General features: G+C 66.8%; 447 protein-coding genes, 9 tRNA genes, 3 rRNA genes, 3 pseudogenes and 1 riboswitch (2 of these 463 running past the window's edge). Of the genes and pseudogenes, 135 read left to right on the forward strand and 327 right to left on the reverse strand.

Translation table 11 applies throughout. The features are described from left to right. The 6 genes from BKA04_RS01385 to BKA04_RS01410 form a co-directional block, all read right to left on the reverse strand. Positions 1-337, reverse strand: partial view of a Mur ligase family protein gene (locus tag BKA04_RS01385; protein ID WP_408646426.1) — the 5' end (the start) only. Its footprint begins 1,199 nt before the window's first position; the window shows 337 of its 1,536 coding nt (coding positions 1-337); its start codon is at positions 335-337; the stop codon falls past the left edge of the window. Between the two features lie 13 nt (positions 338-350). Continuing rightward, complete coding sequence (locus BKA04_RS01390; protein WP_232841923.1) at positions 351-2,105, reverse strand: peptidoglycan D,D-transpeptidase FtsI family protein; 1,755 nt, start codon at positions 2,103-2,105, stop codon at positions 351-353. Positions 2,106-2,147: 42 nt separating this feature from the next. Then, positions 2,148-2,735 carry a cell division protein FtsL gene (ftsL, locus tag BKA04_RS01395; protein ID WP_104094817.1) on the reverse strand — a complete coding sequence of 196 codons (588 nt, stop codon included), beginning with the start codon at positions 2,733-2,735 and terminating at the stop codon, positions 2,148-2,150. Beyond that, complete coding sequence (rsmH, locus tag BKA04_RS01400) at positions 2,732-3,715, reverse strand: 16S rRNA (cytosine(1402)-N(4))-methyltransferase RsmH (protein ID WP_104094818.1); 984 nt, start codon at positions 3,713-3,715, stop codon at positions 2,732-2,734. Before rsmH ends, ftsL begins: the two co-directional genes overlap by 4 nt. A 104-nt stretch (positions 3,716-3,819) precedes the next feature. Continuing rightward, positions 3,820-4,251 (reverse strand): division/cell wall cluster transcriptional repressor MraZ, encoded by a 432-nt coding sequence (gene mraZ / locus BKA04_RS01405; RefSeq protein ID WP_104094819.1) that lies wholly within the window; start codon positions 4,249-4,251, stop codon positions 3,820-3,822. 242 nt (positions 4,252-4,493) lie between these two features. Then, the gene (locus tag BKA04_RS01410) at positions 4,494-4,868 is read right to left on the reverse strand and encodes a DUF3040 domain-containing protein (protein ID WP_104094820.1); all 375 of its coding nucleotides are present in this window, start codon (positions 4,866-4,868) and stop codon (positions 4,494-4,496) included. Positions 4,869-4,945: 77 nt separating this feature from the next. Here BKA04_RS01410 and BKA04_RS01415 point away from each other — a divergent pair, with 77 nt between their 5' ends. After that, positions 4,946-6,064 carry a polyprenyl synthetase family protein gene (locus BKA04_RS01415; RefSeq protein ID WP_104094821.1) on the forward strand — a complete coding sequence of 373 codons (1,119 nt, stop codon included), beginning with the start codon at positions 4,946-4,948 and terminating at the stop codon, positions 6,062-6,064. A gap of 16 nt (positions 6,065-6,080) precedes the next feature. Here BKA04_RS01415 and BKA04_RS01420 read toward each other — a convergent pair whose 3' ends face one another. Then, positions 6,081-6,440 (reverse strand): Rv2175c family DNA-binding protein, encoded by a 360-nt coding sequence (locus tag BKA04_RS01420; protein WP_174719805.1) that lies wholly within the window; start codon positions 6,438-6,440, stop codon positions 6,081-6,083. A gap of 141 nt (positions 6,441-6,581) precedes the next feature. Here BKA04_RS01420 and BKA04_RS01425 point away from each other — a divergent pair, with 141 nt between their 5' ends. Continuing rightward, positions 6,582-7,961 (forward strand): LysM peptidoglycan-binding domain-containing protein, encoded by a 1,380-nt coding sequence (locus BKA04_RS01425; RefSeq protein WP_232841924.1) that lies wholly within the window; start codon positions 6,582-6,584, stop codon positions 7,959-7,961. A 70-nt stretch (positions 7,962-8,031) separates the two neighbouring features. Further along, positions 8,032-9,978 (forward strand): Stk1 family PASTA domain-containing Ser/Thr kinase, encoded by a 1,947-nt coding sequence (gene pknB, locus BKA04_RS01430; RefSeq protein WP_232841925.1) that lies wholly within the window; start codon positions 8,032-8,034, stop codon positions 9,976-9,978. A 9-nt stretch (positions 9,979-9,987) separates the two neighbouring features. On the opposite strand, the gene BKA04_RS01435 is transcribed toward pknB, so the two are convergent. Continuing rightward, on the reverse strand, positions 9,988-11,358 hold the full coding sequence (locus tag BKA04_RS01435; RefSeq protein WP_104094822.1) for a class II 3-deoxy-7-phosphoheptulonate synthase: 1,371 nt from the start codon (positions 11,356-11,358) through the stop codon (positions 9,988-9,990). 135 nt (positions 11,359-11,493) lie between these two features. Continuing rightward, positions 11,494-12,183, reverse strand: a complete 690-nt coding sequence (locus BKA04_RS01440; RefSeq protein WP_104094823.1) for a lysophospholipid acyltransferase family protein — start codon at positions 12,181-12,183, stop codon at positions 11,494-11,496. 164 nt (positions 12,184-12,347) lie between these two features. Between BKA04_RS01440 and BKA04_RS01445 the strand changes: the two genes are divergently transcribed. Then, positions 12,348-14,159: an AMP-dependent synthetase/ligase gene (locus BKA04_RS01445; RefSeq protein ID WP_221234167.1), complete on the forward strand. Its 1,812-nt coding sequence runs from the start codon at positions 12,348-12,350 to the stop codon at positions 14,157-14,159. Positions 14,160-14,175: 16 nt separating this feature from the next. On the opposite strand, the gene def (BKA04_RS01450) is transcribed toward BKA04_RS01445, so the two are convergent. From def (BKA04_RS01450) to BKA04_RS01460, 3 genes are all read right to left on the reverse strand, one after another. Further along, the gene (def, locus tag BKA04_RS01450; RefSeq protein WP_104094825.1) at positions 14,176-14,667 is read right to left on the reverse strand and encodes a peptide deformylase; all 492 of its coding nucleotides are present in this window, start codon (positions 14,665-14,667) and stop codon (positions 14,176-14,178) included. Positions 14,668-14,688: 21 nt separating this feature from the next. Then, positions 14,689-15,978, reverse strand: a complete 1,290-nt coding sequence (locus BKA04_RS01455) for a MinD/ParA family ATP-binding protein (protein ID WP_174719806.1) — start codon at positions 15,976-15,978, stop codon at positions 14,689-14,691. 72 nt (positions 15,979-16,050) lie between these two features. After that, entirely contained in the window at positions 16,051-19,449 is a 3,399-nt protein-coding gene (locus BKA04_RS01460; RefSeq protein WP_104094827.1) for a pyruvate carboxylase, read from the reverse strand. A gap of 123 nt (positions 19,450-19,572) precedes the next feature. Between BKA04_RS01460 and BKA04_RS01465 the strand changes: the two are divergent. Next, positions 19,573-20,361, forward strand: a pseudogene (locus BKA04_RS01465) (ParA family protein); the annotation flags it as partial. A 192-nt stretch (positions 20,362-20,553) separates the two neighbouring features. On the opposite strand, the gene BKA04_RS01470 reads toward BKA04_RS01465, so the two are convergent. The 5 genes from BKA04_RS01470 to BKA04_RS01490 form a co-directional block, all read right to left on the reverse strand. After that, positions 20,554-21,105, reverse strand: coding sequence for a MerR family transcriptional regulator (locus tag BKA04_RS01470; RefSeq protein WP_104094828.1), 552 nt, complete (start codon positions 21,103-21,105; stop codon positions 20,554-20,556). Between the two features lie 162 nt (positions 21,106-21,267). Further along, on the reverse strand, positions 21,268-21,966 hold the full coding sequence (gene ftsR / locus BKA04_RS01475) for a transcriptional regulator FtsR (RefSeq protein ID WP_104094829.1): 699 nt from the start codon (positions 21,964-21,966) through the stop codon (positions 21,268-21,270). Continuing rightward, on the reverse strand, positions 21,966-22,442 hold the full coding sequence (locus BKA04_RS01480) for an FHA domain-containing protein (RefSeq protein WP_104094830.1): 477 nt from the start codon (positions 22,440-22,442) through the stop codon (positions 21,966-21,968). Before BKA04_RS01480 ends, ftsR begins: the two co-directional genes overlap by 1 nt. Before the next feature lie 41 nt (positions 22,443-22,483). After that, a complete protein-coding gene (locus BKA04_RS01485; RefSeq protein ID WP_232841926.1) occupies positions 22,484-23,071 on the reverse strand; it encodes a CDP-alcohol phosphatidyltransferase family protein in 588 nt (195 codons plus the stop codon). Positions 23,072-23,098: 27 nt separating this feature from the next. Further along, positions 23,099-24,592: a PucR family transcriptional regulator gene (locus tag BKA04_RS01490; RefSeq protein ID WP_104094831.1), complete on the reverse strand. Its 1,494-nt coding sequence runs from the start codon at positions 24,590-24,592 to the stop codon at positions 23,099-23,101. 281 nt (positions 24,593-24,873) lie between these two features. On the opposite strand from BKA04_RS01490, the gene BKA04_RS01495 reads away from it, so the two are divergent. From BKA04_RS01495 to BKA04_RS01525, 7 genes are all read left to right on the forward strand, one after another. Further along, entirely contained in the window at positions 24,874-25,545 is a 672-nt protein-coding gene (locus BKA04_RS01495) for an oxamate carbamoyltransferase subunit AllH family protein (RefSeq protein WP_167309628.1), read from the forward strand. Continuing rightward, complete coding sequence (fdrA, locus tag BKA04_RS01500; protein WP_104094833.1) at positions 25,542-27,035, forward strand: acyl-CoA synthetase FdrA; 1,494 nt, start codon at positions 25,542-25,544, stop codon at positions 27,033-27,035. Before BKA04_RS01495 ends, fdrA begins: the two co-directional genes overlap by 4 nt. Further along, positions 27,032-28,429, forward strand: a complete 1,398-nt coding sequence (locus BKA04_RS01505) for a YlbE family protein (RefSeq protein ID WP_104094834.1) — start codon at positions 27,032-27,034, stop codon at positions 28,427-28,429. Before fdrA ends, BKA04_RS01505 begins: the two co-directional genes overlap by 4 nt. Further along, a complete protein-coding gene (locus tag BKA04_RS01510; protein ID WP_104094835.1) occupies positions 28,426-29,403 on the forward strand; it encodes a carbamate kinase in 978 nt (325 codons plus the stop codon). Before BKA04_RS01505 ends, BKA04_RS01510 begins: the two co-directional genes overlap by 4 nt. A gap of 29 nt (positions 29,404-29,432) precedes the next feature. After that, positions 29,433-30,146, forward strand: a complete 714-nt coding sequence (locus BKA04_RS01515) for a cysteine hydrolase family protein (protein WP_219818117.1) — start codon at positions 29,433-29,435, stop codon at positions 30,144-30,146. Next, the gene (locus tag BKA04_RS01520; protein ID WP_104094837.1) at positions 30,143-32,074 is read left to right on the forward strand and encodes an allophanate hydrolase-related protein; all 1,932 of its coding nucleotides are present in this window, start codon (positions 30,143-30,145) and stop codon (positions 32,072-32,074) included. Before BKA04_RS01515 ends, BKA04_RS01520 begins: the two co-directional genes overlap by 4 nt. Before the next feature lie 64 nt (positions 32,075-32,138). Continuing rightward, positions 32,139-32,939, forward strand: coding sequence for a DUF1295 domain-containing protein (locus BKA04_RS01525; protein ID WP_104094838.1), 801 nt, complete (start codon positions 32,139-32,141; stop codon positions 32,937-32,939). Here BKA04_RS01525 and BKA04_RS01530 read toward each other — a convergent pair. The 11 genes from BKA04_RS01530 to msrA all read right to left on the reverse strand — a co-directional run bounded on the left by BKA04_RS01530 (position 32,936) and on the right by msrA (position 40,331). Then, positions 32,936-33,532 (reverse strand): DNA-3-methyladenine glycosylase I, encoded by a 597-nt coding sequence (locus BKA04_RS01530; RefSeq protein WP_269902552.1) that lies wholly within the window; start codon positions 33,530-33,532, stop codon positions 32,936-32,938. The two genes, BKA04_RS01525 and BKA04_RS01530, sit on opposite strands and share 4 nt — an antisense overlap. Further along, positions 33,529-34,125, reverse strand: coding sequence for a methylated-DNA--[protein]-cysteine S-methyltransferase (locus BKA04_RS01535; protein ID WP_104094839.1), 597 nt, complete (start codon positions 34,123-34,125; stop codon positions 33,529-33,531). The genes BKA04_RS01530 and BKA04_RS01535 overlap by 4 nt, the downstream gene beginning before the upstream one ends. Continuing rightward, positions 34,122-34,607, reverse strand: coding sequence for an RNA polymerase sigma factor (locus tag BKA04_RS01540; protein ID WP_104094840.1), 486 nt, complete (start codon positions 34,605-34,607; stop codon positions 34,122-34,124). The genes BKA04_RS01535 and BKA04_RS01540 overlap by 4 nt, the downstream gene beginning before the upstream one ends. Positions 34,608-34,676: 69 nt before the next feature. Continuing rightward, positions 34,677-36,131 carry a glyceraldehyde-3-phosphate dehydrogenase gene (locus tag BKA04_RS01545; RefSeq protein ID WP_104094841.1) on the reverse strand — a complete coding sequence of 485 codons (1,455 nt, stop codon included), beginning with the start codon at positions 36,129-36,131 and terminating at the stop codon, positions 34,677-34,679. 35 nt (positions 36,132-36,166) lie between these two features. Continuing rightward, positions 36,167-37,084, reverse strand: coding sequence for a J domain-containing protein (locus BKA04_RS01550; protein WP_104094842.1), 918 nt, complete (start codon positions 37,082-37,084; stop codon positions 36,167-36,169). A 100-nt stretch (positions 37,085-37,184) separates the two neighbouring features. After that, a complete protein-coding gene (locus BKA04_RS01555; protein WP_104094843.1) occupies positions 37,185-37,574 on the reverse strand; it encodes a VOC family protein in 390 nt (129 codons plus the stop codon). A gap of 15 nt (positions 37,575-37,589) precedes the next feature. Next, positions 37,590-38,141 carry a DUF1697 domain-containing protein gene (locus BKA04_RS01560; protein ID WP_104094844.1) on the reverse strand — a complete coding sequence of 184 codons (552 nt, stop codon included), beginning with the start codon at positions 38,139-38,141 and terminating at the stop codon, positions 37,590-37,592. Between the two features lie 56 nt (positions 38,142-38,197). Beyond that, entirely contained in the window at positions 38,198-38,866 is a 669-nt protein-coding gene (locus BKA04_RS01565; protein ID WP_167309629.1) for a CG0192-related protein, read from the reverse strand. 39 nt (positions 38,867-38,905) lie between these two features. Then, the gene (locus tag BKA04_RS01570) at positions 38,906-39,391 is read right to left on the reverse strand and encodes an SRPBCC family protein (RefSeq protein WP_104094845.1); all 486 of its coding nucleotides are present in this window, start codon (positions 39,389-39,391) and stop codon (positions 38,906-38,908) included. Between the two features lie 16 nt (positions 39,392-39,407). After that, on the reverse strand, positions 39,408-39,740 hold the full coding sequence (locus BKA04_RS01575; protein ID WP_104094846.1) for an ArsR/SmtB family transcription factor: 333 nt from the start codon (positions 39,738-39,740) through the stop codon (positions 39,408-39,410). A gap of 66 nt (positions 39,741-39,806) precedes the next feature. Then, a complete protein-coding gene (gene msrA, locus BKA04_RS01580; protein WP_104094847.1) occupies positions 39,807-40,331 on the reverse strand; it encodes a peptide-methionine (S)-S-oxide reductase MsrA in 525 nt (174 codons plus the stop codon). A gap of 98 nt (positions 40,332-40,429) precedes the next feature. Here msrA and BKA04_RS01585 point away from each other — a divergent pair, with 98 nt between their 5' ends. Next, positions 40,430-41,140, forward strand: coding sequence for an NADPH-dependent F420 reductase (locus BKA04_RS01585; RefSeq protein ID WP_198413281.1), 711 nt, complete (start codon positions 40,430-40,432; stop codon positions 41,138-41,140). Positions 41,141-41,319: 179 nt separating this feature from the next. On the opposite strand, the gene BKA04_RS01590 is transcribed toward BKA04_RS01585, so the two are convergent. The 3 genes from BKA04_RS01590 to BKA04_RS01600 form a co-directional block, all read right to left on the reverse strand. Beyond that, positions 41,320-42,615, reverse strand: coding sequence for an IPT/TIG domain-containing protein (locus BKA04_RS01590; protein ID WP_104094848.1), 1,296 nt, complete (start codon positions 42,613-42,615; stop codon positions 41,320-41,322). Positions 42,616-42,749: 134 nt separating this feature from the next. After that, positions 42,750-43,532: an alpha/beta fold hydrolase gene (locus BKA04_RS01595; protein ID WP_104094849.1), complete on the reverse strand. Its 783-nt coding sequence runs from the start codon at positions 43,530-43,532 to the stop codon at positions 42,750-42,752. Between the two features lie 40 nt (positions 43,533-43,572). After that, positions 43,573-43,646: transfer RNA gene (locus BKA04_RS01600), tRNA-Pro, on the reverse strand. A gap of 94 nt (positions 43,647-43,740) precedes the next feature. Between BKA04_RS01600 and BKA04_RS01605 the strand changes: the two genes are divergently transcribed. Beyond that, entirely contained in the window at positions 43,741-44,211 is a 471-nt protein-coding gene (locus BKA04_RS01605) for a hemerythrin domain-containing protein (RefSeq protein WP_167309630.1), read from the forward strand. A gap of 21 nt (positions 44,212-44,232) precedes the next feature. Here the strand turns inward: BKA04_RS01605 and der are convergent, their stop codons facing one another. The 22 genes and pseudogenes from der to BKA04_RS11900 all read right to left on the reverse strand — a co-directional run. Next, positions 44,233-45,729 (reverse strand): ribosome biogenesis GTPase Der, encoded by a 1,497-nt coding sequence (der, locus tag BKA04_RS01610; protein WP_221234176.1) that lies wholly within the window; start codon positions 45,727-45,729, stop codon positions 44,233-44,235. A 36-nt stretch (positions 45,730-45,765) separates the two neighbouring features. Next, positions 45,766-46,458, reverse strand: a complete 693-nt coding sequence (gene cmk / locus BKA04_RS01615; protein WP_411757109.1) for a (d)CMP kinase — start codon at positions 46,456-46,458, stop codon at positions 45,766-45,768. Beyond that, positions 46,449-47,540, reverse strand: coding sequence for a prephenate dehydrogenase (locus tag BKA04_RS01620; RefSeq protein ID WP_104094853.1), 1,092 nt, complete (start codon positions 47,538-47,540; stop codon positions 46,449-46,451). The genes cmk and BKA04_RS01620 overlap by 10 nt, the downstream gene beginning before the upstream one ends. Continuing rightward, complete coding sequence (locus tag BKA04_RS01625; protein WP_104094854.1) at positions 47,530-48,357, reverse strand: pseudouridine synthase; 828 nt, start codon at positions 48,355-48,357, stop codon at positions 47,530-47,532. Before BKA04_RS01625 ends, BKA04_RS01620 begins: the two co-directional genes overlap by 11 nt. Beyond that, complete coding sequence (gene scpB / locus BKA04_RS01630; RefSeq protein ID WP_104094855.1) at positions 48,344-48,904, reverse strand: SMC-Scp complex subunit ScpB; 561 nt, start codon at positions 48,902-48,904, stop codon at positions 48,344-48,346. The genes BKA04_RS01625 and scpB overlap by 14 nt, the downstream gene beginning before the upstream one ends. Before the next feature lie 2 nt (positions 48,905-48,906). Further along, positions 48,907-49,734: a segregation and condensation protein A gene (locus BKA04_RS01635; protein WP_104096564.1), complete on the reverse strand. Its 828-nt coding sequence runs from the start codon at positions 49,732-49,734 to the stop codon at positions 48,907-48,909. A 7-nt stretch (positions 49,735-49,741) separates the two neighbouring features. Continuing rightward, positions 49,742-50,632: a ParA family protein gene (locus tag BKA04_RS01640; protein WP_104094856.1), complete on the reverse strand. Its 891-nt coding sequence runs from the start codon at positions 50,630-50,632 to the stop codon at positions 49,742-49,744. 45 nt (positions 50,633-50,677) lie between these two features. Then, complete coding sequence (gene xerD, locus BKA04_RS01645) at positions 50,678-51,634, reverse strand: site-specific tyrosine recombinase XerD (protein WP_104094857.1); 957 nt, start codon at positions 51,632-51,634, stop codon at positions 50,678-50,680. Then, positions 51,621-52,211, reverse strand: a complete 591-nt coding sequence (locus tag BKA04_RS01650) for an NUDIX domain-containing protein (protein WP_233437186.1) — start codon at positions 52,209-52,211, stop codon at positions 51,621-51,623. The genes xerD and BKA04_RS01650 overlap by 14 nt, the downstream gene beginning before the upstream one ends. Beyond that, positions 52,204-53,895, reverse strand: a complete 1,692-nt coding sequence (locus BKA04_RS01655; RefSeq protein WP_104094859.1) for a CTP synthase — start codon at positions 53,893-53,895, stop codon at positions 52,204-52,206. The genes BKA04_RS01650 and BKA04_RS01655 overlap by 8 nt, the downstream gene beginning before the upstream one ends. Positions 53,896-53,962: 67 nt before the next feature. Next, positions 53,963-55,711: a DNA repair protein RecN gene (gene recN, locus BKA04_RS01660; RefSeq protein WP_221234004.1), complete on the reverse strand. Its 1,749-nt coding sequence runs from the start codon at positions 55,709-55,711 to the stop codon at positions 53,963-53,965. Then, positions 55,672-56,592 carry an NAD kinase gene (locus BKA04_RS01665; RefSeq protein WP_232841927.1) on the reverse strand — a complete coding sequence of 307 codons (921 nt, stop codon included), beginning with the start codon at positions 56,590-56,592 and terminating at the stop codon, positions 55,672-55,674. Before BKA04_RS01665 ends, recN begins: the two co-directional genes overlap by 40 nt. Before the next feature lie 65 nt (positions 56,593-56,657). Next, on the reverse strand, positions 56,658-57,455 hold the full coding sequence (locus BKA04_RS01670) for a TlyA family RNA methyltransferase (protein WP_104094861.1): 798 nt from the start codon (positions 57,453-57,455) through the stop codon (positions 56,658-56,660). Positions 57,456-57,477: 22 nt separating this feature from the next. Then, positions 57,478-57,663, reverse strand: coding sequence for a hypothetical protein (locus tag BKA04_RS01675; protein WP_104094862.1), 186 nt, complete (start codon positions 57,661-57,663; stop codon positions 57,478-57,480). Between the two features lie 22 nt (positions 57,664-57,685). Beyond that, entirely contained in the window at positions 57,686-58,888 is a 1,203-nt protein-coding gene (locus BKA04_RS12205) for an LPXTG cell wall anchor domain-containing protein (protein WP_167309632.1), read from the reverse strand. Between the two features lie 145 nt (positions 58,889-59,033). Next, complete coding sequence (locus tag BKA04_RS01685) at positions 59,034-60,041, reverse strand: HAD-IIA family hydrolase (RefSeq protein ID WP_104094864.1); 1,008 nt, start codon at positions 60,039-60,041, stop codon at positions 59,034-59,036. Beyond that, positions 60,034-61,134 carry a tetratricopeptide repeat protein gene (locus BKA04_RS11955; protein WP_232841929.1) on the reverse strand — a complete coding sequence of 367 codons (1,101 nt, stop codon included), beginning with the start codon at positions 61,132-61,134 and terminating at the stop codon, positions 60,034-60,036. The genes BKA04_RS01685 and BKA04_RS11955 overlap by 8 nt, the downstream gene beginning before the upstream one ends. Before the next feature lie 61 nt (positions 61,135-61,195). After that, positions 61,196-61,312: ribosomal RNA gene (rrf, locus tag BKA04_RS01695) — 5S ribosomal RNA — on the reverse strand. A gap of 123 nt (positions 61,313-61,435) precedes the next feature. Continuing rightward, positions 61,436-64,561 (reverse strand): 23S ribosomal RNA (locus BKA04_RS01700). 483 nt (positions 64,562-65,044) lie between these two features. Continuing rightward, positions 65,045-66,568: ribosomal RNA gene (locus BKA04_RS01705) — 16S ribosomal RNA — on the reverse strand. The 16S, 23S and 5S rRNA genes sit together here, the layout of an rRNA operon. Before the next feature lie 698 nt (positions 66,569-67,266). After that, positions 67,267-68,568: a tyrosine--tRNA ligase gene (tyrS, locus tag BKA04_RS11895; RefSeq protein ID WP_232842053.1), complete on the reverse strand. Its 1,302-nt coding sequence runs from the start codon at positions 68,566-68,568 to the stop codon at positions 67,267-67,269. Positions 68,569-68,682: 114 nt separating this feature from the next. Further along, positions 68,683-69,516, reverse strand: a pseudogene (locus BKA04_RS11900) (DUF817 domain-containing protein); the annotation flags it as partial. Positions 69,517-69,633: 117 nt separating this feature from the next. On the opposite strand from BKA04_RS11900, the gene BKA04_RS01715 reads away from it, so the two are divergent. After that, positions 69,634-70,254 carry a DNA-binding protein gene (locus BKA04_RS01715; RefSeq protein WP_104094865.1) on the forward strand — a complete coding sequence of 207 codons (621 nt, stop codon included), beginning with the start codon at positions 69,634-69,636 and terminating at the stop codon, positions 70,252-70,254. Then, complete coding sequence (locus BKA04_RS11905; RefSeq protein WP_232841930.1) at positions 70,251-70,850, forward strand: hypothetical protein; 600 nt, start codon at positions 70,251-70,253, stop codon at positions 70,848-70,850. Before BKA04_RS01715 ends, BKA04_RS11905 begins: the two co-directional genes overlap by 4 nt. Positions 70,851-71,031: 181 nt before the next feature. On the opposite strand, the gene BKA04_RS01725 is transcribed toward BKA04_RS11905, so the two are convergent. The 9 genes from BKA04_RS01725 to argC form a co-directional block, all read right to left on the reverse strand. Beyond that, positions 71,032-71,520, reverse strand: a complete 489-nt coding sequence (locus BKA04_RS01725) for a hypothetical protein (RefSeq protein ID WP_134542209.1) — start codon at positions 71,518-71,520, stop codon at positions 71,032-71,034. Positions 71,521-71,830: 310 nt separating this feature from the next. Then, the gene (locus BKA04_RS01730) at positions 71,831-72,457 is read right to left on the reverse strand and encodes a DNA-3-methyladenine glycosylase (RefSeq protein ID WP_104094866.1); all 627 of its coding nucleotides are present in this window, start codon (positions 72,455-72,457) and stop codon (positions 71,831-71,833) included. Next, positions 72,454-73,902: an argininosuccinate lyase gene (gene argH / locus BKA04_RS01735; RefSeq protein ID WP_104094867.1), complete on the reverse strand. Its 1,449-nt coding sequence runs from the start codon at positions 73,900-73,902 to the stop codon at positions 72,454-72,456. The genes BKA04_RS01730 and argH overlap by 4 nt, the downstream gene beginning before the upstream one ends. After that, positions 73,903-75,117: an argininosuccinate synthase gene (locus BKA04_RS01740; RefSeq protein ID WP_104094868.1), complete on the reverse strand. Its 1,215-nt coding sequence runs from the start codon at positions 75,115-75,117 to the stop codon at positions 73,903-73,905. 35 nt (positions 75,118-75,152) lie between these two features. Further along, the gene (gene argF / locus BKA04_RS01745; protein WP_104094869.1) at positions 75,153-76,076 is read right to left on the reverse strand and encodes an ornithine carbamoyltransferase; all 924 of its coding nucleotides are present in this window, start codon (positions 76,074-76,076) and stop codon (positions 75,153-75,155) included. After that, a complete protein-coding gene (locus BKA04_RS01750; protein ID WP_104094870.1) occupies positions 76,073-77,281 on the reverse strand; it encodes an acetylornithine transaminase in 1,209 nt (402 codons plus the stop codon). The genes argF and BKA04_RS01750 overlap by 4 nt, the downstream gene beginning before the upstream one ends. Then, positions 77,278-78,120, reverse strand: coding sequence for an acetylglutamate kinase (argB, locus tag BKA04_RS01755; RefSeq protein WP_104094871.1), 843 nt, complete (start codon positions 78,118-78,120; stop codon positions 77,278-77,280). The genes BKA04_RS01750 and argB overlap by 4 nt, the downstream gene beginning before the upstream one ends. Then, a complete protein-coding gene (argJ, locus tag BKA04_RS01760; protein ID WP_104094872.1) occupies positions 78,120-79,271 on the reverse strand; it encodes a bifunctional glutamate N-acetyltransferase/amino-acid acetyltransferase ArgJ in 1,152 nt (383 codons plus the stop codon). Before argJ ends, argB begins: the two co-directional genes overlap by 1 nt. Then, complete coding sequence (argC, locus tag BKA04_RS01765; protein ID WP_104094873.1) at positions 79,268-80,314, reverse strand: N-acetyl-gamma-glutamyl-phosphate reductase; 1,047 nt, start codon at positions 80,312-80,314, stop codon at positions 79,268-79,270. Before argC ends, argJ begins: the two co-directional genes overlap by 4 nt. 287 nt (positions 80,315-80,601) lie before the next feature. Here argC and BKA04_RS01770 point away from each other — a divergent pair, with 287 nt between their 5' ends. Continuing rightward, the gene (locus tag BKA04_RS01770; protein WP_104094874.1) at positions 80,602-81,147 is read left to right on the forward strand and encodes a DUF937 domain-containing protein; all 546 of its coding nucleotides are present in this window, start codon (positions 80,602-80,604) and stop codon (positions 81,145-81,147) included. 28 nt (positions 81,148-81,175) lie between these two features. On the opposite strand, the gene pheT is transcribed toward BKA04_RS01770, so the two are convergent. The 10 genes from pheT to infC form a co-directional block, all read right to left on the reverse strand. Beyond that, entirely contained in the window at positions 81,176-83,689 is a 2,514-nt protein-coding gene (gene pheT, locus BKA04_RS01775; RefSeq protein WP_104094875.1) for a phenylalanine--tRNA ligase subunit beta, read from the reverse strand. Next, positions 83,689-84,732, reverse strand: coding sequence for a phenylalanine--tRNA ligase subunit alpha (pheS, locus tag BKA04_RS01780; RefSeq protein WP_104096569.1), 1,044 nt, complete (start codon positions 84,730-84,732; stop codon positions 83,689-83,691). The genes pheT and pheS overlap by 1 nt, the downstream gene beginning before the upstream one ends. 11 nt (positions 84,733-84,743) lie before the next feature. Next, positions 84,744-85,664 (reverse strand): amino acid ABC transporter permease, encoded by a 921-nt coding sequence (locus BKA04_RS01785; protein WP_104094876.1) that lies wholly within the window; start codon positions 85,662-85,664, stop codon positions 84,744-84,746. After that, complete coding sequence (locus BKA04_RS01790; RefSeq protein WP_104094877.1) at positions 85,661-86,308, reverse strand: amino acid ABC transporter permease; 648 nt, start codon at positions 86,306-86,308, stop codon at positions 85,661-85,663. Before BKA04_RS01790 ends, BKA04_RS01785 begins: the two co-directional genes overlap by 4 nt. A 67-nt stretch (positions 86,309-86,375) precedes the next feature. After that, the gene (locus BKA04_RS01795; RefSeq protein ID WP_232841931.1) at positions 86,376-87,221 is read right to left on the reverse strand and encodes a glutamate ABC transporter substrate-binding protein; all 846 of its coding nucleotides are present in this window, start codon (positions 87,219-87,221) and stop codon (positions 86,376-86,378) included. 55 nt (positions 87,222-87,276) lie between these two features. Then, positions 87,277-88,032, reverse strand: a complete 756-nt coding sequence (locus BKA04_RS01800) for an amino acid ABC transporter ATP-binding protein (protein WP_104094879.1) — start codon at positions 88,030-88,032, stop codon at positions 87,277-87,279. A 109-nt stretch (positions 88,033-88,141) separates the two neighbouring features. Next, positions 88,142-88,963, reverse strand: coding sequence for a TrmH family RNA methyltransferase (locus BKA04_RS01805; RefSeq protein WP_104094880.1), 822 nt, complete (start codon positions 88,961-88,963; stop codon positions 88,142-88,144). A 9-nt stretch (positions 88,964-88,972) separates the two neighbouring features. After that, on the reverse strand, positions 88,973-89,365 hold the full coding sequence (gene rplT, locus BKA04_RS01810) for a 50S ribosomal protein L20 (RefSeq protein ID WP_104094881.1): 393 nt from the start codon (positions 89,363-89,365) through the stop codon (positions 88,973-88,975). Positions 89,366-89,392: 27 nt separating this feature from the next. Next, positions 89,393-89,587: a 50S ribosomal protein L35 gene (rpmI, locus tag BKA04_RS01815; RefSeq protein ID WP_104094882.1), complete on the reverse strand. Its 195-nt coding sequence runs from the start codon at positions 89,585-89,587 to the stop codon at positions 89,393-89,395. Next, the gene (infC, locus tag BKA04_RS01820; protein ID WP_104096570.1) at positions 89,580-90,227 is read right to left on the reverse strand and encodes a translation initiation factor IF-3; all 648 of its coding nucleotides are present in this window, start codon (positions 90,225-90,227) and stop codon (positions 89,580-89,582) included. The genes rpmI and infC overlap by 8 nt, the downstream gene beginning before the upstream one ends. A gap of 252 nt (positions 90,228-90,479) precedes the next feature. On the opposite strand from infC, the gene BKA04_RS01825 reads away from it, so the two are divergent. After that, entirely contained in the window at positions 90,480-90,818 is a 339-nt protein-coding gene (locus BKA04_RS01825; protein ID WP_104094883.1) for a DUF1844 domain-containing protein, read from the forward strand. On the opposite strand, the gene BKA04_RS01830 is transcribed toward BKA04_RS01825, so the two are convergent. Next, on the reverse strand, positions 90,815-92,410 hold the full coding sequence (locus BKA04_RS01830; protein ID WP_104094884.1) for an ABC transporter permease: 1,596 nt from the start codon (positions 92,408-92,410) through the stop codon (positions 90,815-90,817). The two genes, BKA04_RS01825 and BKA04_RS01830, sit on opposite strands and share 4 nt — an antisense overlap. Continuing rightward, positions 92,407-93,306, reverse strand: coding sequence for an ABC transporter ATP-binding protein (locus BKA04_RS01835; RefSeq protein WP_104094885.1), 900 nt, complete (start codon positions 93,304-93,306; stop codon positions 92,407-92,409). The genes BKA04_RS01830 and BKA04_RS01835 overlap by 4 nt, the downstream gene beginning before the upstream one ends. A gap of 90 nt (positions 93,307-93,396) precedes the next feature. Between BKA04_RS01835 and BKA04_RS12210 the strand changes: the two genes are divergently transcribed. Continuing rightward, positions 93,397-94,002, forward strand: coding sequence for a TetR/AcrR family transcriptional regulator (locus BKA04_RS12210; RefSeq protein ID WP_104094886.1), 606 nt, complete (start codon positions 93,397-93,399; stop codon positions 94,000-94,002). Here the strand turns inward: BKA04_RS12210 and BKA04_RS01845 are convergent. Genes BKA04_RS01845 through BKA04_RS01870 form a run of 6 tightly spaced genes read right to left on the reverse strand, consistent with a single transcriptional unit; the run spans position 93,995 to position 98,255 of the window. After that, positions 93,995-94,756: an SseB family protein gene (locus BKA04_RS01845; protein WP_104094887.1), complete on the reverse strand. Its 762-nt coding sequence runs from the start codon at positions 94,754-94,756 to the stop codon at positions 93,995-93,997. The genes BKA04_RS12210 and BKA04_RS01845 overlap by 8 nt on opposite strands. Positions 94,757-94,767: 11 nt before the next feature. After that, entirely contained in the window at positions 94,768-95,514 is a 747-nt protein-coding gene (priA, locus tag BKA04_RS01850; protein ID WP_104094888.1) for a bifunctional 1-(5-phosphoribosyl)-5-((5-phosphoribosylamino)methylideneamino)imidazole-4-carboxamide isomerase/phosphoribosylanthranilate isomerase PriA, read from the reverse strand. Between the two features lie 54 nt (positions 95,515-95,568). Further along, positions 95,569-96,210 carry an imidazole glycerol phosphate synthase subunit HisH gene (gene hisH, locus BKA04_RS01855; protein ID WP_104094889.1) on the reverse strand — a complete coding sequence of 214 codons (642 nt, stop codon included), beginning with the start codon at positions 96,208-96,210 and terminating at the stop codon, positions 95,569-95,571. A gap of 2 nt (positions 96,211-96,212) precedes the next feature. Beyond that, positions 96,213-96,818, reverse strand: coding sequence for an imidazoleglycerol-phosphate dehydratase HisB (hisB, locus tag BKA04_RS01860; RefSeq protein WP_104094890.1), 606 nt, complete (start codon positions 96,816-96,818; stop codon positions 96,213-96,215). A gap of 9 nt (positions 96,819-96,827) precedes the next feature. Next, the gene (locus BKA04_RS01865; RefSeq protein ID WP_104094891.1) at positions 96,828-97,907 is read right to left on the reverse strand and encodes a histidinol-phosphate transaminase; all 1,080 of its coding nucleotides are present in this window, start codon (positions 97,905-97,907) and stop codon (positions 96,828-96,830) included. Positions 97,908-97,922: 15 nt separating this feature from the next. After that, the gene (locus tag BKA04_RS01870; RefSeq protein WP_104094892.1) at positions 97,923-98,255 is read right to left on the reverse strand and encodes a LysM peptidoglycan-binding domain-containing protein; all 333 of its coding nucleotides are present in this window, start codon (positions 98,253-98,255) and stop codon (positions 97,923-97,925) included. Between the two features lie 299 nt (positions 98,256-98,554). On the opposite strand from BKA04_RS01870, the gene lexA reads away from it, so the two are divergent. Next, positions 98,555-99,232, forward strand: coding sequence for a transcriptional repressor LexA (lexA, locus tag BKA04_RS01875; protein ID WP_104094893.1), 678 nt, complete (start codon positions 98,555-98,557; stop codon positions 99,230-99,232). Here the strand turns inward: lexA and hflX are convergent. Next, on the reverse strand, positions 99,224-100,762 hold the full coding sequence (gene hflX, locus BKA04_RS01880; protein WP_104094894.1) for a GTPase HflX: 1,539 nt from the start codon (positions 100,760-100,762) through the stop codon (positions 99,224-99,226). The two genes, lexA and hflX, sit on opposite strands and share 9 nt — an antisense overlap. A 42-nt stretch (positions 100,763-100,804) precedes the next feature. Between hflX and BKA04_RS01885 the strand changes: the two genes are divergently transcribed. Further along, positions 100,805-101,413, forward strand: coding sequence for a class I SAM-dependent methyltransferase (locus tag BKA04_RS01885; RefSeq protein WP_104094895.1), 609 nt, complete (start codon positions 100,805-100,807; stop codon positions 101,411-101,413). On the opposite strand, the gene dapF is transcribed toward BKA04_RS01885, so the two are convergent. The 16 genes from dapF to dapB all read right to left on the reverse strand — a co-directional run bounded on the left by dapF (position 101,410) and on the right by dapB (position 116,832). Next, positions 101,410-102,285: a diaminopimelate epimerase gene (gene dapF, locus BKA04_RS01890; RefSeq protein WP_104094896.1), complete on the reverse strand. Its 876-nt coding sequence runs from the start codon at positions 102,283-102,285 to the stop codon at positions 101,410-101,412. The two genes, BKA04_RS01885 and dapF, sit on opposite strands and share 4 nt — an antisense overlap. Next, the gene (miaA, locus tag BKA04_RS01895) at positions 102,278-103,204 is read right to left on the reverse strand and encodes a tRNA (adenosine(37)-N6)-dimethylallyltransferase MiaA (protein ID WP_232841932.1); all 927 of its coding nucleotides are present in this window, start codon (positions 103,202-103,204) and stop codon (positions 102,278-102,280) included. Before miaA ends, dapF begins: the two co-directional genes overlap by 8 nt. Beyond that, the gene (gene miaB / locus BKA04_RS01900) at positions 103,201-104,688 is read right to left on the reverse strand and encodes a tRNA (N6-isopentenyl adenosine(37)-C2)-methylthiotransferase MiaB (RefSeq protein WP_104096571.1); all 1,488 of its coding nucleotides are present in this window, start codon (positions 104,686-104,688) and stop codon (positions 103,201-103,203) included. Before miaB ends, miaA begins: the two co-directional genes overlap by 4 nt. A gap of 57 nt (positions 104,689-104,745) precedes the next feature. Further along, positions 104,746-105,216, reverse strand: a complete 471-nt coding sequence (locus BKA04_RS01905) for a hypothetical protein (RefSeq protein WP_134542210.1) — start codon at positions 105,214-105,216, stop codon at positions 104,746-104,748. Positions 105,217-105,284: 68 nt separating this feature from the next. Beyond that, positions 105,285-105,881: a regulatory protein RecX gene (locus BKA04_RS01910; RefSeq protein ID WP_167309633.1), complete on the reverse strand. Its 597-nt coding sequence runs from the start codon at positions 105,879-105,881 to the stop codon at positions 105,285-105,287. A 25-nt stretch (positions 105,882-105,906) separates the two neighbouring features. Then, entirely contained in the window at positions 105,907-107,064 is a 1,158-nt protein-coding gene (recA, locus tag BKA04_RS01915; RefSeq protein ID WP_104094900.1) for a recombinase RecA, read from the reverse strand. 245 nt (positions 107,065-107,309) lie between these two features. After that, positions 107,310-107,603 (reverse strand): DUF3046 domain-containing protein, encoded by a 294-nt coding sequence (locus tag BKA04_RS01920; RefSeq protein ID WP_104094901.1) that lies wholly within the window; start codon positions 107,601-107,603, stop codon positions 107,310-107,312. Positions 107,604-107,625: 22 nt separating this feature from the next. After that, the gene (locus BKA04_RS01925; protein ID WP_104094902.1) at positions 107,626-107,934 is read right to left on the reverse strand and encodes a helix-turn-helix domain-containing protein; all 309 of its coding nucleotides are present in this window, start codon (positions 107,932-107,934) and stop codon (positions 107,626-107,628) included. A 157-nt stretch (positions 107,935-108,091) separates the two neighbouring features. After that, on the reverse strand, positions 108,092-108,595 hold the full coding sequence (locus BKA04_RS01930; RefSeq protein WP_104094903.1) for a CinA family protein: 504 nt from the start codon (positions 108,593-108,595) through the stop codon (positions 108,092-108,094). A gap of 1 nt (position 108,596) precedes the next feature. Continuing rightward, complete coding sequence (pgsA, locus tag BKA04_RS01935; protein WP_408646429.1) at positions 108,597-109,256, reverse strand: CDP-diacylglycerol--glycerol-3-phosphate 3-phosphatidyltransferase; 660 nt, start codon at positions 109,254-109,256, stop codon at positions 108,597-108,599. Between the two features lie 2 nt (positions 109,257-109,258). Beyond that, the gene (locus BKA04_RS01940; protein WP_104094905.1) at positions 109,259-112,000 is read right to left on the reverse strand and encodes an FtsK/SpoIIIE family DNA translocase; all 2,742 of its coding nucleotides are present in this window, start codon (positions 111,998-112,000) and stop codon (positions 109,259-109,261) included. A gap of 108 nt (positions 112,001-112,108) precedes the next feature. After that, complete coding sequence (locus BKA04_RS01945; protein ID WP_104094906.1) at positions 112,109-113,785, reverse strand: ribonuclease J; 1,677 nt, start codon at positions 113,783-113,785, stop codon at positions 112,109-112,111. Next, positions 113,782-114,759, reverse strand: coding sequence for a 4-hydroxy-tetrahydrodipicolinate synthase (gene dapA / locus BKA04_RS01950; RefSeq protein WP_104094907.1), 978 nt, complete (start codon positions 114,757-114,759; stop codon positions 113,782-113,784). Before dapA ends, BKA04_RS01945 begins: the two co-directional genes overlap by 4 nt. A 42-nt stretch (positions 114,760-114,801) precedes the next feature. After that, on the reverse strand, positions 114,802-115,554 hold the full coding sequence (thyX, locus tag BKA04_RS01955; RefSeq protein WP_104094908.1) for an FAD-dependent thymidylate synthase: 753 nt from the start codon (positions 115,552-115,554) through the stop codon (positions 114,802-114,804). 55 nt (positions 115,555-115,609) lie between these two features. Next, positions 115,610-116,065 (reverse strand): hypothetical protein, encoded by a 456-nt coding sequence (locus tag BKA04_RS01960; protein WP_174719808.1) that lies wholly within the window; start codon positions 116,063-116,065, stop codon positions 115,610-115,612. Continuing rightward, the gene (dapB, locus tag BKA04_RS01965) at positions 116,062-116,832 is read right to left on the reverse strand and encodes a 4-hydroxy-tetrahydrodipicolinate reductase (protein ID WP_104094909.1); all 771 of its coding nucleotides are present in this window, start codon (positions 116,830-116,832) and stop codon (positions 116,062-116,064) included. The genes BKA04_RS01960 and dapB overlap by 4 nt, the downstream gene beginning before the upstream one ends. Positions 116,833-116,871: 39 nt before the next feature. Here dapB and BKA04_RS01970 point away from each other — a divergent pair, with 39 nt between their 5' ends. Continuing rightward, positions 116,872-117,351: a GNAT family N-acetyltransferase gene (locus BKA04_RS01970; protein ID WP_104094910.1), complete on the forward strand. Its 480-nt coding sequence runs from the start codon at positions 116,872-116,874 to the stop codon at positions 117,349-117,351. A gap of 26 nt (positions 117,352-117,377) precedes the next feature. Here BKA04_RS01970 and BKA04_RS01975 read toward each other — a convergent pair whose 3' ends face one another. Beyond that, the gene (locus BKA04_RS01975) at positions 117,378-117,980 is read right to left on the reverse strand and encodes a histidine phosphatase family protein (protein WP_104094911.1); all 603 of its coding nucleotides are present in this window, start codon (positions 117,978-117,980) and stop codon (positions 117,378-117,380) included. A 42-nt stretch (positions 117,981-118,022) separates the two neighbouring features. Next, entirely contained in the window at positions 118,023-119,381 is a 1,359-nt protein-coding gene (locus tag BKA04_RS01980) for a M16 family metallopeptidase (RefSeq protein ID WP_104094912.1), read from the reverse strand. Positions 119,382-119,738: 357 nt separating this feature from the next. Here BKA04_RS01980 and BKA04_RS01985 point away from each other — a divergent pair, with 357 nt between their 5' ends. Next, the gene (locus BKA04_RS01985) at positions 119,739-120,332 is read left to right on the forward strand and encodes a TetR/AcrR family transcriptional regulator (protein WP_232841933.1); all 594 of its coding nucleotides are present in this window, start codon (positions 119,739-119,741) and stop codon (positions 120,330-120,332) included. Positions 120,333-120,366: 34 nt separating this feature from the next. Here BKA04_RS01985 and BKA04_RS01990 read toward each other — a convergent pair whose 3' ends face one another. Further along, positions 120,367-121,353, reverse strand: coding sequence for an aldo/keto reductase (locus tag BKA04_RS01990; RefSeq protein ID WP_167309634.1), 987 nt, complete (start codon positions 121,351-121,353; stop codon positions 120,367-120,369). A gap of 120 nt (positions 121,354-121,473) precedes the next feature. On the opposite strand from BKA04_RS01990, the gene BKA04_RS01995 reads away from it, so the two are divergent. Continuing rightward, entirely contained in the window at positions 121,474-122,007 is a 534-nt protein-coding gene (locus BKA04_RS01995) for a YbhB/YbcL family Raf kinase inhibitor-like protein (RefSeq protein WP_104094914.1), read from the forward strand. A 14-nt stretch (positions 122,008-122,021) separates the two neighbouring features. Here BKA04_RS01995 and BKA04_RS02000 read toward each other — a convergent pair whose 3' ends face one another. The 7 genes from BKA04_RS02000 to BKA04_RS02030 all read right to left on the reverse strand — a co-directional run bounded on the left by BKA04_RS02000 (position 122,022) and on the right by BKA04_RS02030 (position 130,245). After that, positions 122,022-123,668: a SulP family inorganic anion transporter gene (locus BKA04_RS02000; RefSeq protein WP_104094915.1), complete on the reverse strand. Its 1,647-nt coding sequence runs from the start codon at positions 123,666-123,668 to the stop codon at positions 122,022-122,024. 8 nt (positions 123,669-123,676) lie between these two features. Continuing rightward, positions 123,677-124,048, reverse strand: coding sequence for an ArsR/SmtB family transcription factor (locus BKA04_RS02005; RefSeq protein WP_104094916.1), 372 nt, complete (start codon positions 124,046-124,048; stop codon positions 123,677-123,679). Positions 124,049-124,127: 79 nt separating this feature from the next. After that, complete coding sequence (locus BKA04_RS02010; RefSeq protein ID WP_104094917.1) at positions 124,128-124,940, reverse strand: HpcH/HpaI aldolase/citrate lyase family protein; 813 nt, start codon at positions 124,938-124,940, stop codon at positions 124,128-124,130. Further along, entirely contained in the window at positions 124,937-125,449 is a 513-nt protein-coding gene (locus BKA04_RS02015) for a MaoC family dehydratase (RefSeq protein WP_104094918.1), read from the reverse strand. The genes BKA04_RS02010 and BKA04_RS02015 overlap by 4 nt, the downstream gene beginning before the upstream one ends. Positions 125,450-125,474: 25 nt before the next feature. After that, positions 125,475-126,641, reverse strand: a complete 1,167-nt coding sequence (locus BKA04_RS02020; RefSeq protein WP_104094919.1) for an acyl-CoA dehydrogenase family protein — start codon at positions 126,639-126,641, stop codon at positions 125,475-125,477. Next, on the reverse strand, positions 126,638-128,626 hold the full coding sequence (locus BKA04_RS02025) for an acetyl/propionyl/methylcrotonyl-CoA carboxylase subunit alpha (protein WP_104096574.1): 1,989 nt from the start codon (positions 128,624-128,626) through the stop codon (positions 126,638-126,640). Before BKA04_RS02025 ends, BKA04_RS02020 begins: the two co-directional genes overlap by 4 nt. 11 nt (positions 128,627-128,637) lie before the next feature. Beyond that, positions 128,638-130,245 carry a carboxyl transferase domain-containing protein gene (locus BKA04_RS02030; protein WP_104094920.1) on the reverse strand — a complete coding sequence of 536 codons (1,608 nt, stop codon included), beginning with the start codon at positions 130,243-130,245 and terminating at the stop codon, positions 128,638-128,640. Positions 130,246-130,383: 138 nt separating this feature from the next. Here BKA04_RS02030 and BKA04_RS02035 point away from each other — a divergent pair, with 138 nt between their 5' ends. The 3 genes from BKA04_RS02035 (at position 130,384) to BKA04_RS02045 (ending at position 133,046) form a co-directional block, all read left to right on the forward strand. Continuing rightward, entirely contained in the window at positions 130,384-130,953 is a 570-nt protein-coding gene (locus tag BKA04_RS02035; protein WP_104096575.1) for a TetR/AcrR family transcriptional regulator, read from the forward strand. 229 nt (positions 130,954-131,182) lie between these two features. Beyond that, a complete protein-coding gene (locus tag BKA04_RS02040) occupies positions 131,183-132,514 on the forward strand; it encodes an MFS transporter (RefSeq protein WP_232841934.1) in 1,332 nt (443 codons plus the stop codon). A gap of 10 nt (positions 132,515-132,524) precedes the next feature. Continuing rightward, positions 132,525-133,046 carry a COG4315 family predicted lipoprotein gene (locus tag BKA04_RS02045; protein ID WP_167309636.1) on the forward strand — a complete coding sequence of 174 codons (522 nt, stop codon included), beginning with the start codon at positions 132,525-132,527 and terminating at the stop codon, positions 133,044-133,046. A gap of 5 nt (positions 133,047-133,051) precedes the next feature. Here the strand turns inward: BKA04_RS02045 and BKA04_RS02050 are convergent, their stop codons facing one another. The 7 genes from BKA04_RS02050 to BKA04_RS02080 all read right to left on the reverse strand — a co-directional run bounded on the left by BKA04_RS02050 (position 133,052) and on the right by BKA04_RS02080 (position 142,395). Beyond that, positions 133,052-133,894: a serine protein kinase RIO gene (locus BKA04_RS02050; protein WP_198413282.1), complete on the reverse strand. Its 843-nt coding sequence runs from the start codon at positions 133,892-133,894 to the stop codon at positions 133,052-133,054. Positions 133,895-134,152: 258 nt separating this feature from the next. Continuing rightward, positions 134,153-135,520: a dihydrolipoamide acetyltransferase family protein gene (locus BKA04_RS02055; protein WP_104094924.1), complete on the reverse strand. Its 1,368-nt coding sequence runs from the start codon at positions 135,518-135,520 to the stop codon at positions 134,153-134,155. Beyond that, entirely contained in the window at positions 135,521-136,582 is a 1,062-nt protein-coding gene (locus tag BKA04_RS02060) for an alpha-ketoacid dehydrogenase subunit beta (protein ID WP_104094925.1), read from the reverse strand. Then, on the reverse strand, positions 136,582-137,706 hold the full coding sequence (pdhA, locus tag BKA04_RS02065) for a pyruvate dehydrogenase (acetyl-transferring) E1 component subunit alpha (protein WP_174719838.1): 1,125 nt from the start codon (positions 137,704-137,706) through the stop codon (positions 136,582-136,584). Before pdhA ends, BKA04_RS02060 begins: the two co-directional genes overlap by 1 nt. Positions 137,707-137,934: 228 nt before the next feature. Beyond that, positions 137,935-140,205, reverse strand: a complete 2,271-nt coding sequence (locus BKA04_RS02070) for a polyribonucleotide nucleotidyltransferase (RefSeq protein WP_104094927.1) — start codon at positions 140,203-140,205, stop codon at positions 137,935-137,937. A gap of 261 nt (positions 140,206-140,466) precedes the next feature. Further along, on the reverse strand, positions 140,467-141,468 hold the full coding sequence (locus BKA04_RS02075; protein WP_134542211.1) for a hypothetical protein: 1,002 nt from the start codon (positions 141,466-141,468) through the stop codon (positions 140,467-140,469). A gap of 48 nt (positions 141,469-141,516) precedes the next feature. Further along, the gene (locus BKA04_RS02080; RefSeq protein WP_104094929.1) at positions 141,517-142,395 is read right to left on the reverse strand and encodes an LLM class flavin-dependent oxidoreductase; all 879 of its coding nucleotides are present in this window, start codon (positions 142,393-142,395) and stop codon (positions 141,517-141,519) included. Between the two features lie 108 nt (positions 142,396-142,503). Here BKA04_RS02080 and BKA04_RS02085 point away from each other — a divergent pair, with 108 nt between their 5' ends. From BKA04_RS02085 to BKA04_RS02095, 3 genes are read left to right on the forward strand one after another with little or no spacing between them, the layout of a single operon-like run. After that, positions 142,504-143,742, forward strand: coding sequence for a Re/Si-specific NAD(P)(+) transhydrogenase subunit alpha (locus BKA04_RS02085; RefSeq protein ID WP_104094930.1), 1,239 nt, complete (start codon positions 142,504-142,506; stop codon positions 143,740-143,742). Continuing rightward, positions 143,742-144,071: an NAD(P) transhydrogenase subunit alpha part 2 gene (locus BKA04_RS02090; protein WP_104094931.1), complete on the forward strand. Its 330-nt coding sequence runs from the start codon at positions 143,742-143,744 to the stop codon at positions 144,069-144,071. The genes BKA04_RS02085 and BKA04_RS02090 overlap by 1 nt, the downstream gene beginning before the upstream one ends. Continuing rightward, positions 144,068-145,441, forward strand: a complete 1,374-nt coding sequence (locus BKA04_RS02095; RefSeq protein ID WP_104094932.1) for an NAD(P)(+) transhydrogenase (Re/Si-specific) subunit beta — start codon at positions 144,068-144,070, stop codon at positions 145,439-145,441. The genes BKA04_RS02090 and BKA04_RS02095 overlap by 4 nt, the downstream gene beginning before the upstream one ends. An 11-nt stretch (positions 145,442-145,452) precedes the next feature. Here BKA04_RS02095 and BKA04_RS02100 read toward each other — a convergent pair whose 3' ends face one another. From BKA04_RS02100 to BKA04_RS02110, 3 genes are read right to left on the reverse strand one after another with little or no spacing between them, the layout of a single operon-like run. Continuing rightward, positions 145,453-146,079: an FMN reductase gene (locus BKA04_RS02100; protein WP_104094933.1), complete on the reverse strand. Its 627-nt coding sequence runs from the start codon at positions 146,077-146,079 to the stop codon at positions 145,453-145,455. After that, on the reverse strand, positions 146,076-147,218 hold the full coding sequence (locus BKA04_RS02105) for an LLM class flavin-dependent oxidoreductase (protein ID WP_104096576.1): 1,143 nt from the start codon (positions 147,216-147,218) through the stop codon (positions 146,076-146,078). The genes BKA04_RS02100 and BKA04_RS02105 overlap by 4 nt, the downstream gene beginning before the upstream one ends. Before the next feature lie 57 nt (positions 147,219-147,275). After that, positions 147,276-148,412, reverse strand: coding sequence for an LLM class flavin-dependent oxidoreductase (locus BKA04_RS02110; RefSeq protein ID WP_232841935.1), 1,137 nt, complete (start codon positions 148,410-148,412; stop codon positions 147,276-147,278). Positions 148,413-148,530: 118 nt separating this feature from the next. Between BKA04_RS02110 and BKA04_RS02115 the strand changes: the two genes are divergently transcribed. Further along, a complete protein-coding gene (locus BKA04_RS02115) occupies positions 148,531-149,739 on the forward strand; it encodes an LPXTG cell wall anchor domain-containing protein (RefSeq protein WP_104094934.1) in 1,209 nt (402 codons plus the stop codon). Here BKA04_RS02115 and BKA04_RS02120 read toward each other — a convergent pair. The 8 genes from BKA04_RS02120 to BKA04_RS02155 all read right to left on the reverse strand — a co-directional run bounded on the left by BKA04_RS02120 (position 149,736) and on the right by BKA04_RS02155 (position 157,276). After that, a complete protein-coding gene (locus tag BKA04_RS02120; protein ID WP_104094935.1) occupies positions 149,736-149,954 on the reverse strand; it encodes a hypothetical protein in 219 nt (72 codons plus the stop codon). The genes BKA04_RS02115 and BKA04_RS02120 overlap by 4 nt on opposite strands. Before the next feature lie 38 nt (positions 149,955-149,992). After that, entirely contained in the window at positions 149,993-150,679 is a 687-nt protein-coding gene (locus BKA04_RS02125) for a lysoplasmalogenase (protein WP_104094936.1), read from the reverse strand. A 45-nt stretch (positions 150,680-150,724) separates the two neighbouring features. Continuing rightward, on the reverse strand, positions 150,725-150,958 hold the full coding sequence (locus BKA04_RS02130; RefSeq protein WP_104094937.1) for a DUF167 domain-containing protein: 234 nt from the start codon (positions 150,956-150,958) through the stop codon (positions 150,725-150,727). Between the two features lie 85 nt (positions 150,959-151,043). Further along, positions 151,044-151,313 (reverse strand): 30S ribosomal protein S15, encoded by a 270-nt coding sequence (gene rpsO / locus BKA04_RS02135; protein ID WP_104094938.1) that lies wholly within the window; start codon positions 151,311-151,313, stop codon positions 151,044-151,046. A gap of 136 nt (positions 151,314-151,449) precedes the next feature. Then, positions 151,450-152,106: an SLOG domain-containing protein gene (locus tag BKA04_RS12325; protein WP_408646431.1), complete on the reverse strand. Its 657-nt coding sequence runs from the start codon at positions 152,104-152,106 to the stop codon at positions 151,450-151,452. Then, positions 152,091-152,960: a toll/interleukin-1 receptor domain-containing protein gene (locus BKA04_RS02145; RefSeq protein WP_167309638.1), complete on the reverse strand. Its 870-nt coding sequence runs from the start codon at positions 152,958-152,960 to the stop codon at positions 152,091-152,093. The genes BKA04_RS12325 and BKA04_RS02145 overlap by 16 nt, the downstream gene beginning before the upstream one ends. A 350-nt stretch (positions 152,961-153,310) precedes the next feature. Next, positions 153,311-153,793 carry a TIR domain-containing protein gene (locus BKA04_RS02150; RefSeq protein ID WP_104094940.1) on the reverse strand — a complete coding sequence of 161 codons (483 nt, stop codon included), beginning with the start codon at positions 153,791-153,793 and terminating at the stop codon, positions 153,311-153,313. A 78-nt stretch (positions 153,794-153,871) separates the two neighbouring features. Then, entirely contained in the window at positions 153,872-157,276 is a 3,405-nt protein-coding gene (locus BKA04_RS02155; protein ID WP_104094941.1) for a DEAD/DEAH box helicase family protein, read from the reverse strand. Positions 157,277-157,604: 328 nt separating this feature from the next. Between BKA04_RS02155 and BKA04_RS02160 the strand changes: the two genes are divergently transcribed. Beyond that, complete coding sequence (locus tag BKA04_RS02160) at positions 157,605-158,528, forward strand: DUF4190 domain-containing protein (protein WP_134542213.1); 924 nt, start codon at positions 157,605-157,607, stop codon at positions 158,526-158,528. Positions 158,529-158,607: 79 nt separating this feature from the next. Here the strand turns inward: BKA04_RS02160 and BKA04_RS02165 are convergent, their stop codons facing one another. The 6 genes from BKA04_RS02165 to BKA04_RS02190 all read right to left on the reverse strand — a co-directional run bounded on the left by BKA04_RS02165 (position 158,608) and on the right by BKA04_RS02190 (position 164,748). Next, positions 158,608-158,916 carry a hypothetical protein gene (locus BKA04_RS02165; RefSeq protein ID WP_104094943.1) on the reverse strand — a complete coding sequence of 103 codons (309 nt, stop codon included), beginning with the start codon at positions 158,914-158,916 and terminating at the stop codon, positions 158,608-158,610. Between the two features lie 35 nt (positions 158,917-158,951). Next, positions 158,952-160,346, reverse strand: a complete 1,395-nt coding sequence (locus BKA04_RS02170) for an HNH endonuclease signature motif containing protein (protein WP_167309639.1) — start codon at positions 160,344-160,346, stop codon at positions 158,952-158,954. Between the two features lie 192 nt (positions 160,347-160,538). Further along, positions 160,539-161,345 (reverse strand): hypothetical protein, encoded by an 807-nt coding sequence (locus BKA04_RS02175; RefSeq protein ID WP_104094945.1) that lies wholly within the window; start codon positions 161,343-161,345, stop codon positions 160,539-160,541. 14 nt (positions 161,346-161,359) lie between these two features. Continuing rightward, positions 161,360-162,550 carry a restriction endonuclease subunit S gene (locus BKA04_RS02180; protein ID WP_104094946.1) on the reverse strand — a complete coding sequence of 397 codons (1,191 nt, stop codon included), beginning with the start codon at positions 162,548-162,550 and terminating at the stop codon, positions 161,360-161,362. Continuing rightward, positions 162,550-164,103 carry a type I restriction-modification system subunit M gene (locus BKA04_RS02185; protein WP_104094947.1) on the reverse strand — a complete coding sequence of 518 codons (1,554 nt, stop codon included), beginning with the start codon at positions 164,101-164,103 and terminating at the stop codon, positions 162,550-162,552. Before BKA04_RS02185 ends, BKA04_RS02180 begins: the two co-directional genes overlap by 1 nt. Positions 164,104-164,184: 81 nt before the next feature. Further along, a complete protein-coding gene (locus BKA04_RS02190; protein ID WP_104094948.1) occupies positions 164,185-164,748 on the reverse strand; it encodes a DoxX family protein in 564 nt (187 codons plus the stop codon). A gap of 130 nt (positions 164,749-164,878) precedes the next feature. Between BKA04_RS02190 and BKA04_RS02195 the strand changes: the two genes are divergently transcribed. Together BKA04_RS02195 and surE are read left to right on the forward strand one after the other, a co-directional pair. Further along, positions 164,879-165,874 carry a PfkB family carbohydrate kinase gene (locus tag BKA04_RS02195; protein WP_104094949.1) on the forward strand — a complete coding sequence of 332 codons (996 nt, stop codon included), beginning with the start codon at positions 164,879-164,881 and terminating at the stop codon, positions 165,872-165,874. Further along, entirely contained in the window at positions 165,871-166,620 is a 750-nt protein-coding gene (gene surE, locus BKA04_RS02200) for a 5'/3'-nucleotidase SurE (RefSeq protein ID WP_104094950.1), read from the forward strand. Before BKA04_RS02195 ends, surE begins: the two co-directional genes overlap by 4 nt. A 3-nt stretch (positions 166,621-166,623) precedes the next feature. Here surE and BKA04_RS02205 read toward each other — a convergent pair whose 3' ends face one another. Together BKA04_RS02205 and BKA04_RS02210 are read right to left on the reverse strand one after the other, a co-directional pair. After that, on the reverse strand, positions 166,624-167,181 hold the full coding sequence (locus BKA04_RS02205) for an MDR/zinc-dependent alcohol dehydrogenase-like family protein (protein ID WP_104094951.1): 558 nt from the start codon (positions 167,179-167,181) through the stop codon (positions 166,624-166,626). A 54-nt stretch (positions 167,182-167,235) separates the two neighbouring features. Next, positions 167,236-168,063 (reverse strand): aldo/keto reductase, encoded by an 828-nt coding sequence (locus BKA04_RS02210; RefSeq protein ID WP_104096578.1) that lies wholly within the window; start codon positions 168,061-168,063, stop codon positions 167,236-167,238. A gap of 66 nt (positions 168,064-168,129) precedes the next feature. On the opposite strand from BKA04_RS02210, the gene BKA04_RS02215 reads away from it, so the two are divergent. Further along, on the forward strand, positions 168,130-169,326 hold the full coding sequence (locus tag BKA04_RS02215) for a MarP family serine protease (RefSeq protein WP_104094952.1): 1,197 nt from the start codon (positions 168,130-168,132) through the stop codon (positions 169,324-169,326). On the opposite strand, the gene BKA04_RS02220 is transcribed toward BKA04_RS02215, so the two are convergent. The 3 genes from BKA04_RS02220 to BKA04_RS02230 form a co-directional block, all read right to left on the reverse strand. Next, positions 169,323-170,057, reverse strand: coding sequence for a dienelactone hydrolase family protein (locus BKA04_RS02220; protein ID WP_221234007.1), 735 nt, complete (start codon positions 170,055-170,057; stop codon positions 169,323-169,325). The genes BKA04_RS02215 and BKA04_RS02220 overlap by 4 nt on opposite strands. 4 nt (positions 170,058-170,061) lie before the next feature. Next, positions 170,062-171,252: an MFS transporter gene (locus BKA04_RS02225; protein ID WP_104094953.1), complete on the reverse strand. Its 1,191-nt coding sequence runs from the start codon at positions 171,250-171,252 to the stop codon at positions 170,062-170,064. Positions 171,253-171,363: 111 nt separating this feature from the next. Further along, positions 171,364-171,744, reverse strand: a complete 381-nt coding sequence (locus BKA04_RS02230) for a hypothetical protein (protein ID WP_104094954.1) — start codon at positions 171,742-171,744, stop codon at positions 171,364-171,366. Between the two features lie 87 nt (positions 171,745-171,831). Here BKA04_RS02230 and BKA04_RS02235 point away from each other — a divergent pair, with 87 nt between their 5' ends. After that, complete coding sequence (locus tag BKA04_RS02235; protein WP_232841936.1) at positions 171,832-172,419, forward strand: cation efflux transmembrane domain-containing protein; 588 nt, start codon at positions 171,832-171,834, stop codon at positions 172,417-172,419. Between the two features lie 46 nt (positions 172,420-172,465). Here the strand turns inward: BKA04_RS02235 and BKA04_RS02240 are convergent. The 3 genes from BKA04_RS02240 to BKA04_RS02250 all read right to left on the reverse strand — a co-directional run bounded on the left by BKA04_RS02240 (position 172,466) and on the right by BKA04_RS02250 (position 174,758). Further along, a tRNA-Ile gene (locus BKA04_RS02240) sits at positions 172,466-172,539 on the reverse strand. A 16-nt stretch (positions 172,540-172,555) separates the two neighbouring features. Then, positions 172,556-173,794, reverse strand: a complete 1,239-nt coding sequence (locus BKA04_RS02245) for a glycosyltransferase (RefSeq protein ID WP_221234009.1) — start codon at positions 173,792-173,794, stop codon at positions 172,556-172,558. A 40-nt stretch (positions 173,795-173,834) separates the two neighbouring features. Continuing rightward, positions 173,835-174,758, reverse strand: coding sequence for a DMT family transporter (locus tag BKA04_RS02250; RefSeq protein WP_167309640.1), 924 nt, complete (start codon positions 174,756-174,758; stop codon positions 173,835-173,837). Between the two features lie 40 nt (positions 174,759-174,798). Here BKA04_RS02250 and def (BKA04_RS02255) point away from each other — a divergent pair, with 40 nt between their 5' ends. Next, positions 174,799-175,365: a peptide deformylase gene (gene def / locus BKA04_RS02255; RefSeq protein ID WP_104094956.1), complete on the forward strand. Its 567-nt coding sequence runs from the start codon at positions 174,799-174,801 to the stop codon at positions 175,363-175,365. Positions 175,366-175,372: 7 nt separating this feature from the next. On the opposite strand, the gene BKA04_RS02260 is transcribed toward def (BKA04_RS02255), so the two are convergent. From BKA04_RS02260 to dusB, 18 genes are all read right to left on the reverse strand, one after another. Next, positions 175,373-175,684, reverse strand: a complete 312-nt coding sequence (locus BKA04_RS02260) for an AzlD domain-containing protein (protein ID WP_104094957.1) — start codon at positions 175,682-175,684, stop codon at positions 175,373-175,375. Next, entirely contained in the window at positions 175,681-176,400 is a 720-nt protein-coding gene (locus BKA04_RS02265) for an AzlC family ABC transporter permease (RefSeq protein ID WP_104094958.1), read from the reverse strand. The genes BKA04_RS02260 and BKA04_RS02265 overlap by 4 nt, the downstream gene beginning before the upstream one ends. After that, the gene (locus tag BKA04_RS02270; protein ID WP_167309641.1) at positions 176,387-177,310 is read right to left on the reverse strand and encodes a sensor histidine kinase; all 924 of its coding nucleotides are present in this window, start codon (positions 177,308-177,310) and stop codon (positions 176,387-176,389) included. Before BKA04_RS02270 ends, BKA04_RS02265 begins: the two co-directional genes overlap by 14 nt. Positions 177,311-177,429: 119 nt before the next feature. After that, complete coding sequence (locus tag BKA04_RS02275) at positions 177,430-177,753, reverse strand: SHOCT domain-containing protein (RefSeq protein WP_104094960.1); 324 nt, start codon at positions 177,751-177,753, stop codon at positions 177,430-177,432. Positions 177,754-177,908: 155 nt separating this feature from the next. Beyond that, a complete protein-coding gene (locus tag BKA04_RS02280; protein ID WP_104094961.1) occupies positions 177,909-178,577 on the reverse strand; it encodes a response regulator in 669 nt (222 codons plus the stop codon). Next, positions 178,574-179,761 (reverse strand): sensor histidine kinase, encoded by a 1,188-nt coding sequence (locus tag BKA04_RS02285; protein WP_134542214.1) that lies wholly within the window; start codon positions 179,759-179,761, stop codon positions 178,574-178,576. The genes BKA04_RS02280 and BKA04_RS02285 overlap by 4 nt, the downstream gene beginning before the upstream one ends. A gap of 98 nt (positions 179,762-179,859) precedes the next feature. Further along, positions 179,860-180,564 carry a DUF899 family protein gene (locus tag BKA04_RS02290; protein ID WP_104094963.1) on the reverse strand — a complete coding sequence of 235 codons (705 nt, stop codon included), beginning with the start codon at positions 180,562-180,564 and terminating at the stop codon, positions 179,860-179,862. 46 nt (positions 180,565-180,610) lie between these two features. Next, positions 180,611-180,683, reverse strand: a tRNA-Asn gene (locus tag BKA04_RS02295). Between the two features lie 67 nt (positions 180,684-180,750). Continuing rightward, positions 180,751-181,740 (reverse strand): lactonase family protein, encoded by a 990-nt coding sequence (locus BKA04_RS02300; protein ID WP_267898934.1) that lies wholly within the window; start codon positions 181,738-181,740, stop codon positions 180,751-180,753. Next, the gene (locus BKA04_RS02305) at positions 181,737-182,741 is read right to left on the reverse strand and encodes an NAD(P)-dependent oxidoreductase (RefSeq protein WP_104094965.1); all 1,005 of its coding nucleotides are present in this window, start codon (positions 182,739-182,741) and stop codon (positions 181,737-181,739) included. Before BKA04_RS02305 ends, BKA04_RS02300 begins: the two co-directional genes overlap by 4 nt. Further along, positions 182,738-183,541: an ATP-binding cassette domain-containing protein gene (locus BKA04_RS02310; RefSeq protein WP_167309642.1), complete on the reverse strand. Its 804-nt coding sequence runs from the start codon at positions 183,539-183,541 to the stop codon at positions 182,738-182,740. Before BKA04_RS02310 ends, BKA04_RS02305 begins: the two co-directional genes overlap by 4 nt. Before the next feature lie 14 nt (positions 183,542-183,555). Beyond that, complete coding sequence (locus BKA04_RS02315; protein WP_232841937.1) at positions 183,556-185,265, reverse strand: dipeptide ABC transporter ATP-binding protein; 1,710 nt, start codon at positions 185,263-185,265, stop codon at positions 183,556-183,558. Continuing rightward, positions 185,262-186,248, reverse strand: a complete 987-nt coding sequence (locus tag BKA04_RS02320) for an ABC transporter permease (RefSeq protein WP_104094966.1) — start codon at positions 186,246-186,248, stop codon at positions 185,262-185,264. The genes BKA04_RS02315 and BKA04_RS02320 overlap by 4 nt, the downstream gene beginning before the upstream one ends. A 1-nt stretch (position 186,249) precedes the next feature. Beyond that, positions 186,250-187,350, reverse strand: coding sequence for an ABC transporter permease (locus BKA04_RS02325; protein ID WP_408646432.1), 1,101 nt, complete (start codon positions 187,348-187,350; stop codon positions 186,250-186,252). A gap of 115 nt (positions 187,351-187,465) precedes the next feature. Beyond that, positions 187,466-189,097 (reverse strand): ABC transporter substrate-binding protein, encoded by a 1,632-nt coding sequence (locus BKA04_RS02330; protein WP_104094967.1) that lies wholly within the window; start codon positions 189,095-189,097, stop codon positions 187,466-187,468. A gap of 179 nt (positions 189,098-189,276) precedes the next feature. Continuing rightward, on the reverse strand, positions 189,277-191,178 hold the full coding sequence (gene dnaG / locus BKA04_RS02335) for a DNA primase (protein ID WP_104094968.1): 1,902 nt from the start codon (positions 191,176-191,178) through the stop codon (positions 189,277-189,279). Positions 191,179-191,187: 9 nt separating this feature from the next. After that, positions 191,188-192,480, reverse strand: coding sequence for a deoxyguanosinetriphosphate triphosphohydrolase (locus BKA04_RS02340; RefSeq protein WP_174719839.1), 1,293 nt, complete (start codon positions 192,478-192,480; stop codon positions 191,188-191,190). A gap of 1 nt (position 192,481) precedes the next feature. After that, positions 192,482-193,681, reverse strand: coding sequence for a tRNA dihydrouridine synthase DusB (dusB, locus tag BKA04_RS02345; RefSeq protein WP_104094970.1), 1,200 nt, complete (start codon positions 193,679-193,681; stop codon positions 192,482-192,484). Positions 193,682-193,713: 32 nt separating this feature from the next. Here dusB and BKA04_RS02350 point away from each other — a divergent pair, with 32 nt between their 5' ends. Next, positions 193,714-194,226, forward strand: coding sequence for an aminoacyl-tRNA deacylase (locus BKA04_RS02350; RefSeq protein ID WP_104096585.1), 513 nt, complete (start codon positions 193,714-193,716; stop codon positions 194,224-194,226). Positions 194,227-194,236: 10 nt separating this feature from the next. Here BKA04_RS02350 and BKA04_RS02355 read toward each other — a convergent pair whose 3' ends face one another. Together BKA04_RS02355 and BKA04_RS02360 are read right to left on the reverse strand one after the other, a co-directional pair. Next, positions 194,237-194,380, reverse strand: coding sequence for a hypothetical protein (locus BKA04_RS02355; RefSeq protein WP_167309643.1), 144 nt, complete (start codon positions 194,378-194,380; stop codon positions 194,237-194,239). Next, complete coding sequence (locus BKA04_RS02360; RefSeq protein WP_104094971.1) at positions 194,377-195,030, reverse strand: DsbA family oxidoreductase; 654 nt, start codon at positions 195,028-195,030, stop codon at positions 194,377-194,379. The genes BKA04_RS02355 and BKA04_RS02360 overlap by 4 nt, the downstream gene beginning before the upstream one ends. Positions 195,031-195,161: 131 nt before the next feature. Here BKA04_RS02360 and BKA04_RS02365 point away from each other — a divergent pair, with 131 nt between their 5' ends. Continuing rightward, positions 195,162-195,899 (forward strand): SDR family NAD(P)-dependent oxidoreductase, encoded by a 738-nt coding sequence (locus BKA04_RS02365; RefSeq protein ID WP_104094972.1) that lies wholly within the window; start codon positions 195,162-195,164, stop codon positions 195,897-195,899. A gap of 19 nt (positions 195,900-195,918) precedes the next feature. Here the strand turns inward: BKA04_RS02365 and BKA04_RS02370 are convergent, their stop codons facing one another. From BKA04_RS02370 to recO, 4 genes are all read right to left on the reverse strand, one after another. Then, on the reverse strand, positions 195,919-197,304 hold the full coding sequence (locus tag BKA04_RS02370; RefSeq protein ID WP_104094973.1) for a glycine--tRNA ligase: 1,386 nt from the start codon (positions 197,302-197,304) through the stop codon (positions 195,919-195,921). Positions 197,305-197,439: 135 nt separating this feature from the next. Further along, positions 197,440-198,534, reverse strand: a complete 1,095-nt coding sequence (locus BKA04_RS02375) for an aminotransferase class V-fold PLP-dependent enzyme (RefSeq protein WP_104094974.1) — start codon at positions 198,532-198,534, stop codon at positions 197,440-197,442. Between the two features lie 92 nt (positions 198,535-198,626). Beyond that, entirely contained in the window at positions 198,627-199,430 is an 804-nt protein-coding gene (locus BKA04_RS02380) for an isoprenyl transferase (RefSeq protein WP_104094975.1), read from the reverse strand. Beyond that, positions 199,427-200,155 carry a DNA repair protein RecO gene (gene recO, locus BKA04_RS02385; protein WP_104094976.1) on the reverse strand — a complete coding sequence of 243 codons (729 nt, stop codon included), beginning with the start codon at positions 200,153-200,155 and terminating at the stop codon, positions 199,427-199,429. The genes BKA04_RS02380 and recO overlap by 4 nt, the downstream gene beginning before the upstream one ends. 50 nt (positions 200,156-200,205) lie before the next feature. On the opposite strand from recO, the gene BKA04_RS02390 reads away from it, so the two are divergent. After that, on the forward strand, positions 200,206-200,865 hold the full coding sequence (locus tag BKA04_RS02390; protein ID WP_232841938.1) for a pyridoxamine 5'-phosphate oxidase family protein: 660 nt from the start codon (positions 200,206-200,208) through the stop codon (positions 200,863-200,865). On the opposite strand, the gene leuA is transcribed toward BKA04_RS02390, so the two are convergent. Further along, positions 200,862-202,622: a 2-isopropylmalate synthase gene (leuA, locus tag BKA04_RS02395; protein ID WP_104094977.1), complete on the reverse strand. Its 1,761-nt coding sequence runs from the start codon at positions 202,620-202,622 to the stop codon at positions 200,862-200,864. The genes BKA04_RS02390 and leuA overlap by 4 nt on opposite strands. Before the next feature lie 287 nt (positions 202,623-202,909). Between leuA and BKA04_RS02400 the strand changes: the two genes are divergently transcribed. Beyond that, complete coding sequence (locus BKA04_RS02400) at positions 202,910-204,442, forward strand: S1C family serine protease (RefSeq protein WP_167309644.1); 1,533 nt, start codon at positions 202,910-202,912, stop codon at positions 204,440-204,442. A 19-nt stretch (positions 204,443-204,461) separates the two neighbouring features. Here the strand turns inward: BKA04_RS02400 and BKA04_RS02405 are convergent, their stop codons facing one another. From BKA04_RS02405 to hrcA, 13 genes are all read right to left on the reverse strand, one after another. Continuing rightward, positions 204,462-207,212: a helix-turn-helix transcriptional regulator gene (locus tag BKA04_RS02405; RefSeq protein WP_104094979.1), complete on the reverse strand. Its 2,751-nt coding sequence runs from the start codon at positions 207,210-207,212 to the stop codon at positions 204,462-204,464. Between the two features lie 79 nt (positions 207,213-207,291). Then, positions 207,292-208,689 carry an ABC transporter permease gene (locus BKA04_RS02410; RefSeq protein ID WP_104094980.1) on the reverse strand — a complete coding sequence of 466 codons (1,398 nt, stop codon included), beginning with the start codon at positions 208,687-208,689 and terminating at the stop codon, positions 207,292-207,294. Then, positions 208,686-209,447: an ABC transporter ATP-binding protein gene (locus BKA04_RS02415; protein WP_104094981.1), complete on the reverse strand. Its 762-nt coding sequence runs from the start codon at positions 209,445-209,447 to the stop codon at positions 208,686-208,688. The genes BKA04_RS02410 and BKA04_RS02415 overlap by 4 nt, the downstream gene beginning before the upstream one ends. A gap of 89 nt (positions 209,448-209,536) precedes the next feature. Further along, positions 209,537-210,205, reverse strand: a complete 669-nt coding sequence (locus BKA04_RS02420) for a response regulator (protein ID WP_104094982.1) — start codon at positions 210,203-210,205, stop codon at positions 209,537-209,539. After that, complete coding sequence (locus BKA04_RS02425) at positions 210,202-211,410, reverse strand: sensor histidine kinase (protein ID WP_104094983.1); 1,209 nt, start codon at positions 211,408-211,410, stop codon at positions 210,202-210,204. Before BKA04_RS02425 ends, BKA04_RS02420 begins: the two co-directional genes overlap by 4 nt. A gap of 158 nt (positions 211,411-211,568) precedes the next feature. Then, complete coding sequence (gene era / locus BKA04_RS02430) at positions 211,569-212,462, reverse strand: GTPase Era (RefSeq protein WP_104094984.1); 894 nt, start codon at positions 212,460-212,462, stop codon at positions 211,569-211,571. Continuing rightward, positions 212,459-213,751: a hemolysin family protein gene (locus BKA04_RS02435; RefSeq protein ID WP_104094985.1), complete on the reverse strand. Its 1,293-nt coding sequence runs from the start codon at positions 213,749-213,751 to the stop codon at positions 212,459-212,461. Before BKA04_RS02435 ends, era begins: the two co-directional genes overlap by 4 nt. Continuing rightward, the gene (ybeY, locus tag BKA04_RS02440; RefSeq protein ID WP_104094986.1) at positions 213,748-214,218 is read right to left on the reverse strand and encodes an rRNA maturation RNase YbeY; all 471 of its coding nucleotides are present in this window, start codon (positions 214,216-214,218) and stop codon (positions 213,748-213,750) included. The genes BKA04_RS02435 and ybeY overlap by 4 nt, the downstream gene beginning before the upstream one ends. Beyond that, the gene (locus BKA04_RS02445) at positions 214,215-215,285 is read right to left on the reverse strand and encodes a PhoH family protein (protein WP_104094987.1); all 1,071 of its coding nucleotides are present in this window, start codon (positions 215,283-215,285) and stop codon (positions 214,215-214,217) included. Before BKA04_RS02445 ends, ybeY begins: the two co-directional genes overlap by 4 nt. Before the next feature lie 4 nt (positions 215,286-215,289). Then, the gene (locus tag BKA04_RS02450; protein WP_104096587.1) at positions 215,290-215,658 is read right to left on the reverse strand and encodes a histidine triad nucleotide-binding protein; all 369 of its coding nucleotides are present in this window, start codon (positions 215,656-215,658) and stop codon (positions 215,290-215,292) included. A gap of 51 nt (positions 215,659-215,709) precedes the next feature. After that, entirely contained in the window at positions 215,710-216,438 is a 729-nt protein-coding gene (locus BKA04_RS02455; RefSeq protein ID WP_104094988.1) for a 16S rRNA (uracil(1498)-N(3))-methyltransferase, read from the reverse strand. Positions 216,439-216,451: 13 nt separating this feature from the next. Then, positions 216,452-217,540: a molecular chaperone DnaJ gene (gene dnaJ / locus BKA04_RS02460; protein WP_104094989.1), complete on the reverse strand. Its 1,089-nt coding sequence runs from the start codon at positions 217,538-217,540 to the stop codon at positions 216,452-216,454. Between the two features lie 15 nt (positions 217,541-217,555). After that, positions 217,556-218,578: a heat-inducible transcriptional repressor HrcA gene (gene hrcA / locus BKA04_RS02465; protein ID WP_104094990.1), complete on the reverse strand. Its 1,023-nt coding sequence runs from the start codon at positions 218,576-218,578 to the stop codon at positions 217,556-217,558. Positions 218,579-218,782: 204 nt separating this feature from the next. On the opposite strand from hrcA, the gene BKA04_RS02470 reads away from it, so the two are divergent. After that, positions 218,783-219,196, forward strand: a complete 414-nt coding sequence (locus BKA04_RS02470; protein WP_104094991.1) for a DUF4870 domain-containing protein — start codon at positions 218,783-218,785, stop codon at positions 219,194-219,196. A gap of 61 nt (positions 219,197-219,257) precedes the next feature. Continuing rightward, entirely contained in the window at positions 219,258-219,632 is a 375-nt protein-coding gene (locus tag BKA04_RS02475) for a DUF4870 domain-containing protein (protein WP_104094992.1), read from the forward strand. A 3-nt stretch (positions 219,633-219,635) separates the two neighbouring features. Here BKA04_RS02475 and hemW read toward each other — a convergent pair whose 3' ends face one another. The 4 genes from hemW to lepA all read right to left on the reverse strand — a co-directional run bounded on the left by hemW (position 219,636) and on the right by lepA (position 223,989). Beyond that, on the reverse strand, positions 219,636-220,859 hold the full coding sequence (gene hemW / locus BKA04_RS02480) for a radical SAM family heme chaperone HemW (protein ID WP_104094993.1): 1,224 nt from the start codon (positions 220,857-220,859) through the stop codon (positions 219,636-219,638). 45 nt (positions 220,860-220,904) lie between these two features. Further along, positions 220,905-221,561 carry a DUF1990 family protein gene (locus BKA04_RS02485; protein ID WP_167309645.1) on the reverse strand — a complete coding sequence of 219 codons (657 nt, stop codon included), beginning with the start codon at positions 221,559-221,561 and terminating at the stop codon, positions 220,905-220,907. A 101-nt stretch (positions 221,562-221,662) separates the two neighbouring features. Then, a complete protein-coding gene (locus tag BKA04_RS02490; RefSeq protein WP_232841940.1) occupies positions 221,663-222,127 on the reverse strand; it encodes a GNAT family N-acetyltransferase in 465 nt (154 codons plus the stop codon). Continuing rightward, positions 222,124-223,989, reverse strand: a complete 1,866-nt coding sequence (lepA, locus tag BKA04_RS02495) for a translation elongation factor 4 (protein WP_104096589.1) — start codon at positions 223,987-223,989, stop codon at positions 222,124-222,126. Before lepA ends, BKA04_RS02490 begins: the two co-directional genes overlap by 4 nt. A 253-nt stretch (positions 223,990-224,242) precedes the next feature. On the opposite strand from lepA, the gene rpsT reads away from it, so the two are divergent. Continuing rightward, positions 224,243-224,503, forward strand: coding sequence for a 30S ribosomal protein S20 (rpsT, locus tag BKA04_RS02500; RefSeq protein WP_104094995.1), 261 nt, complete (start codon positions 224,243-224,245; stop codon positions 224,501-224,503). Between the two features lie 68 nt (positions 224,504-224,571). Here the strand turns inward: rpsT and holA are convergent, their stop codons facing one another. The 5 genes from holA to pabB form a co-directional block, all read right to left on the reverse strand. Further along, positions 224,572-225,579, reverse strand: a complete 1,008-nt coding sequence (gene holA / locus BKA04_RS02505; RefSeq protein WP_104094996.1) for a DNA polymerase III subunit delta — start codon at positions 225,577-225,579, stop codon at positions 224,572-224,574. A 29-nt stretch (positions 225,580-225,608) separates the two neighbouring features. Beyond that, entirely contained in the window at positions 225,609-227,936 is a 2,328-nt protein-coding gene (locus BKA04_RS02510) for a ComEC/Rec2 family competence protein (RefSeq protein ID WP_104094997.1), read from the reverse strand. Continuing rightward, positions 227,933-228,568, reverse strand: a complete 636-nt coding sequence (locus BKA04_RS02515; RefSeq protein WP_104094998.1) for a ComEA family DNA-binding protein — start codon at positions 228,566-228,568, stop codon at positions 227,933-227,935. Before BKA04_RS02515 ends, BKA04_RS02510 begins: the two co-directional genes overlap by 4 nt. A gap of 104 nt (positions 228,569-228,672) precedes the next feature. Then, positions 228,673-231,264: a leucine--tRNA ligase gene (leuS, locus tag BKA04_RS02520; RefSeq protein ID WP_104094999.1), complete on the reverse strand. Its 2,592-nt coding sequence runs from the start codon at positions 231,262-231,264 to the stop codon at positions 228,673-228,675. Positions 231,265-231,300: 36 nt separating this feature from the next. Further along, positions 231,301-232,716: an aminodeoxychorismate synthase component I gene (gene pabB, locus BKA04_RS02525; protein WP_104095000.1), complete on the reverse strand. Its 1,416-nt coding sequence runs from the start codon at positions 232,714-232,716 to the stop codon at positions 231,301-231,303. An 11-nt stretch (positions 232,717-232,727) separates the two neighbouring features. Between pabB and BKA04_RS02530 the strand changes: the two genes are divergently transcribed. After that, positions 232,728-233,555, forward strand: a complete 828-nt coding sequence (locus BKA04_RS02530) for an aminotransferase class IV (protein WP_104095001.1) — start codon at positions 232,728-232,730, stop codon at positions 233,553-233,555. Beyond that, positions 233,552-234,229 (forward strand): DedA family protein, encoded by a 678-nt coding sequence (locus BKA04_RS02535; protein WP_104095002.1) that lies wholly within the window; start codon positions 233,552-233,554, stop codon positions 234,227-234,229. The genes BKA04_RS02530 and BKA04_RS02535 overlap by 4 nt, the downstream gene beginning before the upstream one ends. A 2-nt stretch (positions 234,230-234,231) precedes the next feature. On the opposite strand, the gene BKA04_RS02540 is transcribed toward BKA04_RS02535, so the two are convergent. From BKA04_RS02540 to BKA04_RS02560, 5 genes are all read right to left on the reverse strand, one after another. Beyond that, complete coding sequence (locus BKA04_RS02540; protein ID WP_104095003.1) at positions 234,232-235,158, reverse strand: ABC transporter substrate-binding protein; 927 nt, start codon at positions 235,156-235,158, stop codon at positions 234,232-234,234. A gap of 4 nt (positions 235,159-235,162) precedes the next feature. Next, positions 235,163-235,957: an ABC transporter permease gene (locus BKA04_RS02545; RefSeq protein ID WP_232841942.1), complete on the reverse strand. Its 795-nt coding sequence runs from the start codon at positions 235,955-235,957 to the stop codon at positions 235,163-235,165. Beyond that, positions 235,900-236,442: an ABC transporter permease gene (locus BKA04_RS02550; protein ID WP_333473426.1), complete on the reverse strand. Its 543-nt coding sequence runs from the start codon at positions 236,440-236,442 to the stop codon at positions 235,900-235,902. Before BKA04_RS02550 ends, BKA04_RS02545 begins: the two co-directional genes overlap by 58 nt. A gap of 131 nt (positions 236,443-236,573) precedes the next feature. Then, a complete protein-coding gene (locus BKA04_RS02555; protein ID WP_104095005.1) occupies positions 236,574-237,479 on the reverse strand; it encodes an ABC transporter ATP-binding protein in 906 nt (301 codons plus the stop codon). A gap of 153 nt (positions 237,480-237,632) precedes the next feature. After that, positions 237,633-238,259, reverse strand: coding sequence for a TetR/AcrR family transcriptional regulator (locus BKA04_RS02560; protein WP_167309646.1), 627 nt, complete (start codon positions 238,257-238,259; stop codon positions 237,633-237,635). Between the two features lie 195 nt (positions 238,260-238,454). On the opposite strand from BKA04_RS02560, the gene BKA04_RS02565 reads away from it, so the two are divergent. Next, positions 238,455-239,501: an App1 family protein gene (locus tag BKA04_RS02565; RefSeq protein WP_104095006.1), complete on the forward strand. Its 1,047-nt coding sequence runs from the start codon at positions 238,455-238,457 to the stop codon at positions 239,499-239,501. A 78-nt stretch (positions 239,502-239,579) separates the two neighbouring features. Beyond that, a complete protein-coding gene (locus tag BKA04_RS02570) occupies positions 239,580-240,335 on the forward strand; it encodes a siderophore-interacting protein (RefSeq protein WP_104095007.1) in 756 nt (251 codons plus the stop codon). 67 nt (positions 240,336-240,402) lie between these two features. Here BKA04_RS02570 and BKA04_RS02575 read toward each other — a convergent pair whose 3' ends face one another. Further along, the gene (locus tag BKA04_RS02575; RefSeq protein ID WP_146065757.1) at positions 240,403-240,567 is read right to left on the reverse strand and encodes a DUF2207 domain-containing protein; all 165 of its coding nucleotides are present in this window, start codon (positions 240,565-240,567) and stop codon (positions 240,403-240,405) included. Positions 240,568-240,726: 159 nt separating this feature from the next. On the opposite strand from BKA04_RS02575, the gene ligD reads away from it, so the two are divergent. After that, a complete protein-coding gene (gene ligD / locus BKA04_RS02580) occupies positions 240,727-241,617 on the forward strand; it encodes a non-homologous end-joining DNA ligase (RefSeq protein WP_104095008.1) in 891 nt (296 codons plus the stop codon). Here ligD and BKA04_RS02585 read toward each other — a convergent pair. After that, positions 241,554-242,945 (reverse strand): glucose-6-phosphate dehydrogenase, encoded by a 1,392-nt coding sequence (locus BKA04_RS02585; RefSeq protein WP_104095009.1) that lies wholly within the window; start codon positions 242,943-242,945, stop codon positions 241,554-241,556. The genes ligD and BKA04_RS02585 overlap by 64 nt on opposite strands. Before the next feature lie 41 nt (positions 242,946-242,986). Between BKA04_RS02585 and BKA04_RS02590 the strand changes: the two genes are divergently transcribed. The 3 genes from BKA04_RS02590 to BKA04_RS02600 all read left to right on the forward strand — a co-directional run bounded on the left by BKA04_RS02590 (position 242,987) and on the right by BKA04_RS02600 (position 246,353). Further along, positions 242,987-244,819, forward strand: coding sequence for a glycoside hydrolase family 15 protein (locus tag BKA04_RS02590; RefSeq protein WP_104095010.1), 1,833 nt, complete (start codon positions 242,987-242,989; stop codon positions 244,817-244,819). After that, positions 244,816-245,895: a winged helix DNA-binding domain-containing protein gene (locus tag BKA04_RS02595; RefSeq protein ID WP_104095011.1), complete on the forward strand. Its 1,080-nt coding sequence runs from the start codon at positions 244,816-244,818 to the stop codon at positions 245,893-245,895. Before BKA04_RS02590 ends, BKA04_RS02595 begins: the two co-directional genes overlap by 4 nt. A gap of 143 nt (positions 245,896-246,038) precedes the next feature. Continuing rightward, a complete protein-coding gene (locus BKA04_RS02600; protein WP_167309647.1) occupies positions 246,039-246,353 on the forward strand; it encodes a hypothetical protein in 315 nt (104 codons plus the stop codon). A 13-nt stretch (positions 246,354-246,366) separates the two neighbouring features. Here the strand turns inward: BKA04_RS02600 and BKA04_RS02605 are convergent, their stop codons facing one another. After that, the gene (locus BKA04_RS02605) at positions 246,367-246,840 is read right to left on the reverse strand and encodes a hypothetical protein (protein ID WP_104095013.1); all 474 of its coding nucleotides are present in this window, start codon (positions 246,838-246,840) and stop codon (positions 246,367-246,369) included. Positions 246,841-246,881: 41 nt separating this feature from the next. Here BKA04_RS02605 and BKA04_RS02610 point away from each other — a divergent pair, with 41 nt between their 5' ends. Beyond that, positions 246,882-247,859, forward strand: coding sequence for an NAD(P)H-quinone oxidoreductase (locus BKA04_RS02610; protein WP_104095014.1), 978 nt, complete (start codon positions 246,882-246,884; stop codon positions 247,857-247,859). Between the two features lie 34 nt (positions 247,860-247,893). Next, positions 247,894-248,748, forward strand: coding sequence for a UbiA family prenyltransferase (locus tag BKA04_RS02615; RefSeq protein WP_104095015.1), 855 nt, complete (start codon positions 247,894-247,896; stop codon positions 248,746-248,748). Here the strand turns inward: BKA04_RS02615 and BKA04_RS02620 are convergent, their stop codons facing one another. From BKA04_RS02620 to BKA04_RS02630, 3 genes are all read right to left on the reverse strand, one after another. Then, positions 248,749-250,002 carry a Glu/Leu/Phe/Val family dehydrogenase gene (locus tag BKA04_RS02620; RefSeq protein ID WP_232841943.1) on the reverse strand — a complete coding sequence of 418 codons (1,254 nt, stop codon included), beginning with the start codon at positions 250,000-250,002 and terminating at the stop codon, positions 248,749-248,751. It lies immediately after the preceding gene. A gap of 70 nt (positions 250,003-250,072) precedes the next feature. Beyond that, positions 250,073-251,458, reverse strand: coding sequence for an MFS transporter (locus BKA04_RS02625; protein ID WP_104095016.1), 1,386 nt, complete (start codon positions 251,456-251,458; stop codon positions 250,073-250,075). 37 nt (positions 251,459-251,495) lie between these two features. Further along, on the reverse strand, positions 251,496-253,967 hold the full coding sequence (locus BKA04_RS02630; protein ID WP_104095017.1) for a DEAD/DEAH box helicase: 2,472 nt from the start codon (positions 253,965-253,967) through the stop codon (positions 251,496-251,498). 57 nt (positions 253,968-254,024) lie between these two features. On the opposite strand from BKA04_RS02630, the gene BKA04_RS02635 reads away from it, so the two are divergent. Further along, positions 254,025-255,599, forward strand: a complete 1,575-nt coding sequence (locus BKA04_RS02635) for a molybdopterin-dependent oxidoreductase (RefSeq protein WP_174719809.1) — start codon at positions 254,025-254,027, stop codon at positions 255,597-255,599. A 22-nt stretch (positions 255,600-255,621) separates the two neighbouring features. Here the strand turns inward: BKA04_RS02635 and BKA04_RS02640 are convergent, their stop codons facing one another. After that, complete coding sequence (locus tag BKA04_RS02640) at positions 255,622-256,557, reverse strand: nucleoside hydrolase (protein ID WP_104095019.1); 936 nt, start codon at positions 256,555-256,557, stop codon at positions 255,622-255,624. Positions 256,558-256,638: 81 nt separating this feature from the next. Between BKA04_RS02640 and BKA04_RS12215 the strand changes: the two genes are divergently transcribed. The 3 genes from BKA04_RS12215 to BKA04_RS02655 all read left to right on the forward strand — a co-directional run bounded on the left by BKA04_RS12215 (position 256,639) and on the right by BKA04_RS02655 (position 259,694). Continuing rightward, positions 256,639-257,556 carry an EamA family transporter gene (locus BKA04_RS12215; RefSeq protein WP_104095020.1) on the forward strand — a complete coding sequence of 306 codons (918 nt, stop codon included), beginning with the start codon at positions 256,639-256,641 and terminating at the stop codon, positions 257,554-257,556. Between the two features lie 37 nt (positions 257,557-257,593). Next, positions 257,594-258,070, forward strand: a complete 477-nt coding sequence (locus tag BKA04_RS02650) for an SRPBCC domain-containing protein (RefSeq protein WP_104095021.1) — start codon at positions 257,594-257,596, stop codon at positions 258,068-258,070. Between the two features lie 145 nt (positions 258,071-258,215). After that, positions 258,216-259,694, forward strand: a complete 1,479-nt coding sequence (locus tag BKA04_RS02655; protein ID WP_104096593.1) for an SDR family NAD(P)-dependent oxidoreductase — start codon at positions 258,216-258,218, stop codon at positions 259,692-259,694. Positions 259,695-259,750: 56 nt separating this feature from the next. Here BKA04_RS02655 and BKA04_RS02660 read toward each other — a convergent pair whose 3' ends face one another. The 15 genes from BKA04_RS02660 to BKA04_RS02730 form a co-directional block, all read right to left on the reverse strand. Further along, a complete protein-coding gene (locus tag BKA04_RS02660) occupies positions 259,751-260,482 on the reverse strand; it encodes a trimeric intracellular cation channel family protein (RefSeq protein WP_104095022.1) in 732 nt (243 codons plus the stop codon). Between the two features lie 7 nt (positions 260,483-260,489). Beyond that, positions 260,490-261,818, reverse strand: coding sequence for an amidohydrolase (locus BKA04_RS02665; RefSeq protein WP_198413284.1), 1,329 nt, complete (start codon positions 261,816-261,818; stop codon positions 260,490-260,492). An 83-nt stretch (positions 261,819-261,901) separates the two neighbouring features. Further along, positions 261,902-262,894, reverse strand: coding sequence for a squalene cyclase (locus BKA04_RS02670; protein ID WP_104095023.1), 993 nt, complete (start codon positions 262,892-262,894; stop codon positions 261,902-261,904). Between the two features lie 56 nt (positions 262,895-262,950). Continuing rightward, positions 262,951-263,023: transfer RNA gene (locus BKA04_RS02675), tRNA-Ala, on the reverse strand. A 65-nt stretch (positions 263,024-263,088) separates the two neighbouring features. Continuing rightward, the gene (locus tag BKA04_RS02680) at positions 263,089-263,685 is read right to left on the reverse strand and encodes a hypothetical protein (protein WP_104095024.1); all 597 of its coding nucleotides are present in this window, start codon (positions 263,683-263,685) and stop codon (positions 263,089-263,091) included. 79 nt (positions 263,686-263,764) lie between these two features. Continuing rightward, entirely contained in the window at positions 263,765-264,739 is a 975-nt protein-coding gene (locus tag BKA04_RS02685) for a hypothetical protein (protein ID WP_104095025.1), read from the reverse strand. A 1-nt stretch (position 264,740) separates the two neighbouring features. Next, a complete protein-coding gene (gene rsfS / locus BKA04_RS02690) occupies positions 264,741-265,097 on the reverse strand; it encodes a ribosome silencing factor (RefSeq protein ID WP_104095026.1) in 357 nt (118 codons plus the stop codon). A 38-nt stretch (positions 265,098-265,135) separates the two neighbouring features. Next, on the reverse strand, positions 265,136-266,311 hold the full coding sequence (locus BKA04_RS02695) for a hypothetical protein (RefSeq protein WP_183320692.1): 1,176 nt from the start codon (positions 266,309-266,311) through the stop codon (positions 265,136-265,138). A gap of 374 nt (positions 266,312-266,685) precedes the next feature. Next, positions 266,686-267,288, reverse strand: a complete 603-nt coding sequence (nadD, locus tag BKA04_RS02700; protein WP_104095028.1) for a nicotinate-nucleotide adenylyltransferase — start codon at positions 267,286-267,288, stop codon at positions 266,686-266,688. Positions 267,289-267,298: 10 nt separating this feature from the next. Next, a complete protein-coding gene (locus BKA04_RS02705; RefSeq protein WP_104096595.1) occupies positions 267,299-267,502 on the reverse strand; it encodes a hypothetical protein in 204 nt (67 codons plus the stop codon). A gap of 52 nt (positions 267,503-267,554) precedes the next feature. Further along, complete coding sequence (gene proB / locus BKA04_RS02710; protein WP_104095029.1) at positions 267,555-268,367, reverse strand: glutamate 5-kinase; 813 nt, start codon at positions 268,365-268,367, stop codon at positions 267,555-267,557. After that, positions 268,360-269,901 (reverse strand): GTPase ObgE, encoded by a 1,542-nt coding sequence (gene obgE, locus BKA04_RS02715; protein WP_104095030.1) that lies wholly within the window; start codon positions 269,899-269,901, stop codon positions 268,360-268,362. The genes proB and obgE overlap by 8 nt, the downstream gene beginning before the upstream one ends. A gap of 123 nt (positions 269,902-270,024) precedes the next feature. Beyond that, positions 270,025-270,279: a 50S ribosomal protein L27 gene (gene rpmA, locus BKA04_RS02720; protein ID WP_104095031.1), complete on the reverse strand. Its 255-nt coding sequence runs from the start codon at positions 270,277-270,279 to the stop codon at positions 270,025-270,027. Positions 270,280-270,291: 12 nt separating this feature from the next. Continuing rightward, the gene (rplU, locus tag BKA04_RS02725; RefSeq protein WP_104095032.1) at positions 270,292-270,600 is read right to left on the reverse strand and encodes a 50S ribosomal protein L21; all 309 of its coding nucleotides are present in this window, start codon (positions 270,598-270,600) and stop codon (positions 270,292-270,294) included. Between the two features lie 110 nt (positions 270,601-270,710). Further along, entirely contained in the window at positions 270,711-271,286 is a 576-nt protein-coding gene (locus BKA04_RS02730) for a hypothetical protein (RefSeq protein ID WP_134542216.1), read from the reverse strand. 18 nt (positions 271,287-271,304) lie between these two features. Here BKA04_RS02730 and BKA04_RS02735 point away from each other — a divergent pair, with 18 nt between their 5' ends. Beyond that, on the forward strand, positions 271,305-271,580 hold the full coding sequence (locus BKA04_RS02735) for a DUF4031 domain-containing protein (RefSeq protein WP_104095034.1): 276 nt from the start codon (positions 271,305-271,307) through the stop codon (positions 271,578-271,580). Here BKA04_RS02735 and BKA04_RS02740 read toward each other — a convergent pair. After that, on the reverse strand, positions 271,577-273,865 hold the full coding sequence (locus tag BKA04_RS02740) for an Rne/Rng family ribonuclease (RefSeq protein ID WP_104095035.1): 2,289 nt from the start codon (positions 273,863-273,865) through the stop codon (positions 271,577-271,579). The genes BKA04_RS02735 and BKA04_RS02740 overlap by 4 nt on opposite strands. Before the next feature lie 261 nt (positions 273,866-274,126). Between BKA04_RS02740 and BKA04_RS02745 the strand changes: the two genes are divergently transcribed. After that, complete coding sequence (locus BKA04_RS02745; protein WP_104095036.1) at positions 274,127-274,729, forward strand: vitamin K epoxide reductase family protein; 603 nt, start codon at positions 274,127-274,129, stop codon at positions 274,727-274,729. 21 nt (positions 274,730-274,750) lie between these two features. Here the strand turns inward: BKA04_RS02745 and ndk are convergent, their stop codons facing one another. The 7 genes from ndk to BKA04_RS02780 all read right to left on the reverse strand — a co-directional run bounded on the left by ndk (position 274,751) and on the right by BKA04_RS02780 (position 282,441). Continuing rightward, complete coding sequence (ndk, locus tag BKA04_RS02750; RefSeq protein ID WP_104095037.1) at positions 274,751-275,173, reverse strand: nucleoside-diphosphate kinase; 423 nt, start codon at positions 275,171-275,173, stop codon at positions 274,751-274,753. After that, entirely contained in the window at positions 275,170-275,559 is a 390-nt protein-coding gene (locus BKA04_RS02755; protein ID WP_104095038.1) for a DUF4233 domain-containing protein, read from the reverse strand. Before BKA04_RS02755 ends, ndk begins: the two co-directional genes overlap by 4 nt. Continuing rightward, positions 275,556-276,947: a bifunctional folylpolyglutamate synthase/dihydrofolate synthase gene (locus BKA04_RS02760; RefSeq protein ID WP_104095039.1), complete on the reverse strand. Its 1,392-nt coding sequence runs from the start codon at positions 276,945-276,947 to the stop codon at positions 275,556-275,558. Before BKA04_RS02760 ends, BKA04_RS02755 begins: the two co-directional genes overlap by 4 nt. Then, entirely contained in the window at positions 276,940-280,275 is a 3,336-nt protein-coding gene (gene ileS / locus BKA04_RS02765; RefSeq protein ID WP_104095040.1) for an isoleucine--tRNA ligase, read from the reverse strand. Before ileS ends, BKA04_RS02760 begins: the two co-directional genes overlap by 8 nt. 232 nt (positions 280,276-280,507) lie before the next feature. Continuing rightward, a complete protein-coding gene (locus BKA04_RS02770) occupies positions 280,508-281,509 on the reverse strand; it encodes a DUF1648 domain-containing protein (protein ID WP_104095041.1) in 1,002 nt (333 codons plus the stop codon). Then, complete coding sequence (locus BKA04_RS02775) at positions 281,506-281,859, reverse strand: GntR family transcriptional regulator (RefSeq protein WP_104095042.1); 354 nt, start codon at positions 281,857-281,859, stop codon at positions 281,506-281,508. The genes BKA04_RS02770 and BKA04_RS02775 overlap by 4 nt, the downstream gene beginning before the upstream one ends. 15 nt (positions 281,860-281,874) lie before the next feature. Further along, positions 281,875-282,441: a TetR/AcrR family transcriptional regulator gene (locus BKA04_RS02780; protein ID WP_104095043.1), complete on the reverse strand. Its 567-nt coding sequence runs from the start codon at positions 282,439-282,441 to the stop codon at positions 281,875-281,877. A gap of 79 nt (positions 282,442-282,520) precedes the next feature. Between BKA04_RS02780 and BKA04_RS02785 the strand changes: the two genes are divergently transcribed. The 5 genes from BKA04_RS02785 (at position 282,521) to BKA04_RS02805 (ending at position 287,864) form a co-directional block, all read left to right on the forward strand. Continuing rightward, positions 282,521-283,843: an MFS transporter gene (locus BKA04_RS02785; RefSeq protein WP_232841944.1), complete on the forward strand. Its 1,323-nt coding sequence runs from the start codon at positions 282,521-282,523 to the stop codon at positions 283,841-283,843. Positions 283,844-283,967: 124 nt separating this feature from the next. Then, positions 283,968-284,609 (forward strand): hypothetical protein, encoded by a 642-nt coding sequence (locus BKA04_RS02790; protein ID WP_104095045.1) that lies wholly within the window; start codon positions 283,968-283,970, stop codon positions 284,607-284,609. 29 nt (positions 284,610-284,638) lie between these two features. Then, positions 284,639-284,851, forward strand: a complete 213-nt coding sequence (locus BKA04_RS02795; protein ID WP_104095046.1) for a hypothetical protein — start codon at positions 284,639-284,641, stop codon at positions 284,849-284,851. Between the two features lie 140 nt (positions 284,852-284,991). After that, positions 284,992-287,583: a valine--tRNA ligase gene (gene valS, locus BKA04_RS02800; RefSeq protein WP_104095047.1), complete on the forward strand. Its 2,592-nt coding sequence runs from the start codon at positions 284,992-284,994 to the stop codon at positions 287,581-287,583. Further along, complete coding sequence (locus BKA04_RS02805) at positions 287,583-287,864, forward strand: hypothetical protein (RefSeq protein WP_104095048.1); 282 nt, start codon at positions 287,583-287,585, stop codon at positions 287,862-287,864. The genes valS and BKA04_RS02805 overlap by 1 nt, the downstream gene beginning before the upstream one ends. Positions 287,865-287,921: 57 nt before the next feature. Here BKA04_RS02805 and BKA04_RS02810 read toward each other — a convergent pair whose 3' ends face one another. Continuing rightward, positions 287,922-288,251: a hypothetical protein gene (locus BKA04_RS02810; RefSeq protein WP_104095049.1), complete on the reverse strand. Its 330-nt coding sequence runs from the start codon at positions 288,249-288,251 to the stop codon at positions 287,922-287,924. After that, the gene (locus BKA04_RS02815; protein WP_104095050.1) at positions 288,248-288,889 is read right to left on the reverse strand and encodes an ArsR/SmtB family transcription factor; all 642 of its coding nucleotides are present in this window, start codon (positions 288,887-288,889) and stop codon (positions 288,248-288,250) included. Before BKA04_RS02815 ends, BKA04_RS02810 begins: the two co-directional genes overlap by 4 nt. Before the next feature lie 162 nt (positions 288,890-289,051). Between BKA04_RS02815 and BKA04_RS02820 the strand changes: the two genes are divergently transcribed. Both BKA04_RS02820 and BKA04_RS02825 read left to right on the forward strand, forming a co-directional pair. After that, complete coding sequence (locus tag BKA04_RS02820; protein WP_104095051.1) at positions 289,052-289,711, forward strand: MerR family transcriptional regulator; 660 nt, start codon at positions 289,052-289,054, stop codon at positions 289,709-289,711. Further along, on the forward strand, positions 289,708-290,646 hold the full coding sequence (locus BKA04_RS02825) for an NAD-dependent epimerase/dehydratase family protein (RefSeq protein ID WP_104095052.1): 939 nt from the start codon (positions 289,708-289,710) through the stop codon (positions 290,644-290,646). Before BKA04_RS02820 ends, BKA04_RS02825 begins: the two co-directional genes overlap by 4 nt. Here the strand turns inward: BKA04_RS02825 and BKA04_RS02830 are convergent. After that, positions 290,643-291,452, reverse strand: coding sequence for a methyltransferase domain-containing protein (locus tag BKA04_RS02830; protein WP_104095053.1), 810 nt, complete (start codon positions 291,450-291,452; stop codon positions 290,643-290,645). The two genes, BKA04_RS02825 and BKA04_RS02830, sit on opposite strands and share 4 nt — an antisense overlap. 25 nt (positions 291,453-291,477) lie before the next feature. Between BKA04_RS02830 and BKA04_RS02835 the strand changes: the two genes are divergently transcribed. After that, positions 291,478-293,499, forward strand: a complete 2,022-nt coding sequence (locus tag BKA04_RS02835; protein WP_104095054.1) for a M3 family metallopeptidase — start codon at positions 291,478-291,480, stop codon at positions 293,497-293,499. 7 nt (positions 293,500-293,506) lie between these two features. Here the strand turns inward: BKA04_RS02835 and BKA04_RS02840 are convergent, their stop codons facing one another. From BKA04_RS02840 to clpX, 8 genes are all read right to left on the reverse strand, one after another. Then, positions 293,507-294,685: a benzoate/H(+) symporter BenE family transporter gene (locus tag BKA04_RS02840; protein ID WP_104095055.1), complete on the reverse strand. Its 1,179-nt coding sequence runs from the start codon at positions 294,683-294,685 to the stop codon at positions 293,507-293,509. 39 nt (positions 294,686-294,724) lie between these two features. Beyond that, positions 294,725-296,935: a glycoside hydrolase family 31 protein gene (locus tag BKA04_RS02845; RefSeq protein ID WP_104095056.1), complete on the reverse strand. Its 2,211-nt coding sequence runs from the start codon at positions 296,933-296,935 to the stop codon at positions 294,725-294,727. After that, positions 296,932-298,044, reverse strand: a complete 1,113-nt coding sequence (locus BKA04_RS02850; RefSeq protein WP_104095057.1) for a glycoside hydrolase family 15 protein — start codon at positions 298,042-298,044, stop codon at positions 296,932-296,934. The genes BKA04_RS02845 and BKA04_RS02850 overlap by 4 nt, the downstream gene beginning before the upstream one ends. 2 nt (positions 298,045-298,046) lie before the next feature. After that, positions 298,047-299,309 carry an ABC transporter substrate-binding protein gene (locus BKA04_RS02855; protein ID WP_198413285.1) on the reverse strand — a complete coding sequence of 421 codons (1,263 nt, stop codon included), beginning with the start codon at positions 299,307-299,309 and terminating at the stop codon, positions 298,047-298,049. Positions 299,310-299,340: 31 nt separating this feature from the next. After that, positions 299,341-300,168: a carbohydrate ABC transporter permease gene (locus tag BKA04_RS02860; RefSeq protein WP_104095058.1), complete on the reverse strand. Its 828-nt coding sequence runs from the start codon at positions 300,166-300,168 to the stop codon at positions 299,341-299,343. Beyond that, positions 300,158-301,042 carry a carbohydrate ABC transporter permease gene (locus BKA04_RS02865; RefSeq protein WP_104095059.1) on the reverse strand — a complete coding sequence of 295 codons (885 nt, stop codon included), beginning with the start codon at positions 301,040-301,042 and terminating at the stop codon, positions 300,158-300,160. The genes BKA04_RS02860 and BKA04_RS02865 overlap by 11 nt, the downstream gene beginning before the upstream one ends. Further along, positions 301,032-302,258: an ROK family transcriptional regulator gene (locus BKA04_RS02870; protein WP_104095060.1), complete on the reverse strand. Its 1,227-nt coding sequence runs from the start codon at positions 302,256-302,258 to the stop codon at positions 301,032-301,034. Before BKA04_RS02870 ends, BKA04_RS02865 begins: the two co-directional genes overlap by 11 nt. Positions 302,259-302,446: 188 nt before the next feature. After that, the gene (gene clpX, locus BKA04_RS02875; protein ID WP_104095061.1) at positions 302,447-303,724 is read right to left on the reverse strand and encodes an ATP-dependent Clp protease ATP-binding subunit ClpX; all 1,278 of its coding nucleotides are present in this window, start codon (positions 303,722-303,724) and stop codon (positions 302,447-302,449) included. A gap of 169 nt (positions 303,725-303,893) precedes the next feature. On the opposite strand from clpX, the gene BKA04_RS02880 reads away from it, so the two are divergent. From BKA04_RS02880 to BKA04_RS02890, 3 genes are all read left to right on the forward strand, one after another. Continuing rightward, positions 303,894-304,487, forward strand: a complete 594-nt coding sequence (locus tag BKA04_RS02880) for a hypothetical protein (RefSeq protein ID WP_134542218.1) — start codon at positions 303,894-303,896, stop codon at positions 304,485-304,487. A 74-nt stretch (positions 304,488-304,561) separates the two neighbouring features. Then, positions 304,562-305,251 carry a YcnI family copper-binding membrane protein gene (locus BKA04_RS02885; RefSeq protein WP_104095063.1) on the forward strand — a complete coding sequence of 230 codons (690 nt, stop codon included), beginning with the start codon at positions 304,562-304,564 and terminating at the stop codon, positions 305,249-305,251. After that, positions 305,248-305,859: a copper resistance CopC family protein gene (locus BKA04_RS02890; RefSeq protein ID WP_167309648.1), complete on the forward strand. Its 612-nt coding sequence runs from the start codon at positions 305,248-305,250 to the stop codon at positions 305,857-305,859. The genes BKA04_RS02885 and BKA04_RS02890 overlap by 4 nt, the downstream gene beginning before the upstream one ends. An 18-nt stretch (positions 305,860-305,877) precedes the next feature. On the opposite strand, the gene BKA04_RS02895 is transcribed toward BKA04_RS02890, so the two are convergent. The 4 genes from BKA04_RS02895 to BKA04_RS02910 form a co-directional block, all read right to left on the reverse strand. Further along, positions 305,878-306,549 carry an ATP-dependent Clp protease proteolytic subunit gene (locus BKA04_RS02895; protein ID WP_104095065.1) on the reverse strand — a complete coding sequence of 224 codons (672 nt, stop codon included), beginning with the start codon at positions 306,547-306,549 and terminating at the stop codon, positions 305,878-305,880. A gap of 11 nt (positions 306,550-306,560) precedes the next feature. Beyond that, positions 306,561-307,175 (reverse strand): ATP-dependent Clp protease proteolytic subunit, encoded by a 615-nt coding sequence (locus BKA04_RS02900; RefSeq protein WP_104095066.1) that lies wholly within the window; start codon positions 307,173-307,175, stop codon positions 306,561-306,563. Positions 307,176-307,272: 97 nt separating this feature from the next. Then, positions 307,273-308,643, reverse strand: a complete 1,371-nt coding sequence (gene tig / locus BKA04_RS02905) for a trigger factor (protein WP_104095067.1) — start codon at positions 308,641-308,643, stop codon at positions 307,273-307,275. Between the two features lie 52 nt (positions 308,644-308,695). Further along, a tRNA-Pro gene (locus tag BKA04_RS02910) sits at positions 308,696-308,769 on the reverse strand. A 161-nt stretch (positions 308,770-308,930) separates the two neighbouring features. Here BKA04_RS02910 and BKA04_RS02915 point away from each other — a divergent pair. From BKA04_RS02915 to BKA04_RS02925, 3 genes are all read left to right on the forward strand, one after another. Next, positions 308,931-309,001 (forward strand) — tRNA-Gly (locus tag BKA04_RS02915). A 78-nt stretch (positions 309,002-309,079) separates the two neighbouring features. Beyond that, the gene (locus BKA04_RS02920; RefSeq protein ID WP_104095068.1) at positions 309,080-310,126 is read left to right on the forward strand and encodes a DMT family transporter; all 1,047 of its coding nucleotides are present in this window, start codon (positions 309,080-309,082) and stop codon (positions 310,124-310,126) included. Between the two features lie 73 nt (positions 310,127-310,199). Continuing rightward, positions 310,200-310,685 carry a DUF2269 family protein gene (locus BKA04_RS02925; protein ID WP_104095069.1) on the forward strand — a complete coding sequence of 162 codons (486 nt, stop codon included), beginning with the start codon at positions 310,200-310,202 and terminating at the stop codon, positions 310,683-310,685. A 4-nt stretch (positions 310,686-310,689) separates the two neighbouring features. Here the strand turns inward: BKA04_RS02925 and BKA04_RS02930 are convergent, their stop codons facing one another. Further along, entirely contained in the window at positions 310,690-311,040 is a 351-nt protein-coding gene (locus BKA04_RS02930; RefSeq protein ID WP_104095070.1) for an ArsR/SmtB family transcription factor, read from the reverse strand. Positions 311,041-311,266: 226 nt separating this feature from the next. On the opposite strand from BKA04_RS02930, the gene BKA04_RS02935 reads away from it, so the two are divergent. The 3 genes from BKA04_RS02935 (at position 311,267) to BKA04_RS12330 (ending at position 315,822) form a co-directional block, all read left to right on the forward strand. Beyond that, on the forward strand, positions 311,267-311,671 hold the full coding sequence (locus BKA04_RS02935) for an arsenate reductase ArsC (RefSeq protein ID WP_104095071.1): 405 nt from the start codon (positions 311,267-311,269) through the stop codon (positions 311,669-311,671). Between the two features lie 72 nt (positions 311,672-311,743). Next, complete coding sequence (locus tag BKA04_RS02940) at positions 311,744-315,499, forward strand: SCO7613 C-terminal domain-containing membrane protein (RefSeq protein ID WP_104095072.1); 3,756 nt, start codon at positions 311,744-311,746, stop codon at positions 315,497-315,499. Positions 315,500-315,633: 134 nt separating this feature from the next. Next, the gene (locus tag BKA04_RS12330; RefSeq protein WP_198413286.1) at positions 315,634-315,822 is read left to right on the forward strand and encodes a DUF2510 domain-containing protein; all 189 of its coding nucleotides are present in this window, start codon (positions 315,634-315,636) and stop codon (positions 315,820-315,822) included. A 41-nt stretch (positions 315,823-315,863) separates the two neighbouring features. Here BKA04_RS12330 and BKA04_RS02950 read toward each other — a convergent pair whose 3' ends face one another. The 6 genes from BKA04_RS02950 to BKA04_RS02975 all read right to left on the reverse strand — a co-directional run bounded on the left by BKA04_RS02950 (position 315,864) and on the right by BKA04_RS02975 (position 321,526). Beyond that, the gene (locus tag BKA04_RS02950) at positions 315,864-316,511 is read right to left on the reverse strand and encodes a response regulator transcription factor (protein ID WP_104095074.1); all 648 of its coding nucleotides are present in this window, start codon (positions 316,509-316,511) and stop codon (positions 315,864-315,866) included. Positions 316,512-316,536: 25 nt separating this feature from the next. Further along, positions 316,537-317,910, reverse strand: coding sequence for a sensor histidine kinase (locus BKA04_RS02955; protein WP_232841945.1), 1,374 nt, complete (start codon positions 317,908-317,910; stop codon positions 316,537-316,539). Positions 317,911-317,984: 74 nt separating this feature from the next. After that, entirely contained in the window at positions 317,985-319,448 is a 1,464-nt protein-coding gene (locus BKA04_RS02960) for an amidohydrolase (RefSeq protein ID WP_104095076.1), read from the reverse strand. Continuing rightward, positions 319,445-320,083 carry an FMN-binding negative transcriptional regulator gene (locus BKA04_RS02965; RefSeq protein WP_104095077.1) on the reverse strand — a complete coding sequence of 213 codons (639 nt, stop codon included), beginning with the start codon at positions 320,081-320,083 and terminating at the stop codon, positions 319,445-319,447. The genes BKA04_RS02960 and BKA04_RS02965 overlap by 4 nt, the downstream gene beginning before the upstream one ends. Positions 320,084-320,124: 41 nt before the next feature. Next, positions 320,125-321,039 carry an Fpg/Nei family DNA glycosylase gene (locus BKA04_RS02970; RefSeq protein ID WP_104095078.1) on the reverse strand — a complete coding sequence of 305 codons (915 nt, stop codon included), beginning with the start codon at positions 321,037-321,039 and terminating at the stop codon, positions 320,125-320,127. A gap of 1 nt (position 321,040) precedes the next feature. Then, positions 321,041-321,526: a ribose-5-phosphate isomerase gene (locus tag BKA04_RS02975; RefSeq protein WP_104095079.1), complete on the reverse strand. Its 486-nt coding sequence runs from the start codon at positions 321,524-321,526 to the stop codon at positions 321,041-321,043. Between the two features lie 100 nt (positions 321,527-321,626). Here BKA04_RS02975 and BKA04_RS02980 point away from each other — a divergent pair, with 100 nt between their 5' ends. After that, positions 321,627-322,385 carry a hypothetical protein gene (locus BKA04_RS02980; protein ID WP_174719811.1) on the forward strand — a complete coding sequence of 253 codons (759 nt, stop codon included), beginning with the start codon at positions 321,627-321,629 and terminating at the stop codon, positions 322,383-322,385. Here BKA04_RS02980 and BKA04_RS02985 read toward each other — a convergent pair. After that, a complete protein-coding gene (locus BKA04_RS02985; protein WP_104095080.1) occupies positions 322,266-322,895 on the reverse strand; it encodes a mycothiol-dependent nitroreductase Rv2466c family protein in 630 nt (209 codons plus the stop codon). The genes BKA04_RS02980 and BKA04_RS02985 overlap by 120 nt on opposite strands. 125 nt (positions 322,896-323,020) lie before the next feature. Here BKA04_RS02985 and pepN point away from each other — a divergent pair, with 125 nt between their 5' ends. The 4 genes from pepN to BKA04_RS03005 are packed head-to-tail and all read left to right on the forward strand — an operon-like array spanning position 323,021 to position 327,996. Then, positions 323,021-325,561, forward strand: a complete 2,541-nt coding sequence (gene pepN / locus BKA04_RS02990; protein WP_104096597.1) for an aminopeptidase N — start codon at positions 323,021-323,023, stop codon at positions 325,559-325,561. A gap of 4 nt (positions 325,562-325,565) precedes the next feature. Continuing rightward, positions 325,566-326,513 carry a mechanosensitive ion channel family protein gene (locus BKA04_RS02995; protein ID WP_104095081.1) on the forward strand — a complete coding sequence of 316 codons (948 nt, stop codon included), beginning with the start codon at positions 325,566-325,568 and terminating at the stop codon, positions 326,511-326,513. Positions 326,514-326,554: 41 nt separating this feature from the next. Continuing rightward, positions 326,555-326,962, forward strand: a complete 408-nt coding sequence (locus BKA04_RS03000) for a globin (protein ID WP_269902555.1) — start codon at positions 326,555-326,557, stop codon at positions 326,960-326,962. 11 nt (positions 326,963-326,973) lie between these two features. After that, the gene (locus tag BKA04_RS03005; protein WP_104095082.1) at positions 326,974-327,996 is read left to right on the forward strand and encodes a YeiH family protein; all 1,023 of its coding nucleotides are present in this window, start codon (positions 326,974-326,976) and stop codon (positions 327,994-327,996) included. Between the two features lie 206 nt (positions 327,997-328,202). Here the strand turns inward: BKA04_RS03005 and hutI are convergent, their stop codons facing one another. From hutI to hutH, 4 genes are read right to left on the reverse strand one after another with little or no spacing between them, the layout of a single operon-like run. Next, positions 328,203-329,342, reverse strand: a complete 1,140-nt coding sequence (gene hutI / locus BKA04_RS03010) for an imidazolonepropionase (protein WP_104095083.1) — start codon at positions 329,340-329,342, stop codon at positions 328,203-328,205. Further along, the gene (locus BKA04_RS03015; protein ID WP_104095084.1) at positions 329,339-330,241 is read right to left on the reverse strand and encodes an arginase family protein; all 903 of its coding nucleotides are present in this window, start codon (positions 330,239-330,241) and stop codon (positions 329,339-329,341) included. The genes hutI and BKA04_RS03015 overlap by 4 nt, the downstream gene beginning before the upstream one ends. Beyond that, positions 330,241-331,902 carry a urocanate hydratase gene (gene hutU / locus BKA04_RS03020; protein WP_104095085.1) on the reverse strand — a complete coding sequence of 554 codons (1,662 nt, stop codon included), beginning with the start codon at positions 331,900-331,902 and terminating at the stop codon, positions 330,241-330,243. Before hutU ends, BKA04_RS03015 begins: the two co-directional genes overlap by 1 nt. After that, the gene (gene hutH, locus BKA04_RS03025) at positions 331,899-333,458 is read right to left on the reverse strand and encodes a histidine ammonia-lyase (protein ID WP_104095086.1); all 1,560 of its coding nucleotides are present in this window, start codon (positions 333,456-333,458) and stop codon (positions 331,899-331,901) included. The genes hutU and hutH overlap by 4 nt, the downstream gene beginning before the upstream one ends. Positions 333,459-333,551: 93 nt before the next feature. Between hutH and BKA04_RS03030 the strand changes: the two genes are divergently transcribed. The 3 genes from BKA04_RS03030 (at position 333,552) to BKA04_RS03040 (ending at position 336,839) form a co-directional block, all read left to right on the forward strand. After that, a complete protein-coding gene (locus tag BKA04_RS03030; protein WP_104095087.1) occupies positions 333,552-334,364 on the forward strand; it encodes an IclR family transcriptional regulator in 813 nt (270 codons plus the stop codon). Between the two features lie 123 nt (positions 334,365-334,487). Further along, the gene (locus tag BKA04_RS03035; RefSeq protein ID WP_104095088.1) at positions 334,488-336,200 is read left to right on the forward strand and encodes an FAD-binding dehydrogenase; all 1,713 of its coding nucleotides are present in this window, start codon (positions 334,488-334,490) and stop codon (positions 336,198-336,200) included. A gap of 33 nt (positions 336,201-336,233) precedes the next feature. After that, complete coding sequence (locus BKA04_RS03040) at positions 336,234-336,839, forward strand: DUF2510 domain-containing protein (RefSeq protein WP_104095089.1); 606 nt, start codon at positions 336,234-336,236, stop codon at positions 336,837-336,839. Positions 336,840-336,867: 28 nt separating this feature from the next. Here BKA04_RS03040 and BKA04_RS03045 read toward each other — a convergent pair whose 3' ends face one another. Continuing rightward, positions 336,868-337,545: a hypothetical protein gene (locus BKA04_RS03045; RefSeq protein WP_104095090.1), complete on the reverse strand. Its 678-nt coding sequence runs from the start codon at positions 337,543-337,545 to the stop codon at positions 336,868-336,870. Between the two features lie 67 nt (positions 337,546-337,612). Here BKA04_RS03045 and BKA04_RS03050 point away from each other — a divergent pair, with 67 nt between their 5' ends. Further along, positions 337,613-338,479 carry an acyl-CoA thioesterase gene (locus BKA04_RS03050; RefSeq protein ID WP_104095091.1) on the forward strand — a complete coding sequence of 289 codons (867 nt, stop codon included), beginning with the start codon at positions 337,613-337,615 and terminating at the stop codon, positions 338,477-338,479. 34 nt (positions 338,480-338,513) lie between these two features. Here the strand turns inward: BKA04_RS03050 and BKA04_RS03055 are convergent, their stop codons facing one another. Both BKA04_RS03055 and BKA04_RS03060 read right to left on the reverse strand, forming a co-directional pair. Continuing rightward, positions 338,514-339,167, reverse strand: coding sequence for an anti-sigma factor family protein (locus BKA04_RS03055; protein WP_104095092.1), 654 nt, complete (start codon positions 339,165-339,167; stop codon positions 338,514-338,516). Continuing rightward, positions 339,164-339,700 (reverse strand): sigma-70 family RNA polymerase sigma factor, encoded by a 537-nt coding sequence (locus BKA04_RS03060; RefSeq protein WP_104095093.1) that lies wholly within the window; start codon positions 339,698-339,700, stop codon positions 339,164-339,166. The genes BKA04_RS03055 and BKA04_RS03060 overlap by 4 nt, the downstream gene beginning before the upstream one ends. Before the next feature lie 128 nt (positions 339,701-339,828). On the opposite strand from BKA04_RS03060, the gene BKA04_RS03065 reads away from it, so the two are divergent. From BKA04_RS03065 to BKA04_RS03075, 3 genes are all read left to right on the forward strand, one after another. Continuing rightward, positions 339,829-340,317, forward strand: coding sequence for a QcrA and Rieske domain-containing protein (locus BKA04_RS03065; RefSeq protein ID WP_104095094.1), 489 nt, complete (start codon positions 339,829-339,831; stop codon positions 340,315-340,317). Further along, complete coding sequence (locus BKA04_RS03070) at positions 340,314-340,784, forward strand: hypothetical protein (protein ID WP_104095095.1); 471 nt, start codon at positions 340,314-340,316, stop codon at positions 340,782-340,784. Before BKA04_RS03065 ends, BKA04_RS03070 begins: the two co-directional genes overlap by 4 nt. A gap of 111 nt (positions 340,785-340,895) precedes the next feature. Further along, positions 340,896-341,447, forward strand: coding sequence for a COG4315 family predicted lipoprotein (locus tag BKA04_RS03075; protein WP_104095096.1), 552 nt, complete (start codon positions 340,896-340,898; stop codon positions 341,445-341,447). On the opposite strand, the gene BKA04_RS03080 is transcribed toward BKA04_RS03075, so the two are convergent. The 4 genes from BKA04_RS03080 to BKA04_RS03095 form a co-directional block, all read right to left on the reverse strand. Further along, on the reverse strand, positions 341,441-341,914 hold the full coding sequence (locus BKA04_RS03080) for an acyl-CoA thioesterase (protein ID WP_104095097.1): 474 nt from the start codon (positions 341,912-341,914) through the stop codon (positions 341,441-341,443). The genes BKA04_RS03075 and BKA04_RS03080 overlap by 7 nt on opposite strands. Beyond that, positions 341,914-343,596 carry an energy-dependent translational throttle protein EttA gene (gene ettA / locus BKA04_RS03085; protein ID WP_104095098.1) on the reverse strand — a complete coding sequence of 561 codons (1,683 nt, stop codon included), beginning with the start codon at positions 343,594-343,596 and terminating at the stop codon, positions 341,914-341,916. Before ettA ends, BKA04_RS03080 begins: the two co-directional genes overlap by 1 nt. A gap of 50 nt (positions 343,597-343,646) precedes the next feature. Next, positions 343,647-344,135: a DUF6993 domain-containing protein gene (locus tag BKA04_RS03090; RefSeq protein WP_104095099.1), complete on the reverse strand. Its 489-nt coding sequence runs from the start codon at positions 344,133-344,135 to the stop codon at positions 343,647-343,649. Positions 344,136-344,222: 87 nt separating this feature from the next. Next, a complete protein-coding gene (locus BKA04_RS03095) occupies positions 344,223-344,711 on the reverse strand; it encodes a single-stranded DNA-binding protein (RefSeq protein WP_104095100.1) in 489 nt (162 codons plus the stop codon). Between the two features lie 107 nt (positions 344,712-344,818). Between BKA04_RS03095 and BKA04_RS03100 the strand changes: the two genes are divergently transcribed. From BKA04_RS03100 to BKA04_RS03115, 4 genes are all read left to right on the forward strand, one after another. Next, positions 344,819-345,823, forward strand: a complete 1,005-nt coding sequence (locus BKA04_RS03100; protein WP_104095101.1) for an aldo/keto reductase — start codon at positions 344,819-344,821, stop codon at positions 345,821-345,823. Between the two features lie 3 nt (positions 345,824-345,826). Beyond that, the gene (locus tag BKA04_RS12220) at positions 345,827-346,777 is read left to right on the forward strand and encodes an EamA family transporter (RefSeq protein ID WP_104095102.1); all 951 of its coding nucleotides are present in this window, start codon (positions 345,827-345,829) and stop codon (positions 346,775-346,777) included. A gap of 92 nt (positions 346,778-346,869) precedes the next feature. Then, complete coding sequence (locus tag BKA04_RS11965) at positions 346,870-347,187, forward strand: hypothetical protein (protein ID WP_232841946.1); 318 nt, start codon at positions 346,870-346,872, stop codon at positions 347,185-347,187. Between the two features lie 81 nt (positions 347,188-347,268). Then, positions 347,269-347,901 carry a hypothetical protein gene (locus BKA04_RS03115; RefSeq protein WP_134542219.1) on the forward strand — a complete coding sequence of 211 codons (633 nt, stop codon included), beginning with the start codon at positions 347,269-347,271 and terminating at the stop codon, positions 347,899-347,901. Here the strand turns inward: BKA04_RS03115 and BKA04_RS03120 are convergent. Continuing rightward, on the reverse strand, positions 347,898-348,974 hold the full coding sequence (locus BKA04_RS03120; RefSeq protein ID WP_104095104.1) for an NAD(P)H-dependent flavin oxidoreductase: 1,077 nt from the start codon (positions 348,972-348,974) through the stop codon (positions 347,898-347,900). The two genes, BKA04_RS03115 and BKA04_RS03120, sit on opposite strands and share 4 nt — an antisense overlap. A gap of 43 nt (positions 348,975-349,017) precedes the next feature. Between BKA04_RS03120 and BKA04_RS03125 the strand changes: the two genes are divergently transcribed. From BKA04_RS03125 to BKA04_RS03135, 3 genes are all read left to right on the forward strand, one after another. After that, a tRNA-Arg gene (locus tag BKA04_RS03125) sits at positions 349,018-349,090 on the forward strand. 159 nt (positions 349,091-349,249) lie between these two features. Next, a complete protein-coding gene (locus tag BKA04_RS03130; protein ID WP_104095105.1) occupies positions 349,250-350,155 on the forward strand; it encodes a glycine-rich domain-containing protein in 906 nt (301 codons plus the stop codon). Positions 350,156-350,189: 34 nt separating this feature from the next. After that, positions 350,190-351,641, forward strand: a complete 1,452-nt coding sequence (locus BKA04_RS03135) for a class I adenylate-forming enzyme family protein (protein WP_167309649.1) — start codon at positions 350,190-350,192, stop codon at positions 351,639-351,641. Between the two features lie 19 nt (positions 351,642-351,660). On the opposite strand, the gene BKA04_RS03140 is transcribed toward BKA04_RS03135, so the two are convergent. Both BKA04_RS03140 and BKA04_RS03145 read right to left on the reverse strand, forming a co-directional pair. Next, positions 351,661-352,980: an MFS transporter gene (locus BKA04_RS03140; RefSeq protein ID WP_104095107.1), complete on the reverse strand. Its 1,320-nt coding sequence runs from the start codon at positions 352,978-352,980 to the stop codon at positions 351,661-351,663. A 3-nt stretch (positions 352,981-352,983) separates the two neighbouring features. Continuing rightward, on the reverse strand, positions 352,984-353,262 hold the full coding sequence (locus BKA04_RS03145) for an oligoribonuclease (RefSeq protein ID WP_104095108.1): 279 nt from the start codon (positions 353,260-353,262) through the stop codon (positions 352,984-352,986). 99 nt (positions 353,263-353,361) lie between these two features. Between BKA04_RS03145 and BKA04_RS03150 the strand changes: the two genes are divergently transcribed. The 7 genes from BKA04_RS03150 (at position 353,362) to BKA04_RS03180 (ending at position 356,972) form a co-directional block, all read left to right on the forward strand. Next, complete coding sequence (locus tag BKA04_RS03150) at positions 353,362-353,796, forward strand: MarR family winged helix-turn-helix transcriptional regulator (RefSeq protein WP_104095109.1); 435 nt, start codon at positions 353,362-353,364, stop codon at positions 353,794-353,796. Continuing rightward, positions 353,796-355,046 carry an MFS transporter gene (locus tag BKA04_RS03155; protein ID WP_104095110.1) on the forward strand — a complete coding sequence of 417 codons (1,251 nt, stop codon included), beginning with the start codon at positions 353,796-353,798 and terminating at the stop codon, positions 355,044-355,046. The genes BKA04_RS03150 and BKA04_RS03155 overlap by 1 nt, the downstream gene beginning before the upstream one ends. A gap of 34 nt (positions 355,047-355,080) precedes the next feature. Further along, positions 355,081-355,701, forward strand: coding sequence for an oligoribonuclease (orn, locus tag BKA04_RS03160; RefSeq protein WP_104095111.1), 621 nt, complete (start codon positions 355,081-355,083; stop codon positions 355,699-355,701). Between the two features lie 42 nt (positions 355,702-355,743). Further along, a tRNA-His gene (locus tag BKA04_RS03165) sits at positions 355,744-355,819 on the forward strand. A 58-nt stretch (positions 355,820-355,877) separates the two neighbouring features. Beyond that, positions 355,878-356,150 (forward strand): ATP-dependent Clp protease adapter ClpS, encoded by a 273-nt coding sequence (gene clpS / locus BKA04_RS03170; protein ID WP_232842055.1) that lies wholly within the window; start codon positions 355,878-355,880, stop codon positions 356,148-356,150. Beyond that, on the forward strand, positions 356,147-356,623 hold the full coding sequence (locus BKA04_RS03175) for a DUF2017 domain-containing protein (RefSeq protein WP_104095112.1): 477 nt from the start codon (positions 356,147-356,149) through the stop codon (positions 356,621-356,623). Before clpS ends, BKA04_RS03175 begins: the two co-directional genes overlap by 4 nt. After that, the gene (locus tag BKA04_RS03180; RefSeq protein WP_104095113.1) at positions 356,616-356,972 is read left to right on the forward strand and encodes a metallopeptidase family protein; all 357 of its coding nucleotides are present in this window, start codon (positions 356,616-356,618) and stop codon (positions 356,970-356,972) included. The genes BKA04_RS03175 and BKA04_RS03180 overlap by 8 nt, the downstream gene beginning before the upstream one ends. 11 nt (positions 356,973-356,983) lie before the next feature. Here the strand turns inward: BKA04_RS03180 and BKA04_RS03185 are convergent, their stop codons facing one another. The 4 genes from BKA04_RS03185 to BKA04_RS03200 are packed head-to-tail and all read right to left on the reverse strand — an operon-like array spanning position 356,984 to position 360,378. Further along, positions 356,984-357,496 (reverse strand): nucleoside/nucleotide kinase family protein, encoded by a 513-nt coding sequence (locus BKA04_RS03185; RefSeq protein WP_104095114.1) that lies wholly within the window; start codon positions 357,494-357,496, stop codon positions 356,984-356,986. Next, the gene (locus BKA04_RS03190; RefSeq protein ID WP_104096601.1) at positions 357,486-358,241 is read right to left on the reverse strand and encodes an energy-coupling factor transporter transmembrane component T family protein; all 756 of its coding nucleotides are present in this window, start codon (positions 358,239-358,241) and stop codon (positions 357,486-357,488) included. The genes BKA04_RS03185 and BKA04_RS03190 overlap by 11 nt, the downstream gene beginning before the upstream one ends. A 47-nt stretch (positions 358,242-358,288) precedes the next feature. Continuing rightward, positions 358,289-359,767: an ABC transporter ATP-binding protein gene (locus tag BKA04_RS03195; protein ID WP_104095115.1), complete on the reverse strand. Its 1,479-nt coding sequence runs from the start codon at positions 359,765-359,767 to the stop codon at positions 358,289-358,291. 2 nt (positions 359,768-359,769) lie between these two features. After that, on the reverse strand, positions 359,770-360,378 hold the full coding sequence (locus BKA04_RS03200; protein ID WP_104095116.1) for an ECF transporter S component: 609 nt from the start codon (positions 360,376-360,378) through the stop codon (positions 359,770-359,772). Positions 360,379-360,413: 35 nt separating this feature from the next. After that, positions 360,414-360,523, reverse strand: a riboswitch (TPP riboswitch). A 26-nt stretch (positions 360,524-360,549) separates the two neighbouring features. Between BKA04_RS03200 and BKA04_RS03205 the strand changes: the two genes are divergently transcribed. Then, positions 360,550-361,473, forward strand: coding sequence for an LLM class F420-dependent oxidoreductase (locus tag BKA04_RS03205; RefSeq protein WP_104095117.1), 924 nt, complete (start codon positions 360,550-360,552; stop codon positions 361,471-361,473). A gap of 280 nt (positions 361,474-361,753) precedes the next feature. Here BKA04_RS03205 and BKA04_RS03210 read toward each other — a convergent pair whose 3' ends face one another. From BKA04_RS03210 to BKA04_RS03225, 4 genes are read right to left on the reverse strand one after another with little or no spacing between them, the layout of a single operon-like run. Next, a complete protein-coding gene (locus BKA04_RS03210) occupies positions 361,754-362,206 on the reverse strand; it encodes a nitroreductase family deazaflavin-dependent oxidoreductase (protein WP_104095118.1) in 453 nt (150 codons plus the stop codon). A 47-nt stretch (positions 362,207-362,253) separates the two neighbouring features. Beyond that, on the reverse strand, positions 362,254-363,501 hold the full coding sequence (gene dinB, locus BKA04_RS03215) for a DNA polymerase IV (protein ID WP_104095119.1): 1,248 nt from the start codon (positions 363,499-363,501) through the stop codon (positions 362,254-362,256). A 32-nt stretch (positions 363,502-363,533) separates the two neighbouring features. Continuing rightward, the gene (locus BKA04_RS03220) at positions 363,534-364,355 is read right to left on the reverse strand and encodes a glycosyltransferase family 2 protein (RefSeq protein ID WP_104095120.1); all 822 of its coding nucleotides are present in this window, start codon (positions 364,353-364,355) and stop codon (positions 363,534-363,536) included. A gap of 40 nt (positions 364,356-364,395) precedes the next feature. Next, entirely contained in the window at positions 364,396-365,100 is a 705-nt protein-coding gene (locus tag BKA04_RS03225) for a M23 family metallopeptidase (protein ID WP_183320693.1), read from the reverse strand. A 302-nt stretch (positions 365,101-365,402) separates the two neighbouring features. Between BKA04_RS03225 and BKA04_RS03230 the strand changes: the two are divergent. Further along, positions 365,403-365,717, forward strand: a pseudogene (locus BKA04_RS03230) (Dps family protein); the annotation flags it as partial. A gap of 9 nt (positions 365,718-365,726) precedes the next feature. On the opposite strand, the gene BKA04_RS03235 reads toward BKA04_RS03230, so the two are convergent. From BKA04_RS03235 to BKA04_RS03245, 3 genes are all read right to left on the reverse strand, one after another. Continuing rightward, positions 365,727-366,209, reverse strand: a complete 483-nt coding sequence (locus tag BKA04_RS03235) for a GNAT family N-acetyltransferase (protein WP_104095122.1) — start codon at positions 366,207-366,209, stop codon at positions 365,727-365,729. 76 nt (positions 366,210-366,285) lie between these two features. Beyond that, positions 366,286-366,570 carry a hypothetical protein gene (locus tag BKA04_RS03240; protein WP_104095123.1) on the reverse strand — a complete coding sequence of 95 codons (285 nt, stop codon included), beginning with the start codon at positions 366,568-366,570 and terminating at the stop codon, positions 366,286-366,288. 96 nt (positions 366,571-366,666) lie between these two features. Beyond that, on the reverse strand, positions 366,667-367,038 hold the full coding sequence (locus BKA04_RS03245) for a carboxymuconolactone decarboxylase family protein (protein WP_104095124.1): 372 nt from the start codon (positions 367,036-367,038) through the stop codon (positions 366,667-366,669). A 101-nt stretch (positions 367,039-367,139) separates the two neighbouring features. Between BKA04_RS03245 and BKA04_RS03250 the strand changes: the two genes are divergently transcribed. Together BKA04_RS03250 and BKA04_RS03255 are read left to right on the forward strand one after the other, a co-directional pair. Continuing rightward, positions 367,140-367,478 carry an ArsR/SmtB family transcription factor gene (locus BKA04_RS03250; protein ID WP_104096602.1) on the forward strand — a complete coding sequence of 113 codons (339 nt, stop codon included), beginning with the start codon at positions 367,140-367,142 and terminating at the stop codon, positions 367,476-367,478. Next, positions 367,475-367,996: an SRPBCC domain-containing protein gene (locus BKA04_RS03255; RefSeq protein ID WP_104095125.1), complete on the forward strand. Its 522-nt coding sequence runs from the start codon at positions 367,475-367,477 to the stop codon at positions 367,994-367,996. Before BKA04_RS03250 ends, BKA04_RS03255 begins: the two co-directional genes overlap by 4 nt. A gap of 19 nt (positions 367,997-368,015) precedes the next feature. On the opposite strand, the gene BKA04_RS03260 is transcribed toward BKA04_RS03255, so the two are convergent. Both BKA04_RS03260 and BKA04_RS03265 read right to left on the reverse strand, forming a co-directional pair. Beyond that, on the reverse strand, positions 368,016-369,041 hold the full coding sequence (locus BKA04_RS03260) for an LLM class flavin-dependent oxidoreductase (protein ID WP_104095126.1): 1,026 nt from the start codon (positions 369,039-369,041) through the stop codon (positions 368,016-368,018). Positions 369,042-369,127: 86 nt separating this feature from the next. Further along, positions 369,128-369,304 carry a PspC domain-containing protein gene (locus BKA04_RS03265; protein ID WP_104095127.1) on the reverse strand — a complete coding sequence of 59 codons (177 nt, stop codon included), beginning with the start codon at positions 369,302-369,304 and terminating at the stop codon, positions 369,128-369,130. 92 nt (positions 369,305-369,396) lie between these two features. Between BKA04_RS03265 and BKA04_RS03270 the strand changes: the two genes are divergently transcribed. Both BKA04_RS03270 and BKA04_RS03275 read left to right on the forward strand, forming a co-directional pair. Continuing rightward, positions 369,397-369,891 (forward strand): EXPERA domain-containing protein, encoded by a 495-nt coding sequence (locus BKA04_RS03270; RefSeq protein ID WP_104095128.1) that lies wholly within the window; start codon positions 369,397-369,399, stop codon positions 369,889-369,891. A 57-nt stretch (positions 369,892-369,948) separates the two neighbouring features. After that, on the forward strand, positions 369,949-370,998 hold the full coding sequence (locus BKA04_RS03275) for a zinc-dependent alcohol dehydrogenase family protein (RefSeq protein WP_104095129.1): 1,050 nt from the start codon (positions 369,949-369,951) through the stop codon (positions 370,996-370,998). Positions 370,999-371,339: 341 nt separating this feature from the next. Here the strand turns inward: BKA04_RS03275 and BKA04_RS03280 are convergent, their stop codons facing one another. Both BKA04_RS03280 and BKA04_RS03285 read right to left on the reverse strand, forming a co-directional pair. Then, a complete protein-coding gene (locus BKA04_RS03280) occupies positions 371,340-371,813 on the reverse strand; it encodes an SRPBCC family protein (RefSeq protein WP_104095130.1) in 474 nt (157 codons plus the stop codon). After that, the gene (locus BKA04_RS03285) at positions 371,810-372,154 is read right to left on the reverse strand and encodes an ArsR/SmtB family transcription factor (protein WP_104095131.1); all 345 of its coding nucleotides are present in this window, start codon (positions 372,152-372,154) and stop codon (positions 371,810-371,812) included. The genes BKA04_RS03280 and BKA04_RS03285 overlap by 4 nt, the downstream gene beginning before the upstream one ends. Positions 372,155-372,340: 186 nt before the next feature. On the opposite strand from BKA04_RS03285, the gene BKA04_RS03290 reads away from it, so the two are divergent. Further along, positions 372,341-373,837: an MDR family MFS transporter gene (locus BKA04_RS03290; protein ID WP_104095132.1), complete on the forward strand. Its 1,497-nt coding sequence runs from the start codon at positions 372,341-372,343 to the stop codon at positions 373,835-373,837. A gap of 79 nt (positions 373,838-373,916) precedes the next feature. Continuing rightward, positions 373,917-374,339, forward strand: a complete 423-nt coding sequence (locus tag BKA04_RS03295; RefSeq protein ID WP_104095133.1) for a DUF1761 domain-containing protein — start codon at positions 373,917-373,919, stop codon at positions 374,337-374,339. Position 374,340: 1 nt separating this feature from the next. Here the strand turns inward: BKA04_RS03295 and BKA04_RS12135 are convergent, their stop codons facing one another. Both BKA04_RS12135 and BKA04_RS03300 read right to left on the reverse strand, forming a co-directional pair. Next, the gene (locus BKA04_RS12135) at positions 374,341-374,466 is read right to left on the reverse strand and encodes a hypothetical protein (protein ID WP_267898935.1); all 126 of its coding nucleotides are present in this window, start codon (positions 374,464-374,466) and stop codon (positions 374,341-374,343) included. Positions 374,467-374,494: 28 nt separating this feature from the next. Then, on the reverse strand, positions 374,495-375,247 hold the full coding sequence (locus BKA04_RS03300; protein WP_198413287.1) for an SDR family oxidoreductase: 753 nt from the start codon (positions 375,245-375,247) through the stop codon (positions 374,495-374,497). Between the two features lie 52 nt (positions 375,248-375,299). Between BKA04_RS03300 and BKA04_RS03305 the strand changes: the two genes are divergently transcribed. Then, entirely contained in the window at positions 375,300-375,578 is a 279-nt protein-coding gene (locus tag BKA04_RS03305; protein ID WP_104095135.1) for a DUF2277 domain-containing protein, read from the forward strand. On the opposite strand, the gene BKA04_RS03310 is transcribed toward BKA04_RS03305, so the two are convergent. Next, positions 375,569-375,850: a Fe-S cluster assembly protein HesB gene (locus BKA04_RS03310; protein ID WP_104095136.1), complete on the reverse strand. Its 282-nt coding sequence runs from the start codon at positions 375,848-375,850 to the stop codon at positions 375,569-375,571. The two genes, BKA04_RS03305 and BKA04_RS03310, sit on opposite strands and share 10 nt — an antisense overlap. A 138-nt stretch (positions 375,851-375,988) precedes the next feature. On the opposite strand from BKA04_RS03310, the gene BKA04_RS03315 reads away from it, so the two are divergent. Continuing rightward, the gene (locus BKA04_RS03315) at positions 375,989-377,386 is read left to right on the forward strand and encodes a pyridoxal phosphate-dependent decarboxylase family protein (protein ID WP_104095137.1); all 1,398 of its coding nucleotides are present in this window, start codon (positions 375,989-375,991) and stop codon (positions 377,384-377,386) included. On the opposite strand, the gene BKA04_RS03320 is transcribed toward BKA04_RS03315, so the two are convergent. From BKA04_RS03320 to BKA04_RS03330, 3 genes are all read right to left on the reverse strand, one after another. Continuing rightward, positions 377,387-378,487 (reverse strand): alanine racemase, encoded by a 1,101-nt coding sequence (locus tag BKA04_RS03320; protein ID WP_232841947.1) that lies wholly within the window; start codon positions 378,485-378,487, stop codon positions 377,387-377,389. It lies immediately after the preceding gene. Beyond that, positions 378,454-379,032 carry a DUF4232 domain-containing protein gene (locus BKA04_RS03325; RefSeq protein ID WP_134542221.1) on the reverse strand — a complete coding sequence of 193 codons (579 nt, stop codon included), beginning with the start codon at positions 379,030-379,032 and terminating at the stop codon, positions 378,454-378,456. Before BKA04_RS03325 ends, BKA04_RS03320 begins: the two co-directional genes overlap by 34 nt. A gap of 94 nt (positions 379,033-379,126) precedes the next feature. Beyond that, positions 379,127-379,612 carry a GNAT family N-acetyltransferase gene (locus BKA04_RS03330; RefSeq protein WP_167309651.1) on the reverse strand — a complete coding sequence of 162 codons (486 nt, stop codon included), beginning with the start codon at positions 379,610-379,612 and terminating at the stop codon, positions 379,127-379,129. Positions 379,613-379,696: 84 nt separating this feature from the next. Here BKA04_RS03330 and BKA04_RS03335 point away from each other — a divergent pair, with 84 nt between their 5' ends. The 3 genes from BKA04_RS03335 (at position 379,697) to BKA04_RS03345 (ending at position 384,049) form a co-directional block, all read left to right on the forward strand. After that, positions 379,697-380,740, forward strand: a complete 1,044-nt coding sequence (locus BKA04_RS03335) for an NYN domain-containing protein (RefSeq protein ID WP_104095140.1) — start codon at positions 379,697-379,699, stop codon at positions 380,738-380,740. Positions 380,741-380,934: 194 nt separating this feature from the next. After that, entirely contained in the window at positions 380,935-382,374 is a 1,440-nt protein-coding gene (locus tag BKA04_RS03340) for an HNH endonuclease signature motif containing protein (protein ID WP_104095141.1), read from the forward strand. Positions 382,375-382,486: 112 nt separating this feature from the next. Next, a complete protein-coding gene (locus tag BKA04_RS03345) occupies positions 382,487-384,049 on the forward strand; it encodes an MFS transporter (protein WP_104095142.1) in 1,563 nt (520 codons plus the stop codon). Positions 384,050-384,298: 249 nt separating this feature from the next. Here BKA04_RS03345 and gatB read toward each other — a convergent pair whose 3' ends face one another. The 8 genes from gatB to BKA04_RS03385 all read right to left on the reverse strand — a co-directional run bounded on the left by gatB (position 384,299) and on the right by BKA04_RS03385 (position 394,273). Continuing rightward, positions 384,299-385,819, reverse strand: a complete 1,521-nt coding sequence (gene gatB, locus BKA04_RS03350) for an Asp-tRNA(Asn)/Glu-tRNA(Gln) amidotransferase subunit GatB (RefSeq protein WP_104095143.1) — start codon at positions 385,817-385,819, stop codon at positions 384,299-384,301. Continuing rightward, on the reverse strand, positions 385,816-387,378 hold the full coding sequence (gene gatA / locus BKA04_RS03355; RefSeq protein WP_104096604.1) for an Asp-tRNA(Asn)/Glu-tRNA(Gln) amidotransferase subunit GatA: 1,563 nt from the start codon (positions 387,376-387,378) through the stop codon (positions 385,816-385,818). The genes gatB and gatA overlap by 4 nt, the downstream gene beginning before the upstream one ends. 14 nt (positions 387,379-387,392) lie before the next feature. Next, the gene (gene gatC, locus BKA04_RS03360) at positions 387,393-387,707 is read right to left on the reverse strand and encodes an Asp-tRNA(Asn)/Glu-tRNA(Gln) amidotransferase subunit GatC (protein WP_104095144.1); all 315 of its coding nucleotides are present in this window, start codon (positions 387,705-387,707) and stop codon (positions 387,393-387,395) included. 42 nt (positions 387,708-387,749) lie between these two features. Beyond that, positions 387,750-389,054, reverse strand: coding sequence for an alpha/beta hydrolase (locus BKA04_RS03365; RefSeq protein ID WP_167309652.1), 1,305 nt, complete (start codon positions 389,052-389,054; stop codon positions 387,750-387,752). Positions 389,055-389,299: 245 nt separating this feature from the next. Continuing rightward, positions 389,300-391,525, reverse strand: a complete 2,226-nt coding sequence (ligA, locus tag BKA04_RS03370) for an NAD-dependent DNA ligase LigA (protein WP_408646463.1) — start codon at positions 391,523-391,525, stop codon at positions 389,300-389,302. A gap of 270 nt (positions 391,526-391,795) precedes the next feature. Continuing rightward, the gene (locus BKA04_RS03375) at positions 391,796-392,158 is read right to left on the reverse strand and encodes a VOC family protein (protein ID WP_104096605.1); all 363 of its coding nucleotides are present in this window, start codon (positions 392,156-392,158) and stop codon (positions 391,796-391,798) included. 49 nt (positions 392,159-392,207) lie between these two features. Beyond that, a complete protein-coding gene (locus tag BKA04_RS03380; protein WP_104095147.1) occupies positions 392,208-393,878 on the reverse strand; it encodes an arginine--tRNA ligase in 1,671 nt (556 codons plus the stop codon). An 11-nt stretch (positions 393,879-393,889) separates the two neighbouring features. Continuing rightward, positions 393,890-394,273, reverse strand: coding sequence for a hypothetical protein (locus BKA04_RS03385; protein WP_134542222.1), 384 nt, complete (start codon positions 394,271-394,273; stop codon positions 393,890-393,892). Positions 394,274-394,277: 4 nt separating this feature from the next. Here BKA04_RS03385 and BKA04_RS03390 point away from each other — a divergent pair, with 4 nt between their 5' ends. Further along, the gene (locus tag BKA04_RS03390; RefSeq protein ID WP_134542223.1) at positions 394,278-394,580 is read left to right on the forward strand and encodes a hypothetical protein; all 303 of its coding nucleotides are present in this window, start codon (positions 394,278-394,280) and stop codon (positions 394,578-394,580) included. A gap of 28 nt (positions 394,581-394,608) precedes the next feature. Here the strand turns inward: BKA04_RS03390 and BKA04_RS03395 are convergent, their stop codons facing one another. Continuing rightward, positions 394,609-395,073 carry a hypothetical protein gene (locus BKA04_RS03395; RefSeq protein WP_104095149.1) on the reverse strand — a complete coding sequence of 155 codons (465 nt, stop codon included), beginning with the start codon at positions 395,071-395,073 and terminating at the stop codon, positions 394,609-394,611. Positions 395,074-395,154: 81 nt separating this feature from the next. Between BKA04_RS03395 and BKA04_RS03400 the strand changes: the two genes are divergently transcribed. Further along, positions 395,155-395,227: transfer RNA gene (locus BKA04_RS03400), tRNA-Arg, on the forward strand. 24 nt (positions 395,228-395,251) lie between these two features. Here BKA04_RS03400 and BKA04_RS03405 read toward each other — a convergent pair. Next, complete coding sequence (locus tag BKA04_RS03405) at positions 395,252-396,928, reverse strand: S53 family peptidase (RefSeq protein ID WP_134542224.1); 1,677 nt, start codon at positions 396,926-396,928, stop codon at positions 395,252-395,254. Positions 396,929-396,981: 53 nt separating this feature from the next. Then, complete coding sequence (locus tag BKA04_RS03410; RefSeq protein ID WP_104095150.1) at positions 396,982-397,752, reverse strand: DUF1353 domain-containing protein; 771 nt, start codon at positions 397,750-397,752, stop codon at positions 396,982-396,984. 93 nt (positions 397,753-397,845) lie between these two features. Between BKA04_RS03410 and BKA04_RS03415 the strand changes: the two genes are divergently transcribed. Beyond that, positions 397,846-398,979 (forward strand): glycerate kinase, encoded by a 1,134-nt coding sequence (locus BKA04_RS03415; RefSeq protein WP_104095151.1) that lies wholly within the window; start codon positions 397,846-397,848, stop codon positions 398,977-398,979. A gap of 70 nt (positions 398,980-399,049) precedes the next feature. Here BKA04_RS03415 and BKA04_RS03420 read toward each other — a convergent pair whose 3' ends face one another. After that, positions 399,050-400,492: a helix-turn-helix domain-containing protein gene (locus BKA04_RS03420; protein ID WP_408646435.1), complete on the reverse strand. Its 1,443-nt coding sequence runs from the start codon at positions 400,490-400,492 to the stop codon at positions 399,050-399,052. Between the two features lie 98 nt (positions 400,493-400,590). Here BKA04_RS03420 and BKA04_RS03425 point away from each other — a divergent pair, with 98 nt between their 5' ends. The 3 genes from BKA04_RS03425 (at position 400,591) to BKA04_RS03435 (ending at position 403,908) form a co-directional block, all read left to right on the forward strand. After that, complete coding sequence (locus BKA04_RS03425) at positions 400,591-402,450, forward strand: phosphoenolpyruvate carboxykinase (GTP) (protein ID WP_104095152.1); 1,860 nt, start codon at positions 400,591-400,593, stop codon at positions 402,448-402,450. 143 nt (positions 402,451-402,593) lie between these two features. Continuing rightward, positions 402,594-403,142 carry a SigE family RNA polymerase sigma factor gene (locus BKA04_RS03430; protein ID WP_104095153.1) on the forward strand — a complete coding sequence of 183 codons (549 nt, stop codon included), beginning with the start codon at positions 402,594-402,596 and terminating at the stop codon, positions 403,140-403,142. Next, positions 403,132-403,908 (forward strand): hypothetical protein, encoded by a 777-nt coding sequence (locus tag BKA04_RS03435; RefSeq protein ID WP_104095154.1) that lies wholly within the window; start codon positions 403,132-403,134, stop codon positions 403,906-403,908. Before BKA04_RS03430 ends, BKA04_RS03435 begins: the two co-directional genes overlap by 11 nt. A 94-nt stretch (positions 403,909-404,002) precedes the next feature. On the opposite strand, the gene BKA04_RS03440 is transcribed toward BKA04_RS03435, so the two are convergent. Beyond that, positions 404,003-404,557: a hypothetical protein gene (locus tag BKA04_RS03440; protein WP_104095155.1), complete on the reverse strand. Its 555-nt coding sequence runs from the start codon at positions 404,555-404,557 to the stop codon at positions 404,003-404,005. 159 nt (positions 404,558-404,716) lie between these two features. Here BKA04_RS03440 and BKA04_RS03445 point away from each other — a divergent pair, with 159 nt between their 5' ends. From BKA04_RS03445 to BKA04_RS03460, 4 genes are read left to right on the forward strand one after another with little or no spacing between them, the layout of a single operon-like run. Continuing rightward, on the forward strand, positions 404,717-405,460 hold the full coding sequence (locus tag BKA04_RS03445) for a PspA/IM30 family protein (RefSeq protein ID WP_104095156.1): 744 nt from the start codon (positions 404,717-404,719) through the stop codon (positions 405,458-405,460). A gap of 10 nt (positions 405,461-405,470) precedes the next feature. Then, on the forward strand, positions 405,471-406,295 hold the full coding sequence (locus BKA04_RS03450) for an arginase family protein (RefSeq protein ID WP_104095157.1): 825 nt from the start codon (positions 405,471-405,473) through the stop codon (positions 406,293-406,295). Between the two features lie 44 nt (positions 406,296-406,339). Continuing rightward, positions 406,340-407,140 (forward strand): crotonase/enoyl-CoA hydratase family protein, encoded by an 801-nt coding sequence (locus BKA04_RS03455; protein ID WP_104095158.1) that lies wholly within the window; start codon positions 406,340-406,342, stop codon positions 407,138-407,140. Positions 407,141-407,156: 16 nt separating this feature from the next. Beyond that, on the forward strand, positions 407,157-408,563 hold the full coding sequence (locus BKA04_RS03460) for a dihydrolipoyl dehydrogenase family protein (RefSeq protein WP_104095159.1): 1,407 nt from the start codon (positions 407,157-407,159) through the stop codon (positions 408,561-408,563). A gap of 9 nt (positions 408,564-408,572) precedes the next feature. Here the strand turns inward: BKA04_RS03460 and BKA04_RS03465 are convergent, their stop codons facing one another. Then, a complete protein-coding gene (locus BKA04_RS03465; RefSeq protein WP_104095160.1) occupies positions 408,573-409,799 on the reverse strand; it encodes a glycosyltransferase in 1,227 nt (408 codons plus the stop codon). A gap of 57 nt (positions 409,800-409,856) precedes the next feature. Between BKA04_RS03465 and BKA04_RS03470 the strand changes: the two genes are divergently transcribed. Beyond that, entirely contained in the window at positions 409,857-410,291 is a 435-nt protein-coding gene (locus BKA04_RS03470) for a hypothetical protein (RefSeq protein ID WP_325052439.1), read from the forward strand. Here BKA04_RS03470 and BKA04_RS03475 read toward each other — a convergent pair. Next, positions 410,276-411,697, reverse strand: a complete 1,422-nt coding sequence (locus BKA04_RS03475; RefSeq protein ID WP_104095162.1) for an amidase — start codon at positions 411,695-411,697, stop codon at positions 410,276-410,278. The two genes, BKA04_RS03470 and BKA04_RS03475, sit on opposite strands and share 16 nt — an antisense overlap. Positions 411,698-411,751: 54 nt before the next feature. On the opposite strand from BKA04_RS03475, the gene BKA04_RS03480 reads away from it, so the two are divergent. Beyond that, on the forward strand, positions 411,752-412,978 hold the full coding sequence (locus BKA04_RS03480; RefSeq protein WP_104095163.1) for an LCP family protein: 1,227 nt from the start codon (positions 411,752-411,754) through the stop codon (positions 412,976-412,978). Between the two features lie 48 nt (positions 412,979-413,026). Here the strand turns inward: BKA04_RS03480 and BKA04_RS03485 are convergent, their stop codons facing one another. From BKA04_RS03485 to BKA04_RS03515, 7 genes are all read right to left on the reverse strand, one after another. Next, positions 413,027-413,392: a hypothetical protein gene (locus BKA04_RS03485; protein ID WP_104095164.1), complete on the reverse strand. Its 366-nt coding sequence runs from the start codon at positions 413,390-413,392 to the stop codon at positions 413,027-413,029. Next, positions 413,385-415,973 carry an alpha-glucan family phosphorylase gene (gene glgP, locus BKA04_RS03490; RefSeq protein ID WP_104096608.1) on the reverse strand — a complete coding sequence of 863 codons (2,589 nt, stop codon included), beginning with the start codon at positions 415,971-415,973 and terminating at the stop codon, positions 413,385-413,387. Before glgP ends, BKA04_RS03485 begins: the two co-directional genes overlap by 8 nt. A gap of 40 nt (positions 415,974-416,013) precedes the next feature. Beyond that, positions 416,014-416,676 carry a signal peptidase I gene (locus BKA04_RS03495; protein ID WP_104095165.1) on the reverse strand — a complete coding sequence of 221 codons (663 nt, stop codon included), beginning with the start codon at positions 416,674-416,676 and terminating at the stop codon, positions 416,014-416,016. After that, complete coding sequence (locus BKA04_RS03500; protein WP_134542225.1) at positions 416,673-417,398, reverse strand: hypothetical protein; 726 nt, start codon at positions 417,396-417,398, stop codon at positions 416,673-416,675. Before BKA04_RS03500 ends, BKA04_RS03495 begins: the two co-directional genes overlap by 4 nt. Further along, complete coding sequence (locus tag BKA04_RS03505; RefSeq protein WP_104095167.1) at positions 417,398-419,110, reverse strand: RICIN domain-containing protein; 1,713 nt, start codon at positions 419,108-419,110, stop codon at positions 417,398-417,400. Before BKA04_RS03505 ends, BKA04_RS03500 begins: the two co-directional genes overlap by 1 nt. Positions 419,111-419,112: 2 nt before the next feature. Continuing rightward, the gene (locus BKA04_RS03510) at positions 419,113-419,667 is read right to left on the reverse strand and encodes a TasA family protein (RefSeq protein WP_104095168.1); all 555 of its coding nucleotides are present in this window, start codon (positions 419,665-419,667) and stop codon (positions 419,113-419,115) included. A 92-nt stretch (positions 419,668-419,759) separates the two neighbouring features. Continuing rightward, on the reverse strand, positions 419,760-420,248 hold the full coding sequence (locus BKA04_RS03515) for an alternate-type signal peptide domain-containing protein (RefSeq protein ID WP_104095169.1): 489 nt from the start codon (positions 420,246-420,248) through the stop codon (positions 419,760-419,762). Positions 420,249-420,568: 320 nt separating this feature from the next. On the opposite strand from BKA04_RS03515, the gene BKA04_RS03520 reads away from it, so the two are divergent. Both BKA04_RS03520 and glgB read left to right on the forward strand, forming a co-directional pair. Further along, positions 420,569-422,566: an alpha-1,4-glucan--maltose-1-phosphate maltosyltransferase gene (locus BKA04_RS03520; RefSeq protein ID WP_104095170.1), complete on the forward strand. Its 1,998-nt coding sequence runs from the start codon at positions 420,569-420,571 to the stop codon at positions 422,564-422,566. After that, positions 422,566-424,740 (forward strand): 1,4-alpha-glucan branching protein GlgB, encoded by a 2,175-nt coding sequence (gene glgB, locus BKA04_RS03525; RefSeq protein WP_104095171.1) that lies wholly within the window; start codon positions 422,566-422,568, stop codon positions 424,738-424,740. The genes BKA04_RS03520 and glgB overlap by 1 nt, the downstream gene beginning before the upstream one ends. Here the strand turns inward: glgB and BKA04_RS03530 are convergent. Both BKA04_RS03530 and BKA04_RS03535 read right to left on the reverse strand, forming a co-directional pair. Further along, positions 424,737-425,654, reverse strand: coding sequence for a co-chaperone YbbN (locus BKA04_RS03530; RefSeq protein ID WP_104095172.1), 918 nt, complete (start codon positions 425,652-425,654; stop codon positions 424,737-424,739). The two genes, glgB and BKA04_RS03530, sit on opposite strands and share 4 nt — an antisense overlap. Continuing rightward, positions 425,651-427,411 carry a hypothetical protein gene (locus BKA04_RS03535; protein WP_134542226.1) on the reverse strand — a complete coding sequence of 587 codons (1,761 nt, stop codon included), beginning with the start codon at positions 427,409-427,411 and terminating at the stop codon, positions 425,651-425,653. The genes BKA04_RS03530 and BKA04_RS03535 overlap by 4 nt, the downstream gene beginning before the upstream one ends. A gap of 286 nt (positions 427,412-427,697) precedes the next feature. On the opposite strand from BKA04_RS03535, the gene BKA04_RS03540 reads away from it, so the two are divergent. Both BKA04_RS03540 and BKA04_RS03545 read left to right on the forward strand, forming a co-directional pair. Next, positions 427,698-429,287, forward strand: coding sequence for a coiled-coil domain-containing protein (locus BKA04_RS03540; RefSeq protein ID WP_104095174.1), 1,590 nt, complete (start codon positions 427,698-427,700; stop codon positions 429,285-429,287). Between the two features lie 18 nt (positions 429,288-429,305). Further along, positions 429,306-430,355: an AI-2E family transporter gene (locus BKA04_RS03545; protein WP_104095175.1), complete on the forward strand. Its 1,050-nt coding sequence runs from the start codon at positions 429,306-429,308 to the stop codon at positions 430,353-430,355. 6 nt (positions 430,356-430,361) lie between these two features. On the opposite strand, the gene BKA04_RS03550 is transcribed toward BKA04_RS03545, so the two are convergent. The 10 genes from BKA04_RS03550 to rpsB form a co-directional block, all read right to left on the reverse strand. Next, positions 430,362-431,072 (reverse strand): alpha/beta hydrolase, encoded by a 711-nt coding sequence (locus BKA04_RS03550; protein WP_104095176.1) that lies wholly within the window; start codon positions 431,070-431,072, stop codon positions 430,362-430,364. A gap of 3 nt (positions 431,073-431,075) precedes the next feature. Beyond that, positions 431,076-431,375, reverse strand: a complete 300-nt coding sequence (locus BKA04_RS03555; protein WP_104095177.1) for a hypothetical protein — start codon at positions 431,373-431,375, stop codon at positions 431,076-431,078. A 19-nt stretch (positions 431,376-431,394) separates the two neighbouring features. Next, positions 431,395-431,916: an aggregation-promoting factor C-terminal-like domain-containing protein gene (locus BKA04_RS12335; RefSeq protein ID WP_408646436.1), complete on the reverse strand. Its 522-nt coding sequence runs from the start codon at positions 431,914-431,916 to the stop codon at positions 431,395-431,397. 181 nt (positions 431,917-432,097) lie between these two features. Beyond that, on the reverse strand, positions 432,098-432,649 hold the full coding sequence (locus BKA04_RS03565; protein ID WP_104095178.1) for a DivIVA domain-containing protein: 552 nt from the start codon (positions 432,647-432,649) through the stop codon (positions 432,098-432,100). Positions 432,650-432,680: 31 nt separating this feature from the next. Next, positions 432,681-433,700 carry a phosphatidate cytidylyltransferase gene (locus BKA04_RS03570; RefSeq protein ID WP_232841949.1) on the reverse strand — a complete coding sequence of 340 codons (1,020 nt, stop codon included), beginning with the start codon at positions 433,698-433,700 and terminating at the stop codon, positions 432,681-432,683. Further along, the gene (frr, locus tag BKA04_RS03575) at positions 433,701-434,255 is read right to left on the reverse strand and encodes a ribosome recycling factor (RefSeq protein WP_104095179.1); all 555 of its coding nucleotides are present in this window, start codon (positions 434,253-434,255) and stop codon (positions 433,701-433,703) included. A gap of 33 nt (positions 434,256-434,288) precedes the next feature. Next, positions 434,289-435,149: an EamA family transporter gene (locus tag BKA04_RS03580; RefSeq protein ID WP_104095180.1), complete on the reverse strand. Its 861-nt coding sequence runs from the start codon at positions 435,147-435,149 to the stop codon at positions 434,289-434,291. Positions 435,150-435,155: 6 nt separating this feature from the next. Beyond that, a complete protein-coding gene (pyrH, locus tag BKA04_RS03585) occupies positions 435,156-435,869 on the reverse strand; it encodes a UMP kinase (protein ID WP_104095181.1) in 714 nt (237 codons plus the stop codon). Positions 435,870-435,949: 80 nt separating this feature from the next. Continuing rightward, complete coding sequence (gene tsf, locus BKA04_RS03590) at positions 435,950-436,777, reverse strand: translation elongation factor Ts (RefSeq protein WP_104095182.1); 828 nt, start codon at positions 436,775-436,777, stop codon at positions 435,950-435,952. A 37-nt stretch (positions 436,778-436,814) separates the two neighbouring features. Next, the gene (gene rpsB, locus BKA04_RS03595; protein WP_104095183.1) at positions 436,815-437,933 is read right to left on the reverse strand and encodes a 30S ribosomal protein S2; all 1,119 of its coding nucleotides are present in this window, start codon (positions 437,931-437,933) and stop codon (positions 436,815-436,817) included. 308 nt (positions 437,934-438,241) lie between these two features. Here rpsB and BKA04_RS03600 point away from each other — a divergent pair, with 308 nt between their 5' ends. Continuing rightward, complete coding sequence (locus BKA04_RS03600) at positions 438,242-438,859, forward strand: M23 family metallopeptidase (RefSeq protein WP_104095184.1); 618 nt, start codon at positions 438,242-438,244, stop codon at positions 438,857-438,859. Positions 438,860-438,904: 45 nt separating this feature from the next. Here the strand turns inward: BKA04_RS03600 and BKA04_RS03605 are convergent, their stop codons facing one another. The 13 genes from BKA04_RS03605 to BKA04_RS03665 all read right to left on the reverse strand — a co-directional run bounded on the left by BKA04_RS03605 (position 438,905) and on the right by BKA04_RS03665 (position 449,579). Then, positions 438,905-439,870, reverse strand: a complete 966-nt coding sequence (locus BKA04_RS03605) for a tyrosine recombinase XerC (protein ID WP_134542227.1) — start codon at positions 439,868-439,870, stop codon at positions 438,905-438,907. Positions 439,871-439,919: 49 nt separating this feature from the next. Then, positions 439,920-440,852: a phosphodiesterase gene (locus BKA04_RS03610; RefSeq protein WP_104095185.1), complete on the reverse strand. Its 933-nt coding sequence runs from the start codon at positions 440,850-440,852 to the stop codon at positions 439,920-439,922. A gap of 9 nt (positions 440,853-440,861) precedes the next feature. After that, complete coding sequence (locus tag BKA04_RS03615; RefSeq protein WP_104095186.1) at positions 440,862-441,488, reverse strand: hypothetical protein; 627 nt, start codon at positions 441,486-441,488, stop codon at positions 440,862-440,864. Between the two features lie 174 nt (positions 441,489-441,662). Further along, positions 441,663-442,916 (reverse strand): DNA-processing protein DprA, encoded by a 1,254-nt coding sequence (gene dprA / locus BKA04_RS03620; protein WP_104095187.1) that lies wholly within the window; start codon positions 442,914-442,916, stop codon positions 441,663-441,665. Continuing rightward, on the reverse strand, positions 442,913-444,448 hold the full coding sequence (locus BKA04_RS03625; RefSeq protein WP_104095188.1) for a YifB family Mg chelatase-like AAA ATPase: 1,536 nt from the start codon (positions 444,446-444,448) through the stop codon (positions 442,913-442,915). The genes dprA and BKA04_RS03625 overlap by 4 nt, the downstream gene beginning before the upstream one ends. Then, positions 444,448-444,804 carry a YraN family protein gene (locus tag BKA04_RS03630; RefSeq protein WP_104095189.1) on the reverse strand — a complete coding sequence of 119 codons (357 nt, stop codon included), beginning with the start codon at positions 444,802-444,804 and terminating at the stop codon, positions 444,448-444,450. The genes BKA04_RS03625 and BKA04_RS03630 overlap by 1 nt, the downstream gene beginning before the upstream one ends. A gap of 107 nt (positions 444,805-444,911) precedes the next feature. Then, on the reverse strand, positions 444,912-445,265 hold the full coding sequence (locus tag BKA04_RS12225) for a cupin domain-containing protein (RefSeq protein ID WP_104095190.1): 354 nt from the start codon (positions 445,263-445,265) through the stop codon (positions 444,912-444,914). Further along, positions 445,262-446,680 (reverse strand): NAD(P)/FAD-dependent oxidoreductase, encoded by a 1,419-nt coding sequence (locus tag BKA04_RS03640; protein WP_104096611.1) that lies wholly within the window; start codon positions 446,678-446,680, stop codon positions 445,262-445,264. Before BKA04_RS03640 ends, BKA04_RS12225 begins: the two co-directional genes overlap by 4 nt. 66 nt (positions 446,681-446,746) lie before the next feature. Further along, on the reverse strand, positions 446,747-447,070 hold the full coding sequence (locus BKA04_RS03645; RefSeq protein ID WP_104095191.1) for a DUF2469 family protein: 324 nt from the start codon (positions 447,068-447,070) through the stop codon (positions 446,747-446,749). A 12-nt stretch (positions 447,071-447,082) separates the two neighbouring features. Next, positions 447,083-447,745, reverse strand: coding sequence for a ribonuclease HII (locus BKA04_RS03650; RefSeq protein ID WP_104095192.1), 663 nt, complete (start codon positions 447,743-447,745; stop codon positions 447,083-447,085). Continuing rightward, positions 447,746-448,501 (reverse strand): signal peptidase I, encoded by a 756-nt coding sequence (lepB, locus tag BKA04_RS03655; RefSeq protein ID WP_104095193.1) that lies wholly within the window; start codon positions 448,499-448,501, stop codon positions 447,746-447,748. Between the two features lie 58 nt (positions 448,502-448,559). Then, positions 448,560-448,910, reverse strand: coding sequence for a 50S ribosomal protein L19 (gene rplS, locus BKA04_RS03660; RefSeq protein WP_104095194.1), 351 nt, complete (start codon positions 448,908-448,910; stop codon positions 448,560-448,562). A 186-nt stretch (positions 448,911-449,096) separates the two neighbouring features. Then, positions 449,097-449,579 carry an MFS transporter gene (locus BKA04_RS03665; protein WP_104095195.1) on the reverse strand — a complete coding sequence of 161 codons (483 nt, stop codon included), beginning with the start codon at positions 449,577-449,579 and terminating at the stop codon, positions 449,097-449,099. Between the two features lie 39 nt (positions 449,580-449,618). On the opposite strand from BKA04_RS03665, the gene map reads away from it, so the two are divergent. Then, complete coding sequence (gene map, locus BKA04_RS03670) at positions 449,619-450,386, forward strand: type I methionyl aminopeptidase (protein WP_104095196.1); 768 nt, start codon at positions 449,619-449,621, stop codon at positions 450,384-450,386. Here map and trmD read toward each other — a convergent pair. Continuing rightward, positions 450,383-451,060, reverse strand: coding sequence for a tRNA (guanosine(37)-N1)-methyltransferase TrmD (trmD, locus tag BKA04_RS03675; RefSeq protein WP_104095197.1), 678 nt, complete (start codon positions 451,058-451,060; stop codon positions 450,383-450,385). The two genes, map and trmD, sit on opposite strands and share 4 nt — an antisense overlap. Before the next feature lie 86 nt (positions 451,061-451,146). Here trmD and BKA04_RS03680 point away from each other — a divergent pair, with 86 nt between their 5' ends. Continuing rightward, positions 451,147-451,606 carry the 5' portion of a serine hydrolase gene (locus tag BKA04_RS03680; RefSeq protein WP_167309653.1) on the forward strand. Its footprint extends 386 nt past the window's final position, so the window shows 460 of its 846 coding nt (coding positions 1-460); the start codon lies at positions 451,147-451,149; its stop codon lies beyond the right edge, outside the window.

The following is a 451,606-nucleotide window of genomic DNA, read 5'->3' on the forward strand; positions in this document are numbered from 1 at the left end:
ACGCCGAGACATCGCCGAGCGCCGCCCTGGGCGAGTCGACCACGACGATCGGCAGACCGGACGTCTCGGCCAGCGCCGCTCCGGCGCGGTCCGTCATGACGGCGACGGCGCCGCGCTCGCGCGCGTCCGCCGCGAACCCTGCGCCATGGCTGTGCTCTCCCGGCAATCCGACGAACAGGTCGCCAGGGTGCACTTCACTCGTGCGCACCGTCACGCCGCTGATCTCCACGCCATCGGTCGAGCCGATGACCTCGAGGCCGAACTCGGCCACGAGTCCGGCGAGCGACCTCGCCATGGGATGCTCGGGACGCAGGACCGGTGGGGTCCGATCAGTCACAGCGTTCTCTTTCTCACCAGGTTGTGGGATAGCCGGGGCCCGACTTCTTCGACGGCGGCACCCGATAGGTCTTGAGCACTTGCGCCATGATCTTGTGGAACGTTGGGGCGGCCGCCGCCGACGTCTTCATGATCTTCGGCTTCACATAAGTCACAATAACAACGTATTGGGGATTGTCCGCGGGGGCGATGCCCGCAACGGACACGATGTAGTCGTTGCCGTACCCGCCCGTCGGAAGGGCCACCTCGGCCGTTCCGGTCTTCGCGGCGATGCGATAGCCGGGGATGCTCAGTTCCGAGGAGAGCCAACCGCCCGTCACGACGCTCTCCAGCGCCTTGACGGTCGTGGTCGCAGCCTTCTCCGACACGACGCGCGTGCCCTGCGTCGACGGGAGGTCGACCACAGTTCCGTCGGGCTTCGTGCAGCCTTCGACGAGCGTGAGAGGAAGCCGCATCCCACCGTTCGCGATCCCCTGGAACGCGCTCAACATCTGGACGAGCGTGACGGACACTCCCTGTCCGTAGGTCGTGTCGTAGTTCTGCTGGGTGTTCCAGTGTTTGGCGAGGATGCCGTCCGCCTCCCCCTGGAAGTGGATCGGGGTCGTGTCGCCGAAGCCGTACTTCCTGAGGTAGTCGTAGCGAACGCTCCCGGGCAGGCGCGAACCGAGCATGGACATGCCGACGTTGGACGACTGCTCGAGCACACCAGTGAGGGTCCAGTGCATGGGTCCGTGGTACGTCGCGTCCCGGATCCTCGCACCGTCGGGGGTCACCCAGAACTCCGGGACAGTCACGCGCGTGGTTGGTGACGCGACCCCCTCATTGATGAGCATGGATGCCGTGACGGCCTTCATGATCGATCCCGGCTCGAAACTGTAGGCGAACGCGCGCGAGCCGAGGAACGCGGTCTTCGTCCCATTCACGTTGTTCGGGTCGACAGAGGGGTAGTCCGCGAGCGCCATGATGTGGCCGTCCTTGACGCGGACGACTCCCGCCATCGCCGACTCCGCACCGATGGAGATGGCCTGCTCCGCGATCGCTTGCTGCACATACCACTGCAGGTCGCTGTCGATCGTCAGCTGGAGCGTCCCTCCCGGCACGGCCTCCTTCGTCGTGACGGTGCTGCCGGGGATGCGCACACCATCCGCACCCCGCTCATACGTCGAGGTTCCGTCTGTGCTCGCGAGGCACGAGTTGCTCGTGGCCTCGAGGCCGTTCTGCGGGCCGTCGGTGCCGACGAACCCGACGAGGTTCCCGGCGACGGAACCCAGCGGATACGTGCGGTGCGGTCGTGGCTGCGGGTAGATCCACGGGATCTTCAGGTCGCGGATCGCGCGGAACGTGTCGGTATCGACCGCCTTCACGAGCATGGTCCAGTCGGAAGCGGGATCGGAGGTCACATCCAGCAGCAGGTCATCGGCCTTCGTGCCGGTGAGCGCGGCGATCTCGCTGACGGCGTCGAAGACCGAGATCTCCCGCGTCGAGCCATCCTTCTCAGTCCGCTTGAACGGCAAGGCGTTCCGGGGGGATGCGGTGATGTCGTAACGCGTCACGCTGTCGGCGAGCACGACACCGTTCTCGTCGACGATCTCCCCGCGCGGCGCGGAAACGGTCAGCTCGATGGCGCGCTTGTTGAGCGACTCCGCGTTGAAATCCGCAGCGCGGACCACCTGGATGTCCACGAGCCGCACGACGAAGACGGCGACCATCGCGAACGTGAGAACGACCGCGATCGCGAGTCGTCTTCTGGTGCTGCGCTGGTGGTTCACTGTCTCGGGCTCTCGACTGTCCTGTGGTCTCGTCGGCCGCCGCTACCGCGTGTTCGGCGACGGCAGTCCTGCACCGTCAGAGGCTACCGATCCGGGCGCGTCCGGTGTCCCAGGCGCGCCAGCGGCGGCATCCGTATCCACGACCGCGCTGACCGGCGTCAGTGCGACGCCGTTGAGAAGTTCATTCGGAATGAGGGGGCTGCCGTCCTTGCCGTGGCGGATGCCGCTGCTCGCCGTCGCGGCCACGGGCTTGCCGAGGACCTTTCCATCCGACAGCCGCAGGTATGCCATGCTCGAATTCGTCACCATGCCGAGCGCCTGCGCGTTGGCCGCGAGGTGCTGCGGGGACTCCAGCACGTGAAGCTGCTCCGTGAGCGACTGCTCGTCCCGAGCGAGCTCCCTCTGCTGCTGCTGAAGCGACGAGATCTGGTAGGCGCCATCGGAGACCACGATGCTCAGCAGGAGCTGCGCCACGAGGATCGCGAAGAGGCCGCCGACCGTGACGAGGGCGTAGACCGCTTTCGGCCTGGAGCGCTTCTGCTCGCGAGTCGACACGACGTCGAGTCGACGGCGGGGCCCCGCGTCCTCTCTTCGTTCCGGGCGTGCAGTGCTGGCCGCGACCGCGCTCATGCGGCCCTCCTGATGCGTTCCGCCGCACGGAGGCGCACCGGGGCGGAGCGTGGATTCGTGGAGATGTCTTCGTCGGTTGCGCGCTCTGCACCGCGCACCAGAAGCTTCAGGACGGGTCGGTGCTCGGGAAGTTCGACCGGAAGCCCGCGCGGCGCCGTCGATGTCGCACCCTCGGCGAGCGCGTGCTTCACGATCCGGTCTTCGAGGGACTGGTAGGAGAGCACGACGATGCGGCCGCCGACGGACAGCCGATCGATGGCGGAGGGGATCGCGCGTTCGAGAACGGCGAGTTCCCGGTTGACTTCGATCCGCAGCGCCTGGAAAACCCGCTTCGCCGGATGCCCCGCCCTGCGGACAGCGGCCGGCGTGGCCGAGTCGAGGAGCGCAACGAGCTGGGCGGATGTCACCAGGCGGTTCTGCTCACGGGCGGCGACGATGTGCTTCGCGTACCGGCCGGCGAGCTTCTCCTCCCCGTACTTCGTGAAGATTCGGCGGAGCTCCGACTCGCTGTATTCGGCGAGAATCTGCTCGGCGGTGACGGGCGTGCTCGCGTCCATCCGCATGTCGAGCGGTGCGTCCTTCGAGTAGGAGAATCCGCGCTCGGTCCGATCCAGCTGCAGCGACGACACCCCGAGGTCGAACAGGATCCCTGCGACGTCGCGGAGTCCGAGCCCGTCGAGGACCGTCTCGATGTCGTCGTAGACGGCATGCACGAGGTGGATGCGATCGGCGAACCGGGCGAGCCTGGCCGCTGCGATGCCGAGCGCATCCTGATCCCGATCGATGCCGACCAGCTCGAGGCCCGGAAAGCGATCGAGGACGGCCAGTGCGTGGCCCCCCATGCCGAGTGTCGCGTCGACGAGCACTGCATCCGGTCGCTCGAGGGCAGGGGCGAGCAGCTCGAGAGTGCGCTCCAACATGACGGGCACGTGGATGCTCGAAAGGTCTGGTGCATCGGGGATGTCGTTGGTGTGTTCCATGAGGATGCGACCCGGCCCCTTGGTTCCGATTCCCCTCCGCATCGGGCCTGGCACTGGGGAAGTGTGTCAGGATCGCAACTCGGCGGGGAGTCGGAAGCAAGGCGCTAGAAGAGGCCGGGGATCACCTCCTCCGTGATCTCGGAGAAGCTGTCTTCCTGTTCGGAGTAGTAGGTGTTCCATGCCTCGGTGTCCCAGATCTCGGCGTGGTTGCCTGCGCCGATGACAGTGAGTTCGCGGTCGAGTCCCGCGTATCCGCGCAGCAGTGCGGGGATCGTCACGCGGTGCTGCTTGTCCGGCACCTCGGAGTGCGCACCGGAGAGGAAGAGCCGCAGGTAGTCACGGGACTTCTTGCTCGTGACCGGGGCTTGGCGAATCCGCTCGTGCAGCTCCTCGAATTCGCGCGTGCTGTAGACGAACAGGCACCGCTCCTGGCCGCGCGTGACGACGATGCCGGCTTCGAGCTCGTCCCAGAACTTCGCGGGGAGGATGATGCGCCCCTTGTCGTCGAGCTTGGGGGCGTAGGTACCCAGAAACATCCGCGGTCCTCCCCCTCGTTCTCCGGCCCGGATTCAGGTAACCTCCACTTTACTCCACTTGCCACCACAAAACAATCAACTTTGCATCAAATTTCATTTTGGGATCGACTAATGGCCTATAGATACAGGGCGAGAGGCGGTGGAGAGTGGTGGAGGGAAATGATCCACAATCGAGCTCATCCGGGTAAAGAAAAAGGCCGGCGTTTCCGCCGACCTGCCCTGACTGGTTCCGTTTCCGGGGACTACTGCCCTCGCTCGTCCTGGCGGCGATCCCAGCGATCGTTCATCCGATCCATGAAACCGGCCTTCTGCCGCGTCGACGAACCGCTCGGTTCGGAGGTCGAGGAGGAGACGGGAGCCTTGGAGCGACGAAGCGCGAGAAGGACCCCGGCGAAGAGCACGACGAACCCGACGACCCCGATGATCGGAATCCTCGTGGCGACACCCGTGATGATGCCCGCGAATCCCACGATGCCGATGAGGATCCCGATGACGATCCAACGATAGTTCGGACGCGAATCGTGGCTGCCGACGGTCGCGACGAAGTCTGCATCGTTGTGATACAGACTGCGCTCCATCTCTTCCAGGAGTCGCTGTTCCTGCTCGGATAGCGGCATGGTCACTCCCTTCAGGCACGAGATCCACGCTGTCTTAGACAACATTGTATGCGCACCGCGCTGGCTAGGCTATAAGCGTGCCTGAGAGTACCCGGTTAGTCGACCTCGTCCAGGAGGGGATCGATGACTTCCTCGACGATCGCGACCCCGAACTCGCAGCAATCGACAGCGGACTCTCCCCCTTCATCGAATACGCGCGAGACCTCCTTCGCGGCGGCAAGCGTTTCCGTGCGCTCTTCTGTTACTGGGGCTGGCGAGCCACCGGCGCGGCGGAAGGAGCCGGCGACCTCCTGACGGGCGCCGACGACCGTTCGCTCGACACCGTCGTGAGGGCGGCGACCGCACTCGAGGTGTTCCACGCCGCCGCGCTCGTCCACGACGACATCATCGACAACTCCGACACCCGCCGTGGCGGCGACTCCGTCCACCGGAGATTCGAGACCGACCACGAGCGCAACGGATGGAGCGGGTCCTCCGAGACCTTCGGCCGATCGGCCGCCATCCTGCTCGGCGATCTCCTCCTCGCCTGGAGTTCCGACGCATTCGATGAGGCCCTCGAGTCGACGCCGTCCGCCACCGCACGGCGAGCGGCCAGACGTGAGTTCACGCGCATGCGCAGCGAGGTCATGATGGGCCAGTACCTGGATGTCCTCGACGAACAGTCCTGGCAATCTCATCCCGAGAGCGAGCAGCTCGGTCGCGCCCAGAGGGTCATCATCTACAAATCGGCGAAGTACAGCGTCGAGGCTCCACTCGTGATCGGTGCTGCGCTCGGGGGTGCGAGCGATGAGCTTCTGGCCGGCCTGAGGGCCTTCGGCCTGCCTCTCGGGATCGCCTTCCAGCTTCGCGATGACCTTCTCGGGGTGTTCGGGGATTCTTCCGTCACCGGGAAGCCCTCCGGCGACGACCTCCGCGAAGGCAAGCGGACGGTGCTCGTGGCTCTCGCGCGGGCGAGCCTTCCCGCGCACGCCGTGCGATTCGTGGATGAGATGCTCGGAGATCCTGACCTCACCGACGTCCAAGTCAGGATCCTTCAGGACACGCTGCGGGAGAGCGGCGCGGTCGACGAGGTCGAGTCGATCATCCGGAACCAGGTCGAGCGGGCTACGCGGGCTCTCCAACAGGTGTCCCTGGGCCCGAGCGTGCGCGCGGAGCTAGAGAAACTGATCGACAGCGTGATCCGCCGCACGGCTTGAGGAGTGTCGACCGGCTTCAGAAGCCGAGCGCCTGGGCGACCCGTCGAACCTCGGACTTGCGACCGTCGCGCAACGCATCGATCGGCGACACCCCGAGGCTCTCCTCGACGTTCAGCAGCCATGTCATGGACTCTTCGTCCGAGTAGCCGCTGTCGCCCAGCACGATGAGCGTGCCTTTGAGTTCGGGAAGCGGCTCACCGTCGCGAATGAACAACTCCGGCACCTGCCACACGCCGTCGACCCTCGTCGCGAGCAGCGAGCGGTCTTCGATGAGCCGACGGACCCGGCTGACACCGACCCCGAGCAGTTCGACGAGATCGGGCACGGTGAGCCAGCGGATGTCCGCACCGGGGGTTGAGGTTGACGACGAAGCCACGGTTAAAGACTGCCAGAACTGCCGGACAAGAACGTCACGACACGGTGGTTTTCCGTCGAGTTCACTCTATTCACTTTCGTCACACTGATTGACACAGATATATTTCTGTGCCACTTTGGAGGAGTCAGACTGGGGAATCACATGACTGAGTTCTTTGCGCGCACTGGCGGCGCCAACCCGCGCGGCGCCGACGCGGCGCCGAAACCGGCGAACAAGATCGCCCACGGGGCGTTCCAGACGCTGCCCATCCTTCTCGTCGGATCGATGGCCATGAGCCTCAACCTCACCGGTCCGATCGACACGTCGACCGTCAAGCGCGTCGACAAGCCTCAGGACTCGACCGCACAGCTCCGGAAGGCCGTAGCCGAGGCCATGCACGCGGCCGCCAACGAACGAGCCGCGGGTGACGCGCAAGCCGTCGGCGCGTCGGGCAATCTCGCGATCGCGGCCAGCGCGCCGGCAACCTACCGCGTCAAGGCGGGCGACACGGTCAGCGGAATCGCCACGCGCTATGGCCTCGCAACGGCCTCGGTTCTCGCCCTCAATGGACTCGGATGGAAGTCGATCATCTTCCCTGGGCAGGTCCTGAAACTCACGAATGCGAAGACCTCGACTCCGGCGCCGCCGAAGTCCGCTCCGCCCGCATCCTCAACCACCGCCCCCACGGCGACTCGGACGTACACGATCGCGCGCGGCGACACGATCAGCGGGATCGCAGCCAGGTTCGGCGTCTCGACGCAATCGATCCTCACCGCGAACAATCTCGGCTGGTCGACGATCATCTACCCTGGCCAGAAGGTCAGGATCCCGGGCAAGGCCGCCTCCGCGCCGTCGAACCCAGCACCCTCGAACCCGGCACCGACGCCTCCAGTCGTCGACATCGACCCCGTCGTCGATGTGACTCCCATCGACACCGCACCCGCACCGCAGGACATCCGCTACGTCATCAAGTCCGGAGACACCGTCACGGCAATCGCCGAGAGGTTCGGTGTGACCGTGCAGGCGATCCTGACCGCCAACGGCCTCACGATCTCGAGCATCATCTACGCAGGTCGCACGATCGTCATCCCGGGAACCGCGTCGGCTCCGGCATCCGTCGGCGGAACGACGACCGTACTGACGAGCGAGATGGCCACGAATGCGCGCACCATCATCGCGGTGGGCAAGTCGCTCGGTGTGAGCGACTACGGTCTCGTCATCGCCCTTTCCGCTGCGATGCAGGAGTCCAGCCTGCGCAACCTCGACTACGGAGACCGCGACTCGCTCGGGCTCTTCCAGCAGCGCCCGAGCACCGGATGGGGCACTCCGGCGCAGGTCACGGACACCGTGTACGCGAGCAGACTGTTCTTCGGGGGGCCGATGAACCCCAACAAGGGGAACACGCGTGGTCTCCTGGACATCTCAGGCTGGCAGTCGATGACGGTCACCCAGGCAGCCCAGGCAGTGCAGCGATCCGCGTACCCGGACGCCTACGCGAAGTGGGAGAAATCCGCTCGCGCGTGGCTTGCGCAACTCTCCTGATCGGCTGGCAAAGCCGCCGTTCTCGGTGTTTTGACGGGTTCACGATGGTTCCCATACTTAGACTTCTGCGGTGAGCTCCAACACCACCGACCCCATGGTCGGCCGTCTCATCGACGGCCGCTACCAGGTGCGCTCACGCATCGCCCGCGGCGGAATGGCGACCGTCTACCTCGCCACCGACCTCCGACTCGAACGACGGGTCGCGATCAAGGTCATGCACGGCCACCTCGCCGACGACACGCAGTACAAGGCCCGCTTCATCCAGGAGGCGCGATCGGCCGCCCGCCTCGCCCACCCCAATGTCGTGAACGTCTACGACCAGGGTCAGGATGCCGACACCGCGTACCTGGTGATGGAGTACCTGCCCGGCATCACGCTGCGCGAGCTGCTCCACGAGCATCCGGTGCTCACGACCGACCAGGCCATGGACATCATGGACGCGATCCTGTCCGGGCTCGCCGCAGCCCATCGGAACGGTATCGTCCACCGGGACCTGAAGCCGGAGAATGTGCTCCTCGCCGACGATGGCCGGATCAAGATCAGCGACTTCGGGCTGGCTCGAGCTGCCACAGCGCAGACGGCGACCGGGAATGCGCTCCTTGGAACCATCGCGTACCTGTCCCCCGAGCTCGTGACGCGAGGCGTCGCCGACGCACGCAGCGACATCTACGCGGTGGGCATCATGCTCTACGAGATGCTCGCGGGTGAGCAGCCCTATAAGGGCGAGCAGCCATTCCAGATCGCGCAGCAGCACGCGAACGACACCGTGCCGACGCCCAGCAGCAAGAACCCCAGGGTCCCTGCCGAACTTGACGAGCTCGTTCTCTGGGCGACCGCGAGGGATCCCGAGCAGCGGCCGCGCGATGCCAGGGCTATGCTCGAGCAGCTCCACGAGACGCGGCACATCCTCGAGGGCGGCCAGAAGCCGGCACCGACGCCGGCAACCATGCAGACGATGGTCATGCCGTCTGCGGCGCCGCGGGCGGCGGAGACCGAGACCCAGGTGCTCGGGACTCGCGTACGGCAGCGCACGGGCCCGATCGCATCGGACAGTGCGGCGACCCTCTCCACCCTGGCCGATCGCCGGCACTCCAGGAGCCGCTGGCTCTTCGCGCTCATCCTCATCCTCGTCGCTCTCGCCGGCGCGACGGGATGGTATTTCGGAACCGGCCCTGGCTCCAAGGTCTCGATCCCGGACGTCGCAGGGAAGGATGTCGCGGCGGCGACGGCCATTCTCCTGAAGAGCGACCTCACGGTGTCGAAGGAGACGAAGGGGGAATTCACCACGACCGTCCCCGAGGGCAAGGTCGTGGGAACCGATCCGAAGATCGGATCCAGTGTCGCTCACGGTGGCACCGTGACGATCATCGTCTCCAAGGGGCCGGAGCCGCTCGCCATGCCTCCCGTCGTCGGCGGTACGGAGGATGCGGCCCGCGCGGCGCTCGAACCCCATTTCGACCTCCAGGAGACGCAGTACCAGTTCGATTCCGGCCAGGCGGCGGGGATCGTCCTCGCGGTCTACGGTGTCGATCGCACCGGCAAGGAGCTGGACCTCTCGACTGTCACCGAGTACTGGGACGGTCAGCCCATCACCCTGACCGTGTCACTCGGTCCGATTCCCGATGTTCGGGGAATGTCGGTCGCGGAGGCCCAGAAGGCGCTGTCAGACAAGGATCTCGTGGGCTCGCGCTCGGACAAGCTCCATGACTGGAGCGATGACGTTCCCGAGGGCGACGTCATCGGGTACAAGCCGCTGCCGGAGGGGACCGTCGTGACCAAGGGCACGGAGTTGCAGCTCATCGTGTCCGACGGTGTCGAGCAGGTTCCGGTGCCAGATGTCGTCGGATTGAGCTGGTACGAGGCGAAGAAGACGCTGCTCGATGCGGGGTTCAAGCTCGACTATGACGCACGGGCGGATCTCCTGCCCTCCGCCGTGGAAGTTCGCAAGACCGACCCCCGGGCCGGCGCGACCGTCGACAAGGGATCGACCATCCACGTCGAGTTCAAAGGCTTTTGAGCGGGCTAGTCAGCGCGCCCCCAGTTCCTCCGCGACGAGGAAGGCGAGTTCGAGCGACTGCATGTGGTTGAGCCGCGGGTCGCACAGCGATTCGTAGCGCATGGCGAGAGCCGACTCGTCGATCTGCTCCGATCCGCCGAGGCATTCGGTCACGTCGTCGCCTGTCAGCTCGATGTGGATGCCTCCGGGGTGCGTGCCGACGGCGCGGTGGGCTTCGAAGAAGCCCTTCACCTCGTCCACCACATCGTCGAATCTCCGCGTCTTGTAGCCCGTGGGGGTGGTCAATCCGTTTCCGTGCATCGGGTCGCTCACCCACAGCGGTGTCGCACCGCTCGCCGAGACGGCCTCGAGCAACGGCGGCAACGTGTCCCGGATGAGGCTGGCACCCATTCGCGTGATGAATGTCAGCCGCCCGGGTTCGCGATCCGGATCCAGGCGCTCGATGAGCTCCAGAACCTGCGCGGGCGTCGCCGAGGGGCCGAGCTTCACGCCGAGGGGGTTTCGCACACGGGACAGGAAGTCGATGTGGGCGCCATCCGGTTGCCTCGTGCGCTCCCCCACCCAGACGAAGTGCGCCGACGTGTCGTAGGGCGTTCCGGTGCGCGAATCGATCCGGGTCAATGGACGCTCGTAGTCCATGAGCAGCGCTTCGTGGGAGGTGTAGAACTCGGTGCGCTTGAGCGCTTCGAAGTCCGCCCCGCACGCCATCATGAACTTGATCGCTCGATCGATTTCGCGTGCCATGTGCTCGTACCGCACGTTGGCTGGGTTTCGCGCGAAGCCCTGGTTCCAGCTGTGCACCTGGCGCAGGTCGGCGAATCCGCCCTGCGTGAAGGCGCGGATCAGATTGAGGGTGCTGGCCGCCGTATGGTAGCCGCGTACGAGCCGCGCAGGGTCTGCCGTGCGGGACTCCGGGGTGAAGTCGTAACCGTTCACGACGTCGCCGCGGTAGGCGGGAAGCGTGACGTCGCCGCGGGTTTCGGTCTCGCTCGAACGGGGCTTCGCGAACTGGCCTGCCATCCGGCCCATCTTGATGACCGGCATCGACGCGCCATAGGTGAGCACGACCGCCATCTGAAGGATGGTCTTGACCCGATCCCGAATCTGGTCCGCTGTCGCCGCCGCGAACGTCTCTGCGCAGTCTCCGCCCTGCAGGAGGAACGCCTCGCCGCGTGCGGCGCTCGCGAGCCGGGTGCGCAGGATGTCCACCTCGCCGGCGAAGACGAGGGGCGGCAGCGACGACAACTCCTGAGACGCCGCGGATACCGCCTCGCTTGAGGGCCAGGCCGGTTGCTGCGCGATCGGGAGGGAGCGCCAATAGTCGAGCCCGTCGATCACTGCCGGTTCGGCAAGGACGACTGGTTCGGACGGATCGACCACTGGATGCTCCTTGAGTGGGTCGTCGGCGCGATCGTGAACGGAACGCGCGAGGCGGAGGAAATGCTGCAGCGGTGCAGCGGCACCCGGACCTGCCGGGGTTCCCAGCCTATCGGGAGACCGAGCCCTGCGTCGGAACTACCGACTCCGACTGCCGGACTGTTCCTTCACTGTGCTCGCATAGACGTCGACGTACTCCTGGTCGCTCAGGTGACTGAGCTCGTACATGATCTCGTCGGTGATCGACCGCAGGATGAAACGGTCGCTCTCCATGCCCTCGAACCGGGAGAAGTCGAGCGGTTGACCGATGACGACTCCGATCCGTCCCACCTTCGGGAGCCGACGACCGATCGGCATGACCTTCTCGGTGTCGATCATGGCGACCGGGACCACGGGAACTCCCCCTTCGAGGACCATCCGGGCGACCCCGGTGCGACCCCGATACAGTTTCCCGTCGGGACTCCTCGTCCCTTCCGGATAGATACCGAGCACCTCACCGCGGCCGAGCACGCCAAGGCCGGTGCGCAGGCTCGCCTCCGAAGCCTTGCCGCCCGAACGGTCGATGGGAAGCATCCCCGCGGCCTTGAGGAAGTTCTTGATCGCCCAGCCCTTGATGCCCCTGGCCGTGTAGTAGTCGCTCTTGGCCAGGAACGTCACGCGACGCTCGATCACGAGCGGAAGGAACACGGAGTCGATGAAGGACAGGTGATTGCTCGCGAGGATCACGCCGCCCGTGCGCGGGATGTTCTCGGCCCCCGTCACCCACGGCCGGAAAGCGGTGCGCAGGATCGGTCCGGCGATCAGGTTCTTCATGAACCAGTAGAACATCCGAGACCTTCCGAGAGTGCGACTCCACCGCGTAACGGCAATGTCACAAGCCTACCCGCGGAACGGTTCCACCCCGAAGCGGGCCGAGCTCGCCCAGCACGACCAGATAGAGTGTATGGAATGACCTGACCGGTACCAAAGGAGTTGCCGTGGACCACTACGACATGCCCGCCATCGTTCCCGCAGACCCTGAGGCGAACGCGACCGATCTCCTGATGGAACGGGTGAAAGAGACACCCGAGCTCGCGCTCTTCTCGCTGCCGACCCACGACGGCGGCTGGACCGATGTGACCGCCTCGGAGTTCCTCCGCCAGGTTCAAGCGCTCGCGAAGGGTTTCGTCGCCGCAGGCATCCAGCCCGGCGACAAGATCGGGCTCATGTGCAAGACCCGCTACGAGTGGACGCTCATCGACTTCGGCATCTGGTTCGCGGGTGCGATCATGGTGCCCATCTACGAGACCTCCTCCCCGTCGCAGCTCCAGTGGAACCTCAATGACTCGGGCGCTGTTGCGATGATCACCGAGACGCCGGATCATTTCGCACGATTCGACGAAGCGCACCCTGACCTCCCGCTCATCACCAACGTGTGGAAGATCGACACCGGCGACCTCGACAAGCTCGCAGCATCCGGCACCGACATCCCGGACGAGGAGATCGAGCGGCGCCGGAACCTCGCAAAGGGCTCGGACCTCGCAACGCTCATCTACACGGCGGGCACGACCGGCCGGCCCAAGGGCTGCATGCTGACCCACTCCAACTTCGTCGAACTCACCCGCAACGCGAGAGGGGCGATCCCCGAGGTCGTCAACACGGAGTCCAGCACTCTGCTCTTCATCACCCTCGCCCACATCTTCGCCCGGTTCATCTCGGTGCTCGCCATCGTCGGCGGCGTCAAGGTCGGACACCAGCCGGACACCAAGCAGCTCCTCCCGGCGATGGGCTCCTTCCGGCCCACGTTCCTCCTCGCGGTACCCCGCGTGTTCGAGAAGGTCTACAACTCCTCGGAGCAGAAGGCCGAGGGCGGCGGGAAGGGCAAGATCTTCCGCAAGGCGGCAGCGGTCGCCGTCGCGCACTCGAAGGCGCTGGATGCCGGAAAGGTACCACTAGGCCTCGCGCTCCAGTTCGCCCTCTTCGACCGGCTCGTGCTCAGCAAGATCCGCGCTGCGCTCGGTGGCCGCGTGAAGTACGCCGTCTCCGGCTCTGCCCCCCTCGGACTGTTCCTCGGCCACTTCTACCGCAGCCTCGGCCTCACGATCCTCGAGGGCTACGGTCTCACCGAGACGACGGCCCCCATCTCGGTCAACGTGCCATCCAACTTCAAGATCGGCAAGGTCGGTCCCCCGCTGCCCGGATGCGCTGTGCGCCTCGGTGCGGACGGCGAGATCGAGGCGAAGGGCGTCAACATCTTCGCCGGCTACTGGAACAACGAACAGGCCACGAAGGACACCTTCGACGGCGAGTGGTTCAAGACCGGAGACATCGGCACGATCGACGACGAAGGCTACCTCGAGATCACCGGCCGGAAGAAGGAGATGATCGTCACGGCAGGCGGCAAGAACGTCGCACCCGCGATCCTGGAGGACCCCATCCGCTCGAACCCGATCATCGGGCAGGTCGTCGTCGTCGGCGACCAGCGACCCTTCATCGGGGCCCTCATCACCCTCGATGAGGAGATGCTTCCGGTCTGGCTCAACAACAACGGCGAGGACGCCACGATGTCGGTGGATGAGGCGGCGAAGAACCCGAAGGTGCTCGCCGAGATCCAGACCGCCATCGATCGCGCGAACAAGTCGGTCTCGCGTGCGGAGTCGATCCGGAAGTTCGTCATCCTCCCGCACGACCTCACGGAAGCGAGCGGACACCTCACGCCGAAGCTGAGCATCAAGCGGAACGTCATCCTCAAGGACTTCACCGACACGATCGACGGTCTGTACGAGGATGCGCCGGCGACGCAGGGGCACTCGGTCGTCGGTTAGGGCTTGCCCGGAAGGGTCAGAACCAGTCCGACTCGCGGATGAGCCGCATGGCTTCGCGTTTGCGGTCCCGGTCGAGCCCCTCGATGAAGAGCTTGCCGTCGAGATGGTCGCACTCGTGCTGCAGCGCCTGGGCGAGCAGGCCATCGCCGGACAGCTCCACCGGATCACCGGCGAGGTCGACACCGGTCACGCGCGCCCACGGATGGCGGGATCGCTGGAAATAGAAGCCGGGCACAGAAAGGCATCCCTCGTCGACGAGTTGCGGTTCACCCGTAACCTCGACGAGCACAGGGTTCAGGATGTACCCGACCTCGCCGTCGATGTTGTAGCTGAACGCCCGCTGGTTCACGCCGATCTGCGGAGCTGCCACCCCTGCACGCCCGGGAAGCCTCACCGTGTCGAGGAGATCCTCCACGAGCCCGTCGACCGACGGGTCTCCCACCTCGATGGGGTCGGAGATCGTACGGAGTACCGGGTCACCGAAGACCCGGATCTGGCGTGCCGTCATCGTGTGGAGGCTCCCGCTGTCCTACTCGTCCCGCGTCGACGGAAGCCCGTCGGCGACGAGAGCGGCGAGCTCCCGCGCACTCGCGCGGGTGAGGGGCTGGAGCCTCGAATAATCGATGACCGACCCCGCGGCCAGAAGCGGATCATACGGAATACGGATGATCTCCCGCACCCGTGAACGGAAGTGCGCCTCGATCTCGTCGATCTTCACGAGGTTGGTGCCCTGGGTCGCGGTGTTGAGCGCGACGACGGCGTTCCGCACGAGTGCGCCGTACCCGTTCGCCTCCAGCCAGGTGAGCGTCTCCGAGGCCAGCCGCGCTTCGTCGACGCTTCCTCCCGACACGATGACGACGGAGTCGGCGCGCTGCAGGGTCGCCCTCATCACAGAGTGGACGATTCCTGTTCCGCAGTCGGTGAGGACGATCGAGTAGAAGCGCGCGGCCAGGTCGGCGACGACGTTGTAGTCGTCCTCGTCGAAGGCGTCGGAGAGCAGCGGATCCGTATCCGAGGCGAGGATGTCCAGCCTGGTCTCGTCGCGCGAGACGAGGTTGGCGAAGTCGCTGAACGTCGTGATGGACGCCGCTTTGGTGACGACATCCCTCACCGTGGACCTGGTCTGCTTGCTCACCCGCTCTGCGAGCGTTCCGCGGTCAGGGTTCGCGTCGATCGCGATCACGCGGTCTTCGCGCACATCCGACATCGCCATCCCGAGGAGCGTCGTGATGGTCGTCTTGCCCACGCCGCCCTTGCGCGTGAGGACGGGCACGAAACGGGTACCGCCGTCGAGCCTCTTGCTGATGCGGGCGTCCAACTCCTTGCGCGCCTTCACCCGCTTCGAATCGCCGAGGTTGATGAGATGGAACGTGCTCGAATACACGAGTTCCTGCCACAGCCCCTCCGGGCGGGGGCGCTTGCGGCCGTGCTGCTCGAGAAGCCGGTCGGCGGTCAGCATCGCCGCCGACTCCGGAGTGGACGACACGTCACCACGCAACCGGTTCCGCCTGCTGTGCTTCTCGTCGGCCTCGCGATCCGACGGTGCAGGCTCGACGGGATCCGGCATGACGGGGATGAGATTGATGGATGTCGTCGAGATCTGGCGGCCGAGGATGGAGCCGGCTCGCAGGGTCTCGTCGTCGATCGAGACGGCTCGCTCCTCATCGGGGGTGGAGTGGATCTCCTCCGGCAGCGTCACGTCGATCGTGAGGCTCGTCGGCAGCTCGCCGGACACACGGTCGCCGGACACGAGATCACCCGTCACGTGACGGTCGGCTGGCTCAGCACCGTCCCCGGTCTTCCTGGTCTTGGTAGCCACAGCGAAAAGGCCCTTCCTGATCGGACCCCCCAGCTTACAACGGAGTGGCCGCTCGCCCGCGGTCGGGCGGCGCTATTCGACGACGAGGAGCAGGTCCCCTGCGTCGACCTGCTGCGTCTGGGGGATCGCCAGTCGTGCGACGGTTCCCGCCACCGAACAGGTGATCGCGGCCTCCATCTTCATCGCCTCGATCGACGCGACGACCTGGCCCGCCTCGACGCGGTCGCCTGACGCGACCTTCAGCGACACGACTCCGGAGAACGGTGCCGCGACCTGGCCGGGCGCAGAAGAGTTCGCCTTCTCCGCCGCCTTCGACTCGACCGTGATCGACAGGTCCCGGACGAACACCGGCCGAAGCTGGCCGTTGATGACCGTCATGACGGTGCGCATCCCCTTGTCATCCGCTTCGCCGATGGCCTCGAGGCCGACGATGAGGTTGACGCCTGTCTCGATCGACACGACGTGCTCCGTGCCTGGATGCAGGCCGTAGAGGTAATCGACGGTGTCCATCACCGAGAGGTCGCCGAAGCGGTCCCGGATGTCCTCGAACTGGCGGGTGGGCCCCGGGAAGAGGAGTCGATTGAGCGTCGCACGACGTGTGGCGGAGTCGGCGTCGAGAGATGCGCTGTCCTCCGGGGCGAGATCCTCGACCTCGATCGACACCGTCCTTCCGGCCAGCACCTTGCTCCGGAACGGCTCCGGCCATCCGCCGGGCAGGTCGCCCAGCTCACCCGCCATGAAGTTGACGACGGAGTCCGGGATGTCGTAGCGTCCCGGATTCGCCTCGAAATCCACCGGGTCGGCATCCGCTGCGGCCATCGCCAGCGCGAGGTCGCCGACGACCTTCGACGACGGCGTGACCTTCGGCGGCCGTCCGAGGATGCGGTTCGCGGCCGCGTACCAGTCCTCGATCTTCTCGAACTGCTCCGAAAGCCCCAGTGCGACGGCCTGGGTCCGGAGGTTCGAGAGCTGGCCGCCCGGGATCTCATGGTGGTACACGCGACCGGTCGGTCCGGCGAGTCCGGACTCGAACGGGCGATAGGCGTGGCGAACCGCCTCCCAATACGGCTCCAGGTCCGACACGGCCTGGAGGGAGAGCCCGGTGTCGCGCTCGGTGTTCGCGAGGGCAGCGACCAGAGCGGAGAGCGGGGGCTGGCTCGTCGTGCCGGCCATGGGGGCGCTCGCGACATCGACCGCGTCGGCACCCGCGCGGCTCGCTGCCAGCAGCGTTGCCAGTTGCCCGCCGGCGGTGTCATGCGTGTGCACATGGACCGGCAGATCGAAGCGCCCTCTCAGCGCTGCTACGAGCTTCTCGGCGGCTCCGGCCCGCAGGAGCCCGGCCATGTCCTTGATCGCGAGGATGTGGGCTCCGGTGTCGACGATCTGCTCTGCGAGCCGCAGGTAGTAGTCGAGCGTGTAGAGATTCTCGGCCGGGTCGAGAAGGTCGCCCGTGTAGCACAACGCCACCTCTGCGACCGACGTTCCCGTGGCGAGCACGGCATCGATGGCCGGCCGCATCCTGTCGACATCGTTGAGCGCATCGAATATCCGGAAGATGTCGACGCCGGTGGCCGCAGCCTCGACGACGAACGCGTCGGTCACCTTGGTCGGATACGGCGTGTATCCGACGGTATTGCGCCCTCGGAGAAGCATCTGGATCGCGATGTTCGGAAGCGACTCTCGCAATGCGGCGAGGCGCTCCCACGGGTCTTCACCGAGGAACCTGAGCGCAACGTCGTAGGTGGCGCCTCCCCACGCCTCGACCGAGAACAGCTCAGGGGTCAGCCGGGCGACGTAGGGTGCGACCGTCACGAGATCCTTCGTGCGTACCCTCGTCGCCAGCAGCGACTGGTGGGCGTCACGGAAGGTCGTGTCTGTGACGGCGAGCGATGTCCTTGCCCGGAGGTCGGCGGCGAAGCCCTGGGGGCCGAGCTCGAGCAGTCGCTCGCGCGAGCCGGCCGGGGCGGGCGCGTCGACGTCGACGACCGGCAGTTTCACGGAGGGGCTGAAGATGCCGTCGCCGCTTCCGTACGGTTGGTTCACGGTGACGTCCGCGAGCCAGTTGAGGATCTTCGTCCCCCTGTCCTTCGACGGGCGGGCGTTGACCAGCTCCGGCCGCTCGTCGATGAACGACGTGCTGATGTCGCCTGCGGCGAATGACGGGTCGTCGAGCACGGCCTGGAGGAACGGGATGTTGGTGGACACACCGCGGATCCGGAATTCTGCGAGCCCCCTCTTCGCCCTCCCGACGGCCGCGGCGAAATCGTGGCCCCTGCACGTCATCTTCACGAGCATGGAGTCGAAGTGCGGGCTGATCTGGGTCCCGGGGTCGATCGTGCCGCCGTCGAGACGGATGCCGCCACCGCCTGGCGACCGGTAGGTCGTGATCTTGCCCGTGTCCGGACGGAATCCCGCCGCCGGGTCCTCCGTCGTGATGCGGCACTGCAGTGCCGCTCCGTGCAGCGTGAGCGTCTCCTGGGCCAGACCCAGCTCCGCCAGGGTCTCCCCCGCAGCGATCCGCATCTGCGCCTGCACGAGGTCGACGTCGGTGATCTCTTCCGTCACCGTGTGCTCGACCTGGATGCGGGGGTTCATCTCGATGAAGACGTGCTGGCCGGCGCGCTCCCCCACCGTGTCGAGCAGGAACTCCACCGTTCCGGCGTTCACGTAGCCGATCGAGCGCGCGAAGGCGATCGCATCCCGGTAGAGCGCATCCCGGATCACCGGGTCGAGGTTCGGCGCCGGAGCGATCTCGATGACCTTCTGGTTGCGTCGCTGAACGCTGCAGTCGCGCTCGAACAGGTGCATCGTGTTGCCCGAGGAATCGGCGAGGATCTGCACCTCGATGTGCCGTGGGCGCAGGACGGCCTGCTCGAGGAACATCGTCGGGTCCCCGAACGCGCTGTCCGCCTCCCTCATGGCCTCCTCGAGCGCCTGGCGCAGGTCCTCCGGACGGTCCACACGGCGCATCCCTCGACCGCCGCCGCCGGCGACGGCCTTGGCGAAGAGCGGGAACCCGATACCGTCCGCGCCCGCCAGGAGGTCGTCCAGGTCCTTCGACGCCGGGGTCGATGCCAGGACGGGAACGCCGGCAGAGATGGCGTGCTCCTTCGCCGTGACCTTGTTGCCCGCCATCTCGAGCACGTGCTGGCCGGGCCCGATGAAGGTGATGCCTGCCGCCGCGGCCTGCTCGGCGAGCTCGGGGTTCTCCGACAGGAATCCGTAGCCGGGGTAGATGGCATCCGCCCCGCACTCCTTCGCGACCCGGATGATCTCCGACACATCGAGATACGCGCGAACCGGATGCCCCTCCGTACCGATCAGGTACGCCTCGTCCGCCTTGAGACGGTGCAGCGAGTTGCGGTCCTCCCACGGAAAGACGGCCACGGTCTTCGCGCCGAGTTCGAACGCGGCGCGGAACGCGCGAATGGCGATCTCACCTCGGTTGGCAACGAGAATCTTCCGGAACACGCGACTCCTCTCAGGTGACCGTCCAAGAATAATCTCAGCGCACAGCCATTCCGGCGGCCTTCTGGCAACCCAGCCAGCGAAGATTTAGGTTCTTTCAGACTAGTGAAGGTATCGTCGTTACTCGTGCATGTACTCAGCGTCAGCTCCCTCAAAGGAGGGGTCGGAAAGACCACCGTGACGCTGGGGCTGGCCTCGGCCGCTTTCGCCAGGGGGCTTCGCACGCTCGTCGTGGACCTGGACCCGCAGTCCGACGTGTCCACCGGGATGGACATCAGCGTCACCGGTCACCTGAACATCGCCGACGTGCTCGCCTCGCCGAAGGAGAAGATCGTGCGTTCGGCGATCGCCCCGAGCGGGTGGACGCGAGGGCGTCCGGGCAAGGTCGATGTCATGATCGGCAGCCCGTCGGCGATCAACTTCGACGGCCCGCATCCGAGCATCCGGGACATCTGGAAGCTCGAAGAGGCGCTCGCCCATCTCGAGGCCGACTATGACCTCGTGCTCGTCGACTCCGCGCCGTCCCTCAACGCATTGACCCGCACCGCCTGGGCCGCGAGTGACCGCGTCACGATCGTCACAGAGCCCGGACTGTTCTCCGTCGCCGCTGCGGACCGCGCGCTTCGCGCCATCGAGGAGATTCGGAGGGGCCTCTCCCCCAGGCTCCAGCCTCTCGGCATCATCGTCAATCGCGCCAAGATCCAGTCGCTGGAGCACCAGTTCCGCATCAAGGAACTTCGCGACATGTTCGGCCCGCTCGTTCTCAGCCCCCAGTTGCCCGAGCGCACATCACTCCAGCAGGCGCAGGGCGCCGCGAAGCCACTACACGTGTGGCCGGGCGAGAGCGCAGAGGAGATGGCCCACCACTTCGACCAGCTTCTCGATCGGGTCATCCGCGCCGGACGGATCCCGGTGGGAGGCGTGCCCTTCGAGCAGGGTCCGGCTGCACCCCCGACTGCGTCCGCTGCCGCGCCGCCCGCCGCGCCGCCGCCAATACCACCATCGACTTCTCCGATGCCGCCGCCGCAGCAGCAGGCTCAACCGCAGCAGCAGCCTCGGCTGACGGACGAGCGGAACCCCTTCGGGAACCTCTTCGAATAGTGCGGCTCAGGATGCCCTGGTCGCACGCCTCGCGGCGAGCTCGTCCGCCGGGTCGGCTCCCGCGACGGTGTCCAGCTCGATCAGGCTCGACTCCACTTCGCGCAGAACCTTGCCCACGGCGATCCCGAACACGCCCTGACCGCGGCTGACGAGGTCGATCACCTCATCGTTGTTGGTGCACAGGTAGACACTCGCGCCATCGCTCATGAGGGTCGTCTGCGCGAGGTCGTTGACGCCGGCCTCGCGGAGCTGGTTGACCGCGGTGCGGATCTGCTGCAGCGAGATCCCGGTGTCGAGAAGACGCTTGACGAGCTTGAGGACGAGGATGTCGCGAAACCCGTAGAGGCGCTGCGTGCCAGACCCTGCCGCACCGCGCACGGTCGGTTCGACGAGTTCGGTGCGGGCCCAGTAATCGAGCTGGCGGTAGCTGATGCCCGCGGCCCGCGCGGCGATCGCACCGCGGTATCCCGCCGAGTCGTCCAGGTCGGGAAGACCGTCGGTGAACAGCAGGCCGAGGTCGTACCGTGAGTCCTCGTTGATACTGCGTGGTTCACTCATTGGGTTGCCTTCCCTGCGCGCTGTCGACGATTCACGTCCGCAGCCTCCACGGTACCCACCGGTCCGGTCAGAGGCAATCACATCCGATCGAACGCCTTCGGCGTGTCGAGTCTCTGAACCTGAAGCCTACCGCGGATTCACGTGCGCCCCTCCGGAGCGAAACTAGTCCAATCGCGACAGTGCGGAGCGGATGAGGCTGCTGCGCACGATTTCGAGCTGGCCGGCGATATCCCGCGCAAGCTCGTTCGCCTTGGCACGGCTCGAGGCATCCTTTCGCCGCGACACCGGAATGAGCGCGCTCTCGATGAGCCCGAGCTCGCGTTCCGCGGAGGCGCGGAAACCGCGAAGGTGTCGCGGTTCGATTCCGGACCGCTGGAGCTCCACGAGTGACTTCAGCACCGCGAGGACGGGCTCGCCGTAAAGCTCGGCCGGCACGATGAGTGAGGCGGAGACGGCGTCGTTGAGCAGTTGCGGGCTGGCATTCGCTTCGCGGATCAGTTCATCCCGCTGGAATCGGCGCTCGGTGGACAGGATCGTGGGGATCGGGCCGGTTGCAGCGCCGGGCAACTCGGGTTGGCGGCCGGCATCCAACTCGTCGAGATAGCCGCGAATGACCTTGAGCGGGAGGTAGTGCTCGCGCTGCATGGTCAGGACGAAACGCAATCGGTCCAGGTCCGAGGCGGAGAACTTGCGATAGCCGGACTCTGTCCTCGCGGGGCTGATCAGTTGCCGCTCCTCAAGGAATCGGAGCTTCGACGGGGTCAGGTCCGGAAATTCGGGCCGAAACCGGGCGAGCACCTGCCCGATGCTCAACAGCCCATGCGTGCCCGGCTTCCTCGCCTGGGCGGATGACGCCGCCACTACCGACCGGTCGCCGGGGCCAGGTCCGCGCGGGAGGCGTAGAACGTGAGTCGGAACTTGCCGATCTGCACCTCGGCGGCGTCCGAGAGGATTGCGTTCTCGATCCGGACTCCGTCGAAGTAGGTTCCGTTGAGCGAACCGAGATCCTTCATCTCGAAGACGGTGCCGTGCCTCTGGAACTCGGTGTGCCGTCGCGAGACGGTGACATCGTCGAGGAAGATGTCGGCATCCGGGTGCCTGCCGGCGGTCGTGACATCCGAGTCGAGGAGGAAGCGAGCCCCGACATTGGGGCCGCGGCGCACGATGAGAAGCGCGGATGCCGAGGGAAGCGAGGCGATCGCCTCCTGCTCCTCTGCGGTGAGTTCGCCGTCGAGTGCAGCGATCTGCGATTCGAAGTCCTGACCGAAATGCGCGGTCGTATCGTCCTCGCGTCGGCCTTCGGCGGCGGGGTGACCCTCATCGTTCGGCGTGACCATCCTCAACCTCCTTAGCCCTCTACAGTATCCGATTCACGCGGTCAGGCGACCCGTGGAATTTTGACGACGCGAAGCGTTTCGATGATGTAGATGACGCCGGCCCACCAGTACAGGAAGGCCCCCCACAGAGCGAACGCCCAGCCGATCGGCGCGCTCACGAACGCGACAGCGGGGAACGCCTGCCCGATCATGAGGATGGGCAATGCGTAGAAGAGGCAGAACGTTGCGATCTTTCCGAGGTGGTGCACGGGAAGCGGACCGTAGCCGAAGTTCGCAAGCGTGATCCCCAGGACGAGGAGCAGGACATCGCGGCCGACGATGACGGTGACGAGCCACCACGGCACTATCCCGCGCACGGCGAGCCCGATGAGCGTGGCGAAGATGAAGAGTCGGTCGGCAGCAGGGTCGAGAAGCTGGCCGAGCCTCGACACCTGGTCGAGCCGCCGAGCGAGCACCCCGTCGAGGAAATCGGTGATGCTCGAAACCACGAGGACGATGAGCGCAGGGATGTCGTACCCCATGATCACGAGCACGAGGAACACCGGGACGAGCGCGAGCCGGATGAAGCTCAGGATGTTCGGGACCGTGAAGATTCTCGAGCTCACCTGGTTCGTCGAGTCAGCCGTCACAACGCCACAGTCTACCGAGCAGGACGGCTACGCAGCAGACCCTGCGACGAGCTTCCTGGCCTCTAGCGCGAAGGACAGACGAAGGCGTGCCCGCGGGTCGTGGAGGTCGGCGGTGAGGAGCTCGCCGATGCGCGACATCCGGTGCTTCATCGTGTTGTAGTGGATGAAGAGTCGACGGGATGCATCCGCCGCGTTCCCTGTACCGAGGAACATCTCCAGCGTGCTGCACAGTTCCGAACCGTTTGCGGCATCGGCGGCCAGCAGTGGGCCGAGTTCCCGCTCGACCAGTTCGGCCAGAAGGTCTCCGGGGACAGAGAGGATGACGCGCTCGAGGGCCAGGACGTCATGGCGGACCTCGACGCGTCCGGTTGCCTGGGCGATCGCGAGCGACTCGCGCGCTGCGGCGTGGGACGCCGAAAGCTCTGCCGCGGTGTGGGCGATGCTGCCGGTGGCCACGATGACCTCCATAGCCCCCTGCTTGCGCAGTGCAGCGCTCCACTGCCTCGCTGCCGGCCACGGAACGGAGTCGGCCGGCACGGAGTCTGCGGGAACGATCGCCACAACCTCCTGTCCTCGAGCCCATGCGAGAGCACCCTTGGGCAGTGCTCCGCGGGCCACTCCGGCGATGGCAGCATCCGGTATCTCACGTCCGAGCCGTGCGAGCACCACGACGTGCGGCGAGCGGAAGTCCCAGCCGAACAGCCGGGACCTCTCCCGAACGAGGGAGGGATCGACCGCCCTACCCGCCACGAGCTCCTCGAGGAAGAGTACGCGCATCTGCCGATCGAGTTCGAGGCTCGCGACCGCCTGGGCGATGTGCATGCCCGCGGCGAAGCACGCCTGCCGAACGAGCCGCCGTTGTCCGAGCGTCGGCTCATCCCTGCCGTCGACGACGACACATCCGCGTTCGAGGCCGCCGACAGTGACAGGGAACGACCAGGAGCCGGTCGACTCATCGGGCGATGCGTCACCGCCCTCTCCAAGAAGCGCACCAGCCGGGTCGAGGATGCTGACGTGCCGATCGAGCGCGCCGGCGAGTGTCCTCGCAATCTCCATGAGCCCACCACCGGCGAGGGCAACACCCGTCAGGCGTTCGCGAATCGCTTCAGCGCCCGCCGGTTCCGCACCGTACTCCGTGAGCACGACCGCGAGCACGGCACCGATCACCTCATTGAACGAGGTGTCCTCGGCCAGGAGCACGACGGGGAGCTCGAGCTCGTTCGCCGCGGCGAGTGCGTCATCGGGGAGTCTCTCGAGATAGCGGCCGGTCTTGACCGCCAGCGCGGCAAGCCCGAGCGTCGCGAGCGTTCTGACGAGCACGGCAAGCTCCTCAGGATGCTCTCGCAACGGATATGCGGTGGTGAGCAGGAGTTCGCCAGGCTTGACGAAGGATTCGATGTCTGGCACCTCCATGACGTTCACCCCCGTCACGGCGCGGTCCAGCCCGGCGGCTCCCGCGACGACGAAGTTGCCGCGCAGCGCCGGAAGTGTCAGAACCTCGCGAACCGTGATCGCGCCCATCTCGCATCCTTGTCCGAATCGGCTAATAGTTGTGGGGAGCGTCGTCCATTCCGGACCGACCTCGCCACAGGTCGTGCGCCCTACTATTCCTAAGTATGGCGATGTCAGCAAGGATTCCGTCACCCGCACGGTTGCGGGTCGATGGGACCATGCAGGCTAGCGCGCTGCTCACCCCCCATCGAGTCGTCCATGTCGGACAATCAGCGCTCGTCCTCAGCGCGCTGCATCCCGGCCAGGCTCCGTCACGACAGGTGATCGTCACACGGGAATCGGCGGGTTTGATGCCAGACGGGATTTGCCTGGATGAGCACGATTTTCCGCGAGTCCGCGACCTCGCCCTCGGCATTCTTCGCGAAGGTGTTCCGCTTGACCTGACCGGCTGGACCGAGGCGTCCGTCGTCGTGGATCGCGTCGACCTCCGACTCGATGTGGTTTCGCTGGACGCTGCAGGCTTACTCCCTCTGCAACACATGCTGGAGGACGAGGACTCCGATGAGCTATCCCCCTCCTCCTCGGCCTACCCGATTCGACGACAGGCCGCACACCTCGCAGCGGAGGCTCTCGGCCGACCGACCGCGCCCACCCTCCTGCGCTCCATCGTCGGCGCCGGTCCTGGGACGACTCCAACGGGCGACGACATGATCGTCGGTGCGCTCGCCGGACTTCGCGCTCTCGGGCTGCGGGCAGAGTGGGTGTCGATGGGGCGGCGACTTCGCCCGCTGACCTCCAGAACGACCTCAGCCTCCCGCCACTACTTGCATGCCGCAATCGAAGGCAGGTTCGGGGAACACGTCCACGACCTCGTCGCCGCGATCGCCGGCTGCGAGCCGGCAGTCTCCGTCATCGAGCGCGCGTCGACCTGGGGCGCGTCCTCCGGAATTGACCTGCTCACCGGGCTCACCGCGACCGTCGCCGCCAGCATCCAAAGCCGCCCCAACGAAAGCGCCGCATGAACCAGCCGCCCGATTCGGTACTGAACAGCCGAGTGCTGCACCACTTCTACCGCGACTCCGTCGCGCTCATGGCCATCGCCTCCGCCACCGAGAAACGCGACGGCGTCCACCGCGTGGGCGCGGTCATGGCGACACCTGCCAACCTCGGCATCCTCGCGGACTCCGACATGCTCCCAGCCAACCTCGACGCGGTGCCGGACGACCTGGTCTTCGTCGTACGCGGCGATACCGCCGACATAGCACAGGAAGCGCTGGATGCGGCCGAGGCGAGCCTGACGGCGGTCGAGAGCAGCGGGCAGACAGAGGAGCAGAAGCCCGGCACCGTGAGTGAGGGGATGGCGGCGGCGCTCACGAGTGCCCCGGATTCCCCGCCGAATCTTGCCACCATCTCGATCTCCGGCACCTACGCTCCCGTGGTCGCGGAGCAGTCGCTACGCGCGGGTCTCAATGTGTTCTGCTTCTCCGACAATGTGCCGCTCGACGACGAGGTGCGCCTGAAGAAGCTCGCCGCAGACCGCGGGCTGCTGTTCATGGGGCCAGACTGCGGCACGGCCATCCTCGACGGAGTGCCTCTTGGGTTCGCCAACGTCGTCACACGCGGAACGGTCGGCATGGTCGCCGCGTCCGGTACAGGCGCCCAAGAGGTGTCGCGTCTGCTCGATCTCGCGGGAGTGGGCGTCTCACAGCTGATCGGACTGGGTGGCCGGGATCTCTCCGCAGAGGTCGGCGGGATCATGGCCCGCTTCGCCGTGGACCGTCTTGCGGCCGACCAGGGGACCGAGGCCATCATCCTCGTCTCGAAGCCCCCTGCGGACGAGGTGGCTGATGCGCTTCTCGCCAGGCTCGCGGAGATCTCCCGCGGAGGGAAGCCCGTCGTCGCGTGCTTCCTGGGCATGGCGGACTCGGATGACCCATCGACCGGCGTCGTCATCCGCGGCACTCTCGAGGGCGGTGCGATCGCCGCGGCGCGGCTCGCGGGCCACGACCTCGACATCACCGATCTGGCGTCGATCGACCCCGTCACCGGCCGCGTCCTGGGGCTCTATACCGGTGGAACCCTCGCGTCCGAGGCGAAGATCCTCTTGAAACGCGCGCACGTCGAGTGCGAGGTCCTCGACTTGGGCGACGACCAGTACACGGCGGGCAAACCGCATCCGATGATCGATCCGGGCGCGCGTGCCGAGAGGATCGTCGCAGCAGGATCGGATGCGTCGGTGGGGATCATCCTCATGGATGTCGTGCTCGGCTACGGTGCGAACGCCGACCCCGCGAGCCCGGTCGCAGAATCCGCGCAGGAAGCCAGGAGGATCGCAGAAGCCGACGGGCGTCGCCTCGAGTTCGTCGCCTCGGTCTGCGGGACGGCCGGAGATCCGCAGGGAATCGAACGCCAGCGCAACATCCTCCGCGACGCCGGTATCATCCTCGCCGAGACCAACGCTTCAGCGGTCAGATTCGTCGCGACACAACAGGCGGGAGCTTCGGCATCATGACCATCCTCGACGGCCCCTTGCGCGTCATCAATGTCGGACTGCCTCTCCTCGTCGAGGGTGTCCCAACGGCGGATGTCGTCCAGCTCGACTGGCGCCCGCCCGCGTTCGGCGATGCTGACATCGCGCGACGCGCGCTCGCGCTCGAAAACGAGACGACGACGGAGGCGAACGAGCGTGCCATCACCGCCGTGCAGTCCGTTCGCCCGCAACTGACGCGCATCCGGCCGGCACGGGATGTCGTCCCCGGCATCGGCGAGGGGCGGATCCTGCTGCACGCCGGCCCGCCGATCGAGTGGGAGCGCATGTGCGGGCCCATGCGCGGTGCGCTCATCGGTGCGACCCTGTTCGAAGGGTGGGCTGACGACCCTGACAGGGCGGAGGCCATGCTCGATGCAGGCGAGATCTCAGTCGAACCGTGCCATCACCACCAGGCTGTCGGCCCGATGGCAGGCGTCATCGCGCCGTCGATGCCTGTGTTCGTCGCGACCGATCCGAACGATGGTCGCGTAGCATTCGCCTCACTCAATGAAGGACTGGGGAAGGTCCTCCGGTTCGGTGCATTCGACGACGAGGTCATCAACCGGCTGACCTGGATGCGGGATGTGCTCGGGCCGGTCCTCGATCGGGCCATGCAGGCCTTGGGGTCTATCGACATCACCTCCCTCATCGGACAGGCCTTGTCGATGGGCGACGAAGGGCACAACCGCAACGTCGCCGCGACATCCCTGCTCACGAGGAGGCTCGCGCCGACGATCGCCGCGCTCGAGCCGAACTCCGCAGCAGTCGAGGTTCTCGACTTCCTCGCGGGCAATGATCACTTCGCCCTCAACGTCTCGATGGCGTCCGCTAAGCTCTCGATGGATGTCGCCCTCGGTGTCGAGAACTCGACGCTCGTGACAGCGATGGCCCGCAATGGGGTCGAATTCGGACTGCGTGTCGCCGGCACCGGCGACGAGTGGTTCACGACACCCGTCGGCCCCGCGGACGGGCTCTTCTTCCCGGGCTACGGCCCGGAGGACGCGAACCCGGATCTCGGCGACTCCGCCATCACCGAGACGCTCGGCCTCGGAGGGTTCGCCATGGCCGCCTCCCCCGCCATCACACAGTTCGTCGGTGGGAATCCGGACGATGCGCTCGTCGCGACCCGCTCGATGCGGCGCATCACCATGAGGCCGCACCCGGCATTTCCGCTCCCTCCCCTGAACTTCGCGGGCACGCCATCCGGCATCGACGTCCTGAAGGTCCTCGACACGGGTGTCCTGCCGCTCATCAACACCGGCATCGCCCACAAGCAGGCGGGCGTCGGCCAGATCGGCGCCGGCATCGTGACCGCCCCGCCGGAGGTCTTCCTCAAAGCAGCGCGCTCGCTCGCCGAAAAGCGGGACATCTCATGAGTGCCCGCACAACGACATCTGGAACCGTCCTCATCGCGGTCGGTGGCAATGCGCTCGTACTCGACGGTGAGGCCGGCTCCGTGGAGCGCCAGCTCGACCGTGCAGCTGATTTCGCAGAGTCCATCGCAGAACTCGTCGAGGGCGGCTGGACGGTCGTCGTGACCCATGGCAACGGCCCGCAGGTCGGGTACATCCTCCGCCGAGGGGAGCTCGTCGCCCCGGATGCCACCATTGAGGGCCTCCCGGCGCTCCCACTCTGGCTGGCCGTCGCCGACTCCCAGGGCGGCATCGGCCACATGCTGGCCCTGGCCATCGACTCCGCAGTGCAGCGTCGTGGGCTGGAGAACAGGGCGGTTGCCGTTCTCACTCACGCCGAAGTGGACATCGACGACCCTGCTTTCAGCGCTCCGACGAAGCCGATCGGCGGCCAGTTGACCGCCGAGGTCGCCAGGAGGCGCGTCGCAGAAGAGGGCTGGATCGTGACCGAGGTGGCAGAGGACAACTACCGGAGGGTTGTTGCTAGCCCCCGTCCGCGCACGATTATCGAGTCTGAACAGATCCGCGCCCTCGTCGGAACGGACGCCATCGTCATCGCCGCGGGCGGCGGCGGCATCCCGGTCGTGAGGGAGAAGAGCGGATGGCGCGCCGTCGATGCTGTGATCGACAAGGACCGCGCATCGGCACTGCTGGCCACCGAGATCGACGTGGAGACGCTCGTCCTCGTCACGGGAGTCGACGAGGTGTACGTCGACTTCAACTCCCCCGGCCGGCGAGCATTGCGGAATGTGGGGATCGAGGAGCTTCGCTCACACCTCGCGAGCGGCCAGTTCCCCGCCGGGTCCATGGGGCCCAAGGTGCAGTCCGCGATCGATTTCGTCGAGGGTGGAGGCGGGAGGGCCGTGATCACCTCGATCGGAAAACTGTCGGGCGCCCTCGCGGGCACCGACGGGACAATCGTCACAGCCGATGGCTGAGTGTCGCTGGAACCAGTGAAGGGATGGAAGTGAAAGAGACCAAGAACGCGGAGATCCGAGTGCCGGCCGAGCCATACGAGTTCACGTTCGATCCGACCAGAGTGGCTCTCCTGTGCATCGATTTCCAGCGCGACTTCGTGGAAGCCGGAGGGTTCGGTGAGTCCCTCGGCAACGACGTGTCGACCCTCCGTGGAGCGATCGCTCCGACCCGAAAAGTGCTCGACTGCTTCCGCGAGCAGGACTGGATGGTCATCCACACGCGTGAAGGCCACCGCGAAGATCTCAGCGACCTGTTCCCGTCGAAGCGGGATCGCGGGAACCCCACCCTCCGCATCGGCGATATCGGCCCGATGGGTCGACTTCTCACGCGCGGTTCGAAAGGGCACGACATCATTCCGGAGCTGTACCCGATAGAGGGCGAAGTGGTCCTCGACAAGCCCGGAAAGGGCGCGTTCTACGGCACCGACCTGGAGACGATCTTGCGAGCAGGCGGCATCACCCACCTCATCCTCACCGGAGTCACCACGGAGGTGTGCGTCCAGTCGACAGCCCGCGAGGCGAACGACCGCGGTTTCGACTGCCTCATCCTCTCCGACTGCACCGGATCGTACTTTCCCGAGTTCTACGAGTCAGCGCTCCACATGTTCAAGGCCCAGGGCGGAATCGTCGGCTGGGTCGGTACTTCGACGGACCTCCTGACGGCCGTCGATGCAGCAATCCCCGAGATTGGAGAAAGCAAATGAGTAGTACCTCCACCCAGGCCCCCGCCTCTGCACCGACGCAGATCAAGTGGTGGGTCAAGGGCGACTGGAACGGGCTCTTCGGGCTCGGAACGAACGTCCTGCTGAATGTGATCGTGCTCTCCGGCCTCTGTCTGGCCGTCGTGCACATGCCGGATGACGTCGTGTACGGTCGGGTGCTTCCCGCACTCGGCATCGCGCTTCCCCTCGGCAACATATGGTACGCGATCCTCGCCAGGCGACTTGCCCGGCGTGAGAACCGCTCGGACGTCGCGGCGCTGCCGTACGGCCCGTCGGTCCCCCACATGTTCATCGTCGTTCTCGTGGTCATGCTCCCCGTGTACATCCAGTCGAACGACCCGATCAAGGCATGGCGGGCAGGCCTTGCCTGGGCATTCATCGTCGGATGCATCATCCTGCTCGGCGCGATCTTCGGCCCGTGGATCCGCAAGTGGACGCCGCGTGCCGCGATGCTCGGTGCACTCGCCGGTATCTCGCTGACGTTCATCTCGATGAGCCCTGCCGCCCAGATGTGGGAGGCGCCCTGGATCGCCTTCGTCACCTTCGGCTTCATCCTCGTCGGATGGCTCGCATTCAAGAGGATGCCGCTCGGCATTCCGGTCGGACTCATCGCCGTCATCGCGGGGACCGTCATCGCCTGGATCGCCGTGCTTGCGGGATGGTCGAACATCCTGAAGCCGAGCGCCGTCGCGGAGTCGATCGCCACGCTCGGGCTGCATCTTCCGTTCCCGACGGGCGATGTCATCGGAGGCCTTCAGGACATCGCGCCATTGCTCGCCACCGCCATCCCCCTCGGCATCTACAACTTCACTGAGGCGATGACGAACATCGAGTCGGCCGCAGCAGCAGGCGACCGTTACTCCGCTCGCCAGATCCTGACCGCGGACGGTCTCGGCGCCATCGTCGGTTCCTTCCTCGGCTCGCCATTCCCCCCGGCCGTCTACATCGGCCACCCAGGGTGGAAGGCGGTCGGCGGTCGTATCGGCTACTCACTCGTCACGGGAATAGTGGTCGCCGTGGTGTGCTTCAGCGGCCTTGTGGGCCTGTTCCTCGGGATCTTCCCGATGCAGGCGCTCGTGCCGATCCTGCTGTACATCGGTCTCGTGATCGGTGCACAGGCGACGAGCGTGAGCGCACTTCGCTACGCACCGGCGATCATCCTCGCGATGCTGCCGAGCCTCGCACAGTGGGCATCCGGCCTGATCGACAATTCGCTCGGAGCCGCAGGCACGAACGCGGCGAAGGTCGGTTTCGACAACCTCGCCGGGAACGGCGTCATCTACCAGGGCCTGCAGTTGTTCGGGTCAGGGGCAGTCCTCGTGGGCATCCTGCTCGGCGCGATCACGGTGTTCGTGATCGACCACAAGATGTACGCCGCGGCGATCACGTCGGGAATCTGTGCCGTGCTGTCGTTCTTCGGCCTGATCAACGCGGTCGCGGTCGGCGTCAACGCATCGCCGGGGGTCTCCCTGGGCTATGCGTTCTTGGCCATCCTGTTGCTGGGCTTCGGCTGGGCCGGCAGGAACGACAAGACGGTCACGCTGCAGGATGACCTGCTGTTCGTCAACGGAACACTCATGCGCGGCCTCGGGTTGCACTCGAACCTCGACGGCGCAGAACTTGTGAAGGAGACCAGGACAGCTCCAAAGTATCGGATGCATGACATCGGCGGAGTTCACCCGGGCATGTACGAGGTGGAATCGGACGGCGTCGCCGTCGAGGGCGAGCTCTACACCCTGCCAATCGACGTGCTCCTCCACGTCATCGAAGGAGAACCGGCTGGACTGCACCGCGGTGCGGTCGAACTGGAGGACGGGAGCGTCGTTCCCGGCATCCTCTACGACGAGGATCTCGCGAAGAAGCACCCAGAGATCAAGGACGGTAGCTGGCGGAAACACACTTCCGCCTAGACGCCGTGAGGGCGGCCCCGGGGAGTTCGGGGCCGCCCTTCCGCGCTCCGGATACGATGCTTCCATGAGCGCTTTGACTCTCGTCGTCTCGATCGGCATCGCGGTCAGCGCGTTCTGCTGGATCGCATCGCTCCTGACGAAGGACACATCGTGGGTGGACCGGATCTGGTCGATCGCCCCGGTCTGCTACGTGTGGGTGTTCGCCGCCCATGCCGGCCTCGCCGACGCACGTCTCACCGTGATGGCCGTGCTCGTCACACTCTGGGGTGCACGACTGACCTTCAACTTCGCGCGCAAAGGCGGATACTCCGGCACCGAGGACTACCGTTGGGCGGTCCTGCGCGGCCGGATGCGGCCCGCTGCGTTCCAGGCGTTCAACCTTTTCTTCATCGTGATCTTCCAGAACCTGCTGCTCGTGCTCATCACACTTCCCGCACTGACGACGCTGGAGCATCCCCGGCCGTTCGGGGTTCTGGATGCGATCGTCGCCATCCTCTTCCTCCTGTTCCTGGCCGGTGAGACGATCGCAGACCAGCAGCAGTGGAACTTCCACCGGCGCAAGGCAGAGCGCGCGGCGAAGGGCGAAGCTCCCGAAGCGCAGTTCCTGACGGGCGGACTCTTCCGCGTTTCACGGCATCCGAACTTCTTCTTCGAACAGGCCCAGTGGTGGATGATCGCGGTGTTCGGCATCCTCGCGCTCGGTGGAATCCCCTGGACGGTCATCGGCGCATTCCTGCTCTCGCTGTTGTTCATCGGATCCACCTTCTTCACGGAGTCGATCACCCGATCGAAGCATCCGGAGTACGCGGAATACCAGGCGCGAGTCTCGCCGATCATTCCGTGGTTCCCCAGGGTCAGGGCCTAAACGCGCCCCGTCCACACGCCGGAACTTCCGCGGCGGTGGCTGCCCACCGGATGCGCGTCGACCATGCCGATCGCCTCCATGAGCGCATACATCGTCGTCGGCCCCACGAACACGAATCCGCGCTTTCTGAGCGCTTTGGAGAGAGCCAGCGACTCTGCCGACTGCGTGATGACGGGCTCCCCCGGACCCGGAACCGGCGTCGCGGACGGCTGGAACGACCAGATGAAGTCGACGAGGCCGACGTCCTCCCGCAGTTGGATGGTCGCCGCCGCGTTCGCGATCGTCGCCAGGATCTTGGCCCGGTTGCGCACGATGCCGGCGTCACCGAGCAGACGCTCGACGTCCTTCTCGGTGAAGGCGGCCACGGCATCCGGTTCGAACTCGGCGAACGCGATGCGGAACGCGGGCCGCTTGCGCAGGATCGTCGACCAGGAGAGGCCCGACTGGAACGCCTCCAGACTCAGTCGCTCGAACAGTCCGCGCTCGTCGCGCACCGGCATGCCCCACTCGATGTCGTAGTACTCGCGCAACATCGGATCCGAGGACGCCCAGACCGGCCTGGCCAGACCGTCGTCGCCCACCACGATCGTCACGCCGCCGCCTCCATGGCCAGAAGCGCGCGCTTCGCATCGAGTCCGCCGAGATACCCTCCGAGCGAACCATCGGAGCGCAGAACGCGGTGACAGGGCACGATGACCGGCAACGGGTTCGTGGCACACGCCGACCCCACCGCCCGTACCGCCCTGGGGCTGCCCGCCGCACTCGCGACTTCGCTGTAGCTCTCGGTATGCCCGTAGGCGATCGAGCGCAGATGATCGAGCACCGTGAGGCGGAACCCGCCAGAGAGGCTGAAGTCGAGGGGCAGGTCGAAGCTGGTCCGACGGCCGGCGAAGTATTCGTCGAGCTCCCTCGCCGCGGCGTCCAGCCGAGCCGGGGCGAGCAGGATGCGCGGACTCAGCCGCGTCGAGAGGACATCCAGGACCGCCTCGTGGTCCTCGCCCTCGAACGCCACCCGCACGATGCCCTTCTGCGTGGCGGCGAGGAGAAGCGCGCCGACGGGCGAGTCGACGGTGCGGTAGGCGACATCCAGCAGTTCGTCACGGGTTGCTGCGGCTGCGAGGGCGGTGTGCAGTTCGTCGAGGTGGTCGGAATCGACCCGGGAGAGGTCGTCGAGGATCGTGGTCATGATGTGCTCCGTTCGTGAGTGGGCCGGTAGACCATTCGAAGTGCGGCGATTCCGTCGGAGGCGGCGCGTCGCACCGACTCCACGGAGCCTCCGATGAGTTCGGCGGTAATGGCGTGGGGCATACCGCCGAGGTAGTGGTAGGCCAAGGCGAGCCGCTGCCGGTCCGGCAGCGCCGCAACGGCCGACCACAGTTCCCGGCCGTCGTCATCCGGAATGCCGATCCTGCTCTGGGCGTCCGGCAGGTCGCCGACCGGCAAAGGGGCCCGTGACCGCCCGCGAAGGACGTCGATGGCCTTGCGATGGGCGATCGTCACGAGCCATGCCCCAACGTCCGAATCCGGTCGCAGGTCCGGGTAGGCCCGGAGCGCAGCCAGGAACGTCTCAGACCACGCATCGTCCGCATCGATCGGGCCGACCACCGCTCGGCACACGCGCAACACCCGCGCACCATGCTCTGCGACGATCGACTCGAACGGTCTCATAATCGGCTAACGGCGCCCGGGCTGGAAACGTGAGGTCGCCGCGGCACGAATGTCGCCCGGCGCATCCGATCACACCTCCGAGACGAGCGTCCGCGTCGGAAAGACCTGCGGGTGCGTGGCAGCCATGTGCTCGAGGACCCGGACGACCTGGCTGCTGTACCCGTATTCGTTGTCGTACCAGACGTAGAGCACCAGGTTCGTCCCCGAGCTGATGGTCGCGAGTCCGTCGACGATTCCCGCGCGATGGGAGCCCACGAAATCCGAGGAGACGACTTCCGGCGAGTCGATGAAATCGATCTGCTGCTGCAGCGCGGAGTCGAGCGAGAGCCCGCGAAGGTAGGAGTTGACCTCCGTGACGGGTGCCTCGCGGTCGAGGTTCAGGTTCAGGATGGCCATGGACACATTGGGCGTCGGCACGCGGATGGCGTTCCCGGTGAGCTTCCCGGCGAGCTCCGGGATGGCCTTCGCGACGGCCTGGGCGGCACCGGTCTCGGTGATGACCATGTTCATGGGGGCGGATCGGCCGCGGCGGTTCCCCTTGTGGAAATTGTCGGTAAGGTTCTGGTCGTTCGTGTACGAGTGCACGGTCTCGACGTGTCCGTGGGCTATCCCGTACTTGTCCTGGATCGCCTTGAGCACCGGAACGATGGCGTTCGTGGTGCAGGATGCGGCCGAGATGATCTCATCGGCCTGGGTGACGGTGTCGTGATTGATCCCGTGCACGATGTTCTTGACGTCGCCCTTGCCCGGGGCGGTCAGCAGGACGCGGGAGACGCCCTTGCTCTTCAGGTGCTGGCCGAGGCCGTCCCTGTCGCGCCATCGACCGGTGTTGTCCACGACGATCGCGTCGTGAATCCCGTACTTCTCGTAGTCCACGGTCGACGGGTCGTCGGAATAGATGAACTGGATGAGGGTTCCGTTGGCAAGGATCGTGTTGTTCTCGAGATCCACCGTGATGGTCCCGTCGAAGGGCCCGTGGATCGAGTCGCGGCGCAACAGGCTCGCACGCTTCATGAGGTCGTCCTCAGAGCCCTTCCGCACGACGACGGCGCGCAACCGAAGGCCCTCCCCGTTTCCCGCGTGCGCGATGAGGATGCGGGCGAGCAGGCGCCCGATCCGCCCGAACCCATAGAGCACGACATCCGTTCGCGCCCCCTGTCCGGGTTCCTGGTTCACCGCGGGGGCGAGTTCGTCCCTGAGGAATGCGTCGAGCTCGCGGTCGTCGTCCCGATACCGCACGACGAGTTTGGCGAGATCGACGGATGCCGACGAAGGCGCCAGGGCGGAGAGCGCCTCGAGCATCGGGAAGGTCTCCTCGATCGGCAGGTCCGTCTCGTTGATCTTGCGCGCGAACCGATGGGCCTTGAGGATGTCCACCGGGGACTGGTTGATGAGCCGCCGACCGTAGATCGAGGTGACGACGCCGTGTTCCCGGTAGAGCTTTCCGATGAGCGGGATCATCGCCTCAGCGAGAGCCTGCCGGGAGTTCCACCTGTCGTGTTCTGTCGTGAGGTTTTGAGTCACGACCTGATTCTATCGAGCCGTCTCGAGCGGGTCGCTCACACGAAGCGGATGCTGTGCTGCAGCCTGCTTCGAACGTCGAAGACGTCCTCGATGCTGAGCCTCTGCCCTCCCAGCCCATCGCGCAGGACCATGGGCAGGAGCGAACGCCGCACGATGGCTGCGTCGTTCTTCCTGCCGATGCGGGTGATCGGCTCGGTGATGGCGTCATCGGGCACGACGACGAGCGTCGCGGTGAGGCGAACTCTCGCGGTGCGCCCCAGCGACCGAGCCGCCCTGGCCAGCGAGCGGACCGGCTGGTCGCCGGCCGGGATCCCGTCACCGACGAGCTCGCCCCGCACGAGGCGCACGTCGCTCCCCCAGTCCGCCGAACTGACGGCGAAGAGCCCTGCGGGCCCCAGGATGACATGGTCGAGGGTGCCGCGCTGTGTCGCAACAGCGCTCCAGATCGTATAACCGATACCGAGACCGGACACGGCACGTGCGGTCGACTCCTGTGCGAGGGCATCCGCGAGAAGGCGTCGGATCTCCCTGGGCGCCGACCGGACGAGTGCTTCATCGTACGGGTCTGCCAGTTCGGCCCCACGGCCGGCCCACTCCCGCATGAGGACGAGGAATCGCTCCCGTGCGTGTCCACCAGGGTGTCCATACGACCGGGCCTTGACCGCAGACCCCGAGCCGGGCGAACGCCTGGGAACCGAGGGAGCCTCGCCACCATCGTTCGAGCGCGAGACTCCCGACGACTGGTGTCCCGAGTCCCACTTCCGGCGCGACTCCGCATCGCCGATGCGCGCCCACGCCTGCTGGACGGCATTGAAGCGGGCAGGGTCGCCCGCGGTGTCCGGATGGGTCTGCCTCAGAAGCCGTCGGTACGCGCGCCGCAAGTCCGCCTGGCTGGCCTGTGCTGCGACGCCGAGGACCTCGTACGGCGTCGGCGCGGCGGGGCTGTCTGTCATCCGGAATCGGGGTTTCTGGTGGGCGGTGCGCTCGCGCGCTTCTCCCTACGACGATAACCGAATCGGCGTCGGGTCGTCAGCGGGATGCCCGCGACGCTGCTCAGTCGGACAGCACCGAGAGCACGTTGCCCGCAGGGTCGCGAAACCAGGCGATGTCGGGGCCGTAGCCTGCGGCCCTGCCCCTGGCGATGCCCTTCTCATCCGTGTTGAAGTCGGGGTCGCGATAGATCTTGGTCGTGACCCCGGCCGCATTGAGCTCGTCGACGGCAGCGTCGATGTCGGTGACGACGAAATTGAGGATCGTGAACGTGGCCAGTTCGTGATTCTCTTTCGGGTAGACGAACACCTCGTGTCCGCCGGGAAGCGTGACCTGCAGGGCACCCATCCCTCCCTCCTTGACGTCAAGACCGAGAACGCCTCCGTAAAAGGTCTTGGCCGCGGCCAGGTCGTCGACGCTGAATCCGCTGAATGCATGGACTGTCGTGAGCACTGTCTTCTCCTTTGTTCAGACCGTCACGAGCTTCTCGACGGTACGAAGGTTGCGGGTCGTGACGTGAGGCTTGTACTTCTGTTTCGCCAGGAGACCGGCGAAGGGCGTGTCGAGCGAAGAGCCTTTGGGTACGCGCCAGTAGAGCACGCCGTCTCCCAGAAGCACCGCCTCGACGCTGGATCGCGCTTCACCGGATGCCGTGAGCAGCTCGTCGAGGACGTCCTGGCTGGAGGAGAACACCACGTAGGGGTGCTCGATGTCATCCCGTCGCGCAAACGGGTAGGCGTCGGCGATCCGTCGCACCTCTTCTCTCGTCCGCAGCACGATCCAGGCGTCGTAGCCGAATGCCCGCTCGAGGACTGCCTCGATCTGCAGTTTGAGCGCCGAGAGGTCCGCTTCGGCACCGGCGAGCTCGAAGCCGACATTGCCGCTTGCGAGAACCGTTCGAACATTGCGAAACCCGGCCTCGACGAAGGCGGCGGACAGGGCAGCACTCTTCACGGTGATCCCACCGACGTTGACGCCGCGCAGCAGTGCGATGAACCGTTCGGGAGCATCCGTGGCCATTCCGCAATCCTACGGCGGCGACCTCCGCCGGGATATGGCGGAGCCTCCCGGGAACGCTAGCGGGAGGCGACGCGCACGAGCGGCTGCGGCTCGGTGATGTCGCCCCAGGTTCCACTCAGTAACGCGTCAGCCGAGGCGGTCCCGGTCTGCGCTGCAGGGCGCTCGACCGCTGAGCCGTCGAGCACTCTCCGGATGGCGAGGACGAGCGCAGTCGTCTCGACGACCGTGACCTGCCCTTCGTTGCGCACCGAGACATCCGCCACTGCAGGAAGGGCGATGTCCGTCGGACCACTCCCAGAGCCGTGCACGATGGCCGTCGGCTCCCGTTTCACCCGTTCTCCGTCGACGTCGACGAAGAGCGCGGCCTCATGTCCGCCGGATAACGCCGCCGTCGCCGTTGTCAGGATGTACACCGGATCGGCCGCACCGTCGTAGACCCAGCGCTTCCCGAGCACAGAATGCTGCATGGTGCCGATGAGGGCGGCCTCCGCCCCGTCGAGCGGCGCACCACGATAGGTCAGCGGGATCTGCATGATCGGTCCAACACCGGCGTGAATCAGGAGTGTTTCGACGCCGACCTCGCCCTCCGGGTCGTCGAACCGGAACGCCCCGACGCTGGCCGACGCGACGCCGCGTTCCCCGGCGAACCACGGTTGCCCCGGCGCCCACGAATCGATGAGTTCGGTCTTGGATGGGGTCAGTTCGGCCCGGTGCAGTAGTGCCATGATTCGAGCCTAGCCACAGCGCGCTCCACCCGCCCGGAATCAGCCGGCCAGGATCGCATCGATCTGGCCGACGGCGAGCCGCATGCCCTCCTCCATGCCCATGGCGAGCATCTTCTCGAACTCCTCCGGGTCGGTGAACTGGCCGAGGTTCGACATCCGCGTGCGTCCGTCGACGGTCTCCAGAGTGACGGTCATCGTCGTGACCATGCTCTCGCGGAGAGGCTCCCCGCTCTCGTCGGCGAATCCGTCATCGAAGACGAGGCGGTGCGGAGAGTCGATGGCGGTGAACTCCCACCAGCCGCCTGACTTCTCCCCGTCCGGTCCGCTCATGTAGTAACGGGACTGGCCGCCCACGGTGAAATCGTGACGGGTGAACGTGGCCGGCCATCCGGGAGGGCCCCACCATCGCTCCAGCTGGCGCGGGTCCTCCCAGACCTGCCAGACGCGCTCGACGGGTGCGTCGAACTCGGCGACGAATGTCATGGTCAGGGCCTCAAGGTCCTTCTCCACGGTGATGCTGGTCATACTGACTCCTTCGTTCTCAATCCTCGGCGAGGATGCTGGCGATGCCTGCCGCGCGATGGCGCCACAGTTCCTCGAACCGGTCGAGAATCAGCTGCGCCCTGCGGAGGCCGTCCGGGTTGCCGTGCACGAGTTGCTCCCTCCCCCGCCGCGCTTTCGCGACGAGCGCGGCACGCTCGAGCACTGCGACGTGCTTCTGCACTGCGGCGAAACTCATGGCGTAGCCGCTCGCGAGAGCGGACACCGATTGCTCGCTCTGCAGTACGCGGCGCACGATGTCGCGCCGAGTCGCATCCGCCAGCGCCTGGAAGATGCGATCGATATCGGTATCGCTCACCTGTTCTACAACCATTTGGTTGTACGTTAGCTGCACAGGACCTGCCTGTCAAGCCCAGGCCGCCGATGCGCGTCAGGCGGCTCAGCTCGCTGCGGGCTGGCTTTCGCGGTGCGGAAGCTTCCAGTTCGGACGCACATAGTGGCAGGTGTATCCGGCCGGGTACTTCTGCAGGTAGTCCTGGTGCTCCTCCTCGGCCTCCCAGAACGGACCGGCCGGAGTCACCTCGGTGACGACCGTTCCCGGCCACAGCCCCGAGGCATCCACGTCGGCGATCGTCTCGAGTGCGACCCGCTTCTGCTCGTCACTCAGGTAGAAGATCGCCGAGCGATAGCTCGACCCGATGTCGTTGCCCTGGCGATCCTTCGTCGACGGGTCGTGGATCTGGAAGAAGAACTCCAGGATGTCGCGGTACGAGATGGTCGAGGGGTCGAAGACGATCTCGACCGACTCGGCATGATGGCCGTGGTTGCGGTAGGTGGCATTGGGGGTCTCACCCCCTGAATACCCGACTCGCGTGGAGATCACGCCCGGGCGCTTCCGCAGAAGCTCCTGGGCGCCCCAGAAGCATCCGCCAGCCAGAATCGCGGTTTCGGTGGTCTGCGCCATGATGTTCTCTCCTTGCGTTGATTTGACACTAGGGAGAACGCCGTGCACTGCGCAACTGTTCCCGCCACCGCACGACCAACGGCGGGGAAGGCTGCACAATGGAGGTGATGAGTCTCGAGGTCGGCAGCACCACCATCGGGATCCTGGGTGCAGGGAAGGTCGGAACCGTGCTGGCGCGGCTCGCCGTCGCCGCCGGATACCGGGTACTGATCGCCGGCTCAGGGTCACCCACGAGGATCTCCCTCATCGTGGACGTCCTGAGCCCCGGCGCCGAGGCCACCACCGCGGCCGATGCCGCGGGTCGGGCGGACATCGCGATCCTCGCACTCCCCCTCGGCAAGTACCCCACCCTTCCCGTCGGCCGGCTGCGCGGCAAGATCGTCGTCGATGCCACGAACTACTGGTGGGAAGTGGACGGCATCCGCGCAGACTTCGACGACCCGCGCACGTCGACGAGCGAGATCGTCCAGTCGTTCCTGCCGGAGTCGCGCGTCGTCAAGGCACTCAACCACATGGGCTACCACGACCTCGAGGACGAAGCGAGACCGTCCGGTGAGCCCGGCCGCAAAGCGCTGGCGATCGCCGGGGACGACCCAGGGGATGTCGCGACCGTCGCCGCCCTGGTGGACGCGCTCGGATTCGATCCGGTGGTCGCCGGACCACTCGCCGAGGGCATCCGGATGGAGCCGCACACAGAGTTGTTCGGCTCGGATGTCGACGCTGCGGAGGTTCGGGCGATGCTCGATCGCTTCCCCACGTCCGCCCGTGGCATCATCGTTGCGCGGGCACGAACTGCCGATCCCTCCTAGCGGGTCACGAGCGGCAGGAACAGATCGTCGATGATCGAGACGATGCGCTCGGCGCCATGCTGCTCGGTCCGCTCTACTATCTCGATGTGCGCGGCGTCTCGACCCCCACGGCAGGCCTCATGCTCGCTCCGCAGGAATCGGAACCCTGATCAGCAGGCAGATCGCCGGCTCGCGCCTGGTCAGCGAATGAGTGTGGCTTGCCGCTCACCCGGAGTGCGTCCGCGTCGCTTCGTCACGAACAACACGAGTCCGAAGCCGATCAGAGTCAGTGCGAGCAATCCAACGGATGCGGCGTCCGTACCCGTTTCCGCGAGTACCGGCGCATAGGTGAACGCAGCAGTAGCAGTTGCTGCGTCGCCGCCATCCGACACCACAACGTCGACGGTTCCACTCGGGCCTTCTGGCGCACGAGCAACGATGGTTGTCGAATTGAGCACCGTCACCGAGGACGCCGCAACACCACCGAAGGTGACAGTTGTGGCACCGGTGAACCCACGTCCGGTGATGGTGACTTCCGCCCCGGCCGTTCCGGATGACGGTGTTACGCCAGTGATCGCGATCGGCGACGCATAGACCGTGATGCTCTTGTTGTCCCAGTTGCCTACGTACAGATTGTCGGCAACGTCCAACGCAATCGGGAACGGGCCATTGACCTGAGTCGAGCCCCCCTGAATGTTTCGGTATGGAGCAACATCGCCGTCGGCTCCCGCGGCATAGACGTTGATCGTGCTGCTGTTGTAATTGGCGACCAGCAGGTCGCCAATCGAATCGATGGCGACATCGTACGGTAGGTCCATGTCGGTGGAAGCGCCGGAAATCGTCCGGATCGGTGCAGCATCGCCGTTCGCCGCTGGGCCATAAACCGTCACAGCGAGCGAGTTGTAGTTGACAACGTAAAGCTCGCCGTCAGAGTCGACTTCCAGGCCCCAGGGAGAGTCGAGTCCGGTTGTCGCCCCGGCGATGGTGCGGATCGGGGCGACGTCGCCGCTGGCCCCCGCCGCGAACACCTTGATGGACTTGGAATATACATCGCTGACGTAGATGTTGCCGGCAGAGTCGAGCGCGATACCGCTCACGCTGATGAGTCCGGTCGCGGCACCGGCGATCGTCCGGATCGGAGCAACGTCGCCCATTGCGGTCGCGGCGAATACGAGTACGCCACCCACATTGGTATCGGTGACATAGATGAGACCAGTGCTGTCGACTGCGATCTGTTCGAGCGCCGAGATCGTCGTCGCTGGCCCCGCGATCACCCGCATCGGGGTCGCATCACCGTCCGCGCCCGGTGCGAAAATACGGATCGATGAACGGTCGGACTCGTAGATGGTGCCGCCTGGGTCGAGCGCAAGGCCCCGGATGTCGCTAAAACCGGTGTTGCCACCCGCGATGATGCGGTCCGGTGGGGTATCGGCAGCATGAGCGGCGAGCGGAACGGAAGCAAGCGCCAGAGCAGAAGCGACGGCGATAATGCCCATTCGGGCGATCTTGGCTAGGTTGGACACGGTACTCCAGTCGCACGCTTCCACCGGGTCGAGCCGCCGAGGTGGTTCACCGCTTACGGTGACAATGATTCACAGTATAGGGTGACAGCGCCTTCCCGCGAGCACCGTCAAGCCTCGAGTTTGCGGGCAGCGACGATCCGCGCCGTCGCATCCGGATGCATCCGGTGCCCGATCGATTCGGGGACCTCACGGAACTCCGCATTCGGCATTGTCTCGGCCAGCCTGCGTGCAGCGGTTGCCAGGAACGGCATGGTCTCAGTGCCGCACAGGATGGTCACGGGCATCTCCACGTCAACCATGGCGGTGGTGGGGGTGGAGGTGCGCTGGGTCACGAGCGTGTCATAGACGGTGGACTGAGCCAGCGGCAGGAGCTGGTCGAACTCCGGCGTCGCCCTGAACTGTTCGATGAACTGCTCGGGGAGCCCGACTGCTTCACGCTGGAACGTGACAATGGCATCCGCCTGGCGCCCGTCGTCGACCAGAGCCTGTAATCGCCCGGCGAGATCCGGCACCTGGTCGGTGTCTCCGAAGCGGAACGGCGGTTCGGAAAGGAACAGGTGCGTCATCGGCACGCCTTCGCCTGCGGCGTAGAGGGCGAGCACGGCGCCGGACGAGTGCCCGATGACCGAAGCCGTCCCGCCCGCGGCGGCAATGACTGCGGCGAGATCCTCGACCTCGCGCCTCGGCTCAGCCGGTGAGGTGTCCCCGCTGTCGCCCCGCGCGCGCCGGTCGTAGGTGATCGCTCGCAGTCCCGCATTCGCGAAGGCCGTTGCTACCTCTGCGGCATCCTTCGCGGTCGACAATGCGCCGTTGACGATGACGACGACGGGCCCTTCCCCGGCGGCGTGTGTGGCAATCAGTGTTCCATCGGCCGACATCACGTGTTCCATGACGTCTACGAAACAGCCCTGCCGAACTCTTGTCAATGTGTCGGGCTGACAGGATTTGAACCTGCGACCCCGTGACCCCCAGTCACGTGCGCTACCAAGCTGCGCCACAGCCCGTGGCATTCACCTCCGACAGCCTATCGTGTCGCGACCCCGGTCACGATGCGCCCACAGGGGCATGATGGGAGGAGAAGCGAAAGCGAGGAAGACCATGCAGGCAGGATCGCTCGCCCAGGCGCTCGAACGCGAGCACCGCGAGATCGATGGCGGCATCGAGGAGTACACGAAGGCCCTTTCAGAAGGGGACGCTGACCCCGCACCCCTGGTGCGCGCCACCAACGGGCTTCGACGACATATCTACCTGGAGGAGGAGTTCCTGTTCCCGCCGCTCAAAGCCAACGGTCTCGTCATGCCGATCTTCGTCATGCTGCGCGAACACGGTGAACTCTGGGACGCGATGGATGCGCTCGGCGCGCTCCTGGCATCCGGGGCCGACGCTGCGACAGTGCAGAACGCCTGCCGTGAACTGCTCGCCCAGCTCGACAGCCACAACTCGAAGGAGGAGCCGATCATCTACCCCCAGGCGGATGCCGTGCTCGATCCCGATGCGGCGGCGCGGCTCCACGAGTTCCTCGACGAGGGACGGATGCCCGAGGGCTGGCGGTGCGAGAAGGCGGCGTGAGCAAAGGCAGCCAACCGGTGGTCAGCGCTTGCGGCGCTCTCGAACGCGCATGTTCACAATGATGGGGCTGCCCTCGAAACCATAGAGCTCACGCAGCCGCCGCGTGATGAACCGGCGGTACTGGGGGTCCAGGAATCCGGTCGTGAAGAGCACGAACGTCGGCGGCCGGCTCGACGCCTGCGTGCCGAACAGGATGCGCGGCTGCTTCCCGCCCCGCACGGGGTGAGGGTGCTCCGCCGTCAACTCGGCCAGCAGGGCGTTGAACTTGCCAGTCGGGATGCGGGTGTCCCAGGACTGGAGCGCGAGTTCGAGCGCCGGAACGAGCTTCTCGAGGTGGCGCCCCGTCTTCGCCGAGATGTTCACGCGAGGAGCCCACGCCACATGGGCCAGATCCTGCTCGATCTCGCGTTCCAGGTAGCGGCGTCGCTCGCGCTCGAGTCCATCATCGCTGTCCAGCAGGTCCCATTTGTTGAAGGCGAGGACGAGCGCCCGCCCGCTCTCCAGGACGAGCTCGATGATGCGCACGTCCTGCTCGCTGATCGGCTCCGTCACGTCGATCAGCACGACGGCGACCTCCGCCTTCTCGAGCGCGGCACTCGTGCGAAGCGAAGCGTAGAAATCCGCACCCTGCGCGAGATTCATCCTGCGTCGGATTCCGGCGGTGTCGACGAACGTCCACACCCTGCCGGCGAGTTCGATCTGCTCATCCACCGGGTCACGGGTCGTGCCGGCCAGGTCATGGACGACGACGCGCTCCTCCCCTGCCGCCCGATTCAACAGCGAAGACTTGCCCACGTTGGGTCGACCCAACAGCGCGACGCGCCTCGGGCCTCCGACCTGCTCCTTCGCCACCGCTGAGACCTCTGGCAGCACTGTCAGCACGTGGTCGAGCAGGTCCGCCACTCCCCTGCCGTGCACGGCCGACACCGGCCACGGTTGGCCGAGACCGAGGCTCCAGAGACTCGCCGCCTCCGGCTCCTGGCGGATGTCGTCGACCTTGTTGGCGACGAGGATGACCGGCTTCTTCGTCGAACGCAGCAGCTTCACGACATGCTCATCGGTCGCGGTCGGACCGACCATGGCATCCACGACGAACAGCACGGCGTCGGCCAGGTCGATCGCGATCTCCGCCTGGGCGGCGACCGCCGCGTGGATGCCCTTCGCATCCGGTTCCCACCCTCCGGTGTCGACGAGGGTGAACCGTCGTTCATTCCACTCGGCCTTGTAGTTCACTCGGTCGCGGGTGACGCCGGGGGTGTCCTGAACGACCGCCTCGCGGCGCCCGAGGATGCGGTTCACGAGCGCGGACTTGCCGACGTTGGGGCGTCCGACGATCGCGAGCACCGGGAGCGCAGGAAGGTACTGAATCGCATCCGGGTCGTCCGTGGCCGCGTCGAGGATGTCGAGGTCCTCATCGTCGAGCTCGTACTCTTCGAGACCCGCGCGGAGTGCACTCGCGCGCTGGGCCGCCGTGGCCTCGTCGATGGCCGCCAGACGGTCGGCGAGCTCCGGGTTCAGCTCGGGAAAGTCGTCGTCATCTGGCACCCGTCAATCCTACGGGAGCGCCGCCGATCCGGGATGAGCGCGGATGAGGGCGACGAGTGCCGCAACGGTCTCGTCGAAGTCGAGATCCGTCGAGTCCAGGGTCGTCACGCCTTCCGCGGCGTTCATGAAGTCGACGACCGCGAGGTCCTGGGCATCGCGAGCGCTCAACTGCTCGCCGACCGCCTCGGTGGACGAGACGTCCAGCTCCGCCGCGCGGCGCGCAGTGCGGGCGGCCGCCGACGCCGTGAGCAGCACCCGCACCGCGGCATCCGGAGCCACGATCGTGGTGATGTCGCGGCCCTCGGTGATGATGCCCGGGCGAGTGCCGTCGGCAATGCGCGAACGAAACAGGCCGGTGAGGTGCTCTCGGACGGCGGGGATGCGCGCCACCCTGCTCACGACGGCGGACACCGCCGGGTCCCGGATCTCGCGGGTGACCGGCGTGCCGCCGACTCGCACGAAGTAGTGATTCGGGTCGACGCCTATGTCGTAATCGAAGTCGGGAAGGAGCGTGAGGATGTCGGCCTCGCGATCCAGGTCGATCCCGCGGTTGAGCGCGAGCCAGGCCAGAGCGCGATATGCGGCCCCGGTGTCCTGGTAGTCGAACCCCAGTTCGCGCGCTGCGGCACGGCTCACGCTGGACTTCCCGCTGCCCGCAGGACCGTCGACGGCGACAGCGATCCGGGTACCCGTCACTTCCACGCCTCCGCAATCCTCCAGCCGCGCGATTCGAGTTCGGAGACGAGCGCAGCCTCCACCTCGGGCAGCACAGAGATCTCCGCGAGACCGACGAGCGTACCCGGCGAATGTTCGAGGCGCAGGTCCTCGAGGTTGATCCCGGCGTCGCCGATCTCGGCGAGAAGCCTCGCGAGCTCACCGGGAGTGTCGTCGACCATCACGACGAGCCGGCTGAACCGCCGATCCTGCCCGTGCTTGCCCGGAAGTCTCGCGACGCCGTCGTTACCGGCTGCGAGCATCTCGGCGATCGCGCGTCGGGCACCCTGCGCCGCCGGCTGGTCGAGGGTGGAGATGAACCGGTCGAGATCGTCACGGAACGAACGCAGGATGTCGACGACGGTGGGGCTGTTCGCCGCCAGGATCTGAATCCACAGCTGCGGGTCACTCGCCGCGATCCGCGTCGTGTCGCGCAGTCCCTGGCCGGTGAGGGACAACGCCCGTTCGCTGCCTGCGGAGAGTTGCTTCGCCAGGATCGTGGCAATCACCTGCGGCACGTGCGAGACGAGTGCGACGCTCCGGTCGTGCTCCTCGGCCGTCATCAGCACGGGGATCGCGTCGAGGTCGAGCACGAGGTCTTCGATCACGCCGACCGACCGGGTGCTCTCGCCGTTGCCGGTCGCGATCACCCATGGGCGCCCGACGAAGAGGTCCGCGCGGGCGGAAATGGCTCCACCGCGCTCACGACCGGCGAGCGGATGCGATCCCACGTAGCGGGAGATGTCCGCGTCGGCCGCGCGGAGTTCCGCAAGCGGCAGGCCCTTGACGCTCGCGACATCCGTCACGAGAGCGTCGGGGAACGACCCCAGTTCCTGGGCCACGACCGTCGCCGTCTGGTCCGGCGGGACGGCGACGACGATGAGACCTGGCGCGTCACCTGCTGCTGCGGCACGCCCCGCCCCGTAGTCGATCGCGAGCGACAGGGCTCCAGGGGATGCGTCGTGCACGATCGTGTCCACGCCCTTCGAGCGCAGCGCGAGGCCGATGCTCGCCCCCAGAAGCCCGGCGCCGACGATGCGCACCTGGCCGGAGATGCGACTATCGTTCACGATCGGTGCCCTCCCCCGTCTCAGGACCGGATGCCGCCTCACGCGAGATCGTGAGCAATTGGCCGAGTTCCACTTTAGTGAGGTCGCGCAGCTCCCCCGCGGCAAGCGTCCCCAGATGAAGCGGACCGAACTGCCGGCGCACGAGGTCGATGACCGGATGCCCGACCGCTTCGAGCATCCGCCTCACGATCCGGTTGCGCCCGGAGTGCAGGGTGATCTCGATCATCGTCTCGCGCGCGCCGGCCTTTCCGACGATGCGGGCGCGATCCGCCGCGATCGGACCGTCCTCGAGGTCGACACCCCTGGTGAGTTTCGCGACCGTCTGCGGGGTGATGTGCCCCTCGGTCTTGGCGATGTAGGTCTTCATGACCCCGAACGATGGATGCGCGAGAACGTGCGCGAGTTCGCCGTCGTTCGTGAGGATCAGCAGCCCTGACGTCTGCGCGTCGAGCCTTCCCACGTTGAACAGGCGCTCGTCGTACTGCGACACGAAGCGCGCCAGGTCGGGTCGTCCACGGTCGTCACGCAGCGAGCTCACGATCCCGACCGGTTTGTTGAGCATGAGATATCGCCGGCTCGTGTCGAGCTGGATGGCGACCCCGTCGACTGACACGAGGTCGGATTCCCGGACCCTGCGGCCCAGCTCCGTGACGACGACGCCGTTCACCTCGACCCGTCCGGCCGAGATCAGGTTCTCGGACACCCGGCGCGAGGCCACGCCCGCGGCGGCCATGAGTTTCTGCAGACGAACGCCGTCGGCAGAGTGGCCATCGGCAGAGTGCTCGTGGCCGGGCCGCTCGCGATCAGGCGACTCCATCGAAACCTTCGGCCCCGTCATCCAGCAGTGGCGAGATGTGCGGCAGGTCATCGAGTGAGTTGATGCCCAGCTGTCCCAGCAGGATGTCGGTCGTCTCGTAGTGGATGGCGCCCGTTTCACTGTCGGTATACGCCTCTGTCACGAGTCCTCGCCCGACAAGCGTTCGCACGACGGAATCCACGTTCACGGCGCGGATCGCCGCGATCTGTCCACGACTGATCGGCTGTTTGTACGCGATCACGGCGAGGGTCTCGAGCGCCGCCTGGGAGAGCCTGGTCGGGTTCTGGGTCAGTACGAAGTCTCGCACCACGTCGTCGAACTCCCCACGTACGTAGATGCGCCATCCGCCGCCCACTTCGCGCAGTTCGAATCCACGGCGCACACCGCCGTTCTCGGCCGCCCCATCGTAGTCGGCGACGAGGCGTTCGATCGACTGGCGCACAGCGGGGACGGGCGCTCCGAGCGCCGTCGCGAGCGACACGACGCTCTGCGGTTCGTCCGCGACCATGAAGATCGCCTCGAGGCGGCGCTCCAGCTCGGCCTCCATCGTCAGTTCCCCCCGTAGTCCGAGCCGAGCGAGGACAGGCTCGCATCCGACCAGTGCGCTGCCGTCCACCGGATGCTCAGCTCTCCGAGCGGTTCCACCTGGTCGAACGCGATCGCGTCGGCGCGGTACAGCTCCAGCACGGCGAGGAATCGCGCGATGACGACACCCTTGCGGTCGGCACCTGCGACGAGTTCGCGAAACGTGACGGGGCCGCCCTGGCGCAGAGCGGACACCACGATGGCCGCCTGCTCCCGGATGCTGACGAGCGGCGCATGCAGATGGTCCAGGCCGACCGTGGGCAGTTCCCGCGGTGCGAGTGCGAGCGCTGCGAGTGCGGCGAAGTCCTCCGGAGTCAGGGTCCAGACCAGTTCGGGGGCGCGTGCCCGGTACTTCTCCTCCAGCCGTACCTGCCGGGAGTGCCGAACCGCTTCCGCGTCGAATCCGCTGCTGAACCAGGCCGAGACCTCCTTGAACGCGCGGTACTGCAGCAACCGGGCGAACAACAGGTCCCTGGCTTCGAGAAGCGCGACGGACTCCGCATCCACGAGCTCGCCCTGCGGGAGGAGACTCGCGACCTTGAGGTCGAGAAGCGTCGCCGCCACGACCACGAACTCGCTCGCCTGGTCGAGTTCCTCGGGTCCATTGAGGTTGCCGAGGTAGGAGATGAACTCGTCGGTGACGGCGCTCAACGCGACCTCGGTCACGTCGAGCTCGTGCTTTCCGATGAGGCTCAGCAGCAGGTCGAACGGGCCATTGAAATTGCCCAGCGAGACGGAGAACCCTGCCCCGGTGCCGACCGCAACGGTGCCGACCGCAGCGGTGTCGGGCAGGGCAGAGCTAGGCAATGGCGCCCCGCTGGATCAGTTCGCGGGCGAGTTGACGGTAGCTCTCCGCGGCAGGGTGCTCCGGGGCGAACTCGGTGATCGGCGCGGCTGCCACGCTCGCATCCGGGAATTTCACGGTACGGGAGATCACCGTCTCGAACACCTTGTCGCCGAAGGTCTCCACCACACGTTCGAGCACTTCGCGCGAATGGAGTGTACGGGAGTCGTACATCGTCGCGAGGATGCCGTCGAGCTCGAGCGCCGGATTCAGGCGGTCGCGCACCTTGTCGATCGTCTCGACGAGCAGAGCCACGCCGCGCAGTGCGAAATACTCGCACTCGAGCGGGATGAGCACACCATGGCTCGCGGTGAGCGCATTCACGGTCAGGATGCCGAGCGACGGCTGGCAGTCGATGAGGATCACGTCGTAGTCGTTGGCAACCTTGCGCAACACGCGCGCGAGAATCTGCTCGCGGGCCACCTCGTTGACGAGATGGACCTCAGCGGCGGACAGGTCGATGTTGGCAGGGATGACATCGAGGTTCTTCGTCTGCGTGTGCTGAATGGCTTCGAGCGGATCCTTGACCGTTCCCACGAGGAGGTCGTAGATGTTGGGCACATCATGGGTGACGACGGCGAGCCCGGCGGACAGGGCGCCCTGCGGGTCGAAATCCACGCAGAGCACGCGCCGGCCGTACTCCGCCAGCGCGGCCCCCAGGTTGATCGTCGTCGTGGTCTTGCCGACTCCGCCCTTCTGGTTGCACAGGGCGATGATCCGTGCGGGACCGTGCCCCTTCAATGCTTTCGGTTTGCGAAAGACGGTGATCGGCCGGCCGGTGACGCCCAGTACCGGGGACTCCAGACCGGGGAGCTCTGCGGCGGAGGAGTCCTTCTTCTTGGTCACGCAGGAAAGTCTAACGGCCAGCCCGTGCGCGGTTCCTGAGGCGCGCTAACGGGCGCGGGGATGCGCCTGCGTGTACATGTCGCGCAGGGTGTCGGCCGTGACGAGGGTGTAGATCTGGGTCGTCGCGACGGAGGAGTGGCCGAGCAGTTCCTGGACGACCCGCACATCCGCGCCGCCCTCGAGAAGGTGCGTCGCGAACGAGTGCCGGAAGGTGTGCGGTGAGACGTCGACCCCGATCTTCGCCTGCTCTGCACGTGCCCGGATGATGAGCCAGGCGTTCTGCCGGGAGAGACGGCTGCCGCGAACCCCGAGGAAGAGCGCCGGCGTGGAAGCGCCCCGCGCCGACAGGAGCGGCCGGGACCGGACCAGATAGGCATCGAGCGCCGCCCGCGCAAAGCTGCCGAGCGGGACGAGCCGCTGCTTGCCGCCCTTGCCGAACAGGCGGACGACATCCGCTGCCCCCTCGCCCGCGGAATTGATGATGTCGTCGACGTTGAGGTCGACGGCCTCGGAGATTCTCGCCCCCGTGGCGTAGAGCAGCTCGAGAAGAGCCTTGTCGCGCAGGGACTTCTCGTCGTCGCCGTCGGTCGTCGCCAGCAGCGCGGCCATCTGGTCGATCGAGATGGCCTTCGGCAGGCGCGAGGCGAGCTTCGGTGGGCGAGCATCTGCCGCGACATCCGCGGCGACGAGGCCTTCTTCGAGGAGGAACCGGTGGAAGCCCCGCACGGAGGACAGCATCCGGGCGGTGGAGGACGTCGCCAGCGACTCCTCTCCGCGGTCTCGCAACTCGTGCACGAACGCGGTCACGTCTGCCGCGGTGATCGCGTCGGGCGATGTCACTCCTGCACCGGCGAGGTGGTCGACGTAGGCGTCCAGGTCGCGGCGATACGCCTGGATGGTGTTGTGAGAGAGCCCGCGCTCGATCGTCACGTGACGCAGATAGCGTGATTGCGCAGTGTGAAGCGGCGATCCCGGCGCGGCAGGCGCCTCAGCGGCGTGCATGAGCGTTCAGGACAGCATTGGCGAGGATGGCGTTGCGCACCCGGCCCTCGAGCACGGCGGCGAGCACGTCGTCAAAGGGTTCCCAGCGCAGCTCGAGCTCCGATTCTTCAGCATGCCGATCGAATGCGAGTGCCGCCGGGGTCAGCGACCGCGCCCGGAATACGGTGATGATCTCCGAGCTTCCGCCCGGCGAACTGAAGAACTGGCAGAGGGGCGACCAGTCCGCCGCCTCAAGATCCGCTTCCTCGGCGAGTTCACGCTGTGCCGCGGCGAGCGGCGCCTCACCCTCGACGTCCAGGAGACCGGCGGGAAGCTCCCAGTCCCGGTAACCGATCGGATGCCGGTACTGCTTGATCAGGAGGATGCGTCCCTCGCGGTCCTCGGCCAGGATCGCGACGGCTCCGGGGTGCTGCATGAACTCGCGCACGAGCTCGCCGTCGCCGAATCGGAACCGTTCGCGGACGACATCCCACACCGCCCCGTCGAACACCCGGTCGCTGCGCGTGACCTCGACCCGGAATCTCTCGTCGGAGAGAGGGTCAGAGGCCGAACTTTCTGACACTGGCCTGTCAGACACTGGCCGATTCCGGCTCCGCGACCTCGAACAGGCGGCTCGCCTTCTGCCGGTCGAGCGCGGCGCCCACGAGCCCGCGGAAGAGCGGATGCGCGCGGTTCGGGCGCGACCGGAGCTCCGGATGCGCCTGGGTCGCCACGTAGAACGGGTGCACGTCGCGGGGCAATTCGATGTACTCGACGAGGTTGCGGTCTGGCGACATGCCGGAGAAGACGAGGCCGGCATCCGAGAGCTGCTGGCGATAGGCGTTGTTGACCTCGTAACGGTGGCGGTGGCGTTCGGAGACGGACGCTTCGCCGTAGAGCTCTCGCACGATCGTCCCATCGGCGAGGTCGGCCGGGTAGAGGCCCAGCCGCATGGTGCCGCCGAGGTCGCCGTCGGCGATGATCTCCACCTGCTCCGCCATCGTCGCGATGACCGGGTAGACGGTGTCGGGGTCGAACTCCGAGGAGGATGCTCCCTCGAGGCCGACGACGTGGCGTGCGTACTCGATGACCATGCACTGCAGTCCGAGGCACAGGCCGAGCGCGGGGATGCCGTTCTCCCGCGCGAACCTCAGTGCGCCGAGCTTGCCTTCGATCCCTCTCACACCGAAGCCGCCCGGGACGCAGATGCCGTCGAGATCAGAGAGGTGCCGTGCAGCACCCTCGGGGGTCTCGCAGTCGTCAGAGGCGATCCAGCGGATGTTGACCTTGGTCTGCTGGGCGAACCCGCCTGCGCGCAGCGCCTCGGTGACCGAGAGGTACGCGTCCGGCAGGTCGATGTACTTGCCGACGAGGCCGATCGTGACCTCGAACTTCGGCTCGTGGACCGCCTGGAGCAGCTCGGCCCAGCCCGACCAGTCGACCTCGCCTGCTGCGAGTCCGAAGTGCTCGATGATGTAGGCGTCGAGTCCCTGTTCGTGCAGGGTGGCCGGGATGTCGTAGATGCTCGGGGCATCCGGGCAGTTGACGACCGCCTCCGGGTCCACGTCGCACATGAGGGCGATCTTGCGGTTCATGGACTCGGGGACGGGGCGATCGCTGCGCAGCACTATCGCATCCGGCTGGATGCCGATCGAGCGCAGGGCGGCGACGGAGTGCTGGGTGGGTTTGGTCTTCTGCTCTCCCGCGGCGTTGAGGTAGGGCACGAGCGAGACGTGCACGAAGAAGCAGTTGGCGCGGCCGATCTCGTGGCGCACCTGACGGGCCGCCTCGAGGAACGGCTGGGACTCGATATCGCCGACGGTGCCGCCGATCTCGGTGATGATGACGTCGGGGCGGGGCTCGTTGTGGGACTGCAGCCGCATCCGCCGCTTGATCTCGTCGGTGATGTGCGGGATGACCTGCACGGTGTCGCCGAGGTATTCGCCGCGACGCTCCTTGGCGATGACGTGGGAGTAGATCTGGCCGGTCGTGACGTTGGCGGCCTGACTGAGGTTGATGTCGAGGAATCGCTCGTAGTGGCCGATGTCGAGGTCGGTCTCCGCCCCGTCGTCGGTCACGAAGACCTCGCCGTGCTGGAACGGGTTCATGGTGCCCGGATCCACGTTCAGATAGGGATCGAGCTTCTGCATGACGACGCGTAAGCCGCGTGCTGTCAGCAGGTTGCCGAGGCTGGCGGCCGTGAGCCCTTTACCCAGACTCGAGACAACACCCCCGGTGACGAAAATGTGCTTTGTTGTCTCCGCAGAATGTTTGACCACCACGGGATTGCAGTCTATCAGGGCGACGGCCCGCGCCGCCGAGCGCGACAGGCCGGGATCCGAGCGGTTTTCAGCCGGCCAGCTCCTGCGCCGCCTCCAACAGCTCGCGCGCGTGCGCCAGGCCGCTCTCCGAGTCGGCGAGGCCGGACAACATGCGGGCCAGTTCCTCTGCGCGCTCGTCACCGTGCAGCTGCTGCACACTGCTCGCCGTGATCTCACCGTCTGTGCTCTTCACCACGCGCAGGTGATTCGTCGCGAAAGCGGCGACCTGCGGCAGGTGGGTCACGACGATCACCTGGGCTGACCGCGCCAGACGGGCGAGCCGCCTGCCGATCTCGATGGCCGACGCCCCGCCGACCCCGGCATCCACCTCGTCGAAGATGAAGGTCGGCACGGGGTCGCTCCCGGCGATGACGACCTCGATCGCGAGCATGACGCGCGAGAGCTCCCCACCGGATGCGCCCCGGCCGAGCGGCCGCGGCTCTGCACCCTTGTGCGGCTGAAGCAGGATCGTGACCTGATCGTGCCCGGCAAGCGAATGGTCCGGCTGCACGGCGACCTCGACGACGATCGCCGCATCCGCCATCGCCAGCGCCGAAAGCTCAGCCGTGACCTCGGACGCCAGCTTCTGCGCCGCCGCCGTCCGCAGCCCGGTGAGCCGATCGGCCAAAGCCAGGAGCGTCTCGCGGTCCCCCGCGACCTCGCCGCGCAGCCGCTCGATGCGGTCGGTATCGTTGTCGAGCTCCAAAAGTCGACTACTGCCCACATCGAGGAAGTCGATCGTCTCATCCAGGTTCGCATCGTGCTTGCGGGTGAGAGCGGTGAGGAGCGCCCGTCTCTCCTGGATCGCCTCAAGCTCGTTCGCACCGTCCGCGTCAAGCCCGCCTAGATAACTCGAAAGCTGGGCGGAGATCTCCGTCACGGCGAAAGAGGCACTCGCCAGCGCGTCCACGATGGGAACCAGCGCCGGATCATGGCCCGCCATCCGTTCCATTTGGCGGCGTGCGGTATCGAGCAGCCCGAGAACATCGCTGCTGTCCTCCGTGGACTGCGCCGACACCAACTCGTGGGCACTCGCCGCGGCCTGCCGAAGCTCCTCGAGATTCCCCAGACGCTCGGCGCGCTCCGCGAGTTCGACATCCTCGCCCCGAAGCGGGTTGACAGCCTCGATCTCGGCGATGGCGACCCTGAGGTCCTCGGCCTCCCTCGAGCGGCGATCACCCTCCGCGACGAGAACATCGAGTTCCCCCTGCCCTGCCTGCCAGCGCCGGTAGGTCTCCTGGTAGTCGTCGAGGACACCAGCCAGTTCGTCGCCGGCGAACCTGTCGAGCGCGTCGCGCTGCGCGGTCGCGGACCGAAGCCGCACCTGGTCGGCCTGGCCGTGGACGACGACGAGCTCTCGTCCCAAATCGTTCAAGACACCGACAGGAGTCGACCGCCCTCCCACAACAGCCCTGCTGCGACCCTCTGCAGACACGGAACGACTGAGAAGGAGAGAGACGACACCGTCACCGGCGGCGTCCAACTCACCGCCGGCATCCACCACTCGCGTCGCGATGGACCCACGCTCGGGGATGAGCCAATGACCGTCGACGATGGCGGCCGCGCTGCCTCGCCGCAGAACCTGGGTGTCCGCCCGCTCACCCAGCAGCAGGCCGAGGGCGGTGACGACCATCGTCTTGCCGGCACCGGTCTCGCCGGTGAGCGCCGTGAATCCGGGGCCGAGAGGAAGACGCGCCTCACCGATGACCCCGAGATCCCGGATGGAGAGCTCTTCGATCACGAAGTCCGGCCCTCTCCGTCGGCCGGGCCGCGCCATCCGGTCACCGGAAGATTGAACTTCTTCACGAGTCGGTTGGTGAACGGTTCACTGTGCAGTCGGGCGAGGCGCACCGGCGTTCCGGACCTCCGCACGATCACCCTCGCGCCTCGCGGCAGATCCCACGTGCGCCTGCCGTCGCACCACAGCACGCCGGTGCCCTGCGTGCGATCGAGGACCTCGACGGCGAAGACCGAGTCAGGTCCGACGACGAGCGGCCGCGCGAAGAGAGCGTGTGCGCTCAGGGGAACCAGGAGCATCGCGTCGAGGGCGGGCCAGACGATGGGGCCGCCAGCTGAGAACGAATATGCGGTCGACCCCGTGGGTGTCGACATCACCACCCCGTCGCAACCGAAGCTCGAGAGCGGCCTGCCGTCGACCTCGATGATGACCTCGAGCATCCGCTCGCGGCTCGCCTTCTCGACCGTCGCCTCGTTGAGCGCCCAGGTCTCGTAGACCACCTCGGTGTCGACCTTGACGCGCACCGCGAGCGTCATCCGCTCCTCGATCTCGTATTCGCGGTCGAGGGCCCTGCGCACGCTCTCGTCCAGGCTCTCCTTCTCGGCCTCGGCGAGGAATCCGACGTGCCCGAGATTGATGCCGAGAAGCGGTGCGGGCGAATCCCGGGTGATCTCGGCAGCGCGAAGAATGGTCCCGTCTCCGCCGAGAACGATCGCGAGTTCGAGTTCGTCCATCGCGACACCCTCGCCCAGGATCTCGACGGGAAGGCCCGGATCATGTGCGAGAACATCCGCCCGATCGGCTTCGGGCAGCACCGGCGTGACTCCCCCGTCGATCAGTCGTCTGCACACCTCGACGGCCGCAATGAGCGTCTCGGTGCGTCCGGTGTGCGACACGACGAGAATGTGTCGAGCTGTCACCTGAGCCTCCTTGACGCTCGATCGGGAACTGCCGGATGTCGAACTGGTCCGTTCGCCGCAGGTCCTCACGCCTTCGCCAGCGCGGAGACCTGTCCAGTCCATTCTGTCGGATTGCTGCCGCGCCCGGTGGAGAACCAGGCGAGGTATTCGTGATTTCCCGCGGATCCGGCGATCGGGGAGGAGATGAGGCCGGCCGTGCCGAGCCCGAGATCCCACGCCGCCCAGAGCACACCGGATATCGCATCCTCGCGCAGTCCTGCATCGCGCACGATTCCCTCTTTCACGCCGCCGCGCCCGACCTCGAACTGCGGCTTGATGAGCACGACGACGTCCGCATCCTTCTCCACCGACTGAACGATGGCCGGCAGCACGAGTCCGAGCGGGATGAAGGAGAGGTCGGCGACGACGAGGTCGGGAACCGGCACACCGGGGGTCGCCGAGCTGAGGGTCTCCCGCGTGAGGTAGCGCGCGTTCATCCCCTCAATGACGACAACGCGTTCGTCGGCCCGCACCGCTGCGGCGAGTTGCTCGTGGCCCACGTCGAGGGCGATGACGGAGAGCGCGCCGCGCTCGAGCAGAACCTGGGTGAATCCGCCGGTGGACGCCCCGACATCAAGAACCGTGCGGCCGGCGACGTCGACCGCAAATGCGTCCAGCGCGGCATTGAGCTTGTGGGCGGCGCGACTCACGTAGTGGTCAGTGGCAGCGACGGCGAGCTCCTGCTCGGCCCGCACTCGCAATGAAGGTTTGAGAGCCGGCCTGCCGTCGACCGTGACAAGGCCATCGCCGATCAAATGGGCGGCGTTCGTTCGGGAGCGGGCGAGACCGCGGGCTGCGAGGGCGGCATCCAGGCGCTCGGCCACGACCGGTGGGGCGGGCTCCGGATCAGTCACGCGATGCCGGGGCGTCGGCGCCCTCGAGTGCCCTGCGCAACTCGTCATAGACCAGCACGAACGCCGCGGCTCGCTCCTGAAGCGGCTGATCCTCGATCAGGCGCAGGCGGGACAGCAGCGCGTCGGTGCTGTCCGTATCGTCGACGTCTGCCGCGTCGCCGCCTGCCGCATCATTCATCCGACCAGCGTACCGCGACCGATCAGGCCAGGCGTGACCGCCTGCGACGGCTCGCGACGAACAGGATACCTCCGAGCATGAGTGCTCCAGCCCCTGCCATCCATGCGCCGGATGTCGTGGCACCGGTGGCAGCGAGTTCGGGCTTCGGTGGCGTCACGGCTGGCATGGTCAGGGTTGGCAGTCCATTCACCACTCGGAAGACATACCGACCGGGCACCGTGGAGTTCAGGTTGTGCGAGGAAAGTGCGTACGACCCGCCGTCCCTCAACTCATCCGCGGTGTGAGGGTAGGTGCCATTGCCACAGGTCGGGCCGAACAGGTCGAGGTAACTGTAGGTGTCGGCAGTGAGGTTGTAGCCGCCCATTCCGATCATGTAGTACTCCGTGAGATCGTCGCCGTCGCCATACACAGCAGCACACGCTGCCTCGGTCGGAATCGAACTCGTCGCGCTCGGCCAAGAGAGATCCATCCCGGAGTTGTGGACCTCGTCATAGTTGTACACGACGGTCACATTTCCGCCGCCGTTATCAACAAGCAGAACCTGGAAAGTATTGAATTCAGCGTCGGGATCCAAATTGATGTCGGGGTTGTGATACCAGGTCGCGACGAATGCATTCTTGCCCTCGTACGTCGTGGTACCCCAGAAGACCGAAGAGCAGTAATAGTTCGACTCGAACTCGAAAAGGTACGCGCCGTACTCACAGGTATCGGGAATGGTGTCCGCGTTCGTGTCGAGCGGTGTGTCTGCCGCGGGTGGGTACTGGTCGAGATTGAAGGGCAGGAATGCCGCGTAACTGTGCGGCTCGCTGCCATAGTTCGGGTCGAAAATCGATCCGATGAGCTCGCCGTAGAAGTCTGAACACTGGTTGAACGATCCATTAGAGGTCACATCCGTCGATGATGCCAGGCACACATCACCGTTCGAACCGACCAACACCTCGTCGTAGCTGACCCCGGCTACGGTGACAGAGAACCCGAGAGGAATCCCGGCATTCGCGGCCCCGAAATTGCCGTCGTCATCGGCTGGGACCCCCGTGCCATCCAGACCCCAATAGTCGTCGTCTTCGGTCTCGTTCGTGTAGACGTATTGCGGCGTTGTTCCACCGTCGTACATCAGCTCAGAGCCGATGGGGGTTCCATCGGGGTTGAAGATCACTGCGCCGTCACCGGGATCAACCGCATAGGCGGGAGCCGCTGAAAGGGCGAGGAGGCCAGCGGTCGCCACGACGGCGAGGAGCGGGCGGAGGGAAAGATGACGCGACAATGTGGCTCCCGAGCAAATGAGATGAAATCAGGTGAAGTGAAGAATGCTTCACACACTAGGGCATCCGGGCGCCCCGCCGATACATTTCGACATCACTCTTTGGGTTTTATTCGTAGAGGGCTGGGGCCACGTCGAGGCCGTAGATCGCGAGCCCGCTCCCCCAGATCGCGGCGGTGCCCGCGCGCAGGAGATCCACGCGGTTGTCGCCGTCCTCGACGACAGATACGACGTGCCCCGCCATGCGCACAACGGCAGAACCGACCGTCACAACGCGCGAGCCGTCGGCAGCCGTTTCGTCGCGGATATCCGGGTACGGTTCGTGCAGGCCGCGCAGGTCTTCGAGGATGTAGGTGGGCCTGGAGTACTGGTCGGCCGCGAGCACCTGCTTAGCCTTGTCGACGCCGGTGAGGACGAGCACCGAGTCGATGCCGGCGCGATTCGCGCCCAGGATGTCCGTATCGAGACGGTCCCCGATGAACAGCGGTTTCGTTCCGCCGAACCGTTGCAGGGCTTCCTCGAAGATGGCAACCTCCGGCTTTCCCGCCACGACCGGGAGCCTTCCCACCGCGAGGTGGATGGCAGACACGAGGGTGCCGTTGCCCGGTGCGGTGCCACGGGCCGTCGGGAGAGTCCAGTCGGTGTTCGTCGCGACCCAGGGGACGTCCGCGCCCTCGCCCTGGAGAGCGTAGGCGGCCTCGGCGAGCTGTGCCCATCCGATGTCCTGGGCGAAACCCTGGATGACCGCTGCAGGGCGATCCTCGGCAGAGTCGGTGACGGCGAATCCCGCGTTCGCAAGCTCGACTCGAAGCCCTTCGCCACCCACGGCCAGAACGAGCGAGCCGGCTGGAACGATCTCCGCCAGCAGTCGAACCGCAGCCTGGGGAGACGTCACGACATCGTCGGCGACAACGTGAAGGCCGAGCCCAGTGAGTTGTTCGGCGACGGATTCCGGTGTCCTGGACGCGTTGTTCGTGATGTAGCCGATCCGGCGTGAGTTCGCCGCGGAATTGATACTCTCCACCGCGTGGGGAATGGCCTGGGCGCCGCGGTAAACGACACCATCGAGGTCGGCCAGGACCAGGTCGACACCGCCGAGCGGGGTGGATTCAGTCATCCTCGCCGCTCTCCTCCGGAACCTCTTCAACGTCCTCTTCAAAGACCTCAACCTCGATTTCGTCGTCATCGTCGTCGCCCGAGGACAGCGCCGCGGTTGCGACGTCGGACCGCTCGAACCAGGCTTCCGCCTCCTCGGCGCGACCGAGGTCCTCGAGCACCGTGGCGTAGGCATCGAAGAGTGCCGGGCTCCAGGAGAAAGCGGTGTCCGGGTTCAGCTGCGGGATCTGCAGTTCGACGAGCGCAGCATCCGTCTGCCCGAGGTCGAGCCTCGCGCCGGACATCGCGATCGCCAGTTCGACCTGCACCTCGACCGGGAGACTGGCACGCGGAACCGAACGGCCGAGCGCGAGGGCCTTTGCCGGCCGGCCGAGTCCCCGCTCGCAGTCCACCATCATCGGCAACTGGTCGTCGCGTCCGGAGATCCGCCGATAGGTGCGGAGCTCGCGGAGGGCAAGGGCGAAGTCGCCGGTCGCGTACGCGGTGATCGCCAGGGTCTCGCGCACGACGGCGATCCTGCCTGCCCTTCGACCGGCGGAGACCGCGTGGGCGTGGGCGAGCTGTGGATCGTCGTCGATGAGACGGGCGGCCATGACGAGATGGCGCGCCACCTCATCGGCGTTCTCCTTGCTCAGGGTCTTCAGTTGGGCCCGCGCGACACGGTCAAGCTGGTTCGGGACGACATCGTCGGGAATCTCCGGGGCATCATGGCGTGGGCGAACGGACTTCGTACCGTAGGGGTCACGGTCCTCTGGCGTCTCACGCTCTCGCGCGGATGCGTCCCCGCGCGCCGGCTTGCCGTCGCGAGTCCACAGCCGCCGCTCGCCATCGCGCGTGCGGTCGGGTCGCTGATGTCCGCCAGGCCTCTGGCCGTCACGATTCTGAGAGCCGGGCTTCTGGCCGTCCCGATGCTGGCCACCAGGCTTCTGGCCGTCACGATTCTTCCAGGCCGGCTTGTCCCCCGCGCGCTGCGGTCGACCACCGGATGACGCGCCCGCACGATCCGGAGCACCCTTCGCCGGACGGGCGGATCCTGGTCGCTTGCCCTTCGGCGGTCCGCCGGGGCGACGCGGACGGTCTGGAGTGTCGGGCATGTGAACTCTTTCCTGTTAACGCAAAATGGCCACCCTCAGCGGGTGGCCATTTCACAAAGAAGTCCGGCGGTGTCCTACTCTCCCACAAGGTCCCCCTTGCAGTACCATCGGCGCAGAGAGTCTTAGCTTCCGGGTTCGGAATGTGACCGGGCGTTTCCCTCTCGCTATGGCCGCCGAAACACTATTGATTTATGTATCGATTGTGGCCAGAACTTTGGTTCTGGACGCAGTCCCCGACCGTAAATCGGGAACCACAAAGTGGACGCGTGCAAATACTCATTCACTCTCAAAGGAGTGGAGTGTTATCAAGTTATCGGCTTATTAGTACAGGTCAGCTGCACGAGTCTTTAGTCCTCGCTTCCACATCCTGCCTATCAACCCGGTAGTCTAGCCGGGAGCCTCTCCCCCTAAGGGATGGAAATCTCATCTTGAAGCTGGCTTCCCGCTTAGATGCTTTCAGCGGTTATCCTCTCCGAACGTAGCTAATCAGCGGTGCTCCTGGCGGAACAACTGACACACCAGAGGTTCGTCCATCCCGGTCCTCTCGTACTAGGGATAGATCTTCTCAAATTTCCTGCGCGCGCAGAGGATAGGGACCGAACTGTCTCACGACGTTCTAAACCCAGCTCGCGTACCGCTTTAATGGGCGAACAGCCCAACCCTTGGGACCTACTCCAGCCCCAGGATGCGACGAGCCGACATCGAGGTGCCAAACCATGCCGTCGATATGGACTCTTGGGCAAGATCAGCCTGTTATCCCCGAGGTACCTTTTATCCGTTGAGCGACAGCGCTTCCACAAGCCACTGCCGGATCACTAGTCCCGACTTTCGTCCCTGCTCGACTTGTCAGTCTCACAGTCAAGCTCCCTTGTGCACTTACACTCGACATCTGATTGCCAACCAGATTGAGGGAACCTTTGGGCGCCTCCGTTACTTTTTAGGAGGCAACCGCCCCAGTTAAACTACCCACCAGGCACTGTCCCTGATCCGGATTACGGATCGAAGTTAGATATCCAATATGACCAGAGTGGTATTTCAACAATGACTCCACAGACACTAGCGTGCCCGCTTCACAGTCTCCCACCTATCCTACACAAGCCACACCGAACACCAATACCAAGCTGTAGTAAAGGTCACGGGGTCTTTCCGTCCTTCTGCGCGTAACGAGCATCTTTACTCGTAGTGCAATTTCGCCGAGTTCGCGGTTGAGACAGCTGGGAAGTCGTTACGCCATTCGTGCAGGTCGGAACTTACCCGACAAGGAATTTCGCTACCTTAGGATGGTTATAGTTACCACCGCCGTTTACTGGGGCTTAAATTCTCAGCTTCGCTCCGAAGAGCTAACCGTTCCTCTTAACCTTCCAGCACCGGGCAGGCGTCAGTCCGTATACATCGTCTTGCGACTTCGCACGGACCTGTGTTTTTAGTAAACAGTCGCTTCCCACTGGTCTCTGCGGCCTTCTGGAGCTCCAGGAGTAAATCCCTTCACCCTTCAGGCCCCCCTTCTCCCGAAGTTACGGGGGCATTTTGCCGAGTTCCTTAACCACGATTCTCTCGATCTCCTTGGTATTCTCTACCTGACCACCTGAGTCGGTTTAGGGTACGGGTGACTTGAACCTCGCGTCGATGCTTTTCTCGGCAGCATAGGATCACTGAATCCGCCTTGCGGCGTCCCATCGAGTCTCAGCCTTGATGAGAGACGGATTTGCCTATCTCTCGGCCTACATTCTTAGACCGGGTCAACCATCGCCCGGCTCAGCTACCTTCCTGCGTCACACCTGTTAATACGCTAACCGCACCAGCGTAGGGTCGAGTGCTAGCCCCGGAGCTCCTCCCCGAAGGGATCGGTCACCGGTATTCGGACTCTTAGCATTACTGGATTAGTTTGGGCGGTTCTTCGTCAGTACGGGAATATCAACCCGTTGTCCATCGACTACGCCTGTCGGCCTCGCCTTAGGTCCCGACTTACCCAGGGCGGATTAGCCTGGCCCTGGAACCCTTGGTCTTTCGGAGGACGGGTTTCTCACCCGTCTTTCGCTACTCATGCCTGCATTCTCACTCGTGTGGCGTCCACGGCTGGTTTACACCGCCGCTTCACTCGCCACACGACGCTCTCCTACCACTCCGTGCGCCTGGACATCCCTCAAGGGGATGCCTGGCTATTACACGAAATCTACAACTTCGGTGGTGTGCTTGAGCCCCGTTACATTGTCGGCGCGGAATCACTTGACCAGTGAGCTATTACGCACTCTTTCAAGGGTGGCTGCTTCTAAGCCAACCTCCTGGTTGTCTCTGCAACTCCACATCCTTTTCCACTTAGCACACGCTTTGGGACCTTAGTTGGTAGTCTGGGTTGTTTCCCTCTCGACGATGAAGCTTATCCCCCACCGTCTCACTGCTGCGCTCTCACTTACCGGCATTCGGAGTTTGGCTGACGTCAGTAACCTTTTGGGGCCCATCGGCCATCCAGTAGCTCTACCTCCGGCAAGAAACACGCAACGCTGCACCTAAATGCATTTCGGAGAGAACCAGCTATCACGAAGTTTGATTGGCCTTTCACCCCTATCCACAGCTCATCCCCTCCATTTTCAACTGAAGTGGGTTCGGTCCTCCACGCGCTCTTACACGCGCTTCAACCTGGCCATGGATAGATCACTTCGCTTCGGGTCTAGGACATGCGACTGAATCGCCCTATTCAGACTCGCTTTCGCTACGGCTACCCCACTCGGGTTAACCTCGCCACATATCACTAACTCGCAGGCTCATTCTTCAAAAGGCACGCTGTCACCCCTGCTATGGAGGCTCCAACGGTTTGTATGCAAACGGTTTCAGGTACTATTTCACTCCCCTCCCGGGGTACTTTTCACCTTTCCCTCACGGTACTTGTCCGCTATCGGTCATCTGGGAGTATTTAGGCTTACCAGGTGGTCCTGGCAGATTCACACGGGATTTCTCGGGCCCCGTGCTACTTGGGATACTTCTCGAGTGATTGCTGCATTTCGACTACGGGGCTGGCACCCTCTGTGGCTGGCCTTTCAAGACCATTCGTCTATACAACTTTCTGACTCTTGCAGTACGGCAGTAACTGCTGAAAAGTCCCGCTACCCCGACCATGCAACGCCTGCCGGCTATCACACATGATCGGTTTGGCCTGTTCCGGTTTCGCTCGCCACTACTAACGGAATCGCGGTTGCTTTCTCTTCCTGTGGGTACTGAGATGTTTCACTTCCCCACGTTCCCTCTACCCGCCCTATATATTCAGGCGGGAGTCACCAGGTAACATTGCTGCCCCTGGCGGGGTTTCCCCATTCGGAGATCCTCGGATCAAAGCTCTATTATCAGCTCCCCGAGGCTTATCGCAGATTTATACGTCCTTCTTCGGCTCCAGATGCCAAGGCATCCACCGTTTGCACTTAGAAACTTGATTTCACATGAGTTTAGAATCGATCGCCGGACCACTGTGCCTAAGCAGAGCGGGCCGGAGATTGACCAATGATCTGGCCGTCGAGGCATCCGCGAACGGATGCTTGTGACGACCAAGTCTTGTTTTTCTGTGATATCGAGATCCGAAGATCTCTCTATCTAAGATGCTCGCGTCCACTGTGTAGTTCTCAAAATACGGGCGGTACCCTCTGTGCCTGACAATCGTCAGTCACAACAGGGTCCAGAGGATTCGTTTCACACCGGAAGTCCGGTGCGGCCCGGTCCCTCAGGACCCAACAGCGTGCAAAGACCAGGATTCCGGCCGGCCCCCGTTCCAGCTCCGAAGAGCGTACTGAGAGGACGGCGTTCGTCCTGGTCACAATGTCAATGTTCCACCCATGAGCTAACCGGCTGAAGACGTGTGCTTCAGATCCGGCGCCTGGACGCTCACCGGTTCGAAAACCGGATAACGCCAGATGCTCCTTAGAAAGGAGGTGATCCAGCCGCACCTTCCGGTACGGCTACCTTGTTACGACTTAGTCCTAATTACCAATCCCACCTTCGACAGCTCCCTCCTTGCGGTTGGGCCACTGGCTTCGGGTGTTACCGACTTTCATGACTTGACGGGCGGTGTGTACAAGGCCCGGGAACGTATTCACCGCAGCGTTGCTGATCTGCGATTACTAGCGACTCCGACTTCATGAGGTCGAGTTGCAGACCTCAATCCGAACTGAGACCGGCTTTTTGGGATTCGCTCCACCTTACGGTATTGCAGCCCTTTGTACCGGCCATTGTAGCATGCGTGAAGCCCAAGACATAAGGGGCATGATGATTTGACGTCATCCCCACCTTCCTCCGAGTTGACCCCGGCAGTCTCCTTTGAGTTCCCACCATGACGTGCTGGCAACAAAGAACGAGGGTTGCGCTCGTTGCGGGACTTAACCCAACATCTCACGACACGAGCTGACGACAACCATGCACCACCTGTATACCGACCTTGCGGGGCGACTGTTTCCAGCCGTTTCCGGTATATGTCAAGCCTTGGTAAGGTTCTTCGCGTTGCATCGAATTAATCCGCATGCTCCGCCGCTTGTGCGGGCCCCCGTCAATTCCTTTGAGTTTTAGCCTTGCGGCCGTACTCCCCAGGCGGGGAACTTAATGCGTTAGCTGCGACACAGAATCCGTGGAATGGACCCTACATCTAGTTCCCAACGTTTACGGCATGGACTACCAGGGTATCTAATCCTGTTCGCTCCCCATGCTTTCGCTCCTCAGCGTCAGTTACGGCCCAGAGATCTGCCTTCGCCATCGGTGTTCCTCCTGATATCTGCGCATTCCACCGCTACACCAGGAATTCCAATCTCCCCTACCGCACTCTAGTCTGCCCGTACCCACTGCAGGCCCGAGGTTGAGCCTCGGGTTTTCACAGCAGACGCGACAAACCGCCTACGAGCTCTTTACGCCCAATAATTCCGGACAACGCTTGCACCCTACGTATTACCGCGGCTGCTGGCACGTAGTTAGCCGGTGCTTTTTCTGCAGGTACCGTCACTTTCGCTTCTTCCCTACTAAAAGAGGTTTACAACCCGAAGGCCGTCGTCCCTCACGCGGCGTTGCTGCATCAGGCTTGCGCCCATTGTGCAATATTCCCTACTGCTGCCTCCCGTAGGAGTCTGGGCCGTGTCTCAGTCCCAGTGTGGCCGGTCACCCTCTCAGGCCGGCTACCCGTCGTCGGCTTGGTGAGCCTTTACCTCACCAACTACCTGATAGGCCGCGAGTCCATCCCTCACCGATAAATCTTTCCACCCCCAGGAGATGCCTCCGAGGGTCGTATCCGGTATTAGCCACCGTTTCCGGCGGTTATTCCAGAGTGAAGGGCAGGTTACTCACGTGTTACTCACCCGTTCGCCACTAATCCAGCCGGAGCAAGCTCCAGCTTTCATCGTTCGACTTGCATGTATTAAGCACGCCGCCAGCGTTCGTCCTGAGCCAGGATCAAACTCTCCGTAAATGTTTGATTGCACGAGAGGTCGCCGTGAATGAACACAGCCCCCTCGGCACATCTAGTGCAGCCGGCCGCCCAAGGGCGAACCCGCTGCAAGTTTGATACTGACAAGAACAAACATCATTGCTGACATTTGTTTGTTGTCTTAATTTTTTCCAAAGGAATCTCTTCAGCTGACCGAGGTCAGTTGACGAGGTTTTTGGCATTTGACATTGTGCACGCTGTTGAGTTCTCAAGGATCGGGCGCGCCTGAAGCGTGACCTTCCGGCCGTTTTCAGGGCAACTGCTCTAACCTACCACCACTTGACCTGCTCCGCGCGCCGTGGAACCCAAGTCGCGATGCGACTCGAGCCGTACGTAACTGGAGTGTTCCAGAGGTGGGTCTTCCATCGTAGTCCGACGCACACCCTGCAGCAAGTGCAGTGAGCCTGTCGGCGAGGAAGTCGTTCCGCTTGAGGCTCAGGAGCACTTCGGCTGCCGGAAACCTTTGGGGTGACAAGGAGAAACTCTATGCGGTCGGCGGATGCGGTGCAAGTTTGGGTGCATCCCGGGCGTGTCGAGGGCGGGGCGCTCGCGCGCCCGCACGACACGCCCGGTTCCGAGTGCCGGGACGGCACTCGGCGCTGGCGTCGCGGCGAAGGCCAGAAATGGCCTTCGCTTTGAGCTCCAGCGCGCAGGCGTGTCGAGGGCGGGGCGCCGTGTACTTACTCCACGAAGACGCCGGCGAGGGACTTCTTTCCGCGGCGCAGCACGGCCATGCCGTGGTGCAGATCTGCGGGCTCGAGCACGGCATCCGAGGACTCGACAGGCATGTTGTTGAGGTACACGCCGCCCTGGCCGATCGCGCGCCGGGACTCCCCCAGGCTCGCGGTGAGTCCGGTGTCCACCAGGAGCTGGGTGACCAGCGCATCCGGGCCGGTCGTGGTGTTCGGAAGTTCACGCAGTGCGGCCTCGAGGGTCGCCGCGTCGAGCCCCGTGAGCTCGCCCTGTCCGAACAGCGCGGCGGACGCCGCGATGGCCGCGTCGGTCGCCGCCTTCCCGTGGACGAGCGTGCTGACCTCGAGGGCCAGCCGCCTCTGGGCCTCGCGCTTGAACGGTTCTGCGGCCACGGCATCCGCGAGCTCGTCGATCTGCGCCCGGGACAGGAACGTGAACACCTTGAGCCGCTCGATCACGTCGGCATCGTCGGTGTTCAACCAGAACTGGTAGAAGGCGTAGGAGCTGCACATCGACGCATCGAGCCAGATCGCGTTGCCCTCGCTCTTGCCGAACTTCGTCCCGTCGGTGTTCGTGATGAGCGGGGTACCGATGGCGTGCACCGTTGCGCCCTCGGCCTTCCTCACGAGCTCCGTGCCGCTCGTCAGGTTGCCCCACTGGTCGCTCCCACCGGTCTGCAGCACGCAGTCGTAGCTGCGGTACAGCTCGAGGTAGTCGAGGCCCTGGAGGATCTGGTAGCTGAACTCGGCGTAGCTGATGCCCTCGCTCGAGTTCAACCGGCTGCTCACGGCATCCTTCTTAAGCATCGTGCCGACGCGGTAGTGCTTGCCGATGTCCCGCAGGAAGTCGATCGCCGACATCGGTGCCGTCCAGTCGAGATTGTTGACGAGTCGTGCGGCGTTCTCGCCCTCGAAGCTCAGGAACTTCGCGACCTGCTCCTGGAGGTAGCCGACCCACTCCGCGACGGTGTCCTTGGTGTTGAGGGTGCGCTCGGCGGTGGGCCTCGGGTCGCCGATGAGCCCCGTCGACCCCCCCACGAGACCGAGGGGCTTGTGGCCGGCGAGCTGCAGGCGGCGCATGAGCAAGAGCTGCACGAGGTTACCGAGGTGCAGGCTCGGCGCCGTGGGGTCGAATCCGCAGTAGTAGGTGATCGGGGGGCCGTCGAGGAGCTTCTCGAGCTCAACCGGATCCGTGGAGATCTGCACGAGTCCACGCCACTGCAGCTCAGCCCAGATTCCGTCGAACGAGTCGTCATTGCGTTGGGTGTTCACGGATTCGGATGCTGGCACCGGGTCAGGATACCAGTGGCCGGCCCGCCCTTCCGCGCCTCGCACCGCGCCCGGCGCTGCGGCATCCAACCCCCGCGGCGGGTACACCCACGCGACGAGCACGACGGAGATGATCATGAGCAGCAGCCACGAGCCGAGCTTCGCGATCGAGACGAGCTCCCAGCCGTCTTCCTGGTTCGGGTAGCTCCAGGCCCGCGACCAGGTGGCGATGTTCTCGGCGACCCAGATGAACAGGGCGACGAGCGTGAAGGCGACGACGAGCGGCATCCGGAGCCTGGCGCGAAAGATGCGGAAGTGCATCATGCACGGACCGAAGATGACGAGGACGCCGAGCACCAGTACCCAGCGCGCGTCCCAGATGTAGTGGTGGCTGAAGAAGTTGACGTAGATGAGCACGGCGAGGATCGCGGTGATCCACCGTCTCGGGTAGCGCTCGAAGCGCAGGTCGAAGAGGCGGTAGACGCGCACGAGATAGGAGCCGACGGAGGCGTACATGAACCCGCTGTAGAGCGGCACGTTCAGGAGGTGCAGTACGCCGTCGCCCTCATAGATCCACGACCCGACGCTCGTCTTGAAGAGTTCCATCCCGGTGCCGACGATGTGGAACAGGATGATGACCCGCAGCTCGCGCAGCGTCTCCAGGCGGAAGACGACCATGAGGGCCTGGATGGCGACGGCCGCGAGCGTGATGAAGTCGTTGCGCTCGAGGGCTGCGCCATCCGGATACCAGAGGGCTGTCGCGAAGAGCACCATGAGCATGGCTGCACCGAAGACGCAGGCCCAGCCCTGTTTGAGCGTGAAGACGGCGAGTTCGACGAGCCACCCTGTGATGCGTGATCGGCGCGGGCGACCCGTGGCCGCGTGGTCGAGGATGCGGCGGGCGCGATCCTCGATGAATCGTTCGAGCGGTGTCGCCCCGGTGTGCTCCGGGCGCTGCTCGTCGGTCACGCGCCCACCCTATTTCACTCCGCTGAACTCTTTGATCAGGCTACATTACTTGATTCTCGGTAATCATGCCTGTATGCTTGATTACTCCGGATCAAGCGGAAGTCCTTGAGGAGTGCCATGTTCGTCATCACCGCTGACCAGGTCGACAGCAGGTCGGGCTCCGACCTCGTGGTCGGCGCGCTCCGTGACCTCGCGGAGACCATCCCCGCACCGATCCTGGCGGCAGAGCGCACGGTGGGCGATGAGTTCCAGCTGCTCCTCACCGATCACGCCGAGGCTCTCGATGTCATCCTTCGGCTCACCCGCAGCGATCACTGGAGCGTGGGATGCGGTGTCGGCACCGTACACTTGCCGCTCCCGAATACCATCCGCGAGGCATCCGGGCCCGCCTTCGTCGCGGCGAGGACCGCCGTCGATCGAGCCAAGAAGCGCCCCACGCGATTCGCCCTGGACGGCGGAGCGAACGACGTGCCGACCCGCGACGCGGAGGCACTGGTGGATCTCCTCCTCATCCTGCGATCCCGGAGAAGCCCAGAGGGCTGGGAACTCGACGACCTGCTGGCGACGGGCATGAGCCAGGCCGACGCGGCATCCGCCCTGGGCATCACACCGCAGGCCGTGAGCCTGCGCGCCCGTGCGGCAGAACTGCGCGCCGACCGCTTGGCACGGAAGCCCCTGGAGAGAATTCTCCAGCGACTGGATACTCTGGAGTCCACGGCGTCGGGAGGTCACCCGTGAACATTCTTGAGATCATCCTGTGGAGCGGACTCATTCTGCTCCTGGTCGCCGCGGTGCTCCTCGCTCTCGTCGCCAGCCGCCGGCCGACGCCGTCGAAACCCGGCAATCACTGGCTCATCATCCCGGTCGTCGTACTCGTCGCCATCGCCATCGTGTTCGCGGTCGCAGGTGGGTGGGCGAGTGTTCCGAGTCTTGGGTTCCGGATCGCGGCAGTCGTGCTGCTGCTGGCGATCGGCGTGGTGGGCGGCAGCCCGCTTGTGCTCGTCGTTCTCGAGCTCGCGGGAAGCGGCGCCGTTCCGCTCGGCGACCACGGCGGCATCCTCGTGAGCGAGGCCGGCACCAGAAGCGGTGCCAGACCTCAGGATCGCGAGATCCTGCGCGGCGGGATGACGATCGGCTATCTCGAGCGACTCGCCATCATCGGTGCCGCCCTCGCCGGACAGTACGCCGCCGTCGCGATCGTCGTCGCCGTCAAGGGCCTCGGACGATTCTCCGAGCTCGAGAACGCGGCAGCCCGCGAGCGCTTCATCATCGGCACGCTTGTGAGCATCGTGTGGGCCGCCGCCTGTGTGGCGCCCGCGGTCATCGACTGGTAGCGCGCGACCAACGCCACCTCATCCGACCCGAGGTTGCCGCCCTGATTCACGTTGTGCAGGACATCCGCACCGAATGGTTGTCCCGATTCGATCGACCAGTGTCCCACCGCGGATGTCCTGCACAGTGGTTTCGCGATGACGTGCAGGTGGCCGACCCCGAAACCCTTGGAGGTTTTCTCGATCACCTTCCATCGGAATGCTGTTCGGCCAAGCTTGGGTCGGCCACAATCGCGGCTGACCTCGTCTGCGGGGTCGAAGCCATCGCTGTGGCAGCGGGGCTCAGCGCGTTTCCGCAATTGATGATCGTTCCGAACCCTGCTGAGATCACGCCAACCTCATCTGGTGGATTGGACGTGGCCTGAAATGCCTGGAATGAACAGCCCCACTGGCCCGCCACCGCTTCCCAGGGAACGGAATTCCACCAGACCACCTGGGCGGCGTAGAAAGCATTCAATGATTCGGCGGAACCATCCTTGGGAAAGTCTTGAACTGGCCCGGGGTGCTCACGGAGAAAGCTTGCCAATTCCAACTCGTACGCGTGTTGAGTTGCGGTGTCAGGGATAGGCAGAGAGTTTGCATTCGCCTGCGTCTGTGCCAACACCATTGGCGCCGCGATCAATGCTCCGAGTGCCGACACACTAAGTGCGGTTACGAGAGTTCGCTTCTTCACGAGCCCTGCCTCCAATCACTCTTACAGCTTGTCGTAACTGACTACCCCGAGGTCGCGGCGAACCCGGAATCATCTAGGCAACCGACTACTACTGGCATGCGCATGCTCGCACGGTCAGAGATAGTCGCAAAAGCGGGCATGAACACCGCCGCTGATAAGGAACGAACTCGACCATCTCCCAACCCTCTCCGTTCTTTCACGAATACTGGTGTGAAGACTCTCGGGTAGTCGATATAACGCCGTCTTCGATCAGAAGTGACATGCTGTCAAGATCTTTGGATGTTTCATTGAAGTTTCGGCGACCTCGAAGTCAATTGCCTCCGCTGCTCTCCAGCCGCCGCTTCGGGGCGTGCGCCTTGTACGGCGAGACCGTGCGGTCGCCCGGGATCCAGAAACGCCACGGGAACTCAGTGGTGCCGCCCGCGCCGGAGACACCGGTGCGCGGGCCGGTCGCGAAGTTGGCGACACCCGACCCCAGCTCGAGCCGGATACGACTGGCAGCGAGATCCGCTCCACCATCGGCGAGCGTGATGCCTGCAGCGACGGTGAGGCGGGCCGGACCGCGTGCGAGATCGAAATCCTTGCGAGACGTCACGCGCCGGGAGCGGGCCAGGTCGATCCCGTCGATGACCTCTCCTGCACGGAGGAGGAGCCCGGATGCCTGCCCGTCGGGCCCGCAGACGACGTTCGCGCAGGTGTGCATGCCATAGGTGAAGTAGGTGTAGAGGTGGCCCGGTTCGCCGAACATGACCGCGTTGCGGTTCGTCCGGCCGCGGAAGGCATGCGAGCCGGGATCCTCGGAGCCGTGATAGGCCTCGACCTCGGTGATGCGCAGGCTCACCGAGCCCTCTGGGGAGTCGACCGTGAGGATCGAGCCGAGCAGGAATGGGGCGACCTCGTAGCTCGGGGCGAGGAGGAGGGAGCGGTCCAGGGTCATGGTGTGGACAGCGCGGCGACCCGTGCCGTGAGGGCTGCGAGCTGCTCGGCCACCCGGACGGTTGCGGTCCCTCCGACGCCATTGCGGCTTGCGATCGAGCCCTCGACCGTGAGAATACTGCGCACGTCGGCGGTCAAGAGCGGCGAGACCTCTCGCAGTTGCCCGTCGCTCGCCTCATCCAGCGCGAGGCCGTTCTGCTCGCAGAACCGCACGAGCGAGCCGCTCACCTCGTGCGCCTCACGGAACGGCACACCCTGCCGCACGAGCCAGTCGGCGACATCCGTGGCCAGCGAGAAGCCCTGCGGAGCCAGCTCGGCCATCCGCTCGGTGTCGAACCGCAGGCTCGAGACCATGCCGGTGAACGCCGGCAGCAGCACCTCCAGGGTCTCGACCGAGTCGAACACCGGCTCCTTGTCCTCCTGCAGGTCGCGGTTGTAGGCGAGCGGAAGGCCCTTGAGGGTCGCGAGCAAGCCGGTCAGGTTGCCGATGAGGCGGCCCGCCTTGCCGCGGGCGAGCTCCGCGATATCCGGATTCTTCTTCTGCGGCATGATCGACGACCCCGTCGAGAATGCGTCGGCGAGCGTGACGAAACCGAACTCGCGCGTGTTCCACAGGATGATGTCCTCCGCGAAACGGGACAGGTCGATGCCCAGCTGTGCGGCCACGAACGCGAACTCGGCGACCACATCGCGCGCGGCCGTCGCATCGATCGAGTTCTCAGCCGGGCCGGCGAGGCCGAGCTCTGCGGCGACGAGCGCCGGGTCGAGCCCGAGCGAGCTTCCCGCGAGCGCCCCCGCTCCGTACGGCGAGACGGCTGCCCGCACCCGCCAGTCGCGCAGCCGCTCCAGGTCGCGCACGAGCGGCCAGGCGTGCGCGAGCAGATGGTGGGCGAGCAGGATCGGCTGCGCGTGCTGCAGATGGGTGCGGCCGGGCATCGGAGCATCCGGATGCGCCGCGGCCTGCGCTGCGATCGCGTCGACGAGGTCCACCACGAGCCGGCCGATCACGCTCGCATGGTCGAGCAGGTAGAGCCGGATGAGCGTCGCGATCTGGTCGTTGCGGCTGCGGCCGGCGCGCAGCCTGCCGCCGAGCTCCGACCCCGCGATCGCGAGCAGTTCTCGTTCGAGCGCGCCGTGGACATCCTCATCGGACTCCTGCGGAGCGACCGAGCCGTCCTGCACCCCGGCGAGGAGCGAGTCGAGGGCGGCCAGCATCTGCTCGAGCTCGCCGTCATCGAGGTATCCGGCTGCGGCGAGCGCCTTCGCGTGCGCCCGGGAACCCGCGATGTCGTACGGCGCGAGCTGCCAGTCGAAGTGGGTCGAACGGCTCAGACGGGCGAGCTCAGGCGAGGGACCGCCCGCGAAACGGGCACCCCACAGCGCCCCTGGCACGGTCGTGCCTCCCGACCGTGGCGAGCCTTCGTCCGTTCCACCCGACGTCGCCATCTACTTGCCCGCCACGTGCTTCTGCTGAGCATCCCTGCGCGCCGAGATCCGGCTCGGAAGCGACCACAGCTCGATGAAGCCCTTGGAGAGCGACTGGTCGAAGGTGTCCCCGGTGTCGTAGGTCGCCAGGTCGAAGTCGTAGAGGCTCTCCGTACTGCGCTGGCCGGTCACGACCGCGCGACCGCCCTGCAGGGTGAGCCGGATGTCGCCGCTCACGTGCCGCTGCGTGTCGTCGATGAAGACGTCGAGCGAGCGCTTGAGCGCCGAGAACCACAGGCCGTCATAGACCAGGTTCGCCCAGTCGGCCTCGACCTTGCGCTTGTAGCGGTTCAGGTCGCGCTCGAGGGTGAGGTTCTCGAGCGCCTCGTGCGCGACGATGAGCGTCGTGGCGGCCGGCGTCTCGTAGATCTCGCGGCTCTTGATGCCGACGAGGCGGTCCTCGATGATGTCGATCCGTCCGATGCCGTGCTTTCCGGCGAGGGCGTTGAGGTTCTGGACGATCTCGAGCGGCGACTGCGCCTTGCCGTCGATCGCGACGGGCACGCCCCGCTCGAACGTGATGATGATCTCATCGGCCGGCTGCACGTCCGCCGGGTTCTGCGTGTACTCGTAGAGGTCCTCGATCGGCGGGTTCCACGGGTCCTCGAGGAAGCCGGTCTCCAGAGTGCGGCCCCACACGTTCTTGTCGATCGAGTACGGGTTCTTCTTGGACTGCTCGATCGGCAGGTTGTGCTCCTGCGCGTACACGATCGCCTTGTCGCGCGTGAGGGCGAGGTCACGCACTGGGGCGATGCTCGTGAGCTCGGGCGCGAGCGCCGCGATGGCCGCCTCGAACCGCACCTGGTCGTTGCCCTTGCCCGTGCAGCCGTGGGCGACGCTGTCCGCGCCGAGCTCGTGGGCCGTGACCGCGAGGTACTTCGCGATGAGCGGACGGGAGAGCCCCGACACGAGCGGGTACTGCTTCTGGTAGCTCGCGTTGGCCTTGAGCGCAGGCATCAGGTAGTCGTTCGCGAATTCCTCCTTCGCGTCCACGACGACTGCATCGACGGCGCCACAGGCGAGGGCACGCTGGCGGATGTCCTCCATGTCCTCTCCGCCCTGGCCGACGTCGACGGCGAGGGCCACGACCTCCTTGCCGGTGGCATCCTTCAGCCAGCCGATGCCGACGGAGGTGTCGAGGCCGCCCGAATATGCGAGGACTACGCGTTCTGACATGTGGTGGATCTCCTTGTGGTTCGGTTTCAGTGTATTCAGGCGTGTTGGAGCAACCAGACGAGCAACGCCTTCTGAGCGTGCAGCCGGTTCTCTGCCTCGTCCCAGATGACGCTCTGCGGGCCGTCGAGCACCTCGGCGGTGACCTCGAAGCCTCGGTCGGCCGGGAGGCAGTGCAGGAAGAGCGCGTCGGGCTTCGCGAGCGCGAGGAGCCCGGCGTTGACCTGGTACGGGCTGAGCGCGGTGATGCGCGCCGCCTTCTGCTCCTCCCTGCCCATCGAGACCCAGGTGTCGGTGACGACGACGTCCGCGCCGGCGACCGCCTCGAGCGGGTCGGTGTAGAGGGTGATCGAGCCGCCCGTCTCCGCTGCGCGCGCGTCCGCGTCGGCGACCACGGCATCCGAGGGCGCATAGTCGGCGGGCGATGCGACGCGTACGTGCATGCCCGCGGTCGCCCCGGCGAGCAGGTAGGACTGGGCCATGTTGCTCGCTCCGTCTCCGAGGAAGGTGACCGTGAGTCCGGCGAGTGCGCCGCGATGCTCTCGGATCGTGAGCAGGTCGGCGAGCAGCTGGCAGGGGTGGAAGTCGTCGCTCAGCGCATTGATGACGGGCACGGTCGTGCCGGCGGCCATCTCCTCGAGGCCGGCTTGGCCGTACGTGCGCCACACGATCGCCGCGACCTGCCGCTCGAGGACCCGCGCGGTGTCGGCAGCGGTCTCCTTGCCGCCGAGCTGGCTGTTCGCCGTGCTGATGATGAGAGGGACCCCTCCGAGATCGGCGATGCCGACCGCGAACGAGACCCGCGTGCGTGTCGACGACTTGTCGAAGATCACCGCCACGGTCTGCGGCCCGGCGAGCGGCGTGACGGCGAACCTGTCGCGCTTGAGTTCCGTCGCGAGCGCGAGGATCTCCGACTGCTCGGACGGTGTGAGGTCGTCGTCCCTCAGAAGATGGCGGGTCATGAGACGTCCTCCAGCGATTCGATGAAGATCCGCGAGAACTCGACGAGCTCGCCGTCCCCGATGATGAGCGGTGGTGCGATCCGGATGCTGGTGGGGTTCGGTGCGTTGATGATGAGACCGCGCGCGAACGCGGCCGCCGCGAGCGCCTTGGCGATCGGTTGGGCGAGCCCGATCCCGATCAGGAGTCCGCGGCCGCGAACCTCGGCGATGAGCGGATGCCCGATTCCGGCGATGACCGACCGCAACTGCTCCCCGCGGCGGGCGGCGTTCTCGACGAGTCCGGCCGACTCGATCTCCCCGAGAACCGCGTTCCCCGCCGCCGCGGCCAGCGGGTTCCCGCCGAACGTGCTGCCGTGATGGCCGGCCTGCAGAAGTCCGGATGCCGCACCGAAGGTCACGAGCGCACCGATCGGCACACCGCCGGCGACGCCCTTTGCGAGTGCGATCGCGTCGGGAACGATCCCGAACTGCTGGAACGCGAACCAGGTCCCGGTACGCCCGATGCCCGTCTGGATCTCGTCGAGGATCAGCAGCACGCCGTGCTTCGTGGTCAGTTCGCGCGCCGCGGTCAGGTAGCCCTCCGGCAGCTCGACGACACCCGCCTCACCCTTGATCGGTTCGAGGAAGAGTGCTGCAACATCCGGGCCGATCGCGGCCTCGAGCGCCTCGATCGTCGAATCGATGTGCTCGACGCCGGGGACGAGAGGCACGAACGGCTCCTGGAGGGGCGGTTGGCCGGTGAGCGAGAGGGCGCCCATCGTGCGCCCGTGGAAGGAGTGCTGGAGGCTCAGGATGCGCGGCCGAGCGCCGTCTCGGCCGTTCCGCCTGGCGAGCTTGAACGCCGCCTCGATCGCCTCGGTGCCGGAATTGCAGAAGAAGACGCGGCCATCCTCCCCCGCTCCGGACAGACGGCGCAGCCGATCGGCGAGCTCGACCTGCTGGGGCGTCGCGAAGTAGTTCGACACGTGTGCAAGGGTCGCGATCTGGCGGCTCACGGCATCGACGAGAACCGGATGGGCGTGGCCCAGAGCGTTGACGGCGATTCCGGCCAGGAAGTCGAGGAAGCGTCTCCCATCTCCGTCCCAGACGTAGCAACCCTCTCCGCGCACGAGCAGCGCCATCGGATCGGTGACGGTACCCATCATGGTCGAGCGGTAGTGGTCGAGCCAGGGCACGGTGGATTCAGTGGTGGCGGCGTCGGTCATGAGACAACCCTTTCGGCGGGGGTGATGGTCGTACCGGACGCGCCGAACGGCTCGGCAAGGAGCACGTGCGGCACGCGGCCGTCAACGATGACCGCGCGGCCGACCCCACCCTGGACGGCGTGCAGTGCCGCCGCCACCTTCGGGATCATGCCGGACTCGAGGGTCGGCAGCAGTGTCGCGAGTTGGGCGGCATCGATCTCGCCCACGAGCGAGTCCCGATTCGGCCAGTCCCGGTAGAGGCCGGCGATGTCCGTGAGCAGGATGAGCCAGTCCGCGTCCAGCGCGACCGCGAGGCTCGCGGCCGCCGCATCCGCATTGACGTTCAGGAGCTCACTGCCCGCGCCCAGCGCGATCGCGGAGACGACCGGGATGCCGCCGGCATCCAGCACCTTGAGCACAGCGGAGGGTTCGACCGCGGTGATCTCCCCCACCTGTCCGAGGTCGACGCGCTCACCGGCGACCTCCGTGCCGGCCCGCTCCGCGGTGAACAGGGCGTGCTCGTCGCCGGCGAGCGCGGAGGCCGTCGCCCCGGCAGCACCGAGCCCGGCTGCGAGGTCCGCTCCGATGCGCACGAGGACATCACGGACGACGTGGACGGCCTCGGATGTGGTCACCCGCAGCCCGCCCCGGAACTCGCTGCGAATTCCCCGTGCGATGAGCTCGGAGGAGATCTGCGGCCCGCCGCCGTGCGTGATGACCGCGCGAATGCCGGCGCGCCCGAGCGCAACGACGTCGTCGCAGAATGCGCGCGCGAGTTCGTCGTCGATCATGGCGTTGCCGCCGAACTTGATGATCACGGTCTCACCGCGGTGACTCTCGAGCCAGGATGTCATCGTCATCAGCTCGCGTATGCACTGTTCTCGTGGACGTACGCGTGCGTGAGGTCGTTCGTGAGGATCGTCGCGGAGTGAGCTCCGACGAACAGGTCGAGTTCCACGAGAAGCGCCCTGGGGGCCAGGTCGACCCGCTCGCGAGGGGCATCCGGCCCGCCTTCATGGCAGACCCGCACCCCGTTCATGCGCACATCGACGTTGTACGGGTCGAACTCGGCGGAGGTCGTGCCGATCGCAGCGAGCACCCGGCCCCAGTTCGGATCGTTTCCGAACACGGCGGCCTTGAACAGGTTGCTGCGCGCGATCGCCCTGCCCACCTCTTCGGCGTCGCTCTCGCTCGCCGCACCGGCCACCGTGATCGTGATCTCGTGGTCTGCGCCCTCCGCGTCCGCCATGAGCTGCCGCGCGAGCTCTGCGCAGACGTCGGTGAGTGCTGCGGTGAAGGCGTCGAGATCCGGGCGAATGCCGGATGCGCCGGAGGCGAGAAGCGTCACCTGGTCGTTGGTCGACATGCAGCCGTCGGAGTCGAGTCGATCGAACGTCGTCCGAACAGCCTCGCGCAGCGCCGCGTCGAGTTGGCTGGAGTCGAGGACTGCGTCGGTCGTCAGGACGACGAGCATCGTGGCGAGCGCGGGGGCGAGCATCCCCGCCCCCTTCGCCATTCCACCGACGACCCACCCGTCGGCCGCGTGCACCCCCAGTTTGGGCACGGTGTCCGTCGTCATGATCGCGCGCGCCGCGGCCGTACCGCCGTGCGCATCCAGCGCCGCCGCCGCCTGGTCGATCCCCGCCATCATTCTGACGCGATCGAGCTGTTCGCCGATGAGGCCCGTTGAACACACGAGCACGTCCCCGGCGGAGACCCGGAGAGCGTCCGCGACGGCCTCTGCACTCGCGTGCACGGTCTGGAAGCCCTCGTGCCCCGTGAAGCAGTTCGCGCCGCCGGAGTTGAGCAGGATCGCACTCACGACCGGGTCGGCCATGACCTGCTGGGACCACAGGATGGGGTTCGCCTTCGAGCGATTGCTCGTGAACACCGCCGCAGCCGACGCCAGCGGACCGCGGTTCACGACGAGTGCGACGTCCAGGCCGCCGGAGCTCTTGAGTCCGGCCGAAACCCCGGCTGCCTCGAATCCGGCCGCGGCCGTGACACTCATGGCGCCACCCCGTTCACGGGAAGGCCAGCGGTCTCGGGAAGTCCGACGGCGAGATTCGCCGACTGGATCGCCGCCCCCGCCGTCCCTTTCACGAGGTTGTCGATGGCCGTCACGGCGACGACCCTGCCCGCCGCCTCGTCGACCGCGATTCCGATGGCGGCCAGGTTCGATCCGAGCACGTCGGCGGTCTTCGGGAAGCTGCCCTCCGGCAGAAGCCTCACGAACGTCTCGTGTCCGTAGGCGGCCTCCCAGGACTCCCGCACCTCATCGGCCCTGATGCCGGGAGCGAGCCGAGCCGTGGAGGTCGCGAGAATCCCGCGTGACATCGGAACGAGCACGGGCGTGAAGGACACGGTGACGTTGCGGGCCCCGGCGGCACCGAGGTTCTGGCGGATCTCCGGGACGTGCCGGTGCACTCCGCCGACCGCGTACGGGCCCGCCGAACCGTGGATCTCGCTGGCCAACAGTTCCGTCCTGAGCGACCTGCCCGCGCCGGAGGTGCCCACCGCGAGCACGGCGACGATGTCATCCGCCATGACGATGCGATCCCGGATGCCGGGGGCGAGCCCGAGCGTGATCGCCGTCACATTGCATCCGGGCACCGCGATGCGGCGTGCGCCGGACAGCGCAGAACGCTGCGTTCCGCCCGCCGCGAGCGGCAGCTCTGGGAGACCGTATGCCCACGGGGGATGGAACTCCCCGCCGTAGAAGGCGGCCCACTGGTCCGCATCCGTCAGTCGATGATCGGCGCCGCAATCGACGATGAGCGGGATGCCGGCCAGAGAGTCCGCGATGGCGCCGGAGCGGCCGTGCGGCAGGGCCAGGAACACGACGTCGTGGCCGGCGAGGGTTTCGGCACTCGTCGGGGCGAACTCGAGTCCGGAATACGAGTGGAGGTGCGGATGCACGGCGGTGACGGGCATCCCCGCGTTCTCGTGCGCGGTGACGGTGCGCACCTCGAACTCGGGATGGCCAGCGAGGAGCCGGAGCAGTTCTCCTCCGGCATACCCGCTGGCGCCGGCTACGGCTACGGTATGGGACATGTCTTCAACCTCTGGTGCGAACGACGGACAGGGACCGAGGCGGCGACGCGGCGAGGCAGCTGGGACGTGTCAGCGCTGCGGCGTCGCCGAAAGTCGGCGCGCGCGGCGCCCGCGGAGGCTCACCCGGCGTGCGGTACCGGGGAGTGCGTCGCGGGAAATGTCCACGCGGCAACCCTAGCGTGTCCCGCGCCTCAGGCGAAATTCCGCGTCTCCCGGTTACAGACCGTGAGTTAAGGTTGATTCAAACCAGCGCCCAGGTCGGGTGCGCCCAGAGGAAAGCAGGACCCATGTCTTCACCATTCGACGACCTTCTGGGGCAGATCCCCATCGCCGACATCGCCAAGCAGGTCGGAGTCGATCCTTCCGTGGCCGAATCCGCCATCTCGCAGATCCTGCCGTCGCTCGTCGGCGGGATGGCATCGAACGCCCAGGACAGCGATGGCGCCGAGTCCCTCACCAAGGCGCTTGCCGCCCACCAGGGCACCCTCGACAGCCGCAAGTCGGTGAAGAACATCGACACCGCTGACGGCGACAAGATCGTCAGCCACGTGTTCGGCGAGAAGAAGAACGACGTCGTCAAGGCGGTGTCCAGTTCCAACGGCGTCGGCAAGGACATCATCGAGAAGATCCTTCCGATCGTCGCACCCATCGTCCTCGCCTGGATCGCGAACCAGTTCTTCGGCGGCAACAAGAAGTCGACGACGACGAAGAGCGCCCCCTCCGGGAGCGGCGGAGGCATCGGCGACCTGCTCGGCGGGCTTCTCGGCGGCGGCTCCGGCGGCGGGGACCTGCTCGGCGGTCTCCTCGGCGGCCTCCTCGGCGGCAAGAGCTAGACAGCAGGAACCACGCGCTGACCGCGCATCACTCGCGCAGGAACGCACCCCACTTCGCGGCGGCGGAGGCGACACCGGCCAGCTTGGCCTCGGTTGCTTCCGCCGCCGTCAGCGTGCGGTCCGGCGCGCGGAATCGCAGGGCGAAGGTGAGTGACTTCATCCCGCTGTCCACACCGGGCCCTCGGTAGTCGTCCACGAGTTCTGCGTGTTCGAGCAGCGCACCGGCGCCCTCCGTCACCGCGCCGAGCACGTCCGCCGCCGGGATGGACGCGTCGACAACGAGGGAGACATCCTGCGTCGCGGCAGGCAGCGTCGCGATCGGATGCGATGAGACATCGCGCGGCGCATGTTCCATGAGACGGCTGAGGTCGATCTCCATGACGGCAGCCCGTCGAGGGAGATCCAGCTCATGCGCGAGTGCAGGTACGAGTTCGCCGGCGATACCGACCTCCTCGTCGCCGAGGTAGAGCCCGGCCGTCCGTCCGGGGTGGAGCCCATGAGAGGTTGCGGCTCGCACGTCGAGACTCGCGCCCACCGCAGTCGCGACCTGTTCCGCGGCGGTGAGCGCGTCCGCGAGCGAGGCGCCGGAGGCTGCGAGACCGGGCTGCTTGCGGATGACGTCACCGGTGAAGAGTGCTGCCACGCGAAGCGGTTGCGCAGGGATGGAGGCCTCGAGGTCCTCCAGGACCGCATCCGATGGCCGCTGCGTGCCGGACGGCAGCGCAGCGTCGCGACTGACGATCGCGGCTCCCGGCAGGTACACCACGCCCAGCTCGAAGATCGCGAGGTCGGTCAGCCCCCTGGACAGGTTGCGCTGGGCCACGGTGACGAGACCTGGCAGAAGCGAGGTGCGAAGATACGGTGCCGCCCCATCCATCGGGTTCGAGAGCTCGACGGCGGGGACCCGCTCCCCGAACAGCCCCAGCTGCTCCTCGGAGACGAACGGATACGCCATGACCTCCGTCGCCCCGGTGGAGGCGAGCATGGTGGACACCGACCGTCGCAGACTCTGCTCGCGAGTGAGGCCGCGCCCGGGAGGAGCGGTCGGAAGCACGGCCGGAATGCGGTCGTAACCCACGATACGGGCGACCTCTTCGGCGAGATCGGCCCGATCCCTCAGGTCGGGACGCCAGGTCGGCGGCTTCACGAGGTCGCCGTCCGCCGCCTCGGTGACGACGGCGCCGATCGCCGTCAGCGCGTCCACCGCCTCCTGCCGCGTGAAGTCGGCGCCGACGATGGCGTTCACATAGTCCGCGGGAAGGACGATCGGGGAACGATCCTCGACGGTCCCCACCCGACCGATCGCGGCATCCGCTGTGCCTCCCGCGAGTTCGACCAGGAGGTCGACGGCACGCGAGGCTGCTGCGACCGCCACGGCAGGGTCGACTCCGCGCTCGAAACGGCGGGATGCCTCACTCGGCAGGCGATGGCGGCGTGCGGACCGCGCAATGGTGATGGGATCGAAGTTCGCGGCCTCAATGAGCACATTCCTGGTCGACGAGGTGCTCTCGGTGCGCTCACCGCCCATGACACCGGCGAGGCCGATCGGCCCCTCCTCATCCGTGATGAGGAGATCTTCGGGGTCGAGTGCGCGCTCCTGTCCGTCGAGGGTCGTGAGCTTCTCCCCCGGAGCCGCCCTGCGCACCGTGATCGAGCCGCGAATCGTGTCGAGGTCATAGGAGTGCAGTGGCTGGCCGAGCTCCACCATGACGTAGTTGGAGATGTCGACGAGCAGCGAGATCGAGCGGATGCCGGCGAGCCCCAGGCGGGAGATCATCCAGGCCGGGGTGTGGCGGGAAGGATCGACGTCGCGGACGATGCGTGTGACGAACTGGCTGCATCCCTCGTGTCCTCGGATGGGGGCGCGGTCGTCGAGGATGACGGAGATCGCATTTGCGGTCTCGATACGCGTGTCGCCCTGCGACGCACCACTCGACCAGCGGGACGCGTCGGCCGGATCGCGGAACTCCGCACCCGTCGCATGCGAGTATTCGCGCGCGATGCCGCGGATCGAGAGTGCGTAGCCGCGATCGGGGGTGACATTGACCTCGACGGCCCAGTCGTCGAGCCCCAGGAGGGCGATCGCATCCGCTCCCACTTCGGGGTCCAGGCCCAGTTCGGCCAGTCGCAGGATGCCGTCGTGCTCGTCTCCGAGGCCGAGCTCGCGCGCGGAGGCGATCATCCCATCCGACACGTGCCCGTAGGTCTTGCGGGCGGCGATCGGGAACGGGCCGGGCAGCACAGCCCCCGGGAGGGTCACCACGACCTTGTCGCCGACGAAGAAGTTGTGGGCGCCGCAGACGATCCCCCTCGCATCGCCGGGGCAGACATCAACCTGGCACCATCGGATCGTCTTGCCGTTGCTCTGCGGCTCGTCGACGAATTCGAGCACCTCACCGACGACGATCGGACCCTCCAATCCGAACGTGTGGAGGCCCTCCTCCTCGAGGCCGACGCGCACGAGGGCGGCGTGGAGCTCGTCGGGAGTGATCGAGGCGGGGGCGTCGACGAACTCGCGAAGCCAGCTGACCGGGACCCGCATCAGACCACCATTCCGAACTGCTGGGAGAACCGGATGTCGCCCTCGACCATGTCGCGCATGTCCTTCAATTCCTCGTTGCGGAACATGAGCGTGCGCTCGATGCCCATTCCGAACGCGAACCCCTGGTATTCGTCCGGGTCGATGCCGGCCGCGCGCAGCACGTTGCGATTCACCATGCCGCATCCGCCCCACTCGATCCAGCGCGCACCGCCCTTCGCGTTCGGCTGCCACACGTCCATCTCCGCGCTCGGCTCGGTGAACGGGAAGAAGTTGGGTCGCAGGCGGATCTTCGCCTCGGCCCCGAACATGAGGCGGGCGAAGTGCTCGAGCGTTCCCCTCAGGTGCGCCATGGTGAGACCCCTGTCGATCGCGATGCCCTCGACCTGGTGGAAGACCGGCGTGTGGGTCGCGTCGAGTTCGTCCTTGCGGAAGACCTTGCCCGGCGCGATGACATAGACCGGCAGCTCGCGGGTCAGGAGGCTGCGGATCTGCACCGGCGAGGTCTGGCTGCGCAGCACGAGCTGGGAACCGATCGGCTCGACGAAGAAGGTGTCCTGCTCGCTTCGCGCCGGGTGGTCCGCATCCGTGTTCAAGGCATCGAAGTTGAACCACTCGTTCTCGAGCTCAGGACCCTCGGCGATCTCCCACCCCATACCGACGAAGATGTCGCCGATCTGCTCCATGAGAAGGTTGAGCGGATGGCGCGCACCAGGCGTCCATCGCCGCGGCACCGCGGTGACATCGACCGCCTCTGCCGCCAACTGGGCGGCTTCCTCCACCGCGAACAGTTCCTCTTCCCTGGCCTGCATCGCTGCAGATACCTGCGCCCTGGCCTGGCCGACGAGCTTTCCGGATGCCGCCTTCAGGTCGGCAGGCACGTTGCGCAGCTCGGCGTTGAGTCTCGCCAGAGGCGATCCCTCTCCGGCGTGCTGGGTTCGAACGACTTTCAGGTCACCGACGCTCGATGCTCCCGCTATCGCCGCGAGCGCAGCATCCTTCGCCTCCGCGACGCTGGCTTCGGTGATTCCCGTGGGGTCAGACACGAGACCCAAGTTTAGTGGGGAGGATCCGGTGGCTCGAACCCGCGGCCGGGCAGGGTGATCGCCCGGGTGCCGTCGATACCCGTCTGCCTCGGGGTGTTGGGCAGCGCCTTGCCGAGCCGCGGCCCGCTGCGCCTGGCCACGAAACGGGCGATCCAGGACATCGTGAGGTTGAGGGCGAGATAGATCACGAGTCCGATGACGAACAGCGTGAACATGTAGCGGCTGCCGAAGAATGTGCGGTTGAGGCTGATCGTTCGCGCCAGTTCCGGATAGCTCACGATGAAGGCGAGCGAGGTGTCCTTGAGGAGCACGACGAGCTGGGCGAGGATGATCGGCAGCATCTGCCGGAAGGCCTGGGGGAACTCGATGAGGGCCCAGGTCTTCATGGGCGTCAGGCCGACGGACAGGCCGGCCTCCCGCTGGCCGCGCGGGAGCGACTTCACTCCCGCTCGCAGCGCCTCGCCGATGATGGCGCCGTTGTAGAGGGCGAGGCCGAAAACGCCCGACCAGTACGATCCGGCCGTGAACACGAGGAACACAAAGAAGATCATGAGCAGTACCGGGATGCCGCGCACGAACTCGAGGATCACGCCGGTGATGGCGCGTACCCACGCGTACCGCGACGAGCGTCCGAACGAGAAAAGGATGCCGATGAGGATGGCGAGCGCGGCGGCTACCGCCGCCATCTGGAGCGTGGCGACCGTGCCGTTGAGGAACGACAGCCACAGGTCGGGTAGCGCCACGATGTCCCAGCGCGACGGGTCGAACATTCCCGGCTGCGCCGCACCGTTCGCATTGACCCTGGGGGCGGCGAGCGTCAGGTACATCCACACGAAGAAGGCGACGATCAGGATGATGCCGCCGATGGACGCGATGACGGACCAGCGGCGCGTCTTCGGGCCGGGGGCATCGTAGAGAACACTCAGGCTCATCTCATCACCACCACTCGCTTCTCGATGGCTCCGGCTATGAGCCCCAGCGGAATGGTGATCACGAGGTACAGCAGCGCCGCGTAGATCAGGACGAGGATGACGCTGCTCGGGTTGTCGCGCGTCGCGGCATCCGTCTGCTTGAAGAGTTCGTCGACGAAGAAGATGCCGGCCACCGAGGTGTTCTTGGTGAGAGCGATGAAGACGTTGATGAGCGGCGGCACGACCATGCGGGCGGCCTGCGGAAGAACGACGAGGGTCACGGTCTGCGTGAAGCCCATGCCGATGCTTCGAGCAGCTTCGGCCTGCCCGACCGGAACGCCGTTGAATCCCGAGCGGATGGCCTCGGCGACGAAGGGCGACGTGTACGCCGTGAGTCCGATGAGAGCGAGCGGGTAGTAGTCGAGGTCTGAGCCGAGGATCGGCAGAACCAGGGCGCAGAACATGAGCACGAGCAGAAGCGGAACGTTGCGCAGCACCTCGGTATAGACGGTGGCGAACACGCGAAGCGACGGCACGGGAGAGATCCGCATGGTCGCGATGAGGACGCCGACCACGAAGGCGCCGACTCCGGAGATGGCGAGAAGCTGGAGGGTCATCAGGAATCCGGCGAAATACGCCGGTGTGACGTCGATGATCGCGTCCACTTCACCACCTCCTCATCAGTCGAGAGGATGCCGGCCCGCACGCGGCAGGCCGGCATCCGTTCGTGAACTAGTTGCTGTAACGGTCCACTGCCGGGGGCTCTGGCGTCTTGAGAACCTTGCCGGCTGTCGACTCCCAGGCGGCCTTCCAGCTGCCGTCGGCGTACGCCTTCTCCAGCACGTCGTTGATGAAGGTGCGGAACGCATCGTCATCGTGGCCGAGGCCGATGCCGTAAGGCTCCTCGGTGAACGGGTTGCTGAGAACCTCGAACTCGCCGGCGTTCTGGTCGGCGAGGCCGGCCAGGATGACGTTATCCGTCGTCACGGCGATGACCTTGCCCTGGCGAAGCGGCTCAAGGCAGTTGGAGTAGGTGTCCGTCGTGATGAGGTTCACTCCGTACTCGGCGATGTTCTTCTCCGAGGTCGAACCGGCAACGCTGCAGACGTTCTTGCCCTTGAGGTCCTCCGGGCCCTTGATTCCCTCGGGGTTGCCCGCGAGCACCAGGATGTCCTGGCCGGCGTTGTAGTACGGCCCGGCGAAGGAGATGACTTCCTTGCGCTTGTCGTTGATCGTGTAGGTCGCCACGACGATGTCGACGGTCTTGTTCTCGATGAACGGCTCGCGGTTCTTGGAAACCGTCTCCACCCACTTGATCTTGTCGGCCGCGATGCCCAGCGACTTCGCGATGATCTTGCCGATCTCGACGTCGAATCCGACCGGGTCGCCGCTCGGGCCCTTGAGGCCGAACAGCGGCTGGTCGAACTTCGTGCCGATCGTAATGGTGCCCGCATCCGCGAGCTTGGCCATCGTTGTCCCTGCCTCGAACGTCGGGGTCTCGGCTGCCGGTGGGGTGGCTTCCCCGCCTGCACACGCGCCCAATCCGAGAATGCTCGCTACGGCGATGGCAGAAATCATAAGGCTCTTCTTGAGTCTCATCTGTCTCTCCTTGCTGTGGTTACTTACCCTCTGGTTAGTGAGTAAGGATTTTCGAGAGGAAGTCCTTCGCTCTCGGGCTCTGGGGGTCTGTGAAGAACTTCTCCGGAGTCGCTTCTTCGACGATCTCTCCGTCCGCCATGAAGAGGACGCGGTCGGCTGCCTTGCGGGCGAAGCCCATCTCGTGGGTGACGACGACCATGGTCATGCCGTCCTGCGCGAGCTGCACCATGACATCCAGAACCTCGGAGATCATCTCCGGGTCGAGAGCCGATGTGGGCTCATCGAGCAGGATGAGCTTGGGATCCATGGCGAGCACACGGGCAATGGCAACGCGCTGCTGCTGGCCGCCGGAGAGCTGCGATGGCATCTTGGATGCCTGGTTGGCGACTCCGACGCGATCCAGCAGTTCCATCGCGTGCTTGTCGGCGTCCGCCTTGGATATCTGTCGCACCTTGCGCGGGCCGAGGGTCACGTTTTCGAGGACCGTCTTGTGGGCGAACAGGTTGAACGACTGGAAGACCATCCCCACATCCGCCCGTAGTCGTGCCAGGCCTCTGCCCTCTTCCGGCAGCGGAACGCCGTCGATCGTGATGGTGCCGCTGTCGATGGTCTCCAGGCGATTGATCGCGCGGCAGAACGTGGACTTGCCGGATCCGCTGGGGCCGATGACCACGACGACCTCTCCGCGGCCGACCGTCGTCGTGATGTCCTTCAGGACGTGAAGCTCACCAAAGTGCTTGTTGACGTGATCGATGACGACAAGGGGTTCACCGCTTCGTGAGGGCTCCATCGGAACAGGTTGTCATATGCCGACACGGGCAGACAAATTCCCGCGCTGTTTCGTGACCGAGACGTGACACCATCCCGCAGAACGTGCAGACCGTGCACGAAAATCGCGTCTAATCGGCTTCGCGCTGGGCGAACGCGGACTCGTACAGGCACACGGATGCGGCCGTCGCGAGATTCATCGACTCCGCCTTGCCATACAGGGGAACGCTGACAACACGGTCGGCGTGGAGAAGCTGCTCATCCGTGAGCCCCCGAGCCTCATTTCCGAACAGCCACGCCGTCGGCCTGGCGAGGACGCCCAGGGACCTCACCGCGAGCAGGTCGTCGCCCTTGATGTCCGCCGCGAGAATCGTGAGCCCGGCGATGCGAGCGCGCTCGAGGACGGCATCGAGTTCGACGTTCACCGCGATCGGCAGATGGAAGATCGACCCGGTCGACGCACGCACCACCTTCGGGTTGTAGAGGTCGACGCTGCGGCCGCTGAGGATCACACCGTCGGCTCCGGCAGCATCCGCCGCCCGGATGATCGTGCCCGCGTTACCGGGGTCGCGAACCTCTTCGAGAATCGCGATGAGCCGCGGCGGGCGACCATCACCGCCGGGGCGAAGGATGTCCTTGACGGATGTCGGGAACTGGTGGCACACGGCGACGATTCCCTGCGGGGTCACGGTATCGGCCATGGCTTCCAGGACCTGTTCGGTCACGAACTCGACATCGACTCCCGCATCGACAGCGGTCTGCCCGATGTCGGCGTAGCGCTCGAGCGCCGTCGGTGTCGCATACAGCTCGACGACGAGCTCCGGGCGGTAGGTCAGAGCCTCGGCGACGGCCTGCGGGCCCTCCAAGAGAAAAAGCCCGGTCTGGGACCGGGCCTCTCTCTTGTGAAGCTTCGCGACGGCCCGGATCCGTGGGGAACGCGGGTTGTCGATCATGCCATAAGTCTACGCAGCAGACTTGTCCTTGGGAGCGTTGATGTCCTTCGGGAGGGCAGCCTTCGCCGTTGCGACGATCGACGCGAACGTCGCTGGCTCGTTGACCGCGAGCTCGGCGAGGATGCGACGGTCGACCTCGACGCCGGCCAGGTTCAGTCCCTGGATCAGGCGGTTGTAGGTCATGCCGTTCTCACGGGCTGCGGCGTTGATCCGCTGGATCCACAGACGGCGGAAGTCGCCCTTGCGCGCCCTGCGGTCGCGGTACGCGTAGACGAGCGAGTGGGTGACCTGCTCCTTCGCCTTGCGGTAGAGACGCGAGCGCTGCCCGCGGTATCCGGATGCGCGCTCGAGGATGACCCGACGCTTCTTGTGGGCGTTGACCGCCCGCTTTACTCTTGCCATTTCCTGTTATCCCTTACGTCTCGCGGCTCAGCGGCCGAGAAGCTTGTTGATGGCCTTGACGTCGGCCTTCGCGACCGGCTCGTCCTGGTTGAGGCGGCGCTTGCGCTGGCCCGACTTCACCTCGAGGTTGTGGCGCATTCCGGCCTGCTGCTTCATGAGCTTGCCGCTGCCGGTGATCTTGAATCGCTTCTTCGCCCCTGAGTGGGTCTTCTGCTTAGGCATCCTTTTCCTCTTCCTTGCTGTGGGTCGTGTCGCCGGGCTCCTCGGTGGCCTCGCTGCGGGAGCGGGCCGGCTTCGAAGCTGCGCGGCGGGCGTCGGCCTCGGCCTTCGCCGTCGCCTTGGTCTTGTGCGGGCCGATGACCATCACCATGTTGCGGCCGTCGATCGTCGGTGTGGACTCGACGGAGCCGAACTCTGCGACGTCCTCGGCAAACTTCTGGAGCAGTCGAACGCCCTGGTCCGGGCGGGACTGCTCACGACCACGGAACAGGATCATGGCCTTGACCTTGTCGCCGCCCTGCAGGAATCCCTCGGCGCGCTTGCGCTTGGTTTCGTAGTCGTGCTTATCGATTTTGAGACGGAACCGAACCTCCTTGAGGATCGTGTTCGCCTGGTTGCGCCTGGCCTCCTTGGCCTTCTGCGCTTCTTCGTACTTGAACTTTCCGTAGTCCATGATCTTGGCGACGGGCGGCTTCGAGTTGGGTGCAACCTCGACGAGGTCGAGGTCTGCCTCCTGGGCGAGCCGCAGCGCAACCTCGATCTTGACGACGCCGACCTGCTCACCGCTCGGACCGACGAGGCGAACCTCTGGTACGCGGATCCGGTCATTCGTACGGGGATCGCTGATTGGTAACTCCTTCAGTCTTTCGTTCTGTTGCTCGGCACGACGACGGATGCCGTCTGGCCGACGAGAGAGGAGAGTCACCTGTTGCCTGCCGCGCTCGCGCACGACAACACCAACACGGCACCCTGGACAACCTCCCGATGGTGCTGGGACGGCGGGGCGCCTACAACCCGGTAACCTTGAAGATGCGGTCGCGGGTGGGAGAATCTCCACTTTCGCACTGGGAGCCTATGCCCCAGAGCCCGCATGAGTCTAACAGAGGATTGGTGCATGAGCGAGCCGACGGTGGACGACGCAACACGGGACATCGCGGATGTGCCCGCCGTCGAACTCATCAACACAGTGGCGGTGCATCTGCTGAGCGCCGCCGCCGTCAAGTGCGGCCTCGCCGACGATCCGGAGACGCAGGTCGACCTCGATGAGGCGCGCAAACTCATCAATGCCCTGGCCGGGCTCGTCACGGCGGCAGCCCCCGAGATCGGCGACCATCACGCCAGACCACTGCGCGACGGCCTGCGTTCGGTCCAGCTCGCGTTCCGCGAGGCATCCCCGATGCCCGACGCGCCAGGTGCGGGGCCCGGCGAGAAGTACACCGGGCCGGTCAACTAGCGAGCGAGGTCGCGGCGGCGGAACCCGACGAATCCGACCAGCAGGAAGAATAGTGTCACGAGGCTGATCCAGACGAGCCCGAACCAGTCCGCGTCAGCATCCGTGACGTTCGGGACATGCCAGAACGGGCTGATCGCGAGGATCCAGTCCCACAGTTTGAAGGTGGGACCGAGCACGGTCAGGGCGAAGGATGCCAGAACCCCCAGCCAGGCTGCGAGGAGGACGTGGGGCCTCGCGCCGACGACGGCGACCGAGACGGCGACGACGGTCCACACTGCAGGAACGGTCACCACCACCTGAAGCAGCGCATCCCCGAACTCGACGCCGATGTCCGCGGTCGATGCGAGCACGGCGATGAGCGTCCCCGCGATCAGGATGCAGACTGCTGACAGCGCGAAAGCCAGAACGGCATTGCCGGCGTAGTACACCGGCCGGCGTACCCTGGTCGCCATGATCGGTTCGACCCGGTCTTCGAGTTCCTCGGTGCGCACCCGCAGCATGAGCTGGACACCGGGGATGCAGGCGATGATCCCGAGCAGGCTGAGGATGGTCACGAGGAAGGCGGAGATCAGGGCGTGGGGTGTGGTCGCGCCCGCGGCGAGGAACTGTTTGACCGCGTTGTCCGAGCCGAGGATGTCGTTGATCGAGGTCGCGAAGAATCCGAACACGACTCCGAGAGCGACGAAGGCGATCGTCCAGGTCGTGAGCGCCCCGCGGTTCAAGCGAAAGGCGAGTCGCCAGGTGGAGCGAACCCTCCCCCGCTCCGGGCCCGGGCGCGGTGCGATGGCGCCCTCCCCGAAATCGCGACGGGCCTGTAGCGCGAAGGCGACAGCGAGGACGACAACGGTGAAGGCCAGCGCATACCAGAGCGGCCACCAGTTGTTCTCCGTCGCCGGCCGCGTCTCGGTCATCCAGCCGAGCGGATTGGCCCAGATGGTCCACTCGGGTGCGCTGACCGAGTATGCGAAGCCGCGCAGGAGGAAGAGGATGCCGAGCGTGGCCGTCGCGATGGAGTTGGCGGTGCGGACATCGGAACCGATCTGTGCCGCGACGGCGGCGATGGCGGCGAACATCCACCCGGTCGCGGTGAACGTCGCACCGAGCAGCAGGGATGCCTCCCACCCGCCGCCGCACAGCGCTGTCGCCACCGCAGCGATGACGCCGAGCATGACGGAGGCGATCAGGGCAAGGCCGACGGCGGCAAGCAATCGTCCTGCACGCCCGAGCACACCAGAGGCGAGCAGTTCCGCCTGGCCGGAGTCCTCCTGCCCGCGCGTCGCGCGGGTGACGGCGAAGATGGTGCCGAGGGCTGCGAGGAATCCACCGAGTGCGAGGGTGCGCCAGGCGTTGAAGCCATCCGTCGTCGACAGGTCGAATGCCGGCCCGAAGATGAGCCCGATGGCGGGGTTCGCACCGACCGCGACCGCGAGGCCCGCGCGGTCCTGCTGGTCGGGGAAGACCCACGGGTATACCAGGACAGAGGAGGTCGTGAGGGCGGTGACGATGACGACCCAGGGGGCGAAGTTGCGCCCATCGTGCCTGACCAGGGTCCGCAGGAGCGGTGCCGTGCCGGCCAGCGCGGAGCTCTTCATGCCACGTCCGCAGAGTCGTCATAGAGGCGAAGGAACAGGCTCTCGAGCGACGGCGGCTCCACGGTCAGCGATGCGATACCGCACGGGGTCAGCACGCTCATCGCCTCCCCGATCCGGTCGGAGTCGACCGTCGCGTTCAGCCGGTTACCCTCGAGCTGCACGTCGTGGAAGCCCGAGAATGCGCCGGATTCCGGCATCCGGTCCAATACGGCGTGGATGGAGGTGCGGGTGTGGCCGCGCAGCTGAGTGAGGGTGCCGTTCTCCACGATCCGCCCGTCGCGGATGATGCTCAGCCGGTCCGCGAGCGACTCCAACTCGGCCAGGATGTGGCTGGACAGCAGCACGGATGCGCCGCGGCCCCTGGCCTCACCGATGACCGCCTGGAACACATTCTCCATGAGAGGGTCCAGGCCGCTCGTCGGTTCGTCGAGGACGAGCAGTTCGACATTCGAGGAGAGCGCCGCGACGAGTGCGACCTTCTGCCGATTGCCCTTCGAGTACTGCCTGCCGCGTTTGGTCGGATCGAGCTCGAAGCGTTCGATGAGGTCGGCACGGAGCTTCTCGTCGAGCCCTCCGCGCAGTGCTCCGAGCAGGTCGATCGCCTCGCCGCCGGTCATACCAGGCCACAGTGAGACATCGCCGGGCACATAGGCCAGTCGACGATGCAGGTCGACCATGTCGTGCCACGGGTCACCGCCCAGCACTCGCACGGTGCCGCCGTCCGCCTTCAACAGGCCGAGAAGGATCCGCACCGTCGTCGACTTGCCCGCGCCGTTGGGACCGAGGAAGCCGTGCACCTCCCCACGGGCCACCTCGAGATCGAGACCCTTCAACGCCGGGAAACGGCCATAGGACTTGGTGAGCCCCTCGACCTCGATCACCGCGGTTTCGCCCATGGGGTCTCCCCTTTCGCATCGGAACGGACACCCGTGTCAAGCAGACTCTACACCCGGGGAAATCCCCAGTCGTAGAGTAATGTTGGGCAGGTGACTCGAGCATCCGCGACCGCCAGGAGTTCGCGACCGACCGGTCGCCGCTCCGGCGACACCGGAACCCGCGACGCGATCCTCGACGCTGCGCGCGACCTGTTCGCGGAGCGCGGCTACGAGGGCGCTTCGATCCGCGCGATCGCCACGAGCGCACACGTGGATCCTGCACTCATCCGCCACTTCTTCGGCAACAAGGAAGCGCTCTTCACGAAGACGCTCGCCGACCGCACGAGCCTCCCACAGCGCCTGTTCGAATCCTTCGGCGGCGATCCGGCCGGCATCGGCGAGCGGCTCACCGACACCTACTTCCGCCTGTGGGAGGATCCGGACACCCAGCCGATCCTCTTGGCACTCGTCCGTTCCGCGGTCACGTCCTCGCTCGCCGCCGACATGCTCGTCGACGCGCTCGAGGCGCGCATCCGAAGCCAGGAGGATGTCGGACCGATCGACGAGCAACGGATGCGCAGGATCGAACTCGCCGGCGCGCACCTCCTGGGCGTTGCGGTCGCCCGATTCGTCGTCAAGTTTCCCGCGCTCACCGCTCTCGACCATGGCACGCTCGTCGCGGAGGTCTCCCCCGCCATCCAGCGGTACCTCAGCTGAGGACGACCTCCAGCGAATCGACGCGGTCGGCGATCAGCTCGCTCTGAGCCCAGCGCGTCGCGAGCCGTGCCAGAAGATCATCGAGCCGGGTCCGGTCGAGCCCGGGGATGAGCGTGAGCTCGACCACGAGCTCTGGGCCGAGCAGCCTGGCATGCGGGTCGCCGGCCGAGAGGACGAGCGCCGTGACAGCGGGCTCGTCGACGATCGTGGCCGCGAACTCCGCGGCGACCTCGGCTGAGCGGTGACTCGGGGCCCACTCCAGCTGCCTCGCGATCGCCCAGAGCGCGGGGCGCCGGATGGCGAACTCGGTCTGCGAGGTCGGGTCGAGGACGACGAGGTCCGTGCCCTCGCTCGCGGCGGCGAGCGCGACGCGCGGCCCCGTCGCCGGCACAGGCCGGGCCACCGGGTTCCACGCGTTCATGGCCGTCACAGAACTGAACACCGGAAGGACGGTGCGACCGTCCGGGCCGGAGACGGTCACGATCGAGAGCTCCTGGCTCTTGTCGATCCGCTTTCCCTCCGCGTTGACCCCGGCCTCTCCGAGCCTGGCCAGCAGCGGGATGAGCAATCGGGAATCCCGGAACGCCTCGACGACCTCACCCTCGTCGGTCTCGCCCGCGCGGAATCCGGCGATGGCCGCGATCAGGGCGGGCGGCGCGCTCCCGTCGTCGTCAGGGCTCGGATTCGGCTCGAAGTGCCTGCCTTCCCACGGCTGACCAGCAGAGTCGGTCAGCCGAGGATCGTGTTGGCTCATCGCGGCGTCAGCTAGTCGGAGGCGATGTCGAGCGCTTCGGCGAGGGTGAACGCCTTCGTGTAGAGCGCCTTGCCGACGATCGTGCCCTCGAGGCCCAGTGGCACGAGCTCGCGCAGGGCTGCAATGTCATCGAGGCTGCTGATGCCACCTGAGGCGATCACCGGCTTCTGTGTACGGTTCGCGATGTCGCGAAGCAGGTCGAGGTTCGGACCCTGGAGGGTTCCATCCCGTGTGACGTCCGTGACGACGTAGCGGGCGCATCCGGCCACTTCGAGGCGGTCGAGCACCTCGTAGAGGTCGCCGCCGTCCTTCGTCCAGCCCCGCGCGGCCAGCGTCGTTCCGCGCACGTCGAGGCCGACCGCGATCGCCTCGCCGTACTCGGCGATCACGTGCGCTGCCCACTCGGGGTTCTCCATGGCGGCCGTGCCGAGGTTGATCCGCTTGGCGCCGGAGGCGAGCGCCGCCTCGAGGCTCTCATCGTCCCGGATGCCGCCGGAGAGCTCGATGTTGACTCCGCGAGCGTGCTTGATCACGCGCTTGATGGTGCCGTGGTTGTTGCCACGTCCGAACGCCGCATCGAGATCGACGAGGTGAATCCACTCCGCGCCCTGGTCGATCCAGTCGACCGCCGCATCCACGGGGTCACCGAAGCTCTTCTCCGTGCCCGCCTCGCCACGGGTGAGCCGGACGGCTTTTCCGCCCGCGACATCCACCGCCGGGAGGAGAACCAGTCGCGGTGTCGTATTGAAGTCGCTCATCAATGCCATTTCTGCTGCGAGGCCCCGTATCTCATGCGGGGCAAGTCTCAGATACTAGTCACCTTTGAGGGTGGCCACCCAATTCGCCAGGAGCCGCAGGCCGGCCTGTCCCGACTTTTCGGGGTGGAACTGGGTCGCCGACAACGGCCCGTTCTCCACGGCGGCGAGGAACCGCCCGCCGTGCTGCGACCAGGTGAGTCGAGGCGCAGGCAACGGTCCATCCGGTGGCAGCACCCACTCGAGCGCCGCGTTGGAGTGCACGAAATAGAAGCGTTCGTCGCGAAGTCCGGAAAAGAGCACCGACCCGTCGGGCGCCTCGACAGAGTTCCAGCCGATGTGCGGCAGGATGTCCGATTCCAATTGCGAGACGACTCCGGGCCACTGGCCGAGACCCTCCGTGTCCTCCCCGCGCTCGATGCCACGTTCGAACAGGACCTGCATGCCGACGCAGATACCGAGCACGGGGCGCCCGCCGGCCAGCCTGCGGTCGATGAGTTCCGGACCGCGCACCGCCTCGAGTGCTCTCATCACAGCCGCGAAAGCCCCGACACCCGGGACGACGAGGCCATCGGCCTCGGCGACGCGTGCGGGGACGGCCGTGAGCTCGACCCTGGCGCCCACCTCCTCGAGTGCTTTCGCGGCGGAGTGGACGTTCCCGCTGCCGTAGTCGAGAACGACGACGGATGGCCCTGACACGGTTACAGGGCGCCCTTCGTCGACGGCACGCCGCGCACGAGGGCATCCGGGGCGATCGCCTGCCGCAGAGCCCTCGCGAACGCCTTGAACTCGGCCTCGGCGATGTGGTGCGGGTCGCGGCCGCCGAGCACGGTGATGTGCACCGTGAGGCCGGCATGGAAGGCGATGGCCTCGAAGACATGACGCACCATCGATCCGGTGAAGTGGCCGCCGATGAGGTGGAACTCGAAGCCGGCCGGCTCCCCGGAGTGCACGAGATACGGTCGGCCCGAGACGTCGACGACGGCCTGCACGAGGGCCTCGTCGAGCGGAACGAGCGCGTCTCCGAAGCGGGAGATCCCGACCTTGTCGCCGAGTGCAGCGGCGATCGACTTGCCGAGGACGATCGCCGTGTCCTCCACCGTGTGGTGGACGTCGATGACGGTGTCACCGGATGAGCGCACCGTGAGATCGATGAGCGAATGACGCGAGAAGGCCGTGAGCAGGTGATCGAAGAACGGAACGGTCGTGTCGATGTCGGACGTGCCCGAACCGTCGAGGTCGAGCGAGAGCTCGATGCTCGACTCACTCGTCTCCCGGCGAAGTTCGGCCGTGCGGTGCGTCGTCATGGCTCAAGCCTACCGAGGCGTGATGTCGGTGAGCGCCGCGAGGAACGCGGTGACCTCCGCCTCCGTGCCCGCTGTCACTCTCAGGTGCCCCGGGATGCCGACATCCCGCACGAGGATGCCCCGCGCCAGCAGCTCGCCGAACATCCCCGGCGGGTCGGCGACCCCCCCGAAGAGCACGAAGTTCGCATCCGAGGGAAGCACGGGATAGCCGAGTGCCGGCAATGCGGCCAGCAGGCGATCCCGCTGCGCTGCGATGTCGGCCACGGTCGCCAGCAGGATGTCCGCGTTGTCGAGCGCGGCGATCGCCGCAGCCTGTGTGAGCGATGAGAGGTGATACGGCAGTCGCACGAGTCGCAGCGCGTCGATGACCGCCGGGTCCGCGGCGAGGTACCCGAGACGCACCCCGGCGAAGGCGAAGGCCTTGCTCATCGTCCTGGATACGACGAGCCGCTCCCGTCCCGGGAGCAGTTCAAGGGCCGAGGCTGTGCCGGCCGCGGCGAATTCAGCGTAGGCCTCATCCACGACGACGATGCCGTCCGTGGCGTCGTAGACCGCGGTGATCACGTCACTCGACAACGGTGTGCCGGTCGGGTTGTTGGGTGAGCAGAGGATGACGATGCTCGGAGAGTGCTCACGCACCTGCCGCACCGCCGAATCCGGCGAAAGCCGAAACTCCTCGTCTCGGCTGCCGCCGATCCAGCCCGTGCCGGTTCCCCTCGCCAGGATCGGGTACATCGAATAGGTCGGCTGGAATCCGAGAGCGGCGCGCCCTGGCCCGCCGAACGCCTGGAACAGCTGCTGCAGGATCTCGTTCGATCCGTTCGCCGCCCACAGGTTCGTCGCCGAAAGCCCACCGCCGAGATAGTTCGCAAGGCTCTCGCGCAGCGCTGTGAACTCCCGATCCGGGTACCGGTTGAGAGTGAGGACCGCCTTCGCGAGCGAGGTCACGATGCCATGGGCGACGATCTCCGGCAGCGGGTGGGTGTTCTCGTTGACGTTGAGCGCGATCGGTACGGTCGTCTGCGGAGCGCCGTAGGGGCTGAGCCCGCGAAGATCGTCACGGAGGGGAAGGTCTGCGAGGTCTGCCACGCAGCAATGCTACGGCTACCGGGAGTATGCGGGAGGAACGGCCAACCGATCGCCGGGGTGGACGACCGAGTTCTCCAACTGGTTGAGCCTGACGATGTCGGAGATCACATCGCGCGGATCGGCGGTGGGAGCGAGCTCCTCCGCCACCTGCCACAGCGACTGGCCGGATGCGACGGTCACATAGTCGAACGTGCCGGTCGAGGGCTCGGAGGTCGCGGTCGCCATGCCGCCGTTGAGTGCCATGACAAGCGCCAGGACCGCGAGGGGCCCGGCAGCCAGCGCCGCGAACACCACTCGCCCGCGGCGGGTGATCCGCAAACGCGGCGTGCCCATCGAGATCGCTGTCATGTCGCACCTCCTGGTCTTGCACTGTCGTGGTCTTGCACTGTCGTGGTCTTCCGTATCCGGCGCTCGGCCGGGAGCGCCGGATACGAAGCTTTGTTCCGAACCTATCTTCGAATGACGCGAAAAGCAAGCACATTTTCGAAGAATCCCGACACGGATGTCGCGACACTCTCGAAGAGATGTTTGTTTTCCGTCCTCATTCCGGATACTGTTTCGATTGTCTGGAATTCAGGCAATCACGACCCACTGACATTCGTCGGCGATCAGCTTCGACGGATGTCTGACAGGCAGGTGGACAACGCATGGACGAACTCGAATCCGAGGTGGCGAAGCCGGGCACCCGACGCCGCCGCAGCCTCAGCGAGAAGCAGCGGGCGATCCTCGAGGTGATCCAGCGCTCGGTCTCGACGCGCGGCTATCCGCCGAGCATGAGGGAGATCGGCGACGCCGTGGGCCTCGCATCGCTCTCCAGTGTCACCCACCAGCTGGGCCAGCTCGAGTTGAGCGGCTACCTTCGACGCGACCCCAACCGCACGCGCGCCCTCGAGGTGCTCATCGAGGTGCCGACGGGCGACAACGGCGGTGAGACATCCATTCCGGTGGGCGACGCCGCCATGGTGCCCCTCGTCGGCAGGATCGCCGCCGGGATTCCGATCACGGCGGACCAGCAGATCGACGAGGTCTTCCCTCTCCCCCGCCAGCTCGTCGGCAAGGGTGACCTCTTCATGCTCAAGGTCGTGGGGGAATCGATGATCGACGCCGCCATCTGCGACGGAGACTGGGTCGTCGTGCGCCAGCAGCAGAACGCGGAGAACGGCGAGATCGTCGCGGCCATGCTCGAAGAGGAGGCGACGGTCAAGGTGTTCCAGCAGCGCGACGGTCACACGTGGCTCCTGCCCCGCAACACCGCCTTCGCTCCGATCGTCGGCGACCGCGCCGTCATCCTCGGCAAGGTCGTGGCGGTTCTCAGGTCAGTCTGATACCTGCGCCGCCTGGGCGCGTTCCGTCTGAAACGCGCCCAGTGGGCCTTCGTGTGCTGCGGTGACGAGCGCCACCACCCTGGTACCGGCTTCCTCGTAGGAGGTCGACAGGATCGTCCCGTGCTCGTGGAGCGACGAGATGACATCGCCGCGGTCGTACGGGACCAGAAGTTCGACCCTGATGTCCGGCCGAGGGATGGTCTGCGAGATCCGGTCGAGAAGCTCGTCGACTCCCTCTCCGGTGCGCGCAGACACGAACAGCGCATCCGGTTCGAGCCCACGCAGCGCGAGCCGTGCGTTGTCATCGATGAGGTCCGCCTTGTTGAACACCACGATCTCGGGGATGTCCCGTGCCCCCAGGTCGCCGATCACATTGCGTACGGTCGTGAGCTGGCTCACGGGATCCGGATGACTGGCGTCCACGACGTGCACGATCACATCGGAGCGTTCGACCTCCTCGAGCGTCGAACGGAAGGCCTCGACGAGCTCATGCGGCAGGTTGCGGACGAACCCCACCGTGTCGGTCAGCGTGTACTGGCGGCCGTCGGCGGTCTCCGTGCGGCGAACCGCGGTGTCGAGTGTGGCGAACAGGGCGTTCTCGACGAGCGCCCCCGCCCTCGTCACGCGATTGAGGAGCGACGACTTGCCCGCGTTCGTGTAGCCGGCGATCGCCACGGACGGCACGGCGTTCCTCGCACGATTGGCACGCTTGGACTCCCGCGCCGGCGCGAACTCCTTGATCTGCTTGCGCAACCGCGCCATCCGGGTGTGGATGCGGCGGCGATCGAGCTCGATCTTGGTCTCACCGGGTCCACGGGATCCCATACCGACGCCGGCACCGACCTGGCCACCGGCCTGCCTGCTCATCGACTCACCCCAGCCGCGGAGTCGGGGCAGCAGGTACTCGAGCTGTGCCAGCTCGACCTGCGCCTTGCCCTCGCGGCTCTTGGCGTGCTGGCTGAAGATGTCCAGGATGACGGCGGTACGGTCGATGACCTTGACCTTGACGACGTCCTCGAGCGCTCGTCGCTGACTGGGGGCGAGTTCGGTATCGGCCACCACGGTGTCCGCACCGAGCGACGCCACGATGTCCCGCAGCTCCTGCGCCTTGCCCTTTCCGAGGAAGGTGCTCGGATCGGGATGGCTCCTCCGCTGGAGCAGGCCGTCGAGAACCACGGCGCCGGCCGTCTCCGCGAGGGCCGCGAGTTCGCGAAGCGAGTTCTCGGCGTCGGTCTGCCCGCCCTGGGGGTGGATGCCGATGAGCACGACATTCTCGAGGCGCAGTTGACGGTATTCGACCTCGGTGACGTCGGTGAGTTCTGTCGACAGCCCAGCGACCCTGCGGAGCGCCTGGCGTTCGTCGCGATCCAGCTGGTCGCCGTCGATGACCCCGGACTCTGCCGCATCCTCCTGGATGGCGAGTGCGCCGGACCGGAAAAGGGCATAGCCGCCCGCCCGTGCGTCGGCCGCAGCCAACACCCGGTCTATCGGGTCCGCGTCCGGGCGGACCTCTGTTTCACGTTCAGTCATCGGGTTAACCCTAGCTCTCCGCTTTTCGGTAAGTTTCTGTGCATGGCCGACGATCACTACTTTTCGTCATCACCCGCAAGTGCCCTGCAATTCCGCCCTCTTCGTGTGAACCTGGCCGGCAACGACTACGACCTCACGACCGCGAACGGTATTTTCAGCCCGGAACGCATCGACTCCGGAACGCAGGTGCTCCTCTCGAACACCCCACCGCCTCCGCCAGGCGGCAACCTGCTCGACCTCGGTTGCGGGTGGGGTCCGATCGCACTGACGCTCGCTCTCGAGTCCCCTCGCGCCACCGTGTGGGCTGTCGACGTCAACGAAAGGGCGCTTGATCTCGTCCGACGAAATGCCCAGTCGCTCGGCCTCGACAATGTGAACGCCTGTCGGCCCGAGGATGTTCCCGACGACATCGCCTTCATGACGATCTGGTCGAATCCGCCGATCCGCGTCGGGAAGAACGAGCTGCACAAGATGCTCGAGCAGTGGGTTCCCCGGCTGGAGGCATCATCCGACGCCTGGCTCGTCGTCCAGCGGAACCTCGGCTCGGACTCACTCCACCGCTGGCTCGACAGCACGCTCTCCGGCGAGTTCTCGGTGAGTCGCGCCGCGACGAGCAAAGGGTACCGGGTGCTGCGGGTACGTCGGCGCTAGACCGTCACCATCCCGTCGAAGACGAGTTCGGCCGGCCCGGACAGCGAGACGTGTTCTCCGTCCTCTGCCGGCCACATCCGGACTCCGAGCGTTCCGCCCGGCACGTCCACCCTCCATTGGCTGGGGGCAGACTCCCCCGCCCAGTGTCGCGTCGCGAGCGCGGCAGCGACGGCTCCCGTACCGCAGGAGAGGGTTTCGCCGCTCCCGCGCTCGTGAACCCGCATCCGGATCCTCCCGACGCCATCCTGCACTAGCGGCTCCCGCGGGACGACGAACTCGACGTTGGCGCCGTTCTCCGGCTCAGGGTCGAGCACGGGGATCCAGGCGAGGTCGGCGGACTCCAGTTCCTCTTCGCTGGAGAGTGCAACGATGACGTGCGGGTTTCCGACCTCGATGCCGAGACCCGGCCGTGCGACCTTGAGGTTGCGGGCGCGAACGAGCGGCTCTGAGCCGGACAGCGACCAGCGGCCCATGTCCACCTGGTATCCGGTGGCATTGCCCTGGATATCGCGAACACCGCCGCGGGTCCCGATCGGGAGGGTGTCGCCCGGCCCGAGCTCCGCGAGACCGTTTTCGACCAGGAACTTCACGTAGACCCGGATGCCGTTCCCGCACATCTCCGAGACCGAGCCGTCGGAGTTGTGGTAGTCCATGAACCACTCGGCAGCGTCATCCTCCGCGAGCGCGGCCGCACCGTCCGGGAGACTCCGCGACCTGACCGCACGGATGACGCCGTCGGCCCCGATGCCGAAGTGCCGGTCGCAGAGCGCTCGAATCTGCTCCGGGGTGAGCGTGAGCTTCCCGTCCGGGTCCGCGTACAGGATGAAGTCGTTCCCGGTACCGTGACCCTTGGTGAAGTGAAGCTCAGCCATGCGCCAATGCTAGGGCAACAGTCGCGTCCACCCTGCGCGGGTCCTCGGCGTCGAACCAGTGCGCGTCACGATAGCGTCGGAACCAGCCGACCTGGCGGCGAGCGTAGCGGCGGGTGAGAGCGGAGGCATCCTCGATCGCCTGCACCTCGGTCACGCTCCCCCTCAGCTGGCCGATCGCCTGCGCGTAGCCGATGGCGCGGCGCGCCGTGACCCCGTGCTCGAGACCCACGTCCAGGAGCCCGCGGACCTCGTCGAGGAGCCCCGCCTGCCACATCCCCTGGACCCTCGCGTCGAGTCCGGCCACGAGCGCCGGCCTCGGTGAAGTCAACCCGATGACGAGCGCCGACTCTCGCATCCGGGACTCGTCGGGGAGTCCGGATCCGAAGGGTTCGCCCGTGAGCTCGACGACTTCGAGCGCTCGGACGATCCGTCGGGCATTGTGCGGCCCGATGGCATCCGCCGCATCGGGGTCGAGCTCTGCGAGGCGACGGTACAGGATGCCGCGGCCCCGTGTCTCGAGCTCTGCTTCGAGGCGGGCACGGATGTCGGGATCGGTCCCCGGGAAGTGGAAATCGAAGAGCACTGACGACACGTACAGGCCGGACCCGCCGACGAGGATGGGGACCGCTCCCCGTTCCCGCACCGCGGCGATGAGCCCTAGCGCGCGCTCCTGGTAGTCGGCCACGCTCGCCTCCTGGGTGACGTCGAGGACGTCGAACAGGTGGTGCGGAATCCCTCGTCGCTCCTCGACCGCGAGTTTGGCCGTTCCGATGTCCATGCCCCGATACAGCTGCATCGCATCGGCGTTGATGATCTCCGCAGGATGCCCGCGCTCGTCGAGTCGCTGGGCGACATCCAGCGACAGTGCGCTCTTGCCGGTGCCGGTCGCCCCGACGATGGCGAGGAGTGGTGCCGTCACCGTCGCAGCGTCGGAAGCCCGAGCGAGACGCGTCCGATGCCGACGCCGGCGTCCTCCGGCACGGCGCAACTTGCCGCCTGTGCCCGGTCCCATGCGTCGCCGGCGGTCGTTCTGCGGATGTCGAGGCGGGTTCCGGCCGGCGCATCCGCGATCAGGTGGAAGGGCGCCGCCTCGGAGATCGCGACGGTCACGACGTCGCCGGGGCGCGGAGTCTCGTTCCCCGCGGGGACACTGAAGTGGACGAGTCGCCCATCCCGCGCGCGGCCGGTCAGGCGGTGTGTGTCGGAGTCCTTTCGGCCTTCGCCGTTGGCGACGATGAGCTCGGCGCGGGCTCCGATGAGAGCACGGTTCTCCTCCCAGGAGATCCGGTCCTGAAGTGCCGCCAGCCGCTCGTAGCGCTCCTGGACGACGGCCTTGGGGACCTGGTCCGGCATCGTCGCGGCTGGGGTTCCCTCGCGGATCGAGTACTGGAACGTGAACGCGGACGAGAATCTGGCCAACTCGACGACGCGAAGCGTCTCTGCGAAGTCCTCTTCGGTCTCGCCGGGGAATCCGACGATGATGTCGGTCGTGATGGCGGCATCCGGGATCCTCGCCCTGACCCGATCGAGGATTCCCAGGAACTTCTCCGACCGGTAGCTGCGACGCATCGCCCGAAGGGTGCGATCGGATCCGGACTGGAGCGGCATGTGGAGCTGCGGCATGACGGATGGCGTCTCGGCCATCGCCTCGATGACATCGTCGGTGAACGCGGCGGGGTGCGGGCTCGTGAACCGGATGCGCTCGAGACCGGGGATGCCTCCCGCGGCGCGCAGGAGCTTCGCGAATGCCCCGCGGTCGCCGAATTCCACGCCGTAGGAATTGACGTTCTGTCCGAGGAGGGTGACTTCGATGGCGCCGTCGTCGACGAGTGCTTGGATCTCGGCGAGGATGTCTCCGGGCCGACGATCCTTCTCCTTGCCTCGCAGCGATGGCACGATGCAGAAGGTGCAGGTGTTGTTGCAGCCGACGGAGATCGACACCCACCCGCTGTAGGTCGACTCTCTCCGCGCGGGGAGGGTGGAAGGGAACACTTCGAGCGATTCGAGGATCTCAAGCTGGGCTTCGTCGTTGTGCCGTGCCCGCTCCAGGAGCGCGGGAAGCGACCCCATGTTGTGCGTCCCGAACACGACGTCGACCCACGGGGCCTTCTCGAGGATGATCCCCTTGTCCTTCTGGGCCAGGCATCCGCCGACCGCGATCTGCATCCCCTCGTGTTCTCGCTTCACCGAGGCGAGCATGCCGAGGGTTCCGTACAGCTTGTTGTCCGCGTTCTCCCGCACCGCACAGGTGTTGATGACGACGACGTCGGCGTCACCGTCGATCGCACGGGAGTAGCCGGCCGCTTCGAGGGATCCGCTGAGCCTCTCGGAGTCGTGGACGTTCATCTGGCAACCGAAGGTTCTCACTTCGTAGGTGCGCGGCCGGGCCGCGGTGTCGGTCATCAGGGTCATGGTGGTTCCAGCCTAAGGCTCGCGTTCCTCTCGACGTCCGCTCGACGCCTATTTCTGCGTCAGGGTCACGGTGAGTTCGAGCGCGGTGCGCGTCGTGCGCAGAACAGCATTCAGAACCGATTTCTCCGGGTCCCAGGTGGCGACGTAGTGCGCGTCACCGTTCGCCTCGTCGATGTGGACGGTGAGATACAGGATTCCGTCGGTGACCTTCCAGACGTCGTTCGGGTCGTCGTACGCGTTGTCGCCGTAACTGACCGCCACAGTCCCGCCAGCGTGCAGGGTGAGCGTCGTCAGGTCACCGCCGCTGTCCTTCCCGCTCCAGACGGTGCCATCCGGGTCGATGAGGCCACCGATGTACTTCGAGGTGTCCACGGGCGACGGCGTCGGGCTCACGCTCGTGAGCGGTGAGGATGCTGGTACCGGTTCCAGGAAGCTGCATCCGGACAGTGCAGCGACCGACAGTGCGGCGACGGTCGTTGTCGCGAGCAGCCGCGGTGTGCCGGGTCGTCGCATTCTCACGCACACGATCCTATGTGTTGTCCCGCGGTGTCCTGTCACGGGAGAGAGCGTCGCATCCGAGCGTGCCCTCAGCGAAATCGCACTCCGGACGATTGACGGGGCAGCGTCGCGTGGATGGCCATGCGGACCGTCTCCCCGGAGTATCCCTTGCGCTGAAGGTAGCCGCTGAGCCTGCGCACGGCGGTGTCGTGGTCCAGGTTCCTCAGCTGGGGAGCCCGGCGCTCGGCCAGTTGGGTCGCCCGTTCCAGCTCATCGTCGGCGCCGAGATGCTCGACGGCGGCGTCGATCACGTCCTGGTCGATCCGTCTCCGCCTCAATTCGGCGATCAGCGCTGCCCTTCCGAGGCCTTTGCGCTCGCGGTGGGTGCGGACGATCACCTCGGCGAGCGCCGCATCATCGATGAGGCCGACGCCCTCGAGCCGTTCGAGTTCCACCTCCACCGCGTTGGGTTCCAGGTCGCGTGCGAGCAGGAGCTGACGAAGCTCCCACCGTGACTGGCCGCGGCGAGTCAGGGCGCTCATGCTCACGTTCTCGGCTCGGCGGGCTGCCTTGTCGTGGGCAGTTCGGTCCGGCGCAGGCTCCGCAGGCGTGCGTTCCGGCGGCGCAGCCGGCGGGGTCACCCCCGGAAGGTAGGTGACCTTCGCCAGCGCGCCGTCGGAGCCCATGATCGACCTTCTTCGCCGCTCGGGGTCAGACGGCCTTGCGGCTGGCGAGTTTGTCCTCGATGGAATCGACCGTCCCCGCGGTGCCGGATGGTGCACCGTCCGTGCCGGCACCACCCACTGCGGCATCCTCATCCCTGGCCGCTTCGGCCGCCAGAAGCGCCGCAGCAGCATTCGCCGCCTTCGCCTCCGCGCTGATCCCGAGCTTGGTCATGATCTTGCCCTCGATCTCAGTGGCGATCGCGGGGTTGTCGATGAGGTATTTCCGGGAGTTCTCCTTGCCCTGCCCGAGCTGGTCGCCGTCGTACGTGTACCAGGCACCCGACTTCTTGACGATCTCGTGTTCGACGCCGAAGTCGATGAGGCTTCCCTCGCGTGAGATGCCGGAGCCGTACAGGATGTCGAACTCCGCCTGCTTGAACGGCGGCGCCATCTTGTTCTTGACGACCTTGACCCGCGTGCGGTTGCCCACGGCGTCCGTGCCCTCCTTGAGGGTCTCGATGCGGCGGATGTCGAGGCGCACCGACGCGTAGAACTTGAGCGCCTTGCCTCCGGCGGTGGTCTCCGGGCTGCCGAAGAACACGCCGATCTTCTCACGCAGCTGGTTGATGAAGATCATGGTCGTGTTCGTCTGGCTGAGGCCACCGGTGAGCTTGCGCAGCGCCTGCGACATGAGCCGCGCCTGGAGTCCGACGTGCGAATCGCCCATCTCCCCCTCGATCTCCGCACGGGGAACGAGCGCGGCGACGGAGTCGATGACGATGAGGTCGATCGATCCGCTTCGAACGAGCATGTCGGCGATCTCGAGCGCCTGCTCCCCCGTGTCGGGCTGGGAGACCAGGAGAGAGTCGATGTCGACGCCGAGCGCCTTCGCGTACTCCGGGTCGAGCGCGTGCTCCGCGTCGATGAAGGCGGCGATGCCCCCTCCGCGCTGCGCGTTCGCGATCGCGTGGAGGGTGAGCGTGGTCTTGCCGGAGGACTCCGGTCCATAGATCTCGACGATGCGGCCGCGTGGGAGGCCTCCGATGCCGAGCGCGACGTCCAGTGCGATGGATCCGGTGGGGATGACCGCGACCGGCGCGCGTTCGTCACTGCCGAGGCGCATGACGGAGCCCTTGCCGAACTGGCGGTCGATTTGGGCGAGTGCTGTGTCGAGTGCCTTCTCGCGATCTGCTGGTGATGCCATGGGTGGCTCCTTCTGCTCGTAACCGGTGTGCCTGTAGGCTGCCGTTCCTCCCACCGCCGATGGTGCAGGGCAAGTGGGTTCCGCGACAAGGCGTGTGGCCGCGTTCGCCAACGAATCAGACAGTACGCCCGACGGGTGACATTTCTCGGCACCGACGGACCCGCTGTTGACAACTCGTTTTCGATTGCTGCTGTGCAGGAGCCTACACAGCTACGAAGGAATGTTCGATACCAGTCGTCGGCGTGTCACGACGGCGGACGCAGACCGACACCGTGCCTCCGCGCCTCTGGCACGTCGTTCGCCCGGCACAGTGCGAGCCACACCGCGCGAGCGGGGACCCCGGCATCCAGCGCCTGGTCTGAGGTCAGATCGTCGAGCTCTCCGAGCACGAGATCCCGGGTGAGGGCATTTCCGTACGCCTCGCCGAACTCGGCGGCGACCGCTCGACGGAACTCGCTCAGCCGCACGCTGTCGCACTCACCCGCGGACGGACCCGTCGACGCGACCGTCGATGCACGGAACGCTCCGGGCCGAAGCATCCGGAGCGTTCTCGTGATGAACTCAGCGGACCACCAGGTCCGCGTCGAAGTCCGCGACGAGGTCGTCGGGGACGGTGTCGGGAATGATGTTGATGCCCTCGATGACAGCGAGACGATCGCCCACCTCGCGCATGATGACGGAGATCGGCGTGTCGAGAGCATCGGCGACGGATGCGAGGATCTCCGAACTCGCTTCCTTCTGGCCGCGCTCCACCTCGGACAGGTACCCGAGGGCTACGGACGCCTTACTGGCGACCTGGCGAAGGGTGCGACCCTTCTGCAGACGAAAGTCCCGGAGAACATCTCCGATTTCCTGACGAACTAGAACCATTGGACCCTCCTCTTCGTGCTCTTCGAACCTACCGCTTCGAGCCGCGTGCAACTGTCACGTGAACCCGTCACTTTACAACCTACTGCGATCAAACTCTAACCAGTGCTTTCTGTACGGCCATTGTGAATCACCAGTTGTAACGAGATCGATGCTGGACCTATTCCCTCTCATCGACCAGTCCCCGTTCGAGTGCCTTCGACAGCCATGCGAGCGATTGCGACACCGTCTCCGACCTGATGTCGTCGCGAGAACCATTGAGATCGAGCCGCTTCGCCCGGGTCATGTCTCCCATCGACAAGCCCAGATAGACGGTCCCCGGCGGGTCGGTGCCCTGCGCATCCGGACCGGCGACACCGGTCGTCGAGAGCCCGATGTCGGCCGGCCTGCCGGCGACCCCTAGCCGCTCGCGAACGTTCCTCGCCATCTGGATGGCGACATCCGGGTCGACGGGGCCGGTGGCGGCCAGCAGCTCGGCGTCGACACCGAGGAGCGTGTGCTTGAGTCCGGTGTTGTACGCGACCACGCCGCCGTTCACGACGAGGGATGCGCCGGCCGGCGCGATGAGTTCGGCGACGAGGAGCCCACCCGTGAGCGACTCCGCGACGGCAACGGTGAGCGCCCTGGCCGTGAGGAGGGCGATGAGCTCCCGCGCGTCGGTCATGTCACCTGGCTTCGATGTGGCCTCTGCCGTGGCGGATGGCCTTCACGAGATAGTCGGCGCCGGTGACAAGCGTGAAGGCGAGCGCGATCGCCATGAGCACGGCGTTGAACCAGTGCATCCAGTCGCCCAGCAGGAGCCACACGGGCACGAGGTAGAACGAGATCGCGATCGCCTGCACGATCGTCTTGAGCTTGCCGCCACGGGATGCCGGGATGACGCGGTCGCGCACGACCGCGAGCCGGAACACCGTGATCCCGAACTCGCGCACGAGGATCAGGATCGTGACCCACCACCACAGTTCGCCGAGGATCGAGAGCGTCACGAGGGCGCCGCCGATGAGCACTTTGTCGGCGATCGGATCCAGGATCTTGCCGAAGTCGGTGACGAGGTTCTGGCGGCGAGCAAGCAACCCGTCCACGCTGTCGGTGACGATCGCGAGAATGAACAAGGCAGCGGCGACATAGCGCAGGGCACCGAATTCGTGATTGTCGGCGAAGAGCAGCCAGATGAAGACCGGTGCGAGGAAGATGCGCACGACGGTGATGATGTTCGCCACGTTCCCGGTACTCGCCGGAGTGTCCCCGCTTCTGGCGACCCTGCCGCGCATCGGATTCGACCGACCGGAACCTTTTGGCGTTGGCGGTGTCGCGGGGAGTGCCACCGTTACTCCCTGTCGGTCAGCTTCCAGGCGTCATCTGGAGACGAGCCTTCCACTTCATCGTATCCGCTCGACACCGCCTCGACCGGATCGGCGTCATAGCGATCCTCCGATGAGCCCTCCGGTTCCGAGTCCATGCCGCGCAGCTTCGCGAGGACGCTCGGCAACTGCTCCGCGGAGACGAGGACGTCGCGCGCCTTGGAACCCTCAGAGGGGCCGACGATCTCGCGCGACTCCAGGAGGTCCATGAGCCGCCCGGCCTTCGCGAATCCGACGCGCAACTTCCGCTGCAGCATCGAGGTCGAGCCGAACTGGGTACTGACGACGAGTTCTGCTGCAGCCAGGAGCACGTCGAGGTCGTCGCCGATGTCGCCGTCGATCGCGCGGTGCTCCGTCGCCGCGGCGACATCCTTGCGGTATTCGGGGCGCGCCTGCGCTGTGACGTGCTTGACGACGGCGGCGACCTCGCTCTCGCTCACCCAGGCGCCCTGTACACGCATGGCCTTGGACGCCCCCATGGGCAGGAACAGGGCGTCGCCCTGCCCGATGAGCTTGTCCGCGCCCGGCTGGTCGAGGATGACGCGGGAGTCGGTCATGCTGCTCACGGCGAACGCCAGCCGGCTCGGCACATTGGCCTTGATAAGTCCCGTCACGACGTCGACGCTCGGGCGCTGGGTGGCGAGCACGAGGTGGATGCCGCTCGCGCGGGCGAGCTGGGTGATCCGCACGACGGAGTCCTCGACATCCCTCGGGGCCACCATCATGAGGTCGGCGAGCTCGTCGACGACCACGAGCAGGTACGGGTACGGTTTGAGTTTGCGCTCGCTCCCCGCCGGCAGCGTGATCTCCCCCGCGACGATCGCAGCGTTGAAGTCGTCGATGTGGCGGTATCCGAAGCTCGCGAGGTCGTCGTAGCGCATGTCCATCTCCTTCACGACCCAGGACAGTGCTTCCGCCGCCTTCTTCGGGTTCGTGATGATGGGTGTGATGAGGTGCGGGACGCCCGCGTAGTGAGCGAGTTCGACGCGCTTGGGGTCGATGAGGACCATGCGGACCTCTGCAGGCTTCGCGCGCATGAGAAGGCTCGTGATCATCGAGTTGATGAAGCTCGACTTCCCGGAACCAGTCGCCCCAGCCACGAGCAGATGGGGCATCTTGGCGAGGTTCGCCACCACGAAACCGCCTTCGACGTCCTTGCCGACGCCGATCGTCATCGGATGCGCGCTCGAGGTGCTCGCCTTCGACCGCAGCACGTCACCGAGCGAGACGATCTCCCGGTCGGTGTTGGGGATCTCGACGCCGATGGCGCTCTTGCCGGGGATCGGCGAGAGGATGCGCACCTCGTTGCTCGCCACGGCGTAGGAGAGGTTCTTGCTGAGCGCTGTCACCCTCTCGACCTTCACCCCGGGCCCGAGCTCGATCTCGTACCGCGTCACAGTCGGGCCGCGGCTGAACCCCGTGACGACGGCATCCACCTGGAACTGGGTGAGCACGTCCGTGATCGACCGCACGATCTCGTCGTTCGCTCCGGACCTCGTCTTCGCCGGAGTTCCGGGCTCCAGGACGCTGGATGCGGGAAGCCGGTACGGCGCTGTCGGCTGGTGCGCGGAGGTGTCGTCGAACTCCCCGGCTCTGCCCTTCTCGGATGCGGTGGAGGCGATCCCCGGCAGCATCTCGGTCGCCGAACCATCGAGCACAGACCCGTCACGGACAGCATCGTCGCGGATGCCCGTCGCGGGCACCGCATCCACTTCTCCGGTGAAGCGCTTGACGGCCTCCTCCGCCTTGAGCAGGTCTTCGATGAGGTCGATGCCGAATTCGTCCTTCGGCGTGTGGTCGATGACCTCCGTACGGGCGTTGATGAGCACGGGGCTGTCGAACGCCGGTTCATCCTCCCGCTCAGTCTTGTTGCGTCGCCACCACGGGACCTGGTCGGAGTCCCCGCCCAAGTCCAGGTCTTCGAGCGTTCCGAGCGAGATCGACTCGGTCTTCGCGGCTTTTCTGGCGGCGAGTTCCTCTGGGGCGGGAAGTTCGGCTCCGAACAGGTACGCGTAAAGTTCGCGAAAGCGGTATCCGATGCGGTTGGGCGGTGTCTTCGTGATGATGAAGAGGGACAGCAGCAGCAAGAGAACGATGAGCGGCACTGCCACCCAGACGCTCAGGTACGTCGCGAGAGGCATCCCGAGAATGAATCCGACGATGCCACCTGCTTGAGCGAATGCGCCGATCGGTTCGCCCCACGCCGGCAATCCACCGAAGATGTGGCAGAGCGCGCTGATGCTCGCCACAAGGATGCCCATCCCCACGCCGATCCGGCCGTTGTCGTGCACGGACGACGGATGCCGGAAGAACCAGACGGCGAGCACGAGGAGGATCACCGGGAGTGCAAAAGCGAGTCGCCCGAACGCTCCACCGAACGTATATGCGTCGAGGGCGATCGCGACGGGGTGATGCGGGAAGAACCATTCGACGACCGCGCCGCCGACGGCCAGCAGGAAGAAGAAGAATGGCACGCCATCGCGAAGTTCTTCCTTCGCGAGCGTTTCCTTGCCGAACAGGCGAGCGCCGCCTCCGACGACATGGGCCAACCCGAGCCAGGCCGTCGCCAGCGGATTCTGGACAGGCGTCGGCGTCGGCTTGCGCCTCGGGTTCGAGGTCCGCGCAGGGGCGGATCGCGCCCGCGTCGCCGTCGTGCGGGCGCGCGAGGTCGACCGTGCTGCAGGGGTCGACGACGTGCGCGTAGCCATGGGCCCTACGCTACTGGGGCGCTCCGTCAATGCCCGGGAGACTCCGGGGAGTGTCTCAATCCCCGCGTCAAGGTCACGCCTCGATACGGTGTCTCTCGCTGACCGAGGCTACGCCTCGATGACGACGGGAACGATCATCGGCCGACGCCGATGCTGTGTGTTGACCCAACGGCCGACCGTTCGACGGATGACCTGGCTGAACGCGTGCGTGTCGCGCGTGCCGTTCTCCGCGGCATCCGTGAGCGCCCTGACGATCTGCGGCTTGACATCGTCGAAGACGGATTCGTCCTCCGCGAACCCGCGGGACTGGATCTCCGGACCCACGATGATCCGCCCGGTCTGCGGGTCGATCGCCGCGAAGATGGAGATGAAGCCCTCTTCCGCGAGGATGCGACGGTCCTTGAGGTCGGCCTCGGTGATCTCGCCGACGGTCGAACCGTCGACGTACACGTAACCCAGATCGAGCTGCCCGGCGACCTCGACGATGCCGTCCTTGAGATCGAGGACGGTACCGTCCTCGGCGATGAACGTGTTCTCCTCAGGGACACCCGTGTCGATGGCAAGCCGCTGGTTCGCGACGAGGTGGCGGTATTCGCCGTGCACGGGAAGCACGTTCTTCGGCCGGATGATGTTGTAGCAGTACAGCAGTTCGCCCGCGCTCGCGTGGCCGGACACGTGCACTTTCGCGTTGCCCTTGTGCACGACGGTCGCACCGAGCTTCGTGAGCCCGTTGATGACTCGATAGACGGCGTTCTCGTTCCCGGGGATGAGGCTCGATGCGAGGATGACGGTGTCGCCCTTGCCGACCTCGATCTGATGTTCGAGGTTCGCCATGCGGGCCAGAACCGCCATCGGCTCCCCCTGCGACCCCGTGCTCATGTACACGACGCGGTTGTCGGGGAGTTCTGCGGCCTTCTTGGTATCGATGAGCACGCCCTCTGGCACCTTCAGATACCCCAGATCCGCCGCGATGGTCATGTTGCGCACCATCGACCTGCCCATGAAAGCGACCTTGCGTCCGTTCGCCTGTGCGGCATCCAGCACCTGCTGGACACGGTGTACGTGACTCGAGAAACTCGCCACGATGACCCTGCGCGGCGCTTTCGCGATGACGGATTCGAGTACGGGCCCGATGGCGCGCTCCGACGCGGTGAAACCGGGGACGTCCGCGTTCGTCGAATCCACGAGGAACAGGTCGACGCCGGCCTCGCCGAGTCGGGCGAACGCCCTCAGGTCGGTGATGCGGCTGTCGAGCGGCAACTGGTCCATCTTGAAGTCGCCCGTGGCGAGCACCACCCCGGCACTCGTCGTGATGGCGACGGCGAGGGCATCCGGGATCGAGTGGTTCACCGCGATGAACTCGAGATCGAACGGCCCCAGCCTCTCGTGCTGGCCCTCCCTGACCTCGAGCGTGTACGGCGTGATGCGGTGTTCCTTGAGCTTCGCCTCGATGAGTGCGAGCGTGAGCCCGGATCCCAGAAGCGGGATGTCCTGGCGCAGCCGCAGAAGATAGGGCACTGCGCCGATGTGATCCTCGTGCCCGTGGGTGAGCACGATGCCGAGGATGTCGTCCAGCCGGTCCCGTACGGGTGCGAAGTCCGGCAGGATCAGGTCGACGCCGGGCTGGTTCTCCTCGGGGAAGAGCACACCGCAGTCGACGATGAGCAACTTGCCATCGATCTCGAAGACGGTCATGTTGCGGCCGATCTCGCCGAGCCCCCCGACGGGAATGATGCGCAGGGTTCCCGGCGCGAGGGTACGCGGTTCGTGCACTGAGGAGTTCATCGCGTTGTTCCCGCCACCTTCGGTAGTGCTCCCCCAGCCGCTGCATTGCGGTCGGGTCGGAAGTTGCTGAGGTCGAGGCCGGGGATCTCGCCGATCCGAGCGAGATCGTCCTCGATCTGCGCCGCCTCGAAGTCCTCAGGGCCGACCAGAGGGAGCCGCACGCGCGGCGAACCGATCCGCCCCAGCCCGTGCAGCACGTACTTGGCTGCGACGGTGCCCGGCACGTGGGTCATGAGCGCCCTCACGAGCGGCTCGAGGAGCTTGTGGGCCGCCGTGGCCTCCGCGATCCTCCCGGCGTTGACCGCGTCGACGATCTGGCGGTACGGCCGTGTGGCCACGTTCGCCGTGACCCCGACCAGCCCGGCCGCCCCGATCGCCAGGTGCGGCAGGACGTTCGCGTCGTCACCGGAGAAGTAGTACAGGTCGGTCTCGTTGAGAACGCGGCTGACCTGGCTGAAGTCGCCCTTGGCATCCTTGATCGCGAGGATGTTCGGGTGCTTCGCCGCACGCACGATCGTCTCGTAGTTGATCGGCACGCCGGTGCGGCCGGGGATGTCGTAGAGGATCACCGGAAGGTCTGTGGCATCGGCGATGAGGCGGAAATGGGTGAGGATGCCGGACTGCGTCGGCTTGTTGTAATACGGCGTCACAATCATGACGCCGTCTGCGCCCGCCTTCTCACTCGCCTTGTACAACTGCATCGCGTGGGCGGTCTCGTTGGAGCCGCCCCCCGTGATGATCTTCGCTCGCCCGGCGGCGACCTGCTTGCCCACCTCGACGAGTCTGACCTTCTCCGGGTCGGTGAGCGTGCTCGTCTCGCCCGTCGTCCCACTCACCACGATGCCGTCGGCGCCATCGTTGATGACGTCGTCGATGTGCTTCTCGACGCCGGCCCAGTCGACCTCGCCATCGGCGGTGAACGGGGTCACCAGGGCGACGAGCACCTGGCCGAACGGATTCTCTCGAGTGGTCACGGGTTACAGGCTATCGCGGCGGGATGGCGCGCAGGTCAGGTGCTAGGGCGCGACGCGGCCATTCCCGTTGAATGCCGCATAGGTGAGCGGCATGAGCTCCGCGAAATGCTCCTCCATCTTCTCGGCGCACATCTCGATCTCCCGCTGGGGGAACGACGGGAAGTGGCTTCCATCGCGCTTGGTGCGCAGACTCAGGAAGTTCATGAGCGAACGCGCGTTCATCGTCACGTACATCGAGGAGTAGATCGTGAGCGGGAGCACGATGCGGGCGACCTCGCGCGCAACCCCGGCCTCGAGCATCCGCTGGTATGCGTCGAACGCGTGCCGGGAGACGTCGCGCGTCTGCTGTTCCACGAGCGCCGTCTGCTCCGCCGTGCCCGCATGGAACTCGTATGCGCCAGGCTTGCCGGTCTGAATGAGTTTGCGCTCCGCCGACGGCACGTAGAACACCGGGTTCAGTTCCCGGTAGCGTCCGGACTCCTCGTTGTAGGAGGCGATGCGGTGGCGCATGAACTCGCGGAACACGAAGATGGGCGCCTGCACGTAGAACGTCATCGAGTTGTGCTCGAACGGAGAACCATGCCGGTCGCGCATGAGGTAGTTGATGAGACCGCGGTTGCGCTTCTCGTCCTGCTCGGTCTGGGCGCCGTCGAGCTGGCTGGACTCGAGGGTCTGCTCACCCTGGGTCGACACGCGCGCGGCGAACAGGACATCGGAGTCGTGGGCGCTCGATCGAACGAGTTCGACTGTCACATCCGAGCGGAACTGGATGGGTTGCTGGGCATCTTCTGGCACACCTCGACGATAGCGAAGTGCGTCTGGGGCGACGCAGGGCCACGCCGCAACGCCGCTAGGGCCGACGCTCGCCCGACCCTCGTTCGAGCGCTATCGCCTGGCGGATGGCGCCCCGCGCCCTCCGCCGATCCCCGCACGCGTCGTAGGCGATGCCCAGGCGGTACCAGGACTCCCAGCGTCCCGGAGCAGCCTCTGCCTCATCCCGGTACCGCCCGAACACCGCCTCCGCCGCCGTCCGCTCGACCCGGCCACTCGGAAGGCGGGGCAGTCCGGCCAGAGGCAGCTCCCCCTCTGCTGCCAGCATCCGACCGAGTCGTTCGCTGCGGAAACCGAAGACGACCTCGACGACGAGCGCCCACGCACCCACGACCGGGAGGACGAAGAGCGCGATGCCGAGCCCCTTGGCGACCGGCTCGTCGACCAGGATGAGCCGGATGGCGAGCTGGGCGACGAGCACGAGATAGAGCGCGAGAAGCGCGGCCATGACGGCCACGAAGATTCGAGATGTCACCCTGCGGGTTCCCCCGGAGAGTCCGGCCCGCCGACGGCATCGAGCCCGAGGAGCGAGTCGAGCCCCACCGTCAGGCCCCTCGCAGCCGGAAGCGCCCTTAGGGCGAGCAGGATCCCGGATTCGTAGGCGGAGGCTGACACCGTGTCGTGCGCAATCGTCAGGCTTTCACCCACACCGCCGAAGTGCACGTCCTGGTGCGCGACGGCGCCCTGCAACCTCAGGCTGTGCACCGGGATTCCCGCGACCAGTTGTCCCCGTGCCCGCTGGTCGGTGTGCGGCGCGTCGACGAGGCCACGGTCGCGGCGAGAATCCGCCATGAGCTCTGCCGTTCGCACGGCGGTCCCGGACGGCGAGTCGAGCTTCGATCGCCCGTGCGTCTCGATGATCTCGATGGAGTCGAAGTACCGTGCCGCCACCATGGCCAGTCGCGTCGCGATGACGGAGCCGAGCGAGAAGTTCGGCACGACGATGACGCCGGTGCCCGGATGGGACTCGAGCAGGGACGCGAGGGGAGCGAGCCGGTTCGCCGACCAGCCGCTCGTGCCGACGAGGATGTTGAGGCCGTGCTCGACGGCGAAGGCGACCACCTCGGGGCTCACGGCCGGAACGGAGAAGTCGACCACGACATCCGCGCCGACCATCTCGGACAACTCACCGGAGGACCCGATCGTCGCCGCGAGTTCGAAGTCGTCGGACTGCTCGACGAGCCGACACACCAGGCTTCCCATCCGCCCCGCGGCACCCACGACAGCGACCCGTACAGTCATGTCGCCAATCTATCAACCGCTCAGACCTAGGCTTGCACCGTGACGTTTCGAGAGACGGTGCCGTCGGACCCCGTAGCCCATGGATTGCTGTCCGACTATTTCGCGAGCCGGGAGCTCGGATTCACCGGTGCGAACGGATACACGATCGTGCACCCTGGCGATGAGCAGTTCACTCCGCCGCACGGTGTCTTCCTCGTCGTCGAGTTCGACGGGGAGCCGGTCGGATGCGGCGGGATCCGTGCCATCGACGCCGGACCGGACGGCGGCGTGCGCTTCGAGGTCAAGCACTTGTGGGTGGATCCGAGGGCGCGCGGCACGGGACTGGGCGGAAGCCTTCTGGACGAGCTGGAGTCGCGGTCGATCGGTTTCGGCGCGACTGAAGCGGTGCTGGACACGAACTCGAGCCTCGAATCGGCTGCCGCCCTCTACCGCTCCCGCGGGTATGTCGCCATCGCCCCCTACAACGACAATCCGAACGCGACGAACTGGTACGGAAAGGCGCTGCACCGCCCGGACTGATCCGCAGGGGCGTCGCAGGGCCGACGTCAGTACGGCTGCTCCTCCGGCAGGCCCGTGCGCAACTCCGTCGGCAGGTGCCCGAGGTCGTTGTGGGTGACGAGCACGGGCGGCTTCGCCGTGCGCACCCGGATGATGGTGAGGCCGCAGTTCGCCTGGTTGAGTCCCATCCAGCGCCACGCCGGAGCCCCGAACACCTCACGGACGAACCAGGCGATCACGAAGTTGTGGGTGATGAGCAGCTCGTGCCGCTCTCCCCTCGCAGGAGACAACCACTCCGAGACGGCGTCCGCCATCTGGGCCTGGCCCGCCTCGACCTCCTCGGTCGTGACCGCCCCGAAGAACGAATCGAACGAATGGGGCATATCCGGCGTCGGCCCGCTCGGGAAGCAGTCCATGAGGAGTGCGCTCGGTTTCGCCTCCAGGTCCGGGATCTTCTTGGTCATGATCGTCGCGGTCTCCTGCGCTCGCTGCAACGGCGAATGCCACGCGGCGTCGAACGGCACGGATGCGAGCCTCGACGCGATCGCGCGGGCCTGCCGGTTTCCCCGGGCTGACAGGGGGCCGTCCGGCATGCCGTGCTCGGCATCCTGCTGTTCGCCGTGCCGCACGAGATACAGGAAGTGGGACATCGTTGTCCTCCCATTGCAGTGATTCAGTGTGTTGTGCCGCGTTCAGGCCGCGGTGGCCGAAGTCTCCGATGCTGCGGCGAAGACGCCATCGTCGCTCGAGCCGACGGCCGCGATGCTCAGTGGACGCGCGACGAGGTCGAGTGCGAGCTCGGCGACATCGCCGATCGTGACCCTCTCCAACCGCGCGAGCGCTTCGTCGAGGTCGACGAACTCGCCGAGAGTGATTTCGGAACGGCCGAGACGCGACATGCGCGTGTCGGAGTCTTCGAGGGCGAGCGCGGATGCCCCGCCGAGCTGGCCCTTCGCCCGCGCGAGCTCGTCAGCCGTGATCCCGTCGGAGGCGAGCCGGTGGAACTCCGCGACCATGAGCTCGGAGACGGCGCCGGCCTTGGCGGGCGAGCAGCCGGCATAGAGACCGAACAGGCCGGCATCCGAATAGCTCGGAGCGAACGAGTAGACGGAGTAGGCGAGGCCGCGCTTTTCGCGCACCTCCTGGAACAGCCTCGACGACATCCCGCCACCCAGCACGGCGTTCAGGACCCCCATGGCGTTCTTGCGATCGTCGGTCGCCGTGATGCCGGGGACACCGACAAGGATGTTCACCTGTTCGATGGGTCGCTGGATGACGGTCAGCGCACTACCGCGCTCGAGCGCGCCGCCTGCGGTGTCCCGGCGTGCCACGGGCGCGGCATGGGCCGTGGTGACCCAGCCTGCCTTCGCGAGGGCCGCCGTGACGCGAGAGACCAGTTCGTCGTGGGGAACAGCCCCCGCCGCGGTGATGACGAGGTCCTGCGGCCGATAATTCGACCGGTAATGCTCCGCGACGGCATCGCGAGAGACCTCCCGAATGGACTTGGCGCTCCCGCCGATCGGCCGGCCGAGCGGATGTTCGCCGAGCACGGCCTCGAAGAATCGCTCGTTGACGAGATCCGCGGGATCGTCATCGGCCATCGCGAGCTCTTCCAGGATCACGCCGCGCTCGGTCTCGAACTCGTCCGGATCCAGAACCGACGACGTGATCATGTCGCACAGCACATCGACGGCCATGGGCAGGTCCTTGTCGCGAATCTTCGCGTAATAGCAGGTGTATTCCTTGGCGGTCATGGCGTTGTGCTCTCCACCGACGGCGTCGAAGCTCACGGCGATGTCGAGCGCACTGCGCCGCGTCGTCCCCTTGAAGAGGAGGTGCTCGAGGAAGTGGGTGGACCCGAAGTGTCCCGGCAGCTCGTCACGGGATCCCACGGCGACCCAGAAGCCGATGGTTGCGCTCCGCGCCCCAGGCACGTGCTCCGTCAGGATCCGCACGCCGTTCGGGAGTATCGTCCGCCGCACCGCGCAGTCCCCCGTTGCGGTGAATGCGAGTTCCTGCACGTCCAGGGGTAAGCCGACTGCACCATTCATCACGAACGAGCCTAAGTCATTGTCGGCACCCTATCCGCGCCGATTCCGGTTGTCCCCGCAACTGGGGTACGAATACACCGAATGAATGTGGACAAACAGACTTGTCTGTCCCCAATTTCATGTTATGGTTGTGCTTCAAGGGATGAGGACAGAGGTTCGGCCCCCGGCCAGACTTCCTGACAACCGAGCCAACCCGAAGGCCCGGTTGTCAGGTCTCATCCCCGGCACTACTGCACGTACTGGACTTCTGCGGTGGACTCCACAGCAGAACGCAGCGCCGGATTTACCCCCCAGATCCGGCCCCGCTCCCAGACGACAGTGAGGATACCTAGCCGATCTGCCAGAGGGAGCCGTGCTGTGACGATTGTTGATCATGATCCAACGTCACAGCGCGCTCCCTGGGCGAAGCAGCGCATCCTCGACACGGCCACCGAGCTGTTCTACGAGGAGGGCATCCGCCTCGTCGGCGTCGACCGGCTCATCAGTGCGTCCCAGGTGACCAAGGCCACGTTCTACAAGCACTACCGCTCGAAGGACAACCTCGTCGTGGCCTACATCGCTGGGCGCCATGCGCACGACAAGGAATTTCTCGAAGAACTCGTCCGCAACAGCGCCGGGCCGCGCGAGGCGCTCGTCGCCATCGTCGGCATCATCGTCGCCGAGTTGCAGAGTGCAGACTTCCGCGGCTGCGCGTTCCTGAACGCCGCCGCAGAATACCCGAATGCCGACCACCCCATTCGCGAGCTCGTGCTCGAGCACCGCGACTGGTACTCGGCACTCGTCGAATCGCTACTGGCCGAACTGGGCCATCCGCTTCCCGGCGAGGGTGCCGACGACTTCGTGGTCGCACGGGATGGAGCCATGTCCGGCGGCTACGCCGGCGACCCGATCGCAGCGGCGGGGGCACTTCAGCGCGCGACCTCGAGGATCCTGGACTCGGCGCGTTCCTAGCCGGCCTCGCCTGCGCCGGCCGGCCCCGCACCGGCTACGCCGAGACGTCGTCGAGTGCTGCCACCTGCTGGCGGGTCAGGACGACATCCACCGCGGCCATGAGGTCGGCCACCTGCCCGGGATTGCTCGCACCGACGACCGGCGCCGTCACGGTGCTGCGCGACAGCAGCCAGGCCAGGGCCACGGTCGCGGGAGCGCAGTCCAGTTCTGTCGCAATGCGGTCCAGGGTCGCAAGGACCTTCTGGCCGCGACGATTCAGGTGGGTCTCGGCATCCCCCCCGAGCACGATGTTGCCCGTGGAATTGAGGTCGAGCTCGGACCTGGTGCGATAGTTGCCCGCGAGGAAGCCGCCGTCGAGCGCGAATCGCGGCATGACGCCGAGCGCCTGCTGGTCGGCCATCCCGGCGAGTGAACCCTCGAACTCGCGGCGATGCAGGAGGTTGTAGCGGCACTGGAGCGCTGTGAACGGGGTCAGGCCGAGCTGTCCGGCAATGATCCTCGCCTCCAGGATGCGATTCGCGGAATGATCGGATGCCCCGACGAACCGCACGGTTCCGCGGCGGATGTTCTCGTCGACGGCGACGAGAGTCTCCTCGAACGGCACTGACTCGTCGTCGTAGTGGAGGAAGAGCACGTCGATCCGGTCGGTGCGCAGCCGGGTCAGACTCGCTTCGATCGAGGCCGACACGGCGCTCGACGTCAGGCCCGGGTTCTGTGCGCTCTTGCCGATCTTCGTGGCCACGACGACGTCATCGCGGACGCCACGCGATCGCATCCAGTCGCCGATGATGGATTCGCTTCTGCCCGCTGCGTAGGAGTCCGCCGTGTCGATCAGATTGCCGCCGAGGTCGCGGTACGCGTCCAGGATGCCGTAGGCGGAATCCTCCGAGGCGGTCCATCCGAACGCATTCCCTCCGATGGCGATCGGAAAGACGCGAGGGCCGGACGCCCCCAGCACCCGCCGTCGCGCCAGAGTGGGGAAACGGGCATCCGCTTCGTCAATCGGCAGCACGGTGGTCACGGGGTGAGGGTATTCCACGCCGGCGCCCTTCCTCGACATCCCCCGCCGATCGTTATGAGTGTTTTACTATCGGGAGAGGCACTGCGACGGCGATGCGCGAGCGATTGAGGATGTGATCCTGTGGTCAACGACCCGAACTGGCGACTTCCGATCGTCCCCGGGTTCGATCTGTCGAGTCCGGATGTCCGACCGGGCGACTACCTCCCGATCTGGGCGAGGACCGCGTCGGCCGGAGGCGAGGACCGCTCCCCCACCCTCAGCTGGAGCGGTGCCCCGGAGGGCACGAGGAGTTTCGTCGTCACCGTCTTCGATCCTGACGCGCCGACGAGTAGCGGGTACTGGCACTGGGCGGTGCACGACATCCCTGCGAGCGTCACGGCGCTGCCTGCGGACGCCGGCAATCCGGATTCCGGGCTGCTGCCGGAGGGTGCGATCACGATCGCGAACGAGTCCCGCGCCACACGATTCGAGGGCGCGGGGCCGCCGCCGGGCGATGGCGACCACCGCTACGTGTTCACGGTGTCCGCGCTCGACGTCGAGCATCTCGAACTGCCGGACGGGTGCACGCCGGCGATGCTCGGCGTCGTCATGCGGAACTCGGTCATCGGCCGAGCCCAGTTCACCGCACTCGCCTCGACTCCTGCCGCGGGCTAGGAGCCGCCTGGCGCTCAGCGCGCCGCGAGTTCTCTCGCGTGCTCGATCGCCTCGGGGGTGTCGGCGAACACCCGCCCGGCGTCGGTGAGCCTTGGCGCGGAGGTGAGAGCCGACAGCACCTTGCGGTGGCCGGGGCGAATACCGGAGAGCAGAACGACGATCCCGCGCTTCTCGAGCCGGGCGATGGCATCGTCGAGCATGAGGGCACCGGTCGCGTCGATCGTGCTCAGCCGGCTCATCCGCAGGATGACGACAGCGACATCCGTGACCTCGGAGAGTTCGAGCAGGAACCGATGGGCCGCGCCGAAGAACAGCGCACCGTCGAGCCGGAACGCGACGATGCGGTCGTCGAGCAGGCTCTGCTCCTCGTCAGCATGGTCGGATTCGTCGAGAGGGACGCGAGAGACCTGCGCCGATCTCGCCACCGCGCGCAGCGCCACGACCCCGGCAAGGGCGAGCCCGACGATGACCGCTGTCACGAGGTCGATCGCGACCGTCACGCCGAAGGTGATGACGAGCACTATCGCATCGCCGCGGGAGGAGCGCAGGATGCTGCGGATCGCCCCGACCTGCACCATCTGCACCGTCGTGGCCAGCAGCACCCCTCCGAGAGCAGCGAGCGGGATGACTCCGACGAGCGGTGCCGCGACGAGGATGAACAGCAGGAGCACGATCGAGTGCGACAGCGAGGCGAGACGGGACCGGGCTCCGGCCCGGACGTTGACCGCAGTGCGGGCGATCGCGGCTGTCGCGGGGACGCCGCCGAAGAAGGGGACGACGAGGTTCGCAATGCCCTGTCCGAAGAGTTCGCGATCCGGGTTGTGCTTCTGCCCGACGCTCATGGCGTCGGCCACTGTCGCGCACAGCAGGCTCTCGAGCGCCGCGAGTGCGGCGACGGCGACGGCGGAGGGCACGAGGGCGGCGAGCGCGACCGGGTCGAAGAATCCGGCGGACGGAGCGGGGATGCCGCGCGGCAGCTCGCCGACGACGCCGAGCTCAGGGGCCAGGAAGTATGCGACGGCCGTGGCCAGGGCGACGGCGACGAACGACAGCGGAAACGCCGGCTTCCAGCGGGCGCCCAGCAGGATGACCGCCGCGACGCCGAGCGCGATCGCGACCGGGATCGGGTCCGGCGACTGGACGAAACGCGCGGCCGCGTCGATGGCGAGGTCGACCACGCGCTCCTGGCCGCCCGGCGCGACTCCGAGCATGTTGGGCAGCTGCTGCAGGGCGATCACGACGGCGATCCCCGCGGTGAACCCTTCGACGAGGGAGGACGGCAGGTAGCGCACATAGCGTCCGATGCCGGAGACGGAGAGCGCGACCAGGATGATGCCGGCCATGACACCCACCTGCAGCACGCCGGAGGGCCCGAACTCGTGCACGACCGGGATGAGCACGACCGTCATGGCACCCGTGGGCCCGGAGACCTGCAGGTTGCTGCCGCCGAAGATCGCGGCGAGGGCGCCGGCGATCACCGCGGTCGTGAGACCGGCCTCTGCACCGAGCCCCGATGCCACGCCGAAGGCCAGAGCGAGGGGCAGTGCGACGATCGCGACGGTGAGGCCCGCGATGAGATCGCGCCCGGGCGAGCGCGTGGCGGCGGTGAGGTCGGAGCGAACCGGCAGGAGGCTCCTCAGGAAGGTGCGTCCCGCTGACATCCGCCGCTTCACCGACGCGGGCCTGCGGCGGTCTTCGCGGTCCTCGATCCCTCCTCTTCGAGCGAGGCGAGGATGGTGCGGGAGTCTTCGAGGTTCGTCATGAGCAGCTGCTTCGCGACGGCGAGCAGCTGTGACACCCGAGGGTCACGCAGCGAGTAGAAGATCGTGTTGCCGTCGCGCCTGGTCACGACGACGTTCGCGCGCCGCAGTACGGCGAGCTGCTGGGAGAGCTGGGTGACCTCGAGGTCGAGCCGGTCGGCGAGTTCGCCGACGGAAACCTCCCCCAGGACGAGCTGCTCGAGCGCACGCACGCGCACCGGATGCGCGAGCGCCTTGAAGAGGTCGGCCTTGAGGGCCGCAACGGGGAGTTCTGTGGTCACTGCTCAACTATATTGCAGATTTGCAGAATAGCCAATCTGCTGATTCACGAACTAGTTCCCCGCCGTCGCCGTCCGGCGATCACTTCCCGGCGTCGGACCTGCGCAGGATGCCCGCAGCGTGACGCAGAACGGGTTCGTCGACCATCATCCCCTCGTAGCGGAACACCCCGTTCTCGTTCGACGCCGCCGCGATGACGCCCTGCGCCCAGGCGAACTCCTCCGCCGAAGGGCGATACGCCTCCAGGATCGCGGCGACCTGGCCGGGGTGAATGCAGGCGCTTGCGGCGAATCCGCTCGCCGCGGCATCCTGTGCTTCTGCCGCAAGCCCGTCGAGATCATCGATTGCGACGTGGACGGCGTCGATCGCGGCCTTGCGATGCGATCCGGCCGCGAGCAGCACCGAGGACCTCGCGTGCCGGGCGACATCGCGATACCGGCCGTCGCGATCGCGGCTGGAGGTGCCGCCGAGGGAGGCGACGAGATCCTCTGCGCCCCACATGAGTGCGACGACGGAGTCGTGCGCAGCGAGGGCGGGCGCCGCCAGGACCCCTTCCGCCGTCTCGCACAGCGCCACGACTCCGTACCCGTCGAGCGCTCCGATCTGGTGAGGGGACCTGGCCTTGGGCAGCATGACGGTGCGGTAGTGCGTGCGCTCCAGCACCGCCAGGTCAGCGGCGAAATCGTCGGAGTCCGCCGCGTTCACCCGCACGATCGTCGTCGCTGGGTCGAGCTGGTGGGCGACCAGCGCCTCCCGCGCGGCCGGTTTGTCGTCCGCCGCCACGGCATCCTCCAGGTCGAGGATGACCCCCGGTGATCGCGCCGCCGCCTTGTCGAACCGATCTGGTCGGTCCGCAGGGCAGAACAGCAGGGCGGACGGGAAGTCGAAACTCATTGCGCCGCTTCTTCGCACCAGACCAGCGTGTTGCGCACCGCCGTCGCGACGACGACGCCGTCCTGGTTCTTCGCCGTGTGGTGAAGGGTCACGATGCCCTGCCCGGGACGAGACTTCGACAGGCGCTTGGCGCGCACGAGAGTCTGCGAGTACAGCGTGTCCCCGTGGAATACCGGATGCGGGAACACCACCTCGTCGAAGCCGAGGTTCCCGACGATCGTGCGCTCCGTGAGTTGCGCGACTGAGCTGCCGACCATCGTCGACAGTGTCAGCATCGAATTCACCAGGCGCTGACCGAACGGCTGCGTGGCAGACCAGGCCGCGTCGAGATGGAGGGACTGCGAATTCATCGTCATGGTCGTGAACAGGATGTTGTCCGATTCTGAGATCGTGCGCCCCGGCCGGTGGAGATACAGCGCTCCGACCTCGAACTCCTCGAAGTACAGGCCGCGCTGGAGAATCTCGCGTCCCTGGCCCGCGGCCCCGGATCCCGCTGTCTGGTCTGGCATCCCTGTCCTCCCTCTCCTGCTCAGGCTAGCCGTCGAGCCCGAGCGATCGGGCGATGATCATGAGCTGGACCTCGTTCGTCCCCTCGCCGATCTCGAGGATCTTCGAGTCCCGGTACTGGCGCGCGACGAGGCTCTCGTTCATGAAGCCGTATCCGCCGAAGATCTGCGTGGCATCGCGCGCGTTCCTCATGGCCGCGTCGCTCGCGACGAGCTTCGCGATCGCCGCCTCCGTCTTGAACGACAGTCCGGCGTCGCAGCGCCGTGCCGCGTCGTACCATGCGAGCCGCGACGTGTGCACTCTCGCCTGCATCTGCGCGATCGTGAAGGCGATGAACTGGTGGCGTCCGATCGGCACACCGAACACGTTGCGGGACTTCGCGTATTTCACCGACTCCTCGACGCATCCTTCGGCGGCCCCCGTCGCGAGTGCAGCCACAGCGATGCGCCCCTCGTCGAGGGTGCGGAGGAAGTTCGCGAACCCGCGTCCGCGCTCGCCCAGCAGGTTGGCCTCCGGGACCCGCACATCCTCGAAGGTGAGCGGATGCGTGTCGGATGCCCGCCAGCCGACCTTGTCGTATGCCGGCTCGACGGTGAACCCCTGCGTGCCGTGCGGGACGATGATCGTGGAGAGCTCCTTCGTGACCGTTCCGTCTGCACGTGTGCGCTCACCGGTCACCGCAGCGACCGAGATGAAGCGGGAGATCGGGGTGCCCGAGTTCGTGATGAACTGCTTCGAGCCGTTGACCAGCCATTCTCCGTCGTCGAGGACAGCCGTCGTGCGTGTCGCGCCGGCATCCGACCCCGCCTCGGCCTCGGTGAGCCCGAACCCGGCGAGCGCGCGACCCGTGACGAGGTCCGGCAGCCAGGTGTCCTTCTGCTCCTCGGTGCCGTAACGGAAGATGGGCATGGCTCCGAGGCCGATGGCAGCCTCGAGCGTGATCGCGATCGACTGGTCGACGCGCGCGAGCGCTTCGATGGCGAGGCACAGGGAGAAGTAGTCCCCGCCCTGGCCGCCGACCTCCTCGGGGAACGGGAGGCCGAACAGGCCGAGGTCGCCCATCTGCGCGACGACGTCCATCGGCAGCTCGTGCCTGGTGTCCGCCTCATAGGACCGCGGCGCGACGACGGTGTCGGCGAAGTCCCTCACCATGGCGGAGAGGTCGTGTTCGTCTTCGGACAGTTGCGGGTTCACGGTGTTGTCTCCTGCGGTTCGATGGTGGCGAGCAGTTCGTCCAGTTTCACGAGGTCACCCGGGCGGGCGCTGAGAGAGACTCGGCCCGCAATCGATGCGACCAGTTTGTGCTCCATTTTCATGGCCTCGACCGTGACGATGGTGGCGCCGGCTTCGACCAGGTCGCCGTCGGAGACCGGCACGGCGACGACCGTGCCGGGCATGGGTGAGCGCACCTCCGGGGCTACCGGGCGGCTTCCCCGGTCGATGGCGGCGAGCGCCTCCGCGAGCTCCGCCTCCCGGTCGACGACGCGCAGCGGCCAGCTGAAGCCGTCCTGGCCGAGCCAGAGCACATCTCCGTCGCGGACGATCGCCCACCTCGTGGTCACACCGTCGACCTCGACCGCTTCTCCGACCCGACGGACCGTATGCGTTGAGTCGCCGACCGTGAACCGCTCCCCCTCGACGAGCACCTCGACGCGCTCGGTCGGGTTCGTTGCGAACACGAACCGACGCGGCGCGCGGATGCCGCCGGTGCGCCAGCCGGTGGCGGTGTGCCAGACGCCGGCCTCCACTGGGTTCGGCACGGTGAGTGCGACCGCTGCAGCACACAGCAGTGCAGCATCCGGATGCCGGAAGGCGAGGTCGGGGAGTTTCCGCTCGATGAGGGTCGTCTCGAGCCGCCCGGCCTGCACGTCGGGGTCTGCGATGAGGGCGCGGAGGTATTCGATGTTCGTGCGAACGCCCAGCACCGTCGTCTCGGACAGTGCCGTGTCGAGTCGAGACAGCGCCGCCGCGCGGTCCGTACCCCACGCGATGACCTTCGCGAGCATCGGGTCGTAGTTCGGGGACACCGTGAGACCGGTCACGAGGGAACTGTCGACCCGAACGCCGTCGCCGGAGGCTTCGTGAAGCGCCAGGATCGTGCCCGTACTGGGCAGGAACCCGCTCTCCGGATCCTCCGCATACACGCGCGCCTCGACGGCGTGGCCGCGCGGCACGATGTCGTCCTGTCCGATCGTGAGCGTGTCGCCCGCGGCGATGCGCACCTGCCAGGCGACGAGATCGACGCCGGTCACGAGTTCGGTGACCGGATGCTCGACCTGCAGCCGGGTGTTCATCTCCATGAAGAAGAACTCGTCCGGCGCATCGTCGGAGACGAGGAACTCGACCGTTCCCGCGCCGACATATCCGACACTCCGCGCGACAGTGCAGGCCGCTTCGCCGATACGCGCTCGCGTCTCCTCGCTCAGGAGCACCGACGGCGCCTCCTCGATGACCTTCTGGTGGCGGCGCTGCAGGGAGCACTCGCGTTCGACGAGGTGGATCGTGTTGCCGTGCGCGTCGGCGAGAAGCTGCACCTCGATGTGGCGTGGTGCGGTGACGAGCCGTTCGAGCAGAAGCGTGTCGTCGCCGAATGCCGCCCGGGCCACGCGACGAGCGGTCGCAAGGCCTTCCGACAGGCCGGAACGCTCGAACACGGGCTCCATCCCCTTGCCGCCGCCGCCGGCAGAGGGCTTGATCAGGATCGGGAAGCCGAGTTCGACCGCCGCCGCCTCCAGGTCGCCGTCGCTGAGCGGTGAGCCGTCGGGCCCGAGCGATGTCACACCCTGGATGACCGGCACCCCCGCCTTTGCGACGTGCTCCTTGGCGCGGATCTTGTCTCCCATGAGTCCGAGCGCCTCGACTCCCGGCCCGATGAACACGATCCCGACGTCATCGCACGCGCGCGCGAAGTCCGCGTTCTCGGAGAGGAAACCGTATCCGGGATGGATGGCCCGGGCGCCGGTCGCCCTGGCGGCCTCGATGATCGCGGGGATGCTGAGGTAGCTCTCCTGCGCGGGCGGCGGGCCGATGCGCACGGCGATGTCGGCATCCGTCACATGCTTCGCGCGTCGGTCGGCGTCGCTGTACACGGCCACCGAGCGGATGCCGAGCTCCCGAAGCGTGCGGATCACCCGGCAGGCGATCTCGCCGCGGTTCGCGACGAGCACTGTGTCGAACATGGCCACGGTCGTCACATCCGGAACAGGCCGAAGGCCGGGTCGGGAAGCGGGGTGCGCGAGGCGACCTCGAGGGCGAGACCGAGGACGGTGCGCGTATCGGCGGGGTCGATGATGCCGTCGTCCCAGAGCCTGGCAGTCGAGTAGTAGGGGCTGCCCTGTGCCTCGTACTGCTCGGCGATAGGGGCCTTGAATGCCGCCTCGTCCTCTGCGGACCAGCTCTCCCCCGCTGCATCCAGCTGGTCGCGCTTGATCGTGGCGAGCACACTCGAGGCCTGCGCTCCGCCCATGACCGAGATGCGGCTCGCCGGCCACATCCAGAGGAACCGCGGGCTGTAGGCGCGACCGCACATCGAGTAATTTCCTGCGCCGAACGAGCCGCCGATCACGAAGGTGAATTTGGGCACCCTCGTCGTGGCGACGGCGGTGACCATCTTCGCGCCGTCCTTGGCGATGCCGCCGGCCTCGGCATCCCTGCCCACCATGAATCCGGAGATGTTCTGCAGGAACACGAGCGGGATGCCGCGCTGGTCGCACAGTTCGATGAAGTGCGCGCCCTTGAGCGCGGATTCGGAGAACAGGATGCCGTTGTTGGCGACGATGCCCACCGGATGCCCGTGCACGTGCGCGAAGCCCGTCACCAGGGTCGTACCGTACTCGCGCTTGAACTCGTGGAACCGGCTGCCGTCGACGAGCCGGGCGATGACCTCGTGCACGTCGTACTGGCCCTGGACGTCGACCGGGACGGCGCCGTAGAGTTCTGCGGGGTCGGCATCCGGCTCGCTCGGCTCGATGACCTCCCAGGCACGGGGCGACGGCGCGGGCAGCGTCGCGACGATGTCGCGCACGATCTGCAGGGCGTGCTCGTCGTTCTCCGCGAGATGGTCTGTCACGCCCGAGGTACGCGAGTGCAGCTCTCCGCCGCCGAGTTCCTCGGCCGTGACGATCTCGCCGATCGCGGCCTTCACGAGCGGAGGTCCGCCGAGGAAGATCGTGCCCTGGTTGCGCACGATCACGGTCTCGTCGCTCATCGCCGGCACATACGCTCCGCCCGCGGTCGAGGAGCCGAGCACGGCGGCGATCTGCGGGATCCCCAGGCCGGACATCCGCGCCTGGTTGTAGAAGATGCGCCCGAAATGATCGCGGTCGGGGAAGACCTCGTCCTGCTTCGGCAGGAACGCGCCGCCCGAGTCGACGAGGTAGACGCACGGGAGCCGGTTCTCGAGCGCGATCTCCTGCGCGCGCAGGTGCTTCTTGACCGTCATCGGGTAGTACGTGCCGCCCTTGACGGTCGCGTCGTTCGCCACGACCATGACGGCGCGGCCGTGCACGAGGCCGATTCCGGCGACGAGACCTGCGCTCGGGCTGTCGTTGCCGTAGAGATCGTGGGCGGCGAGCGGAGCCACCTCGAGGAACGGGCTGCCGTCGTCCAGCAGGCGTTCGACGCGGTCGCGCGGCAGGAGTTTACCCCTGGCCAGGTGGCGCTGGCGGGACTTCTCAGACCCTCCGAGGGAGGCGACCCGCAGCTTCTCGTTGAGCTCGGCGACGAGGGAGCGCTGCGCGGCGTCGTTCGCCGCGAAGCCGTCACTCGCGGTGTCAAGCGCGCTGTGCAGGGTCTCCATCGACGGCTCCGGCCTCTGTCTGGCTTCTGGTACGGCGGTCGGCGGAGTGACTTGTGGTCATGCCCCGCTGCAACTAGGTTAGTGATCGCTAACCGATTTGTCTACAGGCGGGAACGGATGACGACGCAGCGAGTGTCCATGACAACCGCACGCGGCCGCGCCAAGGCGAGCCGTCGGGAGGCACTGCTCACTGCGGCCGCCCGTCTCTTCGCCGAGCGCGGGTACCCCGGGACGTCGATCGAGGAACTCGGCGCGGCCGCCGGCGTGAGCGGCCCGGCACTCTACAAGCACTTCAGCGGTAAACAGGCGATGCTCGCCGCGATCCTGCTCGAGGCGAGCGAGGGGCTCCATTCCGGCGGAAGGGACGTGCTCTCCCGGGCTACCGGCGCCGACGCTCTTCGGGCCCTCGTCGCATTCCACGTGGAATTCGCGCTCGACAATGCCGACGTCATCCGGGTGCAGGACCGCGACCTCGGCCAGCTCGCCGAAGACGACCGCCACACCGTGCGCACCCTGCAGCGGCTTTACGTCGAGGCGTGGGTCGAGGTGCTGGCAGGGTTGAATCCGGATGCCGACCGGGCCGTCCTGCGCACGCGCGCCCACGCGGTCTTCGGCCTGCTCAACTCGACACCGCACAGTGGACTCGACCTCGACCGTGCCACCCTGCGCCGCGAACTCGAGCGCATGGCGCTCGCGGCCCTCGCCTGAACTCGCCTGCTCTCTCCTGCTCTTCTCCCGTTGAGTCGGGCCGTTTTGCGGGTCTGAAGTGCGCAGCACCCTCAAAATGACCCGACTCAACGGAAGGGGGCGGAAACGGAGGGGGCGGAAACGGAGGGAGCAGATGCGGGGCAGATGCGGGGCGGATGCGGGCCGGATGCGGGCAGAAGCGATGCACCGAATGCGCGATCGTGACCGACGTGCCGGGTACCCTTGGCAGGTGTCCAACGCCACCACCACGAAGCCGCCCCGCGAACGTACCCCGCTCGGCGCGAACTTCTGGAAACTCCTGACATCATCCGGCCTGTCGAACCTCGCGGACGGTGTCTTCAAACTCGCCCTGCCGCTCGTCGCCATCCGGTATACGCAGGAGCCCGTGCTCATCGCGGGGCTGAGCCTCGTCGCCTCACTTCCCTGGCTCCTGTTCGCCCTGCAGGCCGGCGCCCTCGCCGACCGGCACGACCGGCGCAGGATCATGCTCCTCGCCAACATCGCGCGGGCGGTCCTGCTCGCAGCCGTCGCCGCATCCATCGCGCTCGGGGTCGAGTCCATCTGGGTGCTGTACGCCGTCGCGCTGTGCGTCGGGACGGCCGAGACCCTCTACGACACCTCCGCGCAGTCGATCCTGCCCCAGATCGTCGGACGCACCCAGCTCTCCCGCGCGAACGGGCGGCTCTACGCGGTGGAGATGACCGCGAACCAGTTCGTCGGCCCGCCGCTCGGCGGCTTCCTCGTCGCGACCGGCGCGCTCATCGCCTTCTCGGTACCGGCGGGACTGTGGCTCGTCGCCGTCGGGATGCTGTTCCTCGTCCGCGGGAACTTCCAGGTCGCCAGGGAGAATCCCGCCAGGATGCGCTCCGAGATCATGGAGGGCCTGCGGTTCCTCTGGCGCACACGAGTGCTGCGAACCCTCGCGTTCATGACGGGCCTGTTCAACCTCACCTCGAGCGCCGCCTTCGCGATCTTCGTGCTCTACGCGGCCGGCCCCAAATCGGCGATGGGCCTGACGGATGCGCAGGTCGGCATCCTCTTCACCACGACCGCCATCGGCAGCCTGCTCGGTTCGTTCGCTGCGGAGCACATCGAGCGCGCGATCGGGAGGGCGCTTTCGCTCAGCCTGTCGATCGTCGGCGGAGCAGTGCTCCTCATCACCCCGGCGTTCACCACGAACCCGTTCATCATCGGCGGCGCATTCTTCATCGGCGGATTCACCGTCGTCCTGTGGAACGTCGTCGCCGTGTCCCTGCGCCAGCGCATCACCCCCGACCGGCTCCTCGGCCGCGTCAACAGCGGCTACCGCCTGCTGGCGTGGGGAACCATGCCGCTCGGTGCCGCGATCGGCGGTGTGCTCGGCCAGTTCCTCGGCCTGCCGCCGGTGTTCATCATCACCGGCATCGGCACCCTCAGCCTGCTGCTCTTCATGTTCCGGCTCACGAACGCGTCGATGGATGCCGCCGAGGCCGAGGCCGCGCGCACCGCATCATCCGACAGCACGGCAACCGACAGCACGGCATCCGACAGCAGGGCATCCGGAACTGCAGAGCAGGCGTAGCGTTGACGCTGTGAGTTCCACCGCCGCAGCCCCACGCAACCGGATCATCCTTCTCGTCGTCGTCGCCGTCATCGTCGCGGTCGTCGCGATCGTGATCGGCCTCTTCGTGTCGCAATCGCGCACGCACGGCAACTACTCGGTCTCCGACGGCGCCGTGACCATCGAGTCGGCGACGATCCAGAACCTCGGTACGATCCTCGTCACCGACCAGGGCTTCGCGCTCTACACCTACCCTCCGGATGCCCAGAAGGAAGTAGCCTGCACCGACCGGTGCGCACTGAACTGGCCACCCATGTTCATCCCGGACGGTGTGAAGCTCGCGGCCGGCCCGGGCGTTGACGGATCGCAGCTCTCGACCACGACCGATCGCGACGGGAAGAAGGTCGCGACCTACGACGGATGGCCACTCTACCTGTTCACCGGGGATGTCACGGCGGGTACCGCGAACGGTCAGAACCAATACCTGGACGGCGGATACTGGTACGTCATCCGGCCCGACGGCGAAGTCGTCATGCCGAAGCCGGAGGACTGACAAGACTACGACCCACCGAACGCGTACCCGAGCAGGTCCGCGAACAATTCCTCCGCGTCGCAGGCGACACGGCGACGCGTGAACCAGTCGCAGATGTTCACGCAGTCGCGATGCAGGAGATCCAGCCCCTGCGGGTTCGCGACGACATCCACGATCTGCGGCAGATCGATCACCCGCACCCTTCCCTCGTGCACGAGGAGGTTGTACGCCGACAGGTCGCCGTGAGCGACCCCGGCGGTCGCGAAGATTCGCATGAGGTCGACGACCTGCCCGAACAGCCCGTCGAGGATGTCCCGGTCATCGCGCGTCTGCGACAGGCGCGGGGCGGCCACCGATCCCGCTCCGATGAACTCCATGAGGATCTCGGTGCCGCTCACCTGCACCGGGTACGGGACGGGTGCGCCGGCCTGCCACATCCGGCATAGTGCGTCGAACTCGGCGAGCGACCAGCGCGCTGCCGCGACTTCACGGCCGAAGGCGGACTTCTTCGCGACGGCGCGACCCTCGCGGGAATCCCTGCCGCGACGGCCCTCCGTGTAGATGCTCGAGCGATGGAAGTCGCTGTGCTCGGCCGTGCGGTAGCGCTTCGCCGCGAGCAGCACCCTCTGCGACGGTTCGCCCGGCACCGCGCGCTCGAGGAGGAACACGTCGGCCTCCTTGCCGGTCTTGAGGATGCCGAGCTCGGTGTCGAATGCGCCGGCACTCGTCACGAGCCAGTCCGGCCACGGTTTCGGACCGCGTTCGGATGGGGTGGTCGCCGGCCAGGTGGTCCAGCGCTGGTCTTCGCCCGGCTCCACCTCGGCGAAGGTGAGGGAGACGTCGAAGGGAGAGGAAAGTTGTTCGTTCACGGTGAGGCTCCAGGTCGGAGGCCACACGCGGAACTAGAGGGCTGTGGCCTCGGTGGGAAGAATGTCGGCGAGAGCGCGCACGACAACGACGTTCGTCATGACTGGCTCCTCTCTCGCGTTCTTCCGGACGATCCGGTGCGGTCGAGTGTAGCATCCGGCTTTCACTCGACTCGGGTCATTCTGCGGGTACCGAATCGGCTCGACCCGCAGAATGACCCGAGTCAAGGTGAGTTCAAGAGCCGGTCAGGGTCGTGAGGGTCAGACCATCGTCAGGAGCACAGCGGGGTTCGCGAGAATCGCACCGACGTCGGCGAGGAATCTGCTCCCCTGCTCGCCGTCGACCAGGCGGTGGTCGAACGAGACGCTCAGGGTGAGCACCTGCCGAAGTGCGATCTCGCCGCGGTACTCCCACGGCATCCGCTTGACAGCGCCGAGAGCGAGGATCATGGCCTCCCCGGTGTTCAGGATGGGGGTGCCTGCGTCGATACCGAACGAACCGATGTTCGTGATCGAGACGGTGCCGCCGGCCAGGTCCGCCGGCGACGCTGTGCCCGCCTTCGCCGTCTCCACGAGCGCGGAGAGCTCGTCGGCGAGACCGACAAGGTCGAGCGCGTCGGCATCCTTGATGTTGGGGACCATGAGCCCGCGCGGGGTCGCGGTGGCGATCCCGAGGTTGACGTAGTGGAACTGAACGATCTCCTGCGCCTGCTCATCCCAGCGGGTGTTCACCGACGGATTGCGCCCCACGGCGATGCACAGGGCCTTCGAGACGACCGTGAGCAGGTTGAGTCGCCTGCCACGGAACGCCGATGACTCTTTGAGGGTGGCGATGAGCTCCATCGTTGGCGTGACATCGATCGTGAGGAACTCGCTCGCGTGCGGCGCGGTGAACGCGCTCTGCACCATCGCGGCAGCCGTGTACTTCCGAACACCCTGGATGGGGGTGCGGGTCTCCCTCTCGCCTGTTTCTGCTCGCCTGGTACCGCTCCCAGAGGAGCCGGCTTTGCCGGCGTCACGAAGGGAGCCCCCCGACACTGCAGCTTCCACGTCCTCCCGCGTGATGAGCCCCTTGTCTCCCGTGCCGATCACCGTCGCAAGATCAATGCCGAGATCACGAGCGAGCTTGCGCACAGGCGGGGTGGAGCGGGGGGTTTCAACACGCTCGATCGGGAGCGAGGTCTGCGAAGCGGGTGGCGGAACCACCTCGACCTTCAAGTGCGGGTCTGGAGCCGGCGCCGGCGCTGGTGTCGGCGCCTTCGAGGTTCCCTTCCTGGCGCGACGAGCCGGCCGGCCATCGCCCTCGATGGGAGGGCCGTATCCGACCAGGACGGGTTCGCGCTCAGGTTTGGCGGCATCCGATGAACCCGCAGAGTCCCCCTCAGAACCTTCGAGCTCGAACGCGACGATGGGCGCGCCCACCTGCACGGTCGTACCCGCTTCGGCATAGAGCTTCGTGATGACACCGGCGAACGGCGACGGCAACTCGACGAGCGCCTTGGCCGTCTCCACTTCGGCGAGCGGCTGGTTGAGCTCCACTGTGTCGCCAACGGCAACATGCCAGCTCACGAGTTCCGACTCAGTGAGGCCCTCACCGAGATCGGGGAGCGCAAAGTCCTTCGCGGCCATCTAGCCCTCCCAGTCGCTGAGTGAATTGGGGCGGCCGAGGACACGGTCGACGGCATCCAGCAGGCGATCGAGGTCGGGAAGGAAGTGCTCCTCCAGGGCGGCAGGCGGATACGGGGTGTCGAAACCCGTGACGCGCTCCGGCGCCGCCTCGAGCCAGTTGAAGCACCGCTCCGTGATGCTCGCGGCGACCTCCGCGCCAATTCCCACCGACTGCGCTGCTTCGTGTGTGACCACGAGTCGGCCGGTCTTCCGCACCGAGGCTTCGATGGCCTCGAAATCGATCGGAGAGATGGAGCGCAGGTCGATGAGCTCGATCGACACGCCATCGTCGGCGGCGGCGCTCACGGCATCCTTCGCGGTCGCCACGAGCGGGCCGTACGCGACGAGGGTGACATCCGACCCGGTCGACACGACGCGGGCACGCCCGAGCGGGAGCACGTCGGCAGCCCCGAAGTCGACCTCGCCCTTCGACCAGTACCGGCGCTTGGGCTCGAAGAACATCACCGGGTCATCGCTCGCGATCGCCTGCTGGAGCATGCCGTAGGCGTCCTGCGGGTTCGAGCAGCTCACGACGCGAAGGCCGGCGGTGTGGGCGAAGTAGGCCTCAGGCGACTCGGAGTGGTGCTCGACGGAGCCGATGCCGCCGCCGAACGGAACGCGGATGGTGATCGGCATCCGCACGGCGCCGCGCGAGCGGTAGTGCAGCTTGGCGACCTGGGCGACGATCTGGTCGAAGCCGGGGTAGATGAATCCGTCGAACTGGATTTCGGCGACCGGACGGTAGCCGCGCATCGCGAGTCCGACGGCCATGCCGATGATGCCGGACTCCGCGAGCGGCGTATCCATCACTCGGTCGGTGCCGAACTCGGCCTGCAGCCCGTCGGTGACCCTGAACACTCCCCCGAGCTTGCCGATGTCCTCGCCGAGCAGGATGACCTTCTCATCGTCCTGCATCGCGCGCCGAAGCCCGGCGGTGATCGACTTCGCGAGCGTCAGTGTTGCGGTGCCCGTCGTGGGCGCCGGTGCTGTCGTGTCAGCCGTTGCGGCTGTTGCGGTGGCCATCACTCGCCTCCTTCGAAGTTCGCGAGGTATGCGGCGTACTGGCTGCGCTGGCGTTCGAGCACGGGGTCGATCTCGATGGTCACGTGATCGAACACGCTCATGATCGTGGGTTCCTCCATGCCGATACAGCCGGCGCGGAACTCGGCAGCGACGCTGTCGGCCTTCGCTTTGACGCGCGCCTTCAACTCGTCGGTGAGCAGGTCCTTCGACTCGAAATACTTCTCGAGACGGGAGATCGGGTCCTTCGCCTTCCACTCGGCCAATTCGTCGGCGTCGCGATAGCGCGTCGGGTCGTCGGATGTCGTGTGCGGCCCCATCCGGTAGGTGACGGCCTCGATGTAGGTGGGTCCGCCACCGTTGTGGGCTCGGTCGAGGGCGATCCGCGTCGCGGCCATGACCGCGAGCACGTCGTTCCCGTCGACGCGCATGCTCGGGATGCCGAATCCTGGGGCACGCTCGGAGATGTGCCGCGTCGCCTGAAGGCCGACCGGCTCGGAGATGGCCCAGTGGTTGTTCTGGCAGAAGAACACGACGGGAGCCTGATAGGTGGCGGCGAAGATCATCGCCTCGTTCGTGTCGCCCTGGCTCGTCGCACCGTCGCCGAAGTAAGTGATGACGGCGGAGTCCGCTCCGTCGCGCAGGATGCCGACGCCGTATCCGACGGCGTGCAGCGTCTGGGCGCCGATGATGACGGCGGGGATCGCCATCCGGAACTCGCTCGGGTCCCAGCTTCCGTGCGCGTGCCCTCGCCACACCCGCACGAGATCATCGAGGGCTACGCCGCGGCAGTATGCGACGCCGTTCTCACGGTAGCTCGGCATGATGAAGTCGTCGTCGCGGAGTGCGCGCGCAGAGCCGATCTGCGAGGCTTCCTGGCCGAGGAGCGGTGGCCAGAGGCCCAGCTCGCCCTGCCGCTGAAGAGCGGTCGCTTCGACGTCGATCCGGCGCACGACGACCATGTCCTCGTAGAGGTCGGCGAGCTGCGCATCGGAGACGTCGGCAACCCACTGGTCGATGGTCGGACTCGGGTGGCGGATGCCGTCGGCGTCGATGAGTTGGACGAAATCACGGTCGTCGAGCAGGTCGACCTCCGAGTCACTCGATTTGGACACAGTTGAACGCAACACGTCACGCCTTCCTTCGGGATCGTCGACTGGTGAGCCGTGAATCCGCTTCAGGGGATCGGCTCACCTTGTTGGCCGGCCGACCCAGGCCAGCATCGTTGTCTGGCATATAGCGAGGTTACGCAGTGGTGCTGGGAATCCACAACCCGACCTGCGGCGAGGAACAAAAAACGGGTCCGCTCCTTGTGGGGAGCGGACCCGATTCTCTTGTGCTCGTGATCGATTCGGCTACGCCTCGGAGCCGACTTCGGCGGGAGCCTCGGCGGGAGCCGCCTCAGCAGCCTCGCTGCCCTCCTCGACGGGCGAGAGGGAGAGCTTTCCGCGGTCATCGATCTTGGTGATCTCCACCTGGATCTTCTGGCCGACCGAGAGCACGTCTTCGACGTTCTCCACCCGCTTGCCACCGGCGAGCTTGCGCACCTCGGAGATGTGCAGCAGGCCGTCCTTGCCGGGGGTGAGCGAGACGAACGCACCGAACGTGGCGATCTTGACGACGGTTCCGAGGAACCGCTCGCCCACCTCCGGGTTCAGCGGGTTCGCGATCGCGTTCACCGCGGCGCGCGCAGCCTCAGCCGACGGGCCGTCGACAGCGCCGATGTAGACCGTGCCGTCGTCCTCGATCGAGATGTCGGCACCGGTGTCATCCTGGATCTGGTTGATCGTCTTGCCCTTCGGGCCGATCAGCTCGCCGATCTTGTCGAGCGGAATCTGCACCGAGATGACGCGCGGCGCGGTGGCCGCCATCTCATCCGGCGCGTCGATCGCGGCGTTCATGACGCTGAGGATGATCGTGCGAGCATCCTTCGCCTGCTTGAGCGCACCATCCAGAACCGACGACGGGATGCCGTCGAGCTTCGTGTCCAGCTGGATCGCCGTGACGAACTCGCTCGTTCCGGCGACCTTGAAGTCCATGTCGCCCAGGGCGTCCTCTGCTCCGAGGATGTCGGTGAGGGCCGCGTAACGCGTCTCACCATCGATCGTGTCGGAGACGAGGCCCATCGCGATACCCGCGACGGGCGCGCGCAGCGGCACACCGGCGTTGAGCAGCGACAGCGTCGATGCACACACCGAACCCATCGACGTCGAGCCGTTGGAGCTCAACGCCTCGGAGACCTGGCGGATCGCGTACGGGAACTCCTCACGTGGAGGAAGCACCGGCACGAGGGCGCGCTCGGCGAGGAAGCCGTGCCCGATCTCGCGACGCTTCGGGCTGCCGACCCGGCCGGTCTCACCGGTCGAGTACGGCGGGAAGTTGTAATGGTGCAGGTAGCGCTTCTTCGTCACCGGCGCGAGGGAGTCGATCTGCTGCTCCATCTTGAGCATGTTCAGTGTCGTGACACCCAGGATCTGGGTCTCGCCGCGCTGGAAGATCGCCGAACCGTGAACGCGCGGGATGACCTGCACCTCGGCGTCGAGCGGGCGGATGTCGGCAAGGCCGCGACCGTCCATGCGGATGCCCTCGGTGAGGATGCGGCCGCGCACGATCTTCTTCGTGACCGACTTGTATGCCGCACTGACCTGGCCGTTCGCCGACTCCGGCAGTTCGCCCGCGGCGACCCGACCGGCGATGGCGTCCTTGACGCGCGCCTTGAGTGCGTCATCCGCGTTCTGGCGCTCGACCTTGCCGGCGATCTGGTAGACGCCCTTGAGCTCGTCGTAGGCGAGCCCGGCGACAGCGTCGTAGGTCTCCTGGTCGTAGGCGAGGAAGACCGGGTAGTCCTCGATCTCCTTCGCGCTCTGCGCCGCGAGAGCCGACTGGGCCTTCACGAGCTGGGCGAGGAACGGCTTGGCCGCCTCGAGGCCCTGCGCGACGACAGTCTCGTCGGGCTTGGTGGCGCCCGCCTTGATGAGCTCCCACGCGTGCTCGGTGGCCTCAGCCTCGACCATCATGATCGCGACATCCTCTTTGCCGTTCTTATCGGTGACGATGCGTCCGGCGACGGTGAGGTCGAACACGGCTTCCTCGAGCTGCTCGTACTTGGGGAACGCGACCCACTGGTTTCCGATGAGAGCCATCCGGATGCCGGCGATCGGGCCGCTGAACGGCAGACCGGAGATCTGGGTGGATGCGCTGGCCGCGTTGATCGCGAGCGCGTCGTAGAACTCGCCCGGCGCGATGCTCAGCACCGTGATGACGATCTGGACCTCGTTGCGCAGTCCGTCGACGAACGACGGGCGCAACGGGCGGTCGATGAGGCGGCAGACCAGGATGGCCTCCGTCGAGGGGCGGCCCTCGCGGCGGAAGAAGCTGCCGGGGATCTTGCCTGCGGCGTAGGAACGCTCCTCGACATCCACCGTGAGCGGGAAGAAGTCGAAGTTGTCCTTCGGCTGCTTGCTCGCGCTCGTGGCGCTCAGAAGCATGGTGTCTTCGTCGAGGTATGCGGCGACGGCACCCTGTGCCTGCTGCGCGAGGCGACCGGTCTCGAAACGGACCGTGCGCTTGCCGAACTTGCCGTTATCGAGAACGGCTTCGGCGAATTTGATTTCTGGACCCTCCATGTGGGGGTTTTCTCCTTTGCTGGTGTGGCGACCCCGTGTGGGTCGGCACGCGTACATCGGAAGCAGGAGTCAAGCAGTCAGGGGCGCGCGGCGATTGCGCTCGGGCGCCGGTTCTGGCCAACAGTAGAAATACACCGTACGAGTCGGGATACCACCACCGGTGACCAGCGTCGTGCCGGCCTGCTCCGCAGCCGATCAGAAGTCTGAATCAGCCTCGAAGAGTCTACCAGCAGCGGGCTTCGCGGCCTAGCGCCGCGCCGATCATGCCCTGCGGGGTCGCAGGACGACGACCCCGGTTCCTGCCAGAAGCAGCAGGAGCGCTCCGAACGCGAGCGGAAGCGGTGAGGTTCCCGTGTTCGCGAGTGCGGGCACCTCGTCATCACCGCCGTCGTCCACCGCCGGCGCGGGAATGATCCAGAGCGAGTCCGTGAACCAGCCTTCGACCGGATCCCCTGCCTCCAGACTGTCCGCGGCGTGGGCGGGATCAGTGATCGACACGAGTCTCGCGGCGTCGTCATCCCAGACCGTGACCCACCATGTGCCTGCACTGTCGAAGTCGGCGTCGAAGGAGTTCCAGAGCCCGCTCGGGTTGATGAGGTAGGTCGCCACGCCTGTCGTGAGGTCGAGGGTGTAGACGAACCCGTTGAAGTCGATCGCGTACACGGTTCCCGTCCCGGGCTGCTCCGAGATGACGGAGAGCGCGAGTCCCGTATCGATGAACCGGCTGTCAACGACATCGGCGATGTAGGTGGCCGCACCCGTCGTCAGGTCCAGACGGTACAGCTCGGTTCCGAAAATGGTGATGTATGCGGTGCCGGCGTCGAGGATGTCGAAGGCGTTGCAGGAGGTGCTGGGTTCTGGGCCACCCTCGTCGGCGTTGTGGTCCTGGGTGATGGGGCCGATCAGCGTGTAGGCACCGGTGGTGATGTCGACGGACCAGAGCTGGCATTCCGGTCCATATCCATAGCCGATGACGTAGCTCTTCCCAGCATTTGCGTCATAAGCACCGTCGGTGATCATCTGCGGGTCATCATGAGTCGCCTGGATGACCGTCAGGGTCGACGGGCTACCGGGATGCACCTGCCAGAAAGCGCTGCTGATACCACCGCCGTTCTCAGTATCCCAGTAGCCGGCCGAGTAGAACGAGTCGCCGTCGGGTGACGTCGCGAGGGCGAGAGCGGGCATCGAGGCGCCGAGCACGAGAGCGGCGACAGCGGCAACGGTACCTATCGAGAGGATCGACTTCTTCATCGGGATCTCCATGGGAGAGGCTGACACGACAACGGGTGAGAAGGTGGTGCGGAGGCGATCCTAGTGAACCTCAGACCCCGGCAACAGTCCCCGCGCGGAAGAAACCTGTGCCCGGACGGCGGGGATCACCTCGGCAGCGAAGCGCTCCATCGTCGCGGCGTCATCGCCGGCGAGGATGAACCCGCTCGTGCCGTGGTCGACGGCGAGTTCGACGAGTCGGTCGATCGTCGCATCCGCAGCACCGATGTTGAGCCAGCGCCGGATGTCCGCAGGACGCCGCCCCGCTGACTCCGCGCCCTCGTCGATGAGTCGGTTCATCCCAGTGAGCTGGTCGACGCTTGTGAGGTAACCGAACGAGGGGATCCACCCGTCGGCCGCACGACCGACGAGGTTCAGCATCCGCGGTTTGTATGCGCCAAGGGAAATTCCGATCGGATGCGGCGATGCCGGGCCGCGCTTCGCGCCGCGCACAGAATAGAACTCTCCGTCGACGCTCGCTCCCCCAGGCTCATCCACCGCCCAGATCGCCCGAATCACTCGGATCGCCTCCTCGAGCGCGGTGACCGCCTGGCCTGGACGCAGCCGACGGCCGCCGACCGCTTCGATCGCATCCCAGAACCCGCCGGCGCCGAGCCCCAACTCGAATCGACCGTCGCTCAGCTGGTCGATCGTCACCGAGCTCCTCGCGAGCACGACCGGCTGCCGCAGTGGCAGGTTCGTCACGTTCGCGCTCAGGTGCACGCGCTCGGTCTTCGCCGCGACGAACGCGAGGAGGCTCCAGGCATCGAGCAGTGCCGGCTGGTACGGGTGGTCCTGGAACGTGACGAGGTCGAAGCCGAGCCGATCGCTCAGCTGCGCGAGCTCGACGACCCCGTGCGGATCCCGAGAAGTCGGAGTGATGAAGGTCCCGAATTTCAGCTCGTGCCCGTAGTCAGTCATCGATCTCCTTCTTCATCGGCTGCAACCGGCGGCCGATGTCGAGCATTCCCCTGCACTCGAGCGGTCCGCACACTCGCTACGCTGGAGACATCCCGAAAGGAGCCTCCAGTGCGAGTTGGTGTCACGCGAGAACAACGTGCAGGGGAACGGAGGGTCGCGGCAACACCGGAGACGGTACAACAGCTCACAGCCCTCGGACTCGACGTCGTCGTCGAGAAGGGGGCCGGCGATGAGTCCGGATACTCGGATGCCGCCTACAAGGAGGCCGGCGCGACGATCGCCGCGAAGCTCGCCCTCGGTGCACTCGACGTGCTCGTGCACGTGCGCCCGCTGAGCCCGGCCACTGCTAAGGCGCTCAAGAAGGGTGCGGTCACCATCGGCCTCGCCTCGCCCTCGACTGAGCTGCCCACTGTTGCTGCCCTTGCCGCCGGGAAGGTGACCGCGTTCGCGCTCGAACTCATCCCCCGCATCTCCCGCGCCCAGTCCATGGACGCACTCAGTTCCCAAGCGCTGGTCGCCGGATATCGCGCGGTCATCGAAGCAGTGATGCGTTATCCGCGCTTCTTCCCCCTCTACATGACCGCAGCGGGCACGATCCCCCCGGCGAAGGTGCTCGTGCTCGGGGCCGGAGTCGCCGGATTGCAGGCGATCGGGACGGCAAAGCGCCTGGGCGCGCGCGTCTCGGCCAACGACATCCGGGCCGCCTCTGCCGACGAGGTCCGCTCGATGGGAGGCACGTTCATCAACCTCGACCTCGACACGGCGGCGGAGGGCACGGGCGGTTACGCGAAGGAGCTCGCCGAGGACCGCGCGAAGCGCCAGCGCGACCTGCTCGCGCCGCACGTCGCCGCATCGGACATCCTCATCACGACGGCGGCGATCCCCGGACGGGCGGCTCCACTCCTCGTCACGACCTACATGGTCAAGGGGATGCGGGCCGGATCCGTCGTCATCGACCTCGCGGCGGAGTCCGGTGGAAACGTCGAGGGCGTGGTCGCGGGTGCAGACACACCAGTCGCCGTCGACGGAGGCACTGTCACCCTCGTCGGGCTGCAGGATGCCCCCTCGGCCATCCCCTCGGACGCCTCCCGCCTGTACGCCAAGAACGTCGCCAACCTGCTCGCGATCATGACCGCGGACGGTACCGTTTCCCCCGACTACTCCGACGAGGTCGTCGCAGGGGCGTGCCTCACGCGAGACGGCACCGTCGTGCACGAACCGACTGCGAACGCCCTCGCCCAATCGAAGCCAGCTCCCACCAAGAAACCCGCCAGCGCAGCGAAACCCGCCACCAGAAAGCCAGCTACCGGCAAGAAACCGGTCACCACCAAGAAGGGAGCCAAGTGATGGATCCCGTCACCCTTCTCACCGTTGTCGTCCTCGCCGTGTTCGTCGGCTTCGAGGTCGTCTCGAAGGTCACGAGCAAGCTCCACACCCCGCTGATGTCGGGCGCGAACGCGATCCACGGCATCATCCTCATCGGCGCCATCATCGTCGCCGGGCAGACGAGCGACCCGTGGCTGCTCACCGTCGCGATCATCGCCGTCGTGCTGGCCACGGCCAACATGGTCGGCGGCTTCGTCGTCACCGACCGGATGCTGGAGATGTTCCGAGGCAGGAAGCCGGCCAAGGCCGACACCCCCGCAGGGGCCGGCACCGGGGAGGTCGCGAAGTGAGCGTCCTCACCCCGGAGTGGACCGCGCTCCTCTATCTCGTCTCGGCCGTGTGCTTCATCCTTGCGCTCAAGGGATTGTCCTCCCCCCGCCACGCCCGCAGGGGCAACCTCATCGGCTCCGCCGGTGCGCTCCTCGCGGTCATCACGGTATTCCTCTCCGTGAAGCTCGACAACATCCCACTCATCCTCGCGGCCATCGTCGTCGGTTCCGCCATCGCGGTCCCGATCGCCCGCAAGGTGCAGATGACGCAGATGCCGCAACTCGTCGGCGGGTTCAACGGCGTCGGCGGTGGCGCTGCGGCCCTCGTGGCCGTACTCGAACTGGGACACAACGTCGACGTGTGGGTGCGCATCGCGATCGTCTTCACGATGCTCGTCGGGGCGATCTCCTTCTCCGGTTCGGCGATCACGGTCCTCAAGCTGCAGGAACTCATGACGACGCGACCGGTGCTGTTCCCGGGCTTGCGCTGGGTCATGTCGATCGCGGTCCTCGCATCCCTCGCCTCCGCTGTGCTCGTCGTCGTGACGGGGTCGTGGATCTGGGCGGTCCTGCTCCTCATCCTCGGCCTCGGGGTCGGCGTGCTGCTCGTGCTGCCGGTCGGCGGTGCGGATGTCCCGATCGTCATCTCGCTGCTCAACGCGTTCACCGGCATCGCCGTCGCCGCGAGCGGTATCGTGCTGGAGAACGTCCTGCTCCTCGTCGCGGGTACGCTCGTCGGCGCGAGTGGAACCATCCTGACCATGGCAATGGCGAAGGCCATGGGCCGCGGGGTCACCGGCATCCTGTTCGGCGCGTTCAAGGGCGGCTCGACCGCGGGGTCGACGACCGTGAGCGACCGGCCGGTGCGCTCGAGTTCGGCCGAGGATGTCGCCGTTCAGCTCGGATACGCCCAGAACGTCGTCATCGTGCCCGGGTACGGGCTCGCGGTCGCACAAGGGCAGCACACGATCGCCGAACTGGCGACGGCGCTCGAGGACCGCGGCGTGCACGTCGTGTTCGGCATCCACCCGGTTGCTGGGCGCATGCCCGGTCACATGAACGTGCTGCTGGCCGAGGCGAACGTGCCGTACGAGGCTCTCAAGGAGCTCGATGAGGTGAACCCGGAGTTCAAGTCCACGGATGTCGTGCTCGTCGTGGGCGCGAACGATGTCGTGAACCCCGCGGCGAAGTCGACACCGGGATCACCGATCTATGGGATGCCGATCCTCGAGGTCGGGGACGCGAACCAGATCGTGTTCCTCAAGCGCTCCATGCGCCCTGGGTTCGCTGGTATCGAGAACGAACTGCTCTACGACCCCAAGACCGAGCTGCTGTTCGGCGATGCGAAGGAGTCGCTGTCGCAGGTGCTCGCGGCGGTCAAGGCGCTGTAGGAGTCGGCGACTCAGTCGATCATGTAGGAGCCGGTCGGACTGAAGCCGGAGTCGAGCTCGAACGGGTCGCGTACCTGGCTCGAACGGTCGGACACCGCCACGAGGGAGGCGAACTCCGCCGCCGCCCGCTCGACCCGGCTCTGCAGTGTGGCCACCCGGTCACCGGCGTCACCCCAGTCGGCTGAGGCGGCGAACACGCCGGTCGGAACGACGACGGCGTGCAGGTAGGTGAAGAGGGGCCGCAGTGCGTAGTCGAGGACGAGCGAGTGCCGCGGAGTCCCCGCCGTCGCCCCGATGAGGACCGGTGCGCCGTTGAGTGACTGCGGGTCGAGCACATCGAAGAATGACTTGAACAGCCCGTTGTAACTCGTCGTGAAGACGGGTGTCACCGCGATGAGCCCATCGGCGGTCGCGACCGTCTCGATGGTCTCCTCGAGCTTCGGGCTCGGGAAGCCGGTGAGTAGATTGTTCGTCACGTCGACGGCCGTGTCGCGCAGCTCGATCGTGTCGACGGTGACTTCGACGCCGAGCTCGGCGAGCCTCGCGACGGTCGCCGTGGAGATGCGGTCGGCGAGCATCCGGGTCGACGATGGTTTGGCGAGCCCCGCCGACACGACCGCGATCCTGCGCTTCGTCATGATCCGACCTCCATCAGTTCCACGTCCTCCGCCGATTTCTCTGCTGCCTTCTCGACGAGCGCGGCGGCGGCAGCGGCCGCCTTCAGGTTGTCGTGCGTGGGAGCATCCGGAACCCCAGCGGGCCGGTTCTTCGCGAACTCCTTGCGGAGCACCGGGACGACCTCTCCTCCGAGCAGGTCGAGCTGCTCGAGCACGGTCTTGAGCGGCAGGCCGGCGTGGTCCATGAGCCAGAGCTGGCGCTGGTAGTCGCCCGCGTATTCCCGGAAGCCGAGCGTGCGGTCGATGACCTGCTGCGGGCTGCCCACGGTGAGCGGGGTCTGCGCCGTGAAGTCCTCGAGGCTCGGTCCATTGCCGTACACCGGAGCCTCGTTGAAGTATGGCCGGAACTCGTTCACGGCATCCTGCGAGTTCTTGCGCATGAACGCCTGCCCGCCGAGACCGACGATGGCCTGCGCTGCGGTGCCGTGCCCGTAGTGCTCGAAGCGCTGACGGTAGTAGCCGATCATCTTCGCCGTGTGCTCGGCCGGCCAGAAGATGTGGTTCGAGAAGAATCCGTCGCCGTAATATGCGGCCTGCTCGGCGATCTCGGGGCTGCGGATGCTTCCGTGCCAGACGAACGGCGGCACGCCGTCCAGCGGTCGCGGTGTGGACTGGAATCCCTGGAGCGGGGTGCGGAACTGGCCGCTCCAGTCGACGAACTCCTCCCGCCACAGCCGGCGCAGGAGCGCGTACTTCTCGAGTGCGAGCGGGATGCCCTGGCGGATGTCCTCGCCGAACCACGGGTACACGGGGCCGGTGTTGCCGCGGCCGAGAGTCAGGTCCATGCGGCCGCCGGAGAGGTGCTGCAGCATCGCGTACTCCTCGGCGATGCGCACCGGGTCATTGGTCGTGATGAGCGTCGTCGCGGTCGAGAGGATGAGCCTCTCGGTCTTCGCGGCGAGCCAGCTGTTGATCGCGACGGGGCTCGAGGGCATGAACGGGGGGTTGTGGTGCTCCCCCATCGCGAAGACGTCGAGACCGACCTCTTCCGCGTGCTGGGCGATCCTGAGCACGTCCTGCAGCCGGGAAGCGTCGGTCGGCTCCTCGCCGGTCACCGGGTTGCGGGTGATGTCCCCGACGCTGAAGATCCCGAACTGCATCGCCTTCCGTGTGTCCTGTGGCTGTGTCGTTGCCTGTGTCATCGTCATTCCCAAAGTCTATTCGTTTGCATGAACATTGGGGTCAACCGCGGAGCCCGCCACACTATTCCCGCGAATCGTCACGAGTTCAGCGGCGAGCAGTTCCAGTGTGCGGATACGACCGGGAGCCGTCCGGGGGTCATCCGGGACCGAGGAACCTGCGCCCGGCGAGATCATGACCTCGTCGACGCCGAATTGCGCCGCGAGCGCCCGGATGCGCGTCGCCGCGGGGCCGGGCGCATCGATGATCCAGCGTTCAGACATCCGGTCGATGAGGTCCTGGAGCGCAGGAGGGAGGTCCGCGGTCGCCGCAGCAGCCTCCTCCACGGTCACCTGAGGGCCGAGCGGGAGTCCGCTGCGCAACCGCGCCATCTGCTGCAACTGTGGGAGGGCGAGTGCCCTGGCCTCCTCGGCGGTGTCGGCGACGACCGCGTTGACGGTGAGGAAAGTGCGAGGCGCGGCGAGGTCTTCCGAGGGAGTGAACCCGTCCCGATACAGTGCGAGCGCCTGCGCGGTGCCTTCGCCGGAGAAGTGGTGGGCGAACACGTAGGGCAGGCCGAGGCTCGCGGCCAATCGCGCGGAGTAGTCGCTCGACCCGAGTAGCCAGATCGGGGATGCTGCGGCCGCGAGCGGTGTCGCCTTGATGGCATAGTCCCGGCCACTGTCGCCACCCCGTCCGCCTCCGAGACGCAGGGTCGCGCCATCCGGGCTCAGCAGCATCCGGATGTCCTGCACGTTTTTCGGGAACTCGTCGACGTCGCTCGTCGCCCCGCTCGACCGCAGGAGCGCCGTGATGACCGGGTCGCTTCCCGGTGCGCGGCCGATACCGAGGTCGATGCGCGCGGGGAAGGCCGCCTCGAGAACAGCGAACTGTTCGGCGATCACGAGCGGGGAGTGGTTCGGGAGCATGACACCGCCGGATCCGACCCGGATGCGGTCGGTGTTGGCAGCGATGATGCCGATGAGGACGGGTGGATTCGTGGCGGCCACCGCCGGCATGTTGTGGTGTTCCGCCACCCAGTAGCGCTCGAATCCGAGGTCATCAGCGCGTTTGGCGAGTGCGATGGATGCGGCGATCGCGTCGGACGATGACTGTTCGGTGTGGACGGGAACGAGGTCGAGAACCGAGAGTTTCAGAGGAGAACCTGCCTTCACGTGACCACACCATTCCGCGGACGTCTGCCGGACGATTATTCGACTAATCGATTGATTGCCCCGGCGACGTTCTGCCAGTACCATTCTCTCAACTCCCCTGACAAGAAGGAACCCGACCATGCGTGCCAGGCTCCCCCTCTTCTGCTCCCTCGTCGCCGTCTCCGTCATCGGAGTCGCCGCACCGGCCTCTGCTGCGGGAACGACCTACAACTGGACTGCCGGCGGTGGCGGGAATCAGGAGACGGCGACTGCCGCGAACTGGGATCTGGGTGTGCCCGGTTCCGACGAGAACCTGGTCTTCGGTGCGGGGACGCACGCCCACAACAACCTTGCGACCGACCTGCTGGTCCGTGGACTCTCGTTCACGGCATCCGGTTTCCTGCTCGACGGCAACCGCATTGCGCTCGGCACAGGCGGCGCGAGTGCGACGGTGGATGCGAGCACGAACCTTGACATGAACCTCAGCGTCGACCAGACCTGGAGCGCTGCCGCCGGTGCGACGTTCACCCACCACGGCACGATCAATGTCCTGACCGGGGTACTCACCGTTTCCGGGGCGGGGACCATCGACTTCGCGAACCGGATCGACGGCAACGGCGGAGCCGGCCAGGTCGTGAAGACCGGGACGGGGACGCTCATCCTGTCCGGCGGCGGCGGTGCGATCAACACCGCGGGTGCCGGCGACCGCGGGTTGGACGTCCAGGCGGGCGAAACTCGCGTGACCGGCATGCTCGCCGGAACGGACTTCGTGATCAACGGTGGCACGCTCACCGGCGGCAACCTCAGTGACCCCCTGCTCGGCGTCGTTCGGGCCCTCACCCTGAACACGGGCAGCATCTCCCCCGGTGTCGTGACGGGAGAGATCTCGACCATCCACACCTGGGAGCCGTTCACCGCGAACGCCGGCGGCATCCTGGCGTTCGATGTCGACGGAACGACGAGCGACCGCCTCGACGTCTACAAGGATGTGACGCTCAACGCGCCGACGCTGCACCTGAACGTGGTGACCGCACCGGTCGTCGGAACGGTGCTCACTCTGGCCGCCACTCAGATCGGGACCGTGACCGGCACGGTCACGTCGCGGACGGGTGAGGCCCTCACGAGTGGCAGCGAGTTCATCGACAGCGGACACCGTTGGCTCCTGTCCATCGGCCAGGGTTCGATGTGGGTCGAGTATCTGGGTGCCGCACCGGTCCCGCCTGGTCCGAGTCTCGCCGAGACCGGTGTGACAACGGGCTGGCTACTCCCGGTCGGCGGGGGCATCCTCGTGCTCGGGATCATCCTGCTCATCCTGTTCCGCAAACGCAGCGCGAAGTTCGAGGGTTAACGCCGCCGCTTCCGCACGACTTCGACGAGGTAGCTGCCGGCGAGGAGCACGATGCCGACGATGAGCGCAGCGCGGAACGCGAGTCGGAATATCCCGCCCTGGAGGGTGAACGCGAGAACGGCGGTCACGACGACGACGAGAAGGATCGCGAAACGGACCAGGTTGATGCGGGCGAGCGGACCGGTTCGAATGCTTCTCTTCCTGGATGCCCTCACGGCGCCGCCGTCACACTGCCGCCATCATGCGGGGCCGGTCATGCAGGCACCCGCTCGAGCGTCGGCGCGGTGCGGGCGGCGAGCATCCACGCCATCCGGATCGCCCCGTAGGCGATGAACCCCTGGGCGGCGAGATAGGTGACCATGATGATCGTGTCGATCTGCCACAGTTCGAAACCGGGCAGGAATCGGTTCAACCCGAGAAGGGTGTCGGAGACGACGAAGAGTGCGCCGCCGATCGCGATCCAGCGGTTGCAGCTGAGCCCGATCGCCCCCATGGAGCCGAGTACGAGTCCGTACACCGCGACCGGGATGAGCAGCGCGCCGAGGTGCGGGGCGAGGATCGCGACGAGGGCGACCCACCACGCGAGATAGACGAGCGCTGCCCAGCGCAGGCGACGCATCCGGAGTCTGCGGAGGAAGAGGACGATGTAGGCGACGTGGGCGAGGAGGAAGAAGCCGAGCCCGACGAGGAAGCTGAGGTCGCCGGGTGCGCCAAGGGTGACATCCCCGGCCCAGGAGAACAGGATGCCGAGCGTGCCGAGCAGGGCGAGCTCACTCCGGATGCGCGGGAGTGAGTAGAGGAACGCGGCCAGCAGGGTCGGCATGAGCAGTGGTTTCAGAAACCCCGCCAGCGGTCCGTTGTCGCCGGCCTGAGCCACCAGGTACACGATGCTCACAAGCAGGTACGGTGCGAAGACGGTCGCGACCCGGGCTTTGTTCATGACTCGACCCTATTGGTTCTCTGCGCCGTTCCCGATCGCGCGGCGCTATTCCTCGATGCGGATGCGCTTGGTGCGCGAGGTATGGCCGCGGAGGATCTCGACGCGGCTGCGGGCGACCCCGAAGTGTTTCGCGAGGAGTTCGATGACGGCGGTGTTGGCCTGGCCGTCGACGGCGCGCTGCGGGACGTACACCGTGAGCGTCTCGCCATCCGGACCCGGCGTCGTGTCGACGAGCGGCCCTTTGCGGCTGCCCGGTTTAACGCGCACGGTGACGTCCATGACCCAAGGTTAACGAAACGGGCCGTCACCCCGAAGGATGACGGCCCGTCTGCCAAGTGTCGTCTCAGGTCGCGCCTGTCGAGAACTAGCGACGCAGCCCGAGGCGCTCGATGAGCGAGCGGTACCGGTTGATGTCGATGTCCGACAGGTAGCCGAGCAGACGGCGACGCTGTCCGACGAGCAGCAGCAGGCCACGACGTGAGTGGTGGTCGTGCTTGTGCTCCTTGAGGTGCTCGGTGAGGTCCTTGATGCGTGCGGTCAGCATTGCGACCTGCACTTCGGGGCTTCCCGTGTCACCTGGGTGAGTGGCGTACTCGTCGATGATCGCTTTCTTGGCATCTGGTGCTAATGGCATAGATGGCCCCTTTCGCTCGTTGCGCGGTGCCGGTCACCTGTTGTGCCGGCTCTCTTTATCCGCGGCCGTTGGACGGCAACCTTGAGAGTTTAGCAGAGGGTCACTGTCGCTTACTTCTTAGAGTGCTGAAGGGACTTCACTCGTGCTCGAGTAGGTCCTGAACTACTCGATCTGCCAAGTACGGGTACAAATCCGATTTTTCCAAGTCGGTCGCCAAAGTCGGTCGCGATCGATGACTATATCTCGCAGCCTGTCCACCCGGTTTTGCGAACGCATATCGCTTGCAATGAGGTAGCTGGACGCCAACCATTTCCCACTCCTCATCTACGCCCTCCATACCACCGACAAAGATTGCCCCCTCTGGCTTCATCTCCTCAAGCATCTGACGACGCATGCGTCTCAGACTTTGCCGCCGATTTCGCAAGTCAGAGGTTTCGCCCGCCACGGCTTCAGTAAACCGAACGTCGCCGAGCCCACTATTGATAAGTTTTCGAGTATCAGCCGGAAGTTCCAACTCAAACACACGTGACTGATATACAACTATTCGCGGCTTCCCAGTCTCTGGGGGAGGGAACTCCGAGGCTAAGAACAAGAGCACCGGTGCAATCGTCGGATGAGCTGCAGTGACAAGCGTCCCACCAATTGCAAGTACTTCTCTTGAAGTGGACACGACCGCGTCCAAGATTTCCATGGGTTCGAAATCACCAACCCAGCGCAATGGATCCGGGATGCTCGCTGAGACGAATAATCGGATCTCGCTATGATCTGATGATGGAGTCAATAATCGCGCCATATTGAATCCAAAGAGGTTAGGGTGTTGAGTTCGAGCCTCCGACGCTGTCTAGCCCAATCGAGAATTTGCTGACGTTCTACTGTGAAGTTCTCTGTTTCGTGGACGAGATGCGAATTGGCGACTGTTCCGATCTGGGCAGCGGAGACGTCCAGTTCATAAATGTCCTGAACCGTCGGAGTTGCGGGCGTGGGGCGGAGTAGATGCAACTCACCTCTCGGCGATTTCGCAGTGAGTTGCCATTCTGGGAGCGCTTGAGTTGCATACCCTGCCGCTTTGGCACTCGCGATAGCGCTCGACACAAGTGCCTTTCGCCTACGAACCATAGCTGAGGCAAAACTTGTCTCAACTTCGACGATGATGCTTCCGACCGCAGCACGAGTGAGCCGCCTGCGGCGATGGAAGGGTTGGAAGTCGCCCGGACGCAAGCGCAATCGCGGCATCCGTTCGGTGGTTGGTAATTCGGTGACTTTTCCAGGCCAGCGGACTATTACCATGGCTATTCGGTGGGCAAATGCATACGCCACCTCTGTGCCAACCCATGAGGAGAGATGTGCCTCTGGAGTCTCTAACAACACCAATAGTGGATAATCTTCGATCGCCGAAATCACTTCGCTCTGAACATCGCGCCCGGGGCCGATGTCAAAGCGATCGAGAAAAGCCGCGAATCCAACGTGCCCGAGTTGATCGTGCAATTGCTCCGCAGCCTGGAGGCCATCTGAACGTCGATGGCTAATGAATACCTTCCGTGTTTTTTCAGCAATCCCAAGCTCAGACAGAATGACCCCGGCAGCTGCTTTGAAGCCACCTGCGGGCGAGCCCTCGACGCCGTTATACGGGCCAAGAATTGGCGGCACTGCGAGTGGGTAATCAGCCAACGAAGGCACAACCGGGAGCACTACACACGAGTTCGAAATGTACCTCTTGAGTATCCCCATTTCCGCCGGTTTCGTCCGCCGGCCTGGGGCGCCCAAGTAGACCGCCACATGCCCCTGAAACCTGTCGTCAGGTTTCGTCAGTATTACGGAGACATTCTGCGAAGCTCCAGAAGCTGAAAGTGCTTCCGCTAGTGCCGCCTGCAGTTGCTCCCGAGCACCTCCGAGTACATCGAAACAAGGCACAACATGTCTCACCACCGCTGGTTCGCTCACTATCGTTGCTTCATTCTCAGTGCATAGGTTTGCTAGTCCAATTTATATTCGAGCCCTTAGCGAGAATTGATCGCGTCGGCAACCCAGGCTTCAATGTTCTCTGCAATCTCGTTATAGACGTATGTGCTCGTTGTGAATTTTGGGTTGTGTGCAGTCACTAAAGAAGTCATTGGTTCCCCTCCGACATTGAAGGCTCTAAACGGGTTTTGACCCATTGAAGTCTGATTCCTTTGCGCATCCAAGAGGTTATGAACATGGATCCCCATGACCCCCAAGCCTGCCTCCCACGCGTACTTGATCTCGTATTTTATCCACTTTCGTTCCGCAGTCTCGGAGCCGATCAGCACTACGAGGCAGTCCTTGCCGATCATTTGGTTCGCAATCCACGCCTCGATCGCAGCATCCCCACCCGCCTGAACGTCCTCCCAATCGTTTTCACTGACAGGCTCATTGCCCTCAAGCTTGCCAATGCCTCGAACAGTTCCGGCACGCCAAGAGTCGTTGTCAAAGTGAAAGCTGTAGAAAACCTTGTGTGCCATTTGTGCCTCCTATGAGTTGGTGTTGATGTTGAGATAGCTTGCTCTTACCAAACGACATATGCACTCTTTTCTCAGTTCTCACCCCGCCACCGCCGTCTCCCTGATGTGCTTGAGCCGCTCCACGAGCGTCGCCACCTGGGCTCCGGTGAAGATCCCCTCCGGCCCGGTAGGTGCAACACCGGTGAACGGCGCCTCGTAGAGGAGCCCCGGATCCACGACACCGGCACGCGTCAGCTGGTCCACCACGAGGTTCACGAACGCGAGCTGGTTGCCGGTGAGCGTTGTCCCGCCGGTGAAGTCGCCGAGGGCTTCGACGGCGGCCGCTCGGTCCATGCCCACCAGTGACCGCACGAACAGGCCGAGCCCCTTCGACTCCTCAACCGCCCAGGAGAGGTCAGCCGACCGAAACTCGCCGCTCTCGAGCATGATGCGCTCGAGTCCCTCCAGGTCGAGCGGGGTGAGCTGGCGACCGTGCCTCAGCTTGAACAGCACAGCGTCGTTCTCGTGCGCCTTCAGGAACGCGAACGCCTTGTCGCGGAACCGCTGCCGATCGACCCCGACAGCGACCTTCGCGATGTCGATCTCGCCCGACACAGCCGAGTCGGTGAAGTCCGTGTAGACGATCGCCCGTGCCGACGAGTCGATGAGATTCACGAGGCCCCGCAGTCGCGTGCGCGCCAGTTCGAGCATCGGTACTGTGACGCCCTCCCACCACTCGTCGGAGGCGACCGCAGCGATGAGCGTCAACTGCTTCTGGATCGCCGGGATGCTCTTCTGCTCCGCCAGCGCGTTCGCGATCGCCTGGATGCGCGTCTTCGCCGCATCGAACCCGGGGTCGCCCACGAGCACCCCGAGCTGGGCACGGAGCGCGAACAGGTCGAACCGTTTCGCCTGCTCGTCCGTGTCGAGAACATCCGCCGACGACGGCAACCCGCGCAGGGTGCGCGCGAGCTCGAACTCGTCACCGGAGGGATGCGTCCACCCGGCGATGTCCGCGAAGTACTCCACCGCCTTGCGATGAGGCCGCACGAGGAAGTTGTCGAGCCGCATCCCACCCACCTGGGCATGCAGGTGCGACGCCAGCGCGCCCCGGATCTCGTCGAGCGACTCACCCCCGGATGTCTCGCCCCCCACCGCATCGATCCCGGCGAGCAGGGCGAGCCGTGCGGAGAATAATCGCGCGCCGAGCGGCTCCCCCGCCGGCGACTCCGCCGACGGATAATCCTCGTTGAAGTATTCGATGTTCTGGCAGACATCGAAGATCACGAAATCCTTCTTGTCGTCACCCGGGCCATACAGGTCGGGCCGCAGCCGCGTGCCGCGCCCCACCATCTGCCAGTACTTCGTCTTCGAGTGCACGGGCTTGAAGAACACCAGGTTCACGATGTCGGGCACGTCGATCCCCGTGTCGAGCATGTCGACGGAGATCGCGATCTGCGGATGCTTCGCCGGGTTCGAGAAGTCGTCGATGAGACTCTGCACATACGGCAGCCCGCTCACGATGACACGCGCGAAGTGTCCCTTGTAGGCCGGATAGTTCGCATTGAACCGGCGCTCGATGAACTCGGCGTGCTTCACGTTCTTCGCGAAGATGACCGTCTTGCCGAGAACGTCGCCGCCGGAGACCTTCCGGCCATCGGTCATGAGCACCTCGAGCACTCTGTCGACGGTGTCCTCATTGAACAGCCAGGTGTTCATGGCGGCCGCGTCGACCTCGTCCGGCACCACATCATCCGTCCAGTCGAGCAGGTCCCAGGCTTCCTTCTCGTCGTCGCTCAGGTCGGCGTACTTGATGCCCTCGCGAACGAACTTGGTCGCGATCGACCGGCCGACGGGAGGCACGAGGTAGCCTTCGGCGATCGCATCCGTGAGGTCGTAGGAGTCGGTCGGCACACCGTCCTCAAGCCCGAACAAGCCGTAAGTGTTGTGGTCGATCTCGTTCTTCGGGGTCGCCGTGAGCCCGACCAGGAGCGAGTCGAAGTACTCGAAGATGGCCCCGTACTTCTGGTACACCGAGCGGTGCGCCTCGTCGATGACGATGAGGTCGAAGTAGCCGGGGCCGAATCGACGCAGAGCGGCCGCTCCATCGGATTGAACGGCTCCGTCAATCAGGCCCATCATGGTCGGGTAGGTCGAGAGGTAGACGCGCCCTTCCGAATCCTTGTCGGTGACGAGGTTCACCGGGGCGGCATCCGGAAGCAGCGCCTTGTAGGCGTTGGTCGCCTGATTGACGAGCGCGACGCGATCGGCCAGGAACAGGATGCGTTTGGCCCAGTTCGCCCGGATGAGCAGATCGCTCAGGGCGATCACCGTGCGCGTCTTGCCGCTTCCGGTCGCCATCACCAGGAGCGCACGGCGTTCCTTCTGCTCGAACGCCTCGGCGACGTTGCGCACGGCACGCTGCTGGTAGGTGCGGTCGATGATGGCCGTGGAAATGGGGAGGCTCGCGAGCGGTTTGCGACTCGTGCGGCGCTGGATGAGCAGCTCGAGCTGGTCCCGGGTGTAGAAGCCCTGAACCTGCCGCGGCGGGTAGCTCTCGTCGTCCCAGATCCGGTGCTCGTATCCGTTCGTGTAGAAGATGACCGGGCGCTGCCCGAACTGCCGCTCCAGCGCATCCGCGTAGAGCTTCACCTGTTGCTGGCCGACGTTGGCGTCTTTCGTCGTGCGTTTGGCTTCGACGACGCCGAGCGGCAGGCCGTTCTCGCCCCACAGCACGTAGTCGACGAAACCCGCTCCGCCATCCGAGTTATTGGGCATGCCGGTGACCGGGAACTCTCTGTCGCGCACATCGTCGAGCGGCCAGCCGGCCTCGTTGAGGAGTACGTCGATGAAGAGGTCCCGCGTCTCACTTTCGCGATAGTCGTGGGTGTCGGGGATGGTGGCGTTCGCGGCCTTCGCTGCTGCGACCTCGGCCTGCAGAACGAGGAGTCGGGCTTCGAGGTCGGCGTTCTGCTCCTGGGCGGTCGCGAGGGCGGCATCCTTGTCGGCGAGTTCCGCGGCCAACTTCTGGACCTGGGCGAGGCTCTTAGCGACTACGCCGGCTTGCGGCCTGGGGATGGAGGCCGCGTCGAACGGCAGCCCGGGCAGCGGGCGTTCGGCCGGGTCGAGCGCGTAGTGGGTGGCGAGCCAGAACAGGATGTGGAAGAGCTCCCGGATGACCGGCAGGCTGACGGTCGGCTTGATCGAGGTCGTGCGGTGAACGGCGGCGTTGCCCTGCACTCGGATGATGTTCATCTTGGTGAGGATGCCCTGGCCGACCAGGTGTTTGAAGGTGCGTTCGTGGAGGCGACTGGCGAGATCGTCTTTGTACGGCATCCGCAGCGTCGCGTCGGCGTCGTAGAGCCAGTGGACGGCGAGTTCGAGGGTGCGGCGCGCGTAGAAGACGGCGGAGCGCGGGTCGCTGTAGGTGTAATGCTCTGCACGGCGGGCTTCGGCGGCGATCGCCGGCCATCCGTTCGCGACGAAGTCGAAGTTGCCGGGCACAGCACTCCTCCTCGCGCGGCCGACCGCTCGGATGCTGTCGGGTGTGGCCAGACTATCCGCCACAGGCGAGCGGATGTCAGTACCTGGTCGTGTGCGCGGCCGACCGTTCTGCCCCCAGTTGGAGGGTCATTTCGGGTTTGACGACATCCAATGTCAGTGGTCGCTGGTGAGCTACCCGACTTGCCTCTTTCGGGATGCAAGGACCCTATGCCGGGGTCGATACCCGACCGCGCGACCCCGGCATGGCCACAATGCATTGCGGTTTGAGGAGTAGAACATGTCTGAAACAACTCCAGGCGGTACGCCCACCGATGGGACTTCGTCGCCCGTGGATCCGTCGCCCGTGGCACCGCCCATTATGGCACCGCCCGTAACGGCACCGCCGTCGGGGCTAGCGGTGGCTGCACTCGTCACCGGTATCGCGGCCTTCGTCATGGCGTGCATCCCGTTCGTCAGTTTTATTGCGTTCCTTCCCGCGCTCGCAGCGGGTGGGCTGGGGATCGCGGCGCTCGTGAGGAAGGCCGGTCGTGGTAAGGCTGTGACCGGGCTGGTGCTCGGGACGCTCGCGTTCTTCATCGCTATCGCAGTCAGCGCCGCTTTGGTGGGTGCCGTCTCGACGACCAGGGTTCCGGTGGCGGATGGCAATGAGGAGGTCCCAGTGGCTTCGTCGCCGAGTGCGGAGCCGTCGTCAACGCCTACTGAGGAAGCTCCGGCGCCGGTCACTGTTCCGGCAGATAAGACGTATCAGGGTTCGGGTGATTCAGTGGTCTCGATCGAGTTGCCGGATGGTCCGGACAGTGCGTCGGCGGCGACCATCAGTCACGTCGGTTCGAGCAATTTCGCTGTGTGGGCGCTGGATTCGAATATGGAGCAGCTTGATCTGTTAGTGAATGAGATCGGCAACTACAAAGGGACCGTCTTGTTGAATCTCAGCGGCAACACCCCGACCTCCCTGGAGATTACGGCTGATGGGCCGTGGACGGTGACGTTGCATTCGATCCTGTCTCTTCGCGAGTTCACCGGGGCGACTGCCAAGGGTGTTGGCGACGATGTTCTCGTCTACCGCGGGAAGGCCGGGGTGGCATCCATCACCCATGACGGTTCGAGTAATTTCGCAGTCTGGAACTACGGGGATCGAAGCGATCTCGTTGTGAATGAGATCGGCCAGTACAGCGGGGACGTGCGTTGGTCTTCGGGGCCATCCGTTGTCGCGATAACTGCCGATGGCAACTGGAGCATCACCGTCAAGTAGCCCTCATGATCCCATGCCCCTCATGACCCCATGCCGGGGTCGAACCCGACTTCGCGGCCCCGGCATGGCTACCGCTGTTTCAGAGGCGCTCGCGCAGGGCCTGGGTCAGTTGCTCGGTGGTGGGGGCGCCGGCGAGGCCCTTGCCGGTCTGGTACACCCGGCAGGCGAGGACTGTGATCGGCCCGCCGGAGGGGAACGGGTCTTCGCCGTCGATGAGGATGGTGGGCGATCCGGCGAAGGGGCGTCGGGCGGCTTCTTCGGGGGTCTGCAACAGCACGTAGTCGATGTCGACGGATGACTGCCCGATGGCGTCCAGGGCGGCCCGCAGCCGCACCCCGGTTTCCTCCCAGTTCGGGCACTCCACGATGTGGAGCAGTTCGACCTTCATACATCCATCATCACGCGCCTGCGCGCGGATTGCTGTCAGATGGGGACCTTCTCGACGGCATCGCGTCTGCGGGTTCGGGATCCGATGGTCGGTCGCCACCGTTGTTCGCTGTCGAGCCAGGGTGGTGCCTTGACCTGGGGTGCACCGTTGACCATGCGGAACTGCCATCCGGAAGTGTCGAGGCTTCGGTGGTGGAACCAGCACAACATGAGTCCGTTGTCCGTGTGCGTCGGCCCGTTGTTCTCGGCCGGGTCGACGTGGTGGATCTCGCACCATGCGGCGGGGACGTGGCACCCGGGAACACTGCATCCACCGTCTCGGAGGGCGATTGCCCGCCGCTGCTGGGCGGTGAAGCACCGCTCCGGTGAGCCGAGTTCGATGATGCGACCGGCATCGTCCACGACCACACGCTGGGTGCCACCCGCGCAGGTGTAGTGCTTGATGACCCGCATCGAGACGGGGGTGTCGAGCCCGTCGATGTGCCCGACGCCATGGCCGGCCTCCAGGTCTTCCTGCCGGACACTGACCATCACGACCGGTGCCGCCCCGCCCATCGTCGGGGCTTCGGCGCTGCGGGCGGCGATGTCGACGATGCCGGCGAAGATGTCGTGACGCTGCTGGTCGCGGGTGCGCGGGTCGTGTTCGAGATCGTGGGCGGCCAACTCCTCCTCGGTAAGGAACGCGGGCGCGGTGCGCGGGGACGTGTAGGCGTCGACGAGCGTGAGGAACTTGGCCGCGACATCCGGAACCAGAGCGCCACGCAACCAGACGAGACCGTCACGCTCCCGGCCCAGGGTGATGGAGCGCATCCGCATGGCCCGTTCCTCGATCGGGATGCGGCCGTCCTGATCGAGCCGGACCTTCCAGACATCCGTCTGCATCCGGGTCTCCTCCGCGGTGCAGGGCATGGGCGACTCGGGGCTCGTACCGGTGGCCGCCGCGACCAGTTCGTACTCGGCCGCCTGGATGGAGCAGATGTCGACGACCGCGGCCACCGAACTCAGCCCCCGGATGATCGCGTGGGCTGCATCGATGCTGATCGCCCCGACGCCCAACGCCTCGGCGACGTTCGGGTAGGGAGCCGGCAGCCGGTCCCCCGTCAGTGTTGTGCGAACGCGCGTCGCCCGGCCGATCTTGAGCCGCCGGGAGATCATCTCGCTCGACGCCCGCGTGATGCGCTCTAGCAGCTCGGTCGAGTTGCGGCAACCCCGCCGGGCTGAAAGCCCTTCCGTGCCGAGCTCTCGACGTGACCGGTCGTCGATCTCGCCGGCGACGGCGACCTGGGCCGCGCTCAGCCAGCGCCCGAGGCGCTCAAGAGCCCCTGTGGTCTCCAACAGCGCGTCGTCGGCCAATCCCGCCGCGTCATCGAAACCGAGCACGCCGGCGAGGGTGCCGGTCACTGCATCGAGCTCGGGGGCGGGGTTTCGCATGCCCCCATGATACCACGAATTTCGTCGAGTTTCGTATTTTTGTTCGTACTTTCTGATGAAATACCCCAGATAATCGGCGGTCATGCGCAAACCGAAGACAAGGAGGTGCTTCGGTTTAGCATATTTGATTCGCATTTCTGTTCTATTATTCAACTCCGCTGCACCGCGCGTTCACCGACAGCCCACGAACGTCTAGCCGCCGCTGCCGCGGGACCGCTTCTCCACCAGAGTGAGTGCCGAGTCGAACGCCGACATGGCCGAGTTCAAGGCGAAGAGCACGATCTTAGGATGCGCCGACATCGCTGACCGGTTGGCCCTCTCCCCCGCGTCGAGTATCGGCACGACCGTCGAGAGCATGCGGGACCGCGAGGTGAACGAGTGCGCGAATCCGCTCATGAGCTGCCATGCCGCCTTGGCAGTCGTGTCACCCGAGGCCGTCTGTCCTCCTTCCACCACCTCGCCAAAGCCCATCTTCTGACCCTCGAACTCCCTTTCGCCGATCCCGGTCCGATCGGCAACAATGGCCCGCGCGCGCTTCTGCGACTCGAATCCCTTCGAAGCCCGAGCCTCATCCGCGGGGACCTCTCGAAAGAGCCGCGCATCCTCCAGGCTCTCCGTGTAGCGTGCCCTGAGGTTGCGCAGGACCCGCTCGCGCTGGTCGCCCGGCCCCAGCAGCCACAACACCATCGAGGATGCCTCCAGCAACGACCGCAACAACGGGTACTGCGCGAAGGTGTACAGGAGCGGCTCGCCGTCTTCGACCATGAGCGTCTCGATCGCCGAGAGGTAGTCGGTGGACGCGGCAAGACACGTCGCCACGAGTTGGCTGGCCTCAAGCGGGTTCAGGATGTCGTCGTCGCTCGCGAGGCCGGATCCGGGTTCCGGCCGCACGAGCGCGATCGCCGCGTAACGCTCGATGAAGTGGGGAATCCTGGCGAGGACCAGTCCGAGCTGCTCAGCGGCGAGGTCGGACGATTCCTGTTCGCCTGCCTCGCTCACGCCGGTCTCCTTGCCTACAGCTCGCCGGCAAACGCGCGGTGTTGGAGCGAGACGAAGAGTTCGTCGAGTTTGGTGAGGTGTACATAGTGCGCGTTTTTCAACTTCTCAATCTCTTGAAAACTCCTACCGAACTTCTGCTGAAGCCCAAGCGGCGGCACTATGAACTCAATCGCCTCGAATCGACTCTTGCTGACCAAGCCTTTCATTCCACCAGTTGACGCACGTTGGACTAGTGCCTTGGCTGCGCGGAACTGCCCCAAGAGGAACCACGGATCGTGTTGTTGCGATGGAACAAGTGCGTTGATCTGCTGATTGAAAGCAACATCTCTATCCGCCATCGCCGCGTTACCAATTGAGTTGGGGCTGCCTGCGATGCATGTGACAAGTATTGCGTCACGACCCACGACGCGGGCACGAACTCGACCTTTAGCGGATAGCCACTCGCTTGCCGCCGCCACAACTGCGGCTTCACCGCCGAGGTTGTCCGACTTCACCCACTCAATCGAGTTTCCATAATTTTCTACATCATCACGAGGCGGTGTGTTTCCAGTAATGACCCGGCCGATCTCCCCCAGAGGCAGGCGGTCATACTTCGCGGGTCCCGACGATGGGTCACCAAACAGCTCATTGAATTCGGCGCTGACAAGCTGGTGAAGGTGAGTGAGGGCAAGGCGACGCTTGGCGCGGAGGGTGTCGGCCTGGTCGAGGATCGAGGCGATTCGGCGTTGTTCGGGGAGGGGTGGGAGGGGCACGCGAACGACGTCTATGAATCCGCGCCCAATGCCTCCCACCGTCGCCCCTCGGAAGTCGCGCAGGATTGATCGTTGCCCCTGCGGCGAATGTAGAAATCGAAAAACAAACGACGGATCTGCTCTAGAACGATCAACTTCGACCCGGAAGACATGCTCATTCACAGCTGATTCAGCGTAAGGGAAATCAAACCCCACATAGCTCGTCTTCCCGGTTGTCGCACCATCTTTCACAACCAAGATGTCCTGTGGCTGAATCTTCCCCGATTTCATCGAGTCGAAAAAGTTCTGGGGGACCGTCTTACGTCGGTCAAAGTTGAAGGTGCCGTCAGAACTAAGGTGCTCTCCCCCAATACTTGGCACACCATCAAGTTCTTCGCCTGCACCGCCTGGCGGGCGGGTCCCCGACTCAAGTGACGTTAATACGGCGGCCAACGGCACGTCATCCCACGACATTATTTATCCACCAGAGATGACATCAGTACAGCCGTCGCATCCGCTATCTCCTGCTCGAGAGCTGCGAGGTCGGCGAGGATCTCGGCGGGCGGGCGGTGCTCGACCTCCTCGTGCTCGACCTCCTTGTAGCGGTTCAGGCTCAGGTCGTAGTTCTGCGCGGCGATCTCGGATTTGGGGACCAGGAAGGATTGGGCTGTTCTGGGGCGCGTTGACTCGCTCCAGGGGTCGTCGCTGGTTTCGATACGCTCGCTGCGCGAGCTACTCAACCGGCGATGGTCGGGCCTACTCAACCAACGGGTTAGGACATCGGGGAGGTCGTTCGCCTCGGTGGGGGTGCGCTTGTCGTCGAGGGTGAAACCGTCGGCGCGCACGTCGTAGAACCACACGTCTTCGGTGCCACCCGAACTCGTCTTCGTGAAGAACAGGATCGCCGTCGACACACCCGTGTACGGCTTGAAGGTCCCGCTCGGCAGCTTCACCACGGCGTCCAGCTTATGGTCCTCCACGAGCATCCGCCGCAGCTCCCTGTGCGCCTTCGACGCACCGAACAGCACGCCATCCGGCACGATGACCGCAGCACGCCCGCCGTTCTTCAACAACCGCAGCATGAGCGCCAGGAACAGCAACTCCGTCTTCTTCGTCTTCACGACCGTCAGCAGATCCTTCGCCGTCGTCTCATAGTCGAGGCTGCCGGCGAACGGCGGATTCGCGAGCACGAGACTGTACTGGTCCACCGCATCCGCGTGCTCCTCTGCGAGTGAATCACGGCGCTGGATCGTCGCATTCTCCACCCCGTGCAGCAGCATGTTCATGCTGCCGATGCGACTCATCGCAGCATCCGAATCGAACCCGGTGAACATCGTGCGGTCGAAATGCTCGCGCAGCCGCGCATCCGCCCACAGCTCCGGATGGTGCTCCCGCACATACTCCGCCGCCGCCACCAGGAAGCCCGCCGTGCCCGCCGCGGGGTCGATGATGGTGTCCTCGGGAGTCGGCGCGACCATGTCGACCATGAGCTTGATGATGTGCCTGCTCGTGCGGAACTGCCCGTTCTGGCCGCTCGTCGCCAGCTTGCCGAGCATGTACTCGTAGATGTCGCCCTTCGTGTCGCGGTCATCCATCGGGATGTCCTCGAGCAGGTCGACGACCTTCGACAGCAGCGCGGGTGTCGGGATCGTGAAGCGCGCGTCCTTCATGTTCGCGGCGAAACTCGAACCCTCCTCCCCCAGGCTGCGGATGAACGGAAAGACGTGACTGTCGACGATCTCGAACATCTCGGCGGCGGGGTGGTTCTTGAAGACGCTCCAGCGCAGGTCGGAAAACGGGCGCGGAGTGCGACCGAAGTCGTCGACGCCATCCGGGTAGACCGGGTTCTCGATCGGCTTACCCGTCGTATTGGCCTTGTTCTCCTTGAGAGTCTGCAACTCGTCGAGGCGCCGGATGAACAGCAGGTAGGTGATCTGCTCGATGACCTCCATCGGGTTCGCGATACCACCGTTCCAGAACGCATTCCAGACCTTGTCGACCTTTGATTTCAGCGGACCGGTGACCACGGAGCAGCGCCCTCCTTCGGGTAGGCAACGGGACGAAAGTCCCTTGTGCAGTCTGCCAGAAGGTCAGCCGCAGCGGGATTCTCAGGGCGAGGGAACCGCCTCGTCCGCAGTCGACTCGTCCGCGGCATCCGCAACCACCCGCGCCGCATCCCGCCGCGCGACCCAGCGCCCGAGCTCCACGACCGCCGTGGACGCCGCGGCGCCCGCGGCGAGCACCCCGATGGCCAGGCCCGTCCCGCCGCGCGCACGGCCGACCGCCGCATCCAGCGACAGCTTGCCCGGCCCGCTCTCCACCAGCATGCCCAGCGCCGCGATGATGATCGCGTTGAGTTCCCAGCCGCGGTTCGCATTCCACGGCCCGTTCTTCCCGTGCACCGTGCGGATGGCGGTGGCCATCGTCGCCACGAGCCCGGTCGCCGCCAGCGGAGTCGCCGCGCCCGCAACCAGGAGCGCACCACATCCCGCCTCCGTGGCCCCGGAGAGCACCGCGTTTCGCCGCGTCGGATGCAGGCCGAGGTGCTCCATCATCTTCTCGGTGCCGTCCAGTCCACTGCCGCCGAACCATCCGAAGAGCTTCTGGGTGCCATGCCCGATGAACAACCCGCCGAGCACCATCCGGAACGCCAGTTTCGCAACGCCGACCATTCTCACCCCTCGCCTCCGTGTACGCATCCCACGCTATACGCGAGACGACCGCACCGCTCCCAGCCCCGGCACAGCCACCGCACAGGGCCTCACCCAGCGATTCACAAGCTCCCCGCCCTACCGTCGCAGCATGAGCGAGATCGTGATCTTCGCCCCCTCACCGGTCCTCACCGTGACCGTGGAGGATCATCCGGACGGTCCTGACGTCCACTTCCACGCCGGCGGGCAGGGAGTCTGGCAGGCGCGCATGCTGCGCAGGATCGGTGCGGACGTCACACTGTGCAGCGTGCTGTCCGGAGAGAGCGGGCGGATGCTGCGCCACCTGCTCGACGACGAGGGCATCCACGTCGTCGCGGTCGAACGCGAAGCACGCGGCGGCGCCTATGTGCACGACCGCCGCGGCGGCGAGAGGGTCAAGGTCGTCGAGACCGGCGGCGCCCCGATCAGCAGACATGACCTCGACGAGCTCTACGGCGTCACCCTGCGCGAGGGAATGCGGGCCGACCTCGTCATCCTGAGCGGCCCCGCCGGGGAGGACACGCTCCCCGCGGACGTCTACCGTCGGCTCGCCGCGGACATCCGGACCTCCGGGCACCCGGTCGTCGTCGACCTCGCCGGCGAACGGCTCACGGCCGCCCTCGCCGGGGGCGTGACGGTGGCGAAGGTGAGCGACGAGGAACTGCTGGCCGACGGTCGCGTGCACGCGAACACCACTGACCAGGTCATCGCCGCCATGCGCGCGATCAAGGCTGAGGGTGCTGCGACGGTCATCGTCACCCGCGCCGACAAACCCTTCCTCGTGCTCACCGACGACGCGCTCAACGAGGTGACCCCGCCGCGGATGGAGATCGCCGACACGAGCGGCGCGGGCGACTCCCTCACGGCCGGCGTTGCCGCCACGCTCGCCGCAGGCGGTACGACCGACGAGGCAGTGATGGTCGGCGCGGCGGCGGGCGCGCTCAATGTCACCCGTCATGGGCTCGGCACGGGTGACCTCGAGGCGATCACCGCGATGCGGGACCTCGTCAGGGCCCGCACGCTCGGAGACGAGGTCGACGAGGCCATGAGTCTCAGTCCCGAAGAGTTGGCGGGCCAGGTGCACGAGAGTTCGGACGACGAAGTATGACCGTCGCCCTGGCCACCAACGACGACGGCATCGATTCCGCGGGCCTGCATCGGCTCGCCGTGCTCGCGGGCGAGGCCGGTCTCGAAGTGACAATCGCCGCGCCGGCCGCGCAGTCGAGCGGCAGCAGCGCATCCATCACCGGGGCGGCGACGGATGGCCGCATCCAGTTCGAACGCCGGGAACTCGAGGGGCTCGAGGGGGTCCCCGCGTTTGCCGTCCAGGCCGCGCCCGCGCTCATCGCCCTCATCGCCGCACACAGCGCGTTCGGCCCCGTGCCGGACCTCGTGCTCTCCGGCATCAACCGGGGCGCCAACGTCGGACGGGCGATCCTGCACTCCGGCACTGTCGGCGCCGCGCTGACCGGCGGCGTCAACGGTGCGAGGGGTCTCGCGGTCTCGCTCGACGTCGGGATGCATCCAGAGGAATTCCACTGGGATGCCGCGGCGCCCTTCGTGCGGCGACTCCTCTCGCGCCTGCAGGTCATGCCGACCGGCACGGTGTTCAACCTGAACGTCCCGAACCGTGCACGAACCGAACCCGAGCTGCGCGAGGGCTCGCTTGCGGCGTTCGGAATCGTGCAGACGACCATGACCCACAACGACGAAGAGCACGCGAGGCTCTCGGTCGCCGACACCCCTGCCGGTCAGGAACCGGGAAGTGACGCCGCCCTTCTCGCATCCGGCTTCGCGACGGTCACGAACATCGCCTCGATCGCGGAGGCCGGGGAGCCGGCGCTCCAGGACTGATGCCTACGCTGCGACCCGATCCGCAGAGCGGTGCGCCACATGCACGTCATCGAACACGCCGGCCCGAATGGCCTGGAAGACCTCGGTGGCCGCCTGCTGGATCCGCCCCTGGCGATGCGAGGCCTCCACAGCCGCAAGGCGGCGATCCTGCTCGCCGTACACGACATCCGCATCCCCTGCGTCCGTGACGAGCGTTCCGCCGAGCGATGCCACCCACGCCGACACGACCTGCCGCAGCGTCGAGTTGACGAGCTCGACGGCGACGTGCTGGCCACGGGCGAACGGCCGCACCTGCGTGATCATCGCGCGGGCGAGAAGGCCCGGCGCCAGAAGGTCGGCGGCCTGACGGTCCGACACGTTCTTGGGGATGCCGATGAGGGTGTCGACGTCGATGACGGCGTTCTCCGCGAGGGCAGGCGAGAACGCCACCCTGTCACCGCGCACGAAACCGTCCGCGGCGAGGCCGACATCCGAGACGGTCGCCGCGATCATCGTTCCGACCGCGTCGATGGTCACGCGCACCTGCCCCGCGACGGGCCGCCGGAAAGTCGAAGTCGTCATACAGGGGAAAACCGGTGATCGTGCGGAACTATTCCGCCGAAACTGAGGGTTCGATCAGAACTCCTCGTTCGTCTCCGGATCGCCGCCCCACAACCGCCCGGACTCGAGCGACGAGATCGACTCGACCTCGGCATCCGTGAGTTCGAAGCCGAAAACGCCGAGGTTCTCGTGCTGCCGGGCCCCCGTCGACGCCTTCGGCAGAGGGATGCTGCCCAGCTCGACGTGCCACCTCAGCACCGCCTGCGCGGGAGTGACACCGTGAGCGCCGGCGACCGCCGTCACGATGGGGTCCGTGAGAACGGACCGCTGGCGAGCCAGCGGTGTCCAGCTCTCCGTCTGTATTCCCTTTTCGGCATGGAATGCGCGCATCTCGCCCTGAGGGAAGTGCGGGTGCAGTTCGATCTGATTCACCGTGGGCACGACACCGGTCTCCCCGATGATCACGTCCAGGTGCTCCCGCGTGAAGTTGCTCACGCCGATGGACCGGATGAGACCCTCATCCCGCAGGCCGATCATCGCCCGCCACGACTCGACGTACTTGCCGATCCTGGGCAGTGGCCAGTGGATGAGGAACAGATCGAGGTAGTCGACCCCGAGATTCCGGAGCGACTCGTGGAATCCGGCCCTCGTCTCCTCGAAACCGTGAAATCGCCCCGGCAGCTTCGACGTGATGAGGATGTCCTCGCGAGGAATCCCCGAACGTCGCACCGCCTCCCCCAGCTCGGCCTCATTCTCGTAGTTGAGAGCGGTGTCCAGCAGCCGATAGCCTGCGCCGATGGCGCCGACCATCGCGTCGACGCCCTCGTCACCGTTCAGTTTGTAGGTTCCGAAGCCGATCGCGGGGAGCTCCCGGCCGTCGTTCAGGGTTCGCGTGGGAATCATCATGCATCCAGTCTCGCGCAGGTTCAACGCGGTAGTCTCTGCTGGCAGGCGAGATAAGGAGCGCGAATGTCCCCCTCAGGAATTCTGGATGCCTTTCTCGTGCTCCTCATCCTCGCCTACCTGAGCTTCGGTTGGATCGTGGGCTTCATCCGCAGCATGTTCGGCCTCGCCGGAATCGTGGCCGGCGGTATCGCCGCGTTCTTCGCCATCCCCCTCGTCGGCTCGTGGATCCCCTGGCCCGACTGGCGCCTGCCCATCATCCTCGTGTGCGTGTTCGCCCTCATCGCCGCGGGCCAGACGGTCGGGACCCTGGTCGGCCGCGCCATCGGCAGGCGCGTCGAGGAGACCCGGCTCGGGATCGTCGACCGGATCGCCGGCGCGATAGTGAATGCGATCGTCACAGCGCTCATCGCCTCGATGGTGGCCTTCAGTATCGGTTCGCTCGGAGTTCCGCTGCTGTCGCAGGCCATCGCCGGGTCCACCGTCCTGCGCACGATCGACGACCTCACGCCGCCGCCCATTCAGAGCGGTCTCGCCCAATTGCGCTCGCTCGTCATCGACGACGCCATCCCGCGCATCGCCTCGGCGGCGGGTGGAGACATCTCCCCCACGGCGCCGCCGACGATACCGAAAGTCGACACCGGCACCCCGTCGCTTGCGAAGGCCGCGAAGTCGGTCGTCAAGGTGACCGGAACCGCATACCAGTGCGGCCAGAACCAGTCGGGCAGCGGGTTCGTCGTCGCGAAGAATCGGATCATGACGAACGCGCACGTCGTGGCGGGCGTGAGCCAACCGGTCGTCGAGGTGCCAGGGCAGGGCGCGCTGCCCGGCCGCATCGTCTACTTCGATCCTCGGAACGACCTCGCCATCATCGCGGTCAGCGGCCTGGGCGCGCCGCCCATCGCGCTCCGCAGCAACCTCTCCGACGGCGACGAGGCGGTGTTCGACGGGTATCCGCTCGGTGGGCCGTACCAATCGGGGTCCGCACGTGTCGAGCATGTGATGACGGTGCGCGTGAATGACATCTACGGGAAGAACCCGCACGACATGATCGTCTACCAGCTCGCAGCCCACGTGGAGGAGGGCAACTCAGGCGGCCCGTTGCTGTCCACGGGCGGCGCCGTGGCCGGGGTCGTCTTTGCGAAATCCGTCGACGTGGAGAATGTCGGATACGCGCAGACGATGGATGAGGTCCGGCCGGTTGCCGACAGGGCTGCAGCCCTCAACACCCGAGTGTCATCCGGCTCCTGCGTCCGCCGCTAGGCGAGTTCGGCTTCCAGGAACTCGAGAACCTGCGTCCAGGAATCCGACGCCGCCTCCGCATCGTAGGTGAGGTCGTTCGTGTCGTTGAAGAACGCGTGCCGTGCTCCTTCGTACACCGTCGCCTCGAAGTCGACCCCCGCATCCGCCATCGCCGTCGACACGGCGGGAAGCGAGTCCATGAGCCTCTCGTCGAGCCCGCCGTAGAAGGCGTGTATCGGGCAGGCGATGGATGCGATGTCGGACTCCTCCGGTGGCGCCCCGTAGAACGGCGCAGCCGCCTTCACCCGCGGATCGGCCGCCGCGAGCGCGAAAGCGTAGCTGCCTCCGAAGCAGAATCCGGTCACGGCGATGCGCCCGTCGACGCCCGGTTGGGTCTCCAGGTAGTCGACGACCCTGCGCAATTGGCTGATCGCCCACGCGCCGTATGCGGGCTCCCGCGTCGCGGTGAGCTTCTCCCGCATGAGTGGCTGGGCCGTCATCCGCGTGGCCTCATCCTGGTTCTTCGCCAGATTGTGAAGCTCCTGGCCGACGGAAGGCGAGACGCCTGCGTCGCTCAGGATGTCCGGCGCGACCGCCAGGTACCCTTCCGCCGCATACCGGTCGGCGACGGACCTGATGTGGTCGACGAGTCCCCAGATCTCGTGGATGACGATGACGGCGCCCTTCGGCTCCCCGTGCGGTTCTGCCCGGTAGGCGGTGAGGTCGGAGTCGGGGATCTGGATCATGGGCATGATGTCATCCTGCCACCGCCGCGCGTGCGCCGGGCATCCGGAGTGCGTACAGCGCTGCGACAGCGAGCAGGATGACGGCCGACCCGAACGCTGCCGGGTACGACACGGAGTCGAGCAGGGCCCCCGCGGCCAGCGGCCCGACGATCGCGCCGAGATCCGAGATGGCGGAGAACACCGCGACCGGCTGGCCGCTCTTCGCGCCCGCCGCATCGCCGACTGCCGCCGCGGGAGCTGTCCCCATGAAGGCTGCTGCCATGCCGAAGACGGACAGCAGGATGATGAGGACCGTGATGTTCGGAGTGAACGGGATCGCGAGCATCACCGCTGCGGCAACCGAGTACGAGCCGATGATGGCGGGCTTCCTGCCCACCTTGTCGACGAACGTGCCTGCCGGGCCGAGCGCGAGCGTCTGGGCCACGGCCGCGATGGCGAAGGCGATGCCTGTCCACAGTTCCTCCTGGTGGAGGAGTTCGACGACGAGGATCGGCACGAGGGCGCTGCGGACTCCGAGACTCGCCCATCCGGACGCGAAATTCGCGATGCAGGCCGCCCGGAAGCGCTCGTCCATCAGCACTGCGCGGAACGGGATGGGCGCGGCCGCGGTGGCATCGGGCACCGCCCCCTTCGACACTGGCCGCAGGAAGAGGAGCCCCACGACGCCGGCGACCACCAGGGTTCCGGCGTAGAAGAAGAACGGGGCGCGGAGGGAGATGACGGCGAGCAGACCGCCGAGCGCCGGCCCCGCCATCCCGCCGATGAGGAAACCACCCTGGTAGAAGCCGACCGCCCTGCCGCGCCGGTCGGGCGGAGTGGATCCCAGCAGGAGGGACATCGCGGAGATGGAGAACATCGCCGACCCGATGCCGCCGGCACCCCGCAGGACGAGGACCTCGATGTAGGTCTGCGCGAGACCCACCATGGCGCTCGAGACGGCGACGATGCCGATGCCGGTCGCGAGGATCGTGCGCTCGCCTCCCCATGCGATGAGCTTCCCCACGAAGGGGCTGGCAACGAACCGAGCGAGCGCGAACGCGGAGACGACCGCGCCGACTTCGATGTATCCGACGTGGAAACTGCGGATGAACACCGGCAGGACGGGGATCACCACCCCGAATCCGACCATGACGAAGAACGCGATGATTCCCAGCACGACGGTCTCGCGGGAGAGCCGCGGCTTCACGGCGGGAGTCGGCATCCTCTCAGGTTAGAGGCTCCTGCACGGGTGCGCTGACACATGGCAATGCACACACCGGTGGTGCATCGAGCGGGATGTCCGCAACAGCGCCCGGCATCCGAATGAGACGACTCAGCCGAGCGCGACCACCAGGCTGAGCGCTGCGAGCACGAGCGTGACCGGCACCATCGTGTACCGCTCGGGTGTGCTGCGCGAGATCGCGTTGAGCAGGATGCCGAGAGCGAAGTAGGCGAACACGACCCAGACCGCGACCTGAACGAGCCCCGGGTCGCCGAACAGTCGGATGAGGCCGGCCCGCTCGAGGAGCACCGCCGCGATGAGCGCGTAGATGGCGATCGAGACGACGCTGCCGATGCGCAGCCGAGTGGGAAGCACCCTGGACTGGCCGCCCCAGGCCAGATGCCCGAGCGGTGCTCCGGCCACGAGGGCGAGCTGGAACACGGCGAGGAGCCCGAGGACGACGGTGGCGGCGATGGCGGCGAAAGCGGTCATGGGCGAACTCTATTGGATGGCGATGGCGGGCCGATTGCGGTGCGCGGATGACCGGAACCGCTTCGAGGCGCGACCTAGACTATGCGGGTGACTGGATTCCGGCGTGCAGTGCTCCTCGTCGGTCTGCTCAACCTCGGGTATTTCGGAATCGAGTTCACGACCGCGCTGCTCATCGGCTCCGTCTCGCTTTTCGCCGACAGCGTCGACTTCCTGGAGGACACGAGCATCAACCTCCTGATCTTCGTCGCCGTGCTGTGGAGCCCGCGAGCGCGCAGCACCGTCGGCCGCGTCCTGGCCGTCGTGATCATGGTGCCCGCGGTGGTCACGTTCGTGACCGCGATCGTCAAGATCTTCGACCCCGTGGCGCCCGCCTTCGCACCCATGTCACTCGCGGCGCTCGGGGCGCTCGTGGTCAACCTGGCCTGCGCGTTCATCCTCATGCGGCACCGCCACCATGAGGGAAGCCTGAGCCGCGCAGCCTGGCTCTCGGCGCGCAACGATGCGCTCGCCAACGTCGGGATCATCGCCGCGGCGTTCGTCGCCATCCCGCTCCAGTCGGGCTGGCCCGACATCATCGTCGGCATCGCGATCGGACTCCTCAACCTGGATGCGGCCCGCGCCGTCTGGCGGGTCGCGAGCGACGAGTCGCGCCAGCAGCTCGAGCCTGAGCCGTGAACCGACGCATCCAGAATCACGTCGAGAATCCGCAGGGCGGTGACCGTAGGGCGGACGGGACTTGAACCCGTGACCGACGGATTATGAGTCCGCTGCTCTAACCAGCTGAGCTACCGCCCCGCGCCGCCGGCGAGCCTCAGGATGCCTGCTCGTCGAGGGACACTTCGGTGACCGGATCGGTCACCGCCTCCCCACGATACAGTCTCTCGAACGTGGTGAGCGTGCGCTGGATGTCGTGTGGCGCGATGAGCTTGAGGCTGTTGCGCTTCATCCGGGTGAGCTCGTCATCGCTCGCGGTGAGCACCGTCGTCAGCTTCTGTGCGAGGTCATCGACGTTCTCCGGCTCGAACAGGTAGCCGTTCTCCCCCGAGTGCACGAGGTGCGGCAGCGCCATGGCATTCGCCGCGACGACCGGCAGCCCGGACGACATCGCCTCCATGGTCGCGATGCTCTGCAGCTCCGCGATCGACGGGATGGCGAACACCGTCGCGTTCGTGTACGCGGCCTTCAACTCCTCCTCGGAGACGTACCCGGTGAACGTCGTCCGATCGGCGACGCCGAGGTCGCTCGCGAGCTTCTTCAGGTGGTTCATCAGGTCGCCGCCGCCCACGATCTCGAGCTTCGCCTCGAGCGACGGGTCGAGCCTGGCGACCGCCCTGATCAGCACGTCGATGTGCTTCTCCCCCGTCACCCGACCGACGAACAGGATGCGGTTCTCCGTCTTCTTGGCGAAACTCGGCGTGTACTCGCTCGAGTTGATCCCGCACGAGATCGCGTGCACGCCCGTGAGGTCGGTCGCCGCCTCCAGGAACTCCGCGCCCTTCCTCGTCGGCGTTGTGATCGCCTCGCACAGGTGGTACGTCTTCGCTGCATCGTTCCACGCGATCCGGATGGCCGTCTTGCGCAGGAATTTCGGCAGCAGCGTGTGCTGGATGAGGTTCTCCGGCATGAAGTGGTTCGTCGCGATCACCCGGATGCCCCGGGTCGTGGCCTGCCTGGCCAGCCCTCGGCCGATCACAATGTGCGACTGGATGTGCACGACATCCGGCTTCACCTCATCGAGGATGCGCGCCGCGTGCGCCTGGCTGCGCCACGGCAGCACGAACCGCAGCCAGTCGTGCGGGAACCACCGCCACGAATAGACGCGGTGCACGATGAGGTTCGCGCCCTCGTGCTCCTCGATGAACCGCCCGTGCTTCCGGCTGAACGCCGGCGCCTCGATGTGCACCTCATGGCCGCGCTCGACGAGGCCCGCCGCGAGTCGCGACGTGAAGCTGGCCGCCCCGTTGACGTCGGGCGCGAAGGTGTCGGCACCGATGAGGATGCGCAATGGACGACCGGCGTCGTGCGCCGAATCGTGTGAGGCGTCAGGCAAGATGTGGGGTTTCCCTCGTGCAGTTGGCGTGGCTTCCAGCCTACCGCTGCGCCTGCGGATGATGTTTCGAGAGCTGGAACACACCGTAAACAGCCAGCGCTCCCGCCGCGATGTAGGCGACGGCCGCGAACCACGGCGCCCCGGATGCCTCCTGCAGTACGACGATCCCGATCGTCACGGCCACGAGCGGGTCGACGACGGTGAGCCCCGCAATGACGAGATCCGGAGGCCCGGACGAGTAGGCGTTCTGGACGAAGTAACCGCCGAGAACCGCCGCGGCGAGCAGTGCGACGATGCACGTGACGGTGAGCCATTCGAAGTCACCGGTCTTGGCCCGGTCGATCACGACCTTCGCGAGCGTCGCCACGAATCCGTAGAGAACCCCTGCGCCGAGGATGAAGCCGATCGCCTTGAACCGGTCGCGAAGGAACGCGAACGCGAGGGAGAAGCCCATCGTGATGACGCCGAGGATGGCGAGGATCACGCCGAGCTGCCCTGCACTGATCGGGCTCGACTTGGCCGTGAACGCCGCAACGGTCACGAAGATGCCGACGCCGCCCACACAGAACGCGATCGCCCGAATCGACTTGCGGTCGAGTGCGACCTTCGAAATCCGCGCGTTGACGATGGCGGTGATGACGAGCGCCGTCGCACCCAACGGCTGCACCACGATGATGGGCGCGAGGTACAGGCTCGTGAGCTGGAGAACGACGGCGAGCCCCAGCATGACGGTGCCGATGACCCAGGACGGCCGGGCGAGCAGAAGCAGCAGCTGTCTCGGGCTGAGTCCGGGGCTCGTGTCGATCTCACCCGTGTCGGCCTCGACCCGACCGACCCCTCGATGCTGGAACTGGGCTCCGAGGGCCAGGAACACCGCGGCGATCAGGGCGACGGGAATGCCAAGCCACTGGTTCGGGGTGAGAGTCACGAAGTGATCCGTGAAGTCACTCAGATCAGGCGGCACCCCACGACTTTACCGGTTGCGCACGGGATATTCTTGGCGAATGGCCGTACTCCCTATCCTCATCACGGGAGATCCCGTACTCCACAATCCCGCCCGCACCGTCACCGAATTCGATGACGCGCTGCACCAGCTCGTGGCGGACATGACGGAGACCATGAAGGCTGCGCCGGGCGTCGGACTCGCCGCCCCGCAGGTGGGCGTCCCGCTCCGCGTCTTCGTCTTCGACTGGACCGACGCCGACGGCGTGCACTCCGGCGCCGCCGTCAACCCTGAGCTGTGGATCACCCCGGTGCCGACGGGCGACCCGGATGAGGAGGCCGAGTCCGAGGGATGCCTGTCGATCCCCGGCGAGCGCTACCCGCTTCGGCGCGCTCCACAGGCGATCCTGCGAGCGGTGGATGCCGACCGGAAGCCCTTCGAGATCACGGCATCCGGTTGGCTGGCCCGCATCTTCCAGCACGAATTCGATCACCTCGACGGCATCCTGTACGCGGACCGGCTGGACCACGCGAACGTTCGTGCGGCATCCAAGGCGATCCGGAAGAACGGATGGGGGGTCCCCGATCTCAGCTGGCTGCCGGGAATCGACCACCTCGAGGGTTACTGAGCCGAAGCTAACCCCATCCGGACAACCGGATGAGCGCCGCCGTCGCCGCTGCGGCGACCACGACGACGACGAACGGCACGCGCAGGGCGAAGAGCACGACCGCGACGAGCACGGCTGGCACGCGCGCATCGAACTCGAGCCCGACGCCGTGCCCGAGCGTCTGAACGCCCACGAGTGCAGACAACAGGGCGACCGTGAGAAGGTTCGCGATGCGCGCGGGCGTCGGCCGGTCCAGCACTGACGACGGCACGAGGTAACCCGCGAGCTTGAGCGAGAGGCACGCGAGCGACGCGATGATCACGATGAGCCACATCGTCATATGCCCTCCCTCTCGAGGGGGATGAGCGGGGGCTCGGCGTTCGACAACCAGTTGAATCCGCCGACTACGACGGCGACGATCCCCGCCACCAGCACGGGCAGACCAGGGAGTAACACCGGGGTGAGGGCGACAGCGACGACCGCCGCTGCGGAAGCGACGGCAATCGTCTGCCGTTGCTTGAGCCGCGGCCACAGGAGGCCGACGAATGCGGCCGCGGCAGCCGCATCCAGCCCCCATTGGCGTGGATCGCCGAGGGCGTCGCCGATGAGCGCGCCGATGAGGCTCGTCAGGTTCCACCCGATGAACGTGGCCGCCGCCGTCGTCCAGAAACCGAGGCGCTGACTGCGCAGTGTCGGTTGGTTGGTCGAGACGGCGGTGGTCTCGTCGATCGTGACCCAGGCGGCGGCGACGCGCTTCCACCAGCGGCCGCCGATCATCGGGGCGACCCGAACACCGTAGATCCCGTTCCGGATGCCGAGGATCGCTGCACTCGCAATCGCCGTCGGCCCGGCGGCCACTCCGCCGGTCGCGAGGACTCCGATGAGGGCGAACTGCGAACCGCCGGTGAACATGACGAGGCTCATGACGCAGGTCTGCCAGACGTCGAGGCCCGCCGCCACCGCGAGGGCACCGTAGGAGACGCCGTACGCCGCCGCGGCGAGGCCGACCGCGAGACCCGCGCGGATCGCCGCGGAGTCTTCGCTACTTCTCGCCACGGCGACCGCCGAGGTTGACGCCGTGGACGCCGTTGTCGTACCGGAGTGCGGGGAACACCGCTGAGGTGGAGAATCCGACGCCGGGCACCGAGTACACGGTGAACACACCGCCGAACAGCTCGACCCGCTCGCGCATCTCGCTGATGCCGGGACCCGTCACGACATCCGTCAGGGCGCCGAGATCCTCGTCGACGGTTCCCTGCCTGGGCGGAGCGTCGTTGGGGTCGAGCCCATCGCGACGCAGCGCAGCGCGCACGCCGTCGTCGTCGACGAGCACCTGCAGGCCCTCGTCGCGCCAGGTCAGCGACACCGTCACATGGGTGCCCTCGCCGGCATGCTTCAGCGTGTTGGACAGCGACTCCTCGATGACCCGGTAGACGGCGAGTTCAGCGCCCTTGGGCAGGTCGAACGGCTCGCCACTCTCCTCCAGGTCGATGACGAGGCCGGCGTCGCGCATCACGGCGAGCAGATCGGGGACCCCGTCGATGCGCTGCTGCGGGAGCCGATCGTCCTGGTCCTCCCTGGCGACCGTGCCGATGCGACGAAGGTCCGCCAGTGCCTTCCGCGCCGTTTCGCCGATGGCCTCCGCCGCCCGGATCGGGCTCTCCGGATCGGCTGTAGCCGCGTGGCGAACGCTCTCCGCCTTCGTCACGATGCCGGAGATCGAGTGCGCGGCGACATCGTGCAGCTCGCGGACGATACGAAGTCGGGCGAGCAGTTCGCGGCCGGTCAGTTCGAGGTCGATGGCGTCCCGCTCGGCGTGCACCCTGGCTGCAGCCTCAGCGCGCCGCGTCCGCCGTGCTTTCCGCAGGAGGACCAGCAGAACGATGACGAGGACCACGAGAACGACCACCGCGATGAGCGTCGCCTGGGCGACGGCGAAGGCGTTCGCCTCGAGCCACGTCAACATCGGTATCCTCCTCGGCATCCGGCGCGTCGCGATGACTCGCGATCCGGTGCAGATCGAGGCTACCGGAATGGATGGCGAGGGAGAATTCCCTCGCCATCCACTCGTCGGTCATGGGTCGCTCAGGCGCCGGACCCGGAGTTCGCGCGCAGGACCTCGAGGCGTGCGCGGTAATCCTTCTCGTCGATGTCTCCCTGGGCGAATCGCTCGGCGAGGGTCGCCTCCGCGCTGCGAGTGGGGCCGAAGCGGCCGGGGCCGTCGTGGCCCGGTCCGTGCGGGCCGTACCCGTTCTCCCAGGCGCGACGACGCCAACGGCGACCGAAGATTCCGAAGAGAACGGCGAACACCAGGATCCAGAACAGTGGGATGAGGAACCCGAGCCACCAGAAGCCGAATGGCCCATGCATGTATGGGCCGGCTGCGGCGAGTGCGAGTGAAGTGAGCACGATGAACCTTTCAGTCGGGGCTCCGGATGAGCCCGTGTATCCAGCATCGCGATCGCGGTCGACGGGCGAATCTGCCGGTGGGATGCACTCCGTGTACTGCGCTCGGAGCAGGTCGGCGTGCCGAGCTACTCCGCACGGAACTGTGCCGGCCCGAGCTATTCCGCGAAGCCTGCGCGCACGAGTCCGGTCTCGTACGCGACGACGACGAGCTGTACCCGGTCGCGCGCGGCGAGCTTCGACATGATGCGGGAGACGTGCGTCTTGGCCGTGAGCGGGCTCAGGAAGAGTCGCCCGCCGATCTCGTCGTTCGTCAGACCCTGGCCGACGAGGGCGAGCACCTCGCGCTCCCGCTCCGTGAGTACCTGCAGCGCGTGGGCATCCGGGGGCTCTGTGAGGCGAGTCGAAATGCGTTCGAGCAGGCGGCGCGTGACACCGGGCGACAGGAGTGCGTCTCCGGCCGCGACGACCCGGACGGCGCGGATGAGCTCGACCGGCTCCGTATCCTTCACGAGGAAGCCGCTCGCCCCGGCGCGGATCGCGTGGCCGACGTACTCGTCCAGTTCGAAGGTCGTGACGATGACGATGTGGGTTCCGGCGAGCGCCTGGTCCCCGACGATCTGCTCCGTCGCCCACAGGCCGTCGCCGTCCGGCATCCGGATGTCCATGAGCACGACATCAGGGCGCGTGCCGGCCACGAGGGCGACGGCCTCCGTGCCGGTACCTGCCTCGCCGACGACCTCGAGGTCGGGCTCGGCCTCGAGGAGCGACCGGAAGCCGGCGCGGATGAGCTGCTGGTCGTCGGCGATCGCGACGCGGATGGTCATGGGCGTGCCTCTCGCATCGGGATCCGGGCTTCGACGCGGAAGCCTCCGAGTGGTTCGCGGCCGGCCTGGAGACTGCCGCCGAGCAGCTCGGCGCGCTCGCGCATGCCGAGCAGGCCGCGACCGTCACTGGCCGCAGGGTCGGCTGCGCCCGCCGACGTGCCGTCGTCGACGACGGTCACGACGTACTCCCCCGACTCTTCGGCGATCGTCACGCTCGCCGCCGTCGCCTTCGCGTGGCGCAGGACGTTCGTGAGCGACTCCTGCACGATGCGGTAGATCGCGAGCTGAGTCGCAGCAGGTGGCGGCGCCGTGACCGCGTCGTCGAGCGCGACAGTGATGCCCTGACTCGTCACGGAGGCCGCAAGGCCGGGCAGGCGGGAGAGGTCCGGCTCTGGGACGAGCGGCGCATCCGGGCTGCCGTCGGAGCGCAGGATGCCGAGGACCGAGCGCACCTCGTCGAGCGCAGTCTTGCTCGTGAGCTTGATGCTCGCGAGGGCGTCGGCCGCCTTCTGCGGCTGGGTTTCCATGAGGTGGAGGCCGACCCCCGCCTGCACATTGATCTGGCTGAGCGAGTGCGCGAGCACGTCGTGCAACTCGCGGGCGAGGCGCACCCGTTCGGCCTGCAGCTCGCTCGAGCGCCGTTCCGCGGCGATCCTGCGGTACTCGGCGAACTGTTCGCGCCGGGTGCGGAGGCCTTCGCCGATCCCGAACACGATGAGGATGCCGAGGGTCACCCCCGCGATGCGCAGCGGATGCCAGTTGACTCCGATTGCGAGCGCCCAGACGAGCGTGGTGAGCCAAGCTGCACCCACCGAGATCCAGGCCCACATCCGTGCACCGCGAACGATCGCGGAGACGATCGCGAAGCCGAGGGCGATGTACGGCGGCCAGTCCTGCCCGCCGAACAGCATCGCGATGGAGGCGGCTGCGGCCGTCACCGCCACGACCGGCCCGGGGAACCGTCGCGCGGCGATGAGGGCGAGCGGCCCCACGAGCATGATCGCGAGGGCGAACACGAACTCGCGCGGGTGCACGACCGGTGCCATCGGCGGGCCGAATCGCCGTGGAAGCAGCACGGGAACCACCTGGATCGCGAACGACAGGATGACCGGGACCCACAGCGTGGCCCAGTGAGGTGGCCCGGCTCCGCGGAACCCGTGGCCCTGCGAACCCGGCTGTGACATGAGTCGATCGTAGTTGCGCGGCACGGATGCGGCATCCGCTCCATGGAGTCGTCGGGTACTCCCGCGGGAGTACCCTCACCGGCGGGGCGCGGTCCGCGTCAGCCGACCGGAACGACTCCCGGACGGGTCCACTGCGGCACGGGGCGACCGTCCATCCGCCAGCCGGTGAAGGTCGGATCCTGTGGCCAGCCCTCCGGGGAGTCCTCCCACTCCTCCTGGCGACCGTACACGGTCATGTCCATGAGGTTGAGTGCGGCCATGATCGGCTCCGTGCCGCGATCGGTCGTGTCGTAGGTGAGGAAGACACGGTCGCCACGACGCAGGAAGCAGGTGAGATGACCGCCACCGGTGTAGGCGGGATCCTCGACACCGTAGACGGAGTACCACGGATGCGTGTAGCCCATGAACTCCCGGAACGGCGCCATCTCCTCGTATGGCCCTGCCCCGAAGACGGCGAAGCTGATGCCGCGCGCTTCCAGATATGCGGCGTCATGGAAGTTCCAGATCGACGCGGTGCATCCCTCGCACTGGCCCTCGAAGGGCTTGCCGAGGTGCCACATGTGCTTGTAGACGATGAGTTGGTCGCGCCCATCGAAGATGTCGAGCATCGAGGTCGGACCGTTCGCCCCGACGAGGGAGATCGGTGTGACCTCGGTCATCGGTAACCGGCGGCGTGCAGCAGCGATCGCATCGCCCTCGCGGGTGTGCGCCTTCTCGCGAACGAGCAGCTCACCCCGTTCGCGAAGCCAGGTCTCGCGGTCGACGACGGGAGGCGCAGGGGTGGTGATGTCGATGACAGCCATGGCGGGATCGTAGCCGATGGAACCCGGAGCGTTCCGAAAAAATTTGCTCCCCGACTTGGACTCGAACCAAGAACCTGCCGGTTAACAGCCGGCTGCTCTGCCAATTGAGCTATCGAGGAATGGCGATTCAGGTAGTCACTTTAGCAAAGAATGCGGAACCCCATCTGCCGCCCTCGTACCCGCGCATCACGAGAAGTCTGGCAGAAGGCAGGTCGGCGAGTCGATGAAGAGCGGCGTGCCGACCATCATCGGGATGCCGGACTGCGGGTCGAGCTGGAACGCGGCGAGGGTGCCGGAGTTCTGGTTCGCGACGAACAGCAGATTGCCGACGATGCACAGGCCCCGCGGCGTGTCACCGCCACTCGGCAGGTCGGCGATGGGCTCGAGCGTCTTCGCGTCGACGGCGACGATGCGGTTCGACCCGCGCAGCGCCGTATAGAGAAAGCGACCGGTCGGGTCGACGACGAGCCCAGCGGCGTGGTCCCCCGGCGCTGCACCCGACCCTCCGGACTGCACCACCTGCAGGTTCCGGCCGCCACCAAGGGCGAAGATCGATCCACCGAGCTCGCCCAGCAGGTAGACCTTGCCGGCCGTCGGGGATACCGCGAGGTCGCGAGGCCCCGTGCCTGCGGGAAGTTCGAGAGAGGATTCGAGGCCGAGCCGGCCATCCGCCCACCGGTACACGTTCACCCGGTCGGTGCCGAGGTCGGCGGTGATCGCGGTATCGCCGAACGCGAGAGTCGAATGCGGGTGAGGGCCGTCCTGTTCGGGTTTGGGCCCCTTGCCGCTCGATGTCAGCGATTGGTGGAGCGCGCCGATCTTCCCATCCGCGCCGATCGGGAACACGTCGACCTGTCCGGACCGATAGTTCGCCGCGTAGAGCCATTCCGGCGTTGCGGCCAGATGGCAGGGCTCCGTGCCTGATGTCGGCTGGCCGCCCATCGGGATGAGCGCGGTCGACTTCCCCTTGCGGAGAAAGGCCTCGACGCGCCCGTTCGCTTCGTCCACGGCGTAGATCATGCCCTCCACCGGGGAGTGGATGATGTACGACGGCGACGAGGTCACGGCGCCGATGCCGGCGAACTGCAAGCCCTTCTCCGTGAGTCGAACCGCCGAGATCCCCCGGGAGAATCCGCCCATGCTCGCGGTGTATGCACCTGCCCAAATGAGAGTCAATAGCCTGCCTCCGGGTCAACTATTCCGACGAATTTCGCGTGGTCCAGGAATGCTCGCACGTTAGTCTTCACCCTCTCCGCCAGGAGGGGAGTCGTCATTTCGGGCGTGTCGGCGCTGTGCGGCGTGATGATGGCGCGCGGCTCGGACCACAGCGGGTGGCCATCCGGAAGCGGCTCCGGATCGGTGACGTCCAGCCCTGCCCCTGCGATCCCCCCGGATGCCAGCGCGGCCGTCAGCGCGGCAGTGTCGACGAGCCCGCCACGCGCGACATTCACGAGAATCGCGGAATCCTTCATCGCCGCGAACTCCGCCTCACCCATGAGGTGCGTCGAATCCTTCGTCATGGCTGCTGCGACCACCACGACATCGGCATCGGGCAGGACCTCGTGGAGACGGTCGGCCGTGACCGTGCGCTCCGCTCCCGGCACCGGCTCCGGATGCCGCCTCACAATGGTCACGGAGGTGCGGAACGGCTCCAGCAGCCGCAGCAACTCGACGGCGATCCCTCCCGCGCCCACCACCACCACTCGTGCCCCGTAGAGCGACGCTCCGAGCTTCGGGCCCCAGCTCCGGGCGACGATGCGCATCGGCAGCTGGCGGAGCAGGGCCAGCATGAGCGCGAGAGCGTGCTCCGCGACCGGTTCGGCGTATGCGCCCTTCGCACTCGTCCACAGCGGATGCGTACCGGAGTGCTTCGCGAGGACCCCGGCGAACGCGTCGACTCCCGCCCACGGCAACTGCACCCAGTCGACATCCGGGTATTCGTCGAGGATGCCGGAGAACTCGTTCGCCCTCGCGTATGACAGCCACACGATGCCGCGGGTCGCGGCAGAAAGCGGCTCGACGATACCGCCGGCCTCCTGAATCGCCGACACGAAGAACTCCGTCGGCTCCGGGAGCACGGCGATCGGGCCCGGCCGCGGACGCCTCACAGCCGGCAGTTCCTCAGCCGGGGAGGCCAGCACCTCGCGATGCTGGACCGAGCCCCCACTCGATGTCATGCACCGACTGTATCGAATCGAGACGCCGCGAGGGCCTTCAAATACGGATGAACCGGGTCGGACAGTACCCCATTGATGGGGCCAAGCCCGACCACGTTTCCGCGGTGCAGCACCAGCATCCGCTCGGAACACTGCTCAATGACACCGAGGTCGCTGCTGACGATCACGGCGGAGAAACCGCGTTCGGCGCGCAGTTCGAGGAGCGCTTCGAGCACCCCCGATCTCACCGTCACATCGACTCCCCTGGTCGGCTCATCGGCGATGAGCAGGCGAGGTTCGAGCACGAGTGCGCGCGCGAGAGCGACCCTCTGTCGCTGGCCGCTGCTCAGTTCGTAAGGGAAACGGGACATGACGCGAAGGGGCAACCGCATCGCGTCGACGATCGTGGCGACGGCGGCCCCCGCCTCTCGGGAGCTGAATCGGCGGTCACGCGAGTAGATCGGTTCGGCGACGTTCTCGGCGACGGTCAACCTTGCATCGAGCTTCTCAGCGCCATCCTGGGCCAGGTAGCCGATCCGCAGGCGAAGCAGATCCCTACGGTGGGCGGAGATGCCCCTCACCGGCGTTCCGTCGACCGTCAGCGAACCACCGCAGATCCGGGGCGCGCTCACATCGCCCGACCCCGCGTCACCGCGCAGCGCCAGTGTCGCTGCGAGGGTGGACTTGCCAGAACCGGACTCGCCCACGACACCCAGGAAGTCGCCCTCCGCGAGGTCGAACGTCACACCACGGACCGCCACGAACCTCGAGCGGACATCCCTCGACCGGTACCGAATCGAGAGGTCATCGGCAACGATCATGGGCTCCGTCGAGTTCAACCGTCGGTCCCCGTATCCGCCAGCTCGCTCGCACGGAGGCGCCGCAGGTCTTCACGGCGCTTCGCCTGCAGGATCGGGTCCGGCACCGGCAAAGAGGCGAGAAGACGCTGCGTATACGGATGCTTCGGCGCGACGAGCACCTCCTCGCCCGTGCCCTCCTCCACGAGTCTGCCCTTGAACAGCACGGCGATCCGGTCGGCGAGGAGGTCGACGACGGCGAGGTCGTGGCTGATGAACAGCGCCGCGAATCCGAACTCGCGTTGGAGTTCTGCGAACAGTTCGAGGACCTTCGCCTGCACGGAGACGTCGAGTGCGCTCGTGGGTTCGTCGGCGATGAGCAGTTTCGGCTGGAGCGCGATGGCCCTCGCGAGGCTTGCGCGCTGGCGCTGGCCGCCGCTCAGCTCATGCGGGTAGCGGTCCCCGTAGCTGTGCGGCAGTTGCACCGCCTCGAGGAGTTCGTCGACCCGAGAGCGCGCGGCGGCGGCGTCCTGCGCCTTGCCGTGCACGATGAGCGGCTCCGCGACGCACTCCGCGATCGTGAGCAGCGGGTTGAAGCTCGTGGCCGGGTCCTGGAACACGAAGCCGATGTCGTGCCGGAGCGGACGGAAGTCCTTCTCGTGCACGCCGAGCATCTCCTGGCCGAGCACCCGAAGAGACCCGCCGGTCACCTTCGTGAGTCCGCCGATCGTGCGCCCGATCGTCGTCTTGCCGGACCCGCTCTCGCCGACGAGCCCGAGCACCTCGCGTGCGCCGATGTGGAAGCTCACTCCGTCGACGGCGCGGAATCCGCCACGGCCGAGCCGCCCCGGATACTCGATGACCAGGTCCTCGGCGACCACGAGCGGTTCGCCCGCTGTCCCCGCGGCCCGCTCCGCCGCCCGCTCCCGCGTGCGCGTCGTTCCGGCGCCGATGAACGGGACCGCCGCGAGAAGGCGCTTCGTGTAATCGTGCTCCGGGTGGTGGAACAGGCTGACGGCATCCGCCTCCTCGACCACCCGTCCCTGGTACATGACCGCGACCCGGTCGGCCAGATCCGCCACGACGCCCATGTTGTGGGTGATGAGCACGATCGCCGTATTGAACTCGTCACGGCAGCGGCGCAGCAGGTCGAGGATCTCCGCCTGCACCGTGACGTCCAGTGCCGTGGTCGGCTCGTCGGCGACGATGATCTCGGGGTCCAGCACGAGTGCCATCGCGATGACGATGCGCTGCTTCTGCCCGCCGGAGAACTGGTGCGGGTAGTAGTCGACCCTGTGCTCGGCATCCGGGATACCGACCCGCGTCATGATGTCGATCGCCTTCGCGCGCGCCTCCGCCTTGCTGTAGCGGCCGTGGGCACGAAGCCCCTCTGCGATCTGCCAACCGACCGTATAGACGGGATTCAGGGCGGTGGACGGCTCCTGGAACACCATGGCGGCGCCGGTGCCGCGGATCTCCCGCAACCTCGAGTGGGGAATCTCGATGACGTTGTCGTTGCCGATCAGGACCACGCCCGACGTGGTGGCGGTCTCCGGAAGAAGACCCAGGATCGTCTTCGCGGTCACGGTCTTGCCGCTGCCGCTCTCACCAACGATCGCGAGCACCTCGCCCGACCGAACCGACAGGCTCACGCCCTCGACGGCCCTGACGTCGCCGCCGTCCGTCGCGAACGTGACATTGAGGTCGTCGATCTCCAGGGCCTCCTGGCCCTTCGCCAGGCTGCTCACAGTGCCTCCTCCAGCTCGTCGACCTCGGTCGGGGTCGCGGAGCTCGCTATCGCACGATGCCTCGTCCGAAGCCTCGGATCGGCAAGGTCGTTGAGGCTCTCGCCGACGAGCGTGATACCGAGAACGACGAGCACGATGGCCGTGCCGGGGAAGATCGAGGTCCACCAGATGCCGGCGGCGACATCCGAGATCGACTTGTTGAGGTCGAAGCCCCACTCAGCCGCCGACGTCGGCTCAATGCCGAACCCGAGGAAGCCGAGGCCGGCGAGCGTCAGGATCGCCTCGGAGGCGTTGAGAGTAAGGATGAGCGGAAGGGTTCTCGTCGAGTTGCGGAGCACGTGCCGGAACATGACGCGCGCATTGCTCGCGCCGATGACCTTCGCCGACTCCACGAACGCCTCAGCCTTGATGCGCACCGTCTCCGAACGGATGACGCGGAAATACTGCGGGATGAACACGACCGTGATCGAGATGGCCGCCGCGAGAATGCCGAAGGAGAGGCTCGACTTGCCGCCGGAGAGCACGATCGACATGACGATCGCGAGCAGGAGGGATGGGAACGCGTAGATCGCGTCGCAGATCACGACGAGGACGCGGTCGAGCCAGCCTCCGAAGTAGCCGGAGACGAGGCCGAGCAGAACGCCGGCGAAGATCGAGAGGATGACCGCCACCACGATGACGAGGACTGCCGTCTGGGCGCCCCAGATGACCCGGGAGAGCACGTCGTATCCGCCGACAGTCGTCCCCAGAAGGTGAGCTCCACCCGGCGGAAGCTGTGCGCCGAACGTCCCGTTCGCGTCGCGCAGCTGATCGAAACGATACGGGGCGAGAATCGGGGCGAGCGCAGCGGTCAGCAGGAACACGACGATGATGACAAGGCCCGCGACGAGCATGCCTCGCTGCCAGCCGACGCTCTGCGCCAGTTGGCGCACGAGCGGGAGCCGCGACCAGATGCTGGGCCTGACGACGGTGGTCGTACTCATGTCAGTACCTCACCCTCGGGTCGATGAGCGCGGCTATCACGTCGACGATGAAGTTCGTGACCGCGACGATCACGGCGAGCAGGACGACGATGCCCTGCACCGCCACGAAGTCCCTGGCATTGATGTACTGCACGAGCATGAACCCGAGACCCTTCCACTCGAACGTCGTCTCGGTGAGGACCGCTCCCCCGAGCAGAAGCGCGATCTGAAGGCCGATGACCGTGATGATCGGGACGAGTGCCGGCTTGTATGCATGCTTGCGCACGAGCCGCAGCTCACCGACGCCGCGGGAACGTGCAGCGTCGACGTAGTCCTGGCCGAGCGTGCCGATCACGTTCAGGCGCACGAGACGCAGGAAGATCCCCGCGGTGAGCAGGCCGAGCGCGATCCCCGGCAGGAGCGCGTGCGTGAGAACGTCGGCGACATCCGCCGGGTTGCCGGTGCGGAACGCATCGATGAGGTAGATGTTCGTCGGATGGTCGAGCAGCTGCAGGTTCAACTCTGTGCCGACGCTCGCCCTGCCGTTCACGGGAAGGATCTTCAACCACACGGAGAAGATGAGCTTGAGCAGGAGCCCTGCGAAGAAGACCGGCGTCGCGTAGAAGAGGATCGCGAACACACGGAGTACGGCATCCGGCCACTTGTCGCGAAGGTACGCGGCGAGCATGCCGAGCGGGATGCCGACGATGAACGCGACGATGAGGGCGTAGAACGCGAGCTCGAGTGTCGCGCCACCGTAGGTGAGGAGGATCTCGGAGATCGGCCGGTTGTCGCTGATCGTCGTACCGAAGTTGCCCGTCGCGACCTGCCCGAGATACTCGAAGTACTGGATCCAGATCGGCCGGTCGTAACCGGCGGCGTGGATGCGATCCGCCAGCTGGTCCGGCGTCAGCCGACCGCCGAGCGCCGCCGTGATCGGGTCGCCGATCATGTGCATGAGGATGAACACCATCGACACGAGGATGAACACCGTCGGAATGATGAGGATGAGCCGGATGAGGATGTAGCGGCCGAGCGTCCCGCCGGAACCCTTGGATCGCGCCTTCTGCGCGGGCTCTGCACCCGGGGAGGGCGCATTCGAAACTGCGGTTGCTGTCATCATCGCCAATCTTCGCCCACGCGCTACCGAACACCTGCCAGAAAAGGAGGGGGCGACCCGCACTGTGTGCGGACCGCCCCCTGTTACGGCACTTCGATAGTAGCCGCCTTATGGAGCCTTACTTGCTGAGGACGTTGAAACGGAACTTGAACGACGCGTCGAGCGTGTCGTCCACGCCCTTCACATCCTTGCCCGACACGACGACCTGTGCACCCTGGAGCAATGGCAGCGTCGACAACTGGGCCGCGACCTTCGCCTGGATGTCCTCGATCTCGGACTTGCGCTTGGCAGGATCCGTCTCGACAGCCTGTGCCTTGATCAACGAGTCGATCTCGGCGTTGCTGAAGTGATTCTTCAGGAAGTTATCCGTCTGGAAGAACGGGGACAGGTAGTTGTCCGCGTCGGAGTAGTCCGGGAACCAGCCGAGCTGGTACATCGGGTACACGTCAGCAGAACGGTCCTTCGAGTACTGGACCCACTCGGTGGACTGCAGGTTCACCGTGAAGAGACCGGACGCCTCGAGCTGCGACTTGACGAGCGCATACTCGTCACCGGAGCTCGCGCCGTAGTGGTCAGGGTTGTACTGGAGGTTCAGCGTGACCGGACCGGTGACACCGGCCGCCTCGAGGGTCGCCTTCGCCTTGTCGGCATCCGGGCCGCCGTTGCCGTCGCCGTAGAGCGACTTCAGCACGTCGGTGGCGCCCGTCAGGCCGGCGGGAACATAGGAGTACAGGGGCAGGTAGGTGCCCTTGTAGACCTGGCTCGCGATGGCGTCGCGGTCGATCAGGTCGGCAATCGCCTGGCGGACCGCGAGCGACTTCGCCGCGTCGGCATCCGCCGTCTTCGCACCGAACGGCATGGTGTCGAAGTTGAAAACGATGTAGCGGATCTCTCCACCCGGGCCCTTGTGAACCGTGACGTCCTTGTTGCTGGCGAGGCTGTCGATGTCGGTCGCAGACAGGCTGCGCGTGGCGACGTCGATGTTGCCCTCCTGGACGTCGAGCTTCATGTTCGACTGGTCCGCGTAGTACTTGAGGTTGATCGTGGCCGTCTTCGGCTTGCCGAGCAGACCCTGGTAACCGTCGTACGCCTTGAACTGGACGAGCTCGTTGAACTTGTAGCTCGAGATCACGTACGGGCCGGCGAAGGCGTTTCCGTCAACGATCTCCTGGTCCGTGGTGAGCGCGGTCGGAGAGAAGACCTCTTCGTCCACGATCGGCGCGGCTGGGCTCGAGAGGATCTGAGGCCAGATCTGGTCGTTGGCCGCCTTGAGGTGGAAGACGACGGTCAGGTCATCCTTCACCTCGGTGCTGTCGAGGTTGTAGAGAAGCGTCGACGGTCCGTTGTCCGCCGCGATCTTCAGCTGGCGGTCGAAGCTGAACTTGACGTCGGATGCCGTCAGGTCGTGGCCGTTCGCCCACTTGAGGCCCGGCTTGAGCTTGACCGTGTACTCGGTGGGCGCGGTGAACGAGGCCGACTCGGCGATATCCGGGTGGACATCCGAGCTCCCGGGGTTGGAGTTCATCAGGAACGGGAACACGTTGTTCATGATGAAGAACGAGCCGTTGTCGTACGAACCAGCAGGGTCGAGCGTCGTGACCTTGTCGGTCGTACCGACGGTGATGGTGCCTGACGCGCCGGTGTTACCGGTGCCGTTCCCTGCAGCGCAGCCGCTGAGCGCCATGGCGGCAATGGCAACGCCGCTGAGCACGGCCAGCGACCGCTTTCGGATCGTGGATGCGGATGTCATATCCGGATACCTCTCTGTTGTGAGAATCCAGCGGAGCCAATTCGGACTCCGCTGGGGACAGTACCCGTGGCAGGCTCGATGGCGCGCCACGGGTCGCTTGTATACCCCTTGATAACACGGATTGCCCATCCGCTGAGTCGAAGACCTCGATTGGCGCCGAATATTTATTGTTCTGCAACCTACTCGCCGATGAGTGCGCGCCGATCCGCCTCCACGCTCATGAGCTCCCGCTGAATGTCGCGGTACCGATCCGGCTCCGCTGCGGCGTCCGTGCGCTGAAGCCTCCCGAGCAGTTCCGCCTTCCTGGCGAGGAGATCACGGCCGACGAGGGAGGCGACGACGCCCTTGCAGTAGATCGACAGCTCACGATCCGACTTCTCCGGGATCGGCGCGACGACGAGCTGGCTGACGATCCCGGAGAACACCGCCGGAACCTCCTCTGCGACGCGATCGACCCAGCCGGGCGTACCGAAACCGTCCATGCTCGCGGCGATGCCGTCGCGGACCACCGTGAGGGTCGCGTTCGTGAACGACACGTCCCCCATGCGGAGGATGAGGTCGCGGCCCACCTCCTCCGGCTGCTGGAGCACCGCCATGAGCGCGTCCCTCTCCAGGCGCGTGACCGGATCCGTGGGCAGGTTCGTGATCGATGGGCCCGGCTCCGCCGGCCGCTCTGACGGACCCCGTGCGTCGGATCGCCGCGCATCCGGCGATCGCGGATCTTCTGATCGGGACTGGATCGGCTTCGCCCTTCCGGCACTGCTCACCGCCCGCGAGACCTCCTGCGGGTCCACGCCGATCCATCCGGCCAGGTTCCGGATGTAGCCGGCATGGAGGGCGGGATCCCGGATGCCCGCGACGACGGGCGCCGCGGCCCTGAGTGCGCCGACCCGACCTTCGACGGTGTCGAGATCGAAGGAGGTGAGCACACGGCGGATCATGAACTCGAACATGGGCTTGCGTTCGTCGACGAGACGGCGGAGGGCATCGTCTCCCCTCGTGAGCCGCAGGTCGCACGGGTCGAGCCCGTCCGGGGCGACCGCGACGAAAGTCTGCGCTGCGAAACGCTGTTCCTCCGCGAAGGCCCTGCTCGCGGCCTTCTGGCCCGCCTCATCCGGGTCGAACGTGAAGATGACCTCACCGAGACCGTGGGAGTCGGAGTTCTCGACGTCGCCGAGCACCCGGCGGATGACCTTGATGTGGTCGACCCCGAACGCGGTACCGCAGGTGGCGACCGCCGTCGTGACGCCGGCGAGGTGACAGGCCATGACGTCCGTGTAACCTTCGACCACGACGACGCGCTTACCGCGGGAGATGTCGCGCTTGGCGAGGTCGAGCCCGTAGAGCACCTGCGACTTGTGATAGACCGACGTTTCGGGGGTGTTGAGGTACTTGGGGCCCTGGTCGTCGTCGAGCAGCTTGCGGGCTCCGAAGCCGAGCGTCTGGCCGGTCGTGTCGCGGATGGGCCAGACGAGCCTCCCGCGGAAGCGGTCGTATGTACCCCGGTCTCCCTGGCCGACGAGTCCGGACGCGAGGAGCTCCTCCTCGGTGAAGCCGAGCTCCTTGAGGTGGTTGCTGAGGGCGTCGTAGCTCTTGGGTGCGAACCCCACGCCGAAATGGGCTGCGGCCGACGGATCGAAACCGCGCGCACCGAGGAACGCTCGTCCGGGCTCCGCGCCGGGGGTCGCAAGCTGCGCGATGAAGAAGTCCGCCGCGGCCTGGTTCGCAGCGAGCAGGCGCGCACGGTTGCCGCGGTCGTTCGCCGCGCTGCCGCCGTCCTCGTAGTGAAGTTCGATGCCGACCTTCGCGGCCATCCGCTCGACCGCTTCGGAGAATGTGACGTGGTCCAGCTTCTGCAGGAACGTAAAGACGTCGCCGTCCTCCCCGCAGCCGAAGCAGTGGTAACGACCGGCCTGCTGGCGCACGTGGAAGCTCGGGCTCCGCTCGTCGTGGAACGGGCAGAGTCCCTTGAGCGAGCCGACTCCAGCACTCTTGAGGGTGACGTAGTCTCCCACGACGTCGGCGATGTTGATCCGCGACCGCACCTCGTCGATGTCGCTCCTGCGGATCAGCCCTGCCATGGCTTGATTCTAGGCGGGGTGGGATTCCGCGGCTGAGCCCGGCGAGCGACCGAGCAGCCTGCGGTGCCAGGAGTTCGCCGACTGGTCGGTGAGGCTCGCGACCTGGTCGACGACGGCACGCTTGCGCCCTGCGTCGGTGCCGGCCTCTCGCCAGTCGGCCGCGAAGCCCGCGTCGAGGGCATCCGGTCCCCGGTCGATCAGGGCGTCGGCGAGCTCGGTGATCGTGTCGCGCTGCCTGGCGTAGATGGGCTTCCGCGAGTTCGTCGACATGACGTTCGCCGCGACGATGCCCTTGAGCACCGCGATCTCGGCGCGGGTCTCGCGTGGGACGACGACATTCGCACCGAAGCGGTTGAGGCGCTCATCGCCGTGCTCGGCGAGCGTGGCCTGGGTGGCGATACCTGCGAAGCGGCCGATGAGCTGGCTCGTGAGGTTCTTGAGGCGCCCCTGCGCCGCGCGCGTTCCGTCGAACTCGTCGATCCAGGATTCCAGCGAGTCGAGCCGGTCGAACGCTGCGACGAGTTCGTCGTGGTCGAGTTCGCCGCCGATCCACTCGAACATCGAGTCGACGAGTTCGTCGTGGTCTACTCTGGCCCCGAGCGCCGGGACGTCGATGTAGCCGCCGACGATCGCATCCTCGAAGTCGTGCACCGAGTACGCGATGTCGTCGGAGAGGTCCATGACCTGGGCCTCGATGCACAGCTGCCGATCGGGCGCGCCCTCCCGCAGCCACGCGAACGCGTCGGTGTCATCGAGATAGAAGCCGAACTTCGCGCGGCCGCTCGGGTCACCGATGGCACTCGTCGCCGGCCACGGATACTTGCAGCTCGCGTCGAGGCTCGCGCGCGTGAGGTTCAGGCCATAGGAGTGCCCGTCGCCGCCGAACACCTTCGGCTCGATGCGCGTCAGCAGCCGAAGCGTCTGGGCGTTGCCCTCGAAACCGCCGACGTCCGCGCACCACGCATTGAGCGCCCGTTCCCCGTTGTGGCCGAACGGCGGATGCCCGAGATCGTGGGCGAGGCAGGCGGTGTCCACGACATCCGGGTCGAGTCCGAGGCTCGACGCGAGTTCCCGGCCGACCTGTGCGACCTCGAGGGAGTGGGTGAGGCGGTTGCGCGCGTTGTCGACCCCCGCGGTCGGGCTGAGCACCTGCGTCTTCGCGGCGAGGCGTCGCAGCGCGCTCGAGTGCAGGACGCGGGCGCGATCTCGAGCGAAATCGCTTCGGCGATTGGAATGCTCCTCCGGCAGCCAACGGGCGCGATCGTGCTCGGAATACGCGGCCGACGTCGCGGCATTCGGCAGGTCAGCCACCTGTCGTGTCCGCTTCGCCCTCGCTCAGCTCGCCCCGGTGGGCCGCCGCGAGCTCGCGGCTGTCGAGCCAGCCCTCCGGCAGCACCGTACGCTTCGGATGCCCAGCGCGCCCGCGGGGACCCTCAGCATCGTCGCCGGGGTACGGCTCGGACCAGTCGAGTTGGCCGAGCAGGTCGTCCATCTGCTGCAGGCTCTCGACCCGCGCGAGGGCGGAACGCAGCTCGCTGCCGACCGGATAGCCCTTGAAGTACCAGGAGACGTGCTTGCGGATGTCGCGGCATGCCCACTCCTCGCCGTCGTCGCCATCGGTGCTCAGGAACTCGGCGAGCAGAACCGTGTGGCGGCGGATGGTGGCGGCGACAACGCCGAGGGTCGGGCGCGCCCGCCGTGCTGCCGCTTCCTCTGGGGTGAGTTCCCCCGACCTGACCTGGAACGCGGCGACGAGGTCGCCGAACAGCCATGGCCGGCCGAGGCAGCCGCGACCGACGACGACACCGTCGCATCCGGTCTCCTCGACCATGCGGATCGCGTCCGCCCCGCTCCAGATGTCGCCGTTGCCGAGCACCGGCACGTCGCTGATGGCCGCCTTGAGCCGCGCGATCGCCGACCAGTCGGCCTGCCCGCTGTAGAACTCGCTCGCAGTGCGTGCGTGCAGGGCGATGCTCGAGACGCCCGCCCCCGAGGCGATACGGCCGGCCTCGAGGTAGGTGAGGTGGTTCGAGTCGATGCCCTTGCGCATCTTGACCGTGACGGGGACGTCACCGCCGGCCTTCACCGCGGCCTCCACGATGTCGCGGAACAGGTCGAGCTTCCATGGCAGCGCAGCCCCTCCGCCCTTGCGGGTGACCTTGGGGACCGGGCATCCGAAGTTCAGGTCGATGTGGTCTGCGCGGTCCTCTGCCACGAGCATCGTGATCGCCTCGGCGACCGTGTGCGGGTCGACTCCGTAGAGCTGGATGCTGCGCGGCGTCTCCGACTCGTGGTGCCGGATGAGGCGCATCGTCTTCTCGCCGCGCTCGACGAGGGCGCGGCTCGTGATCATCTCGCTCACGTAGAGCCCGGCGCCGAACTCGCGGCACAGCCGCCGAAACGCCGTGTTCGTGATGCCCGCCATGGGCGCGAGCACGACCGGCACCTCGAGCGCGATCGGCCCGAGCTGTAGTTTGGGAGTTGCGGTGGCGAGAGAGGTCATCGTCTCAATTCTCCCAGAAAGTGGTCGTCGGCATGGGCGAGGCATCAGGAAGCACACCCGCGGGCCGGAAGCGCGTGCTCGCGGATGCCGCCGCGCGCGGCCTCGAGGTCGAGATCGTCGAGCGGCCGGGAGCAGGGAGCCTGGAGGAGGCAGCAGAGCTTCTCGGCATCCGGCCCGCCGACATCGTCAAGACGCTCGTCGTTCGACGCAAGGCACCGTTGCCGGCGACCTACCTGTTCGCCCTCGTGCCGGGCGATCGACAGATCTCCTGGCCGAAACTGCGCGCGCTCGTCGGAGCGAACAAACTCGCGATGCCGGAGGAGGCGCTCGCGATCGAGGCGACCGGCTACGGCCGTGGCACGATCACCCCGCTCGGCAGCACGACGGCATGGCCGGTCTACGCGGACGTCACGCTCCCCGGCCGCCGTATCGCCATGGGCGCCGGTGAGCAGGGTTTCAGCGCGTTCGTCGACGCGGACGCGCTTCTCGCCTCACTCGGTGCGGTCGTCGCCGACATCAGCGAACCCCTCGCGTCCCGCTCCTGAGCGTGAGGCGTCAGTTCCAGAGCAGGTAGTGGTGCACGGGACGGGGTGCGCACGCGCTCGACGCCGGTGGCGGCCACTCGCACGAGTCGTCGACGCACACCGCGGCATCCGGCTGGCCGACCATCGTGAGAGGGGTCTTCTTCCCGTCGGTCACGCCGCCGCCTCCTTCTCGTCCCGAACCTGCTGCAGTGCGGCGGCGAAGGTTGCGGCCTCCTGTGCGCCGGAGATCCCGTACTTCCCGTCGATGACGAAGAAAGGGACGCCCTGGATGCCGTACTCCTGAGCCTGGGCGACATCCGCCTTGACCGCCGGCAGGAACTCGTTCGATTCGAGCGCCCGCACGACATCCCCGCGGTCGAAGCCGATCCCGGCCGCGATGTCGGCGAGGTCGTCGATGCGGCCGACGTGCTCACCCTTGACGAAGTACGCCTCGAGCAGGCGCTCCTTCATGTCGAGCTGGCGGCCCTTCGACTTCGCGTAGTGGATGAGCTCGTGCGCCTTGACCGTGTTCGTCTGGTGCACGGAGTCGTAGTCGTAGTCGAGACCGACGGATGCCGCGATCCCGGTGACCCGGTCGAGCATCTGGCTCACCTGGTCATGGGGCAGGCCCTTGCGCTGGGCGAGGTAGTCGGCCGGCGTGCCGCCGAAATCGACTGGTGTGTCCGGCGCCAATTCGAACGAGTGGTACTCCACCTCGACGTCACCGCCGAACTGCGCCGCCCCCGCCTCGAACTTGCGCTTGCCGATGTAGCACCACGGGCACTGCACATCCGACCAGATGTCTACTTTGATTGCTTCGCTCACTCCTCGACCTTCCGTCCTCAGGACAAACCAAGCCCGGCGCGCGAACATTCCCTCGAGGAATAGTTCCAAAGTCTATGCGGTTGCATATAAATGACGGTGCGAATCGCACCACTCGAGAAAGGGAAGAGAACATGACTCGGTTCACCGGAAAGACCGCCCTCGTCACGGGAGGCGCCAGCGGCATCGGAAAGGCCGCAGCCCGCCAGCTCGCTGAGGGCGGCGCGAACGTCGTCATCGGAGACATCCAGGACGCTGCAGGCGCAGACGTCGTCAAGGAGATCACGGATGCCGGCGGAAAGGCCCACTACGTTCACCTCGACGTCACGAGCGAGGACGACTGGAACAAGGCCGTCGCCGAAACCGTGAAGACTTACGGCGGGCTCACCACGCTCGTCAACAACGCCGGCATCGGAGACACGCTCCCGATCGAGGAGACCCCGCTCGCCAGCTGGGACAAGGTCATCGCCGTCACCCAGACGAGCGCATTCCTCGGCATGAAGGCTGCGAGCGCCGAACTGCAGAAGTCCGGCAACGGGTCGGTCGTCAACATCAGCTCGATGTACGGCATCGTCGGAGGCCTCGGCGGTCCGAGCTACGCGGCCGCCAAGGGCGCCGTGCGCATCCTCACCAAGAACACGGCGCTCGGATGGGCCAAGAAGGGCATCCGCGCGAACTCGGTGCACCCCGGATACATCAACACGCCGATCCTCGGCGAGACCGACCGCCAGTACCTCATCGACACGACCCCGATGGGTCGACTCGGTGAGCCGGAGGAGGTCGCCAACGTCATCGCGTTCCTCGCGAGCGACGAGTCGTCCTTCATGACCGGCTCCGAGGTCGTCGTCGACGGCGGGTACACCGCCGGATAGATCCGGCTCTCACGCAGGGCTACGCGCCGAGCAACTGCTCGGCGAGGTAGCCCTGCAGTCTGTCGAGCGACACCCGCTCCTGCTCCATGGAGTCCCGCTCGCGCACCGTCACCGCCCTGTCCTCGAGCGTGTCGAAGTCGACGGTGATCGCGAATGGCGTGCCGATCTCGTCCTGGCGACGGTAGCGGCGACCGATCGCGCCGGCATCGTCGAAGTCGATGTTCCAGAAGCGGCGCAGATCCGTCGCCAGTTCCTTCGCGATCGGCGAGAGGTTCTCGTTCCTCGACAGCGGCAGCACCGCCGCCTTGACCGGGGCGAGCCTGCGGTCGAGTCGCAGCACCGTTCGCGTATCGACCCCGCCCTTCGTGTTGGGGGCCTCATCCTCGTGGTAGGCGTCCACGAGAAAGGCCATCATCGATCGCGTGAGCCCGACCGCCGGCTCGATGACATACGGCGTCCAGCGTTCGTTCTTCGTCTGGTCGAAGTACGACAGGTCCGTACCGGAGTGCTCGCTGTGGGTCGTGAGGTCGAAGTCGGTGCGGTTGGCGACGCCCTCGAGCTCTCCCCACTCGCTGCCCTGGAAACGGAACCGGTACTCGAGGTCGACGGTGCGCTTCGAGTAGTGCGAGAGCTTCTCCTTCGGATGCTCATACAGTCGCAGGTTGTCGCGGTTCATTCCGAGATCCACATACCAGTTCACGCGCTCGTCGATCCAGTACTGGTGCCACTTCTCGTCGGTGCCCGGCTCGACGAAGAACTCCATCTCCATCTGCTCGAACTCCCGCGTACGGAAGATGAAGTTGCCCGGCGTGATCTCGTTGCGGAAGCTCTTGCCGACCTGGGCGATGCCGAACGGCGGCTTCATGCGGCTCGCGCCGAGCACGTTGTTGAAGTTCACGAAGATGCCCTGCGCCGTCTCAGGGCGCAGGTAGTGCAGCCCGCTCTCCTCCTCGACGGGACCGAGGTAGGTCTTGAGCATCATCTGGAAGTCGCGCGGCTCGGTCCACTGCCCGCGCGTGCCGCAGTTCGGGCACACGATGTCGGCGAGGCCGTTCTCGGGGGCGCGGCCCTTCTTCTCCTCGTAGGCCTCCTCGAGGTGGTCTGCGCGGAATCGGCGGTGGCAATGCAGGCACTCGGTGAGCGGGTCGGTGAACGCGCCGACGTGACCGGATGCCACCCACACCTGCCGCGGCTGGATGATCGCCGAGTCGAGGCCGACGATGTCTTCGCGCGACGTGACCATCGAACGCCACCACTGACGCTTGATGTTCTCCTTGAGTTCGACGCCGAGCGGGCCGTAATCCCACGCCGAGCGCGATCCGCCGTAGATCTCCCCCGCCTGGAACACGAATCCGCGGCGCTTGGCCAGCGAGATGACGGCATCGAGGGGGGAGGCGGTGGCCACGGTGTACTCCAGAAGGTCAGCCGGGCGCGAGGCTTGCGTCCGGTCGGCAGTGATCCTCCAGTTTAGGGCCGGGATGCGGAGCGGCCGCACACGCCGCGGCCGACCGGGTGTCTGCGCAGCGCGCTGCGCCTCCGCTCAGCGCAGGGCTTTGGCGACGGCGGCCACGTCGCTCTCGTCATTCCAGAGGTGGATGGAGGCGCGTAGGCGCCCGGCGCGACCGGATACCGTGATCCCCGCGTCGACGAGTCGCGCCATGTCCTTGTGGTCGGCATCCGCCCACGTCACGATCGGCTGGTGCTGCTGCGGGATCTCGAGCGCGTCGCACAGGAGGTCTCCGAGGCCGACCGTGAAGTTCCACACCTCGTCCATGTCGAGGCCGGAGAAGAGTTCGAGCGCGGGCTCCGCTCCGACCCAGGCCGGCCAGGCCGGCGAGACGTCGAAACGGCGGGCGGAGGCCGCGAGGTCCATGGCGGGCCCGTAGCAGGAGCCCCACACGTCGTCCCCTGCGTACCAGCCGGCCTGGATGGGGGTGAGCACCGCCTGGAACCGCTCGCTCAGGGTCATGAACGCCACTCCGCGCGGCGAGCACAGCCACTTGTATGCGTGACAGAGCGTCGCGTCGAACCGGGAGGCGTCCGCCGGGTAGACCCCGGCCGCCTGGGTGAGGTCGCACACCGTGTACGTGCCGGTCCTGCGCGCGGCGGCGACGATGCCGTCGAGGTCGGCGATGCGACCGGTCGCCGATTGGGCGAGGGAGAACACCACGAGCCAGGTGCGGTCGGTGATGGATGCGGCGAGCTCATCGAGCGGTACAGTGCGAACCCGGATGCCGGAGCGCTGCAGGAACGGGAACATGATGGAGCTGAAGTCGCCCTCCGCGCACAGCACCTCGGCCCCGTCCGGCACGGCCGCGGCGAACACGCTCGCCATGACGGAGGTCTGCGAGCCCGTGGCGACCCGTTCGGGGTCGACCTTGACGAGTGTGGCGTAGTGACGGCGAGTGTTCTCGTGGATCGGGTCGTAGTCCATGGGGTCACGCGTGCCCGATGCCCACAGTTCGATGTCGGCGAGCTGGGCTGCGACGGTCGCCCGTGTCGGGAGGCCGATCGAGGCCACGGCCAGGTATCCGCGCGCGGCGTCGGGGCGGAACTGGCCGATCGCACTGGTGAGCGCGGGGGAAAGCCGGCGGCTTGTGGCCGCAACGGTGGAGGATGCCTGTGCAGAACTCATGACTCAATCCTGCCCCCGGTGCCGCGAATGCGAGCGAACCCGGATGCCACAATCCTGCAAGGTTTCCACGCGATCCTGCGTTTTCTTGCGTATCAGGCGAGGGGAGTGTCCTCAGCGCCCCCGAATCGTCGGTCGCGGGACGCGTACAGTGCGATCCCCTTCCACAATTGTTCGCGCGTGAAATCCGGCCACAGGGTGTCGAGGAACACCATTTCCGCGTAGGCGCTCTGCCACAGCATGAAGTTGCTCGTACGCTGCTCGCCCGAACTTCTGAGGAACAGGTCGACGTCCGGGAGCTCCGGCGAGTAGAGGTGTCTCTGGATGGTGCGCTCCGTGATACCGGAAGGCGAGAGCCTGCCCGCCGCCACCTCGCCCGCGATGGCCCGAACCGCATCCGCTATCTCGCCCCGCCCGCCGTAGTTGACGCACATCGTGAGGGTCAGGACCGTGTTGCGCTCCGTGAGCTTCTCGGCGAACTGCAGTTCCTTGATGACGGAGCCCCAGAGCCGCGGCTTGCGCCCGGCCCATCGGATGCGCACACCCCAGTCGTTCAGCTGGTCGCGCCGGCGATGAAGGACCTCCCGGTTGAAGCCCATGAGAAAGCGCACCTCATCCGGGGATCGCTTCCAGTTCTCGGTGGAGAACGCGTACACGCTCAGGTGCTTCACGCCCACCTGGATGGCGCCGGCGACGACGTCGAGCAGCGAGGCCTCCCCCGCGCGGTGGCCCTCGATGCGGGTGAGTCCGCGGCCGTTCGCCCAGCGGCCGTTGCCGTCCATGACGAGCGCGACGTGGTTCGGGATGGCCGCGGCCGGAAGCGCGGGCGGATACGCGCCGGTCCAGTCGACGGGTTTGAAGTCGGCGGCGTCCTTGTGGGTCTTGCCCGTCATGGTCATGCCCCCCGGTCGACGTGCTGCAGGGAGCGCAGGCTGCGCTCGAGGTGGAATTGCGTGTACGCGGCGACGATCCCGCTCGCCTGGCTTCTGATGCGCTCCGGGGATGCCGCGGCGACCGGCCAGTCCCCGGCCAGGAGCGCGGCGAGGAGGTCGAGCGTCGCCGGATCCAGTCGCGGCGCACCGGGCGGCGCAACATCATCAGCGACCACTCCCCCGAGCTGCACGACGAACGCGGTGTGCGGGCCGGGTGCGCCCGTCACGGCGCAGTCGACGAAGCTCGGGGCCCATCCGGCGATCGAGAGCGAACGCAACAGGTAGGAGTCGAGCGTGAGGCTCGCGCCGTGCTCTCGCCGTGCGAGCGAGCGCAGCGCACCGATGAGCAGGAGGTATTGCTGCAGTGAACCGCCGTCGTCGGTGATCTTGTCCGCCGTCTCGACCATGACGCTCGCGGCCGTGTAGCTCGCGTAGTCCTCGGTGATCTCCGCACCGTAGGAGCCGATCGACTCCGCCTGGGTGATGATGTCGAGGCTGCGACCCTCATAGAGCTGAACGTCGGCGACCATGAACGGTTCGAGCCGTGACCCGAACTTCGATGCCGTGCGTCGCACACCCTTCGCGACCGCGCGGATCTTGCCGTGCTCGCGACTCAGCATCGTCACGATGCGGTCGGCCTCACCCAGTTTGTGGGTGCGCAGCACGACGGCTTCGTCACGGTACAGGGGCATGCACCCAGTATCCCCCGGCACGGCCGCTGGTCGCGTAGCAGAATTGCCTGATGAGCCTCAATCGAACGAAACCGGCCAGGATGCCGGAGCGCGTCAACTCGACCGACAGGGCCGCACTCGACCGCCTCCTGCGGGATGCGTCGGTCGGGCACTTCGCGTTCGTCGAGGATGGGCGGCCGGTCGTCATGCCGATCGCGATCGTCCCGGATGGCGAGGACATCATCCTGCACGGGTCCACCGGCTCGTGGTGGCTGCGAAGGCTCGCGACGGGAATCCCCGTGACCGTCTCGGTCATGGCGGTCGACGGGCTCGTCTTCGCACGCTCAGCCTTCGAGTCGTCGATGCGCTACCGCAGCGCCGTGCTGTTCGGTTCGTGCGTTCGACTCGACGACGACGAGAAGGCCGAAGCGCTCGACCTCGTGACCGGCGGGCTGCTCCCCGGTCGGCTGGCGGAGCTCCGTCCGCACAACCGCAGGGAGCTCGCAGCGACGCTCATGCTCCGGATGGTAGTCGACGAATGGACGTTCAAGAACTCGACCCAGTGGCCTGAGGACCCCGACGAGGACATCGCGGGAGACACCTGGGCGGGCATCCTGCCCATCCACACGACGTACGGCGAGCCCGAGCCCGCACCGGACCTGCGTGCAGGCATCTCGGAGTCGGAATCGGTGCGCGCCCTCGCCGGCCGCAGTCGCGTGAGGCCGGGCTAGACGCCGATCAACTCGCGGTCATCCGAGGGCGTTCGCACCGCGCGGTTGACCGCAGACACGACGGCCTTGAGGCTCGCGGTCGAGATGTCGGCATCGATTCCGACGCCCCACAGCCGCTTGTCGCCGACCTGGCACTCGACGTAGGCCGCGGCGACCGCGTCACCGCCTGCCCCGAGGGCGTGCTCGACGTAGTCGTAGACCTTGACGTCGATGCCCTCGTGTGCGAGAACGTCGAGGAAGGCGTCGATGGGCCCGTTACCCGTTCCGTTGGCCTCCACGGTCGACTCTCCGACGCGCAGCTCCGCGTAGAGCGACACCACCCCGGACATGTCGCTCTCGGTGCGCGTTCGGGACAGTTCGAACCGGCCCCACTTGTCATCCGGAATCGGCGACGGAAGGTACTCGTCGGTGAAGATCTCCCAGATCTGGGCGCTCGAGACCTCGCCGCCCTCCGCATCCGTCTTCGCCTGCACGACGCCGCTGAACTCGATCTGCAGCTTGCGCGGCAGATCGAGTGCGTGGTCCGCCTTGAGCAGGTACGCGACGCCGCCCTTGCCGGACTGCGAGTTGACCCGGATGACCGCCTCGTAGCTGCGACCGAGATCCTTCGGATCGACCGGCAGGTAGGGAACGGCCCAGACGAGCTCGTCGACAGACCTGCCCTGGGTCTTCGCGTCGGCCTCCATGGCCTCGAAGCCCTTCTTGATCGCGTCCTGGTGCGAACCGCTGAACGCCGTGTAGACGAGGTCGCCCGCCCAGGGGCTGCGTTCCGGCACCGGCAGTTGGTTGCAGTACTCCGCGATGCGCTTGATGTCGTCCAGGTCGCTGAAGTCGATCTGCGGGTCGATGCCCTGCGTGAACAGGTTGATGCCGAGCGCGACGATGTCCACGTTCCCGGTGCGCTCTCCGTTGCCGAACAGGCATCCCTCGATGCGGTCGGCGCCAGCCTGGTAGCCGAGCTCCGCCGCCGCGACCGCCGTACCGCGATCATTGTGCGGGTGCAGGCTCAGGATGACGTTCTCGCGGTGGTTCAGGTTCCGCGACATCCACTCGATCGAGTCGGCGTACACGTTGGGGGTCGCCATCTCGACCGTCGCGGGCAGGTTGATGATGACCTTGCGCTCAGGTGTCGGCTCGAAGACCTCGAGCACGGCGTTGCACACCTCGAGGGCGAACTCGAGTTCCGTGCCGGTGTAGCTCTCCGGCGAGTACTCGTAGTAGATGTCCGTGCCGGGGGCGAGCCTCTCGGCCGCCTTGCACATCCGCGCACCGTTGACGGCGATGTCGACGATCCCCTGTCGGTCGGTGCGGAACACGACATCGCGCTGCAGGATGCTCGTGGAGTTGTAGAGGTGCACGATCGCCTGCTTCGCGCCGCGGATTGACTCGTAGGTGCGCTCGATGAGTTCTCCGCGGGCCTGGGTGAGCACCTGGATCGTCACGTCATCCGGAATCAGGCCCTCGTCGATCAGTTTGCGCACGAAGTCGAAATCGGTCTGGCTCGCCGAAGGGAACCCCACCTCGATCTCCTTGTATCCCATCCGGACGAGCAGGTCGAACATGATCTGTTTGCGCTCCGGGCTCATGGGATCGATGAGCGCCTGGTTGCCGTCCCGCAGGTCGACGGCGCACCAACGCGGAGCCTTCGCGATCGTCGCGTCCGGCCAGGTGCGGTCAGGCAGGTCGACGGTGAAGGTCTCGTGATACGGACGGTACTTGTGGATCGGCATCGCCGATGCGGTCTGTCGGTTCTTCATGTTGTGCGCTCTCTCGCGGAAGGAGGTGGGTCAGCCGACGACGCTGGGTTTAATCAGCAGAGGCCGCGACGAGGATGGACCCGGATCTAGGTCTCGTCGCGGCAGCTAAGAAGGAGCAGACCGAACAGCACGAATTCAGGGTAGCACCGCGAAGGAACGATCACACCATCGAGCCGCCTACCCCAGTATTCGCATACTGGGGTCGAGAATCCTCCAACCGCAGCCTCCGCACCGCAATGCTGGCTTCACACGCGGGTGATGCGCACCCGTTACAGCAGGAGGAACTTGTGCCACAAATCACGACAAAACGGGGGCGCGGTGTGCGATACATCGGCATGCTCGCAGCATGCTCGGCCGCGACATTCGCACTGAGCGGCTGTATGGGCTTCTCGGTGCAGGCCGGTCCGCCGCCGGTCGACTTCAAGGGAGTGCAGTCCGCGACCATCCAGATCCAGGCGCAGGGAACCTTCATCCCGGCCGGAACGACGGAGCCGTCCGAAAGCGCCGCCCGCGGTTCCGGATTCATCATCGACTCGAGCGGCCTGGCCGTGACCAACAACCACGTCGTGGTGGGCGCAGGAACGCTCAAGGTCTGGTTGGGGGGCGATTCGTCCAAGCAGTTCAACGCGAAGGTTCTCGGCGCCTCGGAGTGTCTCGACCTCGCCGTCATCCAGCTGGACAAGGGGACCTACCCCTACATGGCGTGGCACGACGGGAGTATCGAGACCGCTCTCGATGTCTACTCGGCCGGGTTCCCCCTCGGGGACCCCACGTTCACAATGACGAAGGGAATCGTCTCGAAGAACGACGTGAAGCAGGATGACTCCTGGGCGTCTCTCGATCACGTCATCGAGCACGACGCGAGAATCCGCGGCGGCAACTCCGGAGGCCCGCTCGTGGATCCGAGCGGCAGGGTCGTTGGTGTGAACTACGCCGGCCGCGACGACCTCGACTACAACTACGCCATCCACAGGGACCAGGTCCTCCCCGTACTCGCCGACCTCAAGAAGGGCAAGCCGGTGCTGTCCCTGGGCATCAACGCCCAGGCGCTCGCCCCGGCGGACGACGGGACGCCGAACGGCATCTGGATCGAATCCGTCGCGGCAGGCGGCCCCGCCGACGTCACAGGGATCAAGCCGGGTGACGTGCTCATCGCCATGGCCGGTGTGACCCTGGCGCGGGACGGCAGCCTCGCCGACTACTGCCAGGTGCTCAAGACCCAGGGCGTCGACGCGACGATCGACTATCAGGTCTACCGTCCGTCGGACAACTCGGTCTACGAGGGCCAGTTCAACGGCAAGGAGATCAAGCTCGTCTCGAGCGGCAACGGCTCGAGCGGTGCGGTCGGCAACTTCGTCACCGCGACGGATGACACCGGTGCCGTCAGCGTGCAGGTGCCGAACACCTGGTCGCAGACCGATGGGGCCAGCTTCACGGATGACAACGGTTCGACGTTCTACAGCATCACGGCGACACCGGACATGGCGACGTTCAACAAGAGCTGGGCCGTCCCCGGCGTCCAGGTCGCCGCGAGCATGGACGCGGTGAACTCCGACCTCGTCCAGATCATCACCAACTACAAACAGGGCTCAGGGAAGGACTGCACGCTCGACAGCGAGGGACCATACGACGACGGGTACTACGTCGGTCAATTCGCCTATTTCACGGGGTGTGCCGGCTCGAGCACTGACTTCGGGATCCTGGCGACGACCGACGTCGGCAAGACCCACCTCATGCTCGTTTACGTGCAGCTGGTCTCCGACCAGGACAAGGATGTCGTTCTCACCAACATCCTGAACACCTTCAATGCGTCGTTCTGAGTGACGGAAGTCCTCTCGCTCACGACGCTCGGAGGATCCCGGCCAGGTCGCGTCTGGCCGGGATCCCGAGCTTTCGATAGCAGCGCGAGAGGTGGAATTCGACGGTCTTGAGCGTGACGAACAGGCTCGCGGCGATCTCCCGGTTCGACATGCCCTGCGACGCAAGGGTCGCGACGCGAAACTCGGATGGCGTCAGCGACGCGATCCTCCTGTCCAGCGACGACGGGATCATCGGGTGCCCGATGGCGGTCAGTGACGCCAGTATCCTCTTCTCCGCCCGCGCGAGTCTCTGCGACTGGACATACTCGAGCGCGTGCAGGAGCAGCTCGACGGCCCCGGCCGCATCGCCGGAGGACACCAGCCGGCCGGCGAGGAGCTCATGCACGTGTGCCCGCGCGTACCTGCGCGACGGCCCGAGAACCTCGAGTGCCCTGCGGGCCAGCCCGATGGCCTCCGCATCGTCGCCGAGTGCTCGCGCGAGCCGGTACAGGGCGGGGCCGAGTGCGGTCGCGTGCTTTCCGGATGTCTCGGCGAGCGCGACCTCCTCCTTGGCCAGTCGGCTCGCTGCGGCCACATCGCCGAGTGCGAACAATGCGTCGCCTGCAGAACCGCGCCAGCCGAATTCGAACGACTCCGCACCGGAGGGGAGAAGGTCCCGCGCGTCGTATGCGAGGCCGAGCCCCTTCGATGGCCGTCCGACCCCGGTCCAGTAATCCGACCTTCCGATGTACTGGATCGACTGGAATGCGGCGCTCACGCTCTCGTACTGCTCGGTCAGTGCGATCCTCGCGGCCGCCGCGTTGTCTCCGACTGCAATGTGCCAGCGGATGAGCAGCGTCTCCGCCGACTCTCGGTATCGCGCCCAGCCGAGCGGGACCGAGTTCACCGCTGCGACGAGGTCGGGAATCGCTCGCCGGAAGTCTCCCTGGGAGAAATACACAGAGCCGCGGCAATACCGGGCGGTCGCCTCGCTCAGCAGCCGTCCCCTCATCCTCGCGCTGTGCGCGGCGCTCGTCAGCAGCTCGATGCCCTCGGCGAAGAGGCCCGATGTCGTCAGCGCTCCGGAGAGGAGATACGTCGTGGGGTCGTCGGCGAAGTCGGACCTCGATCGCGGCCAGCGGCGGTAGGCCCGCAGGGCAAGGCTCCTCGTCCGCTCGTTGGGTTCCCCGGAGAGGGTGAACCCGACCGCCGCGGCCGCCAGGAGGCGAGCATCCTGCGGCGTATCCCGCTCCTGCGGCTGATCGATCGTCTGCTGGATCACCTCGCTCGACATCACGGGCGGGCCGAGTACGAAGCTCAGGTGAGCGGAAAGCCCCCGCGCGACGAACTCCCGGAAGATGGGTCGGGTCGTATCGGTTCCGGCCGCAGTGAGCTCTTCTGCGCCCTGCAGGTAGGCCGCCTCCGCCCCGGCGTGGTCCCCCGCGTCGAAAAGCGCATCACCCAGGTCGGCCAGGACTCTCGACCTCGCATCGACGTCGTCGCTCAGTGCGAGCGCGTTGCGCAGGTGGGAGACGGCAGCCGCCGGGTCGTTCGCGGCAAGGCTCGCGTGCGCCGCCTCCGTCAGGAGTGTCAGCCGGAGCGGGTCATCCGCCCTCATCTCCAACAGTGCCCGATCCAGGTAGGCGACGGCATCCCCCGGCGCGCCGGCAGCAATGGCCACCCGACCGGCGCCCATGAGGACAGTGACCCGCCAGGCGTCCACTCCCACCGGGCTCCGCAGGATGTGGGCTGACACGCTGGATCCGGATGCGCCCCGCGCGTGGAGGATGCGGGCGGCCCGATCGTGGAACGCCGCGCGCGCGGACTCTCCCATCTCGTTCCGAATCGCCTCGCCCACGAGCGGGTGGGCGGGTATGAGACGCCCCGATGCCGACAGGATGCCGTCGTCGGCCAGCGTGGCGACGATCGGGTCGAGTGAGCTCTCCGAAACCCCTGCAAGCTCGGCGACCGTCGCACCGGTCGCTTCCGTGCCCAGAATGGCGGCGGCCCTGGCCACGTCCCGATGCACGCCCCCGTGCTGAGCCAGTCGCCCACCGATCGACTCGATGACCTGGGCGGATGATGTGAGCTGCCGCCCGGCTGCGCCCATCGCGACGAGTTCTGTGACGTAGAAGGGGACCCCTCCCGACAGTTCATGAACCTGCTCTGCGTCGAGCCCGGTACCCTCCACGATCGCGGTCGTTCCCGCCAGGGTGAGCGGCCCTGGAGCGACAATGGTCGATCCGCGGACGATCGCCGTGAGTTCCTGCCCCACATCATCCGGATGGCCTCGCCGCACCCCGAACAGGAACCCGACGCCCACTGACCCGAGCAGCCCCATCGCGTGCCCGAGGATCGAGAGTGATGCCGGGTCGGCCCAGTGCAGGTCATCGACGACGACGAGCACCCGTCGGTCCTCCGCCAGCCTTGAAACGATCCAGTGCAGGGCGTACGACAGAGCGGCCATGTCGGCGCCGACCGCTCCGTCCACCATGAGCTCGCGGATCATCCCGCCCGGGCCGTCGAACGGCGGCTCCCCCGCTGCAGTGGAGCGCGCGAGGCCCGCGAACAGCTGAACGAGCACGCCGTGCGGAACCTGCGCGCCGAGCGGGGTGCCCCTCGCGGTCAGCACGAGCCAGTCGGTGCATTCGGCCACGGCAAGGCCGACGAGCGTCGACTTGCCGATGCCGGGGATGCCGACGACGGAGATCGCCTGGGCTCCTGGTTCGCCGACCGTGCTCAGGACCCTGCGCAGCGTCGAGCGCTCGCTCTCGCGTTCGACGACTGCCATGGCGCTCCACGGGGATCTGAACCAGTGAGCGAAGTGTATTGGGAATAGAGACGGCCGCGGTAGATTCCCGCCATCGAAATCACGAGTCCACGGCGAGCGCGACGACCGGTGCTATTCGCGTCGCGCGCCGCGCCGGTGACACCGAGGCCACCGCAGTGAGGGTCGCGGCCGCCGCGACCACGAGAACCAGAAGCAACCAGGGCACGGAGGGTATGACGAGCCCCGGGCTGCCGTGGATCGAACCGAGGAGCGCCTGGGCGCCGGCCCAGCCGTACGCGATCCCGAGGAGGAGGCCGACGCCGACCGCCGCGATCGAATACTGCGCCGACTCGACCACGATCATCCGCTTCACCTGGCCACCGGTGAACCCGAGTGCGCGCAAGAGTCCGAGCTCCCGCTGACGCTGCAGCACAGAGAGCGACAGGTTGTTGACCATGCCGACCGCCGCGATGAGCGCGGAGAACCCGATGAGGACGGAGAACACGGTGACCAGGACAGACAGGACGCCGTCGACGCCCTGGTACATCTGGGGGTCCGCCCTCATCGCCTCGTGGATCATGTCCTGGAACGTCTGAGTCGCTACCGCGAACATCGTGATGAGGGTGATTCCGATGACGAGCCCGATCGTCATCCGGGAACTGCGCTCCGGATACCGTACGGCGTTGGCGGCGGCAAGCCTCGCCTCAGCGCTCGAGCCCATCAGTCGGCCGGCGAGTTGAAGCGCAGTCGGCATGAAGAGGTGGGCCCCGAGGACGAGACCGGTGAAGGACAGGATGCCTCCGACGACCCCGACGAGCACTCCCAGTTGACTGACGAGTCCGAGCAGGACCCCCAGCACGAGGATCACGATGCCGATGATGGAGAGGACGATCGCGGCGACGGTCCTGCCCCGCCGCGAGTCGCTCTCGTCGCGACTGAGCTCCTGCGATGCCCCCACGGCCTCCAGCGGGGTCACCTGCAGGACCCGGCGCGACCCGATCCACGCCGACAGCCACGTCGTGAGGAACACGATCGAGACGGGCACCAGCAGCACGGGAGGGAAGAACTCGTAGGCCAGATCGGGAATGAGACCGGTGCCCACCATGGTGCGCACGGCGCCGAATGCGGCCGCGACACCGGCGACGGCACCGAGAGCCGAGCCGATGAGCCCGACCACGAACCCCTCGGTGGCGACGGCCCGACGTTCCTGCCGGGAACTGGAGCCGATGAGGCGGAGCAGTGCGATGGTCTTCGTTCGGCCCGCGATGATGGTCGCGAAGGTATTGGTCGTCACGATCGCCCCGACATACACGGCGATCGTCAGGAAGACGAAGGCGACGATGGTGAGCGACACCGACACAGCCGCATGCCGGCCGATGTCGTCGGCCGTCACCAGGGTGCTGAGCGCGCCGGTCACCTCCAGCAGGAGGACACCGAACGCCGAGCTGAGCGCCGCGACGAGGACGCTCGCGCGATGATCGCGCAGGGAGGCCCTCACGCTGCACTCTCCATGGACAGCATGAAGGAGGAGATCTCTTCTGCACTCGACCGGGCACGATCGTGGACGACGCGGCCATCCGCGAGGAACAGGATGCGGTCCGCATAGCTCGCGGCGATCGGATCGTGAGTGACCATGGCGATGCTCTGGCCGTATTCGGTGCTCGCCGCCGCGAGGAGGGAGAGGACTTCACGACCGCTGCGCGAATCGAGGTTGCCCGTCGGCTCGTCCGCGAACACGAGATCCGGTCGCGTGCCGAGCGCCCTGGCGATCGCGACCCGCTGCTGCTGCCCGCCGGACAGTGCGTGAGGGCGATGCGTCACGCGGTCGCGGAGGCCGAGTGAGGCGACGAGTTGATCGATCCACGCGCGTTCGTCTCCGTTGGGCCTGCGGCCGTCGAGTTCGAACGGAAGAAGGATGTTGCCCATGACATCGAGAGTCGGAACGAGGTTGAAGGACTGGAACACGAAGCCGACCCTGCGTCGGCGCAGCAGGGTCAACTGCGTGTCGCCCAGTGCCGTGATGTCGGTGTCGCCGAGCCAGACGGACCCCGAGGTGGGTGAGTCGAGCCCGGCCATGATGTGCATGAGAGTGGACTTGCCCGATCCGCTCGGTCCCATGATCGCGGTGAAGTCGCCCTGGCGAAGCCCGATCGACACGTCGTCGAGCGCCGTGATGGTGGCGGCTCCGTCTCCGTAGGTCTTGCTGAGTTCGGTCACCCGGGCGACGAGCCCGTCCTGTGCGTAGTTGAATGCCATGGTCCAACGCTAAGCACGCGACCCGTTGCCGGCATCCGGCGCTGGATGGCTGTTGCCTACATCCTGCGGATGATCCGGCCGCCGAACGGCTACCCGTTGAGTCGGTGTTCGAACGCGTAGACGACGAGCTGCACGCGGTCGCGCAGACCGAGCTTGCCGAGGATGCGGCTCACATGGGTCTTGACCGTCGCCTCGCTCAGGAACTCGCTCGACGCGATCTCGGCGTTGCTGAGTCCCTGGGCGGCGAGGAGGAAGATCTCCCGTTCGCGCGGCGTGAGCGCAGCGAACTCCTCGGGTTCTGCCCCGGCGGACGGCCGGTCATTGAAGTGCTCGAAGAGTTCCCGCGTCGCCGATGCCGCGATGACCGAGGTGCCCGCGTTCACGGTGCGGATGGCGGCGAGAAGGAACTCAGGGTCCGCGTCCTTCAGCACGAACCCGCTTGCTCCCACCCGAATCGCCCTGGCTGCGGCTTCGTCCAGGTCGAATGTCGTGAGGACGATCACACGTGGGAGTGCACCCGCGCGCTGCTGGGCCGCACCGAGAATCCGCTGGGTCGCCTCGATGCCGTCCATGACGGGCATCCGGATGTCCATGAGGATGACGTCGGGCTCGGTCTCAGCGGCCATGGCGACCGCCTCTGCCCCGTCGCCCGCCTCGCCCACGAAGTCGAGGTCGGCCTGCGAGGAGATGAGCATGCGGATGCCGGCCCGGAAAAGAGCCTGGTCGTCGACGAGCGCAACACGGATGCGGACGGTCATCCCTGCGTCTCCTGCTGGGCCTCGTGCTGGGCTGCCGGAATGGTCGCCGACACCATGAAGCTGCCGTCGTGCGGTTCGGCGGTGAGCGTGCCACCGGCGAGCACGGCTCGCTCGGTCATGCCGGCGAGGCCATGCCCTGCGGATGTCGCTGGTTTCACGTTGCCCTCTTCCAATGCGCTCGTGACCTCGAGCGCGAGCTCGTCGGCCTCCCAACGGAATGCCACCGTCGCGCGCCCTGGGCTGTCGCCGTGGCGCAGCGCGTTGGTGAGCGCCTCCTGGACGATACGGTAGACCGCCAGTTGGGCGCCGGTGGCGAGCGGCTGCGGCGTTCCGGCCTCCTCGAAATCGACGGGCAGTCCGGATGCGCGGAACTGCTCGAACAACCGGTCCAGATCCGCGAGCACGGGTTGCGGTACCTCGTCCTGGCTGTGGCGCAGCTGTCCGAGCAGGATGCGCACATCGCCGAGCGCCTCGCGCGCGATCGTCGAGATCGTCGTGAGTGCGGCATCCACCGCCTCGGGGTTCTCGGCGCGGGCGTACCGCGCGCCGTCCGCCTGAGCGATCACGACGGCGAGGGAGTGCGCCACGACGTCGTGCATGTCGCGGGCGATGCGGTTCCGCTCCTGCTCGACGACGATGGAACGTTGCGCGTCGATCCGTTGGCGTTCGGCGAGGATGCGGGCCTGGCCTGCCTCGCGCGCTCGGCTCCAGGTACGGGCGAGCAGGCCGAAGGTCCAGCTCAGGGCGAAGACTGAGAAGGCGGAGAAGAAGACGATCACGGATGCAGTGATGGCGTGAGGGAGCGAGATGAAGATCTGGTTGCCGTCACCGAACTGATCGCCGAAGATCGTTGCGAGCGAGGTGTACGCCGCGACGACGAGGGCTCCTGCCCCGGTCGAGCCGAGACCGGCCCACTTGACGGGAGGAACTCCATAGCGCGCCGTCGCGTAAAGCACGGGAAGAATGGCCAGGTTCGAGATGTCGGGGCCGATGGCGAAGCTCACCTGGATGAGCGATGTGACCCAGGCGATTCCGAGGGCGAGCGCCGGGCTGAACCGCCGAAGCGCGAGCGCGGTCGCCATGCCGGTAAGCGGCAGCAGGTTGCCGGCAATCCCGTTCGTGTAGGTGAGAAAGGCGAAGACCCAGCAGGCAGCGGCAGCGCCGATGTCGAAGGCCAGTTGGCCGGGGGTCAGATGACGGAACATGTCTTCAACGGTAGGGCCTGCGGGAGGCGCGTAACCGGATGTCACTCTGCCGTCGGCCAACATCATCCGCTGGATGTATGTGATCCGCATCCCTCCGCGAGACCGTAGCTTTCGCGCCGACGTATCCGTTGTGGAGCGGAAACTGCGGTCTCGCGGGGTCAGAAGCCGAGGCGGCCGAGCTGCTTCGCGTCGCGCTGCCAGTCCTTCGCCACCTTCACCCGCAGCGACAGGAACACCTGCTTGCCGACGAGCGGTTCGATCGCGGCCCTTGCCCGTGCACCGACCTCGGCGAGCCGGCTCCCCTTGTGGCCGATGATGATGCCCTTCTGGCTGTCCCGCTCGACGAACAGGTTCGCGTAGATCTCGAGCAGCTCCTTGTCGTCGCGGTCGACCATGTCATCGATGGTGATCGCGATCGAATGCGGAAGCTCATCCGACACGCCTTCGAGCGCCGCCTCGCGGATGAGCTCGGCGATGCGTGCCTCGAGGTCCTCCTCGGTGACCGTCTCCTGCGGGTAGAGCGGTTCCGACTCCGGAAGCAGCGCCACGAGCTCCGCAGCGAGGATGTCCAGCTGCACACCGGTGAGCGCAGACACCGGGATGATGGTGGCCCACTCCCGCAGCCGGCTCACCGCCAGGAGCTGCTCGGCGACCGCGGACTTCGATGCGACATCCGTCTTCGTGACGATCGCCACCTTCTTCGCCTTCGGGAACTGGTCGAGCTGTTCGTTGATGAATCGATCGCCTGGCCCGAGTCTCTCGTTCGCCGGCACGCACAGGCACATGACGTCGACGTCCGCGAGCGTCGACTGCACGACGTCGTTGAGACGCTCACCGAGCAAGGTGCGCGGGCGGTGCATCCCCGGCGTGTCCACGAGGATGAGCTGGCCGTCCGGTCGATGGACGATACCCCGGATGGCGCGGCGCGTGGTCTGCGGCTTGCTGCTCGTGATCGCGACCTTCTCACCCACGAGGGCGTTCGTCAGGGTCGACTTGCCGACATTGGGGCGGCCGACGAAAGTCACGAACCCGGCTCGGAATCCTGCGCTCATGTCGGCTCCCCCTCGTCATCCGGCACGTCGAGCGGCATGGTCGGGTCCCGCTCGACGATGACGGTGCGAAGCCTTCGCCCCCTGCCCTCGGTCCGTTCCGCGGTCAGCACGAGCCCTGCCGTCCTGGCGACTGCCCCCGTCGTCGCGAGGCGGCCGAGCGCCTTCGTGAGGAGTCCGCCCACCGACTCGACATCGTCATCGTCGAGCTCGATGCCGAACAGTTCGCCGAGCTCGTCGATCGGCAGCCTCGCGCTCACCCGGTAGCGGCCATGGCCGAGGTCGGCGACCACGACAACCTCACGGTCGTATTCGTCGGAGATGTCGCCGACGAGCTCCTCGATGATGTCCTCGAGGGTCACCAGTCCTGCGATCCCGCCGTACTCGTCGACGACCATCGACAGGTGGTTGGATTCGAGCTGCATCTGGCGCAGCAGCTCGTCGACCTTCTTGGACTCCGGCACGAAGAGCGCCGGCCTGGCGAGACCGGCGACCGTCGTCGCATCCGCATCGAGCGGACGCTCGAACGTGAGCCTCGCGACATCGCGCAGGTAGAGGATGCCGAGAATCTCGTCGATGTCGTCACCGATGACGGGCATCCGGGACACCCCCTTGCCGAGAAAGACCTCCATCGCCGCGGCGATACCGTCCTCTCCGTCGATGACCACCATGTCGGTCCGCGGAATCATCACTTCGCGAACGACGGTGTCATTGAACTCGAAAATGGAGTGGATGAGCTCCCGGTCGTCCTCCTCGAGCACGTCCTGCTCTGTGGCCTCATCCACCATGCTCAGCAACTGCTCCTCCGACGAGAACGACACCGTGCGGGATCTCCCCGGCGTGACCCTGTCCCCGATGGCCACGAGCGCGGCGGCGATCGGCCCGAGCAGTACCCGGCAGGCGTGGACGAGCCACGCGCTCCAGCGGATGACGGGGCGCGCATTCACGCGGCCGACCGCCCTCGGGCTCGATCCGACGAGAACGAAGGAGGCGAGCGTCATGATGAACGCCGACAGCAGGAGCGCCCACCACCACTCCGCGAACACCGACGCGAACGCGAGAGTGACGAGGACGGCAGCCGTCGTCTCCGCCACGACACGAACGAAGTTCACGGCGTTCACGTGGGCTCCGACATCGCCCGCAATCGCGAGCAGGGATGCGCGAGCTCTCGACGTCAGTGCGATGTCGTTGAGGTCGGCGCGGGAGAGCACGCCGAGCGCGGAGTCTGCCGCCGCGAGCCAGCCGCCGAGTGCCACCAGCACCACGGCGATGGTCACGAAGGCCGGGATCATGGCCTGCGACGTTTTCGTTCGGACTGGGAGAATCCGGCGAGGAGCTCGCCCTGGATGCCGAACATCTCCTTCTCCTCCTCCGGCTCCGCATGGTCGAAACCGAGTAGGTGGAGCAGTCCGTGGCAGGTGAGGAGGAGGAGTTCATCGGTCAGGCTGTGCCCCGCTGCGCTCGCCTGGCTTGCAGCGACCTGCGGACACAGCACGATGTCGCCGAGGAGACCGGCGGGCGTCATCGCATCCTCCGTGCCCGGGCGCAGTTCGTCCATCGGGAAGCTCAGCACGTCGGTGGGGCCCGGCTCGTCCATCCACTGGACGTGCAATTGCTCCATGGCTGCCTCATCGACGAGGACGATGCCGAGGTCGGCATCCGGATGCACGAACAGCTCGTCCAGCGCGTAGACCATGAGCCGCTGGAGCGCCGGTTCATCGGCCTCGACGGAGGATTCGTTGTTGATCTCGATGCTCACGCACTGCCCCCTCGTCGGCGATGATCCTGCGGGTTCCTGCCGCGATTGAGGGATGCCCTGCGCTCCTCGCGGTTCGCGCCCTCCGTCTGCTCCCGTTCGAAGCGCACCGCCTGCCGCTGCGCGTCATAGCGCGTGTATGCGTCGACGATCTGGCCGACGAGGCTGTGCCGAACGACATCCTCGCTGGTCAGCCGGGCGAAGTGGATGTCGTCGATCGCGTCGAGCACATGCGTCACGAGCTGCAGCCCGCTCGCGCCGGCCGGCAGGTCGACCTGGGTCACGTCGCCCGTGACGACGATCTTCGACCCGAACCCGAGTCGCGTCAGGAACATCTTCATCTGCTCCGGGCTCGTGTTCTGCGCCTCGTCGAGGATGATGAACGAGTCGTTGAGCGTGCGCCCGCGCATGTAGGCGAGCGGCGCCACCTCGACCGTGCCCGTCGCAAGGAGCTTCGGTACCACGTCGGGGTCCATCATCTCGTTGAGGGCGTCGTAGAGCGGGCGCAGGTACGGGTCGATCTTGTCATTCAGGGTGCCGGGCAGGAACCCGAGGCGCTCTCCGGCCTCGACTGCCGGGCGAGTCAGGATGATGCGCTCGACCTCCTTGCGCTGGAGAGCCTGCACCGCCTTCGCCATCGCGAGATAGGTCTTCCCGGTGCCCGCCGGCCCGATACCGAACACGATGGTGTTCTGGTCGATGGCGTCAACGTAGTTCTTCTGGCCGAGCGTCTTCGGTCGGATGCTCCTGCCGCGCGTCGTGAGGATGGCCTGGCTGAGCACTTCGGCAGGGCTCGTCCGGGGGTCGTTGCTCAGCATCCTCGCCGAGGTGGCGACATCCCCTTCGCCGAGGTCGTGCCCGTTGCGCACCATGGCGATGAGCTCTTCGACCAGGCGTTTGGCGGATGCCACCTGGTCCGCATCACCCTCCAGGGTCACCTCGTTTCCGCGCACGAGCACGCGCACGAGCGGGTACTGGGTCTCGACGGTCTTGAGCAGGCGATCCTGCGGCCCGAGCAGGCGGACCATCGCGATCCCGTCCACCTCGAACCGCTCGCTGCCGGTCGGCATTTCGCTACTGGCCAAGGGACTCTTCCGCGAGTGTGTCGCCCTGCGTCGCACCGAGCACGTGCGCATGGACGTGAAAGACGGTCTGCCCGGTCGTTTCGCCCTCGTTGAAGATGAGACGGAAGTCGCCGCCGCAGTGCTCGTCGGCGAGGCGCTTCGCCGTCGCGACGATCTCGGCGAGCAGGGCGGGATCGCCTTCAGCGAGCTCGGAGACGTTCCGGTACTCCTCGGTCTTGGGCACGACGAGAAGGTGCACGGGGGCCTGTGGGTTGATGTCTCGGAAGGCGATGATCGTGTCGTTCTCGAACACGATGTCTGCCGGGATCTCGCGCGCGACGATGCGCGTGAAAATCGATGGTTCGGCTGAATCCGGCATGTCCTCCATCTTAACCGGTGACGCGCCGGCCGGGTGTGTCGTGATGGGTGCCTACCAGCGGCCGAGTGCGCCGTTGAGCACTGCGATCGCCGCCGGCCCCGCTGTACTCGCCCGCAGGATGCTCGCGCCGAGCCGCGCCGTGGTCCCTCCGGCCGCCGCGAAACGCGACAGCTCCGCCGGTGCGATTCCGCCCTCCGGACCGACGACGAGAAGGATGTCGCGGTCATCCGGCACCAGACCGCTCAACGGCATGTGTCCCGTGGGGTCCAGCACGACGAGATGGAACTGGGCGCCGAGTTTCGCGATGTCCGCCGACGATGCGAGCGGCCGCAGGAACGGAATCCTGGAACGCATCGACTGTTTGCCTGCTTCGCGAAGGATCGTGGCCCAGCGTTCCTCGTGCTTGCGGATCTTGGCACCCTCCCACTTGACGATCGAACGACCGGCCGCCCACGGCACCACGCCGTCAACCCCGAGTTCCGTCGCCGCCTGGATGGCGAGCTCATCGCGATCGTTCTTCGCGAGGGCCTGCGCGAGCCACAGGGCGGGGCTGGGCTCCTCCGTGAAACGGACCGCCTGCACCTCCAGTGAGAACCGGTCGGCGCCGATGTCGGAGACGACCCCGGCGGCAACGGTGCCCCTGCCGTCGCCGACGCTCAGCGTTTCGCCGACGCGCAATCGACCGACCGCGACGGCGTGCCGAGCCTCGGCACCGGCGACCGCCACGGTCTCGCCGACGGAACAGTCCGTCACGGCGTCGCTCAGATAGAAGTGGGCCACAAGCCGAGCCGGATCAGACGCCCAGGAACCGGTCGCGCAGCTTCTGGAACAGCCCCTGCTGGAAATGCGTCAGCGAGGGCGCTGACGACTTTCGCGTCGAGGCGAACTGGTTGATGAGCTCCTGCTGCTTCGAATCGAGCTTGGTCGGCGTGACGACCTGCACGCCGAATCGGAGGTCGCCCCTCCCTGACCCGCGCAGGTGCGTCACGCCGCGGTCCTTCACGGTGATGACCTCCGCGCTCTGGGTGCCGGGCTTCACCTCGATCGTGACCGGTCCATCCAGGGCGTCCACTTTCGCAGTCGTACCGAGAATGGCATCCGTCATCTGCACCTCGAGGGTTGCCAGCAGGTCGTCGCCGTTGCGGGAGAAGATGTCGTGGTGCTTGACCTTGACCTCCAGATAGAGGTCGCCGTTCGCGCCACCCGCCGGACCGACTTCGCCCTGCCCGGCCAGCTGCAGCCGCAATCCGGTCTCCACTCCGGCCGGGATGTCGACCGTGACCTTCCGACGCGCGCGGACGCGGCCCTGCCCGCCACAGGTCGGGCACGGGTTGACGATGACGGTGCCGTAGCCGCGGCAGGTTCCGCAGGGGCTCGACGTCATGACGTTACCGAGCAGGCTTCGCACCGATCGCTGGATCTGGCCCGTGCCCTGGCAGATGTCGCACGTGATGGGCTGCGTTCCCTTCGCGCAGCACGAGCCCTCGCAGGTGCCGCACACCACGGCAGTGTCCACTTCGAGCTCGCGTTTGACCCCGAACACGACGTCGCCCAGTTCGACCTCGATGCGCAGGAGGGCGTCCTGTCCACGTTCTCGTCTTGAACGCGGGCCGGCCGAACGCTGGCTCGCACCGAAGAACGTCTCGAAGATGTCGCCGAACCCGCCGAATCCGCCACCGGATCCGCCCAGGTCGTACTGCTCCCTCTGCTGCGGATCGGAGAGGACGTCATAGGCGTGCGTCACGAGCTTGAACCGTTCCTGCGCGTCCGCACCGGGGTTGACATCCGGATGCAGCTCCCGCGCGAGTCGGCGGTAGGCCTTCTTCACCTCGTCCGGGGTCGCCGTCCGCTCGATGCCGAGCACCTCATAATGATCTGCCACACGTATTCCCTTGGGTTATTCCTCGCCGAGCAGGCGGGAGAGGTAGCGGGCGACGGCGCGCACCGCTGCCATGTTGTTCGGATAGTCCATCCGGGTCGGACCGAGCACCCCGATCCGGGCGAATTCTCCACCGGAGGACGAGTACCCGCTCGCGAGAACCGAGGTCTCCCCGAGCCCGAACGCCGCGTTCTCGCTGCCGATGCTCGTGGCGAGCCCGTGCTGGTCCGGCTCCATTTCGGCGAAGAGCCGAAGCAGGGTCACCTGCTCCTCGATCGCCTCGAGCACCGGGACGATGCTCCCTCCGAAGTCCTCGGCCGTCATCGCGAGGTTCGCTGCCCCGGCCATGACGAGCTTCTCCCCACGATTCGCGGCGACCTGCTCGCGCAGGCTCTCCACGATCGCGGCGATGAAGTCCGCCCGCTCGGGATGGAACTCGTCGGTCATGCCGTCCAGGGCAGCCGCGGCATCCGCAAGCCCGAGTCCCCCGAGCCGTGAGTTGATCTTCGCCCTGACCTCGCCGAGGAACTCCGGCTCGAGCTCGGTGCTCACGTCGACATGCCGCTGTTCGACACGGCCGGTGTCGGTGATCAGAACGGTGAGCAGTCGCGTCGTGCCGAGTGGCACGAGTTCAACGTGGCGGATGTGCGAGCGTCCGAGCGACGGATACTGCACGAGCGCGACCTGGTGGGTGAGTTGCGACAGCAGGCGCACCGTGCGCAGCAGTACCTCGTCCAGATCGGTCGCGTTGCCGAGGAATGTCTCGATCGCCTGCCGCTGCACGGCCGTGAGCGGACGCAGGTCGGCGAGGTGGTTGACGAACACCCGGTAGCCCTTATCCGTCGGGATCCGGCCCGATGAAGTATGGGGGGCCGCGATGAGTTCCTCCTCCTCGAGGAGGGCCATATCGTGCCGGATGGTTGCGGCCGAGACACCGAAGGCATGCCGCTCGACGATCGATTTGGACCCGACCGGCTCTCGGGATGCCACATAGTCCTGGATGATGACGCGCAGCACGTCAAGGCTTCGATCTGAGACCACGTCCTCGCTCCCTCCCCATCTGGCACTCTTCTCTCAAGACTGCCAATTGTATCGCGACATACCTTCGCCAAGGCGTTGCACCCAGGCGGTAAGGGCAGTACCTTATGGGAGAGCCTCAGCCATACCCAACCGTGGGGCGCGCCAAGGCAAACCCAGTCCGAACCCTTGCGGGAACGTACTCGATCACCTGAAAGGCAAAATTCAATGACTGATCAAACTCCCCCGGCAGCTGCAGCGCCGCAGCCGGCGGCTCCGCTCACCGCAGCAGAGGACAAGCAGTGGGCCATGTGGGCGCACTTCGGCGGGATCCTGTGGCTGCTTCCATCGCTCATCATCTTCCTCGTTTTCAAGGACCGCGGCACGCTCACGAAGCAGGAGAGCAAGGAAGCCCTCAACTGGCAGATCACGTTCCTGATCTTCTTCATCGGCTGGCAGATCATCGCGGCGATCCTCGGAGCGGTGCTCCTGTTCAGCGGCGTGTGGAGCATCTTCTGGATCTTCGGGCTCATCGGCTGGCTCATCTACCTGGCCAACGTCCTGTTCTCCATCCTCGGTGGAGTCAAGGTCAACGGCGGCGGCAGCTACCGCTACCCGGTGAACTTCCGCTTCATCAAATAGTTCAGCGAAGCATTTCAGGAGAGTCGGGCCGTTGGCCCGGCTCTCCTGCTTTAATGGGGGCATGTCAGAGTCCATGCCGCCACCCGTCAACCCATACCAGACCGTCCAGCCGCTCAGTCCTTCGGACGAGAAGCTCTGGGCGATCCTCGTTCACCTCGGCGGGATCTTCTTCGGATTCCTTCCGGCCCTCATCGGTTACCTCGTCCTCAAGGACCGCGGACCGTTCATCCGCCAGCACACCGGCTCGGCGCTGAACTTCCAGCTCACGATGCTCATCGCGAGCATCGTCGGCGCGATCCTCATCATCGCGATCGTGGGCATCTTCATCATCATCGCCGTGAGCATCGTCGTCATCATCTTCAGCATCCTCGCCGCCGTCGCCGCCAACAAGGGCGAGGCGTACGAGTACCCCCTCGCGATCAAGTTCATCAAGTAGGGGTTACCCCAGGAGCGCACGCACGGCAGCATCCGCAAGAAGCCGCCCCCGCAACGTCAGTACGATCTGACCGCGGAGGGCGGCTTCCGCGTTGACGAGGCCATCGGCGATGAGCCCGGCGACGGCCGTTCGGCCCTCCGGAGTCAACCGTGCGGTCGGCAGCCCGTCCCGGATGCGCGTCTCGAGCAGCACCTGCTCCACGCGGCGCGTCTCGTCATCGAGGGTCTCGCGCCCGGCTGCGGGCGACACGCCCGCGAGGATGCGGTCCGCATAGGCCGCCGGATGTTTGACATTCCACCAGCGCACCCCTCCGACGTGGCTGTGGGCGCCGGGGCCGATCCCCCACCAGTCATGGCCCCTCCAGTATCCGAGGTTGTGCCGGGACCGGTGTGCGTCGTCGCGCGCCCAGTTGCTGACCTCGTACCAGCCGTACCCGGCCTCGGCGAGCATCCGATCGGCGAGCTCGTACTGTTCGGCGGCGAGGTCATCGTCCGGAGCGGCGATCTCGCCCCGCCGGACCTGACGCGCGAGTTTCGTCCCCTCCTCGACGATGAGCGAGTAGGCGCTCACGTGGTCGGGCTCCATCGCGATGGCCGACTCGAGCGACGTGCGCCAGTCGTCGATGCTCTCTCCCGGCGTGTTGTAGATGAGGTCGAGGCTCACATCCAGGCCGGCATCCCGCGCCCAGCGAACGACGACGGGAACGCGCTTCGGGTCGTGCGTGCGGTCGAGGGTCGCGAGCACGTGCGGTACTGCGGACTGCATCCCGAACGAGACCCGGGTGAACCCTGCGGCCTTCAGCGCGAGGAGGTAGTCGGCGTCGACGGAGTCCGGGTTGGACTCCGTCGTGATCTCGGCATCCGGCGCCAGGCCCCAGGTGTCGCGAACGGCGCCCAGCATGGCGGCCAGATCCGACGCGGGAAGCAGGGTCGGCGTACCTCCACCGAAGAAGACCGTCGACACCGGCCGATCGGGCAGGCCGGCGTGCGCCAGCACAGCCGACGCGAAAGCCACCTCGGCCATAGCCTGGCTCGCATAGTCCGCCCGCTTCGCGCCCCGCAACTCGTCGGCGGTGTAGGTGTTGAAGTCGCAGTATCCGCACCGAACACGGCAGAAGGGCACGTGCAGGTAGACACCGAAGCCGCGCTCTCCAGCGGCCACCGCGACGGATGCCGGCAGCAGCCCGTCAGGCGGCGCCGGGTCGGCGATCGGCAGAGCGGAGGGCATGAGCCCATTGTCGCTCAGCCGGACGGTCCGCGACGCCCTTCGGCCTCACCCGAGCGGGTCGGAGAGCGCCCGGAAGTAACGGCGGGTGATGACGGCCTGAGCGCATCGCAGCACCGGGTAGACGGCCCACCACTGCCATCCGCCCGGTCTCGAGAACGAACGGATGGTGAGCCACACCGACCCGTCCTCGGTCTGGTCGACGATGAAGGCCTCCTCGCCGTCTTCCGGATGCCCCGGCAACGTACCGTAGGCGAACCCCTTGCGGTTCGGCTCGTCGATGACGTAGATGACCCGGCAGGGGGCGTGCACGCCGACGAACAGGAACGGGACGACGAGCAGTGCGGTGTCGCCCGGCGCGATGAAGGACTGGCCCTCCGCCCCGTAGACGACCTCGCCATCCTCGGTGCTGCCGGCGACGAGCTGCGGTCTGCCGTCCCGATCGAAGGAGACCGGCGTGTAGGTGCCCTCCGTCACCTCGGCCGGCGATTCATGCAACTGGACACGCATGCCGCTCGCGCGTTGGATACCCCAGCTCATGGTCGACTGCCAGGCATGCTCCCATCGCCGAGCGCCGTGTCCGATGCGTGACCGCTGCTCGAACGGCCGGAAGCCGGTCGGCGGGAACGCCATGAGATCGGGAGCCTTCGTGCCGCCGACCGCGCCATAGGTCACGGTGGCATCCCAGGGCGGTTGTCGCGCCACGTCCACCTCCGTCTCGCTGCACCGTGCGTTCAGCCAGCTAACAGCGTAACGAACCGGCGGTGCCATCCCGCGAACGGTGTCGCCCTCGCGGAGCCCGCGCATTAATCGAGCAAGCCCACCGGGGAGTCGAAACGCACGAAGGCGCGTACGGAGCCATCGTGGGCCTCCGCGACGCCAGCAAACCCGAGGGATTCGTAGAATGCCTTCTGCCCAGGTTCATCGTCGGTCAGGAGGACCTTCTGGCGAACGTCGTCGTATCGGTCGAGCAGCATCGTGACGAGTCCGCGCCCCACTCCGGTGCGCTGGTAGTCGGGATGGATGAGCACATCCTGCAGGTAGCAGACGGTAGCGCCATCCGAGATCACCCTGGCCAGTCCGATGAGGTCTCCCCCACTGTGGGCCACGGCGATCAGGGACGATCCCCTCATAGCACGTGCAAGGCGATCGGGATCCTTCGTGTACGCGCCCCACCCGACAGACGAGTACAGGTCGAGCAACTGCTCCAGATCGAGATCGCCACCGTCGACGAATCGGGTTGTGACCATCCGACCGACTCCCTCGGTCACTTCTTGTCCTTCTTCTCCGTATCCCCGGAGAGCGCGGCGATGAACGCCTCCTGCGGCACCTCGACGCGACCCACCATCTTCATGCGCTTCTTGCCCTCCTTCTGCTTCTCGAGGAGCTTGCGCTTGCGGGTGATGTCACCTCCGTAGCACTTGGCGAGCACGTCCTTGCGCATGGCCCGGATGCTCTCCCGCGCGATGATGCGCGCCCCGATCGCCGCCTGGATGGGCACCTCGAACTGCTGCCGCGGGATGAGCTCGCGCAGGCGCCCCGTCATGAGCACCCCATAGGCGTAGGCCTTGTCGCGGTGCACGATCGCGCTGAACGCATCCACCTGCTCGCCCTGCAGCAGGATGTCGACCTTCACGAGGTCGGCCTCCTGGTCGCCGTGGGGCTCATAGTCGAGGCTCGCGTAGCCCTGCGTGCGGGACTTCAGCTGGTCGAAGAAGTCGAACACGATCTCGCCGAGCGGCATCGTGTAGTGGAGCTCGACGCGGTCCTCACCGAGATACTCCATTCCCTGCATGGTTCCGCGGCGGCCCTGGCAGAGTTCCATGATCGTGCCGACGTAGTCCTTCGGGGCGAGGATGGATGCCTTGACGACGGGCTCCCGGACGCTCGCGACCTTGCCGCCGGGGAACTCGCTCGGGTTCGTGACCGTCACGGTCTTCCCGTCGTCGCTCGAGACTTCGTAGATGACGGAGGGCGCCGTCGTGATGAGGTCGAGCCCGAACTCGCGCTCGAGCCGCTCGGTGACGATCTCCAGGTGCAGCAGCCCGAGGAATCCGCAGCGGAAGCCGAAGCCGAGCGCGACGGAGGTCTCCGGCTCGTAGGCGAGTGCGGCATCCGAGAGTTTGAGCTTGTCGAGGGCGTCGCGCAGCTCCGGGTAATCGCTGCCGTCGATCGGGTAGAGGCCGGAGAACACCATGGGCTTCGGCTCGGTGTAGCCGGGAAGCGCCTGGGTGGCAGGCTTCGCGGCGGTCGTGACGGTGTCACCGACCTTGGACTGGCGCACATCCTTCACACCGGTGATGAGGTAGCCGACCTCACCGACGCCAAGACCCTTCGTCGGCACAGGCTCCGGCGAGCTCACGCCGATCTCGAGCAGCTCGTGGATGGCGCGGGTCGACATCATCTGGATGCGCTCGCGCGGGGCGAGCGACCCGTCGATCATGCGCACGTACGTGACGACGCCGCGGTAGCTGTCGTACACGGAATCGAAAATCATGGCGCGCGCCGGGGCACTCGCGTCGCCCTTCGGCGCCGGGATGCGCTCGACGACGCGGTCGAGCAGTTCCTCGACGCCGACGCCGGTCTTGCCGCTCACCCGCAGCACATCCTCGGGGTCGCCGCCGATGAGACCCGCGAGCTCCTTCGCGTACTTCTCGGGGTCGGCGGCCGGCAGGTCGATCTTGTTGAGGACCGGGATGATCTCCAGGTCGTTGTCGAGTGCGAGGTAGAGGTTCGCGAGGGTCTGCGCCTCGATGCCCTGCGCTGCGTCGACGAGCAGGATGGCGCCCTCGCAGGCGGCGAGGCTGCGGGAGACCTCGTAGGTGAAGTCGACGTGGCCGGGAGTGTCGATCATGTTGAGGGCGTAGGTCTGGGGCTTCTCCCCCGTCGCGGCGGCAGCCCACGGCATCCGCACCGCCTGGCTCTTGATCGTGATGCCGCGCTCGCGCTCGATGTCCATGCGGTCGAGGTACTGGGCGCGCATGTCCCGGTCGGAGACGACGCCGGTGATCTGCAGCATCCGGTCGGCGAGCGTCGACTTGCCGTGGTCGATGTGGGCGATGATGCAGAAGTTGCGGATGAACGCGGGATCGGTCGCCGACGGCTCGAGCGCCTTCAGTGCTTTCGGGGTCACGCGTTCCTCAATGCTGGTTGCGGCGGCCACCCGCGGGATTGGCGGGGTCGGACAATTCTCCCATGTTCGGCGCCACGCGGATGCAGGGTGATGCCGGTCAGTGGTTGGCGGATGCCTGCCGCGGCTGCTAAAGTTACCTGTTGGCTCGCGCAGCATCCGTCACGGATGTGCTGCGAATCGAAAGCCCACATCGACTCTCCCGGCCGATCGGCCGTGACATCAGACTGCTCGACAACAACGAAAAGGTTCACCAGTGGCAAACATCAAGTCGCAGATCAAGCGCATCGGTACCAACCGCAAGGCGACGGAGCGCAACAAGGCCGTCAAGAGCGAGGTCAAGACCGCCATCCGCGCGACCCGCGAGGCCATCGCCGCCGGCGACAAGAAGGCGGCAAACGCGTCGCTCGTCGTCGCCACGAAGAAGCTCGACAAGGCCGCGAGCAAGGGCGTCCTGCACAAGAACCAGGCGGCGAACCGCAAGTCCTCGATCGCCAAGCAGGTTGCTGCGCTCTAACAGTCGCAAACTTCTGAGAACGCCCCGGTCACCTCGACCGGGGCGTTTTTCGTCTACTCGGTGAGACCTCAGCGCTCATCGCCGCGCGCACTCACGACGTTCACCATGCGCTCGAGGGCGAAGATCGGATCGCGGCCCTCACCCTTCACCTGGGCGTCGGTGTCGGCGAGAATCGAGATCCCCCTGGCAAGGCCCTCCTCCGTCCAGCCCTGCAGGTCCCGCTTCGCACGATCGATCTGCCACGGGGCCATCCCGAACTGCCCGGCAAGCTGTCCAGAGCTTCCGCGTGCACCGGATACTTTCGCCATCGTCCGCAGCTTGCTCGCGAACGCCGCGACGATGGGCACCGGATCGGCGCCGGAGGCGAGCGCGTGCCGCAGGAGTACGAGCGCCTCCCCGTGCCTGCCGGCGATCGCCGTGTCCGCAACGCGGAACGCGTTCGTCTCGACGCGCCCGGAGTAGTACTTCTCGACGATCGCTTCAGTGATCTCCTCCGAGGAGTCGGAGAGCAATTGGCGGCACGCAGCGGCAAGCTCAGCTATGTCATCGGCGAACGCAGCGACAAGCGCGCGCACGGCAGCGGCGGTGACCTTCCGGCCTGCCGCCCGAAATTCCGAGAGGACGAAATCGGTGCGGTCGGAATCCTTCTTGAGCTCGGTGCACACGACCTCGATCCCGCCACCGAGGCCACCGCGAATCGCATCCAGCAACTTCTTGCCTCGAACGCCGCCCGCGTGCCTCAGAACCAGATAGCAATCGGACGCCGGCGATTCGAGGTAGGCCAGGGACTCGCTGATGAAGGCGTCCGTGCATTTCTCCACCCCGGACACGCGCACCATCCGGGGTTCGCCGAACAGCGACGGGCTCGCGAACGTGGCGAGCTCGCCCGGCGAATAGTCGTCCGCGGCGATGTCGCTCACCTCGAGGCTCGAATCCTCGGTGCGCAGGATGTCGCGCAGGAGCGAGATCGCCCGCTCGGCGAGGAACTCCTCCGTACCGGAGACGAGGACGACCGAAGCCGGCCGCACGGCACCCCACGAAAGCTGGGGAATCGCCGCGCCTCGCGTCGCCGCCATCTCTGACCTCCTGAACCTGTGCGTTCAGCCTAATGCGCGCCCACGTCGCGATCGGGCGGATGCTGCGTCCACACCGCGACGCCCCCGCCCGGCGCAGGCGACAGCAGCACCATTCCCTCCAGGTCGGTTCGCGTGACGATCGTTCCCGCGCGGCGGAGGATACCGAGAAGGGCATCCGTCGGGTGTCCGTAGGTGTTCCCAGCACCGACGCTGATGATGCCCACGCGAGCCCTCACCGCGTCGTACAGCCGCTCGCACTGGTCGGCAGAACCGTGGTGGGCGACTTTCACGACATCCACGACGCCGGGATGGGCGGCACCGAGCATCCTGGACTGCGCCTCTTCCCCGAGATCGCCGAGAAACAGGGAGCTCAGGCATCCCGAGGCGCACTCCCCCACTCCGTCGAATGTCACGGTCACGCTCGCCGGGTTTCCCGGCTGGATCGTTCCGAGCCTGGCCGGCGGCCACAACACTTCCCACCGAAACTCCCCGAGCATGCCGGTGTCGCCGCGCGCGACCTCGTCGACCTGGGCACCACCATTCCGAAGCATCGTCCTCAGCCGCTCGTCGCTCGCATCGGAGACCGGTCCGACGATCGCACGGTCGACCCGCCCCAGGACGCCGTCCGTGCCGCCGACGTGATCGAGATCGTAATGACTGAGGATGAGGAGTTGGATCCGCCCGATCCCGAGTTCGTCGAGGCAGTCGTCCAGGAGTTCGGGGCTCGGCCCCGTGTCGATGAGTGCGACCTCGCCGAGGCTTCGGACGACTACGGCGTCTCCCTGCCCGATGTCGCACGCGGCGATCTGCCATCCGGGTGGCACGGATGCGCGGTGCGCGAGCTGCGCGCCGGCAACGGCTCCCACGTAACCGACGAGGCAGAGGACGAGTGCTGCGGCGACCGTGCGGGAGTGTCGCCACCCCGGGCGCAGGACGACGAACACGATCGCCGCGGTCACCGCAGCGAGTGCTGCGAGACCCCAACCGTCCGCAAGCCATGGCGCCTGTGCGCCGGGAGCCTCTGCGAAGAACCTGGCGATCGCGGCGATCCAGGCGGACGGCAGCCACGCGATGACCGTGACGACCCTGCCCACGGGCTCGATGATCGTGATACCGGCGCAGCCGATGAGCCCCAGAACCGTCGCGACCGGCGCAGCCGGCTCCGCGAGCAGGTTCGCGACCACCCCGTACACGGGGATCGCCGGGTTGAGCAGGATCAGCACGGGCTGGCACGCCAACTGCGCCGCGAGGGGAATGGAGATGAGCACGGCAAGCGGGGTCGGGAGCCAACGCCCCAGGATCCGGGCCAGAGGGCCGGCGAGAGTCAGTAGTCCGGCCGTCGCGAGGACGGACAGAATGAACCCGAAGTCTCGTGACAACCACGGGTCGAGGGCGAGCAGCGCGACGACGGCAAGACTCAGGACCGGCAGGCCGCTCGCCGGCCGGCCCGCCGACATCGATCCGAGGACGATCGTCGCCATGACCGCGGCGCGCAGCACGCTCGCATCCGGTGTGACGAGCACGACGAACCCTGCAAGCACCACGAGCGAGACGGCGATCCGGATCCGTCGGGACGCGCCGACTCCTCGGCCGACCAGCATCACGAGTGCGACGACGACCGCGCAGTTCGCACCGGAGACCGCCGTGAGATGGCTGAGGGATGTCGCCTTCATCGCGGTGTCGAGCGCAGGGCTCACCGCGCTCGTGTCTCCGATCGCGAGACCGGGAAGCAGTGCACCGCCGTCGCCGGGGAGGTTCGCCGCCTCGGCGCGGAACCCGGCGCGCAGCGTCGTCGACCACGCGAGATACCAGGGCGGCTCGGCGACCACCCGAGGACTGCCGCGGGCGAACACGAGGAAGCGCACCTCATCCCCGTCATCCGCGAGCACGATGGTCCCACTCGCCTCGACCACTCCCCCCACTCCGATCGCCGGGATGTCGCCGAACAGCAGGGCGGGGATCGCGAGTCCGCGCAACTCCCTCTCGCCCACCCTCGCTTCCGAGATCGTGACGGGGACCCGTTCCGTCCGCACGTCGCGCGGTGAGTCCAGAGTGACGACCGCGACGAGGGTGACGTACCGTCCGCCGTCAGCGGCATCAGTGAGAAGGGCCGGGCTCCGCGCGGCGGAGGCGAACGCCGTGCAGCTGAGGAGCAGCGCGGAGATCGCGGCGACCATGGTCGCGAGAGCGCACAGTGCACGCCATCGCGGGGCGAGGATGGCGATCGCCGCCGCCATCCCGGCGAGGACCCAGCAGACGATGGCTCCCGGGAGGAGTGCCGGCGGAAGTCCGATGAGCACTCCGACCGCGACCCATCCCACCACGGCGGGAAGCACGAGCCGAAGATCCGCCCTCATATCGTGACGAGGTCCTTGAGCCCCGCGAAAGTCTTGTCGCCGATCCCCGAGACGCTCATGAGGTCCTCGATCGACGTGAAGCGGCCGTTCGCCTCACGCCACGCCAGAATGCGGGCGGCAAGCGCTGGACCGACTCGGGGCAGGGTCTCCAGCGACGCGGCATCCGCGGTGTTGATATTCACCTTTCCGCCGACTGTCGCGCCCGGCGCTCCCGGCGCCCCCGGCGTCCCACCGGTTCCGCGTGCCGCGGACTCCTTCTCGGTCGGGATGTAGATCTGCTCGCCATCCGACAGGAATCTCGCGAGATTCAGCTGCGTCCGATCCGCATCGCGGGTGTATCCACCCGCGGCCGCGATCGCGTCGATCGCCCGATCGCCCTCGGTGAAGCGATAGAGCCCCGGATGCTGCACGGCACCAAGGATGTGGACGTACAGCTCAGCCGAGGGCCCCGTCACGACCTCGCCGCTCGACGCGCTCGGGCGCGGCGCGTCGACGAGGGTTCTGGACCCGGATGCGGAGAACGCGGACACCAGCACGGCGACGCCCACACCGACGATGAGCAGCACGACGGCCGCCCCGAGCCCCACTCGGAGTCGACCGGAGCGCGAGGCCGCGAGCGGGTCCGACGGCATGCGCCGAGGTTAGGTCCGCGCGCGGCCCGCCGATACTCCACGGCCGCGAGCGGTGTGCATGCTCGCTCGGGCCCGGTTGTGCAGGAGAGGGCGCTCCGCGCAGATCAGTGCGCGGTGACCACGTTCACGAGCCGCGGTGCGCGCACGATCACGGATATGATCGCGCGATCCCCCACCGTCCTGGCCACCGACGGCAGGGCACGGACCTGCGCCTCGAGCGCTTCGGGGCTGATCCGAGGGCTCACGTCGAGACGGTCGCGAAGCTTCCCATCGACCTGCACGACGCAGGTCACCGACTCGGCGACGAGGAGCGTCGGATCCGCCTTCCGCCAGCCGTAGAGCGCCACCGACGGCGGGTATCCGAGGGTCTCCCACATCTCCTCCGCCGTGTATGGCGAGAACAGGCTGAGGCCGAGCGCGACCGTCTCGGCGGCCTCGCGCACGGCGGCATCCGCCCCGCCCGGACCGCTGTCGATCGCCTTGCGGGTCGCGTTCACGAGCTCCATGATGCGCGCGACGACCACGTTGAACTTGAATGCCTCGATGAGACCGGGTGCGTCGGCGAGGAACTGGTGCGTCACGCGGCGAAGCGCTGCATCGCCCGACTTCCACTCCACTTCCGGGGCACTCGTCACATCATGGGCGAGCCGCCACGCGCGAGCGAGGAACTTCGCGGATGCGTGCGGTGCGACATCCGCCCAGTCGATGTCGTCCTCCGGCGGCCCGGCGAACGCCATGGTCAGGCGGATGGCATCGACACCGTGCTCATCGATCTGGTCGCTCAACCGCACCAGGTTGCCCTTGCTCTTGCTCATCGCAGAACCGTCCATGAGCACCATGCCCTGGTTGAGCAGTGCGCTGAACGGTTCCGTGAACGTCACGTAGCCGAGGTCGTAGAGGACCTTCGTGATGAACCGCGCGTAGAGGAGGTGAAGAATGGCGTGCGTCACTCCCCCCACATACTGGTCGACGGGCGCCCAGCGCTCCGCCTCAGCGGGATCGAAGGCGCGGGCATCGTCATGCGGGTCGAGGAAGCGCAGGAAGTACCACGAGCTGTCGACGAAGGTGTCCATGGTGTCGGGGTCGCGGCGCGCAGGAGAGCCGTCGATGGGATTCGTCACCGACATCCACTCCTCATCGCCACCGAGCGGCGATGTGCCCCTCGGCGAGAGGTCGAGTCCCTCCGCAGAGGGTAGCTCGAGCGGCAGCTGGTCCTCGCTCAGAGGAATCAGGTCGCCGTTCTCGGCGTGGATGATCGGGATCGGCGTGCCCCAGTAACGCTGACGCGAAATGAGCCAGTCGCGCAGGCGGAAGTTCTTCGCGGCGCGGCCGGTTCCGCCCGCTTCCAGGATCTCGATCATGCGCGCGATGGCGTTCGTCTTGCTCAGTCCGTCGAGCGGTCCGGAATTGATCATCCGCCCGTCGCCGACGAGGGCGATCCCGGTTCCGGCAGGGTCGAGCGGCGGGAGTTCGTCCGGGACCTCGCCGTCGACGACGACGGGGATGGCCCCGGTGATGGGCGCGTTCGTGTCGACGACGACGCGCACCGGGAGTCCGAACGTGCGAGCGAAGTCGAGGTCGCGCTGGTCGTGTGCGGGCACGGCCATGATCGCCCCGTGCCCGTAATCGGCCAGGACGTAGTCTGCCGACCAGATCGGCACGCGCTCCCCGTTCACCGGATTGACCGCGTACCGCCCGAGGAAGACTCCGGTCTTCTCGCGCGTCGCATCCTGCCGCTCGATCTCGGTGTTCTTCTGAACATCGGCCAGGTAGGCGGCGAACTGCGCCGCGACCTCGGCGTCGGCTCCCGCGACGAGTTCTGCGGCGAGCTCGGAGTCGGGTGCGACGACCATGAACGTCGCCCCGAAGAGGGTGTCCGGTCTGGTCGTGAACACCGAGACCGGCTCGGCGCGCCCCTCGATCGCGAAGTCGACATCCGCGCCCATCGAGCGCCCGATCCAGTTCCGCTGCATCGCCAGGACCTTGGACGGCCAGAAGCCCTCGAGCTGGTTCAGGTCGTCGAGCAGTCGGTCGGCGTAGTCGGTGATCTTGAAGTACCACTGGGTGAGCTTCTTCTTCACCACGATCGTGCCGCAGCGCTCGCACGCGCCGTCGACGACCTGCTCGTTCGCGAGCACCGTCTGGTCCTTCGGGCACCAGTTCACCCAGGAGGCCTTGCGGTAGGCCAGGCCCTTCTCGTACAGCTTCAGGAACAACCACTGGTTCCACTTGTAGTACTCGGGGTCGCTCGTGTGCAGAACGCGGTCCCAGTCGAAGGATGCCGCGTACTGTTTCATCGACTTCCGCTGCTGGGCGATGTTGTCGTAGGTCCATGGGCGAGGGTCGATTCCGCGCTTGATGGCCGCGTTCTCGGCCGGCAGGCCGAAGGAGTCCCAGCCGATCGGATGCAGGACGTTGAAGCCCTGCTGCCGCCAGTAGCGTGCGATCACATCGCCGAGGGCGTAGGCCTCCGCGTGCCCCATGTGGAGGTCGCCGGACGGGTACGGGAACATGTCGAGGACGTACTTCCGCGGGCGGGGATCATCCGGATCGCTCGTGTTGAACGGCTGAAGCTCGTCCCAGACGGCCTGCCACTTCTCCTGGATGCGGGCGACGTCGTACCCGGGTGCCTCGTCAGCGTGATGGTGTGCCACGGCGGTCTCTCTTCGTACGGAGTGGGTGCGGGCGATCACCATTGATCTTCGGCGCGCGCGTGCAGGCCGAGACCCGAGTTACAAGGTTACCAATCCGAGCGCGCGCAGGAGTGCAGCGGCCTTGATGCGCGTCTCCTCGATCTCCTCCTCCGGCACCGAAAGCGCGGTGATGCCGCCGCCGGTGCCGACCGTCGCACCGTTCGCGTCGATCACGATCGTGCGGATGGTCATGGCGAGATCGATGCGCCCGTCGAGGCCGAAATATCCGAATGCACCGGAATAGATCCCACGCGGGCGCTGCTCGAGGGCATCCAGCAGGCGGACCGCGCTCAGCTTGGGCGCACCCGTCATCGACCCCGCGGGGAAACACGCCCGCACAGCATCGATTCCGGTAGATCCCTCGGCGAGCCTCCCGCGTACCGTGCTCACCAATTGGTGCACCTGGGCGTAGCTCTCCACCTCGAGGAGGTGCGGAACCGTGACCGAACCCACCGCGCACACGCGTGACAGGTCGTTGCGGACGAGGTCGACGATCATGAGATTCTCCGCGCGTTCCTTCTCACTTCCGACCAGCTCGTCGAGGAGCGCACGGTCCTCTGCGGGTGTCGCTCCCCGTCTGCGGGTGCCCTTGATCGGCCGGGATTCGACGATGCCGTCCGCGGTCGCGGTCAGGAAGACCTCGGGGGTCGAACTGAGCACGCACACCCCGGCCATCCGCAGGAACGCGCCGTGATGGCTCGGACTCGCCGCACGAAGGGTCAGGTAGGTCGCGACCGGGTCGGGGTGCACGTCGACGCTGACCTGGTTGGTCAGGCACAGCTGGTAAGCATCCCCCGACCGGATGGAGCGCTGGCATTCGAGGATCATGTCGCCGTATTCGTGCTCGGAATACGCCCATTCGACGCGCACCTGCGCCTCCTCGCGCGCCGCATCGGCTGCCCGTGCGGGCTCCGCCGTGCTCTCGCTGTCGCGGCACGCCTCCAGGATGCCGACTGTGGCCATCCGCCACTCCTCCAGTTCCCCCGACCAGTCGTCACCGAGCGCGACGAGCGACACCTCGCGTCGCGCATGGTCGAAGACGACGGCACGGTCCGCGAGCATGAACGCAGCATCCGCGTACCGGGATACCCTGCCCGGGCCCGTCGCGAGCGTCTCCTCGTGCAGCTCATAGCCGAGCCAGCCGATCCAGCCGAGCGGGAACCCCGGGACCCCCTCACCCGCGAGGCCCGCCCGCTGCTCGCGCTCGAGGAACGCGAACACCGACTCGTCCAGCAGTTCTCCGGATGGCCACTCCGTCAGGCCGCCTGACGGGGCGGTCCCGACGACCGATCGGGTGACGACGCGCGAACCGATCCCCAGGGCGCTCAGTGCCCCGGCGGCCCCGGCACCGGAATCCAGCCAGAACGCGGGGAGCGTTTCGCCGCACAACGCGGAGAAGCAGGCTGCGGGATCGATCCAGCCACCGAATCGTGACGCGATCACCCTGCGGCGCATACCCTAACTCTATGAGCACAGCCGCCCTCTTCCGCTGGAACGGCGATGCGCTCGTCGAGCTCGATCACTGCGACCCCGCTGAGGACAGACTCGAGGCCGCGGATTCCCTGCTCGTCAGCGACGGCCTGGCCTTCGCGCCCGCCCTGCATCGTGCACGGTTTCTCGCCGCCGCCCATGCGCGCGGAGCCGGGCTGGACGGGTACTCGGATGCGTCGGCGGCGGCCGTGTGGAACGCCGCCGTCGCGCTGCTGCCCGCGACCGGCGACTGGTTCCCGCGCGTGGAGATCCTCTCCCACGACGGGACGGCGAGGTTCCAGTACCGCCACAGAAGCGCGCCGGACCGGACCAGATCCGTGCGCCTCATCACTCACCGGGGACCGGATTCGCGCACCGCACCCGCGGTCAAGGGCCCGGACCTCGACGCCCTGCTCGCGGCACGAACCGCTGCCCAGGGACACGGCGCCGACGACGTCGTCCTCCTGACTCCCGACGGCTACGTCATCGACGGTGGAACGAGCGCCATCGTGTGGTGGCGGGGCGACATCCTGTGCGGGCCTCCACCCGGCGCCGACGACGAGGCATTCGCCCGCGTGGACAGTGTGACGGCTGCCGGCCTGTTCACCCTCGCTGCCGCGCTCGGCGTGGAGACTCACCGTGAGCGCACGACCCCCGCCGAACTCGACGGCGCCGAGGTCTGGGCGCTCGGCGCCCTGCACGGCATCCGCATGGTGACGCACTGGGTCGACGGGCCGGAACTCGCAGAATTGCCGGGCAGAATCGGTGTGTGGCGCGACCGCCGCAGCGCCCTGCGCAAACCGATCGGAGAACACACCCCGTGAACGAGGCCCTCACCTGGATACTCGACGTGATCCAGAACGTCGACCCGATCGTACGGACTCTGCTCGCGGGGGTCGGGATGCTGCTGGAGACGTCGATCCTCATCGGACTCATCGTCCCCGGCGACACGATCGTGATCGTCGCGAGCACGGGCATCCAGGATGCGTTCCAGTACGTCGCGCTCGTCATCGCGGTCCTCGTGGGCTCCCTGACCGGCGAGTCGATCGGTTTCGCGCTCGGCAGGTTCTTCGGTCCGAAGATCCGCGGCAGTCGACTCGGGCAGCGCATCGGCTACGAGAACTGGATGCGAGCGGAGAACTACGTGGACAGGCGCGGAGGGATCGCCGTGTTCATCTCGCGCTTCCTGCCCGTGCTCCACTCACTCGTGCCCCTCACCGTCGGTATGAGCACGATGCGGTTCCGGAAGTTCCTCGTCTGGACCGTCCCCGCATGTCTTATTTGGGCAACCGCATACGCCTCGGTGGGGTGGGCCGCCGCGGGCACCTATCGGGAACTCTCCGGGCAGCTTCACTACGCCGGATACGTCTTCGCCGGCATCATCGCACTGTTCCTGCTCGTCGCTCTCGGCGTGCGGATGGCGCTCACCCGAAACCAGCGCAGGCACATGGAACTCCCGGGTGATGGCGATGCCAACACCCGGGAGGACCTTCCCTAGCCCTACAGAAGGCCCATCTTCGTCAGCCAGTCCTTCGCGACCTTCTCCGGGGACGGCTTCGAGTCGCCGGCGCTGATCTCATTGAGGTCCATGAGTTCCGCGGTCGTGAGCCTGTTCGACACCTGGTTCACGACGTTCGCAATGGCGACCGAGTACGAATCCTTGTTGAACAGCGGCACGACATTCTGCGCTGCGATCATGTTGAGCGGATCCTTCAACACGACGAGGTCGTTCTGCTTGATGGACGGGGTCGTCGTGTAGATGTCGGCGACCTGGATGTTTCCCTTGAGCAGGTCGCTCAACGTTCCCGGCCCGCCGTAGTCGTCGATCGCCTTGAACTTCCAGCCCGTGACGCCGTAGATCTTCTCCAGGCCGGAGCGGCCATACGACCGGCCCTCGAACTCGGTGTTCGCGCCGATCGTGATGTCCTTGGCGATCGGCTTGAGGTCTCCGATCGACTCGAGCTTGTTCGCCGCGGCGAACTCCTTCGTCACGACAAGCGCGTCGGAGTCCTCAGCCTGCGCGGCATCCGACACGACGAGACCCAGCGGTTCGAGGACTGCAGGAAGGGCGGCCATCACGTCGACGGTGGACGTCGCCGTGGCTTTGGGGTCTGCGCCGTAGAGGAGGTTGCCCGCGTAGTCCGGGATGAGGTCGATCGATCCGTCCTGGAGTGCGGGGATGAAAGTCTCCCGAGACCCGATGGATGGTGCGTAGTCGATCTTGTAACCCTTGGCCGCGAGCGCCTGGCCGTACAGCTGGGCGAGGATGTCACTCTCGGCGAAACCCTGCGACCCGATCGTGAGGGACCCGAGGTCGGCGCTTCCGTTGCCTCCCAGGGGGTCCCCCGAGGCGCACGCGGCGAGGCTCGCGGTGAGCCCCAGTGCTGCTATTCCGGCGATGATTCGCCGCTTCATGTGTTGTGGCATTCTTCTATCCTCCCGTGATGTGTGTCCCGGTACTGACTGCCGGCCGAAAGTTCCATCTCGACCGGTGTGTGGTGCGTGCTGACCCGCGGGACACACCGGGCGGGACAACAAGTTTCTGAACGAGCGCGAGCAGGCCATCCGCGGCGAGCGCGAGCGCTGCGACGAGGATCGCGCCGGCGAACGCGATCGTGTAGTCGTGGTAGGCGAGCCCCTCGATGAGGAACCGGCCGAGGCCGGTCAGCCCGACATAGCCTGCGATCGTCGCCGTCGCGATGATCTGGAGCGTTGCGGACCGGATGCCTCCGAGGATGAGCGGGAGGGCCAGGGGGATCTCGACCTTGCCGAGGATCTGCCACTCCGTCATCCCGATCGCGCGCGCAGAGTCGATGGTCTCCCGATTGACGGAGTCGAGGCCGGAGTATGCTCCGGCGATGATCGGCGGGATCGCCAGGACCGCCAGGACGAATACGAGCGGCCAGAGCCCGAGACCCGTGAACAGGATGATGAAGAGCAGGAGCCCGAACGTCGGCAGGGCGCGGAACGAACCGGTGAGCGCAATGACGAGGTTCTTCCCCTTTCCGGTGTGGCCGATGATGAGCCCGACGGGGATGCCGATCAGCAGTGCGACTCCCAGGCTCAGTCCCGTGTAGAGCAGGTGGTCGACGAGTCGGGGCAGGATGCCCTTCTCGCCCAACAGGTTGGCCGGGTCGACGATGAACGCGAGAGCTTCGAGGAACAGCACTATGCGGCTCCCCTCACCATGAGCGCGCGCGGTGAACGCCGTGGCCGGCGCGCCCACGGCATGAGTATGCGCCCGATCAGCACGAGAATCTGGTCGAAGACGACCGCGATGACGAGCGTGAACACGATGCCGATCATGATCTCGGTCGGAAAGTCGCGTTGGTACCCGTTGATGAAGAGGTAGCCGAGGGCGCCGTTGCCGACGAGCGCGCCGACGCTCAGCAGGCTCACTGTCGTGACGGAGACGACGCGAAGATTGGCCAGGAGCACGGGGCCCGCGAGGGGGAACTCGACCGTCCAGAATCGCGAGGCGGAGGAGAATCCGACCGCGTTCGCAGACTCGATGACATCCCTCGGCACCGACGCGAAGGCGTCCGCTGCACCGCGCACCATGATCGCGATGGCGTAGATGGTGAGGGCGACGACGACGTTGATCGGGTTCAGGATCTTGGTCCCGAGAACCGACGGCAGCGTGACGAAGAGGGCGAGGGAGGGGATGGTGAACAGGATGCCGAAGATCGTGAGCTGGATCGCGCGTGTCATGCGGAAGCGATTGGCAAGCCAACCGAGCGGGATGCAGGCTATGAAGCCACCGATGATCGGGATGACGCTCAATCGCACGTGTTCGAGCGAAAGGCCGAAAACCAGGTCACGGTTCTCCCATAGCCACTGCATCAGGCGTCGCCCGCCTGGTCCGTCTTGTTCGAGATGCTGCGGGATTTCGGACTGCTGCCGGCACCGGGGAGGACGCCTCCCGGCGCATCCACCACGCCGGCCGGATATCCGGCCCCGTCGATGAGCACGAGGTCGTCTCCGCGCGAATCCGCGGTCTCATCGACCATGAGGCGGCGTTTGCCGCGCGCGGAACCGACGAAGTCCGCGACGAACTCGTTGGCCGGGTTGGCGAGGATGTCGCTCGGCGCGCCCTGCTGCTCGATGTGGGCGCCGACCTGCAGGATGACGACCTGGTCACCCAGAAGGAACGCCTCGTCGATGTCGTGGGTCACGAACACGACCGTCTTGTCGAGGTCGCGCTGCAGCCGGATGAGCTCATGCTGAAGGTCGGCGCGCACGATCGGGTCCACCGCGCCGAACGGCTCGTCCATGAGCAGGATGTTGGGGTTCACCGCGAGCCCTCGCGCCACTCCGACCCTTTGCTGCTGGCCCCCGGAGAGCTGGCTGGGGTACCGATCAGCGAGGGAGCGGTCGAGGCCGACCGTGTCGAGCAGCTCGAGCGCCCTGGCGTGCGCCTCCTTCTTCGGCACACCGGTCAGGAGAGGAACCGTCGCGACGTTGTCGATGACCTTCCGATGCGGCAGGAGGCCCGAGTTCTGCATCACGTAGCCGATGCTGCGACGCAGGGAGACCGGGGGCATGGCGGCGATGCCATCGCCGTCGATGTCGACGTATCCGCTCGTCGGGTCGACCATCCGGTTGATCATGCGCAGGAGGGTCGTCTTCCCGCAACCCGACGAACCCACGAGCACCGTGGTCTTGCGCGATGGAATGAGGAGACTGAAATCATCGACCGCAAGTGTTCCGTCTGCGAATCTCTTGGAAACGCCGTGGAACTCGATCATGATGAATCTGGCCTATTCCGTCGTCCGTGTGTGGTGTCGAATCTCATCATCCTGGGGCAGGTGTGCACGGTAGGGAACACACGACCACACAGTCAAACACTATTCGGGGCCACCGGCATTCCCGATCGGTCAGATTCTCAGGCTGAGCGCCTCCTAGGCGGGCTCGCCCCAAACGCTCACGAGGTAGCTCCTGGCGACCCGGCGCGCCTCCGCGATGTACCGCGCGTCACCAGACCTGGAGAAGGCGAATGCCCGGGCGAGAAGGGAATCGACGATCGAGAAGAGCACCTCGAGCTGGAAGGCGAGCTCGTCGCCGTCCGGAAGGCCGTATCGGGAGACCAGGATCGGCGCGACCTGCGACGCGACCAGGCTGCTGCCCGTGCGTCCGTCCTCGCGCGGGCGAAGGTCCAGCACGTCGCCGAAGCGAAGCGCCGCGAACGCCGGTTCGTGGGCGAAGCTCTCCACCCCATCGTCGATGAGCGAATCGATGGCGCTCCACCAGTCGGCGTGCGGCTGGCCGGCGAACTTCGTCGCGAGGCGCTCCGAGAAGCGATCGACCGCGCGGGACGCCACACTCTGCAGGACCGCGATCCGGTCAGGGAAGTAGCGGTACACGGTGCCGATCGACGCTCCCGCGCGATCCGCGACCATGGCGGTCGTGAGGCGCTCGTAACCGACGTCGTCGATCGCGGCGGCGGCGGCATCGAGAAGGCTCGTGAGTCGAGCGGTGCTTCTCGCCTGGACAGGTTCATTGCGAAGAAGTGCTGTCGTTCCGGACACTGCGGGCTCCGTCTCATTCCTTGCCCCGCGACGGTCGTCTTGGTCGTGCGGAGATGGGATGAATCTTATCGCGCCCCCGCCACGGGGGCGCCATCCACCGGCAGGAATCCCCGCAATACACGGGTTTTTCTCAGGGTCACGGCACGCACACGCCGCCGCGTGCTCGCCGGACGGAGTCCGTGAAAGACTTGTCGCATGACCGGACCCGCGATGCCGTCCGACCACACAGAGTCGGAGGAACCGGTCACTCGCCTCCCCGCTCGGCTCGAAGACCGTTTTCACCGATTCCGCGAGAAGCGCGCACGGCGGCGTGGGCTCACACCGATCGTGATTCCGTACACCGGATACGGTTCCACCGAATGGCTCAGGGTGCTCGCGCGCGTGCTCCTGGCGCGCCCCGGAACCGAGGATGAGATCCGCTACAAGAAGATTCGCGGCTGGCGCAGCTTCACGAGCGTCCCGGTGGGTGACACCGCCGTCCATGTCGGCGTCGACGGCGTGGAGCATGCCGTGACGGCGGATCGCGGCGGTGTCATCGACGATGTCATCTCCGTGTCGCTCTCGCCAGGCTGGCACACCATCACGATGCGCACGGAGGGCTCCCACCCGGTCGAAGCACCGGTCTTCATCGTGGACCCGAAGGCGACGATCGGACTCATCTCCGACGTGGATGACACGGTCATGGTCACAGCGCTCCCCCGCCCGCTCCTCGCGGCCTGGAACACGTTCGTACTCGACGAGCACGCACGCACACCGGTCGCCGGCATGGCTGTGCTGTTCGAGAAGCTCGTGCGGGATCATCCGGGCTCCCCCGTCGTCTATCTCTCGACGGGCGCCTGGAACGTCGCGCCGACGCTCACCCGATTCCTGTCGCGGCACCTCTATCCACCCGGGCCGCTCCTGCTCACCGATTGGGGTCCGACGCATGACCGCTGGTTCCGGAGCGGGCGCGCCCACAAAGAGGAGAGCCTCCGCAGGCTCGTCGAAGAGTTCCCCGACCTGCGATGGATCCTCGTGGGCGACGACGGCCAGCACGACGAGGAACTGTACGCCTCGTTCGCGGCCGAGCATCCCCAGCGGGTCGCCGCCATCGCCATCCGTCAGCTTTCCGGCGGCGAGGCGGTGCTCGCGGGCGGACGATCACGGCCCGATGTCCACGGCGCCGACAACCCCGTTCCATGGGTTCGAGCGCCGGACGGTGCCGGGCTCGCCGATGAGCTGGCGAGGATCGATCTCCTCTGAACCACGCGTGCACTAGCGTTGGTTGTCGTTGTCGTTTGCGCGACGTGCGCATCCGAAGATCAAACCCCAGGAGTTTCCTTGATTGAACGCGGCCCCGTTGTGCGGCATGAACCGGCCGTCCGCTCGCTCGTCGTCTCCCGCGTCTCCACGCCGTCGCCGGGATTTCGTCGGCTGACGCTTGCCGGTGCAGATCTCGACGGATTCGCGAGCCTCGGAGCGACCGACCACGTGAAGGTCATCCTGCCCGACGGTGGCCGGCGCGACTACACCCCTCTGGGGTTCCGGGCTGCAACGGATGCCGGGCCGGCGGAGCTCGACCTCGACTTCTTCGTCCACGGCAATGGGGCCGCAGCAGCCTGGGCGTCCTCCGTCGCCGTCGGCGAGCCGGCCACCATTGCGGGTCCGCGTGGTTCGCACCTGCCTCCCGTGGGTGCCACTCGCTTCGTCCTCGTGGCGGACGAATCGAGTCTTCCGGCGCTGGCGCGGTGGGTCGACATCCTGCCCGCTGATGTCGAGATCCTCGGATTCGTCGAACTCGACAAGGATTCCGATGCCGCATACCTGAACCCCGACCAGGTACACCGGGCCAAGATCGTGTGGCTTCACAAGGCCGACGGGGTTCTGGAGCGTGCGATCCGCGGGCTCGGCCCGATCGATGACGACACCTTCGTGTGGGTCGCCGGCGAGGCGACGACGCTCATCCCCATCCGCCGTTACCTGCGCAGGGAACTCGGCCTGCCCGTCTCCCAGGTGAAAGTGGACGGCTATTGGAAGCGTGGGGAGGCCGGGCGCGATCACCACGCCCCGATCGACCCGTCCGATCCAGAGGACTGATCCGTTGACGAGCAAGGTACCCCCGACCATGCCGGAGGTACCCGCTCGTCGCTGAGATGTAACGGTGCTAGATGGTGCGACGCCCCGTGACCACTCGCGCCAGGAACACGATCACCGCGATGATCGCGAGGACGAGCCCGACCCAGAGAAGGAAGTTCAGCGACTGAACGAATCCTCCTGTCACCAGAAGAACGATGGCGACGATGGCGATGATTCCGAGTAGCAGATTCATGGTGTTGCTCCATTTCTGTCGCCCATCACACTATTACCGGATGACCCCCGAACAGGGGTCATCCAGTAAACGAACAGGCTCTGCACAGGAGGCACACTGGGTCCCGTGATCGCCCGTTCCGGCCACCGCGCCCCAACGAAATCGGGCCATGATGGAGTCATGCCGAAGGACCATTCGGAGACCAGGAGCATCGACGGGCACCGTCTCGACTTCACGAGCCTCGACAAGGTCATGTATCCGCAAGACGGAATGACGAAGGGCGAGGTCATCGAGTACTACCGCGCGATCGCGCCGGTGATGCTGCCCTACCTCGCCGGGCGCCCGGCGACGCGCAAGCAGTGGGTCAACGGGGTCGGAACCGCAGATGCCCCTGGTGAAGTGTTCTTCCACAAGAACCTCGATCGCGACGCGCCCTCCTGGATTCGCCGCAGGGCCATCCAGCACGCCGACCACTCGAATGACTACCCGCTCGTCGATGACGCGGCCACGCTGCTCTGGTTCGTGCAGCGTGGAACCCTCGAGTTCCATGTACCCCAGTGGCGGTTCGGCCCGCGCGGGGCGCAGCGCAACCCCGACCGGCTCGTGCTCGACCTCGACCCCGGGGATGGCGTCGGCCTCGCCGAGTGCGCCGATGTCGCCCGGCTCGCGCGGGAACGACTCGCCGCGCTCGGGTTCGACGCGCACCCGGTCACGAGCGGGAGCAAGGGCATCCACCTCTACGCCGCAGCGGACGGGAAGCGCACCTCCGAGCGATTGACCGCGGTGGCGAAGGAACTCGCGGACTCACTCGAGGCCGATCATCCTGACCGCATCGTCGCCACCCTCGTCAAAGAGAAGCGTCGAGGGAGGGTGTTCGTCGACTGGAACCAGAACCTCGCGTCGAGGACCACCGTCGCGCCGTATTCGCTGCGTGGGCGGCTGCGGCCGACCGTCGCCGCGCCGCGTACCTGGGACGAACTCGATTCACCGGACTTCACGCAGCTCGACTACCGCGACGTGCTCGAGCGCGTACGGCGCCAGGACGCCGGCCCGGCCGACCCGGCTGGGTAGCCCTCCAGCTTCACGGCATCCTTCTTCCAAGCCGCGAGCACGGGTTCGACGATGCGCCAGCACTCCTCGATCTCGTCCGCCCGTACGGAGAGGGTCGGGTCGCTGCCGAGGAGGCCCGACAACACCTCACCGTATGGGCCGAGCTCGCCGGATCCGAACTCCGTGCTCAGCACCACTCGGTCGATCGTGAACGGGTCACCCTGTCCATTGATGTTGAGGTCGAGGCTGATGTCGTCCGGACTCAGCGAGATCCGCAGCGCTGCCGGCCCGGGCTTGCCACGGAAGCCGACCGGCAGGTGCGGGACGTCCTTGAAGGTGACGATGATCTCCTTGCGAGCACGCTCGAGCGCCTTCCCTGAGCGCAGCGTGAACGGCACGCCGGCCCAGCGCCAGTTGTCGACGCCGAGTACGACCTCGGCGAGGGTCTCCGTGTGGTTCTTCGGATCGACACCCGGCTCCTTCACGTAGGAGGGCAACTTCCGGCCACCGATCGTCCCCGCCGTGTACCTGGCCCGCCGGCTCGAGCTCGCAGGATCTCCGCCCAGCACGCTCGTCGCCCGCAGCGCCTGCGCCATCGCCCCGCGCAGATCATCCGCATCGATACTCGACGGCGGCTCCATCGCGACCAGCGCCATGACGAGCAACAGGTGGCTCTGGATCATGTCGACGAGGGCGCCGGCGTGGTCGTAGTAGCCCGCCCTGCCCTCCAGGGCGAGCTTCTCGTCGAACACGACCTCCACGCTCGCGATGTTCTCGGCATTCCAGACCGGTTCGAGGATGCGGTTGGCGAACCGCAGGCCGAGCAGGTTGAGTACCGTCGATTTTCCGAGGAAGTGGTCGACCCGATGGATCTGCCGCTCCGGGATGAGCTTGACGAGCTGGCGGTTGAGTGCCACCGCGCTCTTCAGGTCGGTGCCGAACGGCTTCTCGAGCCCGAACACGGTACCCGCAGGCAGTTCGACCTTCGCGAGCGCCGTGCAGGCGGCGATGGTCACCCTGGGTGGCAGTGCGAAGTACAGCGCAGGAATGCCGGTGCACATCGCGATGATCCTGGTGAGGTCATCCGGATTCGTGACATCGGCCTTCACGTAGTCTGCCGTGGCGGCGAGGGCACGGGCTTTTGCTCCGGTCGCTCCGCCCGCCTCGAAGGATTTCGCTACTCGCGCGCGCCAGGCGCTCGTCGACATCGCATCCTGCCCGACCCCGATGAGGTGGAAGCCCGGATTTCGGCCCAGATCGACGAGTTGCCCCAGTCCGGGCAGGAGCAGCCGCCTGGTCAGATCGCCGCTGGCTCCGAAGATGACGAGAGTTCCGATTCCTTTGGACATCTGCCAAGGGTAACCCCCGATTCCGGTGACAAGATGGGACGATGCCACTGCATATCGAGGACTACGCGATGATCGGCGACTGCCACACCGCCGCCCTGGTGGGACGGAACGGCAGCATCGACTGGCTGTGCCTGCCGCGATTCGACTCAGCATCCACGTTCGGGGCGTTGCTCGGCACGGAGGAGCACGGGCGCTGGCTGCTCGCCCCCGTCGATGAGAATGCGACGAGCACGAGACGCTACGACGGGGACACCTTCACGCTCGTGACGACCTGGACGACTCCCGACGGCGAGGTGGAGGTCACCGAGTTGATGCCGCACGGCGATCGCCGGGCAGACCTCGTTCGCCGGGTGCGCGGAGTACGGGGCGTCGTCGACATGCACCAGGAACTGCGCATCCGATTCGGATACGCCGACGCGATGCCGTGGGTGCGCCAGGTGCCGGACAAGAAGGGCAATGCGCTCGTCGCGGTCGCCGGGCCGGATGCCGTGGTGGTGCGGGGTCCGAAGCTCACCTCCACCGACCACGCCCACGTGTCGAAGTTCACCGTGGGCGAAGGGGACACGGTCGACATCTCCATGACCTGGTACCCCTCGCACCGACCGGTCCCCGACCGCTACAGCGTGCAGAAGGGAATCCGCAGGACGAACCGCTGGTGGAGCGACTGGCTGTCTGCCAGTGACGTCAAGAAGGACAGCCCGTACCGCGACGAGGTCGTCCGCTCCCTGCTCATCCTCCGCGCGCTCACCCACGAGGACACGGGCGGCATCGCGGCCGCGGCGACCACGAGCCTCCCGGAGCAGTGGGGAGGAGTGCGCAACTGGGACTACCGATTCGTGTGGCTGCGCGACGCATCCGCGACCTTCGAAGTGCTCGTGAGTCGTGGGTTCAGCTCCCAGGCCGAGAGCTGGCGCAACTGGTTGCTGCGGGCCATCGCCGGGGATCCGTCCGACGTGCAGATCATGTACGGTCTCGGCGGAGAGCGAGAACTCACCGAGCTCACGATCGACAGCCTGCCGGGCTACGAAGGCGCGGGGCCCGTCCGAAAGGGCAACGGGGCGTTCACTCAGTACCAGGGAGACATCTTCGGAGAAACGATGCTGGCGCTCCAGAAGGCGCGGGAAGCCGGCGCGAAGGAAGACCGGTTCTCCTGGCCGCTCCAGCGAGCGCTCCTCACGTTCGTCGAAGAGAACTGGGAGCGCGAGGACCACGGCATGTGGGAGATGCGCGGTCCGACGCAGAACTTCACCCACTCCCGGGCCATGCTCTGGGCTGCGCTCGACTGCGGCGTGCGGGCGGTGCGCCACCACGACCTCGATGGGCCCGCCGACCGGTGGGAGCAGCTGCGGGACCGCATCCGGGACGACATCGAGGCGAATGGCTTCGACCGGAAGCGCAACACCTATGTCCAGTACTACGGAAGCGAACACGTCGATGCCACACTGCTTCAGCTCGCGCAGATCGGCTACATCGGCCACAACGACCCGCGAATGCTGGGGACCGTCGCCGCCATCGAGGAAGAACTCCTCGAAGGCGGCCTCCTGCTTCGCTATCGGACAGAGCACAGCAACGACAACCTGCCCGCCGGGGAACACCCGTTCCTCGCGTGCTCCTTCTGGCTCGTCGAGCAGTATGCGTTGAGCCACCGGCTCTCGGATGCGATCACCCTCATGGATCGCCTCGTGGGATTCTGCAACGATGTCGGCATGCTCTCCGAGGAGTTCGACACCGAGCAGAACCGCCACGTGGGCAACACACCACAGGCCCTGTCCCATCTCGGGCTCGTGCGCGCGGCCGGCGCCATCGAATTCGCACAGAACAACGGCTCGAAGGGCAGACTCGCGTCGGTCAGCGAAGGCACTTCCGGTCCGTGAAGGCCGCCGACCGGGCCGTCGTTCGCGAGCGGCTGTCGTCCCAGTGGATCTCCCGCAGTCCGGCCACGAGCGCCAGGGATGTCGTCCAGTGGATGACGGCGATGCAGGGGCAGGATCTCGCGAGCGTCCTCTGGTCGATCGGCGTGCGGTGGCCGGGCTCGATCGCGGCTGACATCGAGCGCGCGTTCTCCGACGGGGCCATCGTGCGGTCGTGGCCGATGCGCGGGACGCTGCACGTCGTCGTCGCGCAGGATCTCCCGTGGATGCTCGGCCTGACGAGCGCCCGGATGCTGCAGCGCTCCGCCGCACGTGGCAGGGCCCTGGGCATCACCGACCGGCACCTCGGCGCGGCGCGCGATGCGGCATCCGGCACCCTGGGAGGCGGGCTGGAACTCGGCCGCGAGGACCTCTATCGCGCGTTCGAGAGTGCAGGGATCGACACGACCGGGCAGCGCGGGTATCACCTTCTCTGGAACCTCGCGCAGAATGCCGTCATCTGCCTCGGGCCGTGGGTGAACGGCCGGCAGGCGTTCGTCCTCGTCGATGAGTGGATCGGCACGGGCCGCGCTCTCGACCGCGACGAGGCACTGGCAGAATTCGCCCTCCGGTACTTCTCCAGCCACGGTCCGGCGACGATCCGTGATTTCGCCTGGTGGTCATCCCTCACTCTCGCCGACGCGCGTGCGGGGACGGCGATCGCAGCGGGTGACCTCGAACGCAGAACTGACGGCGACGACGAGTACTTCCTCGCCCCGGATAGTGCCGGGCTGCGCCGCGACCGCGTGAGACTGCTGCCCGGATTCGACGAGTTCCTTCTCGGATACCAGAGGCGGTCGCCGCAACTCGCGCCCCATCACGCAGAACGTGTCGTGCCCGGCGGAAACGGGGTCTTCCTGTCGACGATCGTGGATGACGGGAACGTCGTCGGGACGTGGACCCGGACCACGTCTGCCGGCCGAGTTTCGCTCGCAACTCAACGCTTTTCGCCGGGAAGCTCCCGGTTGGACGACGGAATCACGCGTGCAGGGGGCGAATTCGCACGATTTCTCGGGCTGACGCTCGCCCGTCGCGCTTGACCCCCCTCCCGGCGTGCGGTACGGTTTCAGTTGCACAACCGAGGGTCTCCCGTTGACACGACGATGTGCACAGCTTCCGTTACCCGAGCGGAAGCCTTCCTTACCCCCGGAAGGAACAACCGGCGATGTTTGCTGAGTTGAGCGTGCCCGCCCCGACGGCCACCGTCCCAGTCTCCCTCATGGTGATGCTCGGCATCGCCGTGATCGCCCTCGTGAGCATCGGCGTCGTCGTGCGCCGGTTGCGATCGCGCGGGACCCTCAACCTCTCGAACGCGTCGACGAGTGCGGCAGCGGCGTCCTTCGTCCTCGCTGCTGCACTCCTCGGGAGTGTTTCCGTCGGCGCGCCGGAACCGGCTGCAGCCGTGCCCCACTCGCCGGCGGTGGTTGCGCCGACCGATGACGGCTACCAGCCCATCCCGATCGAGGGACTCGAGGGATACCAACTCCCCACGAAGTAGGCGGTGCCCGCCGTCACTCCGGCATCGGCAACCAGGTGAGGCTTGCGAAGTCCTCCGGTCCCAGTTCGAACCGTTCGAAATTCGTGGCGATGTTGGCTCGAAGCTCGGTGCGCTGCGCGTCCTCCCGCACAAGGACGAGGAGTCCGTCCTGGCCGCCCCGCTCATGAGTCATGCGGATGACGATGACCGTCGACTCCGCATCCGAACCACCGAGCGTCCAGCGGCTCATCGGCCCGAGCATCCGGCTCTTCGACGTGAACCGTCCGTGGGCGAAGCGATTGGTGACGGTGATCGTGCGTTCCTTGCCGTCGCTCGCCACGAACGTCTGCTCCTCCAGGAGCACGAGCGGCTCGCTCCCGGCCACGGTGAACCGGAGGTGCGGCTCGCGGCGGCTGCCGTCGACCCACGACGCGATATTGCTCGCGCCGATCGACCAGGAGCCCTCGAGCACCCTGGCGATCTCCGCCTGATCCAGCGTGATCCCCATACGCCAACGGTAACCCCCGAGTCTGGGCGTACTGTGATGCCATGCGGGCAGTCACCATCACGATTTCAGACGGCGAGAACACCCTCGAGCAGAGCGAGGTTCCCGAGCCGGTGGCCCATCGCGGCGAGGTCGTCGTGTCCGTCGCCGGCGCCGGGGTGAACCGGGCAGACATCCACCAGCGCGACGGGAATTATCCGCCGCCGGCCGGTGCGCCCGAGTGGCCGGGACTCGAGGTGTCCGGCACGGTGCTGTCACTCGGCGCGGGCGTCGAGGATGTCTCGGTGGGCGATCGTGTGTGCGCCCTGCTGCCCGGGGGCGGCTATGCCGAGCGGGCTGCCGTGTCTGCGGGGATGCTTCTTCCCGTGCCGGACGACATGGACCTCGTCGATGCCGCAGCGCTTCCGGAGGCGATCGCGACGGTGTGGTCCACGGTGTTCATGAGTGCTGGGCTCCGCTCTGGCGAAGTGCTGCTCGTCCACGGCGGCTCCGGCGGGATCGGGACGATGGCCATCCAGCTCGCGCGAGCGATCGGATGCCGCATCGCAGTGACCGCCGGGTCGCCGGAGAAGCTGGACGCGTGCCGCGCGCTCGGCGCGGACATCCTCATCGACTACCGCCACGACGACTTCGTCGAGACGATTCGGACCGCAACCGACGGCCGCGGCGCCGACGTCATCCTCGACGCGATCGGCGGAGACTATCTCGATCGGAACGTCCGGTCGCTCGCCCCACACGGGCGCATCGAGCTCATCGGCAACCAGAGCGGGGGCCGCGGGGAACTGAACATCGGTCGCCTCATGTCGACGTGGGGGACGATTCGGGCGAGCACGCTGCGCGCGCGCACGCTCGCCGACAAGGAGCGCATCATCGCCAGTGTCTTCACCAACGCGTGGCCGCTTGTGCTCTCCGGACAGGTGAGGCCGGTCGTCGACCGCCGATTCGGCTTCGACCAGGCGAATGAGGCGCACGCGGTGATGGAGTCGAGCGGTCACATCGGCAAGCTGCTGCTCGTGCCCTAGCCGCTGACGACTCCGCCGTGGCTACGATGTGGGGATGCCCATCGACCGGCAGCATCCGGCGCTCGCCCTCGCCTTCGCACTCGCCCGTTCGACGCATCCGGGGCCGACGCTCGCGGTCACCCTCGTCACCGTTCTGCTCGGCGCCGGCGCGGGACTCGAGCCGTGGCGACTGATCGTCCTCGGTGCAGCGATGCTGATGGGCCAGACCTCGGTGGGGCTCTCCAACGACTGGCTGGATGCCGACCGTGACCGTGCGGCGGGTCGCACCGACAAACCGGTGGCCAGGGGGGATGTCGGTGGGTCGGTCGTGCGCGGAACCGCCTTCGCGACAGTCCTGCTGGCCATTGCGCTCACCCTCCCGCTCGGCATTCCGGCGACGATCGCCCACGCGCTGTTCATCGCCGCAGGCTGGGGCTACAACCTCTGGTTCAAGTTCAGCGCGCTGTCCGTGCTCCCCTACGTCGTCGGTTTCGGCGCGCTTCCCGCGATCGTGACGCTCGCACTTCCGTCCCCCGCGCTGCCCGCGCCCTGGGCACTGGCCGCTGGGGCGCTCCTCGGCGTTTCTGCGCACTTCGCGAACGCGCTGCCGGACCTCGATGCTGATCGGGAGACCGGCGTCGTGGGGCTTCCGCACCGGTTCGGGGTGCGAGCATCCGCGATCGTGACGTTCGCGGCGCTCGCTGCAGCATCCGGTCTCGTCGTCTTCGGGCCCGGGATGGCGCACCCGGTCGGGTGGGTCGCCCTTGGCCTCGAGTCGATGATCGCGGTCACGGGTGGCGTCCTCGCCATCACGCGATCGCCCGCGCGACCGCTCTTCCGCCTCGTGATCCTTGGTGCCCTGGTGGCCGTGGCCGCGCTCGTGCTCTCCGGTTCGTCGCTCGTGCGCTGATCACGGGTAGACGCCACGGATGACGTGCGCCTCGACGACCCGCTGCACCGCGAGCGTCGTCGCGGCTCCGCGCAGTGAGAGCTTCCGCGCCTTCGCGTAATCGTGCACCCTGGCCCAGGCGCCGAGCATCCGCTCCTCGAGTCGCGACTCGACCTCGTCCTCGCGCCACCAGTACGCCTGGTTGGCCTGCACCCACTCGAAGTAGCTCACGATGACACCACCGGCGTTCGCGAGAATATCCGGCACGACGATGCATCCCTTCGCCTCGAGGATCGCATCTGCGGACGGTGTGGTCGGCCCGTTCGCCCCCTCGACGATGATCTTCGCCTTGATGTTCGGAGCGTTCAGCTCATGGATGACACCCTCGACGGCGGCCGGGATGAGCAGGTCGACCTCGAGCTCGAGCAGGGCATGCCCGTCGAGCGCCTCTGCGCCGGAGAACCCGACGACACTTCCGGTCTCGTCGACGTGGGCGCCGAGCTTCTCGATGTCGATACCGGCGGCGTTGAAAAGTCCGCCGTATTCGTCGCTCACGGCGACGACTTTCAGACCCGCCTCGAAGGCGAACTGCGCCGCCCCACGGCCCACTTTCCCGAACCCCTGCACGGCCGCGGTCGACCGGGTCGGGTCGATCCCGTTGTCGCGCAGCGCCGCGAGCGCGATGTGCACGACACCCTCGGACGTGGAGGTGGCCCGCCCGAGCGAACCGCCGATGCTGATGGGCTTGCCGGTGACAACCGCCGGGATCGAGTAGCCCTTGTTCATGGAGTAGGTGTCCATCATCCAGGCCATGGTCTGCTCGCTCGTGCCGACATCCGGTGCCGGGATGTCCGTCTCCGGCCCGATGATCGGCATGATCTCGCTCGTGTAGCGGCGCGTGACCCGTTCGAGCTCGCGCTGCGAGTACTCTCTTGGGTCGATCGTGACTCCGCCCTTCGCACCGCCGTACGGGACGTCGAGCAGGGCGCACTTCCAGGTCATCCACATCGCGAGCGCACGCACCTCGTCGAGATGCACGTTCGGGCTGTAGCGCAGACCACCCTTCGCGGGGCCGCGCGCGACGTTGTGCTGCACCCGGTAACCGGTGAGCACCTCGATGCTGTCGTCGTCGCGGCGCAGCGGGATGGAGACCGTGAGTTCGCGCGTCGCGTTGGCGAGGATCGCGTACATGCCCGGGTCGCAGCCGAGCAGGTCGGTCGCCTCCTTCAGCCTCGTGCGGGCGTCCTCGAGCGGGGTGGAAACGGGATCGGCCACGGTGACTCCTTCGTCAACTGGTTCGGTGCTGGTGAGACCCAGTCCAGCGTGCCATGAAAGCCATGCACCTTTACTGTTCCACAGCCACGTTTTCCGCCAACTCCTCCTCCGCCTTCGCAGGATTCTGGATGCCGATCGCAGAAATCACACCGCCCACGATGAGGAGGGCGGCGCACACGATGAGTCCTCGATGTATCCCATCGACGTCGAGGCGCTCGACGACGATGATGCCGAGCATCGCGACCGCGACGAGCCCGGCCACGCGGGCGACCGCATTGTTGATCGCCGAGCCGATCCCGGACTGCTTCTCGCTGATCGAACCGAGGATGGCCGACGTGAGCGGCGCGACCGTGATCGACAGGCCGAGCCCGAACAGCAGGATGCCGGGCAGCAGTTGCCACCAGTAGTTCACGTCGGCCGTGACGCTCAGCATGAGCAGGTGGCCGATGCCGGCAAGGATCGGCCCGACCGCCATGAACAGCCGGGGACCGAACCGGCCGGAGAGGCCCCCGAAGATACGCGACAGAAGCATGAGGATGATGGTGACCGGCAGGACGGCGATTCCGGCGAGGGTCGCCGGCCACCCACCGGTCTGCTGGAGGAAGACCACGATGATGAGGCTCGACATCCCGAGCGCACCGTAGATGAACAGGGTTGCGACGTTGCCGACGGCAAAGTTCCGCACCCGAAACAGGCTGAGCGGCATCATGGGCTGTTTCGCCGTCGCCTGCCGCCACAGGAACGCGACGAAGGCGAGAACGCCGACGGCCATCGGCAGCCAGATGATCGGGCTCGCCCATCCGTAATTGCCCTGCTCGATGAGCGCGAACACGGGAGCGCCGATTCCCACGATGGCGAGCACAGCCCCGGCGAAGTCGATCCTCGTGCTGTGGTCGCGCTCACCCCTCTGCTCGATGCGCGCCAGTAGAACGAGGGTCACCGCGATCGGCAGGAGGTTGATCGCGAAGACGAGCCGCCAGGAGACCATGTCGACGAAGAGCCCTCCGACGACCGGCCCGGCGATGAACGCGGCGCTCGTCCACGCCGTCCACGCGCCGATCGCCTTCGCCTGCGCGACCCCGCGGAACGCCGACATGATGATCGCGAGCGAGCTCGGGACGAGCAGAGCACCGGCGATACCCTGCAGCCCGCGACTCACGATGAGGATCTCGACGTTCGGCGCGAGCGCGCACAGGAGCGAGGTGAGGCCGAACCCCCACAGACCCACCCGGATGATGAGAACGCGGCCGTAGACGTCCGAGAGCGAGCCGGCGACGAGGATGAGCGCGCCGAGCGTGATGAGGTAGGCGTCCACGACCCACTGCTGGGTGGAGAGTCCTCCGCCGAGCTCGCTGCTGATGGCCGGGAGGGCGACGTTGACGACGGAGCCGTCGAGGAAGGCGACGAACGAGGCGAGGATCGCGACCGCAAGGACGAGGCGCTGCTGACTGGTCATGGTCACAGTAAACACCCAGCGGCGGACCCCGCGCCGATCAGAGCTCGCCGACGGCGGTGATGCGGATGACGGCGATGCCCTGCTCGGCCGACTCGGTGAGGTCGACGATGGCGCTCATCCCCCAGTCGTGATCGCCGGCGGGGTCGGCGAAGATCTGGCGCACGACCCACTCGGTGGGCCGCTTGTCGATCATGAGCATGGCCGCGCTGCGGGCGTCGGCATCGGTGCCGATGTGGTCGTGGACGGCGTAGTACGCGTCGAGCGCCTCGCCCCAGCGGACGGCGTCGAAACCGGATGCGGCATCCAGCTCGCCGAGGGAGTCCGCGTCGTCGAGGGCGGCGAGCTGCACACGGCGGAACAGCTCGTTGCGCACGAGCACCCGGAACGCGCGCTCGTTCGTGACGACCGACGGCGGTGGCGGAGGGACGACGGGCACGTCGTCGGGCGCCGCATCGGGGTGGCTGAGCTCCTCCCACTCCTCGAGCAGGCTCGAGTCGACCTGCCGCACGAGCTCGCCGAGCCACTCCACGAGATCCCGGATGTCGTCGGTCTTCGCCGACTCCGGGATGGTCTGGCGCACGGCCCGGAACGCGTCGGACAGGTAGCGCAGCAGCAGACCCTCCGATCGGCCGAGCGAGTAGAAGCCGACGTATTCGTTGAATGTCATCGCCCGCTCGTACAGGTCGCGCACGACCGATTTGGGCCTCAGCTCGAAGTCGGCCGCCCAGGGCTGCGAGGCGCGATAGGTGGCGAAGGCGGCATCCAGGAGCTCCTCGAGCGGCTTCGGGTGGGTGATCGCCTCGAGCAGCTCCATACGCTCCTCGTACTCGATGCCCTCCGCCTTCATCGCGGCGACGGCCTCACCGCGCGCGCGGTGCTCGTGTGCGGAGAGCACCGGGCGCGGGTCCTCCAGGGTCGCCTCGATGACGGAGATCGTGTCGAGAGCGTACGTCGGCGACTCCGGGTCGAGCAGGTCGATGACCGCGAGCGCAAAGGGTGAGAGCGGCTGGTTGAGGGCGAAGTTGGGTTGGAGGTCGACGGTGAGGCGGATGGTGTTGCCGTCCTGCTCCACGATGCCGGCCGTGCGCAGCGTGCGGTACATCGACAGCGCCTGCCGCGCGAGCTCGAGCTGCCGCGCCCTGGGTTCGTGGTTGTCCTCGACGAGCGCGCGCACCTCCGCGAAGGCGTCTCCGCCGCGCCCGATGACGTTGAGCAGCATCGCGTGGCTCATCCGCATGCTCGAGACGAGCCGTTCGGGCTCGGCCGCGACGAGCCGGCTGAAGCTCGGCTCGCCCCACGACACGAAACCCTCCGGCGGTTTCTTGCGCACGACCCGTTTGAGCTTCTTCGGGTCGTCTCCGGCCCTCGCCACGAGGCGCGCGTTCTCGACCTCATGCTCAGGCGCCTGCACGACCACCGTTCCCGCGGTGTCGAACCCGGCGCGACCGGCGCGACCGGCGATCTGGTGGAATTCGCGCGCGTTGAGCTGTCGCATCCGGATGCCGTCGTACTTCGTGAGCGCCGTGAGCACGACCGTGCGGATGGGCACGTTGATGCCCACGCCGAGCGTGTCGGTGCCACAGATGACCCGCAGCAGGCCGCGCTGGGCGAGTTGCTCGACGAGCCGGCGGTACTTGGGCAGCATCCCTGCGTGGTGCACGCCGATCCCCGAGCGGATGAGCCGCGACAGTGTCTGGCCGAATTTCGTCGTGAACCGGAAGTCGCCGATGAGGTCGGCGATCGCATCCCGCTGCTCGCGATCGACGATCCTTACGCTCGTGAGCGCCTGGGCGCGCTCGAGCGCAGCGGCCTGCGAGAAGTGCACGATGTAGATGGGGGCCTGGCCGGTCGATAGGAGCTCTTCGACCGTCTCGTGGATGGGTGTCGTCGCGTAGTAGTAGTGCAACGGCACGGGCCGGTCGACGCCGGTCACGGATGCCGTGGGCCGCCCGGTGCGCGCGGTCAGGTCTCTCGCGAGCCAGTCGACATCGCCGAGCGTCGCCGACATGAGCAGGAACTGGGCATGCGGCATCCGCAGAAGGGGCACCTGCCACGCCCAACCGCGCTCCGGATCGGCGTAGAAGTGGAACTCGTCCATGACGACGACATCGACCGGGCTGTCCTCGCCATGGCGCAGCGAAAGGTTCGCGAGGATCTCCTCGGTGCAGCAGATGATGGGCGCATCCGGGTTGACGCTCGAGTCGCCGGTGACCATGCCGACCCGCTCCGCGCCGAAGATGTCGACGAGCGCGAAGAACTTCTCGGACACGAGCGCCTTGATGGGCGCGGTATAGAAGCTGCGCCTGCCCGCGGCGAGGGCGGCGAAGTGCGCGGCGATCGCGACGAGCGACTTCCCCGTGCCGGTCGGGGTGCTCAGGATGACGTTGGCCCCCGTGACGAGCTCCATGACGGCCTCGTCCTGCGCGGGATAGAGCGTGAAACCCTCGGCGGATGCCCACGCCACGAATTCGGAATACACGAGATCCGGGTCTGCGGTCTCCGGAATCATCACCCCTTAACCGTCGCACACCACCGGCGGCCGCGCGGAGCGACTTATGCTGGGTGAATGCGTCAGCAGCCCGCGAGCGCCCATCCGGTATCGAAGACGACGACCCGAAGGGCACGCATGCGGGCCGCCTTCGCCGGTATCGCCTCTGTGGCCGCCGGCCTCGGGGCGGCAGAGCTCGTCGCCTTCGTGGTCTCCCCGGGCGCGAGCCCACTCTTCTCGGCCGGCTCGCTCGTGATCGACCTGTCTCCTCAGTGGCTCAAGGAGCGGGTCATCGGCCTTGTCGGCACAGCGGACAAGGTGGTCATCATCGCCTCGGTCGTGCTCCTCGTGGCGGTTCTCGCCGCCGTGGCCGGTCTTCTCGAACGATCACGACCGCCGTGGGGCCGGGTGCTCGTTGCCGCCGTGGGTGGGCTCGCGCTCGTCGCCGCCACCACGAGGGCGGATGCCGGCATCGCCTCTGCCATCCCCTCTGCCGTGGCGATCGCCGTGGGGATCATCGTGCTGGTGAGCCTGTCCCGCCGCGCCTCGGCTGCGGAATCCGCGGTGGGCGCGCGTGAGCAGGGCATGGCCCGGCGCACCTTCCTCGTGGCGAGCGGCCTCGCCGCGGGGGCCGGCATCCTCGCCGCCGTCGGCGGACGCATCGCCGCATCCGGTGTCCAGGCGGTCAACGCGGCGCGCAGGATGTTCACCCTCCCCACGCCTGCCGTGGCCGTGGCGCCCATACCGCCCGGCGCGTCACTGTCCGTGCCGGGCCTCTCACCCCTCGTCACTCCCAGCAGCGACTTCTATCGCATCGACACCGCACTCCTTGTCCCGTCGATCGATCCCGCGAACTGGACGCTCAGGATCACCGGGATGGTCGACCGAGAGGTCACCCTCACCTTCGACGAGCTCCTCGCCCTCCCGCTCGAGGAGAGCTACACGACGCTCGCCTGCGTATCCAACTACGTCGGGGGCGACCTCATCGGCAATGCTCTGTGGCTCGGCTATCCGATCCGCCACCTGCTGGCTCAGGCGGGGCCGGCATCCGGTGCCGACATGGTGCTGTCGCGCAGCGTCGACGGCTTCACGGCCGGCACGCCGATCGAAGCCCTCACCGACGACCGCAACGCCATCCTCGCCGTCGCCATGAACGGCGCACCACTTCCCGCCGAGCACGGTTTTCCCGTGCGCATGGTCGTTCCGGGACTCTACGGCTATGTGTCGGCGACCAAGTGGGTCACCGAACTGAAGGTCACGACCTACGCGAAGGACTCCGCCTACTGGACGGACAGGGGCTGGAGCGCGCACGGACCCGTGAAGCTCTCTTCCCGCATCGACACCCCGCGCGAGTCGAGGCGGGTCGCAGCGGGCCGGGTCATCGTGGCCGGCGTCGCGTGGTCGCAGCACGTGGGCATCTCGCGCGTCGAGGTGCAGGTCGACGATGGCGCATGGTCGGATGCCGATCTCGCCGACGCCATCTCCTCGGACACCTGGTGCCAGTGGTCGTTCCCGTGGGATGCCTCGCAGGGTCGACACAAGCTCACCGTGCGGGCGACGGATTCCAACGGCCGACTTCAGACGTCCGCGTACGCGGATGTCGTCCCCGACGGGGCGACAGGGCTGCACACGATCCTCGTCGACGTCGGCTGACCCGGCGCCAGCGACGACCCGGTCAGGACTCGCGGGAGGCGGCGACCCTGGCGTACACCCCGAGCACGTAGTCCCAGAACCCCGGCACGTCGAGTCTCACGGGCACGAGGGCGTTCGGGATGCTCGAGCGGAAGTCGGTCACGGTCATCCCGGCCGTCCATTCCCCTGCGGTCTCGACCTCGACGCGGGCGGGCACGCTCGTGAAGAGGTCCGGCCGGGCCAGATAGGCGACGGCGCACACGTCGTGCACAGCCTGGCCGCCCCAATCCGGGTCCTGCGGGTCGTTCCAGAACGTGGCGAGCGGTACGACGAGATCGCGGCCGAGCGGGCCGAGTGCGAGCATCCGTCCTTTGACCGTGTCGGTCACGAGGGCCTGCAGCGTGAGGTCCAGCCCGACCATGACCACCTGCCAGTCGGCCGCGAACACCTCGGCGGCGGCCTCCGGGTCTGCGTAGATGTTGAACTCGGCGGCCGGCGTCGTGTTCCCGCGCGTGAACGACCCGCCCATGATCGTGAAGGATGCCGCCCATTCTGCGACTCGCGGCTCTGCACGCAGCGCGAGCGCGATGTTCGTCATCGGGCCGGTCGCCACGAGGTGGATCTCCCCTGGAGCGTCCCGCAGTGTCTCGACGATGAGCTCGACCGCACCGCGGGCATCGAGTGGCAGCGCCGCCTTCGGCAGGATGACGTCGCCGATTCCACCCACGCCGTGCACCTCGGCGGCGTTCTTCGTCTCCCGCACGAGCGGGCCGGCGGCGCCCGAGGCGACCGGGACATCCGGGAAACCCAGGTATTCGCGCAGCTCGAGCGCGTTGCGGGTCGTGTTCTCGAGCACGACGTTGCCGCCGACGGTCGTGACCGCGACGAGCTCCAGGTCAGGGTCTCCGTGGGCGAGCAGGATGGCGAGGGCGTCATCCAGCCCGGGGTCGCAGTCGAGCAGAAGTCTCTTCACCGTCATGCCTCAAGCCTAGATGCGGTGTCGCGTCGTCCTACCCCGACGCTACAGTTGTGGCATGACGATACGTCGCTCCGATAACCCGTGACCGCTGTCGTCATCCTCGCCCTCCTCGCGAGCCTGCTCTACGGAGCCTCGGACTTCCTCGGCGCGCTCACCGCCCGACGCCTCACGGTGATCACCGCAAGCACCGCCATCTACCTCACCGCGGCCGTTGTCGCCGCACTCGCATTGGTGCTGTTCCCCTGGGTCTACAGCGACGAGGCTCTCTGGGCCGGCTCCATTGCGGGGCTCTTCGCGATCGTCGGGATGGTGACCTTCTACGCTGCCCTCGCGATCGGTCCGATGAGCCTGCTCGCTCCGCTCATCGCGCTCATCCAGACCGCGGTGCCGGTCATCGTCGCCGCCGTCACCGGGCAGAGCCTGCACCTCGTCGCCTGGATCGCCGTCGTGCTCGCTCTTGTTGCCACGACCCTGATCTCCATCCCGGCCGGTGTCCAGACCCCGGGAAGCAGGATCGAGCGCATCACGCCCCGGGGCGGGATGCTCGCGCTCGTCTCGGGAGTCACCCTCGGGCTCTCGGTCGTCTCCCTCGATACCGCACCGATAGAGTCAGGCGTCTTCCCGGCATTCCTCGACATCGCGGTGGGCTTCGTCGTGCTGCTGCCGCTGCTGGCGGTGCGGAGGCTCCGCACGGGCGATGGCTGGTTGAAGGGCGAGGCGGATGCCGCCCCCCAGGCCGAGCTCTCGGATGCCGGACCGGCGGGTGCACGCATCTGGATCACGAGCGCGGTCGCCGGGGCCCTGCTCGGGATCGGCAACATCCTGCTCGTCATCGCCCTGCACAGCGGGAACCTCGCGGTCGTCGCCGTGCTCATGGGCCTCTACCCGGTGGGGACGGTCATCCTCGCCCGACTCGTGCTCAAGGAACGCATGTCGCTCGTGCAGTTCTTCGGTGTCGCCCTCGCAATCACGGCCGCCATCCTGCTCGGGACGTCTTAGCCGCGGCGCTCCCGGCAGGCAGTCGTAGGATCTCCGCATGGATACCAGCAATCAGCTCGAAGAACTCTCCTTCACCGTATCCGGGCGCGTCGCCCGACCCAGCGCGGAGGTCTATGAGGCCGTCGCCGATCCTGTCCGACTGTCGAAGTACTTCACGACCGGCGGAGCACACGGTCGCCTCGAGGCCGGCGCCGAGGTCACCTGGGACTTCCACGACTTCCCGGGCGCCTTCCCCGTCACGGTGCTCGAAGCGGATCCGCCGCGACGCATCGTCATCCAGTGGGGCGGGAGCGAGACGACGACTGAGAAGGGTACGACCACGGCGACCTTCGAATTCGAACCGCTCGACGGCGACACCCGCACGCTCGTGACGATCACCGAGGCCTCGTGGAAGCCGACAGCTGCCGGTGCGAAGAACGCGTTCGGCAATTGCGCCGGCTGGTCGGGGATGCTCGCTGCGCTCAAGGTCTGGCTCGAACACGGCATCAACCTCCGGGACGGGTTCTACCAGTAGTCAACCGCGCGGGCCGGCGCATTCACCGCCGTCGACGGATGTCGCGGCAACGGCCGCCGGATGCCTGCGCCGGTAGAATCGTGCGGTGACGGTAGAGAATCGGGGAGCGGACGACGCTTCTGCCGGCGACCCCGTCGGCGCCACCGTGTCGGGCATCGTCACGGCCGGTTCCCAGCCGGCCGGCATCGACCCGTCCGACCTCGACACCGTGCTGCGCGTGCTCGCCGCGATGGACCGGCTCGACGAGGAGCATCCGGATTTCGTGGCCGTGCGGCAGGCGACCGCCAGGATGTTCAAGGCCGTCAAGAAGAACCGCCGGCTCGAGAAGCGCGCCGAGATCGCCGAAGCCGACCGCGCCGTCGTCGCTGCCACGGCGACCGGGGCCCCGGACCGCATCGATGACGAGACCCGCGGCATCCCGCTCGCGACGCGCGTCGCCGCGCCCACCGCCGGAGAGCTGCTCAAACCGCGCGCGTGCTACATCTGCAAGCAGCAGTACACCCGGGTCGACGCGTTCTACCACCAGCTCTGCCCGGAGTGCGCCGCCTTCAGCCACGCCAAACGCGACGCCCGCACCGACCTCACCGGTCGCCGCGCCCTGCTCACCGGAGGGCGCGCGAAGATCGGCATGCACATCGCGCTGCGCCTGCTGCGCGACGGCGCACACACGACCATCACCACCCGGTTCCCACGCGACGCCGTACGCCGCTTCTCGAGTCTTCCGGATGCCTCCGACTGGCTGCACCGGCTGCGCGTCGTGGGCATCGACCTGCGCGACCCCGCCCAGGTTCTCGGGCTCGCCGACTCCGTCGCGGAGGCCGGCCCCCTCGATATCCTCATCAACAACGCCGCCCAGACCGTGCGCCGCTCCCCCGGTGCCTATGCGCCGCTTGCCGCCGCCGAACTCGAGCCCCTGCCCGACGGGCCTCTCCCCGAGTTGCTCACCTTCGGGCACACGAACGATGCGCACCCGCAGGCCCTCGCCGCCTCGGTCGCGGCGCATCCGCTGCTCGCCCGAACCGCGGGAGTCACCGCCGAGGAGCTGGCCGAGCTCGCCATGACCGCGGGCTCGTCCTCGCTCGAGCGGATGGCGGCCGGCACGGCGATCGACGCCGGAGGCCTCGTCCCCGACGAGCTGCACATCAACAGCTGGACCCAGCACGTGCAGGAGGTCGATCCGCTCGAGCTGCTCGAGGTGCAGCTCGCGAACACGACGGCGCCCTTCCTGCTCATCAGCCGGCTGCGTCCGGCCATGGCGGCGAGCACCGCGCGGCGCACGTACGTGGTCAACGTCTCGGCCATGGAGGGCCAGTTCGCCCGCCGCTATAAGGGCCCGGGCCATCCGCACACCAACATGGCCAAAGCGGCGCTCAACATGCTCACCCGCACGAGCGCGGGCGAGATGCTCGAGACGGACGGCATCCTCATGACCGCGGTCGACACCGGCTGGATCACCGACGAGCGCCCGCACCACACCAAGGTGCGCCTCGCCGAAGAGGGCTTCCACGCCCCGCTCGACCTCGTCGATGGCGCCGCGAGGGTGTACGACCCGATCGTGCGCGGCGAGGCGGGCGAGGATGTCTACGGGGTCTTCCTGAAGGACTACCGGCCCGCCGCCTGGTGAGCATCGCCGTCGACGGTGGTCGCTGCGGCCGGTTCGGACCGCTCGCGGTGGTCTGGTCAGGAATCCTTCGGGGCCTCATCGGGTGCGGGGATTGCCGCCGATCTTCGATGGCCGCTCCACCACCTGGCACGCCACCCGCTGCGCGGCTTCGGAAGGCGGATGTTCACCTCCGATGGCAGGATCCAGCCGAAACGTCTCGCGAGGAGGGAGAGCGCTGCGGCGCTCAGGATCGCGACGACGCTTCCGACCTCGGGGTAGCCGAGCTCCGTCAGGATCACGGTCTCGATGCTCGCGACGAAGGCGCTCGTAGCATAGAGGGTGTTGCCGCCGAACACCGTCGGAACCTTCATGAGCAGAACGTCGCGCACCATTCCGCCGCCGACCGCGGTGACCATCCCGAGCAGGACCGCCGGCAACCACCCGAGGCCGGCAGCAAGGCCCTTCTGCGCGCCGACCGCCGCCCAGCATCCGACCGCCAGCACGTCGAGCAGCAACAGGACAAGGTGGGAGGCCCGGCCCTTGAACGGGATGAAGAACGCGATGATCGCACCGAGGATGGCGACCCCGAGATAGTAGGGGTCGGTGAGCGCCACCGGCGCCCCCTGCTGGAGGAGGGTGTCGCGGATCATCCCGCCGCCGAGTCCGGAGAGGATCGCGAGGATGACGAACCCGACGAGGTCGAGCCGGGCGGCACGCGCCGCAATACCACCGAGGATCGCATTGGCGAGAACACCCGCCAGGTCGACGAACCTGATCGCATCGTTCAGTGTGACGACAGCTGCGTCCATGCGGCCCTCACCGCCCGCTTTCCGGATGCGCCAGCCAGGCCATAGCGGCGACGACGGCGGCTGCGGTCCCGGTCCGCAGTGTCGGCTCGATGACCGGAGCGAACTGCGGTGAATGGTTGGCGGGGATCGTCGTGGCGACGGTGCCGGCCGCCTCGGCTGCGGCGTAGGCACCCGGATCCACCCCACCGATGCCCCAGTAGACGTACGGGCTCCCGAACGCGTTCGGCATCTCGCTGAAGTCCTCGCTCGCCGACTGCCGGTCGATCGTGAACGCCTCGGCGCCGAAGTGGGTTCGGAATGCGGTATCGACTCTCGACGAAGCTGCGGAGTCGTTGTCGGTGAGCGGGAAGTGGTCGTACAGTTCGAACTCCGGCTCGAGGGGGGAACCCGACGCGGCGCACTCTCCGCGCACGACGCGTTCGATCGCGGCGAGCAGTGCCGAGCGGGTCGCGTCGCTGTAGGTGCGCAGGTTCAGTTCGAGCACCGCATGGTCGGAGATGATGTTGCTCTTCGTGCCCGCCGAGATCCTCCCCACCGTGAGTACCGCGAAGTCGTCGGGGGCGATCTCGCGTGCCACGATCGCCTGCAGCCGGACCACGATCATCGCCGCGAGAACGACAGGGTCGACCGAGAGCTGGGGCATCGACCCGTGGCTGCCGCGTCCGTGCACCGTGATGCGCATGCTGTCCGCGCCGGAGAGGAAGGCCCCGGGCCGCACGCCGACCCGCCCGGAGGGGAATGCCAGCACGTGCTGCGCGAGGGCGACATCCGGTTTCGGAATGAGAGTCGTGAGGCCGCCGTCGACCATGGCGGATGCGCCGGTGGCGATCTCCTCCGCGGGCTGGAACAGGGCGATGTACGTCCCGCTCCAGGAATCATGCTCGGCGGCCATGAGCCTGGCCGCAGCCATGAGGCAGGCCATGTGCACGTCGTGGCCGCAGGCGTGCGCCACCGGCACATCGTTCTGCGCGTCATCGGTCGCACGATCGGTGCTGGCGTAGTCGAGGCCGGTCTTCTCCGCCATGGGCAGCGCATCCATGTCGGCGCGCATGAGCACGACCGGACCGTCCCCGTTGCGCAGGACCCCGACGACGCCCGTCGTCCCGATCGTGTCGTGCACGTCGAATCCGGCCTCGCGGAGTACCGTCGCGGCGATCGAGGCAGACCTGGTCTCGTGGTGTCCGAGTTCCGGATGCCGGTGCAGGTCCCGGTAGAGGTCCTCCTGCCAGGGCTGGATGCCGAGGTAACCGGCCAGCACCCGGCCCACGGCCGCTTCGATCGCATCGTTCGCCCTGTCGGCCGGTGCAGTATCCGTCTGGCCCGCGTCATTGCTCATCGCGACTCCTTGCTCGCTGCAATTGTCCCGCACCGAACGGGGAGACGGCCACGCCGTCGGGAGTTTTCTCGGAGCGAGCCGGATCAATCGTGGGTGGTCGCGAGGGTCGCCCCATCCCACCAGTCGAGCACTCGCGTGCCGTAGAAGGTCAGCCATGGCGACGGCTCCCCCGGTGCGACATCCACCTCGAACCAGACCCGCCCCGGATGCCGCCGCTCCTGCTCCCAGGTTCCGTCGCCCCGGCGGGCGGCGCGCACGGCATCGATCGCGTCGGCGATCCGCGGGTCGGGTGCCACGCCGTCATGGAGGGCGGCCGCACGGAAGTAGTCGGTGGCGTTGAGCACGCTGTAGAACCAGCGGAACGGATATGCGAAGCGGTCGACCCAGTACCCCGGGAACTCGCCCGTCGTGAGCGTGTGCATGAGACGTCGGGCGAGCAGGTACTCCTCGCCTGCGCGGCGCGCGGCGCGCAGTTGGTCACTGCCGCCGGTCGCGGCCTCGTAGGAGAGGATGCCTTTGAGCGAGTTGAGGGTGGAGTGGAAGGAGGATCGCTTCGAACCGTTCACCCACTCGCAGTTCCAGCCGCCCTCCGGCTGCTGGTGGTCGACGAACCACTGGGCGAGGCCCGAGACATCCGCCCCGAGCCAGGCGCCGTTGGCGAGCGTGTACCCGTTGATGCAGCAGTCGACCTCGCCATCCCAGTATGGAAGGTTGTCGTACTCCCAGCGGCTGTTGGCCTTGAGCTTCTCGGCGGTGCCGGTGAGGACGGAGGCGTCGAGGCCCCACTCCCTGAGGGAATTGAGCGACCAGGTCGTCGCCGTCCATGGCTGACCGGCGTCGTCGGCGGCCTCCGGTCCGGTGAAGTCGAAGTCGCCGGGGAAGTAGGCGCCGCCCGCCCACTGGCCGTCGGCATCCTGCAGTGCGAGCAGTCGTGCTCCGAAACCTTCGGTCGCGACGCGCGCCCTGGTCGTCTCCCACACTTCCCCCGGTTCACCGACGAGGTCGCGCTCGACCTGCCAGCGCAGCGCGGGGTCGGAGTCGAGCATCCAGTCGAGCAGCTTCTGGTCGATCGTCATTGCGGCAGGCTACACGGGTGCGCCGACAAGCCCCAGGGTTGAGTGGGAGTATTCGGTGGAGCTGAGGGGATTCGAACCCCTGACCCCCTGCATGCCATGCAGGTGCGCTACCAACTGCGCCACAGCCCCGCAGTGTGCAACCGTCGCACACAACTTCCCCAGATTACTACACCCGCGGCGCGGAACCGCACGACTCAGACGTACCCCATACTCGTCGCTGCCGCCCGTGCGACGACGAGGAGCGGATCGAGCGACGTCGATGTCGCCTGCACCCGCAGCTCGAAGCCCTCGACCAGCGCATGGACCGTCCAGTATTCGCCGACCTCATCATGGACATCCTCGTAATAGCACGCGTCCAGGAAAGGCGGGCACTCCGAATAGCCCGCCGATCGCCACGCATCGACCTGCTGCTCGTCCGAAGCGGTCGCGCGCGGAGCCACGAAGACGGTGACGGACCCGGCGTCCGAGTTCGGAATCCCCCACAGGCATACGAGACCATCCCGAGCGATGAAATCCTGTGCGCTGGGGTCGCCGGTGCCTGGCGCGATCTCGATGGGCTCGAACTGTGGGGAGAACGCGCTGTGAATCGTGTCGAGGGGAACGAGTCCTGAGCAGTCTCCGGGAAGGGTGAGCCGCATCCCGCCTGGTGAGGCGCTCGCGCTTCCGGATGCCGACGGCTCGGCGCTCGCGCCGGCCCCGATGCTGGGAGGCGGGCTGGGCTCGACCGGGCCGACACAGCCGGCGAGGGCGAACACGACGGCGAGGGGAACGATGAGTGCGCGAATCGTCATCCGATGGCCTTTGGTCTCGTGGAGATCGTGGTTCGTTCGAGGACATTGTCGCACGGTCCCCTGCTCGGGAGAAGAGCCGTCACCCGCCGGCGGTGAGGCTCGCCCTCAGGCTGCGATACCCGTGTATGGCGGAGCGAAGCTCTTGTGCGCGATGCTGGGGAAGGAAGACCTGGCTGTTCTCCCCCAGGTCGCTCGCGGCTGGGCTGACCGCTACGGTCTCCACGGAGAAACCGAACTCGAGGCCGAGGACCTCGATCGCCGCCGCGCCCTGGTACGGGACGTAGACCGGCGTCGTGATCACGAGCACAGACCGGATGTCGCCCGCCCGCACCGCCCAGAAGCGGAACGTGTCCGCGGTGTTCGCTCGCCGCTGCATCGGGTCCGACGATGGAGCGGCCACCACCTGCAGGACGCGCTCGTTCCAGTTCCAGGAATCGACGCGCCAGTCCGCATATCCTGGCGGGGCATCCGCCTCACCGGAGTGCTCGCTGCGGTCGGGACGTCCACGGCCGAATGCCTGCCTCATGCCGGCGGTCATGGCATCGAACTCGTTGTCGCCGTCGACGCCCAGCGCTCTCCCCAGCGTCGCCTCGTCCCCGGCGAACGTCCGGAACGCACCGAGGAAGACACCCTCGCGCCACGCGAGCCCGGCGTCGTAGAGCTCCCGGAGATATCGAGGTTTGACGATCCCCGCCCGGACCATGCCGCCGGTCATGATGACGGCGTCGTAGCCCGGCCGGGACGGCGGCGACGTGCCGTCAAGTCCGAGCAGCGCCGCGGCGGAGTCGATCGCCTCGATCTGCCTCGCCGTCAACGACGCATTCGCGGCGAGATTGCGTTCACGGCCGGAACGGAAGTCCCAGTGCTCGCCGGCGAAGGACTCGAGCGCGTCGAGGAGCGGCTCGCCGGAGCTGCCGGACATCCGGGCCGCCGGATCGGGTGCGAACGCCGCCACGGCATCGGTGTCGCTGAGGGCCGCTGCCCACGCGTCGATCGCGGCAACACAGCGCCCCGCATCCCCTGGCTCGGCATCCCAGCGAGGAAGTTCGATCACCTCACACCCCGAGAGGCACGACCGGGCAGTCATTCCACAGGCGCTCGAGCGAGTAATAGAGGCGATCCTCCTCGTGGAACACGTGGACGACGAGGTCACCGAAGTCCAGCAGGATCCAGCGGCCCTCAGCTCTTCCCTCCCGACGAAGCGGCTTCGCGCCGCTCTCGATGAGCTTCTCCTCGATCTCGTCGGCGATCGCCATGACCTGCCGTTCATTGCGCCCGCTCGCCAGGAGGAAGACATCCGCGAACGGCAGCTGTGCGGACACATCGAGCGCGACGAGATCCGTCGCCTGCTTCGAGTCGGCTGCGGATGCGGCGCGCGCGACCAGCTCGAGGGCGCGGGCGGACGCCGTCATGCGCGCTCCGCGAAGGTTCCGGATGTGATCGTCACGAATCAGAAGATCTTGAAGATCATCCCGGCGACGACCAGCACGACGACGCCGACCATCATGACCCCGGCAGTGATCGAGAGGATCATCGGCATGTTGTTGCCCTTGGGGCGTTTCGTGTTGATGATGCCCTGTGAGGACGTGTACGTGCTCACCGCACGCACCGCGCGCACGGGAGCGGAGTCCGGTGCAGAGTCTTCGCGATCGCCGGCGTCGATGATCGAGTCGAGGTCGGGGCGGTCGTAACGGGACGGATGCAACCCGTTCATTCCCAGGCTGCGCGGCAGGTCGATCGTACCGGTGATCAGGATCTCCCCCGTGCCGCTGACCGGACCGGTGAGCGGCGATGTGCTCGGGAACGAGGGAAGGACGAGCGCGCTCGTCGTGATCGCGTCGCTCGCGGCGATGTTGCGCGTGTGCGGACCCGTGGCCGTACCGACGACCTCATCGATGTTCGGCTGGTTCGACCAGTGGCCTGCCGGTGCCGAGTAGACCTCCGGGGCCGTGATGATCTCGCGCATCGGCCCGGAGGCGACCGCCTCGGTGGACGGGAGCGACGGGGGCGGGGCGGGGATCGACGCAGGGACGACGGGCTCCGGTGCGATGGCCTCCGGAGCGACTCGCTCCTGCACCGCTTGCTCCTGCACCGCTTGCTCCTGCACCACGGGCTCCGGTGCGACGGGCTCCGGTGCGACTGGCGACTGCACGACGGGCTCCGGCTCGGGCGTCGCGGTGACGGCATCGTCGGCCACAGGGGCGTTCTGAGCGACGACATCCTCAACGGACGGGATCTGTTGAGCACTCCGATCCCTGACCGGTGGCTCGATGAGGTCCGGGATCTCCTGCCGCGCCTGATACAGCTTGTCGAATTCCGCCATCGCTGCAGCGAGTTCAGCGCTCTGGGCGCTCTCTCTCACGGACTCTCTCGTCGAATCCGTGGTGTCCTGGTTCGGGTGCTCGGTCACCGGCTCCACGAGCGGTGCGACCTCGACCATGCGGGGCTCTGCCGCCTCGCGCATCTCGCGCAATTGGCGGCGTGTGAGGGTCTGCTCCAGGGGGGCGTCGACCACCGTCGATCGCGCGTCCGATTCGCGCGGGGAGACATCCTCGGGTGTAACCACGACTGGGGGTGTGGATGCGGGGGCCGAGTAGGCCGTCGGCCCCGGTCTATCCATGCCCACGGAGGTGTGATAGCGGAGATCCTCACTCCCGGCTGCGGGTGGAGTCCACGGTGCCGACTGGGTGGAGGAGAACGACGATCCGCGATTCTCCGGCGAGAAGTCGCGGAGCCGATACGACCCGGAATCGCTCGACGGCCTCGCCGCACCCGACTGTCTCTGCCGGCGAAGGGGCTCATCCACGGGGGGCGATGGCGATCGTACCTGAGTGGAGTAATGCAGCGGCTCCGGCATCGAGCTTTCGGACCAGATTTGCTGATCAAGGTCGGTTTTCGAGGTCTCGACCTCACCCGTGTCCGACATCGTGGCCTGGACGTGAGCGCGCTCGCTCTCCCGGAGTGCACGCCGGCTCAGCGGCTGCTCGTCTTGCCAGGTTGTCACGTAGAACTCCGATACAGATGGTACTTGGAGATGTATTGAACGACCCCATCGGGAACCAGATACCACACCGGGAAATCCCGGCTGACCCGACTGCGGCAATCCGTGGATGAGATGGCCAGCGCAGGCACTTCTAGCAAGCTTACGTGCTCCTCCGGCAATCCGGAAACGGTCAGCGGATGTCCCGGCCTGCTCACAGCTACGAAGTGGGCGAGGGTGAAAAGCTCGTGCGCGTCCTTCCAATCCAGGATCTGCGCCACGGCATCCGCCCCCGAAATGAAGAACAGTTCGGCATCGGGGCGCGCCCTGCGCAGCTCCCGAAGCGTGTCGATCGTGTAGGTGGGTCCGCCGCGGTCGATGTCGATCCTGCTGACCGTGAAGTCCGGGTTGGATGCCGTGGCGATGACGGTCATGAGATAGCGATGCTCCGGCGCCGAGACGTCGCGCTTCTGGTACGGTTCACCGGTCGGAACGAAGACGACCTCATCCAGGTCGAAGTGGCGACGGACTTCGCTCGCGGCGACGAGGTGGCCGTTGTGGATGGGGTCGAAAGTTCCACCCATCACGCCGATGCGAGCACGCTTCTGCGTGGGGGCGGCCATGGTGGTTCGCCTAGTGTTCCGAATGCTCTTCTGCACCGTGGTGCGCGTCGCTGGCGGGAACCCGGTGGGCGTGGCGGTTCGCTACATCGCGGAAGCTCCATGCCGCGAGGCCGACGATGAGGAAGATGATGAAAGCGGTGAGCGCGAACGCCCAGTTCGGCATCGAGAGGGGTGCCGCGTGCTCTTCGGCGGCAGAAACAGCAAGCAGAAGCATTTCATCTCCGTTCGGATGACGCCATCCATCGTCGACCGGCGCCACTCACAATCTATCGTGTCCTGGTGGGAGTTCGGGCGGTTTCCGCTGCGAACCAGGTGCCCAGCTCCACGCCGGCAAGCGCGTCGGCAACGTGTTCGGTCGAGGTCAGCAGCACGGGTGTGCCTGCCGCCGCGGCGAACCTTGCCGCCGACACCTTGGTTCTCGCTCCCCCTGTGCCCACACCGGTGAACCCGATGCCTCCGAACTCGATCGACTCGAGAGGATCATCGGGCGTCACGACCTCGATACGCTCGGCGCCCGGTTCGTGCGGTGGCCGCGTGTAGAGGGCATCGACATCCGACAGGAGCAGGAGCAGGTCAGCGCCCACCAGTTCGGCGACGAGCGCTGCGAGCCGATCGTTGTCGCCGAAGCGGATCTCGTGGGTCGCCACCGTGTCGTTCTCGTTCACGATCGGCAGGATGCGCAGGGCAAGCAACCGCTCCATGGCGCGTTGGGCGTTGGTGCGGTGCGCGGCATTCTCGAGATCGCCGGCCGTGAGAAGCACCTGGCCGGCCACGATCCGATGACGGTCGAGACTCTCCTGGTAGCGGAAGATCAGGACGTTCTGACCCACGGCGGCCGCGGCCTGCTGGGTCGCAAGATCGGTGGGACGCCCATCGAGTCTGAGGTAGGGCATGCCGGTCGCGATAGCCCCCGACGACACGAGGATGACCTCCGTGCCGCGTGCGTGTGCCGCGGCGAGAGCATCCACGAGAATCGGAATCTGGGCTGCGTTCGCACCGCTCACCGACGACGAACCCACTTTCACGACGACGCGACGTGCCGAAGGAACCTCGGCGTGCGTCGTGATGGAGTCAGACATTCTCGTCGTCGGTGTCCTTGTCTCGGTCGATGGCGAAGCCCTCGTCATCCGTCCACATCCCGGCTTCGCGTTCGCGGATGAGTTCTGCGCGCGCTGCGGCCTTCGCGTCCATGCGGGCGAAGTAGTCGCCGCGTCGTTCGCTTCGGGTCGGACGCTTCGATGCATCCAGGCGGGCATCGGCACCGCGCGGACTTGTCATCAGCTCGGCTGTCGACGTGAGTGTCGGCTCCCAGTCGAAGACGACACCGCGGCCAGCGCCAATGACCACTGTAGACCCGGCGACAGCCCCGGACTTGAACAATTGGTCTTCCACTCCGAGCTTCGCCAGTCGATCGGCCAGGAAGCCCACCGCTTCGTCGTTCGTGAAGTCCGTCTGGGCGACCCATCGTTCCGGCTTGGCACCGAGCACGCGATAGACGTTTCCTCCGGAGCCTCCCTCGATGCGGATCTGGAATCCGCCATCGTCGACCGCCTTCGGCCGAACGACGATGCGGGGGCGCGTCGGCTCGAGTGCCAGCCTGGTCTGGGTGACGAGCTCGGCGAGAGCGAACGACAGGGGCGCGAGACCCTCCCTGCTGACGGTGGAGATGTCGAAGACGCGGTAGCCGCGGACCTCGAGATCCGGACGCACCAGTTCGGCGAGGTCGCGGCCCTCCGGGACGTCGATCTTGTTCAGCGCGACGAGCTGCGGCCGTTCGAGCAGGGGAAGCTGGCCGTCCGGAACCGGGTACGCAGCGAGTTCCTTCAGGATGACGTCGAGATCGCTGATCGGGTCGCGACCCGGTTCGAGCGTTGCGCAGTCCAGGACGTGCACGAGCGCGGAGCACCGCTCGACGTGGCGCAGGAACTCCAGCCCGAGGCCCTTGCCTTCGCTCGCACCCTCGATGAGACCCGGGACGTCCGCGATCGTGTACCTGACCTCCCCGGCCTGCACGACCCCGAGGTTCGGATGCAGCGTCGTGAACGGGTAGTCGGCGATCTTCGGCTTCGCGGCCGACATCGCCGCGACGAGGCTGGACTTTCCCGCGGACGGGAATCCGACGAGGGCGATGTCCGCGACGACCTTGAGCTCGAGTACGACGTCGCCCTCCCAGCCCGGTGTGCCGAGGAGCGCGAACCCGGGCGCCTTCCGCTTCGTACTCGCGAGCGACGCATTCCCGAGACCGCCCTGTCCGCCCGCAGCCGCGACGAAGCGCATCCCCGGTTCGGCCAGGTCGGCAAGCTCCACGCCGTCGGCATCCTTCACGACCGTGCCGACCGGAACGGCCAGCTCGACATCGGGCGTGCCGAAACCACTGCGATTGTCTCCCATGCCCGGGCCGCCATTGTCCGACTTGCGGTGCGGTGCACGGTGGAAGCCGAGGAGAGTCGTGACCTGCGGGTCGCTCACGAGCACGATGTCGCCCGCGTCGCCGCCGTTGCCGCCGTCGGGGCCCGCCAGCGGCTTGAACTTCTCGCGGCGCACCGAGACGCAGCCGTCGCCACCGTTTCCGGCGCGCAGGTGAAGGGTCACCTCGTCGACGAATGTCGCCATGGTGTTCTCCCTTCCCTCGCCCTTAACGGCAGCAAGCGGGCCGTAGCCCGCCTACCTGTCCGAATCGTTCCCTGAGGAGATCGCGCAGCGATCGTCTCGAAGCAAACGAAACCGAGACTCTCGCTACTCCGCCGCCACAATGTTGACGACCTTGCGGCCGCCCTTCGCGCCGAATTCGACCGCGCCGGCCTCGAGTGCGAACAACGTGTCGTCTCCGCCACGGCCAACGCCCGTTCCGGGGTGGAAGTGGGTGCCGCGCTGGCGGACGATGATCTCGCCGGCGCTCACGACCTGGCCGCCGAAGCGCTTGACGCCGAGGCGCTGCGCGTTCGAGTCGCGACCGTTACGGGTGGAGCTTGCTCCCTTTTTGTGTGCCATGAGTGCAGCCCCTTACTTGATGCTGGTGATCTTGACGCGGGTGAGCTCGGAGCGGTGCCCCATGCGACGCTTGTACCCGGTCTTGTTCTTGTAGTTCTGAATGTTGATCTTCGGTCCGCGCAGGTCGCCGACGACCTCGGCGGTCACGGTGATCTTCGCGAGTGCCTTCGCGTCGTGGGTGATCTTGTCACCGTCGACGAACAAGACCGGCGCGAGCTCGACGTTGCCGTCCTTGTCCGCCTTGATGCGGTCGAGAACGACGATCGAGCCGACCTCGACCTTCTCCTGCCGACCGCCGGCGCGCACAACTGCGTAAACCACGTGGAACCCTCACTGTTGAAAGACTGTCCTGATTGAAGACGTTGGCGTAGAAAGCGGGCTCAGCCCAGCACACGCCGAAGGTCAATACTACTTGATGTTCTGCAACTCGGTCAAACCTCGTCGATGAGCCCGGCGACCGGATGCTTCGCCGGGTGTGCCCGCAGCCAGATCCAGAGCAGCACGCACGCGAGGATGGTGATCGGGGCGAGACTGATGGCGAGGTTCAGGGCGCCGAACAACGCGTTCGAGAACGCCCATCCGGCACTGGCGGACACCGTCGAGAACAGCCCGAATGCCCATCCGAAGACCTGGCCGGACGATACGTCGTAATGGCTGAACAAGGATTCGAGCAGGGTCACGACGAAGACGATGACGGCGCCGCACGCCGCCGCCAGGAGCGAGCGGGTGATGACGTGGGCGATGTGGAGTTCCGCCGCGACCGGCGCGAGAAGCCACAGGCTCAGGAACACCCCGATGACGAACGGAAGCACCCCGAGAACGGTGCCGAGGAGGAACGAGGGAAACAGTCCGTCGACGGCACCCTGGGAGATCATCACACCGGCATAGAGCAGCGAGCTCAGAAGCCTCTGGACGACGTAGGTGCCGAGAATGATGAGTGCGGCGGACGCAGCCGCCAGCACTCCCCTGCGGCCGAACAGGCTCGCGAAGCCTCGCATCCGAATCACGCTCCTAGACTTTCACTCATGACGGTGCTCATCGACCAGCCTAGATGGCCCGCCCACGACACACTCTGGTCGCATCTCGTGAGCGACACCTCTCTCGACGAGTTGCACGCCTTCGCGAAAGCCGCCGGACTGCCGCCCCGGTCCTTCGACCTCGATCACTATGACGTTCCGGAGCACCGCTACGCGGAGCTCGTGGCATCCGGCGCCCAGCCGGTGAGCAACCGCGAACTCGTGAAGCGGCTGGAGTCCAGCGGACTGCGCGTGACCCAGCGCGAACGGCGCGCCAGGGACTAGTCCGTCGTCGCCACCGCGCCACCGGCGGTCGATGCCCTCCGCGACCGTCGGGGAGCAGCCGCCTTCGACGGTTCCTGTTCCGGCAGTGCGTCGAGGACGGTATCCAGCAGCTTCTCGGTGTCCTTCGCGCTGGCCGTGTCCTTCGCGGAGGCGGAACGCTGCGACCTGGCGGACTTGGGGACCGGGATGTCCAGAATGGCGACGGCGGGCTCGGCGTCATCCACCGGCCCTGCGTCGACGACCGGCTTCGGGGCGGCATCCGGCTCCGGTTCGGGCTGGTCCGCGAGTTCGATCGCGGGCGCGATCGTGCTCGCCGCGATCTTCGCGAGAGCGTTCTTCACGTCCTCGGTGATCGCGTGCGTGCCGCCGTTGCCATTGCCGGCCTTCGACGCGGCCGACTGGTTCCCCTTGCCGCGCCCGCGCTTGGGTTCCGGCTGCGGAGACTGCCTGTGCTTCGTGACGGGATCGTGGTGCACGATGATCCCTCGGCCTGCGCACACGTCGCACGGTTCGCTGAACGACTCCAGCAGCCCGAGCCCGAGCTTCTTCCTGGTCATCTGGATGAGCCCAAGCGACGTCACCTCCGCGACCTGGTGTTTCGTGCGGTCACGGCTCAAGCACTCCACGAGCCTGCGCAGGACGAGGTCGCGGTTCGACTCGAGAACCATGTCGATGAAGTCGACGACGATGATCCCGCCGATGTCGCGCAGCCGCAGCTGGCGCACGATCTCCTCCGCCGCCTCGAGGTTGTTCTTCGTGACCGTCTCTTCGAGGTTTCCGCCCGACCCCACGAACTTTCCCGTGTTGACGTCGACCACGGTCATGGCCTCGGTTCGGTCGATGACGAGAGACCCACCGGATGGCAGCCACACCTTGCGGTCCAGTGCCTTCTCGATCTGCTCGGAGATGCGGAACTCGTCGAACGCATCCGTTTCGCCCTCGTACTTCGCGACGCGGTCGGCGAGATCCGGGGCGACGGCGCTCAGGTAGCCCTGGATCGTCGCCATGGCGTCGTCGCCGGCGACGACGAGCTTCTGGAAGTCCTCGTTGAAGACGTCGCGGACGATCTTCACGAGAAGGTCCGGCTCGCTGTGCAGGAGTGCGGGCGCCTGGGAGTTCTCCACGGCTCTGCTGATCTCCGTCCACTGGGTGGTCAGCCGATTCACGTCGAGCGTCAGCTGCTCATCCGTCGCCCCTTCGGCCGCCGTACGCACGATGACGCCGACGTTCTCCGGAAGGACCTCCTTGAGGATCTTCTTGAGTCGCGCGCGCTCGGTGTCGGGAAGTTTGCGAGAGATCCCGTTCATCGAACCGTTCGGCACGTAGACGAGGTAGCGTCCCGGCAGGGACACCTGGCTCGTGAGCCGAGCGCCCTTGTGGCCGACCGGGTCCTTGGTCACCTGCACGAGGACCTTGTCTCCCGGCTTCAACGCGAGTTCGATGCGGCGGGCCTGCTGCTTGCCGTCGCTCGAGTTCTCCGCCGCGGCATCCCAGTCCACCTCACCCGAGTACAGGACAGCATTGCGTCCGCGCCCGATGTCGACAAAGGCCGCTTCCATGCTCGGAAGGACGTTCTGCACGCGGCCGAGGTAGACGTTGCCGATGAGCGAGGCATCCTGCGCCTTCGCGACGTAGTGCTCGACGAGCACGCCATCCTCGAGGACGCCGATCTGGATGCGATCGTCCCTGGACCGCACGATCATCGCGCGATCGACGCTTTCGCGCCTGGCGAGGAACTCGGCTTCGGTGATGACCGGACGGCGACGCCCGGCATCCCGGCCATCGCGGCGGCGCTGCTTCTTCGCCTCGAGCCTTGTGGAGCCCTTGACCCGCTGGGGTTCGTTGCTCGGAGCGGCCTGCTGACGCGGCTGGCGCACCTTGACGACCGTATTGGGCTGGTTGGAGTCCGCGTCGCCCTCCTCGCCGGAACGACGGCGGGTGCGTCGACGAACGGTCGAGGTCTCTTCGTCGTCGCCGGGGCGGTTCCTCTGGCGCTCCGGCATCGGCGGCAGGTCAGGGGCCTGGAATAGCGGCGCGAGCGGAGACACGGTGACGGTCGGTGCCTTCTTCGGCTCAGTCTTCGATTCCGGCTTCGCCGCCGCGGCATCCGACGCTGACTTCGGAGGCGCGGTCCTCTTCCTCACGGTCTTTGCGGGTGCAGCGGCAGCCGTCTCGACCGGCGCGTCCTGCGCTGCGGATCCGCCTGCGGCCTCCGCGGTGTTCCTGGCTCTGCGGCCACCGAAGACACGGGACTTCTTCTTGTTGTTTTCGTTTGTCTCCACCATTGCTGGTGCACTCCTAGTGCCCGGTGCGGGAAACCGCGCCACCCCGCCGGGTAATCCTCGTGCGGTGCCGACCTCAGCCGTCCACCGCTAATCCTTTGCGTTCACACGCTTTCTGGTGCGAATCGCCGGGCGATTCGCCGTTGCCCGGTTCAGAGACCGGGAAGCTTGTCCTCGTCGTCCCGGGCGCGGCCCGGAAGACTGCAGCCATTATCGCACGCATTCCCGTCAATCCCGATTTGGGCGCGTGCAATAATCGCGAGTGTGAGCACCACCGCTACGACCCGCCGTCCTGTCGTCTTCGCCGGATTCCTCATCCTCGCCGGAATCATCGGCGTCTACGCCTCCTGGGAGTTGACGATGGCGAAGTTCCAGACGCTCACGGATCCCGGCTCGAGTCTGGGCTGCGACTTCAGTGTTCTTGTCCAGTGCGGCAGGAATCTCGAATCCTGGCAGGGCTCGGTGTTCGGATTCCCGAACCCGATTCTCGGGCTGTGCGGTTTCGTCGCACCCATCGCGGTCGGTGTCGGCATCCTCGCCGGCGCCCGATTCGCGCGCTGGTTCTGGATCCTGTTCAACCTGGGTGTCGTCGGCGCCCTCGCATTCGTGTGCTGGTTGATCTACCAGAGCATCTTCAATCTCTTCACACTGTGCCCGTGGTGCATGGTCGTGTGGAGTGTCACGATCCCGCTGTTCTGGGCCGTCACCCTCTACAACCTGTCGAGGGGCCACATTCCGGTGACGCCGGGCGCGAGGAGGTTCTTCACCGCGGCGCTCGGATGGGTTCCCCTCATCACCATCGCGAGCTACCTCGTGGTGGCCGCGATCGCCCAGGTCCGGCTCGACGTGATCAGTTCGCTCTTCTGACCGGGCGCCCCGGCGCTCAGATCAGGAGAACCAGAGCGCGAGCTCGCGGGCGGCACTCTCGGGCGAATCCGAGCCGTGCACGAGGTTCTGCTGCACGGCGAGTCCCCAGTCGCGCCCGAGGTCCCCGCGGATGGTGCCGGGAGCGGCAGTCGTCGGGTCCGTCGTGCCCGCGAGCATCCGGAACCCTTCGATCACGCGGTTGCCCGCCACACGCATCGCGACAACCGGCCCACTCTCCATGAACTCGACGAGCGGTTCGTAGAACGGCTTCCCCAGGTGCTCCTCATAGTGCCTGGCAAGAAGGTCCCGATCGGCCTGGATGAGGCGGATGTCCACCAGTTGGTACCCCTTCGCCTCGATGCGGCGCAGGATCTCGCCGGTGAGGCTGCGGGCAACACCGTCCGGCTTCACGAGGATGAGGGTTTCTTCAACGGGGTCGTTCACGGTGCCTCCCTGGCAGTCTTGTCGGTCGTCGGAAAGTTCTTGCGGTCCAGTCTGCGTGCGGTGATGAAACAGTAGACCCAGAGGGCTGCGAATCCGGCTCCGATGAAATACATGAGCACGAGGATGACGCCCGTGGCGATGAGGACCGCCTGGAGAAGCCAGCCGAGCCAGACCCCCGCCGGATACCGCACGAGCCAAGCGGCGACCAGGAAGAGGATGAAGAGCGCCGCGCCGCCACCGAAGGCCACCGCGGGAGCGAGGACCCGAAGCCCGAACGCCGTGACCGTCACGAAGAACAGGAGGGCTGCCTCGAGCCCCAGCACGATGGACAGGAGCGATTCTGTGGCCGTGCGCACCCGGCGCATCCGCGGAGCCTGCGACGTCATCGCTTCCAGCCCTGTTCGGTCGCGAGTTCGATCGCCTCGCCGATCAGCGTGATCGAGCCCGTGATGAGAACGCCGCGGCCGGGGGCATCGGCCGCCCATTCGCGCGCGCCGGCGATGGCGTCGTCGAGACTGTCGAACTCGTACGTCGCGCCATCATGGGTCTCCTCGAGAACGAGCGAGGCGAGTGCGTCGACATGGATAGCCCGATCGGAGTGCGAGCGGGTCACGTGGAAACGGTCGGCCAACGGGGCGAGCGCGTCGATGATGCCGCGGGCATCCTTGTCTTCGAGCACCCCCAGCACGATCGTCAGCTCGGCGAAGGTGAAATAGGACTTCATGGCCGCGGCGAGCGCCCTCGCACCGTGCGGATTGTGGGCGGCGTCGATGAGCACCGTCGGCTCGATGCCGAGGATCTGCAGTCGGCCGGGAGAGGTCGCGGTGGCCAGACCCTCTGCGAGGACGTCGTGGTCGAGCGGCTGCGTCGCACCGCCGAGGAAGGACTCGACGGCGGCGATCGCCACGGTGGCGTTGACGGCCTGGTGGTCGCCGAACAGCGGGAGGAAGAGATCCGGGTACCGGCCGGCAAGTCCTCGAACCGCAATGACCTGCCCGCCGACGGCGATCGTCGTCGACTCGAGCGCGAAGGCCCCTCCTTCGATCGCCACAGTCGATTCGGTGAGTTCGGCAGCACGCTCGATGGCGGCGAGCGCTTCGGGGGTCTGCTTCGCAGACACGACGCTCGCCGCGGGCTTGATGATGCCGGCCTTCGTCGTCGCGATCTCGGCGATGGTGCTCCCCAGCCGGTGCATGTGGTCGAGAGCGATCGGAGTGAACACCGCCACCTGCCCGTCCGCGATGTTGGTCGAGTCCCATTCGCCGCCCATCCCCACTTCGAGGACGACGACGTCGACCGGCGCATCCGCGAAACACGCGAACGCGAGCGCGGTGAGCGCCTCGAAGAACGTCACGGGCAATTCCCCCGCGGCCTCGAGTTCGGCATCCACCATGGCCAGGTATGGCCGGATGTCGTCCCAGTTGGCCGCGAGCGCCTCGTTGCCGATGGGATCGCCGTCGATCACGATGCGCTCGTTCATCCGCACGAGGTGCGGGCTCGTGAGCAGCCCGGTGCGCAGACCGTGCGCCCTCAGGATGCTCTCGGCGATGCGGCTCGTGCTCGTCTTGCCGTTCGTTCCCGTGATGTGGATGATCGGGTACGCCCGCTGCGGGTCGCCGAGCAGCTCAGCCACCCTGCGAGTCGGACCGAGCCGCGGTTGCGGGTTGGCTTCGCCGACCCGCGAGAGCAACTCGGCGTAGACCCGATCCGCCTGCACCTGGAAGAGCGCGTTGTTGCCGATCTCCGGGTCTTCTTCGTCGCGCTTCTCAGACATCGATCCCCTTGCCGTGGCGGTCCAGTTCGACGAGTATGTCACCGATGTTCGCATACTGGCCCGCGGTCACGAGCGAGCGGAACGCATCGCCCGTTCCGTGCGCCGCCGCGAGCGCTTCGAGCCCCGGATAGTCGCCGTCGAACGACTCCGCGGCGAGCACATCGATGTCGGTCGCGAGAGTCTCGTCCGCGATCATCCGCCTGAACTCGTCCACGGCCGCCGCCTCGTCGCGCGAGGCGAAGTACACACGCAGGTCGATCCGGTCGCTCACGTCGAGTCCGGCGGAGCGGCGGGAATCCTGCACCGCGCGGATGACATCCCTGGCGAGCCCTTCGGCCTCCAGCTCCGGAGTCGTCACGGTGTCGAGGATCACGAATCCCTCGGAGTCGAGGAAGGCCACCGCGTTGGACGGATCGGCCGACTCCAGGACGAGCTCGAACTCTCCATCGAGCAGCGCGGTTCCGCCCGCCGTCACGGTGCCGCCGTCGATGCTCCAGTCGCCCGATTTCGAAGCCTGGATGATCCGCTGCACGTCCTTGCCGACGCGTGGGCCGAGGGCGCGGGCATTCACCGACAGCCTCCTCGTGATGCCGAAGTCGCCGAGTCCGCCCTCGGCCAGCGGCACGAACACGAGATGCTTCACGTTCAATTCGTCCTTCAGGATGTCGCTGAACCGGTCGATCCCGCTGCTGTCGCCGACGACCGTCAGGGCCGCCAGAGGCAACCGGACTCGGCGACCGGTCGACTTCCGCAACGCGAGTCCGGCCGATGCGACCTCGCGAACGCGATCCATCGCCGTGACCAATCCCTCGTCCTCGGGGAACTCCTCGGCGACCGGCCAGTCCTCGAGGTGCACGCTGCGCTTGCCCGTGAGGCCCTTCCAGACGGTGTCCGCGATGAGCGGTGCGAGCGGCGCGGCCACACGGGTGAGGGTTTCCAGCACCGTGTAAAGGGTGTCGAAGGCGTCGCGCCAGTCGGCCTCGCCGTTGTCACCGGCCCAGAACCGATCACGGCTTCGCCGCACGTACCAGTTGGTGAGCACGTCGGCGAAGTCGCCGAGCTTGGCAGCCGCGAGGGGTGAGTCGAGCGCCTCGAGGTCTACCGTGACCTCCTCGATGAGCCGTCGGGTCTTCGCGAGGATGTAGCGATCGAGCGACCCGGCGGAATCGGTGCGCCAGGTCGCGCGGTATCCGCCCGCCGGTTGGGGAGTTGCGGCGTTCGCGTACAGGGCGAAGAAGTAATACGTGTTCCACAGTGGCAGGAGGAACTCCCTCACCCCGGAGCGGATCGCCTCCTCCGTGACGCTGATGTTGCCGCCGCGGATGACGGAGGACGACATGAGGAACCAGCGCATGGCATCCGCGCCGTCGCGGTCGAAGACCTCGGAGACATCGGGATAGTTGCGCAGGCTCTTCGACATCTTCTGCCCGTCGCTGCCGAGCACGATGCCGTGGCTGAGCACGTTCGTGAAGGCGGGGCGGTCGAAGATCGCGGTCGAGAGCACGTGCATGACGTAGAACCAGCCGCGCGTCTGCCCGATGTACTCGACGATGAAGTCGGCGGGGCTGTGGCTTGCGAACCAGTCCTCGTTCTCGAACGGATAGTGCACCTGTGCGTACGGCATCGACCCGGAGTCGAACCACACGTCGAACACGTCCTCGATGCGCCGCATGGTGGACCGACTGCTTGGATCATCTGGATTCGGACGGGTCAGCTCGTCGATGAACGGTCGGTGCAGGTCCGGCTCCCCCGCAGTGTTCACCGGCATCCGGCCGAAGTCGCGTTCGAGTTCCGCGAGCGACCCATAGGCGTCCACGCGGGGGAACTCGAGGTTGTCGCTCTTCCAGATCGGGATGGGCGAGCCCCAGTAACGGTTGCGGGAGATCGACCAGTCGCGGGCGCCCGAGAGCCACTTGCCGAACTGGCCGTCCTTGACGTTCTCCGGCACCCAGTTGATCTCCTGGTTCAGTTCGCCCATCCGGTCACGGAATTCCGGCACCTTCACGAACCAGCTCGACACCGCCTTGTAGATGAGCGGGTTGCGGCAACGCCAGCAGTGCGGGTAGCTGTGCTCGTAGCTCGCGACCTTGAAGAGGCGGCCCATCGCGCGCAACTGCTTGATGAGCACGGGATTCGCGTCGAAGACCTGCAGGCCGGAGACGCCCTCGATCACGGGCAGGAAGCGCCCCCCGTCGTCGACGGAGAGGATGACCGGGATGCCTGCCTGCGCGCACACGAGCTGGTCGTCCTCGCCGTAGGCGGGGGCCTGGTGCACGATGCCGGTTCCCTCGCCGGTCTCGACATATTCCGCTACGAGAATCTGCCAGGCGTTCTCGGTGCCGTACTCCTCGGCATCCGCGTAGTAGTCCCACAGGCGCTCGTAGCGGATGCCGGCGAGCTCAGTGCCGAGCACGGTCCGCTCGATCGCGGCGCGGGCCTCCTCCGCGGTGGCGTAGCCGAGTTCCTTCGCATAGGAGGCGATCGTGTCGGCGGCGAGCAGATAGCGCGCGCCGCCGTCAGCGGCCGGGACCACCGCGTACTCGATGCCGGGACCCACGGCGAGCGCAGCATTGGTGGGCAGGGTCCACGGCGTCGTCGTCCAGGCCAGCGCGTCGACGCCGGCGAGGCCGAGCGAATCCGCCTTCTCCCCGGTGAGCGGGAACGTGACCGTGACCGACTGGTCCTGCCGCATCTTGTAGACGTCGTCGTCCATCCGCAGCTCGTGGTTGGAGAGCGGGGTCTGGTCGCGCCAGCAGTACGGCAGCACGCGGTAACCCTCGTAGGCGAGCCCCTTGTCGTAGAGCTGTTTGAAGCCCCAGAGCACGGACTCCATGAATGTCACGTCGAGCGTCTTGTAGTCGTTCTCGAAGTCGACCCAGCGGGCCATCCGGGTGACGTATTCCTCCCACTCCTTCGTGTACCTGAGCACGGACTCGCGCGCGGCCTGGTTGAATGCGGCGATGCCCATCTCCTCGATCTGGCTCTTGTCGGTGATGCCCAGCTGGCGTTCCGCCTCGAGCTCTGCCGGGAGACCGTGGGTGTCCCATCCGAAGCGCCGGTGCACCTGCCTGCCGCGCATGGTCTGGAATCGCGGGAACAGGTCTTTCGCGTAGCCGGTGAGCAGGTGGCCGTAGTGCGGGAGTCCATTGGCGAACGGAGGGCCGTCGTAGAAGACCCACTCTTGGGCACCCTCGCGCTGGGCGACGGATGCGCGGAAGGTGTCATCCTTCTGCCAGAAGGCGAGGATGCGCTCCTCGAGCTCCGGGAATCGCGGGCTCGGGCTGAGCGGCTCTGCCGGTTCGCCGTCTGCGGAAAGCGGGTAGGTCATCTGGTCATTCCTCGTGCTGGACGCTGGTGCTGTGTCAACACGAGGACGACGGATGCCGCGGTACCACCTCGCTTGCAGTTCCGGAGAACTGCCACTCATTGCAGGCGATGACGGGCCCAACCGTTCGGTTCTACCTGTTGCTTCACCGACCGCCGAGACGCCAGTGCGCAACGTTCTTCCGAAGGCTCCCCGGTGATGGCCGGCTCGATGCCTCTGGCACGATTCTACCCGGTCAGCGGGTGCGCTGCGCCAGGAGCGCGGCGAGCACGCCGGCGCCGGTCGCCGCGTCGTCGACAGTGACCACGAAACGCCTTCCGTTCGCCTGCGTCACCTCGATCGCCTCCCCAGCGCGCGCGATGATCCCGGTGCGCCCGTTGCCGCCCCAGCGCCAGCCCCAGCCGCCGAAATCGCGCGACGGATCGACCTCGACGACCTGCACCGAGCGGATGCCGTGCAGCGGGATCCGCTTGCGAGGCCAGCCGAAGATGCCTGCCGCGATGAAGCCGCGGCGATCGGCGGATACCCGCCACCAGGTGGTGGTCGCCGCGAGGAGGGCGACGAAGACGAGGGTGAGGATGGCGACGACACTCGCGGCGCGCGAGGCGAGCGACACCAGGATCGCCGTGACGAGAGCGATCGCGACCACGAATGCGATGACGGCGAGCGCAGCGTTGCTGAGTCGAACCGAGTGCGACCAGGAGATGCGCTCCTGCCCCTGGACATCCACGCGTCTCGGCTCTGATCCTGCCTCGTCGACCGTCTCGGCCGGCGGCAACACGAACCAGCCGACGACCGCGAGGAGGAGGCCGGCTCCGGCTCCGATCGCGAGCCACAGGCCGACATCCGGCGCCTCGTGCGCATCGGAGAGCCCGCGCTGCACTGCGAGCGACGCGGCGAAGCCGACATTGAGCATGGTGGCCAGCCAGAGGCTTGTCACGACGAGGAACTTCTGATTCCAGGTCAGGCGCCCGGATGGCGTCGGCCGCCAGGACCACAACGCGACGAAGACACTGAACACGATCGTGATGACGAGCGGCGCAAGGACGAACGGAAGCGCCGGGCCGAAGCCATCCGGCCCCGCGCCCGACCAGTGCACGGCGATCGGATCGGGAAGCTGCGGCAACCACGACAGGGTGATCGCCGCGGTGACGACCGCGATCGCGGTGGGCACGACCGCGCCGAGGGCGACCGCCCTGGTCCTCGTCACCCTGGTCTGCTGCGCGGTGTCGGTCACTGGTAGGCCTCCCTGATGAGTGCGGCGAGCGCTGACGGGGCGATCTCGAGTTTGCGCGCTTCAGCGATGACCGCCTCGACGGCCGTGTTGAGGTGCTCATACCCGCCGGATGGCCGGCCCGTCACGATCGCACCGCGCCCTGGCCGCAGCTCGATGAGACCCTCGTCGCGGAGCAGTTGGTACGCGCGCAGGACGGTGTGCACGTTGATGTCGAGCGACTGCGCGAGCTCCCGCGCAGACGGCAACCGCTCGCCGAGCGCGATCGCCCCGGTGATGGTCGACGCCCGGATGCTGCCGGCCAGCTGGTCGAACAGCGGGACGCCGGAGGACGGGTCGATTCGGATGAGCACCCGTCTAGTCTATTGTTATAGTTGGACTAGTGCAAGAGCGTCACTGATGTAGTCGGAGAGCGGTCGGCGCGCGACGCCGCCCCGGATCCAGGCGCCCCAGGCGGCGACGATCGCACCGGCCACGGAGTTGGCGCGCACGGTGAGTGCGAGTCCACCGCGGCCCTGTCCGGTCTCGGCGGCGATGGCTGCATGCACGAGGGCCGCCACGCGGGCAACCCGGGCAAGACCCGACGCGACGAGCTCATCGCGCGTGCCCATGACATCCGATTGGGTGACCGCGAGCGGAACACGCTCCGGGCCGACCTCCGCGGCGACCAGTGCCACCGAGTCGAAAAGCGGCGCCCCGGATGCGAGACACTCCTCGAGCCTCTCGATCGCGTGGTCGGCGTCCATCCAGAGCAGGTCGCTCTTCGAGGAGAAGTAGTTGAAGAACGTCGCTCGACTCACGCCGGCCCGCTGGGTGATCTCGTCGATCGTCGTCCCGTCATAGCTCTGCTCGAGGAAGAGCTCGGCGGCGGCATCCTCGATCGTGCCCCGCGACGACGCCCGAGGACGCCCCACCGTCACACGCTCGCCATTCATCCCTGAACTCCACTAGTATCAATTTCTGGACTGAGTCTAACAATCCACTTCCCGTCCATCCCGAACCGAAAGGCTGCGCGTGACCGCGACAGAGCTCGAGCCCCTGGCCGTCCAACCCACCGAACCGAAGGTGGCTCGCAAGGTCGTCTGGGCGTCGTTCGTCGGAACATCCCTCGAATCGTACGACTTCTACGTCTTCGCCTACTTCAGCGCGATCTTCAGCGCGCCGCTCTTCTTCCCGGAGCAGGACCGCGCGGCAGGCACCATCCTGTCGTTCCTGCTGCTCGCGATGTCCTACCTGGTCCGGCCCATCGGCGCCGTCATCTTCGGGCACCTCGGTGACCGCATCGGCCGCAAACGCACGCTTCTCTGGACGATCGGCATCATGGGCGTCGCGACAGGAGCGATCGGCATCCTCCCCGACTTCGCGAGCATCGGCATCCTCGCCCCGATCCTGCTGGCACTGCTGCGGATCGTCCAGGGCCTCTCCCTTGGCGGAGAGTGGGGTGGCGCGATCCTCCTCGCCACCGAGCACGCAAGCTACCGCAAGCGCGGGTTCTACGCTGCGCTCCCGCAGCTCGGCTCGCCCGTCGGAACGATCCTCACCGGTGCACTGTTCCTGCTCCTGACACTCACCCTCAGTTCGGAGGACATGCTCGCCTGGGGCTGGCGACTGCCATTCCTGGCCGCCTTCCCCCTCCTCGCGGTATCGCTCTATCTGCGGCTCGCGATCGACGAGACGCCGATCTTCAAGAACCTCATCGACACCGGGCGCCGTTCGCGCGTGCCGGTGCTCGATGTGTTCCGCACGCATCCCTTCGCCGTCGTCGTCGCGATCGGGGCCGCGCTGCTCGGCATCGGCTCCTACTCGCTCATGAACACGTACACGATGGCGTACGGAGTGAACATCCTCGGTTTCTCCTACCAGGAGCTGTTTGAGGCGACCCTCATCGGCAGTCTGCTGCAACTCGTGACGATCCCCCTCTTCGGGGTCTGGGCGAACCGCATCGGCTCCGCGCGGGTCGTCGCGATCGGGGCTCTCGGTACCCTGCTCATCACGTTCCCGATGTACTGGATGCTGCAGTTCGCCACATTCCCGATCCTCGTCGGGACCATGATCATCGGCGGGATCCTGCCGACCCTGGCCTGGGCGGGACTCGGCGGGCTCATGTCGGACCTGTTCAGCGGCCCGGTGCGCTACAGCGCACTCTCGATCGCCTACAGCGTCGCCGCCGTCATCTCCGGGCTCATCCCGCTCGCGACGCAAGCGCTCTCCACCGCGACGGATGGCGCATGGTGGCATCCGGGGATCGTCCTCGCCCTGCTGTCGATTCTCACGCTCGTGGCCTCGCTCATCGCCGTTCGCATCCGCGTGCGCGACGAGGTCATCGACGAGTCGTAACACCGCGACTCACCCCGTGCCGGGCGCGGGAGGTTGGCTCTGGTGCGCCGACCTCCCGCGCCCTTAGAATGACGTTCGATCGATTTCAGCACGTGCGCATTCCTTTCTTGTCTGGCGGGGACTCATGAGCGACGACACTCCTACCGAACGTTTCGAAGCACCGACCGCGCCCGGCACTGGCGACCCGGACGGAACCGGGGGCGAGAAGAAGAAATCGAAGCTGCTCATCCTGATCCTGTCGATCGTCGGCGGCCTCCTGCTCATCGCCGTCGTCGTGTTGCTCACGCTGCTGTTCTCGCGGGGACTCGGCGGTCCGAGCGCCGATCCGGTCTCGGATGTGAGCACGAGCCCATCGGCGAATCCGAGCGAGACGCCGAGCGCAAGTCCGAGTGCTTCGCCCAGCGAGACGCCGAGCGCGAGTCCGAGCGCGTCGCCGAGTTCTGCGCCGCCGCCACCGCCTCCACCACCACCAACCACGACCGGCCCGGTGTTCACCTCGTTCTCTCCCGCCAACAACAAGTCAATCGGCTGCACGAACGACACCGACCAGATTCCCGTGACGTTCACCTGGGCCAGCACCGGAGCTTCCGAAGCAGCGATCGGTGTGGCAACGACTGATGCGTTTGCGGGTCCATATGCAACGGGTCTTCCCCCATCGGGCTCCTACGAACTCAACTACCAGTGCAGCAACGCATCGCAGATCTACACTGTGAGCATCCGCGGCACGAGCGGTCAAACGAATAAGACCATCACGCTCAAGCGCTGAGGAGCACGAAGGCCCACGGGCCATCACCATTGAAAAACAACAGAACCCTCATCGCGCTCCTCGCGGTCACCCTGGTGCTGCTGCTCGCTCTCGTCGCACTCATCGTCTTCATCCTCGGCCAGGGGTCACCTGTCGACCGCAACCCGACAGGGCTTGACTCGAGCACCTCTTCCCGTGCTTCGAACAGGGGCCTTCTCGCGACCACACGATCACGCTCGTCGGGCCGAACGGTGAACACGTGAGCAAAACCTGGACGGTCACCGACCTCTCCCGCTGATCCACGCATCGCCCTCGGCCACTCCGGTACTATGGGTGCACCAACCACACTCAGGCACCATCAGTACAAGACACGGTGCCGCATATAGCGAAACCGGAGAATGCCATGGCTGACGCCGTCCCCGACAAGCCCGCCCTCGAAGGGCTGGAGAGCAAATGGGGCGCCCAATGGGAGGCCAGGGGTACCTACCGGTTCGACCGCGCCGCCGCCCTCGCGCAGGACACGTCGCGCGAGAACATCTACTCGATCGACACCCCGCCGCCCACGGCATCCGGATCGCTGCACGTCGGCCACGTGTTCAGCTACACCCACATGGACCTGTTCGCCCGCTACCAGCGGATGCGCGGCAAGAACCTCTTCTACCCCATGGGCTGGGATGACAACGGATTGCCCACCGAGCGCAGGGTGCAGAACTACTACGGCGTGCGTTGCGACCCGTCCCTGCCCTACGACCCCGACTTCACACCACCATTCGAGGGCGGCGACAACAAGAGCGCGAAGGCCTCCGACCAGCTGCCCATCAGCCGCCGGAACTTCATCGAACTCTGCGAGACGCTCACCGAGGAGGACGAGAAACTCTTCGAGGCACTCTGGCGGGCACTCGGCCTCTCCGTCGACTGGACGCAGACCTACCGCACGATCGGTCCCGAGGCACAGACCGCGGCCCAGCGGGCGTTCCTGCGCAACCTCGCGCGCGACGAAGCGTTCCGTGCCGAGGCCCCCACGCTCTGGGATGTGAACTTCCGCACCGCGGTCGCCCAGGCCGAACTCGAAGACCGGGAGATGCCCGCGGCATTCCATCGCGTCGCGTTCCACAAGCCGGACGGCTCCCCCGTCTACATCGAGACGACCCGCCCCGAGCTTCTGGCAGCGTGCGTTGCGCTCGTGGCGCATCCGGATGACGAACGATACCAATCGCTCTTCGGCACGACCGTGCGCACCCCCATCTTCGACGTCGAGGTGCCCGTCGTCGCCCACCGCCTCGCCCAGCAGGACAAGGGAAGCGGCATCGCCATGATCTGCACGTTCGGTGACGTGACCGACGTCGTGTGGTGGCGCGAGTTCGACCTTCCCAACCGCACCATCATCGGCCGCGACGGGCGCATCGTCGACGACGCGCCGGATGCACTGGTGACCGATGCGGCGAAGACCGCTTTCGCCGAACTGGCCGGCAAGACGGTCTTCAGCGCCAAGGCACGGACGGTCGAACTGCTGCGCGAGAGTGGAGACCTCGACGGTGAGCCGAGACCCATCTCACACGTCGTGAAGTTCTACGAGAAGGGTGACAAGCCGCTCGAGATCGTCAGCACCCTGCAGTGGTACATCCGCAACGGAGCGCGCGACGAGGCGCTGCGCGACACCCTTCTCGAGCGCGGACGCGAAGTCAACTTCGTGCCGGAGTTCATGCGGGTGCGCTACGAGAACTGGATCGGTGGGCTCACCGGCGACTGGCTCATCTCGCGGCAGCGGTTCTTCGGCGTGCCCATCCCGGTCTGGTATGCGCTCGACGAGAACGGCGAGCAGAGGGAAGTCATCGTCCCGTCCGAGGATCTCCTCCCAGTCGACCCCTCCTCGGCGACCGCGCCGGGCTACGACGAATCCCAGCGCGGAAAGCCCGGCGGCTTCGTCGGCGAGGTGGACATCATGGACACCTGGGCGACATCCTCGCTGACCCCGCAGATCGCGGGTGGCTGGGAGCGCGACCCGGAACTCTTCGACCTCGTGTTCCCCTTCGACCTGCGCAGCCAGGGGCAGGACATCATCCGGACCTGGCTGTTCTCCACGGTGCTGCGCGCCCAGCTCGAGCTCGGCGTCGCGCCCTGGAAGAACGCGGGGATCAGCGGGTTCATCGTCGACCCCGACCGCAAGAAGATGTCCAAGTCGAAGGGCAACGTCGTCACGCCGTCGGCCATGCTCGAGGAGCACGGTTCGGATGCGGTGCGCTACTGGGCGGCCTCGTCCCGCCTCGGAACCGATGCGGCCTTCGATCCGCAGAATCCGAAGCAGATGAAGATCGGGCGGCGACTGGCCATCAAGGTGCTCAACGCCGCCAAGTTCGTGTACTCGTTCGAGGTACCGACGACCGCCGGTCAAGTGGGCCCGGAGGGCCGTATCGAGGCCACCCACGCACTGGACCGTGACCTGCTCGCACAACTCGACGACGTCATCCGCATCGCGACGAAGGCATACGACGAGTACGACCACGCGCGCGCGCTCGAGGCGGCGGAGCAGTTCTTCTGGACCTTCTGCGACGACTACCTCGAACTCGTCAAGGAGCGCGCCTACGGGGCATCCGGCGCCGAGGGCCAGGCCTCCGCCGTGGCGACCCTGCGCACGGCGTTGGATGTGATGCTGCGCCTGTTCGCCCCCGTGATCCCCTTCGCCACGGAGGAGGTCTGGTCGTGGACGCACGACGACTCCATCCACACCGCGCCGTGGCCGGTCGCGAGCGGCGGAGCGGCACCGAACGGACTGCTCCCGCTCGTGAGCGAAGCGCTCATCGGCATCCGACGGGCCAAGACGGATGCGAAGGCGTCGCAGAAGACGGACGTCGCCTCGGCGACGATCGCCGGCCCGGCACTCCTGCGCGAGGTGGCAGACGACCTCAAGGCCGTGGGGCGGATCGCCGATCTCGAGTTCACCGAAGCGGACGAGGTCGCTGTGACCTCTATCGTGCTCGCCGAGAGCGCAGACTGATGCAGCTCGGGAGTCGCTGGGCCTTCGGCGCAGAACCACCGACGCGGCTGGCGGATGCCGTGGTCGCCGCCATTCGCGAAGTCGAGCAGGAAGGCGGGTCGGCTGCCGACACCACGGCATCCGCTCGCCGCTGGACGCTCACCTGGCTCGAGGGCAAGCCGATCGTGGAACTGGACGCGGCGCCCGGCTCGGAGAGCGTGACGGTGATTCGCTTCAATCCGATGAGTGGCGCGGCTACCATTACAACAGGCGACTCCGGCGAGGAGTGGGTGGAGGAATAGCTCTAGGAAAGCCGCACTCCACTCCTTGCCGGAGTCGAATCTATGAAGTTTCGGGCGCTAGAGCCCCATGCGCTGTGTAATGCGCAGGGCGTCAGCCTCACGCTGCAGTTCCGAGTTCCTCTGCTGCAGGCGGAGTGAATGCTCGCTGTGGTCGAGCACGCGGCGTGCGGCGTGCGTACGAGACCATCGGAGCAGTGCAACGGCAAGACGTTCGACGGCGCGGTCGATGCCGTGCGAGGCGGTCCTGCTGGCCGCTGGAGAGTCCGTGTTGCGGTCCAGGGCGGTTGCGGTAGTCATTGTCTTCACCTCCTCACTGACCATGAATTTACGGGCAACCACTGACATTTCAGGGGTCTTGAGTACCGTGATGGGTGCTGTGATCGTCATGATGTCGTCTCTCCTTCTGGAGTGTCGTCTGAGGGGATCTCCTCGCCGTCGATGACGGGGAAAGCATGGAATTGGATCTGTACCGGGCGAGACCCCGGCGTCTTCTGGTAGCGATGCAGGTCGGCGAATTCACTCACCATGGCCATGTACCGCTGGGAGAACTCGCTGAGTTGTTCCGCGGTGATGAACACGTTGGTGAGGCTCACCAGGCTGGCCTCGCCCCATTTGTCGTCGAGTTCGTCGTAGCCGCGTTCGAGGAACTCGGCGAGGTTGCGTTCGCGACTGCTGGACCATTCCCGCATCACGAGTTGGCTTGCTTCGCGGCCGGCAGAGGTCTTCTTGGCCTCGGTGGCGCCCAGGTTGATTCCTCCCGGCGTCCGCTCCCACCAGCGTTCGCGGCCAACGCCCTTGCCGGCGACCTCCCGAACGAACCCGTGCTTCTCGAGCTGACGGAGGTGGTAGCTGGTCGCGCCACTCGACTCTCCGAGCCGCTCGGCCAGGCCGCTCGCGGTGAACGAACCGTAGGTCGAGAGCACATCGAAGATCTTCACCCGCAACGGGTGCGCGAGCGCTTTGAGCGACTCGAGGTCGATCTCGCGATCGTGGGCCACGACCTCCGGCTCGTTGCTATCGCTCATGCATACAAAGATAGCATTGCAAAGAGTTCTTTGCAACTACATCTTTGCAACTACTTCTTTGCAATACATTCTTTGCAGCAACATCTCTGCAGCGTGGGAAACTCCACCGATGCCGGATGCTCGCCCGTTGATAGTTACACTATCGATAGTTACACTATCGACATGAAGATCTCCGAGCTGTGCCGCCGAGCAGACGTCGCCGCTACGACGCTCAAGTACTACATCCGGGAGGGCCTCGTCGCGGAAGGCCTGCGATCCGCGCCCAATCGGACCGACTACGACGAAGACCACGTGCACCGCATCCGCCTGGTGCGGGCACTCATCGAGACCGGCGGACTGTCGATCGCCTCGGCACGGCACGTTCTCGCGGTGATCGACGCAGAGGGTACTGACCTCGCCTTCGCCTTCGAGGCGATTCAGAACGCGCTCGGCGCGACAGGCCGCGCCGGCGAACGCTCCGCATCCACAAAAGCGCAAGAGCGGGTCATGGCACTCGTCAACGGAAGCGGGTGGGCGGTCACCCCGGGCAACCCCGGAATTGAGCTGGCCGCCCGCGCCCTCGACGGCCTGTCGACCATCGGCTTCACGCCCAGCGACGAGTTCCTGGCCGGCTATGCGACCGCGTGCCTGGGAATCGCACAGGCTGACCTGGGCGCTTTGACGACGCGGGATTCGCCGGAACTCGTGCTCGAACTCATGGTGGTCGGAACCGTCATGGGCGACGTGCTCATGAGCGGCCTTCGCCGGCTCGCCCAAGAGAGCACCGCAGCCACCGTATTTCCCGTTTCCGGCCGGAACAGCAACGAGAAGAGAGAACAATGAGTCTGCACCACGTCATACTCGGCGGATCCGGAGTCGTCGGGCGGGAGACCGCCGCGGCCCTGCGCGCCGCGGATCAGAACGTCACCGTCGTCCGGCGCTCCCCTGACCCCGAGTCCGGGCCAGGCGCACCCGTGGTGAGCGCCGACCTGCGCGATCTCGACGACGCCATTCGGGCTGTTCGCGGCGCCGAGGTCGTCTACCTCGTACTCGGCTTGCCCTACCGCCTGGCTGTCTGGCGACGGGATTGGCCAAGAGTCGTGGAGAACGTCATCGCGGCGGCGAAGGTCGAGGGTGCACACCTCGTGTATTTCGACAACGTCTACGCCTATGGAAAGGTCGACGGGCCGATGACAGAGGACTCGCCCATCCGACCCAGCAGCAGGAAGGGCGAGATCCGTGCCGCGTTGCTGCAGCAGCTGGAGGTCGGGCACGAGCGCGGACTCGAACTCACCGTGGCGCGCAGCGCGGACTTCTACGGGCCGGGCGCCTCGACGAGCGCGTTCAATTCGATGGCACTCGACCCCGTCGCGCGGGGGAAGGAGCCCACCTGGCTCATCGACGCCACGCTCCCCCACTCGATGACCTACACCCCGGACATCGGTGCCGCACTCGCGATCCTCGGGACGGATGATCGAGCCCGCGGCAAGGTCTGGCACATTCCTACCGCGCCGGCGCTCACCGGCGAGGAGTATCTGACTCTCGCGACGGGGGGCGGCCTGCGCCATCGGACGATCTCGCTGGGCACGATGCGACTGGGCGCGCCGTTCGTGGCCGTCGCCCGCGAAGCCCTCGAGCTGAGCTACCAGAACTCCCGGCCCTATGTTTTCGACTCCTCGCGGTTCGAATCGACGTTCTCGATGGCGGCTACTCCGTACGAGGTCGGCATCGTCCGTGCGCTCGAGGAGTCGAGAAGGGTCGCCTCAGCGACAGGCTAACCGCGGCAGAGAATCTCCCCGTGCGGCATCGCGAACCAGCCATCCGCATCGTTGATCCAGTCACGCCACGCACGCGAGATGTCGATGAGGTCGTCCTGGCTCGCGAGGCCCGAGTCGATCGTGTCGACCGCGAGGGCGGATTGCAGGATTCGCGCCTCCCACATGCTCCCCCACCACTCGCGGTCGGCTTCGGAGTTGAACGACCAGATGGATGCCGTGGAGACGACCTCCGCGAAGCCCGCGTCCATGGCCCAGGATTTCAGGTGCCGGCCGGCATCCGGTTCGGTGTCGTTGCTCCGGTACACGGAACGCACGAGGTCGAGCCAGCGTTCGAGGCCCGTCGAGGCCGGATGCCAGAAGCATGCACCGTAGTCGACGTCCCGAGCCGCGACGATTCCGGATGCCGCGCGCACCCGGCGGAACTCCCTCAGCATCGCCACCGGATTCGCGACGTGCTGCAACACCTGATGCGCGTGCACGACGTCGAAGGAGTTGTCGTCGTACTCGAGTTCGTACCCGTTGCCGACGACGAACTGAACATTGTCGACGTCGCGTTCCGCGGCGAGCGCGGTGGCCTTGTCGACGATCTCCGCCGAGGCGTCGACTCCGATGACCATCGCGGGGGCGACCCGCGCAGCGATATCGATCGTGATCGTGCCTGGACCGCACCCGACATCCAGAACGCTCGCGCCGGGCACGAGCGCCGACGCGAGGTAGCTCGCTGAATTGTCCACCGTGCGCCAACTGTGCGAACGAAGGACGCTCTCGTGGTGACCGTGCGCATAATGCTCATCAGGTATTGCCATGGTTCCACCCTAATAAGGTTGGAGTATGACGAACCCGTTTTTTGAGCCGAGCACCCTCCCCTACGAACTCCCGCCGTTCGACGACATCAAGGACGAGCACTATCTGCCCGCGTTCGGGAAGGGATTCGAGGAACACCTCGCTGAGCTCTCCGCCATCACGGGACAGGATGACGCTCCGACGTTCGACAACACCATGGTCCCGCTCGAGCGGAGCGGCCAGACGCTGCTGCGGGTTGCGCGCGTCTTCTACAACAAGTCCTCGTCCGATTCGAGCGACTTCACGAACGACCTCGAGGAGCAGATCGCTCCGCGCATGGCGGCGCACGAGGATGCCATCCGACTCGACTCGCGCCTGTATGGCCGGATCAAGACCATCCATGACCAGCTCGAATCGCTCGAACCAAGTGCGGAACAGCGCTATCTCGTGGAGCGCTACTTCACCGAGATGACGCTCGCCGGCGCCGGTCTCGACGACGAGCAGAAGGAGAAGCTGAAGGAGTACAACCAGAAGCTCTCGACGCTCACCACCCGATTCGAGAAGAACCTGCTCGCCGACACGAACGAACTCGCGGTCGTCATCGACGATGTGAGCGACCTCGATGGGCTGGGCGCAGGCGAGGTGTCGGCCGCCGCGGAAGCGGCGAAGGAGCGGGGCCTTGATGGCAAGTACCTCGTGACGCTCGTTCTGCCGACCGGGCATCCGTACCTTTCCAGCCTGACCCGTCGTGATGTGCGCGAGAAGATCATGGCGGCATCGCGCTCCCGGGGCATCCGTGGCGGTGAGCACGACAACCGCGAACTCGTTCTGGAGATCGCGAAGCTGCGAGCGGAGCGCGCGCGCCTGCTCGGTTTCGACACCCATGCCGGCTACGTGACGGCGGATGAGACGGCGAAGACCCCGCAGGCCGTCGCCGACATGCTCGGCAGGCTCGCACCACCCGCCGCTCGCAACGCCCGCGCGGAGCAGAAGGACCTCGAGGACATTGCCGGGCACGCCATCGAGCCGTGGGACTGGGCGTTCTACACGGAGAAGGTGCGACAGGCGAAGTACGACGTCGACACCGCAGCCATGCGCCCGTACTTCGAAGCCGAGCGCGTGCTGCAGGACGGTGTGTTCTTCGCGGCCACGAAGCTCTACGGCATCACGTTCGCGGAGCGGCCGGATCTCACCGCATACCACCCGGACGCACGCGTCTTCGAGGTCTCGAACGAGGACGGCTCCCCTGTTGGCCTGTTCGTCTATGACCTCTACACGCGCGACTCCAAGCGCGGCGGCGCCTGGATGAACGAGCTCGTGGGCCAGAACGACCTGCTCGAACAGCCGGTCGTGGTCGTCAACAACCACAACGTGCCGAAGCCCGCCGCGGGAGAGCCGACCCTGCTCACCTACGACGAGGTCAACACGCTCTTCCACGAGTTCGGGCACGCGCTGCACGGTCTCTTCGCCCGCGTCACGTTCCCGAAGTTCACCGGAACGAGCGTGTTCCGCGACTTCGTGGAGTTCCCCAGCCAGGTCAACGAGATGTGGATGCTGTGGCCGGAAGTGCTCGCGAACTATGCCGTGCATCACGAGACCGGTGAGCCGATGCCGCAGGAGCTCGTCGACAAGCTGCACGCCTCTGAGCAGTTCAACGAGGGCTTCCAGACGAGCGAGTACCTCGCCGCCGCCCTGCTCGACCAGGCCTGGCATTCGATCACCGCCGATGACGCAGTGACGGATGTCGCGGGGTTCGAGGCGAAGGCTCTCGCAGCGGTCGGCCTCGACAACCCGGCCGTGCCGACCCGGTACTCGAGCACGTACTTCGCGCACACGTTCGCGGGCGGCTACGACGCCGGGTACTACTCCTACATCTGGAGCGAGGTGCTGGATGCCGACACCGTCGAATGGTTCAAGGACCATGGCGGGCTCACCCGGGAGAATGGCGACCGGTTCCGGTCGAAGTTGCTCGGGGTTGGCGGCAAGATGGACGCGCTGGATGCCTACCGCGACTTCCGAGGCCGCGACGCGGTCATCGAGCCGCTGCTCAAGCGCCGCGGGCTGGAGTGACCGCTCCTCAGGGAGCGGGTTCCGGGTTCTCGGCCGTCGACCGACTCCCCCACCCCAGCCACAGCATGAAGATCGCGCCGACGACGAGACCCCAGAAGGCGGAGCCGATTCCGGCGATCGTGAGTCCGGATGCGGTGACGAGGAACGTGGCGATGGCGGCGATGCGATGCGGCGGCTCCTCGAGCGCGCCGGTGATGGAGGTGACGAGGGCGCCGACGACGGCGAGCCCGGCGACCGCGATGATGAGGATCGGCGGCGAGGCTGCGACGAGTGCCGTCGCGACCCCCGCGCCGAGTCCGAGCAGCAGGTAGAGCACGCCGGCACTGAGCGTCGCGATCCATCGTCGTGACTTGTCGGGATCGGCCTCCGGGCTCGCCATGATGGCAGCGGTGATCGCCGCGAGGTTGATGGCGTGCCCACCGAAGATCGCTCCACCGACCGAGGCGACCCCTGTGCCGACGAGCACGGGTCGGGCCGGCGTTTCGTAGCCGAACGTGGACATCACGACGAATCCAGGCACGTTCTGCCCCGCCATCGTGACGATGAACAGCGGCAGGCCGAGGCTCACGATCACGGCGGGATCGAACACCGGGAGCACGAAGGCGAGCTGCGGGGCGAGCTCAGCCTTCTGCATCCACCCGCCCCCGGCGGACACGGCGATCACGATGGCGGCTACGAGCATGGCGGAGGGCACGGCCCACCGGGGCGCGAGCCTCAGTATGATGAGCCAGGCAAGGATGATCGGGAGCGCGAGAAGCGGGTAGTCGAACATCGCCGTGACGGGCGCGAGGCAGATCGGGAACAGGATTCCGGCGAGCATCGCGCTCGCGATCGCCTTGGGGATGCTCGTCATGAGCCGCCCGAGCGCCGGCCACAACCCGCACAGGATGATGAGCGCACCGCACACGATGAACGCGCCCACCGCTGCCGCGAAGTTCGCGTGATTCTGGCCCGCCGCCACCAGCAGGGCCGCGCCGGGAGTCGACCATGCGATCGAGATCGGAATGCGGTATACGAGGGCGAACCCGATCGAGGCGAGCCCAACGGTCACACACAGGATCAGCAGGCCCGACGAGGCCTGCGCATCCGTGGCGCCCACCGCCTGAAGCCCAGCGATGACGAGGGCGAACGACGTGGCGAATCCGGCGATGGAGCCGACGATTCCGGCGGAGATGGGCTGCAGGATGAGGTATCGGTCCTTCGCGTCGGCGGGAGTGACGCCATCCTATGGCGTGAAGACGCCCCGCAATTTCTCCCACGACGACACCCGAACGTAGACCGGGATCTCCTCGATCGGCACGGCCCGAGTCACGACCCGGCCACCGGTATGCGATTGGCCCGTCCAGGCATCCACCCACTCGCCTTCCGGAAGGTAGGTCGACCACTCGGTGGCGCCGGGCTCGGTGACCGGCGAGACGAGGAGGTCGTCGCCGAGCAGATACTGCAGCGGAAACTCCCACACTCTCTCGTCGTGCGGGTGATCGAAGAACAGGGCGCGCAGGAGCGGCTTCGAGTTCTCCGTGCCGAGCTTCGCCTGCTCGATGAGGTAGGGCACGAGACGCTCGCGCAACTCGGTGAGGCCGCGATACACGTCCAGCACGCGGGGATCGCCCGACTGCTCCGCGATGTTCCACGGTGTGCGGTCGTGCGAAGGGACCCGATGATGGTTGAACTCCGCGTGGTACTGCATGATCGGGCTGAACACGGCCATCGCCCCGGTTCGAAGGTAGAGCTCGGCACTCGGCAGTTCGCCGGAGAACCCGCCGTGATCCCAGCTCCACGAGAAGATCCCGGATGCCCCTGCCGTGAGGCCCGCGGTCACGGAGGCGCGGAACGCCTCCCAGGTCGAGCGCTCGTCGCCCGCCCAGTGCCCCGGAAAGCTGCCCGCGCCGGCATGCCCGGCCCGGCTGAAGGTCAGGCCGTCGGTGCCCGCGCGCTTGAGGAGCTCGTGGAAGGCCTGCGCGTAGAGATTCGGATAGCGGTTGTTAGTCAGGTCGCCGCGCGTGCCGTCACCGAAGCGGAGCTCGTCCCCCCACGTGTGCTCGCCGCCATCCGTCTTGAACCCGTCGACGCCCATCTCCTCGAGCAGGTAGCGACGCTTCTCGGTCCACCACTCGCGCACCTCAGGTCTCGTGAAGTCGGGGAGCAGCGCACGGGGAAACCACCAGCCCCGGTTCCGATACGGGCTGCCGTCTTCCTCGAGCACGGCGAAGCCGCGTTCCTGAAGGGCGACGCGGTCGGCGACGAGCTGCTCGTCGTTCTCGATGTCGTGGTCCGGGACGACCGGGATCTGCCACAGAATGACTTTGACGCCCTGGGCGTGCAGCCGGTCGATCATGCCCTTCGGGTCCGGCCATGCCCCGTCGGGCGGGAAGGTGAAATCCTGGTAGCGCAGGGGTTCGCCGTCGTGTCGCGGCGTGTACTGCGCATCCCGCCAGATGTGGATGGTGCCCTCGTCGCTCCACGCTTCGATGACGATGGCGCCGACCGGGATGCCCTCCTCGAGCGAACGGGCGACCTCCGACTCGACCCTCTCCTGCGTGTTCCATTCGTTCGAGCTGATCCACGGCCGGTAGGCCCAGTCGGGGATGCGCGCCGGCTTTCCGACCACGTCGAAGAAGCCCGAGAGGACGTCCGCCGGGCTTCCATCCCACAACCGAAGAGTGACCTGCGGGTCATCCGGGTCGACGAGCACCTCGATCCGGAGCATGCCGGCATCCTGCTTGCCGATGTCGAACCAGACTCGGCGGGTCGTGTCGACGTGGAAGCCCCAGCCATCACCGCCCACGACATGCGCGAACGGCACGGGAAGGTAGGTCCGCACGCCCTGGTCGCAGTACTGCTCGAACACTGTCGCGTCGACGGCCCAGCCACGCTGGTCGAGGGAGTGGAATCGCTCACCGAGCCCGACGATGTGCTCGCCTGCCGAGAGCGTCAGTGCGAAACGGGCGCGAACGGGTTTCCCGTCGACGACGAGCCATTGCACGGAAGTGGGTGCGACGTGTCCTTCGGCGCCTTCGACGACGAGTCGACCCCCGGACCGCTCCCAGGATCCGATGGGCAATGCGAACCAGGATGTCGTTTCGCGGGCGTCGGCGGACCGGAACCGGTAGCGCACTCGGTCGCCGGTCGCGAACGGACCCACCATGACCTGCCAGGCATCCAGCCCCCCGGTGTCCTCCCCCGCTTCGGCGGCGGCCGCCAGGTGTCCGCCCGCATCGCCGAGTACGAGGCCGGAGTCGGCAGTGTCGAGGCGGTGGGCATCCATCGCCATGATTCGACCGTTGACGTCGAGCTCGACGACGGGAACGCCCGCCGCTTGCGAGACGAGCACACCGAGAGTGACCTGCTCGCCCGCTTCCGGCTGAACCGGATCGCGCTGGTCGAGACTGGGGCGATAGGCGTGGCCTCGCCCTGGAGGATTGTGGCGGATCACCGTTCGGTTACTCCTGTCATTCCGAGACTCGTCGCAAGGGTCAGATACATGGCGTGGGACCAGAGAAGAGGGGAGGCACTCGGCCCCCAGCGCTCGACCCACTCGGCGATGCGCTCCGGGTGGAGGGCGTGAGTGTCGACCTGTTCCGGAAGATTCAGGGTGACGTCCGCCTGTGCGGCGATCCAGTCGGCGAGTTCCTGTGCCCTCTCGAGGTTTCCGGCCTTCGCATGATGCCACCCGAGGAATCCCGCAAGCAGGATCCACTCGCCGCCGCCGTAGTAGGTGTCGTCGAGAAAGCGGTAGACGCCGGCTGGGGCGAGCTCCCTCTCGATGCGCTCGATCGTGGCTGTCGCGACGGGGTCACCCATCGGGTAGAGCTCGAAGGGGGTCATGCAGGCGATGAGGCTCGCATCGACCTGGTCGCTTCCGAAGTACTTGGTGAGGTGGCCGTCGTGGAGACCCTCTGCCGCAATGAGAGCGGCGATCTCTCCGGCCACGATGGCCGCACGTTTGCGAAGCCCAGGGTCGAGCTCTTCCCACCCGCTTGCAGCGAGGAGACCCCGGCGTATGGGGGCGAGGCTCGACGGATGCCTGCGGTGGCCGTTCTCCTCCCACCAGTCGTAGAACGGGCTCGCCCAGAACACGCAGAGGTAGCGCACCGTGAGGGCGGCGCCCTCCGCGAAGGCCGTGCGATCGCGACCGTGGCGGATGCTGTGCCGGTCGAGCGCCCACAGCCAGGTCCCGTAACCGTCGAGCTGGAAGTCTTGCCACTCGGTGCCGGACTCCTGGCCGTCGATCGTGTATCGCGTGTGGAGGTGTTCGGTGAGCGCGACGTCCTCCACGTCGCGCTCACCCCGGGCGACCAGATCCAGGATCTGTTCGCGTCGGTCTGTGAGGATGCGATCGCACCAGCCGAAGAACGCTTCGGCGCTGGCGATCTCACCCACCCGGCTCATCGCATCGGCGATGAATGCCCCATCCCGGAACCAGCTGTACTGGTAGGTCGGGAAGGTCGGAGACGCGAGGTACGCTCCGGTGGCCGCCTGTCCATCTTTGATGACCTCGATGCTTCTCGAGATCAGAAGGGCGTGAATCGGGTTGTTCGTCATCTCTAGAGCAGCGCGTTGACTTCTTGGACGGCCTGGTTCAGGGCATCCTCGACCGACAACTCACCGAGCACTGCCTTCTGCAGGTACAGGGTCACGATGTCCTGCAGCTCCTGCTGGCGCTCGATGACCGGAGGCACGACGACCGAGTCCAGGGAGTCGAACACGGCCTGACGGTTCTCCGGCGGCGTGATCGACAGGTAGGGCTCGAGCAGCGCCTTGTCGGCGACCGCCGGAAGCTCCCAGTCCTCGTTGAGGCGGATGTCCACCGTCAGGTCCGAGGAGGCGAGGTACTGAAGCCACTTGGCCGACTCCACCGGGTGCTTGGTGCTCGCGGATGCGACACCGGCGTTGGCGAAGAAGTGCGAAGCGTGCTGGGTGTTGCCCGGCTCGACGACGACGTCCCACTTGCTCGGGATGTCGAGCAGATTGTTGAACTGCCAGATCCCGTTGTGCCACATGGCGATCTTTCCCTGCTGGAAGAGCACGTCATCGCCGATACCGCCCATCTGGGCCTCGTTCGGCATGGTGTTGCCGACCTTGTCGACCAGGTGGTGCGCTGCGGCGATGCCGGCCTCGCTGTTGAAGGTCGCCTTCGTCATGTCGTCGTTGAAGAACTCACCGCCGCTCTGGGCGAGGGACTTGTAGAACTCGAAGAACTGCACGGGCTGGTATTCGCCGAAGACGCCGGCTCCCGCGTTCGTGAGCTTCTCCGCCGCGGCCTTCTCATCGGCCCAGGTCCAGTCGGCGGTCGGGTAGTCGAGCCCCGCCGCGTCGAAGAGATCCTTGTTGTAGATGAGAACGACGACGGAGAAGCTCTCGGGAAGTCCGAGCTGCACCCCATCGAAGTTGAAGGCGTCGTAGGCCTTCGGGAAGTAGACGCTCTTGTCGATCGCGTCGGGAGCGGCGGTCTCCAGGTCCAGCAGCGCGCCGGAGGAGGCGAAGGACACGAAGTTCTCGTAGTTCAACTCGAACGTGTCCGGTGCGGTGTTTCCGGCGATCCTGGTCTTGAGAGACGTGAAGTAGTCCTCATACGGTGCGTTCTGCACCTTGACGGTGATGTTCGGGTTCTCATCCTCGAACGCGTCGACGATCCTCTGCAGCTGGGCTTCGTGATCGGCGCCGGCGGTGAAGTTGAAGAACTCGATGGTGACCGGGCCGTCGCTTTCAGCGGGACCGGCCGAGCATCCGGCGAGCAGCAGTGCGGTGGTCGCGAGAATGCCGACTCCCGCCATCCGCCAGCGAGCTGCGGGTTTGGTGATGTGCATGATTGCGATTGTTCCTCTCTCGATGAAGGGCTCAGCCTTTGAGCCCCGACATGGCAACGCCTTGGAGGACGTAGCGTTGCGCAAACAGAAATACAGCGACGATCGGCAGAACAGAGATCGTCGCTCCCGCCAGCACGAGGTTCCAGTCGGTGACGAACCGGCTGGAGAGGCTGGAGAGACCAAGGGGCAGCGTCATCAAATCCGGGGAGTTGATGATGATGAGGGGCCACAGGAAGTTGTTCCAGGAGCCCATGAAGGAGAAGACGGCGACCGTCGCGATCGCCGGCTTCGACAGCGGGAGGACGAGGGTGAAGAAGTTGCGGATGTGGCCGGCGCCGTCCATGAACGCAGCCTCCTCCAGCTCGCGCGGGAGGCCGAGGAAGGCCTGGCGCAGCAGGAAGACCCCGAACGGCATCGCCATCTCGGGGATGATGAGGCCCCAGTAGGAGTCGAGCATCCCCATGTACCTCAACTCGATGAAGAGGGGGACGACCATGACCTGGAAGGGGACCATGAGGGTGGCGAGGAAGAGGACGAAGATCGCGTTGCGCCCGCGGAAGGTCAGGCGAGTGAAGGCGTAGGCGGCCATCGCGCTGCTGAGCACCTGCAGGAACGTGACCGCGAGGGACACGCCCACGCTGTTGAGCACCCAGCGCACGATGGGGACCTCGGTGAACAGACGCTCGTAGGCCGCGCCGTCGACCGGGTTGGGGATGAGCTGCGGCGGCAGCTTGAACAGTTCGCCCGCCGTCGTGAGCGAGGTCGACACCATCCACACGAACGGGAACAGGAAGACGAGGCCGCCCGCCGCGATGACGATCGTGCGCGTCCAGACCGCGGCCTTCGATTCAGTCCCCATAGTGCACCCACCGCTTCTGGAATCTCAGCTGGAAGACCGTGAACAGGAGGATGATCGCGAAGAGCACCCAGCTCATCGCGGAGGCCTCACCCATGAGCCCGTACTTGAAGGCATTCTTGACGACCTGCTCCATGACGACCGTCGTGGCGCCGGCCGGGCCGCCCTCCGTCATGACCCAGACCTGGTCGAAGACCTGGAACGCGCCGATCATCGCGAGGATCATGGCGAACAGGATCGACGGGGTCAGCAGCGGGAGGGTGACGTACCGGAGTTTCTCCCAGCGGGTCGCGCCGTCGATCGTCGCGGCCTCGTACAGGTGGTCGGGGATGCTCTGCAGTCCGGCAAGAAGAATCAACATGTTGAAGCCGAGGTCCTTCCAGACCGAGGCGATGATGATCGAGGGCATCGCCCAGTTCGGATCCGTCCACCAGCCAGGGCCGTCGATCCCCACGAGTCCGAGCACGTAGTTGACCATTCCGCCCTGCGGGCTCAGGAGCCACTTCCAGAGCAGCGCGACGACGACCCAGCTTGTGACGACCGGCAGGAAGTAGATGCCCCGGAAGAACGTCGCGCCCTTGAGCTTGCTGTTCAGGAGCACGGCGATGGCGATCGCCCCCACGAGGACGAGCGGGAGGTAGCCCACCATGTAGTAGAGGGTGTTCAGGAGCGCCTTGTGGAATTTGGCATCCGTGAGGACCTCGACGTAGTTTTCGATTCCGAGGTACTCCGGCGGCCGCAGGAGGTTCCACTTGGTCATGCTCACCCAGAGCGAGGCGAGCATCGGAAAGATGCGGAAGACCAGGAGCGGGATCAGTGCAGGCAGGAGGAACAGAGCGACCAGTCCGACCTTCTTCCAGCCGCGATCACCGACCATGGCTCTGCACTCCCGGCTTGGGGACCACGGAGAGCCTGGACCTCACGAGGCGCCCCTGCTCGCCGGCAAGACCCACGGCATCGAAGGGGGTGGACAGCACGAGAGCCGCGGCACCCTGCGCCCAGCTTTCATCGGTCCAGGTCTCGACCTCGACGGGGACGCCGCGACGCGAGGGAAGAAGGGTGGCCCTGAACTCGGGCTCGAATCCTGAGGCCCAGTGCTTCCAGGCGGCGGTTCCTTCACCGAGGACGATGACGGACTCGGGGTCGAACACCTGTACGACGCCCGCGAGTACGCGGGCGAGGACGCGCCCCGCATCACTGAAGATCTCCTGCGCACGCCCGTCGCCATCGTCGGCCGCCCGTGTGAGCGCGGCGATGCCGGCGCGCTGAGGGATGACCGCGGCGTCCCGTGCGCGACGTTCGAGGCTGGCCTGGCCGATCACGGTCTCGAGGCATCCGTGGTTCCCGCAGCTGCAGAGGACGCCGTCCGCCACGAGCGGGACGTGTCCGATCTCACCGGCTCCCCCCGAGCCGCCCCTGAGGACGACGCCGTCCATGACGAGCCCGAGCCCGACGCCGGTGCCGATCGTGAGGGTGAGAAAGGTCGCGTGATTGCGGCCGATGCCGAAGAGCCGCTCCGCCATGGCGAGAGCATTGACGTTGTTCTCGACCAGAACGGGAAGCCCCAGCATCCTGCGCAGTGTCGGGCCGATCGGCATGTCGTTCCAGTCCAGCTGGTATGAGTCGACGATCCCGCTGCCCTGCGCGTCGACCGTGCCGGGGATCGCCACTCCGATGCCCAGGATGGGAACACCGCTGCCGCCGTCGATGAAGCCCTCGACCGCATGGCCGAGTCCTTCGAGAAGGGTCGCCGATGACGCATCGAAGGGTTCCTGTGCCGAGCGGATCACGGTTCCATCGAGCTCGACCTCGACGAACGCGAGGTGGTCGGGTGCGATCTTGAGCCCGACCGCATGGCCGGCTGACGAGACGAGGCCGAGCCTTCTGGCGGGACGGCCGCCCTGCGATGGCGAATGCTCGCGCTCATCGACCAGGCCATCGGCGATGAGCTCCTTGACGAGTTGCGTGATGAGGGCGGGGCTCACGTCGAGGGCTCGCGCGAGGTCGGCGCGGGACGCGGGTCCCTGCGCACCGAGCCGCGCGAGGATCGCAGACCGAGTGACATCGGTGCGGCCGGTCGAGCGAGTCGCCATGGGGGTCCTTGGTTCGGGAACAACTTTGTTTAGAACTAAAGGAACTCTAGAAGTAAGTAGCGAAGAATGTCAAGGGTGAGATCGAGGGAAGTACCGCTACCTGAGGGGTGGGCGACGCTGGCGTGAGGAAGGGAGCACGCGGATGGTCCCCTTCGAGACGCGCGCTACTCAGGGAACGAGAGTCGCTGCTACGCGGACTTCTCGCGGCGCTCGGGCTTGCGCGGAACGATCGTCGGAGCAGCGTTCTCGATGACCGACTGCTTCGTCACGATCACCCGGTCCACGTCATCGTTCGACGGGACCTCGAACATGATCGGGCCGAGCACCTCTTCCATGATCGCCCGCAGCCCGCGGGCACCGCTCTGCCGCAGCACGGCCAGGTCGGCGATCGCCTCGAGGGCATCCGCTTCGAACTCCAGCTTCACGCCGTCGATCTCGAACATCCGCTGGTACTGGCGCATGAGCGCGTTCTTCGGGACGGTGAGAATCTCCATGAGCGCGACCTGGTCGAGCGGCGTGACCGTCGCGACGACCGGGAGACGGCCGATGAACTCGGGGATGAGCCCGAACTTGTGGAGATCCTCCGGGAGCACCTCGCTGAACAGGTTGACCTCGTCGCCCTTGATGTGCAGGGGGGCACCGAACCCGATGCCCTTCTTGCCCGCGCGGTGGGAGATGATCTCCTCGAGCCCGGCGAAAGCGCCAGCGACGATGAACAACACGTTCGTCGTGTCGATCTGGATGAACTCCTGGTGCGGATGCTTGCGCCCGCCCTGCGGGGGCACGGATGCCACCGTTCCCTCGAGGATCTTCAGGAGCGCCTGCTGCACGCCCTCCCCCGAGACGTCGCGGGTGATCGACGGGTTCTCGGCCTTGCGGGCGATCTTGTCGATCTCGTCGATGTAGATGATCCCGGTCTCGGCGCGCTTGACGTCGTAGTCGGCGGCCTGGATGAGCTTGAGGAGGATGTTCTCGACGTCCTCGCCGACGTAGCCCGCCTCGGTGAGGGCCGTCGCATCCGCCACCGCGAACGGCACGTTCAGCCGACGTGCGAGCGTCTGGGCGAGATAGGTCTTGCCGCATCCGGTCGGCCCGATGAGCAGGATGTTGGACTTCGCGATCTCGACGTCATCGCCCACTGCCTCGGCCGGCATGATCGTCTTCTCGGCGCGGACCCGCTTGTAGTGGTTGTACACGGCCACCGACAGTGCGCGCTTGGCCTGCTCCTGGCCGATGACGTACTCTTCGAGGAAAGCGTAGATCTCCTTGGGCTTCGGCAGCTCGAACTCGCTCGCCGCCTCCTCGCCCGACTCGGCGAGGCGTTCCTCGATGATCTCGTTGCACAACTCGACGCACTCGTCGCAGATGTAGACGCCGGGCCCCGCGATGAGCTGCTGAACCTGTTTCTGGCTCTTGCCGCAGAACGAACACTTGAGCAGGTCTGCGCTCTCGCCAATGCGTGCCATGCTCGCCTCCCTTGGTGTCGACCCGTTTCCGTGGTCGTTAGCGCCGAATACCGTGCAGCTACGAGCCTAACCCGGTACACAGACAGTCGCTGCAACATGACCATTTCGGGCTTCGGCGTGCCGCCTACAATGGGAGTATCCACGGCGAGCAGAATCCAGGGGTGACGCGATGACACGGTGGGCGAGAGTTGCCCGCGGATCCGTGGCCGCAGTGGTCTCCCTCTTCGTCGCCGCGTTCTCGCACTCCGTCGCTGGGGGCAGCCTCCCCGGAGTGGCCGGCATCTCCCTCTGCCTCACCTTCTCCATCATCGTGTGCACCGCCCTCGCCGGGCACCGGATGCCTCGGGTGCGTCTCGCAGCATCCATCGTCGCGAGCCAGGCCATGTACCACGGGATCTTCGGCTCGCTGGGTTCCTCGACGGTCGCTTCCGCGGGGACCATCGGGCACGTGCACACTGCTTCGATAGACTTCGGGGCGATCCCGGCCCACGTGCACTCGTCAGGCGACATGCTCTTCGCACACGTCGTGGCGGCGTTCGTCACCTTCCTGGTACTCGCGTTCGGCGAGCGAAGCGTTCTGGCGACGCTTGAGGCCACCAGGAGATTTGCGCTCTCGCTGCTTCCGCAGTCGGCGGATGTCCCGCTCGCGAGCACACCGGCAAGACTCCTCCCTTCGCGGGTCCGCCGCACGATCCCCCAGCACCAACGCGCGGTCCAGTCCGGACTCCGCTATCGCGGCCCGCCGACGGCACTCGCCATCTGATCACCGCTCATCGCGCACCCGCGCACCCATTTCTTCGTCGCTCGCATGCCAATGGCATGGCCGAAAGGACCTCTATGAACCGCACTTCCGCCATCGTCACCGCCGCCGGCGCGGCACTGATTCTGGCCATCGCAACACCCGTCGCCGCATCCGCCCACGTCACGGTCAGCCCGAACACGGCATCCGCCGGTTCGTACGCCCTCATCGACATCAAGGTGCCGAACGAGTCGGCATCCGCCGTGACCAACAAGGTCGAGCTCTCGCTGCCGACCGATACACCATTCCTCAGCGTCAGTTACGTGCCGGTGTCCGGGTGGACGGCAGAGCTCGTCCGCACGACGCTTCCGTCGCCGGTCACCGTCGGCGACAACACAATCACCGAGGCCGTGACGAAGGTCGTCTGGACGGCGTCGCCCGGAAGCGAGATCAGAGCCGGACAGCTGCAGGTCTTCCCCGTGTCGCTCGGTCCGGTGCCGGACACCGGGTCCATCGTGATGCCCGCCGATCAGACGTACAGCGATGGGACGGTCGTGTCGTGGTCCCAGACGGGCAGCGGCGCGGAGCATCCGGCGCCTGTCCTATTCGTCAATGACGCGCCGGCAGGAGATCATCACTCGGATGCGAGCGACGTTGACGGCCACGCCGATTCGGCATCCGGGTCCGCCGATACGCTGGCGCGCAGTCTCGGCATCGGCGGACTCGTCGTCGGCACCATCGGCATCGTCGCGGCGATCGCCGCACTGCGCAGGAAGGAGTCGGTGTGAGAGCGCCAACATGGGCCGCACGGGCCGGAGCGTTCCTGGGGGTTGGCGCCGCGCTCGCCCTCGTCGCCGCGTTCGCGATCGCTGCCCCGGCCGCAGCGCACAACTACTACGTGTCGTCGACGCCGGCGATCAACGAGGTGGTCACGACCCTGCCCGACGAGTTCACGGTCACGACCAATGACAACCTTCTCGACCTGAACGGGACGGGAGGCGGCTTCTTCATCGAGGTCAAGGGGCCGGACGGTCTCTACTACGGTGATGGCTGCGTCACGGTGAACGGGGCCTCCGTGTCCATGCCGGCTGCACTCGGCCCTGCGGGCGAGTACACGCTCGCCTGGCAGGTCGTGTCGACGGACGGCCATACGGTGTCCGATTCGTTCCACTTCACCTGGCAGCCGGCGCCGGATGCTGAAACCTCTACCACGGGCTCCTCGACGGTGCCGAACTGCCACGGCACCGCAGTGGGCATCCCCGACAGCACGGCGCCTCCGGCCGACAACTCGTCTGCAGACATCCTGTGGATCGGTGGAGCGGTCGTCGCGGTCGCACTCGCGATCGTCGCAACGCTCATGCTGCTGCGGCCGCGGAAGGCGCCGCCGGCCGCGTAGTTCCCGTGACTCCCCGGCCTACTTCGCGGTGATCGCCGCTGGCGCGGTCTTCCGGCTCGTGAGCACCTGGTCGATGAGGCCGTATTCGAGGGCTTCGGCCGCGCTCAGGATGTTGTCGCGGTCGATGTCCTTGTTGACCTGCTCCGGGGTGCGGTTCGAGTGGCTGGAGATGGTCTCCTCAAGCCAGGTACGCATCCGCTGGATCTCGCGCGCCTGGATCTCGATGTCCGAGGCCTGGCCGTGGCCGGCATCGCCGGTCGCCGGCTGGTGGATGAGGATGCGCGCGTTCGGCAGCGCGAGACGCTTGCCCGGTGCGCCGGCGGCGAGAAGCACGGCCGCGGCGGAGGCCGCCTGGCCGAGACACACCGTCTGGATCTGCGGACGGACATACTGCATCGTGTCGTAGATCGCCGTCATCGCGGTGAACGATCCGCCGGGAGAGTTGATGTACATGACGATGTCGCGGTCGGGGTCCTGGCTCTCGAGCACGAGAAGCTGGGCCATGACGTCATCCGCTGAGGCGTCGTCGATCTGCACGCCGAGGAACACGATGCGGTCCTCGAACAGCTTCGCGTAGGGGTCCTGCCGCTTGTAGCCGTATGCCGTGCGCTCCTCGAAGGTGGGGAGGATGTAACGCGACTCCGCGCCGGGACGGGCGATTCCGCTCGCGTTGAGGTTCGTGAATTCCATGAGTCCTGTCCCTACTTCTTCGCCGAGTCGTTGGAGCCGCTGGGGTCGTCCGTGCCGCCGCCGCCCACGACATCCGTCGCGAACTCGCGGAGGTGGTCGACGAATCCGTACTCGAGCGCCTCCTGCGCGGTGAACCAGTTGTCCCGGTCGCCGTCTTCGATGATCTGGTCGACCGTCTTGCCGGTCTGTTCTGCCGTGAGCTCCGCCATCCGCTTCTTCATGTCGAGGATGACCTTGGCCTGCGTCTGGATGTCGGCCGCCGTGCCGCCGAACCCGCCGGACGGCTGGTGCAGGAGCACGCGGGCGTTGGGGGTGATGTAGCGCTTGCCCTTCGTCCCCGAGGAGAGGAGGAACTGGCCCATGGACGCCGCCATGCCGATGCCCACCGTGACTATGTCATTCGGGACGAACTTCATGGTGTCGTAGATCGCCATCCCCGCCGTGATGGAACCCCCTGGAGAGTTGATGTAGAGGTAGATGTCGCGCTTGGAGTCCTCCGCGGCGAGCAGCAGGATCTTCGCGCAGATCTCGTTCGCGTTGTCGTCACGCACCTCCGACCCGAGCCAGATGATGCGGTCGTTGAGAAGTTGGTCGAAGATGCTGCTGACCAGTGCCGGTTGGGCCATGCTGTCGAGCTCCGTTTCCGTTGTCGCTGTGAATCGAATCTATCGGAGCGCGGCAACCTGAACTGCCCTGTTCGCCCTCGGCTAAGCGCCGCGCGGGCTACTGGTGGTCGTGCCCGAAGTGTTCGTCCGCTGCGGTGCGACCGTGGCCGTCGGTGAGCCCGTCCGCTGACACGAAGTCTCCGTCGTTCCCACCGGAGGGCGCCGTGAACGCGGTGAGGTCGACATCCTCGCCGTTGGAGTCCTTCACATTCGCCTTTGCGAGGACGGCCGCGAGAGCCTTTCCGCGCGCGACCTCGCCGATCATGCTCGGGATCTGGCCGTTCTCGTCGAGGACCTTGATGAACTCGCCCGGCTCCATCTGGTATTGGGCGGCGCCCTGCATGAGGTACTGCGTGAGCTCGTCCTGGCTGACCTTGACCTCTTCGGCCTCGACGATCGCATCGAGAAGGATCTGACTGCGGAACGTCTTCTCGCTGGACTCGGTGACCTCTGCACGGTGCACGTCGTCCTCGAGACGCTGCTCGTTCTCGAGGTGGCGGTGCACCTCGTCCTCGACGAGCTGCGGCGGCACGGGGATGTCGACCGACTCGAGGAGCTTGTCGACGATCTGGTCGCGGGCCTGCGCGCCCTGGCCGAAGACCTTGGAGCGACCGATCTGCTCGCGGATATCGACCTTGAGCTCGTCGATCGTGTCGAACTGGCTCGCGATCTGGGCGAAGTCGTCGTCGGCGGGAGGGAGTTCGCGCTCCTTGACCGCCGTGAGGTGGATGGCGATCTGGGCCGCCTCACCCTCGTGGTCTCCACCCATGAGCGGTGCCTCGAACGTCGTGTCCTCTCCAGCGCTCAGCCCGTCGAGTGCCTCGTCGATACCGTCGATCAACTCGCCGCTTCCGACCTCGTAGGAGATGCCGCTCGCGGTGTCGACCTCTTCGCCGGCGATGGTGGCGAGCAGGTCGATCTGGACGAAGTCGCCGTTGGCCGCGGGCCGGTCGACGGTGACGAGCGTGCCGAAGCGGCTGAGGAGACCCTGCAGCTCCTGCTCGACCTCGTCATCCGTCACCTCGACGGCGTCGACCGTGAGCTTCAACCCCTCGAGCTCGGGCAGGGTGAAATCGGGGCGGACGTCCACCTCGACCGTGATGAGAAGGTCCCCGCTGAAGTCTTTGAGGTTCGGAAGCTCGACGACGTCGGCGCTCGGGCGGCCGAGCGGGCGAACCTTCGCCTCGTCCGCCGCTTCCCGGTAGAACCGGTCGAGACCATCGCTCACCGCGTGATTGAGAACCTCTTCGCGACCGACGCGCTGGTCGATGATCGGCGCAGGAACCTTGCCCTTGCGGAAGCCCGGGATGTTGACCTGCTCGGCGATGTGCTTGTAGGCGTGATCGACGCTCGGCTTCAGCTCCTCCGGAGTGACCGAGATGGTCAACTTGACGCGGGTGGGGCTCAGGCGGTCGACGGTGGTCTTCACGGTTTCGATTTCTCCTGGTTAGGTGGTTCTCGATGCTGATCTGGGATATGTGTCGGGGCGACAGGAGTTGAACCTGCGACCTCCCGCTCCCAAAGCGGGCGCTCTACCAAGCTGAGCTACGCCCCGAAGGAAGGATGTCGGCCAGGGAATCGGATGACGCGGGCGCGCCCAGAAATTGGCCTCAGCAAGTCTAGCCGAGTTCTGGCAGGCGAACCGCAGGGATGGCCTGGCCGCCGGGTCTTCTGTATTAGGATTGCAGCGCGTTGTCGGCGCTTGCCGGCATCCGCGGGGATGTAGCTCAATGGTAGAGCCTCAGTCTTCCAAACTGATTACGCGAGTTCGATTCTCGTCATCCCCTCCGCGCTCAGAGTTTCTCGTCGACCAAGCGCTCCCCCGATGCCCTGATACTGGATGGGTAACGAGAAGGAGTTTCCGCATGCGAAGTCTGCGCAACGTCGGAGTTCAGGCCGCGCTCGCCTCCGCGATCCTGTTCGGGGCCGGCACCCCCTTTGCGAAGCTGCTCCTCGGCGACGTCAGCCCGTGGATGCTCGCCGGGCTGCTCTACACCGGCTCGGGGCTCGGACTCGCCGTGTGGCGGCTCGTGCGACGCGCACCCCGGGTGAGGATCGCCCGCACCGAACTGCCGCCCCTCATCGGAGCGGTGTTCTTCGGCGGGCTCGTCGCACCCGTGCTCCTCATGGTCGGCCTCGCGAACATGCCGGCATCCGGGGCCTCCCTGCTGCTCAACGCCGAAGCAGTGTTCACCGCTACGCTCGCCTGGTTCGTGTTCCGGGAGAACTTCGATCGCCGCATCGCCCTCGGTATGGTGGCGATCGTCGCCGGCGCGGTCGTGCTGAGCGTGCCATCCGGGGCGAACCTCGGCTCGCCGTGGCCTGCACTCGCCATCCTCGGCGCCTGCCTGTGCTGGGGCCTCGACAACAACCTCACCCGCAAGGTCGCACTCAACGACGCCACCTGGCTCGCCGCCGTCAAGGGCGGCGTGGCCGGCCCGGTCAACCTCGCCCTCGCCTTCGCGCTGGGCGCCACCCTGCCGAACGCCTGGGCGATCGCCGGGTCGATGCTCGTCGGGCTGTTCGCCTACGGCGTCTCGCTCGCCCTGTTCATCGTCGGGATGCGGCACATCGGCACCGCACGCACCGGCGCCTACTTCTCGGTCGCCCCGTTCTTCGGCGCCATCATCGCCCTGGCGATGGGCGAGCCGGTCACCTGGCCGCTCGCCGTCGCCGCCATCCTCATGGCCGTCGGCGTCTGGCTGCACCTCAGCGAGCGCCACGAACACCTGCACACCCACGAGCCGATGGTGCACGACCACTGGCACACGCACGACGAACATCACCAGCACGACCATGCCGACGGCGAGGTTCCGGCCGTCGGAGCGTGGCACCGTCACGAACACGCTCACGAGGAGCTCACGCACTCGCACGAGCACTACCCGGATGCACACCACCGGCACCGTCACTGAGCCGCCCGCTCCCGGCATCCGCGGCCTCGGCCCAACAGGTGACGGCAGGTCACCAACCCACTAATCTGGGCCGATGTACACCACGCTGATCTTCCTGCACCTGATCGGATCCTTCGCCTTCGTGCTCGGGCACGGCGCGTCCATCGCCGTCGCGTTCCGCCTTCGAAAGGAGACCTCGCGGGAGCGCATCGCCGCCCTGCTCGACGTCTCATCGTGGGGCATCACCTTCATGTACATCGGACTGATCGTGCTCGTCGTCGCCGGCATCGTCCTCGGCTTCACGACCCACGCGTGGGGCACCTGGTGGCTCTGGGTGTCGATCGTGCTGCTCGTACTCCTCATGGGAGCGATGTACGGCATCGCGTCGCCGTACTACAAGGGCATCCGCGCGCTCACCGGCGCCCGCATCCCGAAATCGGCCCAGGCGAAGGCCGAGGCCGCGGTGACGGAGGGGCTGCTGGAGACGCTTCCGACATCCTGGCGACCCACCGCCCTCGCCCTCATCGGCGGGGTCGGGCTCGCCGTCATCATCTGGCTCATGGTGGCGCGACCCGCCTGATCGGTCACACCGTGGCGAGCAAACCCGCCACGGAGTCGAGCGAACCCGGAACGATGGCGAAGTACGCCCACGTGCCGCGCTTCGAGCGCGTGAGGTATCCGGCGTCCACGAGCACCTTCAGGTGATGCGACACCGTCGGCTGCGAGAGACCGAGTGGCTCGGTGAGGTCGCAGACGCAGGCCTCCTTATCGGCGTGAGCGGCGACCATCGAGAGGATGCGCAGCCGCGCCGGGTCCGCGAGCGCCTTGAGCGAGACAGCCAGGCTCTCCGCATTGAGCACCGACAACGGTTCGCGTGTGATGGGCGCGCAGCAGGACTGCAGGTCACGGATCGGAAGCAGCTCGGTCAACGTCATGCAGAAATTCTCGCACATATATTGACAATCATCGATGAATTGCCGGAGACTTCATCCATCGACAATGATCGATGGAGGAGGTGCACCATGGACGAGGACTGCTGCGATCCGCTGACCTGTCCGCCCGAGCTCTGCGGCACTGGCTGCTGCTGAACGCTGGCCGGTCGCCGCGGCACCCGTCGCGGCGACCGCATCCTCAATCGAATTCGACGAAAGGGTCGCCACCATGACAACTCCCAGTGTGCTTTTCGTGTGCGTTCACAATGCAGGCCGCTCGCAGATGGCGGCCGGATACCTGCAGGCCCTTGGCGGCGGCCGGGTTCGGGTGTACTCGGCCGGCAGCGAGCCCGCAGACGCGATCAACCAGGTCGCTGTCGCGGCGATGTCGGAGAAGGGCATCGACATCGCCGGCAATCGGCCCGCCATTCTCACCACCGACGCCGTGCGCGAAGCGGATGTCGTGATCACCATGGGCTGCGGCGACGCCTGCCCCGTGTTCCCCGGCAAACGCTACGAGGACTGGGAACTGGACGACCCGGCGGGACTCGACCTCGAGCAGGTGCGACCGATCCGGGACGAGATCGAGGCACGAGTCTCGCGACTGCTCGAAGAGCTCGACGCGGCACGGTAGCCCGATGGGCGAGGGGCGGGAGCCAGTCACCCGATAATGTGAACTGACACCGACCCCGGGGGGAACCGCACCATGGCCGATGACGGTATCGACTACAGCGCGTATGCGGGGCGCGTCGCCTTCCCGCGCACTCCCTCAGACCTCCTGAGCACGAGCAATTGCCCGGCATGCTTTGCAACCCTGAAGAGCACGGTCTGCTCCGCCTGCGGCCTCGATCTCGGGCATCCGGATGCGGCGAAACTGTACGACAGGTCGGTGGCGGCCGCCCGCACACTCGATGAGCGCCTCGCCATCATCGGGAAGATGCGCTACGACGCGGCGAGGGCCCAGTCGTCGGTTCCCGCCGCGGAACCGGCAGCTCCCGTGATTTCCGAGCCGGTGGTTTCGATACGCGAGCCCGCTGCCGTGCTACCCGCCGCGAGTGCGGGCGCCGCAAGCGCACCGCGCCGCTCGAGCGTGCAGGTCACACTGCTCATCGTCGGAGTGTCGCTGCTCTCGGTCGCCGCCATCTTCTTCCTCGTCTACGCATTCATCAACTTCGGCGTCGTGTGGCGCAGCGTCATCATCGGGGCCATCACCATCGCGGCGATCGCCGGCGCCTCACTCCTGCGCCGACGCGCACTCACCGCGACCGCCGAGGGCATCGCCGCCTTCGGCGTCGTGCTCGTCTACCTGGACGTGTGGGCCATCCGCGCCAACAACCTCTTCGGAACCGCGTCCACCGATGCCACCCTGTATTGGGGAACAGCGCTCCTGCTCGCCGCCGTCGGCTTCATCGTCTGGCACCGGATGTCGAGCCTGCGAACCGCGAGCATCGTGGGCTTCACGACCTTCGCACCCGCCGTCGGCGTTCTCGTCTCCGGGATCGCCGAACCGCACGTGACCTGGGTCAACAGCGCCTTCCTCACCGCGACGGCGATCGTTGCAGCCGGCCTCATCCATCCGCTTGCGCGCCGGGCGGGAGAGCCGATGCTGCCCGAGAGGGTCATCATCCTCGTGACGACCGCGCTCACGCTTCTGGGGGCACTGGTCCTCTCGGTCCGGATCTACGAGCGCTTCGAGTGGGCGAGCGCCATCGGCCTCGCCGGTCTGGCGATTCTTGCGGGGATGCACGTCGTCGCGCTGGTCCACTCCCCGACGGCGGTGTCGACGCTGTTCGGCCAGATGTTCGCCGTGTTCGTCGGCATGTCCGCCGCATCCGCGATCGGAGTCTCGGTCGTGCGCCAAGGCGACCCCGACGCCATCACGATCGTCCCAGCGGTCTCCGCTGCCGCCGTCGCCCTGGCCCTCGAGTTCTCCTTCCGCAGGGTTGCTCCCCCAGCATTCCGGAGAGTCGCGGCGACCGCGACGATCGGGGCAGCGGTCATCGCCGGTCTCGCCCTGCTTCCCGCCGCAGTCATGGCCATCGGCGACGCAGCGCAGGCGGCCATGACCGGGGTGCGCAACGCCTGGGAGCTCGAGGTGACCGACACCGTGACCGCCCACGGGCCAGGCATCCCGTGGCCGGTTCTCACCCTGGCGGTCATCGGCGCGCTCGTTGCGCTCGCCTGGTGGATCGGGCGCCTGTTTCCGGATCGCGCCGCGCTCGTGGCCTGGTGGGCGGCGTTCGTCCTCGTGACCGCCGTGGCATCGCTGCGCATCCACTGGCTGGAATTCGCCGCCTGGATGCTCATCGCGGTCACGAGTCTCGCCGCACTCGCCCTCCTCCGAGGAGTGGCCGGAGCAGCACGCTACCGCCCGGTGCTCGTCACCACGATGATCGTCGCCGGGTCGCTCGGTTACGGCATAGGCTGGGCCACCACGTCGACCTGGTGGATCGGCACGCTCGTCGTCATCGGCGTGACCATCGCATCCAGGTCCCTCGTGAAGTCGCCCGGCTCCAAGGCAGCGCTCCTCGGCAGCGGAATCGGTCTCGCGCTGCTCTCGGTCGGGTCGGTCGCCGACCAGCTCACACTCCACAGCAACTTCGGGCTCGAGGTCGCGCTCGCGGATCGTTTCACACTGACCGCCATCGCTGCGGTGGTCGTCCTGCTCGGTGCGGCCATTCCGGATGGTGCGGCGAGCGCGCTCGATCGTCGCGTCGAGTTCTGGGTGGCGGGTTCGGCATCCGTCGTCGCACTGCCCATCGCGACGATCCTGGCCACGAGGATGCCGGCATCCAGCCGGTCGGCGCTCCTGCTCCCCGAATACGGGACGAGCCTTGCCATCGCCATCGTCCTCCTCGCATCGCTCGCGCTGTGGATCGGCCTGCGACGGAACCAGCCGCTGCGCGCCGAGCGCATCGTCGCCTCGATCGCCGTCGCCCCCGCGCTCTACCTCGCGGTGAGTGCCTTCGCGCGGTTGCTCGCACTCCCGGAATTCGCGATGCACGTCGTTCCCGTCACCGCGGCGGTTCTCGCGTCCGCCGGTTCGCTGACCATCACCACGATGCGGCCCGCGACGCCCGGCCGATTGACGACGCCGCGCTGGACTCGGGAACTCGGAGTCGCACTCGTCGGCGTGCCCGCCGTGTTCACCGCGATTCGAACCGATGACGGCCTCACCTGGTTGGTCCTGATCATCGCCGCCGTCGCCGCACTGCTCCTGGCGGTCGATCGCGACGGTCTCTTCTCCTCGGGTTCACCCCGACACCAGCTCGGCTGGCTCGCCCTCGCCCTTGCCACCGCCGGCCTCTGGTGGCGGTTGAACGGCGATCGCGTCACCGACCTCGAGTTCTACGTGGTGCCCCTCTCGATCGCGCTCCTGGTGATCTCGGTTCTCATCGCCCTCACTGCCGGCCGAGAGACGCCCGCCCGCAATTCCGCCGCCGCCCCGTCCATCGCGCTCGGCGGCCTGCTCGTGAGCATCCTGCCGCTCGGCGCGAACGCGGCGACGGGAACCACCGCCTCCGCTCTCTGGCTCTTCGCGGTCTGTGCGATCCTGCTCCTCGGGGGCAGTGCGGTCGTCGGGGACACCATCCGGAGGCGGTTCGCGGATGCGTGTGCCCTCGCCGGCGCGATCGGCGTCATCGTCATCGCGGCCGGCCGCGCGCCGCACCTGCCCGCCGAAGCTCTCGAGCGCGATGGGTGGCTTGCCGCGGCATTCCTGGTCCTCGCCGTGGCAGGGTTCCTTCAGGCCCGAAACCGCGTCGCCGACAACCACCGTCTCCGGGCGATCGCCAGCCAGGCGCTCGGACTCGTCGCCATGACCCTGGTGCTCGTCCTCGAGGTGCCGGCCATGACGGATGTCGCCACGGGAGGCATCCGGGCCCTGACGCTCGTCCTCCTCTTCTGCGCCGTACACGTCATCGCCTTCCTGGTCTCCGGACCACCGTTGACGCGGCTCGTGGCGTTCGTCGCGATCGCCTACGCCGCGATCGCGGGCATCGCCGGCGCGCAGCTGCAGGCGCTCGACGCCGTCGAACTCGCGAGCATCCCGATCGCCCTGGCACTGCTCGCCACCGGCGTCATCCACCTGTCGTCGACGCCCGCTTCGCGGAGCTGGCCGTGGCTCGGCCCCGGCACCGCGGTGCTGCTCATTCCATCCCTCATCGCGACGGTGGATGAGCGTCCGCTGTGGCGTCTCGTCGGGCTCGGGGTCGTCGGGATCGTCGTCATCGTCGTGGGGGTGGTGCGACGACTTCAGGCGCCCTTCACCGTCGGGGTCGTGGTGGTCCTGATCCACGGCATAGCGACATTCCTGCCGCAATTGCGCGCGGCATACGAATTCCTGCCGTGGTGGCTGTGGCTGGGCGCCGGCGGAGCACTGTTAGTTGTGCTCGCGGCCAGGTACGAGCAACGAATCCGCAACCTCAAGGATGTCGCGCTCAAATTCGCCGCTTTACGCTAGAAGTGACCCCCAAACGGGGGACTATAGGGGTGCCGGCCCCACCCCTATCATGGGGGTACCGTCTTACCCCCGGCTCACGGTAAGCCAACCGCCGCACCCGAAGCGCCTCGCGGCAGGCAACTGCAGGAATCATGATGTCCTCCACCCCGCAACAATCCCTTCCACCTTTCGGTTGGTACCCGGACCCGACCGGGCTCCCGATGCTTCGCTGGTGGACCGGAACGGCATGGACTGACCAACTCGAGACCCCCCGCCCCGAGATTCAGCCCGCTGCAGGTTACTCGACGTACGGCCTCGGCCAACGAGACCTGCTCGCTTCCTAGAGGATCAGTTCGGATTCCTGTTTCGCCGTCCTGGCCCGTGCTCAACGTTGGAGCCAGGCCAGGACGGCGAGAACCCTTCGGTGGTCGGTGCCCGAATCATCCAGGCCCAGCTTCTGGAAGATCGCCGTCACGTTCTTCTCGACAGCGCCCGTACCGATGAACAGCGACTGGGCGATGGCCGCGTTCGTGCGCCCCTCCGCCATGAGCGTGAGCACTTCCCGTTCGCGCGGTGTGAGCGACTCCAGGGGGTCGTGCCTGCGGCCCAGCAGTTGGGAGACCACTTCCGGATCGAGTACCGTGCCGCCGGCGGCGATCCGTTCGATCGCATCCTGGAGGTCGGCGAGGGATGCGACGCGGTCCTTCAGCAGGTATCCGACGCCGCCGCTCCCGTCGGACAACAGCTCACGCGCGTAGGCGACCTCGACGTACTGGGAGAGAAGCAGGATGCCGACACCCGGGAGCAGCTTCCTGGCGCTGATGGCGGCACGGACGCCCTCGTCGCGAAACGTCGGCGGCATCCGCACGTCGAGGACGAGGAGGCCCGGCGCCACGTCGGGAAGCGACTCGAGCATGGCCTCTCCGTCGCCGTAGGAACCCACGACCTCGACGCCCGCTTCGGTGAGAACGCGCACGAGCCCTTCGCGCAGCAGGACGGAGTCGTCTGCCACCACCACGCGAAGGGCTGTCATGCCCTCAAGATTACGGTGCGGGAGGCTAGTAGGTGACGGGAAGGTGACCGGTCACAACCGTCGGGCCGCCCGCGGGGCTGTTGAGTTCGAGCGTCCCGCCGAGCCCCCTCAAACGTTCGTCGAGCCCGGCCAGTCCGTGCCCCGCCACGGATGACGCGCCGCCACGACCGTCGTCCGTCACGGTGACATCGAGCCACCACTCATCCGGTTCCGGCAGCCGCCGCATCGACACGACGACATCGACGGAGGTCGCCCGTGAGTGCTTCGCCGCGTTCGCCACGAGCTCGCTCGCCACGAAGTACGCGTTGCGTTCGATCTCCTGGGGCAGCTCCACGGCCTCGTCGATCGCACTCGTGACGGCCACCGGGAGTGCGCTTCGCGAGGCGAGCGATTCGAGCGCTGCCACCAGTCCGCGGTCCAGAAGGATCGGCGGGGCGAACCCCCGGGACAGGGCGCGGAGCTCATCCAGCGCCTCCTGCGAGCGCAGCCTGGCCTCCGCGATGAGAGCGCGCGCAGCATCCGGATCGGTGGCGAGCTTGCGCTCGGCCGCGGCGAGGTCCATCTGAATGCGGACGAGGCGCTGTTGCGGCCCGTCGTGGATGTCCCGCTCGAGCCGGCGCAGCGAGTGGCCCTCGGCGGAGACCGCAGCCTCACGCGACGCGCTCAGGTTCGTCACCCTCTCCGCAAGATCTTCAGATCGCCACGCACCGAGCATCGCCCTGGCGATGACGTGGTGCAGCCGGGCGAGACCGCGCGTCACATACGGGAGGGTGACGAGGAAGACGAAGCCGAACAGGAGGTTCATGATCGACTCGGCCGCCCGACCATCGACCGTCACTGCGCCTCGCGTCAGGAACGAGACGATCACCTCGGAGAGGGAGAAGTCATCCTGTGGCAGGAAGGCGCTCCAGAACCAATAGGTGAGCCCACCGAGTGAGCCCGCGACCCAGGTCAGCACGACGCTCCAGGTGACGATGCCGACCACGAAGTTCACGACGGTGCCATGGATGAAGTACACCCACGCGTGCGGGTCGGCGAGCGGGGTCAGGAACCTGGACCAGAAGCCGGGCCCCGGCTGCTGCCGGCGCGGTCGAGCAATGGGCGGCATTCCTACCCAGTCGAGGCGGGTCAGTTCGACCTCGCCGAAGTAGCGGGCGACCCACATGGTGACCGTGAGCACGAAAATGCCCACAACGATGGCGATGAGGGATGTCGCAGTCGAGAAGAGTGTTGTGAGCACGATGAACGCAACGGACACGACGAGGATGGTCGGCGCATGGAACCCTAGCTCCCGCGGGACCCTTCGCCACCGTCGACCGTAGGTCTCCGGTGCGGTCGGGGTCGTGGTCACAGGTTCCAGCGTGGCAGAGGGCATCGAGTTCCGGGTCGTATTCGTCATGATTCCAGCCTCGCGTCGGCCGGTGCTCTTCGGCATCCGACGCGCTCCCGGGTTCGTGGGGGGATAACCCCCGTCTACAGGGTGCTGTGGGTAGCGCGACCGGCGAGAAGGGTCAGGGCGACGGGCATGCCCGCGAGGTTGCCGGGCACATGCGGATCGCGATCGACGGCGATGAGGTCGGCGACCTCGCCGACGGCGACGACGGAGTGGGCGGATGCCGCGATTCCCTCATCGACCGTGATCGCCTGTTCCGGATGCCACGGCTCGCGGCCGTCCCTGGCCCGGGTGACCGCGGCGCTGAGGGTCGTCCACGGATCGAGTGGTGCGACTGGCGCGTCGGAGCCGAGGAGCAGTTCGGCCCCGGCGTCGAGGAGGGATCGGAGAGCGAAAGACCTGTCGGTGCGTCCCGCCCAGTAGCGGTCGGCGACGTCACGGTCGTCCATGGCATGTTCGGGCTGCACGCTCGCAGCGACCCCGAGTGCGGCGAAGCGGGAGAAGTCCTCGGTGCGCACGAGTTGGGCGTGCTCCATGCGGGTTCCCGCTGGTAGCGGTGAGCCATCGAGCATGGTGAACGCGTCGAGCACGAGGCGCACGGCTTCGTCCCCGATGGCGTGCACTGCTGGGGCGATGCCGCCCCCGACGGCGGCGCGAAGCAGGGGCAACAGCTCGTCGGTCGTGACGGTGAGCATGCCCCGCTCGGCGGTGCCGGGGTAGGGGTCGACACAGTAGGCGGTGCGTGTGTTGAGGGACCCGTCGGTGAGGATCTTGAACGGCCCGACCGTGAGCAGTCCTTCGTCGTCGAGCGCGTCGCCCGTGCGCAGCCCCGCAGCAAGAGCTGCCTCGAGGTAGGGCGTGTAGATTCCGACCTGGATGCGCAGACCGTCGAATCCGTCGGCGTAACGGCGGCGCCACGTGTCGACGTTGGCAGCCATCTCCAGTTCGACGACGCCGACGACGCCTCTGCCGGCAGCGAGGATTGCGGCATCCTGAAGCCACCCGTCGAGAGTCGACTCCGGCACATTCTGGAGCGCCGAAGTGACGGCGAACGCGTCGTCCTCGACGAGCACACCCGTGGGGTGCCCCGCGAATCCGTAGGTGACGAGCGCGGCCGAGTTGAGCCACGTGGTGTGGAGGTCGCCGCTCACGAGCACTGTCGGAGTGTCACCGGTGGCGGCATCGAGAAGCTCGACGGTGGGCACGTCGGGCCAGAGCCCGTCGCGGAACGCCGCGCCGACGAGGGGCAGGCCCCGCTCGGGCGGATTCGCTGCGAGGGAGGCTCCCATGACCCTGGCGGCCTCGGCCGCAGACGCGACGCCGGAGAGGTCCACCCGCCGCAGCGTGAGGGCGAGCTGGGTCAGATGCGCGTGATGGTCCCACAGGCCGGGCAGCAGCCAGCGGCCGTCGAGGTCGATGACGTCGCTCCTGGCGTCGGCAGCGTCGGCGGCGCCGCCCGCGGGCCGGATGTCGCTGATGCGGCCGTTCTCGAGGCGCACGTCGACGAGACCGGCGCCGAGTCGCGCGCGCCGCAGCAGTGTCACGCGGTCGCTTTCGGTGTGTGGACGCGCCGCATCTCGTCGGCGAGGGCGGGCTGCCGGTAGTTGTCTCCGTGGTCGAGCTCATCGATGATGCGGTCGGCGACCTGCGGGCGATTCTGGCTCAGCTTGAGCCTGGCTTCGAAACGGGTGACGCGAATCCGGAACCCCGCGGTCATGGCCATCTGCTCCCGCGCATACTTCTCCTGGTGCTCCAGAAGGACGGGGTGCGGCATCCGGTCTTCGAAGTGGTGGGTGAGCCGCTCGAGCACGGCCCAGTTCTCGTCGTCGCTGAGGATCTCCGGCACACCATAGAGGTGAGCGGTGACGTGGTTCCAGGTGGGAACGTTGATCTTGTCGTACCAGCCGGGCGAGATGTAGCCGTTGGGCCCCTGGATGATGACGAGCGCTTCATGCCGGCCGAGCTCGAGTTTGTCGTCGTCGGGTTTGCCGACGTGGCTCACGATGCTGATGCCGCCGGCATCCTCTTCCGACGACCCATCGTTCTCCAACAACATCGGATAGTGGCTTGCGATGAGCCCCTTCGCGGTGTCGGTGACGATCGTGCCCCACGGGTTGTCACGGATGAGGCGCTTGACCTCGTTCTCGTCGAGGCTCACATAGCGGCCGGTGTCCATCATGGGCACCATCTTGGCACGCCGCCGGCTGCTCGTTCAGCGCATCACGCCTGGCAGACGGGACACCAGTACAGTTTTCGGGCCGCGGCCACCTCGAGCACGACGTTGGTCCCGCAGGTTCGGCAGGGAAGCCCGGCGCGACGATACACCCAGTGCCGATCGTCGCGGTTCGCGAGTGCGCGGGCGCGGCCTTCCGCATCGAGGCCATCCATCGTGAGCATCTGGCCCGTGCGAACACCGATGTTCAGGAGGTGCGCCCAGTCGCGCCACAGTGCCCGCACGACGTCCTCGGGCAGGGTGTTGCCGGGGGTGTGCGGATTGAGTCCGGCGCGATAGAGCAGCTCTGCGCGGTACACGTTGCCGATTCCGGCGACGACGGTCTGGTCCATGAGCAGCAGCCCGATGGGAGTGCGCCGCTTGCGCACGGCTTCCACGAAGCGATCCTCGGATGCCTGGCCGGGGTCGACGATGGGATCGGGCCCGAGCGTGGCGATCACGGCGGCGACCTCCTCCGGTGTGAGCACCTCGCACGCGGTGGGGCCGCGGAGGTCGGCGACGGCGGTGTCAGTAAGGAGGCGCACCCGCACCTGTCCGACAGGCGGAGGCGGGAACTCGGTGAGCTCGGTCTCCTTCTCGGACTCCGCCATGCGGAGCCGAGTGCGGCGTGGAGCGCCGATGGACGCGAGCACCGTGGGGTCGACACTGACATCGCCGGCGAAGTCCCACGCCCCGTAAATGCCGAGGTGCACGCGGAGCCACCGGCGCGGAGCATCCTGGCGTTCCGCGAACTCGAGGAACAGCTGCTTGCCGACCGCCTCGGCGTCGGTCATCGTCAGCCCGTCGAGTTGCGCCGCGCCGTCGGCAAATCTTCCCTGCGGCGAACTGGCCGCAATGCGGTGGCCGACGAAGTGGGCCTCGAACTGGTTCGCGATCCGGTGTACGGAATGACCTTCCGGCACCTCAGTCGACCTGCTTGCCGGCGATCGCGCCCGTGTCCTCGTATTCTGCGAGCTGCGCTATGCGGCGGGCGTGACGCTCCGCGCCGGAGAACGGAGTGGCGATGAATGTGTCGATGAAGAGGATCGCCTCCTCGACGGTGTGCTGGCGGGCGCCGATCGAGATGAGATTCGCGTCGTTGTGCTCGCGAGCGAGCTGCGCGGTAGCGACGTTCCAGACGAGTGCCGCCCGCGCTCCCCGCACCTTGTTGGCCGCCATCTGTTCTCCGTTGCCGGAGCCGCCGAACACGATCCCGAGGGCTTCGACCCCTGCCTGCTGGTCGGCGATGACACCGATCGCCGCATTGATGCAGAACGACGGGTAGTCATCGAGTTCGTCGTACTCTGCAGGCCCGTGGTCGATGACCTCGTGGCCGGCTGACCTCAGGTGCTCCTGCAGGTCCCGGCTGAACTCGAGGCCGGCATGGTCGGTCGCGATGTGGATGCGCATGGCTCCAGTGTAGGTATGGTCGCCGCGACGTGCTCTGGCCTAATCGCCGCGGGAGGAGGACACTGGAAGCAGGGTTCCTCGTTCGGTTGGGAGGCCAGCGATGACAACGAGTTCACACGACGGCCCGGCGCTCGTCCCGATCTTGTCCGCCGGACGCCACCGCACACCGCGCAGCGGAGCCTGTTTCATGGAGTTCGCCTCCTACCTGGCCGGCGAGCGATGGAGCGATCACCCCGCCTGCACGCACCCGGCACTCGCATTCCTTGCACGGATGGTCAACGACTGCACCTCCGATCGCGAACGCTCGAGGCTCGCCGAGCTCATCCCCTCGGTCATCGGCATCAACGGGAACGACCCTCGCGTCGAGATCCTCGTCGCGCTCAGGGCCGCAACGAGCGCGCTGCCCATCGCGAGCGAGCAGCGGCAGCGCGCACTCGCCGTCGGTATCCTCGCCTGCCGGATGCGGCTGGAGGGGATCGGGCATCCGGCCGATTCCGAACTGGCCGCGCGCATCGACGGTGCCTTCGCGAAAGCGCCCCTCGCCGCGCGCTGGGGGCAGGACTTCATCGCGCAGAACGTCACGGCCACGCGCGATCGCGCGGTGTCCAGGATGGCGGAGTCTGTCATTCGTGTCGGCGTGCTCGGCATCGCCCATGCCTGCTCCCCGGAAGCGGATGCCCTGCTGCGAGAGGTGCTGCGCGGGGCGATCGGCGACTGCCGGGCGCTCCTGGGCGGCGCGTCAGTCGAAGATCGGCTCGCGGGTGCGGGTGCGCTTGAGTTCGAAGAAGCCGTCGTAGCGCGCCACAGCCACAATCGCGTCCCAGAGGTCGAGCGCCTGCTCCCCCTTCGGCGCGGGTGAGATCACCGGGCCGAAGAACGCGACACCGTCCACCGAGATGACCGGGGTGCCGACCTCCTGGCCGACGCGGCTGATCCCGTCGAAGTGGCTCGCGCGCATGGGCTCGTCGTACTCGTCGCTGTCCGCGTATCGCAGATACTCGACGGGAAGCCCCAGCTCGGCGAGCGCCGCCGGGATGACCTCATCCGGATTCTTCGATCCTCCCGGGTGGATGCGGATGCCGAGCGCGTCGTAGAGCGGCTTGACGATCTCCTGGCCCTCGAGCTCGCGCACGGCCGCGACGAGACGGGTGTAGCGCAGCGCACGGGGGAAGAAGGCACGGTAGCTCTCCGATACGTCCTTGTCCTCGTTGAGCACGGCCAGGCTCATGATGTGCCAGGTCACATCGAGGTCCCGGTGCTTCGCGACCTCGTCGACCCATCGGCTCGTCATCCACGCCCACGGGCAGGAGGGGTCGAACCAGAAGTCGACGTGGGTGGTGGCGGTGGGATCGGACAATTCAGTTGACATAACAACCAAACTACGCCGGACCGGGAGCGCGCGCTGACGTGGCCCAGCAGCGAATACTAGGCTGGGGGATCGATGCCGGGCAGAATCCGCTCGTGCAGAAAGACAATCCTCACGAAGGAGCAACCGTGCCAGGAGACAACCTCACCCGCGTCGAAGCCCAGGAGCGCAGGGCGCTCGTCAGCGTGGACAGTTACGACGTCACGCTCGACCTCACGACCGGAGCCGAGGTGTTCCGCAGCACGACGACCGTCCGGTTCTCCGCCACTGCCGGCGCATCCACGTTCATCGACGCCTTCACCCGCACGGTGCACTCGATCGAGCTCAATGGTGCCGCCGTCGACACGTCCGCCGCGGACGGTGTGCGCATCCGCCTCGATGACCTCGCTGAGGACAACGTGCTCACGGTCGTCGCGGATGCCGAATACACGAACTCGGGCGAGGGCCTCCACCGCTTCGTCGACCCGGTCGACAACGAGGTGTACCTTTACTCGCAGTTCGAGGTGCCGGACTCCCGCCGCGTGTTCGCGGTCTTCGAGCAGCCCGACCTCAAGGCGACGTTCCGCTTCACCGTGACGGCCCCCGCCGCCTGGGAGGTCGTGAGCAACCAGCCGGTCGAGTCGCGCACTGCCGGAGAGGGCAACTCGAGCACCTGGGTGTTCAAGACCACCCCCCGCATCTCCTCCTACATCACCGCGATCGTCGCCGGCCCCTACGCGAAGGTCGAGAGCGAGCTCGCGAGCCGTGACGGTCGCACCATTCCGCTCGGGATCTACTCGCGCAAGTCGCTCAGCCAGCACCTCGACGCCGACTACATCTTCGACATCACCCGCAAGGGCTTCGCGTACTACGAGGAGAAGTTCGACTACGCGTACCCCTTCGAGAAGTACGACCAGCTCTTCGTCCCCGAGTTCAACGCGGGCGCCATGGAGAACGCTGGGGCGATCACCTTCACCGAGACCTACGTCTTCCGCTCGAAGGTGACGGATGCGATCAAGGAGCGTCGCGTCGTCACGATCCTGCACGAGCTCGCCCACATGTGGTTCGGCGACCTCGTGACCATGAAGTGGTGGAACGACCTGTGGCTCAACGAGTCCTTCGCCGAATGGGCCTCCACGATCTCCACCGCGAACGCGACGGAGTGGACCGAGGCCTGGACGACATTCCAGGCGATGGAGAAGAGCTGGGCGTACCGCCAGGACCAGCTGCCGTCGACGCATCCGGTCGTCGCCACGATCAACGACCTCGAGGATGTCCAGGTCAACTTCGACGGGATCACCTACGCCAAGGGCGGTTCGGTCCTGAAGCAGCTCGTCGCCTGGGTCGGCGAGGACGCCTTCTTCGCGGGCGTCGCCGCGTACTTCAAAAAGCACGCGTGGGGCAACACCGAGCTCAAGGACCTGCTCGCCGAGCTCGAGATCACGAGCGGGCGCACGCTCACCGAGTGGTCGAAGCTGTGGCTGGAGACGGCCGGCGTGAACACGCTGCGCCCCTCCTTCGAGACGGACGACAGCGGGAACTTCACGAGCTTCGCCGTGCTGCAGAGCGCCGCGCCCGACTACCCCACCATCCGCCCGCACCGCCTCGCGATCGGCCTCTACGACCTGCGGGGCGGCAAGCTCGTGCGAAGCCACCGGGTCGAGCTGGATGTCGACGGCGAACGCACCGAGGTGCCGGAGCTCGTCGGCATGGCCAGGCCGGATCTCGTGCTCATCAACGATGACGACCTCGCTTACGCGAAGATCCGTCTCGACGACGACTCGCTCTCCGTCGCGATCGAACACCTCAAGGAGATCGAGAGCCCACTCGCTCGCGCTCTCGTCTGGGGTTCCGTGTGGGACTCGACGCGCGACGCCGAGACCGCTGCGAGCGACTACGTGAAGCTCGTCCTCGGCAACATCGCGACCGAGACCGAGAGCACGACGATCCGCACGACCCTCAGCCAGCTGCTGCTCGTCGCGCGCCAGTATGTGGCGCCGGCGGACCGCGCGAAGACCATCGAGAAGGTCGGCTCCGACCTGTGGTCTCTCGCCCAGCTCGCCAAACCAGGTTCGGACGCACAGTTCCAGTTCGTGAAGTTCTTCGCCCAGATCGCCTCGATCGGCGACCATGTGAGCGCCCTCCGCGGACTGCTCGACGGCACCGTCGTGCTCAAGGGTCTGACGATCGACACCGACCTCGGATGGGAGCTGCTCGAGGGGCTCGTCCTCAACGGTGCGGCGACATCCGTCGACATCGACGCGGCGCTCGAGAAGGACAACACGGCCAACGGTGCGCAGGCCGCCGCCCGCGCACGCGCGACGTTCGCGACATCCGAAGCCAAGGTGGCCGCGTTCAATTCGCTCGTCGACTCGGATGAACTGCCCAACGCGATCGTGCGCAACACGGCCCTCGGCTACCAGCACGTCAACGACCCGTCGTCGCTCGAGGCGGTCGTCGACAAGTATTTCGCCGCGTTGAACGACCTGTGGAAGAGTCGCAGCTACCACATCGCCGAGACGCTCATCGTCGGCCTCTACCCCGCTCCGCTCGCCTCGCAGTCGCTCGTCGACGCGACGAAGGCCTGGCTCGCTGCGAATCCGGATGTCCCTGCGTTGCGGCGCCTCGTGACCGAGAACCTCGCCGGTGTGGAACGCGCTCTCGCGGCGCAGGCGGCCGACGTGAGGTAGCCGTATGGACTGGCAGGCGGTCTGGGCTGGACTCGGCGCGTTCATCGCTCAGTGGCACGTGCTGCTGACGGTCATCGGGATCGTCGTCGGGGCGTTCGTCGTGCGCTGGTTGCTGCTCGTCATCCTGCGCCGGTCGATCGAACGGGTGATCACCGGTGTCAAGAAGACCCACAATGTCGAGGAGACGCAGGAGTTGGCATCCGCGCCCCTGCATGCTGCGCGCATCGTGCAGCGCACGCGCACGCTCGGCACGGTCATCAACAGTGTGCTCACGGTCGTCGTCATGGGCGCGGCGCTCGTGCTCGTGCTCGACGTGCTCGGTGTTCCGGTGCTCGGCATCCTCGGCGCGGCCGGCGTCGTGGCCGCCGGGCTCGCGTTCGGCGCGCAGAACCTGGTCAAGGACATCCTGAACGGCATGTTCATGGTCTTCGAGGACCAGTTCGGCATCGGGGACGTCGTCGACCTCGGTGTCGCCTCGGGGACGGTCGAGTCGGTGGGCGTGCGCATCACGAGCATCCGGGATGTCAACGGCACCCTCTGGCACGTGCGCAACGGGGAGATCCTGCGCGTCGGGAATAAGTCTCAGGGCTGGGCGCGGGTCATCATCGACCTGCCGGTGCCGTACCATGCCGACCTCGACGAGGTGAAGGCGACCATCCTCGACACCGCGAAGGAACTGGCCACCGACCCGCAATGGCGTCGGAAGGTGCTCGAGACACCCGAGATCTGGGGCGTCGAATCCGTCACCGCTGAGGCGCTCGTCGTGCGACTCGTGATCAAGACCCGCTCCCCGGACCAGTGGGACATCGCCCGTGAGTTGCGGATGCGGATCAAGCTCGCCCTCGACGGGCTCGGCGTCAATGTCCCCTCCCTGAACCGGATGGTGCTCGACGACCGTCGGCCGGCGGCGGCGAAGACGGCGAAGAAGGCCGACGAGGAGGGCACGGCGTGAGCGAGGAGCCGTCCGAGCGTTCGCAACCGAGCCCGGTGACCCTGCGCGTCGGCGAGGGAGGGGCGGCCGCACAGGGCGAGCTGTTCCACGCCATCGGCGGCAGCGAGACCTTCGACCTGCTGGTCCGCCGCTTCTACGAGCGGGTGCAGACCGATCCCGTGTTGTGGCCGATGTACCCGCAGCATGACCTCGAGGGCGCGATCCACCGCCTCAGCAGCTTCCTGCAGCAGTACTGGGGCGGGCCGACCACGTACAGCCAGGAGCGCGGCCATCCGCGCCTGCGCGCACGGCACGCGGCGTTCAAGGTGAACCCTGAAGCACGCGACCACTGGCTCGGACACATGCGGGATGCTCTGGACACGCTCGACCTGTCTCCTCTCCAGCACGCCACCTTCTGGGGCTACCTCGACCGGGCAGCGCACTCGCTCGTCAATACCTTCGCTGAGTAGACGGGCGGACCGTGAACCGATTCCCCTGGTCGATCGGTGTCGCGTGCGCTGCTGCGGCGGCACTGCTCGCCTGGGGCGTCCATGCACTCGTACCCGCCATTCCGCTTCTGACCGCGGCCGTCGCGCTCGGCATCATCGTCGCGCAGATTCCCGCAGCAAGATCGGCCATCACCGGGCCGCTCGCATCCGGCCTGTCCGTGGCATCCAAACGATTCATGCGCCTGGGCATCTTTCTGCTCGGCCTCAAACTGAGCCTCATCGACATCGCCCACCTCGGTTGGCTCACGATCCTGCTCGTCGTCGTTCTCGTCCTCGTGACGTTTGCTGCCACCTACTGGCTGGGGAGGCTCGCACGCCTCCCCCACCATGAACCGCTGCTCATCGCGACGGGGTTCTCGATCTGCGGCGCCTCGGCGATCGGCGCGATGAGCGGAGTCGTGAAAGCCAGGGACTCAGAAGCGGCGACGCCGGTTGCCCTCGTCACCCTGTGCGGAACACTGGCTATCGGGGTATTGCCGCTGTTCTGGCATCCACTCGGGTTCACCGCCGACCAGTTCGGCCACTGGGTCGGCGCGAGCGTCCACGATGTCGGCCAGGTCGTGGCGACGGCCCAACTCGCGGGATCGAGCGCCCTGGCGATCGCGGTCGTCATCAAGCTCACGCGGGTACTCATGCTCGCCCCCATGGTGTCGATCGCCGCGCTCGCGGTTCACCGGCGGGACAGCCGTTCCATAGCGGATGCCGACCCTGCCGTTCACAACCTGGTGACCGCCAAGCGCCCGCCGATCGTGCCGCTCTTCGTCGCGGGCTTCCTGCTCGCCGTGGCCATCCGCTCGTTCGTACCGCTCCCCGAACTTGTTCTGTCGATCGCCGACGTCGTGCAGACGGCGCTCCTGGCCATGGCGCTCTTCGGTCTGGGGACGGGGGTACGGGTGCGCGAACTGATCAGTACCGGATGGCGGTCGCTCCTGGTCGGGCTCGCGTCGTGGGCGCTCATCGCGGTGCTCGCCTACGGCGCGGTGGTGCTCAGTTAGGTGTTGATCAACTCATCGCGGTCTGGCGAGGTGAATCGCGTCGAGGCTCCGCAGCATTGCCGGACCGATTCGGCGGGCGACGTCGCTCACCCACCGATCGATTTCCCCGATGAGCGCGTCCGACTCGTGCTCGCGAATGGCACGATTGAGGCCTGACATCACCGGGGCCCGTGCGACCTTGCCATGGGGCCACGTCCGCGGGCGCGTCAGGACGCGGTGAGCACGCGCTTCACGAGCGGCACGCCGGGGCGATAGGCGAGATGCACGTAACTGGGCGCATCGAGGATGACGAGATCCGCGCGCTGTCCGACCGCGAGCCCGCCGATGTCGGTGCGGCGCAGCGCAGCGGCGCCCCCGGCTGTCGCCGCCCACAACGCCTCGGACGGGCTGAAGCGCATGTCCCGCACGGCGACGGCGATACAGAACGGCATCGAAGAGGTGAAACTCGAGCCCGGATTGCAGTCGCACGCGAGCGCGACGGTGACGCCGGCGTCGATGAGGCGCCGGGCATCCGGATACGGCTGGCGGGTCGAGAACTCGACTCCCGGCAGCAGGGTCGCGACGGTGTCCGAGCCGGCGAGAGCGTCGACATCCGCGTCGGTCAGGAAGGTGCAGTGGTCGACGGATGCCGCCCCCAGTTCGACCGCGAGACAAACGGCCCCAGAGGGGCCGAGCTGCGCACCGTGCATCCGTGCGCCGAGGCCCACCGCCATCCCCGCCTCGAGAATCGCCCGCGCCTGGTCGACGTCGAACGCGCCGTCGTCGCAGAACACGTCGATCCATTTCGCGTGTCGCGCGCAGGCATCGAGCATCTCGCCCGTCACGAGCCCGACATAGCCGGCCGGATCGTCGGCGAACTCGGCCGGAACGACGTGCGCCCCGAGATATGTCGTCTCGGTCGTGAATGCCTTCGCTACGGCGAGCGAGCGGGCCTCGTCCACGGTCGTGAGGCCGTAGCCGCTCTTGATCTCCACCGTCGTGGTTCCCTGCGCACGCATCTCGGCGACGAGGCGGGCGGTGTTCGCGGCGAGCTCGGCATCCGTCGCCTGCCGCGTGAGCCCCACCGTGCGACGGATGCCACCGGCGGCATACTTCTGCCCGATCATGCGAGCCTCGAACTCGTCGGAGCGATCCCCGGCGAACACGATGTGGCTGTGACTGTCGACGAAGCCCGGAATGACGCAGCGGCCATCAGCGTCGATGCGCTCATCGGCATCCGGAGCGGAAGCCGCATCGCCGACCCACGCGATACGACCGTCATCGATCACGAGCGCGGCGTTCTCACGCTCGGAGCGGCCCTCCTCGTTCGTGACGAGCAGGCCGATGTTGGCGACGAGAGTGCTCACGACCGCAGCGCCAGACCTGCAGCCGCCTCGAGCACGCACAGTGCCACGAGGCGGACGGTGCGGGCATCGGGGGTGTCGGCCGTCGCATCCACCTCCACGAGGTCGATCGACTCGACCCGGCGGTGCTTCCCTGCCACCCGCGCGGCGGCCCGTAGCTCGTGCGCCGCAATGCCGCCGGGCACGGATGCCGGGCACGCCGGCGCGACGGAGCGGTCGCAGACGTCTACATCGAGGTCGACATGGATCGGCCCGCCCGCCGAACCCGCGACCTCCAGCGCCTCAGCCATGACGTCGGCCATCGGCCGTCCCAGAAGCTCATCCCGCAGCACCACCGTGATCCCGAGGTCACGGGCGCGCGCGGCGTATTCCGCGGAGTTCGCGAAGTCGGAGATCCCCACCTGCACGACCCTTCGGCCGTCGAGTCCCGCCTCGATGAGGCGACGTACAGGGGACCCGTTGGACACCCCGTCACGCAGGTCGTAGTGCGCGTCGACCGTCACGAGGCCGGCGGTCGCGAGCCGGTCGCCCCACCGGCCGAGCGCCGTGGGCACGGTGGCGGCATTGTCGCCGCCGAGGGCCACGAGGAGTTCGGTGTCGACCGCTCCGATCATTGCGATGGTGGCGGCCTCGTCGGCGTCGGGGTCTGGCACATTGCCGTGGTCGGCGAAGTCGAGCGGCCGGCCGCCGGAGTGCGCGAACTGGCTGTAGCGCGGGATCATCGCCCGCACGGCATCCGGAGTCTGCCCTGCGTTCGTCGCGGAGATGGAGGTGCGCCAGGTCGGAACCCCGATGAGCGCGAAGTCGGAGTGACCGCTCGGTACCGGCCAGTTCCCCGCACGCGGCCAGAGCGGATCCACCGGGAGGCCGGATCCGTACGCCACGCGCTCGGAGGATGACATCAGGAACCAGTCTCGCGCATCGGCACCCGAACGTGGAGTCGCTCCGCGGTCTCGATCGCTCCCTCGTATCCGGCATCGACGTGCCGGATGACTCCCATGCCGGGGTCATTGCTGAGCACGCGCGCGATCTTCTGCGCGGCGAGTTCCGTGCCGTCGGCGACGGTCACCTGCCCCGCGTGGATCGAACGCCCGATGCCGACACCGCCACCGTGGTGGATCGACACCCAGGTCGCGCCGGAGGAGGTGTTGACGAGCGCGTTGAGGAGCGGCCAGTCGGCGATCGCATCCGAACCGTCCTTCATCGCCTCGGTCTCGCGGTACGGCGACGCGACGGAACCGGAGTCGAGGTGATCGCGTCCGATCACAATGGGCGCGGAGAGCTCGCCCGACGCCACCATCTCATTGAACTTGAGGCCGGCCTTGTCGCGCTCCCCGTAGCCGAGCCAGCAGATGCGCGCGGGCAGCCCCTGGAAGTGCACGCGCTCCCCCGCCATCCGAATCCACTTCGCGAGCGACGTGTTCTCCGGGAACAGCTCGAGGATCGCGCGGTCGGTCGCCGCGATGTCGGCCGGGTCGCCGGAGAGCGCCGCCCACCGGAACGGCCCCTTGCCCTGCTCGAACAGCGGGCGGATGTATGCGGGCACGAACCCGGGGAACGCGAACGCGTTCTCGAACCCGGCCGCCTTCGCCTCGGTGCGGATGTTGTTGCCGTAGTCGAACACCTCGGCCCCTGCGTCCTGGAAGCCGACCATGGCTTCGACCTGGATACGCATGGAACGACGGGCCTTCTCGGCGAATCCGGTCGGGTCGGCGTCGCGCGCGGGAATCCACTCCTCGAAGCCATACTCGAGCGGCAGGTAGGCGAGCGGGTCGTGCGCACTCGTCTGGTCGGTCACGATGTCGATCTCGGCTCCCAGTTCGAGCATCCGGGGAAACACGGCGGCGGCGTTGCCGAGCAGGCCGATCGAGAGCGGCTCCTTCCGGTTGCGCGCGGCGTAGGCGAGCTCGAGCGCATGCTCGATCGATGTCGCCTCGACGTCGAGGTAACGGTGTTCGATGCGGCGTCTCACGCTGCTCTGGTCGACGTCGACGCAGATCGCCACCCCGTCGTTCATGGTGACGGCGAGCGGCTGCGCGCCGCCCATCCCGCCGAGGCCGCCGGTGAGGGTGATCGTCCCCGCGAGCGTGCCGTTGAACCGCTTGGCAGCGACGGCCGCGAACGTCTCGTACGTCCCCTGCAGGATGCCCTGCGTCCCGATGTAGATCCAGGAGCCGGCCGTCATCTGCCCGTACATGGTCAGACCGAGCGCCTCCAGGCGCCGGAACTCGTCCCAGTTCGCCCAGTCGCCGACGAGGTTCGAGTTCGCGATGAGCACGCGCGGCGCCCACGCGTTCGTGCGCATGACCCCGACCGGCTTTCCGGACTGCACGAGCATGGTCTCGTCGTTCTTCAACGTCGCGAGCGTGCGCACGATCGCGTCGAACGCCTCCCAGTTGCGCACCGCCCTGCCGCTCCCGCCGTAGACGACCAGGTCATCCGGATGCTCGGCGACCTCCGGGTCGAGGTTGTTCTGCAGCATCCGCAGCACGGCCTCCTGCTGCCAGCCGAGCGTGTGCAATTCGGTTCCGCGGTAGGCCTTGACGGGGCGTGCGCCGATCATCTGAGTTCTCCTCCTGCTGTCGAGATGACGGATGCCGCGGCCGCGAGCAGCGAGCCGTCGAGCACCATGTCGTGGGCGGCCGCGATCTCCGGGGCCAGGTATCGGTCGGTGGCGGGCCCCTCGACCCGGGTGCGCAGGCGAGCGCGCACGGCGGAGCCGACCGGTCCCGGCTGGATGGGCGAGCGCAGGTCCATGGCGCGCGCGCTCGTGAGCAGTTCGATCGCGATGACCCTGCCGAGGCCGTCGATCGCGCGTCGAAGCTTTCTGGCGGCGCTCCATCCCATCGAAACGTGATCCTCCTGCATCGCCGACGAGGGGATCGAGTCGACGGACGCCGGGACGGCGAGGCGCTTCAGCTCGCTCACGATGCCCGCCTGCGTGTACTGCGCGATCATGTGCCCGGAGTCGACGCCGGGATCGTCGGCGAGGAAGGCGTTCAGACCGTGATTACGGGCGACATCCAGGAACCGGTCCGTTCGCCGCTCGCTCATCGAGGCGAGGTCGGCGACGGCGATCGCGAGGAAGTCGAGCACGTAGCCGAGGGGGGCGCCGTGGAAGTTGCCGTTCGACTCCAGGCGGTCGTCGAGAGTCACGACGGGGTTGTCGATCGCGCTCGCGAGCTCCCGTTCGGCGACGAGGGTCGCGTGGGCGATCGTGTCGCGCACCGCACCGTGCACCTGGGGCGCGCAGCGCAGCGAGTACGCGTCCTGAACCCGGGTGAACCCCTCGGGGCGACTGACCATCGGGGAGCCGTCGAGCACCGCGCGCATGTTCGCAGCGGAGTCGCGCTGGCCCGGATGCGGACGCAGTGCCTGCAGGTCGGCCGCGAACACGGCGTCGGTGCCCTGCAGTCCCTCGACGCTGAGCGCCGCCGCCAGATCGGCCGTCGTCACGAGCGCGTGCAGGTCATGGATGGCCATGACCAGCATGCCGAGCATGCCATCCGTACCGTTGATGAGGGCGAGGCCCTCCTTCTCGCGAAGCTCGATCGGCGGAATGCCTGCGGCCGACAGTGCAGCGGATGCCTCCATGAGTTCGCCGTCGGCGTCGCGCACCATGCCTTCGCCGAGGAGCGCGAGCGCGCAGTGCGCGAGAGGGGCGAGATCGCCGGAGCAGCCGAGGCTGCCGTATTCGCCGACGATCGGCGTGATGCCGGCGTTGAGCAGTGCGACGTAGGTCTCGGCGACGACGGGGCGGGCGCCGGTGCGGCCGGTCGCGAGGGTCGAGAGTCGAAGCAGCATGGTCGCCCGCACGACCGCGCGCTCCACCTCCGGGCCGCTGCTAGCCGCGTGGCTGCGTACGAGCGAGCGCTGCAGTTGCGCACGCCGCTCGAACGGGATGTGCTTGCTCGCGAGCGCGCCGAACCCGGTCGAGACGCCGTAGTGCGGCTGCGGGTCGGAGGCGAGAGCGTCGATGACCGAGCGGCTGTGCTCCATCGCCGCCACGGCATCCGATGCCAGGACGACGCGTGCGCCATCCCGGGCGACGGCGACCACGTCGGCGCGGGTCGGCGCCCCGATCCCGAGTTCGACGACTGCGCTGTGATTGTTGGCCATGCCATCATTAGAGCCGCAAAACAGATGCTGCGACCCCCAAGACTGCGATAATCTGTCTGGAATACCAGACACTGCTCATCATCAGGAGATCGTGTGACCGCTGTCCCCGCAGCTCGAAGCACGCTGCGCATCATCCGGTACCTCGCGCGGCACAGCGGGCCGGTGCGGGCCGCGACACTGGGGCGCGACCTCGGCCTTCCGCGTTCGAGCGTCTACCATCTGCTGCGCGTACTGCAGGACGAGGGCTTTGTCGTGCACTCGCCAGAGCACCAGGGTTTCGCGCTCGCACCGCTGCTCGGGGAGATCGGCTCCTCGGTGCTCGCCTCGAACGCGCTTGCCCGGCTTGCGACCCCCGTGCTCGAACGGCTCGTCGCCGAGACGAAGCTGCCGGTCGTCGCGCACCTGGGAGTCCTTCAGCACGCGGATGTCGTGTACGCGTCGAAGGTCGCCGCGGCCCGTGCGCCCGCCGTTGTCACGAGCATCGGCGTGCGGCTGCCAGCCCACCTCACCGCGACGGGGCGCGCCATGCTCGCAGCCCTTCCGGATGCGCAGTTCGACGCGATCTTCACCGGTTCACGGGACGAGCCCGCCGATGGTGCGACCCGCGCTTCCGACGATTCCCAGCGCCTTCCGCTGCGCACGAGTCGAGGCCCGAAGTCCGTCGCCGACCTCGAGCAGCTTCTCGCGGAGACCCGCGAGCGCGGCTGGGCGACCGAGGACGGCGACATCGACCTGGCGTACGCGTCGGTCGCGGCCGTCGTCCTCGATCACAACGACTATCCGGCCGCAGCCGTCGGGCTGACCTTCCGCCGCACCCTCGTCGACGACGCGCAGTGGTCGCGGTTCGGGCGCGCGGTCGCCGCCGCCGCCACAACACTCAGCCGGCGCATCCGGGGCCGCGCCTGACGGACACGGCGACCCGCACCTCTTCACCCACGTCTCCACCCCGCCCATCCCACCCGCCGGAAACACCGCATCGCCAGGGGCCGGGGCTTCGCTAAGTTGGAAACGACCGACGAAGGAGTACGGATGCCCGACACCACCCCGAGCGAGAGGGCGAGCGACACGCCCACCACCACGCCCGAGTCCACCGCCGACGCGATCGTGATCGGCGCCGGCCTCGCCGGCCTCGTCGCCGCCGCAGAACTCGTCGACGCGGGCAAGCGGGTCACGATCCTCGAGCAGGAGCCCGAGGCGAGCTTCGGCGGGCAGGCCTGGTGGTCGTTCGGCGGGCTCTTTCTCATCGACTCCCCCGAGCAGCGCCGCATGGGGATCAAGGACTCCCTCGACCTCGCCCGCCAGGACTGGGCCGGCACCGCGGGATTCGACCGCGAGGAGGACCTCTGGCCGCGGCAGTGGGCTGAGGCCTACCTCGACTTCGCGGCGAACGAGAAGCAGGACTGGCTGCGCTCGATGGGCATCCGCTTCTTCCCCGTCGTCGGGTGGGCCGAGCGCGGCGGGTACACAGCCACGGGTCACGGCAACTCCGTGCCGCGCTTCCACATCGTCTGGGGAACTGGCCCCGGCATCCTCGAGCCGTTCGTGAAGCGAGTGCGCGCGGGCGTCGACGCCGGTCTCGTGACGCTGAGGTTCCGCCACCGTGTGGACGAGCTCATCGTCGAGAACGGCGCGGTCGTCGGCGCCCGCGGCACCGTCCTGAAACCGGATGCGGCACCCCGCGGCGAGGCGAGCAACCGCGAGAAGGTGGGCGAGTTCGAATCCCGCGCGGGAGCCGTCATCGTCGCGAGCGGCGGGATCGGCGGCAACCACGCTCTCGTGCGAGAGCAGTGGCCGCACCGGTTCGGCGAACCGCCCCGCGACATGCTCTCCGGAGTCCCGGCCCACGTCGACGGGCGCATGCTCGGGATCAGCGAGAAGGCGGGCGCAAACCTCATCAACGGCGACCGCATGTGGCACTACGTCGAGGGCATCAAGAACTTCGCGCCGGTCTGGGCGAAGCACGGCATCCGGATCCTGCCCGGCCCGTCGAGCGTCTGGCTGGATGCGACCGGCAAGCGCCTTCCCGTGCCGCTCTTCCCGGGGTTCGATTCGCTCGGCACGCTCGAGCACATCGTCTCGACCGGCCATGACTACAGCTGGTTCATCCTCACGCAGAAGATCATCGAGAAGGAGTTCGCGCTCAGCGGCAGCGAACAGAACCCCGATCTGACCGGCAAGAGCATCCGTGAGTTGCTCAGGCAGCGTCTCGGGAAGGGCGCGACAGAGCCGGTCGAGGCGTTCAAGAGGCAAGGCGAGGATTTCATCGTCGCCGACACTCTTGACGAGATCATCGCGGGCATGCAGAAGCTCTCCCCGGATGTCGAACTCGATGTGGCGCTCGTGCGCGAGGAGATCGAGGCGCGCGACCGTGAGCTGACGAACACATTCTCGAAGGACTCGCAGGTCAACGCGATCCGGCAGGCGAGGCACTATCTCGGCGACAAGCTCATCCGGGTCGCGAAGCCGCACCGCATCCTCGACCCGAAGGCCGGACCGCTCATCGCGGTCAAGCTCCACATCCTGACCCGTAAGAGCCTCGGCGGCATCGAGACCAACCTCGACTCCCAGGCGATCGGCGCCGACGGGCAGCCGATTCCAGGGCTCTACGCCGCCGGCGAGGCGAGCGGATTCGGCGGAGGGGGCGTTCACGGCTACCGCAGCCTCGAGGGCACGTTCCTCGGCGGATGCCTGTTCAGCGGCCGGCAGGCCGGGCGCGCGGTCGCCGCAGAGTCACGCTCCTGACGATGGCGTGTGCCGCGCGCTAGGCTCTGGTCCATGACGAACACGCCGGCAGGATGGTACCCGGACCCCGAGAATGCGACGCAGTCTCGATGGTGGGACGGCACGCGCTGGACCGACAATCGGGCGGCACTTCAGCCGACCGTCGCCGCCCCGTACGCTGCCGATGTCGCGAACCTGAAGGCGCCGGAAGGGACCCCGTGGAACACCATCTGGATCTGGCTCGTGGTGTTCGTCCCCTACATCTCCCTGTTCGGGTTCTTCACGATCGACTGGTCGAAGTTCCTGGACATGTCGGATCCGATGCGGGGCGAGCTTGCCGTCCTCACCTCGGCGGGGTACCTCTTCACGGTGCTGGGCGGGATCGTCAGCTATGGCCTGGGCGTGTGGTTCTCATACATCGACTGGCGGACGCTGCGTGATCGCGGCGTTCCGCGACCGTTCCACTGGGCGTGGGGATTCCTGAGCTACGTCTACCCGATCGGGCGTTCCGTCGTCGTTCGGCGGCGGACCGGCAGCGGCATCTCGCCCATGTGGGTGACGATCATCCTCTACGTCGTCGCCAACATCGCGATGATCGTCTATGTCGGAGTGATGGTGGCGTCGATCGTCTCCTCGATTCCGAACATCTCCCGCTACTAGCGCTCTGAGGGCCGGTCGGCCAGAGGTGTCACGCCTGTAAGGTCCAGGCCCGCCTGCGCACGAGGACGTGCCCTCGCTGGGAACTGAGCCTCGTCCACGGCCCCGTCTCGAAGATGCGCACCGGCTCAGGCGGTGCGAGGAATCCAAGGGTGTGCGTGGCGAACGCCGCCCCCGCCGGAATGTGTTCATAGCCGTCGATCGGCCGGCTCCACACCTCGGCCCTTGCACGATGGACGAGCTGCTCGCCCGTCCCATCCGGCACGGCATTCCGGATCTCGGCGATTCCGGCATCCGCAACCGCTTCGAGGTCCTGGGACGGCACCGGCTCCAGGCCGTGCCACCCGCCTCGCGGCGGCGAAATGGCGGCCCACACGACGGTGTTCACCTCGATCGGAAGGCTCACCGGGATCGGCGCCGCTGGATCGACGACATCGGCGCGCAGCTTCGCGAGCCGTTCGAGCAGGGACCTCACCGGCACGACGGCGTCGAAGGACTCGCCGTCGGTCAGCGCGAACGTTCGCAGCCCGAGCACGGTCGGGGTGTCGTCGTGCAGCCCCACCGGATAGAAGATCGCGACGTAGGCTGCGAGCATCCCCGAGTCGGCGATGAGGCGCACGGAACCGTCCTCGACCCTTCCAGCGCGACCGAGAAAGGTCTGCAGGTCGCTGAGGGCGAGGGAATCGACCAGGGTGAATGTGCGGCTCATCTGCCCTCTAAACTACCTACATCTGCTGGCGCGCGTAAGCCGATGCAGTCATGACAGGGGAGATTGTATGGACGAGCCCGTCGCGGGCCTTCTCAAAGCGCTCGCCCTGGAGACGAACGGTGCGCGCACAGAGGAGGACATCTTCACGGGCGTGAGCCAGTGGATGCCGCTGGGTCGCGTGTTCGGGGGCCAGGTCCTCGCGCAGTCGGTCGTCGCCGCATCCCGCACGGTCGACGACGACCGGTTCATCCACTCGCTTCACGGGTACTTCCTTCGCCCCGGCGACGTCGAACAGCCCATCACGTTCGCCGTCGATCGAATCCACGACGGCCGGTCCTTCTCGACGCGGCGGACCCAGGCGTACCAGAACGGGTTGCCCATCCTGTCGATGATCGCGTCGTTCCAGGATGTGGACCCCGGGCTGGAGCACCAGATCGAGATGCCGAACGGCATCCCCGACCCCGACTCCCTGCCGAGCGATTCGGAGCTGCTGCGCGGAATCGACCATCCGATCGCCCAGTACTGGGCGACGGGGCGCGCGTTCGACATGCGTCACATCGGCGAACCCGTGTATCTCGAGAAGGCGGCGGAGCGAGTCGCCCACCAGGCGATCTGGATGAAGTCCATCGACCCGCTGCCCGATGACGAGATCCTCCACCGTGCCGCGCTCGCGTACGCCAGCGACTACTCCCTGCTGGAGCCCATTCTGCGCAGGCACGGGAAGACCTGGGCCACGCCCGGTCTCAAAGTCGCGAGCCTGGACCACGCCATGTGGTGGCACCGGTTCGGAAGGGTCGACGAGTGGCTCCTCTACGTGCAGGAGTCTCCGAATGCGATCGGAGGGCGCGGCCTCGCGACGGGCAGGATCTTCAACCGCGACGGCGTGCTTCTCGCCACCGTCGCCCAGGAGGGAATGATCCGGATTCCGGACTAGCCGATCCCGGGCTGTCCTGGGACGAGCTGCAGGATCACGGGCTGCCGGCGAGCAGGATCGTCCCGTCCGCCATCGCGCGGACATCCACCGAGCGGATGTCCTTCAGCGCGAGACTCGTGGTCCCGGACGGCTCGACGGTACGACCCGGTTCTGCGGTCCAGGTGGCGAGCTGAGTCTCCTTTCCCGAGGTGTCGGTGACGTAGAGCGCGTAGGTCGCAGCGCCCTGACCGTACCCTCCGCCATAGCTGCAGGTCATGTCGATGCTCGTGCCCCAGGCGTGGCCGACGAGCTGCACCTCGGCGCTCAGCGTGCTCGGCACGACCTGGCTGAGGGTCAGTTCCGCCGCCGGCTCAGCCGGATTCGAGGTCAGCTGGGGCAGGATGAGCGTGACGGCGACCGCCGCGGCCGCCGCTGCGAGCACGATGCCGCCGGTGAGAGCGCGGACCCGGACGCGATGCCGCCGTGCTGCGCCCACGAGCCGGGGAAGCAGGTCCTGCGGCGCCTCTTCGATCGGCTCGAGCTCGCTCAAGGGGACTCGCGCGAGAAGGCCGGGGATGCCGGCGAGTTCCGCGACCGAGGACCGGCAGGCCGCGCATCCGGAGAGGTGATCCTCGAATTCGCGCCGCTCGGCGGCCGGCAGGGCGCCGAGCAGGTAGGCGGCATCCCAGTCCCGATAGGTGTCGATCATCCGGTCACCCCGCGTTCCTGCAGGGCGAGCCGCAGCGCGCGCAGGCCGTAGTGGAGCCGCGACTTGACGGTACCCTGCGGCACCCCGAGCTGGTCGGCGATGACCGAGACTGACTCGCCGAGGTAGTAGGCGTGCACGACGACAGCGCGGTGTTCTGGGGAGAGCACGGCGAGCGCATCCGTCACCAGCCAGCGGTCGAGCATGGCGTCGATCCCGTCGTCGGCGAGTCTCTCCGGTGGAGCATCGGTGCCGATCTCGTGGCGCGAGCGGGCGCTGCGGTGATGATCCGTGACGAGATTTCGAGCGACGGTGAACAGCCAGGCACGCGCAGAGCCTTCCGCCTGGTCGAGCACCTTCGGATGACGCCAGGCGCGCAGCAACGTCTCCTGCACGATGTCCTGGGCGAGTTGGCGGTCGCCCGAGATCCAGACGACATAGCGCCACAGGGCCGCGGAGTGCTCGTCGTGCAGCGCGCGCAGGAGTTTATCCTGGGTCGCGATCGCGCGGCGCGGCGGTGCGGGTTCTTGCGGCATCCGGATGTCTCCCTCGCGTTAACAACGTTGCCACAGGCCGGTTGGTTCATGCTGGTGAACTTTTCGCGCGGCCGCATCGTGGAAACTGTGAATGCCCGCCCGCTGGCCGCACGACCGAGGGAAACCACATGACAGATCTGACCAGGCGCTCGCTCATCACGACCGGGGGTGTTGCCGCGCTCGGTTCGAGCGCTCTCATGCTCGCCGCGTGCGCGCCCGCGCCGCTCAAGCCGACCCCGCACGCGCCGTCTCCGGCGGAATCGTCGGGAGCGAGCATCCAGCGTCCCCCGGCCCAGATCCCTGTCGCCTCGCCGCTGCCCTCGGGGACGCAGCTCACCAAGGTCGCCGACATCCCGGTGGGTGGCACGGCGGCCGTCACGGTCGACGGGCAGGACATCCTGCTCGCGCAGCCCGCGGCGGGCAAGGTCGTCGCGTTCAGTGCGATCTGCACTCACCAGGGCTGCATGGTGTCCCCGGCAGGAGGCGAGTTCGACTGCTCCTGCCACGGCTCCAGGTTCGAGGCGGCCGACGGTGCCGTACTGAAGGGGCCGGCGGTGCGGCCGCTCCACCCGATCGCGGTCTCAGTGGCCGACGACGGAGCCGTGATCATCGCATGATCGACTACATCATCAACGGTCTGCCGGTGCACGTCCTTCTCGTGCACCTCGTGGTCATCGTCGTCCCCCTCGCCGGATTGTGCCTGCTGCTCTCCGCGTTCTGGCCCGTTGCACGCAGGCGGCTCGGCATCGTGACGCCGCTCGTCGCCCTCGTGGCGCTCATCGCCGTGCCGTTCACGACGGCTGCCGGCGAGTGGCTGCAAGCGCGCGTCGGTGCGACCCCGCTCATCGAACGCCATGCATCACTCGGTCCCCTGCTGCTGCCGTGGGTCATCGCCGTCTTCGTGGTCGCTGCAGCGATCTGGATCTGGTATCGCATCGACCCTGGCTGGCCCCGTGCTCTTCGCCTCGCCGCCATCCTGACGCTGGATGTCGCCGCCGTCGTCACGGCGATCGGCTCGGTCGTGCTCGTCGTGCTCATCGGCGAGTCGGGGGCTGCGGCCGTCTGGACCGGATCGTTCCTCTGACCGGACTCGGCCGACCGACGAGACCGGCCCAACCGTTGAACCGAACTCTCGCCCATCTCGTGGTTTAAATGGGCCGGGCGACGGACGCCCTCCCCGGGAAGAAGGCGCATCATGTTGTTTGGACTTCATGCGACGAGATCAGCCGCTGCTCGCTCGACCGCGGCCAGGCGGCCGGCCGCACTCGCTCTGACTGTGCTCGCACTGGCGGCACTCGTACTGACCGGCTGCGCACCGGCCGCAACATCCGGCGGGCCATCAGGATCTGACGGGTCGAGCGGGTCCGGCGGCGCGATCCACACCGCCTCCAACGCGCTGGGCGATATCGTCGTCGACGGCAAGGGGATGACCGCCTACGTGTTCGACAACGATGTCGCTGATTCCGGATCGAGTTCGTGCAGCGGCGCCTGCGCGTCGCAATGGCCCGCCATCACGACGACGGCTGCGAGCCCCGCCGTCGAAGGCATCACCGGAAAGGTCGGCACGATCGCCCTCGCCGGTGGAGCGAAGCAGGTCACGATCAACGGCCTGCCGCTCTACACCTACGCGGGCGACACGGCTCCTGGCGACACCACAGGGCAGGGCTTCGGCGGAATCTGGTGGGTCATCGATGCCTCCGGAAAGAAGATCACCACGCCGGCGGCGACGGACAACAGCGGCTACTGACCCCGTGCGAGAAGCTTCGCGTCGCGTTTGAACGCTATCGGATCGCCGAAGTAGGGCTCCCAGGCCGCGCGCTCGGCGTCGGAGATCCGGCGCGGCCGCTGCGTCCTGGCGTCGATGAACACCATGGTGCTTTCGGCCCGCACGACGAGCGCATCCCGTGAATGGATCTCGTAGGCGATATCGGCACTCGCTCCGCCCACCGCGCTGATCCACAACTGGATGTCGAGCGCATCCTGGTGGTATTCGATCGGCGCGACGTACTCGACGACGTGCCCCGCGATCATCGTGATGGTGTCGGATCCGGCCGTCGCTTTGAGCACTGCCGTCGGTGCCGGTTCGCCCACCTCTGGCGCCCAGAATGCGCGCACGCGAGCCTCTTCGAGGATACGCATCACGGCCACATTGTTCACGTGGTTGTAGGCGTCCAGGTCTCCCCACCGGAGGGGAATCGGAATGTGGATGCGCATCAGTCGCGGGTCAGCTTGCGGTAGGTGCTGCGGTGGGGCTTGGCGGCATCCGGGCCGAGGCGTTCGATCTTGTTCTCCTCGTAGGCGTCGAAGTTGCCCTCGAACCAGTGCCAGTATGCGGGGTTCTCGTCGGTGCCCTCCCACGCGAGGATGTGCGTGGCGGTGCGGTCGAGGAACCACCGGTCGTGGGTGATGACGACCGCACAGCCGGGGAACTCCAGGAGCGCATTCTCGAGACTGCTGAGCGTTTCGACGTCGAGGTCGTTCGTCGGCTCGTCGAGCAGCAGCAGGTTTCCGCCCTGCTTGAGCGTGAGCGCGAGGTTCAACCGGTTCCGCTCGCCGCCGGAGAGCACACCGGCCTTCTTCTGCTGGTCCGGACCCTTGAATCCGAACTGGCTCACATAGGCGCGGGACGGGATCTCGGTCTTGCCCACCGTGATGTAGTCGTGACCGTCGGAGACCACCTCCCAGAGCGTCTTGTTCGGGTCGATGCCTCCCCGGCTCTGGTCGACGTAGGACAGTTGCACGGTGTCGCCGATCTTCAGTTCGCCGCCATCGAGCGGTTCGAGCCCGACGATCGTCTTGAACAGTGTCGTCTTTCCGACGCCGTTCGGGCCGATGATCCCCACGATCCCATTTCGGGGAAGTGTGAAGCTGAGCCCGTCGATGAGGATTCGACCATCGAATCCCTTGACGATCTTTTTCGCATCGAGCACCTGCGACCCGAGGCGCGGTCCGACGGGGATCACGATCTCCTCGAAGTCGAGCTTTCTCGTCTTCTCCGCCTCGGTGACCATCTCCTCATAGCGGGCGAGGCGCGCCTTCGACTTGGTCTGCCGGCCCTTCGCATTGCTGCGCACCCAGTCGAGTTCGCTCGCGAGGCGCTTCGCCAGTTTCTGGTCCTTCTTGCCCTGCACCTGCAGGCGCTCCTGCTTCTTCTCGAGATAGGTCGAGTAGTTGCCTTCGTAGGGGTACAGGTGCCCGCGGTCGACCTCGGCGATCCATTCGGCGACGTGGTCGAGGAAGTACCGGTCGTGGGTGACGGCGATGACGGCGCCCGCATACTTCGCGAGGTGCTGTTCGAGCCATTGCACGCTTTCGGCATCGAGGTGGTTGGTGGGCTCGTCGAGCAGCAACAGGTCCGGCTTCTGCAGCAGAAGCTTCGTGAGCGCGACCCGGCGCTTCTCTCCGCCGGAGAGATGCGAGACCTTCTCGTCCCCGGGCGGGGTGCGCAGGGCATCCATGGCCTGTTCGAGCTGCGAGTCGAGGTCCCAGGCATCGGCGGCGTCGATGGCTTCCTGCAGCACGCCCATCTCGGCGAGCAGCGTGTCGAAGTCGGCATCCGGTTCGGCCATCGCGGCCGAGATCGCGTTGAAGCGGTCGACCTTGGCCTTGATCTCGCCGACGCCTTCCTGCACGTTCTCGAGGACGGTCTTCTCCTCGTTCAGCTCGGGCTCCTGCATGAGGATGCCGACGGAGTATCCGGGGCTGAGCCTGGCCTCACCGTTGCTCGGGGTGTCGAGCCCGGCCATGATCTTCAGGATGGTCGACTTCCCAGCCCCGTTCGGGCCGACCATGCCGATCTTCGCTCCGGGGAAGAAGGACATCGTGACATCGTCGAGGATGAGCTTGTCTCCGACCGCTTTGCGGGCGCGCACCATCGAGTAAATGAATTCGGCCATGCGGTCTAGTCTACGAAACCGGGAAGGCTCCGGATTTCCGCCCGTGCACGCTACGGAATCGGGGCCGTCTTCCCCACGAGGCACCGACCGTCCACGACGGGGCCGATCACACTGCGGTAAGCCCCAGACTTGAACTGTCCGATGAGGCAGGTATCACCGACGCGGACGGAGAATTCGATCGACGCGGACGGTGCCCGAAACACGCTCGTCTTGTCCGGGGTGACTTCCAGGTCTTTCTTGGCGAACCCGGACTTCTCGAGATTGGTCACCACGGCCTGGTCGGACGGGTTCTTGTTCACGGCGAGAAGTCGCTTGTTGACGAAGTCGAAGTAGGCGCGATTGGCGAGCGCCGAGCCGCCGGGGAGAAGGGTCGGGTCCGGATCGGGCTCTGCCGCCGGGTTCGGCGTCGGCGAACCGGATGACGTGGGCACGGGCATCGGCACGGGGACAGTGTTGTCGCGGTCCGGTGCGCACGCGCTCAGCGTCACAGCAAGGGCGACAATCCCGGCCAGGAGAACCCCGCCTCGCGTTCCGCGCATGCTGTCACCCTTCCCGACGCCCGGGTATCGTCGGCTGTGTGTTCACAGACCACAAATGAGTCTATGCGCGGAGCACACGTGCAACGGTCAAAACGGTGCTACCTGCTCGAGTTCGCGAGCCTCAGCGGACGCATCCGCTGACGTCTGATCGCCGTTCTCCTGCTCCTCCGGCGCATCGTCGGCCTGCGCACCCGAGCCGACAGCCTCCACCTCCGATGAATGGATGGTCCGGGTGAACGACGCTGTTCCCCAGCCGAGGTCGTGGCCGAGCGCATCCGCATCGAGGTCGATGTTCATGCCCTTCTTCTCGCCGTCCTGCCAATCCCGGATGCGAAGCCTGCCGGTGACCAGCACTCGATCCCCTTTGTGGACTGAGGCGGCCACGTTGGTCGCCATCTGCCGATAGGTGGAGACGGTGTACCAGTTGGTGCCGGCGTCGACCCAACTTTTCGTCGTGCGATCGAATCGGCGCAGATTGGAGGCGAGCCGAAAACTCGTGAGGGCGTAGCCGTCTGCGGTGGTGAGCTGGCGGGGCGGCGTCGCAACGAAGCCCGTGATGGTCAAGGTATCTGTCATGGAACCCAGCGTGAGCGATGCCGGCGCTGGCGGGCAGGTGAATAGGGGTATCCGTGGAGTCCGCGACCTGTGTCAGGGATGTGGAGGAGCGGCCATAGGCTGTCCCCATGAGCTATGAGGCAGCATCCGATCGTTACGAGCACACTCCCTATGTCCGCACCGGTCACAGCGGCCTCAAACTCCCCCGGATCTCCCTCGGCCTGTGGAACAACTTCGGCACGGATCGTCCGCTCGACACGCAGCGCGCGATCCTCCGAAGGGCCTTCGATCGGGGCGTCACCCACTTCGACCTGGCCAACAACTACGGGCCCCCTGCCGGTGCGGCCGAGTCGAACTTCGGCGTGATCCTCGAGCAGGATTTCCGCCCGTATCGCGACGAACTCATCATCTCGACCAAGGCCGGCTACGACATGTGGGACGGCCCCTACGGCGAGTGGGGCTCCCGCAAGTACCTGCTGTCCTCGCTCGACGCGAGCCTCGGGCGCATGGGCCTCGACTACGTCGACATCTTCTATTCGCACCGCCCCGACCCGGACACCCCCGTGGAAGAGACGATGGGCGCCCTCGCCACCGCGGTTCGCCAGGGCAAGGCGCTCTACGCGGGGATCTCGAATTACGACCCGGAGCAGACGCGCGCCGCACACGCGGCTCTCGCCGCTGAAGGCATCCCACTGCTCATCCACCAGCCGCGCTACAACTTTTTCGACCGCGCGCCGGAGGAGGGCCTGTTGGATGTCATCCGCGAGCTCGGCGTCGGCTGCATCGTGTTCTCGCCGCTCGCCCAGGGGCTCGCGACGAACCGGTACCTCGACGGCATCCCGAAGGATTCGCGAGCGGCAGAGGGTCGGTGGATGTCCGAATCGACCATCTCACCCGTCTACCTCGAGCGGGCACGGGCTTTGAACGAGATCGCGCAGGGTCGCGGCCAGACTCTCGCGCAACTCGCTCTCACGTGGGTGCTTCGGCAGCCTGCTGTGACCTCGGCGCTCGTCGGAGCGAGCAGTGTCACGCAGCTGGACGACAACCTCGCCGCCGCCGCCGCCCCGCCCCTGTCGGCCGACGAGATCGCGGCGATCGAACCGTTCGCGGTTCACGGCACCGGACTGCGGTAACCCGTGGGCTACGTCTACGCGCTGTGCGCAGCGCTGCTCTTCGGCGCGAACGGCAGCGTCACGAAGGTCATCCTCGGCGCCGGAATCGAACCGGCGCAGTTGACCCTGTTCCGCGTCGGCGGGACGGCATTGATCGCCGCGATCGTGCTCCTCTTCGCGAATCGCAACGCGTTCCGGGTCACCTGGCGCCAGCTCTCCATCCTCGTGGCACTCGGAATCGTGGGCGTCGCGTTGCTGCAGTTCGCCTACGCCGTTGCCATCCAGGTGCTCCCGGTGGGCATCACCCTTCTCATCGAGTACACGGCTGTTCTGATCGTCGCGACGGTGGCGTACTTCTTCTTCCACGAGAAGGTGCGAGCACGGCTCTGGGTGGCGATCGGCCTGGTTCTCATCGGACTCGCCGTCGTCGCGCAGATCTGGGCGAGCGAGCTCGTTCCGTTCGGCGTGCTGATGGCCTTCGCGGCGGCGGTGTGCCTCGCCACCTACTTCCTCGTCGGCGAGCGCGAGGTCGGAAAGACCTCGCCCATGGCCGTGGCGTTCTGGACCATGGGATCCGCCACGGTGTTCTGGCTCGTCTTCAGCGGGTGGTGGCGGATCGATCCTGAACTCTTCACGACATCCGTCTCCCTGAGTGGCAACCTGGCCCCGTTCGAGCTTCCGTTGATCGTGCCCATCCTCTGGAACGTTCTGCTCGGCTCGTTCCTCCCGTTCCTGCTCTCCCTGTTCGCCCTCAAGTACCTGACCGCCACCGCTGCGGGCATCGTCGCATCCGCCGAAGTCATCTTCGCGTTCCTGTTCGCGTGGCTGTGGCTCGGCGAGGGACTCAACTCACTGCAGGTCGTGGGCGCCGCGGTCGTACTGGTGGGCATCATCCTCGCCCAGACGGCGCGGATGAACAAGGTCGTGGATGCCGACCTCGCCATCGCCGCGGAGAGCGCCGACGCGCTCGTGTGACCCCGAAGATCCGGCTGAACCGGATGTCGGTGGCCGCGCCTAGTGTGAGATCGTCCCTGACGGATCGGCCGGCATTTTCACTGGAGGAACGAATGACATCATTCGATTTCGCCGGCTCGAGCGTTCTCGAGATTCCCGGCGACCGCACCTACACATCCGGCAGCACGTCCCCGAGCGGAACGTCGCCGAGTCACCGGGTGAAGCGCGGCATCAACCTCGTGCAGTTGCACGACGACCTGTGGCGTGTCACTCGCCCTGACGGTGACGTTCTCGGCTACGTCGAGGGGTTCGACGACCCACGTGGTCGGCGCTTCCGGTCGAAGCGCCTCATCACCTTGCAACGACGCTTCGTCGAGCTGGGTGAGTTCTGGAGCTTCGACGACGCCGTGGAGTGCCTGCGTTTCGGATGAGGTCACGACCGTTCGCTGAGCGTTCGGAGGACTCGCGCCGGAATGCCCGCGACCGCTATGGCGGCGGGGTAGCCTGCCGATATGCAGTGGTGGGATGACATTATTTCCTGGTTCTCTTCGGACGCCGGATGGCAGGTGACGACGGCGGCGATCATTCCCGGCGTGGCCATCCTGGTCGCGGGGTTCGTCGCAGCGCTCATCGGACGAGGGTCGACGAAGCGCATAGTGAGTCTGCACGATCGGGACGAACGGGCCGCCGCGGTCACGGCCATGATCAGCGCGGCACGGCGTGCGGCGAACTGGAACTCGCTCTCGGCGCCGGAGCAACAGCAGGCGGACCACATCGCGCTGGAGTGCGACGTGCGCCTCAGGCTGCTGCCGCTTGCCGGTTCGGGGCTCGCAGCCGAGTGGGCGACCCATGAACTCGGTGAGTTGAAGAAGCAGGCCGTGTCCTTCAGCTTCCAGGCCGCACAATCCCTCAAGGAGTTCAAGGATCGCCTCATCGAGTGGCAGGCGCATCCTGCCCGGGCGAAGAAGTTGTTCAAGAACGATCTGGACTCGTGGGCCTACGAGGCGTCCCTCAACGACCAGGACCTCGTCGCCCAGCAGAAGGCGTGGGAAGCGCAGCAGGCCGCCGAGGCGCAGGCGCCCGATGCGCCGGCACCGACCACAGCCCCCACGGTGACCCGGCCGGAATCGGACCGGGACGCCTAGGGAAGTCGATTCCCTGCGTCTTCGACCAGCGCACGGATGAGGTCCGTCGCGTCGTGGTGGCGCAGCAGCGATGCCGACTGGCCGGCCCACAGGGAGAACAGGTCGGTGCGGCCCTGTTCGATCGCGGCGGCTTTGAGCTTGCCGAGCAGCCAGCCCTGAAGTGGGAACGGTGCAATCGGCAGCTCACCCGCATCCGCCGCACGACTCATGGCGTTCGGGATGCCTCTCGCCAGTCTCCCGCTGAACGCCCGCGTCAGTGTCGTTGTCTCCGCCTCCTCGCTCCACAGCATCGCGCGGTGCGGGGCGCTCGCCGCTGACTCGTCGGTGGCGAGGAAGGCTGTCCCGAGCTGCACGGCATCCGCTCCCAGGGTCATCGCCGCGGCGACCCCGCGACCGTCTGCGATGCCGCCGGCCGCGACGACGGGGATGTCCACGGCATCCGCGACCTGGGGAATGAGCGCGAGGTTGCCGATGAGCGACTCCTCCACCGGCTTGATGAACGCGACGCGGTGCCCTCCGGCCTCGAGACCGGAGGCGACGATGACGTCGACACCCTGTTCCTCAAGGAACCTTGCTTCCGCGACGGTCGACGCCGTGCCCATGGTCGTGATGCCGAGCTCACGCGCACGATCGAGGATGCCGGGGTCCGGTGCGCCGAATACGAAACTCATGGCGGCGGGTCTGGCCTCCAGCACTGCTTCGACCTGCTCATCGTGGCCGGGCAAGAGGCGCTCGGGGCGCGTCGGGAGCGGCACGCCGAGCTCTTCGAACCACCCGGCGAGCGGTGCGAGGTGGCGTGCGAACTCCTCCTCGTCAGGCTGGTAGTCGTCACCGCCGTCGCGGGGGATCCAGATGTTGAGCGAGAACGGCTCCTCGGTGAGCTCGCGGATGCCGGCCGCCACCGAGAGGATGCGCTCGCCGGAGAGACCGTATGCCCCGTAGGAGCCGAGACCGCCCGCGTTGCTCACTGTCGCGACGAGTTCGACGGAGGACGCACCGCCCATGGGCCCGAGCACGATCGGCAGTTCGATGTCGAGCACGCGGGTGAATGCGGTATCCGTCCAGGAGTCCATGTCTCACTCTCCCACGGTGTGGGCCGTAGTACTCTCGACTGACGCCCCGATAGCTCAATGGATAGAGCAACGGCCTTCTAATCCGTAGGTTGCAGGTTCGAGTCCTGCTCGGGGCACCGAGCAGGCCGCATGTGCCGAGGTGTTGCCGCACGGTCGGTGTGCGGACTGCGGATTCGTCGATCCCCGTGCTATTCATTCGACCCTGCATCTGATAGCTTCAGAGTGATTTTTGTCAGGAAGTGTCATGTCTCCGAAGCGACCCGATCGGAATTCCCATGGTCAGCTCAACATTCACTCGTAATACGGCGGCCGTCGGCGCTGTCGGCCTCTGCGGCGCCTCGCTGTTCGGCGCATCCGCCGCGGTTGCCGCCCCCGTGCCGTGCGCGTACCCCGGCTCGACCCAGGTCGTCACCGGTGTGTGCCAGGTCGTCGTCACCGCCGATGGAGTCCTCACCTTTCCATCGACTTTGAACAAGGTCACGGCGATACTCGTCGGCGCGGGCGGCGGCGGGTACATCGGCGCCGAGGGCGACGGTGCCTACGGCGGCGGAGGAGGCGAGGTCATCTACGTCGACTCCGTGGCACTCGATACCGCGATCACCGTGGACATCGGTTCCGGCGGAACGATTGGCCTGGACGGCGTGGAGGCCGGCAATGGGGGCGACACCCTGTTCGGCGCAGCCACTGCCCACGGAGGGCTCGGCTCGGTCATCGATCAGGGAAGTCACGTCGGCGGTGTGAGCGGCAATGGCCACACCGGCATTCTCGGGGGCGGCGGTGCCGCTGGAGATGCCCCCGATTCCGACACTCCCGGCCCTGGCTACCTCCTCTCCGGAGTACCGGGCGTGGACGCCGCGCTGTTCCCCTCGGCCGCTGACCCTGCTGTTCAATACGGGCGGGGCGGGGAGTCCGATTCGAGCGACGCACCCGGAAACGCCGCTGCGGTCCCGACGAACTCGGGTGCGGGTGGATCAGCATACTGGCAATTCGGTGAGGTCAGTACTGGAGAAGCCAACCCTGGCGCGGATGGCGTGGTGATCGTGCGGTACGCCGCAGCATCGCTCGCCGCAACCGGCGCCGACTCCACGGGCGCGCTCATCGTCGGTGGTCTCGCAGTCGCAGGCGGTGCGGCGCTCGTCGCGAGTGCCGGGGCCGTACGTCGCCGCCGCTCTCCGAAGTAACAGCCGCGAGGTTCGTGGTGGAAACACCGCCGCCGTGCTGAAGCCACTGCGTTCCCTGCAGGACTGGGCACACGAGCGGCCCGACGATCTCGCCGTCGCCGGCCCGGAACTCGAACTCTCGGCGGGTGAACTGTGGGACACCGCCCTGCGCATCCTGGCCTGGATCCGCGAGGCGGGGGTCTCGACGCAGGAGACGGTGGGTGCTGCAGTCCCGCCGAGCCTCCATCCGGCGTTTCTCGTGGCGTTGCTCGCGAGGGGCGGCATCGGCTCGTTGGTGAACAGCCAGGCAGAAGTCGGGCTGGATGTTCCACTCCAACGCCTCATCACGGTCGACGGCAACGGAATGAAGCACCCCGCGGATGTCCTGCTCACCTTCGACGACTCCGCGATCGGCCGTCTGGCGCAGGTTGACACATCGACCGTCGACATCGCGTCGCCCGCGGCCGACGACATCTGCTGGTTCATCTACTCGAGTGGCACGACCGGGGCACCCAAAGCGGTGATGCGAACTGTGGCGGCCGTCGAAGCGCTCGCCGCACCACGACGCCTCCGCCTCGCTCGCGGCGCATACGCCTCCCTGCAGCCCGGCACCGTAGCCGGCTCCATGTCGGCATTCCTCGCAGCGATCACGGCACGTAGACCCCACCTTGCGGCGGGCACGACGGAAGAGAACCTGGGGATGCTTCGCGACCGGGCGATAGAGATCGCGGAAGGCTCACCATTCCAGCTGGACCGGCTTCTCACGGTTGCACGCCGCTCTGGGGACAGGCTTCCGGCTCTTCAGGAACTGCACTCGGCGGGTGCACCACTGTCATCGGGACTCGCGTCGGCGCTCGCCGACTGGTTCGGCGTGCGCGTATACGACGGATACGGATCATCCGAAACGGGGTTCGTCGCCGCCCGTCGCGCAGACGTACCGGAGGCGCCCGAGCGTGGCGGGGTTGTCGAGGATGGGGTAGACGTCGAAATCGTCGACGACGATCACGAACCCGTGCCGGCCGGTGAGGACGGTCGGGTACGGTTGCGCACCGCGAGCATGGGGGTGGGCTACTTCGGCGCCCCGGACCTCGGTGAACACAAGGGCTTCCACGGGGGCTGGTTCTACCCCGGCGATCTCGGGAGACTCATCGACGGAGAACTCGTCATCATCGGTCGGGAAGACGACCTCATGAACGTCGGTGGCAGGAAGATCATGCCGCACCGGGTGGAGGAGATTGTTCTCGAACAGCCGGGGGTCCGGGAGGCGGTCGCCTGTGCCGTGGTCGACAAGCTGGGAATCCGTCAGCTGGCGATTGCGATCGTCGGCGAACCGATCAACGACCCGGTGAAGTTCGCGCAGAAGCTGCGCCAGCCGCTGGGCGGAATACTTCCCAGTCTCATCATGCGGATGGATGCCATCCCGCGATCAGAGAATGGCAAGCCGCAACGGAGCCGGGTCATCGACATCCTTCAGGAGCAGCTGAACAGACCCAGCAACATCCTCTGAGTAATGCGCTCGGCATCGTTCACTCAGCGATCGAGTGACGTGACCTTTCCTTCAAGAACACGACCGCGACCCAGCTCAGGGCGAGCGTTGCCATCACGACCAGGGACAGCGGCAGAAAGTCACCATCGGTCGTGGTCATGATCGCGGCCGCGACGACAGGTGCGAGCCCGCCGCCGATGGAAGCCGCGATCTGGTAGCCGACGGACGCGCCCGTGTACCGGGTGCGAGTGGGGAACTGCTCGATGATGAGCGTGCCGAGTGTCGGAAGGAGCACGCTCGTGCCACACGCGCCGGCAACGAAGAAGGCGATGAGAACGAACCACACGTTCCCACTCGCGGCGAGCACGAACGTCGGCCACGCGGTGACGAGTGCGGCTGCGAGCCCGGCGTACATGACTCGCTTGCGACCGATCCGGTCTACGAGCCGTCCGACCGGGACCATCAGGAGGATGTTCAGCACACCCGAAGCCGCGGAGACCCACAACACCTCTGCGCGCGACACGCCCCCCGCGATCCCGACGCTGATGAGGAACGCAGTCATGAGCGTTCTGTGCGCGTGAGGGCCGAACCCGGCCACAATCGTGAGAACGAGAGAACGCCACTGTTTGAGCACTGCGCGCGCGGGCCGAACCGGTCGCGCGGGAGTGGCCGAGGCCGCATCGTGCGCCTTCGCCTGCGCCTGAAGGAAGAGTGGCGATTCGTTCACGCGCGTCCGAATCCAGAGCGCAATGGCCACCATGACCGCGGAGAGGAGGAAGGGAACACGCCAGCCCCAGGTCAGGAACTGGTCTGCTGGAAGCATCGAGAACAGGGCGAGGACGCCCGACGCGAGCAGGGATCCCATCGGCGCCCCCGCGGAGATGACGGATGACGCAGTGGCGCGCTTGCGTTCGTCGGCGTGCTCCATAGCCATGATGGTCGCACCACCCCACTCGCCCGCCATCGACAATCCCTGCACGATGCGCAGAACGATGAGGAGGATGGGCGCCAGCGCGCCGACCATCGTCTGCGTCGGCAGCACGCCGATGAGCGTGGATGCGACACCCATCACGACGAGGGAGATGATCAGCATCCGCTTACGGCCGAAGCGGTCACCGAAGTGCCCGAACAAGACGCCACCGACCGGCCTCGCGAGGTAGCCGATGGCGAGCGTCGCGAACGAGGCGATTGTTCCCAGCGCGGGGTCCAGGTTCGTGAAGAACAAGCGGTTGAACACCACCGCGGAAGCAGTCGCGTAGAGGATGAAGTCGTAGAACTCGACCGTGCTCCCCATGAACCCTGACGTCAGAACGCGTCTGCGGGCACGCTCCAGGTCTGTCTGCACGGCCGTCGTGCTCATCGGTTACTGCCGACCGCCGCGGTCCTCTGGGTCCTCGACCGGCTCACTGTCGGCCTTGTCGTAGGTGTATGTCACGTGATACTGGCCGCCGAGTTCACGCCAGCTCGCCATGTTGTAGTCGATCATCGTCTCTTTGCCATCGACTGCCGTGAGCACTGTGATCTCCTTGTCCCACGAACCGTCCGTGCTGATCCGCTTGTCGGTTCGGCCGTCATTGGGCCCACCGGAGAAAATGACGACGTACTCGTCGCCACGCTTGATCGTCGGAGTCTCATTGCTCATGCACTCTTACTACCACGTCGGAGTGGGCACCGCACACCTAATATTGCTCACCGCGCCAATGCATCACCTAGCTATATAACCTGGTTATATACTTGCGCAGTGAACAATGACACCGCCCTCCTCTCCGACCTCCTGGTCGCGGCGCACCGGCTCACCCGGATCGCCGCGCAGGCGCTCGGCAGCACCACGCCATCCGCCGTGTGGCACACCCTCGCGATCCTGTCGACGGATGGCCCGCTGCGCATCGGCGAGCTCGCCACGATCGCACGAGTGAGCCAGCCGTCCATGACCAAAGTCGTCCAGCAACTCATCACGGACAACCTCGCGGAGCGGATCGTGGACCCTGAGGATTCCCGCGCATCGCTCGTGTCCACGCTCCCCGCGGGCCTGGCGGCGCTCGCCGCATGGCGGCAGGCACTCGCATCCGCCCTCCAGCCGATGTTCACCGGGCTCACGACCGATGATCGCGCCACGCTCACCCGCGCGGTCGACATCCTCGGTTCGCGCACCGCGAGCGGGACGGTGACCGCCTGATGGAACACGGCTCATCCGACACCTCCAGCATCCTGCGCCAGCCGAAACAGGTGTGGGCCGTCGGATTCGCGTGCGTCATCGCCTTCATGGGCATCGGTCTCGTGGACCCGATCCTCCCCGCGATCGCCTCCGAACTCGACGCAACCCCCACACAGACCGAGCTCCTGTTCACGAGCTACCTGCTCATCACCGGGCTCGCCATGCTCTTCACGAGCTGGGTGTCGAGCCGCATCGGCGCGAAGCTCACGCTCATGATCGGCCTCGCCCTCATCGTGGCGTTCTCACTGGCCGCCGCCCTCAGCGGGAACGTCGAAACGATCATCGGATTCCGTGCGGGATGGGGTCTCGGCAACGCCCTCTTCATCTCCACGGCGCTCGCCACGATCGTCGGCGCCGCCAGTGGCGGCACCGCATCCGCCATCATCCTGTACGAAGCGGCCCTCGGCCTCGGGATCGCGGTCGGACCGCTCGTCGGCGGGCTGCTCGGCACCATCAGCTGGCGTGGACCGTTCTTCGGCACGGCCGCGCTCATGGCGATCGGATTCATCGCGATCGTCGCCCTGCTCGGCAGAGAGGATGCCGTCGAGCGCGTCCCGGTGACACTCTCGGCACCATTCCGTGCGATGCGAAACCCGGCGATCGCGACCCTCGCCATCGCCGCGGTGTTCTACAACATCGGATTCTTCGTGCTCCTCGCCTACACGCCCTTCCCGCTCGGAATGACGGCGATCGGTCTCGGTCTCGTCTTCTTCGGCTGGGGCGTCTCGCTCGCCATCACCTCGGTGTGGGTCGCGCCGCTCCTGACGAGGGTGTTCAGGCGCACTACCGTGTTGACGATCGTGCTGCCGCTGCTCGCGCTGGATCTCGTCGCAGCCGGACTGTTCATCACCTCGCAACCGGGACTCGTCATCACGGTCATCGTCGGCGGACTGCTCCTGGGCGTCCTCAACACCGTGTTCACAGAATCCGTCATGGAGGCCACGGACCTCCCCCGCTCCGTCGCATCATCCGCGTACTCGGCCGTGCGCTTCCTCGGCGGTGCGATCGCCCCGCCACTCGCCGCCGAACTCGCGGTGCTGTTCTTCCCGTCGATGCCCTACTACTTCGGCGCGGCATCCGTCGTCGTCGCCACCGTCGCCATCATCGTCGGCACCCGGTTCCTCCGGCGGGCCAACTTCGGTGCGGAGGCCGGTGTGGTGCTCACCGACGCCGAAGAGGCGGAAGCCATCGGCATCGGCGATGCCGCTTGAGAGCCCCGTCGGCACCCGGCGATAGACTGCGGTAATGGCAAACGGCAATGATCGGCTCGTCTGGATCGACTGCGAGATGACGGGCCTGGATGTCGCCGTCGACCAGCTCGTCGAAGTCGCGGTCGTCATCACGGACTTCGATCTCGCCATCCTCGACCCCGGGTTCGACATCGTCATCGCACCCGACCAGTCGGCCCTCGACAACATGAGCGAATTCGTGCGGGACATGCACGCGAGCTCCGGACTGCTTGAAGCCATCCCCGACGGTGTGAGCATCGGCGACGCGCAGGACGCAGTGCTCGAATACATCCGCCGGTTCGTCCCCATCCCCCAGCAGGCGCCGCTCGCCGGCAACACGATCGGCACCGACAGGGCATTCCTGTCACGCTACATGCCGCGCGTCGACAGTCACCTCCACTACCGGAATGTTGACGTCTCCTCCATCAAGGAGCTCGTCCGCCGCTGGATCCCCCGCGTCTACTTCAACGCGCCGGAGAAAGACGGCGGCCACCGCGCCCTCGCCGACATCCTCGAATCGATTCGCGAACTCGACTACTACCGGAAGACGGCGTTCGTCGGAGAGCCGGGGCCGACCACCGGTGAAGTGCAGGCGATTGCCGCATCCGTCGTTGAAAACTTCGCAGCCCGACTGTAATAAGATGGTGAGTCGTTGCCGGGGTTTGCGCCGCGGCACATGGTGGTCGTAGCTCAGTTGGTAGAGCGCTGGCTTGTGGTGCCGGATGTCGCGGGTTCAAATCCCGTCGATCACCCCAATTTCATGTCAAGGGCGAGTTCGCCTGCGAGCCGTAGGCTGGAGCGGTGGCCGACACCATCGAACAGACGCGTGTGCGCGAGCGCGCCGCCGCCGACGCGCCGTGGGTCACGATCGTGCTGAACGACCCGGTGAATCTCATGTCGTACGTCGCCTACGTGTTCCGCAGCTACTTCGGGCACCCGCCCGCAGAGGCAGAACGCCTCATGCTGCAGGTGCACCTCACGGGCCGCGCGGTCGTCGCCACGGGGCCTCGCGAGGAAATGGAACGCCACGTCGAGGCGATGCACGATTTCGGACTGTGGGCGACGCTCGAGAAGGCGGATGCGTGAAGCCCTTCGAACGCGCAGGGGACGGCGGTGTGTCCGCAGGGATCGAACGCGACGAGGCTCTCCTGCTCCAGAACCTGGCTTCACAACTCACTGCACTGCTGCGCGAGGGCGACGGTATGGACCCCGCCATCGTGCGGCTGCTCCCCGATGCGTACCCTGAAGACCCGGCCGCTTCGGCGGAGTTCCGCCGGTTCACCGCGGGGGGCCTCGTCGAGCGCAAGATCGCGAACGCCGACACCCTCATGGTCACGCTCTCCGACAGCATCGAGACGGGCGTGCTGCGACTCGACCCTCAGCAGGCGGGAGCCTGGCTTCGCAGCCTCACCGACATCCGGCTCACGCTGGCCAGCCGGCTCGGCATCGAATCGGACGATCAGGCGCCGAGCAGCGACGCGATCCTGCAGGACCTCTACGACTGGCTGGGGTTCCTGCAGAACTCACTCGTGGAGGCGGTGGACGTTTCGAATGGCTGAACTCGACCTCGATGCGGAGGCCTTCGAGAAACTCGTCGTGGACGAGCTCGACCTGCTTCCGGACGACATGGTCGACGGGCTCGACAACGTGGTGTTCGTCGTCGAAGACCGCCCGGAGGACGGCTCACTCGACCTGCTCGGCCTCTACGACGGCGTGAACCTCACCGAACGCGGTCAATACGGTTTCGGGGAACTGCCCGACCGCATCATCCTGTACCGCGAGCCGCTGCTGGACGTGAGCGCCGACCTCGAGGAGCTGAAGGACCAGATCCATGTGACGCTCGTGCACGAGATCGCCCACTTCTATGGGATCGATGACGATGAGCTCCACCGGCTCGGCTGGGGCTGAGCCGGTTCGGATCACAGGACCTCGTTGCCGTCGATGACGGAGTCGGCGAGGTCACGCGGGTTCTCCCTGGCGATGAAGGCATCCTCCTGGGCGGCCCAATCATCCCAGCGGTCGTCCCAGGAGTCGCCATCGCGCGCGCGAACACGGGCCCGCCTCGTCGGCTCGTCGAGTTCGACCCAGACCGCCCAGACGGCGAGCGCTCGGTTTGCCCGACTGAGCGCGCCGCATCCTTCCACGAGCACGGGGCGGTGCGGATCGAGCACGTGCCATTCGGCCGGCGCGGCATCCGCCCAGTCCCAGCGCTGCCAGCGGCGAACGGATGCGGCGATCAGATGATCGTGCACATGTCGGCTGCCCGCCTCGAGCCCGTCCCATCCCGGGTAGAGGTCATCCATGCGCACGAGCTGCAGCTCGGGTTTCTGGGCGACCATGGCGCGCGCCAGCTCGGTCTTGCCGGAACCGCTGCGCCCGTCGACGAGCACGATGTCGGGTCGGCGCGGGCCGGTCTCGGATTCAGCCGACAATGAAGTTCCAGTGTCCGGTGAGCACGGCGGCCGCGATCGAGATCATGCCCACCATCAAACCAGCACATGCGACGAGCCATTCGCGCCATCCGAATCGCGAATCACGCGCCCACGTGCGCTCGGTCTCCCCGCCGAACCCGCGCGCCTCCATCGCGGTCGCCAGCCTGCTTCCGCGGCGAATGGCCAGCACGAGCAGTGCGAACACCTGACCGGGGACGCGGCGGATGCGGCCGGTGTCACCGACTCCCCTCGCGCGCCGGGCGAGTTCAAGGTATCTCCAGTCGTCGAGGAAGAGCCCGACGAGCCGCAGGGCCGCGAGCGCCCCGAGCACGAACCGGCTCGGAAGGCGCCACACCTGCGCGAGACCGTCGGCGAGATCCGTCGCGTCGACCGTGATGAAGAGCACGACAGCCGGCAGTCCGATCGCGAGAACGCGCAGCGCCGTCGCGATCGCGAGGTCGATCGAGCCGTCGCTCACGCGGATGGTCAGCCACTCCCAGTACACCGTGCCGGATGCCTGGCCGTAGAGCAGGATCGTGAGCCCTGTGAGCGGGGCCGCGATCCAGACGGCCAGCGTGCGCAGCCAGAACGCTCGGGCACGAACCCCCAGGAACGGCATGGCGGCGAGTTCGAGAAGAAGAGCCGTGCCTGCTGACACCCAGTCGATCGTGAGAACGAGGCAGGCCGCGAGCAGTAGTGCGGCGCCGAACTTCGCGACCGGGTTCACCGCCTCGAAGGGGCGCATCGCGCCCTTGCCCGGGCTGACCTGCCGAGATCCCTCGGCCGCGACGCTCACAACCCCACCTCGGCATCCGCGAGCGCCTCGACGAACGCACGGTCGTGGGTAGCGGCGACGACCGCGCCGCCGGCATCCACGAACTCGGCGAGGATCGCCACCTGTTCGGCCCAGGTGCGGGCGTCCTGCCCGAACGTCGGCTCATCGAGCATGAGGATGCGCGGGCGAGTCGCCAGTACGGTGGCGACGCTCAGCCGACGCTTCTCGCCGCCCGAGAGCGTGAAGGGATTCGCTGCCGCGACCGCGTCGAGGCGCAGGCGCTGCAGGAGTTCGTCGACGCGCGCGTCGATCTCCCCAGCGGGGAGCTTCAGCGCGCGAGGCCCGACCTCGAGCTCCTCGCGCACCGTCGCGGTGAGGAACTGGTGTTCCGGCTCCTGGAACACCGTGCCGATGCGGGTGAGCAACTGCCGCGACGTCCAGCGGATGGGGTGCTCACTGATGCCTGCGTGCCGCCCCGTCTGGAGCCCACGCAACTCGGGCGTCGCCTCGACCACTCCTGCGAGTGGCGGAAGCAGGCCCGCCAGCGTGAACCCGAGGGTCGTCTTGCCCGACCCGTTCGGGCCGGTGATCGCCGTCGTCATGCCGGCCGCGACCGTGAGTTCGATGTCGGCCTTCACGACCAGAGCCTCGACCCGTGAACCACGACCGACCGACAGGTCCCCGGCGAGGAGGAGGTCGGGCCCCGATGCGCGATGTCGTGCAGGGAGTGCAGGCGGGAAACCGGGAACCCAGACGCCGGCTTCGGCGAGCACGCGCCCCTGATCGGTGAGCACCGCGTGCGGACTGCCGTCGGCGAGCAGGCCGCCGCCCGGGGAGAGGACGACGACCCGGTCGACGAGAGGGAGCCAGACATCCACCCGATGCTCCACGACGACGAGGGTCGCGCCCGTGCGCTCGAGCACGCGCGCGACCGCGTCCCGCACGTCGACGACTCCGGCGGGGTCGAGGTTGGCCGTCGGCTCGTCGAGGAGGAGCAGGCCGGGTCGCATCGCGAGCACTCCTGCGAGGGCGAGGCGCTGCTTCTGGCCGCCGGACAGCGCCGCAGTCGAGCGGTCGAGGGCGACGTCCAGACCAACGGCGTCCAGGGCCTCGCGCACCCGAGGCCAGATCTCCTGCCGCGGGACGCCGAGATTCTCGCAGCCGAATGCGACATCGTCCCCGACCTTTGCGAGAATGACCTGGCTGTCGGGATCCTGAAGCACGAGCCCGGCTCGGCCGCGCGACTCGGCCGGCGGCTTCCCGCCGACGAGGAGCTCGCCGGACGGCTCACCGTCGTCCTCCCCGCCGAGCACGCCGGCGAGCGCCTGCAGCAGCGTCGACTTTCCGGCACCGGATGCCCCGAGCAGCAGGACGCGTTCGCCGGGCTCGATCCGCAGATCGAGATCGCTGACCGCCCAGCGTTTGCGTGGCGCGTGCCGCCACCCCCATCCGCGGGCGACGACGCCGGCAGCAGGGACATCCTGCCCGGAGTTCATCGTCAGACGCGCACCGTCCCACGACCGGAGGCGAACCGGTCGAGAGCACCCGTCTTCGCGAGGCCGCGCACCGCGAGCCAGGACAGGAATCCGGCGATGACCGCGCCGCTCACGATCGACGAGACGATGTAGACGGTCGCGAACAGCGCATCCGCGCCCGGGTACCAGACGATGAGCTCCAGAACGCCCTTCGCAATGCCTGCACCGATGCCGGCCAGGATCGCGACGTACAGACGCCAGTTCAGGTAGAAGAAGACGAGGAACACCACCTCGGCTCCCAGCCCCTGGACCAGACCGCTCACGATGACCGTCGCACCGTACTGGCCCCCCAGCAGCGCCGAGATCACTGCGGCCACGAGCTCGCCGTAGAGTGCGGCGCCCGGTTTGCGGACAACGAGGGCGGTGAGCACACCGGCGAAGAGCCAGATGCCGCCATCCAGGGCCTGGAGCCCTGGCAGCAACGCCTTGAACGGCGCTGTGACGGCGTCATGGGCGATGTTCCAGCCGAAGAAGACGACGCTGCTGGCGACGGCGATGACGCTCGCCACGACGATGTCGACGACCCGCCACTTCAGGTTGCGTGACGGGATGGAGGTTGTTGTACTGGTCACTGTTCGTGCCCTTTCACTCGAGGAAATGGCACGGGATGTTGAGAATTCTGCCTCCCTGCGCTGGCATGATCCAGATCAGGTTCGACGGTCGAAGCTTGATCAGCTTCCTCTCAGCCCGGCTCACCGGACTCCCGTGTTCGTCTCCGAGTATAGCCATGACAGGCTGGGGGCATGGACTTCCGCATCTTCACCGAACCACAGCAGGGCGCGACCTACGAGGACCTGCTCGCCGTCGCGCAGGCGAGCGAACGCCTCGGCTTCGACGCCTTCTTCCGCAGCGACCACTACCTGGCCATGGGCTCGGGGATCGGCCTGCCCGGCCCGTCCGACGCCTGGACGAGCCTCGCAGGCCTCGCACGGGAGACCAGTCGTATCCGGCTGGGCACCCTCGTTTCCAGTGTCACCTATCGGTACCCGGGAATCCTCGCGATTCAGGTCGCGCAGGTGGATGCGATGTCGAAGGGGCGGGTGGAGCTCGGCCTCGGCGCCGGCTGGTTCGAGAAGGAGCACCTGGCGTACGGCATCCCGTTCCCGGAGAAGCGGTTCGGGATGCTCGAGGAGCAACTGGAGATCGTAACCGGCCTCTGGTCGACGCCGGTCGGCGAGAAGTACGACTTCGCAGGAGAGCACTACACGCTCGTCGACTCCCCCGCGCTGCCGAAGCCCGTGCAGTCGCCCATGCCGCTCATCGTCGGCGGTGGCGGCGCGAAGAAGACGCCCGCGCTGGCCGCCCGGTTCGCGACCGAGTACAACACCGGCTTCGGTTCGTTCTCGGACATGGCTCCTCGGATGGCCCGCGTGCGCGACGCGTGCGAAGAGATCGGCCGCGACCCATCCACCCTCATCATGTCCACAGCGGGAACGATCGCCGGTGGCACCACGACCGCCGCGGCCGAGCGGCGCGCGAACGCGATCGGTCGTGACCTCGAACGGATGCGGGATGGCAGTTTCGTGGGGACGGCATCCGAGATCGTCGACCAGGTCGGCACACTCGCCGAGGCAGGCTTCACGCGCTTCTACTTCCAGGTGATGGACCTGCAGGACCTCGACCATCTCGACTTCCTCGCCCGCGAGGTCATGCCGAAGTTCGCCTGAAACCTGGGCTCACGGCATGGACCGTGTCGCGTTCGAGCAGTTCAGCGCAGAGTTGCTTGCGAGCGTGGAGGAGCAGCCGGGTGAGCAAACGGATGACGATCGCGACATCCGGATCTTCCTCGCCCTCTTGCTCTTCGGGGTGGGTCACCACCGCAGGGCGAGGTCATCATGGCCTGCGACGCCCTACGCAGTGCGGCCATTCCCCCGGCTGGACAGCTTTCCCGCACGCGGCAGTCGCCGCCCTCCGCACCCGCCTCGGCTGGGAGCAGCTCTCCCCGGCTCAGTCGCGCGGGTCGAGGATGACGACCGGGATGTCGCGGTCGGTCTTCTCCTGATACTCGAGGTAGTAGGGCCAGATCTCCGCCATGAGCGCCCAGAGCCTCGGCTTCTCCTCCGCCGTCGCCGTCCTCGCGATCGCGGTGAACCGGCGCTCGTGCACTTGTACGCGTACCTCGGGGTTCTCTCGAAGGTTGACGTACCAGGCCGGATGCTGCGGATGCCCGCCCTTCGACGCGACCAGGATGACCTTGCCGTCGACCTCGCCGTAGAGCAGCACGGTGCGGCGCCACACCCCCGACTTCGCACCCTTCGTGGTGAGCAGCATGAGCGGCCGGCCGCGCAGTGTCGGCCACGAGGTACCGTCGGATTCGTCGTATTCCTTCAACTGCTTCGCGACCCAATCGGTCGTGTTGTCGAGGGGGTTGTCTGGGCTCGAGCCCGGTTCTGCGGTCATCCTTCAACGCTACGCGACCGGGCGTCCATGCGCTGGGCGTCGGGTGGTCAGAGATGAGGTCGTCGCTTCGACGGCCCCAGCTCGGCTGCCGGCTTCATGAGCGACGCTGGCCGGACGAGGTCGGTCCCGAACCGCTCGCCGACGTCATCGATGACCCGTTCGGCCCCGCGCCAGTCCTCGTCGTCATCCCAGAGGCCCGCGGCGTTCGTCCCCGCGTCGGTCAGCTGCTCCATCCTCACGCCGATGAGTCTCACCGGAGGATGCGCGCCCACCGCTTCGTAGAGATCCCGCACCTCGTCGGCGATGCGGCGGCCGACATCCGTGGGTTCGGCGAGCGTCCTCGAGCGGGTGATCGTCGTGAAGTCGGCGTAGCGGAGCTTCAGGACGACGGTGCGCCCCTCGAGCCCGGATGCGCGCAGCCGACGGCCGACCTGCGAGGCCTGGCGGAGGAGCTCGCGGCGGAGCGTGCCGGCATCCGACACGTCGATCTCGAATGTGACCTCGTGTCCGATGCTCTTCTCAGCGGTGTCGCGAGTGACGGGCCGGGGGTCGATGCCGTTCGCGAGTGCGTGCAGTTTCCGCCCGCCGGCATCCCCCACGACGCGCCGAAGCACGTCGAGTGGCGTCTGCGCGATGTCGCCGATCGTGTGCAGTCCGCGGCCGAGCAGCGACTTCTCGGTCACCGCCCCGACGCCCCAAAGGGCCCCGACCGGGAGCGGGTGCAGAAACGACAACGTCTCCGACCTCGGGATGACGAGAAGGCCGTCCGGTTTCGCCCTGCCGGAGGCGAGTTTGGCGACGAACTTCGTTGCTGCCGCGCCGACCGAGCATGCGAGTCCCGTCTCCGCTCGGACGCGTTCACGAATGAGCCGGGCGACATCCCCCGGCGGACCGATGACGCCGCGCGCGCCCGCGACATCGAGAAAGGCCTCATCGATCCCGAGCCGCTCGACGAGAGGAGTCATGTCGTCGAAGATCGACATGACGAGCCGCGAATAATGCCGGTACTTCTCGAAGTGCGGCTCGAGCACGATGGCGCTCGGGCACAGCTGCAGCGCGCGCGACAACGGAATCGCCGATCGCACCCCGAATTTTCGCGCAGGATAGTTCGCGGCGGTCACGACCGAGCGCAGGGAGTTGTGCGCGACGACGACGGGCAGGTCGGCGAGGTCCGGCCGCTCGAGCAGTTCGACGGAGGCGAAGAACGCGTCGAGATCGACGTGCAGGATCGGGGCCGTCGAGCTGTCGACAGAGTCCGCGCTGACCTGCCGCGTGCTGCCGTCCTGTCTGCCCACGGTCTCAGGCTAACGCCCGGGCAGGACAAACCTCAGGCTGCGCGCGCGAGCTTGCGGTGCTGCATGGTGCGGATGACCTTGCCGAGCGGATAGATCGCGAAGAACACCCACATCGGTACTCTCAGCACCGGATTCATGAGCCCGTGCCGGGCATAGGTGCGCTCGAATCGGTGGACGTAGTAGGAGTAGTCGCGCGGGGAGTCCTCGAGTCGCCTGGCGGACATCCCGCTCACCATAGATGTGACGTAGGTGACCTTCAGGCCGTTCTGGGCGAGATGAATCGACAGGTCGATGTCCTCGTGGAGTTCGTCGACCTCATCGCGACAGGTCTGGTCGCGAATCGCCAGCCACGCCGTGCGGCGGATCGCCATGTTGCTTCCGAACAGGAAGTGGTAGTCGCGCGACAGGGTCAGGATGAATCTGCGCACCCTGTCATCCGCTTTCAGTCCGAAGCGACGCAACGGCATGTCGTAATAGAGCACGGGCCCGGTCGCCGCCGCGACGGACTCGTCGATGAACGCCTGCTGCACCTCGGCGACCCAGTTGGGCTCGATGACCGAGTCGGCGTCAATCCTGCCGATCACCGTGCCCTGAGCACGGTCGAGCCCGAAGTTGCGGGTGGGTACGAGGCCCTGCTCCAGGTCCTGCTGGAAGTAGATGAGGGGGCTGTCCGGATACTCCACCTGCAGCGCACGCACGATCTCGCCCGTCGCATCCGTCGAGCGGTTGTCGACGACGATGATCTCGCTCGCGGCGGTGGTCTGCATGATCGCCGCCATGACGCAAGCCCTGATAGACGCTTCCTCGTTGTATGCGGGGATGACGATGGAGACGGTGGGGGTTGCGGGTGGCATCACTGCTCAATGTACCGCGTCCGGACCGATTCGCGAGCGCCTATCCGAGCCTGGCGTGCATCCACGGGAGCGGATTGACGTGGGCCCCGTTGACCAGGATCTCGAAGTGGAGGTGGGGACCAGTGCTCTCGCCGGTCGAACCAACGAGCCCGATGACCTGCCCGACCTTGACCTTGTCGCCGATCTTGAGGGGCATCGACCCCACCTGCATGTGCCCGTAGACGCTCTCGACGGTCTTCCCGTCGATCGTGTGCCGGATGACGACGTAGACCCCGAGGGTCGAATAGTTCGGATTGGCGGTGTCGACGACGACGCCTGCCGCGATCGCGTGGATCTTCGCTCCGTACCCGGGGTCGAAGTCGACACCTTCGTGGTACGTCGAGCAACCGCTGCACGGGGCCGCCCGCGGGCCGAACCCACTGGCGACCTTGAGCGAATCGAGCGGCCATCGTAATGGAGGCGGCGCTGTAACCGAGTACCCGTCGCGATCAACGGTCGCGACCGCCGCACTCGAGACGACGGAGAGGGTTTGCGGCACCGGCAGCTGCGCTTCCACGGAGGCCTGCGCATAGGCGGGGACGGCGATGCCGGCCGTGACCATGAGCGCGATCCCCACCACCGAGGAGACGAGGATTCTGCGAAGCGATCGCACGGCCCGCACATACCGAAGATGTCGCACCGACCGGCCGCTCAATCCGGGCAGGTGTGGTGCGGGTGCGGTGGCGCCCGAGCGCGGCGCGGGCATGGGACGAGCTGGGGGCACGGGGTCGGATCTTCCGGATCGTTGCTCTGCGGCGTTTGGACGCCACCCGGAGCAGCTGGACAATCGCGCATCGATGCGCTGGGAGGTGGTGTCCCGCCTCGGAGTATCGCGAAGCGAAGCACGGGGAACGATGGCACTCATCACCGCGGAATTCTCACACCGGTGATCGCGCACTCTCGTGGCCCTGATCACCAGTGTGAAGTGCCAACCTCCGCATTTCCTGTGCGGGAGGAGAGTGGATCCACGCACCCTGAGCACTCGCCAAGCCTGCGGGCGCACCTTTCCTGCATGAAGGCGAGCATGCCCACTGGAACGTCGTCGGATCCAATTTTCGCGACCAACACCTCCAGTTGGACGAGATCATCGCCGTCGCGCGGGAGCCTTCCGATGTGGTCGCCGAGCGGATGCGTGCGCTCCAGGTACTGCCAGATGGCCGTTCGGAGACCGTTACGAAGACCACCACACTGAACAAGCTGTCGCCCGACCAGGTGGACACCAAGGAGGTCGTGACCCTCATCACGGCCCGACTTGACACCGTGGCGGACACGGCCCGATCGGTGCACGATGCAGTGGACGAGGCGGACCCGACGACCGGAGACCATCCGTCGTCAGAGGAGCGGGCGGGCGAGGAGCGCGACGGTGGCGTAGTCGGTCTGCTGGCGTCCCACCTCGCGGAACCCCATGCGGTGATGGAACGCGAGCGAGCCGGGGTTCGGAGGGTCCAGGTTGACCTCGCAGGTCACCTCGGTGCGGCCGGCGGCGACGGCGAGCGCGACGACGCGCTCGTAGAGCGTCTGGCCCACTCGCATGCCCCGCGCGCTCTCGGCCACGACGATGCGATCGACATAGAGGTGATCGGTGCCACGCGCTTCGAAGTAGCGGAAGTTCGGACTCGCATAGTCGGATCCGGCCGCGAATCCGATGACGAAGCCGGTCACGTCATCCTCATCGGCAGCTGCGAAGCCGAAGGTGCTGGCCTCGAGCAGGGTGCCGAGAGTCTCCTCCGTCATCGTCGGGACGGCGGGCGTCGCCGCATTGTTGAGTTCGGTGATGGCCGAGAGGTCGGATGGCGTGAGCTCGCGCAGTCGCATCCCACCAGTCTCCCGCACTGCCGGCGGCCTGGTTTGACTGCGGCCAGATCTGCCTGCGGCCAGATCCTTCCAGCGGTTACGGCTCCGGCCGGTCGAGCAGCGTGTACGGCGTCGCGCGGGAGATGTGCAGCAGCTCTATGCCGCCGTTGTGCAGGAGAGGCACGAGTTGCTCATCCCCGGTCTCGATCACCTCGCGCGCGTGCTTGAGGAAGATCCTCGCCATCTCCGGAGTGCACGTGAAGGTGCGACCTCCGTACTGGATGCGCTCAGACGTGATCGCAGGTGCGACTCGAAGGCCACCCGTGGGCGGTGCGGCGGGCTCCAGCGGAATCGAGCCCTTGTCCAGAGACTGCAGTGGCATCGATCTCAACTCCCAACGTGGTGCGCTGTGCCGGGTTGCTTCAGATGCTACGCCGGAGATGCCTCGGCCGCAGAGGTTCCCATGAAGTTCACGGAGTCATGCGGTCGGGTGCTGCCCACCGTGCTTGTGATCGACATGATCATGGTCGGCCAGCTCGCCGAGCGAGATCGCCGAGTGGGCGAACGCACCACCTGCGCGCATCTCCGCGGCGACCCAGATCGCCTCCATGATCTCTTGCGGGCTCGCGCCCTTGCGCTCGGCGATCTTCGTGTGGCCCTTGATGCAATACGGGCACTGGGTGACGTGCGCGACGGCGACCGCGATGAGTTGCTTCGTCTTCTCGTCGAGGGCGCCCGCAGCGAACACCGCCTTGCTGAACTGGTCCCACGCAGCATAGGTCTCCGGGACCAGCTCACGGCGCATCTTCGCCAGCTCGGGGGTCATCGGATGGTAGACGGTGTCGCTCATCAAAAAATTCCTTTCCTCGGTTTTCAGCCTACGCGTGGCCGTCGAGCCCCGCTGCCGCTCTCGGCTTGCTCTTATAACTCCTGCGTTATATGATTTCGAATGTGCACGCGCTCGACATCCTCGGAGACCCGGTTCGCCGGCGTCTCGTCGAGCTCCTCGCGGCAGGCGACCAGCCCGCGGGAGAGGTGTCGCGCGTGGTCGAGCGCGAGTTCGACATCAGCCAGCCCGCCGTCGCGCGACACCTGCGGGTGCTGCGGGAGGCCGGCTTCGTCGCATCCCGCCCCGAAGGCGCCCGACGCATCTACCGGCTCGATCCCCTCGTCATCGACCAGTTGCAGGACCAGGTCGACCGCTACCGCAGCCTGTGGAACCAGCGCCTCGACGCCCTCGAAACGGAGATCGCCCGCGGCAAGCGGGAGCAGAAGGAGAAGAAAGCATGACCACTCTTTTCGGAAGCCTCACCAGGGTCGGCAGCGGCTTCGACCTCGACTTCGAGCGCATTCTCGCGACGGATGTCGACGACCTCTGGAACGCCGTCACCGATCGGGACCGGCTCGGCCGCTGGATGGCGCCCTACACCGGCGACCTCGTGCTCGGCGGGACCTGGCACGCGCTCGGGGACGACGGAGGCGTGTGGTGCAGCGGAACGGTCACCGAATGCGAGCCGCCGCACCGCTTCGTGACGACCTGGCACGCCGTCGAGGAGTCGCCCACCGTGCTCACGGTGACGGTGGATGCGGTTCCGGAGGGCGCGCGTCTGCGCCTGCACCACGAAGGCGTGCAGTCGATCTACTACGGCCCAGGATGGCAGACCTACCTCGAGCAGCTGGACGACCTGCTCGGGGCCTCCCCGGCATCCGTCACCGACCCGACTCGCGCGGCCGGCGCCGGCTGGGACGAGCGCTACGGTCAGCTCCAGCCGGAGTGGGAGGAGCGCTTCGGCGCACTGCGCGACTAGACGTCCTGCCGCCGCGAGGCTAGGCGAGCAGCTCGCGCACTCGCGGGGCCACCTCGCGGCCGTAGAGTCCGATGGAGTTCATGAGCAGCTCGTGCGGCATCGTGCCGTTCGAGTACTTGAGGTCGAAGCGGGTGAGTCCGAGACCCCGCGCGGTCTTCGCGATCTTCGCGGCGACCGTCTCGGGCGAGCCGACGAAGAGCGCGCCATCCCGTGCCTCGCGCTCGTACTCGGCGCGCGTCACCGGCGGCCAGCCGCGCTCGGCGCCGATGCGGTCCCGGTTCGCCTTGAAGTGCGGGTAGAGCTCCTCGATGGCCTGCTCATCCGTGGCTGCGAGATGCCCCGGCGAGTGCGCGGCAATCGGCAGCGACTCGCGACCGAACTGGGCAAGCGCCTTGTGATAGAGCTCGGCGTAGGGAGCGAATCGCAGCGGGTCTCCCCCGATGATCGCGAGGACGAGCGGCAGCCCGTACTTCGCGGCACGTACGACAGACTCCGGGCTTCCACCCACGCCGATCCAGGTCTTGAGCGTTCCGTTCTCGATGGGCGGATACACGCTCTGGTCGATGAGCCCGGGTCGCAGGCTCCCGGACCAGGTCACCGGCTCACCCTTGATGATCTCGGCGAAGAGGTCGAGCTTCTCCTCGAAGAGCAACTGGTAGTCCTTGAGGTCGAACCCGAAGAGCGGGAAGGACTCGGTGAACGAACCACGACCGAGGATGACCTCCGCGCGGCCGTTCGAGACGGCATTCACCGTGGAGAACCGCTCGAAGACGCGCACCGGGTCGTCGGAGCTCAGCACCGTCACGGCCGAGCCGAGGTGGATGCGGTTGGTGCGGCTCGCAATGGCCGCGAGCACGACCTCGGGTGCCGAGACGGCGAAGTCGTCGCGGTGGTGCTCGCCGACTCCGAAGAAGTCGAGGCCGAGATCATCGGCCAACACGGCCTGGTCGATCAGATTCCGGAGGGATGCGGCGTGCGAGATGCGCTCGCCCGCGGCATCCGTCGTCACGTCACCGAAGGTGTCGAGGCCGAGTTCGAGTTCCATGCGTGCTCCCTGCGTGATCGCGATACGTATGCGTTTGAATCTATCGACCCAACGCGGGCGACCCGACGTTCATTCCCAGGGGCCGGTCAGTCGGAAGGGATGAGGATCCAGAGCACGACGTAGATGACGAACTGCGGGCCGGGCAGCAGGCAGCTGAGCACCGTGAGCACACGGACGGTGTTGGGGTTCCACCCGAAACGGTTGGCGACGGCGGAGCACACGCCCGCGATGACGCGGTTGGAACGGGGGCGACTGAGGTTCATGTCATCCAGCCTGACAGGCGCCGCCGACGCCCGCTATCGGGGTATCCCCCGATTCCACCCTGACCGGCCCGGTATCCGCTAACCTCGCGTGCATGCAGAACCTGCCGCTGCGCGAGCGGAAGATCGACATCTTCTTCCTCGTGATCTTCTCGCTCTTCATCGTCACCTCGCTCATCAGCGACCTGCTGCCGACGCTCGGCGTCGACTTCAGCCGGCCGTCCGACAACTTCTTCGTGAACTCGAACTACTGGTACGCGCACGACGCCGACCCGCTGTTCCTGCATCCGCCGGTGTGGATGCGCTTTGTCACGGGGCTCTCGGCGTTCGTCTACCCGGTGTTCTACGTGCTGCTCGTCATCTCGATCGTCAGGGGGTGGAACTGGATCCAGCTCCCGAGCGTCATCTACGCGACGGCGATCGCCGTCATCACCGGGGTCGTCGTCTTCGGCGTCGAGTTCTTCGGCGAGCCGGAGTTCCAGACGCAGAACCCGGTCAAGTTCCTGGCATTCAACCTGCCCTACGTGCTCATTCCGATCCTGCTGCTCATCCGGATGCGCAAGCCCCTGCCGTTCGCGCGCAAGTTCTGAGCGTGGTCCGAACCCGCGCGACCCGCGACGGGCGCGGCCAAACGTAGACTCGGTGGAATGAAGGCAACCCTTATTCATGGCGCCCGCGACATCCGGCTCGAAGAGGTGGACGATCCGCGACCGAGGGCGGAGACGGATGCCGTCGTGCGCGTCGTCGCGGCGTGCGTGTGCGGGTCGGACCTCTGGCCGTACCGCGGCATCACACCGACGAGCGAGCCCCATCGCATCGGACACGAGTTCGTCGGCATCGTCGAGGAGGTGGGCTCGGCCGTCGCGAACGTGCACGTCGGTGACTTCGTGATCGCCCCGTTCTACTACTGCGACAACACCTGCATCAACTGCCGCAACGGTGTGACGACCTCCTGCCTGAACGGCGGATGGTGGGGCTCGGACGACCGCAACGGCGAGTTCGTGGACGGCGCCCAGGGCGAGCGTGTTCGCGTACCTCTCGCCGACGGAACCCTCGTGGCCGCGCCGGACGTTCCGGATGCTGCGCTCATCCCGCACCTCCTCACCCTGGCCGACGTCATGGGGACCGGACATCATGCGGCGGTCTCCGCCGGCGTGACGAACGGCAGCACGGTCGCGGTGGTCGGCGACGGCGCCGTGGGCCTCTGCGCGATCCTCGCCGCACATCGCCTCGGGGCATCCCGCATCGTCGCCATGTCCCGCCACGCGGACCGCCAGGCGATCGCACGCGAGTTCGGCGCCACCGACATCGTGGAGGAACGCGGTGACGATGGGGTCGCCCGCGTCAAGGAGCTGTTCGACGGGATCGGCGCCGACTGCGTCCTCGAGTGCGTCGGCACGAAGGAGTCGATGGACCAGGCCATCCGCTCCGCCAGGCCGGGAGGGATGGTGGGCTACGTGGGAGTACCAGCCGGCGGCCCCGAACTGCCGATCCGCACCCTGTTCAATAACAATGTCGGCGTCCGCGGCGGAGTGGCCCCCGTGCGCGGATATGTCGAAGAGCTGCTGCCCGAGGTGCTGTCGGGTGCGATCAGGCCAGGGCGGGTGTTCGATCTCGAACTGCCGCTCGCGGAAGTCGCCGACGCATATTCCGCCATGGACGAGCGCCGAGCCACCAAGGTGCTCCTCCGACCCTGAGAGTATCCTCGGCGAGGTCCTCGGTCCCGCCACGGCGGATGCATTTCTCCCCGGTCTGGCGTAAGGTCGGGTCTAATCGAAGCCGATCGTGCTTCCGAGGGAGGGAGTGCCTTATGGCAGACAAATCGCCCAAGAAGAGCAGCAACAAGACTGCGGCAGCCAAGTCTCTGAAGGAGAAGCGCGCCGATAAGAAGGCGAAGGCCTCATCCAAGAGCAATAGCGCGTAGCTAGTACTACGCAGCCGCGACTTGTCTCGCGCATTCGGGGAGCCGGGCCCATGGGCCCGGCTCCTTTTGCGCTGTCCGGGCCCATAGGCCCGGCTCCTTTTGTGCGCCCCGGGCTCACGAGGATGCGAGCAGGCCGTCGAGCCGGTTGTAGCCCTCCGACATCCCCCGCTCCATGCCGCTGTCGATCATTCCGTCGCGGGCCTCCTGGCTCGGGTAGACGGCGTGGCCGGCGAGCCGACTGCGGCCGTCACCGAGATCCTCGAAGCGGAGGGACTCGATGCTCACGACATCCGGGAATCCTTCGTACTCGAAGGTCTGGACCACGAACTCGTTCTCGCGGACGACGTGGTACACGCCGTTGAACTCGTAGCGGTTGTCGCCGTCGACGTGGGTGAAGCGGTATCCGCCTCCCGTGCGGAAGTCGTATCGCTCCATCTCGACCTCGTACCCATCGGGCCCGGACCACTGTGCGGCGAGGGCCGGGTCGCGGTGAGCTTCGAAGAGCGCTGCCACCGGTGCGTCGAACTCGCGCACGAAGTCGGTGTACGGGACGCCGGGTTCGGCGGTGATGGTGAGTGCGTTGGTCATTTCTTCTTCTCCTTGTTCGTTTTCAGGACTGCGTCGAGCCGGCGATACCGTCGCTCGGCCGAGAGCCGATAGGTGTCGATCCAGCCGGTCAGGGCTTCGAGAGCCGCCGGATCGAGGTGGCAGGGGCGGCGCTGGCCTTCCCGTGTGCGGGTGATGAGTCCTGCAATCTCGAGCACCTGGATGTGCCTCGACACGGCCTGTTTGGTGATCTCGAACGGCGCAGCGAGGTCGTTGACCGTCGCCGGCCCCCGCGACAAGCGAGCGACGATGGCCCTCCGCACTGGATCGGCCAGGGCCATGAAGGCCCGGTCGAGTGCGGCATCCGCTTCGTTGTTCGGCATATGATCAACCCATCGCTTTATCAACTGTTTAGTTGATTATCTGACGATACGCCGGACGACTGCCCGTGTCAATCCGCCAAGAAAATCGTCTACATTGGACGGGCACGAATCGATGTCGGTGGAATAACCGAGACTCTTCTCGCGCTTCATTCACAGCGCATCCCATTCACCTACCTGAAAGCCTTGATGACTGAACCTGCCGTTCCCACACTCGACGACGCCGCGGCCGATACGACAGCGGTGGCGGAGTCCGCCGCCACGAGCGCCCGCAACCGCCTCGTCATCGGGCTCATGCTCGTGTCGGCGTTCGTCGTCATCCTGAACGAGACGCTCATGGGCGTGGCTCTCCCCGTGCTCATGCGCGACCTGCACGTCAGCGCGAACGCCGCCCAGTGGCTCAGCACGGCGTTCATGCTCACGATGGCGGTCGTCATCCCGATCACCGGATGGCTCATCCAGCGTTTCAACACGCGCCCGGTGTTCATCGCGGCCATGATCCTGTTCAGCACGGGAACCCTCATCGCGGCGATCGCACCGGGCTTCACCGTGCTCCTCGTCGCGCGCGTCGTGCAGGCCAGCGGCACGGCGATCATGATGCCGCTGCTCTTCACGACCGTCATGACCCTGGTTCCACCCGCCGCCCGCGGTCGCACCATGGGCAACATCTCGATCGTCATCTCGGTCGCCCCCGCGCTCGGTCCGACCATCTCAGGGCTCATCCTGAGCGTGCTCGATTGGCGTTGGATGTTCATCCTCGTTCTGCCGATCGCTCTCGGGGCGCTCGCACTCGGTTACGTGCGCATCCGGAACGTGACAACGCCCAAGCCGACCCACTTCGACGTGCTCTCGGTCATCGTGTCCGCGTTCGGTTTCGGCGGGCTCGTCTACGGTCTGAGCAATCTCGGCGCGGTTGCGGAGGGCGGCAATCCGCTGAGCGGATGGTTGCCCCTCGGCGTCGGGATCGTCGCCCTCGCGGTCTTCATCGTTCGACAGCTGCAGCTCCAGCGACGGGATGACGCGCTCCTCGACCTGCGGACGTTCCGTTCGCGCCAGTTCACCCTCTCCATCACGATGATCGTCGTGAGCATGCTCGCGCTCTTCGGAACCGTGATCCTGTTGCCGATCTATCTGCAGAACGTGCTCGGCCTCGACACCCTCGGCACGGGACTGCTGCTGCTGCCCGGCGGACTGCTCATGGGCCTGCTCGCCCCGATCGTGGGCAGGATCTACGACCGGATCGGGCCGACGGCCCTCGTCATCACGGGCTCGGTTCTCGTGAGCGTCGTGTTCTGGGGAATGGCCACGTTCACCGAGAACACAGCAGTGTGGTGGGTGCTCGCCGCCCACATCACGCTGTCCCTGGCTCTCGCGCTCATGTTCACGCCGCTCTTCACCTCGGGGCTCGGCGCGCTGACCCCCGACCTGTACTCGCACGGCAGTGCGATCGTCGGCACGGTCCAGCAGGTGGCGGGCGCCGCTGGCACCGCCCTCTTCGTAACGATCATGACCGCTCGGGCGGCATCACTCGCCGGCGACGGGGCGACGGATGTCACGGCGACGGCGGGCGGCATCCAGCTCGCCTTCCTCGCGGGTGCGATCATCTCGATGTTCGTCATCCCGATCGCGGCGTTCATCCGGCGCCCGGCCGATACCGTCGACGGGTCGCCGCCGGGAGCGCACTAAGGGTCCGGCACTGACGGCAGCGGTCCTGCAGGGCTAGGATTCGAGCACTACGGCAACGTCGCCATCGGAAAGGATCGTCATGCTCCCCGAGATCAACTACTGGGCCGTCATCATCGCCACGCTCTCCAGCATGGTCGTCGGCTCCATCTGGTACACACCCAAGGTCTTCGGCAACTACTGGATGAAGAAGGCCGGCGTCACTCCATCCGGCAGGATGAGCGACGCGGCGGGACCGATCATCACGACCGTGCTCGTGAGCTTCGTGACCGCCTGGGTGCTCGCCGGCGCCGCCTACCTCGCGTGGGACTTCTACGGCGGAGGCTTCCTGTGGAACACGATCGTCACCGCGATCGTGCTGTGGGCGGGGTTCACCGCGGCCCGGTTCATCACCCACGACGCGTTCGACAACCGGCCGAGCGGCCTCACGGTGCTCAATATCGCGCACGAGCTCGTCACGGTCGTCGTCATGGCGATCATCATCGGGGTGTGGCCGCCGGCCTAGCTCACCCTCGCGCGAGCGAACGGCGCTGGCCGAGCGCGATGATCTTCGCGTAGGGCTCCCTCGCCGCGCCGGAACAGAATCGGTCGGCGAACGCCGGGCCGAGCTCGGCGACGACCGGGACAGCCATCCACGCTCGCCCGTTGGCGGAGGGATCGTCAGCCTTCTTGTGGTCCCTGCCGATACTTCCCGTCGAGGTAGTCGTCGAACGTGATCGACCCAAACGGACTCCCTGGCACGAGATTGTGGCCGGCCGCATACCCGGCCACCGTCCTGCCGGGGAGGCTGAGCGACCACACCGCGCGGCGCGACTCTCTAGCGCGTTTCCAGGACTCTGCGAGGTCGCGGGCGGTGCGCTGCTCCGGCCCGCCGATGTCGGCGACCCTGCCGGCGGCATCCGAACCGACGAGCTCGACGAGGCGTGCGGCGACCTCGTCCGTCGAGATCGGCTGGAAGGAGAATCTCGGTGCGACGATGATCGGCGAGAACCTCTGTCCGCTGAAGATCGCGTCGACGAACTGGTGGAACTGGGTGGCCCTCAGGATGGTGTGCGGCATCCCGGAGTCGCTCAGATACTTCTCGATAAGGACCTTGCCCTTGTAATAGCCGAGTGGGATGTCCTCGATGCCGACGATCGAGATGAGGACGACGTGGGCGATTCCCGCATCCCGCGCGGCATCGATGGCGGACTTCGCCATGTCGACGTCCCGAAGCCCCGTCGCCAGGTGCACGAGGACCTCGACCCCTGCCACGGCGTCACGGATGCCGTCCCCGGCGAGGAGGTCGCCTTGAGCGAGTCCCGGCCCCGCCTTCCTGCTCAGCGCGCGGACGTCATGGCCGGCTTCCCGCAGTCGTGCGGTGGTCGGAGTGCCAAGGGTTCCGGTGGCCCCCGTGACGAGAACTGTGCTCACCATTCCATTGTGCTCCTCGCCGAAGGTCGGTGACGGGGGCTACCCTCGCAGCATGTGCCGAAGCATCCACACCCTTCACAATTTCGAACCGGCCGCGAACGACAGCGAGATCGACGCCGCCGCCCTCCAATACGTGCGCAAGATCAGCGGAACGACGCGGCCGTCCCGCGCGAACGCCGAGGCGTTCGAACGGGCGGTGCAGGAGGTCGCCCACGCCACGCGCCACCTTCTCGAGGACCTGGTCGCTACGAGCCCGCCCAGAGACAGGGAAATCGAGGCCGCCAGGGCGAAGGAACGCTCCGCGAAGAGATTCGCCTCGGCTCAGGCCTGAGTGCCGATCGCGAACGTGACGGCGCCTCCCTCGTCGAGGTGCGCGTCGAGCACTTTGTCGTCGAGCGCGACAGCGGCGTTCTCCTCGAGGAAGACCCTGGCTCCTGAGCTCTCGACGACCTGGTCGGTCGGTTCGGGAGCAGGCGCAAGGTCGACCTTCAATTGCGTTTCGTCGGCTCCCGCACTGATGCGAAGTCCGGCGTTCTCCGCCACGGCGGTTTGATCCGCGAGGTTCTTGATGAGGTTCGTGGCGTTCTCGGTGAGGGTGAGCATGGGCTTTCCTTCCGGTAGCAATGAACCTCCCACCTTTCCCCGACAGGTATCCAGACTCAAGTCCTCGCGCCGATTCCCCGGAGATTCCCACCTCACTGCGCACTATCGCACAGGTTGCTATCGGAATAGTATTTGCGCGTGTCCGTCGATCCCAGAGTCTTCCGGTCCGCACTCGATCGTGCCCACGCGCACGCACTGACCTGGCTCGACTCCGTGGAGTCTCGCCCGGTCGGTCCACGAGCAGACGCGGACGAGCTGCTCCCCCTGTTCTCCGGCCCGCTCCAGGACGGCCCGCTCGATGCCGCGGATGTTGTCGACGAATTGGCCCGGATCTCCGAGCCCGGACTCATGTCGATGCCGTCCGGCCGCTTCTTCGGTTGGGTGATCGGCGGGACCCTGCCTTCTGCGATGGCGGCGGACTGGCTGGTGAGTGCATGGGATCAGAATGCGGCGATGCGCGGGGCGACCCCGGCAGTCGCGGCGGCAGAGGAGGCCGCCGGCGCCTGGCTCCTCGAGTTGCTCGGACTCCCCCGAGGGTCGGATGTCGGCTTCACGACCGGTGCGACCGCATCGAACTTCGTCGGACTCGCCGCCGGTCGCCAGTACGTGTTGAATGCCGTCGGCTGGGATCTCGCCAAAGATGGTCTCACCGGCGCGCCCAGAGTGAGAGTGCTCGTGGGTGCCGACCGGCACGCATCCGTCGACCTCGCCTTGAAATACCTCGGCCTTGGCACCCCCGTTTCGGTCGATGTGGACGATCAGGGGCGAATCATTCCGGCGGCGCTCGCCTCCACGCTTGCTCAGGGAAGCGGGCCCGTCATCGTCTGCCTTCAAGCGGGCAACCTGCACTCCGGAGCGTTCGATCCCGTCGGTGAGGCCGCCGACATCGCTCACGAACACGGCGCGTGGGTCCATCTCGACGGCGCGTTCGGGCTGTGGGCCGCTGCGAGCCCCTCACTGCGTCACCACCTTGCCGGCCTGGAACGGTGCGACTCCTGGGCGACGGACGCTCACAAGACTCTCAATGTCCCGTACGACTGCGGCGTCGCCATCGTCGCGCATCCCGAGGTCGTGCGCTCGGTCTTCGGCGTTCACACCAGCTACCTGCTGAACGATGAGAAAGGGCCAGGCGACGCGCTCGAGAAGGTTCCTGAATTCTCTCGCCGGGCGCGAGGCGTTCCGGTCTGGGCAGCGCTGCGCTCCCTCGGACGATCCGGAGTCATCGATCTCGTGGACGGACTTGTCGCCAACGCGCAATCGTTCGCAGTCGCCCTCGCGAAAATGCCCGGCGTGAAGGTGCTCAATGATGTCGTCTTCACGCAGTTGTGCATCAGTTTCGGTTCAGACGAACGGACGCACAGCATCACGAAGCGCCTGCTGGCGGACGGAGTGACCTGGATGTCCGGCTCGCGCTGGGCCGGGCGCGACATCCTGCGCATCTCGGTGAGCAATTGGACGACGGATGACGCCGACGTTGCGGACTCTCTCGCGGCGCTTCAGCGCGCGATCTCCGCGGAGGACGCCGCGACCACCTGATCAGGTGTTGGCGCCGCGTGCGGCGATGGCCCACGAGTCGACGATCTCCCCGTCGCGCAGGACCGCCACATCGTCGGCCAGGTTCATCGTCGCGCATACGTGATTCGGGACGATGCGAACGGCGCTGCCGAGGTCTGGAAGCGAGACATCATCCGGCATCCGGATGGTGGCGTGATGCTCGGACAGGGCGGTGATGCGGGCGCCCGGCACGTCGAGGAGACGGCCGAAGCCGGTCGCCCATGCGGCACGATCGGCGCCGAGCACCTTGCTGCCGGCATCGGCGATCACATCCCTGCCGTTGCGGCTCACGATCGTTGCGACCGCCGTGAGTGCCACGTCCTCGAACCCGCACGAGCCGAGCTCCACCTGTTGAGCGTCGTTGAAGACGTACACGCCCGGCCGCACCTCCGTGAGTGTCGAGCCGTCGGTCGCGGTGCGACTCGGCGTCGAGCCGCCGCTGCGGACGGTGGCGTCGATGCGTTCCTTCTCGAGCGACTCGGTCGCAGCCAGGATCGCCGCAGCCTCATCCGCCGCGGCCCGCGCGCCCGCCCCCGGCGCATAACTGTGGCCGGGAAACGTGAAGACGCCGAGGACGCGGAGCCCTGCGCTCTGCGCCGCGGCGGCGACCGACCCGGCCAGGGCCGGCTGAACCCCGCTGCGATGGTGGCCGCTGTCGACTTCGACGAGCACCTCGACCGTGTCACGGGGCAGCGCTGCTCCGAGGGCCAACGCGCTCTCGATGGAGTCGACGCCGAGACGCAGCGCGGCCCGCTCGGAAAGGCGCCGGATGCGCGCGGCGCGCGCCGCGGACGGCCACACCGGGTAGGCGATGAAGATGTCCTCGATCCCGGCATCCGCGAACACCTCCGCCTCGGAGACGGTCGCCAGCGTCAGGCCGCCTGCGCCGAGGGCGAGTTGCATCCTGGCGATCTGAGGGATCTTGTGCGTCTTCGCGTGCGGGCGAAGCGCGAGGCCGTGCGCGGACGCGTCCGCGGCGGCGCGCTCGAGATTACGTTCCAGGATCGCCAGGTCGACGGCGAGGTAGGGGGTGTCCCGCAGGATGTCCGTCACCCGCCCGTCACCGGTCCCACCGTCATCCACGGGGTGCCGCTCGTGCACGCGGGGAAGCCCGCCTCGGCCACGGACAGCGCGATCATCGAGTGCGGCGGCGTGACCAGTACGGCGTCACCCACGTCGAGGGAACAGGCGTCGCCGAGCGGCCCTCCGCCCGGGTCGATGTCGACGGCGGTGAGCTGAGCCTCTGCGGTGCCGCCTGCGGCGAGCGTGATCGGCGCCGGGATTGCGCTCGAGTCATCCTCGGCGGCGGCGCCGACCTGGCTGCCACCGCTCGAGACGGCGACCGTCGGATACCCCTCGAGGACGCACGGTGCACCATTGTTCGTCAGGGTGATGACGTCGTGGATATGACCTGCCGTGCTGGATGCCGGCTGGATCGAGGCGGACAGGTCCGCCGTCAAGCACTGGCCATCCGGTGCGCCGGCCGTGAAGGTCTCCTCCGCCGCAGACGGGCTCGAGGATGGCGCCGTAACCGGAGCCGAAGGCGATGGTGACGCGGAGACCGTCGAGCATCCGGCAAGCAGGGCGACTGCCGCGATGGAAACAATCAGGACAGGCGGGTATCGCATGAACACCTCCCGGTGAGTTGCGAGCCAGTGTAAACCCGAAACGCGCGCGTAGACCGTGAAGGGCGGGCGACCGGATGGCTGCGTGGCTGCACTGCTAGTCGGATGCTCCGCGAAGCTCCCTGCGCATCCTGACCTGGTCCACTCCGGGGCGCATGGGTTCTCGCTCCCCGGTCAACGCGAAACCGGTGCGCTCGTACAGCGATCTCGCGTGAGCATTGTCCTCCGCCACCCACAGCGCGACCTCGTGTGCGCCATCCTCGCCCGCCCACTCGACGACACGGGAGATGAGCGCATCCGCAAGCCCCGTCCCCCGGCAGGCCGGGTCGACCCACATCGCGACGATCTCCCGGCCGCCGGCCTCGTGAGGGTCGGCCTTGCCCGTCACGGTGCCCACCGCACTCTCGCCATCCCAGGCCAGAACAGTCGTGCCGCGCTCCAGACGATCTCGCCACTCCTGGTCGGCCATCCCGATCTCGCGTTGCAGGGACGAGCAGAACGCGTCGGGGTCCTGGCTGAGCGCGCGGATCCGGATCTCCCTGCTCGCCTGCCAGTCCTCCGGCGCCGCCGTTCGAAGCTCCATCCCACCATTCTGGCAGCGCCGGCCGTTGCTGAGAAGCAGGCAACGGACCAGACTTGCCATACAACGACCGACGGAGACGAAGCCATGCCAGAGACAACGGAAGGTCGAGTCGCGGTCTACATCGACTTCGACAACATCGTGATCTCCCGCTACGACCAGGTACACGGCAGGGGGCACTTCAAGCGCGACGGGGCGAGGGAGTACGTCATCACGACCGCGGACAGGAAGTCGGAGGCCGGGCAGCGGGTCTCAGCCGCGCGAGTGGATCTGGGCGCCATCCTGGACTACGCGTCATCCTTCGGAACCATCGCCGTCAGCCGCGCATACGCCGACTGGTCGGTACCGGTCAACGCGAACTACAAGGACCAGCTCGTCGGTCGTGCAGTGGACCTCGTGCAGATGTTCCCGACCGTGCAGTCCATGAAGAACGGGGCAGACATCCGGATGTCCGTCGACGTCGTCGAGGACCTGTTCCGGCTCCCGGAGCTCAGCCATGTCGTCATCGTGTCCGGTGACTCGGATTTCATCGCGCTCGCGCAGCGCTGCCGTCGGCTGGGTCGGTATGTGGTCGGGATCGGTGTCGCCGGCGGGACGAGCAAGGCGCTCAATGCGGCCTGCAACGAGTACAAGGACTATGACGGTCTGCCGGGGCTCGACACGACCGAGGACGTCGACGACCAGCCGATGGCGCCGGAGCGCCCGACGGCGGACACGGATCGCGCGAAGGGCAGGAGCGCAGGCGGCAGGGCTCGATCCGGCGCGTCCGATGAACCGCCATTGGAGAAGAAGGCCGATGGCATCTCAGCGCCGTCGAAGACGGCGATTTCGGAGAACTCGTCGCGCTCGGTCGGCCCGGCACGCTCCGCGGCCAAGCCCGCCGAACAACGCGCCGCGACCGGCCTGCTGCGACGCGCACTCGAACTCGGCCAGGCGAAGGACGCCGACTGGAGCCCGAGCTCGTCCATCAAGAACCAGATGCTCCGCATGGACCCGACATTCCAGGAGAAGGTGCTCGGCTACACGACCTTCACCGACTTCCTGAAGTCAAGGGGGAACGTCGTCGAGATCCGCGAGGAGGGCCAGCTGCGGCTCGTTCGCCTGCGTGAAACGGGTGAGACTGCGGGGTAGCCGGTTCGGCGGTCGCAATCGAGCCGTGGCGCTGGGCGATGCTGGTGAGTCGGCCGGGCTTTCAGGAATCGGGCCAGGGCTTTCGGGAATCGGGCCAGACGTCTCCTCCCCTCCACAACGCGGTAAATGACAACTCATCCCAAGATTTGCATATGCTCTTGTTCTAGAAGTTTCGACTCTGTGACACTCTGTTCATGACCTTATCCGTAGATATATTCGTAGCATCTCTCGATGCCGCGTTGTCTGCGAACGCTCGGCTTGCGGCTGAGGCGACGGCGGCTCGCGCACTCGGCGACGCCGAACTCATGGACGCGCAGCGTTCGGTTGCGGATGCCCGTCGCCACCTCGACGCATGCGCCTCCGTCCTCGCAGGCGAGGTCGTCCGACGGTCACAGCCGGAGGCGGGGCTGAGCGGGCTGGCGCGTAAGGAAGGATTTCGCACTCCTGAGGCGCTCGTCCGTCACACCACCGGTTCGTCCAACCGGGAAGCAACGACGCTCGTGCGAGTGGGGGCCATGCTCAACGATGTCGAGCTGGCAGCGAACCGTGGGCCCGTCGACGACCTTGACCCGGCCGAAGGAACAGACGTCGCCGAACCGTGGCTGGTCTCCGTCGGCGCTGCCGTCGCGACGGGGGCTTTGTCCCCCGCTTCTGCGGAAGCGATTCGAGCCGGACTCGGCGAACCCGGCCCCGGCGTCGAGGTCGGCGCGCTCATGGATGCGGCCAACCGGATCATCGGCGCGTCGGGCGAACAGAACACCGACAGCCTCTTTCGCATGGCGCGCGATGTGCGGGATGCGCTCGACGCCGCCGGCATCGCCGAGCGTGAGCGGGCGCGGAGGGACCGCCGTGCGTTTCGGCGCTATCGCCAGCCGGATGGCATGACGCGATACACCTGGGACCTCGATCCGGAATCCGCGAGTCTCGTCGATGGGATCTACGACCAGATCACCTTCCCTCGGCGGGGTGGGCCGCGCTTCGTCGACGAAGAAGAGCGCGTCAGGGCGGCCACAATACTCGACGACCCACGTACAACGGAGCAGTTGGCTTCCGACGGCTTCCTCAGTCTCTTGACCATCGCCCTTGACGCGGATGTCACCAGCATTGTCGGGACGAGGTCGCCTGCCGTGCGCATGCTCGTCACAGAGACGGCGCTCACGAACGGACGCGGCAGCGGCAGCGGCCACATCGAGGGCCAGCCCGACCCGGTCTCCGTGGAGACAGTGCAGCGAATCGTCTGCACCTCGGGTACCGTCACCATCGTGTTCGACGAGCGTGGGCAAGCGATCGACGTGGGGCGAGAGCAGCGACTCTTCACTCGACGACAGCGCATGGGACTGGCTGCGCGGGACGGCGGATGCCGATGGCCGGGTTGCGAAAGGCCGCCCTCGTGGACTGAAGCCCACCACATACGACATTGGCGACGAGATTCCGGGAGAACCGATCTCGACAACGGCATTCTCCTCTGTCGCCATCATCACGTTCTGCTCCACGACAATCGCTGGGAGATACGGGTGAACGACGGGGAGTATTGGCTCATCCCCCCTGCAGGTCTCGCCATCACTCACGAGCCCTGCCTCATGCCTTCGCGGAGCGCAGCACTGCGCGACCTGCTCGAGATCGCCGCATCCTGATCGGTGACGCCCGCCTGGCCGATGCGCAGCAGGGCCGCTCCCAGCCGTTGCACAGCGCTCCGCTCCCAGCCGATGCGCAGCAGGGCCTGCCGGCTACGCGTACGCTCGAAGCATGCCCCACGTGTCCGCCGAATCCAGCGCGCCCGGGGCAGAGAGGGAGAGGCATCCCTCCGCTCGCGCGGGCCGAGGCGAACCCGGCCTGTTCAGCCGCGGTTACCTGTGGATCACGATCGGCTCGTGCGCGCTCGTATTCCTCGGCGCTTTTGAGTCGCTCGCCGTCACCACGATCATGCCGGTGGTGAGTGCGGATCTCGATGGTGTGAGCCTGTATGCACTGGCGTTCGCCGGTCCGCTGGCCACCGGAGTCATCGGCATGGTGATCGCCGGCAACTGGTCGGATCGCAGCGGCCCGGTGATCCCGCTGTACACCTCGTCGGTGCTCTTCGCCACAGGTCTGCTCATCGCCGGTACCGCATTCACGATGCCGGTACTGGTTCTCGGCCGCCTCGTGCAGGGCCTCGGAACCGGCGCGGTCACCGTCGCGCTCTACGTCGTCGTTGCGCGGGTTTTCCCCCCTCGACTGCACCCCTCGATCTTCGCCGGATTCGCTGCCGCGTGGGTGATCCCATCCCTCGTGGGGCCGGTGGCCGCCGGCGTCGTGACCGAGATCTTCAGCTGGCACTGGGTGTTCCTCGGTGTCGTCGCCCTCGTGGGGATCGCAACCGCGATGGTTGCGCCGGCGCTGCGCGGCTTGTCAGGCGGCATAGCGGTGTCGGATGCCGCCGCATTCGCCGACTCGACGCCGGCGGTCACGGTGCCGACGTCCCCGGCCGCGTTGGCCGCGAGTCCGACAGGGTCCGAAGCAACCGTGCCGGCTGCGATGATCCCGGGTCCTCCAGAGTCCGCAGCGCCCGCCCCGACATCGCCCACTCCATGGGCGTTCGGACGGATCGCCTGGGCCGTCGTCGCGGCAGCGGCTGTGCTCGCCCTCAGCCTCGTCGCCGAAGTCGACGGTGTCGGACTGCCTCTCGCCGGCATCGCAGCGATCGTCGCGATCATCGCGGTGCGACCACTCCTGCCACGCGGAACGCTACTTTCGCGTCGCGGCCTTCCCAGCGTCATCCTGTTGCGTGGACTGGCGGCCTCGGCGTTCTTCGGTGCGGAGGTCTACCTGCCATACCTGCTCATCGAGAACTACGACTTCTCGCCGACCCTCGCCGGCCTCGCGCTCACCTTCGGAGCGCTGGCCTGGGCGGGTGCGTCCTGGTTGCAGGGACGCCTGAGCGAGTGGCTCGGCAACGCGGCATGCACCGCGATCGGCAGCGCGCTCGTGCTCGCCGCCATCGTTTCGGCCCTCATCACGACACTCTTCGGATTCCCACCCGTGCTCGCGATCGCCGGTTGGATACTCGGCGGCGGCGGAATGGGGCTCATGTACCCGCGGCTGAGTACACTCACGCTCGCCCTGTCGATACCGGGAACACAGGGTTTCAACAGTTCCGCACTCGCCATCGGCGACTCCCTCGGCAGTGCGCTCTCGCTCGCCCTCACCGGAGTCGTCTTCGCCGGACTCGCCGCCATCGGACTCTCGTTCGCCGGGGTGTTCGCGTTCGCAGGACTCATCGCGGTCGTCGCCATCGTCGTCGCACCACGGGTTGCGCACACCGCTCGCTGAGCGCACGGCACAGGGCACAGGGCACAGAGCACAGAGCACAGGGCGCGAAAATCACGAATGGTGATCGGAGGTTCGACCAGAGTGCGGCCACCGCAGGCGACCACCAGGGAGCGGCCACCAGAGAACGCGGCCAGGGAACGGGGCCGATCGCCGCGACAGATCGACGCGACAGAGGAACGTGACGCAGGTACGCGTGACCCAGAAACATGACGCAGAAACGCGACGCAGAGCGCAGCCGCGCGACAGCCGCTATGGCGTGGTCGCGCGCTCCAGGACGAGTTCGCGCACGCGGGCAGCATCCGCCTGGCCGTGCATGGCCTTCATGACCGCACCGATGACGGCTCCGGCCGCCTGCACCTTGCCGTCGCGGATCTTCTCGAGGACATCCGGTTGCGAAGCAAGCGCCTCATCGATCGCGGCGATGAGCGCACCGTCGTCGGACACGACCTTGAGGCCGCGCTTCTCGACCACCTCGGATGGCGAACCCTCCCCCGCGATGACGCCCTCGAGCACCTGCCGGGCGAGCCGGTCCGTGAGTTCGCCTGACTCCACGAGCGCGACGAGTGCCGCGACATCCGCTGGCGACACGAGCGAGGACGGGTCGACCGCGGCGACGTTCGCGAGCCGGGCGATCTCGCCCGTCCACCACTTCCGGGCCTGCGCGGGCGAAGCACCCGCGGCCACCGTGCTCTCCACCTCCACGAGGAGACCGGAGTTGAGGACATCCTGGAACTCGAGATCGGTGAAACCCCACGACTCCTTGAGCCGACGGCGACGCACCGCGGGAGGCTCCGGCAATGCGGACCTCAGCTCCTCGATCAGGGCTCTCGACGGCTCGACCGGCAACAGGTCGGGCTCGGGGAAATACCGGTAGTCATCCGCATCGCTCTTCGGGCGCCCCGCGGATGTCGTACCGGAGTCCTCGTGCCAGTGGCGCGTCTCCTGGATGATCGCGCCCCCGGCGGCCAGAATCGCGGCCTGCCGCTGGATCTCGTACCGGATGGCACGCTCGACACTGCGAAGGCTGTTGACGTTCTTCGTCTCGGTGCGCGTACCGAGCTCTCCCGAGCCGCGCGGAGAGAGCGAGATGTTCGCGTCGCACCGGAGGTTGCCGCGCTCCATCCTCGCCTCGCTGATCCCAAGTGCGACGACGATGTCCCGGATCGCGGACACGTACGCTTTCGCCAACTCCGGAGCATCGTGCTCTGCGCCCGTGATCATCTTCGTCACGATTTCGACGAGCGGCACGCCGGCGCGGTTGTAGTCGACGAGCGAGTAATCCGCACCCTGAATGCGACCGGTCGCGCCACCGACGTGCGTGAGCTTTCCGGCATCCTCCTCCATGTGAGCGCGTTCGATCTCGATGCGGAAGGTCTTCCCGTTCGCGAGTTCAACCTCGACAAGGCCGTCGTGCGCGATCGGTTCGTCGTACTGGCTGATCTGGTAATTCTTGGCGAGGTCGGGGTAGAAGTAGTTCTTGCGCGCGAACCGGCTCGTCGGCGCGATCTCGCAGCCGAGCGCGAGGCCGAGGCTGATCGAGAACCGGATCGCCTGCTCATTCACGACGGGCAGTGAACCGGGCAACCCGAGGCAGACCGGCGTGACCATGGTGTTCGGTTCGCTGGCATCCGCCCCAGGGGCTGCAGGGTTCGGCGCGGGAGAGAACATCTTCGTCTTCGTGTTCAGTTCGACATGCACCTCGAACCCGAGCACCGGTTCGAACAGCTCGAGAGCCTTGTCGAAGTCCATGAGGTCAGCGGTGGAGGTCATCGGGTGCCCCCTTCGAGACGCGCCGCGCGCTCGTCAGGGAGCGGCATTGACGGGTGGCCCGGCGCCTGGCTGATGAGGGTGCGGCCCCAGGACTGTTCCAGCAGCGCCTCGAGCGTCGCGCCGACCGTGTAGATGCGGGCATCCTCGTGAGCCGGCGCCATGATCTGGATGCCCGTCGGAAGGCCGTCCTCCGGGGCGAGCCCCATCGGAAGCCCCATTCCGGGCACACCGGCAAGGTTCGCGGGGATGGTCGTGACATCGTTCAGGTACATGGCCAGCGGGTCCTCGAGCTTCTCCCCGAGTTTGAACGCCGTGGTCGGCGCTGCGGGCGAGACGAGCACATCCGCGCGGGAGAATGCGGAATCGAAGTCGCGCTGGATGAGCGTGCGCACCTTCTGCGCGCTGCCGTAGTACGCGTCGTAATAGCCGGCGCTCAGGGCGTACGTGCCCAGGATGATCCGACGTTTGACCTCTGGGCCGAATCCGACCTCGCGCGTGGCCGCCATGACATCCTCGACGGTGCCGCCGCCGGGCGGATTGACCCGAAGCCCGAACCGCACCGAGTCGAACTTCGCCAGGTTGCTCGACGCCTCAGCGGGAAGGATCAGGTAGTAGGCCGCGATCGCGTAGCGGAACGATGGCGCGGACACCTCCACGATCTCCGCGCCGGCCGAAGCCATCAGGTCGAGGGCCTCCGCGAACCGCGCACTCACTCCCGCCTGGAAGCCTTCGCCGCCGAGCTCCTTCACGACACCGACGCGAACGCCCGTGAGCGATCCGGATGCCGCCCCGGCGCGCGCCGCGTCGGCGAACGACGGCCACGCATCGGTGAGGGAGGTGGAATCGTGTTCGTCGTGACCGCCGATGACGTCGTGCAGCAATGCAGCGTCGAGAACTGTCCGGGTGACCGGGCCGACCTGGTCGAGCGACGATGCGAGCGCGATCGCGCCGTAGCGCGACACCCCGCCGTAGGTGGGCTTCATGCCCACCGTCCCCGTCACGGCGGCGGGCTGCCGGATCGAACCGCCCGTGTCGCTGCCGAGAGCCAGTGGTGCCTCGAAGGCCGCGACCGCCGCAGCCGACCCGCCGCCGGATCCGCCGGGGATCCTCTCGAGGTCCCAGGGGTTGTGCGTGGGACCGAATGCCGAGTGCTCGGTCGAGGAGCCCATCGCGAACTCGTCCATGTTCGTCTTGCCGAGCGGGATGAGCCGAGCCTTGCGCAACTTGGCCACGACCGTCGCGTCATAGGGAGGAATCCAGCCCTCGAGGATTCGTGAGCCGGCCGTCGACGGCATGTCCTGGGTGCACAGCACGTCCTTGATGGCGACGGGAACACCGGCGAGCGGACTGAGCTTCGCCCCGAGCCTGCGCGCACCGTCCACCTCGGCGGCCGTCTTGAGCGCATCGGCGGAGACGTGCAGGAACGCGTGGATGTCGCCATCGACCTCCGCGATGCGGTCCAGATGCGCCTGGGTGACCTCGACCGACGAGAGTTCGCCGGAATGCAGCCTTTCAGCGAGAACCGATGCCGACAGGGAGATGAGGGAGTCGCCGCTCACTGCACCGTGCCCGCTCACTGCTCCTCCCCCAGGATCGCAGAGACCTTGAACCGGTCGCCGTCACGCTCCGGAGCGCCGGACAGCGCCTGCTCGACCGTGAGCGTCGCGCCGGGGACATCCGGCCGGAAGACGTTCGACAGCGGAATCGGATGCGACGTCGCCGGGACATCCGGGGTCGCGACCTCCGAGACCTTCGCGATCGATTCGATGATGACACCGAGTTCTCCGGTCAGCTTCTCGATCTCGTCCGCGGTCAGGGCGATGCGTGCCAGGGACGCCAAGTGGGCGACCTGGGCGGAATCCAGAGGTGGCGGTGTTGTGTCAGGCACCGTTCAATCCTATTCGAGCCCACTCGGGCCGGATGCCGGGGGCTAGCGGCGCTCCGCCGCGATCATCGTGCCGCCGTCGTCCATCACGAGACCACCCTCGTCGATGCCGATGAGAGCCAGGTTGCGCATGCTCTCACTGCCGGGCCGGAAGTATTCGTTGTGACCATATGAGGCGCCAAGGAGCGCGCTCGTGATCGCATCCACCCCACCCGCGACGCTCATCCGGTGCGCACCGTAGGACGCGGCACCGGGGTCGCTGCCGTAGAACGCGGAGTTGACGACCGGGTCCCAGCCGGCCTCACCCACGTACACGTTTCCGCTGCGCACCGCCAGGCCGGACACGTTCTGGGCCGAGCTGCCGGGGGAACCGACGACGGCCAGAGCATCCACCTGGAAGTCGCCGCGCTGGAGAGCGATCAAAGCGGCGGTCGACCCGTAGGAATGCGCCATGACCGACACGTACGGCTGCGATGCGCCGCGCAGAGTCTGCAACCCCTCGATCGCGCTCGTCAGGTAGCCGGCGCCCTCATCCGCGAGAGTCAATGAACCGACGTTCAGGAGGTGTGGAGTCTGGTAGCCGATCCAGGCGACCGTCGCCACAGTCTTCGACGCCTCGCCGAGCCGAGCCAGCCACGAGGCCTGGTCCTGATACAGCGTGGTGGCGGTGTTCGCCCAGTCGTCCACCTGGCCGTCGATCGTGAAGAACATGCCGGGGATGAGGTAGCTCACGTAGTCGGCGCTCGCGAGGTCGCCGACCACTATCGCTGCGCGACCGGGTGAGACCGTGTCCAGGCTGACCAGGGTGCGCACCGGATCGCCCGCTTTCGCCTTGAGAGCGTGGTCGATCTGGGTGAGCATGTGCAGGTGGTTGGTCACCTCAACGTTCATCCCGCGGCCCACGCCGGTGCTCAGTTTCGCTTCCAGTCGGGCGATGGCGGCACCGAGGTACGCGCGGTTCGCGAGGTCCCGCGTTCCGTACGGCAGGCCGTCGAGGTTGCCGATGAGCTGCGGGGTGGTCGTGAGAAGCTTCTCCCTCGCGGCCGGGCTCATCGTCCCCCACCAGTTCGACACCTCGCGCGCCGCGATCGGGGTGGACAACAGCCGGCTGATCGCGTCCGGGTGGTCCTGGACGAAGGTCGAGAGCGCCGCCGCGGGGAGCAGGCTGAACTGGTCGAGCAGCGCCCTTCCACCGAGAGACGGGAGGAGGGCGACGTCCACCGGCGTCAACCTCGTGTCACCGCCATGCGTGAACTCCGGCACGGTGATCGGCGCGATGTCGACCTGGCGCACCGGCCCCGACGCATCCGTGATGCCTGTGATCACAGGCGAACCGGACAGCGCCGACATGCCGGCCGCCTGGTGTCCGGTCGGGAGGGAGGACCCGATTTCGAGCGCGCCAAAGGCACCGCTCCCCCCACCCAGGGAAAGGGAAAGCGCCAATGCTGTCATTTCCAGCAGCAATTCGGGCACTTCCTATCGGTAGCAATTCGGGTCGGGGAACCCTCACTGCCACGTGTGAACTGTTCGCCCCCCATAATAGGGGTAGAAAGCGAACTCTGCCAGCAATCCTCGATTTTCCCAATCGTCGACTGCTATTTCGCGAGCCCCGCCGGCCCCTCCTGTAACAGCACCGCGAACTCCGCGGCATCCAGAATGCGGATTCCGAGCTCTTCCGCCCTCGTCAGTTTCGATCCGGCGCCCGGCCCCGCGGCGACGAAATCCGTCTTCGCCGACACGCTCGAGGCCGCCTTTCCACCCGCCGCGATGATGGCCTCCTGCGCCCCTTCCCGGGTGAAACCCTCCAGGCTTCCGGTGGCGACGACCGTGAGGCCGGCGAGTACGCCCCCCGCCGCCGCCGCAGCCCCGGGACCCGGATGCCCCGGTGATGCGAACTGAACGCCGGCAGCTTCCCATCGGTCCACGATCTCCCGGTGCCAGTCGACCTGGAACCATTCGACCACCGCATCCGCGATGATCCCGCCGACGCCGTCGACGACGGCCAGGTCGTCCCTGCCGGCCGACCGGATGGCGTCGAGCGAACCGAACCAGTCCGCGAGTGCGCGTGCGGCGACGGGTCCGACGTGCCGGATGCTGAGCGCGACGAGGATCCGCCAGAGCGGTTTCGTCTTGGCGAGCTCGAGCTCGTCGAGAAGTCTGATCGCGGCGATCGACGGGACATGGTCCTCGTCGCCGGCGAACTCGGCGGCATCCGGATCGAACTCCGGATCGGCATCCCTCCCGGACCTCTTCCGCTTGCGTTTGAACGGGGACAGCGTCTCCGGGTTGCCGTCGTCGTCGAGTTTGATGTGCCCGTCCTCGGAGTCGCGAACGGTCACCTCGATGGGGAAGATGTCGGGAAGCGTGAGCGAGAACAATCCGGCCTCGGTCGCGAGCGGCGGCGTGGTCGGGATGTCCGGCTGCGTGAGCGCTGCCGCACTGACCTCGCCGAGCCCCTCGACATCCAGGGCGCCCCGACTGCCTGCGTGCTCGACGCGGCCGCGAACCTGGGCCGGGCAGCTGCGCGCGTTCGGGCAGCGCAGGTCCACATCGCCCTCTTTCGCGGGGGCGAGCGCCGTGCCGCACTCCGGGCAATGGGTCGGCATCACGAACTCCCGTTCGCTTCCGTCGCGCAGTTCGACGACGGGGCCGAGAACCTCGGGAATCACATCGCCGGCTTTCCGCAGCACCACCGTGTCGCCGATCAGAACCCCCTTGGCCTTCACGACGTCCTGGTTGTGCAGGGTCGCCTGACGAACCGTCGACCCGGCGACGCGCACGGGTTCCATGACGGCGAACGGGGTGACACGTCCGGTGCGACCGACACTCACGACGATGTCGAGGAGCTTCGTGTTCACCTGCTCAGGGGGATATTTGTAGGCGATCGCCCACCGCGGGGCGCGACTCGTGGCACCGAGTTCTTCGTGCAGCTCCAGTTCGTCGACCTTGATCACGATGCCGTCGATCTCGTGCTCGACGCTGCCGCGGTTCTCCCCGTAGTACTTCACGAAGTCGAGGACACCGTCGACGTCGGGAAGGACGCGGCTGTACGGACTCGTCGGCAGTCCCCAGCCGGCGAGCAGTTCGTAGATCTCGCTCTGCGAGGACACCGGTGGGTTCGGCCATGCTCCGATGCCGTGCACGTAGAGGTTCAGCGAGCCCACACGGGCGAGCGCGGCTTCGAGTTCGAGACCGTCCTTCTTGTCGAGCTGCTGCCGGAGTCCGCCGCTTGCAGCGTTCCGAGGGTTGGCGAATGCGGGGAATCTCCGCGCCGCCGCGGTGCGCGCCTTCTCGTCGTCGAAGGCTCCATTCGCGGACTTGCGCGCATTCCAGCGCTCCTCGGACTCCGCGAACGCCCGCTCGCGGAACTCCGCCTGGAGCTCATTGAGCCGCGTGAACGCCGCGACCGGGATGAACACCTCACCGCGCACCTCGACGATCGGCGGATGCCCTTCCCCCTTCAGCCGCCTGGGTATCGATCCGAGCCTCAGGGCGTTCTCGGTCACGAGCTCCCCCACGCGACCGTCCCCGCGCGTCGCCGCAGAGGAGAGGACACCGTTCTCGTAGCGCAGGCTGATCGCGAGTCCATCGATCTTCAGTTCCGTGAGCCAGGAGACCGGCCGAGCGGCAGAATCCCCCGTCTTGACGCACCAGGAGCGCAGCTCCTCCGCGGAGAAGACGTTGTCGAGGCTCAGCATCCGCTCTGCGTGCTCGATCGTCGCGAGACCGGCCTCGCCTCCACCACCACCGACCGTCTGGGTGGGCGAATCCTGGCCCTGAAGTTCCGGGAACAGCCGCTCGAGCTCCTCGAGCCGACGCATCTGGGCGTCGTATTCCGCGTCGTCCACGAGCGAGGTGTCGCGCGCATAGTACGCGTCCCGCAATTCGAGGATGCGCGTCGTCAGGGAGTCGGCTTCGGCCTTCGCCTGTTCGAGCCCGATGGGCCGGTCTGCTTCAACCACGGGACAAGCTTAGAGCGGGCGGATGACACCGGATCCTGTGCCCGTGACCCACCGCGATCCACCCTCTCCGCGACCCCCGCAGCCCCTCCCGCAGGCTCTCCCGCAGGCTCTCCCGCAGGCTCTCCCGCATCATCCCCAGCAGAGGCAGAACGGATGCCCGGACGGGTCCGCGTAGACCTCGAAACCGTGCGTCCCGTCGAGGTCGCCCGCAGGCTGAAGAATCGTGGCCCCGAGGGCGAGCGCTTCCTGCCTGGCGGAGACGATGTCATCGACGTCCAGGTCGATGTGGGCCTGCTGCGGTGCGCCGTCCGGCCAGTCCGGGCGCACATGGTCCGGCGCGAGCTGGAAGGCGACGCGCGGCTCTCCGTCGACGAGGACGGTGTGCCAGTCGTCGTCGGCCACGACGGTCCCACCCAGCAATCCGGCCCAAAAAGTACTCTCCGCAGCGAGATCCGCGGTGTCGAAAACCGTGAGTTGACGTGAAATCTTCATGCCCGGAGCATCCCACACCGAACCGACATTCTTCGATCCTGGGCGACCGCTACATGCGCTCCGGCGCGGAGACCCCGAGGAGCCGGAGCCCGTTGCGCAGCACGACCCCGGCGGCGTCGTTCAGCCACAGGCGCGTCCGGTGCACGGCAGTGGCCGGCTCATCGCCGAGCGGGATGACGCGGCACGAGTCGTACCAGCGGTGGTACGCGGCAGCGAGCTCCTCCAGGTACCTCGCCACCCGGTGCGGTTCGCGCAACTGCGCGGCCAGCGCGACGATGCGGGGGAACTCCGCAAGGAGTCCGACGAGGTTGTTCTCCGTCTCGTGCTCAAGCAGCTCCGGCTCGAACGCACCGTGGTCGATTCCGGATTCCGCCGCGTTCCTGGCGACCTGGTGGGTGCGCGCGTGCGCGTACTGAACGTAGAACACCGGGTTGTCGTTCGTGCGCTTGGTGAGCAGTTCCGGGTCGAGGGTGAGCGGTGAGTCCGCGGGGTAGCGCGCAAGCGAGTAGCGCAGGGCGTCCGTACCCAGCCATTCGCGAAGGTCGTCGAGCTCGATGATGTTGCCCGCCCGCTTGGAGAGCCGTGCTCCATTGATGCTCACGAGCTGCCCGATGAGGATCTCGATGTCCGTCTCGGGGTCGTCTCCGGCCGCTCCGGCGAGCGCTTTGAGCCGATGCACGTAGCCGTGGTGGTCGGCGCCGAGCAGGTAGATCTTGTGCGCGAACCCGCGGTCCCCCTTGTCGAGGTAGTAGGCGGCATCCGAGGCGAAGTAGGTGTAGACGCCGTTGCTGCGACGAATGACGCGGTCCTTGTCGTCGCCGAAGTCGGTCGTGCGCACCCAGACCGCGCCGTCCTCCTCGAACACGTGCCCCTGTGCGCGCAACCGGTCGATCGCGCGCTCGACCGCGCTCGTGCCCGCGTTCTCGCCGGAGTCATCCGGCTCGTGCAGGGAGCGCTCGCTGAACCAGACGTCGAAGTGCACGTTGAATTCTTCGAGTGATTCGCGGATGTCCGCGAGCTGGAGCTCGTAGCCGGTCTCGCGAGCGATCGCGAGGCCCTCGTTTCGGCCGAGGGTGAGGATGTCCGGGTACCGGGCCTTCACGCGTGCCGCGAGATCCGCCACGTACTCGCCGGGGTATCCGTTCTCCGGGGTCGGCTCTCCGGTGAGCGCTGCGAAGATGGATGCGCCGAAGTTGTCCATCTGGTTGCCGGCGTCGTTGATGTAGAACTCGCTCACCATGTGCGCACCGGATGCCGTGAGCACGCGTGCGATGGAGTCGCCGAGAGCCGCCCAGCGGGTATGGCCGATGTGCAGCGGGCCGGTCGGATTCGCGGATACGAATTCGAGGTTGATCGACTGGCCCGCGAGCGAGTCGTTCCGTCCGTATGCCTCGCCGCTGTCGACGATGGACTTCGCGATGGAGCCCGCGGCCGCGGCATCAAGCCGGATGTTGATGAAGCCGGGACCTGCGACATCGACTCCCGCGACACCGGGGATCGCGCCGATTCCGGCGGCGAGCGCGGCGGCGAGCTCGCGCGGGTTCGTCTCGAGCGGCTTGGCGAGCTTCATGGCGATGTTGAGCGCCCAGTCGCCGTGGTCACGATTCTTCGGACGCTCGAGCGTGACGTCGTCCAGGCTGACGGTGACGGAACCGCCTCGCAGGCCGAGTTCCGCGCTGACGATCGCGTGGATGGCGGTGGCGAGTTCGGCTGGGGTCACGAGAATCGATTCTATCCGGCGGCGATCGGGTCTTCTGCGGCGTTGCGGTGCCGCAGTCGACGACCGGGCGGCGAGAATGAACCGGTGCTGACACGGAGATCTGCCATCCGGACGACGTTCGTCGCCATCGCGCTCTCGGCGATGGTGTCCCTCACTGGATGCATGTCGCAGGGACAGCCGGCCGGACCGTCTTCGTCGCCCTCGATCTCTCCATCGACCGACGCTTCGCCCTCCGACTCGCCGGCGCCCACGAGTTCCTCGAGCGAGTCCGCGACGCCCGACGACGGCCCGACACCCGTGTCGATCCCCTGCGCATCCGTGGTCGACGCCCAGACGATATACGACTTCAACCCGAATTTCGGCCTGCTCGGCTCCTTCGCGCCAGGCGCGAACACCCTCGTGGCACGTGCCGCGGCCGATGACGGAACAATATGCAGGTGGGTCAACCAGACGAGCGGCGCCACGATCGACATCGGAGTCTCGAGCCCAGGGGCAACCGCTTTCGCCGCCGCAAGGTCTGCAGCGAGGTCCGGTACGCCGGTCGGGGGGCTCGGCGACGAAGCGTACTTCACGGTGTCCGGCGGCGTCGGAGTCCTCCAGGCCTTCGCCGGGTCGATCTGGGTCACGGCCTCATCCGAGTACTTCGCAGTACCTCAGGATGCGACCACGATCGTGGCGAAGGCCGTCGCCGCTGGCCGCTGACGCCGGCCCCGTGCACCACTGCGCGGTCTCAGATCCGCTCTGCAACCAGCACCGCCAGTACCGGCAGGCCGAGGCTCATGAGCCCGATGAGGGAGCGCAGCACGCGGGCGACCGCCGCGTTCCTGCGGAGTCGGCCCGGATCGCCCCCTCCGGAGGCCGCGGCGCTGCGCAGGGAGGTCATCCGACGCGCCTGGACGATCCCGACGGCGATGACGGGAAGAAGGCCGACGGCGAGCACGAGGATACCCCAGGTGATGGGGGCCGGCTCCAGGGTGGCCAGGGCGAGCGCAGGCAGGACGACGAGCACGGCGGTGGCCGCCACGAAAGAGGCGAACCGCCGCCCGAACACGCGAAACAGCGCGATGCGATCGGCGGCCGCGACAGTCGTCTGCGTGCTCGACGACACGATGGCCACGGTGACGACCCCACCCACCCACACGCCTGAGCCGATGGCGAGGAGCACCGCAAGCATCCGCACGCCGTCGAAGTCCACGTTGCCAGCCTATTGCGGCGCCGATTCGGCGACAGCGAATCCTCAGGGGTTCGCGACTGGTAACCTTGTCACGCACTCCTGGCCCCCATAGCTCAGGGGATAGAGCGTCTGCCTCCGGAGCAGAAGGCCGCAGGTTCAAATCCTGCTGGGGGCACCTGGTCCCTTGATCCGCAGGACGTCACTCGACCGCCGCAGCGAGACCGGCCAGGATGGCTGTGCCGTCCGGCGTGCCGAGCCCCGTGCAGGCATCCCACCCCTGTCCTGCGGAGTATGAGCCGTTGTCGCCGACCGTGATGTCGCGGAATCCGGTCGACATTCCGTAGAGCTTCGGTTGCAGCAATCCGAGCGGCGTGCCGAGGGATTGGGCGAAACGCGCGACAAGTGCGGCCCACAGTGGCGCGACAGCGCTCGTTCCGCCGTACACGGCCCTGACCCCGTGAACGAGCACCTGGTAGCCGGTGTTGGGGTCCGCGTTGCCCGCGACATCCGGCACCCCCCGACCGGGCGCCGCTACCCGCGCGCCCTGCCTGCCTGCGCCGGGGATGCCCACGCCCGACTGCCACGCCGGCATACCGAACACGTCGCTCACACCGCCACCGGTCGCACCACCCCCCGGCCCGTCATTCCAGACGACCTCGGAGATCACCGCCGCGGCAGTCGCCTGGAGTGTCGTTCCGCCGCAGGCGAGCGCATGCGGGCTGGATGCCGGGAAGTCTGCGTGATCCGACCCGTCCCGGCTGCCGTTCGAGCTGCCGTTGTCGCCCGCAGCGGCGGTGACGGTCACCCCGAGGGCGACAGCATCCAGCAGCGCATCGTCCATGGCGCCACGCGCCTGGGCCGTCCACTGGTCCTCGCTCTGGCCCCAGCTGATGCTCATGGCCGTCGGGGTCGGGATCGCGTGCGCGGCATCGGCGATCGCGTCGAGGAATCCGGCATCCGTATTGGGCGCGAAATAGACGACGAACGATGCAGCAGGGCACAGCGCTCCTGCGACCTCGATGTCGAGCAGCACCTCGCCATCGGCGCCATCCTGGCCTGTGCCCGGCGCGTTCGCGGCGCCGTCCACGCCCACGGCCGTCACGGATGGGGTCGGCAACTCGAGGCCGTTGAAGTACGCGTCGAGATCCGAAGGTCCGTATCCTCCGCCCAATTCGATGATCGCGATCGTCTGTCCCGTGCCGTCGGTGTCGGCGGGAAAGCGGTAGATCTCCCCGAGTTGGGGCGGCGTATAACTGACGGAGACAGCGTGTGGAAAGGCGATGCGGAATTGCGCACGAGCCTGCGGACGATCGTCGAGGCCGAGCACCGCTGTGACGATGCCATCGAGCTCCTTCGGGATGCTGAGGCCGCCGGTGCGATGGCGATGCTCGCAGCGTTCGGCGGCCGCCCCAGCTGGCGCGATGCTCGTCACCGAGGCGAGGGTCGTACCGAATGCCTCGCACACCCGCGCGGTGGCCCCGGACACGTGCACCCTGCGCGAGGCGATATCAGTGTCGAGGACCGTCAGCCCCACCCGAGTCATGGTGTCGACGACGAGTGCGATATCGGTCGGATCCGCACCGTGGGCCGCAGCCGCATCCGCCGGGGTGCTGTGCGGCGCGAGGGGATCCGGTGCCACAGCGGCCGACTTCCGCCGCACGACGAGGGTGACCATGACCGTGCCGCCAGGATCCAGCGGCACCGCCGCAGGCCGCGCCCCCTCGGCCGGCGGTCGCTCGCTGCCGGGCAACGGGACGAGCTCCAGCGGTTCAGAATCAGGAGGCCGTGGCGTCGCCTGCCGTGGCGTCGCCTGCTTCGGCGCCTCCCGGCCCTGGCCCGGCGACCCGGATCCCGCGTCCCCGTTCGGTTCCGTCATTCTTCCGGTCTACCCCCATCGATCGCCTCAGGCAAGGTGCCGTCCGATCGACGTCAGCGACCGGCGCGGAAGAACGGGCCGAGCTGCGTATCCGGCTTGTGATCGACGAACGGGCGATCGACGAGTTCCCTCACGAGGACCTCGAGCACCCAGTACGGGATGAGCGCGAGCGTCTGCAGCACCATGAGCGGTGCGAGAACGGCGAGTCCATAACTGCCCCAGGCGAGCAGGGGCGCCTCGGCGCGCCAGGCGAGCGAACCGACCGCGGGAGCCAGGAGGAGCAGGAGCCAGAGCGGATGTCCCGTGCTGAGGATCACGGCGAGATGGACGGCGGCAGCACCGAGAGCGGTCTGGACCGTCATGGCGGCGAAGCGAATCGGAGCGTGTGCCAGGTATCGCCAATAGGACACGACCGTCCACATGAGCCATGCGCGCAGGAGCGGCACTTTCTGCTGACGCAGTCCCACCCGGAAGAGCCTGTCGTCCGCCCGACGAGCACGCAGCGCCTCGGCAGTCGGCATTGCCCGCGCCAGCTCGCTCTGGTGATCGTGAAGTATCGCCGGCGCGCTCTGCCGGCCGTACGATGCGATGAAACTCCAGAACACCCACGGCACCGATGCGAGGTCAGTGCGGTTTCCCGGCCCCGGGTTGTCGCTCGGATGATGCGCCGGCGCCCAATGGGTCGGATTCGTCTCCGAGTCCTCCGGCCCGGGATGCTCGCGGAACCCGATCGCCCGCATGAGCTGGAAGTAGTGCCCGTCCTCCGGCGCCTGATTCAATTCGATCACTCGAAGCGGAGCACCATCGGCATCGACGTACGGCATCGTGTCCCTCCCCTGGGATGGCCAACCTGTCTGCCTCGATCCTCCCACCGGAACCGGGTCCCGCCGCTGACCGGAGTGCGCCAAGCTTGGTTCATGGTGGATTCGCTCACGGTCATCATCGCCCCTGACTCCTTCAAGGGGTCGGTGACGGCGGGTGCTGCTGCGAGCGCGATATCGGAGGGCTGGATGCAGGCCCGACCCGATGACACCGTCATCCTCCTCCCCCAGGCCGATGGAGGCGAGGGTACGCTCGATGCGATCGAGGCCGCCACCCCGACCGCGGTGCGCCACCGTGTCGGCCCGGTGACGGGTCCAGACGGCCGCCCGACGCCCGGCGAATTCCTCGAGCTCCCCCATCGCGAGGCAGTCGTGGAGCTCGCCCAGTGCAGCGGTCTTCCCCTCATGAGGGAACCGGATGCCCTGCACGCGACCACCCGGGGATTGGGCGAGGTCATCCGCTCCGCGAACGAGGCCGGGATGCGCTCCATCGTGATCGCGCTCGGCGGCTCAGCATCGACTGATGGCGGCTCCGGCGCCCTCGCCGCACTGGGCCTCGGCCTCCTGGACTCTCGCGATTCGGCACTCCAGGACGGCGGGGGCGCCCTGGTCTCCCTCGAGCGGGTGACGACCGATGGGCTCCTGCCACCGCCACCCGACGGAGTGACGCTCCTGGCCGACGTCACAGCACCGCTCCTCGGGAAAAACGGTGCGGCGCGCGTGTTCGGGCCTCAGAAGGGGGCGGATGCCGATGGCATCCGCATCCTCGAGGCCGGGCTCTCCCGGCTCGCCGCTGTACTCGGTGGCGACCCGGATGCACCGGGCAGCGGCGCAGCGGGTGGCACGGCGTACGGGTTCACCACGCTGTGGGGTGCGACCGTCACGTCGGGAGCTCGCACGGTTCAGCGGTTGACCGGGTTGTCTGAGGCGATCGCGACGGCCGATGTCGTCATCACGGGTGAAGGACGTTTCGACGCGAGCTCCGCCACCGGGAAGGTCGTCGGGGAATTGCTCGCGCTCGCCGCCGGGCACGGGGTGCGGACGGGAGTGATCGCGGGACAGGTCGCAGCGCCGACGACGGCGTGGACGTGCGCACTGGCGGAACTCGCGGGCTCCGCCGAGGCCGCTCTGGCCGACCCGATGCAGCACCTCGAGCGAGCAGGGCGTGAGGCGGCGGAGTACTTCGGATCCGGTTTCGATACGCGCCGAACGCTACCCGACCAGCGTTGACCCTTCTCCCGCTGGCCGGATGCCGGCGAAGCCGGTGCATCGAAACCACGCCGACGTGGCCGCGCCACCGTCACGAGCCGGAGTGCGCCTCCAGGAAGTCATACAGCTCGGTGTCGTCCACACCCGGGAAGGTCCCGGATGGCAGCGGGGAGAGGATGTGGGCGTGCAGCTTCGCACTCGCCCACGCCTTCCGCGACCACCGCGACGCGAGGTCGCCTGATGGCCGCCGGCAGCAGCTCGCATCCGGACAGGTGGATGCGCGGCGGTTCGTCGTGTCGCGGCCCCTGAACCACTTCGCGTCGTTGAACGGCACCCCGAAGGTGATCGAGAACTCTTCGGCCTGTGACGTCCCGATCTGGGTCGAGCACCAGAAGGTTCCGGCGGGGGTGTCGGTGTACTGGTAGAACTCCGTCGTGCGGTTCGTCCGCTCGAACGCGAGCCTCGCGCTCCAGTGTCGGCAGACGATCTGGCCCTCCGTCGATCCGGTGATGTCGGTGGGAAACCGCAAACCGTCGTTCTCATAGCCCTTGTAGAGCGCCCCGTCCTCGCCGACGCGAAGGAAGTGGACGGTCATGTCGAGCTGGCTGGTCGCAAGGTTCGTGAACCGTAGCGCGGCCGCCTCGTGGGTGACACCGAACGCATCCCGGAAGTCCTCGATCGCGAGATTGCGCTCCGCCTTCGCTGTCGAGAGGAAGTCCACGGACTGCTTGAGAGGCATGAGGCACGCCGCCGCGAAATAGTTGATCTCGAGCCTCTGGCGCAGGAACTCCGCGTAACTGCCGGGCTCATGGTGGCCGAGGAGCCGGTGCGCGAGGGCCTGCAGGGCCATCGACCGGAGTCCGTGTCCGCCGGGGATCGATGCGGGCGGGAGGTAGATGCGGCCGTTCTCGAGGTCGGTGACCGATCTCGTCGAGTGCGGAAGATCGGCGACGAAGATGAGCTCGAAACCCAGCTTCTTCGCCATGAGGCTCACCGTCCGGTGCGTGAGGGCTCCCGTGGCGTGGCCGACCTGGCGAAGCTGTTCCTGCGCGAGCTTCTCGATCTCGGGGATGTAGTTGTCCTGGGTGCGCATGAACTGCCGCAGCTCCGTGTTCGCCCGGCGCGCCTCCTCCGGCGTGGCGATCGCCTCCTTCGAGCGTCGCGCCAGCTCGTGGTGCAGCCCGACGAGCGCGTCGAGCGTGTCATCCGGCATCGTGCGCGTCGCGCGGATGCTGGGCAGCCCCAGCGCCGCGTAGACCGGACTGCGCTGCATGCGCTCGAGCTCGATCTCGAGCGCGGCTCTCGCGGTGGGCGGCGCAGGGTCGAGAAGGTCTGAGACCTCGATCTCCAGCGTGCCGGCGATCGACTGGAGGAGCGACAACCGCGGTTCCCTGCGACCGTTCTCCATGAGCGAGAGCTGGCTCCCCGCGATCCCGACCCGGACTCCCAGTTGGTCGAGGGTCAGCCCGGCGTCGGTGCGATAGTGGCGGATGCGCTGGCCCAGCGTCACGAGATCGGTCATGGATTCCACCATAGTGAAAGTTTTGGCGTTCTTTCCACCACATTCCCCGCAAAATCTGCGTTTCGAGGCGCAGGATGGTATGAGAATCGGATTTTGACGAGGAGGCCGGCATGACACTCACCGCACCCCACAGGACACCTGGTGCGACAGCCGATCACGCAGAAGACCGCTCGCTGCGTGACAGTGCCCCGACCTCGGTCGTGCAGTGGGTCGACGAGATCGCCGCCCTGACGAAACCGGCCGACATCCACTGGTGCGATGGCTCCGCCCAGGAGTACGACCGCCTCACCCGCGAGATGATCGAGACCGGGACCCTGATCCGCCTCAACCCGGAGCACCGCCCGTACAGCTTCCTCGCCCGCAGCGACCCGAAGGATGTCGCGCGCGTCGAGGCGCGGACCTTCATCTGCTCGGAGAACCAGGACGATGCAGGGCCGACCAACAACTGGCGCGACCCGGTGGAGATGCGTGCGACCCTCAAGGAACTCTTCGACGGCAGCATGCGCGGCCGGACGATGTACGTCATCCCGTTCTCCATGGGCCCGCTCGGAAGCCCGTTCGCGAAGCTGGGCGTCCAGGTCACCGATTCCCCCTACGTGGTCGCCAGCATGTCGATCATGACGAGGATGGGCAGGGCGGCCCTCGACCTCATCGGAGAGGAGACACCGTGGGTGCCCGCCGTGCACAGCGTTGGCGCGCCGCTGCTCGACGGCCAGGCGGATGTCCCGTGGCCGTCGAATCCGACGAAGTACATCACGCACTTCCCGGAGACCAGGGAGATCTGGTCGTTCGGGTCCGCCTACGGCGGCAACGCGCTCCTGGCCAAGAAGTCCTTCGCGCTGCGCATCGCATCCGTCATCGCCCGCGATGAGGGCTGGCTCGCGGAGCACATGCTCATCCTCAAGGTCACCAACCCGCGCGGACGGATGTTCCACGTCGCGGCCGCCTTCCCCTCCGCGTGCGGGAAGACGAACCTCGCCATGCTGCGCCCGTCGATTCCGGGCTGGAAGGTCGAGACGATCGGTGACGACATCGCCTGGCTGCGGCCGGGCAAGGACGGCCGATTGCGGGCCATCAACCCGGAGGCCGGGTTCTTCGGAGTCGCACCGGGAACGAGCACGTCGACGAACGCGACGGCGGTCGACACGATTTGGGGCAACACGATCTTCACCAACGTCGCACTGCGCGACGACGGTGACGTGTGGTGGGAAGGTCTCACCGAGGAGCCGCCGGCCCACCTCACCGACTGGCAGGGCAACGACTGGACGCCTGAGTCCGGAACGCCTGCCGCACATCCGAACTCCCGTTTCACCGTTTCCGCTCGCCAGGCTCCGTCGATCGCCGACTCCTGGGACGACCCGGATGGCGTCGTCCTCGACGCCATCATCTTCGGTGGCCGCCGCGCCCACAACGTGCCGCTCGTCGTCGAGGCCCGCGACTGGGAACACGGCGTGTTCATGGGCGCGACGATCTCCTCCGAGCGAACGGCAGCAGCGGAGGGCAAGGTCGGCGAGCTTCGCCGTGATCCCTTTGCCATGATGCCGTTCTGCGGCTACAACATGGGCGACCACTGGTCGCACTGGCTGCGGATGGGCGAGACCCTTCGCACCAACGCCACCGTTCCGCGCATCTTCCAGGTCAACTGGTTCCGCAAGAGCGATGACGGGCGATACCTGTGGCCCGGATTCGCCGAGAACTCCCGTGTTCTCGCCTGGATTCTCGATCGCGTCGATGCGCAGGTCGGCGCGCAGGAGACCCCCCTCGGGCTCGTCCCGCGGGCGGGCGGCATCCCGCGAGACGGTCTCGACGTGAGCGACGAGGACTGGGACGACCTGTTCGCCATCGACAGGGACGCCTGGCTCGACGAGCTCGCCGGTACCGAGGAGTTCCTGCACACGTTCGGCGAGCGCCTCCCCGCAGCACTCCCTCGCCAGCTGGCCGACATCCGGGAACGGCTCGAGAAGAAGTAACGCGTGCCCTCCGGGTACCCAACGTTCTTTGCGTCTCCTGCGTCTTAGTGGGTATGTCGACGATTTCGCCTGCTCGTGCGCACGTCACTGTCCGCGGAGCGCCCCTGCCCATCAGAATGGGCTCAGCGAGAGGAGCGCAGTCGATGGCCGAGCGCGCGGGTGAAGGCTCTGTTCCCTCCTGGGAGCAGGTCGTCACCCGACTCGTGGCGGAGCGGGGCCCCGCATTGGAACGTTACGCATACCTGTTGTGCGGAAACGCGGATGACGCGGCAGACCTCGTGCAGGATGCGCTCGTGAAGACGTTCGGTCGACTTCGCAACGGCTTCACCGTCTCGAGCGCCGAGGCTTACGTGCGGAAGGCAGTGCTCAACACCTACCTCGACAATGGAAGGCGGAAGACCCTGTGGCGCCGCATCGCCCGCCTCGAGGCGACGGAGGCGACCCTGGATGAGCCCGTGCCGTCGAGCGATCTTCGCATGGATCTCGCCGGTCGGTTGCGCGCCTTGTCACCCCGGGAACGCGCTTGTGTCGTCCTCCGGTACTACGAGGACCTGAAGGTCGACGACATCGCGTCACAGCTCGGCATCAGCTCCGGTGCCGTGAAGCGGTACCTGAGCGACGCGCTGGCGAAACTGGCGATCGTCTTCGGAGCGGACGAGGCCGAAGGTACGGGAGGTCGACGTGGCGACTGAGTCAGAGCTGCGGAACGAGTTCCATGCAGCGTCGGACGCGCCGACCCGCGGAATCGATACTGCCGCGGTGCTCACGCGGGCGCGCGCACGACGAACACCGAGACTCGTGGCGTTCTCCTCCCTCGCCGTGCTCGCCGTCGCCGGCGTCACGACGCTCGGCATCACCTCGCTTCCCGGCCTGCTGCCGAGCCGGGGCGGAGCACAGACCGCCGCAGACGCACCGTCATACTCCGAACCCGATCCCGGAACGGTGAAGGGTGAGGACTCCGGAGGCAGGGTGGGCCTCGGTGGCGGTCTGGAGCAGCTCAACCGGTGCGCCCAGCCCGTGACGGTACCGACGGCGGTGTCCGGCGGTCTGAGCCTCTCCGTCGAATTCCCGACCACCGCATCCGCCGACGGTTCGGTCGTCACGGGTACCGTGCGCATGACCAACACGGGCTCGACGCGCATCACGGGGTCGACGGCCTCCTCGCCGTTCATGACGCTCTCGCGCGACGGCATCGTCTCCTGGCACAGCAATGGGCCCATGGATTCGCGTGGCGTCCTCATCGACCTCGCCCCCGGCGCCTCCGTGGACTACACGGCAGAGGTAAGACTGGTCGTCTGCTCGGCGCAGGATGAGACCGGCGACGGCTTCCGCGAAGCGCTGCCGCCGCTCGGTCCCGGGGCTGCAGCTATCAGCGCTGCCATCGTGTTCCTGCCGGATGCGCCCGGTGCAGGCGGAACGCTCGTCATGAGCCGGCTCGTGCCCGTCGACCTTCGCTGATCCCGCCAGGCGCGCGTGAGGAAGCCGCCGTTAAACAACGCAGCGATCGCTGCCACAACGCTGGGGCAGCGATCGCGCGTTGTCTTGGGACCGGCTACTTCCGATTGAGGAGGTAGAGCAATCCAGTCAGGGCCACCACGATAGCGAAGATGAGGCCGATCACCCAATTGGCGAGCGCGGTGACACCTCCGGTCGCACCGAGGAAGTAGAGGAGCGCCATCAGGAAGACCGCGTACATCGCCCATTTGGCAAGGCCCCTGGCCACCTTCTTCCGCGTGATGGCATATGCCCCGGCGAGCGTTCCCAGCACGAGGAGAACGGCGATGACCCAGAGCCAGGTTCCGGCGACGGCCACGCTGAAGATCGGAAGCAAACCCCACAGAAGGGCACCGAGCGATGCCGCAGCGAGGCCCAGCTTGCCGAGCAGGTCGTTCCCGACGGCGCCGTTGGAGCCGGTCTCGCCCCATCCGACCAGGAAGAACCCGATCGCCACGATGATGAGCCCGATGATCCCGAGCCACTTGGCGACATCCGCCCCCGTACCGTTCGCCGCGAGGAGCTCGTTGATCACCCAGAGGATGCCGCCGACGAGCAATCCGCCGCCGCCGTACAGGCGCCAGTTCGCCGTGTTCCTGTCCACAGTTGCCATGGTCGATTCCTCTTTCGGATCTTTTTCTCACGGCCACGTTGACCGCGACGGCCCCATTGTGGCAGCGTCGAGCTCCGCTGTAAATGACCCACTTCCGCCCGGAGTTGGCGCTCCACTACCTTTGAAGTTAGCTCTCGAGCTCCAACGGAAGGAATCAGGATGGTAAAGCAATCCATTTTCGGCAGGATCGCGCAGCTGGCCAAGGCCAACATCAACGCACTGCTGGATGCCGCAGAGGATCCCGCGATGATGCTCGACCAGATGGTGCGCGACTACACCAACAACATCGCGGAGGCGGAGAGTGCGATCGCCCAGACCATCGGCAACCTCCGCCTTCTGGAGCAGGACCATGCCGAGGATGTCGCCAACGCCCAGGACTGGGGTGGAAAGGCCCTCGCGGCGAGCCGGAAGGCCGACGAGCTGCGTGCAGCGGGCAATGGGACCGACGCGGACAAGTTCGACAATCTCGCGAAGGTCGCACTCGGTCGCCAGCTCGCCGCCGAGAAGGAGGCGAAGACCGCCGAACCGACGATCGCCAGTCAGACCGAGGTCGTCGACAAGCTCAAGCAGGGTCTCGACGGCATGCGGGGCAAGCTCACGGAGCTCTCCTCCAAGCGCGACGAACTGATCGCGCGGGCCAAGACCGCGAGCGCACAGCAGCAGGTCATGGATGCCATGAAGAGCATCGATATCCTGGACCCGACGAGTGAGATCAATCGTTTCGAGGAGAAGATCCGGCGCGAGGAGGCCAAGGTCCTCGGGCAGCAGGAGCTCGCCGCATCGAGTCTCGATGCGCAGTTCGAACAGCTCGCGGACTCCGACAAGGAGATCGAGGTCGAGGCGCGGCTCGCTGCGTTGAAGGCAGGCTCCGACCCGCTGAGAGCAGTGACCTCGGGAGAGTAATCTCTACGCGATGGACGCCAGTTTTCTCATCGCACCGCAGTGGCAGGGCTCGGGGTCGACCAGAGCCCTGCAACTGACCGACGGTGCGAACGCCATCCGCAGCGACCTGCCGTCGTCGCGAACGAGAGTCATCGACGTGCCCCTCGGCGCCGGGGAGAGCCTCGGCAGCGGTGTGCGCAGGATCAGCGCGATCCAGATCGTGCGGGACCGCTGCGCCGAGGCGCTCGCCGACACCACCGGTCTCGTCGTCACGATCGGAGGAGATTGCGGGGTGGAACTCGCTCCCGTCTCGCACGCCCTCGCCGGGCACGCGGATGACCTCGCCCTCGTCTGGTTCGACGCGCATCCGGATGTCAATACTCCCGAGAGCTCGCCGTCGGGCGCCTTCCACGGGATGGTGCTGAGGACGCTTCTCGGGGACGGCTTCCCCTCGCTCGTTCCGGATGCCCCGTTCCCGTCAGACCGGGTGGTTCTCGCCGGAGCGCGCGCGTTCGACGAACCGGAGGCGGAGTGGATCGCCGAGCGCGGCATCCGGATGCTGCCGCCCGGCGAGCTCGGTGCGGATTCGCTCATCGCCGCGATCGAGGCGACGGGCGCAGGGCAGGTCTACCTCCACATCGATCTCGATGTGCTCGACCCGGCCGAATTCTCTTCGCTCGGCTATCCGGAACCCTTCGGACTCTCGCTCGCCACCCTGCTCGAAGCGATCCGCGCTGTCGGGGCGCGGTTCCCGATCGCGGGGGCCGGACTGTGCGAGTTCGCCCCATCTTCCGCCGAGTCCGCTGCGGACGACCTCCCCACGATCCTGAGGATCATCGCCGCCATCACCGCGTGACAGCAGGCCGGGGATGCCCTCGCCATCCCGCCTAGGCTGGCGTCATGAACGATTCGGACGCCTCATCGCCGCGCATCACCGTGGAACGGGACGGCCACGTGCTTCTCATCGGATTCCACCGACCGGACAAGCGCAACGCCGCCGACCTTCGACTCCTGCATGAGCTCTCCCTCGCCTACGTCGAGCTGGAGCGGGACCCTTCACTGCGTGCCGGCTTCGTCTTCGCCCACGGCGACCACTTCACCGGTGGGCTCGATCTGGCGGATGTCGGCCCGCGCATCGGCCCGGACGGCCTCGACATCGTCCCCGAGGGCGGAATCAATCCGTGGGCCATGGATGGCCGCGCGGTCAGCAAGCCCGTCGTCATGGCCGTCCAGGGCATGTGCCTGACCCTCGGAATCGAGTTGATCCTGGCGAGCGACATCGCCATCGCCGCGGACTCCTCCCGGTTCGGCCAGATCGAGGTGAGCCGCGGCATCCTGGCCTTCGGCGGGGCGACGATCCGCCTCCCCCGGGCCGTCGGGTGGGGAAATGCCATGCGGTGGCTCCTCACCGGGGACACCTTCGACGCTGCGGAGGCCCTGCGGATCGGTCTCGTGCAGGAGGTCGTGCCTCACGGCGAGCAGTACTCCCGAGGGCTCGAGCTCGCGCAGCGCGTCGCAGCGCAGGCGCCGCTCGCCGTCCAGGCGACCCTCGCGAACGCCCGCGCTGCGGTGCGGGAGGGGGATGCCGCAGCCGAGCGCGAGCTTCAACCCGAGCTCGTGCGCCTGGCCGCGACGGAGGACGCCAGGACCGGCATGGAGTCGTTCCTCTCCCGAACGCCGGCAGAGTTCACCGGGCGATGAGGCGTAGCCTCGACGGATGAACGACTACGACGTCATTGTCATCGGGGCGGGATCCACGGGCGAGAACGTTGCCGATCGCGCCAGGGCGGGCGGCCTGACCGTCGCGATAGTGGAGGACGAGCTTGTCGGAGGCGACTGCTCCTATTGGGCGTGCATGCCATCCAAAGCCCTGCTCCGCAGTGCCGCCGCCCTGAGGGCCGCGCAGAACGTGGCGGGGGCTGCCGAGGCGGTCACCGGAGACCTTGACGTGTCCGCGGTCTTCGCCCGACGGGACAGGACGGTGCACGACTGGGACGATCGTGGCCAGGTCGACTGGGTCGAGTCCGTCGGCATCGACCTCGTGCGCGGCCGTGCAGAACTCACCGGCGTCCGGGAGGTCGCGGTGAGGGATGCCGACGGCGGAGAGCGCATCCTGACCGCACGCCACGCGGTCGCGGTGTGCACGGGATCCGCCGCGTTCATGCCCGACATCCCCGGGCTCCGCGATGCGAGGCCGTGGACGAGCCGGGAGGCCACGAGCGCCAAGACCGCCCCCTCGAGCCTTGCGATCCTCGGAGGAGGAGTCGTCGGCGTCGAGATGGCCACCGCATACGCCGGGTTCGGCACAGAGGTCACGGTCGTGTCGCGTGGCAGCCTGCTGAGCGGCCAGGAGCCGTTCGCCGGTGAGCTGGTGCAGAAGGGCCTCGAGTCGCTCGGCGCGACGGTGAAGACCGGCGTTCAGGCGCTCTCGGCCCACCGGGAGGACGACCTCGTCCTCATGGAGCTCGACGACGGGTCGACGGTGACGGCGGAGGAGGTTCTCGTCGCCACCGGCCGCACCCCGCGAACGCACGGAATCGGGCTCGATCGCGTCGGGCTGACGGATGGCGACTGGCTCCAGGTCGATGACAGCCTGCGGGTTCGCGGGGTCGACTGGCTGTACGGGGTCGGGGACGTGAACCATCGCGCACTGCTCACCCACCAGGGCAAATACCAGGCGCGCGCCGCGGGCGACGTGATCGCCGCGAGGGCGAACGGAGCGGAGATCGAGGATGCCGCGTGGGGGCGCCACGTGGCGACGGCCGATCACCGCTGCGTGCCCCAGGTGACGTTCAGCGAACCGGAGGTGGCGTCCGTCGGTCTCACCGCGGCGGCGGCGGCCGAAGCCGGCCTCGACATCCGCGTCGTCGACTACGAGCTGGGGCACGTTGCCGGATCCAGCCTGCACGCGGACGGCTACCACGGCCGGGCGCGCATGGTCGTCGACGAGACGCGCCGCGTCATCGCCGGCATGACCTTCGTCGGGCAGGATGTTGCGGAGCTTCTCCAGGCGGCGACCATCGCCGTCGTCGGCGAGGTTCCCATCGACCGGCTGTGGCACGCGGTCCCCGCGTATCCGACGATGAGCGAGATCTGGCTGCGCCTGCTCGAGTCCTACCGCTGACGACGGTCCCTAGAGACTGCCGTACACACTGAGCAGGGCGGTGGCCGACGCCGCCCAGGTGTAGCCGAGCGCGTGGTCCCTCGCGCTCGCCGACAGCCGCTCGAGTCCCACCGCATCGTGGAGGAGGTCGGAGATCGCCGACGCCCAGTCCTGGGGGTCCCGCGAATCGACGAACACCCCTGACACGCCCTCCGCGATCGACTCGAGCATCCCGCTGCCGCGGAATCCGACGACCGGCGTGCCGCTCGCGGCGGACTCGAGCGCCACCAGCCCGAAGGTCTCACTGTGCGAGGTCACGAGCGTGAGCGTCGCGACAGCGAACAGGCGTGCGAGCGCATCCCGGGACTGGGCACCGACGAACCGCACATCGTCCACGACGCCGAGCTCCCCAGCGAGGCTCCGGATGCCGAGCGCGTAGTCCTCGTCCCCCGGTGTCGCCTCCCCGGCGATGACGAGGACGGGGGCGGCGGCGCTGCGCATGTGCAGAAGCGAGAGGGCGCGCACCGCCAGCTCCTGGTCCTTGAGCGGCTGGATCCTGCCGGCCACGACGAGGATGTCACGGCCGGATTCGATGCCCAGTCCCTCACGGACGCGATCGCCGTCCCGTGCCCGGTTCGGCCTGAAGAAGTCCACATCGACGCCGGGTGGAATCACCCAGACCCTGTCGGCGGGCGCGCCGACAGCGTCGATCAGGTGGGTCGCCTCGGAGGCGGAGCCCGCCACGATGGCAGAGGCTTCCCCGGCCAGGTAGCTCTCCGACCGAAGCCGCCGTTCGGGCTCGAGTGGTGCCCCCGGTGTTGACAGCGCGTTCTTCATGGCGGCGAGCGTATGGAAGCTCTGCACGAAGGGGATCCCGAGTTCGAGAGCGACCGGCAACGTGGCGATCCCGCTCAACCAATAGTGTGCGTGCACGATGTCGTACCGCGACCCGGCCCGACCGGCCAGTGCTGCGACCGCCTCCCCGAACTCGTCCGACACGTCGGCGAGCGCATCCTTCGCGATCGGCCCCTGCGGGCCGGCACTCAGTTCGTGCAGAACCACTCCGGGCTCCAACTGCCCCGAGGTGGGAGTTCCGACCGCGCGCGTCATCACGTCGACCTCCAGACCCAGACGGGCGAGCTCCCGCGCGAGAGAGCGCACGACGACGTTCATGCCGCCGGCATCCCCCGTCCCCGGCTGGGACGCGGGCGAGGTGTGGAGCGAGACGAGCGCGACGCGCGAAGGGAGCCCGGTCATGGCAACACTGTATTGCCTCTCATTCCCGGGGAGCCGGGAGGTGCTAGAACAGTGGCCATGGGTGTTGCCGGTTCACGCGTCGAACGGATGGCGAAACGCATGGTGCGGTCCGCATCCTCGACCGGGTGGATCCGCGCGACAGCACTGGCACCGATCGTCGCGAGACCCGGTTACTGGTTCGCAACGCTCTGCGGCCTCCTCTGGGGGACCGTGCTGAGCCTCGGCCGCATCCGACCGATGGGCGGCGTCATCGTCGCACGCAAATGCCCCCGCTGGGCGTTCGGCCGCGGCGGTACGACCATCGGGGCGGTCTTTCTCACCCACGACGCGATCTCGCCCGGGGTCCTCGCCCACGAGGCCGTCCATCGTGCGCAGTGGAAACGGTACGGGCTCGCGTTCATCCCGCTCTACGTCGCCGCAGGGCAGAACGGCCTGACGAACCGGTTCGAGATCGAGGCCGGCCTGGAGCGCGGCGGTTACGTCCACCACTGAGGCGGATGCCGATCCTGCCAGCGAAGTCTCCGCTCCAGCTGGGCGCCGAGCGCCAGGAGAACGTGCTCCCCGCCCGGCCGACCGATGAGCTGGACACCCATGGGCAGGCCCTCGTCCGTGACGTGGACGGGGAGGGTGATCGCGGGAAGCCCCGACACATTGACGAAAGAGGTGAACGGCGTGTACTGGACCTGCTGCGCGAAATTGAGTTCGCCATCCGCCTGGTCGTACCAGCCGAGAGGGCGCGGGGTCATGGCCAGCGCTGGAGTGAGGATGGCATCGAATCCGGCGAACTGACGGATCAGCGACCGCTCGAAGGCGGCAAGGTCGGAGAGCGCCTGCGCGAGATCGAGCGCACTGAGGTCGCGTCCTCGTGAGACGAGCCAGCGCGTGAGCGGTTCGAGAAGTTCCAGTTCTGCGCCGTGCGCCGGGATCGCCGCCGCCCCCGCCTGCCAGAGGGTGCGGAACGCCGGCGCATAACGGTCGTCGGGTTCCAGGGCCGTCGAATCGACCCCGTGCCCCATCGCGTCGAGTTCTCGGACGGTGACATCCAGTGCCGCCGACGCCTCCGGCTCGATCCGGATGTCGTAGGCGCCATCCCACGGAGAGGTCGTCATGACACCCACCTGGTAACGACCGTCGCCGCGGACCGCCGCACCGAGAAGCGGGCCGCCATCCCACTGCGGAGCGCGCACAGCGAAGGGATAGTCCCCTCCGGAGACCATGGCGTCGAGGAGCATGGCCGCGTCGGCGACGGTGCGTGCGAGCGGACCTGGTACGACAAGACCGCCGAGCTTGTCGACGCCGGAGCCCGCCGGAATGAGTCCGCGGGATGGCTTCACGCCGACGAGTCCGCACGCTGCGGCGGGGATGCGGATGGATCCGCCGCCATCGGAGCCCGGGGCGAACGGCAGCAGCCCGGCCGCGACGGCGACGGCGGCGCCACCGCTCGAACCGCCGGCGCCGAGCGCCGTGTCGTAGGGGTTTCGCGCGGGAGGGCCGACGAGGTTCTCGGTGTAGCTCGGGAGGCCGAACTCGGGGGCGTTGGTCTTGCCGATGCTCACGGCCCCTGCGGCGTCCAGCACGTCGACGAGCTCGTCGCTCTCCTCGGGCACGTAGTCCGAGAACAGCCGTGAACCGTATGTCGTGCGCACACCCTTGCGCGCCACGAGGTCCTTGTCGGCGAACGGGAGCCCCCAGAGCGGCGCAGTGCGGGGAACATCCGACTCGACCTGCCGCGCCCTCGCGAGCGCGGCGTCCGGGATGATGGTGAGGAATGCGCCCAGGCCCGTGTCCAGTCGCTCACTTCGCGCGAGGTAGTGGCCGACGAGTTCGGAAGGAGACACCTTCCCCTCCTGCAGCCAGGTCCACTGCTCGAGCGCGGTGAGGTGGTGGAGTTCGAACACGAATCAAGCCTACGCGGGGCCAGTTCTCAGGGAATCCTGGCCTAGTATCAGTGCGTGACTGATCTGCGCCCCCGAGCTTCTCGCAGGGCATCCGACCCCACCATCGCGCGCCACGGTCGACTCCGCTCCGCCGGGCCGGTCGCGACCATCGTCAGGTTCGTCGCCGCAGCGGTTGCCGTGGTGCTCGTGAGCGGGGCGGCCGTTGCCGGCTACGCCGTATGGGACATCTCCAACAGCGTGAAGCCAGGAGTCGCTCTCATCGGCGAGACCCTGGGGCCACCGCCGGACATCGGTGCCATCGAGGGCGGCGTCAACCTTCTGCTGGTCGGCAGTGACAGCGGCGGCGGCGACAAGCGGTACGGTTCTCGCGGCGAGACGCTCAATGACGTGACGATCCTTCTGCACATCTCCGCGGACCACACCAATGCGACGGTCGTGAGCTTCCCGCGGGACCTCTTCGTGCCCATCCCGTCGTGTCCGAAGGTCGGACAGCCGGGCAGCTGGGGCGCCCAGTCCTCCAACAAGATCAACGTTGCGCTCGCCTATGGCGGGCTCGCGTGCGTGGTCAAGACGGTGTCCGACCTGACCGGGCTCTCGATTCCCTTCGCGGCAAAGATCGAATTCAACGGCGTGATCGAGATGTCGAACGCGATCGGCGGTGTCACCGTGTGCGTGGCGAGCGCCATCAATGACGGCCAGATCGGATTCCACCTCTCGAAGGGCATGCACACCATCAAGGGCTGGAACGCGCTCATGTTCCTCCGCAGCCGGTACGGCGTCAACGGCGGAACCGACCTCGCCCGGATCAGCAACCAACAGGTGTTCATGTCTGCGCTCGTAAGGCAGGCGCGGGACAGTGCGACTTTGACCGACCCGATCAAGGTGTACGGCCTCGCGAAGGCGGCGGTCGACAACATGCAGGTGTCCAACAGCCTCAGAAACCCGATCACGATGGCATCCATCGCCCTCGCGCTCAAGGACATCGACCCGCGGAACATCCAGCTCATCCAGTATCCGAGCCGATTCGGCAGTAGCAACGGGGAGGGAGGCGTCCTGCCGATCCAGGATGCGGCGAACGTCCTCTTCGCGGCGATCAAGAACGACCAGCCGGTGAAGCTCAGTGGTGCGACCGGTCCAGGCTCCAGTCTCGACCCCAAGGCGACGACCGCCCCGATCGATCCTTCCAGCCAGCCCCTCGACAATGTCGTCAAACTGCCGAGCACCATCACGGGCCAGAACTCCTCACAGCAGACCTGTTCCAAGGGCCAGACCTACCGCTAGCATCGCCGCCGAGAATCGTCGCCGGTGGAATCGGGAGATTCGGCGCGCCTACTCGAGTTCTGCGCGGAGCGAGGCGAGCAGCCGTGCGAACTCCGCGGGGGTGTTCTCGATCACCCGGCGGCCGGCCAACCGGCCGAGCCGCTGCCCGGATTCCGCGACGTTGACGAGCGCGTGCTCGACCCGCGAACCCGTGTCATCCGGGATCACCCGGTATTCGGCCCGATACCACCAGCCGCCCTGGACGATCACCAGCCATGCTGCGGGATCCGCGGTGAACGCACTCTGCGCGTTCTCCCCCGGATGAAAGCGCTGGGCGATGGCGTCGAAGACCTGACGCGGCCGTGCGCGGATGTGCCCGTCGAGTTCGTGAAGCACGACCGCGTGCTCAGGACGCTCCCTGGGTGCCTCAGGCACGATCCGAGCCGACGGCGGTCGCGACAAGGCCGAGTTCCGCCTCGCTCGCCAGCCCTGCATGGCGAGGAGTGACCCTGACGGTGTATCCGAAGCTGCCGGCCCGGTTGAGCGTGACCGTTCCGCCGAACTGCACGACGCCGGCAGCACCACCGGCGCCTTCCGCCGTGTCGTCCGGGGTCAGCTCGAGGCGCTGGGGTTCGACGAGCTCGTCGTTGGAGTGCGCGAACCCGTAGAGCAGCTCGACCGAGACATCGTCGATCGACAATCCGTCGAGCTGGATCTTGGCACGGACGTGGAGCTCGTCGCCCACCTCGGGGACCGCATCCACACCACCGGATTCGACATGGCTCACGGCGACGCTCGGCCACGCGGCCACGATCTTCGCCTTCCAGGCGGCGAGGTCACGCGCTCCCGCCGCGGAATCCGCTGTGAGCTGCGCCGCTGAGCCGGCCGCAGGAATGTACAGCCGCTCGACGTATTCGCGCACCATCCGATCCGCGCTGAGCGCGGGCGACAAGGACGCGAGGGTGTGACGGATGGACTCGACCCAGCGAGTCGGGATCCCTTCGTCATTGCGATCGTAGAATCGCGGAGCGACCTGGTGCTCGATGAGGTCGTAGAGCGAGGCGGCCTCGAGCTCGTCCCGCTCCGCGGAGTTGCCGGCCGCGTCCGCGCTCGGGATGGCCCAACCGTTCTCCCCATCGAAGAACTCCGCCCACCAGCCGTCGAGGATCGACAGGTTGAGCGAGCCGTTCATGGCGGCCTTCATGCCGCTCGTCCCACACGCTTCGAGTGGACGCAGGGGATTGTTCAACCACACGTCGGTACCGGGGTACAGGACCTGCGCCATGCCGATGTCATAGTTCGGCAGGAAGACCAGGCGACCGCGGATGTCCGGCTCGTTCGCGAACCGGACGAGCTGCTGGATGAGGCGCTTGCCCTCGTCATCCGCAGGATGCGATTTGCCTGCGACCACGATCTGCACCGGCCGCTTGGGGTCGAGAAGGATCGAGCGCAGCCGATCCTCGTCGTGCAGCATGAGCGTGAGCCGCTTGTAGGTCGGAACCCTTCTGGCGAACCCGATCGTCAACACGTCGGGGTCGAGAAGGTGGTCGTACCAGACCGGGGCAGCCGCTCCGGGGTTCTGTTCCTCCCAGGCCTCCTTCATACGGCGGCGGGCGTCATCGACGAGTTTGCCCCGAAGCTCGCCGCGAAGCGCCCACAGGTCGGTATCCGAGATGGCATCCGAAAGCCAGTCGCACGAGGTCGTGTCACGGTCGCCCGTCCGCTCCTCGGCGAGACGGGCCACCGAGCGATCGGTCCAGGTGGGGGCGTGAACGCCGTTCGTCACGGAGGTGATGGGCACTTCGGCGCTGTCGAAGCCGGGCCACAGCTGACCGAACATCTTTCTGCTCACCTGTCCGTGCAGTCGGGAGACCCCGTTCGCGCGCTGCGCGAGCCGCAGGCCCATGACCGCCATGTTGAACGTGTCCTCTGTGCCTCCCTCGTAGTCCTCTGCACCGAGCGCGAGAACGCTGTCGACGTCGACGCCGGGAAGCAGGTCCGTCGAGAAGTATCGCGTGATGAGCGCGGAGTCGAAGCGGTCGATGCCGGCAGCCACGGGAGTGTGGGTCGTGAACACGGTTCCCGCCCGGACCACTTCGAGCGCCTCGGCGAACGTCATGCCGCCGCCGATGAGGTCGCTGATGCGTTCGAGGCCGAGGAAGCCGGCGTGGCCCTCGTTCGTGTGGAACACCTCGGGGGCCGGCGCGCCGGTGAGGCGGGTGTACATCGCAATCGCGCGCACCCCGCCGATGCCGAGGAGCAGTTCCTGCAGGAGGCGGTGTTCGCCGCCACCGCCGTACAGGCGATCGGTGACCGACCGGTACTCGTCGGCGTTCTCCGGGACGTCGGTGTCCAGGAGGAGAAGTGTGACGCGCCCGACGGCGACCTGCCAGATCCGTGCGTACAGCACCCCGTGGTCCGGAAGGGCCAGGGCGACCTGCGCCGCGGTGCCGTCCGGCCGTCGCAGCACGGTGAGCGGAAGCCCATCCGGGTCGAGGATCGGGTACGACTCCTCCTGCCATCCGTCGGAGGAGATCGCCTGTGCGAAGTAGCCCGAGTGATAGAACAGCCCGGCGGCGATGAGCGGAACGCCCAGGTCGGATGCGCTCTTCAGGTGGTCGCCGGCGAGAATGCCGAGGCCGCCGGAATACTGTGGCAGCGCGGCGGAGATTCCGAACTCCGGGGAGAAGTAAGCGATCGACTGCGGAGCATCCGGACCGAGCGACTGGTACCAGCGGGGCTCGCTCAGGTAGGCGTGCAGGTCGTCCCGAAGCGCATTGGCCCTGGACAGGAAGCCCTCGTCGTTCGCGAGCTGCGCGATACGGTCGGAGTCCAGCATCCCGAGTACCGCGACCGGGTCGTGGGCCGCAGCCTCCCACGCCTCGGGGGAAAGCTGTTCGAAGAGTTCGCGCGTGGGCAGATGCCACGACCAGCGCAGGTTCGTCGCCAACTCATCCAGGACTCCGAGGGCGGGCGGAAGGACGGGCTGAACGGTAAATCTCTTGATGGCTTTCACGATCAACCAGCCTAGGCGAGTCGGCCTGAGAGCGAGAACGTTACGAGTGTTGCTCGGCAACGAGCGGCGCCGGGCCGTCCAGGTCGGCTGCTGCGATCGGCCGCGACGCAGCATCCGAACGCGCTGCCGCATCCCGCGTCGCTCGCTTGCGCCTGGCCGAGGCCGCGATACTGCTCGCGACCAGGTACCCGGCGTAGAGGAACAGCGCACCCGCGAGCGCCGGGACGATCCAACCCCGGTTCCCGCCACCCACGAAGGTGTTGACCCAGCCGAGATACGGGATGCTGTACCACACCTCACCGCGAACCTGCACCGGCAGGACGGGCTTCTCGTCGGCGCCGCCGTTCGCATCGCCCTTCGTCGTGAAGGTCGTCCTGCCCTCGGAGTTGTGGCTGATCGCTATCACGCGGTGGGTGATGAAGATGTCCTTGCCGGACTCGAGCTGGTACGTGATCGGCGTGCCGATCCGGATGTCCGAGGTCGCGATCGGCTTCACGATCACGAGCGTGCCTGGCGGGTAGGTCGGCCTCATCGAACTCGTGAGGATCGTCATCGGGGTCGATCCGGTGATGCTCGGGACGATGATCGCCATCATCCCGACGAGCACGACGAGCGCCAGGACTCCGGCGCTGAGACCCCACCCGAGGTAAGACCAGGTGCCGCGGTCTCTGCGTTCCGGCTCGGCCCGGCGGCGTCCGCTCACTCCTTCGCCTCCCTGCGCCGCCTCGCGGTGACGAGGAGGAAGAGCCCGACGCCGAGCATCACGGCCGTCCCCATGATCATGGCGGCGGGCGGTTCAGCACCCGTGTGGGCGAGGGGAATACTGTCATCGCCTGCAGCGGGAATGGTCGTTCCCGAGCCGCACTCGGTCGGAAGAAGACTGCCGACCACGGCGTCGCTCAACGACACCCGGAAAGAGAAGGTCGCTGACCCGTTCTGGCCGATCGTGCCCTGCAGGTCGCCGAAACGGAGCGCACTGGAGATCCTGACGACACCACCAGGGGCGACCAGGTCGCCCTCCGTCAGGACATGGCAGGGCTCCGCTTCGGCAAGAGCGACCGGCGCGCCCGGGAAGTCCGCGGTCGCCGCCGATACCGTCAATGCCTCGGCGAGGGCGGGGTCCGATACCGTGACCGACGTCAGTGCGACTCGGAGGAATCCCGCGGTGGAGCCTGCGTTGCGAACGTAGAGTACGGTCGACTGGGTATCGCCTGGCACGGAGACCGTGATCTGGTCGAACAGCGTGCCGGGCAGCGCGCCCGTGAAGGTCATCCCATCTCGGCTCACTTCGATGCCCGTCACCGCGGATGCCGGTGCGACGACGCCGCCCAACACGAGCGCCGTCACGAAGGCGACCCCGACGAACGTCCCTGCGGCGCTCGCACGACCACCGCGCCGGATGCCGAGTATCACTGGCCGTCGCATCAGCTGCACGTCAGCTGCCGATTGGCTGAGCTGCCCCTGGAACTCACGACGAGTTGCGACGTGCCGATCGTGGATCCGCCGCTCGTGACGGCTCTGACCGGATAGGCGCCGTCGGCCAGATTCAGCGGCGGGTTGCCCGTGATGGTCACGGAATTCGTCCCGCTGTAGTACGCGCCGTTCATCATGTCCACCCAGGTCGTTGCAGTGGACCGGACCTGCAGCTTGAAGCTCTGCGGCGCGGTAGGCGAGAAGGCGAAGACGACTGTGGTGTTGGATCCGCTTCCGGTGAGGACGCACTGAAGCGTCGCCGGCGCCGAACAGCTGAGCGTCGCCGAGCCGCCCACCGTCGACTTCCAGAGGGTGGTCGTCGCGAGCAGGTTGGTGAGCCAGAGTGCGCGCGCGGTGTACTGGCCGTCTGCTCCGGGGATCGAGGATGGCAGAACCGTGATCGCGGTCGAGCCGGGTGCAGCACCGCCGATGCTGGTCCAGCTGTTGCCGCCGTTGGGCGCGGACTGGAAGTCATAGGTGTCGATCGCGGCACCGGTCCACCCGAGGGTGACACCGCCGCCGGCCGCAGGGGCGCAGGCGATCGTCATCGACGGGAGGGTGACATCCTTGACGACGAGCGCATACCGCTGCCCGGCAGAACCGTCGCACACAGTCTGGGCGTACTCGGCCGCATCGACGTACACGTCCGTGTCGTTGACCTGAAGGCACAGCCCGCTGTTGCGGTTCACGAGCTGGTAGACGCTGCCCGGCTGAGCCTGGAGTTGCCATTCCTGGCTCAGTCGCGAGTCATTGTCGGTCTCGACGTCGACCGCGGCGAGCGCCATCGTCGATGATCCCACCGCATCCATCCTCAACGTCTGATCGTGCCGGGGTGTGATGTCGTAGTAGTCTCCAGCGGACCGGGCGAACGACCACTCCTGGTTGTAATCGACTACGGCGTTGCCGGTCTTGCAGGTGTAGTCGATGACGCCGGTTCCACTCGTCAGGGAGGCCGAATACACGTCGAGGCAGTTGAGCGTGGCCTGATTGACGATCTGATACCAGGTGTTCGGTGTGGGGCCGAACGCCGGAAAGATCCATGCGGTCTTCTGGGTCGTCGTCGCACCGGCCGACTGGATCCAGTTTCCCACCTTGAGGGAGGCGGACACGCTCGGCTGAATCGACAGGACGCCCGTACTCGATGCGAGTTCACCCCGCTCTGCGCCGGTGACCCGGATGCAGTAGCTTGCGGTCGCATTCTTCGCGAGGGATCCGGTCAACGGGTTCACGGTCGTCGCGACCGTGCTCCAGGAGCCGGTGACGGCGGTGCCGGGAGGCGTCGTGACCGCAGGGCAGCCCGATGGGGCGGTCGTCGGCCAGACGGCCACCGCGAGCTTCGCCGCGAGTGCGGCATCCCCCGTGTAGCCGAGGGTCATCGAATACGTTCCGACCGCCATGCTCTGCGTCACAGTCGTGTTGGTGAGTGTGACGCTGCCCGTCGTCGACAACTGGTGGTTCTGGAACGTGAAGACGTTGGATGCGAACCCGGTGGTCGAGACCCCGAGGGTGGCGGCACCGGCCGTGTTGGTGGCGGTGGTGCTCCTGGTCCAGGCCGCGTAGCTCACACCGCTGCCCACCAGGAGGAGGAAGACGGCAAGCCCGGCGGTGATCCCGTGATGGAGTGCGCCCCAGCGGCGTCGGCGTCCCCTGCGATGGTCGCTCATGGTCACGACCCCGCCTTCGAGGTGAAGGTCACCGTGAAGCTCTGGTTCGTCGACTGCACGTTGGCCGGCACTGTGGCGGGCATGGTCACCTGGATGCAGACGAGCGTCGATTCACCCACGGCGAATACTCCCAGGTCGGTGGGCGAGTCGGTCGAACTCGTGCCGACGATGGTCGCCGCGCACGCGCCTTTCCTGAGGTGGACGAGGAGTGGACCGAATGCGCCAGTGGTCGAGGCGGAGACGGTGTCGGGCACGTTGCCGGTGTTCTGGAGAGTGACCTCCTGGAAGACGACGTCGCCGGGGAGAAGGTTCGACCAGGCGGTCCCGTCCACGACGGCGCTCGCACCGCCATCGACTGTCAGCCCCATCGTGCCGGTCTGAATGGTTGCCGATGCGATCGGCTTCTGCCCGTTCCAGAGCGCGTACGTGCCCCCCGCCGCACACACGGCGATGATGCTCGCGCCGGCGACGGCAGCGGTGGAGGCGAGCATCCCGCCGATCCTCCGGGCGCGCTGCGCTGGTGCGCGGTGCCTGGCATGCGTTGATCTGGTGGTCATGCTTCACCTCCTCACGAGTGTTGGCCGACCGGCTGGTGTTCGGGAGCCCCGATGGTGCCCCGCCCGGGTGGAGGCGGGGCACCGCGGGGACATCAGGCGTGCTGGTCGACGCGGAACGCGAGGCCGGACAGATCGATCGTCTGGCCCTGTGAGGTGTTGTCGGCTCCACTGTCGAACGTGGCCGTCACCGTGACCGGAATCGAGTAGTTTCCGGCTCCCGTGATGTCGAACGTTCCGTCACCGTTGGCATTGACACCGGAGGTGGGTGCGATGGTGAGCGCGAGCGTCACGCCGGACGGGAGGGTGACGGTCGTGGCGTCAATGGACAGGGTGCCCTTGATGTGATCGCCCGTCGCCGTCACGTCGACGGTGGCGCTGTAGGTGGCGGAGTCGCCGGGAACCCACAGTGCGGGTGCGGAGGTCCACGAGCCGGCGGTCGCCGTCATCTCCAGGGTGCCGGTCGTGATCGATCCGGCGTTGACGGTGTCCGTCGCGTTCCAGAGCGCGAGTGAGCCTGCGCCTCCGAGAAGGAGTGCGATTCCTGCTGCTCCGGCGATGGCCGCCTTGGTGAGCTTGTTCATGATGGTGTCCTGTTCGAGTCAGGACCCGGGCACGCAGCATCCAGTTGTACTGGAAGCCCGCTTTCGGGTCGCGGGTTGTTTCAGTGTTCTCGCTGGCGGGTAAACCAGCTGTTGGAAGCACCCGACTCGGATCAGTGCTGGATCCGGGCTCCGGTATATCCCCCGTCAAAGACAGTACTGGTCAGCAAAATAGAGGACAAGGTTTGTACCCCACCCAGAAAAGGTCACACTCACTCGGGGGGTGGGACGACTGACGGGCCCGCAGGAATCTCGAACACTCTCCCCCATTTCCCCGACACCTTCGCTACGGTCGAAGGGTGATGTCCGCCTATGAGCCCCGGTTCGGCCGAATCCCCCTCCGTCTCGACTCCCCCCGGCACAGCGATGATCGGTTTCCGGCGAAGTCCTGGGTCGGCGAAGTGGTTCCGTTCCGGGCGACGATCTTCAAGGACGGCCACGACACCCTCGGCGCGGATGTACTCCTGACCAGCCCTTCCGGCACCACCACGGCGCATCGGATGGCCGCTGGCGCGCCCGGAACAGACACCTGGGAGGCGCTCGCCCCGGTCGATGCCCCCGGCGAATGGACGGTGGCGCTCCGCGCCTGGACGGATGACTGGGCCACCTGGCTCGCCGCCGCCGTCGTGAAGATCCCGGCGGGCATCGATGTGCAGCTGACGCTCGCATCCGGCGCAGTGCTCCTGCACCGAGCCCTGGGCGAGCTGCCGGGGAACGGCCCGATCGCCTCCGCCTCCGCCATCCTCTCGGACACCTCCATCGCACCGACGGCCCGCCTGGCAGCCGCCCTCGACCCTGCGCTCACCGACGAGCTGGCGGCGCATCCGCTCGCATCGACGATCACGACCGGTGCGCCTCACCGTCTGCGCGTCGAACGGGCGAGGGCCGCGGTGGGGAGCTGGTACGAATTCTTCCCCCGCTCGGAGGGAGCGAAGCAGCGCAAGAACGGCAGCTGGGCGAGCGGGACGTTCTCGACCGCGGCGCGCCGGCTTCCTGCGATCGCGCACATGGGATTCGACGTCGTCTACCTTCCGCCGATCCACCCGATCGGGTCGAGCTTTCGAAAGGGTCCGAACAACTCGCTGGAGGCCGGCCCGGACGATCCTGGCTCCCCGTGGGCGATCGGATCCGACGCGGGCGGGCACGACGCCATCCACCCCGACCTCGGCACGCTCGAGGACTTCGAGTCCTTCCTCGCCGCCGCACGCGGCCAGAACCTCGAGGTCGCCATCGATCTCGCCCTCCAGTGCTCCCCCGACCATCCGTGGGTCACCGAGCATCCTGAGTGGTTCACCCACCGCATCGACGGTTCGATCGCGTACGCGGAGAACCCGCCGAAGAAGTACCAGGACATCTATCCACTGGACTTCGACACCGACGAGCCGGGGCTGCGGGAGGAGATCCTCCGCATCGTGAACCTCTGGATCGACCGTGGGATCACCATCTTCCGGGTCGACAACCCCCACACGAAGCCGCTGCGATTCTGGGAGTGGCTCCTGCACGAGGTCGCGAAGGTCCGTCCCGACATCGTCTTCCTCGCCGAGGCCTTCACGAGGCCCGCGCCCCTGAGGGCGCTCGCCCAGGTCGGATTCCAGCAGTCATACACCTACTTCACCTGGCGCAACACCAAGGTGGAGCTGGAGACCTACCTGCTCGAGTTGTCGCACGAGACGAGCGACTTCCTGCGACCGAACCTCTTCGTCAACACCCCGGACATCCTCACCGAGTACCTGCAGTTCGGTGGGGTGCCCGCCTACAAGATTCGCGCGGCGATCGCCGCGACGGCGAGCCCGAGTTGGGGGGTGTATTCCGGATACGAACTCATCGAGAACGTCGCGCGCCCGGGCTCCGAGGAGAACATCGACAACGAGAAGTACCAGTACCATCCCCGTGACTGGACGGCGGCGGAGAGGAGCGGAATCTCGATCGCGCCGTACCTCAAGACGCTCAATCGCATCCGTTCTGAGCATCCTGCGCTGCGCCAGTTGAAGAACCTCGAGGTCCACTGGAGCGACGACGACGCGATTCTGGTCTACAGCAAGTACCTTCACGGCCGATTCATCCGCAGCGGACAGACGGATGCGATCATCGTCGTCGCGAACGTCGACCCTCACTCGGTGCGGGAGACGACCGTCCACCTCGACCTGGAGAAGCTCGGACTGGCCCCGGATGCCCGCTTCGCCGCCACCGACCTGATCACGAAGCAGCGATTCGATTGGGGGCGCGACAACTACGTGCGGCTGGACGCCTTCACCGAGCCGGTCCACATCCTGAAGGTCGAGTCGGGGAAGGGACGCTGATGGCTTCCGCCGTGCCGCTTCCCACCGTGCCGCCGGAGGAGTTGTCGGCGATCGCCGAGGGACGGCATCCGCAGCCTCACTCGATCCTCGGGCAGCACGCTCTCGACCGCGGGTGGGTCATCCGCGCGAGGCGGCCGCTCGCCCGGTCCGTGACCGCCATCCGCGCGAACGGGACGAGGATCCCGCTCAAGCACGTCGCCCACGGCATCTGGCAGGCGCGCGCGCGCGGCGGCGGGCAGTCGTACACGATCGAGACCACGTACGAGTCCGGGCCGGACTGGCTCGCTGAGGACCCGTACCGGTTCGTTCCCTCGGTGGGCGAAGTCGACCTCTATCTGTTCGGAGAAGGGCGGCACGAGAAGCTCTGGAAGGTCCTCGGCGCCCACCATCGACCGCACGAAGGCATCGACGGCACCTCGTTCTCGGTCTGGGCACCGCACGCGCGAGCAGTTCGCGTCGTCGGCGACTTCAACGACTGGGATGGTTCCGGAAGCGCCATGAGGCGGCTCGACGACAACGGAGTGTGGGAGGTGTTCATCCCCGGTACCGCGCCCGGCGCCGCGTACAAGTTCGAGCTGCTCACCGCGAGAGGAGACTGGGTGCTTCGTGCGGACCCGATGGCGCGGTTCACAGAGGTGCCGCCGGCGAACGCGTCCAGGATCGGCATCTCGGACTACACCTGGAACGACGAGGAGTGGATGGCGGCGCGAGCGCGCTCCAACCCGCTCGACGGCCCGATGAGCGTGTTCGAGGTCCACGCCGGATCGTGGCGCCCTGGTCTCGGCTATCGGGAACTCGCCGTGGATCTCGTCGACTACGTCGCGGAGATCGGATACACCCACGTGGAGTTCCTGCCCCTTGCCGAGCATCCGTTCGGGGGCTCATGGGGTTACCAGGTGACCGGCTATTACGCCCCGACGAGCCGCTTCGGGCATCCGGATGATCTCCGCTTCCTCATCGATCGGCTGCACGCCAGGGGGATCGGCGTCATCATGGACTGGGTGCCTGCGCACTTCCCGAAAGACGAATGGGCGCTCGCCAGATTCGACGGCGAATCGCTCTACGAGCACGGGGATCCGCGGAGGGGCGAACAGCCCGACTGGGGAACCCTGGTGTTCGACTTCGGCCGGTCGCAGGTGCGGAACTTCCTCGTCGCCAACGCGCTGTACTGGTTCGAGGAGTTCCACATCGATGGTCTGCGCGTGGACGCCGTCGCGTCGATGCTCTACCTCGACTATTCGCGAAAGTCCGGAGAATGGGCGCCGAATCGGCATGGCGGCAGGGAGAACCTCGAAGCCATCGACCTGCTCAAAGAGGTCAACGCGACCGCGTACAAGCTGCATCCCGGAATCGTCATGATCGCCGAGGAGTCGACGGCGTTTCCTGGCGTCACCGCTCCGACGGATGCCGGGGGGCTCGGCTTCGGCCTCAAATGGAACATGGGCTGGATGCACGACTCGCTCGAGTACATGTCCGTCGACCCGATGTACCGCTCCCACCACCACGGCGAGCTCACCTTCAGCATGGTCTACGCGTTCAGCGAGAACTTCCTCCTGCCGATCAGCCATGACGAGGTCGTGCACGGCAAGGGGTCACTGCTCCACAAGATGCCAGGGGACCAGTGGCAGAAGCTCGCGAACCTGCGTGCGTTCCTCGCGTTCCAGTGGTCGCACCCCGGTAAGCAGCTGCTCTTCATGGGGCAGGAGTTCGGGCAGCCGTCCGAGTGGAGCGAGGAGCGCGGGCTCGATTGGTGGATTCTCGACCAGCCGGTCCACCGGGGTCTGCTCGCCCTCGTGGGGCAGCTCAACCGTCTCTATCGCTCGGAACCCGCGTTGTGGCAGCAGGACCATTCTGCGGGCGGTTTCCAGTGGCTCGTGAGCGACGACGCGTCCAACAACACCGTCGCCTTCCTGCGGTGGCCCGTCGACGGCGCGCCGGTGGCGGTCATCGTCAACTTCTCCGGGAAGCCGGTCGGACCGTACCGGATCGGCCTGCCCACCTCCGGCGAGTGGGTCGAGCTTCTCAACACGGATGCCGCGGAATTCGGTGGATCCGGCGTCGGCAACCTCGGCACCGTGGTCGCGCGGGCTGAGCCCCACGGCGGACAACCGGCATCCGCGGACATCACGCTTCCGCCGCTGGCAGCGCTGTGGCTCACGCCGGCCCGGCGCTAGTACAGGAGCGACGTGAGCCGGCGACGTGCCGCCGCCACCCGCGGGTCGTCTGAACCGGTCAGATCGAAGTAGGACAGCAGCCTCGTACGGATCACATCCTTGCCGTGCTGGTCGAGCGACGGGAACAGGTCGAGCAGGCGCCCGCACGCATCGTCGACGTGCCCGCCGGAGATGTCCAGGTCGGCCACGGCGAGCTGCGCGTCGAGGTCGCCAGGGGATGCTGCAGCCGTGGCTCGGATGTCATCGGCAACCGCTCCGTCCAAACGGTGGAGCAGCGAGACCTGCACGAGGCCGGCGACCGCGAGCTGGTCCCGCGGATCCTGGGCGATGGCGGTCTTGTATTCGGCGATGGCCGTCGCGAAGTCACCGCGATCGATCGCGTCGAACGCGGCCTGGTGATGCGGCGGCAGTGGCTCTTCGACCGGTTCCGCGGGCGCTTCGTCCTTCGCCTCTGAGGTCGTTGCCTTGCCCGTCACACCGTTCTGGGTCGCGAGCGTCACCACCTGGTCGAAGACGCCCTTCGCATCCGCCTCCGCCAGCTCCCCCTCGTACAGGGCGATGGGCCGTCCTCCGACGACCGCCGCGACGGTGGGCACCGCCACGGCCTGGAATGCCTGCGTCAGCTGCGGGTTGCGTCTCGCATCCACTGTCACAAGCACGAACCTGCCCTCGTAGGCTCGGATGATGCGCTCGAGCGTCGCCGAGGGCTCCCCGGCATGGAGTTCGACGATCACGGCAATGGTCCGAGACAGTTCCAGGAACTGGCCGAAATTCGCGTCGGTCCCCTCCGTCACGAGAGACGCAATCGCCGAGTCGCCTGCGGTGCCGGATGCGGTCGAGCGTTCCGGCTTGTCGCGCAGGAGCGACGAGAGATCGACGGCTCCTCGAAGTTGGGTTGGGGGGATATCGGTCACTTCAACTCCCGCGCAGCTATCAGGGCGGACGCCCAGCCGATCAAGACGATCTTCTGTCCACTTGACGCCGGGGGCACGTAGAACAGCAGCTGGTCCCCGTAGGTCGCGAGGGTGCCCTTGGTCGTCGATGAAACGCGGGACAGCGACTTGACGGCGCCCTCGGCGTTGATGAGGGCACCGGGTTCCGTGGGCTTCACAGTCTCGGTCTCGTTCAGGTAGGTCGCGACGATCGCACCGCTGTCATTCGTCACCATCGGGATCACCTCACCGTCGCCGGCGAGGTTGCCGAATGTCATCTTCGCGATCCGCGGGATCGACGATTTCCTCTTCTGTTTCGCGTCGAAACCGATGGACTGCGCGAGGGAGTCGTTCTCGAGGTCGAAGTATTTGTAGTACTCACTCGATTCGCCATTGAGCAGGACGTCTCCGTATGCGAGCGCGAGCTGGTCGGGCTGGAGCGCGAAGAGCTTGATGTCCGGTTGGAGCCGCTGGGTTCCGACATTCGCCGCCGCCAGCTCCGGCAGCACCGGTCCGGACTCCAATTGCATGGCGTAGACGACCTTGTAGTTCTCGCGTGGAGACTGCTGGACGAGCATGAGCGCAGTCGGGGCGACCTCTGTGTCTTTGGGATCGTGGACGACGGTGAACACGGTACGCGGCCACTTGTCGTTCTGCTGCGGGAGTGTCACCTCCACCGGCGATGACGGGATGGCCGGAAGCGGCTTGTAGTTCTTGTCGGCTTTGCGGATCGCGTAGTTGGCCTCGCGAAGATCAAGGGCTGGTCCCGCAAAACGCTCCGCGATGAGATCGCTGTCGCGTTCGGCATCCGCCTGCTGGGCCACGAGGGCGATCTTCGACACGATCGACTCGAGTTGAGGCGTGCTGACGACGGGCGGCTTGTCAGTGCTCACGGGCGGCGCGGACACCGATGGGGTCGGCGAGGGGCTCGATGCGGCCTCTCCCCCGAGGAATTCCGGCCAGGATTCTGCTGTGCAGCCGGTCAGAACCAAGGCACCGGCCACGACCATGCCGGTCACCATGCCGGCGCGGCCGGCCGCTCTCCGACCTCTCGGCGCCTGGAGACTCTTCTGTTTCGGCACCTTGTACTTGAGGCGCTTGGGTGGCTTGGGCATCCTGGGTGGACGTCGGCGTGGTCCTCGCGCCTTACGCAGGTGCGACAGTGCCCACAGGTACAGTGCGAGTCCTGCGAGCAGCAGCAGTACGCCGCCCACGATGAGCGGCCCTGACCAGGGTGTGCGGTTGTCGACCGGCCAGGTGATCGAGACCTGGCCCGGGGCGGGCGCCGTGCCGTCCGAGAGGATGATGACCGAGACATCCTGAGGGATGTTGACGACGAAGGTCAGCTGGTTGTCGCGCGTGAACTCGTCCAGCCACAGGTCGGAGTCGTGGGGGTCGGGCACCGTCGCCTCCGTACCCTGCACCACTTCATTGGAAAGGGTCGACGTCTTCTTGTTGAGGCGTACCTCGTTGTAGGTCGCATCACCGATCCAGGCCAGTACGTCGGTGGTCTTGCCGTAGGCGGCGAACACGGTTCCCGACCCGGTGATGAGTACCTTCTGCCGGCCGGGATTGGAGTTGAGCACCTTGCCGTCGATGACGGTGACCGGGGCACTCGTACCGAGCGCGGTGGATGCCGCGACGTGGTCCGGCTCGGCGAGGACGGTCCGCTGCGCGATCCCGTAGCTGATCATCACGAAAGCGACGATGAAGCTCACGATGGCCACAATGAACCGCAAGTCGAACTCCTCTCGTGCTGCCGAAGCCGGTATCGGTGGATTGGCCGCCATGCCGGGCACGTCGCCACCACGGGCGAGGACGGCGCAGGACTCCGGTCGGATTCCCGCGGGCAGCAGGCAAAGACATTACAGAATAGCGCACGCAGTCTGAAAGCTTCCCCACCGGATGCTGAGGGGCTGCCCGGCGGCCGCCATCGCCCGTGCCTGCCCCGCACCGCTAAACTCGACTCTGTCCGGCCAATAACCCCCGACTGATGGCCGTCCGTCCACCAACCAGGGAGAGATTGTGGCATCCGACGACGAAGCGTTTTCCACTGCCATGCGCGGATACAACCGCGAAGAGGTCGACAACGCCATCCAGGATCTGCGGCGCGAGCTCATCAAAGCCAACAGCGACAAGGCGGAGAGCGCCAAAGAGCTGAAACGACTGAACGCGACGGTCGCCGACCTTCAGGCGGAGATCGACGAGATCGGCAGCCCGACCTACACGGGGCTCGGCACCAAGCTCGAGAACGTGCTGCGCGTCGCCGAGGAGCAGTCGACGAGGCTCATCAGCCAGGCGGACATCGACGCCGAGAAGCTGCGCACCGGCGTGCAGAGCGAAGTGAACTCGCTGCGCATCGAGGCCATGGAGGCCGCTGAAAGGATCGTCGCCGACGCCCACGCCACCGCAGCCGAGGTGCTCGATGCGGCGCACGCAGAAGCGGCGGAACTCGTCGCACGAAGCAAGGCCCAGGCCGAGGCGACGAAACAGAACGAGCTCAAGGATGCCGCATCGGTGCGCGGTGCAGTGGCCACCGAAGCCGCAGAATCCCGCGCCGCGGCCAAGCGGGAGGCAGCCGCCGTTCGTGCCGAAGCGGCAAGGGAGGCGGCAGAACTCAAGGCGGTCACTGTCCGGGAGACGACGGAGGCGCGGGAGGCCGCAGCGTTCCTCGCCAGGGACACCGAGAAGAACCGCAAAGAGTTCACCGCCGAGACCGAGAAGCAGTGGGGCGATCTCGCCCGGGATGTCGAGCAGCAGCGCACCGACGCAGAACGGGAAGTCGCCACGACCCGTGCCCAGCTCGCCACAGAGGCCGAGCAGGCCCGTGCGAACCTCGAGCGCGAGCTGGCGGCGTCCCGCGCCAAGTTCGACGAGGAAATGGATGCTGCGCGCGCGAAACTGAAGACCGACGCGGCCGCCGCGCACTCCAAACTCGCACAGGAGACCAAAACCGCCAAAGCCGAGCTGGCCCGTTCCCTCGAGGACGCGAAGGCGAAGGCCGAAGCAGAGATGGCTGAGGCTCGGGCGAGCCTCGCCCACGACATCGAACAACAGCGCACCGACCTCGACCGGGAGCTCGAGCAGACGAGGGCCGACTTCACGAACGAGCAGGACCACGCCCGCGCCGAACTCGCGGCGGAGCTCGCGACGTCTCGAACGGCCCTCTCGAAAGATGCCGACCAGGCCAGGTCGGACCTCGAAGTCGAGCTCACGTCGAGGCGCGACGAGGCAGAGAAGGACTACCTCGCCAAGCACCAGGAGGCGGTCGCACAGAACCAGCAGTACCTCGACGAAGCACGCAGTCAACTGGCAGAGGCGATCGCGCGGGCCGACGAGAAGCGCAAGGAAGCCGAGACCGTGACGTCACGCGCGGCGAAGGACGCTGCGGCGGCGAAGGATGCGGCGAAGAAGGAGGCCGCCGACATCCTGTCGAACGCCGAGGCTCGGGCGAAGGCGATGATCGCAGACGCGGAGAAGCGCACCACGACGCTCGTGTCCGAAGCCGAAGAGAGACTGTCCAAGATTAGAATCGAGCGCGAAGCGGTCGCCGGATACTTCGGTGCGCTGCGGACGGTCCTCGGCGACGCGGAGAAAGTCGCTGCAGACGAATAGAACTGTCGAGGGGGCACGGTGAAGATCCAGAACGCGTTTCGGCTCGGCCTCTTCGGGGGCCTCGGCGTGCTCGTCGCGCTCGGGATCGGCGCCGCCGTCGGTACCCTCGCCACGATCATCACCTATATCGGCGCCGCGATCTTCCTAGCCCTCGGTCTCGACCCTGCCGTGTCGTGGCTGGAGAAGAAGAGATTTCCGCGCTGGCTCGCGATCCTCACGGTCGTCGTCGCAGTTCTCGCGATCTTCACGGGTCTCGTGTTCGCCGTCGTCCCCGTCATCGTGGAACAGACGTCCAACCTCATCAACGGGCTCACGCCGCTCATCGCAGCGCTCGGCGACCAGGACAACAACTGGGTCGCGACTGCGCAGAAGAACCTCCCCGACTACATCAACCTGCAGGCGATCATCGGCGGCGCGCTCGAGTTCGTGAAGAACAACATCACCTCGATCGGCGGCGGCGTGCTGCAGGTTGGCCTCGGCATCGCCAGCGGCGCGTTCGGCTTCATCATCGTCCTGATCCTCACGCTCTACTTCGTCGCATCGCTCAACAGCATGAAGCGCGGCCTCTACCAGCTCGTGCCGGCGACCAAGCGTGCGCGGTTCTCCGACATCGCCGAGCAGATCAGCCAGTCGGTGGGGCGCTACGTCGTCGGGCAGGCGACGCTCGCTCTCGCCAACGGCATCCTGAGCTTCATCTATCTCACGATCGTCGGAGCGGAGTATCCCGCCCTCTTCGCCTTCATCGCGTTCCTGTTCTCGCTCGTCCCGCTCGTCGGAACGCTGTCCGGCAGCATCCTCATCGCGCTCAGCTGTCTCGTCTTCGACGGCGTTCCCACGGCCATCGCCGTCGCGATCTACTACGCCATCTACATGCAGATCGAAGCATACGTGTTGAATCCGAACATCATGAAGCGAGCGGTCAAAGTACCAGGCGTCATCGTCGTCATTGCTGCGCTCGCGGGTGGAACCCTGCTCGGGATCCTCGGTGCGCTCATCGCCATCCCCGTGGCCGCGTCGATCCTCCTGATCATCAACCAGGTCGTCATCCCGCGGCAGAACGAGGTCTGAGCGGGATCAGTCCGCCCATTCGGTGGCCAGAGGCAGAGCCGCCGGATTCACCGCGCGGACGATCTCGGTGAGCACCCTCCTGGTCTGCTCCTCCCCCACCCACAAGTGCTTACCGCCCGCGACCATCACGAGCTCGGCGTCCGGGACAACGGCGAACCGCTCTCTCGCCTCGTCCGGCCGGAGATAGTCGTCGAATTCGGGAATCACGGCGACAAGCCTCCTCCCGCTCCCCGACCACCTGCCCAGTTGCTCGTCGGAGACTCGTTTGAGCGGCGGTGAGAGAAGGATCGCGCCGGCGATCGGATGATCGAGACCGTAGGCGACCGCGACCTCGGTCCCGAAAGACCAGCCGACCAGCCACGGAGTCGGCAGGCCGCGCTCGGTCACGAACTCGATGGCCGCCTCGAGGTCTTTGCGCTCCTCGATGCCATCGCCGAAGGATCCCTCCGAGTGGCCCCGCGGCGAGGTGACGCCGCGGAAGTTGAAGCGCAGCACCGCGATGCGGGCGAGAGCAGGCAGTCTGGCTGCAGCCTTCCGGATGATGTGCGAATCCATGAACCCGCCCCCCGTCGGCAGCGGGTGGAGGCAGACGATGGTGGCCACTGCGGGCACATCGAGCGGCTCCGCGAGCTCACCGACCAGACGGAGCCCGTCGGACGTGTGAAGCTCGATGTCGGTCCTGCGCGCAGGAAGCTCCACCCCTGAACGGATCTCCACGTCCTACTGCACCTTCCAGCAATGGGAGTGCCAGTGCCTGCGCGCGGCGATGTCCGCGGCATCCCCCATGAGCCCGTCCGCACGCCAGGCGACGATGTGGGACTGCCCGGGCGAGATGTCGCCACCGCAGCCGGGGCACACGTACGTCTTCACCGCGGAAGCGGGGGAAACCGGCTGAACATTCCAGACTCCGTCGCGCCTCGTCTCCGTTCGGAGAGTGCCGAAGAGGGCTCGCTGGAGGTCCACTTCCTGGGCGACATCCGATTCCCCGCGCGCGCGACGGGGACGATTGGTACGGGGCATCAGTCCAGCCTATGCCGACCTAGTACCAGTGGTGCTGTTCTGAGTGCTCCCACGCGCCGCAGGGAGTCCCGTACCTGGCCGCGATGTATCCGAGTCCCCAGATGATCTGGGTCCTGGGGTTCGTCGCCCAGTCGGCTCCCGCGGTTGCCATCTTGTTCCCCGGGAGGGCCTGCGGGATGCCGTACGCCCCGCTCGAGGGGTTGTGCGCGTAAACGTTCCAGTGGGACTCCCGGTTCCACAGGGCCACGAGACAGCTGTACTGGCTCTCATCCCAGCCCCGGGCCAGGACCAGGTCGTAGGCGATCGCCTGGGCGGTCCCCGGGTCGGGCTTGCCGACCGCCGGCGCCGTCGGACGCATCGTGACACTGTACCCGTCGCGGGCGAGCAGCGCCGAGTAGTCCCCCTCGTGGGAGAACAGCTGCGTCGACGCAGGCGACGGCGCGTCACCGGGGATGCCGGCATCCGCAGAAGCGGAATAGTCCGGGGCGATGACCGTCACGAGCACGATCGCAAGCGAGACGACGAAGGAATAGGCAGGCAACGAATGCGGATTCCGCCGAATGCGCGCAGAAACGCCCGCCCCGGCCCCCGTAGTCCGCGACAGGCTCACGAGAACGTTCGCGTGTCTACCCACTGTGAATGGATTTTAGCCGAATTCGACTGAAAACTCTCGCCCGCCCTCAGCGAACAGTCGCCAGCGAACAGTCGTCAGCGAACAGTCCTCAGCGAACAGAGAGCATGACGGCGACGACACTGTCGAGGAAGTAGTCCACCTGAGCTTCACTGTAACCGCCTCGCTTCGGCCGGAACGAGACCGTGCGCACATCGTCGACGCTCAACGGTGTCGCCTTGAGGAAGTAGTCGGAGAGACGGTCGCCGAACGCATCCACCTGTTTGCGGTCGTAACCGCCGCTCAGGAGGTTGACCACGCGAAAACGGTGACCGTGCGGGCGTGCCAGCCGATCGATGATCTCCCGCGCGTTGCTGCGGGCCGCCGTGAACCAGGCCTCATCGCCGGCCACTGCTCGCGCTCGGTCACGCTCACGCCCAGCGAACGCATCCTCGAGCCGTTCGAGGGCGGCATCGACGTGCGCGGTCGAATACCCGCCCTTCTTCAGCGCGAAGGAGGTGCGGCGGATGGCTTCCGCGTCGAGAACGATGAGCGCTCCCGGCTCCGAGTTGTATGCGGCGCGTGCATCCTCGAGAAAATCCTCGACCTGGTCGATGTCGTAGCCGCGTCGGGAACTCCGCGTGCGGGGGAAGGTTGAACTCACCTGACCATTCTGCCCCACGGTTGCCGCGAGCTCATGCAAAGAGCAGGAACAGGATGTACGCGGCGGCAGCGCTCAGGACGATCGAGTCCATGCGGTCCAGGAATCCGCCGTGCCCCGGCAGCCAGGTGCTGATGTCCTTGATGCCCAGATCGCGCTTGATGAGGGATTCCGTGAGGTCGCCGATGGTCGCGGTGGCGACGATCACTCCGCCGAACACGAATCCGAACCACCACGGCTCGTGGATCATGAAGATGGACAGGAGTATCCCCGCGATGAACGCGGCGGCAACGGAACCCCCGAATCCCTCCCAGGTCTTCTTCGGGCTGATTCGCGGGGCCATCGGATGCCTGCCGAGTGTCAGCCCGGTGGCGTACGCGCCCGTATCGGTCGAGATCACGAGGATGAGGAAGGCCAGCGTCCACCACTCGCCTCCCGGTTTCGACGCGAGCAGTACGGCGAAACTCGCCAGGAACGGAATGTAGATCTGGATGAACGTGCCTGCCGCGAGATCGTGCCACACCTCGCGGGCGCCCGCACGAAGCCGCGGGTTCGCCAGTTCCGCCACGCGCCAGGCGACGACGAACGCGATTCCGGCGAGCGAGACCAGCCACTTGCCTCCATCCCCCAGGTAGAAGGCCGCCGGCACCGTGGCGAGAGCCGCGATCACCGTCGGCCAGCGCGGAACACGCCGACCCGATGCCCGGAGGGCGCTCGCGAGCTCGAACGCCGTGAACCCGATGAGGAACGCCGCGACGATCATGAAGAGTTCCTTCACGACGATGAGGCTGAACAGCATCGCGAAGCCGAGAGCGAGACCGATGAGGATGGCGAGCGGCAGGTTGCGCCCCGTGCGCGCCTCGATCTTCTCGTTCGCCTGGTCGATCTGCGCCCGCGTCGCCTCCATCTGCGCTTTGAGCTCTGCGCGCGTCGCCTTCACCTGGGCCTGGATCTCCGCCCTGGTCTCCTCCGCCCGCGCCTCAAGATCGGCGCGCCGGAAGCTCCACCGTCTCTTCGCCCCGGTCACCGGCGGCTGTTCAGGGTCGTCCGGCATTCAGACCTCGAGAAGCTCGGCTTCCTTCTTGCGCAACGCCTCGTCGATCGCGTCGACCTGGTTCTTGGTGAGCGTCTCGAGCTCCTTCTCGGCGCGGGCGACCTCGTCGTCGCCGACCTCCGCCTTGAGCCCGTCGAGGTCGTCCTTCGCCTTGCGCCGGATGTTGCGGATCGCCACCTTCGCGTCCTCGCCCTTCCCGCGCACGATCTTCACGAAGTCCTTGCGGCGGTCCTCGGTGAGCTCCGGAAGGGTGGCGCGAACGACAATCCCGTCATTGCCGACATTGGCACCGAGGTTCGGGGCGGCGACGATGGCCTTCTCGATCTCCTTGAGGGCACTCTTGTCGTACGGGGTGATCACGAGGGTGCGCGCATCCGCGTTCTGCATGCCGGCGAGCTGGGCGAGCGGCGTCGGGGTTCCGTAGTAGTCGACGAGTACCTTCTGGAACAGTGCGGGGTTCGCCCGGCCGGTGCGCACGCCGGCGAAGTCCTCCTTGGCCACCTCGACGGCCTTCTGCATCTTGTCCTTGGCCTCGGCCAGTACGTCGGTGATCACGGCAACTCCTTAGCGTTTGAGCAAGTTTATCGGCTAACTCGCAGCCAGCAGCGCGATCCCGGTGAGCACGACTCCAGCACCGACGAGCCTGCGGGCCGGATGCGGCTCGTGAAAGAACAACCAGCCGGCCAACCCCACGAGCACGACGCTCACTTCACGCGCCGGAGCGACGAGCGAGACGGGGGCGAGCTGGAAGGCGAGCAGCACGATGATGTAGGCGAGCGGCGCGAGCACCCCGACGATGAGGATGGCGACCCAGTGTCTCTTCGCGGTCGCGGCGAGGCCCCTGCGTGAACGGAGCCCCACGGGCGCCAGCAGGAGGAACTGGAACAGGACGCTGCCCCAGTACAACCCGACCGCAGGCATCCCGCCGACGGTCACCGCGGCGCTGTCCCACAGGGTGTAGACGGCGATGAGGACGCCGATCACGAGCCCGTAGAGGATGCCTGCACGATTGTTCGCGGCATCCGCCCGCCCTCCGGCGAGGCCGGTGATGACGACGCCCGCGATCACGAGCGCTGCCCCGGCGAGGGCGACGAGCCCCGGACGTTCACCGAACAGGATCATCGCGAAGACGACCGTGAGCAGCGGGCCGGTGCCCCTCGCGAGCGGATAGACGACCGAGACGTCGCCCTGGCGGTATCCGCGCTGGAGCAGGAAGAAGTAGGCAATCTGCAGCGCGCCGCTCACGACCGCGAGCCAGAGCCAGTGCAGGAGGTCGACGCCGGCGTCCACGAGCGAGAAGATCCCGAACGGAAGGAAGACGACGGCGCCGACGATGAAACTCAGCCAGAGGAAGCCAGGCCCGCTCGTCCCTGCACGTTTGATCGCGATGTTCCACGCGGCATGGGCGATCGCGGCGAACCCGACGAGCGCGAGGACGAGGAGCGACATCCCCGGTCAGTTGCTGACGAGGGTACCGATGCGATCCCCACGGATCGCCTTGGTGATGTTGCCGCCCGGCTCCATGCCGAAGACGACCATGGGCATCCCGTTGTCCATGCACAGGCTGAACGCCGTCGAGTCGACGACCTTGAGGCCCTGCACGAGCGCCTCCTGGTAGGTGACCCTGTCGAGCTTGGACGCCTTCGCGTTCTTGCGGGGGTCGCCGTCGTAGACGCCGTCGACGCCGTTCTTGGCGACGAGCACGACATCCGCGCCGATCTCGAGCGCACGCTGGGCCGCGACCGTGTCAGTCGAGAAGTACGGGAGGCCGGCGCCCGCGCCGAAGATGACGACGCGGCCCTTCTCGAGGTGGCGCTCTGCCCGCCGGGGGATGTACGGCTCGGCGACCTGGGTCATCGAGATCGCGGACTGCACGCGCGTCGCCGCGCCCGCCTGCTCGAGGAAGTCCTGCAGCGCGAGCGCGTTCATGACGGTGCCGAGCATGCCCATGTAGTCTGCGCGCCCGCGGTCCATGCCGCGCTGGGAGAGCTCTGCTCCGCGGAAGAAATTGCCACCGCCGACGACGATCGCGACCTCGACACTCGCCGCTGCGGCCGCGATCTCCTTGGCCAGGCTGCTCACGACATCCGGATTGACCCCGAGCGAACCCCCACCGAAAGACTCACCGGAGAGTTTGAGAAGAACCCGTCGCTTGCGAGTGGGGGCCATGGTCTCTCCTTCGGTGGATGCTCGTTACAGGTTATTCGCTCGCGACAGAAAAGGGGCGCGGAATCCGCGCCCCTCGTCCGTTACGCTCCGACTTTGAAGCGGGCGAACCCGGTGACGGTCACGCCGGCATCCTTCAGGACCTGCCCGATCGTGAGCTTGTTGTCCTTCGCGTAGTCCTGGTCGAGGAGGGCGACCTGCTTGAAGAAGGCGCCGATGCGGCCCTCGACGATCTTGGGCAGCGCGGCCTCCGGCTTGCCCTCGTTGCGGGAGATCTCGGTGACGATCTCGCGCTCCTTCTCCACGACATCCGCCGGGACCTCGTCACGCGTGAGGTACTGGGGGTCGGCGAAGGCTATGTGCTGGGCGACACTGCGCGCCGTCTCGGCGTCGGTGCCGGTGTACCCGACGATGACGCCGACCTGGGGCGGCAGGTCCTTGCTCGTGCGGTGCAGGTAGATCGAGAACGCATCGGCGTCGACCGAGGCGACACGACGAAGCTCGACCTTCTCACCGAGAACCGCTGAGTCCTCTTCGATGAGCTGGACAACGGTCTTGTCGCCGGCCTGGGCGGCGAGCGCCTCCTCGACGGAACCCGCGTGCGCTGCAGCGGACGCCGTGAGCACGGCCTCGGCGAGGTTCACGAACTTCTCGCTCTTGGCCACGAAATCGGTCTCGCAGGCGAGTTCGATCATGGTGGCGGTTCCGCCGTCCTCGACGGCGGCGACGAGGCCCTCGCTCGTGGAGCGGTCCGCACGCTTCGCGTTGTTCTTCGCGCCCTTGAGGCGGAGGATCTCGACCGCCTTCTCGAGGTCGCCATCCGCCTCGACGAGTGCGTTCTTGCTGTCCATCATTCCGGTGCCGAGGCGGTCACGGAGCGCCTTGACATCTGCGGCAGTGAAGTTTGCCATTGTCGGTTCCTTCTGTCGGTAAGTTCTGGTTCTGCGTTTACTTGGTGTCGTCGGCCGCGTCGGCCTTGGCGGCCGGCTTCTTCGCCGCAGGCTTGGCCGGGGCCTTCGCCGGCTCGGCCTCGGTCGCCTCGGTCATCGTCGGCTCAGCCTTGGTCGCTTCGGTCTTCGCCGCCGGCTTCTTCGCAGCCGGAGCCTTCGCAACCGGGGCCTTCGCAACGGCCTTCTCTACGGGAGCGTCGTCCGCAACGGGAGCCTCGGCAGCGGGAGCCTCGGCAATGGGGGCCTCGGTTGCGGGGGCCTCGGCGGGCTCTGCCGGAGCAGCGGCCGTCACGGCGGACTCGACAACCTCGGCCGGAGCAGCTGCGGCATCGGCATCCGGAGCCGGCGTGCTCGGCGCGCCGGCCTGAAGGAGCTCCGCCTCCCACTCGGCCATGGGCTCGGCTGCCTCGCCGTCGCCCTCCGACTTCTGGTGACGCTGGATGAGGCCCTCGGCCGCGGCATCCGCGACGATACGGGTCAGGAGCGCAACCGAGCGGATGGCGTCGTCGTTGCCCGGGATCGGGTACTGGACCTCATCGGGGTCGCAGTTCGTGTCGAGGATGCCGATGACCGGGATCCCCAGCTTGTGCGCCTCGTCGATGGCGAGGTGCTCCTTCTTCGTGTCCACGACCCACAGCGCCGACGGCGTCTTGGTGAGGTTGCGAATTCCGCCGAGGCTCTTGTGAAGCTTCGTGAGCTCGCGCTTCTTGATGAGGAGTTCCTTCTTCGTGAAACCCTTCGTCGTGTCATCGAAGTCGAGCTCTTCGAGTTCCTTCATGCGCGCGAGGCGCTTGGAGACTGTCTGGAAGTTGGTGAGGAGACCGCCGAGCCAGCGCTGGTTGACGAACGGCTGGCCGACGCGCTGCGCCTGCTCCGCGATCGAACCCTGCGCCTGCTTCTTGGTGCCGACGAACAGGATCGTCCCGCCGTGCGCAACCGTCTCGCGGACGTAGTCGTACGTCTTGTCGATGTAGGCGAGCGACTGCTGCAGGTCGATGATGTGGCTGCCGCTGCGCTCGGTCAGGATGAAACGCTTCATCTTCGGGTTCCACCGGCGGGTCTGGTGTCCGAAGTGAACGCCGCTGTCGAGCAGCTGGCGGATGGTGACAACGGCCATGGCCGTCTCCTTTTCCTGCACACGGCATCCGTCACGGATGGTGTGCAACTCAGTTGTTTCCCGTGCCGGGCGGCGCGGAACCTGGTGCCCGACACGCATCCGCCTGGCTTTCGCCGGACTGAGAGGATGTGGTGTGCGTTCGCCGACTGCATGGCAATCGTTGCGGGCACGCGTAGTCACCCCGAAGCCGGGGTGCGAAGAACAATGATAGCACCCTCTCTCCTCCTCCCCCTGCCCGCATTCCGGCATCCGTCCACGGATGCGCGTCCCCCTGACTGCGGCCATGACGGACCCCGGAGGATGAGGGAATGTCGCCCCCGCCACCGGCACCACCCCACCCACGGGCAGTTGCCCTCCTGCTGCTCGCGCTGCTCGCGCTGGCGACGTTCGCGGCGGTACCGTCCAGCGCGCGGGCGGCACCTGTCGGCGCTCTGGCGCCTGCGGACGCTCTGGCGGCTGCGGACGCTCTGGCAGCTACGGACGCTCTGGCGGCGCCTGCGGCCCTTGCCGACCCCCTGTGGTCCTGGCCTGTGGACGAACCGCACCGCATTGTCCGACCGTTCATCGCCCCAGCCACGGCGTACGCGAGTGGCCACCGCGGAGTCGACATCGCGGGCACGGAGGGTGCAGTCGTGCGCGCACCGGCCGCGGGAATCGTCCACTTCTCGGGATTCGTGGTCAACCGATACGTCGTGTCGATCGACCATGGCGGAGGGGTGCTCTCGAGCTTCGAACCCGTGCTCTCCGATCTTGCCGAGGGTGCGCTCGTGCGCCGCGGCGAACCGATCGGTGCCCTGCAGTCCGGCTACTGCGGGGCACCGTGCCTCCACTTCGGTGTGCGCGTGGACGGGCTCTACGTCTCGCCGCTGAACTTTCTCGGCGGCATCCCACACTCGGTCCTGCTGCCGACGAGGTCGCTGCCATGACGCGGTCGCCCTCGCGGTTGATTCGGCCGCCGTGATGGCCGGCGATCAGGCGCGCGGATGCGCCGACCGGTAGCTCTCCTTGAGCCGTTCAGCGGACACATGCGTGTAGATCTGGGTAGTGCCGAGGCTCGCGTGCCCGAGCAGTTCCTGTACCGCGCGCAGATCGGCCCCGCCGTCAAGCAGATGGGTTGCAGCGGTGTGGCGCAGCGCGTGCGGCCCGGACGGACCGCTTCCGGGAATCTCGGCCAGGAGCCCCGCGACGAGCTGGTACACCGAGCGCGGGCTCATCCTCGCTCCGCGTGCGCCGAGGAACAACGCAATCGAGTGCTCAGAGTGCAGTCGAGGTCGTGCGGCCGCGAGGTAGTGCGTCAGGGCGCGCAGAGCCGGAACCCCGAAGGGGACGACTCTCTCCTTCGAGCCCTTTCCGAGGACGCGCACGGTGAGCCGATCGAGATCGAGCGAGCCGAGGTCCAGTCCGGTCAGTTCGCTGACCCGCAGAGCCGACGCATACAGCAACTCGACGACGGCCAGATTGCGGATGGCGACCGGATCGCCCGTGGCGGCCAGCGTTGACAGCGACTCGAGAATGGAGTCGACCTGCTGCCTGGTGAGCACCCTCGGGAGGCGAGAGTCCCCCTTCGGCGATCGGAGACGAAGACCGGCATCCGCCTCGGTCATACCCGAGCGGCGTGCCCACTCCGTGAGTCCGCGCACGGCCGCGGTCCGGCGAGCGATGGTGGACTTTGCCAGACCGTCCTGCGACGACTGCCACAGCCAGTCCCGCAGCAGTTCGAGTTCGAGGTCGCGGATGTCGACCACGCCGGCATTCTCGGCGAACGCTGCCACTGCGGACAGGTCGACGCGATATGCGCGAGCCGTGTTGGCGCTCAGGCCACGTTCGAGGACGAGGTGGGTGAGGTACTGTTCGACCGCCCGCTCTATCGTCACGGCATCCGGTTCGGAAGCGGCGCGACCATCGTGAGCCGCCACCACCCTTTCGCCGAAGTCCATGCGTCCATCGTCCACCACTTGAGACCGGGATCCGGGCTCGCACGCCGAGTCAGTCGGAGCTCACCGCTTCGCCCTCGTTGAACGGCGACCGTTTGTTGGAGAACATTTCGCGCCTCTGCTCCGGCGTCATCGCTTCGATCTGCGCCCAGCCGTCGGAGGAGAACGCGGTCACTTCCGGCGGGTCCCCGATCGGAACGATCGAGTGTACGACGCGATCTTCGTAGACGTGGGCGAGATTGAAGGCCTGTCCGAAGTCGACCCCGGAGAGGATGCGGTCCTTAGCGCTCAAGTTGAGCGTGTAGCACGTCGCGGCGGCGACGGAGACGGGGATGCCGGCGAACATGCTGTGCGTGGAATAGTGCAGGTGCCCCGCCAGGATGCCTCGGACATCCGTGCCTCGGATGACGTCCGCAAGCCGTTGCTGGTCTTGGAGTTCGAGCATCCCCATCGCCTCGAGGAGTGGGGTCGGAATCGGCGGATGGTGCATCGCCAGGAGCGTGCCGTGCGGCGCCGGCGCGGCCAGGACGGTCGTGAGCCAGTCCAGTTGGGACGGGGTGAGATCGCCGTGGTGGTATCCGGGAACCGTCGTGTCGAGGGCGATGATGCGCAGCCCGCCGATGTCGTAGACGCGATCCTGCGGTGCGTCGGTCGGATCCGTGTCGAACAGCAGTTGCGAGTATTCCTGCCTTTCATCATGGTTTCCCATGACCCAGATGACCTCGGCTCCGAGCCGCTGCGCCACCGGTTCGACGATGCCCCTCAGCCGACGGTATGCGTCCGGCTCTCCCAGGTCTGCGAGGTCACCGGTGAACACGATGGCCTCGGGGGCCGCACCGGACTCCTCCAGCTGCGTGAGCGCTCGGCTCAGGTGGGAATCGGTCGGGACACTGCCGTACAGGGGTCGACTCCCGCCGAGGAAGTGGGTATCGCTGATGTGTGCGACGACGTGGCGTGCGGCCGGATACTGTCCGAGTTGGATCACGGGTAAAGCCTAGAGTGCGCCCCAATCGGATGCGGCCTTGTTCTCCACTGTGGCGGCGAGTGCGGCGAGATCCTCGTTGACGAGCTGCCGCATCCGGCGTGCACGATACCGCCCGTAGTCGGCGTCGACGGGAGAGAACTCGATGTCCAGGTTGTGTTCGATATTGGCGGCGACTTCGCGCCAGGCGTCACCGCGCGCCCTCTCGACCAGGTTGTCGAGGTAGGTGTCGTTGGTGCTGCGCTCCCTCAGCCTGTGCGCGAGTTCTACCGATACGGCCAGTCGATGTTTCATGTTCGGCAGGTCGTCGCGGTCGTAACCCTGTGCGTCCCGCTCGCCCTTCGGGATCGCGCGCAGCTTTCCCATGAGGATGCCCAGGTTCTCGGCATCGACTTCGGATTCCCGCGCCAGGTGCTCCAGCGTGGATCTCGCGACGTCCCTGCCCCGGGTGCGGCTCCAGGGTTCCGTACCGGACAGCACTTTGAGGATGAACCGGTTCTTGACCACCATGCGGGCCGCATATTCGGTGAGGATCAGCCCCTCATCGGCCGCCTCGGCCACCGTCGGCACGGTGCGCCGGGGCAGTTTCGATTCGTCGAATGGTTTGAGCCCGCGTCGACGTCTGCGGCGGAACCACATGGCCGGCCTGCCCGCCCTTCCTGGCGACCTTCGCGAATGTCGCCACGTACAGGTTAGTTGCCGAGGGCTCGCACGGCTTGTTCGCGCGGCCGGTTCTCGCGGCTTGTTCGTGCGGCTTGTTCGCGCGCTCGGATCGCGCGCTCGGACCGCCCGCACCCGCACTCGCTCAGACGCTCACCCGCGTGCGGGCGGCGGCGTCCTCACCCAACCGGATCCGCGTTCGGCAGCTCCGCCGTCGAGTTGCATGGCGCCGAGAACGCCCTGCACAGTGGCAACAGACAACCCCGCCCTCGCCGCGATGTCATCGACGACGCGAGCGGACCGCGTGCTCAGAGCGTCGACCACCCTGACACGGTCCTCCTGCATCCCGGCCGGTTCGACGGTCTCGCCTTCGATTGTGGTCCGCAGCGCGCCTTCGGCGCGGTCGGCGAGCCCGGTCAGCGGCGCGAGTTCGGCCATTTCGTCGGGATTCGTCACGCAGACGGCATCGAACTCTCGAATGAGCCGATGGCATCCGGCGGATGCGGCACTCGTCACGGGGCCCGGCACGGCGCCGAGCGGTCTCCCGAGGGCCGCAGCATGCCCGGCGGTGTTGAGCGAGCCGGACCGCCACCCCGCTTCGAGCACCACCGTCGCGCGACTCATGGCGGCGATGAGCCTGTTGCGCTGCAAAAATCTCCATTTGGTGGGTGCTGCACCGCACGGAAGCTCCGATAGGACCGCACCGGCGTCGACGATGCGGGTCAGCAGCGCTTCGTGCCCGCTCGGGTAGAACCGGTCGACGCCGCCGGCGAGCACGGCGATCGTCTGGCCGGAACTCGCGAGCGCCGCTCGGTGGGCCATGCCGTCGATGCCATAGGCGGCGCCGGAGACGATCGTGTACCCGCGGTCGACGAGGCCGGCGGATGCCTCCATGGCGACGTGCTCTCCGTATCCGGTCGCCGCACGCGCGCCGACGAGAGCGATCGAATCCCCCGCGGTCGCCAGGGTGGACTCGTTGCCGCGAAGCCACAGCGCGAGCGGCGCATGGGGCCCGAGATCGTCCATTCCGGGCGGCCAGGCGGTGTCCCCCGGCACGAGGAGCCGAACTCCGTACCTGGCCGCCTGGCTCAGTGCGAGCAGGGCGGTGCGGGATTGCAGCCGAGGCGTCCAGCGCTCGAATGCCTGGCCCAGTTCCTCTTTCGTCACCGTGTCGCCGACGCGGCCGTGCAGTGCCTCGACATTCTCTCGGGACACGACCGCGTCCAGCGCCTCCCGCGCGCCGAGAACTGCGACGAGTGTCCCCGCGACACGATCGCCCGGCTCGGCGATGCCGGTCCACGCGGACCGGGAGAAACGGTCCCACAGCGCATCGCGATCCTGTTCGTCCCCCGCTATCGCGCGGACAAGGGGAGCCACCTGTGATTCCTTGAGCCCAAGGATGCTCATGCTGACAGTGCCTTTCTGAGATAGAGCGCGCGACCGACATGGTCGGCGGATGGAGAATCTGCATGATCGAGATCGGCGAGAGTCCAACTGAGGCGCAGGACGCGGTCGTACCCGCGCATCGTGATGCCTCCGCGCTCGAGGGCACGATCGATGCTCGCCGTGACGACACCGCCGAGACGCGCGTGGGGGCCCCGCAGCCAGAAACCCGGAACTTGCGAGTTCACGGTCCACGGTGTGCCGGCTAGCCGCTCCGCCGCGCATTCTCGCGCCGCCGTGACGCGCACCCGCGCCGCCGCGGACGTGATGCGCGTGCCCTCCCGGGCGAGCTTCAACTGCGCACTCGTGATGCGTTGGACGCGCAATTGGATGTCGATGCGGTCGAGCAGCGGCCCCGACAGGCGGCCGAGGTATCGGCGCCGCGCGCTCGGGGTGCACGTGCACTCCGAGTCCCTTGCGCCGTATTGTCCGCACGGGCACGGATTCGCGGCGAGAACAAGCTGGAACCGTCCTGGGAAGTGCGCGACCGCGTTGGCGCGATGAATGCTGATGACCCCGGACTCGAGCGGCTGGCGCAGGGCGTCCAGCACGGAGGAGTTGAACTCGGGCGCTTCGTCCAGGAACAGGACCCCGCCACTCGCTCTCGCCGCAGCGCCCGGCCGAATCTGCTTGCTCCCGCCCCCGAGGAGCGCCGCGGCGGTCGCGGTGTGGTGCGGGGACTCGAGCGGCGGACGCGTCACGAGTGCGTCCCCGACGGCGAGCCCGGAAAGAGATCGAATCGAACTGACGTCGAGCGCTGTTGCGGCATCCAGATCCGGCAGAAGGCCCGGCAACCGTGCGGCGAGCATCGTCTTCCCGGAGCCCGGCGGCCCGAGGAGGAAGGCGTGGTGGCCGCCCGCTGCGGCGACGATCATGGCCTCGACCGCGTCGTCGTTGCCGATGACATCCGCCAGGTCGAGATCCTCCTCCTGCTCCGGTTCAGGGTGCGCGATCAGAATGGGCTCGACGTCCACGGGCTCGAACTCCGCCCCATGCCGGATGGCGGCCTCCCGGAGCGACGCAACGGCGATGACGCGGATGCCCGGCACGAGACTCGCCTCATCAGCGTTGCCGGTGGGGACCATGACCGCCTCGAAGCCTGCGGCAGCGGCCGCCGACACCGCCGGCAGGATGCCGGTGATCGGGCGGAGTCGGCCATCGAGTCCCAGCTCGCCGAGGTGGACCACCTCGGCGATCGAACGGGACGACACGATCCCCGCTGCGGCGAGGGTGGCGAGCGCGATTCCGAGGTCGAAGCCCGAGCCCTGCTTCGGAAGCGCGGCCGGCGAGAGGTTCACCGTCAGCCGTCGACTGGGCAGGTCGCACCCCGAGTTCGCGGCCGCGGCGAGCACACGGTCGCGCGCTTCGCCGAGGGCGGCATCCGGGAGCCCGATGAGAATGAACTTCGGCAGTTGCGACGAGTAGTCGGCCTCGATCTCCACGATCGCACCATGAAGTCCGAGCAGCGCGACCGCCTGCGTCCTGCCCACGGCCATCAGAACACCCGCCGAAGATGTTCGATCCTGGGCTGTTCGCCGGCGGCGGCGATCACCGCAATCGCGTCGATGCGCATGGGCCCGCGGCGATACGGATGAGCCTGGGTCCAGGCCATGGCGAGCCGCTTGAGTCGTGCGAGTTTCTGCGTCGTGATCGCCTCGAACGGATGCCCGAAGGCCGTGCTCGATCGCGTCTTGACCTCGATGAACACCGTGTCATTCCCATCACGGGCGACCAGGTCGATCTCGCCGCGCGCGCACCGCCAATTGCGGTCGATGACCGTGTAGCCGCTCGCCTCGAGGAACCGCGCGGCGAGGTCTTCGCCTCGTCTGCCGAGGTCATCCTTCGCTGCCATGGGACGAGGATGGCGCAGCGGCTCGATTCATCGAGCGGCCAGGTGCGATGTGGGTTGAAACCGGCACCGGCCCTCAGTTGTGCGGGAGTGGTGGCCTCAGACGCGCATCACGAGAAGTACACCTTGCGCAGGGTCTCGGTCACGGTCCACACGGTGCGCTGGCCCTCGCGCAGGCGGCCCACCGTGCCGGGAACCAGTGAGACTACCGTGCCGTCTTCGAAGGCCACCGTCGCGGCACCCGACAGCACGACGAAGACCTCGTCGGCCTCGACATCCGTCGACACACCCGCCGTGTGCGCCCATACCCCGTACTCGTGCCCGCCGAACTCGCCGAACGCCGCCGAGCCGGTCGCCGGCGACCCTGCGACGACCTGCTCCGAGGGGACCGGTTCGAGCTCGAGGTCGAGAGCGGCGGCGACCGCGAAGTCGGGGCCCTGGCCGGCGCTGACACCCTCGCTCACGAGTCGAACCCGAGCCCGAGTGCGTCGAGCGTGCGGAGGATGAGGTTGCGCTTGCCGCGGTTGTGGTCGGCGCGGTTCATCGCCCACCTCGACACCTCGACGCCCAGCCACGCGATCGGGTCTGGCGGGAACGGGATCGGCAGGGACTTCACCATCTTCAGTTGCGTGCGCTCGGTCTTGAGCCCCCACAACTGGTCGAGCATGACGTTCGCCGCGAATCGGGTCCCCGCGACGCCGAGCCCGGTGAACCCTGCGACGTGGGCGACGCGACCACCGCGAGCGTGCCCGAAGAACGCCGTGAATCGGCTGCAGGTGTCGATGACCCCCGCCCACCGGTGCGTGAACTTCAGACCCTCCAGCTGCGGGAACGTGGTGAAGAAGTGGCTCGCCAGCAGGCGGTGGGATGCCGGCCGGTCGTCGAACTCCGGCTTGATCCTCCCGCCGAAATGGTAGATCGCGTCGTAACCGCCGAACAGGATCCGGTTGTCCTTCGTGAGCCGGTAATAGTGGAACTGGTTGGCCAGATCCGAAACCCCCTGGCGGTTCTTCCAGCCGATGGAGGCGAGCTGCGCATCCGTGAGCGGCTCGGTCATGAGCACGTAGTCGTAGACCGGCACGGTGTGCCAGCGGTAGCGCTTGAGCAGCGACGGGAACGCGTTCGTCGCGAGTGCGACGCGCTTCGCCCGGATGTCGCCGGTCCCCAACCTCACCGTGACCGGCCCGGTGCGCGCGCTGTCGAGTCTCAGCACAGGAGAGTCCTCGAAAAGGTCGACGCCCGCCTCGTGGCAGGCGCGTGCCAGCTCGTGCGCGAGCTTGGCCGGGTGGACCATCGCGGTGTCGCGCGTCGACCACAGGCCGGCGAGGTAGGTCGGCGACGCGATCTCCTGCTGCATCCGCGATTCATCGAAGAACCTGAGGTGTTCGACACCATGCGCTTCCTCGAGCTCGGCCACCTGGTACGGCTCCACCGCCACGGCGACCGCGCCGGTGCGCTCGAAGTCGCAGTCGAGCCCGAGCTCCCACACCGTCTGCTCGATCTCGTCGAGGTTCTGCATCCCCATCCGGTCGAGCTTCTCGAGCTCCTTCGGGAAACGCCGCTCGCCGTTCTTCTCGCCGTGCGTGAGAGTCGCCTCGCAGAATCCTCCATTGCGCCCGGATGCCGCCCATCCGATCGTCTGCGCCTCCAGGAGTGCGACGCGCGTCGACGCATCCCGCTGCTTGGCCATGAGCGCGGTCCACAGGCCCGCGAATCCGCCCCCGACAACGACGAGATCGTAATCCTGAACATCGTTGTAACGAGGCCAGGACCGGCCGGCGGAGTCGTCGAGCCAGAACGGGAACAGTACCGAATCGGCCAGAGCGTCATCGATGACACGATCTGCGGGCACTGATCGCTCGAACGCGGTGGGTTCCACGAAAGACTTGCCTTTCTGAAGGTCGGTTCGCGCGCGGCGCTGCGCCGGGCACATGAGTCACGGCGATTATTCGTCGAGAGCGAGTTCCTTGGGCAGTTCGAGTTCCTTGGCGCTCAGTTCCTCGACGTTGACATCCTTGAAGGTGAGAACGCGCACCGACTTCACGAACCGGTCGGAGCGGTAGACATCCCACACCCACACATCGTGCATGGTGAGCTCGAAGTAGAAGTCGTGTTCGGTGTCCTGGCGAACGAGTTCGACCTCATTGGCGAGGTAGAACCGACGCTCGGTCTCCACGACATAGCGGAACTGCGAGACCACATCGCGGTACTCGCGGAACAGCGCCAGCTCGACCTCGCGGTCGTAGTCTTCGAAGTCTTCTTCGTCCATTGCCTGTCAATCCTAGGCGGTCTCGCTGAGGACCGCGCGGGGCTTCAACCAGCTCAGCCGATGCAGGCTCGACGTTCCGAGCTCCTCGATCGCGGCGAAGTGCGCCGCGGCACCGTAACCCTTGTTTCCGCTCCATCCATAGCCCGGCTCGCGTTCGCCCGCCTGGATCATGAGCCCGTCGCGGTGCACTTTCGCGATCACGGATGCCGCGGCGACCGACGCGCAGTCCCGGTCGGCTTTGACGCGCGTCTGCACGGCGAGTTTCGCCGTGAGTGCCGGATTCAGCCAGTCCTGCTGGCCGTCCAGGAGCACGACACTCTCGAGCACCCGGATGCCGCCCTCGTAGAGTGCTGCGAGCGCGCGCTTGCCGGCGAGACCGAGGCACGCCGTGATCCCGAGCCGATCGACCTCTTCAGCGCTCGCGAGGCCGACGGCGGAGTGGACAGCCCATTCGGCAGCGCGCGGGGCCAACTCCTCCCTGCGCTTCTCACTGAGCATCTTCGAATCGCGAAGGCCAGGGGGAAAGGAGCCCACGTTCGCGTCGATAGCGCACATGCCCACCGCGACCGGCCCGGCGATCGCGCCCCGGCCGACCTCGTCGCATCCGATGACGTAGTGCGCACCGCCCGCCAGCAGCTCGAACTCGAGCTGGAGGGTCGGATCCGCAACAGCCATCTACTGGCCCTTGTCCTCCACGCCGTTGAACACGGTCGGGTAGTTGTCCAGCCAGGACCAGCGGTCGACGGGCCAGCTCACCAGGAAGGCGCGCCCGACGACGTTCTCGATGGGCACGAATCCGTTGCCCGGCTTGGTCGTGTTGTAGCGGGAGTCGAGAGAGTCGTACCGGTTGTCGCCCATGACCCAGAGCGAATCCTTGGGGACGGTGACCGAGAAATCCGACCCGGAGGCCTTGGTCACGCCGTGGGGAAGCTTGAGATACGGCTCATCGAGGGGGACGCCGTTCACCGTCATCTGACCGAACGTGTTGCAGCACGCGACCTTGTCCCCCGGCAGACCGATGACGCGTTTGATCAGGTGGTCGTTGCTGTCCGGCGCGCTCAGGCCGACGACGGAGAGAACCCAGTCGACACTCGTCGCGAACCAGTTCTCGTCGACGGGCTGTCTCGGAGGAAGCCATCCGCCCGGGTCTCGGAAGACGACGACATCGCCGTGCTCGATCGGGACGAAACGCGGGACGAGTTCGTTGACGATGATCCGGTCGTTGATCTGCAGCGTGTTCTCCATCGACCCGGAGGGGATGTAGAACGACCGGATGAGGAATGCCTTGATGCCGACAGAGATGATGATCGCGGCGATCAGGATGAGGACGACATCCCGCACGAACAGCTTCATGCTTCGGGTACGGCGGCGCTTGTCCGTCGTCGCGGACTCCGCCGCGCTCTGCTGCGAAGGCTGTTCTTCTGTCGTCATTGGGCCCCTGAGTTCCCCATAATTCTAGGGTCTGGCCCGGGCGCTCCTGGCCACCGACCTAGTGCGCGTCGCGCTTTTCCTTGATCTTCGCCTTCTTGCCGCGCAGGTTGCGGAGGTAGTAGAGCTTGGCGCGACGCACGTCGCCGCGCGTGACGATCTCGATGTGGTCGATGACCGGCGAGTGCACCGGGAAGGTGCGCTCCACGCCGACCTGGAAGCTCACCTTGCGAACCGTGAAGGTCTCGCGGACGCCTTCGCCGGAGCGGCCGATGACGACGCCCTGGAAGACCTGGATACGCGAACGCGTGCCTTCGACGATGTTGACGTGGACCTTGACGTTGTCTCCGGCGCGGAAGTCCGGGATGTCGTTACGAAGCGATGCTGCGTCAACGGAGTCGAGGATGTGCATGATGGTTCGCTCTCTGCAATCGCCACAGGTCGACGGCGTGCTGGATACTGCGTGGAAGAAGTGATGTGCCGAGTGACTGCTGGTCCCCCTGTGGCAGGACCGTGCGCGGGCACAGTGGACCATTCTGTCACACCAGTGACACGCCCGCCAACCTCGAGACCTGGAAGCCGTCGGCTCCTCTACCGCTCAGGCGTCGTGGGAGTAGGAGTCCACCCGGATGACCCTCGGTCCGCCTCCGACGCGATTCGGATCGCGATATCCGTTGTCCATCGCTGCGGAGAACCCGGCGAACGTGGCGTTGACCCTTCGCCGAGTCTCGAAGAACAGCTGCCAGACCGCGCTCCAGAACGCGACGAGCGTCGCCACGACGGCGAGCACCGCGACGAGCGGGTTCGAATACATTCCGGCGACGACGACCACCGTGTACCAGGCGGTCAGGATGCCGACATCGGGCCAGGACACCATGCGCGCGCGACGGACGGACTTGCGCGCCATCGTGAGTCCCATGACGACGATGAGGGAGAGGGCGAGCACGGGCGCCGCGAACAGCAGGACGACGAATGCCCATCCGGAGCCGTCGATCGTCATGCCACGGGCGACGAGCAGCCAGAGCGGCAATGCCGGGATAGCCCAGTATTGCGCGTAGTAGAACGCTCGCCTCAGCCACATGCACACCAGACTACGCGTGGCTTGGTGAAGAATAGCTGGATGATCGAGTTGAGAACCCCCGCCGAAATCGACGCCATGCGCGCAGCAGGATCGTTCGTGGCAGACGTGCTCACGAACCTCGCCGACGCATCCGAGGTCGGGGTGAACCTGCTCGAACTCGATGCGATCGCTCATCGCATGATCCGGGAGCGCGGTGCGGAGAGCTGCTACATCGACTACCACCCCTCGTTCGGCGCCTCACCGTTCGGCAAGGTGCTGTGCACGTCGGTCAACGACGCCGCCCTGCACGGGTTGCCGCACGACTACGCGCTGCAGGATGGCGACCTCGTGAGCCTGGACTTCGCGGCATCCGTCGACGGCTGGGTGGCCGACTCCGCGATCTCGCTCGTCGTCGGCACGGCGAAGCCGGAGGATCTCGCCCTCATCGCGACGACGGAGAAGGCACTGGCTGCCGGGATCGCTGCGGCGGTGGCCGGCAATCGGATGGGCGATGTCTCGGCTGCGATCGGCGATGTCGCCCACGCCGCGGGGCTCGGAGTCAACACCGACTTCGGCGGCCACGGAGTCGGGCGGACGATGCACGGCGACCCCCACGTGCCCAACGACGGCCGGCCGCGCCGTGGATATCCGCTCAAGCCCGGACTGGTCTTCGCGATCGAACCGTGGTTCATGCACGGCACCGACCGGATCTTCACCGATCCGGACGGCTGGACGCTGCGCAGCATGGACGGATCCCGCGCGGCCCACGTCGAGCACACCGTCGCGATCACGGCGGACGGGCCGGTCGTGCTCACCGCTCGCCGCTAGTCCAGAAGGTCAGGGCGGATACGACGCGTGCGCTCGAGCTGCTGCTCGCGGCGCCACGCGGCGATCGCGCCATGATGGCCGCTCAGCAGCACGGGCGGCACCTCGAGGCCCCGCCACTGCGCCGGCTTCGTGTAGCTCGGGTACTCCAGGAGGCCGTCACTGTGCGACTCCTCGACAAGGCTCTGCGGGTTGCCGATCACTCCGGGAATCAGTCGGCCTACCGCCTCGATCATCGCCATCGCCGCGACCTCGCCGCCGTTCAGGACATAGTCGCCCATGCTCATGAGACGAACCCGCGCACGCGTCGCCGCGTACTCCACCACCCGCTCGTCGATGCCCTCGTAGCGGCCGCATCCGAAGACCAGGTGCTTCTCGGATGCGAGCTCCTGTGCGGTGGCCTGGGTGAAGAGCTCTCCGGCCGGGGACGGGAAGATCACGATGGATTCAGTGTCGAGGATGCTGTCGAGGGCTTCGCCCCACGGCTCCGGTTTCATGACCATCCCTGCACCGCCGCCGTAGGGGGTGTCGTCGACGGTACGGTGACGGTCGCGGGTGAAGTCGCGCAGGTCGTGGACGGCGAGTTCGATGAGCCCGCTCTCACGCGCCCTGCCGAGCAGCGAGACGTCGAGCACGGAGAAGAACTCCGGGAAGATCGTCACGATGTCGATGCGCACCGAACCAGCCTAGGGCGTGCCCCCGCATCCGCGAGAAGCCCTGATGCGGTGACGACGAGCCGGTGGCACCCTCTACGCTCAGAAGCGTGCAGCTGTTTCCCCTCTACAGCATCGGAAAGTCACTGGCCGCGGCCACCGCGGTCGCCCTGGCGATCGACCTCGATGCCGCGGTCGGCGACTTCGTCGCCGTTCCCGAACGGTTTCGCCGGGCGCGCGTCCGCGACGTCCTCCGGCACCGCGCCGGCCTGCCCGACTACGGGGGCTGGCCCGAATACCAGGTCGCGATCAGGGAGTCGAGTCCCTGGCGGTTCGACGAGTTGATGGATCGCGCCGCACGCGCCGCCGTGCCCGCCCCGGGCACCTTCCACTACTCGAATGCCGGTTACGCGATCATCCGGAGCATCCTCGAAGAGATCACCGGGGCGACGTTCTTCGAGACCATCCGCGCGACACTCCTGGCGCCGCTCGGCATCACCGAGGTCGGGCCGTTCGCCGAACCGGATGACTGGCGGGCCTGCGTGGCCTCGGAGTCGGATGTGACCTGGT

This window comes from Terrimesophilobacter mesophilus, assembly GCF_014200375.1.
Lineage (GTDB): Bacteria > Actinomycetota > Actinomycetes > Actinomycetales > Microbacteriaceae > Terrimesophilobacter > Terrimesophilobacter mesophilus.

What these genes read in the sequence shown, in the direction of transcription:
- ftsL (WP_104094817.1), bottom strand. Translation starts at nt 2,735, where the DNA reads ATGAGCGCGGTCGCGGCCAGCACTGCACGCCCGGAACGAAGAGAGGAC.
- rsmH (WP_104094818.1), bottom strand. Translation starts at nt 3,715, where the DNA reads ATGGAACACACCAACGACATCCCCGATGCACCAGACCTTTCGAGCATC.
- mraZ (WP_104094819.1), bottom strand. Translation starts at nt 4,251, where the DNA reads ATGTTTCTGGGTACCTACGCCCCCAAGCTCGACGACAAGGGGCGCATC.
- BKA04_RS01410 (WP_104094820.1), bottom strand. Translation starts at nt 4,868, where the DNA reads ATGCCGCTATCCGAGCAGGAACAGCGACTCCTGGAAGAGATGGAGCGC.
- BKA04_RS01425 (WP_232841924.1), top strand. Translation starts at nt 6,582, where the DNA reads ATGACTGAGTTCTTTGCGCGCACTGGCGGCGCCAACCCGCGCGGCGCC.
- BKA04_RS01440 (WP_104094823.1), bottom strand. Translation starts at nt 12,183, where the DNA reads ATGTTCTACTGGTTCATGAAGAACCTGATCGCCGGACCGATCCTGCGC.
- BKA04_RS01445 (WP_221234167.1), top strand. Translation starts at nt 12,348, where the DNA reads ATGCCCGCCATCGTTCCCGCAGACCCTGAGGCGAACGCGACCGATCTC.
- def (WP_104094825.1), bottom strand. Translation starts at nt 14,667, where the DNA reads ATGACGGCACGCCAGATCCGGGTCTTCGGTGACCCGGTACTCCGTACG.
- BKA04_RS01470 (WP_104094828.1), bottom strand. Translation starts at nt 21,105, where the DNA reads ATGAGTGAACCACGCAGTATCAACGAGGACTCACGGTACGACCTCGGC.
- BKA04_RS01480 (WP_104094830.1), bottom strand. Translation starts at nt 22,442, where the DNA reads ATGGTCACGCCGAACGATGAGGGTCACCCCGCCGCCGAAGGCCGACGC.
- BKA04_RS01490 (WP_104094831.1), bottom strand. Translation starts at nt 24,592, where the DNA reads ATGGGCGCGATCACGGTTCGCGAGGTTCTGACACTTCCGGCGCTGCGC.
- BKA04_RS01495 (WP_167309628.1), top strand. Translation starts at nt 24,874, where the DNA reads ATGCCAGACGGGATTTGCCTGGATGAGCACGATTTTCCGCGAGTCCGC.
- fdrA (WP_104094833.1), top strand. Translation starts at nt 25,542, where the DNA reads ATGAACCAGCCGCCCGATTCGGTACTGAACAGCCGAGTGCTGCACCAC.
- BKA04_RS01505 (WP_104094834.1), top strand. Translation starts at nt 27,032, where the DNA reads ATGACCATCCTCGACGGCCCCTTGCGCGTCATCAATGTCGGACTGCCT.
- BKA04_RS01510 (WP_104094835.1), top strand. Translation starts at nt 28,426, where the DNA reads ATGAGTGCCCGCACAACGACATCTGGAACCGTCCTCATCGCGGTCGGT.
- BKA04_RS01520 (WP_104094837.1), top strand. Translation starts at nt 30,143, where the DNA reads ATGAGTAGTACCTCCACCCAGGCCCCCGCCTCTGCACCGACGCAGATC.
- BKA04_RS01525 (WP_104094838.1), top strand. Translation starts at nt 32,139, where the DNA reads ATGAGCGCTTTGACTCTCGTCGTCTCGATCGGCATCGCGGTCAGCGCG.
- BKA04_RS01535 (WP_104094839.1), bottom strand. Translation starts at nt 34,125, where the DNA reads ATGACCACGATCCTCGACGACCTCTCCCGGGTCGATTCCGACCACCTC.
- BKA04_RS01540 (WP_104094840.1), bottom strand. Translation starts at nt 34,607, where the DNA reads ATGAGACCGTTCGAGTCGATCGTCGCAGAGCATGGTGCGCGGGTGTTG.
- BKA04_RS01550 (WP_104094842.1), bottom strand. Translation starts at nt 37,084, where the DNA reads ATGACAGACAGCCCCGCCGCGCCGACGCCGTACGAGGTCCTCGGCGTC.
- BKA04_RS01560 (WP_104094844.1), bottom strand. Translation starts at nt 38,141, where the DNA reads ATGGCCACGGATGCTCCCGAACGGTTCATCGCACTGCTGCGCGGCGTC.
- BKA04_RS01565 (WP_167309629.1), bottom strand. Translation starts at nt 38,866, where the DNA reads ATGGCACTACTGCACCGGGCCGAACTGACCCCATCCAAGACCGAACTC.
- BKA04_RS01570 (WP_104094845.1), bottom strand. Translation starts at nt 39,391, where the DNA reads ATGACCAGCATCACCGTGGAGAAGGACCTTGAGGCCCTGACCATGACA.
- BKA04_RS01575 (WP_104094846.1), bottom strand. Translation starts at nt 39,740, where the DNA reads ATGGTTGTAGAACAGGTGAGCGATACCGATATCGATCGCATCTTCCAG.
- msrA (WP_104094847.1), bottom strand. Translation starts at nt 40,331, where the DNA reads ATGGCGCAGACCACCGAAACCGCGATTCTGGCTGGCGGATGCTTCTGG.
- BKA04_RS01585 (WP_198413281.1), top strand. Translation starts at nt 40,430, where the DNA reads ATGGAGGTGATGAGTCTCGAGGTCGGCAGCACCACCATCGGGATCCTG.
- BKA04_RS01590 (WP_104094848.1), bottom strand. Translation starts at nt 42,615, where the DNA reads ATGGGCATTATCGCCGTCGCTTCTGCTCTGGCGCTTGCTTCCGTTCCG.
- BKA04_RS01595 (WP_104094849.1), bottom strand. Translation starts at nt 43,532, where the DNA reads ATGGAACACGTGATGTCGGCCGATGGAACACTGATTGCCACACACGCC.
- BKA04_RS01605 (WP_167309630.1), top strand. Translation starts at nt 43,741, where the DNA reads ATGCAGGCAGGATCGCTCGCCCAGGCGCTCGAACGCGAGCACCGCGAG.
- BKA04_RS01625 (WP_104094854.1), bottom strand. Translation starts at nt 48,357, where the DNA reads ATGGAGTCGCCTGATCGCGAGCGGCCCGGCCACGAGCACTCTGCCGAT.
- scpB (WP_104094855.1), bottom strand. Translation starts at nt 48,904, where the DNA reads ATGGAGGCCGAGCTGGAGCGCCGCCTCGAGGCGATCTTCATGGTCGCG.
- xerD (WP_104094857.1), bottom strand. Translation starts at nt 51,634, where the DNA reads ATGCACGCCGCTGAGGCGCCTGCCGCGCCGGGATCGCCGCTTCACACT.
- recN (WP_221234004.1), bottom strand. Translation starts at nt 55,711, where the DNA reads ATGGCGCGGCCCGGCCGACGGAGAGGGCCGGACTTCGTGATCGAAGAG.
- BKA04_RS01675 (WP_104094862.1), bottom strand. Translation starts at nt 57,663, where the DNA reads ATGAATGATGCGGCAGGCGGCGACGCGGCAGACGTCGACGATACGGAC.
- BKA04_RS01685 (WP_104094864.1), bottom strand. Translation starts at nt 60,041, where the DNA reads ATGACTGAATCCACCCCGCTCGGCGGTGTCGACCTGGTCCTGGCCGAC.
- BKA04_RS11955 (WP_232841929.1), bottom strand. Translation starts at nt 61,134, where the DNA reads ATGCCCGACACTCCAGACCGTCCGCGTCGCCCCGGCGGACCGCCGAAG.
- BKA04_RS01715 (WP_104094865.1), top strand. Translation starts at nt 69,634, where the DNA reads ATGTTCGTCATCACCGCTGACCAGGTCGACAGCAGGTCGGGCTCCGAC.
- BKA04_RS01730 (WP_104094866.1), bottom strand. Translation starts at nt 72,457, where the DNA reads ATGACCCTGGACCGCTCCCTCCTCCTCGCCCCGAGCTACGAGGTCGCC.
- argH (WP_104094867.1), bottom strand. Translation starts at nt 73,902, where the DNA reads ATGGCGACGTCGGGTGGAACGGACGAAGGCTCGCCACGGTCGGGAGGC.
- BKA04_RS01740 (WP_104094868.1), bottom strand. Translation starts at nt 75,117, where the DNA reads ATGTCAGAACGCGTAGTCCTCGCATATTCGGGCGGCCTCGACACCTCC.
- argF (WP_104094869.1), bottom strand. Translation starts at nt 76,076, where the DNA reads ATGACCCGCCATCTTCTGAGGGACGACGACCTCACACCGTCCGAGCAG.
- BKA04_RS01750 (WP_104094870.1), bottom strand. Translation starts at nt 77,281, where the DNA reads ATGACCGACGCCGCCACCACTGAATCCACCGTGCCCTGGCTCGACCAC.
- argB (WP_104094871.1), bottom strand. Translation starts at nt 78,120, where the DNA reads ATGACGATGACATCCTGGCTCGAGAGTCACCGCGGTGAGACCGTGATC.
- argJ (WP_104094872.1), bottom strand. Translation starts at nt 79,271, where the DNA reads ATGAGTGTCACGGCCGCGGCCGGATTCGAGGCAGCCGGGGTTTCGGCC.
- argC (WP_104094873.1), bottom strand. Translation starts at nt 80,314, where the DNA reads ATGTCCCATACCGTAGCCGTAGCCGGCGCCAGCGGGTATGCCGGAGGA.
- BKA04_RS01770 (WP_104094874.1), top strand. Translation starts at nt 80,602, where the DNA reads ATGTCTTCACCATTCGACGACCTTCTGGGGCAGATCCCCATCGCCGAC.
- pheT (WP_104094875.1), bottom strand. Translation starts at nt 83,689, where the DNA reads ATGCGGGTCCCGGTCAGCTGGCTTCGCGAGTTCGTCGACGCCCCCGCC.
- BKA04_RS01785 (WP_104094876.1), bottom strand. Translation starts at nt 85,664, where the DNA reads ATGAGCCTGAGTGTTCTCTACGATGCCCCCGGCCCGAAGACGCGCCGC.
- BKA04_RS01795 (WP_232841931.1), bottom strand. Translation starts at nt 87,221, where the DNA reads ATGATTTCTGCCATCGCCGTAGCGAGCATTCTCGGATTGGGCGCGTGT.
- BKA04_RS01800 (WP_104094879.1), bottom strand. Translation starts at nt 88,032, where the DNA reads ATGGAGCCCTCACGAAGCGGTGAACCCCTTGTCGTCATCGATCACGTC.
- BKA04_RS01805 (WP_104094880.1), bottom strand. Translation starts at nt 88,963, where the DNA reads ATGATCGACAACCCGCGTTCCCCACGGATCCGGGCCGTCGCGAAGCTT.
- rplT (WP_104094881.1), bottom strand. Translation starts at nt 89,365, where the DNA reads ATGGCAAGAGTAAAGCGGGCGGTCAACGCCCACAAGAAGCGTCGGGTC.
- rpmI (WP_104094882.1), bottom strand. Translation starts at nt 89,587, where the DNA reads ATGCCTAAGCAGAAGACCCACTCAGGGGCGAAGAAGCGATTCAAGATC.
- BKA04_RS01825 (WP_104094883.1), top strand. Translation starts at nt 90,480, where the DNA reads ATGAGCGAGCCGACGGTGGACGACGCAACACGGGACATCGCGGATGTG.
- BKA04_RS01830 (WP_104094884.1), bottom strand. Translation starts at nt 92,410, where the DNA reads ATGAAGAGCTCCGCGCTGGCCGGCACGGCACCGCTCCTGCGGACCCTG.
- BKA04_RS01835 (WP_104094885.1), bottom strand. Translation starts at nt 93,306, where the DNA reads ATGGGCGAAACCGCGGTGATCGAGGTCGAGGGGCTCACCAAGTCCTAT.
- BKA04_RS01845 (WP_104094887.1), bottom strand. Translation starts at nt 94,756, where the DNA reads ATGAGCCAACACGATCCTCGGCTGACCGACTCTGCTGGTCAGCCGTGG.
- priA (WP_104094888.1), bottom strand. Translation starts at nt 95,514, where the DNA reads ATGAGCGACTTCAATACGACACCGCGACTGGTTCTCCTCCCGGCGGTG.
- hisB (WP_104094890.1), bottom strand. Translation starts at nt 96,818, where the DNA reads ATGACGACGCACCGCACGGCCGAACTTCGCCGGGAGACGAGTGAGTCG.
- BKA04_RS01870 (WP_104094892.1), bottom strand. Translation starts at nt 98,255, where the DNA reads ATGACAGCGATCTCGATGGGCACGCCGCGTTTGCGGATCACCCGCCGC.
- lexA (WP_104094893.1), top strand. Translation starts at nt 98,555, where the DNA reads ATGGACGAACTCGAATCCGAGGTGGCGAAGCCGGGCACCCGACGCCGC.
- hflX (WP_104094894.1), bottom strand. Translation starts at nt 100,762, where the DNA reads ATGACTGAACGTGAAACAGAGGTCCGCCCGGACGCGGACCCGATAGAC.
- BKA04_RS01885 (WP_104094895.1), top strand. Translation starts at nt 100,805, where the DNA reads ATGGCCGACGATCACTACTTTTCGTCATCACCCGCAAGTGCCCTGCAA.
- dapF (WP_104094896.1), bottom strand. Translation starts at nt 102,285, where the DNA reads ATGGCTGAGCTTCACTTCACCAAGGGTCACGGTACCGGGAACGACTTC.
- miaB (WP_104096571.1), bottom strand. Translation starts at nt 104,688, where the DNA reads ATGACCGACACCGCGGCCCGGCCGCGCACCTACGAAGTGAGAACCTTC.
- BKA04_RS01910 (WP_167309633.1), bottom strand. Translation starts at nt 105,881, where the DNA reads ATGGGCTCCGACGGCGCGCTGGCGAAGGTCACCTACCTTCCGGGGGTG.
- recA (WP_104094900.1), bottom strand. Translation starts at nt 107,064, where the DNA reads ATGGCATCACCAGCAGATCGCGAGAAGGCACTCGACACAGCACTCGCC.
- BKA04_RS01920 (WP_104094901.1), bottom strand. Translation starts at nt 107,603, where the DNA reads ATGCTTCGGCCCGGAGCGTTCCGTGCATCGACGGTCGCGTCGACGGGT.
- BKA04_RS01925 (WP_104094902.1), bottom strand. Translation starts at nt 107,934, where the DNA reads ATGGTTCTAGTTCGTCAGGAAATCGGAGATGTTCTCCGGGACTTTCGT.
- BKA04_RS01930 (WP_104094903.1), bottom strand. Translation starts at nt 108,595, where the DNA reads ATGACCGACGCGCGGGAGCTCATCGCCCTCCTCACGGCCAGGGCGCTC.
- BKA04_RS01940 (WP_104094905.1), bottom strand. Translation starts at nt 112,000, where the DNA reads ATGGCTACGCGCACGTCGTCGACCCCTGCAGCACGGTCGACCTCGCGC.
- BKA04_RS01945 (WP_104094906.1), bottom strand. Translation starts at nt 113,785, where the DNA reads ATGAACTCCTCAGTGCACGAACCGCGTACCCTCGCGCCGGGAACCCTG.
- dapB (WP_104094909.1), bottom strand. Translation starts at nt 116,832, where the DNA reads ATGACTGTACGGGTCGCTGTCGTGGGTGCCGCGGGGCGGATGGGAAGC.
- BKA04_RS01975 (WP_104094911.1), bottom strand. Translation starts at nt 117,980, where the DNA reads ATGTCCCACTTCCTGTATCTCGTGCGGCACGGCGAACAGCAGGATGCC.
- BKA04_RS01980 (WP_104094912.1), bottom strand. Translation starts at nt 119,381, where the DNA reads ATGAATGGTGCAGTCGGCTTACCCCTGGACGTGCAGGAACTCGCATTC.
- BKA04_RS02000 (WP_104094915.1), bottom strand. Translation starts at nt 123,668, where the DNA reads ATGTCAGCGGGACGCACCTTCCTGAGGAGCCTCCTGCCGGTTCGCTCC.
- BKA04_RS02010 (WP_104094917.1), bottom strand. Translation starts at nt 124,940, where the DNA reads ATGAGTTTCGACTTCCCGTCCGCCCTGCTGTTCTGCCCTGCGGACCGA.
- BKA04_RS02015 (WP_104094918.1), bottom strand. Translation starts at nt 125,449, where the DNA reads ATGCCAGACCAGACAGCGGGATCCGGGGCCGCGGGCCAGGGACGCGAG.
- BKA04_RS02025 (WP_104096574.1), bottom strand. Translation starts at nt 128,626, where the DNA reads ATGTTCGACACAGTGCTCGTCGCGAACCGCGGCGAGATCGCCTGCCGG.
- BKA04_RS02030 (WP_104094920.1), bottom strand. Translation starts at nt 130,245, where the DNA reads ATGGAGACCCTGCACAGCGCGCTTGACACCGCGAGTGACGGCTTCGCG.
- BKA04_RS02035 (WP_104096575.1), top strand. Translation starts at nt 130,384, where the DNA reads ATGACAACCGCACGCGGCCGCGCCAAGGCGAGCCGTCGGGAGGCACTG.
- BKA04_RS02055 (WP_104094924.1), bottom strand. Translation starts at nt 135,520, where the DNA reads ATGGCCGCGAAGGACTTTGCGCTCCCCGATCTCGGTGAGGGCCTCACT.
- BKA04_RS02060 (WP_104094925.1), bottom strand. Translation starts at nt 136,582, where the DNA reads ATGGCCACCGCAACAGCCGCAACGGCTGACACGACAGCACCGGCGCCC.
- BKA04_RS02070 (WP_104094927.1), bottom strand. Translation starts at nt 140,205, where the DNA reads ATGGAGGGTCCAGAAATCAAATTCGCCGAAGCCGTTCTCGATAACGGC.
- BKA04_RS02075 (WP_134542211.1), bottom strand. Translation starts at nt 141,468, where the DNA reads ATGGAGATCCCGATGAAGAAGTCGATCCTCTCGATAGGTACCGTTGCC.
- BKA04_RS02080 (WP_104094929.1), bottom strand. Translation starts at nt 142,395, where the DNA reads ATGACTGACTACGGGCACGAGCTGAAATTCGGGACCTTCATCACTCCG.
- BKA04_RS02090 (WP_104094931.1), top strand. Translation starts at nt 143,742, where the DNA reads ATGGATCCCGTCACCCTTCTCACCGTTGTCGTCCTCGCCGTGTTCGTC.
- BKA04_RS02100 (WP_104094933.1), bottom strand. Translation starts at nt 146,079, where the DNA reads ATGACGAAGCGCAGGATCGCGGTCGTGTCGGCGGGGCTCGCCAAACCA.
- BKA04_RS02105 (WP_104096576.1), bottom strand. Translation starts at nt 147,218, where the DNA reads ATGCAGTTCGGGATCTTCAGCGTCGGGGACATCACCCGCAACCCGGTG.
- BKA04_RS02115 (WP_104094934.1), top strand. Translation starts at nt 148,531, where the DNA reads ATGCGTGCCAGGCTCCCCCTCTTCTGCTCCCTCGTCGCCGTCTCCGTC.
- BKA04_RS02125 (WP_104094936.1), bottom strand. Translation starts at nt 150,679, where the DNA reads ATGAACAAAGCCCGGGTCGCGACCGTCTTCGCACCGTACCTGCTTGTG.
- BKA04_RS02130 (WP_104094937.1), bottom strand. Translation starts at nt 150,958, where the DNA reads ATGGACGTCACCGTGCGCGTTAAACCGGGCAGCCGCAAAGGGCCGCTC.
- rpsO (WP_104094938.1), bottom strand. Translation starts at nt 151,313, where the DNA reads ATGCCATTAGCACCAGATGCCAAGAAAGCGATCATCGACGAGTACGCC.
- BKA04_RS12325 (WP_408646431.1), bottom strand. Translation starts at nt 152,106, where the DNA reads ATGGCGCGATTATTGACTCCATCATCAGATCATAGCGAGATCCGATTA.
- BKA04_RS02150 (WP_104094940.1), bottom strand. Translation starts at nt 153,793, where the DNA reads ATGGCACACAAGGTTTTCTACAGCTTTCACTTTGACAACGACTCTTGG.
- BKA04_RS02165 (WP_104094943.1), bottom strand. Translation starts at nt 158,916, where the DNA reads ATGAAGGTCGAACTGCTCCACATCGTGGAGTGCCCGAACTGGGAGGAA.
- BKA04_RS02170 (WP_167309639.1), bottom strand. Translation starts at nt 160,346, where the DNA reads ATGCGAAACCCCGCCCCCGAGCTCGATGCAGTGACCGGCACCCTCGCC.
- BKA04_RS02180 (WP_104094946.1), bottom strand. Translation starts at nt 162,550, where the DNA reads ATGTCGTGGGATGACGTGCCGTTGGCCGCCGTATTAACGTCACTTGAG.
- BKA04_RS02190 (WP_104094948.1), bottom strand. Translation starts at nt 164,748, where the DNA reads ATGGTCGGCGTTGCGAAACTGGCGTTCCGGATGGTGCTCGGCGGGTTG.
- BKA04_RS02195 (WP_104094949.1), top strand. Translation starts at nt 164,879, where the DNA reads ATGAGCGAGATCGTGATCTTCGCCCCCTCACCGGTCCTCACCGTGACC.
- surE (WP_104094950.1), top strand. Translation starts at nt 165,871, where the DNA reads ATGACCGTCGCCCTGGCCACCAACGACGACGGCATCGATTCCGCGGGC.
- BKA04_RS02205 (WP_104094951.1), bottom strand. Translation starts at nt 167,181, where the DNA reads ATGACGACTTCGACTTTCCGGCGGCCCGTCGCGGGGCAGGTGCGCGTG.
- BKA04_RS02210 (WP_104096578.1), bottom strand. Translation starts at nt 168,063, where the DNA reads ATGATTCCCACGCGAACCCTGAACGACGGCCGGGAGCTCCCCGCGATC.
- BKA04_RS02215 (WP_104094952.1), top strand. Translation starts at nt 168,130, where the DNA reads ATGTCCCCCTCAGGAATTCTGGATGCCTTTCTCGTGCTCCTCATCCTC.
- BKA04_RS02220 (WP_221234007.1), bottom strand. Translation starts at nt 170,057, where the DNA reads ATGCCCATGATCCAGATCCCCGACTCCGACCTCACCGCCTACCGGGCA.
- BKA04_RS02225 (WP_104094953.1), bottom strand. Translation starts at nt 171,252, where the DNA reads ATGCCGACTCCCGCCGTGAAGCCGCGGCTCTCCCGCGAGACCGTCGTG.
- BKA04_RS02230 (WP_104094954.1), bottom strand. Translation starts at nt 171,744, where the DNA reads ATGACCGCTTTCGCCGCCATCGCCGCCACCGTCGTCCTCGGGCTCCTC.
- def (WP_104094956.1), top strand. Translation starts at nt 174,799, where the DNA reads ATGGCCGTACTCCCTATCCTCATCACGGGAGATCCCGTACTCCACAAT.
- BKA04_RS02260 (WP_104094957.1), bottom strand. Translation starts at nt 175,684, where the DNA reads ATGACGATGTGGCTCATCGTGATCATCGCGTCGCTCGCGTGCCTCTCG.
- BKA04_RS02270 (WP_167309641.1), bottom strand. Translation starts at nt 177,310, where the DNA reads ATGTTGACGTGGCTCGAGGCGAACGCCTTCGCCGTCGCCCAGGCGACG.
- BKA04_RS02280 (WP_104094961.1), bottom strand. Translation starts at nt 178,577, where the DNA reads ATGACCATCCGCGTCGCGATCGCCGACGACCAGCAGCTCATCCGCGCC.
- BKA04_RS02285 (WP_134542214.1), bottom strand. Translation starts at nt 179,761, where the DNA reads ATGTCACAGCCGGGTTCGCAGGGCCACGGGTTCCGCGGAGCCGGGCCA.
- BKA04_RS02290 (WP_104094963.1), bottom strand. Translation starts at nt 180,564, where the DNA reads ATGGCTGTCATCGACATCACCACCCCTGCGCCTCCCGTCGTCGACCGC.
- BKA04_RS02305 (WP_104094965.1), bottom strand. Translation starts at nt 182,741, where the DNA reads ATGACATCGAGTGGGGGCTCGGTCCAGCATCGCGAGGTGCTGGCCTCC.
- BKA04_RS02310 (WP_167309642.1), bottom strand. Translation starts at nt 183,541, where the DNA reads ATGATCGTTGCCGATGACCTCTCGATTCGGTACCGGTCGAGGGATGTC.
- BKA04_RS02320 (WP_104094966.1), bottom strand. Translation starts at nt 186,248, where the DNA reads ATGAGTACGACCACCGTCGTCAGGCCCAGCATCTGGTCGCGGCTCCCG.
- BKA04_RS02325 (WP_408646432.1), bottom strand. Translation starts at nt 187,350, where the DNA reads ATGATGACAGCAACCGCAGTTTCGAATGCGCCCTCCCCGGGTGCAGAG.
- BKA04_RS02330 (WP_104094967.1), bottom strand. Translation starts at nt 189,097, where the DNA reads ATGACATCCGCATCCACGATCCGAAAGCGGTCGCTGGCCGTGCTCAGC.
- dnaG (WP_104094968.1), bottom strand. Translation starts at nt 191,178, where the DNA reads ATGGCAGGGCTGATCCGCAGGAGCGACATCGACGAGGTGCGGTCGCGG.
- dusB (WP_104094970.1), bottom strand. Translation starts at nt 193,681, where the DNA reads ATGACCTCTCTCGCCACCGCAACTCCCAAACTACAGCTCGGGCCGATC.
- BKA04_RS02350 (WP_104096585.1), top strand. Translation starts at nt 193,714, where the DNA reads ATGGGCGAGGCATCAGGAAGCACACCCGCGGGCCGGAAGCGCGTGCTC.
- BKA04_RS02365 (WP_104094972.1), top strand. Translation starts at nt 195,162, where the DNA reads ATGACTCGGTTCACCGGAAAGACCGCCCTCGTCACGGGAGGCGCCAGC.
- BKA04_RS02375 (WP_104094974.1), bottom strand. Translation starts at nt 198,534, where the DNA reads ATGAGTTCTGCACAGGCATCCTCCACCGTTGCGGCCACAAGCCGCCGG.
- BKA04_RS02380 (WP_104094975.1), bottom strand. Translation starts at nt 199,430, where the DNA reads ATGACCATGACGGGCAAGACCCACAAGGACGCCGCCGACTTCAAACCC.
- recO (WP_104094976.1), bottom strand. Translation starts at nt 200,155, where the DNA reads ATGCCCCTGTACCGTGACGAAGCCGTCGTGCTGCGCACCCACAAACTG.
- BKA04_RS02390 (WP_232841938.1), top strand. Translation starts at nt 200,206, where the DNA reads ATGAGCCTCAATCGAACGAAACCGGCCAGGATGCCGGAGCGCGTCAAC.
- leuA (WP_104094977.1), bottom strand. Translation starts at nt 202,622, where the DNA reads ATGAAGAACCGACAGACCGCATCGGCGATGCCGATCCACAAGTACCGT.
- BKA04_RS02405 (WP_104094979.1), bottom strand. Translation starts at nt 207,212, where the DNA reads ATGGCAGTCGTCGAACGCGAGAGCGAGCGCTCGACGCTGCGCAGGGTC.
- BKA04_RS02415 (WP_104094981.1), bottom strand. Translation starts at nt 209,447, where the DNA reads ATGGCATTCAACTACGCACAGGACGGGCTCGTCGCCCGGGTGACCGAA.
- BKA04_RS02420 (WP_104094982.1), bottom strand. Translation starts at nt 210,205, where the DNA reads ATGACCGTCCGCATCCGTGTTGCGCTCGTCGACGACCAGGCTCTTTTC.
- BKA04_RS02425 (WP_104094983.1), bottom strand. Translation starts at nt 211,410, where the DNA reads ATGTTCCGTCATCTGACCCCCGGCCAACTGGCCTTCGACATCGGCGCT.
- era (WP_104094984.1), bottom strand. Translation starts at nt 212,462, where the DNA reads ATGAGCGCAGGATTCCGAGCCGGGTTCGTGACTTTCGTCGGCCGCCCC.
- BKA04_RS02435 (WP_104094985.1), bottom strand. Translation starts at nt 213,751, where the DNA reads ATGATCCCGGCCTTCGTGACCATCGCCGTGGTGCTGGTGGCACTCGGC.
- BKA04_RS02445 (WP_104094987.1), bottom strand. Translation starts at nt 215,285, where the DNA reads ATGCCGACCGGCAGCGAGCGGTTCGAGGTGGACGGGATCGCGATGGTC.
- BKA04_RS02450 (WP_104096587.1), bottom strand. Translation starts at nt 215,658, where the DNA reads ATGCCGGATTCAGCCGAACCATCGATTTTCACGCGCATCGTCGCGCGC.
- BKA04_RS02470 (WP_104094991.1), top strand. Translation starts at nt 218,783, where the DNA reads ATGACTGATCAAACTCCCCCGGCAGCTGCAGCGCCGCAGCCGGCGGCT.
- BKA04_RS02475 (WP_104094992.1), top strand. Translation starts at nt 219,258, where the DNA reads ATGTCAGAGTCCATGCCGCCACCCGTCAACCCATACCAGACCGTCCAG.
- hemW (WP_104094993.1), bottom strand. Translation starts at nt 220,859, where the DNA reads ATGCCCTCCGCTCTGCCGATCGCCGACCCGGCGCCGCCTGACGGGCTG.
- holA (WP_104094996.1), bottom strand. Translation starts at nt 225,579, where the DNA reads ATGGCGGCGACGCGAGGCGCGGCGATTCCCCAGCTTTCGTGGGGTGCC.
- BKA04_RS02510 (WP_104094997.1), bottom strand. Translation starts at nt 227,936, where the DNA reads ATGAGGGCGGATCTTCGGCTCGTGCTTCCCGCCGTGGTGGGATGGGTC.
- BKA04_RS02515 (WP_104094998.1), bottom strand. Translation starts at nt 228,568, where the DNA reads ATGCCGTCGGACCCGCTCGCGGCCTCGCGCTCCGGTCGACTCCGAGTG.
- leuS (WP_104094999.1), bottom strand. Translation starts at nt 231,264, where the DNA reads ATGGTGATCGCCCGCACCCACTCCGTACGAAGAGAGACCGCCGTGGCA.
- pabB (WP_104095000.1), bottom strand. Translation starts at nt 232,716, where the DNA reads ATGCGCCGCAGGGTGATCGCGTCACGATTCGGTGGCTGGATCGATCCC.
- BKA04_RS02530 (WP_104095001.1), top strand. Translation starts at nt 232,728, where the DNA reads ATGAGCACAGCCGCCCTCTTCCGCTGGAACGGCGATGCGCTCGTCGAG.
- BKA04_RS02540 (WP_104095003.1), bottom strand. Translation starts at nt 235,158, where the DNA reads ATGCCACAACACATGAAGCGGCGAATCATCGCCGGAATAGCAGCACTG.
- BKA04_RS02550 (WP_333473426.1), bottom strand. Translation starts at nt 236,442, where the DNA reads ATGACACGCGCGATCCAGCTCACGATCTTCGGCATCCTGTTCACCATC.
- BKA04_RS02555 (WP_104095005.1), bottom strand. Translation starts at nt 237,479, where the DNA reads ATGATCGAGTTCCACGGCGTTTCCAAGAGATTCGCAGACGGAACACTT.
- BKA04_RS02565 (WP_104095006.1), top strand. Translation starts at nt 238,455, where the DNA reads ATGACCGGACCCGCGATGCCGTCCGACCACACAGAGTCGGAGGAACCG.
- BKA04_RS02575 (WP_146065757.1), bottom strand. Translation starts at nt 240,567, where the DNA reads ATGAATCTGCTACTCGGAATCATCGCCATCGTCGCCATCGTTCTTCTG.
- ligD (WP_104095008.1), top strand. Translation starts at nt 240,727, where the DNA reads ATGCCGAAGGACCATTCGGAGACCAGGAGCATCGACGGGCACCGTCTC.
- BKA04_RS02585 (WP_104095009.1), bottom strand. Translation starts at nt 242,945, where the DNA reads ATGTCCAAAGGAATCGGAACTCTCGTCATCTTCGGAGCCAGCGGCGAT.
- BKA04_RS02590 (WP_104095010.1), top strand. Translation starts at nt 242,987, where the DNA reads ATGCCACTGCATATCGAGGACTACGCGATGATCGGCGACTGCCACACC.
- BKA04_RS02605 (WP_104095013.1), bottom strand. Translation starts at nt 246,840, where the DNA reads ATGGGGATCACGCTGGATCAGGCGGAGATCGCCAGGGTGCTCGAGGGC.
- BKA04_RS02610 (WP_104095014.1), top strand. Translation starts at nt 246,882, where the DNA reads ATGCGGGCAGTCACCATCACGATTTCAGACGGCGAGAACACCCTCGAG.
- BKA04_RS02615 (WP_104095015.1), top strand. Translation starts at nt 247,894, where the DNA reads ATGCCCATCGACCGGCAGCATCCGGCGCTCGCCCTCGCCTTCGCACTC.
- BKA04_RS02625 (WP_104095016.1), bottom strand. Translation starts at nt 251,458, where the DNA reads ATGACCAGTCAGCAGCGCCTCGTCCTTGCGGTCGCGATCCTCGCCTCG.
- BKA04_RS02630 (WP_104095017.1), bottom strand. Translation starts at nt 253,967, where the DNA reads ATGATTCCGGAGACCGCAGACCCGGATCTCGTGTATTCCGAATTCGTG.
- BKA04_RS02635 (WP_174719809.1), top strand. Translation starts at nt 254,025, where the DNA reads ATGCGTCAGCAGCCCGCGAGCGCCCATCCGGTATCGAAGACGACGACC.
- BKA04_RS02640 (WP_104095019.1), bottom strand. Translation starts at nt 256,557, where the DNA reads ATGACGGTGAAGAGACTTCTGCTCGACTGCGACCCCGGGCTGGATGAC.
- BKA04_RS02650 (WP_104095021.1), top strand. Translation starts at nt 257,594, where the DNA reads ATGGATACCAGCAATCAGCTCGAAGAACTCTCCTTCACCGTATCCGGG.
- BKA04_RS02660 (WP_104095022.1), bottom strand. Translation starts at nt 260,482, where the DNA reads ATGGACGCAGCTGTCGTCACACTGAACGATGCGATCAGGTTCGTCGAC.
- BKA04_RS02665 (WP_198413284.1), bottom strand. Translation starts at nt 261,818, where the DNA reads ATGAGCAATGACGCGGGCCAGACGGATACTGCACCGGCCGACAGGGCG.
- BKA04_RS02670 (WP_104095023.1), bottom strand. Translation starts at nt 262,894, where the DNA reads ATGACGATCGACCAGAAGCTGCTCGACTGGATGCTCGACTCCGACCCC.
- BKA04_RS02680 (WP_104095024.1), bottom strand. Translation starts at nt 263,685, where the DNA reads ATGACGATTCGCGCACTCATCGTTCCCCTCGCCGTCGTGTTCGCCCTC.
- rsfS (WP_104095026.1), bottom strand. Translation starts at nt 265,097, where the DNA reads ATGACGGCGTCCGCCCGCGCCCTCGAGCTGGTCGCGCGCGCCGCATCC.
- nadD (WP_104095028.1), bottom strand. Translation starts at nt 267,288, where the DNA reads ATGGCCGCCCCCACGCAGAAGCGTGCTCGCATCGGCGTGATGGGTGGA.
- BKA04_RS02705 (WP_104096595.1), bottom strand. Translation starts at nt 267,502, where the DNA reads ATGCTTCTGCTTGCTGTTTCTGCCGCCGAAGAGCACGCGGCACCCCTC.
- proB (WP_104095029.1), bottom strand. Translation starts at nt 268,367, where the DNA reads ATGTCTGACTCCATCACGACGCACGCCGAGGTTCCTTCGGCACGTCGC.
- obgE (WP_104095030.1), bottom strand. Translation starts at nt 269,901, where the DNA reads ATGGCGACATTCGTCGACGAGGTGACCCTTCACCTGCGCGCCGGAAAC.
- rpmA (WP_104095031.1), bottom strand. Translation starts at nt 270,279, where the DNA reads ATGGCACACAAAAAGGGAGCAAGCTCCACCCGTAACGGTCGCGACTCG.
- BKA04_RS02735 (WP_104095034.1), top strand. Translation starts at nt 271,305, where the DNA reads ATGACGGTGCTCATCGACCAGCCTAGATGGCCCGCCCACGACACACTC.
- BKA04_RS02740 (WP_104095035.1), bottom strand. Translation starts at nt 273,865, where the DNA reads ATGGTGGAGACAAACGAAAACAACAAGAAGAAGTCCCGTGTCTTCGGT.
- BKA04_RS02755 (WP_104095038.1), bottom strand. Translation starts at nt 275,559, where the DNA reads ATGACGTCGCAGGCTCCGCGGATGCGCCGGGTGCGCACGGCCACAGAA.
- BKA04_RS02760 (WP_104095039.1), bottom strand. Translation starts at nt 276,947, where the DNA reads ATGTCTGAGAAGCGCGACGAAGAAGACCCGGAGATCGGCAACAACGCG.
- ileS (WP_104095040.1), bottom strand. Translation starts at nt 280,275, where the DNA reads ATGACCTACCCGCTTTCCGCAGACGGCGAACCGGCAGAGCCGCTCAGC.
- BKA04_RS02780 (WP_104095043.1), bottom strand. Translation starts at nt 282,441, where the DNA reads ATGAATGGCGAGCGTGTGACGGTGGGGCGTCCTCGGGCGTCGTCGCGG.
- BKA04_RS02790 (WP_104095045.1), top strand. Translation starts at nt 283,968, where the DNA reads ATGAGCGACGACACTCCTACCGAACGTTTCGAAGCACCGACCGCGCCC.
- valS (WP_104095047.1), top strand. Translation starts at nt 284,992, where the DNA reads ATGGCTGACGCCGTCCCCGACAAGCCCGCCCTCGAAGGGCTGGAGAGC.
- BKA04_RS02805 (WP_104095048.1), top strand. Translation starts at nt 287,583, where the DNA reads ATGCAGCTCGGGAGTCGCTGGGCCTTCGGCGCAGAACCACCGACGCGG.
- BKA04_RS02810 (WP_104095049.1), bottom strand. Translation starts at nt 288,251, where the DNA reads ATGACGATCACAGCACCCATCACGGTACTCAAGACCCCTGAAATGTCA.
- BKA04_RS02815 (WP_104095050.1), bottom strand. Translation starts at nt 288,889, where the DNA reads ATGAGCGATAGCAACGAGCCGGAGGTCGTGGCCCACGATCGCGAGATC.
- BKA04_RS02820 (WP_104095051.1), top strand. Translation starts at nt 289,052, where the DNA reads ATGAAGATCTCCGAGCTGTGCCGCCGAGCAGACGTCGCCGCTACGACG.
- BKA04_RS02825 (WP_104095052.1), top strand. Translation starts at nt 289,708, where the DNA reads ATGAGTCTGCACCACGTCATACTCGGCGGATCCGGAGTCGTCGGGCGG.
- BKA04_RS02830 (WP_104095053.1), bottom strand. Translation starts at nt 291,452, where the DNA reads ATGGCAATACCTGATGAGCATTATGCGCACGGTCACCACGAGAGCGTC.
- BKA04_RS02835 (WP_104095054.1), top strand. Translation starts at nt 291,478, where the DNA reads ATGACGAACCCGTTTTTTGAGCCGAGCACCCTCCCCTACGAACTCCCG.
- BKA04_RS02850 (WP_104095057.1), bottom strand. Translation starts at nt 298,044, where the DNA reads ATGACGAACAACCCGATTCACGCCCTTCTGATCTCGAGAAGCATCGAG.
- BKA04_RS02855 (WP_198413285.1), bottom strand. Translation starts at nt 299,309, where the DNA reads ATGCACATCACCAAACCCGCAGCTCGCTGGCGGATGGCGGGAGTCGGC.
- BKA04_RS02860 (WP_104095058.1), bottom strand. Translation starts at nt 300,168, where the DNA reads ATGGGGACTGAATCGAAGGCCGCGGTCTGGACGCGCACGATCGTCATC.
- BKA04_RS02865 (WP_104095059.1), bottom strand. Translation starts at nt 301,042, where the DNA reads ATGGTCGGTGATCGCGGCTGGAAGAAGGTCGGACTGGTCGCTCTGTTC.
- BKA04_RS02870 (WP_104095060.1), bottom strand. Translation starts at nt 302,258, where the DNA reads ATGGCGACTCGCTCGACCGGCCGCACCGATGTCACTCGGTCTGCGATC.
- clpX (WP_104095061.1), bottom strand. Translation starts at nt 303,724, where the DNA reads ATGGCACGCATTGGCGAGAGCGCAGACCTGCTCAAGTGTTCGTTCTGC.
- BKA04_RS02880 (WP_134542218.1), top strand. Translation starts at nt 303,894, where the DNA reads ATGACACGGTGGGCGAGAGTTGCCCGCGGATCCGTGGCCGCAGTGGTC.
- BKA04_RS02885 (WP_104095063.1), top strand. Translation starts at nt 304,562, where the DNA reads ATGAACCGCACTTCCGCCATCGTCACCGCCGCCGGCGCGGCACTGATT.
- BKA04_RS02895 (WP_104095065.1), bottom strand. Translation starts at nt 306,549, where the DNA reads ATGGAATTCACGAACCTCAACGCGAGCGGAATCGCCCGTCCCGGCGCG.
- BKA04_RS02900 (WP_104095066.1), bottom strand. Translation starts at nt 307,175, where the DNA reads ATGGCCCAACCGGCACTGGTCAGCAGCATCTTCGACCAACTTCTCAAC.
- BKA04_RS02920 (WP_104095068.1), top strand. Translation starts at nt 309,080, where the DNA reads ATGCGAAGTCTGCGCAACGTCGGAGTTCAGGCCGCGCTCGCCTCCGCG.
- BKA04_RS02925 (WP_104095069.1), top strand. Translation starts at nt 310,200, where the DNA reads ATGTACACCACGCTGATCTTCCTGCACCTGATCGGATCCTTCGCCTTC.
- BKA04_RS02930 (WP_104095070.1), bottom strand. Translation starts at nt 311,040, where the DNA reads ATGACGTTGACCGAGCTGCTTCCGATCCGTGACCTGCAGTCCTGCTGC.
- BKA04_RS02935 (WP_104095071.1), top strand. Translation starts at nt 311,267, where the DNA reads ATGACAACTCCCAGTGTGCTTTTCGTGTGCGTTCACAATGCAGGCCGC.
- BKA04_RS02940 (WP_104095072.1), top strand. Translation starts at nt 311,744, where the DNA reads ATGGCCGATGACGGTATCGACTACAGCGCGTATGCGGGGCGCGTCGCC.
- BKA04_RS12330 (WP_198413286.1), top strand. Translation starts at nt 315,634, where the DNA reads ATGTCCTCCACCCCGCAACAATCCCTTCCACCTTTCGGTTGGTACCCG.
- BKA04_RS02950 (WP_104095074.1), bottom strand. Translation starts at nt 316,511, where the DNA reads ATGACAGCCCTTCGCGTGGTGGTGGCAGACGACTCCGTCCTGCTGCGC.
- BKA04_RS02955 (WP_232841945.1), bottom strand. Translation starts at nt 317,910, where the DNA reads ATGACGAATACGACCCGGAACTCGATGCCCTCTGCCACGCTGGAACCT.
- BKA04_RS02965 (WP_104095077.1), bottom strand. Translation starts at nt 320,083, where the DNA reads ATGATGGACACCGGCCGCTATGTGAGCCTCGACGAGAACGAGGTCAAG.
- BKA04_RS02975 (WP_104095079.1), bottom strand. Translation starts at nt 321,526, where the DNA reads ATGCGCATCCACATCGCGACCGACCATGCCGGCCTCGAGTTCAGCCGG.
- BKA04_RS02980 (WP_174719811.1), top strand. Translation starts at nt 321,627, where the DNA reads ATGACAACGAGTTCACACGACGGCCCGGCGCTCGTCCCGATCTTGTCC.
- BKA04_RS02985 (WP_104095080.1), bottom strand. Translation starts at nt 322,895, where the DNA reads ATGTCAACTGAATTGTCCGATCCCACCGCCACCACCCACGTCGACTTC.
- BKA04_RS02995 (WP_104095081.1), top strand. Translation starts at nt 325,566, where the DNA reads ATGGACTGGCAGGCGGTCTGGGCTGGACTCGGCGCGTTCATCGCTCAG.
- BKA04_RS03015 (WP_104095084.1), bottom strand. Translation starts at nt 330,241, where the DNA reads ATGTCATCCTCCGAGCGCGTGGCGTACGGATCCGGCCTCCCGGTGGAT.
- hutU (WP_104095085.1), bottom strand. Translation starts at nt 331,902, where the DNA reads ATGATCGGCGCACGCCCCGTCAAGGCCTACCGCGGAACCGAATTGCAC.
- hutH (WP_104095086.1), bottom strand. Translation starts at nt 333,458, where the DNA reads ATGGCCAACAATCACAGCGCAGTCGTCGAACTCGGGATCGGGGCGCCG.
- BKA04_RS03035 (WP_104095088.1), top strand. Translation starts at nt 334,488, where the DNA reads ATGCCCGACACCACCCCGAGCGAGAGGGCGAGCGACACGCCCACCACC.
- BKA04_RS03040 (WP_104095089.1), top strand. Translation starts at nt 336,234, where the DNA reads ATGACGAACACGCCGGCAGGATGGTACCCGGACCCCGAGAATGCGACG.
- BKA04_RS03045 (WP_104095090.1), bottom strand. Translation starts at nt 337,545, where the DNA reads ATGAGCCGCACATTCACCCTGGTCGATTCCCTCGCCCTCAGCGACCTG.
- BKA04_RS03050 (WP_104095091.1), top strand. Translation starts at nt 337,613, where the DNA reads ATGGACGAGCCCGTCGCGGGCCTTCTCAAAGCGCTCGCCCTGGAGACG.
- BKA04_RS03055 (WP_104095092.1), bottom strand. Translation starts at nt 339,167, where the DNA reads ATGATCGACACCTATCGGGACTGGGATGCCGCCTACCTGCTCGGCGCC.
- BKA04_RS03060 (WP_104095093.1), bottom strand. Translation starts at nt 339,700, where the DNA reads ATGCCGCAAGAACCCGCACCGCCGCGCCGCGCGATCGCGACCCAGGAT.
- BKA04_RS03065 (WP_104095094.1), top strand. Translation starts at nt 339,829, where the DNA reads ATGACAGATCTGACCAGGCGCTCGCTCATCACGACCGGGGGTGTTGCC.
- BKA04_RS03070 (WP_104095095.1), top strand. Translation starts at nt 340,314, where the DNA reads ATGATCGACTACATCATCAACGGTCTGCCGGTGCACGTCCTTCTCGTG.
- BKA04_RS03075 (WP_104095096.1), top strand. Translation starts at nt 340,896, where the DNA reads ATGTTGTTTGGACTTCATGCGACGAGATCAGCCGCTGCTCGCTCGACC.
- BKA04_RS03080 (WP_104095097.1), bottom strand. Translation starts at nt 341,914, where the DNA reads ATGCGCATCCACATTCCGATTCCCCTCCGGTGGGGAGACCTGGACGCC.
- ettA (WP_104095098.1), bottom strand. Translation starts at nt 343,596, where the DNA reads ATGGCCGAATTCATTTACTCGATGGTGCGCGCCCGCAAAGCGGTCGGA.
- BKA04_RS03090 (WP_104095099.1), bottom strand. Translation starts at nt 344,135, where the DNA reads ATGCGCGGAACGCGAGGCGGGGTTCTCCTGGCCGGGATTGTCGCCCTT.
- BKA04_RS03095 (WP_104095100.1), bottom strand. Translation starts at nt 344,711, where the DNA reads ATGACAGATACCTTGACCATCACGGGCTTCGTTGCGACGCCGCCCCGC.
- BKA04_RS03100 (WP_104095101.1), top strand. Translation starts at nt 344,819, where the DNA reads ATGAGCTATGAGGCAGCATCCGATCGTTACGAGCACACTCCCTATGTC.
- BKA04_RS11965 (WP_232841946.1), top strand. Translation starts at nt 346,870, where the DNA reads ATGACATCATTCGATTTCGCCGGCTCGAGCGTTCTCGAGATTCCCGGC.
- BKA04_RS03115 (WP_134542219.1), top strand. Translation starts at nt 347,269, where the DNA reads ATGCAGTGGTGGGATGACATTATTTCCTGGTTCTCTTCGGACGCCGGA.
- BKA04_RS03120 (WP_104095104.1), bottom strand. Translation starts at nt 348,974, where the DNA reads ATGGACTCCTGGACGGATACCGCATTCACCCGCGTGCTCGACATCGAA.
- BKA04_RS03130 (WP_104095105.1), top strand. Translation starts at nt 349,250, where the DNA reads ATGGTCAGCTCAACATTCACTCGTAATACGGCGGCCGTCGGCGCTGTC.
- BKA04_RS03140 (WP_104095107.1), bottom strand. Translation starts at nt 352,980, where the DNA reads ATGAGCACGACGGCCGTGCAGACAGACCTGGAGCGTGCCCGCAGACGC.
- BKA04_RS03145 (WP_104095108.1), bottom strand. Translation starts at nt 353,262, where the DNA reads ATGAGCAATGAGACTCCGACGATCAAGCGTGGCGACGAGTACGTCGTC.
- BKA04_RS03155 (WP_104095110.1), top strand. Translation starts at nt 353,796, where the DNA reads ATGGAACACGGCTCATCCGACACCTCCAGCATCCTGCGCCAGCCGAAA.
- orn (WP_104095111.1), top strand. Translation starts at nt 355,081, where the DNA reads ATGGCAAACGGCAATGATCGGCTCGTCTGGATCGACTGCGAGATGACG.
- BKA04_RS03180 (WP_104095113.1), top strand. Translation starts at nt 356,616, where the DNA reads ATGGCTGAACTCGACCTCGATGCGGAGGCCTTCGAGAAACTCGTCGTG.
- BKA04_RS03190 (WP_104096601.1), bottom strand. Translation starts at nt 358,241, where the DNA reads ATGCGCCCCTTCGAGGCGGTGAACCCGGTCGCGAAGTTCGGCGCCGCA.
- BKA04_RS03195 (WP_104095115.1), bottom strand. Translation starts at nt 359,767, where the DNA reads ATGAACTCCGGGCAGGATGTCCCTGCTGCCGGCGTCGTCGCCCGCGGA.
- BKA04_RS03205 (WP_104095117.1), top strand. Translation starts at nt 360,550, where the DNA reads ATGGACTTCCGCATCTTCACCGAACCACAGCAGGGCGCGACCTACGAG.
- BKA04_RS03210 (WP_104095118.1), bottom strand. Translation starts at nt 362,206, where the DNA reads ATGACCGCAGAACCGGGCTCGAGCCCAGACAACCCCCTCGACAACACG.
- BKA04_RS03220 (WP_104095120.1), bottom strand. Translation starts at nt 364,355, where the DNA reads ATGCCACCCGCAACCCCCACCGTCTCCATCGTCATCCCCGCATACAAC.
- BKA04_RS03225 (WP_183320693.1), bottom strand. Translation starts at nt 365,100, where the DNA reads ATGCCCGCGCCGCGCTCGGGCGCCACCGCACCCGCACCACACCTGCCC.
- BKA04_RS03235 (WP_104095122.1), bottom strand. Translation starts at nt 366,209, where the DNA reads ATGCGACTGCGCGAGCTCACGCCATCCGACCTCTCGGCCATCACCGAA.
- BKA04_RS03240 (WP_104095123.1), bottom strand. Translation starts at nt 366,570, where the DNA reads ATGCCACTGCAGTCTCTGGACAAGGGCTCGATTCCGCTGGAGCCCGCC.
- BKA04_RS03245 (WP_104095124.1), bottom strand. Translation starts at nt 367,038, where the DNA reads ATGAGCGACACCGTCTACCATCCGATGACCCCCGAGCTGGCGAAGATG.
- BKA04_RS03255 (WP_104095125.1), top strand. Translation starts at nt 367,475, where the DNA reads ATGACCACTCTTTTCGGAAGCCTCACCAGGGTCGGCAGCGGCTTCGAC.
- BKA04_RS03260 (WP_104095126.1), bottom strand. Translation starts at nt 369,041, where the DNA reads ATGGAACTCGAACTCGGCCTCGACACCTTCGGTGACGTGACGACGGAT.
- BKA04_RS03265 (WP_104095127.1), bottom strand. Translation starts at nt 369,304, where the DNA reads ATGAACCTCAGTCGCCCCCGTTCCAACCGCGTCATCGCGGGCGTGTGC.
- BKA04_RS03270 (WP_104095128.1), top strand. Translation starts at nt 369,397, where the DNA reads ATGCAGAACCTGCCGCTGCGCGAGCGGAAGATCGACATCTTCTTCCTC.
- BKA04_RS03275 (WP_104095129.1), top strand. Translation starts at nt 369,949, where the DNA reads ATGAAGGCAACCCTTATTCATGGCGCCCGCGACATCCGGCTCGAAGAG.
- BKA04_RS03280 (WP_104095130.1), bottom strand. Translation starts at nt 371,813, where the DNA reads ATGACCAACGCACTCACCATCACCGCCGAACCCGGCGTCCCGTACACC.
- BKA04_RS03285 (WP_104095131.1), bottom strand. Translation starts at nt 372,154, where the DNA reads ATGCCGAACAACGAAGCGGATGCCGCACTCGACCGGGCCTTCATGGCC.
- BKA04_RS03290 (WP_104095132.1), top strand. Translation starts at nt 372,341, where the DNA reads ATGACTGAACCTGCCGTTCCCACACTCGACGACGCCGCGGCCGATACG.
- BKA04_RS03295 (WP_104095133.1), top strand. Translation starts at nt 373,917, where the DNA reads ATGCTCCCCGAGATCAACTACTGGGCCGTCATCATCGCCACGCTCTCC.
- BKA04_RS12135 (WP_267898935.1), bottom strand. Translation starts at nt 374,466, where the DNA reads ATGGCTGTCCCGGTCGTCGCCGAGCTCGGCCCGGCGTTCGCCGACCGA.
- BKA04_RS03305 (WP_104095135.1), top strand. Translation starts at nt 375,300, where the DNA reads ATGTGCCGAAGCATCCACACCCTTCACAATTTCGAACCGGCCGCGAAC.
- BKA04_RS03310 (WP_104095136.1), bottom strand. Translation starts at nt 375,850, where the DNA reads ATGCTCACCCTCACCGAGAACGCCACGAACCTCATCAAGAACCTCGCG.
- BKA04_RS03325 (WP_134542221.1), bottom strand. Translation starts at nt 379,032, where the DNA reads ATGCGATACCCGCCTGTCCTGATTGTTTCCATCGCGGCAGTCGCCCTG.
- BKA04_RS03330 (WP_167309651.1), bottom strand. Translation starts at nt 379,612, where the DNA reads ATGGAGCTTCGAACGGCGGCGCCGGAGGACTGGCAGGCGAGCAGGGAG.
- BKA04_RS03335 (WP_104095140.1), top strand. Translation starts at nt 379,697, where the DNA reads ATGCCAGAGACAACGGAAGGTCGAGTCGCGGTCTACATCGACTTCGAC.
- BKA04_RS03340 (WP_104095141.1), top strand. Translation starts at nt 380,935, where the DNA reads ATGACCTTATCCGTAGATATATTCGTAGCATCTCTCGATGCCGCGTTG.
- BKA04_RS03345 (WP_104095142.1), top strand. Translation starts at nt 382,487, where the DNA reads ATGCCCCACGTGTCCGCCGAATCCAGCGCGCCCGGGGCAGAGAGGGAG.
- gatB (WP_104095143.1), bottom strand. Translation starts at nt 385,819, where the DNA reads ATGACCTCCACCGCTGACCTCATGGACTTCGACAAGGCTCTCGAGCTG.
- BKA04_RS03365 (WP_167309652.1), bottom strand. Translation starts at nt 389,054, where the DNA reads ATGTCGGCGCTGTCCGGTTCGCCTGTGATCACAGGCATCACGGATGCG.
- ligA (WP_408646463.1), bottom strand. Translation starts at nt 391,525, where the DNA reads ATGCGTCGGCTCGAGGAGCTCGAGCGGCTGTTCCCGGAACTTCAGGGC.
- BKA04_RS03375 (WP_104096605.1), bottom strand. Translation starts at nt 392,158, where the DNA reads ATGAAGATTTCACGTCAACTCACGGTTTTCGACACCGCGGATCTCGCT.
- BKA04_RS03405 (WP_134542224.1), bottom strand. Translation starts at nt 396,928, where the DNA reads ATGACGGAACCGAACGGGGACGCGGGATCCGGGTCGCCGGGCCAGGGC.
- BKA04_RS03410 (WP_104095150.1), bottom strand. Translation starts at nt 397,752, where the DNA reads ATGCCGTACGTCGATGCCGATGGTGCTCCGCTTCGAGTGATCGAATTG.
- BKA04_RS03415 (WP_104095151.1), top strand. Translation starts at nt 397,846, where the DNA reads ATGGTGGATTCGCTCACGGTCATCATCGCCCCTGACTCCTTCAAGGGG.
- BKA04_RS03420 (WP_408646435.1), bottom strand. Translation starts at nt 400,492, where the DNA reads ATGGTGGAATCCATGACCGATCTCGTGACGCTGGGCCAGCGCATCCGC.
- BKA04_RS03425 (WP_104095152.1), top strand. Translation starts at nt 400,591, where the DNA reads ATGACACTCACCGCACCCCACAGGACACCTGGTGCGACAGCCGATCAC.
- BKA04_RS03430 (WP_104095153.1), top strand. Translation starts at nt 402,594, where the DNA reads ATGGCCGAGCGCGCGGGTGAAGGCTCTGTTCCCTCCTGGGAGCAGGTC.
- BKA04_RS03440 (WP_104095155.1), bottom strand. Translation starts at nt 404,557, where the DNA reads ATGGCAACTGTGGACAGGAACACGGCGAACTGGCGCCTGTACGGCGGC.
- BKA04_RS03445 (WP_104095156.1), top strand. Translation starts at nt 404,717, where the DNA reads ATGGTAAAGCAATCCATTTTCGGCAGGATCGCGCAGCTGGCCAAGGCC.
- BKA04_RS03450 (WP_104095157.1), top strand. Translation starts at nt 405,471, where the DNA reads ATGGACGCCAGTTTTCTCATCGCACCGCAGTGGCAGGGCTCGGGGTCG.
- BKA04_RS03455 (WP_104095158.1), top strand. Translation starts at nt 406,340, where the DNA reads ATGAACGATTCGGACGCCTCATCGCCGCGCATCACCGTGGAACGGGAC.
- BKA04_RS03460 (WP_104095159.1), top strand. Translation starts at nt 407,157, where the DNA reads ATGAACGACTACGACGTCATTGTCATCGGGGCGGGATCCACGGGCGAG.
- BKA04_RS03465 (WP_104095160.1), bottom strand. Translation starts at nt 409,799, where the DNA reads ATGACCGGGCTCCCTTCGCGCGTCGCGCTCGTCTCGCTCCACACCTCG.
- BKA04_RS03470 (WP_325052439.1), top strand. Translation starts at nt 409,857, where the DNA reads ATGGGTGTTGCCGGTTCACGCGTCGAACGGATGGCGAAACGCATGGTG.
- BKA04_RS03500 (WP_134542225.1), bottom strand. Translation starts at nt 417,398, where the DNA reads ATGCGACGGCCAGTGATACTCGGCATCCGGCGCGGTGGTCGTGCGAGC.
- BKA04_RS03505 (WP_104095167.1), bottom strand. Translation starts at nt 419,110, where the DNA reads ATGAGCGACCATCGCAGGGGACGCCGACGCCGCTGGGGCGCACTCCAT.
- BKA04_RS03510 (WP_104095168.1), bottom strand. Translation starts at nt 419,667, where the DNA reads ATGACCACCAGATCAACGCATGCCAGGCACCGCGCACCAGCGCAGCGC.
- BKA04_RS03515 (WP_104095169.1), bottom strand. Translation starts at nt 420,248, where the DNA reads ATGAACAAGCTCACCAAGGCGGCCATCGCCGGAGCAGCAGGAATCGCA.
- BKA04_RS03520 (WP_104095170.1), top strand. Translation starts at nt 420,569, where the DNA reads ATGTCCGCCTATGAGCCCCGGTTCGGCCGAATCCCCCTCCGTCTCGAC.
- glgB (WP_104095171.1), top strand. Translation starts at nt 422,566, where the DNA reads ATGGCTTCCGCCGTGCCGCTTCCCACCGTGCCGCCGGAGGAGTTGTCG.
- BKA04_RS03555 (WP_104095177.1), bottom strand. Translation starts at nt 431,375, where the DNA reads ATGCCCCGTACCAATCGTCCCCGTCGCGCGCGCGGGGAATCGGATGTC.
- BKA04_RS03570 (WP_232841949.1), bottom strand. Translation starts at nt 433,700, where the DNA reads ATGCCGGACGACCCTGAACAGCCGCCGGTGACCGGGGCGAAGAGACGG.
- BKA04_RS03580 (WP_104095180.1), bottom strand. Translation starts at nt 435,149, where the DNA reads ATGTCGCTCCTCGTCCTCGCGCTCGTCGGGTTCGCCGCGATCGCCCAT.
- pyrH (WP_104095181.1), bottom strand. Translation starts at nt 435,869, where the DNA reads ATGGCCCCCACTCGCAAGCGACGGGTTCTTCTCAAACTCTCCGGTGAG.
- tsf (WP_104095182.1), bottom strand. Translation starts at nt 436,777, where the DNA reads ATGGCAAACTTCACTGCCGCAGATGTCAAGGCGCTCCGTGACCGCCTC.
- rpsB (WP_104095183.1), bottom strand. Translation starts at nt 437,933, where the DNA reads ATGGCCGTTGTCACCATCCGCCAGCTGCTCGACAGCGGCGTTCACTTC.
- BKA04_RS03600 (WP_104095184.1), top strand. Translation starts at nt 438,242, where the DNA reads ATGTCGCCCCCGCCACCGGCACCACCCCACCCACGGGCAGTTGCCCTC.
- BKA04_RS03605 (WP_134542227.1), bottom strand. Translation starts at nt 439,870, where the DNA reads ATGGACTTCGGCGAAAGGGTGGTGGCGGCTCACGATGGTCGCGCCGCT.
- BKA04_RS03615 (WP_104095186.1), bottom strand. Translation starts at nt 441,488, where the DNA reads ATGTGGTTCCGCCGCAGACGTCGACGCGGGCTCAAACCATTCGACGAA.
- dprA (WP_104095187.1), bottom strand. Translation starts at nt 442,916, where the DNA reads ATGAGCATCCTTGGGCTCAAGGAATCACAGGTGGCTCCCCTTGTCCGC.
- BKA04_RS03625 (WP_104095188.1), bottom strand. Translation starts at nt 444,448, where the DNA reads ATGGCCGTGGGCAGGACGCAGGCGGTCGCGCTGCTCGGACTTCATGGT.
- BKA04_RS03630 (WP_104095189.1), bottom strand. Translation starts at nt 444,804, where the DNA reads ATGGCAGCGAAGGATGACCTCGGCAGACGAGGCGAAGACCTCGCCGCG.
- BKA04_RS03645 (WP_104095191.1), bottom strand. Translation starts at nt 447,070, where the DNA reads ATGGACGAAGAAGACTTCGAAGACTACGACCGCGAGGTCGAGCTGGCG.
- BKA04_RS03650 (WP_104095192.1), bottom strand. Translation starts at nt 447,745, where the DNA reads ATGGCTGTTGCGGATCCGACCCTCCAGCTCGAGTTCGAGCTGCTGGCG.
- lepB (WP_104095193.1), bottom strand. Translation starts at nt 448,501, where the DNA reads ATGACGACAGAAGAACAGCCTTCGCAGCAGAGCGCGGCGGAGTCCGCG.
- rplS (WP_104095194.1), bottom strand. Translation starts at nt 448,910, where the DNA reads ATGCACATCCTCGACTCCGTTGACGCAGCATCGCTTCGTAACGACATC.
- BKA04_RS03665 (WP_104095195.1), bottom strand. Translation starts at nt 449,579, where the DNA reads ATGTGGCTGAGGCGAGCGTTCTACTACGCGCAATACTGGGCTATCCCG.
- map (WP_104095196.1), top strand. Translation starts at nt 449,619, where the DNA reads ATGATCGAGTTGAGAACCCCCGCCGAAATCGACGCCATGCGCGCAGCA.